General features: G+C 63.1%; 420 protein-coding genes, 3 tRNA genes and 1 pseudogene (2 of these 424 only partly in view). 182 read left to right on the top strand and 242 right to left on the bottom strand.

What is annotated here, in order from left to right; genetic code table 11:
• The 11 genes from arsB to CEW87_RS02560 form a co-directional block, all read right to left on the bottom strand.
• Nucleotides 1-622, bottom strand: the 5' portion of a protein-coding gene (gene arsB / locus CEW87_RS02610) for an ACR3 family arsenite efflux transporter (protein WP_108949458.1). Its footprint begins 446 nt before the window's first position; 622 of the gene's 1,068 nt are visible here — the first part of the coding sequence; it begins with the start codon at nt 620-622; its stop codon lies off the left edge, out of view.
• A gap of 3 nt (nt 623-625) precedes the next feature.
• Nucleotides 626-1,039, bottom strand: a complete 414-nt coding sequence (locus CEW87_RS02605) for an arsenate reductase ArsC (RefSeq protein ID WP_108971337.1) — start codon at nt 1,037-1,039, stop codon at nt 626-628.
• Nucleotides 1,040-1,066: 27 nt separating this feature from the next.
• Nucleotides 1,067-1,579 carry an arsenate reductase ArsC gene (locus CEW87_RS02600; RefSeq protein WP_420094150.1) on the bottom strand — a complete coding sequence of 171 codons (513 nt, stop codon included), beginning with the start codon at nt 1,577-1,579 and terminating at the stop codon, nt 1,067-1,069.
• Nucleotides 1,576-1,947 carry an ArsR/SmtB family transcription factor gene (locus CEW87_RS02595; protein ID WP_108971335.1) on the bottom strand — a complete coding sequence of 124 codons (372 nt, stop codon included), beginning with the start codon at nt 1,945-1,947 and terminating at the stop codon, nt 1,576-1,578. Before CEW87_RS02595 ends, CEW87_RS02600 begins: the two co-directional genes overlap by 4 nt.
• 76 nt (nt 1,948-2,023) lie before the next feature.
• On the bottom strand, nt 2,024-10,849 hold the full coding sequence (locus CEW87_RS02590) for a GH36-type glycosyl hydrolase domain-containing protein (protein WP_234421642.1): 8,826 nt from the start codon (nt 10,847-10,849) through the stop codon (nt 2,024-2,026).
• Nucleotides 10,850-10,932: 83 nt separating this feature from the next.
• Nucleotides 10,933-11,085, bottom strand: coding sequence for a DUF3309 family protein (locus tag CEW87_RS02585; RefSeq protein ID WP_420094149.1), 153 nt, complete (start codon nt 11,083-11,085; stop codon nt 10,933-10,935).
• A gap of 97 nt (nt 11,086-11,182) precedes the next feature.
• The gene (locus CEW87_RS02580; RefSeq protein ID WP_108971332.1) at nt 11,183-11,368 is read right to left on the bottom strand and encodes a CsbD family protein; all 186 of its coding nucleotides are present in this window, start codon (nt 11,366-11,368) and stop codon (nt 11,183-11,185) included.
• 483 nt (nt 11,369-11,851) lie between these two features.
• Nucleotides 11,852-12,169 (bottom strand): DUF1840 domain-containing protein, encoded by a 318-nt coding sequence (locus CEW87_RS02575; protein WP_108971331.1) that lies wholly within the window; start codon nt 12,167-12,169, stop codon nt 11,852-11,854.
• Between the two features lie 347 nt (nt 12,170-12,516).
• Nucleotides 12,517-13,317 (bottom strand): hypothetical protein, encoded by an 801-nt coding sequence (locus CEW87_RS02570; RefSeq protein ID WP_108971330.1) that lies wholly within the window; start codon nt 13,315-13,317, stop codon nt 12,517-12,519.
• Nucleotides 13,314-14,420 carry a glycosyltransferase family 4 protein gene (locus CEW87_RS02565; protein WP_159098064.1) on the bottom strand — a complete coding sequence of 369 codons (1,107 nt, stop codon included), beginning with the start codon at nt 14,418-14,420 and terminating at the stop codon, nt 13,314-13,316. The genes CEW87_RS02570 and CEW87_RS02565 overlap by 4 nt, the downstream gene beginning before the upstream one ends.
• On the bottom strand, nt 14,417-14,713 hold the full coding sequence (locus tag CEW87_RS02560) for a hypothetical protein (protein ID WP_159098063.1): 297 nt from the start codon (nt 14,711-14,713) through the stop codon (nt 14,417-14,419). Before CEW87_RS02560 ends, CEW87_RS02565 begins: the two co-directional genes overlap by 4 nt.
• Nucleotides 14,714-15,255: 542 nt before the next feature.
• Between CEW87_RS02560 and CEW87_RS02555 the strand changes: the two genes are divergently transcribed.
• Nucleotides 15,256-16,248 (top strand): zinc transporter ZntB, encoded by a 993-nt coding sequence (locus CEW87_RS02555; RefSeq protein WP_199917104.1) that lies wholly within the window; start codon nt 15,256-15,258, stop codon nt 16,246-16,248.
• A gap of 235 nt (nt 16,249-16,483) precedes the next feature.
• Here CEW87_RS02555 and CEW87_RS02550 read toward each other — a convergent pair whose 3' ends face one another.
• The 8 genes from CEW87_RS02550 to CEW87_RS02515 all read right to left on the bottom strand — a co-directional run bounded on the left by CEW87_RS02550 (nt 16,484) and on the right by CEW87_RS02515 (nt 24,318).
• On the bottom strand, nt 16,484-17,122 hold the full coding sequence (locus CEW87_RS02550) for a PEP-CTERM sorting domain-containing protein (RefSeq protein ID WP_108971326.1): 639 nt from the start codon (nt 17,120-17,122) through the stop codon (nt 16,484-16,486).
• 638 nt (nt 17,123-17,760) lie between these two features.
• A complete protein-coding gene (sigZ, locus tag CEW87_RS02545; RefSeq protein ID WP_108971325.1) occupies nt 17,761-18,300 on the bottom strand; it encodes an RNA polymerase sigma factor SigZ in 540 nt (179 codons plus the stop codon).
• 200 nt (nt 18,301-18,500) lie between these two features.
• The gene (locus CEW87_RS02540; RefSeq protein ID WP_108971324.1) at nt 18,501-19,217 is read right to left on the bottom strand and encodes an aspartate/glutamate racemase family protein; all 717 of its coding nucleotides are present in this window, start codon (nt 19,215-19,217) and stop codon (nt 18,501-18,503) included.
• Between the two features lie 39 nt (nt 19,218-19,256).
• Nucleotides 19,257-20,501, bottom strand: a complete 1,245-nt coding sequence (locus tag CEW87_RS02535; RefSeq protein WP_108971323.1) for an NAD(P)/FAD-dependent oxidoreductase — start codon at nt 20,499-20,501, stop codon at nt 19,257-19,259.
• The gene (locus tag CEW87_RS02530) at nt 20,498-20,866 is read right to left on the bottom strand and encodes a RidA family protein (RefSeq protein WP_108971322.1); all 369 of its coding nucleotides are present in this window, start codon (nt 20,864-20,866) and stop codon (nt 20,498-20,500) included. Before CEW87_RS02530 ends, CEW87_RS02535 begins: the two co-directional genes overlap by 4 nt.
• A gap of 307 nt (nt 20,867-21,173) precedes the next feature.
• Entirely contained in the window at nt 21,174-22,121 is a 948-nt protein-coding gene (locus CEW87_RS02525; protein WP_108971321.1) for a Bug family tripartite tricarboxylate transporter substrate binding protein, read from the bottom strand.
• A gap of 177 nt (nt 22,122-22,298) precedes the next feature.
• Nucleotides 22,299-23,837 carry a tripartite tricarboxylate transporter permease gene (locus CEW87_RS02520; protein ID WP_108971320.1) on the bottom strand — a complete coding sequence of 513 codons (1,539 nt, stop codon included), beginning with the start codon at nt 23,835-23,837 and terminating at the stop codon, nt 22,299-22,301.
• Nucleotides 23,838-23,850: 13 nt separating this feature from the next.
• Complete coding sequence (locus CEW87_RS02515; RefSeq protein ID WP_108971319.1) at nt 23,851-24,318, bottom strand: tripartite tricarboxylate transporter TctB family protein; 468 nt, start codon at nt 24,316-24,318, stop codon at nt 23,851-23,853.
• A gap of 232 nt (nt 24,319-24,550) precedes the next feature.
• Here CEW87_RS02515 and CEW87_RS02510 point away from each other — a divergent pair, with 232 nt between their 5' ends.
• Nucleotides 24,551-25,468, top strand: a complete 918-nt coding sequence (locus tag CEW87_RS02510; RefSeq protein ID WP_108971318.1) for a LysR substrate-binding domain-containing protein — start codon at nt 24,551-24,553, stop codon at nt 25,466-25,468.
• Here CEW87_RS02510 and CEW87_RS02505 read toward each other — a convergent pair.
• The 4 genes from CEW87_RS02505 to CEW87_RS02490 form a co-directional block, all read right to left on the bottom strand.
• Nucleotides 25,465-27,627, bottom strand: coding sequence for a UvrD-helicase domain-containing protein (locus CEW87_RS02505; protein ID WP_108971317.1), 2,163 nt, complete (start codon nt 27,625-27,627; stop codon nt 25,465-25,467). The two genes, CEW87_RS02510 and CEW87_RS02505, sit on opposite strands and share 4 nt — an antisense overlap.
• Entirely contained in the window at nt 27,624-29,747 is a 2,124-nt protein-coding gene (locus CEW87_RS02500) for a putative bifunctional diguanylate cyclase/phosphodiesterase (protein WP_108971316.1), read from the bottom strand. Before CEW87_RS02500 ends, CEW87_RS02505 begins: the two co-directional genes overlap by 4 nt.
• A gap of 217 nt (nt 29,748-29,964) precedes the next feature.
• Nucleotides 29,965-30,492 (bottom strand): YkgJ family cysteine cluster protein, encoded by a 528-nt coding sequence (locus tag CEW87_RS02495; RefSeq protein WP_108971315.1) that lies wholly within the window; start codon nt 30,490-30,492, stop codon nt 29,965-29,967.
• Nucleotides 30,493-30,579: 87 nt separating this feature from the next.
• Complete coding sequence (locus CEW87_RS02490) at nt 30,580-31,833, bottom strand: D-amino acid dehydrogenase (protein ID WP_108971314.1); 1,254 nt, start codon at nt 31,831-31,833, stop codon at nt 30,580-30,582.
• Between the two features lie 143 nt (nt 31,834-31,976).
• Between CEW87_RS02490 and CEW87_RS02485 the strand changes: the two genes are divergently transcribed.
• Nucleotides 31,977-32,933, top strand: coding sequence for a LysR family transcriptional regulator (locus tag CEW87_RS02485; RefSeq protein WP_108971313.1), 957 nt, complete (start codon nt 31,977-31,979; stop codon nt 32,931-32,933).
• Here the strand turns inward: CEW87_RS02485 and CEW87_RS02480 are convergent.
• Together CEW87_RS02480 and CEW87_RS02475 are read right to left on the bottom strand one after the other, a co-directional pair.
• Nucleotides 32,930-33,184: an HAD hydrolase-like protein gene (locus CEW87_RS02480; protein ID WP_234421779.1), complete on the bottom strand. Its 255-nt coding sequence runs from the start codon at nt 33,182-33,184 to the stop codon at nt 32,930-32,932. The genes CEW87_RS02485 and CEW87_RS02480 overlap by 4 nt on opposite strands.
• A 73-nt stretch (nt 33,185-33,257) precedes the next feature.
• Complete coding sequence (locus CEW87_RS02475; protein WP_108976880.1) at nt 33,258-34,466, bottom strand: YbfB/YjiJ family MFS transporter; 1,209 nt, start codon at nt 34,464-34,466, stop codon at nt 33,258-33,260.
• Between the two features lie 101 nt (nt 34,467-34,567).
• Here CEW87_RS02475 and CEW87_RS02470 point away from each other — a divergent pair, with 101 nt between their 5' ends.
• Nucleotides 34,568-35,413 (top strand): LysR family transcriptional regulator, encoded by an 846-nt coding sequence (locus CEW87_RS02470; protein ID WP_108971311.1) that lies wholly within the window; start codon nt 34,568-34,570, stop codon nt 35,411-35,413.
• A 28-nt stretch (nt 35,414-35,441) separates the two neighbouring features.
• Here the strand turns inward: CEW87_RS02470 and CEW87_RS02465 are convergent, their stop codons facing one another.
• Nucleotides 35,442-37,379, bottom strand: coding sequence for an ABC-F family ATP-binding cassette domain-containing protein (locus CEW87_RS02465; RefSeq protein WP_108971310.1), 1,938 nt, complete (start codon nt 37,377-37,379; stop codon nt 35,442-35,444).
• Between the two features lie 369 nt (nt 37,380-37,748).
• On the opposite strand from CEW87_RS02465, the gene CEW87_RS02460 reads away from it, so the two are divergent.
• Nucleotides 37,749-38,087 carry a DUF2249 domain-containing protein gene (locus CEW87_RS02460; RefSeq protein ID WP_108976878.1) on the top strand — a complete coding sequence of 113 codons (339 nt, stop codon included), beginning with the start codon at nt 37,749-37,751 and terminating at the stop codon, nt 38,085-38,087.
• 21 nt (nt 38,088-38,108) lie between these two features.
• Here CEW87_RS02460 and CEW87_RS02455 read toward each other — a convergent pair whose 3' ends face one another.
• On the bottom strand, nt 38,109-38,936 hold the full coding sequence (locus tag CEW87_RS02455; protein WP_108971309.1) for a DUF3025 domain-containing protein: 828 nt from the start codon (nt 38,934-38,936) through the stop codon (nt 38,109-38,111).
• A gap of 266 nt (nt 38,937-39,202) precedes the next feature.
• Here CEW87_RS02455 and CEW87_RS02450 point away from each other — a divergent pair, with 266 nt between their 5' ends.
• Together CEW87_RS02450 and CEW87_RS02445 are read left to right on the top strand one after the other, a co-directional pair.
• Nucleotides 39,203-39,835, top strand: a complete 633-nt coding sequence (locus tag CEW87_RS02450) for a GNAT family N-acetyltransferase (RefSeq protein ID WP_108971308.1) — start codon at nt 39,203-39,205, stop codon at nt 39,833-39,835.
• Between the two features lie 132 nt (nt 39,836-39,967).
• Nucleotides 39,968-40,387, top strand: coding sequence for a c-type cytochrome (locus CEW87_RS02445; RefSeq protein ID WP_108971307.1), 420 nt, complete (start codon nt 39,968-39,970; stop codon nt 40,385-40,387).
• Between the two features lie 85 nt (nt 40,388-40,472).
• On the opposite strand, the gene CEW87_RS02440 is transcribed toward CEW87_RS02445, so the two are convergent.
• The 10 genes from CEW87_RS02440 to nosZ all read right to left on the bottom strand — a co-directional run bounded on the left by CEW87_RS02440 (nt 40,473) and on the right by nosZ (nt 50,105).
• The gene (locus CEW87_RS02440; RefSeq protein ID WP_108971306.1) at nt 40,473-41,105 is read right to left on the bottom strand and encodes a nitrous oxide reductase accessory protein NosL; all 633 of its coding nucleotides are present in this window, start codon (nt 41,103-41,105) and stop codon (nt 40,473-40,475) included.
• Nucleotides 41,102-41,476 carry a hypothetical protein gene (locus CEW87_RS02435; RefSeq protein ID WP_108971305.1) on the bottom strand — a complete coding sequence of 125 codons (375 nt, stop codon included), beginning with the start codon at nt 41,474-41,476 and terminating at the stop codon, nt 41,102-41,104. Before CEW87_RS02435 ends, CEW87_RS02440 begins: the two co-directional genes overlap by 4 nt.
• Nucleotides 41,476-41,745, bottom strand: coding sequence for a hypothetical protein (locus CEW87_RS02430; protein ID WP_108971304.1), 270 nt, complete (start codon nt 41,743-41,745; stop codon nt 41,476-41,478). Before CEW87_RS02430 ends, CEW87_RS02435 begins: the two co-directional genes overlap by 1 nt.
• Before the next feature lie 3 nt (nt 41,746-41,748).
• On the bottom strand, nt 41,749-42,291 hold the full coding sequence (locus CEW87_RS02425; RefSeq protein ID WP_108971303.1) for a nitrous oxide reductase accessory protein NosL: 543 nt from the start codon (nt 42,289-42,291) through the stop codon (nt 41,749-41,751).
• An 8-nt stretch (nt 42,292-42,299) separates the two neighbouring features.
• Nucleotides 42,300-43,115 carry an ABC transporter permease gene (locus CEW87_RS02420; RefSeq protein ID WP_108971302.1) on the bottom strand — a complete coding sequence of 272 codons (816 nt, stop codon included), beginning with the start codon at nt 43,113-43,115 and terminating at the stop codon, nt 42,300-42,302.
• Nucleotides 43,116-43,125: 10 nt separating this feature from the next.
• A complete protein-coding gene (locus tag CEW87_RS02415) occupies nt 43,126-44,067 on the bottom strand; it encodes an ABC transporter ATP-binding protein (protein ID WP_108971301.1) in 942 nt (313 codons plus the stop codon).
• Nucleotides 44,039-45,304 carry a nitrous oxide reductase family maturation protein NosD gene (locus CEW87_RS02410; RefSeq protein ID WP_108971300.1) on the bottom strand — a complete coding sequence of 422 codons (1,266 nt, stop codon included), beginning with the start codon at nt 45,302-45,304 and terminating at the stop codon, nt 44,039-44,041. The genes CEW87_RS02415 and CEW87_RS02410 overlap by 29 nt, the downstream gene beginning before the upstream one ends.
• A 50-nt stretch (nt 45,305-45,354) precedes the next feature.
• Complete coding sequence (locus CEW87_RS02405; protein ID WP_108971299.1) at nt 45,355-45,783, bottom strand: transcription regulator; 429 nt, start codon at nt 45,781-45,783, stop codon at nt 45,355-45,357.
• A 33-nt stretch (nt 45,784-45,816) separates the two neighbouring features.
• Complete coding sequence (locus tag CEW87_RS02400) at nt 45,817-47,979, bottom strand: NosR/NirI family protein (RefSeq protein WP_108971298.1); 2,163 nt, start codon at nt 47,977-47,979, stop codon at nt 45,817-45,819.
• Nucleotides 47,980-48,161: 182 nt separating this feature from the next.
• On the bottom strand, nt 48,162-50,105 hold the full coding sequence (nosZ, locus tag CEW87_RS02395) for a TAT-dependent nitrous-oxide reductase (protein ID WP_108971297.1): 1,944 nt from the start codon (nt 50,103-50,105) through the stop codon (nt 48,162-48,164).
• Between the two features lie 223 nt (nt 50,106-50,328).
• On the opposite strand from nosZ, the gene CEW87_RS02390 reads away from it, so the two are divergent.
• The 9 genes from CEW87_RS02390 to CEW87_RS02350 all read left to right on the top strand — a co-directional run bounded on the left by CEW87_RS02390 (nt 50,329) and on the right by CEW87_RS02350 (nt 58,840).
• Nucleotides 50,329-51,660, top strand: a complete 1,332-nt coding sequence (locus CEW87_RS02390) for an ATP-binding protein (RefSeq protein ID WP_108971296.1) — start codon at nt 50,329-50,331, stop codon at nt 51,658-51,660.
• Nucleotides 51,657-52,205 (top strand): response regulator transcription factor, encoded by a 549-nt coding sequence (locus CEW87_RS02385; RefSeq protein ID WP_108971295.1) that lies wholly within the window; start codon nt 51,657-51,659, stop codon nt 52,203-52,205. Before CEW87_RS02390 ends, CEW87_RS02385 begins: the two co-directional genes overlap by 4 nt.
• Before the next feature lie 96 nt (nt 52,206-52,301).
• Entirely contained in the window at nt 52,302-53,192 is an 891-nt protein-coding gene (locus CEW87_RS02380; protein WP_108971294.1) for a DMT family transporter, read from the top strand.
• Nucleotides 53,193-53,366: 174 nt separating this feature from the next.
• Nucleotides 53,367-55,148, top strand: a complete 1,782-nt coding sequence (frdA, locus tag CEW87_RS02375) for a fumarate reductase (quinol) flavoprotein subunit (RefSeq protein WP_108971293.1) — start codon at nt 53,367-53,369, stop codon at nt 55,146-55,148.
• Nucleotides 55,141-55,887 carry a succinate dehydrogenase/fumarate reductase iron-sulfur subunit gene (locus CEW87_RS02370; protein ID WP_108971292.1) on the top strand — a complete coding sequence of 249 codons (747 nt, stop codon included), beginning with the start codon at nt 55,141-55,143 and terminating at the stop codon, nt 55,885-55,887. Before frdA ends, CEW87_RS02370 begins: the two co-directional genes overlap by 8 nt.
• A complete protein-coding gene (locus tag CEW87_RS02365; protein ID WP_108971291.1) occupies nt 55,884-56,282 on the top strand; it encodes a fumarate reductase subunit C in 399 nt (132 codons plus the stop codon). The genes CEW87_RS02370 and CEW87_RS02365 overlap by 4 nt, the downstream gene beginning before the upstream one ends.
• Before the next feature lie 8 nt (nt 56,283-56,290).
• Complete coding sequence (frdD, locus tag CEW87_RS02360) at nt 56,291-56,647, top strand: fumarate reductase subunit FrdD (RefSeq protein ID WP_108971290.1); 357 nt, start codon at nt 56,291-56,293, stop codon at nt 56,645-56,647.
• A gap of 109 nt (nt 56,648-56,756) precedes the next feature.
• Nucleotides 56,757-57,836, top strand: coding sequence for a bifunctional DNA-binding transcriptional regulator/O6-methylguanine-DNA methyltransferase Ada (gene ada / locus CEW87_RS02355; protein ID WP_234421641.1), 1,080 nt, complete (start codon nt 56,757-56,759; stop codon nt 57,834-57,836).
• An 83-nt stretch (nt 57,837-57,919) separates the two neighbouring features.
• Complete coding sequence (locus CEW87_RS02350) at nt 57,920-58,840, top strand: DNA-3-methyladenine glycosylase family protein (RefSeq protein ID WP_234421640.1); 921 nt, start codon at nt 57,920-57,922, stop codon at nt 58,838-58,840.
• 46 nt (nt 58,841-58,886) lie between these two features.
• On the opposite strand, the gene CEW87_RS02345 is transcribed toward CEW87_RS02350, so the two are convergent.
• Complete coding sequence (locus tag CEW87_RS02345; protein WP_108971288.1) at nt 58,887-59,801, bottom strand: LysR family transcriptional regulator; 915 nt, start codon at nt 59,799-59,801, stop codon at nt 58,887-58,889.
• Nucleotides 59,802-59,895: 94 nt separating this feature from the next.
• Between CEW87_RS02345 and CEW87_RS02340 the strand changes: the two genes are divergently transcribed.
• Nucleotides 59,896-61,491, top strand: coding sequence for an NADH-quinone oxidoreductase subunit L (locus CEW87_RS02340; RefSeq protein ID WP_108971287.1), 1,596 nt, complete (start codon nt 59,896-59,898; stop codon nt 61,489-61,491).
• Between the two features lie 20 nt (nt 61,492-61,511).
• Nucleotides 61,512-64,052, top strand: coding sequence for a YbcC family protein (locus tag CEW87_RS02335; RefSeq protein WP_108971286.1), 2,541 nt, complete (start codon nt 61,512-61,514; stop codon nt 64,050-64,052).
• 130 nt (nt 64,053-64,182) lie between these two features.
• Here CEW87_RS02335 and ychF read toward each other — a convergent pair whose 3' ends face one another.
• From ychF to CEW87_RS02295, 8 genes are all read right to left on the bottom strand, one after another.
• Nucleotides 64,183-65,274, bottom strand: a complete 1,092-nt coding sequence (gene ychF, locus CEW87_RS02330) for a redox-regulated ATPase YchF (protein ID WP_108971285.1) — start codon at nt 65,272-65,274, stop codon at nt 64,183-64,185.
• Nucleotides 65,271-65,951, bottom strand: a complete 681-nt coding sequence (pth, locus tag CEW87_RS02325; protein ID WP_108971284.1) for an aminoacyl-tRNA hydrolase — start codon at nt 65,949-65,951, stop codon at nt 65,271-65,273. The genes ychF and pth overlap by 4 nt, the downstream gene beginning before the upstream one ends.
• 41 nt (nt 65,952-65,992) lie before the next feature.
• A complete protein-coding gene (locus CEW87_RS02320; protein WP_108971283.1) occupies nt 65,993-66,610 on the bottom strand; it encodes a 50S ribosomal protein L25/general stress protein Ctc in 618 nt (205 codons plus the stop codon).
• Nucleotides 66,611-66,692: 82 nt separating this feature from the next.
• The gene (locus CEW87_RS02315) at nt 66,693-67,643 is read right to left on the bottom strand and encodes a ribose-phosphate pyrophosphokinase (protein WP_108949410.1); all 951 of its coding nucleotides are present in this window, start codon (nt 67,641-67,643) and stop codon (nt 66,693-66,695) included.
• Nucleotides 67,644-67,722: 79 nt separating this feature from the next.
• Nucleotides 67,723-67,799, bottom strand: a tRNA-Gln gene (locus CEW87_RS02310).
• 12 nt (nt 67,800-67,811) lie between these two features.
• Nucleotides 67,812-68,690 carry a 4-(cytidine 5'-diphospho)-2-C-methyl-D-erythritol kinase gene (gene ispE, locus CEW87_RS02305; protein WP_108971282.1) on the bottom strand — a complete coding sequence of 293 codons (879 nt, stop codon included), beginning with the start codon at nt 68,688-68,690 and terminating at the stop codon, nt 67,812-67,814.
• Nucleotides 68,672-69,244: a lipoprotein insertase outer membrane protein LolB gene (gene lolB / locus CEW87_RS02300; RefSeq protein WP_199917102.1), complete on the bottom strand. Its 573-nt coding sequence runs from the start codon at nt 69,242-69,244 to the stop codon at nt 68,672-68,674. The genes ispE and lolB overlap by 19 nt, the downstream gene beginning before the upstream one ends.
• A 14-nt stretch (nt 69,245-69,258) precedes the next feature.
• Nucleotides 69,259-70,968 (bottom strand): tetratricopeptide repeat protein, encoded by a 1,710-nt coding sequence (locus CEW87_RS02295; protein ID WP_108971280.1) that lies wholly within the window; start codon nt 70,966-70,968, stop codon nt 69,259-69,261.
• 192 nt (nt 70,969-71,160) lie between these two features.
• Here CEW87_RS02295 and mutM point away from each other — a divergent pair, with 192 nt between their 5' ends.
• On the top strand, nt 71,161-71,982 hold the full coding sequence (gene mutM / locus CEW87_RS02290; RefSeq protein WP_108971279.1) for a bifunctional DNA-formamidopyrimidine glycosylase/DNA-(apurinic or apyrimidinic site) lyase: 822 nt from the start codon (nt 71,161-71,163) through the stop codon (nt 71,980-71,982).
• A gap of 119 nt (nt 71,983-72,101) precedes the next feature.
• Nucleotides 72,102-74,063 (top strand): dynamin family protein, encoded by a 1,962-nt coding sequence (locus CEW87_RS02285; RefSeq protein WP_234421639.1) that lies wholly within the window; start codon nt 72,102-72,104, stop codon nt 74,061-74,063.
• Between the two features lie 75 nt (nt 74,064-74,138).
• On the opposite strand, the gene CEW87_RS02280 is transcribed toward CEW87_RS02285, so the two are convergent.
• The 5 genes from CEW87_RS02280 to CEW87_RS02260 are packed head-to-tail and all read right to left on the bottom strand — an operon-like array spanning nt 74,139 to nt 78,196.
• Nucleotides 74,139-74,390, bottom strand: coding sequence for a YfhL family 4Fe-4S dicluster ferredoxin (locus CEW87_RS02280; protein ID WP_108949405.1), 252 nt, complete (start codon nt 74,388-74,390; stop codon nt 74,139-74,141).
• 16 nt (nt 74,391-74,406) lie between these two features.
• Nucleotides 74,407-74,898, bottom strand: a complete 492-nt coding sequence (gene coaD / locus CEW87_RS02275) for a pantetheine-phosphate adenylyltransferase (RefSeq protein ID WP_108949404.1) — start codon at nt 74,896-74,898, stop codon at nt 74,407-74,409.
• Nucleotides 74,895-75,434, bottom strand: a complete 540-nt coding sequence (rsmD, locus tag CEW87_RS02270) for a 16S rRNA (guanine(966)-N(2))-methyltransferase RsmD (RefSeq protein WP_108971278.1) — start codon at nt 75,432-75,434, stop codon at nt 74,895-74,897. The genes coaD and rsmD overlap by 4 nt, the downstream gene beginning before the upstream one ends.
• A complete protein-coding gene (locus CEW87_RS02265) occupies nt 75,431-76,804 on the bottom strand; it encodes a M16 family metallopeptidase (RefSeq protein WP_108971277.1) in 1,374 nt (457 codons plus the stop codon). Before CEW87_RS02265 ends, rsmD begins: the two co-directional genes overlap by 4 nt.
• Nucleotides 76,805-76,825: 21 nt before the next feature.
• A complete protein-coding gene (locus tag CEW87_RS02260; RefSeq protein WP_108971276.1) occupies nt 76,826-78,196 on the bottom strand; it encodes a M16 family metallopeptidase in 1,371 nt (456 codons plus the stop codon).
• Nucleotides 78,197-78,348: 152 nt separating this feature from the next.
• Here CEW87_RS02260 and ftsY point away from each other — a divergent pair, with 152 nt between their 5' ends.
• Genes ftsY through ftsX form a run of 3 tightly spaced genes read left to right on the top strand, consistent with a single transcriptional unit; the run spans nt 78,349 to nt 81,136 of the window.
• On the top strand, nt 78,349-79,587 hold the full coding sequence (gene ftsY / locus CEW87_RS02255) for a signal recognition particle-docking protein FtsY (RefSeq protein ID WP_108971275.1): 1,239 nt from the start codon (nt 78,349-78,351) through the stop codon (nt 79,585-79,587).
• Complete coding sequence (locus tag CEW87_RS02250; RefSeq protein ID WP_108971274.1) at nt 79,584-80,243, top strand: cell division ATP-binding protein FtsE; 660 nt, start codon at nt 79,584-79,586, stop codon at nt 80,241-80,243. The genes ftsY and CEW87_RS02250 overlap by 4 nt, the downstream gene beginning before the upstream one ends.
• Nucleotides 80,240-81,136, top strand: a complete 897-nt coding sequence (gene ftsX / locus CEW87_RS02245) for a permease-like cell division protein FtsX (RefSeq protein WP_108971273.1) — start codon at nt 80,240-80,242, stop codon at nt 81,134-81,136. The genes CEW87_RS02250 and ftsX overlap by 4 nt, the downstream gene beginning before the upstream one ends.
• A gap of 59 nt (nt 81,137-81,195) precedes the next feature.
• On the opposite strand, the gene CEW87_RS02240 is transcribed toward ftsX, so the two are convergent.
• Complete coding sequence (locus CEW87_RS02240; protein WP_108971272.1) at nt 81,196-81,978, bottom strand: ion transporter; 783 nt, start codon at nt 81,976-81,978, stop codon at nt 81,196-81,198.
• Between the two features lie 215 nt (nt 81,979-82,193).
• Here CEW87_RS02240 and ahpC point away from each other — a divergent pair, with 215 nt between their 5' ends.
• The 3 genes from ahpC to CEW87_RS02225 all read left to right on the top strand — a co-directional run bounded on the left by ahpC (nt 82,194) and on the right by CEW87_RS02225 (nt 85,124).
• The gene (ahpC, locus tag CEW87_RS02235; RefSeq protein ID WP_108971271.1) at nt 82,194-82,757 is read left to right on the top strand and encodes an alkyl hydroperoxide reductase subunit C; all 564 of its coding nucleotides are present in this window, start codon (nt 82,194-82,196) and stop codon (nt 82,755-82,757) included.
• Between the two features lie 126 nt (nt 82,758-82,883).
• Nucleotides 82,884-84,437: an alkyl hydroperoxide reductase subunit F gene (gene ahpF, locus CEW87_RS02230; RefSeq protein ID WP_108971270.1), complete on the top strand. Its 1,554-nt coding sequence runs from the start codon at nt 82,884-82,886 to the stop codon at nt 84,435-84,437.
• Nucleotides 84,438-84,629: 192 nt separating this feature from the next.
• Nucleotides 84,630-85,124, top strand: a complete 495-nt coding sequence (locus tag CEW87_RS02225; RefSeq protein WP_108949396.1) for an acyl-CoA thioesterase — start codon at nt 84,630-84,632, stop codon at nt 85,122-85,124.
• A gap of 17 nt (nt 85,125-85,141) precedes the next feature.
• Here CEW87_RS02225 and CEW87_RS02220 read toward each other — a convergent pair whose 3' ends face one another.
• The 6 genes from CEW87_RS02220 to CEW87_RS02195 all read right to left on the bottom strand — a co-directional run bounded on the left by CEW87_RS02220 (nt 85,142) and on the right by CEW87_RS02195 (nt 93,122).
• Nucleotides 85,142-86,272, bottom strand: a complete 1,131-nt coding sequence (locus CEW87_RS02220; protein ID WP_108949395.1) for a sodium ion-translocating decarboxylase subunit beta — start codon at nt 86,270-86,272, stop codon at nt 85,142-85,144.
• Nucleotides 86,273-86,325: 53 nt separating this feature from the next.
• Nucleotides 86,326-86,724, bottom strand: a complete 399-nt coding sequence (locus CEW87_RS02215; protein ID WP_108971269.1) for an acetyl-CoA carboxylase biotin carboxyl carrier protein subunit — start codon at nt 86,722-86,724, stop codon at nt 86,326-86,328.
• Nucleotides 86,725-86,732: 8 nt separating this feature from the next.
• Nucleotides 86,733-87,164, bottom strand: coding sequence for an OadG family transporter subunit (locus CEW87_RS02210; RefSeq protein ID WP_108971268.1), 432 nt, complete (start codon nt 87,162-87,164; stop codon nt 86,733-86,735).
• Nucleotides 87,165-87,183: 19 nt separating this feature from the next.
• Nucleotides 87,184-88,737, bottom strand: coding sequence for an acyl-CoA carboxylase subunit beta (locus CEW87_RS02205; RefSeq protein WP_108971267.1), 1,554 nt, complete (start codon nt 88,735-88,737; stop codon nt 87,184-87,186).
• 117 nt (nt 88,738-88,854) lie between these two features.
• The gene (locus CEW87_RS02200) at nt 88,855-92,313 is read right to left on the bottom strand and encodes an EAL domain-containing protein (protein ID WP_159098062.1); all 3,459 of its coding nucleotides are present in this window, start codon (nt 92,311-92,313) and stop codon (nt 88,855-88,857) included.
• 8 nt (nt 92,314-92,321) lie between these two features.
• Entirely contained in the window at nt 92,322-93,122 is an 801-nt protein-coding gene (locus CEW87_RS02195; RefSeq protein WP_108971265.1) for a substrate-binding periplasmic protein, read from the bottom strand.
• 543 nt (nt 93,123-93,665) lie between these two features.
• Between CEW87_RS02195 and CEW87_RS02190 the strand changes: the two genes are divergently transcribed.
• Nucleotides 93,666-95,123, top strand: a complete 1,458-nt coding sequence (locus CEW87_RS02190) for a circularly permuted type 2 ATP-grasp protein (RefSeq protein WP_108971264.1) — start codon at nt 93,666-93,668, stop codon at nt 95,121-95,123.
• 2 nt (nt 95,124-95,125) lie between these two features.
• Nucleotides 95,126-96,088 (top strand): alpha-E domain-containing protein, encoded by a 963-nt coding sequence (locus tag CEW87_RS02185; RefSeq protein WP_108971263.1) that lies wholly within the window; start codon nt 95,126-95,128, stop codon nt 96,086-96,088.
• 48 nt (nt 96,089-96,136) lie between these two features.
• Here CEW87_RS02185 and CEW87_RS02180 read toward each other — a convergent pair whose 3' ends face one another.
• A complete protein-coding gene (locus CEW87_RS02180) occupies nt 96,137-97,045 on the bottom strand; it encodes a LysR family transcriptional regulator (protein ID WP_108971262.1) in 909 nt (302 codons plus the stop codon).
• A 258-nt stretch (nt 97,046-97,303) separates the two neighbouring features.
• On the opposite strand from CEW87_RS02180, the gene CEW87_RS02175 reads away from it, so the two are divergent.
• The 3 genes from CEW87_RS02175 (at nt 97,304) to CEW87_RS02165 (ending at nt 99,885) form a co-directional block, all read left to right on the top strand.
• Nucleotides 97,304-98,272 carry an LLM class oxidoreductase gene (locus tag CEW87_RS02175; RefSeq protein WP_108971261.1) on the top strand — a complete coding sequence of 323 codons (969 nt, stop codon included), beginning with the start codon at nt 97,304-97,306 and terminating at the stop codon, nt 98,270-98,272.
• Nucleotides 98,273-98,285: 13 nt separating this feature from the next.
• Entirely contained in the window at nt 98,286-99,092 is an 807-nt protein-coding gene (locus tag CEW87_RS02170) for an SDR family NAD(P)-dependent oxidoreductase (protein WP_108971260.1), read from the top strand.
• 193 nt (nt 99,093-99,285) lie between these two features.
• On the top strand, nt 99,286-99,885 hold the full coding sequence (locus tag CEW87_RS02165; RefSeq protein WP_108971259.1) for an IMPACT family protein: 600 nt from the start codon (nt 99,286-99,288) through the stop codon (nt 99,883-99,885).
• A gap of 29 nt (nt 99,886-99,914) precedes the next feature.
• Here CEW87_RS02165 and CEW87_RS02160 read toward each other — a convergent pair whose 3' ends face one another.
• The gene (locus CEW87_RS02160; protein ID WP_159098061.1) at nt 99,915-101,102 is read right to left on the bottom strand and encodes a GGDEF domain-containing protein; all 1,188 of its coding nucleotides are present in this window, start codon (nt 101,100-101,102) and stop codon (nt 99,915-99,917) included.
• Nucleotides 101,103-101,436: 334 nt separating this feature from the next.
• A tRNA-Met gene (locus CEW87_RS02155) sits at nt 101,437-101,513 on the bottom strand.
• Between the two features lie 31 nt (nt 101,514-101,544).
• Here CEW87_RS02155 and CEW87_RS22655 point away from each other — a divergent pair.
• From CEW87_RS22655 to CEW87_RS22985, 11 genes are all read left to right on the top strand, one after another.
• Complete coding sequence (locus CEW87_RS22655) at nt 101,545-102,045, top strand: hypothetical protein (RefSeq protein WP_234421638.1); 501 nt, start codon at nt 101,545-101,547, stop codon at nt 102,043-102,045.
• Between the two features lie 10 nt (nt 102,046-102,055).
• Nucleotides 102,056-103,405 carry a tRNA (N6-isopentenyl adenosine(37)-C2)-methylthiotransferase MiaB gene (gene miaB, locus CEW87_RS02145; RefSeq protein WP_108971257.1) on the top strand — a complete coding sequence of 450 codons (1,350 nt, stop codon included), beginning with the start codon at nt 102,056-102,058 and terminating at the stop codon, nt 103,403-103,405.
• Nucleotides 103,405-104,403, top strand: a complete 999-nt coding sequence (locus tag CEW87_RS02140) for a PhoH family protein (RefSeq protein ID WP_108971256.1) — start codon at nt 103,405-103,407, stop codon at nt 104,401-104,403. The genes miaB and CEW87_RS02140 overlap by 1 nt, the downstream gene beginning before the upstream one ends.
• Entirely contained in the window at nt 104,384-105,139 is a 756-nt protein-coding gene (ybeY, locus tag CEW87_RS02135) for an rRNA maturation RNase YbeY (protein ID WP_108971255.1), read from the top strand. The genes CEW87_RS02140 and ybeY overlap by 20 nt, the downstream gene beginning before the upstream one ends.
• 95 nt (nt 105,140-105,234) lie before the next feature.
• Nucleotides 105,235-106,080, top strand: a complete 846-nt coding sequence (locus tag CEW87_RS02130) for an HlyC/CorC family transporter (protein WP_108971254.1) — start codon at nt 105,235-105,237, stop codon at nt 106,078-106,080.
• A complete protein-coding gene (gene lnt, locus CEW87_RS02125; RefSeq protein WP_199917101.1) occupies nt 106,080-107,582 on the top strand; it encodes an apolipoprotein N-acyltransferase in 1,503 nt (500 codons plus the stop codon). Before CEW87_RS02130 ends, lnt begins: the two co-directional genes overlap by 1 nt.
• Before the next feature lie 167 nt (nt 107,583-107,749).
• The gene (gene glyQ / locus CEW87_RS02120; protein WP_108949381.1) at nt 107,750-108,661 is read left to right on the top strand and encodes a glycine--tRNA ligase subunit alpha; all 912 of its coding nucleotides are present in this window, start codon (nt 107,750-107,752) and stop codon (nt 108,659-108,661) included.
• Complete coding sequence (glyS, locus tag CEW87_RS02115) at nt 108,661-110,754, top strand: glycine--tRNA ligase subunit beta (protein ID WP_108971252.1); 2,094 nt, start codon at nt 108,661-108,663, stop codon at nt 110,752-110,754. The genes glyQ and glyS overlap by 1 nt, the downstream gene beginning before the upstream one ends.
• A 59-nt stretch (nt 110,755-110,813) precedes the next feature.
• On the top strand, nt 110,814-111,347 hold the full coding sequence (gene gmhB, locus CEW87_RS02110; RefSeq protein ID WP_108971251.1) for a D-glycero-beta-D-manno-heptose 1,7-bisphosphate 7-phosphatase: 534 nt from the start codon (nt 110,814-110,816) through the stop codon (nt 111,345-111,347).
• A gap of 17 nt (nt 111,348-111,364) precedes the next feature.
• Nucleotides 111,365-112,144 (top strand): lysophospholipid acyltransferase family protein, encoded by a 780-nt coding sequence (locus CEW87_RS02105; RefSeq protein ID WP_108971250.1) that lies wholly within the window; start codon nt 111,365-111,367, stop codon nt 112,142-112,144.
• A gap of 79 nt (nt 112,145-112,223) precedes the next feature.
• The gene (locus CEW87_RS22985) at nt 112,224-112,643 is read left to right on the top strand and encodes a GFA family protein (RefSeq protein ID WP_108971249.1); all 420 of its coding nucleotides are present in this window, start codon (nt 112,224-112,226) and stop codon (nt 112,641-112,643) included.
• Nucleotides 112,644-112,762: 119 nt separating this feature from the next.
• On the opposite strand, the gene CEW87_RS02095 is transcribed toward CEW87_RS22985, so the two are convergent.
• The 5 genes from CEW87_RS02095 to CEW87_RS02075 all read right to left on the bottom strand — a co-directional run bounded on the left by CEW87_RS02095 (nt 112,763) and on the right by CEW87_RS02075 (nt 116,660).
• Nucleotides 112,763-113,326, bottom strand: a complete 564-nt coding sequence (locus CEW87_RS02095) for a phasin family protein (protein WP_108971248.1) — start codon at nt 113,324-113,326, stop codon at nt 112,763-112,765.
• A 339-nt stretch (nt 113,327-113,665) separates the two neighbouring features.
• A complete protein-coding gene (locus CEW87_RS02090; protein WP_108971247.1) occupies nt 113,666-114,442 on the bottom strand; it encodes an enoyl-CoA hydratase in 777 nt (258 codons plus the stop codon).
• 32 nt (nt 114,443-114,474) lie between these two features.
• Nucleotides 114,475-115,026: a lipopolysaccharide transport periplasmic protein LptA gene (gene lptA / locus CEW87_RS02085; RefSeq protein WP_108971246.1), complete on the bottom strand. Its 552-nt coding sequence runs from the start codon at nt 115,024-115,026 to the stop codon at nt 114,475-114,477.
• Nucleotides 115,023-115,601, bottom strand: coding sequence for an LPS export ABC transporter periplasmic protein LptC (lptC, locus tag CEW87_RS02080; protein WP_108971245.1), 579 nt, complete (start codon nt 115,599-115,601; stop codon nt 115,023-115,025). Before lptC ends, lptA begins: the two co-directional genes overlap by 4 nt.
• Before the next feature lie 90 nt (nt 115,602-115,691).
• Nucleotides 115,692-116,660, bottom strand: coding sequence for a KpsF/GutQ family sugar-phosphate isomerase (locus tag CEW87_RS02075; protein WP_234421637.1), 969 nt, complete (start codon nt 116,658-116,660; stop codon nt 115,692-115,694).
• Nucleotides 116,661-116,819: 159 nt separating this feature from the next.
• Here CEW87_RS02075 and CEW87_RS02070 point away from each other — a divergent pair, with 159 nt between their 5' ends.
• Nucleotides 116,820-118,787 carry a monovalent cation:proton antiporter family protein gene (locus tag CEW87_RS02070; RefSeq protein WP_108971244.1) on the top strand — a complete coding sequence of 656 codons (1,968 nt, stop codon included), beginning with the start codon at nt 116,820-116,822 and terminating at the stop codon, nt 118,785-118,787.
• Between the two features lie 7 nt (nt 118,788-118,794).
• Here the strand turns inward: CEW87_RS02070 and CEW87_RS02065 are convergent, their stop codons facing one another.
• The 9 genes from CEW87_RS02065 to CEW87_RS02025 form a co-directional block, all read right to left on the bottom strand.
• A complete protein-coding gene (locus CEW87_RS02065; protein ID WP_108971243.1) occupies nt 118,795-119,451 on the bottom strand; it encodes a type II secretion system protein in 657 nt (218 codons plus the stop codon).
• Between the two features lie 62 nt (nt 119,452-119,513).
• On the bottom strand, nt 119,514-120,212 hold the full coding sequence (locus CEW87_RS02060; protein WP_108971242.1) for a type II secretion system protein: 699 nt from the start codon (nt 120,210-120,212) through the stop codon (nt 119,514-119,516).
• Nucleotides 120,200-121,444: a hypothetical protein gene (locus CEW87_RS02055; protein WP_108971241.1), complete on the bottom strand. Its 1,245-nt coding sequence runs from the start codon at nt 121,442-121,444 to the stop codon at nt 120,200-120,202. The genes CEW87_RS02060 and CEW87_RS02055 overlap by 13 nt, the downstream gene beginning before the upstream one ends.
• Entirely contained in the window at nt 121,441-121,848 is a 408-nt protein-coding gene (locus tag CEW87_RS02050; protein ID WP_108971240.1) for a hypothetical protein, read from the bottom strand. Before CEW87_RS02050 ends, CEW87_RS02055 begins: the two co-directional genes overlap by 4 nt.
• Entirely contained in the window at nt 121,845-122,438 is a 594-nt protein-coding gene (locus tag CEW87_RS02045; protein WP_108971239.1) for a hypothetical protein, read from the bottom strand. Before CEW87_RS02045 ends, CEW87_RS02050 begins: the two co-directional genes overlap by 4 nt.
• Nucleotides 122,438-123,964 carry a hypothetical protein gene (locus tag CEW87_RS02040; protein ID WP_108971238.1) on the bottom strand — a complete coding sequence of 509 codons (1,527 nt, stop codon included), beginning with the start codon at nt 123,962-123,964 and terminating at the stop codon, nt 122,438-122,440. The genes CEW87_RS02045 and CEW87_RS02040 overlap by 1 nt, the downstream gene beginning before the upstream one ends.
• 14 nt (nt 123,965-123,978) lie before the next feature.
• Entirely contained in the window at nt 123,979-125,187 is a 1,209-nt protein-coding gene (locus CEW87_RS02035; RefSeq protein WP_108971237.1) for a type II secretion system F family protein, read from the bottom strand.
• Nucleotides 125,184-126,923, bottom strand: coding sequence for a GspE/PulE family protein (locus CEW87_RS02030; protein WP_108971236.1), 1,740 nt, complete (start codon nt 126,921-126,923; stop codon nt 125,184-125,186). The genes CEW87_RS02035 and CEW87_RS02030 overlap by 4 nt, the downstream gene beginning before the upstream one ends.
• A complete protein-coding gene (locus tag CEW87_RS02025) occupies nt 126,920-128,509 on the bottom strand; it encodes a pilus (MSHA type) biogenesis protein MshL (RefSeq protein WP_234421636.1) in 1,590 nt (529 codons plus the stop codon). The genes CEW87_RS02030 and CEW87_RS02025 overlap by 4 nt, the downstream gene beginning before the upstream one ends.
• Before the next feature lie 344 nt (nt 128,510-128,853).
• Between CEW87_RS02025 and CEW87_RS02020 the strand changes: the two genes are divergently transcribed.
• The 10 genes from CEW87_RS02020 to murA are packed head-to-tail and all read left to right on the top strand — an operon-like array spanning nt 128,854 to nt 135,954.
• Entirely contained in the window at nt 128,854-129,672 is an 819-nt protein-coding gene (locus tag CEW87_RS02020) for an ABC transporter ATP-binding protein (protein WP_108971234.1), read from the top strand.
• Nucleotides 129,669-130,460 (top strand): lipid asymmetry maintenance ABC transporter permease subunit MlaE, encoded by a 792-nt coding sequence (mlaE, locus tag CEW87_RS02015; protein WP_108949362.1) that lies wholly within the window; start codon nt 129,669-129,671, stop codon nt 130,458-130,460. The genes CEW87_RS02020 and mlaE overlap by 4 nt, the downstream gene beginning before the upstream one ends.
• Nucleotides 130,460-130,927, top strand: a complete 468-nt coding sequence (mlaD, locus tag CEW87_RS02010; protein ID WP_108976866.1) for an outer membrane lipid asymmetry maintenance protein MlaD — start codon at nt 130,460-130,462, stop codon at nt 130,925-130,927. The genes mlaE and mlaD overlap by 1 nt, the downstream gene beginning before the upstream one ends.
• A 28-nt stretch (nt 130,928-130,955) precedes the next feature.
• Nucleotides 130,956-131,813, top strand: coding sequence for a VacJ family lipoprotein (locus CEW87_RS02005; protein ID WP_108971233.1), 858 nt, complete (start codon nt 130,956-130,958; stop codon nt 131,811-131,813).
• Between the two features lie 10 nt (nt 131,814-131,823).
• Complete coding sequence (locus CEW87_RS02000) at nt 131,824-132,456, top strand: MlaC/ttg2D family ABC transporter substrate-binding protein (RefSeq protein WP_108971232.1); 633 nt, start codon at nt 131,824-131,826, stop codon at nt 132,454-132,456.
• Nucleotides 132,456-132,725: an STAS domain-containing protein gene (locus CEW87_RS01995; RefSeq protein ID WP_108971231.1), complete on the top strand. Its 270-nt coding sequence runs from the start codon at nt 132,456-132,458 to the stop codon at nt 132,723-132,725. Before CEW87_RS02000 ends, CEW87_RS01995 begins: the two co-directional genes overlap by 1 nt.
• 2 nt (nt 132,726-132,727) lie before the next feature.
• Nucleotides 132,728-133,630 carry an ABC transporter ATP-binding protein gene (locus CEW87_RS01990; protein ID WP_108971230.1) on the top strand — a complete coding sequence of 301 codons (903 nt, stop codon included), beginning with the start codon at nt 132,728-132,730 and terminating at the stop codon, nt 133,628-133,630.
• A gap of 40 nt (nt 133,631-133,670) precedes the next feature.
• Nucleotides 133,671-134,423: an ABC transporter permease gene (locus CEW87_RS01985; RefSeq protein ID WP_108949357.1), complete on the top strand. Its 753-nt coding sequence runs from the start codon at nt 133,671-133,673 to the stop codon at nt 134,421-134,423.
• Between the two features lie 13 nt (nt 134,424-134,436).
• On the top strand, nt 134,437-134,694 hold the full coding sequence (locus CEW87_RS01980; protein WP_108949356.1) for a BolA family protein: 258 nt from the start codon (nt 134,437-134,439) through the stop codon (nt 134,692-134,694).
• Between the two features lie 9 nt (nt 134,695-134,703).
• Nucleotides 134,704-135,954 carry a UDP-N-acetylglucosamine 1-carboxyvinyltransferase gene (murA, locus tag CEW87_RS01975; protein WP_108971229.1) on the top strand — a complete coding sequence of 417 codons (1,251 nt, stop codon included), beginning with the start codon at nt 134,704-134,706 and terminating at the stop codon, nt 135,952-135,954.
• A gap of 47 nt (nt 135,955-136,001) precedes the next feature.
• Here murA and rnk read toward each other — a convergent pair whose 3' ends face one another.
• The gene (rnk, locus tag CEW87_RS01970) at nt 136,002-136,400 is read right to left on the bottom strand and encodes a nucleoside diphosphate kinase regulator (RefSeq protein WP_108971228.1); all 399 of its coding nucleotides are present in this window, start codon (nt 136,398-136,400) and stop codon (nt 136,002-136,004) included.
• Nucleotides 136,401-136,547: 147 nt separating this feature from the next.
• Between rnk and hisG the strand changes: the two genes are divergently transcribed.
• A complete protein-coding gene (gene hisG / locus CEW87_RS01965; protein ID WP_108949354.1) occupies nt 136,548-137,192 on the top strand; it encodes an ATP phosphoribosyltransferase in 645 nt (214 codons plus the stop codon).
• Nucleotides 137,193-137,200: 8 nt separating this feature from the next.
• A complete protein-coding gene (hisD, locus tag CEW87_RS01960) occupies nt 137,201-138,508 on the top strand; it encodes a histidinol dehydrogenase (RefSeq protein WP_108949353.1) in 1,308 nt (435 codons plus the stop codon).
• Nucleotides 138,509-138,581: 73 nt separating this feature from the next.
• Here the strand turns inward: hisD and hisC are convergent, their stop codons facing one another.
• Complete coding sequence (hisC, locus tag CEW87_RS01955) at nt 138,582-139,655, bottom strand: histidinol-phosphate transaminase (protein ID WP_108971227.1); 1,074 nt, start codon at nt 139,653-139,655, stop codon at nt 138,582-138,584.
• A gap of 96 nt (nt 139,656-139,751) precedes the next feature.
• Between hisC and hisB the strand changes: the two genes are divergently transcribed.
• The 10 genes from hisB to tatC all read left to right on the top strand — a co-directional run bounded on the left by hisB (nt 139,752) and on the right by tatC (nt 145,220).
• Nucleotides 139,752-140,339: an imidazoleglycerol-phosphate dehydratase HisB gene (hisB, locus tag CEW87_RS01950; RefSeq protein WP_108976864.1), complete on the top strand. Its 588-nt coding sequence runs from the start codon at nt 139,752-139,754 to the stop codon at nt 140,337-140,339.
• Nucleotides 140,340-140,386: 47 nt separating this feature from the next.
• Nucleotides 140,387-141,025 (top strand): imidazole glycerol phosphate synthase subunit HisH, encoded by a 639-nt coding sequence (gene hisH / locus CEW87_RS01945; RefSeq protein WP_108971226.1) that lies wholly within the window; start codon nt 140,387-140,389, stop codon nt 141,023-141,025.
• A 42-nt stretch (nt 141,026-141,067) separates the two neighbouring features.
• Entirely contained in the window at nt 141,068-141,817 is a 750-nt protein-coding gene (gene hisA / locus CEW87_RS01940) for a 1-(5-phosphoribosyl)-5-[(5-phosphoribosylamino)methylideneamino]imidazole-4-carboxamide isomerase (protein WP_108949350.1), read from the top strand.
• Nucleotides 141,818-142,576 (top strand): imidazole glycerol phosphate synthase subunit HisF, encoded by a 759-nt coding sequence (gene hisF / locus CEW87_RS01935; RefSeq protein ID WP_108971225.1) that lies wholly within the window; start codon nt 141,818-141,820, stop codon nt 142,574-142,576. It abuts the gene before it with no gap.
• Nucleotides 142,573-142,968 (top strand): phosphoribosyl-AMP cyclohydrolase, encoded by a 396-nt coding sequence (hisI, locus tag CEW87_RS01930; RefSeq protein ID WP_108949348.1) that lies wholly within the window; start codon nt 142,573-142,575, stop codon nt 142,966-142,968. Before hisF ends, hisI begins: the two co-directional genes overlap by 4 nt.
• Nucleotides 142,965-143,288, top strand: coding sequence for a phosphoribosyl-ATP diphosphatase (locus CEW87_RS01925; RefSeq protein WP_108971224.1), 324 nt, complete (start codon nt 142,965-142,967; stop codon nt 143,286-143,288). The genes hisI and CEW87_RS01925 overlap by 4 nt, the downstream gene beginning before the upstream one ends.
• Before the next feature lie 10 nt (nt 143,289-143,298).
• Nucleotides 143,299-143,646, top strand: coding sequence for a histidine triad nucleotide-binding protein (locus CEW87_RS01920; RefSeq protein ID WP_108971223.1), 348 nt, complete (start codon nt 143,299-143,301; stop codon nt 143,644-143,646).
• Nucleotides 143,647-143,656: 10 nt separating this feature from the next.
• Nucleotides 143,657-143,890, top strand: coding sequence for a Sec-independent protein translocase subunit TatA (gene tatA / locus CEW87_RS01915; RefSeq protein WP_108949345.1), 234 nt, complete (start codon nt 143,657-143,659; stop codon nt 143,888-143,890).
• Nucleotides 143,891-143,955: 65 nt separating this feature from the next.
• Nucleotides 143,956-144,420 (top strand): Sec-independent protein translocase protein TatB, encoded by a 465-nt coding sequence (tatB, locus tag CEW87_RS01910; RefSeq protein WP_108971222.1) that lies wholly within the window; start codon nt 143,956-143,958, stop codon nt 144,418-144,420.
• Nucleotides 144,417-145,220 carry a twin-arginine translocase subunit TatC gene (gene tatC, locus CEW87_RS01905; RefSeq protein ID WP_108971221.1) on the top strand — a complete coding sequence of 268 codons (804 nt, stop codon included), beginning with the start codon at nt 144,417-144,419 and terminating at the stop codon, nt 145,218-145,220. Before tatB ends, tatC begins: the two co-directional genes overlap by 4 nt.
• A gap of 14 nt (nt 145,221-145,234) precedes the next feature.
• Here the strand turns inward: tatC and CEW87_RS01900 are convergent, their stop codons facing one another.
• Nucleotides 145,235-146,392 carry a Do family serine endopeptidase gene (locus tag CEW87_RS01900; RefSeq protein WP_108971220.1) on the bottom strand — a complete coding sequence of 386 codons (1,158 nt, stop codon included), beginning with the start codon at nt 146,390-146,392 and terminating at the stop codon, nt 145,235-145,237.
• Nucleotides 146,393-146,466: 74 nt separating this feature from the next.
• Between CEW87_RS01900 and CEW87_RS01895 the strand changes: the two genes are divergently transcribed.
• On the top strand, nt 146,467-147,216 hold the full coding sequence (locus tag CEW87_RS01895; RefSeq protein WP_108971219.1) for a Nif3-like dinuclear metal center hexameric protein: 750 nt from the start codon (nt 146,467-146,469) through the stop codon (nt 147,214-147,216).
• Nucleotides 147,217-147,222: 6 nt separating this feature from the next.
• Here CEW87_RS01895 and CEW87_RS01890 read toward each other — a convergent pair whose 3' ends face one another.
• Entirely contained in the window at nt 147,223-148,845 is a 1,623-nt protein-coding gene (locus tag CEW87_RS01890; protein WP_108971218.1) for a FimV family protein, read from the bottom strand.
• 492 nt (nt 148,846-149,337) lie between these two features.
• On the opposite strand from CEW87_RS01890, the gene CEW87_RS01885 reads away from it, so the two are divergent.
• From CEW87_RS01885 to CEW87_RS01830, 12 genes are all read left to right on the top strand, one after another.
• Entirely contained in the window at nt 149,338-149,892 is a 555-nt protein-coding gene (locus CEW87_RS01885; protein ID WP_108971217.1) for a DUF2889 domain-containing protein, read from the top strand.
• 235 nt (nt 149,893-150,127) lie between these two features.
• Nucleotides 150,128-151,288, top strand: coding sequence for an ADP-forming succinate--CoA ligase subunit beta (sucC, locus tag CEW87_RS01880; RefSeq protein ID WP_108971216.1), 1,161 nt, complete (start codon nt 150,128-150,130; stop codon nt 151,286-151,288).
• A gap of 11 nt (nt 151,289-151,299) precedes the next feature.
• Nucleotides 151,300-152,193: a succinate--CoA ligase subunit alpha gene (gene sucD, locus CEW87_RS01875; protein ID WP_108949338.1), complete on the top strand. Its 894-nt coding sequence runs from the start codon at nt 151,300-151,302 to the stop codon at nt 152,191-152,193.
• 464 nt (nt 152,194-152,657) lie between these two features.
• Nucleotides 152,658-154,064 carry a group II intron reverse transcriptase/maturase gene (ltrA, locus tag CEW87_RS01870; RefSeq protein ID WP_108971215.1) on the top strand — a complete coding sequence of 469 codons (1,407 nt, stop codon included), beginning with the start codon at nt 152,658-152,660 and terminating at the stop codon, nt 154,062-154,064.
• 162 nt (nt 154,065-154,226) lie between these two features.
• Nucleotides 154,227-155,009, top strand: coding sequence for a PP2C family protein-serine/threonine phosphatase (locus CEW87_RS01865; protein ID WP_108971214.1), 783 nt, complete (start codon nt 154,227-154,229; stop codon nt 155,007-155,009).
• 59 nt (nt 155,010-155,068) lie between these two features.
• Nucleotides 155,069-155,812, top strand: a complete 744-nt coding sequence (locus CEW87_RS01860) for an FHA domain-containing protein (protein WP_108971213.1) — start codon at nt 155,069-155,071, stop codon at nt 155,810-155,812.
• Nucleotides 155,813-155,937: 125 nt separating this feature from the next.
• Nucleotides 155,938-156,705 carry a 3',5'-cyclic-nucleotide phosphodiesterase gene (locus CEW87_RS01855; RefSeq protein ID WP_108971212.1) on the top strand — a complete coding sequence of 256 codons (768 nt, stop codon included), beginning with the start codon at nt 155,938-155,940 and terminating at the stop codon, nt 156,703-156,705.
• A 64-nt stretch (nt 156,706-156,769) separates the two neighbouring features.
• A complete protein-coding gene (locus CEW87_RS01850; RefSeq protein ID WP_108971211.1) occupies nt 156,770-159,121 on the top strand; it encodes a GspE/PulE family protein in 2,352 nt (783 codons plus the stop codon).
• 81 nt (nt 159,122-159,202) lie between these two features.
• On the top strand, nt 159,203-159,898 hold the full coding sequence (gene rpe / locus CEW87_RS01845; protein WP_108971210.1) for a ribulose-phosphate 3-epimerase: 696 nt from the start codon (nt 159,203-159,205) through the stop codon (nt 159,896-159,898).
• Entirely contained in the window at nt 159,895-160,572 is a 678-nt protein-coding gene (locus CEW87_RS01840) for a phosphoglycolate phosphatase (RefSeq protein ID WP_108971209.1), read from the top strand. Before rpe ends, CEW87_RS01840 begins: the two co-directional genes overlap by 4 nt.
• Before the next feature lie 242 nt (nt 160,573-160,814).
• Nucleotides 160,815-162,287 carry an anthranilate synthase component I gene (gene trpE / locus CEW87_RS01835; RefSeq protein ID WP_108971208.1) on the top strand — a complete coding sequence of 491 codons (1,473 nt, stop codon included), beginning with the start codon at nt 160,815-160,817 and terminating at the stop codon, nt 162,285-162,287.
• Nucleotides 162,288-162,484: 197 nt separating this feature from the next.
• Nucleotides 162,485-163,765: a tyrosine-type recombinase/integrase gene (locus tag CEW87_RS01830; protein WP_003060765.1), complete on the top strand. Its 1,281-nt coding sequence runs from the start codon at nt 162,485-162,487 to the stop codon at nt 163,763-163,765.
• A gap of 83 nt (nt 163,766-163,848) precedes the next feature.
• Here CEW87_RS01830 and CEW87_RS01825 read toward each other — a convergent pair whose 3' ends face one another.
• Nucleotides 163,849-164,496: a substrate-binding domain-containing protein gene (locus tag CEW87_RS01825; RefSeq protein ID WP_020307796.1), complete on the bottom strand. Its 648-nt coding sequence runs from the start codon at nt 164,494-164,496 to the stop codon at nt 163,849-163,851.
• Nucleotides 164,497-164,602: 106 nt separating this feature from the next.
• On the opposite strand from CEW87_RS01825, the gene CEW87_RS01820 reads away from it, so the two are divergent.
• The gene (locus tag CEW87_RS01820) at nt 164,603-164,896 is read left to right on the top strand and encodes a helix-turn-helix domain-containing protein (RefSeq protein ID WP_003050003.1); all 294 of its coding nucleotides are present in this window, start codon (nt 164,603-164,605) and stop codon (nt 164,894-164,896) included.
• An 18-nt stretch (nt 164,897-164,914) separates the two neighbouring features.
• Here the strand turns inward: CEW87_RS01820 and CEW87_RS01815 are convergent, their stop codons facing one another.
• The 19 genes from CEW87_RS01815 to CEW87_RS01725 form a co-directional block, all read right to left on the bottom strand.
• The gene (locus tag CEW87_RS01815) at nt 164,915-165,805 is read right to left on the bottom strand and encodes a LysR family transcriptional regulator (RefSeq protein WP_003050005.1); all 891 of its coding nucleotides are present in this window, start codon (nt 165,803-165,805) and stop codon (nt 164,915-164,917) included.
• A 187-nt stretch (nt 165,806-165,992) separates the two neighbouring features.
• Complete coding sequence (locus CEW87_RS01810; protein WP_020307800.1) at nt 165,993-167,510, bottom strand: thymidine phosphorylase family protein; 1,518 nt, start codon at nt 167,508-167,510, stop codon at nt 165,993-165,995.
• Nucleotides 167,507-168,865 carry an MBL fold metallo-hydrolase RNA specificity domain-containing protein gene (locus CEW87_RS01805; protein WP_020307801.1) on the bottom strand — a complete coding sequence of 453 codons (1,359 nt, stop codon included), beginning with the start codon at nt 168,863-168,865 and terminating at the stop codon, nt 167,507-167,509. Before CEW87_RS01805 ends, CEW87_RS01810 begins: the two co-directional genes overlap by 4 nt.
• Nucleotides 168,866-168,948: 83 nt before the next feature.
• Nucleotides 168,949-171,279 (bottom strand): D-xylulose 5-phosphate/D-fructose 6-phosphate phosphoketolase, encoded by a 2,331-nt coding sequence (locus tag CEW87_RS01800; RefSeq protein WP_020307802.1) that lies wholly within the window; start codon nt 171,277-171,279, stop codon nt 168,949-168,951.
• A gap of 38 nt (nt 171,280-171,317) precedes the next feature.
• Nucleotides 171,318-172,214, bottom strand: coding sequence for a ribose-phosphate pyrophosphokinase (locus CEW87_RS01795; protein WP_003050021.1), 897 nt, complete (start codon nt 172,212-172,214; stop codon nt 171,318-171,320).
• A 203-nt stretch (nt 172,215-172,417) separates the two neighbouring features.
• Complete coding sequence (locus CEW87_RS01790; RefSeq protein WP_018715726.1) at nt 172,418-173,491, bottom strand: lipid A deacylase LpxR family protein; 1,074 nt, start codon at nt 173,489-173,491, stop codon at nt 172,418-172,420.
• A complete protein-coding gene (locus tag CEW87_RS01785; protein WP_018715727.1) occupies nt 173,488-173,982 on the bottom strand; it encodes a universal stress protein in 495 nt (164 codons plus the stop codon). Before CEW87_RS01785 ends, CEW87_RS01790 begins: the two co-directional genes overlap by 4 nt.
• Before the next feature lie 87 nt (nt 173,983-174,069).
• The gene (locus CEW87_RS01780; RefSeq protein WP_020307805.1) at nt 174,070-175,821 is read right to left on the bottom strand and encodes a PHA/PHB synthase family protein; all 1,752 of its coding nucleotides are present in this window, start codon (nt 175,819-175,821) and stop codon (nt 174,070-174,072) included.
• A gap of 143 nt (nt 175,822-175,964) precedes the next feature.
• Complete coding sequence (gene gltS / locus CEW87_RS01775) at nt 175,965-177,170, bottom strand: sodium/glutamate symporter (RefSeq protein WP_003050035.1); 1,206 nt, start codon at nt 177,168-177,170, stop codon at nt 175,965-175,967.
• Complete coding sequence (locus CEW87_RS01770) at nt 177,167-178,405, bottom strand: acetate/propionate family kinase (RefSeq protein ID WP_003050037.1); 1,239 nt, start codon at nt 178,403-178,405, stop codon at nt 177,167-177,169. The genes gltS and CEW87_RS01770 overlap by 4 nt, the downstream gene beginning before the upstream one ends.
• 79 nt (nt 178,406-178,484) lie before the next feature.
• Nucleotides 178,485-179,237, bottom strand: coding sequence for an SDR family NAD(P)-dependent oxidoreductase (locus CEW87_RS01765; RefSeq protein WP_003050039.1), 753 nt, complete (start codon nt 179,235-179,237; stop codon nt 178,485-178,487).
• Nucleotides 179,238-179,280: 43 nt separating this feature from the next.
• Entirely contained in the window at nt 179,281-180,702 is a 1,422-nt protein-coding gene (locus CEW87_RS01760) for a bifunctional enoyl-CoA hydratase/phosphate acetyltransferase (RefSeq protein ID WP_003050041.1), read from the bottom strand.
• Nucleotides 180,699-183,065 (bottom strand): DUF3141 domain-containing protein, encoded by a 2,367-nt coding sequence (locus tag CEW87_RS01755; RefSeq protein ID WP_023656967.1) that lies wholly within the window; start codon nt 183,063-183,065, stop codon nt 180,699-180,701. Before CEW87_RS01755 ends, CEW87_RS01760 begins: the two co-directional genes overlap by 4 nt.
• 85 nt (nt 183,066-183,150) lie before the next feature.
• Entirely contained in the window at nt 183,151-183,897 is a 747-nt protein-coding gene (phbB, locus tag CEW87_RS01750; protein ID WP_003050045.1) for an acetoacetyl-CoA reductase, read from the bottom strand.
• Complete coding sequence (locus CEW87_RS01745; RefSeq protein ID WP_003050047.1) at nt 183,887-184,348, bottom strand: phasin family protein; 462 nt, start codon at nt 184,346-184,348, stop codon at nt 183,887-183,889. The genes phbB and CEW87_RS01745 overlap by 11 nt, the downstream gene beginning before the upstream one ends.
• A gap of 47 nt (nt 184,349-184,395) precedes the next feature.
• On the bottom strand, nt 184,396-185,526 hold the full coding sequence (locus CEW87_RS01740; RefSeq protein ID WP_003050050.1) for an ABC transporter permease: 1,131 nt from the start codon (nt 185,524-185,526) through the stop codon (nt 184,396-184,398).
• A gap of 1 nt (nt 185,527) precedes the next feature.
• Nucleotides 185,528-188,293, bottom strand: a complete 2,766-nt coding sequence (gene rbbA / locus CEW87_RS01735) for a ribosome-associated ATPase/putative transporter RbbA (protein WP_003050052.1) — start codon at nt 188,291-188,293, stop codon at nt 185,528-185,530.
• A gap of 3 nt (nt 188,294-188,296) precedes the next feature.
• The gene (locus tag CEW87_RS01730) at nt 188,297-189,376 is read right to left on the bottom strand and encodes an HlyD family secretion protein (protein ID WP_003050054.1); all 1,080 of its coding nucleotides are present in this window, start codon (nt 189,374-189,376) and stop codon (nt 188,297-188,299) included.
• 14 nt (nt 189,377-189,390) lie between these two features.
• Complete coding sequence (locus tag CEW87_RS01725; RefSeq protein ID WP_108971207.1) at nt 189,391-190,878, bottom strand: efflux transporter outer membrane subunit; 1,488 nt, start codon at nt 190,876-190,878, stop codon at nt 189,391-189,393.
• 451 nt (nt 190,879-191,329) lie between these two features.
• Here CEW87_RS01725 and CEW87_RS01720 point away from each other — a divergent pair, with 451 nt between their 5' ends.
• Genes CEW87_RS01720 through CEW87_RS01695 form a run of 6 tightly spaced genes read left to right on the top strand, consistent with a single transcriptional unit; the run spans nt 191,330 to nt 196,006 of the window.
• Nucleotides 191,330-191,968: a TetR/AcrR family transcriptional regulator gene (locus tag CEW87_RS01720; protein ID WP_003050058.1), complete on the top strand. Its 639-nt coding sequence runs from the start codon at nt 191,330-191,332 to the stop codon at nt 191,966-191,968.
• A gap of 8 nt (nt 191,969-191,976) precedes the next feature.
• On the top strand, nt 191,977-193,011 hold the full coding sequence (locus CEW87_RS01715; RefSeq protein WP_003050060.1) for a DUF4105 domain-containing protein: 1,035 nt from the start codon (nt 191,977-191,979) through the stop codon (nt 193,009-193,011).
• The gene (locus CEW87_RS01710; protein WP_003050063.1) at nt 193,008-194,948 is read left to right on the top strand and encodes an esterase/lipase family protein; all 1,941 of its coding nucleotides are present in this window, start codon (nt 193,008-193,010) and stop codon (nt 194,946-194,948) included. Before CEW87_RS01715 ends, CEW87_RS01710 begins: the two co-directional genes overlap by 4 nt.
• 55 nt (nt 194,949-195,003) lie before the next feature.
• Nucleotides 195,004-195,210 carry an IS66 family transposase gene (locus CEW87_RS01705; protein WP_199917100.1) on the top strand — a complete coding sequence of 69 codons (207 nt, stop codon included), beginning with the start codon at nt 195,004-195,006 and terminating at the stop codon, nt 195,208-195,210.
• Complete coding sequence (locus CEW87_RS01700) at nt 195,207-195,476, top strand: hypothetical protein (protein ID WP_003050070.1); 270 nt, start codon at nt 195,207-195,209, stop codon at nt 195,474-195,476. The genes CEW87_RS01705 and CEW87_RS01700 overlap by 4 nt, the downstream gene beginning before the upstream one ends.
• Before the next feature lie 47 nt (nt 195,477-195,523).
• Nucleotides 195,524-196,006: an AAA family ATPase gene (locus CEW87_RS01695; protein WP_013520789.1), complete on the top strand. Its 483-nt coding sequence runs from the start codon at nt 195,524-195,526 to the stop codon at nt 196,004-196,006.
• A 50-nt stretch (nt 196,007-196,056) separates the two neighbouring features.
• Here the strand turns inward: CEW87_RS01695 and mobH are convergent, their stop codons facing one another.
• Entirely contained in the window at nt 196,057-197,919 is a 1,863-nt protein-coding gene (mobH, locus tag CEW87_RS01690) for a MobH family relaxase (RefSeq protein WP_003050081.1), read from the bottom strand.
• Nucleotides 197,920-198,234: 315 nt separating this feature from the next.
• Here mobH and CEW87_RS01685 point away from each other — a divergent pair, with 315 nt between their 5' ends.
• From CEW87_RS01685 to CEW87_RS01675, 3 genes are all read left to right on the top strand, one after another.
• Nucleotides 198,235-198,861 carry a hypothetical protein gene (locus CEW87_RS01685; RefSeq protein WP_003050085.1) on the top strand — a complete coding sequence of 209 codons (627 nt, stop codon included), beginning with the start codon at nt 198,235-198,237 and terminating at the stop codon, nt 198,859-198,861.
• A 12-nt stretch (nt 198,862-198,873) separates the two neighbouring features.
• Entirely contained in the window at nt 198,874-199,506 is a 633-nt protein-coding gene (locus CEW87_RS01680; protein WP_003050087.1) for an RES family NAD+ phosphorylase, read from the top strand.
• Nucleotides 199,507-199,590: 84 nt separating this feature from the next.
• The gene (locus tag CEW87_RS01675; RefSeq protein ID WP_003050090.1) at nt 199,591-199,950 is read left to right on the top strand and encodes a DUF3742 family protein; all 360 of its coding nucleotides are present in this window, start codon (nt 199,591-199,593) and stop codon (nt 199,948-199,950) included.
• Between the two features lie 6 nt (nt 199,951-199,956).
• Here the strand turns inward: CEW87_RS01675 and CEW87_RS01670 are convergent, their stop codons facing one another.
• From CEW87_RS01670 to CEW87_RS01595, 16 genes are all read right to left on the bottom strand, one after another.
• Nucleotides 199,957-201,480: a conjugal transfer protein TraG N-terminal domain-containing protein gene (locus CEW87_RS01670; RefSeq protein ID WP_003050092.1), complete on the bottom strand. Its 1,524-nt coding sequence runs from the start codon at nt 201,478-201,480 to the stop codon at nt 199,957-199,959.
• 15 nt (nt 201,481-201,495) lie between these two features.
• Nucleotides 201,496-201,843: a hypothetical protein gene (locus CEW87_RS01665; protein ID WP_003050094.1), complete on the bottom strand. Its 348-nt coding sequence runs from the start codon at nt 201,841-201,843 to the stop codon at nt 201,496-201,498.
• Entirely contained in the window at nt 201,840-203,234 is a 1,395-nt protein-coding gene (locus CEW87_RS01660) for an integrating conjugative element protein (RefSeq protein WP_003050095.1), read from the bottom strand. The genes CEW87_RS01665 and CEW87_RS01660 overlap by 4 nt, the downstream gene beginning before the upstream one ends.
• A 10-nt stretch (nt 203,235-203,244) precedes the next feature.
• Nucleotides 203,245-204,192 carry a TIGR03756 family integrating conjugative element protein gene (locus tag CEW87_RS01655; RefSeq protein WP_003050097.1) on the bottom strand — a complete coding sequence of 316 codons (948 nt, stop codon included), beginning with the start codon at nt 204,190-204,192 and terminating at the stop codon, nt 203,245-203,247.
• Entirely contained in the window at nt 204,189-204,635 is a 447-nt protein-coding gene (locus CEW87_RS01650) for a TIGR03757 family integrating conjugative element protein (protein WP_003050101.1), read from the bottom strand. The genes CEW87_RS01655 and CEW87_RS01650 overlap by 4 nt, the downstream gene beginning before the upstream one ends.
• A 163-nt stretch (nt 204,636-204,798) precedes the next feature.
• Nucleotides 204,799-205,293 (bottom strand): JAB domain-containing protein, encoded by a 495-nt coding sequence (locus CEW87_RS01645; protein ID WP_003050103.1) that lies wholly within the window; start codon nt 205,291-205,293, stop codon nt 204,799-204,801.
• Between the two features lie 176 nt (nt 205,294-205,469).
• A complete protein-coding gene (locus CEW87_RS01640) occupies nt 205,470-206,234 on the bottom strand; it encodes a DsbA family protein (protein ID WP_003050104.1) in 765 nt (254 codons plus the stop codon).
• 24 nt (nt 206,235-206,258) lie between these two features.
• Nucleotides 206,259-209,141 (bottom strand): conjugative transfer ATPase, encoded by a 2,883-nt coding sequence (locus tag CEW87_RS01635; RefSeq protein ID WP_003050106.1) that lies wholly within the window; start codon nt 209,139-209,141, stop codon nt 206,259-206,261.
• Nucleotides 209,141-209,590, bottom strand: coding sequence for a TIGR03751 family conjugal transfer lipoprotein (locus tag CEW87_RS01630; RefSeq protein WP_003050109.1), 450 nt, complete (start codon nt 209,588-209,590; stop codon nt 209,141-209,143). The genes CEW87_RS01635 and CEW87_RS01630 overlap by 1 nt, the downstream gene beginning before the upstream one ends.
• Nucleotides 209,571-210,989 carry a TIGR03752 family integrating conjugative element protein gene (locus CEW87_RS01625; RefSeq protein ID WP_003050111.1) on the bottom strand — a complete coding sequence of 473 codons (1,419 nt, stop codon included), beginning with the start codon at nt 210,987-210,989 and terminating at the stop codon, nt 209,571-209,573. Before CEW87_RS01625 ends, CEW87_RS01630 begins: the two co-directional genes overlap by 20 nt.
• Nucleotides 210,979-211,890 (bottom strand): TIGR03749 family integrating conjugative element protein, encoded by a 912-nt coding sequence (locus tag CEW87_RS01620; protein ID WP_003050114.1) that lies wholly within the window; start codon nt 211,888-211,890, stop codon nt 210,979-210,981. Before CEW87_RS01620 ends, CEW87_RS01625 begins: the two co-directional genes overlap by 11 nt.
• Nucleotides 211,887-212,579: a PFL_4703 family integrating conjugative element protein gene (locus CEW87_RS01615; RefSeq protein ID WP_003050116.1), complete on the bottom strand. Its 693-nt coding sequence runs from the start codon at nt 212,577-212,579 to the stop codon at nt 211,887-211,889. The genes CEW87_RS01620 and CEW87_RS01615 overlap by 4 nt, the downstream gene beginning before the upstream one ends.
• Complete coding sequence (locus CEW87_RS01610) at nt 212,576-212,974, bottom strand: TIGR03750 family conjugal transfer protein (RefSeq protein ID WP_003050133.1); 399 nt, start codon at nt 212,972-212,974, stop codon at nt 212,576-212,578. The genes CEW87_RS01615 and CEW87_RS01610 overlap by 4 nt, the downstream gene beginning before the upstream one ends.
• Nucleotides 212,975-212,985: 11 nt before the next feature.
• Entirely contained in the window at nt 212,986-213,345 is a 360-nt protein-coding gene (locus CEW87_RS01605; RefSeq protein WP_020307818.1) for a TIGR03745 family integrating conjugative element membrane protein, read from the bottom strand.
• A 16-nt stretch (nt 213,346-213,361) separates the two neighbouring features.
• A complete protein-coding gene (locus CEW87_RS01600) occupies nt 213,362-213,595 on the bottom strand; it encodes a TIGR03758 family integrating conjugative element protein (protein ID WP_003050225.1) in 234 nt (77 codons plus the stop codon).
• Nucleotides 213,592-213,975 (bottom strand): RAQPRD family integrative conjugative element protein, encoded by a 384-nt coding sequence (locus CEW87_RS01595; protein ID WP_003050229.1) that lies wholly within the window; start codon nt 213,973-213,975, stop codon nt 213,592-213,594. The genes CEW87_RS01600 and CEW87_RS01595 overlap by 4 nt, the downstream gene beginning before the upstream one ends.
• A 203-nt stretch (nt 213,976-214,178) precedes the next feature.
• Here CEW87_RS01595 and CEW87_RS01590 point away from each other — a divergent pair, with 203 nt between their 5' ends.
• The 8 genes from CEW87_RS01590 to CEW87_RS01555 are packed head-to-tail and all read left to right on the top strand — an operon-like array spanning nt 214,179 to nt 221,415.
• Nucleotides 214,179-214,649: a helix-turn-helix domain-containing protein gene (locus tag CEW87_RS01590; RefSeq protein ID WP_003050245.1), complete on the top strand. Its 471-nt coding sequence runs from the start codon at nt 214,179-214,181 to the stop codon at nt 214,647-214,649.
• Nucleotides 214,646-215,221 carry a PIN domain-containing protein gene (locus CEW87_RS01585; RefSeq protein ID WP_003050248.1) on the top strand — a complete coding sequence of 192 codons (576 nt, stop codon included), beginning with the start codon at nt 214,646-214,648 and terminating at the stop codon, nt 215,219-215,221. The genes CEW87_RS01590 and CEW87_RS01585 overlap by 4 nt, the downstream gene beginning before the upstream one ends.
• Before the next feature lie 17 nt (nt 215,222-215,238).
• Nucleotides 215,239-216,153, top strand: a complete 915-nt coding sequence (locus CEW87_RS01580) for an AAA family ATPase (protein WP_003050256.1) — start codon at nt 215,239-215,241, stop codon at nt 216,151-216,153.
• The gene (cap8, locus tag CEW87_RS01575) at nt 216,150-216,620 is read left to right on the top strand and encodes a type III CBASS phage resistance system CD-NTase-associated protein Cap8 (RefSeq protein ID WP_003050260.1); all 471 of its coding nucleotides are present in this window, start codon (nt 216,150-216,152) and stop codon (nt 216,618-216,620) included. The genes CEW87_RS01580 and cap8 overlap by 4 nt, the downstream gene beginning before the upstream one ends.
• The gene (gene cap7 / locus CEW87_RS01570) at nt 216,617-217,117 is read left to right on the top strand and encodes a type III CBASS phage resistance system CD-NTase-associated protein Cap7 (protein ID WP_003050262.1); all 501 of its coding nucleotides are present in this window, start codon (nt 216,617-216,619) and stop codon (nt 217,115-217,117) included. Before cap8 ends, cap7 begins: the two co-directional genes overlap by 4 nt.
• Nucleotides 217,117-218,019: a CBASS oligonucleotide cyclase gene (locus tag CEW87_RS01565; protein ID WP_003050264.1), complete on the top strand. Its 903-nt coding sequence runs from the start codon at nt 217,117-217,119 to the stop codon at nt 218,017-218,019. The genes cap7 and CEW87_RS01565 overlap by 1 nt, the downstream gene beginning before the upstream one ends.
• A 36-nt stretch (nt 218,020-218,055) precedes the next feature.
• Nucleotides 218,056-218,781 carry a CBASS effector endonuclease NucC gene (gene nucC / locus CEW87_RS01560; protein WP_003050273.1) on the top strand — a complete coding sequence of 242 codons (726 nt, stop codon included), beginning with the start codon at nt 218,056-218,058 and terminating at the stop codon, nt 218,779-218,781.
• 9 nt (nt 218,782-218,790) lie between these two features.
• Nucleotides 218,791-221,415: an ATP-binding protein gene (locus CEW87_RS01555; protein ID WP_003050276.1), complete on the top strand. Its 2,625-nt coding sequence runs from the start codon at nt 218,791-218,793 to the stop codon at nt 221,413-221,415.
• Between the two features lie 40 nt (nt 221,416-221,455).
• Here CEW87_RS01555 and CEW87_RS01550 read toward each other — a convergent pair whose 3' ends face one another.
• Genes CEW87_RS01550 through CEW87_RS01520 form a run of 7 tightly spaced genes read right to left on the bottom strand, consistent with a single transcriptional unit; the run spans nt 221,456 to nt 227,506 of the window.
• Nucleotides 221,456-222,205 (bottom strand): TIGR03747 family integrating conjugative element membrane protein, encoded by a 750-nt coding sequence (locus tag CEW87_RS01550; RefSeq protein WP_003050279.1) that lies wholly within the window; start codon nt 222,203-222,205, stop codon nt 221,456-221,458.
• The gene (gene traD, locus CEW87_RS01545; RefSeq protein ID WP_003050282.1) at nt 222,202-224,394 is read right to left on the bottom strand and encodes a type IV conjugative transfer system coupling protein TraD; all 2,193 of its coding nucleotides are present in this window, start codon (nt 224,392-224,394) and stop codon (nt 222,202-222,204) included. The genes CEW87_RS01550 and traD overlap by 4 nt, the downstream gene beginning before the upstream one ends.
• A 4-nt stretch (nt 224,395-224,398) precedes the next feature.
• Nucleotides 224,399-224,947, bottom strand: coding sequence for an integrating conjugative element protein (locus tag CEW87_RS01540; protein WP_003050285.1), 549 nt, complete (start codon nt 224,945-224,947; stop codon nt 224,399-224,401).
• Nucleotides 224,944-225,534, bottom strand: a complete 591-nt coding sequence (locus CEW87_RS01535) for a transglycosylase SLT domain-containing protein (protein ID WP_003109780.1) — start codon at nt 225,532-225,534, stop codon at nt 224,944-224,946. The genes CEW87_RS01540 and CEW87_RS01535 overlap by 4 nt, the downstream gene beginning before the upstream one ends.
• Nucleotides 225,516-226,253 carry a TIGR03759 family integrating conjugative element protein gene (locus CEW87_RS01530; RefSeq protein WP_003050292.1) on the bottom strand — a complete coding sequence of 246 codons (738 nt, stop codon included), beginning with the start codon at nt 226,251-226,253 and terminating at the stop codon, nt 225,516-225,518. Before CEW87_RS01530 ends, CEW87_RS01535 begins: the two co-directional genes overlap by 19 nt.
• 12 nt (nt 226,254-226,265) lie before the next feature.
• A complete protein-coding gene (locus CEW87_RS01525; protein ID WP_003050295.1) occupies nt 226,266-226,910 on the bottom strand; it encodes a hypothetical protein in 645 nt (214 codons plus the stop codon).
• Nucleotides 226,907-227,506: a PilL N-terminal domain-containing protein gene (locus CEW87_RS01520; protein WP_020307822.1), complete on the bottom strand. Its 600-nt coding sequence runs from the start codon at nt 227,504-227,506 to the stop codon at nt 226,907-226,909. The genes CEW87_RS01525 and CEW87_RS01520 overlap by 4 nt, the downstream gene beginning before the upstream one ends.
• 222 nt (nt 227,507-227,728) lie before the next feature.
• Here CEW87_RS01520 and CEW87_RS01515 point away from each other — a divergent pair, with 222 nt between their 5' ends.
• Nucleotides 227,729-229,516 (top strand): ATP-dependent nuclease, encoded by a 1,788-nt coding sequence (locus tag CEW87_RS01515; RefSeq protein WP_003050299.1) that lies wholly within the window; start codon nt 227,729-227,731, stop codon nt 229,514-229,516.
• A gap of 16 nt (nt 229,517-229,532) precedes the next feature.
• Nucleotides 229,533-231,317, top strand: coding sequence for an ATP-dependent helicase (locus tag CEW87_RS01510; protein ID WP_216666827.1), 1,785 nt, complete (start codon nt 229,533-229,535; stop codon nt 231,315-231,317).
• A gap of 66 nt (nt 231,318-231,383) precedes the next feature.
• Here the strand turns inward: CEW87_RS01510 and CEW87_RS01505 are convergent, their stop codons facing one another.
• From CEW87_RS01505 to CEW87_RS01350, 32 genes are all read right to left on the bottom strand, one after another.
• Complete coding sequence (locus CEW87_RS01505) at nt 231,384-232,157, bottom strand: competence protein CoiA (protein ID WP_003050307.1); 774 nt, start codon at nt 232,155-232,157, stop codon at nt 231,384-231,386.
• 144 nt (nt 232,158-232,301) lie between these two features.
• On the bottom strand, nt 232,302-234,581 hold the full coding sequence (locus CEW87_RS01500; protein WP_003050309.1) for a helicase-related protein: 2,280 nt from the start codon (nt 234,579-234,581) through the stop codon (nt 232,302-232,304).
• A 132-nt stretch (nt 234,582-234,713) separates the two neighbouring features.
• Nucleotides 234,714-235,019 carry a hypothetical protein gene (locus tag CEW87_RS01495; RefSeq protein ID WP_003050312.1) on the bottom strand — a complete coding sequence of 102 codons (306 nt, stop codon included), beginning with the start codon at nt 235,017-235,019 and terminating at the stop codon, nt 234,714-234,716.
• Between the two features lie 85 nt (nt 235,020-235,104).
• Nucleotides 235,105-235,425 (bottom strand): hypothetical protein, encoded by a 321-nt coding sequence (locus CEW87_RS01490; protein ID WP_003050315.1) that lies wholly within the window; start codon nt 235,423-235,425, stop codon nt 235,105-235,107.
• A 49-nt stretch (nt 235,426-235,474) separates the two neighbouring features.
• Entirely contained in the window at nt 235,475-236,584 is a 1,110-nt protein-coding gene (locus CEW87_RS01485; protein ID WP_003050318.1) for a DUF6094 domain-containing protein, read from the bottom strand.
• Nucleotides 236,585-236,648: 64 nt separating this feature from the next.
• Nucleotides 236,649-237,299 (bottom strand): hypothetical protein, encoded by a 651-nt coding sequence (locus CEW87_RS01480; protein ID WP_003050322.1) that lies wholly within the window; start codon nt 237,297-237,299, stop codon nt 236,649-236,651.
• Nucleotides 237,300-237,375: 76 nt separating this feature from the next.
• Nucleotides 237,376-237,636, bottom strand: a complete 261-nt coding sequence (locus CEW87_RS01475) for a hypothetical protein (RefSeq protein WP_003050326.1) — start codon at nt 237,634-237,636, stop codon at nt 237,376-237,378.
• A gap of 16 nt (nt 237,637-237,652) precedes the next feature.
• The gene (locus CEW87_RS01470) at nt 237,653-238,060 is read right to left on the bottom strand and encodes a hypothetical protein (RefSeq protein ID WP_003050329.1); all 408 of its coding nucleotides are present in this window, start codon (nt 238,058-238,060) and stop codon (nt 237,653-237,655) included.
• Nucleotides 238,061-238,166: 106 nt separating this feature from the next.
• Nucleotides 238,167-238,505: a hypothetical protein gene (locus CEW87_RS01465; protein ID WP_003050341.1), complete on the bottom strand. Its 339-nt coding sequence runs from the start codon at nt 238,503-238,505 to the stop codon at nt 238,167-238,169.
• Between the two features lie 94 nt (nt 238,506-238,599).
• Nucleotides 238,600-239,289, bottom strand: coding sequence for a DUF3275 family protein (locus CEW87_RS01460; RefSeq protein WP_003050344.1), 690 nt, complete (start codon nt 239,287-239,289; stop codon nt 238,600-238,602).
• A gap of 94 nt (nt 239,290-239,383) precedes the next feature.
• Nucleotides 239,384-240,211 carry a DUF932 domain-containing protein gene (locus tag CEW87_RS01455; protein WP_003050347.1) on the bottom strand — a complete coding sequence of 276 codons (828 nt, stop codon included), beginning with the start codon at nt 240,209-240,211 and terminating at the stop codon, nt 239,384-239,386.
• Nucleotides 240,212-240,355: 144 nt separating this feature from the next.
• Nucleotides 240,356-241,261 (bottom strand): DUF3577 domain-containing protein, encoded by a 906-nt coding sequence (locus CEW87_RS01450; protein ID WP_003050351.1) that lies wholly within the window; start codon nt 241,259-241,261, stop codon nt 240,356-240,358.
• A gap of 228 nt (nt 241,262-241,489) precedes the next feature.
• On the bottom strand, nt 241,490-242,026 hold the full coding sequence (locus CEW87_RS22650) for an XF1762 family protein (RefSeq protein WP_003050355.1): 537 nt from the start codon (nt 242,024-242,026) through the stop codon (nt 241,490-241,492).
• A gap of 150 nt (nt 242,027-242,176) precedes the next feature.
• The gene (locus CEW87_RS01440) at nt 242,177-242,530 is read right to left on the bottom strand and encodes a DUF3085 domain-containing protein (RefSeq protein ID WP_003050357.1); all 354 of its coding nucleotides are present in this window, start codon (nt 242,528-242,530) and stop codon (nt 242,177-242,179) included.
• 124 nt (nt 242,531-242,654) lie between these two features.
• Nucleotides 242,655-243,479, bottom strand: a complete 825-nt coding sequence (locus CEW87_RS01435; protein WP_003050359.1) for a hypothetical protein — start codon at nt 243,477-243,479, stop codon at nt 242,655-242,657.
• Between the two features lie 288 nt (nt 243,480-243,767).
• Nucleotides 243,768-244,046 (bottom strand): hypothetical protein, encoded by a 279-nt coding sequence (locus CEW87_RS01430; RefSeq protein WP_003050361.1) that lies wholly within the window; start codon nt 244,044-244,046, stop codon nt 243,768-243,770.
• A 96-nt stretch (nt 244,047-244,142) separates the two neighbouring features.
• A complete protein-coding gene (locus CEW87_RS01425; protein ID WP_003050363.1) occupies nt 244,143-244,874 on the bottom strand; it encodes a hypothetical protein in 732 nt (243 codons plus the stop codon).
• Between the two features lie 83 nt (nt 244,875-244,957).
• Nucleotides 244,958-245,644, bottom strand: coding sequence for a hypothetical protein (locus CEW87_RS01420; protein ID WP_003050366.1), 687 nt, complete (start codon nt 245,642-245,644; stop codon nt 244,958-244,960).
• A 180-nt stretch (nt 245,645-245,824) separates the two neighbouring features.
• Nucleotides 245,825-246,217 (bottom strand): hypothetical protein, encoded by a 393-nt coding sequence (locus CEW87_RS01415; protein ID WP_003050375.1) that lies wholly within the window; start codon nt 246,215-246,217, stop codon nt 245,825-245,827.
• Nucleotides 246,218-246,238: 21 nt separating this feature from the next.
• Nucleotides 246,239-246,460, bottom strand: coding sequence for a hypothetical protein (locus tag CEW87_RS01410; RefSeq protein WP_003050378.1), 222 nt, complete (start codon nt 246,458-246,460; stop codon nt 246,239-246,241).
• A gap of 333 nt (nt 246,461-246,793) precedes the next feature.
• Nucleotides 246,794-247,351 (bottom strand): hypothetical protein, encoded by a 558-nt coding sequence (locus tag CEW87_RS01405; protein ID WP_003050381.1) that lies wholly within the window; start codon nt 247,349-247,351, stop codon nt 246,794-246,796.
• A gap of 929 nt (nt 247,352-248,280) precedes the next feature.
• Nucleotides 248,281-250,314: a DNA topoisomerase III gene (locus CEW87_RS01400; protein WP_003050384.1), complete on the bottom strand. Its 2,034-nt coding sequence runs from the start codon at nt 250,312-250,314 to the stop codon at nt 248,281-248,283.
• Between the two features lie 276 nt (nt 250,315-250,590).
• The gene (locus CEW87_RS01395) at nt 250,591-251,043 is read right to left on the bottom strand and encodes a single-stranded DNA-binding protein (RefSeq protein ID WP_003050391.1); all 453 of its coding nucleotides are present in this window, start codon (nt 251,041-251,043) and stop codon (nt 250,591-250,593) included.
• 73 nt (nt 251,044-251,116) lie between these two features.
• Entirely contained in the window at nt 251,117-251,644 is a 528-nt protein-coding gene (locus tag CEW87_RS01390; protein ID WP_003050393.1) for a DUF3158 family protein, read from the bottom strand.
• A complete protein-coding gene (locus tag CEW87_RS01385; protein ID WP_003050396.1) occupies nt 251,641-252,435 on the bottom strand; it encodes a PFL_4669 family integrating conjugative element protein in 795 nt (264 codons plus the stop codon). Before CEW87_RS01385 ends, CEW87_RS01390 begins: the two co-directional genes overlap by 4 nt.
• Before the next feature lie 419 nt (nt 252,436-252,854).
• On the bottom strand, nt 252,855-254,087 hold the full coding sequence (locus tag CEW87_RS01380) for an STY4528 family pathogenicity island replication protein (RefSeq protein WP_003050398.1): 1,233 nt from the start codon (nt 254,085-254,087) through the stop codon (nt 252,855-252,857).
• Between the two features lie 3 nt (nt 254,088-254,090).
• Nucleotides 254,091-254,651, bottom strand: a complete 561-nt coding sequence (locus CEW87_RS01375; protein ID WP_003050401.1) for a DUF2857 domain-containing protein — start codon at nt 254,649-254,651, stop codon at nt 254,091-254,093.
• A 14-nt stretch (nt 254,652-254,665) separates the two neighbouring features.
• Entirely contained in the window at nt 254,666-256,339 is a 1,674-nt protein-coding gene (locus CEW87_RS01370) for a ParB family protein (RefSeq protein ID WP_003050404.1), read from the bottom strand.
• Nucleotides 256,332-256,601 carry a hypothetical protein gene (locus CEW87_RS01365; protein WP_003050422.1) on the bottom strand — a complete coding sequence of 90 codons (270 nt, stop codon included), beginning with the start codon at nt 256,599-256,601 and terminating at the stop codon, nt 256,332-256,334. The genes CEW87_RS01370 and CEW87_RS01365 overlap by 8 nt, the downstream gene beginning before the upstream one ends.
• Nucleotides 256,585-257,460 carry a ParA family protein gene (locus CEW87_RS01360; RefSeq protein ID WP_003050424.1) on the bottom strand — a complete coding sequence of 292 codons (876 nt, stop codon included), beginning with the start codon at nt 257,458-257,460 and terminating at the stop codon, nt 256,585-256,587. Before CEW87_RS01360 ends, CEW87_RS01365 begins: the two co-directional genes overlap by 17 nt.
• A gap of 42 nt (nt 257,461-257,502) precedes the next feature.
• A complete protein-coding gene (locus CEW87_RS01355; protein ID WP_003050427.1) occupies nt 257,503-257,715 on the bottom strand; it encodes an AlpA family transcriptional regulator in 213 nt (70 codons plus the stop codon).
• A gap of 119 nt (nt 257,716-257,834) precedes the next feature.
• Complete coding sequence (locus CEW87_RS01350; protein ID WP_003050429.1) at nt 257,835-258,581, bottom strand: hypothetical protein; 747 nt, start codon at nt 258,579-258,581, stop codon at nt 257,835-257,837.
• Between the two features lie 1,122 nt (nt 258,582-259,703).
• Between CEW87_RS01350 and CEW87_RS01345 the strand changes: the two genes are divergently transcribed.
• The 7 genes from CEW87_RS01345 to CEW87_RS01315 all read left to right on the top strand — a co-directional run bounded on the left by CEW87_RS01345 (nt 259,704) and on the right by CEW87_RS01315 (nt 267,769).
• Nucleotides 259,704-260,294 carry an aminodeoxychorismate/anthranilate synthase component II gene (locus tag CEW87_RS01345; protein WP_108971206.1) on the top strand — a complete coding sequence of 197 codons (591 nt, stop codon included), beginning with the start codon at nt 259,704-259,706 and terminating at the stop codon, nt 260,292-260,294.
• A gap of 23 nt (nt 260,295-260,317) precedes the next feature.
• On the top strand, nt 260,318-261,349 hold the full coding sequence (trpD, locus tag CEW87_RS01340; protein WP_199917178.1) for an anthranilate phosphoribosyltransferase: 1,032 nt from the start codon (nt 260,318-260,320) through the stop codon (nt 261,347-261,349).
• On the top strand, nt 261,349-262,137 hold the full coding sequence (gene trpC / locus CEW87_RS01335) for an indole-3-glycerol phosphate synthase TrpC (protein ID WP_108971205.1): 789 nt from the start codon (nt 261,349-261,351) through the stop codon (nt 262,135-262,137). The genes trpD and trpC overlap by 1 nt, the downstream gene beginning before the upstream one ends.
• Before the next feature lie 3 nt (nt 262,138-262,140).
• On the top strand, nt 262,141-266,136 hold the full coding sequence (locus CEW87_RS01330) for a translocation/assembly module TamB domain-containing protein (protein WP_108971204.1): 3,996 nt from the start codon (nt 262,141-262,143) through the stop codon (nt 266,134-266,136).
• A gap of 145 nt (nt 266,137-266,281) precedes the next feature.
• Complete coding sequence (msrA, locus tag CEW87_RS01325; RefSeq protein WP_108971203.1) at nt 266,282-266,845, top strand: peptide-methionine (S)-S-oxide reductase MsrA; 564 nt, start codon at nt 266,282-266,284, stop codon at nt 266,843-266,845.
• A 35-nt stretch (nt 266,846-266,880) separates the two neighbouring features.
• Nucleotides 266,881-267,225, top strand: a complete 345-nt coding sequence (locus tag CEW87_RS01320) for an FKBP-type peptidyl-prolyl cis-trans isomerase (protein WP_108971202.1) — start codon at nt 266,881-266,883, stop codon at nt 267,223-267,225.
• 85 nt (nt 267,226-267,310) lie between these two features.
• Nucleotides 267,311-267,769, top strand: a complete 459-nt coding sequence (locus CEW87_RS01315; protein WP_108971201.1) for an Lrp/AsnC family transcriptional regulator — start codon at nt 267,311-267,313, stop codon at nt 267,767-267,769.
• Between the two features lie 56 nt (nt 267,770-267,825).
• Here the strand turns inward: CEW87_RS01315 and CEW87_RS01310 are convergent, their stop codons facing one another.
• Nucleotides 267,826-269,169, bottom strand: coding sequence for a sodium-dependent transporter (locus CEW87_RS01310; RefSeq protein WP_108971200.1), 1,344 nt, complete (start codon nt 269,167-269,169; stop codon nt 267,826-267,828).
• A 444-nt stretch (nt 269,170-269,613) separates the two neighbouring features.
• Here CEW87_RS01310 and CEW87_RS01305 point away from each other — a divergent pair, with 444 nt between their 5' ends.
• Together CEW87_RS01305 and CEW87_RS01300 are read left to right on the top strand one after the other, a co-directional pair.
• Nucleotides 269,614-273,189 (top strand): indolepyruvate ferredoxin oxidoreductase family protein, encoded by a 3,576-nt coding sequence (locus CEW87_RS01305; RefSeq protein ID WP_108976860.1) that lies wholly within the window; start codon nt 269,614-269,616, stop codon nt 273,187-273,189.
• 149 nt (nt 273,190-273,338) lie between these two features.
• The gene (locus CEW87_RS01300; protein ID WP_108971199.1) at nt 273,339-274,388 is read left to right on the top strand and encodes a Glu/Leu/Phe/Val dehydrogenase dimerization domain-containing protein; all 1,050 of its coding nucleotides are present in this window, start codon (nt 273,339-273,341) and stop codon (nt 274,386-274,388) included.
• Nucleotides 274,389-274,463: 75 nt separating this feature from the next.
• Here the strand turns inward: CEW87_RS01300 and aspS are convergent, their stop codons facing one another.
• The 8 genes from aspS to CEW87_RS01260 form a co-directional block, all read right to left on the bottom strand.
• A complete protein-coding gene (gene aspS / locus CEW87_RS01295) occupies nt 274,464-276,263 on the bottom strand; it encodes an aspartate--tRNA ligase (RefSeq protein ID WP_108971198.1) in 1,800 nt (599 codons plus the stop codon).
• Nucleotides 276,264-276,322: 59 nt separating this feature from the next.
• A complete protein-coding gene (locus tag CEW87_RS01290; RefSeq protein WP_108971197.1) occupies nt 276,323-276,949 on the bottom strand; it encodes a DUF502 domain-containing protein in 627 nt (208 codons plus the stop codon).
• 24 nt (nt 276,950-276,973) lie between these two features.
• Nucleotides 276,974-277,255: an FmdB family zinc ribbon protein gene (locus CEW87_RS01285; RefSeq protein WP_108971196.1), complete on the bottom strand. Its 282-nt coding sequence runs from the start codon at nt 277,253-277,255 to the stop codon at nt 276,974-276,976.
• Nucleotides 277,256-277,471: 216 nt separating this feature from the next.
• Complete coding sequence (locus CEW87_RS01280) at nt 277,472-278,323, bottom strand: prepilin peptidase (RefSeq protein WP_108971195.1); 852 nt, start codon at nt 278,321-278,323, stop codon at nt 277,472-277,474.
• Nucleotides 278,324-278,374: 51 nt separating this feature from the next.
• Entirely contained in the window at nt 278,375-279,613 is a 1,239-nt protein-coding gene (locus tag CEW87_RS01275) for a type II secretion system F family protein (protein WP_108971194.1), read from the bottom strand.
• A gap of 25 nt (nt 279,614-279,638) precedes the next feature.
• On the bottom strand, nt 279,639-281,351 hold the full coding sequence (gene pilB, locus CEW87_RS01270) for a type IV-A pilus assembly ATPase PilB (RefSeq protein ID WP_108971193.1): 1,713 nt from the start codon (nt 281,349-281,351) through the stop codon (nt 279,639-279,641).
• A 129-nt stretch (nt 281,352-281,480) separates the two neighbouring features.
• A complete protein-coding gene (locus CEW87_RS01265) occupies nt 281,481-282,683 on the bottom strand; it encodes an HlyC/CorC family transporter (RefSeq protein ID WP_234421635.1) in 1,203 nt (400 codons plus the stop codon).
• A gap of 153 nt (nt 282,684-282,836) precedes the next feature.
• A complete protein-coding gene (locus CEW87_RS01260; RefSeq protein WP_108971191.1) occupies nt 282,837-283,667 on the bottom strand; it encodes a cytochrome C assembly family protein in 831 nt (276 codons plus the stop codon).
• 49 nt (nt 283,668-283,716) lie between these two features.
• On the opposite strand from CEW87_RS01260, the gene ffh reads away from it, so the two are divergent.
• From ffh to gloA, 5 genes are all read left to right on the top strand, one after another.
• A complete protein-coding gene (gene ffh / locus CEW87_RS01255) occupies nt 283,717-285,084 on the top strand; it encodes a signal recognition particle protein (RefSeq protein WP_108971190.1) in 1,368 nt (455 codons plus the stop codon).
• A gap of 10 nt (nt 285,085-285,094) precedes the next feature.
• Nucleotides 285,095-285,880: an EI24 domain-containing protein gene (locus CEW87_RS01250; RefSeq protein ID WP_108971189.1), complete on the top strand. Its 786-nt coding sequence runs from the start codon at nt 285,095-285,097 to the stop codon at nt 285,878-285,880.
• The gene (locus CEW87_RS01245; protein ID WP_108971188.1) at nt 285,877-286,626 is read left to right on the top strand and encodes a competence/damage-inducible protein A; all 750 of its coding nucleotides are present in this window, start codon (nt 285,877-285,879) and stop codon (nt 286,624-286,626) included. The genes CEW87_RS01250 and CEW87_RS01245 overlap by 4 nt, the downstream gene beginning before the upstream one ends.
• 74 nt (nt 286,627-286,700) lie before the next feature.
• Nucleotides 286,701-287,390, top strand: a complete 690-nt coding sequence (locus tag CEW87_RS01240; RefSeq protein ID WP_332871692.1) for a SprT family zinc-dependent metalloprotease — start codon at nt 286,701-286,703, stop codon at nt 287,388-287,390.
• A 3-nt stretch (nt 287,391-287,393) separates the two neighbouring features.
• Complete coding sequence (gene gloA / locus CEW87_RS01235; protein ID WP_108949312.1) at nt 287,394-287,783, top strand: lactoylglutathione lyase; 390 nt, start codon at nt 287,394-287,396, stop codon at nt 287,781-287,783.
• Nucleotides 287,784-287,820: 37 nt separating this feature from the next.
• Here gloA and CEW87_RS01230 read toward each other — a convergent pair whose 3' ends face one another.
• From CEW87_RS01230 to rsxA, 8 genes are all read right to left on the bottom strand, one after another.
• Nucleotides 287,821-288,858: an HD domain-containing phosphohydrolase gene (locus CEW87_RS01230; protein WP_108971187.1), complete on the bottom strand. Its 1,038-nt coding sequence runs from the start codon at nt 288,856-288,858 to the stop codon at nt 287,821-287,823.
• A 69-nt stretch (nt 288,859-288,927) separates the two neighbouring features.
• Nucleotides 288,928-289,203 (bottom strand): RnfH family protein, encoded by a 276-nt coding sequence (locus CEW87_RS01225; protein ID WP_108949310.1) that lies wholly within the window; start codon nt 289,201-289,203, stop codon nt 288,928-288,930.
• Nucleotides 289,204-289,215: 12 nt separating this feature from the next.
• Nucleotides 289,216-289,947: an electron transport complex subunit E gene (locus CEW87_RS01220; protein WP_108971186.1), complete on the bottom strand. Its 732-nt coding sequence runs from the start codon at nt 289,945-289,947 to the stop codon at nt 289,216-289,218.
• Nucleotides 289,944-290,606 carry an electron transport complex subunit RsxG gene (rsxG, locus tag CEW87_RS01215; protein ID WP_108949308.1) on the bottom strand — a complete coding sequence of 221 codons (663 nt, stop codon included), beginning with the start codon at nt 290,604-290,606 and terminating at the stop codon, nt 289,944-289,946. Before rsxG ends, CEW87_RS01220 begins: the two co-directional genes overlap by 4 nt.
• Nucleotides 290,607-290,632: 26 nt before the next feature.
• Nucleotides 290,633-291,688 carry an RnfABCDGE type electron transport complex subunit D gene (locus CEW87_RS01210; RefSeq protein ID WP_108971185.1) on the bottom strand — a complete coding sequence of 352 codons (1,056 nt, stop codon included), beginning with the start codon at nt 291,686-291,688 and terminating at the stop codon, nt 290,633-290,635.
• On the bottom strand, nt 291,685-293,229 hold the full coding sequence (gene rsxC, locus CEW87_RS01205) for an electron transport complex subunit RsxC (protein ID WP_108949306.1): 1,545 nt from the start codon (nt 293,227-293,229) through the stop codon (nt 291,685-291,687). The genes CEW87_RS01210 and rsxC overlap by 4 nt, the downstream gene beginning before the upstream one ends.
• Before the next feature lie 10 nt (nt 293,230-293,239).
• Nucleotides 293,240-293,767, bottom strand: coding sequence for an RnfABCDGE type electron transport complex subunit B (locus CEW87_RS01200; RefSeq protein WP_108949305.1), 528 nt, complete (start codon nt 293,765-293,767; stop codon nt 293,240-293,242).
• Between the two features lie 23 nt (nt 293,768-293,790).
• Nucleotides 293,791-294,372, bottom strand: a complete 582-nt coding sequence (rsxA, locus tag CEW87_RS01195) for an electron transport complex subunit RsxA (RefSeq protein WP_108949304.1) — start codon at nt 294,370-294,372, stop codon at nt 293,791-293,793.
• A 326-nt stretch (nt 294,373-294,698) separates the two neighbouring features.
• Between rsxA and nifL the strand changes: the two genes are divergently transcribed.
• The 3 genes from nifL to CEW87_RS22290 all read left to right on the top strand — a co-directional run bounded on the left by nifL (nt 294,699) and on the right by CEW87_RS22290 (nt 298,122).
• The gene (gene nifL / locus CEW87_RS01190; RefSeq protein ID WP_108971184.1) at nt 294,699-296,258 is read left to right on the top strand and encodes a nitrogen fixation negative regulator NifL; all 1,560 of its coding nucleotides are present in this window, start codon (nt 294,699-294,701) and stop codon (nt 296,256-296,258) included.
• Nucleotides 296,255-297,799: a nif-specific transcriptional activator NifA gene (gene nifA, locus CEW87_RS01185; RefSeq protein ID WP_108971183.1), complete on the top strand. Its 1,545-nt coding sequence runs from the start codon at nt 296,255-296,257 to the stop codon at nt 297,797-297,799. The genes nifL and nifA overlap by 4 nt, the downstream gene beginning before the upstream one ends.
• A 185-nt stretch (nt 297,800-297,984) precedes the next feature.
• Nucleotides 297,985-298,122 carry a hypothetical protein gene (locus CEW87_RS22290; protein WP_159098060.1) on the top strand — a complete coding sequence of 46 codons (138 nt, stop codon included), beginning with the start codon at nt 297,985-297,987 and terminating at the stop codon, nt 298,120-298,122.
• A gap of 75 nt (nt 298,123-298,197) precedes the next feature.
• Here the strand turns inward: CEW87_RS22290 and CEW87_RS01180 are convergent, their stop codons facing one another.
• The gene (locus CEW87_RS01180) at nt 298,198-299,274 is read right to left on the bottom strand and encodes a cytochrome-c peroxidase (RefSeq protein ID WP_108971182.1); all 1,077 of its coding nucleotides are present in this window, start codon (nt 299,272-299,274) and stop codon (nt 298,198-298,200) included.
• A 331-nt stretch (nt 299,275-299,605) separates the two neighbouring features.
• Here CEW87_RS01180 and nifB point away from each other — a divergent pair, with 331 nt between their 5' ends.
• From nifB to draG, 8 genes are all read left to right on the top strand, one after another.
• Nucleotides 299,606-301,117 carry a nitrogenase cofactor biosynthesis protein NifB gene (gene nifB, locus CEW87_RS01175; protein WP_108971181.1) on the top strand — a complete coding sequence of 504 codons (1,512 nt, stop codon included), beginning with the start codon at nt 299,606-299,608 and terminating at the stop codon, nt 301,115-301,117.
• 13 nt (nt 301,118-301,130) lie between these two features.
• The gene (locus tag CEW87_RS01170; protein WP_108949299.1) at nt 301,131-301,421 is read left to right on the top strand and encodes a 4Fe-4S binding protein; all 291 of its coding nucleotides are present in this window, start codon (nt 301,131-301,133) and stop codon (nt 301,419-301,421) included.
• Complete coding sequence (locus tag CEW87_RS01165) at nt 301,409-301,882, top strand: arsenate reductase family protein (protein WP_108971180.1); 474 nt, start codon at nt 301,409-301,411, stop codon at nt 301,880-301,882. The genes CEW87_RS01170 and CEW87_RS01165 overlap by 13 nt, the downstream gene beginning before the upstream one ends.
• Complete coding sequence (locus CEW87_RS01160) at nt 301,879-303,168, top strand: FprA family A-type flavoprotein (RefSeq protein ID WP_108971179.1); 1,290 nt, start codon at nt 301,879-301,881, stop codon at nt 303,166-303,168. Before CEW87_RS01165 ends, CEW87_RS01160 begins: the two co-directional genes overlap by 4 nt.
• A 10-nt stretch (nt 303,169-303,178) precedes the next feature.
• Entirely contained in the window at nt 303,179-303,466 is a 288-nt protein-coding gene (locus CEW87_RS01155; protein ID WP_108949296.1) for a 2Fe-2S iron-sulfur cluster-binding protein, read from the top strand.
• 54 nt (nt 303,467-303,520) lie between these two features.
• A complete protein-coding gene (locus CEW87_RS01150; RefSeq protein WP_108971178.1) occupies nt 303,521-303,883 on the top strand; it encodes a 2Fe-2S iron-sulfur cluster-binding protein in 363 nt (120 codons plus the stop codon).
• A gap of 131 nt (nt 303,884-304,014) precedes the next feature.
• On the top strand, nt 304,015-304,530 hold the full coding sequence (locus CEW87_RS01145; protein WP_234421634.1) for a nitrogen fixation protein NifQ: 516 nt from the start codon (nt 304,015-304,017) through the stop codon (nt 304,528-304,530).
• 23 nt (nt 304,531-304,553) lie between these two features.
• The gene (gene draG, locus CEW87_RS01140) at nt 304,554-305,486 is read left to right on the top strand and encodes an ADP-ribosyl-[dinitrogen reductase] hydrolase (protein WP_234421633.1); all 933 of its coding nucleotides are present in this window, start codon (nt 304,554-304,556) and stop codon (nt 305,484-305,486) included.
• Nucleotides 305,487-305,528: 42 nt separating this feature from the next.
• On the opposite strand, the gene CEW87_RS01135 is transcribed toward draG, so the two are convergent.
• The 3 genes from CEW87_RS01135 to CEW87_RS01125 form a co-directional block, all read right to left on the bottom strand.
• Entirely contained in the window at nt 305,529-305,924 is a 396-nt protein-coding gene (locus CEW87_RS01135; RefSeq protein ID WP_108971176.1) for a bacteriohemerythrin, read from the bottom strand.
• Nucleotides 305,925-305,926: 2 nt separating this feature from the next.
• Nucleotides 305,927-306,772 carry an SIR2 family protein gene (locus CEW87_RS01130; protein WP_108971175.1) on the bottom strand — a complete coding sequence of 282 codons (846 nt, stop codon included), beginning with the start codon at nt 306,770-306,772 and terminating at the stop codon, nt 305,927-305,929.
• Between the two features lie 191 nt (nt 306,773-306,963).
• On the bottom strand, nt 306,964-307,866 hold the full coding sequence (locus tag CEW87_RS01125; RefSeq protein WP_199917099.1) for an NAD(+)--dinitrogen-reductase ADP-D-ribosyltransferase: 903 nt from the start codon (nt 307,864-307,866) through the stop codon (nt 306,964-306,966).
• Nucleotides 307,867-308,000: 134 nt separating this feature from the next.
• On the opposite strand from CEW87_RS01125, the gene nifH reads away from it, so the two are divergent.
• From nifH to CEW87_RS01090, 7 genes are all read left to right on the top strand, one after another.
• On the top strand, nt 308,001-308,906 hold the full coding sequence (gene nifH / locus CEW87_RS01120; protein ID WP_108971174.1) for a nitrogenase iron protein: 906 nt from the start codon (nt 308,001-308,003) through the stop codon (nt 308,904-308,906).
• Nucleotides 308,907-309,031: 125 nt separating this feature from the next.
• Nucleotides 309,032-310,507 carry a nitrogenase molybdenum-iron protein alpha chain gene (gene nifD / locus CEW87_RS01115; protein WP_108971173.1) on the top strand — a complete coding sequence of 492 codons (1,476 nt, stop codon included), beginning with the start codon at nt 309,032-309,034 and terminating at the stop codon, nt 310,505-310,507.
• 191 nt (nt 310,508-310,698) lie between these two features.
• Nucleotides 310,699-312,267, top strand: a complete 1,569-nt coding sequence (gene nifK / locus CEW87_RS01110; protein WP_108971172.1) for a nitrogenase molybdenum-iron protein subunit beta — start codon at nt 310,699-310,701, stop codon at nt 312,265-312,267.
• 133 nt (nt 312,268-312,400) lie between these two features.
• Nucleotides 312,401-312,625 carry a putative nitrogen fixation protein NifT gene (gene nifT, locus CEW87_RS01105; protein WP_108971171.1) on the top strand — a complete coding sequence of 75 codons (225 nt, stop codon included), beginning with the start codon at nt 312,401-312,403 and terminating at the stop codon, nt 312,623-312,625.
• A 29-nt stretch (nt 312,626-312,654) separates the two neighbouring features.
• Entirely contained in the window at nt 312,655-312,858 is a 204-nt protein-coding gene (locus CEW87_RS01100; protein WP_108949287.1) for a 4Fe-4S dicluster domain-containing protein, read from the top strand.
• A gap of 64 nt (nt 312,859-312,922) precedes the next feature.
• The gene (locus CEW87_RS01095) at nt 312,923-313,645 is read left to right on the top strand and encodes a dinitrogenase iron-molybdenum cofactor biosynthesis protein (RefSeq protein ID WP_108971170.1); all 723 of its coding nucleotides are present in this window, start codon (nt 312,923-312,925) and stop codon (nt 313,643-313,645) included.
• Nucleotides 313,642-313,908, top strand: coding sequence for a DUF6129 family protein (locus CEW87_RS01090; protein WP_108971169.1), 267 nt, complete (start codon nt 313,642-313,644; stop codon nt 313,906-313,908). Before CEW87_RS01095 ends, CEW87_RS01090 begins: the two co-directional genes overlap by 4 nt.
• Before the next feature lie 153 nt (nt 313,909-314,061).
• On the opposite strand, the gene CEW87_RS01085 is transcribed toward CEW87_RS01090, so the two are convergent.
• A complete protein-coding gene (locus CEW87_RS01085) occupies nt 314,062-314,511 on the bottom strand; it encodes a MaoC family dehydratase (protein ID WP_108971168.1) in 450 nt (149 codons plus the stop codon).
• 365 nt (nt 314,512-314,876) lie between these two features.
• Between CEW87_RS01085 and CEW87_RS01080 the strand changes: the two genes are divergently transcribed.
• The 4 genes from CEW87_RS01080 to prsT all read left to right on the top strand — a co-directional run bounded on the left by CEW87_RS01080 (nt 314,877) and on the right by prsT (nt 322,671).
• Nucleotides 314,877-316,259 (top strand): TIGR03013 family XrtA/PEP-CTERM system glycosyltransferase, encoded by a 1,383-nt coding sequence (locus CEW87_RS01080; protein WP_108971167.1) that lies wholly within the window; start codon nt 314,877-314,879, stop codon nt 316,257-316,259.
• Between the two features lie 76 nt (nt 316,260-316,335).
• The gene (prsK, locus tag CEW87_RS01075) at nt 316,336-318,420 is read left to right on the top strand and encodes an XrtA/PEP-CTERM system histidine kinase PrsK (RefSeq protein ID WP_108971166.1); all 2,085 of its coding nucleotides are present in this window, start codon (nt 316,336-316,338) and stop codon (nt 318,418-318,420) included.
• Nucleotides 318,413-319,771 (top strand): PEP-CTERM-box response regulator transcription factor, encoded by a 1,359-nt coding sequence (gene prsR / locus CEW87_RS01070; protein ID WP_108971165.1) that lies wholly within the window; start codon nt 318,413-318,415, stop codon nt 319,769-319,771. The genes prsK and prsR overlap by 8 nt, the downstream gene beginning before the upstream one ends.
• Before the next feature lie 2 nt (nt 319,772-319,773).
• Nucleotides 319,774-322,671, top strand: a complete 2,898-nt coding sequence (gene prsT / locus CEW87_RS01065; RefSeq protein WP_234421632.1) for an XrtA/PEP-CTERM system TPR-repeat protein PrsT — start codon at nt 319,774-319,776, stop codon at nt 322,669-322,671.
• A 108-nt stretch (nt 322,672-322,779) separates the two neighbouring features.
• On the opposite strand, the gene CEW87_RS01060 is transcribed toward prsT, so the two are convergent.
• Nucleotides 322,780-323,865: an IS5 family transposase gene (locus CEW87_RS01060; protein ID WP_075146924.1), complete on the bottom strand. Its 1,086-nt coding sequence runs from the start codon at nt 323,863-323,865 to the stop codon at nt 322,780-322,782.
• A 221-nt stretch (nt 323,866-324,086) separates the two neighbouring features.
• On the opposite strand from CEW87_RS01060, the gene CEW87_RS01055 reads away from it, so the two are divergent.
• From CEW87_RS01055 to CEW87_RS01045, 3 genes are read left to right on the top strand one after another with little or no spacing between them, the layout of a single operon-like run.
• On the top strand, nt 324,087-325,367 hold the full coding sequence (locus CEW87_RS01055) for a nucleotide sugar dehydrogenase (RefSeq protein ID WP_108971163.1): 1,281 nt from the start codon (nt 324,087-324,089) through the stop codon (nt 325,365-325,367).
• Nucleotides 325,367-326,329 (top strand): lytic transglycosylase domain-containing protein, encoded by a 963-nt coding sequence (locus tag CEW87_RS01050; RefSeq protein WP_234421631.1) that lies wholly within the window; start codon nt 325,367-325,369, stop codon nt 326,327-326,329. Before CEW87_RS01055 ends, CEW87_RS01050 begins: the two co-directional genes overlap by 1 nt.
• Nucleotides 326,326-327,117, top strand: coding sequence for a S1 family peptidase (locus CEW87_RS01045; protein WP_108971162.1), 792 nt, complete (start codon nt 326,326-326,328; stop codon nt 327,115-327,117). Before CEW87_RS01050 ends, CEW87_RS01045 begins: the two co-directional genes overlap by 4 nt.
• 22 nt (nt 327,118-327,139) lie before the next feature.
• Here the strand turns inward: CEW87_RS01045 and CEW87_RS01040 are convergent.
• Both CEW87_RS01040 and CEW87_RS01035 read right to left on the bottom strand, forming a co-directional pair.
• Nucleotides 327,140-327,214, bottom strand: a tRNA-Arg gene (locus tag CEW87_RS01040).
• Nucleotides 327,215-327,248: 34 nt separating this feature from the next.
• Nucleotides 327,249-329,378: a site-specific recombinase gene (locus CEW87_RS01035; protein ID WP_234421630.1), complete on the bottom strand. Its 2,130-nt coding sequence runs from the start codon at nt 329,376-329,378 to the stop codon at nt 327,249-327,251.
• A 135-nt stretch (nt 329,379-329,513) separates the two neighbouring features.
• Between CEW87_RS01035 and CEW87_RS01030 the strand changes: the two genes are divergently transcribed.
• Nucleotides 329,514-331,424 carry an ATP-binding cassette domain-containing protein gene (locus CEW87_RS01030; RefSeq protein ID WP_108971161.1) on the top strand — a complete coding sequence of 637 codons (1,911 nt, stop codon included), beginning with the start codon at nt 329,514-329,516 and terminating at the stop codon, nt 331,422-331,424.
• Nucleotides 331,425-331,469: 45 nt separating this feature from the next.
• Here CEW87_RS01030 and CEW87_RS01025 read toward each other — a convergent pair whose 3' ends face one another.
• From CEW87_RS01025 to CEW87_RS01015, 3 genes are all read right to left on the bottom strand, one after another.
• Nucleotides 331,470-332,369, bottom strand: coding sequence for a hypothetical protein (locus CEW87_RS01025; protein ID WP_108971160.1), 900 nt, complete (start codon nt 332,367-332,369; stop codon nt 331,470-331,472).
• 34 nt (nt 332,370-332,403) lie between these two features.
• Entirely contained in the window at nt 332,404-332,979 is a 576-nt protein-coding gene (locus CEW87_RS01020; protein ID WP_108971159.1) for a LemA family protein, read from the bottom strand.
• Between the two features lie 229 nt (nt 332,980-333,208).
• Entirely contained in the window at nt 333,209-334,066 is an 858-nt protein-coding gene (locus CEW87_RS01015) for an HDOD domain-containing protein (protein ID WP_108976850.1), read from the bottom strand.
• 183 nt (nt 334,067-334,249) lie between these two features.
• Here CEW87_RS01015 and CEW87_RS01010 point away from each other — a divergent pair, with 183 nt between their 5' ends.
• The 3 genes from CEW87_RS01010 to CEW87_RS01000 all read left to right on the top strand — a co-directional run bounded on the left by CEW87_RS01010 (nt 334,250) and on the right by CEW87_RS01000 (nt 338,440).
• Entirely contained in the window at nt 334,250-335,245 is a 996-nt protein-coding gene (locus tag CEW87_RS01010) for an acryloyl-CoA reductase (RefSeq protein ID WP_108971158.1), read from the top strand.
• A 21-nt stretch (nt 335,246-335,266) separates the two neighbouring features.
• Nucleotides 335,267-336,460 (top strand): diguanylate cyclase, encoded by a 1,194-nt coding sequence (locus tag CEW87_RS01005; RefSeq protein WP_108971157.1) that lies wholly within the window; start codon nt 335,267-335,269, stop codon nt 336,458-336,460.
• Nucleotides 336,461-336,547: 87 nt separating this feature from the next.
• Nucleotides 336,548-338,440 (top strand): propionate--CoA ligase, encoded by a 1,893-nt coding sequence (locus CEW87_RS01000; RefSeq protein ID WP_108971156.1) that lies wholly within the window; start codon nt 336,548-336,550, stop codon nt 338,438-338,440.
• A 94-nt stretch (nt 338,441-338,534) separates the two neighbouring features.
• Here CEW87_RS01000 and CEW87_RS00995 read toward each other — a convergent pair whose 3' ends face one another.
• From CEW87_RS00995 to CEW87_RS00985, 3 genes are read right to left on the bottom strand one after another with little or no spacing between them, the layout of a single operon-like run.
• Nucleotides 338,535-339,308 carry a PEP-CTERM/exosortase system-associated acyltransferase gene (locus tag CEW87_RS00995; protein WP_108971155.1) on the bottom strand — a complete coding sequence of 258 codons (774 nt, stop codon included), beginning with the start codon at nt 339,306-339,308 and terminating at the stop codon, nt 338,535-338,537.
• 20 nt (nt 339,309-339,328) lie between these two features.
• Nucleotides 339,329-340,540, bottom strand: coding sequence for an ABC transporter permease (locus tag CEW87_RS00990; protein WP_108976848.1), 1,212 nt, complete (start codon nt 340,538-340,540; stop codon nt 339,329-339,331).
• A 5-nt stretch (nt 340,541-340,545) separates the two neighbouring features.
• Entirely contained in the window at nt 340,546-341,772 is a 1,227-nt protein-coding gene (locus tag CEW87_RS00985; RefSeq protein ID WP_234421629.1) for an ABC transporter permease, read from the bottom strand.
• A 423-nt stretch (nt 341,773-342,195) separates the two neighbouring features.
• Here CEW87_RS00985 and CEW87_RS00980 point away from each other — a divergent pair, with 423 nt between their 5' ends.
• Nucleotides 342,196-343,887, top strand: a complete 1,692-nt coding sequence (locus tag CEW87_RS00980; RefSeq protein WP_108971153.1) for an FAD-binding oxidoreductase — start codon at nt 342,196-342,198, stop codon at nt 343,885-343,887.
• 302 nt (nt 343,888-344,189) lie between these two features.
• Entirely contained in the window at nt 344,190-345,035 is an 846-nt protein-coding gene (locus CEW87_RS22910; RefSeq protein WP_108971152.1) for a PEP-CTERM sorting domain-containing protein, read from the top strand.
• A gap of 134 nt (nt 345,036-345,169) precedes the next feature.
• Here the strand turns inward: CEW87_RS22910 and CEW87_RS00970 are convergent, their stop codons facing one another.
• The 8 genes from CEW87_RS00970 to CEW87_RS00935 form a co-directional block, all read right to left on the bottom strand.
• Nucleotides 345,170-346,306, bottom strand: a complete 1,137-nt coding sequence (locus CEW87_RS00970; protein WP_108971151.1) for an SDR family oxidoreductase — start codon at nt 346,304-346,306, stop codon at nt 345,170-345,172.
• Nucleotides 346,303-348,081 (bottom strand): AMP-dependent synthetase/ligase, encoded by a 1,779-nt coding sequence (locus CEW87_RS00965; RefSeq protein WP_108971150.1) that lies wholly within the window; start codon nt 348,079-348,081, stop codon nt 346,303-346,305. The genes CEW87_RS00970 and CEW87_RS00965 overlap by 4 nt, the downstream gene beginning before the upstream one ends.
• A 1-nt stretch (nt 348,082) precedes the next feature.
• Complete coding sequence (locus CEW87_RS00960; protein ID WP_108971149.1) at nt 348,083-349,162, bottom strand: hypothetical protein; 1,080 nt, start codon at nt 349,160-349,162, stop codon at nt 348,083-348,085.
• Nucleotides 349,163-349,310: 148 nt separating this feature from the next.
• Nucleotides 349,311-350,426 (bottom strand): glutamate 5-kinase, encoded by a 1,116-nt coding sequence (proB, locus tag CEW87_RS00955; protein WP_108971148.1) that lies wholly within the window; start codon nt 350,424-350,426, stop codon nt 349,311-349,313.
• A gap of 25 nt (nt 350,427-350,451) precedes the next feature.
• The gene (gene cgtA, locus CEW87_RS00950; protein WP_108971147.1) at nt 350,452-351,657 is read right to left on the bottom strand and encodes an Obg family GTPase CgtA; all 1,206 of its coding nucleotides are present in this window, start codon (nt 351,655-351,657) and stop codon (nt 350,452-350,454) included.
• Nucleotides 351,658-351,810: 153 nt separating this feature from the next.
• On the bottom strand, nt 351,811-352,080 hold the full coding sequence (gene rpmA / locus CEW87_RS00945) for a 50S ribosomal protein L27 (protein ID WP_108949262.1): 270 nt from the start codon (nt 352,078-352,080) through the stop codon (nt 351,811-351,813).
• A gap of 18 nt (nt 352,081-352,098) precedes the next feature.
• Nucleotides 352,099-352,410, bottom strand: a complete 312-nt coding sequence (gene rplU / locus CEW87_RS00940; protein WP_108949261.1) for a 50S ribosomal protein L21 — start codon at nt 352,408-352,410, stop codon at nt 352,099-352,101.
• 70 nt (nt 352,411-352,480) lie between these two features.
• The gene (locus CEW87_RS00935) at nt 352,481-354,190 is read right to left on the bottom strand and encodes a SulP family inorganic anion transporter (protein WP_108971146.1); all 1,710 of its coding nucleotides are present in this window, start codon (nt 354,188-354,190) and stop codon (nt 352,481-352,483) included.
• A gap of 160 nt (nt 354,191-354,350) precedes the next feature.
• Here CEW87_RS00935 and CEW87_RS00930 point away from each other — a divergent pair, with 160 nt between their 5' ends.
• The 10 genes from CEW87_RS00930 to CEW87_RS00890 all read left to right on the top strand — a co-directional run bounded on the left by CEW87_RS00930 (nt 354,351) and on the right by CEW87_RS00890 (nt 363,490).
• On the top strand, nt 354,351-355,136 hold the full coding sequence (locus CEW87_RS00930) for a FadR/GntR family transcriptional regulator (protein ID WP_108971145.1): 786 nt from the start codon (nt 354,351-354,353) through the stop codon (nt 355,134-355,136).
• Nucleotides 355,133-356,641 (top strand): FAD-linked oxidase C-terminal domain-containing protein, encoded by a 1,509-nt coding sequence (locus tag CEW87_RS00925; RefSeq protein WP_108971144.1) that lies wholly within the window; start codon nt 355,133-355,135, stop codon nt 356,639-356,641. The genes CEW87_RS00930 and CEW87_RS00925 overlap by 4 nt, the downstream gene beginning before the upstream one ends.
• A 12-nt stretch (nt 356,642-356,653) precedes the next feature.
• Complete coding sequence (locus CEW87_RS22865) at nt 356,654-356,788, top strand: hypothetical protein (RefSeq protein ID WP_267897182.1); 135 nt, start codon at nt 356,654-356,656, stop codon at nt 356,786-356,788.
• Entirely contained in the window at nt 356,785-357,855 is a 1,071-nt protein-coding gene (glcE, locus tag CEW87_RS00920) for a glycolate oxidase subunit GlcE (RefSeq protein ID WP_108971143.1), read from the top strand. Before CEW87_RS22865 ends, glcE begins: the two co-directional genes overlap by 4 nt.
• 2 nt (nt 357,856-357,857) lie before the next feature.
• Nucleotides 357,858-359,102 carry a glycolate oxidase subunit GlcF gene (glcF, locus tag CEW87_RS00915; RefSeq protein WP_108971142.1) on the top strand — a complete coding sequence of 415 codons (1,245 nt, stop codon included), beginning with the start codon at nt 357,858-357,860 and terminating at the stop codon, nt 359,100-359,102.
• Between the two features lie 148 nt (nt 359,103-359,250).
• Nucleotides 359,251-360,024 (top strand): PP2C family protein-serine/threonine phosphatase, encoded by a 774-nt coding sequence (locus tag CEW87_RS00910; RefSeq protein WP_108971141.1) that lies wholly within the window; start codon nt 359,251-359,253, stop codon nt 360,022-360,024.
• Nucleotides 360,025-360,290: 266 nt separating this feature from the next.
• Nucleotides 360,291-361,415 (top strand): NAD(P) transhydrogenase subunit alpha, encoded by a 1,125-nt coding sequence (locus CEW87_RS00905; protein WP_108971140.1) that lies wholly within the window; start codon nt 360,291-360,293, stop codon nt 361,413-361,415.
• An 11-nt stretch (nt 361,416-361,426) separates the two neighbouring features.
• Nucleotides 361,427-361,732, top strand: a complete 306-nt coding sequence (locus CEW87_RS00900) for an NAD(P) transhydrogenase subunit alpha (protein WP_108948930.1) — start codon at nt 361,427-361,429, stop codon at nt 361,730-361,732.
• Complete coding sequence (locus CEW87_RS00895) at nt 361,729-363,111, top strand: NAD(P)(+) transhydrogenase (Re/Si-specific) subunit beta (protein WP_108948929.1); 1,383 nt, start codon at nt 361,729-361,731, stop codon at nt 363,109-363,111. The genes CEW87_RS00900 and CEW87_RS00895 overlap by 4 nt, the downstream gene beginning before the upstream one ends.
• 64 nt (nt 363,112-363,175) lie before the next feature.
• Nucleotides 363,176-363,490: a hypothetical protein gene (locus CEW87_RS00890; RefSeq protein WP_108971139.1), complete on the top strand. Its 315-nt coding sequence runs from the start codon at nt 363,176-363,178 to the stop codon at nt 363,488-363,490.
• A gap of 6 nt (nt 363,491-363,496) precedes the next feature.
• On the opposite strand, the gene CEW87_RS00885 is transcribed toward CEW87_RS00890, so the two are convergent.
• The 8 genes from CEW87_RS00885 to CEW87_RS00850 all read right to left on the bottom strand — a co-directional run bounded on the left by CEW87_RS00885 (nt 363,497) and on the right by CEW87_RS00850 (nt 371,011).
• Entirely contained in the window at nt 363,497-363,826 is a 330-nt protein-coding gene (locus CEW87_RS00885; RefSeq protein ID WP_108976846.1) for a DMT family protein, read from the bottom strand.
• Between the two features lie 61 nt (nt 363,827-363,887).
• Complete coding sequence (folK, locus tag CEW87_RS00880) at nt 363,888-364,379, bottom strand: 2-amino-4-hydroxy-6-hydroxymethyldihydropteridine diphosphokinase (protein WP_108971138.1); 492 nt, start codon at nt 364,377-364,379, stop codon at nt 363,888-363,890.
• Nucleotides 364,376-365,734, bottom strand: a complete 1,359-nt coding sequence (gene pcnB / locus CEW87_RS00875) for a polynucleotide adenylyltransferase PcnB (RefSeq protein ID WP_108949250.1) — start codon at nt 365,732-365,734, stop codon at nt 364,376-364,378. The genes folK and pcnB overlap by 4 nt, the downstream gene beginning before the upstream one ends.
• Nucleotides 365,735-365,988: 254 nt before the next feature.
• Nucleotides 365,989-366,774, bottom strand: coding sequence for a DeoR/GlpR family DNA-binding transcription regulator (locus tag CEW87_RS00870; RefSeq protein ID WP_108971137.1), 786 nt, complete (start codon nt 366,772-366,774; stop codon nt 365,989-365,991).
• 16 nt (nt 366,775-366,790) lie between these two features.
• The gene (locus CEW87_RS00865) at nt 366,791-367,882 is read right to left on the bottom strand and encodes an ABC transporter ATP-binding protein (protein WP_108971136.1); all 1,092 of its coding nucleotides are present in this window, start codon (nt 367,880-367,882) and stop codon (nt 366,791-366,793) included.
• A 27-nt stretch (nt 367,883-367,909) separates the two neighbouring features.
• On the bottom strand, nt 367,910-368,731 hold the full coding sequence (locus CEW87_RS00860) for a carbohydrate ABC transporter permease (RefSeq protein ID WP_108971135.1): 822 nt from the start codon (nt 368,729-368,731) through the stop codon (nt 367,910-367,912).
• Nucleotides 368,732-368,745: 14 nt separating this feature from the next.
• Nucleotides 368,746-369,642, bottom strand: coding sequence for a carbohydrate ABC transporter permease (locus CEW87_RS00855; protein WP_108971134.1), 897 nt, complete (start codon nt 369,640-369,642; stop codon nt 368,746-368,748).
• A 67-nt stretch (nt 369,643-369,709) separates the two neighbouring features.
• A complete protein-coding gene (locus CEW87_RS00850; RefSeq protein WP_159098059.1) occupies nt 369,710-371,011 on the bottom strand; it encodes an ABC transporter substrate-binding protein in 1,302 nt (433 codons plus the stop codon).
• 292 nt (nt 371,012-371,303) lie between these two features.
• Between CEW87_RS00850 and CEW87_RS00845 the strand changes: the two genes are divergently transcribed.
• Nucleotides 371,304-372,098 carry a phosphodiesterase gene (locus tag CEW87_RS00845; RefSeq protein WP_108971132.1) on the top strand — a complete coding sequence of 265 codons (795 nt, stop codon included), beginning with the start codon at nt 371,304-371,306 and terminating at the stop codon, nt 372,096-372,098.
• A 4-nt stretch (nt 372,099-372,102) separates the two neighbouring features.
• Here the strand turns inward: CEW87_RS00845 and CEW87_RS00840 are convergent, their stop codons facing one another.
• From CEW87_RS00840 to CEW87_RS00830, 3 genes are read right to left on the bottom strand one after another with little or no spacing between them, the layout of a single operon-like run.
• Nucleotides 372,103-372,765 (bottom strand): HAD family hydrolase, encoded by a 663-nt coding sequence (locus CEW87_RS00840; protein ID WP_108971131.1) that lies wholly within the window; start codon nt 372,763-372,765, stop codon nt 372,103-372,105.
• A gap of 55 nt (nt 372,766-372,820) precedes the next feature.
• Nucleotides 372,821-373,507 (bottom strand): DnaA regulatory inactivator Hda, encoded by a 687-nt coding sequence (gene hda, locus CEW87_RS00835; RefSeq protein ID WP_108971130.1) that lies wholly within the window; start codon nt 373,505-373,507, stop codon nt 372,821-372,823.
• Entirely contained in the window at nt 373,504-374,583 is a 1,080-nt protein-coding gene (locus CEW87_RS00830; protein WP_108971129.1) for an AI-2E family transporter, read from the bottom strand. Before CEW87_RS00830 ends, hda begins: the two co-directional genes overlap by 4 nt.
• 139 nt (nt 374,584-374,722) lie before the next feature.
• Here CEW87_RS00830 and purM point away from each other — a divergent pair, with 139 nt between their 5' ends.
• The 4 genes from purM to CEW87_RS00810 all read left to right on the top strand — a co-directional run bounded on the left by purM (nt 374,723) and on the right by CEW87_RS00810 (nt 380,803).
• Entirely contained in the window at nt 374,723-375,769 is a 1,047-nt protein-coding gene (gene purM, locus CEW87_RS00825) for a phosphoribosylformylglycinamidine cyclo-ligase (protein ID WP_108971128.1), read from the top strand.
• Between the two features lie 305 nt (nt 375,770-376,074).
• A complete protein-coding gene (locus tag CEW87_RS00820) occupies nt 376,075-377,208 on the top strand; it encodes an efflux RND transporter periplasmic adaptor subunit (protein WP_108971127.1) in 1,134 nt (377 codons plus the stop codon).
• 11 nt (nt 377,209-377,219) lie between these two features.
• Complete coding sequence (locus CEW87_RS00815; protein ID WP_108971126.1) at nt 377,220-380,306, top strand: efflux RND transporter permease subunit; 3,087 nt, start codon at nt 377,220-377,222, stop codon at nt 380,304-380,306.
• A gap of 14 nt (nt 380,307-380,320) precedes the next feature.
• Nucleotides 380,321-380,803: a hypothetical protein gene (locus CEW87_RS00810; protein WP_108971125.1), complete on the top strand. Its 483-nt coding sequence runs from the start codon at nt 380,321-380,323 to the stop codon at nt 380,801-380,803.
• 126 nt (nt 380,804-380,929) lie between these two features.
• On the opposite strand, the gene CEW87_RS00805 is transcribed toward CEW87_RS00810, so the two are convergent.
• The 8 genes from CEW87_RS00805 to CEW87_RS00770 all read right to left on the bottom strand — a co-directional run bounded on the left by CEW87_RS00805 (nt 380,930) and on the right by CEW87_RS00770 (nt 390,850).
• The gene (locus CEW87_RS00805) at nt 380,930-382,048 is read right to left on the bottom strand and encodes a sensor histidine kinase (RefSeq protein WP_108971124.1); all 1,119 of its coding nucleotides are present in this window, start codon (nt 382,046-382,048) and stop codon (nt 380,930-380,932) included.
• 14 nt (nt 382,049-382,062) lie between these two features.
• Nucleotides 382,063-383,706, bottom strand: coding sequence for a diguanylate cyclase domain-containing protein (locus CEW87_RS00800; protein ID WP_159098058.1), 1,644 nt, complete (start codon nt 383,704-383,706; stop codon nt 382,063-382,065).
• Nucleotides 383,699-384,103, bottom strand: a complete 405-nt coding sequence (locus CEW87_RS00795; protein WP_108971122.1) for a response regulator — start codon at nt 384,101-384,103, stop codon at nt 383,699-383,701. Before CEW87_RS00795 ends, CEW87_RS00800 begins: the two co-directional genes overlap by 8 nt.
• On the bottom strand, nt 384,100-386,898 hold the full coding sequence (locus CEW87_RS00790; protein ID WP_108971121.1) for a PAS domain S-box protein: 2,799 nt from the start codon (nt 386,896-386,898) through the stop codon (nt 384,100-384,102). The genes CEW87_RS00795 and CEW87_RS00790 overlap by 4 nt, the downstream gene beginning before the upstream one ends.
• 189 nt (nt 386,899-387,087) lie before the next feature.
• Nucleotides 387,088-388,713, bottom strand: a complete 1,626-nt coding sequence (locus tag CEW87_RS00785; protein ID WP_108971120.1) for a hypothetical protein — start codon at nt 388,711-388,713, stop codon at nt 387,088-387,090.
• A gap of 26 nt (nt 388,714-388,739) precedes the next feature.
• Nucleotides 388,740-389,474, bottom strand: coding sequence for an LrgB family protein (locus CEW87_RS00780; protein ID WP_108971119.1), 735 nt, complete (start codon nt 389,472-389,474; stop codon nt 388,740-388,742).
• Nucleotides 389,471-389,830, bottom strand: a complete 360-nt coding sequence (locus tag CEW87_RS00775; protein ID WP_108971118.1) for a CidA/LrgA family protein — start codon at nt 389,828-389,830, stop codon at nt 389,471-389,473. The genes CEW87_RS00780 and CEW87_RS00775 overlap by 4 nt, the downstream gene beginning before the upstream one ends.
• Nucleotides 389,831-389,914: 84 nt before the next feature.
• A complete protein-coding gene (locus tag CEW87_RS00770; protein ID WP_108971117.1) occupies nt 389,915-390,850 on the bottom strand; it encodes a nucleoside recognition family protein in 936 nt (311 codons plus the stop codon).
• Between the two features lie 113 nt (nt 390,851-390,963).
• Between CEW87_RS00770 and CEW87_RS00765 the strand changes: the two genes are divergently transcribed.
• A complete protein-coding gene (locus CEW87_RS00765) occupies nt 390,964-392,184 on the top strand; it encodes a lytic murein transglycosylase (protein WP_108971116.1) in 1,221 nt (406 codons plus the stop codon).
• A gap of 6 nt (nt 392,185-392,190) precedes the next feature.
• Here CEW87_RS00765 and CEW87_RS00760 read toward each other — a convergent pair whose 3' ends face one another.
• Nucleotides 392,191-394,863 carry an EAL domain-containing protein gene (locus CEW87_RS00760; RefSeq protein WP_108971115.1) on the bottom strand — a complete coding sequence of 891 codons (2,673 nt, stop codon included), beginning with the start codon at nt 394,861-394,863 and terminating at the stop codon, nt 392,191-392,193.
• A gap of 150 nt (nt 394,864-395,013) precedes the next feature.
• Nucleotides 395,014-396,354 carry a metalloprotease PmbA gene (pmbA, locus tag CEW87_RS00755; RefSeq protein WP_108949232.1) on the bottom strand — a complete coding sequence of 447 codons (1,341 nt, stop codon included), beginning with the start codon at nt 396,352-396,354 and terminating at the stop codon, nt 395,014-395,016.
• 64 nt (nt 396,355-396,418) lie between these two features.
• Here pmbA and yjgA point away from each other — a divergent pair, with 64 nt between their 5' ends.
• Complete coding sequence (gene yjgA / locus CEW87_RS00750; protein ID WP_108971114.1) at nt 396,419-397,018, top strand: ribosome biogenesis factor YjgA; 600 nt, start codon at nt 396,419-396,421, stop codon at nt 397,016-397,018.
• A complete protein-coding gene (mog, locus tag CEW87_RS00745; RefSeq protein WP_108971113.1) occupies nt 397,015-397,605 on the top strand; it encodes a molybdopterin adenylyltransferase in 591 nt (196 codons plus the stop codon). The genes yjgA and mog overlap by 4 nt, the downstream gene beginning before the upstream one ends.
• A gap of 82 nt (nt 397,606-397,687) precedes the next feature.
• Here the strand turns inward: mog and CEW87_RS00740 are convergent, their stop codons facing one another.
• Nucleotides 397,688-398,371 (bottom strand): sulfite oxidase heme-binding subunit YedZ, encoded by a 684-nt coding sequence (locus tag CEW87_RS00740; RefSeq protein ID WP_108949229.1) that lies wholly within the window; start codon nt 398,369-398,371, stop codon nt 397,688-397,690.
• 13 nt (nt 398,372-398,384) lie between these two features.
• Nucleotides 398,385-399,329 (bottom strand): protein-methionine-sulfoxide reductase catalytic subunit MsrP, encoded by a 945-nt coding sequence (gene msrP / locus CEW87_RS00735; RefSeq protein WP_108971112.1) that lies wholly within the window; start codon nt 399,327-399,329, stop codon nt 398,385-398,387.
• A 290-nt stretch (nt 399,330-399,619) separates the two neighbouring features.
• Between msrP and aroG the strand changes: the two genes are divergently transcribed.
• On the top strand, nt 399,620-400,705 hold the full coding sequence (aroG, locus tag CEW87_RS00730; protein WP_108971111.1) for a 3-deoxy-7-phosphoheptulonate synthase AroG: 1,086 nt from the start codon (nt 399,620-399,622) through the stop codon (nt 400,703-400,705).
• A 92-nt stretch (nt 400,706-400,797) separates the two neighbouring features.
• Here aroG and CEW87_RS00725 read toward each other — a convergent pair whose 3' ends face one another.
• A complete protein-coding gene (locus tag CEW87_RS00725) occupies nt 400,798-401,823 on the bottom strand; it encodes a patatin-like phospholipase family protein (RefSeq protein WP_108971110.1) in 1,026 nt (341 codons plus the stop codon).
• Between the two features lie 328 nt (nt 401,824-402,151).
• Here CEW87_RS00725 and dinB point away from each other — a divergent pair, with 328 nt between their 5' ends.
• Complete coding sequence (dinB, locus tag CEW87_RS00720; RefSeq protein ID WP_234421777.1) at nt 402,152-403,177, top strand: DNA polymerase IV; 1,026 nt, start codon at nt 402,152-402,154, stop codon at nt 403,175-403,177.
• Between the two features lie 27 nt (nt 403,178-403,204).
• On the opposite strand, the gene CEW87_RS00715 is transcribed toward dinB, so the two are convergent.
• Nucleotides 403,205-403,756 (bottom strand): cob(I)yrinic acid a,c-diamide adenosyltransferase, encoded by a 552-nt coding sequence (locus CEW87_RS00715; RefSeq protein ID WP_108971109.1) that lies wholly within the window; start codon nt 403,754-403,756, stop codon nt 403,205-403,207.
• A gap of 148 nt (nt 403,757-403,904) precedes the next feature.
• Between CEW87_RS00715 and alaS the strand changes: the two genes are divergently transcribed.
• Complete coding sequence (alaS, locus tag CEW87_RS00710) at nt 403,905-406,526, top strand: alanine--tRNA ligase (protein WP_108976842.1); 2,622 nt, start codon at nt 403,905-403,907, stop codon at nt 406,524-406,526.
• A gap of 586 nt (nt 406,527-407,112) precedes the next feature.
• Here the strand turns inward: alaS and CEW87_RS00705 are convergent.
• From CEW87_RS00705 to CEW87_RS00685, 5 genes are all read right to left on the bottom strand, one after another.
• Nucleotides 407,113-408,504 (bottom strand): phosphomannomutase/phosphoglucomutase, encoded by a 1,392-nt coding sequence (locus CEW87_RS00705; protein WP_108971108.1) that lies wholly within the window; start codon nt 408,502-408,504, stop codon nt 407,113-407,115.
• 87 nt (nt 408,505-408,591) lie between these two features.
• Nucleotides 408,592-409,557 carry a hydrolase gene (locus CEW87_RS00700; protein WP_108971107.1) on the bottom strand — a complete coding sequence of 322 codons (966 nt, stop codon included), beginning with the start codon at nt 409,555-409,557 and terminating at the stop codon, nt 408,592-408,594.
• 11 nt (nt 409,558-409,568) lie between these two features.
• Nucleotides 409,569-410,000 carry a YybH family protein gene (locus CEW87_RS00695; protein WP_108971106.1) on the bottom strand — a complete coding sequence of 144 codons (432 nt, stop codon included), beginning with the start codon at nt 409,998-410,000 and terminating at the stop codon, nt 409,569-409,571.
• An 82-nt stretch (nt 410,001-410,082) separates the two neighbouring features.
• Nucleotides 410,083-410,277: a zinc-finger domain-containing protein gene (locus CEW87_RS00690; RefSeq protein ID WP_108971105.1), complete on the bottom strand. Its 195-nt coding sequence runs from the start codon at nt 410,275-410,277 to the stop codon at nt 410,083-410,085.
• 11 nt (nt 410,278-410,288) lie between these two features.
• Nucleotides 410,289-411,209, bottom strand: coding sequence for a branched-chain amino acid transaminase (locus tag CEW87_RS00685; RefSeq protein WP_108971104.1), 921 nt, complete (start codon nt 411,207-411,209; stop codon nt 410,289-410,291).
• A 150-nt stretch (nt 411,210-411,359) separates the two neighbouring features.
• On the opposite strand from CEW87_RS00685, the gene CEW87_RS00680 reads away from it, so the two are divergent.
• The 3 genes from CEW87_RS00680 to mnmA are packed head-to-tail and all read left to right on the top strand — an operon-like array spanning nt 411,360 to nt 413,597.
• The gene (locus tag CEW87_RS00680; protein ID WP_108971103.1) at nt 411,360-411,812 is read left to right on the top strand and encodes an NUDIX hydrolase; all 453 of its coding nucleotides are present in this window, start codon (nt 411,360-411,362) and stop codon (nt 411,810-411,812) included.
• Nucleotides 411,812-412,483, top strand: a complete 672-nt coding sequence (locus CEW87_RS00675; protein ID WP_108971102.1) for a hypothetical protein — start codon at nt 411,812-411,814, stop codon at nt 412,481-412,483. The genes CEW87_RS00680 and CEW87_RS00675 overlap by 1 nt, the downstream gene beginning before the upstream one ends.
• Nucleotides 412,484-412,499: 16 nt before the next feature.
• Nucleotides 412,500-413,597: a tRNA 2-thiouridine(34) synthase MnmA gene (gene mnmA / locus CEW87_RS00670; RefSeq protein WP_108971101.1), complete on the top strand. Its 1,098-nt coding sequence runs from the start codon at nt 412,500-412,502 to the stop codon at nt 413,595-413,597.
• A 6-nt stretch (nt 413,598-413,603) separates the two neighbouring features.
• Here the strand turns inward: mnmA and CEW87_RS00665 are convergent, their stop codons facing one another.
• The 5 genes from CEW87_RS00665 to glnE form a co-directional block, all read right to left on the bottom strand.
• Nucleotides 413,604-414,545, bottom strand: coding sequence for a hypothetical protein (locus CEW87_RS00665; protein ID WP_108971100.1), 942 nt, complete (start codon nt 414,543-414,545; stop codon nt 413,604-413,606).
• A 93-nt stretch (nt 414,546-414,638) separates the two neighbouring features.
• The gene (locus CEW87_RS00660) at nt 414,639-415,190 is read right to left on the bottom strand and encodes a DUF2062 domain-containing protein (protein WP_108971099.1); all 552 of its coding nucleotides are present in this window, start codon (nt 415,188-415,190) and stop codon (nt 414,639-414,641) included.
• Nucleotides 415,191-415,383: 193 nt separating this feature from the next.
• On the bottom strand, nt 415,384-415,836 hold the full coding sequence (locus tag CEW87_RS00655) for a SixA phosphatase family protein (protein WP_108971098.1): 453 nt from the start codon (nt 415,834-415,836) through the stop codon (nt 415,384-415,386).
• A gap of 78 nt (nt 415,837-415,914) precedes the next feature.
• Nucleotides 415,915-417,423, bottom strand: a complete 1,509-nt coding sequence (locus CEW87_RS00650) for a CYTH and CHAD domain-containing protein (protein WP_108976840.1) — start codon at nt 417,421-417,423, stop codon at nt 415,915-415,917.
• A 106-nt stretch (nt 417,424-417,529) separates the two neighbouring features.
• Nucleotides 417,530-420,214: a bifunctional [glutamate--ammonia ligase]-adenylyl-L-tyrosine phosphorylase/[glutamate--ammonia-ligase] adenylyltransferase gene (gene glnE, locus CEW87_RS00645; RefSeq protein WP_108971097.1), complete on the bottom strand. Its 2,685-nt coding sequence runs from the start codon at nt 420,212-420,214 to the stop codon at nt 417,530-417,532.
• A 153-nt stretch (nt 420,215-420,367) separates the two neighbouring features.
• On the opposite strand from glnE, the gene CEW87_RS00640 reads away from it, so the two are divergent.
• The 3 genes from CEW87_RS00640 (at nt 420,368) to tldD (ending at nt 426,637) form a co-directional block, all read left to right on the top strand.
• Entirely contained in the window at nt 420,368-424,273 is a 3,906-nt protein-coding gene (locus tag CEW87_RS00640) for a YhdP family protein (RefSeq protein ID WP_108976838.1), read from the top strand.
• A 12-nt stretch (nt 424,274-424,285) separates the two neighbouring features.
• A complete protein-coding gene (locus tag CEW87_RS00635; RefSeq protein ID WP_108971096.1) occupies nt 424,286-425,116 on the top strand; it encodes a carbon-nitrogen hydrolase family protein in 831 nt (276 codons plus the stop codon).
• A gap of 78 nt (nt 425,117-425,194) precedes the next feature.
• The gene (gene tldD, locus CEW87_RS00630; RefSeq protein WP_420094125.1) at nt 425,195-426,637 is read left to right on the top strand and encodes a metalloprotease TldD; all 1,443 of its coding nucleotides are present in this window, start codon (nt 425,195-425,197) and stop codon (nt 426,635-426,637) included.
• A 7-nt stretch (nt 426,638-426,644) separates the two neighbouring features.
• Here the strand turns inward: tldD and CEW87_RS00625 are convergent.
• Nucleotides 426,645-427,607, bottom strand: a pseudogene (locus tag CEW87_RS00625) (sigma-54 interaction domain-containing protein); the annotation flags it as partial.
• Between the two features lie 438 nt (nt 427,608-428,045).
• On the opposite strand from CEW87_RS00625, the gene CEW87_RS00620 reads away from it, so the two are divergent.
• Entirely contained in the window at nt 428,046-428,678 is a 633-nt protein-coding gene (locus tag CEW87_RS00620) for a bactofilin family protein (protein WP_108971094.1), read from the top strand.
• 23 nt (nt 428,679-428,701) lie between these two features.
• On the opposite strand, the gene CEW87_RS00615 is transcribed toward CEW87_RS00620, so the two are convergent.
• Both CEW87_RS00615 and CEW87_RS00610 read right to left on the bottom strand, forming a co-directional pair.
• Entirely contained in the window at nt 428,702-429,355 is a 654-nt protein-coding gene (locus tag CEW87_RS00615; RefSeq protein ID WP_108949211.1) for a lytic transglycosylase domain-containing protein, read from the bottom strand.
• 19 nt (nt 429,356-429,374) lie between these two features.
• Complete coding sequence (locus CEW87_RS00610) at nt 429,375-431,120, bottom strand: proline--tRNA ligase (RefSeq protein WP_108971093.1); 1,746 nt, start codon at nt 431,118-431,120, stop codon at nt 429,375-429,377.
• A 171-nt stretch (nt 431,121-431,291) separates the two neighbouring features.
• Here CEW87_RS00610 and CEW87_RS00605 point away from each other — a divergent pair, with 171 nt between their 5' ends.
• The 3 genes from CEW87_RS00605 to coq7 all read left to right on the top strand — a co-directional run bounded on the left by CEW87_RS00605 (nt 431,292) and on the right by coq7 (nt 433,054).
• Entirely contained in the window at nt 431,292-431,819 is a 528-nt protein-coding gene (locus tag CEW87_RS00605; RefSeq protein ID WP_108949209.1) for an RNA pyrophosphohydrolase, read from the top strand.
• 64 nt (nt 431,820-431,883) lie between these two features.
• A complete protein-coding gene (locus tag CEW87_RS00600) occupies nt 431,884-432,387 on the top strand; it encodes a CNP1-like family protein (RefSeq protein ID WP_234421628.1) in 504 nt (167 codons plus the stop codon).
• A 46-nt stretch (nt 432,388-432,433) separates the two neighbouring features.
• Complete coding sequence (gene coq7 / locus CEW87_RS00595) at nt 432,434-433,054, top strand: 2-polyprenyl-3-methyl-6-methoxy-1,4-benzoquinone monooxygenase (RefSeq protein ID WP_108971091.1); 621 nt, start codon at nt 432,434-432,436, stop codon at nt 433,052-433,054.
• A gap of 33 nt (nt 433,055-433,087) precedes the next feature.
• On the opposite strand, the gene CEW87_RS00590 is transcribed toward coq7, so the two are convergent.
• On the bottom strand, nt 433,088-433,507 hold the full coding sequence (locus CEW87_RS00590; RefSeq protein ID WP_108971090.1) for an OsmC family protein: 420 nt from the start codon (nt 433,505-433,507) through the stop codon (nt 433,088-433,090).
• A 554-nt stretch (nt 433,508-434,061) separates the two neighbouring features.
• On the opposite strand from CEW87_RS00590, the gene rplM reads away from it, so the two are divergent.
• The 3 genes from rplM to erpA all read left to right on the top strand — a co-directional run bounded on the left by rplM (nt 434,062) and on the right by erpA (nt 435,588).
• Complete coding sequence (gene rplM, locus CEW87_RS00585) at nt 434,062-434,490, top strand: 50S ribosomal protein L13 (protein WP_108949205.1); 429 nt, start codon at nt 434,062-434,064, stop codon at nt 434,488-434,490.
• Nucleotides 434,491-434,501: 11 nt separating this feature from the next.
• Nucleotides 434,502-434,894 (top strand): 30S ribosomal protein S9, encoded by a 393-nt coding sequence (gene rpsI, locus CEW87_RS00580; RefSeq protein ID WP_108949204.1) that lies wholly within the window; start codon nt 434,502-434,504, stop codon nt 434,892-434,894.
• A 343-nt stretch (nt 434,895-435,237) separates the two neighbouring features.
• Nucleotides 435,238-435,588 (top strand): iron-sulfur cluster insertion protein ErpA, encoded by a 351-nt coding sequence (gene erpA, locus CEW87_RS00575; protein ID WP_108949203.1) that lies wholly within the window; start codon nt 435,238-435,240, stop codon nt 435,586-435,588.
• A gap of 70 nt (nt 435,589-435,658) precedes the next feature.
• Here the strand turns inward: erpA and CEW87_RS00570 are convergent, their stop codons facing one another.
• The gene (locus CEW87_RS00570; RefSeq protein WP_108971089.1) at nt 435,659-436,987 is read right to left on the bottom strand and encodes a M23 family metallopeptidase; all 1,329 of its coding nucleotides are present in this window, start codon (nt 436,985-436,987) and stop codon (nt 435,659-435,661) included.
• Nucleotides 436,988-437,066: 79 nt separating this feature from the next.
• Here CEW87_RS00570 and tyrS point away from each other — a divergent pair, with 79 nt between their 5' ends.
• Both tyrS and murI read left to right on the top strand, forming a co-directional pair.
• On the top strand, nt 437,067-438,263 hold the full coding sequence (gene tyrS, locus CEW87_RS00565; protein WP_108971088.1) for a tyrosine--tRNA ligase: 1,197 nt from the start codon (nt 437,067-437,069) through the stop codon (nt 438,261-438,263).
• A gap of 43 nt (nt 438,264-438,306) precedes the next feature.
• Nucleotides 438,307-439,116, top strand: a complete 810-nt coding sequence (gene murI, locus CEW87_RS00560) for a glutamate racemase (RefSeq protein WP_108971087.1) — start codon at nt 438,307-438,309, stop codon at nt 439,114-439,116.
• Between the two features lie 6 nt (nt 439,117-439,122).
• Here the strand turns inward: murI and CEW87_RS00555 are convergent, their stop codons facing one another.
• Genes CEW87_RS00555 through CEW87_RS00545 form a run of 3 tightly spaced genes read right to left on the bottom strand, consistent with a single transcriptional unit; the run spans nt 439,123 to nt 441,245 of the window.
• Nucleotides 439,123-439,980 carry a sulfurtransferase gene (locus CEW87_RS00555; protein ID WP_108971086.1) on the bottom strand — a complete coding sequence of 286 codons (858 nt, stop codon included), beginning with the start codon at nt 439,978-439,980 and terminating at the stop codon, nt 439,123-439,125.
• The gene (locus CEW87_RS00550; RefSeq protein WP_108949199.1) at nt 439,977-440,339 is read right to left on the bottom strand and encodes an STAS/SEC14 domain-containing protein; all 363 of its coding nucleotides are present in this window, start codon (nt 440,337-440,339) and stop codon (nt 439,977-439,979) included. The genes CEW87_RS00555 and CEW87_RS00550 overlap by 4 nt, the downstream gene beginning before the upstream one ends.
• 57 nt (nt 440,340-440,396) lie before the next feature.
• Complete coding sequence (locus CEW87_RS00545; RefSeq protein WP_108971085.1) at nt 440,397-441,245, bottom strand: DMT family transporter; 849 nt, start codon at nt 441,243-441,245, stop codon at nt 440,397-440,399.
• Between the two features lie 140 nt (nt 441,246-441,385).
• On the opposite strand from CEW87_RS00545, the gene glpK reads away from it, so the two are divergent.
• Both glpK and CEW87_RS00535 read left to right on the top strand, forming a co-directional pair.
• Complete coding sequence (gene glpK, locus CEW87_RS00540) at nt 441,386-442,876, top strand: glycerol kinase GlpK (protein ID WP_108971084.1); 1,491 nt, start codon at nt 441,386-441,388, stop codon at nt 442,874-442,876.
• On the top strand, nt 442,873-444,441 hold the full coding sequence (locus tag CEW87_RS00535; RefSeq protein WP_108971083.1) for a glycerol-3-phosphate dehydrogenase/oxidase: 1,569 nt from the start codon (nt 442,873-442,875) through the stop codon (nt 444,439-444,441). The genes glpK and CEW87_RS00535 overlap by 4 nt, the downstream gene beginning before the upstream one ends.
• 39 nt (nt 444,442-444,480) lie before the next feature.
• Here the strand turns inward: CEW87_RS00535 and CEW87_RS00530 are convergent, their stop codons facing one another.
• Both CEW87_RS00530 and CEW87_RS00525 read right to left on the bottom strand, forming a co-directional pair.
• Nucleotides 444,481-445,803, bottom strand: coding sequence for an ATP-binding protein (locus CEW87_RS00530; RefSeq protein ID WP_108971082.1), 1,323 nt, complete (start codon nt 445,801-445,803; stop codon nt 444,481-444,483).
• Nucleotides 445,800-446,564 (bottom strand): response regulator, encoded by a 765-nt coding sequence (locus CEW87_RS00525; protein WP_108971081.1) that lies wholly within the window; start codon nt 446,562-446,564, stop codon nt 445,800-445,802. The genes CEW87_RS00530 and CEW87_RS00525 overlap by 4 nt, the downstream gene beginning before the upstream one ends.
• Before the next feature lie 207 nt (nt 446,565-446,771).
• On the opposite strand from CEW87_RS00525, the gene CEW87_RS00520 reads away from it, so the two are divergent.
• The gene (locus CEW87_RS00520; RefSeq protein WP_108971080.1) at nt 446,772-447,314 is read left to right on the top strand and encodes a Spy/CpxP family protein refolding chaperone; all 543 of its coding nucleotides are present in this window, start codon (nt 446,772-446,774) and stop codon (nt 447,312-447,314) included.
• Nucleotides 447,315-447,439: 125 nt separating this feature from the next.
• Here the strand turns inward: CEW87_RS00520 and aceA are convergent, their stop codons facing one another.
• The 3 genes from aceA to clpA form a co-directional block, all read right to left on the bottom strand.
• Nucleotides 447,440-448,741: an isocitrate lyase gene (gene aceA, locus CEW87_RS00515; RefSeq protein WP_108971079.1), complete on the bottom strand. Its 1,302-nt coding sequence runs from the start codon at nt 448,739-448,741 to the stop codon at nt 447,440-447,442.
• 321 nt (nt 448,742-449,062) lie between these two features.
• Nucleotides 449,063-449,542, bottom strand: a complete 480-nt coding sequence (gene rraA, locus CEW87_RS00510) for a ribonuclease E activity regulator RraA (protein WP_108971078.1) — start codon at nt 449,540-449,542, stop codon at nt 449,063-449,065.
• Between the two features lie 142 nt (nt 449,543-449,684).
• On the bottom strand, nt 449,685-451,707 hold the 3' portion of the coding sequence (gene clpA / locus CEW87_RS00505; RefSeq protein ID WP_108971077.1) for an ATP-dependent Clp protease ATP-binding subunit ClpA. The gene runs 251 nt beyond the window's last position; the window shows 2,023 of its 2,274 coding nt (coding positions 252-2,274); the start codon falls outside the window, past its right edge; the stop codon is at nt 449,685-449,687.

The raw sequence follows: 451,707 nt of genomic DNA, 5'->3' as shown, positions 1-451,707 counted from the left end.
TGACCGGGATCACGATGTACAGCACCACCGAGGTCACCAGTGTGGCCCACGGCACGGTGATTGCCGAGATGCCAAGCAGCAGGCCGACCAGCGGCGCGAAGGCGAACACCATGATGGCGTCGTTCAGCGCTACCTGCGACAGCGTGAACAAAGGGTCGCCATTGGTCAGCTTGCTCCACACGAACACCATCGCGGTGCACGGCGCCGCGGCGAGCAGGATGAGGCCGGCAATATAGCTGTCGATCTGATCGGCCGGCAGCATCGGCGCAAACAGGTGGCGAATGAAGAGCCAGCCGAGAAATGCCATGGAGAACGGCTTCACCAGCCAGTTCACGAACAGGGTCACGCCGATGCCGCGCACGTGCTGCCTGACTTCATTCAGCGCGCCGAAATCGACCTTGACCAGCATCGGGATCACCATCACCCAGATCAGCAGGCCGACGGGCAGATTCACCTGTGCGTATTCCATGCGGCCAATGGTCTGGAACACGCCCGGTGCGAACTCCCCGAGCGTAATCCCGGTCACGATGCACAGGAACACCCACACCGTCAGGTAGCGCTCGAAAACACTCATCGGCGCGCCGGCGGCAAGCTTGGCAGTTGCTTCACATTGTGCAGACATCGTTCACCGCTCCAGTGCAGTCCGGACAGCGGGAATCAGCTGCGTCCGGATTTCGTCGCGTACCTTGATGAAACTCTCCAGCGGTTCGCCATGCGGGTCGTGAAAGGGCATGTGCATGCGCGGCACCACACGCGGGAAGATCGGGCAGCTTTCCTTGGCGTTGTCGCACACGGTCACCACCAGGTCGATCGGCTCGTCGATCACGGCGTCGATGGTCTTGGGGTGAAGGCCCGCGGTCGGCAGGCCGGCGGCCTTCAAGGCCTCGATCGCGCCATCGGCAACCTTCGGCTGCGGCAGCGTGCCCGCCGACAGGGCGCGAACCCGGTCGCCAAGCTCATGGTTGAGGATCGCTTCGGCCATCTGCGAGCGGCAGGAGTTTCCGGTGCATAACACCAGCACGGTCTTGAGAGTACTCATTTCGGTATTGTTTTCAGTCGTTGGTGTTCATTCGCCCTGCTTGCGCAAGTCGCCGATGGTGTCGAGCTTGTTCTGTAACGACAGGCGGTCGAGCTTGGCAAAGGGCAGGTTGGTGAAGAGCGCGATACGACGATTCAGCATGTGCAGCGCCCTGGATACGGCTTGACGCCTGGCAGTATCGTCACCCGTCACCGCTGCCGGGTCTTCGATGCCCCAGTGCGCCGTCATCGGCTGGCCGGGCCAGACCGGGCACACTTCACCCGCGGCGTTGTCGCACACGGTGAACACGAAATCCAGTTTGGGTGAGTCGGGTGTGGCGAACTCGGACCAGGCCTTGCTGCGCAGGCCCTCGGTGGCAAATCCCTGCTGCTTGAGCAGTTCGAGGACGAGGGGATTGACTGTGCCGCTGGGGTGGCTGCCGGCACTGAAGGCGTTGAAGCGTCCCTTCCCGGAGTGGTTCAGAATGGCTTCGGCCAGAATGCTGCGGGCCGAGTTGCCTGTGCACAGAAACAGGACGTTGAGCGGGCGTTCCACAATCAGGGCTCCTTGCAGGTGTGTGTGTCGGTCTTCAGGTTTCGACCCTGTGCCGCCGTGCTGCATGCGCTTGCCTTGGGCAGGCAGGCCTCGCCCTGGCAGCAGTTGCTGGTCAGAAAGACGATCAGTTCGTCCATGGTTGGAAACTCGGCCGTGTAGCGGATGAAGCGGCTCTCCTTCTGCCCGCGAATCAGCCCGACCCGGCTCAGATGCGCAAGGTGGAAGGACAGCGTGGCCGGCGCCATGCCGAGCTGCTCCCCGATTGAACTCGCATGAACGCCTTCAGGTCCGGCTTCCACCAGCAGTCTGAAGATGCTCAGGCGGGATTCATGACCCAGGGCGGCGAGGAGTTCGGCTGCGTTTAACGTTTCCATAGTTCGAATATTATCGAAATATGGACGAACGAGGATGAAGTTTTTGTTGCAGAAACCAGCCCGGCGGGGGCTGGGCCTACCCGCCGGGATCGCCGCTGCCGACCCGGACGTGGAGATCGTGCTTCAGATGGTCGTCCAGCAGCGGGATGCTCCGCCCGGGCACCTCGGCGCCATCCAGTTCCATGCGAGTTACCCCGGCTTCGCCGCCGCCGGATTGGGAGACGACGATGTTGTAGGACGTGCTTCCATGGCGGAACCGCATCGTGAGGCCGGGCCAGTCGGCAGGCAGGGAAGGGTTGATGTGCAGGACATCGCCCTCGCGCTTCAGACCCAGTAGCGACTCCACGGTCAGTCGGTACATCCAGCCGGCGGCGCCGGTATGCCAACTCCAGCCGCCCCGACCGGCGTGGGGCGCGCGGGCGTAGACGTCGGCCGTGACGACAAACGGTTCGACTTTGTAGACCTCAACGGCTTCTGCGGACAGCGCGTGGTTCACCGGGTTGATCAGCCTGAACAGCTCCCATGCGCGCAGCGCGTCACCCTGTTCGGCAAAGGCCATCGCGACCCACACCGCAGCATGGGTGTATTGGCCGCCGTTTTCGCGGACGCCAGGCACGTAGCCGCGGATGTAGCCCGGGTCGAGGTCCATCCGGTCGAAGGGAGGGTCGAGGAGCTGGATGAGACCATCGCCACGACGCACCAGGTGTTGGTCTACTGCGCTCATTGCAGTGCGGGCGCGAGCAGGATTACCCGCGCCCGAGAGTACGGCCCAGCTTTGAGCGATGGAGTCGATCCTGCATTCCGTGTTGGCGGCCGAGCCCAGCTGCGAACCGTCGTCGAAGTAGGCCCGCAGATACCATTCGCCGTCCCAGCCATGCGCCTCGAGATTGCGCCGCAGGTCTTCCCGTTGCGCGGTGCACAGGGAGGCAAAGGCCGTATCGCCCCGGTTGGTCGCCAAAGCGGCGAACTGCCGGAGCACTTCACACAGGAAGAAGCCCAGCCAGATGCTCTCGCCCTTGCCGGCGAGCCCCACCCGGTTCATGCCGTCGTTCCAGTCCCCGGAACCCATCAGGGGCAGACCGTGTACGCCCAGTCGGAGTCCGTGACGGATGGCCTGCACGCAGTGGTCGTAGAGGGTGGCGCTGACGCTGGAGTGCCCGGGCAGATCGTAGTAGGACTCGTCCTCCGAATTGATCAGACGGCCTTCAAGGTATCGTACCGATTCGTCCAGTACCGCGTTATCACCCGTGACCGTCACATAGCGGCTCACCGCCAGGGGCAGCCACAGGAAATCGTCGGAACATCGGGTACGTACGCCGCGGCCTGAGGGTGGGTGCCACCAGTGTTGCACGTCTCCTTCCACAAACTGGCGGCTCGCGCACAGGAGCAGGTGCGCGCGCACCTGGTCGGGGGCCGCATGCACAAGGGCCATCACATCCTGCAACTGATCGCGGAAACCGAAGGCGCCTCCCGACTGGTAGTAACCGCTGCGCGCCCACAGGCGGCCGCCCAGCACCTGGTAGATCAGCCAGCCATTGACGAGTACGTCGAGGCCTGGGTCTGGCGTAGCGATCTGCACGACACCGAGCACATCGCGCCAGTACGCTTTGATATCGTCCAGCGCCGTGTTCGACGCGGCGGTGCCGCTGAAGCGCTGCACGAGCGCGGCGGCCTCGGCAAGATCAGTCCCTGCCCCGAGGCGGAACACGATCTCGCGCTCCTCGCCCGGCGCAAGTTCGACAGCCACCTGGATGGCGCCGCAGGGGTCCAGCCCTGCGCCCACCCGACCGGACAGCCCGGCACGCTTCAGCGCCGTCGGGGCCTGCAGGCTTCCGTTGCGCCCCAGAAACTCTGCCCGGTCGCCTGTGACTGTGCGGTTCGGTGCGTCGGTGTGGAGGAAGGCGACGCGCCCGCCGAATTCGGTGCCATAGGGGTTGCGCGCATACAGCGCACCGCTGGGCGAGGCGAGCTCGGTGCTCACATGCATGGCCGACTTCTCGCGCAGATCCCCGAGTACCCACTCGATATAGGCGGTAGCAGAAAGGCGCCGCGGCCGGGGCGAGTCGTTCCTGAGCTTCAAGGCCATGAACTTCACCGCGGCATCCTTCGCCACGAATACAGTAAGGCATGAATGAATGCCCATCGACCGGGTCTCGAAAACGCTGTAGCCAAAGCCGTGGCGGATCACATACGGGCTGGCGGCACGCACCGGCAGTGGCGTGGGAGACCAGATCAGGCCACTTTCCTCGTCCCGCAGGTAGAGGGCTTCGCCGCTGGGATCGCTCACCGGATCGTTGTGCCAGGGCGTGAGGCGGAATTCGTGCGCGTTCTCGCTCCAGGTGTAGGCCGAGCCGCTCTCTGACACGATGGTCCCGAACTGGGCATTTGCGAGGACGTTGACCCAGGGGGCGGGGGTGACCTGTCCGGGCGCCAGGGTGATGACATATTCGCGGCCGTCGGGGGTGAAGCCGCCCGACCCGTTGAACAGGATCCGCTCACCGCAATCGACGGCAGCGTCCGGGCTGTCAGCGTAGGCCCGGCTAACGGCTTTGAGGGCGGGCATGGGTGCCGCTTTGGCGGGGGGGCGATGGTCTAGCTGTTCCTCCAGACTCCCATTGCCATCGGTGATCACGGCCCGGGCTACGGCATGGAACAGGAGCCGGTCCTCGGCCGAAATCAGCTCGGCCGGACGCACGAAGATTCCGCCCGGCTGGTCGATCACGCTGGCGCCCATGTCCGAGGCGATCAGCCCGATGATCTCTTCCTGCAGGCGTTGCCGGTAGCCGGCATGGTCCTCGTTCCAGATCACCAGGTCCACGGCGAGCCCGCGCAGGCGCCAGTAGGCGTGCGCCTGCACGAGGTGACGGACGAGGTCGATATGGGCGGCGTTGCCGATCTGCAGCAACACGATGGGCAGGTCGCCCGATATGGCGTAGCCCCACAGCCCGGACTGTCCGCGGCGGTTCCTGATCAGCAGCGCGGGGTCTGACCGCAATCTGGCGTTTGCGTGAATCACCGGACCGGCCAGGCGCGCGTAGAGCATGGCGTCGGATTCGCTGGCGTTGATCTGCTGCAGCACCACCTGGCTGTGCGTCCACGCCAGATCGAAGACGCGGTCTGCCATGTGCCGGTCCTGGAACTTGTCTACCAGGCAGACGGCCATTTCCCGCGTCGGCGCCATGCCGGAGACGATGTCGAGGGTCACTGTCTGCTCGGGTTCGATGGAGACAATCTGGCGAATCGCTGCGATTGGGTCGAGCACCGATCCACAGGTGCCGGAAAGCGCGCCGGCTTCATGCATCGCCGCAGGGTCGGCGGTCGTGCGGGTGCGTCCGATGAAGCGAAGGCGGTCGGTTTCGAACGATGCCGCTTCGGCTTGGGGGCCACGGACGATCATCAGGTGCATCATCCACGGCGTCGGCTCGTTCGCCGAGCGGGGCCGGCGCATGCACAGGATCGCCTGCTGCTGCGCAAGAATCTCGGTCTGGACAAAGAGCTTGGAAAAGGCCGGGTGCAGTGCGTCCGCAGCGGGCGGTGCAATCACGACTTCGGCATAGCTGGTGAGTTCGATGTCCCGGCGTTGCCGTGAGCAGTTTGTGATGCGGACCCGGCGCAGCTCGATGTCATCCTCCGGCGACACGACGATTTCGGTGTAGGTCTCGAGCTCGCCTTCATCCGTGCCTGCGAGCCTGTCCCAGCGCCGAAACTCGGCTCGCCCCTCGGAGAAGATCGCTTCATAGCGGTCTGTGCGTTTGAGCGCAGGCTGGTGGGTCGTTGACCAGAACGCATTGCCGCCTCCCGGCGTCAGGTCGCGGACGTAACAGAAGGCGCCGTGATTGTCCTCGATGCCGTCCTCGCGCCAGCGTGTCACGGCGAGATCTTTCCAGCGGCTGTAGCCCCCGCCGCTGTTGGTCAGCATCACGTGGTAGGAACCATTGGACAGCAGTTGCACTTCGGGTGCGGGCGTGTCCGCAGTCGTGAAGTGCCTGATCGGGACCGCTGCGGGGACTGAACCCGTTCGCAGGTCGGAGAACTCGGTTGCGTTGGAGAACAGGATGGCGGTTTTCGGAATCCGCTCCTGGAGCAAGAGCATGACCGCCTGAAACTGAAGATTGGATTCGAAACGCCGTTGCATCGGGCGGTCGAGTATTTCATAGGCCAGGGCGAGCAGACTCATGCCCTGATGGTGCGCCATGAAGGCATGCACCGTTGCCCACTCCTGATCCCGGCGTTGCCGCGAAGGCGTGTAGTCGATGGCCTCGAACATGCCAAATTGGCCAAGGAAGCCTTCGGCCGCCAGGCGCTGGAGGTTTCGGCAGGCCGCCTCGGGGGCGACCATCAGCGCCAGGACCGATGCGTAGGGGGCCACGACCAGATCGTCGGCCAATCCGCGCTTGAGTCCCAGGCCGGGTACGCCAAAAGCGCGGTACTGATAGGTCAGCTGGGTATCCACCGTGTTGTACGCCGACTCCGAAATGCCCCAGGGCACCCCCCGCTGCTGCCCGTAATCGATCTGTCGTGCGACCGCTGCCTTGCAGGTCTGGTCGAGCAGGGTGTTGTCATAGGTGGGCATTACCAGCAGCGGCATCAGGTACTCGAACATCGACCCGCTCCACGACAGCAGCACCGGCTTGCCGCCTGCACTGGTGAGCAGCCGGCCGAGTGCGAACCAGCTCGCCTGGGGCAACTGGCCCTGGGCAATCGCCACGAAACTGGCAAGCCGCACCTCGGAGGCCAGCAGGTCGTAGCAGCTCCCGTCCACGCGCCGTTCCTGCACGTTGTAGCCGATCGTCAGCAGATGGCGTGACTTGTCGAACAGGAAGTCGTACTCCATGAGCGCAAAATCGCCGGATTGCCGGGCAAGTGCCTGCAGGCGCGCGATGCGGTCGCGCGCACGGCTGCTCGCCTTGATGACTGCGTCCTGCAGATCGACAAGCCAGCTGCGTTCGGCGTTGGTCGCGCTGGCGTCGGCCTCCTCGTCGATCTGCGGACACAGCAGCGTGTCCATTTTCGCCAGCGCCTGCAGCGTCGGAATGCCGGGCATCCTGGCCTCGATGTCCATCAGCCCCGGCGGTGCAAGAGGCAGCTGCAGCCACGGCGCCAGATGGGTCAGCTCGGCGAGCGCGTCGTCCACCTGCTGCGCCAGGGCCTGGGCCCAACGGTTGGCCTCGATTGCGTGCGGTGTGTTTCCGGTCTCGGCAGGCGCTTCGATGCGCTGGGCGATGATGACTGCGTTGCTGTCCGCCAGCACTTCGAGGGCCGTCCGGATTGCTCCGAGCGTCTGCCCGGGTGCGTCTGCAATCCCGTTCAGCGTCTGTCTGAATGCGATAAGGGGGCCGTGGTCTGCTGACTGGCTGGTCTCGAACAGGAGTTCCAGGGTGTCATTCAAGCCGTCGAACAGCTGGGGTGGCAGGATGGGGTCATCCGCGAGGGCAAGGAGGCCGCCCTGCAAGGTGAGGAGGTGGCCCGCGAGATTGCCGCTATCGACCGTAGAGATGTAGCGCGGTGGCAGCGGCTGCAAGGTTTCGGTGTCGTACCAGTTGTAGAAGTGGCCGCGGTAGCGCTCAAGGCCCGCCATGGTCTCAAGCGTACGGGAGGTGCGTTCGGCGAGCTTTCCGGCGGGGTGGTAGCCGAAGTCATAGGCCGTCAGATTCGCCAGCAAGGCCAGGCCGATGTTGGTCGGCGACGTGCGGTGGGCGACGACGGGTTTGCGGTACTGCTGAAAGTTGTCGGGGGGAAGCCAGTGGTCGGCAGGGCCGACAAATGTGTCAAAGAAGGCCCAGGTCCGGCGCGCCAGTGTCCGCAGGAACAGGGTCTGTTCGGTCGTCAGGGCGGCCTCCCGGCGTGACACTGGGCGACTGATCCACCAGGCGATGGCGGGAGATGCGAACCAGAGCAGCAACAGGGGGGCGACGAACAGCAGGGAATCCGGTTTGTCGATGGCCAGCCAGATTGCGATCGTGCCCGCGATCACAGGGCCGGCGGCCATGCTCCGGAATGCAGCGCCAAGGCCGCTGCGCTGGTGCGTGGAGGCTTCGCGGTCGACTTCGCTGGAGGGCTGCCACTGCAGCAGTCGGCGATGGCTGACGCTCATCCGCCAGAGGGTACGCAGGATCGCATCGAGGCTGAACCAGGCCTCGTAAGGGAGGCAGGTCAGTTCGAAGCTCACCTGCTTGAGGTGGCGCGCCGTATTCTGGCCAACGGTGACAAGGTGCTGAACCAGCCTCGAGCCCTCGGGCTTGCGAAGCAGGCCATGCAAGGCCGTGACCATGCCAGGAAGAAGCAGGATGGCAATGATTGAAAGCGTCCACAGGCCGATGGCAGGCAGGACTGCACAGCCGGTCACGAAGAGCAGCAATACGGCGGTGGGGACGAGGCTGCGGCGCAGGTTGTCGGTCAGCTTCCACTGAGACAGCAATGACAGCGGATTTCGCCGTCTGTGGGTAAGGTTTCCGCCTGTCCCTGACGGGCATGCACAGGGCACCGAGCTCTTCAGCCACGCAGCCAGCTGCCAGTCGCCACGAATCCAGCGATGGCGGCGACTTACATCCACGCTGTAGCGTGCCGGGAAGTCTTCGTACAAGAGCACGTCGCTGATCAGGCCCGAGCGCGCATGGCAGCCTTCCAGAAGGTCGTGGCTGAGAATGCGGTTCTCCGGGAGGAGCCCGTCCATTGCCCGCTCAAAGGCATCTACGTCATAGATTCCCTTGCCGTTGAACGAGCCCTCTCCGAACACGTCCTGGTAAACGTCCGAGATCGCCCGAGTGTACGGGTCGATTCCCGGCTCGCCGGCATACAGGTGCGCATAGCGCGAGCGGCTTGCGCCCGGCAGGCTGATACCCAGGCCAGGCTGAAGAATGCCGTAGCCTTCGACGACCCGGCGCGTCTCGATATCGTAGCGGGGGCGGTTGAGGGGGTGATCCATGGCGGCCACGAGCAGTTGCGCAGCATCCCGCGGGAGCTGGGTGTCCGTGTCCAGTGTGATGACGTACTTGATCCGGGAGAGCACCGGAACGTCGCCGACGATCTCGGAGAAGCGCGCTTCGCTCCGTCCCCGCAGCAGGGCGTTCAGGTCCGCCAGCTTGCCGCGCTTGCGCTCCCACCCCATCCAGATTCTTTCCTGGGGATTCCACCGCCTCGGGCGGTGAAGCAGAAGAAAGATGCCGCTTCCTTCCCTTGGGTATTTCTGGTTCAGTGTGTCGATACCTTCCCGGGCCAATGCCACCAGGCCCGCATCCCCGGACAGTGACTCCTGATCCGCATCGAGAAAGTCCGTCAGCAGGGCGAAGTGCAGGCTGTCATCCGGATTGGCGAGAAAACGTACTTCAAGTGCCTCCAGCAGGGCATCAACATTGGCCGCGCTGGTCAGCAGCGTCGGCACCACCACGAGCGTGCGTGAAGTGGCTGGAATGCCAAGGCTATAGTCCAGGCGGGGTAGTGGGCGTGGTGTGACCAGCAGGGTTGTCAGCCAGTTGACCAGGGCAATCGCAACCTGGCTTGCTGCCAGCAGTGCGATGACGGCAGCGGGCAGTTGGGCCCAGACCGCCAGCGCAGGGACAAGCTGAGCAAGCAGGATGGCGCTGATGAGCACGGTGAGCAGTCCCGCCGCGCCCAGATACAGCAACAGCGGTTTTGCGCTGGCGTACCTGCGTATTGCCGCGGTTCCGCGAAGGTGAACGCCTGTTGCCCGCTCCAGCGCCGGACGGCCTCTGCCGACGAGGTAGTAGCCCACATGGGCGCTGCGACTCGCGAATTCGGTGCCTGCATCGTCGCTCGCGCCGGCGCGTGCCAGCCCGACCGCTTTACGAGCGACCTCTACCTCGGTCATGTCGCTCGTTCTGGCAATTTCCTCTGTGGCATGCCGATAGCGATCGCGGGTGGCGAAATCCATCTGTTCGTATGCGCCACCCGGATCGCCGAGCAGTGTTTGTTCGACCAGACTCATGCTCTCTACGAAGTCGCGCCAGTCCATGGCGCCAAGTACCCGCAGACTGCCGATGCTGTTGCTGATCGAGACCTGGTCTGCGGCCTGTCGCTGGTTCTCCGCCTGCACGAGCTGGGCGATGGTCAGGCCCGATTGGGCGAGTCGCTGCTCGATCCAGGTCAGGGGGAGCGCCAGCGCCTGGCCGTGTCCCTGAAGCCGACGCACGAATTCCGCCACAAAGGCGCTGACCATGGGAGGCTCGGAGCGCACCATGTCGGCGATGGCGAGGATGAGGCTGTTGGGGTCGGATTCGACTGTCTGCGTCAGCTTGTCTGCCCAGACATCTGCCTGCTTCCGTTCCGCGCAGGCGGCGGCGATCTGGACGCCGACACGGCGCAGGTTTTCGATGACGGCGAGGCGCAGCATGATCGGAATGGCCCACAACTCACCGAGCTTGAGGACAGTGATCGTCTGGTAGGACGCCACGAAGCGGCTGAGACCTTCGGCATCGACACGGCCATCGCCATGAGCAATGGTTTTCAGTGCGATATCGTAGACCCGCGGCCGTCCTGTCGATGGTCCCTTGCCGAGTCGGGGGAGCTCGAGGCTGTAGTCCTTCGGCAAGAGACGCTTGGCCGTGCCGATCTGCTCTTCGATGAGATAGAAGTTGTCGAGCAGCCATTCCGCGCCGGGCGTAACGCGGTTGCCCTCGGCCACTGCAGCCGTGAGCTGAGTGCAGACCTCGACCAGCGTGCGTTCGTTGTCGGCCAGGCGGCTCAGCAACTGGTCCGATGGGCGGCCCGGCGTCAGCACATGCCCACTGGCCAGGGCCTTGCCGTACAACGCCAACTGATCGGCACTGAACAGCTCCGATCGCAGCGGGAGTTCATCGTCACGTGCCTGACTCTGGCTGCGCCCGCTGCCAAAGCGTGTCTTCATGTACTGCAGATATCTGGCAATGCGGGATTCAGTACTCAATTTGATTCGATCCCCGATAACGTTCGACAGACCACATCCGCGGCGCCGTTCGGAAACAGGCAGCGGATTGGTCTGCGCTGGGCCTAGATCTTGCCTAGGAGCACCAGGATGAGCAGGACAACGACCACCAGTCCCAGCCCGCCAGTTGGGCCGTAACCCCAGCTGCGGCTGTGCGGCCAACTCGGAAGTACGCCAATCAGCATCAAGATCAGCACGATCAGCAGAATCGTTCCCAATGACATTTCAACCTCCTCTTCAATGCGACGGCATCAACGCCTTGCAGATGCGCGTTCGGCTCCCGTCGAACGCCTCGGAGCCGGGCTCGATAAGGGCCTATGCCTTGCTGATGGCTTTGGCGACTTCCTGCTTCAGGTCGCCATAGCCGGCTCGAAGCTTGCCGCCGAGCTGCTCAACCTTGCCTTGCTGCTGCAGTTCCTCCTTGCCGACGATCCTTCCGGCGATTTCAACGGCCTTGCCTTTGGCTTCCTCGATACGTCCGGCGACTTGATCCTTGTTCATGGTGCTTCCTTGATGGGCTGGCTTGTGAGCGACGTGTCGGCCACCCTTGCCGGACATGCACTGTTCCTTGCCACGGCCGGAGTTCAGTCAGGTCTGCTGGTTTGGATAGACTGAATATGAGCCACTGGCGCGTGTCCGTCTGTCTGCTGGCGCACGAACTGATCTTGCGGTGGCAATTACGGTTACACGATGGTGAACTTGTTGCTGAGCTTGACCGGGTGCGACTTCAGGGCCGCAGCCGGCGCGACCGCAGATAATGCGAGCATATGCAAGCATGCTTCAATCATGGTTTTGGCATGATGTTTTTGGTGGCTGCACGGCACCCGCCAGCGCCGGTTTCAAGCCCCCGGCGGTCAAGTGTCGTGATGTATCGGCGCCGGTGTTCGAGGGGCCTGGGTGCCCGCAATCACGCCGCTTCGGTTGTGCCTGCGTGGCATCCGTCCGTGTGACCTGAAATACCGCCGAGTGGCCGTCGTCGCAGGTCTATACGCCCCAGGTGACGGGGGCTTTTTCGGCGAGTGAGTGCTCCAGCAGTTCGAGCAAAGGCAGACCCCGTTGATGGAAGGAGATGTCGCCGTCCGGGGTGTGTTCGGTGTCGTCAACGGGGGGCTGGCCGGCATGCGCGGCGACGTCGGCGTCGATGGCCTGCCTGACGCGTGAAATCGCGTCGGGAAGTTGCTCCACGGTGATGATCCCTTGCTGTGCATCCTGGTCCCTGCCCAGCACCTCCAGCATTTCCTTGCCATTTTGCTCAAGGGTAATCACGTTACCGCTGGCGGCGGACTTGAATATAATCAGCATGACAGGATCTCCAGTGTGGTCCGTGATGGCCGCAGATCGCCGCAGGAAGTCGGGGCGCATGGCCAAGCCAATACGATTAATGCTACGCGGTGAGCGGTGGTCGTCTGTGCGGTGGGCAACATGTCCTGCGGGCTGGTCGGGCGCGGGCCAAAGACTGGCCGGCAAGCCGGAGCATGACTGGCACAATCCTGAATGACGTGCCCTCTGTATTGCTGCTGCAGGTTCGAAGCCAGGTTGCTCACGAAACGACTCACGTGTCGATCGAATAGGGCAGCAGGCGGTCGAACTCTTTCTTCACCACTGCGTAACACTCGCAGGCTCTGGCTTCCAGCCGATGCACGCCGTCCCTATGCGGGTGTCTGAGCCAGGTCGGCGAAGCGCTGGATCATCTCTGCCAGCACGGAAAAATCGTGAGCATCCACCAGTCGCTGCTGGGCTCGTTCCACTGCCGCGGCGTGCTCGGTGTTTGGCCGGTGCTCGAGCAGCACACGATAGGCTGCGATCTCTTCGCCCAGGTACCAGAACTCGTCGTTGGTTTCCTTGCGCTTCTTGTCCTCGTCGCGCAGCAGCTGGGCGCAGCGGATGTTCAGCAGGCGGCGGTGGATCTTCAGGGCCTGTGCCGGCAGCTCGCCGGGCAGGGCGCGCACCTGCACCCCGAGATCGCGGCTCCAGTTGCCAATCGCGGTTGGCAGGCTGGTGGCCATGTCGACGATGTCGAAGGGTTCGCGCAAGGTGCCCACGATGTCGGCCCGCAGGTTGCGAAATCCGACGTCCGCCAGCAGCAGGGTCGGCTTGTCCAGCGCCCGCATGAAGCCATACTCCAGCGCCACGTTGGGATTGAATTCGTCCTTGACCCGGTCTTCCAGCACCGCCAGACCGTACTTGCAGCACAGCATGTACACGCACACATTGGTCCACACCTGGCGGTCGCGCGGATACATCCGGTCGTCGGCGCGCAAGCCCTTGAGGCCCTGACGGCACAGCGCCCGACGCAATTCCTCGTCCAGTTGTGCAAGCAGGCGGTTGCCCGAGTCGAAGCGGGTCATGATGAACACGTTGCGGCTGTAATCCGGGTGATCCTGGAAGAAGCGCTCGCAATCGGGTTTCAGGTGCGCATAGCCGGGTGGCAGGTGGAAGTCGTCGGTCACGGGGTGTGCTCCTTGGTCTCAAGGCTCAGGCCGGACAAGGCCCTGAAGCGTTCCAGATAGCGGCGTGCCATGGCCACGTCGGTGAACTGTTGAAGGGCCCGGGCGCGCGCAGCCGAACCCATGGCCTGCAGGGCGTCGGCATCCATCTTGCGCCAGCGTTCCATGGCCAGGCAAAAGGCGCCATAGCTGGTGTCGTCGCAGTAGATGGCGTGCTCGCCCAGCACTTCCACCAGCCCGTCGACCGGCGTACAGACCACCGGGATGCCACGGGCCGCGCCCTCCAGCGCGGCAAGGCCGAAGGGTTCGTAGGTGGACGGCTGTACCAGGACGTCGATCGCATTGAAGAAGGCTTCCAGACGGGCGCCGCCGCACCAGCCCAGGTAGCGCACCCGCGCCTCGATCCCCAGGTCATGCACCAGATCGCGCGCGTAGGCGCTGAAGGCCTTGCCGGCGATCATGGCCTCGAAGCCGTCGAATGCCGGTTCGGTCAGGAGCATCTGGACATATTCCGGATGCTTGCGCGGCACCAGCCGACCGCAATAGCCCAGCACATTGCGGCGCGGTCGTGCGAGCACGGGAGCCGGCGGCACGATGCCGTTGGCAACGACGCTGACGCGCGGATTGAGGCGCTGGTATCCCAGCGTGTGGTAGTAGCGTCGCTCGGCCTCGGAGACCAGCACGACTTCGTCGCAGGCAGCGATGAGGCGCTCCTGATCCATCACCGCGCCGTGGAGATTCACCGCATTCGAGATCTCCTCGTAGGCCAGCAGGGAATGGATGGTGAACACGGACCGGGCGCCCCCAGTGGCGTCGAGCAGCCCCGGCCGATGGTTGTAGGAGTGGATGTGCACCACCGGCGCATGAAAGTGGGCGAGCTCCGCTTCGCTGCCCACGGCCACGCATGGATGGCTGCCGAGGATCGCCTCCACCTCGTAAGGCTGGTACTCGTGATCGGTGACGTACCACAGTGCGCGCACGCCAATCGCCGCAAAGCCGCTGGCCAGCGACTCGATCACGCTGCCGACGCCGCCCATGCGGTTGTGCGGCATCTCGTTGGTGATCTCGATGACGTCGAAGTTGCGCTCGGTGGTGTTGGTGATCACGGCAAAAGCTCCGCCAGGCCGGCATCGTCCGGCACCTGCAGCGTGCCCAGCACCCCGACCGCCCGGCATTCGATGGGGAATCGCTCGGGCGCCTCCCAGCTGCCGTCACTGCGGCGGGCCGCCAGAAACACACCGGCCACACACTCTGTGAGGCAGGGATTGCAGTCTTCCGTATGAAAATTATGTACCGCCAGCACCCGGTAGGCACCGGGCGCGACAGTGCTCAGATCAATCCGGATCTCGCTTGCCGAGCGGTAGCTCAGGCCGAAGCGGCTGACCTCGAACGGCGCCACCACCAGCACCGCCCCCGCCAGGCGGCATGGGCGAGGCCCCGAAGAGATAGCCCGAAACCCGGGCACCTCCGGTGGATCCTCCCGCGCTGCCACGCCGGTAGGGCCTGCCTGATTCCGCTGAGTCCTGTCCATCGTGGATGACTCTCAATAGAAATGCCAAGTTGATGCCGGACAAAGGATTGGGTGAGCCCATTCTGGCCCAGGGGCTGGCATGGCTCAAGCTGAAGTTTGCTGCGCGTGCCACCATCAGGCCGCGTCGGAGCACGTTTAATGGCGCTTCCCTCTCCGGCGCACGCCTGCATACCGGGTGCAGGTGGTGCTGAACAGGATCAGGCCACCGGTTTCGATCAAAAAGCCGAGGTTGCCGGACTGTTCAGAAATCAAACGACTCTGACCCCCTTTGATCCCTGCGTCCTTTGATCCGAATGCCATGCGGCATCAACTGCAGCGATCCGGACGGGGACGTAGCGCGAGGTCGGACCTGGCCCCTATGCTGTGGTCAATGTATGGTGCCCGTTCGGGGCAATGATCAGGAAAATGCCGTGGGAATCAACGAGAGCAACGACGAAGACGGACTGGTGTGCGCCTACCTGCAATGGCCAGACGGCCGCTGGCAGGCCGTCGACTGGGACGGTGTGCGCGCCTGGCGGCCTGGTGACGGTCTGCTGTGGATGCACTTCAACCGCTCGGCCGAAGCGACCCGGTCCTGGCTGCATGAGGGCAGCGGGCTGGATGCGCTGGTGGCCGACAACCTGCTGGCCGAGGAAACCCGGCCGCGTGCGCTGGCCATGGACGGCAATCTGCTGGTGAACCTGCGGGGTGTCAACCTCAATCCCGGTGCGGATCCCGACGACATGGTGTCGCTGCGCATCTGGCTCGAACCCGGGCGCATCGTGACTTCCCGCCGACGCCGGTTGATGGCCATCGACGACATCCGCGAACACATCACCCGGGGCAAAGGGCCGCGCGATACCGGGGATTTTCTGGTGGAGGTTGCGGGCCTGCTGGTCAATCGCATGTCGCCCGTCATCGAGCAACTCGACGAGGCAGCCGACGATCTGGAGGAGCAGGTGGTTACGGGGGAGCGCGAGGATGTGCGGACCCGGCTCGCTTCGCTGCGGCGCCAGGCCATCAGCCTGCGGCGCTACCTGGCGCCGCAGCGCGAGGCCCTGTCGCGTATCCTGGGTGAACCCGTCGACTGGTTGCACGAGCGGCACAAGGCGCAGTTGCGCGAAATTTCGGACCGCACCATGCGCTACGTCGAAGACCTCGACGCCATCCGCGAGCGGGCCGCGGTGATCCAGGATGAGGTGGCCAACCGTGTGGCCGAGTCGATGAACAAGAACATGTACATGCTTGCCATCGTCGCCACCATCATGCTGCCGCTGGGTTTCATCACCGGCTTGCTCGGCGTCAACGTGGATGGACTGCCTGGCGCCCATGACGCGCCCTGGGCGTTTGCCGCGCTCAGCGCCTTCCTGCTGGTGCTGGTGTTCCTGCAGGTCCTGGTGATGCGCCGCCTGAAATGGTTCTAGCGCCCGTCGCTGCCTGGGAATCAAAGGGGGCGCAGAACGCTGTTGGTGGACTCGGTGAGGTGCGTACAGGCAGCCACCCGGATCTCCAGGCTCTCGTCGCTTGCTGACCAATTGGTTCCGGGCGATCTGCCGGACGGCGCCGAACAGGGGCGGCGTCTCTGTTCATGTGCCGGGTTGAGGCCCTGATCAGAAAACAGGGGAAAGGGACTCCGGAAAGCCCTCTCCCCGATTTCTGTTACATCAGACTGCGCTTTCTTGCCGCAAGCGCAGTGAGGGCCAGACCCGCCAACAACAGCGTTGACGGTTCAGGAACCGAGTTGCCATTGGAACTCGCTCCGGCGCTAGCCACCAGACGGTAGGTATCGCTCGAGCCTGGAAGCGTGCCCGGACTTTCTGGAAATCCCGCAGTCAGCGTCTCATTGGACGAAAACAAGACGGTCAGCAGGGCGTTGGCGGTGGCGTCACCGTTTCCGAAGAACACGCTACGATAATTTTCAGACGTGTTGCTATTGTCCCTGTCGACATCGACAAGTGTCTGGTAAATCGCCCCTGGACCGAATCCACTGAAGCTCATGTCGAGCACGTCGAGGCGCGTGCCGATTGAGTTGAATGTCATCGAGACAGAGCCAAAAGAGGTTGTCGGGGGCTGGCTGCTGTAGCCGGAAACGTGGAAGTTCCTGCTCGTGTCGCCGATTGAAAAGGTAAGGCCCGTAATCGAAGCCGAGTCGGATGTGTTTTTCAATGTAAGCGTAGGCGAGTTTGTATTGCCCGATACATCGAACACAAAACCAATCAACGCTGCATTCGCAGTGTGCGGCAGGGCGGCGAAGCACAGTGCGCCGATCAAGGCCGAAATTGTATTTTTGATCTTCATCACTTTCCCCTTTTTACATGTTTGCAATTAGGAGAAGCATGATTTAGGCCGATTTATATATAAATATGTTTACAAACGACAAATTCAAAACGTCGCTCATCATTCCATGAAGAGTGTAAAAAATGCCGACACACGTTTGCTTCAGAGAAGAATGAATTTTCCTCAGGGTGGGTGGTTTGCGCTTTCATGGCCCTGTATTCATGTGAAGTGGCTCGCCACAGTATTGCTTCGTGCAATCTCGGGGTGTATTCATAAGACATTTATTGCGAGCAATGGAGTCTGTGGTTGATTTGTCTTAAATATATGAATATAAATAATAATGTGATTGATTTTTGCGGGGCTACAGGGGCTGCTGGCGATTCTTTCTATGGGAAGTGCCAGATATTATTGATGGAGATCAAAGGCGGGAACTTCTCTATCAATCTCAATGAATTGACGACTGGTCGTGCGCCGGAATAACCCGAATCGAATTATTGGCCTCGCGGGCGACTGAAATCGATTGCTCGGCATGATCGTGTTGCTGCCTGACCATGGCGAGGGCTGACTCATATGTCCGCGAGCGAAATTCGACAAAAACTGGAAAATCGTTTGAGCGTGAGCTCGCCGGACTGGCGGGTGGCAGATCGCCCAATGGAACCTTACTTTTCGAGCGGCGAGCGGGGCACGAAGCAGCAGACTTGGCCTGCCTCGTCGAAGCGGACCTGGCAGGCGGTGACGAGCCGGGTTTTGAGTCTTTTCCGGGCGCGCAGAATGCGCGACTTGGCGGCAGGGAGCGTGAGCCCGAGGCGCTCGGCGTAGGCCTGCTGGGACAGGCCCTCGATGTCGCACAGGGTCAGCGCTTCGCGATCTTCAGGCGCCAGTTCGGCGAGTGCGCGCGGCAGGCAGGCGGAGAGCGCCTCGACCGGCTGGTCCGAGTTCTCGGGTGCGGGGTAGTCGGCGTCGTCGAGCGGGATCTGCTCCTTGGTCAACCGGTAGCGGTCGATGAGCAGGTTGCGCGCGACGTGGAAGAGCCAGGCCCTGGGGTTGCCGATGCTGCACAGGCCACGGTCATGCAGCATGGCCCGCAGGAAGACTTCCTGCACAAGGTCCCGCGCTTCGTCGGCATTGGTAACGCGACCGCTGACGAAGCGGAGAAGCTCACGGCCGTGGGCCGTCCACGCCTCATTCACGCATTTCATGGGGCGGGGGCTATCGGCATTTGTATTGATCAGTGTGGTGGTCGTGCCGCGCAGTTTAGAGCGAATGGCTCGAGCAGGAAATCCCGACGTCAGGCCAAGGGCCGTTTCATGGAGGCGCTGATCGGGCAGCCCTGAGCGTGCTTTGTGCTCTCTGCCGCCGCGCGGTCTGGATTGTTGATCTCGTTCAGGCCCGGTAGCGCTCAAGCGCGAGTGCGCTGTACCGCCCCCGCGACCATCCGGGTGAGGCTTGTCAGGTCAAACACCGGAAGGCCGAAGCGCTGGTGCAAGGCCGGGGCGAAGTGCGACAGGTCGGTGCACTCGAGAACCAGCGCGCCGACGTTTGGATTCGCTGCCAGCATGCGCTCAACCACCGTGCACAGTTCGTCGGCGAACACATCCATGTCCAGATCATTGTGGCGGCCGTGGAGGATCACGTCGGCAAACTGCGGCTGCTCCTGCATGCCGGCGATTACCAGTGGCTCGTCGGCAATGCCTGCGCCACGCAGATGATCGATCGAGAGCGCGTTGCTGTTGGCGACAACGACGCCGACCTTTGCGCCACTACCAAGCATTCGCGATACCAGCGGCACCTGGATCAGGCTGGACATGAAGACCGGCACCCTGACCGCATCCGCGATCTCACGCTGGTGAAGCGCGAGGAAGCCGCAGCTGCCCGTAATGGCACGCACGCCTTCGCGCTCCAGTTCGCGAGCCGCCTCGATGAAGGGTTCGAGCAGTGCAGGGTCGCGTTCCCGGATCAGGCGGTCGACGGTTGCCCCCTTGACCGTTTTGTAGAGAACCGGAAAGTCGAAACTCGCGGCGTACTTGATATGGCCTTCGGGCTTGGGGAAAAAGGACTCAAGCGAGATGACGCCGAGCGGGATGCCGTAGTAGTTGAAACCACCTTGCAAAATCATGAAGTTCTCGAGCCTTTACGGGTAAGCAGAAACGGGACGTCAGTGGAACCTGGAGGGCGAGAAGGGGGCCAGCAGTGAATCCTGCTGCCGGCCCTGGATGGCTTCAGCGACCAGTTTGCCAGTGGTGGCCGCGAGCGTCAGGCCGAGATGACCATGGCCGAACGCCAGCATGAAGTTCGGGTGCCTCGGCACGCGACCGATGACGGGCAGCGAGTCGGGGGTCGATGGTCTGCTTCCAACCCAGGTCGATTTCACCGTGGGCTTCTGCCCCATCATTCTTGCTGCGACGTCGAGCATGATCTCGGGTTGCCTCTCACCTTGCGGTGCGTCCGGATCGGCGAATTCCGCCATGCCGGCAATTCGGATGCCGCCTTCCATCGGCGTCATGAACACAGCGTAGTCCAGCCAGCCGACTGGCCGATTCAGACGCCACTTGTCGGCTTCCAGCACCAGGTGATAACCGCGTTCGCTGACCAGCGGGATTTTCACGCCGAGTTGTTGCGCGAGTCTCGCGCCCGCAACGCCGGCGCAGATGACGACGCTGTCGAAGGTGCATGAGCCCTGCGCGGTGTTCACGCGGCACTTGCCGTCGGCGTCGGAAACGGTCGTCACTTCATCGAGTAGCAGCTTGCCGCCCTGGGCTGCGAAATGGCGCGCATACAGCCTGCTCAGCTCGACCGGGCTCACCGTAAACCGGGTTTCCGGATAGAGTACGCCGCCAGCATGAAAGTGGCTGAGGTCGGGTTCGAGCTCCTGCACCGCTTCAGCCGACATGACCTGCACCTTCACGCCCTGTTCCTCGCGCTCTCGCAGGTGTCCGGCCAATGCAGCCTCGAAGCCTTCCCTTGTGGAAAACAGGGCAAGGCAGCCGTCGTGGCGAACGAGCTTTGCTGCGCCCGTTTCACTCAGCAGGGCTTCATCCGCTGCAGGCGCGGTTTGCTGCAGGCTGGTCAGTGCATCGCGCCCCTGGCGATACTTCTCGGGCGTGCAGGCCTTGATGAAGTGCCATCCGTAGGGCATCAGATGTCTTGCATACCGCGCCTGCAAGGACAAAGGGCTGGTTTTGTCGAGGAGCATGCCCGGGATCTTGCGAAGCTGCGCATAGCTGGCAATCGGGAGGCGACCATAGTCGGCGAACAGGCCGGCATTGCCAAAGGATGCGCCCAAGCCGGGCTCGTTGCGATCGATAAGCGTCACTTTGGAGCCCATCTTCTGGAGCCACAAAGCGGTCGACAGACCAACGATGCCTGCACCAATAACCGCAATATTTCCGGGTTGCGTCATCGCGCGTTCTCATCATGCGGACGCAAGGCAGTCGCCTGAATCTCGACCTTCAGTTCCGGGCGTGCCAGGCGCGCCTCCACGCAGGCGCGGGCGGGCGGGTTCGAACCGTCAATCCAGGCGTCCCAAATGGCATTCATGGCCTGGAATTCCCGCATGTCGGTGAGCCAGATCGTGACCGATAGCAGATTTGACTTGGTGGTTCCCGCTAGCGCCAGCAAGGCTTCTATCTGCGAGAGAATCTGGCTGGTCTGACCGGCGACGTCGGCGGAGGCGTCCTGCGCGACCTGTCCTGCAAGAAAAACCATCGGGCCGCTGGCGACGACCTGGCTCATGCGGTGATTGGAGCGGTGACGTTCGATTGTCATTTCACGCTCCCTTCGCTTCCCGATCCCTGCGGCATGCTGCCGGCCGTGAGCGCACAAGACGCATTTGAGGAGGTGTTCGCCAGTGTTTGATATCGTTTCACTTAAAGTCTCCTTTGACGTGAAAGCACCAGGGTGGGGCGTCGCGTCAAAATGAATTCGTTGCGCTGATGCCGTGCGCGAGGTCTTGCTGCCCGGTGGGTGCGCGCTGGCGCACCCACCGGATTTCCAACGCAGCTGTGCTCATCCGGCGACGGCCTGATCCCAGGCTGGGCATTCACCGGGGGCCGGATTCGCGCAGGGATGTTGATTACTGCTTCATCTTTGCGGCTGCGTTTTTCATGATGTCGTAGGTCGTCAGCATGTCCTTGGTCCAGCTTTCGCCGTGACGGAAGTCGATGTTTGCGCCCATGTTTTCAAAAGCCTTGTGAACCTTCGGGTCTTCCATGACCTTGGCACTCGCCGTCACGAGCTTCTGAATGACTTCCGGCGGGGTGCCCTTGGGGGCGAAAACACCGGACCACCCTTCAAAGCTGCCCTTGATGCCGTAATCGGCAAAGGTGGGGACGTTGGGGTACTCAGCCATCTTCTTGTTCAGCACCAGAAGCCTTGCGCGGCCGGATTTGACGTGAGGTGCAAATGCCGGCGGGAACGAAACGGCGGAATCAATATGGCCGCCGATGAGCGCGACCATGGACTCTGCCGTCGTGTTGCCGTGGACGTACTTCACGTCGTAGCCCGCCTGGTCGGCAATGATGCTGGCGAGCACCGTGCCGGACGAGGCAGCACCCCAGGAGCCTTGAGTCAGTCGGCCGGCTTTTGCGGCAGCAATGAAATCGTCAAAGGTCTTGTACGGGCTGTCGGCGGGTACCAGGATTCCCAGCGGGACCGACGACAGCTTGACGACGGGCTCGAAACTGGAGAAATCGTAGGGCGTCTTGCTGAAGTTCGGGGTCACCAGAACGTTGCTCAGACCGGCGTTCACCAGGGTGTAACCGTCGGCCTTGCTGCTTGCCACAAAGGTGGTGCCGATCACGCCACCGCCACCCGCCTTGTTGATCACCACGACCGGCGCGCCAAGTGCGCCCTCCATTGCATCCGCCCAAAGGCGGGTCGTCAGGTCGGAGTCACCACCCGCGCCCCAGGGCACGATGACGTTGACCGGTTTCTCGGGGAACTCAGCCTGAGCGGCGGTGGCGCCGACGGTCAGGGCCATTGCTGCAGTGATGCTCAACAGCGACTTTGCAATCTTGTTCATCTCAATGCTCCTGTTAGGGTGATCTGTTTTGATTTACGACGAAAACTGAATCTCACGGGTGAATCAGGTGTTCATTGCATTTCGAGGGCATGCTTCTTGTTGCAAACGATGGCTTCGTTATCTCCGGTGGCGAATTTCCATTAAGTGATTGAAAGCGTGTGATTGCTGGCGATGCCTTCAGGCGGGTTGCTCACTCGCGCTTCTCGCCATGGCCAGCATGGCCTTCTCCTTTTTCTTCGCGCGCACTGCCGAGAAGACCGAGAAGACTGACAGCGCGGTGAAGACCCAGGCGTAGGGAGAGGCAAGGATCATCCCGTAGTCGGTTCCGATGATGGCAATCGACTGGTCGAGGTTCTGTTCGAGCAGTGGCGTGAGGATGAAACCGATGATGAAGGCCGCAGCATTCAGCCCGCCCAGACGCATGCCATAGCCGATCACGGTGAAGCAGATCAGAATCAGGACGTCATACAAGTCCTGGTTGGTCGTGAAGGCGCCGGCAATGGCAAACACGGTGACGCAGGGAAAGACGAAATAGCGCTGGATTGAAGCGACCTTGGTCCAGAAACCGAATCCGGCCCGGGCGATCAGCAGAAGGAACACATCGGTGATCAGAAAGCCGGCAAAGATGGCGTAGATGACGTCAGTGTGTTCATAGAAGATGGTCGGCCCAGGGGTGATGCCGTGGATGAGGAAAGCGCCCATCAGCAGTGCAGTGACGTCGTCCCCCGGGATGCTCAGGGTGAGCATGGGAATCATGCTGGAGCCGCACACTGCGTTGTTCGACGACTCGGCGGCGGCGATGCCGTGCAGGGAGCCCTTGCCAAACGTTTCCGGATTCTTTGACGTGCGTTTGGCTTCTCCGTAGGCGAGGAAGGCTGCGGCGCTCGAGCCCAGTCCGGGGAGTGCGCCGATCACGGTGCCGATGCCTGAGGACTTGATAATAGTGCCGAAGACCGAGCGGAATTCCGGCCAGGTAACGCGGTTGTCGTCCGGATTCTTCGACTTGCTCAGTACCAGATCATGGTGCGGCGTCTTGCGATTCTTGACCGCTTCGATGACCTCAGGCATGACCAGTACGCCGATCAGCAGGGGCAGGAAGGTGAACCCGCTCATCAATTCGGGAATGCCGAAGGTAAAGCGGGTTGCGCCTGTGATCGATGACATGCCGACCATCGCAAACAGCATGCCGATGCAGCAGGAGAGCAGGCCGCGAGGCACCGATTCGCCAGTCATCGAACCGACCACAGTGAAGGCGAAGATGAGCAGGAAGACCTTTTCAATCGGCCCGGCCTGCAGCGCAATGACGGAGATCGGTGCTGCCACGAAGATGAGCACCAGCGTGGCAAGTGCCTCGCCGGTCACCGATGCGTAGAGGGCCATGCCCAGCGCCTTGCCGGCTTTGCCTGCCTTGGTGAGCGCGTTTCCGTCCTGCGCTGTGAGAAAGGATGCCGCTGCGCCCGGGGTATTGATCAGGATGGCAGAGATTGAGCCGCCGTAGATGCCCGCCTTATAGACCGCGAGGAGCATCGTGATGCCGATGACTGGATCGACGTAAAAGGTCAGCGGGAGAATGATCGCAATCGCCATGATGGCCGAGATGCCGGGAATGGCGCCGAAGACGATGCCCACGCAGACGCCGGCGATGATTCCCGCAATCGGGCCGACGGCCATGATGGTGTTCATGCCGGCGAGGAAATTGTTCAGGACTTCTAGCATGCTCGTCGGCCTTTCAGGTGAGGGACCAGGTGGGAAGAAACACGCGCAGCAAATGGCTGCTGGTGTAGAACACCACCAACGGCGTGACGATCGAGACCGCCGCCATTGCCAGCCATTGCCGGCCTTCGAGCAAGATGGCAATGCTGAACATCGCAAGTGAGGTGGTCAGGATGAATCCGAGATGCGGCATGGCGTACCAGTACGACACCAGGATGGCTACATAGGCCGCGATGCCGAGAAAACCCTTGGTATCTATCCGCTCCGTCTCGCCCTGCGGGGCACCACTCAGGAGCCTGAACAGCGACGGGATGCCAATCATCGCGGCGAAAACGGTGATGAGCGTGGCGACGATTCGGGGAAGGAGCATGGAGCCGAGTTCGGTTTCGACGCCGCCCTCTACCAGCGAGTCGTTAGTCAGGATCACTATTGAGGCGATGATCAGTACGCTTGAGAGCGCGACATCAATTTTTCGTCTGTCCATGAGTCATTCCTGTCGGGGAGTGGTCGGTCTTGTCGTTGTATGAGGACTGATTGCTTCACTTGCCGGGGCTGCGAGTTGGGGCCTGGAGACCTTGACTGTCGTTTGCTGCACTCTTGAAACTGTTGCCTGGTGTAACAAATCTGTTGCGTTTTTTTGATATTGGTCAAGTTTTCGCATAAGAACAAATCTTAAATCCTGAAGAGTTGATCAGATTGGCTGATATTATTGCCGTATGAACCTTCGACAGATGGAAGCTTTCCGGGCTGTGATGCTTACGGGATCGGTGTCAGAGGCGGCCACACGGCTGTTCAAGACGCAACCGGCGGTGAGCATGATGATCGCTGCGCTCGAGGCAGAGATCGGCTTTCAGCTCTTCGAGCGGCGCAAGAAACGTCTCTACCCGACGCCTGAGGCTAACTACCTCTACTCGGAGATCGAGGGAATTTTCTCGAGGATCCACGACGTATCGCAGACGATCAAGGACATACAGAACAAGCAGTACGGGTTCTTGCGTATCGGTTGCATGCCTGGCCCCTCGTACTCGTTCATGCCGGACCTGATTGCTGACTTTCTGGACGAACACCCGAAAGTGCAGGTGTCCATGCAGACACGCACGTCCGACGGCATCAAGGAATGGACCGCCTCCGCCCAGTACGACGTGGCCCTTGCGGAGATCACCGGACCCCTGCCATCGATCGAGGCCGAGATCTTCGATCTGGAGTGCGTCTGTGCAGTACCGGCAGGCCATGCGTTGGCAAGCGAGCCGGTTCTCACGCCACAGTTGCTCGACGGCGAACCCATGATCACGCTCTATCCCGACCATGCCACCGTCCACTCGTTGAGCCGGGCGTTTGACGCAGCGGGCTGCCAGCTGAGCGTGCGCGTGCGCACGCGTTTCTTCATTCCGGCGTTGCGCTTTGTCGAGCGCGGCCTGGGGATCTGCCTCATGGACCCGATCACGGTCGCGAGTTACGCGTCCTTCGCGTGCGCGAAGCAGATCGTATTCAAGCCGTTCAGGCCGGTTGTGCCGCTCCGGGTCGGGATCCTCTTTCCTGCGCATACGCCAAGGTCGCAGATGACAGAAGCCTTCGCCGAACAGTTGAGGCAGAGCTTGCAGATTCTGCAGCAAGCGCCTGCGGGCCTGCCTTAGAAGTCTGGCGCATCGCGCCCGGTAAGCCGGGCGTCGAGCAGGGTGCGGCCGCGGGTGATCGCGGTGTCGAGTTTCATCGCACTCACGAAGGGGCTGAGTCGTGCTTCGGCCGCTGGCGCGAACAGTGTGAGCTCGTCGCGCATCCGGGTGACCGCCACATAGAAGCGGTTGTGCTCTTCGGTGCGGTCCCAGCCGGCCAGCGGGAAGTTTCCGTCGGCCAGGCCGGGCAGCATGACGGCGTCGAACTCCTGTCCTTTTGCGGCTTCGACCGTGCACAGCAGCACGGTCTTGCGCTTGCGCAGTTCTGCCGATTTTTCCTCGGCGGCGCGCAGCCATTGTGCAAATTCACGCAAGGGCTGGTTGATGCTGCGTGCAGCATCGACGAAGCCGTCTACCGATCTGGCGACCATGTCGGCGGTGCCGGGATCGATGAAGAGACGTTTGGCCACGCCGCGCAAATCGAGCGCTGCGACTGCCCGACCCAGAGCGAGGTGCGCGGGCTCGTCTTCGGGGCCGTCTCGCAGTGCGGCCAGGGCGCGTGTCAGGCGCAGGCGGGCGTTGCGTTGTGCGGGGGCTTCGTCGACGGTTTCGCTGTCTTCTTGCTGCTGACGGAGCAGGGCGTTGGCTTCGTCATGCCGGCTTTCGCCGCGCAGGCGCGTGATGTTGTCGAGCAGACGGTGCGCGGCGCGGGTTTCTGCTTCGTCCGAAAGTTCGGCTGCCGCCTTGTCGGCGACGGTCTGGGGGCGTAGCAGCCGCCCCTTGAGGAAGGCGTCGAAAAGTTCGGGCTGGGCGGCGGCGGTTTTCAGGTCCTCCACGCGGCGGTCACCCCATGAGAGTTCCTGCCACAGTTCGAGCGCCTGCAGAACCTGGAAGCGCTTGTCCACGCCCGGAATGGATTCGTAGTCTTCCAGCGCGAAGGCGATCACGCCGCGCAGCATGAGGATCTCGGAGCGCAGCAGGTAGCTCTGCAGTCCTTCCAGCCGCCAGCCCAGGCCCGCGCGCAACAAGGCGTTCTCGATCGCGATCGACTGATGCGGGGCGCGCAGAATGACGGCGCAGGCGTCCAGTCGCTTGCTGCGTTGCTGCCAGTCGAGCAGGGCTGAAACCAGTTTGCCGGCTTCGTCCTCGCTGTCGGCGCAGCGCACCAGCCGCAGCCGTGCGTCGTGGTCGCGGCCGGATTCGACGGGCTTGCTCTTCAGGAAATGCGTGGCGACGGCCATTGCCGGACCGTGGCGGAAAGTGATGGTGAGCGGCAGACGCTTTACGCCGCTCCAGTTTGCGCCCAGCCGCGCGCTCAGGAAGCTGGCGTCCGCGCCTGCCCAGCGGTGGATGACCTGATCGAAGTCGCCCGCACCGGTGAACCAGGCGCGACCATGCTCGATCAGGTGCTCGAGACAGGTGAGGGTGGCGGGGTTCATGTCCTGCAGTTCGTCGGCGATGACCACGCGATAGCCCGGCAGGCTGACCGGCACGTTGCCTTGCGTGAGCAGCATGGCCAGATCGTAGGTGGCGTCGAATTCGGTGCGCCAGGCGCAGCCGTCGCCATCGCCGGCACGGGCCTTCTCCAGCTGACGGAAGAGCGCGAACAGGCCTTCCGGCACGTTGAGCGCCTCGGCCCGCGAGGCGACACTGTCGTCATCGTCGATCTCGGGCGAGACCTGTTGCGCCTTCATCTGGCGGACGATCTTCAGAAAGTCGGCGATGGGGGCGTTGTGTTCGGGCAGCCAGAGCTCGCGCGGGTTGCGCCGTGCGGCGTTGATGCGCTGGACTTCGGTCACGGCACTGCGCACATGCGGTGCGACGTCTTCGAAACTGGGCAGAAAGGGTGTTTCCCGCCCCTCGTGATCGCGCAGCACCTGAAGCGCGAACTCGTCGAAGGTCGTGCAGCGCACGCGGCGCGCCAGTCTGTCGTCGAGACCGATCTCGACCAGGCGTGTCTTGAGCACCCTTGCCGCTTCAGCAGAAAAGCACAGGGCCACGATGTGATCGGGCGATACGCCACGCTTGACGGATTCGGCGATGCGCAGCGCGAGTGTGGTGGTCTTGGCCGCGCCGGCATTGGCCATGGCAATGATGTAGCGCGCGCTGTGGGTCTGGATTGCACGCTGCTCGGCCGTCGGCTCAAAACCGACTGGATTAAAACGCGGTTCGGCCTTCATGCTGCCTGGCTCGCAATGAGGCTGGACGTTTCAAGCAGGCGTGCAAATGCTTCCTCGTCAATTGGCCTCGAGAACAGGTAGCCCTGCGCGTAGTCGCATCCCGCGCAGCGCAGGAGGTCGCGCTGTGCAGCGGTTTCGACCCCCTCGGCGACCACCTTCATGCCGAGTTTGTGCGCCATCACGATCATCGCCTCGGCGATGGCGAGGTCGGAGGCGTCGGTGGTGAGGTCGCGGACGAAGGAGCGATCGATCTTGAGGTAGTCGATATCGAATTTCTTGAGGTAGGACATTGCCGAGTAGCCGGTGCCGAAGTCGTCGATGCTCACCTGCACGCCGGCGCTGCGGAAGGTCATCAGGGCTTCGATCACGACCGGGCGGGTGTCGAGCAGGAGGCCTTCGGTGATCTCGACGGCCAGGACGCTTGCGGGCAAACCGTGTTGTCGCAGGTGCTCAATCCAGCCTGCGCTGCTGCCGCTCATGAACTGGCGCGGAGACATGTTGACGCTGATCTGGATGCCGGCTTCGGCGGTGTCTGCGTCTGTCTTCGGCCCACGCAGTGCATGCCAGCGGCCTGCCATCTGCATCGCGCGTTCGAACACCCAGTGGCCGATCTCGGAGATGACCCCGATGTCCTCGGCGACCGGAATGAATTCATCGGGTCCGATCAGGCCCCGAACCGGATGCTGCCAGCGCACCAGGGCTTCCGCCTTGACGATACGGTTGTCGGACAGGTCGACGATGGGCTGAAAGTGCAGGACGAGTTGTCCGGCCTTCACCGCGCGGCGCAAGTCGTTACCGGTCTGGAGGCGCTGCATCGCACTGATCTGCATCGGCTGCGCGAAGTAGCAGAAGCTGTTTCTGCCTTGGGCCTTGGCGGCGTACATGGCCTGGTCTGCGTAACCGAGCAAGGTGTCCATTTCGGTGCTGTCGTCGGGGTAGAAGGCAATGCCGATGCTGGCCGATACATAGGCCAGCTTGCCATCGAGATCGAACGGCATCTGCATCTGCTCGATGATGTGCTGGGCAATGGTGCCGGCCGTGTCCTTGTCCGTGATGCAGGGCGCGATCACCACGAATTCGTCTCCGCCAAGGCGCGATACGGTATCGCTGGCACGCACAACCTTGCTGATGCGGGCGGCGGCCTCGATCAGAAGCATGTCGCCGAGATCGTGGCCAAGGGTGTCGTTGACCTCCTTGAAGCGGTCGAGATCAATGAACAATTGTGCGAACCGACCGCCGCCGCGCTGACTGCGTTTGACCTCTTCGCGCAGCCGGTCCTGGAACAGGCGCCGGTTGGGAAGGCCGGTCAGGGCGTCGTAGTTTGCCTCGTGCCAGACCGCTTGTTCCATGCGTTTGCGTTCCGAGATATCCAGCAGAACACCCACCAGTCCGCCCAGTTCGCCGCGTGCATTATTGAAGGTCGCCTTGTAGAGCATCACCTCGTGCCGGGTGCCGTCTGCGTAGACGACGCTCGTTTCATAGGTCTGTGTGCCACCCTGATCGAGCAGGGCCTTGTCGGCTGCAAAATACCGGTCGGCCAGGTCGCGTGGCGCAATGTCGTAGACCGAGCGCCCGATGAGCGCATCGCGGGTCAGCCCGACGTAGCCCTCGAACGCCGAATTGCAGCCCATGTAGCGTCCGGATTCATCCTTGAAGAAGACCGGGCTCGGGATGGTGTCGACCAGTTGCTCGATGAAGCGCAGTTGATCGGCCACCGCGCGCTCTGCCCTGCAGCGCTCGGAGACGTCGAGCAGGATGCCGATGATCGCAGGCTTTCCCGAGAAAGTGGTGGCAACGCCGAAGACCTCGACGTCGAGCCTGCTGCCGTCGCTGCGTACGCCTTCAAAGCCGAAGAAGCTCGATTTGACTTCGCCCGACAGGCGACGGTCGATCTCGCGCTTGGCAAGGGGTTGATAGGCAGGGGCGATCAGTTGCGTCGGCCCCATGCCGGCGCACAAGGCCTCGGGTGTGTAGCCGAACAGGTCTGCCAGACGCTGATTGACGAAGATGAAGCGGTCGTCCTGGATGACATAGACACCGCTCAGCTCGTTGCTGACAAGGCCCGTGAGGAGGGGGGCTGCCTCCTGCTTCAGTCTGTTTTCGAAGTCCGCTGACAGCATCACTTCAGAACACGATTGGGTTGTGCGGTCAGGCCGCTGTCGCGGGCTGCCGCCGTGATCGGGGCGAAAAGCAGGGCCGGGGCCGGGTGCCGGTGTCGGGGCCTCGATCGATCATCCTGTCTGTTCATGCGGCATTGTCGCACATGAAAACATGCGCAGGAGGCCGCCATGCGGGCGGCGTTTTGCGCCCGGCAGCAGCCGTTGCCGGGCGGTCCTTTCAGGCTTCCGGTGAGCGAGGTTTCCTGTTCGTTTCGTCGAGCCACCACTCCGTCAGCGGCCTGCCATCGCCCAGCCCGGAGAGCTGTTGATCGATCGCGTCGTGGTTACCCCACACGACATCGCTCAGCATGCCCTCGGTCACCTGTAATTCGATGTCGCTGCAATAGAGCCCGAGTTCGCGCTGTACATAGAAGCCGTAGGTACGACAGGCCACCGGGCGCTGCGCATAGACCGGGCAGGCGCCGGTGGCCTCGTCAAGCAGGGGGCAGACGACGGGGCGGGTGTCCGTGCTGGCCAGTGCGGCGACTTTCCGGTTGATGTCTTCGAGCCGAGCGGCCGTCATCTGCTTCAGTCCCCTCTGCAGCAAAGCCCATTCCGCCGCCGTCAGCCTGGGGATGTCGGCCAGTCGCCGGCAGCAGCTGTCACAGCCCTTGCCGCACAGCCAGTCTGTACGTTCTGCGCGGATGGCTTGCACGCGGGTGTCGATTTCGGCGTGGAGCTGAAACAGCGGCTTGTCGTTGGGCACAAGGAATCCTGGGTGAGGCGCTGGCTGGCGCGGGCGGGGCGATTGTACGCCGCACGGCGCGACCTTCCATAAGCGGGTTCACCGCACTCAGGCAGACGGCGCAAAAGCCGCATCGGGGATGGCCGGGGTGCCCCCGCCCATGCGGTCGGCCAGCACCCGGGCCGACCCTGCGGCCAGGGTAAAGCCGAGGGCGCCCTGGCCGAGGTTGAGCCATACGCCGGGCACTTTCGATGCGCCGATGATGGGTCTGCCGGTGGGCGTGGTGGGACGCAGGCCGCACCATTCCCGCGCTTGGGGCAGATCGGCTGCCGTGCCGAAGTTCTCAGCGGTCTCACGCTTCAGCATGTCGATTCTGGCGGGCTTGATGCTGCGGTCGTGCCCCACGATGTCGGCCATGCCTGCAACCCGGAGCTGATCTCCAATCCGGGCGTAGACGACTTTGCGCTGAAAGTCGGTGATGCTGATTTCCGGTGCCTTACGTGGCGCCACAAGGGGGGCGCTGATGCTGTAGCCCTTCAGCGGATAGATCGGCACGCCGACCCCGACGCTGTGCAGCAGGCTCGCTGCATCCACCCCGTTTGCGACCACGCAGGCGTCGCCCCGGATGCGTCCCCGGTCGGTCTGCAGTGCGTGATAGCGACCAGCGGCCAGTTCGATGCGTTCGACCCGCTCTGCCATGCGGAAGGTCACCGCGCCGGGGCCTTGGCGCAGTCCCTTTTCCAGTGCCTCGCACAGTGCAAGGCAGTCGCCCACTTCCTCACTCGGGGTGTGGATGCCGCCGGCGAGGTGTGGCGCCATGCGCTCGAGCGCCGGTTCGACGTCGAGGCAGCTGCGTACGTCCAGTGCAAACTGCTCGCCGTCGGCGCCGGGGCTCGATGCCAGCAGGCGGCGCGCGGCGGCGAAGCTGGCCGGGTCACGGTGGAGCACCAGCTTGCCGTTGCGACGCCAGGCGAAGTCGAAGTCTGGCGTCTTGCGCAGGTCATCCATCAGGCGTCTGCTGTAGAGCGAAAGTGGCAGCAGACTGGCGATCGAGGCGGCCTGATCGCGGCCGTTGCATGCACGCAGGAACTGCGCGATCCATGCCCATTGCCGGCTGTCGAAAGCGGGCTTGAAGCGTATTGGGGCGTCGCTGCGCAGCATCCACCCGGGGATCTTCGCCAGCACACCCGGTTCGGCGAGCGGGGCGACGTAGCGGTAGGAAAGCTGGCCACCGTTGGCATGGCTTGCACCCTGGCCGACGCGCTCGCATGCATCGACCACGGTGACCTGATGTCCGTCTGCGCGCAGAAACCATGCGCTGGCCAGGCCGACGATGCCGCAGCCTACGATTGTGATATCCATGTCCTCATGCTCATGTGTGTGCAGCATCGCCGCGATTTCACATTGCCGGGATGTTCATCCCGAATCCGCTTGTGAATGTACGTCTTGCAGGACGCGAGACGATTGCGGATGATTGTGTATCCCATGTCTTTGGAGCATAGGTCGTGCGCTTGCGACATATCGAAGTGTTCCGGGCGGTCATGCTCAGCGGCTCGGTCAGCGGCGCGGCGCGCATGCTGCACGTGTCGCAACCCGTCGTGTCGCGCGTGCTTCGGCATGCCGAGGCAACGCTCGGGTTCGCGCTTTTCGAGCGCGCAGGTGGACGCCTCTCGCCTGCGCCCGAGGCCGAGGCGCTGCTGGTTCAGGTCAAGCGTGCCTATGCCGAAATCGAACGCATCGACACACTGGCTGCCAATCTTCGGCGCGGTGCGTCGGGCCTGTTGCGCGTGGCGGCAACCCCTTCGCTGGCCTCACAGCTGCTGCCCGATACCCTGTGTGCCTTGAGTGCGCATCACCCCGACGTGCAGTGCGATCTGTGGGCGATCCATACCCGCGATATCGAGGAGCATCTGCTGGCGCTCGAGATCGACGCCGGCATCGCGCTCGAGCCGCCGGCGCATGTCGCAATCAGCGCATCGGTGCTGTGCGAAACTGAAATCATGCTGGCGGTGCCGCGGGCCTGGCTGGAGGGCCCGCGCGCGGCAGATGGCTTTCTGTGGTTGCAGTCGCGACCCTGCGTCACGCTCTCGGATGCGACGCCGCTGGGCGAAGCCCTGTCAGCGCTGCTCGATGCTGCCGGCTGGCAGGTGCGGGAGGCGTTTCGCGTCCAGACCTACGTGCTTGCCGGCGCGCTGGTGGAAAAGGGCCTGGCCTATGCCTTTGTCGATGGATTCACGGCCGCCACGCAGGACCCGGCGCGCGTGCGCCTGGTCCGGCTCTCGCCCACCGTCCCGGTCCAGCTCAGGCTCATGCGGGCGGCGAGTGCGGCGCCTTCGGTCCTGCTTGGGAGTTTTGGTCAGATGCTGGGTGTTGCGGCCACGACGCAGCTCGAGCAGCTTGCCGCGAGCATGAAGCAGCCTGCGCTGGATCTTCGTGGCCGTGCCAGCGATCAGGGCGACTAGGCTTCGAGCGCTGCGGCCAGTTCGAGCAGGCTGGCGCAGGAGACATCCACTGTCGTGCCCGCGGTCGTCTCGCCCATGCCCGGCCCGTATTCGTCCGGGCGCGCGATGAAGGCGGTTCGCAAGCCCGCTGCGGCAGCGGCTGCGAGGTCTGACGTGTGGGCTGCCACCATCATCGTTTCGCCCGGTTCGAGGTCGAAGGCCCCGGCCGCGGCAAGGTAGACGACCGGCTTGGGCTTGTAGTCGCGCGCCAGTCGACCAGTGTGCCGAAGACGTCGAAGATGAGTGCCTTGACCTGATGCATGAAGCCTCCCGGGGAAAATACGGTCAGGTCTGTGCGTAGCGCGCTACATCGAGTGCGGCGGCAGCGTCGCGCTTTTCGACGACCTTGAGAATCATCAGCAGTGCCGTGCCGACGAGCATCACCGCTGCAGCCATGTAGAGGCCGGCGTTGTAGCTGCCGAGTTGCGTCGCGAGCCATCCGGTTGCGGCGGGTCCGATGATCTGTGCCACGCCGTAGGATAGTGTCATCTTGCCCATCATCTTGGCGGGGCGCGTCGGATAGTAGCGGCCGGCCATGGTCAGCACCAGGCTGACCATGCCGATGAAGGTGCCGCCGAACAGCAGCGCGCCGAAGACGGTGGCAACGAGCCCGCCGACCACGACCGGGAGCAGGATGCCGACGATCTGCAGCACGGCAGCCAGAATCAGCGCATTGAGATCGCCCGTGCGACGGGCGATCAGGTCCCAGTTGAAGCAGGCCGGTGTTGCCGCGATGCCGATGGCCATGAATACCAGCGTACCCTGGCCTCCGAGGCCGGGGAGTCGATCGACGATGGCGACGATGAAGGTGGCGCTGACCACGTAGCCCACGCCGGCGCAGAAATAGGCTGCCATGAAGATGCGCATGAAGAGTGCGCTGGGGGGCTTGTCCACCAGTTTTTGACCGGTTTTGGTGAGGCCGCTGCTATCCGGCGGCGGCAACCAGCGCAGCGCCGGGTACAGCAACAGACAGCCGATGACGGTAAAGGCGAACCATTGCTCGCGCCAGTCGAGCCATTGGCTCATCAGGGCCACTGCAAGCGCGCAGCCGGCGATGCCAATGCCGATGCCGGCGAAGTGGATGCCGAGTTCGCTGCGATGATTGTGGCGGATCAGCCAGTTAAGGATGAGGCCGGTGCCAAGCAGCATGCCTGCTGCACTGCTCAGCCCGGCAAAGAAGCGCGACACAGCCCACACCGTGACATCGGTGCTCATTCCCATCAGTGCCGTACTGACAATCGCGACCACCATGCCGACGCGGTACAGCTTGTCCTTGAGCACCAGGTCGCTGATCAGCGAGGCGATGATCGCGCCACTCAGGTAGCCGGCATAGTTGATGGCCGCGAGCCAGCCAGCCTCGGCAATGCCGAGTCCGGCCTGTTGCTGCATCAGCGGCAGTAGCGGCGTATAGGAAAAGCGGGCAACCCCCAGTACGAGAATGAGGCTGAAAATGCCGGCGCTGAGTACTTGGAGGCGTTGTCTCTGATCGCTCACGGTATGCATCCATGGTTCTTTGTGGCGTAACCATAAACAGCGTAATCTATCTGCGCAAATGATTTGTTTAGAACTGAGTGTTCTGTATTGGAGATATTGGCATGGAGCTCGTGGCGCTACGCACGTTTCAGGCGGTGGTCGAAGAGGGCGGAATTCTGGCCGCCTCACGCAAGCTAAACACCGTGCAGTCCAACGTCACCAACCGCATTCAGCGTCTGGAACAGGAGCTTGGTGCGGAGTTGTTCTTTCGCAAGGGGCGCGGCATGGAGCTGGCGCCATCGGGGCGGGTGTTGCTCGATTACGCACGCCAGATGCTTCAGCTCGAACGCCAGACCAGCGCCGCCGTGCGTCTGGTGGGGGAGAGCACCGGCGAACTGCGCGTCGGTTCGATGGAGACCTTTGCCGCCCTGCACCTGCCGTCCGCGCTGAGAGCGGTGCGGGCAGCCCACCCGGGGCTTGAACTAAGGGTGCAGACGCAGACCAGTGCGGCACTGACCGAAATGGTGGTCGACCACAAACTTGATTGCGCCTTTGTTGCGGGGCCGGTCATGCATGCCGACCTACACTTCGACGAAGTGGTGGTGGAAGAGCTGGTGCAGGTCAGTGCGTCCGGCACCAACCCGGTCAGCCAGCCGCTGATCATCTTTCGCGAGGGCTGTGCCTACCGGACGCGTGCGCTCTCGTGGCAGCGTGCATCCGGCAGTGCGATGGCGGATGCGATGGAGTTCGGCACGCTGGAGGGCATCCTCGGCTGTGTTGCAGTCGGCCTGGGGTGGACGCTGATGCCGCGACGAGTCGTTGAGCAGTCGGCGCATTTCCCGGACCTGGTGATCGAGACCCTGCCCGAGGAGTTCGCGCACGTGCCCACCGGCATGATCCGTCTGCGCTCGGCGGCACCGATGGCCGCGATCGAAACGCTTTCGAATGCAGTGCGCGCGGCAAGCTGAGTCGTTTGCCGCGCGCGTCGCCGAAAACTCAGGAGGCTTCTTCGATCCGGGTGGAAAGGTCGAGCCAGATTTCCTCCTGGGCGTCGAGCTCTTCGGTCAGCTTCTGCACCTCGATACCGATCTCGCCGATTTCCTGGGGCGGTAGCGGCGCAGCCAGGCGTGCTTCAAGCGCATGCTTCTTCGTCTGCAGTTCGAGAATGTGCTGTTCGACCTTGCCCAGATCGCGCCTGAGCACCTTGACCGCCTCCGGGCTTGGCTTAGCGGCCGCCTTGACCGGCGCTGCGACCGGCGCGGCTTCTTTCGCCGGGGTCTTCAGCGACTCCTTCAGTGCTTCGCGGGCGCGCTTGGCTTCGTCGAGCAGGTAGCGCTGATAGTCGTCGAGGTCGCCGTCGAAGGGCTCGATGCCGCCGTGCGAGACCAGCCAGAATTCGTCACATACCGAGCGCAGCAGCGAGCGGTCGTGGCTGACCAGCATCACCGTGCCTTCGAACTCGTTGAGCGCCATTGCCAGCGCCTCGCGGGTGGCGAGGTCGAGGTGGTTGGTCGGCTCGTCGAGCAGCAGCAGGTTGGGGCGCTGCCACACCAGCATGCACAGCACCAGGCGGGCCTTCTCGCCACCGCTCATGGTGCCGACGGCCTGCTTGACCATGTCGCCGCTGAAGTTGAAGGTGCCGAGGAAGTTGCGCAGATCCTGCTCGCGCCCACTCTGGCCGGCAGGCAAGCCTTCGCGGGCCATGCGCACCATGTGTTCGAGCGGATTGTCCTGCGGACGCAGCACGTCGAGTTCCTGCTGCGCAAAGTAGCCGATGTTGAGGCCCTTGCCTTCGGTGATCTCGCCGGCGGTGGCCTTGAGCGCGCGGGCAACGGTCTTGACCACGGTCGACTTGCCCTGACCGTTGGCGCCGAGAATGCCGATGCGCTGGCCCGCCATCACCGACTTGCTGACATTGCGCACGATGGTGGTGGGCGGTGTGCCGGCCGGTGCGTCCTCGGGGGGCGGGTAGCCGAAGCAGGCGTGCTCCATGGTCAGCATCGGGTTGGGCAGGCTGACCGGCTCCTTGAACTCGAAGGTGAAGTCGGCGCTGGCCAGCACCGGTGCCAGGCGCTCCATGCGGTCGAGCGCCTTGACCCGGCTCTGTGCCTGCTTGGCCTTGCTCGCCTTGGCCTTGAAGCGCTGGATGAACTTCTGCAGGTGGGCGATCTTGTCCTGCTGCTTGGCGTAGGCGTTCTGCTGCAGCTCCATCTGCTGCGCGCGGGTGTCTTCGAAGGTGCTGTAGTTGCCGCCGTAGCGCGTGAGCTTGCTGTTGTCGATGTGCAGCGTGACGTTGGTGATCGCGTCCAGAAACTCGCGGTCATGGCTGATCACCACCAGGGTGCCGTCATAGCGCTTGAGCCAGGATTCGAGCCACACCAGCGCGTCGAGGTCGAGGTGGTTGGTCGGTTCGTCGAGCAGCAGCAGGTCGGACGGGCACATCAGCGCGCGTGCCAGCTGCAGGCGCATGCGCCAGCCGCCGGAGAAGCTGTTGACCGGATTGCACAGTTCGGTGGTCTTGAAGCCGAGGCCGAGGATCAGCGCCTGCGCGCGGGCCTGGGCGTCATGCGCGCCGGCGTCATGCAGGGCCATGTAGGCATAGGCCATGCGTTCGCCATCGTCCCCCGCTTCTGCAGCGGTCACTTCCTTCTGCGCAGCGAGCAGGGCGACGTCGCCCTCGATGACGAAGTCGGTGGCGGACTGGTCGGTTTCGGGCATGTCCTGCGCCACCTGCGCCATGCGCCAGTGTGCGGGAATGCTGAAGTCGCCCGAGTCTTCGTGCAGGGTGCCGTTGAGCAGCGCGAACAGGGTGGACTTGCCGGCGCCGTTGCGCCCGACCAGGCCGACCTTCTCGCCCGGGTTCAGGGTGACGGATGCATTGTCGAGCAGCACCTTGGCACTGCGGCGCAGGGTGACGCTCTTGAGGGTGATCATGCTGGTGAAACTCCGGTGGGTGGCCTGTTGGCAGCACGGTGCCGCGAGGCCGGTAAATCGATGTATTGCAGTAGTTCCGGGGGTGGCGGTCGGGTGCGGCCATGACGGCGACACCCGGTCGCGGAAGTTAGCCGTGGCGACCGTATCCCGGCGCTATCAGCCTGTCGGAAGTATTTCGTCCGTGTGCGTTGGGCCGAAGTATAAAGCAGTCGATCGGCGATGTCGGACGCAACGGCGCAGAAGTGGTGGACGAACCGGTCCCGGGACGTGGGTCGTTTCTTGTTTTTCCTCAAGGATTGTTGTCGCAGGCATGGGCACGATGTGGGTCGATGCGTTGCCGGCCGCAAGGAAAGTCCGGACCAGATCCTGATGGAAGAGACCACGATGTTCGATACTGCTGTTCATTCATTTGATGCGCGTGGCGTTGCCAAGCGTTTTCGTCATGCCGCCATTTTCGGCGCACTCGAGGCTTTGTCCGACGGTGAAACCATGCGCTTCGTGAACGACCATGACCCCCTGCCTTTGCTCGATCAGATCCAGCAGCGCTATGGCCGTCAGGTGGGGATTAGCTACGTGGCGCGTGAGCCGGGCAACATCGTCATCGATTTCAGTGTTCAGGTGAGTGAAGCCGCAGCGGGCGCTGCGGCCGCGGGCACGGCTGCCGGCAGCTGCGGTGGCGGCAACGGCTGCGGCTGCTCGGGCGGCTGAATCGCCATCGGGTGACTCGCCTCAGGTCGAGTCGCCCTGGTGTGTTCGTCGCGGTCGGAACTGGCGGGTGTCGCGATAGTAGTCGCGGCATTCGCTGTCCGGCGTGAGGCCAGGGATGCCCAGCAGTGGCAGCGGCAATAGCGCACGCGGCGTGAGGACGGTGGCCGGGTCTGACACATGGGCCGCGAGCCAGGCGTCGCACTCGGCCTGCGCCACGGGAGGCGGCAGCGCCAGCCACTCGGGGCCGACGACGCGGTAGATGGCCTTGGCGCACAGCCCGAAGAAGGGGTGTCGAAGCTGGTCCCAGATGCCATGGCCGATGACGAGAAAGCGGGTGCTCGCCATCAGCTGCGCCCGCTTCGCCCAGAAGGCTTCTTCCCACGCATGGGCAGCGAGCAGGGCTGAAATCTCTGGGCTGGATGACACCACCACGATGCCGCATTCGTCGAGCTGTGTAAGGGTGTCACGCATCGGTCCGCGCCCGCTCAGGCCGGCGTCGATACGTGCCTGTATTTCCCTGACATGAAGGGCGTTGAAGCAGGCTTTCGTCCGCGGCCATGCACACCATGCCAGTGCGTTGAAAAAGTCGTGCCAGTCACTGGGCCGGGTCGGTACCTCGCCGGTATCGAACACATGCGCCTCGTAGCCGGGCAGCACGGCTGGCGGCGATACGAAACGGATGGGCTTGCCGCCGGCGCTGCGTGTGTGTGGGGCAGTGTGCTGCAGCAACTCGTCGAGCGCGCCAACATCGGGCAGCATGGTGCTGGAACAGCGTTCGAGCAGTCCGGCAATCGGTTCGTACAGGGTGCGTCCGGCAAGGGCAGCGGGCGCTTCGCAGTCGGGAGTCATGCCTGATTCCGGCGTCGGTGAATCGGTGCGGAGCCGGTGACCGGCTGCGCTTGAAAAGGCCGCAAGGATAGCAGCAGCGGTGGACTCGGGACCCTGGTCGAGGTGTTGTCATGCTCTTGTAATGATGACGCAACCTTGAGGCGCGATGCTTGGGTAGAGCATTCAAGCGTCAGCACCGGATTCATCCTTCCAGGCGAAAGCCGCGCTTTGCGTCGGGATGGGGGCCGACAAGCTGTCCGCTCAGACCAATCCGGTGGTTTGCGCCCATGTCGATCGAGTTGCCCTTCCAGCCCCGCCTGCCTGCCTTGCCCATTTTCGTCGCCCCCGACGCGGGGTCGTGCTGCGTGTCAGGCGACATCGCCCGGCACGATCTAAAAGAAATCTGGACGGCCCGCGATGGCAGCCAGTTGTTGCTGCGTCCGGTATGTCCGGACGATATCGCCAGATCGCGCTCCTTTCTGCGCGGCCTGTCATACGGCGCACGCTATTTCCGCTTCGGGCGTGGGGACTTCCAGTTCGCAGAGGCAGAGTTGCAGGGGCTGTGCAACCCGGATCCACATGAATGCACGGAATTCATCGTGCTTGCGCAGCCTCGCGATGAGGCGGTGGAGATTGCTGCCGCCCGCTACTGTCTCGAGCCCGACGGCATGACTTGCGAGTTTGCCGTCGTGGTGACCGACGCCTGGCAGGGCGCCGGGGTCGGCCGCCGGCTGATGACTGCGCTGATCCGGCACGCCAGCGGCCGGGGGATGAGAACGATGTACGGGCAGATTCTGGCCACCAATGTCCGCATGCTCGAATTCGCCGCCAGTCTGGGTTTCGGGATCGAAGCCAGCGGCCACGGGCCTGCGGTGCGAATGGTGCGCCGGTCTTTTCCTGCGGGTGCAGTGAAGGCGTGATTCGTTTCCCGAAAATCAGGAATTGATTGCAGTCAATCCAATCTGGAGGCGTGTTCGCTAGCATGGAGTCATTGCCGGTAATGATGGCATGAACCCGGCGCTTTAACCCCCAGGAATTGACGGAGAAAACAGATGAACAAAAACACATTGATCATGGCTGCAGCCCTTTCGGCGTTGCTCGCCGCATGTGGCGGACAGGATTCCGGCTCTGCGGGCAGCACGGCAGCACCGGCTGCTCCCGCGCCCGCACCGGTTGCGGCAGCACCCGAGCCGGCGCCGGCCCCCGCTGCCCCGGTGAATGCTGCAGGTGAGAGTGTGTACAAGAAGACCTGTGCCTTGTGCCATGCGGCCGGAGTGGCGGGTGCGCCGATGCCGGGCAACAAGGACGAGTGGGCGCCCCGAATTGCGCAGGGTATCGACACCCTTCACAAGCATGCACTTGAGGGCTTCACCGGTGAGAAAGGCATGATGCCGGCTCGCGGTGGTGCTGCAACGCTCAAGGACGAAGAGGTGATGGCGGCTGTGGATTACATGGTCGGCAAATCGCAGTAAGCGCTTGCGGCACTTTGTCGCGACACGAGAATGAAAATGGAGGCCCTGGTGGCCTCCATTTTTTTGCCGCTGCAGTTTGTGACTCCTAGCGCAAATGCGATGCGTGGCTGGCGTCGCGCAGGCGGGCGAGGGCGTCGGCGTCGATGTCTCCGAGCTTCACGATGCGGCCACCGCGTGCTGCGACAAAATCGGCTGCCTCGGCGGTGCTGTCGAATGCGGGCAGGTCCGGGCCGCGCATCGGCCCGCGGGCAGAGGAGCCAAGCACGAAGCTGGCTTGGGCGGCGTCGAGCCAGCGCCCGCTGCGATGGTCAACCACATAGCGCTTCGCAATATCGGGGGCACTGTGTTCTGGGTCGAAGCGCCCGGGTTCCTGCAGAAAGATCAGCAGATCCACCGGCGAGTCAAAGAAGTGTGCCGAACCGTCCTCGAAGATGACTTGCGCCACCCAGTTAGGAAAGCGTGCGGGATACATGCCGCACACCGGGCAGCGCGCATCCGCAGGGGCCGGACGGGCGTCGTACTTGCCCAGGCCCGAGGTCGGGCTCCACGGATAGGCGGCGGATGCGCGCGACGGCGGCACGATACAGATGTCGTCAGCCGCAGGCGAAAACTCGACGCCGGGCCGCATGGCGTACTGCCACGACAGCGCGGTTGCGGTCGCAATGCACAGGGCGGCGCTGCCCAGCAGCAGCCTGCGCAGTGTGCCGCCGCTGTTCATGGCAGCGGGAAGTCCAGTTGCGGGTCGCGCAGCAGGGCTTCGATCACGGCAGACAGGTTGTCTGCAGGGGATGCGTCGGTTCGGGTCAGCGGATCGGCCACTGCGCGGCCGCCAGACAGGTGCAGATGGTTGGGATGGGTGGCGAGGGTCGGGTGTGTCGGTGCGGTGTCGATGCCCATCTCGATCTCGTTTCCGCCGGCCTGGAATCTCCAGCGCAGCGAGTAGGCATCGGTCGACGCGTAGCGAATGGTGAGCTGCACGCCGTTGTCCAGACTGAGCGCGAGTGCGTCCTGCGTCAGCTGCGGTGCGCCGTGCAGGCGGTCGCCGAAATGGGCCACGACGTGTTCGAGCAGTTCGGTGTGCTGGTTCATCAGCGGTTGACCTCCTTCAGTCGGGCGGCAAGCGTTGTGCGGGCCGCCTCGCAGGTGTCGGCCAGGATGCGTGCCGCGAGGTAGAGCTCGTAGGCTGGATGCTCGGCGACCGTGCCGCTGACGATGCTGTCGAGGAGCGCGGCTTCGTCTGTGGCGCCGGCGTGCTGCAGCACCCGTCTGCGGTTCTCGCGCGTCTCGTAGATCACCTTTGCGGTCTGTTGCAGCTCTGCAGCGATCTCGGGTGAAACATGTTCGTAGATGGATTCCATGGCTTACATCCTCTTGTCGTGCAGGGCGCCGCCGTCGAGGATCGCCATGTCGGGCGTCACCTCATCGAAGCCCAGCACCTTGCCGCCTTCGGTGTCGGCAAACTTGCGTGCATCGTCCGCGCTGGCAAAGGAGGCGATGGTCGGACCCATTGAGCCGGTGCGTTTCGAGCCATGTACATAGGTGGCCGTTCTGGCGTCGATCCAGTGGCCTTTCGGGTTGTCCCAGTCGGCTTTGGCCATGTCCTGCACGTACATGGCACTGACGCGGCGAGCCTGTTCCGGGTTGAGGTAGATCGAGAACATTTCCACCGTGTCGCAGAAGAACTCGGGCTGGGTGAGGCCGTCGAAATGGATCTGGGCCTTGGGGCCGGGATAGTCGGCCAGCAGCATGCCGTCGAGGGCGCAGCTGGTGCTGCGGTCGATTTCGACGGCAAGGATGCCGCTGTCCGTGCCCTTGTCGGCGCCGCAGGCTGCCAGCAGACCAGCGGCAAGCAGTACCGTGAGCGTGCTGCGCAGGCGGATGAGGGGGGAGGGCGAGGGTTTCATTTTTGTACTCACTTTCTGAAGCGCCACGCCGCAATGCCGAGCGGCAAGGCGATCCAGGCAAACATGACGGCGCCCAGCAGCGCGGGGTTGGCCAGGCTGGGGGGGAAGACGGTTGCGAGGCCGTAGAGCGCGCGCACATCCTCGAGCGAAAAGATGTTGAGGATGCGGAACACGTCGGCCGGGTTGAGCAGCAGCAGGTAGGGAAAGAGTTCGCCGCCCCACTGTCCGCCGCTGACGACAAGCGCACCGAGCAGCAGCAGGTCAAACACCAGCACGAAGAAGAACCACATCGCGATCGCGAGACCGGAGGCGCGGGTGCGGTCACCGGCGAACACCGACAGCATCACCGCCAGGCTGAGAAAGGCGCAGCCGAGCAACACCGAGCTGAGCATGAAGCCGAAGTAGTGGAAGAGCGCGTTGAGCTCAAGCTGCGACGACAGCACCACCGCCACCAGGCCGAAGCCGGCAACCGTGGAAAAGGTGAGTGCGGCAGCGAGGCCAAAATACTTGCCCAGCAGCAGCTCCACCCGGGTGATCGGCATCGACAGCAGCAGGTCGAGCGAGCCGCGTTCGCGTTCGCCGACGATGGCGTCGAAACCGAGCACCAGCGCGATCAGCGGGATGAGGTAAATGACGAGGCTGACGAGGCTGGCGATGGTGACGTCGATCGAACGAAAGCCGACCGCGCCCTGCTGCGCCGCGCCGAAATAGGCGATCACGAGGGCGAAGACAGTAAACACCAGTGCGACCGCAAGCACCCAGCGGTTGCGGATGCGGTCCCAGAATTCCTTGCCGGCGATGGTGGCGATCTGTGCGATTTCCATGTTCGCCTCCTTAGTCCGAAAAGCCGAAGAACACGTCTTCGAGCGAGGGTTCGCGCACGGTGAGGTCGCGCACCCGTCCATCGAGTCCGGCCAGGGCCTCGATCACCGCCATCTTCGATTCGCGCCGGCACTGCACAGCGACGTGATCGTCGCGGGCCTCGATCGCGATCACCGGCAGGTGGCCGAGCGCGTTGCGCACCACGTCGAAGTCTTCGGGCGCGACGTGAACGCTGAACCACAGCGGCAGATCCATCTGTTCGCGCAGTGCCTGCACCGTGCCGCTGGCCTGCACCTTGCCGGCCGCCATGATGGCAAGCCGGTCCACGCGCTCCTGGATCTCGGCGAGGATATGGGAGGTGATCACCATGGTCACGCCTTCGCTCTTGAGCTGGCGCAGGATGGCGTAGAAGCCGCGGATGGCTTCGGGGTCGAGGCCGGTCGTGGGTTCGTCCAGAAACAGGATGCGCGGCTTGCCGAGCAAGGCCTGGGCAAAGCCGAGGCGCTGCCGCATGCCCTTGGAGTACTCGCGCACACGGCGCTTTGCCGCATGGGCCAGACCGACGCGCTCCAGCGCAGGCGTGCAGTCCGCCTGTGGCGCTGCCTTCAGGCGGGCGAAAAACTGCAGCGTCTCCAGCCCGGTCAGGTTGTCGTAGAGCACGACGTTTTCCGGCAGGTAGCCGACGCTGCGGCGCACTGCGCGAAAGTTGCCGCCGCCGACGACGGCGCCGTCGATGCGGATCTCGCCGGCCGTTGCGGGAATGAGGCCGAGCATCATCTTGAACATCGTGCTCTTGCCGGCGCCGTTATGGCCGATGAGGCCAAACAGCTCGCCGCTGCGGACGTCGAGATCGACGCCGTCAACCGCGTGGATTGCGCCGTAGTGCTTGCGGACCCCGCGAGCGACGATCACGGCGTCGCCCGAATCAGTCGGGGTGGGGGAAGTGTCTGCCACGCCATTGGCTCCAGTCAGAGTGAGTCGGCTGCATATGCGGCTTGGGGTCGACGATGCTCGGTGCGCGCAGCAGCGGAAACTGCTGCGCTACCAGGCGCAGGGTCTGCACCGCCGGGCTGGCGAGCAGCAGCTTCATCATCGGGTGGCGCCATGACAGGCGGTCCACCATGTCGTTGGCTTCGTACTGCACGTCGCCGATGCCGTCGCCGTTGCGATCCCAGCCGACGTAGTTGCTCCAGTAGTTGCCGCCTTCCTTGCCCCAGATCTCGTCGCGTGCAGCGACGTACTTGATCTGGGTGCGGTTGGAGATGAAGTCGTTGCCTTCGGCCTGGTTGCGGTAGGACCCCGCCCACAGATGCACGCCGACGTCGTTGTCGACCACCAGGTTGTTGCGCAGGGTGTTGAACTCGGCGTCGTAGATGAAGAAGCCGCGTGCGTTGCCCGCCACCACGTTGTTCTCGATCACCGAATCCTGGATGGTGCGCAGCATGATGCCGTGGTCCGAATTGCCCCAGGCGCGGTTGTTCCGGATGACCTGGTTGCGGGTCATCATCAGCGCCAGTCCGCCACGGTTGTAGTACGAATCGTTGTCTTCCCACACGTTGTTGTGGGAGTTCATGTAGTGGGTGCCGTAGCGCACGTGATGGATGCGGTTGCGCGCAAACACCGCGTGGTGCGACACATCCACGTAGATGCCGTCGCGCACGAAGCTGATGTTGTTACCGATGATCTGTGCGCCCTCGGTGTTGTAGAGCTGGATGCCGTTGCCGCGGTGCTGCGACATCAGATCACGCTTGCCGGCGATCAGGTTGTCGCGGATCTCGACGTTCTTCGAGGTCTCGATCCACAGCCCGAACAGGTTGTAGACGAGGTCGCAGTTGAGCACCCGCGTCGAGTCCGAGCCGGGCTGCAGGTAGATGCCCGCATTCTGCTTCTCGAGATCGGCGCCGGAGTTGATCACGATGAGGCCGTCAATCGTTACCTGCGGGCTGCGGATGCGGATGGTGTCGCCGCGGTGGCCGCCGTCTAGGGTCGGACGGTCGATACCCTTGAGCGTCAGTGGCTTGTCGAGAACGAGGTTCTCGCGATAGTGCGCACGCTCGACGCTCACCGTGTCGTGTGCAGCGGCGGCGTTGATGGCGGCCTGTATCGACTCGCCCGGGCGGACTGTCCACGTGGCGGCGTGCACCGAGGTGCACAGCCACAGCAGCAGGACAGGAAGGGCGAAACGCAGCATGATCGGGGTGAGTCCTTGTGAATGACACGTATGGGAGGACAGAGGGCGGTTCAGATGCTGACCAGGCCCAGACTCTTGAGCGACAGGAAGAGTACGGCGCCAATCAACAGGTTCTTGAACGAGACGTAGCAGATCATGTCCATCACCGTCGCGCTGCGGTAAGCCGCGCCCCACCACGGGCCTTCCTTGACATAGGGTTTGGCGCCGAGGCGGACGACGACTTCGAACACGCTCCAGCCGAACCACCAGCCGATGATCGCGCCGGCCTCCAGTCGTCCCATGGCTGCGAGCACCCACACCACCGATGCGGCCAGCCCGAGGGCCAGCCCGGCGGCCTGGATGGCGCGCTGGCGCTGGAAGCCGGTACGGCTCCATGGCCACAGGTGATCCCAGAGCTCGGCGCCGATGCGACCGGCAACGCCGGTCTTGCCGGCATAGGGCGGGTCCATCGGCTCGGTCGGCATTTTCGGATTAACCATTTTGTTTCCCCATGATCGTGGTCAAGTGGGCAATCATTTCGTTGCCGCGACCGGCTTGATCGGAATGTAGTAGCCGTCGGCGCCGATCGGCGTCAGCGTGAGGCCGGCCTTGGTGCGGCGCTTGCGCTCCTGCGACAGCGGGGGGCAGGCATGGTCTTCGTAGTAGTAGACCATACAGTCCATGCACAGCAGGCATTCACGCTGGTCGATGCGGCCGTCCTTGTCGATGGCCTGTGAGCCGCAGCCCACGGCGCAGGCCTTGCAAGAGTCACACTCCTGTTTGCGCTTGAGTCCGAACCAGCGGAAGGTCGATGGCATGGCGAGACCGGCGCCGAGCGGGCACAGGTATTTGCAGAACGGCCGCTCGGTGAAGATCGACAGCCCGAGCAGCGCGCTGGCAAACAGGGTGTAGGGCCAGCTGCGGTTGAACAGTCCGACCAGGAAGGTGGTCTTGAACGGTTCGACCTCGGCCAGCTTTTCGGCCAGCCCCATCGAGAACATGCTCACCGCCAGCAGTCCGAAGAAGACGCCGTACTTCACCCACTTGAGCTTGTCATGCAGGGGCTTGGGCAGCTTGAACTGGTAGCGCTTGAGGCCGACCCAGCCGCCGATCTTGTACAACAGTTCGGACAGCGAGCCGAAGGGACAGGCCCAGCCACAGAACAGGCCACGCCCCCACAGGAACACGGTGATGATGATGAACCACCAGAAGATGAAGATGAACGGGTCGGACAGGAACAGCTCCCACTGCCACTGGAACAGCAGCGCATGGAACCAGGTCAGCACCTGGGTGATCGATGGCTGGGCCAGCAGGCCGAAGCCGACGAAGCCGATGCTGATCACCCAACCGACGTACTTGAAGGCATTCACCGGCCACTTGTTCTTGCGCGTCGAGCGCCGCACCAGGGTGTCGCGCTGCGAATAGACGACGGCGATGGCGACGAGGAAGGCGGTGAAGGCAATGATGGTGACCATGCGCTCCTTCCAGATTTTCAGCCACACCGGGTCGGGCTTCACGATCTCGGGGTGGCCGCCTTCCATGTAGGTCGCGGGCAGCCAGTATTCGGTGTCGAAGTTGGCGAAGGTCTTGGCGCCGGTGGCCTTGTCCATCTTGTTGGCGAGAAACACCAGCTTCCACGGATAGGCTGCAGAGAAGGCGCCCGAGCGCACGATGAAGATGGCCGATTCGCTGAATGCGGGCGCGCCGGCTGCGGCAATGCCGTAGAGGTTGAAGTAGTCAGTGTCACGGAAGGTGAAGGCGTCGCGTTCCTGGCGTACCTGCACACGGTCGTAGATGCCGCCGCGCACGAAGCCCGAACCCTTGAACGATTCGATACCGGCGCTGCGCACGATGAAGAGGGCGTGATCGCCTTCGCCCAGCCGGCTCATCAGGCTGTTGTAGGGGCCGTCGCCGAGCACTGCGCGACCGACGGTGGGCTCGTTGAGATAGCCGAACCAGAGGTCGATGTAAGGCTGTCCGCGATGCGGCAGGCCGACCTCTTCGGCGGCGACGGTGAGGCGCTGCACGCTGCCGTCTTCCACCAGTTGCTGCCAGCTCGGCTTGGCGCCGGTATCGATGAATTTTGCCTGCGGACGGATGGTCGGCTTGAGAATGCCGACCTGCTTGGCGACTTCGCCGCCGGACAGCATCATCACCTGATTCTGCGCGATAACGGTCACGGTGGCGCCGGTGATGGCGTCGAGGCCGATGATGTCCTGCTCGGGGCGCGAGCGCCCGATCTCGATGTTGTCCCCGACGAACTTGCCCAGGTACTGGTTGTTGAATTCGATCAGCGCTTCTTCCGGGATACCCAGCAACAGGATGGGCTCGGAGTGCTTGAGCACCTTCACCCCGGTGAAGTGACCGGTGGTGTCCATGCCGATCAGGGTGACCACCGGTTTGCCCGAGTAGGCCGGGATGTCGGTGATGTCGGTCGATAGCATGACGTAGCCGAGCAGCTGCTTGCCACCATCGGCGCTGCGATAGGCCTCGACATAGGGGGGTTGACCCTTGCGCTCGGAGAAGCTGTCTGCGCCGGGCATCACGTCGGCGCAGGCGACGTAGTCGCACATGTGCGGCGAGGTGCTCAGTTCGGGCGGAAGCTGAGCTTCATACGAATTGGCTAAGGCCGATCCCGCGCAGGCCCCGAGCGTGAGCGCGAAGGCCAGATTGCGTAGTGCTGCGAGGGCAGACATTCGGGAACTCCTCGAAGGAAAACAGTAGATGCGGAAAGACTAATTTACTGAGGCAGCGGGTGCCTTGTTTGGAATCAAGTTGGCCGGGGCGATGAAAAAAAAACGGGGGGCATATGCCCCCCGAAAACTGCTTGTCATCACCCGGTGCCGCAGGGGCTACCCTGCAACACCATGGCTTTCGGTCAGGCCTCGACGATCATGCGCGAGCGCATCTCAAGGTGCAGGGCGTGGCAGAAGTTGGTGCAATAACACCAGTACACGCCCGGCTTGTCGGCAATGAAGGTCACCGACTGGGTCTGTTGCGGATTGACGATGAAGTTGATGTCGTACTTCGGAATCGCCATGGCGTGGGTCAGATCCTCCACCTTGTCGAGGTTGGTCAGGATGATGGTGACTTCGTCACCCTTCTTGACCTTGAACTCGCGCAGGCTGAAGGCAGGTGCCTGGCTGGTGAGTTTGACCGTGACCTTCTTGCCGTCGCGGAACACGCCCGATTCCTTCGGATCCTTGACCGCCAGCGGGAACTCGTCGAGGTTGTAGATCTGACGCGTCTTGATGATGTCGCGGCGGATGATGATGGAGTCGTGCGGCTCGGAATACACCGAGTGGTCAGCCACCAGTTTCATCTTGTCGCCGCTGATGTCGATCAGCTGCGCGGTTTCGGCGTGCAGCGGGCCGACGGGCAGGAAGCGATCCTTGGAGAACTTGTTGTCGGACACGAAGAAGCGGCCGTCGGATTCCTTGGTTTCACCCATCGAGGTGAAGCCATGGCCCGGCTGGTAATGCACGTCGATACGGTCGACGACGGCCTTTGCCGTGGTGTCGCCCTTGAACGACTTGATCGCGGCTTCCACGTTCCACTTCACGATCTGGCTGTCGAGGAAGAGCGTGGTGTAGGCATTGCCCTTGTTGTCGAAACCGGTGTGCAGGGGGCCGAGTCCGATTTCCGGTTCGGCGACCACGGCTTCGCGGGCTTCCGGCAGTTCGCCGTCGAACCACTTCAGCACCAGCGCGTGCTCGATCACGGATGCAGTCGGCGACAGCTTGCCGGAGCAGGCGTAGTACTTGCCGTCCGGGCTGATGTTCACGCCGTGCGGGTTCTTCGGGATCGGCACATAGCAGGTCAGTGCGGTCTTGGGGTCGGCGTTCGAGGCGCGTGTGCCATCGACCACGGGCACCTTGGAGCTGCCGATGGTGGTGAACTTGCCGGCCTTGACTGCTTCTTCGATACGGGCGACGTTGAAGAACAGGCAGGCGTCCATCTCGGCGCCCATCATGCCTTCGTAGTGGATGCCCATCTCGGTGTTGTACTGGTTGGTCGCGGCCAGCTTGCCGTCGTAGGAACTGGCGACGAGGTCGCAGTTACCGTCGATCAGCACCTGCCAGCGCACGTCCATGGTCTCGGCATCGACGCAGGTAAACAGCGACTTGTACTTGCTGCCGTCTTCCATGTCGCGGCCGTCATTGGGCAGCGGAATCGAGAATTCGGCACCGCAGAACACGCGGGTGGTGTGGTTGATGGCTGCATCGACCGGGTCGCGCTTGTCGGGGAAGGTGCCGTGGAAACCCTGGATGTTGGGAATCTCGGTGATCTTGTCGGTCTCCATCGTGTCCATGCGGATACGGGCCAGGCGACCGTGGATCTTGTCGTTCACGAACATGTACTTGCCGTCGTAGGTGCCGTCGGTGTACGAGGGGTGAACGTGGTGGGTGTCGCCGGTGGTGTATTTCGGCGTGCCGTTGGGCTTGGTGCCCAGGATGGCCTTGGATTCGTTGGTCGTGCCCCAGCCGACCAGGCAGTCCATGTTGAACACGGGGATGCGCTTCAGCTCACGACCCGAGGGCAGGCCGTAGATACGGCATTCGCCCGAGTGACCGCCGCTGGAGAAGGAATAGTATTCGTCGAGCTGACCGGGAGCGACTTCATACTTGCCGACTTCAAGGTGCTCTGCAGCTGCCATCGGTGCCGTTGAGGCAGCAGGTGCGGGTGCTGTTTCCTTGTTGCAGGCCGAAAGCCCGACCGACAGGCCTGCACCGGCGAGGCCGGCGAATGCGGCGGTGTTCAGAAACTTGCGGCGGCCCGGATCGGGCATCTCGCCGACCGGCTTCATCTTGGCTTCGTTCATGATCGTATGGCTCCGTTTCAGCTGTAGTAATTGCATGTCGAGGCACCGGGCGCATCGCGTGCTGCGGGCGGAAACGCGGGCTGTCTGCCTGCGACACATTGTCCTGTGACGTTTTGTCGCAGGGGCACTTTAGGATTGCTGGATATTGAAATCCTTGATTTAAGACAAGGACGGGAAAATGGCCGATCGATTAGATGCACCCTGTTCTCACTCGAGTACCGGTATGAGTACGTCCGAATCCGCCCCAAACCACGTGTCTGTGACGTATTCCGTGCCGCGGGCGCCAAGGCCCGTCGAGGCGCTGGGCGAGGTGCGCACGGATCGCGAGCGCCTGCTGCATTTGCGCTGGTTGTCGGTGCTTGCAATGGCCGTGGTTGCGCTATTGGTCTTTCCGCAGGTGGCGCCTGCACATCCGCGCAGCCCCCTCTTTGCCGTGATACTCGCGCTGGTGGCGATCAATCTGCTGATGCATGCCGGTGTGCTGTCCGGCCTGACCGGACGTCGCGGGGCGATGTTGCAGCTGATTGCGGACATGCTCGCGTGGGGCGCGTTTCTGTACTTCGGCGGTGGTGCGACCAATCCGGCGATTGCCTTCCTGCTGCCCCTGGTCGCCGTCGGGGCGACCATCCTGTCGGCCCCGCAGGCCTGGGCGCTGGCGGCGCTGGCCGTGCTTGAGTACTCGCTGCTGTGGCGCTTCCATCATCCGGTACAACTGGCGGATGCGAACATGGCCATGACCTGGCACCTGGCCGGCATGTGGCTGGGCTTTTCCTTTTCCGCGCTCACCGTGGTGTGGTTCGTGGTCCGTCTCAACGCAGCCTTGCTGCGTCGCGAGCAGGCGCTGGCCGCGAGCGATGCCGCACGTGCGCGTGATGCCTATGTCGTCGGCGTGGGCAAGCTTGCCGCCGGCGCAGCCCACCGCCTGGGCACGCCCCTGGGTACCCTGCGCATCCTCAGCGATGAACTGGCCCGTCGCACCGACCTCGGCGACGACGCACACGAGGACATCGAACTGATGCGGACCCAGGTCGATCATTGCCGGGACATCCTCAATGGCCTTGCGCGTGAGGCGGGGCAGCAGCGTGCCGAAGGTGGCGGTGCGGTGAGTGCCACCGACTGGATCGACGGGGTGCTGACGCGCTGGCGCGGGCTGCGTCCGCACGCCAGCGCCGCGCTGAGCGTCCCCGTGCCGCTGAATGCGGCCCGCATCGTGGCCGATGCGAGCCTGGGCGAGGCGCTGCACAATCTCATCGACAACGCGGCCAATGCCAATGCCAAGGCCGGGCAGGCGCGTGCGCCGGTAGGGGTCAGGGCGCAGGTGTCAGGCGGTGACTTCGTGGTCGAGGTGTCCGATCAGGGGTGCGGTATTCCCGCTGCGGTGTGCGATGCCGCGCGCACGGGGCCGCTGGCCGGGAGCGCGTCGGGTATGGGGCTCGGGCTGTTTCTCGCGCATTCGGCCGTCGAGCATCATGGCGGCACGCTCGGCTTCACCATCGGCAGCAATGGTGGCACCATCGCCCGTCTCAGCATTCCCCTGCAGGAAAAACCGGAATGAATACGGACTGTGCTGCGACGCTACTGGTCATTGACGACGATCCCGCCTTCAATCGCGTGCTCGCGCGTGCGCTGGGCCAGCGCGGTTTCGACGTTCATGGCGCGACCGACTGCGACGGCGCGCTCGAGCTTGCACGCGATCACGCGCCCGAGTTCATCGTGCTCGACCTCAACCTCGACGGCGCCTCGGGTTTGCGCCTGATCCGCCCGCTGCTCGATGCCAGCCCGAACGCGCGCATCCTGGTGCTGACCGGCTATGCCAGCATCGCCACCGCGGTCGATGCGGTGAAGCTCGGGGCTACGCAGTATCTTGCCAAGCCGGCCGACGTGGATTCCATCATCAAGGGCTTGCGTGCCGAGGACGTGGTGATCGACGAGCGCGCGCCGGACGTGCCGATGTCGGTGGACCGGCTCGAGTGGGAACATCTGCAGCGCGTGCTGGCCGAGCATGAAGGCAACATTTCCGCCACCGCCCGCGCACTGAAGATGCACCGGCGCACGCTGCAGCGAAAACTCGCCCGTCTGCCTGCAGCCGGCCTCGACTGAAATCCGGCGCCGGGCATCAAGCGTGCGCTGGGCGCGGCGACGCAAGCCGGGGTAACATCGCCGGCTTCCCTTCGGCTACGGCCGCTACAGGCCCTGATGAACGCGTCCGGAAACCATGCCCTGAAAGCTGACCTGCTTTTGCTCGCGGCGACCCTGCTCGCCGCCTGCGGCTGGATCTTCTCCAAGGAGTCACTTGCCGGCCTGGCGCCGTTTCAGTTCGTGGGGTGGCGTTTTCTGATCGCCGGCCTGGTGCTCGCCGTCTTCAGCTGGCCTCAGCTGCGGGTACTCGATCGCGCTGCGCTCGGGCGTGCTGCGATGGTGGGTGTGCTGTTTGCCGCGGCGATGTCACTGTGGATTCTCGGACTTCAGCATGGCAAGCATCTCGGCGAAGGGGCTTTCATTGCCAGCCTGGGTATCGTGCTGGTGCCGGTGTTTGCGCGAATCTTCTTCGGGGAGCGGCCGCCGGTCAGCACCTGGGTGGCCTTGCCGGTCGCCCTGAGCGGTTTTGCCTGTCTGTCGCTGGCGCACGGTTTCCGGGTCGAGCCCAGCCAGTGGTTCTTTTTCGCCGCTGCACTGGTCTTTGCATTCCTGTTCAATCTCAACTCACGCGTGGTGCGTGGCGTGCCGGTGCTGGCGCTGAGCACGATTCAGGTCCTGATCGTCGGTGTCCTGGTGCTTCCGGCATCTGCGCTCGTGGAAACCTGGCCCGCGACAGTGCCAACGCCCGTGCTGGTCTGGCTACTGGCAAGCGCGCTGATCGCGACGACCCTGCGCTTTCTGGTGCAGTTGCACGGTCAGAGTCTGACCACGCCAAGCCATGCGGCGGTGATCCTGATGCTCGAACCGGTGTGGACTGCGCTGGTCGCAGCCTGGTGGTTTGGCGAGTCGATGAGTGCCATGCAGTTGCTGGGCTGCGGACTGATTGCGCTGGCCCTGGTCATCAGCCGCTGGCGCTGGATCAGGGGGCTGTTGAAATCGGTGCTCTGAGGGCGGTGCCGCAGCAGAAAACGGTGCCCTTCACTGCCCGATGGCGATATGCTCAATCAGTGGCAGGATCGCAGAGGCAAGCCGGTCATGCGATGCTGAGCTGATTGTGGGCGGCTGCGGACATGCCAGAAGGGTAGGGATCACTCCGTTCAACACGCAACAGGAGGACCGTCGATGGAGGTTTTCAAGGCAGATGTCGTGATCGTGGGGGCGGGCGGCGCAGGCTTGCGCGCAGCGATTGCGGTGGCCGAGTCCGATCCTGCGCTCAAGGTTGCGCTGGTGTCCAAGGTCTATCCGATGCGCAGCCACACGGTGGCAGCGGAAGGCGGGTCGGCCGGTGTGGTGCAGTCGCACGACAGCTTCGAGCATCACTTCAACGATACGGTATCCGGCGGCGACTGGCTGTGCGAGCAGGACGTGGTGGATTACTTCGTCGCCCAGTGCCCGGAGGAAATGGTGCAGCTCGAGCACTGGGGCTGCCCATGGAGCCGCAAGCCCGATGGCCATGTGAATGTGCGTGCCTTCGGCGGCATGAAGATCGAGCGCACCTGGTTCGCTGCCGACAAGACCGGCTTTCACATGCTGCACACCCTGTTCCAGACCTCGATCAAGTATCCCTCGATCAAGCGTTTCGACGAGCACTTCTGTGCTGACCTGATCGTCGAGGACGGGCGTGCGCAGGGCGTGGCGGTGATCGAGATCGCCTCGGGCGAATTCACCCTGATCGAAGCCGGCGCGGTGGTGCTGGCCACCGGTGGCGCGGGGCGTGTGTTCCGCGAGAACACCAATGGCGGCATCGTCACCGGCGACGGCATGGCCATGGCCTATCGCCACGGTGTGCCGCTGCGCGACATGGAGTTCGTTCAATACCACCCCACCTGCATGCCGGGCACCGGCCTGCTGTTTACCGAAGCCTGTCGCGGCGAAGGTGGCTTCCTGCTCAACAAGGACGGCTATCGTTACCTGCAGGACTACGGTCTCGGGCCGGCCGAACCCGAGCCGCGCAACAAGGCCATGGAGTTGGGCCCGCGCGACCGCCTGAGCCAGGCCTTCTGGCACGAGCAGCAGAAGGGGCGCACGATCGAGGGCCCGCAAGGCTCTGTGGTGCACCTTGATCTGCGCCACCTCGGCGAAAAGAAATTGCGCGAGCGCCTGCCGCAGATCTACGAGCTTGCCGAGGAGTTTCTCGGCGTCGATCCGGCGCTGACGCCCATTCCGGTGCGGCCGGCGGTGCATTACACGATGGGCGGCATTCTGGTCGATGGTCGTTGCGCCTCGCCCCTGCCGGGCCTGTATGCCGCAGGCGAATGCTCCAGCGTCGGCATCCACGGCGCCAACCGCCTGGGATCGAACTCGCTGGCCGAGTTGTGCGTGTTTGGCAAGGTGGCCGGACTCGAGGCGGCAGGCTTTGCCAAGTCTGCACCGCGCAGCGCTTCAGCGACCCTGCTCAAACAGGCGCAGGCTGTGGAGCTAAAAACCCGCGCGCTGGTGACCCGCTCCGATGGCACGGAACGCATCGCGACCCTGCGTCGAGAGATGGCCGCGACCATGGAAAGCGGCTGCGGCATCTACCGTCTGGCCGATACCATGCAGGCGGCGTGCGACAAGCTCGACGAGTTGCGCGCGCGCTTTCGCAATGTGCGCATCGAGGACAAGTCCAGCGTGTGGAATACCAACTGGCTGCTGGCGATCGAACTCGGCTATCAGCTCGATGTGGCGCAAGCCATGGCGTATTCGGCGCTCAACCGCAAGGAGTCGCGCGGTGCGCATCAGCGCCTGGATGGCTTTGAGCAGCGTGACGACGCGCACTTCCTCAAGCATTCGCTGGCGCACTATAACGGCGAGGCGCAGCCGCGCATTGATTATGGTCCGGTGAAGATCACCCGCTCGCAACCTGCGGTCCGCGCCTATGGCGCCGCGGGCGAGAAGGCTGAAAAGGAGGCACGGCATGGCTAGAACGATCACCATGGAAGTGCTGCGCTACCGTCCGGAGCAGGATGCGGAGCCGGTTCTCCAGACCTACGAGCTGCCCTTTACCGACGACATGTCGGTGCTGCAGGCACTCCTGCACATTAAGGACGAACTGGACGAAACCCTGAGTTTCCGCTGGTCGTGCCGGATGGCGATCTGCGGTAGTTGCGGCATGATGATCAACGGCAAGCCGGCCCTGTCGTGCAAGACCTTTCTGCGCGACCTGTATCCGGGGCCGGTGCGGGTGGAGGCGCTCAGCCACTTCCCCATCGAGCGCGATCTGGTCGTGGTGATGGAGGATTTCATCGACAAGCTGGAGCGCATTCAGCCCTACATCATCCCGAAAGAGGCCCGCACGCTCGCTCAAGGGGAGTATCTGCAGACGCCGGCGGAGCTGGAGAAGTACGAGCAATTCAGCTCGTGCATCAACTGCCTGCTGTGCTACGCGGCCTGTCCGCAGTACGGACTGAACCCGGATTTCATCGGCCCTGGCGCGCTTGCGCTGCTGCACCGCTACAACGCCGATTCGCGCGATGGCGGCGCGGCGCAGCGCATGGAACTGGTTGCGGCGGAAGAGGGCGTGTTCAACTGCACTGCCGTCGGTTACTGCTCGGAGGTCTGTCCCAAGCATGTCGACCCGGCCAATGCGGTGAATCAGAACAAGACGACGGCGGCGCGCGACTACTTCCTGAGTTTCCTGATGCCGAAGGGGGGAAAGAAATGAGCAAGCGACGTCCCTATACGCGGCCGATGGCCGGCTGGTGGCGCAAGAACCCGTTCTTCGTCGAGTACATGATTCACGAGGGCACGGCCCTGTTCGTTGCGGCCTATGGCGTGGTGCTGCTGATCGGGCTGGTATGTCTGGCGCAGGGCGAGGCGGCGTGGAATGGCTGGCTCGCAACGATGAAGCACCCGCTGGCCGTGATCTTCCATCTCGCCGTACTGGCGATGATGTCCTACCACAGCTGGACCTGGTTCAAGATCATGCCCAAGACCATGCCGCCGGTCGTGATCGGCGGCAAGCGCCTGGCGCCGGCGATGATTACCGGTGGCGGCCTCGCTGTGACCGCAGTGGCGAGCCTGATCCTGCTCGGACTTGCATGGGGGCTGACACGATGAGCCGGCCGTTGAAGCGCTCCAATGCCCCGATCTTCTGGGGGCTGTTCGGCGCCGGTGGCATGCTGGCCGCCATCCTGGGGCCGGCGCTGGTGTTCATCACCGGCATCGCGGTGCCGCTTGGCGTCCTGCTGGCGCCGGATGCGATGAGCTACGCCAACATGATGGCCTTTGCCCAGAGCTGGATCGGCAAGGCCTTCGTGCTCGCCATCGTTCCGCTCTTTCTGTGGCACGCCGGCCACCGGATATTTCACAGCCTGCACGATGTTGGCATTCACGGCGGCACGGGTGCGAGGCTGATCTGTTATGGAGGCGCGCTGCTGGGGACGCTGATCACGCTGTGGGCCTTGCTCAGCATCGGTTTCTGATCGAGGGGTGCGGGTAGCAAGCGAATTCAAAAGCACGCAGCGGAGTGCCGGCTTGGGTCGGGCTTGCTAGGATGAGTCTGTCGAAGAGATTCATTCAGGAGTGCATACCATGATGTCCCAGGCCCGCGAACTGCGTGCCGGTCGCACGCTCGCCGATCCGCGCTGGGCTGCAGTGCTGTCGCGCGATTCCGGTGCCGATGGCCGCTTCGTGTATTCGGTGAGCACGACCGGCATCTTCTGCAGACCGTCGTGTGGCGCACGCACGGCACGGCCGGAGAACGTCGATTTTCATGAGAACGCGGCCGCCGCCATCGCTGCCGGGTTCAGGCCATGCAAGCGTTGCCGTCCGGATCAGCCGCCACTGTTCAGGCAGCATGCAGAAATGGTTGCCGACCTGTGTCGCATGATCGACGCCGCCGACAGCCCGCCAAAGCTGGCTGAGCTCGCAGATCACGCAGGTCTGAGCGCGTCCCATTTGCTGCGGGTGTTCAAGTCGGTGACAGGGCTGACGCCGGCCGGCTATGCTGCAGGCCGTCGCGCGCAGCGGGTGCAGGCAAGGCTGCGCGCATGTTCGAACGTGGCCGAAGCCTTGTTCGACGCCGGTTTCAATGCCAGCAGCCGCTTCTACGAGAATGCCGATGCATTGATCGGCATGACCCCCACGGCATTTCGTGCAGGCGGAGTCGATACCGAGATCCGTTTCGCAATCGGTGAGTGTGCGCTTGGCGCCATCCTCGTTGCCGCCAGCCGACGCGGCGTGTGCGCCATCCTGATGGGCGATGACGCGGCAGTGCTGGCGCGCGACCTGCAGGACCTGTTTCCGCAGGCTGAACTGATCGGCGACGACCCGGGCTTCGATCGCCTGGTCGCCAGGGTGATCGCTTTCGTGGAGGCGCCGCGTCTTGGTCTGGACCTGCCGCTGGATGTTCGCGGCACGGCATTTCAGCAGCGGGTGTGGCAGACACTGCGGGAGATTCCCGCAGGCACGACGCTGAGCTATGCCGAGCTTGCCGAGCGCGTCGGTACGCCCCGTGGTGCGCGCGCGGTGGCGGGGGCGTGTGCCGCCAACGTGCTCGCGGTGGCGATTCCGTGCCACCGCATCGTGCGTACCGATGGCAGCCTGTCGGGCTACCGCTGGGGGGTGGAGCGGAAGCGGACACTGCTTGCGCGCGAGGCGGCGGGCGAGTGAGGCGGATGGGGCATGACGAACGGAGGAAAGGCGGGTTCGCGCGGAGGTGCGGAGAGCTTGAAGGGGGCGGTCTGGAGAATGGTGTGCTGAACTGCGAGCTTGGTCTGCCGGTTGGGTTTCGTTCTGGCGATGTGCTTGCGTTTCACTTGCGCGATTCGCTGCAGGTGGCGGAGCAGGTGCAGGGGAACTGTTTGCGCAAGGGGCTGGCATGGTCGGGGCGGGCGGCTTGCCTGGAGATTGTCTTCGAGGGCGGAAGGGCCGTGGCGCGGCTGGATGTCGATGGACCACTTGCGTCGTCAGACGGTTTGTTGCTGACGGGCATGGTGAGGCGCATGCTCGGGCTGACGCAGGCGGTCGAGGACTTCGAGCAAACGTGGTGCGCACATCCGCAGGTCGGCAGGCTTATCGCGGCCCATCCGGGCTTGCGCGTACCGTTGGCGGCGACACCTTTCGAGGCGCTGAGCTGGGCCGTCACCGGGCAGCAGATCAGCGTCGCCGCTGCGCTGACGATTCGCCGGCGGCTGATTGAGGCGGTCGGGCTTCGCCACACGAGTGGTCTGTATTGTTATCCCGATGCGGCAGGCGTGCAGGCGCTGGGCGAGCCTGGATTGCGCGCGGCGGGTTTTTCCAGGGCCAAGGCGCTGACCCTGCTCACGCTGAGCGGGCTGCTTGTCAGCGGCGATCTGTCACTCGATGCGTGGGTGGAGACGCCGCCAATCGACGACATTCAGGCCTGCCTGCTGCGCATCCGCGGCATCGGGCCGTGGACCATCAACTACGCGCTGTTGCGCGGTTTCGGCTGGCTTGATGGTTCGCTGCATGGCGATGTTGCCGTGCGTCGTGGTCTGCAGCACCTGCTGGAAAGTCCGGTCCCTGTCTCGCCCGCCGAAACGGAACGCTTCCTGGCCGAATTCTCGCCCTGGCGCGCGCTGGTGGCAGCACACCTGTGGGCGCTGGATACGGCTGTTTCGCGCACGTCGGGCGCGGCGCCGAAGCTCGGGTGATGGTCGGTCCGGCTGTCGCGCAGCCGGCAGGCCCGCTGCGCACGTTTCATGCAGCGCCAGAGGGATCCGGCACTTCGGTGGAGCCTTGCAGGAGGCGTTCGAGGCGCTCGATACGATGGCGGTGCGGTGTCGTGATGGCATAAAAGCGCTCCTGCAACTGCGTGGACTGGCCCACGCTCACCAGGCTGCCCGCGTGTATTTCGTCCTGCACCACCACCTCGGGCAGCACGGTCAGCCAGTTGCTGTCCCGTGCGATCAGGCGGAGCATGGCCATGTCGTCGACTTCGGCCCGCAGCCGAGGCTGCACCCCGGCAGACATGCACATGGCGTCGAACTGCGCGCGCAGGGCGTGTCGTGGTCCGGGCAACGCAAGGTCCACACCATCGAGGTCATCCGGAACGCGCAGGCTGCGGCCCTTCCAGATGCTTGCGGGCCCGACCAGCGAGATCGCCTGACTGCCCAGGAAACGGCAGTGCAAGGGGCGGTCCGCATCTGTGGGCACGGTTTCGTTGGCCAGCACCACGTCGAGCTGATGCTGCACCAGGCGCTCGAGCAGGCCCTCCAGCAAACCCGACTCGAGGGTCAGCACCACCGAGGAATCAGCCAGCAGCGGCCGAATCCAGTTCTCCTGATAGTTGCGCGACATGGTGGCGACGCTGCCCACGCGCAGCCGGATCACGCCCTCGCTGCGGCCTTGCAGGCGCCCGAGCATTTCCTGGCTCAGCCCGAATATCGACTCCGCATAGTAGAGCACCAGCTGCCCCGTATCCGTCAGCACCAGGCGGCGCCCCTCGCGTTCGAACAGGGCCTCACCCAGACGGTCCTCCAGCTGCCTGATCTGCGCCGAAAGTGCCGACTGCGAGGTGTGCAACTCCTGCGCGGCACGTGTCAGGTGGCCCATGCGGGCGACGCGCCAGAAGTAGAACAGGTGGTGAAAGTTCAGCTGCTCCAGATTAACCATTCACTTTTCGATATCAATTAGTTCTGATTAATGTGTTTTACGGAATTGATTGATGATAGCACCATGGCGCCGGTTCAATTTGAGGTTGCCCGTCATGGATCTATCGAGCTTCTTGCTCCCGGCCAGCGCTTTGGCGCCTGCGGCCCTGATGTTGATCGCCGCGATGCTGCCCCGCGCCGGCAGCGCACGCGAGGCCTTGCTGTGGAAACGTTTCAGCCATCTCTCCGGTGCTGCGCTGCTGTGCGCGCTGGCGAGCCTGGGCCTGCACCAGGTCTTGGTGCCACCGTCCCCGGGTGCGAGTTCAATGCAATGGCTGCCCTGGCTGGTGGTCGGTTCGCTGGGTGCCGTTCTGGCGGTGCTGGTGCAGTTTCTGGGTACGGTCATCGCAGTATTCTCGTCACGTTACCTGCAGGGCGAGGCGGGGCAGGCGCGCTATGTCACCGCACTTGCAGGGGTGCTGGCCGCAGTCCATCTGCTGCTGCTTGCGGACCACTGGCTGGTGTTGATCGCAGCCTGGGCGCTGGTGGGCGTGGCGTTGCAGCACCTGCTCTGCTTCTACCCGGATCGCCCGTTCGCCTTGCTGGCTGCGCACAAGAAGCGGATTGCCGACCGCCTGGCCGACGCGCTGCTGATCTGCGCTGCGGCGCTTGCATGGTGGGCAGTGGGCAGCGGATCGCTGTCCGATCTCCGGCAACACCTGGCGCAGGACGGCGTGTCGCTCCCGCTGCAGTTGAGCGCAGTGGGTCTGGTGCTGGCGGTGATCCTGCGCACTGCGCTGCTGCCTGTGCATGGCTGGCTGATCCAGGTCATGGAAGCGCCGACGCCGGTTTCCGCGCTGCTGCATGCCGGCGTGGTCAACCTCGGCGGCTTCGTGCTCATCCGCTTCGCGCCCTTGCTCGAGGCGGTACCTGCTGCACGCTGGCTGCTGGTCGCGTTCGGGCTTGGCACTGCACTGCTTGCAGGCCTGGTGATGCTGACCCGCATCAGCATCAAGGTCCGGCTGGCGTGGTCTACCGTGGCGCAGATGGGCTTCATGGTGCTCGAATGTGGTCTCGGCCTCTACACGCTTGCCGCGCTGCATCTTGTCGGTCACTCGCTGTACAAGGCGCATGCCTTTCTGTCGGCATCCACGGTGGTGCACACCAACAAGTTGCAGATGATGCGCGGCAGTGCTGCGTCTTCGGTGCGGAGTCTGGTGGCGGCACCGCTGCTGGCGGCTGCGCTTGTCGGCCTGATTCAGGCGCTCGTCCCCGCTGCGGGCTGGCCATGGTGGTGGAGTGGTGTGCTGGCGCTGGCATGGTCGCCGCTGCTGTGGTCGCCCGCCCGGCATGACGGCGAGGCCGGTCGGGCGTGGTGGTCGCTTGTCGCGGGCTTGAGCATGGTGTCGGGGCTCACGATGGCAGCGCTTGTGGCACATGCCCTGCCGTTCGGCCTGACGGACGCGCCTCTCCATGCTGCCGGACTTGTCGCCCTGGCAGGCATGGCGCTGATGTATCTCTGCCTCGTCACCCTGCAGCTTCATCCGCAAGGGCTGGCCGTGTGGCGGCGCTGGAGCTACGCCGGCTTCTATGTGGACGAGCTCTACACCCGCCTGGCCTTGCGCCTGTGGCCAACGCGCTGGACCGCCGGAACCGCCGCGCCTGATGGCCACGCGATGGCTGGCGCAGTGGCCGTCGCAGCCCCCAGGTAATCAGATTTCAGGAGAATTTCATGGACACAGTGACCCTTGATCGCGCCTCATCCCGGCTTGAGGATGACGCAGCGCTGCACACGCGTATCGAAGCTGCGTGCGAGCAGGCCTGCCAGACCATCGCGCCGGCCTGGCCGCTCGATCGCGCAATTGCCGTCAATCCGCACTGGTCGCGGATCGGCAGGCCCGTTCGGCAGGTCGCGGCGCGCATGGCGGTGCTGGGTGGCATCCAGGTGTTCCCGTCGCGCAGCTATCTGCAGCAAGCCTGGGAGGAGGGGCGCATCACCCGCCCGGACCTTGCCCATGCGTTGTCCTCACTGCCTGCTGCTCAGGCCGCCGCGCTCACCGAGCGGCAATGTGTCGATGCCTTGCACACTGCGCCTGGCTTGCCTGCCTTGCCCCTGTTGATTGATGTGCTGGACGACGATCCGGAGCGCCATGCCCGGCTGTCGTGGCGGCAGGCGATCACGCACCAGGTCAGTCAGACCTGTGCCGCCTATTTCGACGAGCATCAGGCGGACTGGCAGCCCGAGCGCGATCAGGGCCTGTATGCCTTCTGGCGGGAGACACTGATCCACGATCATGGCATCGGCGTGCTGATGGGGCTGCCCGATCTCGAGCGTTCGTTCAGCGCACTGCCCGCCACGCGGGAGGATGCCGAGCGTTGGGTTCTGCAGCGACTGGGACTGCCGGAGCCGGTATGGCCCGACTACCTCGAAGCCATCCTGCTCACGGTTAATGGCTGGGCGTCGTGGTGTGCCTACCGTGGCTGGCAGGCCAGACTTGCAGGGCAGACGGATTCGCATCTGCGCGACTTGCTCGCGATCCGGCTTGCCTGGGGGGCGATCCTGCTTGAGTGCAAGGACGATGTCGTCACCCGGCAGGCCTTCGCAGCCGTGCAGGGGGCATGGATTCGTGCTGCTGCGCTGCTCGATGAGGCGGAAGACATGCTCGTCGTGGATGAGGTCTGGCAGGTGGCGCTCGAAGCGGGCTATCAGCGTCAGCTGGCGCAGAAGCTCGGCACAGTCGCCCGCAGCACAGGGCGTGGCGGTGCCGGGCAACACGTCGAAATCCAGGCCGCCTTCTGTATCGATGTGCGCAGCGAGCCCTTGCGCAGGGCGCTTGAAGCGGTCAGTCCCGCCATCCAGACCATTGGTTTTGCGGGCTTCTTCGGCCTCCCGCTTGCCTACACGCCACTTGCCACGTCGGCACGGCGACCGCAGTTGCCGGGCTTGCTTGCACCGGCCCTCGAGGTGACGGATCGCATCACGGTGGCTGCGTCCGGTCGTGGCGCGGATGAGGATGAGCTGAACCATGCGGCGCGTAAGGCCCGGCAGCGCAGCTTTGCCTGGTCGGCGCAATGGCGCGCAGGCGGACGCTGGCCCAGTGCGGCGTTCTCATTCGTGGAAGCGGCCGGTGTGGCTTATCTCGGCAAGCTGTCGAACTGGCTGAGGCCTTCCACGGCCACGCGCAAGCGCGACGATCTGGCCGGCTTGTCCGCACGTTACCGGCCCCTGTGCCGTCCTGCCCTCACTGGTCTGGACATCGACGCCAAGGTGGCGCTGTCGTCGCGTGTGCTGCATGCCATGGGGCTGGATCGCGATCTCGCGCCGCTGGTGCTGCTGGTCGGGCATGGCAGCCAGAGTGCCAACAATGCCCACGCCGCCGCGCTGGATTGCGGCGCCTGCTGCGGTCAGACGGGTGAAGTGAATGCCCGCGTGCTGGCGCAACTGCTCAATGAGCCGGCCGTACGTGCAGGCTTGAAGGCAGCCGGAGTCGTCATTCCCGAGCACACCGTGTTTGTCGCCGCCCTGCACAACACGACGACCGATGAAATCGAAGGCTTTGATCTCGATCTGCTGCCGGCAGCGGTGCTTGCGCGTTGGGACGAACTGCAGAGGACCGTCTTCGCCCAGGCCTGCGATCAGGTCAGGCGCGAGCGTGCCGTACGACTCGGACTGGATCCGCGTGCCGGGGGCGAGCACCTCCTGACACAACTGCGTCGCCGTGCCAACGATGGCGCCCAGACCCGGCCCGAGTGGGGGCTGGCGGGCAATGCGGCGTTCATCATCGCGCCGCGTCATCGCAGCCACGGATTGGCGCTGGATGGACGCAGCTTTCTGCATGACTACGATGCCGGGCACGACCCGGATGGCAGCGTGCTTGAGTTGCTGATGACCGCGCCGATGCTGGTGACGCACTGGATCAACTGGCAATACCATGCCTCGACCTGCGAGCCAGGTCGATTGGGTAGCGGCAACAAGTTGCTGCACAACGTGGTGGGTGGGCACATCGGGGTGTTTGAGGGCAACGGCGGCGATCTGCGTATCGGCCTGTCAAAGCAGTCCTTGCACGATGGTGCGGGCTGGGTGCACGAGCCGCTGCGTCTGACCGTGGTCATCGACGCGCCGCAGCGGGCGATCGAGCATGTGATCGCGCAGCACGACGTGGTCCGCCAGCTCCTCGACAACGGCTGGCTCCACCTGTGGCGCTTCGATGACGCACAGCTGCTGCGTTACGCCGGTGGAGGCTGGCTGGCGCTGGGACTGGACGAGGCTTGATCGACGCCGGAGGCGACATCGCAGGCGCTGGGAATGGCACACAAAGAAAAAGCCGCGTCGGTGCGCGGCTTTTCGGATCCTTGCGGGATCGCCCGGATTTCAGGACGGCGCCGGTCACCCGGCGTCTGCGTCAGACGTTGAACAGGAAGTTCAGGACGTCGCCATCCTTGACCACGTAGTCCTTGCCTTCGGCGCGCATCTTGCCCGCTTCCTTGGCCGCCGACTCGCCCTTGTAGGTGATGAAGTCGTCGAAGGAGATGGTCTGGGCGCGGATGAAGCCGCGTTCGAAGTCGGTGTGGATAACACCGGCTGCCTGCGGCGCGGTGTCGCCGACATGGATGGTCCAGGCGCGCACTTCCTTCACCCCGGCGGTGAAGTAGGTCTGCAGGCCGAGGAGGTTGTAGCCGGCACGGATGAGGCGGTCGAGGCCGGGCTCTTCGAGGCCCATGGACTCGAGGAAGTCCTTCTTGTCGGCGTCGTCGAGGTCGGCGATCTCGGCTTCGATGGAGGCGCACAGCGCGACCACCTGGGCGCCTTCTGCTGCGGCATGGGCGCGGACGGCGTCGAGCTGCGGGTTGTTCTCGAACCCGTCTTCTGCGACGTTGGCGGCGTACAGCACCGGCTTCTGGGTGATCAGGCAGAACTGCCTGATCAGGGCGAGCTCTTCCTTGGCGAGGTCGAGCGCACGCACCGGCTTGGCCTGATCGAGCTGGGCGATGCACTTCTCGAGCACCGCAACCAGCGCCTTGGCTTCCTTGTCGCCGGCAGCGGCGGGGCGCTTGTAGCGGTTGAGGGCCTTGTCCACCGTCGCCATGTCGGCAAGCGCGAGTTCCGTATCGATGACTTCGATGTCGCGGATCGGGTCGACGCTGCCGGAAACGTGGATCACGTTATCGTCGGCGAAGCAGCGTACAACGTGGACGATGGCATCGGTTTCGCGGATGTTGGCGAGAAACTGGTTGCCCAGGCCTTCACCCTTGGATGCGCCTGCGACCAGACCGGCGATGTCGACGAATTCGACGATGGCGGGCTGGATCTTCTGCGGCTTGACGATCTCCGACAGGGCGTCGAGGCGCGGGTCCGGCACTTCAACGATGCCGACGTTGGGCTCGATGGTGCAGAAGGGATAGTTGGCCGCTTCGATACCCGCCTTGGTGAGGGCGTTGAACAGGGTCGACTTGCCGACGTTGGGCAGGCCGACGATTCCGCATTTCAGGCTCATGACTGGGTTTCGTCCTTGGAGTTGTCTGGCGCACCGCGCGTGTCTGCGACGGGCCTGGGGGCCTTCGGTGGCTTGGGTGGTTTGGGCGGAGCGGGGCGCGCATTGAGGCGCTGGGTCGCTGCCGTCCAGTCGCCACGGGCCAGAATGGGCCAGGCGAGGAGGGCGCGATCGATGGCTTCGTCGATCAGCGTCTGCTCTTCGCGCCGGGCGGGCTTGAGCACGTAATTGACCACTTCGTTGCGATCGCCCGGATGGCCGATACCGATTCGCAGTCGCCAGTAGTCGTTGGTATTGAGGTGGGCAGAGGTGTCCTTCAGCCCGTTGTGACCGCCGAGTCCGCCGCCGAACTTCAGTCGCAACTGGCCGGGCGGGACATCGAGCTCGTCATGCACCAGCAGGATCTCTGCCGGTTCGATACGGTAGAACCGTGCCAGCGCGCCGATGGCCTGACCTGAGCGGTTCATGAAGGTCTGGGGCATCAGCAACATGATGCCGGCGTCGCGCGCATTGGCGACCAGCCCGTGAAAACGTGACTCATGCGAGAAGCGTGCGCCAAGCTGATCGGCGAGCCGCTCACAAAACCAAAACCCGGCGTTGTGCCGGGTTTCGGAATATTCGGTGCCGGGATTGCCGAGACCGACAACCAGACGGGGAGGGCGTGCTGCCGCAGTCGTCATCGTCGTTCAGTCCCGGAAAGCCCGTTTGGCAGCAGCCGCAATCACTCTGCGGCTTCTTCGCCTTCTTCACCTTCAGCCTGAGCGGAGACGCTGCCACGCGGCGTCTGGGCGCTGGCCACAACCGGGTCGCCTTCGCCGTGATGCACGGTGCTCACGCCTTCCGGCAGAACGATCTGGGAAACGTGGATCGAATCGCCCGGCTCGAGGGCAGCCAGATCAACCGTGATGAATTCCGGCAGGTTGGAGGGCAGGCACTCGACGTCGAGTTCGGTCAGCACGTGAGCCACGATGCAGCCGCCGGTCTTGACCGCCGGGCACTCGTCGCCGTTGATGAAGTGCAGCGGCACCTTCAGGTGGATGGTTTCGCCGGCCTTGACGCGCTGGAAGTCGATGTGCATGACTTGCGGCTTGTAGGCGTGCCACTGCGTGTCACGCAGCAGTACGGTTTCCTTGGCGCCATCGATGTTGATGGACAGCACGGAAGCGTGGAAGGCTTCTTTCTTGAGCAGGTGGAACAGCTCGTTGTGATCCATCAGGATCGGCTGGGCTGCAGCTTCGCCACCATAGACGATGCCGGGCAGTTGGCCTTCGCGACGCAGGCGGCGGCTCGCACTCGATCCCTGCAGTTCGCGCTTTACAGCCTTGAATTCGATTTGCATGTGTACTACTCCAGTTGATGAAGTCTCTGCCCGCGACCAGGCAGAGATGAAAAGGCCCGCAGCAAGCCGCGGGCCGAAAAGGTTATTCCATGAACAGCGAGGAAACCGATTCCTCGTTGCTGATGCGCAGCATGGTGTCGGCAAGCAGCGAGGCCACCGAGACCTGGCGGATGCGGTTGCTGGCCTTGGCATCCTCGCGCAGCGGGATGGTGTCGGTGACAACCAGTTCGTCGAGTTCGGACTCGTTGATACGCGCAACCGCAGCACCCGACAGCACGGCGTGCGTGCAGTAGGAGAGCACGCGCTTGGCTCCGTTGGCCTTGAGCGCACTGGCCGCCTTGCACAGCGTACCGGCGGTGTCGACGATGTCGTCCATGATCACGCAGGTGCGGCCTTCGACTTCACCGATGATGTTCATGACCTCGGAAACGTTGGCCTTGGGCCGGCGCTTGTCGATGATCGCGAGATCGCACTCGAGACGCTTGGCGAATGCACGTGCGCGCACCACGCCGCCGACGTCGGGCGAGACCACCATCAGGTCTTCGTATTTCTGCTTGTCGAGATCTGCCAGCAGCACCGGTGCGGCATAGACGTTGTCGACCGCGATGTCGAAGAAGCCCTGGATCTGGTCAGCGTGCAGGTCCATGGTCAGCAGACGCTGGACACCGACGGCCTGCAGCATGTTGGCCACGACTTTGGCGGTGATCGCCACCCGGGCCGAGCGCGGACGACGATCCTGGCGGGCGTAGCCGAAATAGGGGATTGCTGCGGTGATGCGGCCGGCCGAAGCGCGCTTGAGCGCGTCGACGAGGACCAGCATTTCCATCAGGTTCTCGTTGGTGGGTGCGCAGGTGGGCTGGAGGATGAACACATCCTTGCCACGCACGTTTTCGAGCAACTCCACATTGACTTCGCCGTCGGAGAAGCGGCCTACCGTGGCCGAACCGAGGGAAATGCCCAGCCGCCGAACCACATCTGCTGCGAGTTTGGGGTTGGCGTTGCCAGTGAAGACCATCAGGCTGCCGTAGGGCATGACCGAATCTCCGATGCCGATAGAATGAAACTGTCTTCAAAAACGACTCGGGCAGGCCAGAGGCCTGCCCGTCGTTATATGGCTGGGGAAGAAGGATTCGAACCTTCGAATGCCGGAATCAAAATCCGGTGCCTTGACCAACTTGGCGACTCCCCAATTGAAACCTGATCACCTGCCGAGGCGACTCATGGGATGCTGTGCCAGGCTAAAAGCCTTCCAGGCCTGCCAGCGTGTCGGACATTGATCGACGATACGTTGAGCCTGAGCTTCCGAATCGACTGCCGCATACACACAGGCACCTGAGCCAGTCATCCTTGCCGGTGCAAAATGCGCCAGCCAGTCGATTGCCTCAGCCACTTCCGGGTACTTTCTGCACGCTACTGCTTGCAGGTCGTTCCGTGCATGGCTTGCTGTGAAGTCCGCTATTTTGATGGGGACGCTATCTCTCGTCAAGTCCTTCGATGAAAAAATTTCTGCTGTTGATATTCCGACGCCTGGCGACACCACAACGTAGCAAGCGGGGTCGAGGTGCATGGGCTGGAATTTCTCGCCGACGCCCTCGGCAAACGCGTCCCGGCCATAGATGAAGAAGGGTACGTCGGCCCCGAGCGTCAGTCCGAGCGCCTGCAATTGTTCAGGGCTGAGGTCGGTGCGCCACAGGTGGTTGAGCGCCATCAGTGTCGTTGCCGCATCCGAACTTCCACCGCCGAGTCCGCCACCCATCGGCAAGACCTTGTGCACGGTGATGTCAGCGCCGGCGCTGCAGTGTGTCGCCTGCTGCAGCAGGCGCGCGGCGCGGATCACGATGTCGTCTTCCTCGGGCACGCCCGGCAGGTCGGACAGGCGGTGGATCCGGCCGTCTTCGCGCACGCTGAAATCGAGTGTGTCACCCCAGTCGAGCAAGCGGAATGCGGTTTGCAGCAGGTGGTAGCCGTCGGCCCTGCGACCCGTGACGTGCAGGAAGAGGTTGAGCTTGGCCGGGGCGAGGCAGCCCCTGAGCTGCGGGACGGGCGGGTTTGCAGTGTGGGTCAGGGTTGCAGAGTCCATCGGTCGATCACAAGTCGGACGCGGGCGTCGCCACGCGATATTTCAAGACGGCGTGGCAGGGCGTCTGCCGCGGGGTTGAGGTATTCGGTGTAGTCGATGCGCCAGCCCTGATCGATGACCAGGCTTGGCCGGCCGGAATCGTCGAGGCTGCGAACCTCAGCGCCAGGTTGCGGGCTGGCCTGAATCCAGCCGGGAAGCCGGTTCAGGGGAAGGTCGACGCCGATCAATGCAGGAAGCAGTTCCGACGCGCTGGCGGCGCGCTGGCGCCTGCCGTCGGCAAACATCAGTTCGGCGCCGGCAGCGCTGCTGTCGAGGCGCGCGACGATCTGACCGAGTGGGCTGTAAGCTGTCCATCGATCCGCGGACTGGGCGTGGCGCCACTCGATCTGGCCGTTGGCTGCGCGCTCGCCGTCCGTGGCAGACAGGCGTCCATCGACCTCGAAGTACGGGCTGGCGGTGCGGACCACAGCGGCGCTTCCTGGCAAGGGTTGCAGCGGTGCGCAGGCTGCGAGCAGGGCGGTGACGAAGGTGGTCGCGAGAAGCTTGCGGCGCACGTGCCTGGCGGCCCTCACTGTTTGCGCAGGCGCAGGGCGGTGCTGCGCAGGGCTTCGTTGTCGGGGTGTTCGGCAAGCGCGTCGTTGAGCAGCGTTTCGGCTTCATCGCGGCGGTCGAGCGTCCACAGGACCTCGCTCAGGTGTGCTGCGATCTCAGGGTCGGGGCGCATCGAGTAGGCGCGCTGGAGGTGCTCGAGCGCGGCTTCGTTGTCGCCAAGGCGGAAGCTGACCCAGCCCAGACTGTCGAGGATGAAGGCATCGTCCGGCGCAAGCTCGTGTGCGCTGGCGATCAGCCGCTCTGCCTCTTCCAGGCGAATGCCGCGGTCGGCAAGCGAGTAGCCGAGCGCGTTCTTGGCGTGTGCATGATCAGGCGTCAGCGCAATCACCTTGCGCAGACGTCCTTCCATGACCTCAAGCCGGTCCAGGCGCTCGGCGAGCATGGCGGACTCGTAGAGCAGGTCGGCATCGTCGGGCGCTTGCAGCAAGGCTTCGTCGATAACGTTGAAAGCATCCTCCGTGCGGCCGGCTTCGCGCAGCATCTGCGCCTCGGCAAGCTGGAAGCGCCTGTTCAGGTTCGCGTCCTCGGTCGGTGTCTGCAGCAGGTTGCGTGCTTCATCCATCTGACCTTCGCGCGCCAGGCTGTGCGCGCTGCGGATGCGGGCTTCGGCGTATTGCGCGCCCGGGCCGACGGATTCGAACCACTTGCGCGCGGTCGCGCCGTCCTTGCGTTGTTCGGCGACCTGTCCGAGATGAAGCCGGATGGCGTCGGCTTCGGGATGGCCGGCCTCCAGTGCCTGTTTCAGCAAGGGCTCGGCCGCGCTGGGATCGTCAAGCTGCAGTGACAGCAGCGCAACCGCGTAGAGCAGGTCGCGATCGCCCGGTGCGCTGTCCAGCAGCGCCCGGAACTCGGTGCGCGCGGTTTCGAACTGCTTGGCGGCAATCAGGCTGCGCGCATAGCCCAGGCGGAGGTTGCGGTTGTCCGGCTGGCGCGCAGTCGCCTCCTGCAGCAGGTGGCTTGCTTCAGTATGGGCGCCGGTCTGCATCAGGAGCTGGGCCTTGAACAGCAGGCCGGTCTCCCAGTCCGGGCGCAACAGCAGCGAGGCGTTGATCGCAGTCAGCGACTCCATCGGACTGCCGGCAATCGTAGCCGCCTGAGCGCGTGCGAAATGCGCTTCCGGGTGGTCGAGATAGGGCTCGGTGAGGCGAATCACCATCGACTGGGCGGCTTGCTTGTCCTCCAGTCGCGACAAGGCCCGGTTCAGCCCCATCAGGTTGGCGTCGAGATTCGCAGGCGTCTGTGCGAGCGCACGTGCCAACTGGATCTGAACGTCTTCCAGGCGGCCTCCGTGCGCACTGACCACGCCTGCGAGCAGGCGCTTGGCCTCTTCCGAGCTGGGGTCGGCTTCACTCCAGATGCGCGCGGCCTCGGCAGCCATGTCGGCGTTGCGCGCAAACAGTGCCACCTCGGCGGCGCGGCGCGCGATGCGCGGGTCGCGTGTATCGCGCGCCATCTCTAGGTAGAGCTGCGCGGCAAGGCCGATCTGCCCGCGGGCGCCGGCGATTTCCGCCAGCAGGAAACGATAGAGCGTCTGCGGGGTGAGCTCCTGTGCCGGCAGCGTGCTTGCAGCTGGCGCTTCCTGTGCAAGGGCAAAGGCGCCCGGCGACAGGCCCAGCAAGAGGGCGGTGCCGAGGTGTGCTAGGCGGCGGGCAATGGTGCGATTCATAAGGCGGTCCGGCTGGTTCCGTGGGCTCGGCTGGCAGGCTTTGCAGGTTCGGGGCGCTGCATGTGGTGCAGGTCTGCGATGCAGGTACTATGCCTTGGAGGGCTGTTCTAGAATTCGGTTCGCCTCATGGTAGGCACTTTGCCCCCGCGCCGGCAAGTTGCCCGCGCTTCAGCCCACTCTTCCGGATCGCCGATGCCCGAGTTGCCCGAAGTCGAAACCACCTGTCGCGGCGTCCGCCCGCATGTCGAGGGACGTGTGCTGACGGGGCTTGCGGTGCGTAATCCGCGCTTGCGCCTGCCCGTTCCGCCGATCCTGGCCGGGGAGGTGTGCGGACGCAGCCTGGCTCGCGTGTGGCGCAGGGCAAAGTATCTGGTGTTCGATTTCGGCAATGGTAGCGTGATCGTGCATCTTGGCATGTCGGGCAGCCTGAGGGTGATCGATCCCGACGAGCCTGCCGGTGTGCACGACCATGTGGATTTCGTCTTTGGCGATCGCGCCTTGCGTCTGCGCGATCCGCGCCGCTTCGGTCTGGTTGTGTGGCAGCAGGGCGCGGCCGAGACGCATCCGCTGCTCGCCTCGCTCGGGCCGGAGCCACTGGGCGACGCTTTCGACGGCGAGTGCCTGTATCGGCTGAGTCGCGGCTTGCGTGCGCCGGTGAAGCATGTGCTGATGGACAGTCATCGCGTCGTGGGGGTGGGTAATATCTACGCGTCCGAAAGCCTGTTCCGGGCCCGCATTCATCCGCTGGAGCAGGCGGGACGCATCGGGCTGGCACGTTACCAGCGCCTCGCCGAGGCGGTGCGGGCGACCTTGAGCGCCGCAATCGAGGCCGGAGGCAGTACCCTGAGGGACTTCGTCGGTGGCGATGGCCAGCCCGGCTATTTTCAGCAGCAGTACTTCGTTTACGGACGCGACGGCGAGTCGTGCCGGGTCTGCAGTACGCCGGTCGAGCGGCTTGTGAGCGGGCAGCGGGCGGGTTTTTTCTGCCCGCAGTGCCAGCGGCGGGGGCGCTGAGCCCGTGGCAGCATGGCAGACGAGGGGACGAAGGAATGGCACGCCGGTGCGATCGGCGCTATGCTCACGGAGTGAGCGTCATGCGCGCTCAAAGTATTGGCAGAACAGGTGAATTGATCATGACTCTGGCAGAACAGTTTTCCGCCTACAGCCGCTGGCGCGGCGCGGCCATGGAATCGGTGGCGCGTTTGCGCAGCTGGTTGACGCGCAACGATGTTGGCGATGCACAGGCCGACCTCCGCCTGCAGTACGTGATCGAGCGCCTGCGCGAAGACAAGCTGACGATTGCATTTGTCGCCGAATTTTCGCGTGGCAAGTCCGAGCTGATCAACGCCATCTTCTTCTCCGATTACGGGGATCGCATTCTTCCGTCCAGCGCTGGCCGCACCACCATGTGCCCGACCGAGCTGCAATGGACTGCCGGGGCGACGCCGGAGTTGCGGCTGCTGCCGATCGCGACCCGGGTGTTGCAGGCGCAGGTCAGCGAACTCAAGCTCAAGGCCGATGAATGGACCGTGGTGCCTCTTGAGGCCGGTTCTGCCAAGGAACTGCAGGGCGCGCTGGCGCGCGTCGGCGAGGTGCACCGGGTGAGCCAGGACGAGGCCGAGCGCCTCGGGTTCAAGGTGGATCCCCGGGGCGATGACGGTCTGAAGCCCGGCAACGATGGTCTGGTGGAAGTGCCGAGCTGGCGCCATGCCGTGATCCAGTTCCCCCACCCCTTGCTCGAGCAGGGGCTGGTGGTGCTCGATACGCCGGGTCTGAATGCCATTGGCGCCGAGCCCGAACTGACCCTGTCGCTGCTGCCCAATGCGCATGCGGTGCTTTTCATCCTGGCTGCCGATACCGGTGTGACCCAGAGCGACCTGGCGGTATGGCGTGAGTACGTCAGCGTCGGTCAGGGCCGGCAGAAGGGGCGCATGGTCGTGCTCAACAAGATCGACGGCCTGTGGGACGGACTGCGCGATGATGCCCGGATCGAGGCTGAGATTGCGCGCCAGGTTCAGACCGTTGCCGACACGCTGGACGTGGAGCCGCAGGCGGTTTTCCCCGTCTCTGCGCAAAAGGGGCTGGTCGCGCGGGTCAATGGGGATGCGTCGCTGCTGGCGCGCAGTCGCCTGCCGGAACTCGAGCGCGCGCTGACGGAAGACCTGCTGCCGACCAAGCAGGAAATCGTGCGCGAAAACACGCTCGGCGAAACCTCCGACCTGGTGCACCAGACCACTGCGCTGCTGGATGCGCGGCTCTATGGCGTGCGCGAGCAGTTGCAGGAGCTTACCGATCTGCGCGGCAAGAACCAGAACGTCATCGAATACATGATGCGCAAGATCCGGGTCGAAAAGGAAGAGTTCGAGCAGGGGCTGCAGAAATACTATGCGGTGCGCTCGGTGTTTTCCAATCTGACCAATAACCTGCTCACGCATCTGGGCCTGGATGCATTGCGCAACGAGACCCGCCGCACGCGCGAGGCCATGCTGGAGTCGAGTTTCAGCCGCGGGCTGCGTGATGCGATGGAAGGTTTTTTCGCTCATCTGCGCGGCAATCTCAGCCAGTCTACCTCTGAGATTGCCGAGATCACCCGCATGCTCGACAGCATGTACAAGCGTTTCAGTGTCGAGCATGGTCTGCAGCTGACGTCGCCGGAGGCGTTTTCGACGCAGCGCTACGAGGCGGAACTCGACCGTCTGGAAAAGGCGTTCAATCGCCAGATCAACACCACGCTGACGCTGGTGACCACCGAAAAGCACACGCTGACGCAGAAGTTTTTCGAGACGGTTGCGGTTCAGGCGCGTCGCACCTTCGAAGTGGCAAACCGTGATGTCGAGCAATGGCTGCGAGCGGTGATGTCACCGCTCGAGACTCAGGTGCGCGAGTATCAACTGCAACTCAAGCGTCGCCTTGAGAGCGTGAAGCGAATCCATCAGGCCACGGATACGCTGGAAGACCGGGTGGACGAGCTCAAGCAGGCCGAGGCCGGCATGCTGGTTCTGCTTGGAGAACTGGCCGCAATTGAGGCTGACATCATGCGCGCCTTGGGTGCGCAACCGGCAGCAGAGGCGGAGCAGCAAGCCCGGGTCGCCTGAGCGACGAGCCGAGCAGACAAAAAAGGGGCGAACGCAGCGTTCGCCCCTTTCTGTTTTCAGCCTGCTTGAGGCTGATCAGCTCTTCGCGGTCAGCTTGACGAATTTCTCCATCAGCTGTTCCTTGGTCTCGACGTTGTTCGGATCGAGCGGGATACAGTCGACCGGACAGACTTGCTGGCACTGTGGCTCGTCGAAGTGGCCTACGCACTCGGTGCACTTGTTGGGGTCGATCTCGTAGATTTCGTCACCCTGATAGATCGCGCCGTTGGGGCATTCGGGTTCGCAGACGTCGCAGTTGATGCATTCGTCGGTAATGATGAGAGACATGTGGATTGCTTCCTTGCTATCGCTTTAAATTCACTTTGTGCTGCAACTGCGCAAGCACGCTTGCCTGCACGAACTTGCTAACGTCCCCGCCCAGGCGGGCAATCTCGCGCACCATGGTGGCAGAGATGAACATGTATTCCTCGGCGGGCGTCAGGAATACCGTTTCGACGTCCGGGTAGAGCTTGCGGTTCATCCCGGCCATCTGAAACTCGTACTCGAAGTCGGAAACCGCACGCAGGCCGCGCAATACGACCCGAGCGCGCTGAGCGCGAACGAAGTCCATCAGCAGTCCGCTGAAGCCCGTGACCCGAACATTCGGAAAAGGGCTCAGAACCTCCTGTGCAATGGCGACGCGTTCATCCAGACTGAAAATCGGGCCTTTGCCCGGGCTCGCAGCCACCGCTACCACGACTTCCTCAAACAACAGTGCTGCGCGTCTTACGATATCTTCGTGTCCCCGCGTGAACGGGTCGAAGGTCCCTGGGTATAGCGCCACCACATCCTTCATTTCTGCGTTCCCTGCATGAGATGGAAATGAACCTGTCCGGCGTGACCCTGTTTGACTGTCTGCCATCCGCCCAGGTGCGTCACCGTCGACTCCGATTCGACATACAGCCATCCATCCGGCTGCATGATCCTGTCGATCAGAGGCGCCACGCGCTCGATCCAGCCCTGCCTGTATGGCGGATCAAGAAACACCACATCGAACTTCCGAGGGGTGGATTGCAGGAATTTTACCGCATCGCCGTGAATGATCTCTACCTGCGACGCTCGTAGGGTTTCTGCAGCCTGCTTCAACGCACCAAAAGCACGAGGGTCGTACTCGACCATCGTGACCTTTTCGGCACCGCGCGAGGCCGCTTCGAACCCCAGAATGCCCGTGCCGGCAAAGAGGTCGAGGCAGTTCAGCCCGTCCAGATCCTGTCCGAGCCAGTTGAACAGCGTCTCACGCACACGGTCGGGCGTGGGGCGCAGTCCGGGTACGCGGGCCACGTCGAGCAGGCGGGAGCGCCATTCGCCGCCGACAATGCGAACACGACTCATCGGCCCTTGTCACCTGCGCTGCTTGTGGCCTCAGTGTCGCCGTCACCGCCGGCAATGATGGTCACGAGGTGCTCGGGGCGGATGCGGCGCGAGAACGCGTCACGCACCTGTTCGCGGGATACCGCAGCCACCGCACGCGGGTAGCGGTCGAGCCAGTCGAGCGGAAGCTGGTAAAAGCCGATCATGGCGACATAGTCGAGGATCTTGCGGTTCGAGTCCAGACGCAGGCCGAAGCCATTGACCAGGTTGTCCTTGGCCGCCTGCAGTTCGGCCGCGGTCGGACCGTCGGCGATGAAGGTGTTGAGGGTGTCATTCACCACCTTGAGCGCTTCGGTGGTCTGCGTGCCACGGGTTTGCAGGCCGATCTCGAACGGCCCCGCGACCTGCTGCGGTGCGAAGTAGCTGTAGACGCTGTAGGCGAAGCCCCGCTTCTCGCGCACTTCACGCGTCAGGCGGGAAACGAATCCGCCGCCGCCAAGCACGTAGTTGCCGACAAGCAGCGGGAAATAGTCGGCGTCTTCACGCGCCATTCCCGGCTGTCCGATCACGATGTGCGCCTGTGCCGAGGGGTGGGCGATGCGCAGGGTCTGCGCCGTGGGCTGCACGGGCGCAGCCAGGGGGGGCGTGTCGACGCCTGCGGGAAGGCGGCTCGTCAGGCGGACGGCAATCTGTTCGGCGGTGGCACGGTCCACGTCGCCCACGATGCTGACCGAGGCGTACCGGGCGGCGTAGTGGTCGCGGTGAAAGGCGAGCAGGTCGTCGCGGCTGATGGCGGCGAGCGATTCGGTCGTGACATTCCTGCCGTAGGGATGGCCCGAGTAGGCGACTTCATTGAAGCTGCGCGCAGCCAGCGTCCCCGGCTTGGTGAGGGATTCACGCAGGCCGGCGATTGCGCGCTCGCGTTCGCGATCGAGCACTGCCGCAGGAAAGGTCGGGTCCGAGACCAGCGTGGACGCCAGGTCGATAGCGGCATTGAGCTCTTTGGCTGACGACAGGCTGCGGATCGACAGGTTGCTGCGATCGTTGTCGGTGCCACCGCCGATCTGGGCGCCGATGTCCGCACTGAGGTCGGACACCGCCTGTTCGTCGAGTGTACCGGCGCCAGCATCGAGCAGGCCCCGGGTGAGTCCTGCCAGGCCGGCCTTGTCTGCCGGTTCGACGGCGCTGCCAGCGGCAAAGTCGATCTGGATGTCCACCAGCGGCAGGGCCCGGCTTTCGACGAACTGGACGCGGGCGCCGGTGCTGGCCGTCCATTGCTGTATGTCCGGTCCGGCCAGCGCCGTATTGCCGAACAGGAGGATGCCGGCCGCAAGGGTCAGGCTATTGCGCAGCAGCGTTGTGGCTGCCGGGAAAGCGGTGCGTACTGTCATTGAGAGCGGTCTTCCGGAAGGTCAGTGACGGATGGCGGAAAGCGGTGCGCGCGGGGTCTTTTCGCTCACGGGCAGTGGGTCCAGGCGGGCGATGCTCAGGGTGTCGTCGCTGAAATACCGCTGTGCGACTGCGCGTACCTCGTCGGCCGTGACCTCGCGCAGACCTTCGAGCAGACGCTCGTCGTCGCGCCAGGACAGGCCGGCGGCTTCGATATAGCCGATCTCCATCGCCTGCCCCATCAGGGAGTCGCGCTTGTAGACCTTGCTCGCGAGCGCCTGGGTCTTGACCCGGTTGAGTTCGGTCTCGCTGACGCCTTCGTCGCGAATGCGTTGCAGTTCAGCGCGCAGGGCGGTTTCAAGGCTGTCCATGCTCTGTCCTGCCGCCGGCACGCCGTCGAGATAGAACAGGGAGGGGCCACGGCCGGTACCGTCGTAGCCGGCCCCGGCCGACATCGCGATCCGTCTGTCGCGTACCAGGCGACTGTTGAGGCGGGCGCCGTCGTAGCCGTCGAGAATGGCGGCCAGAACCTGCAGGGCATAGGCGTCGCGGTCGCCTGCGGGATTGCGCAGTGCCGGTACCTTCCAGGCCATGGACAGGTAAGGCAGTTCGGCAGGCGCTCTCACCACCGCGCTGCGCGGCCCCTGCTGTTCGGGTTCGGTGCTGATCCTGCGCTCGGGCAGGGTGTTCGCCTTGATCTTGCCGTAGCGCTCGCGCGCCAACTCGAAGACCGACTTGTGGTCGACATCGCCGACAACGACGAGATAGGCATTGTTGGGGGTGTACCAGCGGCGGTACCACGCCCTTGCATCCTCGGCCTTCATCGCATCGAGGTCGCTCATCCAGCCGATGACCGGACGGCGGTAGGGATGAGCCTGAAAGGCCGTCGACATCAGCTGCTCGTACACGAGCGCGCGGGGCTGGTCGTCGGTACGCAGACGGCGCTCCTCCTGGACCACCGCGAGTTCGCGTGCGAACTCGTCGTCAGTGATGACGAGGTTGCGCATGCGATCCGCTTCGAGGGTCATCATCTGGCCGAGCTGCGACGGCGGGACCTGCTGAAAATAAGCCGTGTAATCCTTGCTGGTGAAGGCGTTGTCACGCCCGCCCACAGCGGCAACGCGCTTGTTGAATTCGCCGGCCTTCAGCGTCTTCGTGCCCTTGAACATCAGGTGTTCGAGCACATGGGCGACGCCGGAGACGCCTTCGGGTTCATCCATCGAGCCGGTGCGATACCACACCATGTGCACGACCGACGGTGCCCTGCGGTCTTCCTTGACGATCACCTTCATGCCATTTGCGAGCGTGGTCTCGAATGGGTTGGCGTGGGCGCCCAGGCTGAGCAGCAGCGTGGCACCGGCAAGCAGCAAACTTGGAAAGGTCTGGTGAAACATGGGGATGTCCTGCATCTGATAGAATTCGGGGCGCCATGCTCGCTTCGGCCGAAGCCGGAACGACGCGGAGCCGCATCTTAGTCCTATCCGGATTGCAGCGCCCGCTCAGTGCGATGGCGCCCACCCGAACGATCCCTCTGACCCGAGCGCCCATGTTTGGTTTCTTCAAGAAGTCCGGCAAGTCCGAAAAGCCTGCCGTAACGCCGTCTGCCGACGATCCGTCCGCGCCCTCAACCACTGAAACCGCAGCACCTGCCCCTGCGCCCGCGCAGCAGCCCGAGGAAAAGCCTGCGGTGCCTGCGAAACCGGCGACGGAAGCGGTCGAGCCTGCTGCCCCCAAGGCGGCCGAAACGCCGAGGCCTGATGAATCCGCGCCTGCAGCGCCCGCCGCGGTCACCCCTGCAGTGGCGGCGCCCGCTGTCGAACCCGCGGCTGCGCCCAAACGCTCGTGGACAGAGCGCCTCAAGGCCGGCCTTTCGCGGACCCGACAGCAGTTCGGCGGCGGGCTGGCGAACCTGTTCGGACGCAGGAAGATTGATGAGGATCTGCTCGAAGAGCTCGAGTCAACGTTGCTGATGGCCGACTGCGGGGTGGATGCCACCCAGCACCTGATCGACGACTTGCGCCTGCGCTGGAAGCGCGACAAGCTCGAAACGGCCGACCAGTTGCAGCAGGCGCTGGCCGACGGCCTGCACAAGATCATCGCGCCGCTCGAACAGCCGCTCGATGTCTCCGGCCACAAGCCCTACATCATCATGATTGCGGGGGTGAATGGCTCGGGCAAGACGACTTCGATCGGCAAACTCGCCAAGTACTTCCAGCTTCAGGGCAAGAGCGTGCTGCTGGCCGCGGGCGATACCTTCCGCGCCGCTGCGCGTGAGCAGCTGATGACCTGGGGGCAGCGCAACAACGTGACCGTGATCGCGCAGGACGGCGGTGATGCGGCTGCAGTGATCTTCGACGCCATCAACGCTGCGCGTGCGCGCGGCATCGATATCGTGCTCGCCGATACGGCCGGGCGTCTGCCGACCCAGTTGCACCTGATGGAAGAAATCGCCAAGGTGCGCCGCGTCGTGACCAAGGCCGATCCCACCGGTCCGCACGAGGTCGTGCTGGTGCTCGACGCCAACATCGGCCAGAACGCGCTCGCTCAGGTCAAGGCCTTCGATGCCGCCATCGGCGTCACCGGACTGGTGGTGACCAAGCTCGATGGCACGGCCAAGGGCGGCGTGATTGCCGCAATCGCGCGCCAGTGCCCCAAGCCGCTGCGTTTCATCGGCGTGGGCGAGGGTATCGACGATCTGCAGCCCTTCAAGTCGCGTGAGTTCGTCGACGCCCTGTTCGAGCCGCTTGCCGGGTCGAGCGCTGCGGCCAGAGGCGACAAGGCATGATCGTCTTTGAGGACGTTGCCAAACGCTATGCGGGCGGCTACACGGCACTTGCCGGCGTCAGCTTCGAGATTCGCCATGGCGAACTGGTGGTGCTGTCGGGCCACTCCGGTGCGGGCAAGAGCACCCTGCTCAAGCTGATTCCGGCCATTGAACGACCGACAGCGGGCACCGTGCGGATCAACGGCCAGGATGTTTCCCGGCTGCCGTCACGCGCCATTCCCTATCTGAGGCGCAACCTCGGGCTGGTGCTGCAGGAAAGCCGCCTGCTGTTCGACCGTTCGGTGTTCGACAACGTGATGCTGCCGCTGGTCATCACCGGGCACCCGCCCGGCGATGCCGCCAAGCGGGTCGCGGCCGCACTCGAACGCGTGGGGCTGGACGGGCGGGGAAGAGAGATGCCGGCGGGCCTGTCGGGCGGCGAACAGCAACGGGTTGCCATTGCCCGGGCCATTGTCAATCGCCCCTCGATCCTGCTTGCCGACGAACCTACGGCGCATCTGGATCCGGCCACTGCGGCCGGGATTGCCGCCTTGTTCAAATCATTCAACAGTGCAGGTGTCACCGTGCTCGTATCCACCCATGATGCGACCCTGTTCGCCGAGTCCTCGCCGCGTCGGCTGACGCTGGCCAAGGGCCTGCTGACGGAGGGCGCATGAGCAACTGGCTCTATCTGCATTTCAGGGCGATCGCTCAGGCGCTCGGGCGGCTTGCCAGCCAGCCCCTCGGCACCTTGCTGTCGGCGCTGGTGATGGGCATTGCCCTGTCGCTGCCGGCGGGCGGCTATCTGCTGCTGGACAATATTGCTTCGCTTGCGCGTGGGGTCTCGGGCACACCTGAAATCAGCGTCTTTCTCGAAACCGGTGCCGGGGAGGCCGACGCCGCTGCCATCGAGAAGCGCCTGCGCGCCGATCCGCAACTGGCCAGCTTCCGCTTCGTGCCGCGCGACGAAGCCCTGCAGCAACTGGAGAAGGGCGGGCTGGGTGATGTCCTTGGCGGACTTGATGCCAATCCGCTGCCCGACGCCTTCGTGGTGACGCTTCGCACCGGTGATCCGGCTGCCTTCGAAGCACTCACCGGCGAGATGAAGGCCTGGCCCAGGGTGGCGCATGTGCAGCTCGACTCGGGATGGGTGAAGCGGCTGCACGCGCTGCTTGTGCTCGGCCGTTCGGCGGTGCTGATGCTGGCCGGACTGCTCGGCTTTGCGCTGGTCATCGTCACCTTCAACACGATCCGGCTGCAGATTCTGACCCAGCGGGCAGAAATCGAGGTGAGCCGCCTCCTGGGCGCGACCGATCCTTTCATTCGCCGCCCTTTCTACTGGTTCGGCGGTTTGCAGGGCGTGCTGGGCGGACTGGTGGCGCTCGGTGCCGTGTGGTTGGGCGTGGCCGCACTGGCTGCGCCGGTCGCAGGGCTGGCAGAGACCTATGGCGCGGTGTTTTCGCTTGCCGGGCCGCAGTGGCCGGAATCGCTCGCGATCGTGTCGTTTGCGGCTTTTCTGGGCTGGCTTGGTGCGGAGATCTCGGTGCGCCGTCACCTGGCCTCGGCCTGAGGCGTCGTAAGCAGTTTTGATTGCAAAGCGGGCGCCACTGGCGCCCGCTTTGCTTTGTGTCAGGCGTCGTTCTTGAGCGCCCTGACTTCCGTCCTCAGCGCACGTATCTCCGCCATCAGGACTTCGTGATCGACCATGACCAGGGTGCGTGTTTCGTCCTGCTCCTGATGCTCGACCTCGGTCATCGCGTCGACCACGATGGCGATGAAGAGGTTGAGCACCGCGAAGGTGGTGAGCAGGATGAAGAGCACGAAGAAGACCCAGGCCAGCGGATGAACCTCCATCACCGGGCGCACGATACCCATCGACCACGATTCAAGCGTCATTACCTGGAACAGCGTGTAAAAGGACGCGCCGATGGTGCCGAACCACTCCGGGAAGTCCGCTCCGAAGAGCTTGGTGCTCATCACCGATGAGACATAGAACACCAGCAGCAGCAGCGCAAGGACGGAGCCCATGCCGGGCAGGGCACGCAGCAAGGCATTGACCACCTTGCGCATCGACGGAATGACCGACACCAGGCGCAGGGCACGCAGAATTCGCAGGGCGCGCAGCACTGCCATGCCTTCGCCTGTGGGCGCCAGCGTGATGGCGACGATGGTGAAATCGAACAGGTTCCAGCCGCTTGTGAAGAAGCGATGCCGGTAGGCCACGAGCTTGAGTGCGATCTCGACGACGAAGATCGCCAGCGCGAGCCGGTCGAGGGCAATGAGCACCCCACCTGCAGCGCCCATCACCGCTTCCGAGGTTTCCAGCCCGAGGGTGATGGCATTGATGACAATCACCGTGATGATGAAACGTTGAAAACCAATGGATTCAATAAGGGTGCGAAGTGCTGTCATGATCGTGAGGCAGTTTTTAAGGGGGTGGGGAACGCGTCTTTGAGTTGCTTGCGCGGGGCGGGTTCAGATTCAGTAGAATTCAGGTTGGCAATCACCTGGTGGCTTTCGATAGTAAATTCCAATCGAGGCCATCTTCAATCTCAATTAGAGCAAATTCGTTCAAGCGACTATCATTTGTTCGTCGCAGTTACATCAACCCACACGGAGACTCAGCAATGTCCCTGATCAACACCGCAGTTCAGCCTTTCAAAGCTCAAGCCTACAAGAACGGCAAGTTCATCGAAGTGACCGATGCCGATCTCAAGGGCAAATGGTCCGTCCTGATTTTCATGCCGGCAGCCTTCACCTTCAACTGCCCGACCGAGATCGAAGACGCGGCCGAGCACTATGCAGAGTTCGAAAAGGCTGGCGCCGAAGTGTACATCGTTACCACCGATACCCACTTCTCGCACAAGGTGTGGCACGAGACCTCCCCCGCCGTGGGCAAGGCCAAGTTCGCGCTGGTGGGCGATCCGACCCACAAGCTGACCAACGCCTTTGACGTGCATATCGCCGAAGAAGGCCTGGCACTGCGCGGCACCTTCATCGTCAATCCGGACGGCGTCATCAAGACCATGGAAGTGCACGACAACGCGATCGCCCGTGACGTGACCGAAACCGTGCGCAAGCTGAAGGCTGCTCAGTACGTTGCCTCGCACCCGAACGAAGTGTGCCCGGCCAAGTGGAAGGAAGGCGAGAAGACCCTGGCTCCGTCCATCGACCTCGTCGGCAAGATCTAAGTCGTCGCTGTAGTTGCCCGGGCCCACCGGCCCGGCAGCCTTTCGTGCAGCCGGCCACGCGCCGGCTGCGTCGTATCCGGACCACCGAAAACATCGGAAGTCCTTAATCTCTAGGGAGATGCCATCATGCTGGACGCCAATATCAAGACTCAACTGAAAGCCTATCTGGAACGGGTCACGCAGCCGATCGAGATCGTGGCGTCGCTGGACGATGGCGAGAAGTCGCGCGAGATGCAGGAATTGATCCGCGATGTCGCCGAGCAGTCGGACCTCATCAGCGTCATCGAACGTCGCGACGATACCGAACGCAAGCCCTCCTTCTCAGTCGGTCCCAAGGGCGGAGAAGCGCGCGTGCGCTTTGCCGGCCTGCCGATGGGGCATGAATTTACGTCCCTCATCCTTGCCTTGTTGCAGAGCGCGGGTTATCCGCCCAAGGTCGAGGCGGACGTGATCGAACAGATCAAGAATATCGAGGGCGAATACAACTTCGAGACCTACATCTCGCTGTCCTGCCACAACTGCCCGGATGTGGTGCAGGCACTCAACCTGCTCTCCATCCTCAACCCGAACATCTGCCACACCATGATCGATGGCGCGCTGTTCCAGAGCGAAGTGGAAGAGCGTCAGATCATGGCCGTGCCCACGGTCTACCTGAACGGTCAGGAATTCGGTCAGGGGCGCATGGAACTGGCCGAGATCATCGGCAAGATCGATACCGGCGCCGAGAAGCGTGAGGCAGCGAAAATTGCCGCCAAGGACGCGTTCGACGTGCTCATCGTCGGTGGCGGCCCGGCGGGTGCAGCTGCCGCGATCTACGCCGCACGCAAAGGCATTCGCACCGGCATCGTGGCCGAGCGTTTCGGTGGCCAGGTGATGGATACCATGGGGATCGAGAACTTCATCTCGGTGCAGGAAACCCAGGGGCCGAAGCTGGTTGCGGCGCTCGAAGAGCACGTCAAGCAGTACGACGTCGACATCATGAACCTGCAGCGTGCGGCCAGGCTGGTGCCGGGCGACATGACTGAAGTGCAGCTCGAGAACGGTGCCTCGCTCAAGGCCAAGACCGTGATTCTGGCGACCGGCGCACGCTGGCGCGAGATGAACGTGCCGGGCGAGCAGGCGTTCCGTGGCAAGGGCGTGGCCTACTGCCCGCACTGCGACGGTCCGCTGTTCAAGGGCAAGCGTGTGGCGGTGATCGGCGGCGGCAACTCGGGCGTCGAAGCGGCGATCGACCTTGCCGGCATCGTGGCCCATGTCACCCTGCTCGAGTTCGCCGACACCTTGCGCGCCGATGCTGTGCTGCAGAAGAAGCTCTACAGCCTGCCCAACGTCACCGTGATCAAGAGTGCCCAGACCACCGAAGTGACCGGTACCGACAAGGTCAATGGCCTGATGTACAAGGACCGCAGCACCGACGAGGTGAAGCGGGTCGAGCTCGAGGGCATCTTCGTCCAGATCGGCTTGCTGCCGAACACGGACTTCATGAAGGGCGCGATCGAGCTGTCGCGTTTCGGCGAAGTGATCGTCGACGCCAAGGGCCAGACCTCAGTGCCGGGCATCTTTGCCGCCGGTGACTGCACCACGGTGCCGTACAAGCAGATCATCATCGCCATGGGCGAGGGTTCCAAGGCTGCGCTGAGCGCCTTCGATCACCTGATCCGGAGTTCGGTCGAAGCCTGACCAAAGCGCAGCATCGCATCACGAATGCCCCGCCAGCGAGCGGGGCATTTTTTCGATGTGCCCGTGAGCTGAAAGCGAACCGAAAGTGCGCTGATGGCAGGATGTGTCCGCATCTGGCGCACAGCCGTGCGCCCGGGCGCCGGATCATGCGAATATAGGGCACCCCCCAACACTCAGTCGGAAGCAAGAACAATGGATTTGCCTGCACACCAGCTCACGATGACCGTCCTCATGACCCCGGAGATGGCCAACTTTTCCGGCAAGGTGCACGGTGGTGCCATCCTGCGACAGCTCGACCAGGTGGCTTATGCCTGCGCCAGTCGCTACGCCGCACGCTACTGCGTGACGCTCTCTGTCGATCAGGTGATGTTCCGTCAGCCGATCATGGTGGGCGAGCTGGTGACCTTTCTCGCCAGCGTGAACTACACCGGCAAGTCTTCGCTCGAGGTCGGCATCAAGGTGGTGGCGGAGAACATCCGCACCCAGGAAGTGCGCCATGCCAACAGCTGCTTCTTCACCATGGTTGCGGTGGACGACGAGGGCAAGCCGGTGCCGGTGCCGCCGCTACGGCCGTTCAGCCCCGAGGAGAAGCGCCGTTTCGAGGCCGCTGCGGCACGCAAGGCGCTGCGCCTTGAGCTGGAGAGGCGTTTTGCCGAAACGCATGGCAATGAGGGCAAGCGGGGCTGAGGCCGGCGCGGCCTGGCTCAGTTTCCGAGTCTGGCGATGAAGTAACCGGCGACGACGGCAGTGCCGATGACGCCGGCCACGTTCGGCCCCATCGCATGCATCAACAGAAAGTTGCCGGGGTCGGCGCGCTGACCTTCCACCTGACTGACCCTCGCCGCCATGGGGACGGCAGACACGCCAGCCGAACCGATCAGCGGATTGATCTTCTCTTTCGACACCAGGTTCATCAGCTTGGCCATCAGCACGCCCGATGCCGTCGAGATGGAAAAGGCGACGATGCCCAGGCTCAGGATCTTCAGCGTTTCCAGCTGCAGGAAGCGCTCACCGGTCATGGTGATGCCGACCGAGGTGCCGAGCAGGATGGTGACGATGTTGATGATTTCGTTCTGTGCAGCCTTGCTCAGACGCTCTGTCACGCCGCACTCGCGCAGGAAATTGCCCAGCATCAGCATCCCGATCAGGGCTGAGGCGGCGGGCACCAGCAGGATGACCAGCACGGTGACCACCAGCGCGAAAATCAGCTTCTCGGTCTTCGATACCTGACGCAGCGAGCGCATGCGGATGGCGCGCTCTTTGGTGGTGGTCAGCGCGCGCATGATCGGGGGTTGGATCAGCGGTACCAGCGCCATGTAGGAATAGGCCGCCACCGCGATCGGCGCCAGCAGTTCGGGCGCGAGCTTGTTGGCGAGAAAGATCGAGGTCGGGCCGTCGGCGCCGCCGATGATGCCGATGGCCGCTGCCTGGTCCGTCGAAAACCCGAGCAGTGCCGCGCCGATGAAGGTGGCGAAGACGCCGAACTGGGCAGCGGCACCGAGCAGGAAGGTGCGCGGGTTGGCGATGACCGGGCCGAAATCCGTCAGCGCGCCGACGCCGAGAAAGATGATCGGCGGGAACAGCTCCAGATGGACGCCCAGCGAGATGTAGTGGAACAGACCGCCCGGGGTGTCGCCCACCGGCGGGTTGACCATGCCCTCGGTGGGCAGGTTTGCCAGCAGCGCACCGAAGGCGATCGGCACCAGCAGCAAGGGCTCGAAGTTCTTGTACACCGCGAGGTAGAGCAGGCCGCAGATGACCACCCACATGATCATCATCTGCAGCGTCACATGGCCGAAGGCGGTGAGCGCAATGAGGTCGTTCAGCATGTCCATCGGGTGGCCTTCGGGTGAGGTGCTCGGGCTGTCGGGGGGCTGTGGCGCACGCTTCAGCCGATGCTCAGGAGGGACTGCCCCTCGGCCACGGCGGTGCCGGTGGCGACGTTGATCGCGGTGACCCTGCCGTCACGCGGCGCGGTGATGTAGGTGTTCATCTTCATCGCCTCAAGGACAACGAGCTGCTGGTTCTGCGTGACGTGCTGACCGAGCGCGACATCGACCGAAACCACCGTTCCGGCAAGCGGGCTGGGAACGTCGCCTGCGCCGCTCGCAGCTGCTGCAACAGGTGGCGGCGCGGGTGGCGCGGCCGCAGCCACTGCGGGGCGAGCGGGGCGCGGAGCGGGTGCCGGGGATGGTGACGGGCTCGCGCTGGAGGGCGCGGCGACATCCAGCTCTTCGACGCTGACTTCGTAGGGGGTGCCGTCAACGGTGATCCTGAAATTTCTCATTGCTTCTCTCATTGATGTCTGCCGACGGGGGGCTGTGCGGGCGCCGGGTCCTGCGCGGGCGCGTCATAGTCGACATGGGGTGGGCCGGGGATGGCCCAGTCCCAGCGCACCCGGTGCGATGAAAACTGCTCGGTGCGACCCTCGCGGGCCCAGGTGACTGCCAGATGGGCTGGCGCCCTCACCGAGACCACCCGTCCGCGTCCGCCGGTCATGACCGCGACGGCGGCCGTGATTGCTGCGACGTGCGCCGCCGGGATGCCGGGCGCAGCGGGTGACGGCCCGGCTGCAAGCGGGGCGACAGCAGCAACGGCGGACGGACGAGGCGCGGCGACCGCGAACAGGCGGCCGATCAGCGCGCTGACCAGCCACAGCAGCGACAGTGCGATGAGCACGACGCTGAAGCCGGTCAGAATGAATGCCAGGGTGTCGGTTACGCTCATCGCTGGTGCTCCCCGGCCCTCACAGCGGGATGTTGCCGTGCTTCTTGGGAGGACGCGTCTCGCGTTTGGAGAGCAAGGAGCGCAGGGCCAGCGACACCGCAGCGCGGGTTCGCCGTGGCTGGATCACGTCATGCACGAACATGCGCGCGGCAGACTGGTAGGGCGATGCGAATTCGGCGCGATACTCGTCGATCAGCTCGCGACGACGTGCGGCCTGGTCTTCAGCCTCGTCGATCTCCTTGCGGTACAGGATGTTGACTGCACCCTCCGCCCCCATGACAGCAATCTCGGCCGTCGGCCACGCCAGCACGAGGTCGGCACCCATGTCGCGCGAGCACATCGCCAGAAAGGCGCCGCCGTAGGCCTTGCGCATGATGACGGTGATCTTGGGGACGGTGCTTGCGCCATAGGCGAACAGCATCTTGGCGCCGTGCCGGATGATGCCCTGCTTCTCCTGCGCCACGCCGGGCAGAAAGCCGGGCACATCGACCAGCGTGACCAGCGGGATATTGAAGATGTTGCAGAAGCGGATGAAGCGCGCCCCCTTGTCCGAGGCGTCGATGTCCAGCGTGCCGGCCTTGACCAGAGGCTGGTTGGCGACAAAGCCGACCACGACGCCATTGATGCGTCCGAGCCCGACGACCAGGTTGGCTGCAAATTCCTGCTGCACCTCCAGAAAGCTGTCCGCGTCGGCCAGGCGGGCGATGACGTCCTTGACGTCGTAGGCAAGCTTGGCATCTGCAGGGAGGAGGTCTTCGATTCCAATGTCGTCCTGCAGCGTGATCTCTTCGCTCAGGCTGTGGGGCGGGTCCATCATGTTGTTCGATGGCAGATAACTCAGCAGCTTGCGCACCAGCTCCAGGGCGTGACGATCATCTTCGGCGATGAAGTGAATGTTGCCCGAGTCACGTGCATGGGCTTCGGCCGAGCCGATTTCTTCCATCGTTGTGTGCTGGCCGGTGACCGCGCGAATGACTTCGGGCCCGCAGATGAACATGCTCGCCGAGTGGCGCGTCATGATCAGAAAATCCATCATCGCGGGGGAGTACACCGCGCCACCCGCGCATGGGCCGCAGATGACCGCAATCTGGGGCACGACGCCGGACATCAGTACGTTGCGGTTGAACACCTGACCGTAGCCCGACAGGCTTTCCACGCCTTCCTGAATACGCGCGCCACCCGAATCGTTGAAGCCGACAAGTGGCATGCCGCCACGTGCGGCATGGTCCATCAACTCGCAGATCTTGCGCGCGTGGACGGCGCCGAGTGAGCCGCCGGCAATCATGAAGTCCTGGCTGAACCCGGCGACCGGGCGCCCGTCGACGAATCCGATGCCGGTGATGACACCATCAGTGGGGAGCGATTTTTTCTCCATGCCGAAGCCACGTGTCTCATGCTGGGCATGAAGGCCGAACTCCTGGAAGGTGTCCCTGGCATAGAGGCCCTGCAGCCGCTCGCGGGCGGTCAGCTGGCCTTTGGCATGACGCCTTGCGATGCGCTCCGGCCCGCCGGAGGCAATGGCCTCGGTCTGGCGTCGCTCAAGGTCGTCGAGTAGCTTCTTGTCAATCGCCATGGATCCTCTTCAGCGCTGGGGGGTGAGCATTGCCGTGCTTCAGGCGAAAAATTTCTTCGCAGGTACAAACCTTAGCATGGTCCGTGTTTCATTCCAGCCTTGCACATGCAGACGGGGTTACTTTCCCGTGCCGGCAGTAAGCGAGCGCTGCTCGACCGATTCCTCGGGGAGGTATTTTGTCCTGCGCCTGGCGGGGCGCTCCGCAAGCTGGATCAATGACCGCAGCTGCAGAATCAGCGTGTCGCGCAGTTCGAGCAGATCGCACATGCCTCGTTCAAGCTCGATCTGTCGACCCTGATCATGCAGCGTGCACAACTGCGTGCCCAGTTCATGGATCGCCCGGTGCAGGGACTGAATCTGCTCCCACGCCTTGTCGCCGCGGCGATGGTTCAGGCCGCCAGCATCCAGCCACTTGCCGAATGCGCATTCATGGCGATCAAGCGGTGGCGGGGCCCCACGTTCGCCCTTGAAGTACTGAATCATGGCGCTGATCCACGCCCGATGTTCGACACTGGCAAAAAGCAGGGGCAGCGCGCTGCGCCTGACGGTCCGGCAAGTTTGCCACGTCGGGTCGGGGCGCCAGGATGCGCACCAGCCGGGTATCGCCTCGGCGGGCATCGGACGCGCGATACCGTAGCCTTGCGCCAGCTCGCAGCCCAGTTGCAGCAGCAACTCCCCGTGTTCCACGGTTTCCACGCCTTCCGCAATGACCTGGCGGCGGAAGGCAGCGGCCAGACCGAGCACGCTTTCGACAATGGCGAGATCGTCAGGGTCGTCGAGGATGTCGCGCACGAAGCTCTGGTCGATCTTGAGCTGGGCCACCGGCAGGCGCTTGAGGTAGGTCAGGGATGAATAGCCGGTGCCGAAGTCATCGAGCGCGAATTTAACGCCGAGATCGCGGCAGGCCTGGATGATCTCCGCGACGCCGGCGAGATCTTCGAGCGCGCTCGTTTCCAGGACTTCCAGCTCAACGCAGGAGGGCAGGATCTGCGGGTGTGCGCTCAGGATCTCGCGCAGGCGGTCTACGAAGCCGGGGTCGCGCAACTGGCGGGCACCCACGTTGATGCTGGCGTGCAGCTCGAGGCCGTGTGCATGCCATGCTTCCATCTGGCTCAGGGTGGAGTCGATCACCCATTCGCCAAGCTCGATCGACAGCGGATGGTTCTCGATGACCGGCAGGAAAGAGGCTGGGAGCAGGAGTCCCTTCTCGGGGTGCTGCCAGCGGATCAGCGCTTCGGCGCCGACCACCATACCGGTGCGCATATTGACCTTGGGTTGGTAATACATGACCAGTTCGTGCTCGGTCATTGCCTGGCGGATGCGTTCGAGACTCTCGTAGTGGCCGCGCACGCTGCGGTCATGATCGGCGTCGAAGACGTGATAACAGTTCTTGCCCGAGAGCTTTGCCTGGTACATCGACTGATCGGCCTGGCGCAGCAACTGGTCGGCATCCACTTCCTCCGTCTGCGGATAGAAGGTGACGCCGACACTGGCCGAAACCTGCAGCACCAGATCGTCGACATGAACCGGCTGGGCGGCAGCAGCGAGCAGACGGGTGAGCATTGTCACACTGTCGGCGACCGCATCGAGATCGACCAGGACCGCAACGAACTCGTCACCGCCCAGGCGGGCGAGCGTGTCGCCCTCGCGCAGCGTCTGGCGCATGCGTGTTGACACGGTCATCAGCAACTGGTCACCCGCGTAATGGCCGTGGTGGTCGTTGACCGATTTGAAGCCGTCGAGGTCGAGATAGGCGACGGCCAGGCGCTGTTTCCGCCGCTGGGCCTGGGCCATGGCCTGGTGCAGGCGATCAGCAAGCAGTACGCGGTTGGGCAGGCTGGTCAGCGCATCGTAGTGGGCAATGTGCTCAAGCTGGCTCTCGTGCTCCTTGAGCCGGGAAATGTCGGAAAACAGTGCCACGTAACGCTGAATATTGCCGTGCTCGTCGTGCACCGCGCTGATGGTCTGCATTTCGGCGAATACCTCGCCATTCTTGCGCCGGTTCCAGACCTCCCCCGACCACTGCCCGTTCTCGACCAGGGTTTTCCACATCGTTGCGTAGAACTCGTCGGACTGACGGCCGGACTTCAGAATACGAGGGTTCTGACCCAGTGCCTCTTTGCGGCTGAAGCCGGTCATGCGGCTGAATGCCGCGTTGACATCGATGATGCTGCCGTCGGGTGCGGTGATCATGATGGCTTCGTGCGCATGGGTGAACACGCTCGCAGCGAGGTGCAGGCGTTCCTCGGCCTGCTTGCGCTCGGTTATGTCGACAATGTCGCCGATGTAGTGCTGCAGCTTTCCCTGGGGGTCGCGTGAGGCGGTGATCGACATCTGCACGTGGTAGAGCGTGCCGTCCTTGCGGCGGTTAACCAGCTGTCCGCGCCAGAATCCGTTGTTGAGCAGCGTGGTCCACATGCGAGTATAGAAGGCCCTGTCATGCGTGCCGGACGCGAGCAGACGGGGGTTGCGGCCAAGGACCTCGGCAGCCTCGTACCCGGTGATGCGGGTAAAGGCTGCGTTTACCGAGATGATGTCGGCGTTGACGTCGGTAATGACGATCGCCTCGGCGCTGGACTCAAAAACCGAGGCATTGATCCGCTGCAGTCGCTCCGCCTCGGCCCGCTGGGCCATCAGCTGGATGCGGCGACGGTAGAACGCACTCGCGATCAGGATGACGGCGAGCAGCGCGGCGCCCACGACGAACACCACCGCCTTGGCTTCGCTGCGCCAGCCTTGCAGCGCCGTATCGCGGTAAAGGTGGGTGACGACGATGAAGGGATACAGGGGCGAGGCGCGGAAGGTGCTCAGTGCGCTGGGCGAATGGCCGCTTTCGTGCTGGAATCGGCCATGTTCGGATTCAGTCAGCATCAGTGCGCTGAGGTCGTCGGCATTGACCGCTCCCGTTCGGGCTTCGGGGTCGTTGGTCATCAGCAGCGTCCCGTCGTATCGCAGCACTTCGATCAGGGCGGTGTCGAGCTTGAGCGTCTGCGACATCTGGTTGACGAAGTGGTCGGGGTTCAGCGCGATCAGGATCGTGCGTGTGCTGTCGCCAAAGGCCAGGCTGCGAGTGACCGGGATGAAGCTCAGGGCATCTGCGTCCAGGGGGGCGTCAGCCGTGGAGGGGCGGCCGCCGGAAAAATCCCGTCCAGCCCAGGGGGCGCCAATGCGCAGGATCTCCCGGGGGCCGTTTACCGGCGGGAGATAACCCTCCAGCGTGATCGTCTTGTCGATATTGGCAGGGTTGGAGCTGGCAATGATCCGGCCATGCTCATCGAGCAGCGACATCGAGCGCAGGTAGGGCGAGTGGCGCAGGATGGCGAGAAATGCCGCTTCGATCGCTTCCAGATCGGGCTGGCCGCCGCTATCGGAAACGGCGGTCGCTGCCGCCAGTTCGGCAACATGCAAGCTCTGTGTCAGGTAGTCCTCGAAGCTGCGGCTGTGGAGGGCCGAGATCTCAAAGCCCGCACGCACTGCGTCCGCGTTCAGGCGCCACAGGGTGTAGCCGGAGATTGCGAGCAGCGCGCCGGAAAACAGGGTGAGCGTGAGCAGGAAGGTCAGGCGCAGTTGGCGCACGCTCTGTGTCACGGCGCAACGATCGGGTCGAGCTTGTGGCGCCGGGCAGCAGCCATCAAGCGGCCGTCACGCTTGATATCGCTGACAAAACGCTCCAGGCGGGCATGCCACTCGTCATCTCCAGGCTGAATTGCATAGGCGTAGGGCGTGACGTGATAGGTGCTCGGGGGCGACACCAGTCGCGCCCACTGTGCATTTGAGAGAAAGCGCTGAATATAGGGGTAGTCGGTCATGAATACGTCGGCGCGGCCCGATTGCACTTCCTGTTCGCGGGCAAAGGGGGTATCGAGTACCAGAAGTTTGGCAGCCTTGAGCTTGCTGCGCATCACCGGTTCATGCAGGGTGCCTCGCGCTACCGCAACGACTGAGTCCGGCTGGTCGATATCGTCCCACTGCTTGATGCGACGGTTGGTTTTCGAGGCAATGGCGTAGATGTCGCTGGCCAGGTGCGGGGTGGTAAAACGCAGTTTCTCCTTGCGCTGTGGCGTGATGCCAACGGCGAACATGGCGACGTCGCACCGGTCTGAACGGATGTCCTCGATCAACCGGGAGAAGGCGCTGTCGACGAACGTGACGCTGACGCCGAGGTCCGAGCCCAGTGCCTGAGCCATATCGATATCGATCCCCGAGAGTTCCTGCGTCTTCGGATTGCGATAACTGATGCCGTAATAGTCGGGCCAGATGCAGACGCGGACCTCCTTGTTTGCGATGACGCGCTCCAGGCGGCCGGGGCTTGCCTGTTGGCCGATGGCCTGTAGCGGAAGCGCGAGGCATATGCTCAGGGTCATTGTCAGGGAAAAGCGGCGCATCGGAATCTTCCTTCTTGGAAACGAGCTCGGGAAATCAGAGGGGGGAAGTCCGGTGGAGCGACATCGCCTGATTTGCCCGGCTCTTTGCAACGGCGAAGATTACCACTTCACAATAGGGATGAATGAGGCGAATTTCGCGCAGTTCAGAAGATACTGCTGATTCTCATCTGTGGGCGAAGTGTGCGCTGCCAGCCCTTGCGAGACAACTGTCCCCGACGTCTGCTGCGCTGCCTCGCGCCATGGCAGGGGGGCCGTCCACCAACCGGAAGTCGTAGTGCGTCGGGCTTCCGAAACTTGCTTGCCGTGCTAGGTGAAGGAAGAGGCAAGAGCGTCTTGCATTACGCATTTGACATGGCTGGCCGGGCAAAGGCGATCGGATGCCAATGTTTCATGTGTATTTCGGTGGGGTGGCAAGGGGCCCGGGTGTCTCCCGGAGCGGGCGAAGAGCGGGCAAGTGCTGCCCGCGCTGGAAAATACTGCGCGGCACGGGTACTGTATGGCGCATCTACCCGCACTTCGCGGGCCGGTACCGCAGAGGGAGCTATGGCACGCATCGATTGGAGCGATTACGCCTGTTCGGGTTTGTACGATGAGCTTGTAACCGAGGACGGGGTGCCCCGGGAAGCAGCCGATGAGCTGTGCCGCTACCTGGCGAGTCTGTCCGCCGAAGAAGTGGCAGAGCTCAAGACCGCAGCCGAGGTGGCGATTCAGGTGATGGGAATTACCTTCACCGTCTATTCGGACGGCAGCATGATCGATCGGGCCTGGCCCTTCGACATCGTGCCGCGAATCATTCCGCTGAAGGAGTGGGCGCGCGTCGAGGCGGGGCTCAAGCAGCGCGTGCATGCGCTCAACCTGTTCATCGACGACCTCTACCACGACCAGCGCATCATCAAGGACGGCGTCTTTCCCGCCGAACTGCTCGAGCAGTCGGTGAATTTCCGCCCTCAATGCGTGGGCGTGAGTCCGCCGCACGGCATCTGGGCACACATCTGCGGTTCGGATCTGGTGCGCGACAAGGATGGCACCATCTACGTCCTTGAAGACAACCTGCGCATCCCCTCCGGCGTGTCCTACATGCTCGAGAACCGCAACGTGATGAAGCGGGTGATGCCCGAGATGTTCGAAACAGGCAGAATCATGCCGGTCGACGACTACCCGTCGCAACTCCACGACATGCTCTCGGCGATGTCGCCGCGTCCGGGCGAGATGCCTTCGATCGCGATCCTGACCCCGGGCATCTATAACTCGGCCTATTTCGAGCACGCCTACCTTGCGCAGCAGATGGGGGTAGATCTCGTCGAAGGTTCCGACCTTATTGTCGGCACCGACGATTGTGTCTACATGCGCACGATCGATGGCCTCAAGCGGGTGGATGTGATCTACCGCCGGGTTGATGATTTGTTCATCGATCCCGAGGCCTTCAATCCTGACTCGATACTGGGCGTGCGTGGCCTGATGCGGTCCTGGCGCGCTGGCAAGGTGGCGCTGTGCAATGCGCCGGGCGCGGGTGTCGCTGACGACAAGGTGGTCTACGCCTTCGTCCCCAAGATCATCAAGTATTACCTCGGCGAAGAAGCGATCGTGCCCAATGTGCCGAGTTATCTGTGCATGTACGAAGAGGATCGACGCTATGTGCTCGACAATCTCGACAAGCTGGTGGTCAAGCCCGCCAACGAATCGGGCGGTTACGGCATGCTGATCGGGCCGCATTCAACCGCGGAGCAGCGGGCCGAATTCGCAGAGCGCATCAAGGCCGATCCGCGCAACTACATGGCGCAGCCGACACTCATGCTGTCTGCCGCGCCCACACTGTGCGGAGATGGTATCGATCCAAGGCACGTCGATTTGCGTCCATTCATTCTCTCTGCCGGTACCGATACCTATGTGACGACTGGCGGCCTGACACGGGTTGCACTGGTCAAGGGTTCGCTGGTGGTGAATTCATCTCAGGGTGGTGGCAGCAAAGACACCTGGATTGTCGATACCGAGGGAGCCTGAACATGTTGTCCCGAGTCGCAGAAAACCTTTACTGGATGGGGCGCTACATGGAGCGCGCCGAAGATACTGCCCGACTGATCCAGGTCAGCCGTCACGTGATGCTCGATTTTCCGGGCACGGCAACCTTGGGCTGGTCCTCGCTGATCAACATCACGGGCAGTGACGAGCTCTTCAACGAGCACTATGGCAAGCGCGACGAGGCCAGCGTGCTGGCCTTTCTGTGTGCCGACCGGCGCTACAGTGGCTCGATCGTCTCGGCACTTGCTGCCGCGCGCGAGAACCTGCGTACCACCCGCGAGGTGATGCCGCGCGAGGTGTGGGAGGAGGTCAATCAGCTTTATCACGCCGTCAGCGAACAGGCCAGCCAGGGCATTTCAGTGCGTCGCATGGACGGGTTTCTCAAGACCGTGATCCGCGGGTGCCAGACCATTACCGGGATGATCATCGGTACCTTGAGTCACACGCCGGCGCGCACCTTCTGCGGCATGGGCTGTTATCTCGAGCGTGCCGACATGACGACCCGTACCCTGGACGTGCGCTCGGCCAATCTGCTACCGCGCGCACCTGGCGATCTCACGCCCTTCGAGAATCTGCAGTGGATGGGTGTGCTCAAGTCGCTGTCGGCCTATCAGATGTACCGTCAGCATGTTCGTCACCGGGTGCGCGGTCCGGAAGTGGTGCGCTTCATCCTCAACGACCCGCTTTTTCCGCGTTCGGTGAAGCGCTGTCTCATGGATCTGCATCGAAACATGTACACCCTGCCGCGGAACGATGAGGCTCGTGCAGTGGTAACGGCGTTGCAGGCCCGCTTCGATTCGGTGGATACCGACTGGCTGGCGGGCTCGCCGGACGACCTGCACCGGTTCGTGGATGATCTGCAGGTGGGGATCGGCGAGATTCACGACGTGATCAAATCCACCTGGTTTGGCGGAGTGGACGAACCGGCGCCGGTCATCGAGGACTGATGCCATCAGCGTCCGGCGGCCCTTGTCGTGGCTGCCGGGCGCTCTTTTTCAGGGCGCGCGCCATGCTGGCGCGTTGCCGATTCTGTCCATCAGAAAATCGATGAATATTCTGACCTTTGCGGTCAGTACGTTGGATTTTGGATAGACCAGCCACAATGCGGACTGATCGTCGACCCAGTAGTCCGGCAGTACGCGTACGAGCTTGCCCTCTGCGAGTTCGCGATGAACGCTCCACAGTGAATTCACCGAGATGCCTGCCCCTGCGAGTGTGGCGATCTTCTGACTCAAGCCGTCATCCAGCACCAGTCGGCCGCCTGAAAGGCGCGGGTCGAAACGCCCCGACTGTCCGTCATCACTGATCAGCGCCCTGGGCAACAGGTCCCTGAAGCCGATCAGCTGATGCCCGCCCAGTTCGTCGGGGTGGCGGGGTACTCCGTTCTGCTCAAGGTAAGCGGGCGATGCGCACAACACACGGCGGTCGTCGGCCAGCTTTCGGCACTTGAGGCTGCTGTCGTCGAGCGCCGCGTTGCGCAGGGCAAGGTCGAAACTGCCCTCGATCAGGTCGAACTGCGTGTCGGACAGTCGCAGGTCGAGCGTGATGCCCGGGTGCAAGGCAAGGAATTCCGGCAGCAGCGGTGCGATGTAAAGCTGGGCAAAAGTGCTCGACGCGGCAAAGCGCAATGTGCCGCTCGCAATCGGCCGTCCCAGCCCCAGGGCGGCAAATGCTGCGCTCTCCTGCGCGAGCATTTCCCGGGCGTAGGGCAGAAACTCGGCCCCTTCCATCGACAAGGCCACCTTGCGCGTTGAGCGCAGCAGCAGGTCCGCACCCAGGGTGGTTTCCAGCTTGGCCAGACGCGCACTTGCCGCAGCAGGCGCGAGGCCCAATGCTCGGCCTGCGGCACTGATGTTGAGCTTTTCCGCCGCAAGCACAAAGAGCCGGATGCTTTCTGTATCCATGTTTATATCGAAAAGCCGAATTAAGAACTCCTGAATGCCTGCTTTATCCACGAAAAGCAAGTCTTTACCTTTATGCCCGTGCTCTGGATGTCCACTGCCGGGCAGCAGGGCGTCGAGGTGCTATGCAGTCTGTGCTCCATAGCTCACCACTTCCTCATCGAAGGCAACGACGATCTCGCCTGAACGGCGCGGATCGGCAAGGAACGCGATCGCCGCGGCGTGTGTCGTCGCCTGCTGCTCGCAATAACGGAAAACCGCATGTCCACAACGATCGATACTCCACAGTTTCAGCCTATCAACCGGGGATACAACAGCACCTTCCGCCCGAACCGGCTGAGCCTCGGACTGGTGGTGCCGCTGGAAACCTATGCAAGCAGCCCGGTGCCGACCCTGACCCGTCATGTGGAGCGGGTTCGACTGGCCGAAGAGCTCGGCTTCTCTGCAGTCTGGTTGCGGGACGTGCCCTTCAACGTGCCATCATTCGGTGATGCGGGTCAGACCTTCGACCCCTTCACCTATCTCGGCTTCCTGGCCGCCCGCACCGAGCGGGTCGCGCTGGGTGTGGCGAGTATCGTGCTGCCCCTGCGTCATCCGGCCCATGTGGCGAAGGCGGCGGCCAGCGCAGACGTGCTGTCGGAGGGGCGGATCATTCTCGGGGTGGCGTCGGGCGACCGGCCGGAAGAGTATCCGGCGCTCGCCCTGCCTTTTGCCGAACGCGGGGCCCGTTTTCGTGCCAGCTTCGACTATATCGAGCGCATGTGGGACGCATCGCCTGCGTTTGAGAACATCTATGGCTGCCCCGATGGCGACTTGGACATGTTGCCCAAACCTGCAGGCGGAAAACTGCCGCTGCTGATCACTGGCGCCAGCCAGCAGGACCCTGACTGGATCGCACGCCACGGCGCGGGCTGGATCACCTATCCGCGCCCGGCGTCGGTGCAGGCGAAGATCATTGCCGACTGGCGGGCGCGGGTCGAGGCCGTGGGCGGCGCGGCAAAGCCGGCGATGCAATCGCTCTATGTCGATCTGACCGACGACCCTGAGATGCCGCCGCAACCGATTCATCTGGGCTTCCGCTCAGGCGTGCTTCACCTTCGGGCCTACCTGAAAGAGCTGGAGTCGATCGGTGTGAATCACGTGGCGCTGAATCTGCGCTTTAACCATGCTGATATCGAGACCACAATCCACCGTCTGGCCGCCGAAGTGCTGCCGGACTTCAGCGCGTAAGCGAGGAGCGACAGTGCAGAAAACGATTCTTGTCACCGGTTCGACCGACGGTATTGGCTTGGCGACGGCAAAAATGCTGGTTTCGAAAGGGCACACCGTGCTCTTGCACGGACGTAATCCGCGCAAGCTGGAGGATGTGGAAAAAACGCTGCGTGCGCTACCGGGGGCTGGTGTGGTGGAAACCTACGTGGCTGACCTGTCACGCATGGGCGAGGTCAAGCAACTCGCCAGCGCCGTGGCCGAACGGCATGCCAGGTTTGATGTGCTGATCAACAACGCCGGCATCCTCCGTACGCCCGAACCCATTACCCCCGACGGTCTCGACGTGCGATTTGCGGTGAATACGATCGCGCCCTACCTGCTGACGAAGCTGCTCATGTCGCTGCTGGGGCGGTCTGGCAGGGTGGTCAACCTGTCCTCCGCTGCGCAGGCGCCAGTTGATCTGGACGCGCTGGCGGGCAAGGTCCCTCTGGCTGACATGGCAGCGTATGCGCAAAGCAAGCTGGCATTGACGATGTGGTCCCGACATCTGGCGCTCGAACTGCAGGCGGATGGGCCGGTCATCGTAGCGGTTAATCCCGGGTCCCTGCTGGGGAGCAAGATGGTGAAGGAGGGCTTCGGTGTCGATGGCGGCGATCTCGCCATTGGCGCGGATATCCTCACTCGCGCGACACTGTCTGATGAGTTTGCGACGGCCAGCGGCAAGTATTACGACAACGATTCGCACCGGTTTGCCTCGCCCCACTCCGATGGCCTTGACGCAAGGAAATCGGAGTTGCTCGTGCGCGCGATCGAGACACTCATTGCGGGCCTGACCTGATCGCGGCCGGTGGAGTGCGTGTCGGCTGAAAACCGTGACGACCCCATGCCGGTGGCGGTTTGAGCATGGCACGTTTGCGCTTAATCATGGCCCGAAGGGAATGCGAAGGAGTGCAGCCGGTGACGGCTGGGTCCATTGCTTTTCTTCGGTGCGCCGTTGGCGCGTGACCTGCCCCTGCTTTACCCTCCCGCTCATGTCTCTGACCATTGCCTCTGCCGTTGAGAGTGAACTGCTCATCAAGAAGAGCCGGTTCCTGTGTCGCGTGCAACCTGTCTCCGACCGTGAGGCCGCAAAGGTCATCGTCGCCGGATTGCGCGAGACGCATCCCGGGGCCGCGCATGTCTGCTGGGCGCTTCTTGCCGGCGGGCACTCAGCGGCCGTGGATGATGGCGAGCCGTCAGGTACGGCCGGGCGCCCGATGCTCGATGTCTTGCGGCACCATGATCTTGAAGGTGTCGTTGCGACCGTTGTGCGCTACTACGGTGGCGTTCAGCTAGGCGCGGGAGGGCTGGTAAGGGCCTACACGAACTGCGTTGCCCAGGCGCTCAAGCTGGCAACCAAGGTCCCGGTTTCTAAAGTGATAACACTTCAATGCACGGTTCCGTATGCGTTAGAGGGGGTGCTGCGTCGAGAGATTGACGCTGCTCAGGGCGATTTACAGAGTGTTCAGCATGACGCGCAGGTGACGTTCGTCTTTACGCTCGATGAGTTCTTGGCCGACGCCTTGGTTGCGCGCGTGGATGAGGCCGGACAGGGGCAGATTGCCTGGCGCGCATCGACGCTGGTCAATTGATCCCGTCCATGCACTTCGCTTCATCAGGCTCAAGCTTCAACGCGGTTGCGCCCGGACGCTTTGGCACGGTAAAGCGCCTTGTCAGCGGCACCAATCAGATCATCGCAGCGTGGGTCCGGCAATTGACTCAAGGCACACAGGCCAATGCTCACTGTGATGGCAACCGACTCACCAGACACCGCCTCAAATGAATGGGCCTCCACGGCGCTTCGCAGTGCCTCAGCCATTGTCATGGCGCCTTCTGCATCAGTGTTGGGCAGGATCATCAGGAATTCTTCACCACCGAAGCGGCCGAAATAATCCTGCTTGCGGCATCGCTGCTCCAAAACACAAGCGATAGACTTAAGGACCTTGTCGCCAGACAGGTGGCCATAGGTGTCGTTTACGCGTTTGAAGAAGTCGATGTCGAGTAACAGCACTGACAGAGGCTGCCCGTGGCGTTTTGCTGCAGACAGGTGTTGCGTCAAGGACTCCAGCAACATCCGTCGATTGATCAGCCCCGTAACCTCGTCGCGCATGGCCAGGGTACGGTTACGCTCATCGGCACGTTCCTTGGTCATAACAATCAGCCCCAGACAGACCAACAAGGTACTGATAGTTGCTGCCATAAAGGTCAGGGTTGTTACTGGGCTGGAAAGCAGCAGGGAGGCGGCCACTTCAGTTTGCAACAGCGTGCCAACCGCCTGAGCTGCCAACGCGACAATAAGAATAAAATACCCTGTCAGCATGAAGTGCTGGCCTACTCCGACGGTGTCTTTGCGGCGCTGCAGCAAGATCGCCACAATACCGGCACTCTGTGCCGAAAAGATCACCGATCCGGCGATGAATCGCGCAGTCTGCCATGGCAGCAACCATGAATAGACAACGGCTACGATCAGCACCGGGGACCAGATGAGCGCCCGCGGGGGCTTGCGATGCTGAAACTGAAGCACTCCCTCGGCAATCAATGCCAGGTGGCAGGCAAAGGCCATATTGGCCAGCACAATTGACAGTACGTCACTGACCTGGCCGCGCAGTATGTAAAGGAAATATCCGGCGGTGTGGAAGGCGAAGGCCCATGCCCAATAAACCATGCCGTCGCGTGTTTGTGCCCGTGCCACAAGGCTGATCGACACCGTAAGCGTTGCGCTAATGGCGGTCAGCAGCAAGAAAAGGGTGGGAACATGGACATTCATCTCCAGCCCATTGTCGCTGTCACGTTGTTGGAAAGTAAACAACGGCTTTGACCAGCGATGTGTTGGCGTAGCCGTCCGCCCCTGGTCGTCTTCCCCTCAGCGTGCTGATTGCTGACGGTCCGTGTCCGGAGGGCGCGCCCCGCGCGCCATTACATGCATCACAGGTTACGTGGGCGATGCCGTAGCACGATGCGCAAGTACGCTGCCACCGCCGACCTGGTCACGATGGGATTGCCAACCGGAGACTGGCTGGCAGTGGGCTTGATGAGGCGGGATTCTGGATCTGGCTGCACTGTACGTGATCGAGATGTGACCAGAAATCGACCAGAAAGCAAAAAGCCCAGCCGGTGAGGGCTGGGCTTTTCACTGTATTTTGTGGTGGTGATGGGCAGAATCGAACTGCCGACCTATGGGTTATGAATCCATCGCTCTAACCGTCTGAGCTACATCACCAACAGAGCGCAGCAATATAGCCGTTCAACCTGTGTGCGTCAATATCCTGTTGATGGGAATTTTCAGGTGCGCACTGAGCGGCGAGGCTGAGGTTTTGCGGGCGTCCGGGCTGGAGGGCTTGATTTATAAGGGGTTTGCATTGACAGGAAGGGGGCGATCGGAGATCATCCAGAGCCTTGATATCTTCCATCGGCATTGCCGGGAAATCGTGCGCGACCTTCGCCTCGTTTTGTGCCTCGTTTTGGCCTGCCTGAGTTCTCAGCTCGCGCTTGCCGCTGGGTTGCGGCCGTTTCCTGTTGCTGCCAAGAAGGTGGAGATGACCTTTGTCGCCGTCGGACAGGTGAGTGTGGATGGCAAGGCCTTCCTGCTCAGCCCCGGCGCTCAGATTCGTGACACCAATAACCGTATCGTATTGCCCTCCTACGTGAACGGAGAGCATATGGTTCGAGTGCTGATCGATAATATTGGCCAGGTTCATCGGGTGTGGATTCTCACGCCCGAGGAAATCGCTGCGCCCGACCCCAAGCAGTGAACACCCCTCAATGAAGAAACTCTACATCCGCACCTTCGGGTGCCAGATGAACGAGTACGACTCCGACAAGATGGCGGACGTACTTGGTGCGAAAGACGGTCTGACCAAGACCGAGAACCCCGAAGAAGCGGACATCATCCTGTTCAACACCTGTTCGGTGCGCGAGAAGGCGCAGGAGCGGGTGTTTCACGACCTGGGCCGGGTGCGTCTGCTCAAGCAGCAGAATCCGGATCTGATCATCGGTGTGGGTGGTTGCGTGGCGAGCCAGGAAGGCGAGGCGATCGTTAAGCGCGCGCCCTACGTGGACGTGGTGTTCGGCCCCCAGACCCTGCATCGTCTGCCGGCGCTGATCGAGGCCCGGCGCAAGAGCGGTCGCTCGCAGGTGGATATCTCTTTCCCCGAGATCGAGAAGTTCGACGCCATGCCGCCGGCGCGGGTTGAGGGCGCGAGTGCCTTCGTGTCGATCATGGAGGGGTGCTCCAAGTACTGTACTTTCTGCGTTGTGCCTTACACACGTGGCGAGGAGGTGTCCCGCCCGCTCGATGATGTCCTGGCTGAGGTCGCAGGACTGGCGGCGCAAGGGGTGAAGGAAGTGACCCTGCTGGGGCAGAACGTGAATGCCTGGCGCGGCGAGATCGTGCGCGAAGGCGGCGAGGAGGGCGACTTTGCCTTTCTGCTGGAGTGTGTGGCCGACATCCCCGGCATCGAACGTATCCGCTACACGACCTCGCATCCGCGCGAGATGTCGCAGCGGGTGTTCGATGCCTACATGAACATCCCCAAGCTGGTGTCCCATCTTCATCTGCCCGTGCAGTCGGGCTCCGATCGCGTGCTGGCGGCCATGAAGCGTGGTTACACCGTGCTCGAATTCAAGTCGGTGGTGAAAAAGCTGCGCGCTGCGCGGCCCGATCTGTCGCTGTCGTCGGACTTCATCGTGGGCTTCCCCGGTGAGACCGAAGAGGACTTCGAGAAGACCATGAAGCTCATTGACGAGGTGGGCTTCGATTCGTCCTTCAGCTTTGTGTATAGCTCGCGTCCGGGTACGCCTGCGGCGGATCTTGAAGATCCGGTGCCGCAGGAGACCAAGTTGCGCTGGCTGGCGCGACTGCAGAAGCGGATCGACGAGCAGGCGCAGGTCATCAGTCAGGCCATGGTGGGAACGGTGCAGCGCATCCTCGTCGAAGGGCCTTCGCGCAAGGACCCGGACGAGCTCGCAGGGCGCACCGATAACAACCGCGTGGTCAACTTTGTGGCAAGTTCGCCCAACCGGACCCGGTTGATCAACCAGTTCATCGATGTCCGGATCACGTCTGCGCTGCCGCACAGCCTGCGTGGCGAAATCGTGACGCGGGAGTCCTGATGGCGCGCAGTATCGAACTGTCCTTCGAGCCGGTCGACAATACCCGGCTAGCCAATCTGTGCGGCACGCTCGACGAGAATCTGCGCCAGATCGAAGCCGCATTCGACATCACCATTTCCCGCCGTGGCGAGCGCTTCTCGCTGCACGGTGCGCTGACCAAGGCGCGTCTCGCCGAGCAGGCGCTGAAGCAGTTCTATGCCGGGGCCGACGAACACCTGTCGCCTGCGGATCTGCAGTTGGCTCTGATCGAGATTGGCACCCATGCGGATGCAGTGAAGTCGGCGCCGGTGCTAATGACGCGCAAGCACGATCTGCACGGGCGCACGCCACGCCAGGTCGAGTACCTGCAGAACATCCAGGAGCACGACATCACCTTCGGTATCGGCCCCGCCGGTACCGGCAAGACCTATCTCGCCGTCGCGAGCGCGGTCGACGCGCTTGAGCGCGATCTGGTCGAGCGCATCCTGCTGACCCGTCCTGCCGTCGAGGCGGGCGAGCGTCTTGGTTTCCTGCCGGGCGATCTGGCGCAGAAGGTCGACCCCTATCTGCGGCCTTTGTACGACGCCCTGTATGAACTGATGGGGGTGGAGCGGGTTACCAAGCTCTTCGAGCGCGGTACGCTCGAGATCGCACCGCTTGCCTTCATGCGCGGGCGCACGCTGAACAACGCGTTCATCATTCTCGATGAAGCGCAGAACACGACGCCCGAGCAGATGAAGATGTTCCTGACCCGGATCGGGTTCGGCGCCAAGGCCGTCGTCACCGGCGACCTCACCCAGATCGACTTGCCGCGTGGTAACCGCAGCGGCCTGCTCGAGGCACGCGAAGTGCTTGGCAAGGTGCGCGGACTGGCCTTTACCGAATTCCAGAAAGAAGATGTGGTACGTCACCCCCTGGTGGCCCGCATCGTTGAAGCCTACGACAATCAGACGGCACGCGTTGCGCGTGCCGCTGCAGCAAAAGCAAAGGAAGTGAGTCATGCCCAGGCAGGCGAATAGCCCCAAGATCATTGCCATCGATAGCGAGGGGCGTTCGAGCCGGGTCAAGGCCGAGCGTCTTGAAGTCGAGTTCGGGGATGGGCGACGCCTGCTGCTGTCCTTTCCCAGCAAGGCGTGGGGCGACATCGAGGTCGAGGCGGATACGGTAAATGAGGCCGATGTCCCCGTCATCAGCGTGCAACCGGCGGCCTGTAATGTGCTGACACTGCGCGTGGACGTGCATCACGACATGATCGAGGTCGATTCGATCGATCTTCCGGAAACGGTCGCGCCGCCAATGCTGAACCTGACGGTGCAGAAGGCGCTGGAAGGCAACGACCGGATCAGTGCGCCCAAGAAGCATCAGATCCGGCGCTGGGCTCAGGCTGCGTTGCAGCGTGATGTCGAGGTTACCGTGCGTCTTGTGGGCGAAGCAGAAGGTCGGGAGCTCAACCGCAACTACCGTGGCAAGGACTATGCGACCAATGTGCTGACCTTTGCCTATGGCGAGGAATCGGACATGCCGCAAGTCGAGGGCGCACCCTTGATGGGCGATCTGGTTTTGTGCGTGCCGGTTGTGGTGCGCGAAGCCGGTGAGCAGGGCAAGTCGCTAGATGCGCATTTTGCCCATCTGGTGGTGCATGGCATGCTGCACATGCAGGGCTATGACCATGAGGTAGAAGCTGAGGCTGGCGTCATGGAAGCGCGCGAACGCGACATCCTGCGCACCCTCGGCTATGCTGATCCTTATGCATGAGGGCAACGCCTCCGGGTGAGGCGTAAGGCGTGGGTGATTGCATGCATGGTTCGTGCTTGTAATTGCTCACTCCTTATTCCTTACCCACCACAAAAATGGACAGTAGCCCTAGTAAACCCTCGCTAATCGAGCGACTTTCGGCCCTTCTTTCGCGCGAGCCGGAAGATCGCGATGAGCTTCTCGCGCTACTTCACTCGGCTTTCGATCGCAATCTGCTCGATGCCGATGCCCTTTCGATCATCGAGGGCGCCCTGCAGATGTCGGACATGCAGGTTCGTGACGTGATGATTCCCCGTGCCCAGATGGACGTCGTGCATGTCGACGACCCGATGGACAAGATCGCAGCCTTCGTCGTCGACACCGCCCACTCCCGCTTCCCGGCAATCGGGGAGAGCAAGGACGACGTATCCGGCATTTTGCTGGCAAAAGACCTGCTGCGGTACTTTGCCGGTCGCGAGTTCGATCTGCGTGACATGTTGCGTCCGGCGGTGTTCGTGCCCGAGTCCAAGCGGCTCAACGTGCTGCTGCGCGAGTTCCGCGTCAGCCGCAATCACATGGCCATTGTGGTCGACGAATACGGCGGCGTTGCCGGCCTGGTCACCATCGAGGACGTGCTGGAGCAGATCGTCGGCGACATCGAGGACGAGTACGATTTCGACGAGATCGGCGACAACATCCGCCTCGACCAGAGCGGGCGCTACCGCGTCAAGGCAACCACCGAGATCGAGGACTTCAACGCGGCGTTTGCGACTCATTTCAGCGATGAGGAAGTCGACACCGTCGGTGGTCTGGTCATTCGTCAGTTCGGTCGCCTGCCCAAGCGTGGTGAGGCCGTGGTGCTCGAGGGACTGAAAATCCAGGTGCTCAGGGCAGACAGCCGCCGCGTGCACACCCTTGTGGTGGAGCGGGTGCCGGTCGTACCCGAAGTCAGCGTCGACTGATGGTCGCGCTGCTGCGGGGCCGGCTGACGCCGGCTTTCCTGCCGGCATTGCTGGCCGGGGGCGTCTCAGTGCTCGGCTTTGCGCCCTTCGGCTGGTTCGTGCTCGTATTTCTCGGTGTGGGTGCGCTTGCATTCCTCCTTGAGCGCGCGCCCGATGCCCGGGCGGGGTTCATGTGCGGGCTCGGATGGGGGCTGGGGGCTTTCCTGGCCGGCGTGTCCTGGCTCTATGTTGCGCTCAACCGTTTCGGCGGCATGCCCATGCCGCTGGCGGCGTTCGCCATTCTGCTGTTCTGCCTTTACCTCGCGCTCTATCCGGCGCTGGCCGGCGCGCTCTATGTGCGTCTCAGGTCAGGCGGTCTGGTCTGGAGGGGGGCACTGTTCGCGGCCTTGTGGATTCTCGCTGAGTGGCTGCGAGGCGTTGTCTTCACCGGCTTCCCCTGGCTTGCCACCGGTTATTCGCAGACCCCGCCCAGCCCGCTGGCCGCCTATCTGCCGGTGATCGGCGTGTACGGCGTCGGCGGCGTGCTTGCCTTCGTTTCGGCCCTGGCTGCGCTTGCACCCTGGCGCCAGATGCGGGGTTTGCCGCGACCGCTTGCGATCATCGCCGGCGTGTTCGTGCTCGCGGTCGGACTTGGCCGCGTCGAGTGGACCGAGCCCGAGGGCGAGCCGCTGTCCGTTGCCCTGATCCAGACGAATGTCGAACAAGACCTCAAGTGGGCGCCCGGACACTTTGCCGAGGTGTTGCAGACCAATCTGAGGCTGGTGAGCAATAGTCGCGCGGATTTCGTGGTGCTGCCGGAGACCACCCTGCCGACACTGGTGGAGCGACTGCCCGAAGGCTACCTCGACCTGCTCGGCGGCATGGTGAGTGAGCGTGGCGGCACGCTGGTGCTCGGCGTGTTCTCCCGTGACGATGCCGGGCAGATCTTCAATGCCGCGATCAGTGTCGGCGACGGCCCGCAGCAGCACTACGCCAAACGCCATCTCGTGCCCTTCGGCGAATATTCGCCGCCTTTCTTTGGCTGGTTCTACCGTCTGGCGGACATCCCGATGTCGGATCAGACGCGCGGTGCCCGCGAGCAGCCGCCGATGAGCGTGCTCGGGCAGCGCGTGGCCTTGAACATCTGCTACGAAGATCTCTTCGGGGCGGAGCTGCTCTCAAGCCTGCCGCAAGCTTCGCTGATGCTGAACATCTCCAATCTTGCCTGGTATGGCGATTCGCTGGCGCAGCCCCAGCATCTGCAGATCGCCCGCGTCCGCGCGCTCGAGACCGGACGCCCGATGCTGCGCTCGACCAATACCGGCATGACGGCCGTGATTCAGCCCGATGGTCACGTCGATGCGGTGTTGCCGGCCTTCGAGGCGGGGGTACTCGAAGCCGAGGTGCGTGGCTTCAAAGGGATGACGCCCTATGCGCACTGGGGCAACTGGCCGGTGTTGCTGATTGCTGCGGGACTGCTGCTGATCGCTGTGCTGCGCCGGCGGCGGGCGCCGGTTGCCTAGCCTGACGGTGCTGGCAATGCGCTTGCCGCTGGCTTTGCAGACGCCCTGAAAATGCGCGCTGGCGCACCGTGATTGAGTCGATGCAGCCGATCGCCTGCCCGCGCGGGGCCGAATGCCAGTAAAATCCTGTGCTTTGCGTTCGTTGCGCGGCCATGCCGCCCGAGACCATGTCACTCAAGAATCCGACCTTCCAGCAAGTCATCCTGACGCTCCAGCAGTTCTGGGGCGAGCGTGGCTGCGTGCTGCTGCAACCCTACGATCTCGAAGTGGGTGCCGGTACCTCGCACACCGCCACCTTTCTGCGCTCACTCGGCCCTGAGCCGTGGAACGCGGCCTACGTTCAGCCCTCGCGCCGCCCCAAGGACGGTCGCTACGGTGAGAACCCGAACCGTCTGCAGCACTACTACCAGTATCAGGTGGTGCTCAAGCCGTCGCCGCTGAACATCCAGGAGCTCTATCTCGATTCCCTGCGTGCGCTCGGTATCGATCCCAACGCGCACGACATCCGCTTTGTCGAGGATGACTGGGAGAACCCCACGCTCGGCGCCTGGGGCCTGGGCTGGGAAGTGTGGCTCGATGGCATGGAAGTCACCCAGTTCACCTATTTCCAGCAGGTTGGCGGCATCGACTGCAAGCCGGTGCTGGGCGAGATCACCTATGGTCTCGAGCGCCTGGCGATGTATCTGCAGGGCGTCGAGAATGTCTACGACCTGGTGTGGGCGGTGTATCCGGACGGCTCCAAGGTTACCTATGGCGACGTTTATCACCAGAACGAGGTAGAACAGTCGACCTACAACTTCGAGCATTCGAACGTCGAGTTCCTGTTCTCGCTGTTTGCCAACTATGAATCCGAAGCCAAGCGCCTGATGGAAGTCGGCCTGGCGCTGCCGGCCTACGAAATGGTGCTCAAGGCGGCGCACAACTTCAACATGCTCGACGCCCGTGGCGCGATCTCGGTGACCGAGCGCGCGGCCTACATCGGCCGCATCCGCAACCTGTCGCGCGCGGTGGCGCAGGCCTACTACGAATCCCGTGAAGCGCTTGGCTTCCCGATGCTGAACAACAAGGAGCCCGCGTGATGACCAGCGCGACCCTGCTCGTCGAACTTCTGACTGAAGAACTGCCACCCAAGGCGCTGCCGCGTCTGGGCGAGACTTTTGCCTCCAGGATTGCCGAGGGCCTGAAAGCACGCGGGCTGGCACCCGCCGATGCGAGCTTCCGCAGTTTCGCCAGCCCCCGCAGGCTGGCCGTGACCGTGGCGGGCGTTGTCGCTGCTGCTGCGGCAAAGGAAGTGACCGAAAAGCTGATGCCGGTGTCCGTTGCGCTCGACGCCGAAGGCAAGCCCACTCAGGCGCTGCTCAAGAAAATGGAAGCGAAAGGCATTGCGCTGGATGCGATTGCCGGCTTCGAGCGTCGTGTCGATGGCAAGGCCGAAGCCCTGTTCCACACCGCAACCGTGCCGGGTGCGAAGCTGGAGGACGTGCTGTCGACCATCGTCCAGGACGCGGTCAAGGCGCTGCCCATCCCGAAGGTGATGCGCTGGGGGGATGGTGATGCCACCTTCGTGCGTCCGGTGCACAAGCTCTCCATGCTGCACGGCGCGGACGTCGTGCCGGGGCGTGTGCTCGATCTCGACAGTGGCCGCACCACCCGCGGTCACCGTTTCATGAGTCGAGGCGAGATCGATATCGCCTCCGCCGATGCCTACGAGCCCACGCTGCTGGCCGAAGGCAAGGTGATTCCGGACTTTACTGAGCGTCGTGCCGAGATCGAACGCCAGTTGGTCGCCGAGGCCGCACGTCAGCAGGCGTCGATCGGCGAATATGCCGACCTGCTCGACGAAGTGGCTGCGCTGGTTGAGCATCCCACGGTCTACGTTGGTGAGTTCGAGGCTGAATTCCTGGCCGTGCCGCAGGAGTGCCTGATCCTCACCATGCGCGCGAACCAGAAGTACTTTCCGCTGTTTGACGTCGACGGGACACTGCTGAACCGCTTCCTGATCGTGTCCAACATGCAGCTGGAAGACCCGTCGAACATCGTCATCGGCAATCAGCGCGTGGTGCGTCCGCGTCTGTCCGATGCGCGCTTCTTCTTCGAACAGGACAAGAAGCAGACCCTCGAGTCGCGCCTGCCGCGGCTGGCGAGCGTGGTTTATCACAACAAGCTGGGTAACCAGTTCGAGCGCGTCGAACGGCTCGGCGTGCTGGCCGGTCATATCGCGGGCCTGCTGTCTGCCGACGTCCAGGCAGCGACACGTGCGGCATTGCTGGCCAAGGTCGATCTGGTGACCGACATGGTCGGCGAGTTTCCGGAACTCCAGGGGGTGATGGGGCGCTACTATGCCCGCCATGACGGCGAGAGCGCGGTGGTGGCGGATGCCATCCAGGCACACTATCAGCCACGATTCGCCGGCGACGTGCTGCCGGACGGCAACGTTGCGTGTGCGGTGGCGCTTGCCGACAAGATTGATGCGCTGGTGGGTTTCTTCGGCATTGGCATGGTGCCGACTGGCGACCGTGATCCGTTCGCGCTGCGTCGGGCGGCGCTGGGCGTGCTGCGTATCCTGATGGAAGCGCCGTTGCCGCTTGAGTTGCCGCAGCTGATCGAACTCGCCGCCGCCGGGTTCGCCCCCGGACTGCTGACCGCCGAAGGCTTCCAGGCGCAGCTGCAGGACTTCATGCTCGAGCGTCTGCGCAACTTGCTGCGCGAAGGCGCGGGAGGGCGCGATGCTGCCGTCGCCGACGCAGTGCTCGCGCTGCGCCCGGCGCGCATCGACCTCGTGCCGGCCAAGCTCGACGCGGTCGAGGCTTTCCTCGCGCTGCCCGAGTCTGCCGCACTGGCTGCCGCCAACAAGCGCATCGTCAATATCCTGAAGAAGACCGATGCGCAGCCCGGCGAGCCCGACGTCGCCTTGCTGCAGGAAGATGCGGAGAAAGCCCTTTTCCATCAGCTCAACGAGATTGCGCCGCTGGTCGCTTCTCATGTTGCTAACGAGAACTACACCGAAGCGCTGCTCAAGCTTGCAGGGTTGCGCGAGGCGGTGGATGCGTTCTTCGATGGCGTGATGGTGATGGCCGAAGAACCGCTGACGCGGCAGAACCGGCTTGCCCTGCTGGCCCGGCTTGCTGGCCTGATGAACCAGGTGGCGGACCTTTCCCGTCTGTCGGCCTGATAGATCCGGAGGCGGTCCGCTGCTTGCGGATTGCCTCCAAACCGGTGCGGAGCCTGTAAATGAAGCTGATCATCCTGGACCGTGACGGAGTCATCAATGTGGACTCCGACCAGTTCATCAAGTCTCCCGATGAGTGGAAAGCGATCCCCGGCTCGCTGGAAGCCATTGCGCGGCTCAATCAGTGGGGCTGGCGGGTGGTCGTAGCCTCCAACCAGTCCGGCGTCGGCCGCGGGCTGTTCGGCATGGACACGCTCAATGCAATCAACGACAAAATGGTGAAAAGCCTGGCGCAGGTCGGTGGCCGCCTGGATGCGATTTTCTTCTGTCCGCATTCGGCCGACTCCACCTGTGAGTGTCGCAAACCGAAGCCCGGCTTGCTGATTCAGGTCGGGGAACGCTTCAACGTCGACCTCAAGGGTGTGCCGGTGGTCGGCGACAGTCTGCGAGATCTGCAGGCTGGCATCGCCGTCGGCTGCAAACCCTATCTTGTGCTCACCGGCAAGGGCACGAAAACCCAACAGGATCCAGCCCTGCCCGAAGGGACGCTCGTCTATCCCGATCTGGCAGCGGTTGTTGCCGATCTCACCGCCTGAGTACGCTGGTCTTTATCGTGATATTTCTGCGTTCCTTTCTGTTTGCGATCGTCCTCGCGATCGTCACGCCGCCCTATGCGATTTTCGGGGTGCTGACCTTTCCCTTCCCGCCGCGGGTCAGGCATCGGATCATCACCTCGTGGGCGCCGCTTGTCATGTGGTTCGTGTGGCATCTGCTCGGTATCCGCTACCGCGTGATCGGCAAGGAGAATATTCCTTCGGGGCCATCCGTCATCCTGTCCAAGCATCAGTCGGCGTGGGAAACCATGGCCTTGCAGGTGATCTTTCCGCCCCTGTGCTTCGTGCTGAAGCGTGAGCTGCTGCGGGTACCGTTTTTCGGTTGGGGGCTGGCACAGATTCCCGGTATCGCCATCGACCGCGCTGCCGGCAAGGACGCGCTCGCTCAAGTCGTTGAGCAGGGCAGGGCCAGGCTGAAGGAAGGCTTCTGGGTCGTGGTGTTTCCCGAAGGCACGCGCGTGGCGCCGGGAACGACCCGTCGCTACAAGATCGGCGGAACCTGGCTGGCAAAGCGCGCCGGTGTCCCCATCGTGCCGGTGGCTCACAACGCGGGTGAGTTCTGGCGGCGCAATGCGTTTCTGAAGCAGCCCGGCGAGATCGTGGTCAGCATCGGGCCTCCGATCGACGTCAAAGGTGTGAAAACGGAAGAGTTGAACACCCGGGCCGAAGCCTGGATCGAGGGCGAGATGCGGCGGCTTTTTCCGCATCACTACACAGCTGAGGCGCTGGCGGCGGTTGGCTCAGACATCAAGTCGTCGGAGTCCGAAAACCTGGGATGACGCACTCCGGCTCACAGTGTGCTGGCCAGATTCGGGCGCTTGTGTGGAATATCGGTGTTGAGTGTCGAAGGGATGGCTGATGAACGGTGAATGCCTGTGCGGAGAGGTAAGGTTCGAAGTTGATGGCGCGCTACCAAACCTCTATCAATGCCACTGCTCCCTGTGTCGTCGAGCAACCGGATCTGCGGCCAATGCCGCTACTTTTGTCCAGCGAGAGCACTTCCGCTGGGTGTCCGGTCAGGAAAGAATCCGCTCCTTTCAAAAGCCAGGCGGCTACCGGACAGACTTCTGTTCGGTATGTGGCAGCCCTGTTCCAAATGCGCTGAGAGGTACGGAGATGTTCTGGGTTCCAGCCGGCCTGCTCACAGGACTGGTCGCATCCAAAATCTCTGCGCACCTTCATCTGGCTTCAGCGGCGGCGTGGGAGCAGGAATCAGACGATTGCGTTCGCCTGGAAGGTGGCCCCGAAAGTCTGGAGTCACTCAAGCAGTTGTTGTAGTGGCCGGATGCCCATTTGGCTGCGCACTATCTGCGCCCTTCGATGAGCGCGATATACCGTAGACGAAAAAATGGCCCCGCACTGCGGGGCCATTTTCATTCAGCCGGGGCTGAATTCGATCAGGCAGCCTTCTTGGCAGCCGTCTTGGTCGTGGTGCTCACGGCCTTCACGGTTGCGCTGGTAGCAGCAGCAACGTTGGCTTCGGCCAGTTCGGTCGCCTGCTTGGCGGCCTTGCTGAAGCTGTCGTAGGCGCTGTTGGCAGCGGCGATGGCAGACTTGACAGCAGCCACGGCAACGTCGGAACCAGCCGGTGCGGACTTGGCAGCCTTGTCCAGAGCAACGGCAACGCCCTTGTTCATTTCAGCGACCTGGCCTTCGACGACCTTGGACAGCTCTTCCTGGCTCTGCGAAGCGATTTCATACACGCTGCGAGCGTAGGCAACAGCCTTCTCGACCAGCGGCTGAGCCAGCGAGCTTTGCAGGGACAGAACTTCCTGCAGGTCCTTGGCACCCATCAGGGCCTTGGTGCTGGCAACGCTGTCTTCGAGGATCGAACGAGCGGTGTTCAGGTTCAGGGCAGCCAGGCGCTCGGCGTTGGCAAAAGCGCTGTTGGTCAGGCTCAGCAGGGTTTCGATGTTGGCCTTGTTGGTGGCGGCGAACTGCTCGGGGGTAAATGCGTTCATGGTCATCTCCTGGGTGAATGCTAAAAAAGCGGTTATGCAAAGACATCGGGTTTTGGTTTGCCGCGATGTTGCGTTGCAGCATGGTCTGAATTATAGGCAGACGAGATCGCATGTCAAGCTATTTTTTGTGCGCTGCACCATTTCCTAACCTGCTGCATTTTCAAATGCTTAGCTGATGCTTCTTGCAGGCCGGGAGGTCTTGAATGCCGCTGAAACGGCGTCAGAGCGTCGTTGCAGACATGTTGACGTCATCGTGCACAGAGGGTGTTTCAAACCGATGAAAAACCGCATCAAGGAGAAACTGCCGCCGGCATTGCACCGGCGGCATCCGCACGAAGCTCAGTTGTGCTTGAACACAGGCTTGCGCTTGGCAACGAACGCGGCCATGCCTTCCTTCTGGTCGTTCAGTGCGAAAGACGAGTGGAAGACGCGGCGCTCGAACAGCAGGCCTTCGTTGAGGCTGCTTTCGAAGGCGCGGTTGATCGACTCCTTGATCATCATGACCACGGGCAGGGAGTATCCGGCGATGGTCTCGGCTGCCGCAAAGGCTTCTTCGAGCAGTTTGTCGGCGGGCACCACGCGCGATACCAGCCCGGCACGCTCGGCTTCGGCTGCATCCATGAAACGCGCGGTCAGGCACATGTCCATTGCCTTCGCCTTGCTGACGGCGCGCGGCAGACGCTGGGTTCCGCCGGCGCCCGGAAGGATGCCAAGCTTGACTTCAGGCTGACCGAACTTCGCAGAGTCGGCCGCAATGATGAAGTCACACATCATTGCCAGTTCGCATCCGCCGCCAAGCGCGAAGCCTGCAACGGCAGCGATGACCGGCTTGCGGCAGGTCTTGACCCGCTCCCAGTTGCGCGTGATGTAGTCGCCCTTGTAGGCGTCCATATACGAGAACTCCGCCATGGCACCGATGTCGGCGCCGGCGGCGAATGCTTTATCGGAGCCGGTAATCAGGATCGCACCGATGTTCTCGTCCGCTTCGTACGCGTCGAGTGCGTGCCCGATTTCATCGACCAGGCTGTCGTTGAGTGCGTTCAGGGCCTTGGGCCGGTTGAGCGTGATCAGGCCGACACGGCCGCGAGTTTCGGTGATGATCATTTCGTAACTCATGCGTTCTCCTTTTTTGGCTTGCGATTGTCTTTTTATTGGGCAGCGGGTGCTGCGCTACCGGGTGTTGCCTTGTTGTCGCCCTTGGGTTGAATCGTTGCCCGCACGCGGCCGGGGCTCGCGGTGCTGCCCGGCGCATTGGTCACCAGGTAGTTTTCGCTGACCGAGTCGTACTCGATGTAGGCTCCGCGGACTTCGTCTCCGCCGCTGCGGACATGGGCGCGCTTGAACAGTTTGGCTTTCTCGCCACGACTGTCGTACTCGATGCGCTCGGCTTCACCGTCGACATAGTCGCCGCTGCCTTCGCGTTTCTGCCGGAATGAGGCCAGCTTCCCCCCGGATGCGGTGGCCACACCGTTCTGGAAGCCATCGGCCCCTTGGGTGACGACCAGTTTGTCGCCCTTGATCTGCAGCGTGCCCTGGGTGAGTACGACGTTGCCCTCGAAAATGTGGACCTTGTTGCGGTCGTCGACCGTGACACGGTCAGCTTCGATATCGACTGGTTTTTCGCGGTCGGCACGTTCGGCAAAGGCGGGCGTGCACATCGTTGCCAATGCGAGCAAGGAGATGGTTAAAGCAGTTTTCATTGATTTTTCCCTTGGCGTCGGGGGATGTTCACCCGGGCCTGACCGATCAGGTCCAGAGTGCCAAACAGGTTGTCCGCACGCAGGCCAAGCGCCTCGGCGGTGGTGAGCCCCTGAGTCAGCTTGACCGGGGCGGTGGATTCGGCGCGGTGATCCTCGGGCCAGACGGTCAGCTTCTCCGATGCGAAGCGCATCATGTCCTGCCCGGGGTTGGCCTCACGCTCGGCTTTGACTTCGCCATGGAAATCGACCCGCTCGCCCTCTGCGGACACTTCACCCGCGTTCGCGGTGATTTCCATCCGGCGGCTGCCTGAAAGAATCTCAAGCCGTGGTCGGTCAAGCTGGGTGACGCCCGATTGTGGCAGGTGGGTGAGCTGGTCGGACAGCAGCACGTAGCGCTGCGTGCCGTCCTTGCCATAGCCGGTAATGCGGGTCTGATTGGCGATGAAGTCGGGTGCGCTGCTCTGTGTGGGCGCGACGTCCGCAGCCGGTGCGCGGGTCAGGCGTTCAAGCCAGATCGACGCGCCGGCAAGCAGCGCGAGCGCAAGTACAGGGTAGATGCGATAGGCTGACTGCATCGCGCTTACCCGCGGCGGCCGCGAGCGGGGCGGCCGGAAATGTACTGCATTCGCACAGACTGTCCCTGCATCAGATGACCTTGGCCTGCATCAGATGACCTTGGCCTGCATCAGGTCGTGCGTGGTGAGCGCACCGGCAAGCGCGCCGTTGTCATCGATGACCAGCAACTGGCTGATGCGCAGGCGCTCCATCATCTCGGCGGCCTCCGCCGCCAGTGCGTCGGGTCCGATCGAATGCGGGTTACGGGTGATCACGTCGGCCAGCACGCTGGTGCGAAAATCGATGCCACGCTCAAGCGCACGACGCAAATCGCCGTCGGTGAAAATGCCCGCGATCTTCGAGTCCGACGACGCGATCGCGGTCATGCCCATGCCGCCGCGGGTCATTGCCAGCAGTGCTTCGTTCAGTGGTGCCGCTTCCGCAACGACCGGCACGCGGTTGGCTGCACGCATCACGTCGCGGACATGGGTCAGCAGGCGGCGCCCCAGGCTGCCGCCGGGGTGGGAGCGGGCAAAGTCCTCCTCTCCGAAGCCGCGCGCGTCAAGCAGGGCGACCGCCAGGGCGTCGCACAGTGCGAGGGCGGCAGTGGTGCTGGCGGTCGGCGCGAGATTGAGCGAGCAGGCTTCTTCGCTGACCGCAGCATCAAGGTGCACGTCGGCTTCGCGGGCCAGCGGCGAGTTGGGTTTGCCTGTCATGGCAATCAGTCTGGTACCGCGACGCTTGACCTGCGGCACGATCATCATCAATTCGTCGCTTGCGCCGGAGTTCGATAGTGCGATCACGACGTCATCTTCGGTGATCATGCCGAGATCGCCGTGTGCCGCTTCGGCAGCGTGCACGAAGTACGCCGGGGTACCGGTGCTCGCGAGCGTTGCAGCAAGCTTGCGTGCAATATGCCCGGACTTGCCGATGCCCGTGACAATGACACGGCCCGGGCTCTGCAGGATGAGCGCAACGGCCTGTTCAAACTCGGTGCCCAGGCGCCCGGCCAGCGCAGCGACCGCAGCAGCCTCGATCTCAAGTACCCGGCGGCCGACACGGGTAGCACTTTCTAGCAATGAAGAGTCGGGGACGATTGGTTTCACAATAGGATGAAGCGGTTAAACTGAAAGAAAAGCGGAGCCTGACGGAGAGCTTAACCTGCAGGCATGACTGGCCGCGATTGTATAACAGCCGGGCCCCTCGCCGGGGGCGGGCGTTCAACTCCACAGGCTCCAATGCTGAACACCCTGGAACTCGTCTTGCTGCTGCTTGCCGCTTCGGTGGTGATGGTGGCGCTATTCCGCAGCCTCAATCTGCCGCCGGTGCTCGGCTATCTGCTTGTCGGCGCAGTGGTGGGACCGCACGCGCTGGGTTTGGTGCCATCGTCGGAGGGCGCAAGCCACCTCGCAGAGTTCGGGGTGGTGTTCCTGATGTTCTCGATTGGCCTCGAGTTCTCCCTGCCGCGCCTGTTTGCGATGAAGCGCATCGTGTTCGGACTGGGGGCCCTGCAGGTGGTGGCCTGCATGCTGCTGACCATGCTGCTCGGACGGCTCTTCGGTTTCGGATGGACTGCCAGTTTTGCCCTTGGCGGCACGCTGGCGATGTCGTCTACCGCCATCCTGTCCAAGCTGCTCACCGACCGGCTCGAGCTCGACAGTCGGCACGGACGCGAAACGATCGGTGTGCTGCTGTTTCAGGATATCGCGGTGGTGCCGCTGCTGATCCTCCTGCCCGCTTTGTCGCGACCGCCCGAGGAGCTTGCGTTCACGCTCGGGCTGGCGGCGGTCAAGGCCGTCGTTTTGCTCGCACTGGTGCTTGTGTTCGGCCAGCGACTGATGCACTGGTGGTTCACCGTGGTGGCCAAGCGCAGGTCGGGCGAGCTGTTCATGCTCAATGTGCTGCTGATTACGCTCGGGCTGGCATGGCTTTCGGAGCTGGTCGGCCTGTCGCTCGCGCTGGGGGCGTTCCTCGCCGGGATGCTTATTTCGGAGACCGAGTACCGTTACCAGGTGGAAGAGGACATCAAGCCGTTTCGCGATGTGCTGCTCGGACTGTTCTTCGTCACGGTGGGGATGTTCCTGGATGTCGTTGCGATCCTGCACAACCTGCCTGCGGTAATTGGTCTGGTGCTTGCGCTGCTGGTATTCAAGTTCGGCATCGTCTTCACGGCGTCGAAGGCGCTGGGTTCGCCGCCGGGCACTGCGATGCGCTCGGGGCTGTGGCTGTGTGCGGGGGGAGAGTTCGGGTTTGTGCTGTTGTCCGAAATCGCCGGAGAAAATCTGATGCCGGCCGGCCTGCTGCAGACGACAGTGGCGGCACTGGTGCTGTCGATGCTTGCCGCTCCGCTGATCGTTCAGATCAGCGACAAACTGGTGCTGCGCTTCGTGGCGTCAGAGTGGCTGATGCGCTCAATGGAGCTGACCCGGGTCGCAGCGCAGTCACTGAATAACGACAAGCACATCATCGTTTGTGGCTATGGGCGCAGCGGTCAGTATATGGCCCGCTTCATGGAGCAGGAGAACGTCAGCTACGTGGCGCTCGACCTCGACCCCGACCGCGTGCGCGAAGCCGGCGCTGCCGGAGATACCGTGGTGTATGGCGACGCCGCGCGGCGCGAGACTCTGATGGCAGCCGGCATCATGCGCGCCAGCGCGCTGGTGATTTCCTTCAGCGAGGTCGAGGCCGCACTGCGGGTGATGCATCACGCCCATGCGTTACGGCCGGATCTGCCGGTTGTGGTGCGGGCCACCGACGAATCGAATATGGACAAGCTTTCACTGGGCGGTGCGGCCGAGGTCGTGCCGGAGGCTTTCGAGGGCAGCATCATGCTGGCATCACATGCGCTCGCGCTGGTCGGGGTGCCCTTGAATCGCGTGGTGAGGCGGATTCGCGATATCCGGAACCAGCGCTATGGTTTGATGCGCGGCTTTTTTCATGGCGCAACGGATGTCGGCGAGCCGGATTCCAGTCTGTTCCGTCTGCATTCGGTGTCGGTGCCGCCGGGCGCTGCATCCGTGGGGAAAACCATTGTCGAATTGCACCTGGATGAGATCTCGGTCTCGGTGTCCGCAGTTCGCCGGCGCGGGATTCGCGGCTTGTCGCCGGGCCCGGAAACACGCATTCTGGAGGGGGACGTGGTCGTGCTGCTCGGCCTTCCTGCGGGGTTGGAGTTGGCCGAGCAGCGATTGCTAAAAGGCGCCTGAGCGGCCCTCAGAACCCCAGGCAGACCGCGTAGGCCACTGCCTCGTCGAGCGGGTTTGTGGTGCTGATCGGGGTGAGGGTGGCGCCGCTTCCTGTTCCGGCTCGCATCGAACCTGTCGTCGGGTCGCCATCGTCGAGAGCGGTATCTAGCTGGACGACGTATTTTCCGAGAATCCCGCCCGAGCACATGGCATGGCTGCCGCGGACGCCAAGCGGCGCCCCGGTTCCGCCTGCCTGCACCCCGATGCGACCGCCGTCGGCGTTCAGCGGGAGAAAGTTGGGATCGGTCGTCTGTGTGGGCCCGCCGGCAAGGTTGGCCAGGCGCAGATGCTGCCAGAACAGCACGGATTCGGGTTGCGGGGTGGCCGTTGCGGCGTCCCAGTCGCCATCAATCCGGCCGTTGCCGTCGCCGAGCGTGGTGCAGGTCGTGTTGCCTGCCGGACACACATGCGTGTCGGCGCGCAAGTCGTCACCTGGGAGCGCGCGGAACTTGTCCTGGTATCCATAGATGTACAGCGGGATGATGCGGAAATCCTGGGCGAGGTTCTTGACCTTGGCACTGTTGATCAGCTCCTGCCCTTTCAGAACCCCACCCATTAGCAGGCCGATGATGACCAGCACGATGGCGATTTCGACCAGAGTGAAACCGGATTGCCTTGCTTTCATGTTGCGACTCCTTTTTGCTTCGTGGTGAGAATGAATCACGCGGAGCAGGGCGCCGGATGCGATCACAGTCGTCCCGCCTGAGCCAGCCTGGCGATCAGCAGTGGGTGGCCAATCCAGTGCAGCTGATCATCGAAGCTGCTGGTGGCTTCACCGGTTTCAAAAACGGGAGCCCCTGCCGAATGACTGGCGTTGAGGCCGTCGCCGATGCCGTTCGGGCCGGTGGAGAAGACGATTGCAGCCGCGCGTGAGGCGCTGGTCGTGGTGATCGGCGTGCCGGCGTGGTCGCGAATCTGCAGATTGCTTTGAGTCGTCGAGTTGGCGGTGATGGCTGCGTCGGTAAGGCCGGTATCTGCGCGGTATCGCCAGTGACCGTGCCAGCTGGTAGCTGCGGATGTGCGCGGGTTGCCCCAGGCGTCGGTCGGCTCGGTTCCCAGGGTGCGCCAGGGCAGGTAGCCCGGACTGCCGTGGTTGCAGGGCGGGTTTTGCTCCAGCCCGTAGGCGGGGCTCGCAGGGTCGGGTTCGGTGCTTGGGCAGGGCAGGCGGCCGTGAATGATGGCGAAGCCGATCAGGGCCTGTTCGATGTCGTGAAGCCTGGATGCCGTTTCCTGTCTGGCACGTACCTCGATCTGGCCGCTGATCGGTGCCATCAGGGTGCTGCTCAGCAAGGCAAGGATCACCAGCACCACCGCCATCTCGACGAGGGTGAAGCCGGCGGCTGAATGCGGGCGGACGCGGATGAGCGGGCGGGCTAGTGAATGCATTTGATCACGTCTACGCTCGCCGGGTTTGAGGGTGTCGAAACGGTGAAGGCGGTTGAACCACTGAAATCTCCACTGCCTGCCACCAGGCTCGCGGCAGTGAGCCCCTCGAAGAACTGCACAGGGTCGGCGCGCTCGGCCGGGCTTTCGCGTGACTGCGCGGCAGCGCCGCTGCGAATGCGTTCGCCACCGAACAGGACAAGTGCGCGACATGATTCGACGGCGGCAAGCGGAGGCGAATGGGCGGTGTCGGTCAGGAATGCCTGCAGGCAGGGACTGCCGTTGGCACAGACCACGAAATGCAGCTGGTCGCGCCAGTTGTCGTGCAGGTCCGCGTACTGCGGAGCGATGCCGAGTGTGCTGGCATCCGGGATCGCCCCCTGAAAGCGTTCGGGGCTGACCTGGGTTGCGTGAGCGGAAAGGAAGCCGGTCTGGTTCAGCGCGGTGTCGAGTGCAGTGGTCGCGCGACTGATCATGGCGTCGATGAGGAGGGGGAAGTCGTGCCGCCGGCGCAGGCCGTCGAAGATGTCGTCGGTGGTGATCCAGGCGATAAGGTCGTTGTTGACCGTGTCGGTGGGATTCCCTTGCACGATGGCAAGCGCGGATGAAAAGTCTGCGGGGTAGGGCTGATCGAGGTAGGCGGGAAGGTCGGCAACTGCATCGTTGCTGCCCGGGCAGAGCCGCCCTGATGCAGGAGGTCTTGTTTGCGATGCGTTGGCCAGGCCGGGGGCAAGCAGCACCGCGACTGCACGCAGGGGCCGCCCGCCCTGAGCTGCGAGTGGTCGCCCTGTACTGTCGGTAAGATCGAACTGCCCGGGACTGTCCCAGTTGAGTGCGAGCGGCTTGGGGTTGTTCTTGACGCTGCCCGCCACCGCGTACCACAGGCAATCACCCCATCCGTCGCGCAGATCGGACAGCCCAAGGGTGCGATAGGGAAAACGGCCGATGGCCCCGTGGTCGCGGACATTGCATGCCCCTATCCGGGCCGAGCCGGTATTGGCTGCGTCGGGGCAGGGCAGATATCCGTAGCCTTGGCCGGGATGTTGTTCGGCATAACTGATGGCGTAGCCGAGCAGCGCATCTCTTGCCTGCGCGAGCGCAACCGTACTCCTGGCCTGTGCCTGCAACTGGATCCGTGCCGAGAGTCTGCCGGCGCTCAGCATCACGCCGGTGCCGCCGATCACGAGGATCAGCAGTACTGCGATCAGAATGGATCCCTGTTGCACCCTTTTCATTTCACTCGGCCATCGTCCCCGCGTTGAAGCGGGATTGTTCCCTGCTGCCGCGTGGTGTTGGCTGGAGACCAGTGCTGTCCGGCGCTCAGCCGAACCTCCTGCCCTGTGCGTGCGTCGATACGGAGCTGTGCGGTCTCGAGCTCGGGGTGGTAGGGCGGATCCGGCTGCTGTGTGTCCTGATCGACCCATAACTTCACCAGCTGCCGCTCGCGCCAGAGCATGCCGTCGAAGCGGATGCCTGCCTGTTTGGGAGTGGCGCTGGGGGCGGGCTGAAGCTGGGCCTGTTCGAGCGCCCGCCGTTCATCGGGTGTGAAGAACAGGCGTCCAGGGCGTTCTGCGCGCGCCAGCCCGCTGATCGCGAGGGCGGCGCACAGTAGCAGGACGAGGATGCGCCGGGCTCTCATGACGATGCACCTGCGGCCGGGTGCAGGGTGATCCAGTCGAGCTCGCAGCGTGCATGCAGTGGTGTGACGACAGGGCCGTCGTCGTGAGTCGCGTGCGCGCGGATGATTTGGCATCCGCGCGGGATGACACTGACTCCGGGTGTGGCGGCAAGGGATTGCAGTGCGACGCTCAGGGCTTCTTCATGCAGCACGCCGGCACGCAGGCTCAGATGCAGGATCGAGCGCGTCGGCAGTCCGGAGGTGTCTGGCTTGTCTGGCACGCGTGGCCTTGTCCTGAGTTCGACCGAGAACAGGTGAGGGTCAGACTGAAGCCTGCGCAGTGCATCGTGCCGGCGGCCCGGGACGGTATCGGCGTCTATGAGCTCGAGTGCGGCAAGGCGAGACCGGGCGAGCTGGCTGCGCACGGTGTCGTCCCTTGCCTGTTGCAGTTGCGATCGGGCCTGCGTCAGTGCCCGTTGTGCAAGTGCGAGCATCTGAGTCTGGTCATGCCTGGCGTAGATGGACAGCCCAAGCCCAGTTCCTGACAGTGCGAGCAGAACGATCGCGATCGCCAGAGCCTTGCGCAGAGGTAACGGAATGCGCCTGCCCATCACTGACCGCCTTGCGCCGCTTGTGCCAACGGCAGCGTGAAGCTCAGGTTCAGGCGGGACGGCCTGGGGGCGGCGCGCGCGTGCTCGTCAGCCGTGGAAACGATGTTCGGGAGGTGTTTGGCCTGTATCTCGAGATGAAAGCTGCGCTGCCAGTCATCGATCAGGCGCAGGCTTTGCTCCACCGGGCTGTCTTCCGCAAACGTGGTTTCGGGGGCAAGATTCGCGTCGATTTCGACGGCGATCCCCATCGTCCCGGTCGTTGTGCTGCTCCTGGTCTGTGCGGCATCGGCGGCATGCCAGCTCAGACGCTCAAGCTGAAGTGCCGGGGTGGCGTCGAGCATCGTGCTGACCTGATGCATCACGTATTCGTCTGGTACTGAACTGCTTCGGGTGTGTTCAAGTTCGTCGAGCCAGTCGAGCGTGACGGCCACTGGCGCGGGCAGCGCAGGACGCTGCCTGTTCACGTCGTCGATCTGCTGCTGTACTGCGAGTCGTTCGGTTTCGAGCATGGCGCTCTGCCGCGCGAGGCTGCGGGCGTCGAGCAGCATGGCTGCGGCGGCGAGGAGCATGATGAGGGCCGCGCTGCCTGCGGTCCGGAACAGTCCGCGCCGAAGTCGTGCCGCGGTGTATTCGCTCTTCAGTGTTGTGGCGGGATACTGAACCGAAGGGGGTTTGTCGATGAGTCTTTGCAGCAGGAAAGGGCGCGAATCGGAGTCGGATGTTGCTCCGTCGGGCTGCCGTGGTCGCGCTTGTGCAGGGAGATCGGTGAACTGAAGGTCGATGCCCTTGTCCTGCGCGCTGATGCTGCCCAGGGTGTCGCGATCCGCAGGATGGGCAAGAAACAGGGTTTTCAGCGCTGCGTTGTCGGCGATCAGGCGCTGAGCTGCGAGATAGGCCCGGGTCTGGGACAGTTCGCTGGCGTAGAAGGGCAGGCATTCCGCAAGCGAACCTGCCCGTGGGGGCGCAATGCGGGTGAAGCTCACTTTGCCGTTTCGAAAAAGGGTCTGACGCATGCCGGCAGCCGTGAGGCTGAGTAGCAGGCAGGTGTCCTTGCCGAGGGGGCTCCTGCGCTGCCAGTGCTCGAGCAGACGAGGCGGGGTATCGAGGCGGGTCACGATGGCCGAGGCTTGCTCGAGTACCTTGAACCATGGCTCGAACAGCGCTGGACGCGTCAGTGCACAGAACAGGAATGTATCGAGCGCCGGGTTGCCTTCATGTCGCCCCTGGTGCTCGCTGGTCGTGAAGTCCGTGCCCGGGAAGTGCTGGCGCATCTTGCGCAGGATCATTGCCTTGCGATCGTTGCGGTTTGCGCGGGGAAGATGCTCCAGCGCGCACCGCTCTTCGGCAAGATCGACGAGGATGGCAAATCGGCACCGATGTGCCTGCGCCCCCAGCCATTTTCGGAACGCGGCAACACCTTCGTCTCCACCCGCCCTGAAATGCGCGCAGGGTTCGAGGCGACCACGTTCGTGGCGCCATGCTTCGAGTCCGTCGGCGTCGATTACGAGCAGTCTGTCGGGTTTCATTGATTGCGCTCCGGTCAGACGGGTAGCCGGGTGAGAATGTCGTACACCGGACCAAGCACGGCAAACACGATCCACAGCATCAAGGCCCCCAGGATCAGGGTGAGCATTGGCTCGGCACTCGCCTGAAGCCGCTCGATGGATTCTTTGGTATCTCGCTCGTAGAAATGAACGACATTGCCGAGGGCGGTGTCGAGGCTGCCTGTCTGCTCTCCGATTCTCAGCATGCGGGTCACCAGTTGTGGGAAGAGTCCGGTGAGCTCGAAAGCAGACGCGATGTCGTGACCTTCGGTGATGCGCAGGCTAGCCGTGCGCAGACTGTCGCGGATCGCTAGATTGCCACTGGCGTGCTCTGCCGTGCTCAGGGCATCGAGCAGCGTGATTCCGGATGCGTAGAGCATGGACAGGAGGCTGGCGACGCGTGCCAGCGCAATCTTGTACTGCAGCGCACCGAGCAGCGGCAGGCGCAGGCGCAAACGGTCGAAATCAAGCTGGAGCGCCGGGTTGTTGCGGATGGCAAAGCGCGTCGCGCCCAGGGCGGGGGCGAGCACCACCGGGATCAGCCATCCATGGTGTGCGAGGCCGCTCGACAGCTCGATCAGGATGCGGGTTTGCAGTGGCAGGGCCTGCCCTGTGCTGCGGAACAGGCGGCCGAGCTCGGGAACGACAAACAGGAGCGCGACCGCGATTGCCGCGCACAAGACCGAGCCGACGATGATCGGATAGATGGCGAGTTTGCGCGCGTGGGCGGCGAGTTCGTCTTCACGGTGCAAGGCATCTGCGAGTTGGCGGAGCACAGGGGCGAGCGTGCCGGTCTGCTCGCCGACCCGGAGCAGGCTGCAGAACACCGCGTCGAATGCACCCGGATGGCGGGCCGCGGCTTCCGACAGCGGGAGTCCGCCCTCGATGTCCTCCACCAGTGTGCTCACGACCTGCTGCATCTGCATGTGCGCGGTGGCTTCGCGAAGGTCGGTGAGGCTTTCGATGATGGGGACGCCGGCAGCAAGCAGCTGTTCCAGATGAAAGCAGAAATGGATGAGTTCGCGGCGCGGGATGCGTCGGCTCCAGACGCGGCGTCCGGTGTGCGGGTTGGCCGGTTCGCCGTGGACGAGTGTCAGTCCGCGGCGCTGCAGGCGCGATTCGAGATCCTCGATGTCCGCGGCGTCTGTGGTGCCGCGCACGCTGCGGCCACCGTTGTCGATTGCCCGATAGGTATGGAGCGTCATGACGGGGGCTGGTCGTGGTGGTGGAGACGAATGACGCGGGACAGCTCTTCAATGCTGGTGCTGCCGTCGAGCACGCGACGCGCGCCGTCCCGGGCCAGGTCGACAAAACCCTTGCGCGCTGCGGCGGCGGCGAGCTCACGCCGTCCCGCCCGGCGACTGACGAGGTCGTCGAGCTCTTCATCCATCAGCAGACATTCGACGATGGCAAGCCGCCCGCGATAGCCGCGGTGAGCACACTCGGGGCACCCCCGGGGACGATGAATCCTCGTCGTCGCGGCGTGCTCCGGCAGGATGCCGAGCACTTGCTGTTCGGCGACAGAGGGGCGGTCGGGCTGACGGCATGCCGGGCACAGGCGTCTGAGCAGGCGCTGGGCGATCACGCCGACGAGGTTGCCAGCGAGCAGGTCGGGGCGAAGGCCGATGTCCAGCAGCCGGGGAATGGCGCCGAGCGCGGAGTTGGTGTGCAGGGTTGAATACACCTGGTGACCGGTCATGGCTGCCCGCAGCGCCATCTCCGCGGTATCCGTGTCGCGGATCTCGCCGACCAAGATCACGTCCGGGTCCTGTCTGAGCATGGCGCGGATGCCGCTGGGGAAGTCGATCCTCGCGCCGTCGGAGATCGTGGTCTGGCGGACCATCGGCATCGGATACTCCACCGGGTCCTCCAGCGTCATGATGTTGCGGGTTTCGTCGTTGAGCTGGTTGAGAATGGAGTAGAGCGTGGTGGTCTTGCCGCTTCCGGTCGGGCCCGTGACCAGGATCAGGCCTTCGGGGTGAGCGATCATCCGTGAAATGCGATCCTGCTGCTCGGCGGCGAGCCCCAGGTGCGCGAGGGGGACGATCCCTTTCTGCCGGTCGAGGATGCGCAGGACGATGTTCTCGCCATGCAGGGTCGGCTGAGCGGAGACCCGGAAGTCGATTGGACGGCCGTTGAGGGTGAGCGAGATGCGGCCATCCTGGGGGCTGCGTGTCTCGGCAATATTGAGGCCTGCCATCACTTTCAGCCTGACCACCATGGCCGGCCAGTAACTGTGGTGCAGCACCCGGATCTGCTGCAGCAGGCCATCGATGCGGTAACGAATGCGCAGGAAACCGGATTCGGGCTCGAAGTGGATATCGGAAGCTTCATGTTTTACCGCGTCGACCAACAGCGCATCGATGAGCCGGATGACAGGTTGTCGGGGGTGTCCCGGACCTTGGTCTTGCGGCTGGGGGGCTGTGCCGGATTCGATCTCGTGCAGGATGCCGTCGATCGAGAGCTGGTAGCCGTAATGGCGGTCAAGCGCCTGGCGCAGTTCGGATTCGGCCGCAAGGCGCAGCGCGATGTCGATGCCCGGCTCGCACACACTGCGAAGCGCATCGAGCGCAATGATGTCGTGACCACCGGGGCTGGCAAGGGTGAGCCGCTTGAGGTCGGCGTCGAAGTGCAAGGGCAGCAGACGGTGCTGGCGGGCGATTTGCTCGGGGACGAGGGCAAGGGTGGCCGGATCGATGACGACGCTGGCGAGCTCAACGCTTTGTTGCCCGAGGCGGGCGCTCAGAGTGTCTCGTAGCGTGCCTTCGGTGAGAAAGCCGAGTTCGATGAGGGCTCGTCCCAGTTGTTGCTTGCTGCTCGCCTGTTCAATGAGACCGATACGAAGCTGGTCTTCGGTGATCAGGCCGGCATCGAGCAACTGCTGCCCGATCGTTTTCGGATCACGGTTGTCGGCGGCCAGCAGCGGGGTGATCGTATTCATCGCTGCGCGGCGCCCGGCCCGGAAGCATTGCCCGAGGACAGCGAACCCAGGATGTGCGCTTGCTCGGGCGGCGTGCGAAAGAAATCCGGAGTGGGCAGGGATTCGCGATATCCGGCGTAGCCGGCATCGATTGTGGGGCGCTCAATCAGTAGCGGACGCAGGAAAATGACCAGTTCGGTGCGTTGTGCGGAATTCTCGCGCCGGGTGAAGAATTCACCGAGGACGGGGATTGCCCCGAGAAGCGGAATGCGACCGGTATCGTAATCGAGCTTGTCCTCCATCAGGCCGCCGAGTACGGCGATCTCGCCGCTGGACAGGCGCAGGACGGATTCGATTTCACGTGTGCGGATCTGCGGCACGCGGTTGGGAATGCTTCCGAGCGAAGGGTTCGGGTCGTCGCGGAAGCCGGAAATGCTGGAAATCGTCGGGCGTACGTTGAGGATGATCTCGCCGTTCGCACTGATCTGTGGCGTCAGGGCCATCACCATGCCGACCGACACCGATTGCGGTGTCGTGGTCGCGGTGATCTTCTCGCGGTCGCTGTCGCCGTAGGCAGTGGTCGAGGCGTCCACCAGAAAATAGACCACCTCTTCGACGACCTTGAGCATCGCGGTCTGATTGTTCAGCACCGAAAGGCGGGGGCTTGAAAGCACCTTCACGGTGCCGAAGGATTCGAGCAGTTCGAGCCTGATGTCGAGCTTGTCCGACAGGTAGGAGAGTGTTGGCGACAGTGTGCTGCTGTCGGCGCCAGAGCCGCGCGGTTGGATGTTGCCGCTGCGGGTGCCGAGGCGCGTCCAGTCGATGCCCTGCTTGTATCCGTCGCTGAGTGCGACCTCGACGATGGTGGCCTCGATGATGACCTGACGTCGCGCGGCGGTCTGAACCCGCTCGAGGAACTCGACAATGCGTTCGTGCTGGGTGCTGTTGGCGCGGACCATCAACACCCCGGTTTCACGATTGACCATCACGAACTCGGCCTGCTCGGGTTCGGCGCAGGGGGCAGACTGGCCTCCGTCACGGTCAGACGAATCCTGTCGGCGGTCCTCGCAGCGGCGACGCAGGATGAACCGGGTGTGCTCCCGGAGGATGGTTCGGATGTTGGTTTCGAGTGACTCCCAGAAGCGGTTTGCCGACAGGGTTTCAATTTGCGTGAGAGAGGTGTTGCCGCCGGCACTGCGCTTGCCGTCAAGCGCGCTCGAACTGGTTGCAATCTGGGTGCTGGTGGCGACCGAGCCGCTCATGCTTCGGCTCAGGTTGACGTAATCCACCTGGTAGGTGCGCAGGTAGGGGGTGTCTGGCATTACCGCGAGATAGCTGCCTGCGAGTTCGAACCGGATGTCGGCCTGGCGCGAGATTCGCGTAAGCAGTTGTCTCAGGGGCTGATTGAAGGCATTGAGCGTCACAACACCGGTAATGCCCGGATGGATGTCGATGTCGAGTCGGGCGTCGCGTGCGATCGCGTTGAGGAGTTCGACGACTGAAACCCGGTTGACCGAAATCGAATAGGTGGGGGCTGGGAGGGGCGGGACGGCTTCTGCCGCGGATGCTGCGGGTTCCGGCGCTGTCGGTAGCGCCTCGGTTTTCATGTCCGGCGTGTCGGAGCGCAGATGAGTGTCCGCCGGTGCACGCGGAAGCGTCTGAGTGCAGCCCAGTACTGAAGCGCAAACGATGGCAGGGATGAGTTTGTAAATATTCATATCGAATAATTGAATGCTTTTAGCATAATACATTCTCGTGTCACCGCGTCAAGATGGCAGGTCGCGCTGGAGGCGGCGGGGGAGTGGCTGGGGTGGCTGCCTGACCCGTGTTCCGGGTGGCCTTGTCGGGAGTGGGGGCGCTTCGAACGTTGTCGCATTGCAACAGATTTGCCCTGAGGCGCGCCGCTCCTCTGCTAAACTGCCGGCCTTTACTACCCTAAGATTTCCCCCCGGTGACTCCCTCTTCTACGCAAGCGCCTCTCGTCAGCCTGCGCGACGTTCGTTTTGCCTATGGCGAGCGAGAAGTCTTGCGCGGTATCGACCTGGATGTGCATCGTGGCCAGGTCGTGGCAATCATGGGCGGCAGCGGTTGTGGAAAGACCACGCTGCTGCGTCTGATCGGTGGCCAGATTCGCGCGACGGGCGGTCGCGTAGAGGTGGAGGCTCAGAACGTTGGCGAGCTCGGCAACGCTGCCCTCTACGCCTTGCGCAGGCGCATGGGCATGCTGTTCCAGTTTGGCGCCCTGTTTACCGATATGAGTGTGTTCGACAATGTGGCTTTCCCCTTGCGCGAGCACACCGAGTTGCCCCCGGGCCTGATCAATGACCTCGTGCTGATGAAGCTGCAGGCGGTGGGTTTGCGCGGGGCAGCTGCGCTGATGCCTTCCGAGCTGTCGGGCGGGATGGCGCGGCGGGTGGCGCTGGCCCGGGCAGTGGCGCTTGATCCCATGCTGGTGCTCTACGACGAACCCTTTGCCGGACTCGATCCGATTTCGCTTGGTATCGTCGGGCAACTCATTCGCCGGCTCAACGATGCGCTGGGCGCGAGTACGGTCATGGTGACCCATGATGTGCATGAGTCGCTGGAAATCGTCGATTACGTGTACTTCGTTTCCGAGGGGCGGATCGTGGCCCAGGGCACGCCGGACGAAATTCGTGCATCCGGGCATCCTTTCGTGCATCAGTTTGTCAACGCTGAAGCGGACGGACCGGTGCCTTTCCATTATCCGGCGGCGCCGATGTCCAGTTTGCTCGATCGGGGTGTGCGATGAATCCGGTCATTGATTTTGTGCGGCGCGTCGGTGCAATGACGGTGGACGCAGTGTGGCGCTTCGGTTTCGTGGCACGCTTCTTCGTCATGATGCTGCTGTACTCGGGACAGTCGATCCGGCGCGTGCATCTCACCATCCGTGAGATCTACTTCAGTGGCGTGCTGTCTCTGCTGATCATTCTGGTGTCCGGGCTTTTTGTCGGACTGGTGCTCGGACTGCAGGGCTATGAAACACTGCAGCGCTACGGGTCGAGCGATGCGCTCGGCGTGCTGGTGGCGCTTTCGCTGACGCGCGAACTGGGCCCGGTGGTTGCCGGCTTGCTGTTTGCCAGTCGTGCCGGCTCTGCGATTACGGCCGAGATCGGTTTGATGAAGGCGACCGAGCAGTTGAAGGCCATGGACATGATGGCCGTGAACCCGATTGCGCGTGTTGTTGCGCCGCGCTTCTGGGGTGGGGTGATTTCGATGCCTTTGCTGGCAGCGATGTTTTCTGCCATGGGCGTGTTTGGTGGCTGGCTGATCGGGGTGGTGTTCATCGGCGTCGACGATGGCGCGTTCTGGTCACAGATGCAGGCGGCTGTGGATTTTCGCTACGACATCCTGAACGGGGTGCTGAAATCCTTTGTTTTCGGTGTGGCGGTATCGTTGATTGCGGTGTTCGAAGGCTATGACTGCAATCCGACGGCCGAAGGTGTTTCGCGGGCGATTACCCGCACGGTGGTGAGCTCGGCGCTGGCAATTCTGGCGCTGGATTTTGTACTGACTTCTTTCATGTTCCGGGGTCAATGATGAGCAGAACGACGCTCGACCTGTGGGTGGGTGTGTTTGTGGTGCTGGGTTGTGCGGCACTGATTTTTCTGGCAATGAAGGTCGGCAACTTCACCGGCCTGAGTGGCGCGACGCTCTATGCGGTTGAGGCGCCCTTCGACAACATCGGCGGGCTCAAGGTGCGGGCGCCGGTCAAGAGTGCGGGGGTGTTGGTCGGGCGCGTTGCGGACATCCGCTTCGATTCGCAGCGCTATCGCGCGGTGGTCAAGCTCGAACTGGATAGTCGTTATGAATTCCCCCGCGATACCATTGCCACCATCCTGACGTCCGGTCTGCTCGGCGAGCAGTACATCGGACTTGAACCGGGGGCGGAGGTCGACGTGCTCAAGGGGGGCGACGTCATCCAGATTACGCAGTCTGCAGTCGTGCTCGAGAAGCTGATCGGTCAGTTCATGTTCAACAAGGCGGCTGAAGCGCCGGCGCAATGACGGCCCCGTCCCGATGGAGAAAACCGAAATGAACGCAACAATGCGTCCCCTCCGAAGCGGCGTGCGTGTGCTGGTCCTGGCGGCAACCGTGTTGCTGGGTAGCGGTTGTGCGACGACGGCATCGGATCCTCAGGATCCGCTCGAAGGCTACAACCGGGCCATGTTTTCATTCAACGAAGGGCTGGACAAGGCTGTGATCAAGCCGGCCGCCCAGGCCTACGATGCGGTATTGCCGTCGCCGGTCCGCACGGGCGTGAGCAACGTGTTCGGCAACCTCGGCGACCCCTGGATCGGCGTCAACAACCTGCTTCAGGGCAAGTTCGCAGATGCGCTGAGTGACATGATGCGCTTCCTGTTCAACTCGACATTCGGTATTGCCGGTGTGCTCGATATTGCGACAGAGATGGGCTTTGCCAAGCATGACGAGGACTTTGGTCAGACGCTCGGCCGCTGGGGCGTCGGTGACGGTGCGTACATCGTGCTGCCTTTCTTCGGTCCGCGCACCTTGCGTGACGCAGCAATGCTTCCGGTCGATATGTCGGTCGATCCCGTGTCGTCCGTTGGCCACATCCCGACGCGCAATACGATGACCGGTGTGCGTCTCCTGAACACGCGCGCAAATCTCCTCGGTGTGGACAAGACCCTGGAAGAAGGCACGCTCGACAAGTACAGCTATGTGCGCGACTTCTATCTTGAACAGCGCCGTTACAAAGTTTTCGATGGCAACCCGCCACGGGTGTACGAAGATTTCAGCCGTGTAGACGGTGACAGCCTGCCGCTGGGCAGGGCTGCAGACGAACTCGCAGCGGTTGCAGTGGAAGACCTGGAACTGCTCGGTGTCGGTGATTTTGCGCTGAATGCCCGAACTGACGGGCATTTCAACTGAACTGGTGAGAATGATGAAGAGAATTTTGTGCTGCTTCCTGTTGATGTTCGCGACCGCTGCGCCTGCCGCGTTTGCGATTGACGAGAAGACCCCGCCCGATGTGCTGGTGCGCTCGGTGACCAACGACGTACTGACGATCGTGCGCGAAGACAAGGCCATTCAGTCGGGTGATACCACGCGGGCGCTTGGTCTGGTGGAGGAGCGGGTGCTGCCCCACTTCAACTTTCGCCGCATGACCATGCTGGCGGTCGGTCGCGACTGGCGCAGCGCCACGCCGGTTCAGCAGGACCGTCTGACCGAAGCATTCAAGACCCTGCTGGTGCGGACCTACTCGAATGCACTGACCCAGTATCGTGAGCAGGTCATCGATTTCAAGCCCACCCGCATGGGCGTGGCCGACACGACGGTCCAGGTGCGCACCGAGGTGCGTCAGCCGGGGGCTCAGCCCATCGGCATCGACTACATGCTGGAAAAGACCAGCACAGGCTGGAAGGTATTCGACGTGGTCGTGGCCGGCGTGAGCCTGGTGACCAACTATCGGGGCAGCTTTGGCTCCGAGGTGCGCAGCAACGGCATTGATGGCCTGATTCGTTCGCTGGAGTCTAAGAACAGCTCGCTCGTGAGCGCACAGGCGGGCAGTTGATGGCAGAAGCAACCGTTGTCCGCATGGAGGGGGTGCTCACCATGCGGACAATCGCCGGACTGGTCGATCGTGCCCTTCCTGAGGGCAATTGCGTCGTAGACCTCGCGGCCGTTGTCGAGGCCGACTCGGCTGCGCTGGCGCTGCTTCTGGAATGGTCGCGCCGGCTGAAGGCGCGCGGCGACACATTGAGTGTCACCGGTATGCCTGACGGGCTGAAAAGCCTGAGTGAACTCTATGGTCTGGACGAAGTCCTGCCGATTGCCGGTTGAGCATGACGACGACTGTTCCCGCAATCCGGATTTCCGCCGTGACCAAGCAATACGGGCGCCTGCAGGCGCTGGGCGGCGTCGACCTTGAAATCCGTCAGGGCGAGTTCTTCGGCTTGCTGGGGCCAAACGGCGCCGGCAAAACAACACTGATTTCCGCGCTGGCCGGCCTGGTGCGTGCGGATAGCGGCAAGCTTGAAGTGATGGGCCACGACGTCGTGAGCGACTATCGCAAGGCCAGGCGCAATCTCGGGGTGGTGCCGCAGGAACTGGTCTTCGATCCCTTCTTCACCGTGCGCGAGTTGTTGCGCATCCAGTCCGGCTATTTCGGCATTCGCAACAACGACGACTGGATCGACGAGATCCTCGCCAGCCTGGATCTGACGGCCAAGGCGGCTTCCAACATGCGGACCCTGTCCGGCGGCATGAAGCGCCGGGTGCTGGTGGCGCAGGCGCTGGTTCATCGCCCGCCGGTGATCGTGCTCGACGAGCCGACCGCGGGCGTCGATGTCGAGCTGCGGCAGGGCTTGTGGCAGTTCGTGCGCAAGCTCAACCGGGACGGTCATACCATCGTGCTGACCACGCACTATCTCGAAGAGGCCGAGACCCTGTGTGGCCGCATCGCCATGCTCAAGGCGGGCAAGGTGGTCGCGCTCGATACGACGCAGAACCTGCTCAATCGCTTTGCAACGCACACCATGCGGGTGAAGGTCGCACATCCGGAAGTCGCGCTCGTGCTTGGCGGACATGCGGTGGAGGGCGGCTGGATCGAGTTTCCCTTCGATGCCTTCGCCGATGTCGAACAACTGCTGGCCCGTCTGCGCGAAGGCAATGCAGGCGTGACCGAGATGCATCTCGGCGAGCCGGATCTGGAACGGGTTTTCATTGAGGTCATGCATCGTGTCTGAGCGTCCGCAGCAGATCGTGTCTGGTGAGGACGCCCCGTGGATGGGGTTTCGCACCCTGCTGTACAAGGAAGTGTTGCGCTTCCGCAAGGTGGCCTTCCAGACCGTCATGGCGCCGGTGCTCAACGCCGTGCTCTTCCTGCTCATCTTCTCCCATGTGCTGGATCGTCACGTCACGGTATACGGCGATATCGCCTATACCGCCTTTCTCGTGCCCGGTCTGGTGATGATGTCGCTGTTGCAGAACGCCTTCGCGAACAGTTCATCCTCGCTGATACAGAGCAAAATCACCGGTAACATCATCTTCGTGCTGCTGCCGCCACTGTCCTATCGTGAGTTCTATGCGGCCTACGTGATCGCCTCGACCTTTCGTGGTCTGTTCGTCGGCGTCGGCGTATTGCTGATCTCGATCCCCTTTGTCGAACTGCATATGGCCGCGCCCCTGTGGGTGATCGTGTTTGCCGTGCTGGGCGGGGGCATTCTCAGTTCGCTCGGCGTCATTGCCGGCATCTGGGCGGACAAGTTCGATCAGCTTGCCGCGTTTCAGAACTTCCTGATCATGCCGCTCACGATGCTGTCGGGCGTGTTCTATTCGATTCATTCCCTGCCGCAGCTGTGGCAGGACGTGTCCCATGCCAACCCGTTCTTCTTCATGATCGACGGCTTCCGCTACGGCTTCTTCGGCCAGTCCGACGTGTCGCCCTGGCTCAGCCTCGGTGTGGTGAGCGGGTGTTTTGTTTTTGTCGCGGTACTGACCCTGGCGATGCTCGCACGGGGCTACAAGTTGCGCGCCTGAGAGGAGTCTGGAAATGTTCGAGGCAAGTGAAGTCAAGCGGTTGATCGAGCAGGGTCTCCCCTGCGAATTCGTTCTCATCGACGGTGATGATGGTGTGCATTTCAGCGGGATCGTGGTCAGCGCGAGTTTCGAGGGTCAGCTCAAGGTGCGCCAGCACCAGGCCGTTTACGCCACGCTGGGCAAGCTGATGGGCAACGAGATCCATGCCCTGCAGCTGCAAACCTATACCCCGGCCAAATGGGCCGAGGCGCGCGTCGAGTTGGGACTGTAAGCGAAGATCATGGACAAGCTGTTGATTGAAGGCGGTTTCCGCCTCTCGGGTGAAGTAGCCATCTCCGGTGCCAAGAACGCGGCGCTGCCGATCCTGTGTGCGGCATTGCTGACGGCGGAGCCTGTCACCTTTACCAATGTTCCGCAGCTCAAGGACATCGGCACCTTGCTCGACCTGCTCGGGCAGATGGGGGTGAAGGTCAGCATCGATGGCGGCACCGCGACGCTGGAGGCTGCCGGCCTGAACAATCCGGTCGCACCCTATGAGATGGTGAAGACCATGCGCGCCTCCATCCTCGTGCTGGGGCCGCTGGTGGCGCGCTGCGGCGAGGCGCGTGTCAGCCTGCCCGGCGGCTGTGCCATCGGCGCACGCCCGGTGGATCAGCATATCAAGGGGCTGCAGGCGATGGGCGCCGAGGTGACGGTTGAGCATGGTTACGTGCATGCCCGAGTGCCGCGCCTGAAGGGCGCACGACTGTTCACCGACATGGTGACGGTGACCGGCACCGAGAACCTGATGATGGCGGCCTGCCTGGCTGATGGCGAGACCGTGATCGAGAACGCGGCACGCGAGCCGGAGATTGTCGATCTCGCCAACTGCCTTGTGGCGATGGGGGCCCGCATCTCCGGTGCAGGGACCGACGTCATTCGTATCCAGGGGGTTGAGCGCCTGCATGGCGCGACGCACCGGATCATGCCCGACCGCATCGAGACCGGCACCTATCTGTGCGCGGCTGCAGTAACCGGCGGTGATGTCAGGCTGACCGGGACGTCTGCGGCCTACCTCGATGCCGTCGTCGACAAGCTGATGGATGCTGGTTGCGAGGTCGAGACCGAGCGCGATGCGATTCGCCTCAAGGCACCTCAGCGCCTGCAGGCAGTGAACCTGCGGACCTCGCCCTATCCCGCATTTCCCACCGACATGCAGGCGCAGTTCATGGCGCTCAATTGCGTGGCGGATGGTGTTGCGATGATCCGCGAAACCATCTTCGAGAACCGCTTCATGCATGCGGTTGAGCTGCAGCGTCTGGGTGCAGACATCCGCATCGACGGCAATACGGCGGTGGTCAAGGGGGTCGAGCGTCTGCAGGGTGCTGCGGTCATGGCGACCGATCTGCGTGCGTCTGCCAGTCTGGTGATTGCCGGGCTGATAGCGGATGGTGAGACCACGATCGAGCGCATCTACCATCTCGACCGCGGCTACGAACGACTTGAGGAAAAGCTGGCGGCGCTCGGCGCGCGCGTGCGTCGTCTGAACTGAAGACGCCCGCACCGGCGCAGCCCGTCAGGGCGCGCCGGTTGTTTCGCTTACGGTTGCGCCGTTGCGGCGGCCTGTTTTACGGCCAGTACCTTCAGCCTGATCGGCTTCCCGTCGGGTGTTGTCCAGTCGATGCTCTGACCGGTCGCGAGGCCGATCAGCGCGCTGCCCGCAGGCGAGAAGATGGACACGTGGCTGGTTTCGGCACTGGCGTCGCGCGGGTAGGTGAGCGTGAGTTCATACTCGCGGCCAGTGTTTTCTTCCAGGAAGCGCGCGCGGCTGTTCATCATGATGACGTCGTCCGGCATGTCTTCCGTCTCGCGCACATCGGCGCGATCGAGTTCGGCACGCAGTGGATCGAGATCGCTTCTGCTGCGCGCGGAGGGGGCGGACAGCAGGCCTTCGAGCCTGTCCATGTCCTGCGTTGAGATGATGATCTCGGGTTTCATGATGATCGTTTCCTGATGACAAAAAGGAAAATGGTCGAGCAGACAAAGAAAATGGCCGAGCCGCTGTCGCGGTTCAGCCATCTGGTGTGAGGCTAACAGAAGCCCTGCCGGGTTACAATACGGGCCCGATTCAGCAAGGTCAGAACCGTGTCCAGCATCACCCTCGCCCTGTCCAAGGGCCGTATCTTCGAGGAAACCCTGCCGCTGCTGGCAGCAGCCGGCATCGTCCCGACCGACAATCCCGAAAGCTCGCGCAAGCTCATCATCGGCACAAACCGCCCTGATGTGCGTCTGGTCATCGTGCGTGCGACCGATACACCGACCTATGTCCAGTACGGCGCGGCCGATCTTGGCATCGCGGGCAAGGACGTGCTGATCGAGCATGGCGGAGCAGGGCTCTATCAGCCGCTCGATCTCAACATCGCACGCTGCCGCCTGTGTGTGGCGGTGCAGAAAGGCTTCGACTACGAGGCGGCAATCCGTCCTGGCGGTCGTATCCGCGTCGCCACCAAGTACATCAATGCCGCCAAGGCGCATTTCGCCGGCAAGGGAATGCACGTCGATCTGATCAAGCTCTACGGCTCGATGGAGCTGGCGCCGCTGGTCGGTCTGGCCGATGCCATCGTCGACCTGGTCTCCACCGGCGGCACGCTGCGCGCCAACAATCTCGAGGAAGTCGAAGACATCATGCCGATCAGTTCGCGCCTGATCGTCAATCAGGCTTCGCTCAAGCTCAAGCGCGAACTTATCCAGCCGATGCTCGACGCCTTCGCCGGCGCAGTCAAACCCTGAGGCCTGCCATGAGCCAGACACCCATTCGCCGTCTCGACGCGCGCGAGCCGGAATTCCTGTCGGTACTCGATGCACTGCTCGCGTTCGAGGCATCTGCGGACGATCGCATCGATGCAGCCGTCACCGAGATTCTGCGCGCGGTGCGCGCGACCGGTGATGCAGCAGTCATCGAGTACACGAAACGATTCGATCGCCTCGATGTGGCCTCGATGGCGGCGCTTGAGCTGCCGAAGTCTGCGCTGCATGCGGCGCTCGATGGTCTGGCGGTCGAGCAGCGCGAGGCGCTGCGCGTGGCTGCCGACCGCGTGCGTGTCTACCACGAGCGCCAGAAGGCCGATTCCTGGGAGTACACCGAGGCCGATGGAACCCGCCTCGGGCAGAAGGTGACGCCCCTCGATCGCGTCGGCCTGTATGTGCCGGGTGGACGGGCCTCGTATCCCAGTTCGGTGCTGATGAATGCGATTCCGGCCAAGGTGGCCGGTGTTGGCGAGCTGATCATGGTCGTGCCGACGCCGGGCGGCGAGCAGAATCCGCTGGTGCTGGCAGCCGCTGCGATTACCGGCGTGGACCGGGTGTTCACGATTGGCGGTGCGCAAGCGGTTGCTGCGCTTGCCTATGGCACTCAGACCATTCCCCAGGTGGACAAGATCGTCGGACCGGGCAATGCCTTTGTTGCCGAGGCCAAGCGGCGGGTGTTCGGTACGGTGGGCATCGACATGGTGGCCGGGCCGTCAGAGGTGCTGATCATCTCTGATGGCAGTGGCCACGCCGACTGGGTGGCGATGGACCTCTTCGCCCAGGCCGAGCACGACGAACTCGCCCAGTCCATCCTGTTGTGCACGGACGCCGGCTTCATCGATGCGGTGCACGATGCGATCGACCGCCTGCTGCCGACGATGCCGCGACAGGAGACCATCGCAAAATCGCTGGCCAATCGTGGTGCGCTGATTCACGTCGAGAGTCTCGAGCAGGCGTGTGCCATCGCCAACCGCATCGCACCGGAACACCTTGAGCTGTCGATGGACAACGCCGAGCAGTGGGTTGATCACATCCGCCATGCGGGGGCGATCTTCGTCGGGCACTGGGCGGTCGAGGCGCTTGGTGATTACTGTGCCGGTCCCAACCATGTGTTGCCGACCATGCGCAGCGCGCGCTTTTCGTCGCCGCTGGGTGTGTATGACTTCCAGAAGCGGACCAGCATCGTGCACATCTCTGAGGCGGGTGCCCAGCATCTGGGCAAGGTTGCGTCGATTCTCGCGCATGGTGAGGGCCTGCAGGCTCACGCGCGCTCGGCGGAGATGCGGCTGAAGGTTTGATCTTCCGGCTTTCGCCAGACGCTGCCCCGAGGCCCCGGCGCGCTTGAGAAGCGCGCCGGGGCATCGTGTTATGTCAGGCGGCGAGAATCTCTCCCAGCGCGCTGACCAGCATTTCACACTGTGCGTCGGTCCCAATCGTGATGCGCAGGAACTGATCGATGCGCGGGGCCTTGAAATGGCGCACGATGATGGCGCGCTGGCGCAAGGCCGCGGCCAGTTCGGCGCCGTCGCGTTGCGGATGGCGGGCGAAAATGAAGTTGGCGGCTGACGGCAGCACCTCGAAGCCGAGTGCCTGCATCCTGACGACCAGCGCCTCGCGCGTGGCAATCACCTTGCGGCAGCTCTCAAGGAAGTAAGCGTCGTCTTCAACCGAGGCTTCCGCCCCGGCAAGGGCGAGTCGGTCGAGCGGGTAGGAGTTGAAGCTGTTCTTGACCCGCTCCAGTCCGGCAATCAGGTCCGCATGTCCGATCGCGAAGCCGACCCGCAGGCCTGCCAGCGACCGGCTCTTGGAGAAGGTCTGGCACACCAGCAGGTTGGGGTAGCGGTCTACCAGCGCAATAGCGCTTTCACCACCGAAATCCACATAAGCCTCGTCGATCAGCACGACGGCGTCCGGGTTTCCTGCAACGACGCGCTCGATTGCCTCGAGCGGCAGCGCGCTGCCGGTCGGCGCGTTGGGGTTCGGAAAAATGATCGCACCTGCCCGGCGCTCACCGTCGGGAAGATAGTCTGCCGGATCGATCTGCAGGCTTTCGGTCAGCGGAACGATCCGCGACTCGACGCCGTACAGCCCGCAATAGACCGGGTAGAAGCTGTAGGAAATGTCGGGCATCCACAGCGGCAGCTCATGCTTGAGCAGACCCTGGAACGCATGCGCGAGCACTTCGTCCGAGCCGTTGCCGACGAAGACCTGCTCGGGGCGAACGCCGTAGCGTGCCGCGAGTGCGGCTTTCAGCCGGTCGGCATTGGGGTCGGGGTAGAGCCGGAGGGTGTCTGACGTCGCCTCGCGAATCGCCTCCAGCACCCTCGGCGAGGGACCATATGGATGCTCGTTCGTATTGAGCTTGACCAGGTTTTCAATCTTGGGCTGCTCGCCCGGTACATAGGGGGTCAGGCCGTGCGTCACGGCGCTCCAGAAACGGCTCATGCGTGGGTTTTCCGCGGGGCAGGAGGGGTCGGGTGGAATTCGTCGAGCGATGGTATCATGGCTCTCCATGCCTCCACCTGCAGTAGCTTAATGTCCATGCGGCAAGCCGACGTCACTCGCGATACCCTCGAAACCAAGATTTCCGTGCGCATCGATCTCGATGGTACGGGCAAGGGCACACTCGAAACCGGGGTTCCCTTTCTCGATCACATGCTCGACCAGATTGTCCGCCACGGGCTGATCGATCTGGACGTGCGTTGTCAGGGCGATACCCACATCGACGACCACCATACGGTGGAAGACGTCGGTATCACGATCGGCCAGGCCTTTGCCAAGGCGCTTGGCGACAAGAAAGGCGTGCGTCGCTACGGACATGCCTACGTGCCGCTTGACGAAGCAATGTCACGGGTCGTCGTTGATTTCTCGGGTCGCCCCGGCCTGCACTATTTCGTGACCTACACCCGGGCGCGGATCGGCAATTTCGACGTCGATCTGGTTCGCGAGTTCTTCCAGGGCTTCGTCAATCACGCAGGTCTGACGCTGCATATCGACAATCTGCGTGGTGACAATGCACATCACCAGTGCGAAACCATTTTCAAGGCTTTCGCCCGCGCTTTGCGGATGGCTGCCGAGCGCGATGAGCGCGCTGCAGGTACCATCCCCTCAACCAAGGGCGCGCTCTGATTTTCTGACGCATTCTTTTTTCATCCCTTTACGCGAGCATTGAAACGATGACCACCGTGGCCATCATTGATTACGGCATGGGCAATCTGCGCTCCGTTGCCAAGGCTGTTGAGCATGTGGCGCCGGGCCACCGCATTCACGTGACCTGCGATCCTGCAGTCGTGGCTGCGGCTGACCGCGTCGTTTTCCCCGGCCAGGGGGCGATGCCCGACTGCATGCGCGAGCTTGATCTGCGCGGCCTGCGTCCGGCAGTGCTCGAGGCGGCTGCGACCAAGCCCTTTCTCGGAATCTGCATCGGACAGCAGATGCTGTTCGAGCACAGTGAAGAGGGCAATGTGCCCGGGCTTGGCGTGTTCGAGGGCGAGGTCGTGCGTTTTCGCGATGCGGACATGCTCTGTGCGGATGGTGCCCGACTGAAGGTGCCGCACATGGGTTGGAACGAGGTCTGGCAGGATGGCAAGCATGCGCTGTGGGAAGGTATCCCCGACGGCGAGCGCTTCTATTTCGTCCATAGCTATTACGTGTCGCCGTCAGACCCCGCCGTGTCCGCTGCCGAAACCCTGTACGGACGGCGCTTTACCAGTGCGGTGGCTCGGGCTAATATCTTTGCGGTTCAGTTTCATCCCGAGAAAAGCGCACAGGCCGGTTTGCGCCTGCTGTCGAATTTCATTCGCTGGGCGCCCTGACCTGCGACCCGTCATCCATCAATTCACTGTCTCTATTCCGGTATGCTGCTCATTCCCGCCATCGATCTCAAGGACGGTCATTGTGTTCGCCTTAAACAAGGCGAAATGGACGATGCCACCGTATTCTCTGAAGACCCCGCTGCCATGGCGCGGCACTGGATCGAACAGGGCGCACGTCGCCTGCACCTTGTCGACCTGAACGGTGCCTTTGCCGGCAAACCCAAAAATGGCGGCGCCATTCGCGCCATCACCAATGAGGTGGGGGACGACATTCCGGTGCAACTCGGGGGCGGAATCCGCGACCTCGATACCATCGAGCAGTATCTCGACAATGGCATCAGCTACGTCATCATCGGCACCGCTGCGGTGAAGAACCCCGGCTTTCTGCACGATGCCTGCAGCGCCTTCCCTGGTCACATCATTGTCGGTCTCGACGCCAAGGACGGCAAAGTGGCTGTCGATGGCTGGTCCAAGCTGACCGGGCACGACGTGATCGACTTGGCAAAGAAGTTCGAAGACTACGGCGTCGAGTCCGTCATCTATACCGATATCGGTCGTGACGGCATGCTGTCCGGCGTCAATATCGAGGCCACTGTGCGCTTGGCACAGGCGCTGCGGATTCCCGTGATTGCCAGCGGTGGCGTGGCTGCGCTGTCGGATATCGATGCGCTGTGTGCCGTCGAGGAGGAAGGCGTGATGGGGGCGATTACCGGTCGCGCCATCTACGAAGGCACGCTCGATTTTGCCGCCGGGCAGGCCCGTGCGGACGAACTCAACGGCCAGGCCGACTGAATGCTCGCAAAACGCATCATTCCCTGTCTCGACGTCAGTGCCGGCCGCGTGGTCAAGGGCGTCAATTTCGTCGAACTGCGTGACGCGGGGGATCCGGTCGAGATCGCCAAGCGTTACGACGAGCAGGGTGCGGACGAGATCACGTTTCTCGACATCACGGCGAGCTCGGATGCCCGCGATATCATTCTGCACGTGGTCGAACAGGTCGCGGATCAGGTCTTCATCCCGCTGACGGTTGGCGGCGGCGTGCGTACGGTCGACGATGTGCGGCGCCTGCTCAATGCGGGGGCCGACAAGGTCAGCATCAATACCGCTGCGGTGAACAATCCTCAGGTGGTGCATGACGCCAGCAGCAAGGTCGGCAGTCAGTGCATCGTCGTTGCCATCGATGCCAAGCAGACGGCTCCGGGAAAGTGGCAGGTGTTCACGCATGGTGGCCGCAACAACACCGGGCTTGACGCAATCGAGTGGGCGCAACGTGTCGAGGCGCTCGGCGCCGGCGAGATTCTGCTGACCAGCATGGATCGCGACGGCACCAAGGCGGGCTTCGACCTCGGTCTGACCCGGGCGGTATCGGACGCGGTGCGTATCCCGGTGATTGCGAGCGGTGGTGTCGGTACGCTCGAGCATCTGTCAGAGGGCGTGTCCACCGGCCGCGCCGACGCGGTGCTCGCTGCCAGCATCTTTCACTTTGGCCAGCACACGGTGCGCGAAGCGAAGGAACTGATGCGTTCACATGGGATCGAGGTAAGGCTGTGAGCAATAACAACCGCTGGCTCAACGACGTGAAGTGGGATGAGAACGGACTGGTGCCGGTCATCGCACAAGAGGCGTCCAGTGGCGATGTGCTCATGTTTGCGTGGATGAACCGTGACGCGCTGCAGCGCACTGCCGAAACCGGAGAGGCAGTCTATTGGTCACGTTCGCGGCGTAAGCTGTGGCACAAGGGCGAGGAGTCGGGCCATGTGCAGAAGGTGCTCGACATCCGTATCGATTGTGATAACGACGTCGTGCTGCTGAAGATCGAACAGGTGGGCGGAATCGCCTGTCACACCGGTCGTCACAGCTGCTTCTTCCAGAAGTTTTTCGCCGATGGCCGCTGGGAGGCCGTCGAACCGGTTCTCAAAGACCCGAAGGATATCTACCAATGATCGACATCGAAGTGCTGCATCGCGTGGCGGCCACACTGGCCGAGCGCAAGAAGGCTGACCCCGATTCGTCCTACGTGTCCAGTCTGTATGCCAAGGGTACCGACGCCATCTGCAAGAAGGTGGCCGAGGAGGCGGCGGAGACCATCATGGCCGCCAAGGACAAGGACATGCTCCACGTGGTGTGGGAAGTGACCGACCTCTGGTTCCACTCGCTGGTGCTGCTGACGCACTTCGGTCTGTCGGTGGACGATGTCCTCGCCGAGTTCCGGCGTCGCGAGGGGGTGTCTGGCATCGACGAGAAGAAGTCTCGTACTGCCTGAGCCGCGCCTCATGACTGACTGTCTGTTTTGCAGGATTGTGCGTGGGGAGATCCCCGCGCGCAAAGTTTACGAAGATGATCTGGTGGTGGCGTTTCATGACATTCAGCCTGCCGCCCCGGTTCATATCCTCTTGATTCCAAAGCTTCATATTGCATCGATGGCCGATCTTGAGCTCAGCCACGAAGGCGTGATGGGGCACTTGATGGTGGTCGCATCGCGCATCGCTCGGGAACAAGGCTGCACGGACGGGTTCAGAACCATTGTGAACACCGGGCGGGTGGGCTTGCAGGAGGTGTATCATCTTCACGTTCATATTGTGGGCGGGCCGCAGCCGCTACCGCCCATGTTGAAGCACTAAGGAGAGCGGTATGGGTTCATTCAGTATCTGGCACTGGCTGATCGTTCTGGTCATCGTCATGCTCGTTTTTGGCACCAAGAAACTGCGTAACGTCGGTCAGGATCTCGGCGGTGCGGTAAAGGGTTTCAAGGAAGGCATGAAGGAGGCGGATGCTTCGGCTGACGCGTCTGACAAGCAGAAGATTGCCACCGGTCAGACGATCGAGGGCGAGGCGCGCGAGAAGGTCGAGAAGTCCTCCTCCTGAAACGCATTTAACCCGCGACGCAGGGGCGCACGAGCGCCCCTTCTTTTCGCGTTGGGCCAGGAAAAATGTTCGATTTCGGTTTTTCGGAACTCGTTGTCATCGGCGTCGTGATGCTGATCGTGGTGGGGCCCGAGCGTTTGCCCAAAGTGGCAAGAACTGCAGGCCACCTGCTTGGCAGGCTGCAGCGCTACGTCTCCGACGTGAAGTCGGACATCCAGCGTGAAATGCAGCTCGAAGAGCTGAAGAAGCTGCAGGAGCAGGTCAAGGAGCAGGCGCACGAAATGGAGTCTTCGGTGCGTGAGCAGGTCAGCAGCCTCGAGGCCGGGCTGGGCAAGACGGTGGATGAGGTGAAGGCCGCGCTGCCGGGCGAGGAGTCGGTCGGCGGTGGTGCTGCAACTGCAGGTGCGCAGCAGCAGGCGGCGCCAGTTGAGCAGGCCGCCGTGGCAGATGGCTCGGCAGAGTCGACTTCGCAACTCGAGCTGGGGCTCGATCCCGCGGTTCGTCAGCCCTTACCGGTGGACAAGGCATGAACGAAATGCAGGAAACTTTCATTGCACACCTGGTTGAGTTGCGCGACCGGTTGCTGCGGGCAATGGTTGCACTGGTCATCGTGTTCATTTGCCTGATGCCTTGGGCGGGCGAGATCTACGACGTACTGGCCAAGCCGATGATGGATACGCTGCCCGAAGGTACGCACATGATTGCGACCGGGGTGGTGACGCCGTTCTTCGTGCCGGTCAAGGTCACGATGATGGTGGCTTTCGTGCTGGCGCTGCCCGTGGTGCTTTACCAGGCCTGGGCTTTCGTGGCGCCAGGGCTGTACGCGCATGAGCGTAAGCTCGCGATCCCGCTGGTTGCCGGCAGCACGCTGCTGTTTCTCGTCGGGATGGCATTCTGCTATTTCTTCGTGTTTGGAACGGTGTTCCGCTTCATTGCCGAGTTTGCGCCAAAGAGCATCGTGCCGGCGCCAGACATCGAACAGTATCTTTCCTTCGTCATGTCGATGTTCATTGCCTTCGGCTTGACCTTCGAGGTGCCGATTGCAGTGATCCTGCTGGTCAAGGCGGGCGTGGTGACAGTTGCCAAACTGCGGGAAATTCGGCCTTACGTTGTTGTCGGGGCTTTCGTCATTGCGGCAATTATTACGCCGCCCGACGTGATTTCGCAGTTCATGCTTGCCGTCCCGATGTGCCTGCTCTACGAGTTGGGCATCATGCTCGCGAACATGATCTCCAAGCCCGCGGCCGAACCCGATTACGTTGCGCCAACGGCGGTCGAAATGGACCGCGAGCTTGACCGCATCGAGGACGCAGAGCGCGAGGGCAAGTAAGGCGAGATGACCGCCTAGCGAGCTGCCTGCGGGATGGGGCGGCGCGCGACGGCGACGGTCAGGTCGACATCCTTGCCGGAGCGGCGCACCCGGAATGACGCAGTCTTGCCCGGCGGCAAGGCTGCGACGAGTTCCAGCATGGCTTTCGGGTCCTGAACAGTCTTCCCATCGACGGCGACGAGAACGTCGCCCGGACGCACACCACCCTGTTCTGCCGGGCTGCCTCTGAGCACGCCGGCGATGAGCGCGCCTTCCGTGCCCAGCAGTCCGAACGAGCTTGCAAGCTCGGGCGTGATCTCGCGAATCTCCACGCCCACCCAGCCGCGCGTCACCTCGCCGGTGGCCACGATCTGTTCGAGCACGTTGCGCGCGATCGAGATCGGAATTGCAAAGCCGATTCCGAGCGATCCGCCAGACCGGGAGTAGATGGCAGTGTTGATGCCCACCAGGTTGCCCGTGCTGTCGACCAACGCACCACCCGAGTTGCCGGGATTGATGGCAGCGTCGGTCTGAATGTAGTTTTCGAACGTGTTGATGCCAAGATGGCTGCGGCCAAGTGCCGAGATGATGCCCATGGTGACGGTCTGGCCGACACCGAAAGGATTGCCGATGGCAAGCACCACATCGCCAACATGAAGCATGTCGCCGCGGGCGAGGGTGATTGAGGGCAGGGGGGCGTCGGCCGTGATGCGAAGAACGGCGAGGTCGGTTTCGGGGTCTCTGCCGATCACGCTTGCCGAGTACTGGCGCCCGTCATTCAGGGCCACCTCGATCTCGTCCGCGGCGTCGACGACGTGGTTGTTCGTCAGGATGAAACCGTCCGGACTGACGATGACGCCGGAGCCCAGTCCGGAGCTCTGCTGCTTTCCCTCCTCGGGGCGGTCGCCGAAGAAGTGGCGAAACACCGGGTCGTTCAGCAAGGGGTGGCGCGATGCGCGCGCAGCCTTGGTCGTGTAAATGTGAACGACGGCGGGCATCGAGCGCTGCGCGGCTTCGGCGTAGGAGCCCGGCGCAACGCGCACACCGGGATCGCTCGCCGGTGCTTCGAGAATAGCCACCACTGCATCCGGGGCTGTATTTCGCAGCCACTCCGGCTTGAGGGTGTTGAGGACGAACAGAACCGCGACGCTTGCAGTCACGGCCTGCGCAAAGATCAGCCACAGGCGGCGCATAATGTTGCTCGGTTTCGAGGCGATTTCCGGCCGGAAGGGTCGCCCTGTTGAACGTGAAAATGAGTGGAGACGGCATGCAGCTCAGCGCTTTGCAAAACCATCTGGATGAATTGCTCGAGGTCGCGCGGCTGCGCGATTATTGCCCAAACGGGCTGCAAGTGGAAGGACGCGAGGAGGTGCGCCGTGTGCTATGCGGCGTGACAGCGAGCCAGGAACTGCTCGATGCCGCAGTCGCGGGCGACTATGACGCGGTGCTGGTTCATCATGGCTATTTCTGGCGCGGCGAGGATGGGCGCATCACCGGTATGCGCAAGCGTCGTCTGTCCACGCTGCTGAAGAACGACATCAGTCTGCTCGCTTACCACCTGCCGCTCGACGTGCATCCGCAACTTGGCAACAACGCTCAACTGGCTGCAATCATGGGCTGGGTGGGTGAGGGACGGTTTGCGGAGCAGGACCTGGGCTGGATCGGAAGGCCGGAAACGGAGGATATGTCGGCGTCCGAAATCGCGGCCACGATTGCCGTCAGGCTCGGGCGCGAGCCCCTGCTGGTGGGTGACGGTGAGCGCAAGGTGAAACGGATTGCATGGTGTACCGGCGGTGCGCAGGGCTACTTCGAACAGGCTGTTCAGGCTGGCGCCGACCTCTATGTGTCGGGGGAGATCTCGGAGCAGACCACGCATGTTGCCCGCGAGTCGGGCGTGCCGTATATCGCGGCAGGTCACCACGCGACCGAGCGCTACGGACCGATGGCGATGGCCATCTACCTGTCTGACAACCTGGGCTTGCAGGCGACTTTTCTCGATCTGCCCAATCCGGTTTGAACCCGGTCAACTGTTCCCGGGCGGACGCTCGGTCTGCGGCCCGTTGTCCTCGAGTTCTTCGTGGGTGGGGCGGTAGGGGCCGAGTTGCTGCTCGAGGATGGCGCTGAGGCACAGAATGTCGTCGATGACGTTCAGGGGGAAGCCCTGCCGGGTGCCATCGCGGTTGTCGCGCAGCAGTTTTCTCAGAAACGCCTGACATTCGCGCGTACCCCAGAGTTGCTGCAGCGAATTGACCAGGTGCGGCATCTTTTCGAGCGTGTCCGGTGCGCTGCGCGCCTCGTCGAAATTGTCCCAGGTGACCGTCTTGACGTTGAATGTCTTGTTCAGCTGGCGGGCAAGGCCGTCGAACTCCGCCCGCAGGTCGGCTGCGCGATAGACTTCGAGCAGCTTGAGCCAGGGTGTGACGGCCTGTTTCGGGTTGCTGCGGATGAAATCCGCCAGAGTTTCGGCTGCGCCGTGGACGCGGCCGAAGCTCATCATGATCTCTGCCAGTTCGATGGCGGAGTCGTGTTCTTCGACCTCCTCTTCTTCCACAAGCGGGGCCAGTTCGGTGGTGCCGAATCCGGAAGGCTCATGATCCCATTCCAGCGGCAGTACGCCGGCTGGCGCGGGAATCTGGGTCAGAGGAGCATCGAACTCATCTGCCGTACTGGTCGAGACTGGCGCTTCTGCAACTGCTTTCGGCTGCGGCGGGGTCTGCGGTGCCAGAGCGATGTGCGGTTCTGCGACGGGCTCGTCCTCTGCCTTGCGACGCGAGCGCAGGAGCAGGAGTGCCGCAATGCCGAGTCCGCCAAGTGCGAGCGCCGCGTTCTGCATCCAGTCATCGGAAGCCGTCTCTTGCGGAGCCGGTTCGATGCGTGGCGGTACTGGCGGTGGCTGTACGGCAGGCGGCTGTGCGGCAGGTGGCGGCGCAACGCCGATGCGGCCGGCCTGTTCCATCAGCCTGGTCTGGATCTGCTCGAGTTCCTTGATGCGGGCCAGCAGCTCCATCTGGGTGACGATGCTGCGGTCGATCGCCGTGGCGATTTCCTGCTCCCTGCGTTCGAGGCCGGACATCTCCCCGCTGCGATCACCCAGGGTTGCGGTGGGGGGAGGCGCCGAGCGGCTGTCCGCCTCCTCGGGTGCAACGATGAGGCGGTCGCCGCTTACCGGGCCGGGTGCAGCTTCGCGGCGGGCTTCGGTCGAAACCGGGCGGTCGGCGCGGCTTGATGCCTGGGGTGTCCGCTGCGGAGGTGGCGGGCTATTGCGCGAGATGGCAGCAAGGCTCGGCACGACAAGTGGCGTACCCGGCGACAATTGGCGGCTGCGCGATGCCAGGTCAGGAAAGAGTGCGGGGTTGGCTTTCGCCGCCTCGCGCACGAAGCGGCGCTGCGCAGCGCTGTTTCTCGGGTAGAGCGCTTGTGCAATTCCGGTCAGTGATTCACCCGGGGCGGTGATCCATTCGCTGCCCGCGGAGGAGGGCCGAGCCGTTGCTGCTGCCCTGCCCGACGTTCGGGGCTGAGTGGCGGCGGCACTTGCGCGAGGCGCGACAACCGGGGTGCCGGAATAGGGGAAGAGCAGGGTGTACGTGCGCCGCAGCCGTGTCTCGCAAACGTTGTCGATCGTCAGCTGTGCAATGGGCTCATCCATACTCTCTGACGAAGAGATCACGATCCGGGTTGCGCGACCACTGCCCACGGCGCTGATCCGGGCGCGCCTGATGGAGGGCAGTCCATTTGCTGCGTCCTGCGCGGGCACAATTCTGAGGCAGGCGCCGGCATCGTCCGGGCGGCCGTCACGAAGCCCGATTTCAACCCGCAGAGGAGCTCCAATTGCTGACAGCGAAACTACGTCGCCCAGCACCGCCGAGTGAGCGATGGGAGATGCTGCCAGCGTCAGGCTGGCGATGAGGATCGCGATCGGAGTCCGTCTTATTGTCATTTTCCGCTTGCCCGGCGGTTGCGTGAAATCATGTCGCTGTTTTTATCAGACATTCGAGTGGTATTCCAGCGAAGTTATCCGATTGTGCGGAATAATTTCGCGTGCCGTACCTTTTTTGGCTGGAACGGCGGCCGGGTGTGCATCACGGAGGACTTCGCGTTTGGGTTAAACTCGTTCCTCCATACGATGCCGTACGTAAATATGTCGCTCCCAACGCCCACTGCCGCGCGTCAGCGCGCCCATACCCGACGTATCGAAGTCGAAGGCTTTCTCCGCGAAGACGGAATGCTCGAGCTCGATGCCAGTCTGACCGACATCAAGGATCTCGATTACCCGATTGCTTCCGGGGTTCGGCCTGCGGGCGTCCCCGTGCATCTGATGCGGGTCCGGGTGACCTTCGATGAGGGCTTCAATATCATCGCCGCCGCGGCGTGTTCGGATGGCGTGCCGTATCCCGGCTATTGCGACACCATTGGTCCGGTATATGCAAGGCTGGTCGGGCTCAATCTTGTGCGGGGCTTCAGACGAACCGTGGGGGAGATGTTTTCCGACGTCAGTGGCTGTACGCATATCACCGAGTTGCTGCTGTCCCTGCCGACTGCTGCAATTCAGACCTTTGCGACCTTCCGGCGCGACAACGAAGAGACGAAAGAGAAGCCCTTCCAGCTCGATCGCTGCCACGCGCTTGAAACGTCGTCTGCGGCAGTGCAGCGCTATTATCCCAAGTGGTACCGTCGCGGAGACCCCGCTGCATAGCGGGCAGGCATACGCGCGCCTGTGCGTTGCGGAAAAACGGTTATAATTTGGCGTTCTTGCGGTTACCACGCATTGCAGCGGGCGAGCCAATAGACAGGTCAGGCGCAGTCGGTCTGGCTTAGAGCGGTGGGCGTCGGTCGAGGGAGACGGCGTTCGTCGCGGAGCGAAGCTCCGAAGCGTCCCATCAACCTGCTCGCGGCGACCCATACGCCACGACTTCGATCGAAGGGCAATCATGAAGATTCATGAGTATCAGGCAAAAGAAGTTCTAAGAAAGTTCGGCGTTGTGACGCCGCGCGGTATTCATTGCACCAGCGTCGATGACGCGGTCAAGGCAGCGGAAACGCTCGGTGGCAAGGTCTGGGTGGTGAAGGCCCAGATTCACGCCGGCGGCCGCGGCAAGGGCGGTGGCGTGAAGCTCGCCAAGTCGCTCGATGAGGTGCGTCAATATGCGACCGATATCCTCGGCATGCAGTTGATCACCCATCAGACCGGTCCGGAAGGTCAAAAGGTGCGCAACCTGCTGATCGAGGAAGGCGCCGACATTCAGCACGAGTACTACGTTGCCGCGCTGACCGATCGTGCTTCCCAGCGCGTTGCCATGATGGCCTCCTCGGAAGGCGGCATGGACATCGAGGAAGTTGCTCACAGCACGCCCGAGAAGATTCTCAAGGTGTTCGTCGATCCCGCTGTCGGCCTGACCGACGCGCAAGCCACCGAGCTGGCCAAGGGTATCGGCATGCCCGAGGGCTCGATTGCCAATGCGGTCGATGCGCTCAAGAAGCTCTACACCTGCTATATGGAAACCGACGCTTCGCTGGCGGAAATCAACCCGCTGATCCACGAGAGCAACGGTACCGTGAAGGCGCTCGACGCCAAGTTCAACTTCGACTCCAACGCGCTCTATCGTCATCCGGAAATCGTGGCCTACCGCGACCTCGACGAAGAAGATGCTGACGAAATCGAAGCGTCCAAGTTCGATCTGGCCTATATCAGCCTCGATGGCAACATCGGCTGCCTGGTGAACGGCGCCGGTCTGGCGATGGCCACCATGGACACGATCAAGCTGTTCGGCGCAGAGCCGGCCAACTTCCTCGACGTCGGTGGCGGTGCCACGGCCGAGAAGGTGACCGAAGCGTTCAAGATCATGCTCAAGAACCCCAAGGTCAAGGGCATCCTGGTCAACATCTTCGGCGGCATCATGAAGTGCGACACCATCGCCACCGGCGTGGTGACTGCAGCCAAGGAAGTGAACCTCTCCGTCCCGCTCGTGGTGCGCATGAAGGGCACCAACGAAGACCTCGGCAAGAAGATCCTCGCCGAGTCGGGTCTGCCGATCATCACCGCCGACACGATGGCGGATGCTGCCACCAAGATCGTGGCCGCGCTCAAGTAAGGAGAGTCTGAATGTCCATCCTGATCAACAAAGACACCAAGGTCATCACCCAGGGCATCACCGGGAAGACGGGCCAGTTCCACACCGAGAAGTGCCAGGAATACGCCAACGGCAAGAACTGCTTCGTTGCCGGCGTAAACCCGAAGAAAGCGGGCGAGTCCATTTTCGACATCCCCATTTTCGGTTCGGTGAAGGACGCTGCGGCTGAAACCGGCGCTACCGTGTCGGTGATCTACGTGCCGCCCGCAGGTGCTGCTGCCGCGATCTGGGAAGCTGTTGAAGCCGACCTCGATCTGGCAATCTGCATCACCGAAGGCATCCCCGTTCGCGACATGCTGGAAGTGCGCAACAAGATGAAGGCCAAGGTTGCTGCCGGCGGCAAGGAAACCCTGCTGCTGGGCCCCAACTGCCCGGGTCTGATCACGCCTGACGAAATCAAGATCGGCATCATGCCGGGTCACATCCACCGCAAGGGTCGTATCGGCGTGGTATCCCGCTCCGGCACGCTGACCTATGAAGCTGTTGCCCAGCTAACCGAAATCGGTCTGGGTCAGTCTTCCGCTGTCGGTATCGGTGGTGATCCGATCAACGGTCTGAAGCACATCGACGTGATGCGCATGTTCAACGACGATCCTGATACCGATGCGGTCATCATGATCGGCGAGATCGGCGGTCCGGACGAAGCTGAAGCTGCCGAATGGTGCAAGGCCAACATGAAGAAGCCGATCGTTGGCTTCATCGCTGGCGTCACGGCGCCGGCAGGCAAGCGCATGGGCCACGCCGGTGCGCTGATCTCCGGCGGTGCCGACACGGCCGATGCCAAGCTCGCGATCATGGAAGAGTGTGGCTTCAAGGTCACGCGCGATCCGTCCGAGATGGCCAAGCTGCTCAAGGCAATGCTCTGATCGTCTGCAGACGATGACTGAAAAAGGCGCCGGCAAGTCCGGCGCTTTTTTTTTGGTGCGCCCGGCAGGGCGCACTTACTAGGAGGTGTAAGTCCTCTACTCACCCGGCAAGGGGAAGAGTTAGCTGAACGGCAAGGGTGTCGCGGGTAACTGCGAATCTGGAGGAAGCCGAAGGCAAAGCGCTGGCCTGACGAACAGGAAGCGGATACGAGGCGCTGCAGTGGGGTGAGGCGGCCAATATCGTCAAAGCCCGAAACTTGCACGGAACGCTGTGGCGTAGATCCGACAGGCATAAGCGTGAAGGTATGTGCGTCATACCCGGGGAGATCCTCACGGGTGCCATGGTGCTACTGACGTCGTGAGGCGTCGGGATGCGCGTGAGGAAGTCAGCCGAGGCCATAGTAGCCGCCGGTTTGGGGCGAAGGGCCGAACATGGAAGAACGCGAGTAGGCGAACGTTTCTCGATGAAACTGACGAAGACAGAAGCCCATCGGGCAGATGGGGCGCGGGCAGAGGAGTCTGGACGGTATCTGGAGGGTGCTGGGCTGCGTGTCGAGGTGGAATCGGCGGGTGTTGAGCGGACGAAAGCGGAGTGGGCGTGTGAAAGCGGGCTGATGGAAGTCGTGTGTGAGCGCGGCAACCTGTGGCTTGCGTATGAGCGGGTGGTCAGGAACAAGGGTGCGGCCGGTGTCGATGGCATCGGGGTGTCCGAATTCAAGGCTCACTTGCAGCAGCACTGGCCGACGATCAAGGCCAAGCTGCTGGCGGGGATGTACGTTCCGCAAGCAGTGCGCCGAGTGGATATTCCGAAACCGCAAGGTGGGATGAGGGTGCTGGGCATTCCGACGCTGACGGATCGCTTGATCCAGCAAGCGTTGCATCAGGTGCTCTCACCGATCTTCGAGGCGGAGTTCTCCGAGTCGAGCTACGGCTTCCGACCGGGGAGGTCTGCCCATCAGGCGGTCAAGGCGGCACAGCAATACGTCGCCCAAGGCAGACGAGTCGTGGTGGATATGGATCTGGAGAAGTTCTTTGACCGGGTCAATCACGACATCCTGATGGCAAAGTTGGCGAAGAAGATCGAGGATGGGCGGGTACTGAAGCTGATTCGACGGTATCTGGAGGCAGGGATGATGGCAGAGGGGGTGGTCAGCCCGAGGACGCAGGGTACGCCGCAAGGCGGCCCATTGAGTCCGCTGCTGTCGAACATTGTGCTGACGGAATTGGACCGGGAGCTGGCGCGTCGGGGCCACGCGTTCTGCCGTTACGCAGACGACTGCAACATTTACGTCCGAAGCCATGCGGCAGGCGAGCGTGTTCTAGCGGGTATCAGCCAGTTTCTATCCGAGCGGCTCAAGCTCACGGTCAATGAGGCCAAGAGCGCGGTCGCACGACCGTGGGAGAGGAAGTTTCTGGGCTATAGCCTGACATGGCACAAGACCCCGAAGCTGCGGATTGCGCCAGTCAGCCTGAAACGGCTGGAGGACAAGATTCGCGATGTGCTCAAAGGCGCGAGGGGTCGCAGCGTGCGCGCCACGATCGAAGAATTGAATCCGGTGCTACGGGGTTGGGCAGCGTATTTCAAGCTGACCGAGACCAAGCGGGTGCTGGAAGAGATCGACGGTTGGCTCCGGCGTAAGCTGCGCTGCATCCTGTGGCGGCAATGGAAGCGGCCCTATACGCGTGCCAAGAGCCTGGTGAGGGCAGGACTGAAGGAGGAGCGGGCGTTTCGCTCAGCGTTCAATCAGCGCGGGCCGTGGTGGAACAGTGGCGCCAGCCACATGAATGCGGCCTTCCCGAAGTCCTTCTTTGATCGTTTGGGGCTGGTGTCGCTGCTCGACACGACGCGACGACTCCAGTGTTTTTCATGAACCGCCGTATGCGGAACCGCATGTACGGTGGTGTGAGAGGGCGACGGGGGCGACCCCGTCCCCTACTCGATCGCAGCCTGTCGGGTTAAGGGACGGTCTAGAATGACGGTATGAATTGTCGTTCATGGGGTGTCCCCAACGATCTGAAGGAGTGCAGCGACGATGTCTGAGCCCGAGGTGCGGCTTTGCCCCGCGACCACGAATGCATCCGGCTTCGAGTATGCGGGCTTGTCGCATGTCGGTCGTATACGCCGCAGAAATGAGGATTTCATCTCTATTGACGCCGACAATGGCTGGCTTCTGCTGGCTGATGGCATGGGGGGTTATCAGGGCGGCGATGTGGCTTCGGCGCTTTCGGTTCGTACTGTCCTCAAGTGCTTGCAGCGCGGTTCGCATGGCGATGGTCTCGAGGCGACCGCGATGGCGGACGCCTTACGCGAGGGCTTGAACGATGCCAATGAGGCCATTCGTCAGGCGGGTGCCGCCAATGCAGATTTGAGCGGGATGGGCGCGACGATGGTGGCGGCGTGTCTGACCAAGGAATGCCTGGTGCATGCGCACGTGGGGGATTCCCGTCTGTATCGGCTCCGTGATGGCACACTCGAGCAGCTTACGAGCGATCACACGGTTTTGCAGGCTCAGGTCGATGCTGGGCTGATTGGTCCGCTTGAGGCCATGCAGATGCCGAGCAGGGGCTTGCTGACGCGAGGTCTTGGCGTAGCGCCGACGGTGATTGTTGACGTTGGCGTGCATGAACTTGCGGAAAAAGACTGCTTTCTGCTGTGTTCGGACGGCTTGACCGACATGCTCGATGCGCGTGAAATTGCGCGTCTGCTTGGCGCGCCAGGTGCGGTGGACGACGTGGCTCAGGGACTGGTCGACGCAGCGCTCGCCCATGGTGGGCGCGACAATGTGTCCGTCATCATTGCGCGCTTTGCCGGCTGACGGCATGATTGTGAGGATTTCGCGCGCTGGGCGCGCCAACCGATAGATGGGTGCAGGCAATGCCGAAGTTGATTCTTAGCATGGATGGGCTGGTGCTCAAGGAAATCGTGCTCGACAAGGAGCGAACCTCCATCGGGCGCAAGCAGAATAATGACATTCAGATCGACAACCTTGCGATCAGTGGGCATCATGCGGTGATTACCTGCATCCTCGACGATGCTTTTCTCGAGGATCAGAACAGTACCAACGGTACCTACGTTAATGGGCAGCCGATCAAGAAGCATGTTCTGCAGAATAACGACGTGGTCGAGCTCGGGAAGTACCGTCTAAAGTTTCTGACCGACACTTCGCAACCGGGGCTTTCTGCCTCCGAGATGGTCGACACGGCTGCACTGAAGCCATTCGACATGACATCCGCTGCCGCAGCAGCGGAGTCCGTGCCGGTCGCGTCCGGCGCACGTGACGGCAGCGCGATCCGGACGCAGGTGCTGCCTGCCGACGCACTGGAGCATGGCGCGCCTGTTGAGCCGCCGCTCGATCGGCTCGGCGTCATTCAGGTCCTGAGTGGCGCGAATGCCGGTCGCGAGCTTGAATTGAGCAAGTCGCTGACCACTCTCGGCAAGCCAGGGCGTCAGGTTGCGGTAATCACCCGGCGGCCGCATGGATATTTCATCACCCATGTCGAAGGCGCGAGCTTTCCGACGGTCAATGGCCGCACGCTCGATGCCCAGGCCCACAGACTGGGCGATCACGACATCGTCGAGATTGCCGGCGTGAAGATGGAGTTTTTCCTCAAGACCTGAGCGCTGCGGGCATGCCGTGATTTTTGCCATATGCCCTCCGCTTGTCGCCTGCTAAGGTTTGGCATGATCCAGGGGGTGGCGAGGCCAATTGGTGCAATGCTCGTAAGTCCGGGTAAGAACTTTTGATGAAACTTCAGGTGCTTGGCTGCAGCGGCGGAATTGGCGGCGAGACTGCGCGGACGACCGCCTTTCTCGTCGACGACGACATCCTGGTCGATTGCGGGACCGGTGTGGGCGATCTTGAGCTCGATGCGTTGCGCAAGATCGATCATATCTTCATCACGCATTCGCATCTCGATCACATCGCGTCGATTCCCCTGCTGGTGGATTCGGTGGGTGAGGAGCGTGGTTATCCGATCACGGTTTATGCCACCCCGGAAACCTTGCGTATCCTGCGTTCGCATATCTTCAACTGGCTGATCTGGCCAGACTTCACCTCCATTCCCGACCGCCATCGACCGTTCCTGCGCTTTCAGCCGCTCAAGGTGGGCGAGTCGGTGCATCTGGGAACGCGTACCATCACCGCACTGCCAGCGCACCACACGGTGCCCGCGGTCGCATATGCCCTGGACAGCGGCGACGCGCAGCTGCTCTATTCGGGCGACACGGCGTATTGTCCGGAGCTGATCGAGGCGATCAACGCACTCCCCGCGCTGCGGCACATGATCATCGAGACCGCGTTTTCCGACGAGCAGCGCGGTCTGGCGATGGCCTCGAGACATCTGTGTCCGAGCATGCTCGTCGCCATGCTCGAGGAGCTGTCGGTTTCACCCGAGGTCTTCATCAGCCATCTGAAGCCCGGGCAGGGGGGGCGCATCATGGCGCAGATCGAGGCGGGGCAGGGGCGCCTGCAACCTAAGCCACTCGTTCAGGGGCAGATACTCGAGTTCTGAACCACAGATTCTCCGGCAGGCCGGTAGAATGGGGACGCATCAACACACACGCAGACGTCCACTGATGAGTACAAAGCTTTCGGCTTCCAGCGAAGTTGCACGTCGCCTGGCCTTTTTCAAGGGCTTGCAGGCAATCACCAACCGCGTTCATGCCACGCATGATATCGATGAGATCATCCTGGAACTGTCGAAAGAGATCTGTCAGCTTTTCGATGCGGCACGACTTTCGATCTATGCGGTGGATGGGTCGGGCGAGTCCATTTCGACCAAGGTGAAGACGGGGCTGCATTCGGTACAGAACATCCGTTTGCCGATTGCCGAGAACAGCATTGCCGGATTTGTCGCGCTGACCGGGCAGACGGTCAATATTGCTGATGTGTACGATACGGCTGCACTGAAGGCCATCTCTCCCGAGTTGCAGTTTCGGCATGAAGTCGACGACACCACGGGTTTTCGCGCGAGGGAGATGCTGGCCGCCGCGATCAACGATCCGGAAAGCGGTGCGCGTCGGGGCGTGATCCAGTTGATCAACCATAATTCGGAGGGGCCGTTCTCGGCCATTGCGGAGGAAGGGTTGCTCGGTCTGACGCAGACACTGGGCGTGGCGTTCTCGCGCCATATCTCGGCGCCACCGGCACAACTGCGTTCGCGTTTCGATGCGTTGGTTGCAGATGGCCTGATCACTGCCGAAGAGTTGGCCGAGGTGACCCGTGACGCTCGCGACAGTGGCGCACCGGTCGAGCCCCTGCTCATCGGCACGCTTGACCTCTCCCATGCAGAGATCGGTGCTGCTGCCTCGCGCTTCTACGGGGTGCCGTACGAAGCGTTCAACGCCGATCGCGTGAAGCCGATCGACCTCTTGCGCAACCTCAAGCGCGAGTATGTGCAGCAGAACCATTGGCTGCCGCTGGAGGAGACCACCGAAGGTGTGGTGATCATGGCGGTCGATCCGGAGCAGATCCGGAGCTCACGGATTGCACACAACGTGTTCCCGAAGAAGCGGCTGGCCTTCAGGGTGACCACCCGCGACGAGTTCGAGCGCACGGTCAACCAGTTCTTCGAGCCGTCGCTGGACGCGAGCTCTGTCGATGACCTGCTGTCCGATCTCGACGAGGAAAGCGACGACGGGATTTTTTCCGATGATGTGAACGCTGCGGCAGACAACGAACTGGTCAAGCTCGTCAACAAGATCATCATCGATGCCTACAAGCAGGGCGCCTCCGACATCCACGTCGAGCCGCGGCCGGGCAAGGAGAAGACCCAGATCCGCTTCCGCAAGGACGGAACGCTGGTGCCTTATATCGAGGTGCCGGCGAGCTATCGTAATCCGCTCGTTACCCGTATCAAGATCATGTGCGACCTCGACATCTCCGAGCGTCGCAAGCCGCAGGACGGCAAGATCAAGTTCCGCAAGTACGCGCCGCTCGACATCGAGTTGCGTGTGGCCACCATTCCGACCGCAGGTGGCCTCGAGGATGTGGTGATGCGGGTGCTGGCCAACAGCGAGCCGATTCCGCTCGACGAACTCGGCCTCACCCCCGCAAACCTGGAAATGCTCAAGGGCGCGGTGGCCAAGCCCTACGGAATCTTCTTCGTGTGCGGTCCGACCGGATCGGGCAAGACGACCACGCTGCACTCCATTCTGGGGCATATCAACACGCCGGACACCAAGATCTGGACTGCGGAGGATCCCGTCGAAATCACCCAGAAAGGTCTGCGCCAGGTTCAGGTCAATCGCAAGGCAGGGCTCGACTTCGCGACCATGATGCGGGCCTTCCTGCGTGCCGATCCGGACGTGATCATGGTGGGTGAGATGCGGGACGAGGAAACCGTCTCGGTGGGTATCGAGGCGTCGCTTACGGGCCACCTCGTGTTCTCCACGCTGCACACCAACAGCGCGCCGGAATCCGTCGTTCGTCTGCTCGACATGGGCATGGACCCGTTCAACTTCTCCGACGCCCTGCTTGGCGTGCTGGCGCAGCGGCTGACCAAACGCCTGTGCAAGCACTGCAAGGAAGCGTACGAACCGGACGAGACCGAGATCGGGCTCCTGCTCGAAGAGTACTGTGCCGACATGCACTCGACGCCCGCATTCATTGCCGATCCGGAAGCGGCCCGACAGGCGGTCCTGGCGCACTGGCGAACCGCCTATGCGAATGAAAAAGGCAAGTTCACCCTGTACCGCCCGGTAGGGTGTGTCGAATGCACCCAGGGCTACAAGGGACGGCTCGGTCTGCACGAACTGATGCTCGGTTCGGATCGAATCAAGCAGATGATTCAGGAGCGTGCGCGCGTTGCGGAGTTGCTCGGTGCGGCCTTGTCCGAGGGGATGCGTACCCTGCGCCAGGACGGTCTCGAGAAGATCCTGGCGGGCATTACCGACCTCAAGCAGGTGCGCAAGGTCTGCGTGCGCTGACCGTTTCCGACCGACGGCGCCGGCACGATCATGCCGGCGCCGGTTAGAATCCGGGCTTCGATCCCTTTCCGGAGTCCGCCAATGTTCCGCATCGCCCCCAGTCTGCTGTCCGCCAACTTCGCCAAACTGGGCGAGGAAGTGAACAATGTGGTTGCTGCCGGCGCCGACTGGATTCATTTCGACGTGATGGACAACCATTACGTGCCCAACCTCACCATTGGTCCGCTGGTGTGTGAGGCGATCAGGCCGGTGACCACGGCGCCGATCGACGTGCACCTGATGGTGCGGCCGGTCGACCGGATCATTCCGGACTTTGCCAAGGCCGGCGCCAACATCATCACCTTTCACCCCGAGGCCTCCGAGCACATCGACCGCAGCCTGGGCCTGATTCGTGACTCGGGCTGTCAGGCCGGGTTGGTGTTCAATCCAGCCACGCCGCTGCACTACCTCGATCATGTCATGGACAAGATCGACGTCGTGTTGCTGATGAGCGTCAACCCGGGCTTCGGCGGGCAGAAGTTCATCCCCGAAACGCTCAACAAGCTGCGTGCGGCGCGTGCGCGACTTGATGCCTATGAGGCCGAGACGGGACGCCACATCCTGCTCGAGATCGACGGTGGCGTGAAAACCGACAACATCGCCGAGATCGCTCGCGCGGGTGCAGATACCTTTGTCGCCGGTTCTGCGGTATTCGGCGCAGGCAAGGACGCCGATGCCCATCGCTACGACTCGATCATCGGCAGCCTGCGCGCGGAACTGGCGACGGTGGCCGCATGAGCGGCCCGAGATTTTCGCCCCGGGCGGTGCTGTTTGATCTTGATGGCACCTTGCTCGACACCATTGGCGATCTTGCCGAGGCGGCCAACCTCATGCTGGCCGAACTCTCCCGGCCGGCGCGGAGCCAGGACGAGATCCACAGCTTTGTCGGCAAGGGACTGCCCAATCTCGTGCGTCGCTGCATGACCGAGGATGCGCAGGCGACCGAGGCGGAGATCGAGACGGCCATCTCCGTATTCCGGCAGCACTATGCGCTGGTCAATGGGCGCACGACGCGCATCTACCCCGGTGTCACCGAGGTGCTGGATGCCTTGCGCGCGAGCCGGTTCAAGCTTGCCGTCGTGACCAACAAGGCGGGTGACTTCACTCTGCCGCTGCTCGAACGCATGGGGCTCAGTGCGTACTTCGACGTGGTCGTGAGCGGCGACACGCTGCCGGTGAAGAAGCCCGACCCCGCAGTGCTGCATCATGCCTGCGAGTTGCTGCAGGTCGAGGCGGCGGAGGCCTTGATGATCGGTGACTCGCAGAACGATGCGCTCGCTGCCCGTGGCGCAGGGATGCCGGTGCTGCTGGTGACCTATGGATATAGCGAAGGCATGCCGGTGGACAGTATCGAATGCGATGGGCTACTATCGAACGCAATTCATGTGCTGGATCACATCGACCGCTCATGAATCTCTTCGCCCCGTCAGTCATCTCCACTACAGATCGAATCGTGACGCACGCAAACAGGGTTTCGCCCTCCGCTCCGGCCTTTGCTCTCAGCCTCCAGCCTTCGTGGCGGACCGGCTGGCGTTGGCCTGTGGGCCACAAATAACGCGAACCCTTTGCGGGTCGCCGCTTGCCCCGACAGGGGAAAGCCCGCCGCCCGCCTGCAGTGCCCGTCCGAATAAAAACCGTTCCAAGTGGAGCTCCCATGCTCGAACAAGAATTCAACGCCCTGGCCTCCGAGGGCTATAACCGCATTCCGGTTACGCTCGAAACCTTTGCCGATCTCGACACCCCGCTGTCGATCTACCTGAAGCTCGCCAACGAGTCCTACACCTACCTGCTGGAGTCGGTGCAGGGCGGTGAGCGTTTTGGGCGCTACTCCTTCATCGGTCTGTCGTCGCCGACGCGTATCGAGGTCTACGGTCGCTCGGCCTTGCTGCTGACCGGAAACCGTCTCGTCGAGAGACGCGATTACGGTGATCCGCTCAATTTCGTTGCCGAGTTCATGAACCGCATCAAGGTGCCGCCGCGTGAGCATCTGCCGCGGTTTGCCGGTGGCCTGGTCGGCTGTTTCGGTTATGACACCGTGCGCTACATTGAGCCCAAACTGTCGAAAACGGAGAAGAAGGACACGCTCGGTACGCCGGACATCCTGCTTCTGCTGTCGGAAGAAATTGCGATCGTCGACAACCTCACTGGCAAGCTCACCCTCGTGGTGTATGCCGAGCCCGAGGTGCCCGGTGCATACAAGCGTGCGCAAAAGCGCCTGCAGGATCTGCTTGGCCGGCTGCGTGCGCCGGTGCAGATCCCGACCGAAACCCGTGCGGCCTCGGCCCCGGCAGAGTCAAGTTTCGGTGAGGATGCGTTCAAGGACGCGGTGCGCAGAGCCAAACAGTACATCGTCGACGGCGACATCATGCAGGTGGTGTTGTCGCAGCGCATGAGCAAGCCGTTTGCCGCACACCCGATGGCGCTGTACCGGGCAATCCGTTCGCTGAACCCCTCGCCCTACATGTTCTATTTCAACCTCGAGGATTTCCATGTTGTCGGGTCTTCGCCCGAAATCCTGGTTCGGCTCGAGGATGAAAACGTCACCGTTCGGCCGATCGCCGGCACGCGCAGGCGCGGCGCTACCGTGGCAGAGGATCTGGCGCTGGAAAAGGATCTGCTGTCGGACGAGAAGGAGTGCGCAGAGCATCTGCAGCTGCTCGACCTGGGCCGCAATGACGCGGGTCGGGTGTCGGAAACCGGTACCGTGCGGGTGACCGAGCAATTCAACGTCGAACGCTATTCGCACGTGATGCACATCGTGTCGAACGTCGAGAGCAAACTCAAGGAAGGGCTCAACGCGCTGGCCGTGCTGCGTGCAACCTTCCCCGCCGGGACGGTGTCCGGGGCTCCGAAGGTGAGGGCGATGGAAATCATCGACGAGCTCGAGCCGGTCAAGCGTGGCATCTACGCCGGCGCTGTGGGTTACGTCGGTTTCCATGGCGACATGGATCTGGCAATCGCGATCCGCACTGCGGTGATCAAGGATGGGCAGATTCACGTGCAGGCGGGTGCGGGCATCGTTGCCGATTCCGACCCCGAAGCCGAATGGCAGGAAACCCACAGCAAGGCCCGTGCGATGCTGCGGGCGGCAGAGATGGCCGAAGGCGGCCTGGATACTCAAGGCTGACAAGGACGACTGACATGCTGCTGATGATCGATAACTACGATTGAGGTCTACTGGCGTCTATCAACCTCCATGGAACAACTCTAAGTCTATGTTTTTAAAGGGTTGATCGTCCATCGAGCGATTCTGAAAGCTGGACAAATCCAGTGCTCATGTGTGTAATGGAGTGTGTAACGGGCCAAACTGGAGGCGTTATACACATGGCACTCACAGCACTCAATCTTCTCTCGGCGCGCAAAGTGGAAACGGCGCAGCCCAGGCCCAAGGTGTACCAACTCCGGGACGGAGGCAGCCTCTTTTTGCGCGTTCAGCCCAACGGCTCCAAGCTCTGGTGGTACCGCTACCGGCTGGGCGGCGCTGAACAGGTGTACTCAATCGGGGTGTACCCAAAGGTCACGCTGGAGGCAGCCCGTGCGGAACGGGACCGGGCAAAGGCGTTGGTCAAGAAGGGCCTCGACCCCATCGTGGAGAAAAAGGCGGCGATCGCCCTCCAGGCCGACACATACGAACGCACGTTCGAGACCGTTGCTCGGGAGTGGATCGTCAGCAATGCTCACTGGAGCGAGTACTACACCAACCAGGTCACCAGCTACCTTGAGAAGGATGTTTTCCCCCGGATTGGCAAGTTGCCGATCAGCAGCATCAGGGCTCCACATCTGCGCCCCATCATCAAGGATGTGGCGGCTCGTGGCGCGAAGACTGTGGCGATCCTCATCCGCCAGTGGTGTGGGCAAATCTTCAGTTATGCGGCTGCCCAAGGTCTCTGCGAATACGATCCTGCCGCCTTGCTCAAGGGACTGGTCAAGCGCCCTCAGGTCCGCCACAACCCTCCGTTGACATGGGCAGAGATCCCGGACTTTCTCAATCGTGTGGACAACGAAGGGGGTTACCAGACGACAGTCCTCGCCCTCAAGCTGATGGCTTTGACCTACGTGCGCACCGTAGAACTGCGCAAGGCCTCCTGGGAAGAGTTCGACCTGGACAACGCCATGTGGTCGATTCCGTCCGAGCGCATGAAGATGCGACGCCCCCATCTGGTTCCCCTGTCACGGCAGGCGGTGGCCGCTCTTAGGGAACTACATGCTCTAACTGGCGGCGGCAAAGTATTGTTCCCGAGCTACAGAAAGCCGGGACAAGTGATGTCGGCAACGACGCTCAATCAAGCACTCAAGCGCATGGGTTATGGCGGACGGTTTTCGTCCCATGGCTTCCGCTCGACCGCAACGACGATCCTTGGACTGTTGGGATATCCGGAGAAGCGGGTCGATCTTCAACTCGCTCATTCCAAAAAGAGCAAGGACTCATCGCGCGCGCCCTACGATCACACGAAGTTTGTGGAGTCCCGCAAGGTAATCATGCAGGACTGGGCTGACATCCTTGACTCATTGCAGGCAGGGAAACCCGTTGAAGGGGTCACGAAGGCGTTTGGCCCCATGTCGAAGCGTAGAACGGCGCTGCTCCGTGTCATAGAGCGCGAGTGATGTCTGCTGCTTGGCGAGTGGAATGCCTAATGCACGTGTAGCACCTTGAACTGAAGACGCAGAACGAGGACATTGGCACTCGACTAGGTTGGAGCATTCTTGGCGACCTGCAGTGCTCTGCGCTCGAACCGCTCTGAAACAACGTCGGCTTGTCCGCAGGGCCGCTGCAGGTGGGTCACGATCTCGTAGGGTCCGTCAGACAGCGGCCGTGTGTGAATGCCCCATCCCTGCGCATGCTCAATGCGCGATTGCGCGGATACCCCGACGCCGTAGCCGGCAGCGACCCATAGCGCGATCATCTCGAAGGAAGAGACACGCTGAATGTTCTGTTGACTCACCGCGGGAAGAGAAGGCAGCCGCTGATCCAGCAAAGGGCAATTCTCTGCAGGCCAGCGAAAGACGGAGTAGTCCAACAGTTCGGCGATCGTGAGCTTCGCCTGGTCAAGTAAGGGAAAGCGCAACGGCATGGCGACGGCCATGTTCTCGGTCCATAGAGGTTGGCTTTTCAGCGACGGATCGCTCGATCCTTCAAGCGTCATGCCCGCGTCGTAGCGGCCTTCCCGAAGTCCCGCAATCAAATCATCGGCTGTGACCTCATGAAACGAAATGGTGACTTCCGGCTCTTCCGCACGCTGCAACGCAAGCAATGCCGAAAGATGCGATGACGGTACGCCAGGCGCTATGGCAAGCCTGAAATTGGAAAAGGAAAACTGGCTGGTGGCGTCGTGCATGAGAGCCCCCACAAAGCGATCGGATCAAAAAGGCGAGCCACCATGATAGCCAAAAGAGATATCTTTAACGTGGTTAAATTCGGTCGATTGATCGACGCTTCTGGTGATGCAGAAGCGCAGCGTTCAACCGGGCCGCCCCCCTGGCACAACCACCTATGAAGCCGAGCCGGCACTGGCCTTCGGCCAAGCGGTGCGTGCTGCCCGCTTGGCGCAGGGAGTCGCTCAGGATGAATTCGCGTCCATGGCTGGTATAGCTCGCTCGCATATGGGCAAGATCGAGCGTGGGGAGCACATGCCCACGCTCGCATTGATACTGAAAATCTCCGCTGCCCTCAGCATAAGTGCGGCAGAGCTGATGAGTGCAACGGAACGCAATCTTCGTGCCGATGCCCAATCTTAAGTGGTGCGGTCCGTTGCGTCAGTCGCTCGAAGGGTCCCGGAGGCGGTCGATAAATCGCACCAGCGAAGCCGATGAGTTGCTGCTTTCGAGTCGAAGCAGGTAGGTGGTGATCACGGCTGTATCCAGCGCCAATGGACGGATCACCACGTCCGGTCGCTGGCTGACCGGAATCTTGGTCGCCGTCATGAAGCCCACGCCGTAGCCGGCACCGACCAAGGTGAGCATCATGTCCAGCGAGGAAACCTCCTCAACGACATTCAGTTTGTGTTCCTGGGTCTGCAGGAGGCGCGCCAACTCGCGGCAGTAGCCTTCGCACACCTGGGGATCGCACAGGACAAGAGGATGCCCCCGGAGTTCATGGAGTGGAACCTCCTTGTGGACGAGCAGTGCGTGCCGGGCTGGCAAGGCGACCACCAGCGGGTCCTGCCAGATAGGTTCGGCGACGATGCCATCACCGACGTCGGCGGTATGAGCGAATCCGATGCAGAAGTCGCCCGAGCGCAGGCCGCGCAACTGCTCGGCCAAAGGCACTTCGGACATCCGTATCTCGATCTCGGGTTCTTCGGCACGGCAACGGGCTAGAAACGCCGACAGCCGGGGATCGAGCGCGCCGTCGGATACGGCGATGCGCAGGCTGCCTCGCAAGCCCGCCGCGACAGCCTTGACGTTCTCGCGGGCCTGCTCCAGGACGGTGAATAGCCGGCGAGTGTCCTGCAGGAACACGGCACCCGCAGCGGTCAGTCGGGTGCCCCGGCGGTCCCGGTCGAAGAGCACAGCGCCTAACTCGTCCTCAAGCTCCTTGATGGCGCGGGACAGAGGAGGTTGCTCAATGTGAAGACGCTCAGCCGCCCGTGTGAAATGAAGTTCTTCGGCCAAAACGATAAAGCAACGCAGGTGCCGCAGTTCCATGAGCAATGTTCCTATTCAGGCGCTGACGACCTCCTTCTGTTTGCTCCACGCGATGCAGGTTGAAAACTTCTTTTAAGCGATGTTTTTTCATATGTTCTTGAGCATGAGATGTAGGCGTTCAACTTTTCCAAACGAGAGGCCGGGCTGTGTTTGACCGAGCATTCAAGAGCCCTGTTTATCCACGGCGCTAAGGTTCAATCTTTACAATGTCCCCAATGCCTTGTACGTATGCGAGTGCATAGGCCATCTCTCCAGAGGTTTGCGCATGCAAAAACATCAATGGTTGTCCGCGTGTTATCTCGTCACCTAAGCGCACCTGCAATTGAATCCCTGCGGCTGGACTCTCAGGCGCACCGGCCAATTTGGCTAAACGAGAAAGCTTACGGTTGTCGATGTGTACTGCTCGGCCTGAAGTGGTTGCCAAAAGCGGTTCGACATAGAGAGCTTGGGGCGGCTCACGAAATCCCCCCTGAGCCGCGCAGATTCTCTGAAATTTTTCCCACGCGCGGCCACTGCTGATCGTCTCATGAGCCAACCGAAGTCCCTCCCCTTCTTTGGCGACGCCGCCAAGCTCAAGCACCGCGCCCGCCACCAACGCCACGCGGTCACATAGGTCTTGCGGCGCATCCGCCTCGTTGCGCAATACGGCCAACACGTCGCGCGCCTCCAACGCCGGGCCGATACCTCTGCCGACAGGCTGATTCCCGTCTGTAAACAGGCAACGCAATACAAGGCCAAATGACGCGGCGACTTCCGAAAGGTGATGCGCAAGATGCTCGGCAGTTTCCCGGCTGCGGACTTTTGCGGTTGGCCCAACCGGAATATCGATCACGATGTGGGTCGCCCCTGCTGCAATCTTCTTGGATAACACCGAGGCAATCAGTTGTCCTTGCGTGTCGATATCCAGTTCACGCTCAATACGCACGAAGATGTCGTCCGCGGGGCTGAGGTGCATCGCGCCGCCCCACGCCACGCATCCACCCTCTTTCTCCACGACCTTTCTGAGCGTATCCAGGTCCAGGTCTACAGGAGCCAGCGTTTCCATGGTGTCCGCGGTGCCAGCGGGAGAGGTGATGGCGCGTGATGAGGTCTTGGGCATCACCAATCCATTGGCTGCGGCGATGGCAACCACCAACGGCGTGGTGCGATTTCCCGGTAATCCGCCCACGCAATGCTTGTCCACAACAATCGGAGCCTGCCATTGCAGGTGATCCCCGACATCGACCATCGCACGGGTGAGATGGATGGTCTCTTGCATATCCAGAGGCAGTACCGCCGTTGCGGTCAGGAAGGCCGAAAGTGCGACATCGGTATAGCGACCATCGACCACATCACGGACGATCGCCTGCAACTCCGTCGTTTGCAGTCGGTGGCCGTGAATTCGCGCACGCACGGCCGACAACGATTCGAGCAGCGGAGGATGCCGAACCTGCACAAGATCGCCCTCATGAATGTCCAGGGCATCCCAGGCGGCCTCGGACAGAGCGATCTGTCCGGTTTTGAGCAGATCGCTGTCGATTTGGTACAGTAGCGCTTGCACAGTGCGGTCGCCGGCAATGATCAGTACCTGTGACCGCGGTGCCAGCCCTTCGGCACGGCAGACATGGCAATCGGTACGCATCAAGACGACGGGTTGATGCTGGGCATGCAGTCGCATGCGCAATGCTTGCAAGGCGGGTGTCTGGGGCGTGATGCGGGCACTCACAGGGCGAACTCCTGGTTTTGCATGGGCACCGATGCGTGCCAATTGAGTTCGCGCTGGATACGTTCGCGCAGCGCCTCAGAGGCATCAGATTCACCGTGAACAATGAACACTCTTTCCGGCGCCTTGGTAAAGCCGCGCAGCCATCGCATCAGCTCATCGCTGTCGGCATGAGCCGACAACATCGCAAGCTCGGCGACCTCTGCCTTGATCGGCATCCAGCGTCCATGGATCTTGACTTCGCGAGCGCCCTCAAGCAGCTTGCGCCCGCGCGTACCTGCTGCTTGGAATCCAGAGAACAGCAGCGTGTTCTGATGGCTACCGCCAAACGCTTCTATGTGATGCAGCACGCGGCCGCCGGTGGCCATGCCGCTGGCGGAAATAATCACCTTGGGGTATCGATTCGCCGATAGCGCCTTGGACTCTTCAACGTCGCGCACGTATGTGACTTCTGAGAATGCCGTCTCGAAATCGTGTTGAGCGAGCTTGTGGTCGTCGGCATGGCGGTGCAGCAGCGCAGTTGCGCTGGTGGCCATGGGACTGTCCAGATAGACGGGCACGTTGCGGAGCCGACCGCGCTGTCGCAACAGCCATAGGTCATAGATCAACGACTGCGCGCGTCCTACGGCAAAAGCGGGAATCACTACGGTGCCTCCGCGGCGAGTCGTACGCTCGATGATGTCGCCTAGCGCTTCGACGGCATCGGAACGGTCATGATGACGATTGCCATAGGTGGACTCGATGATGATGTAGTCCGCTTCCGTGACGGGTTCAGGATCAGGCATGACCGCATCGTCATAGCGGCCCAGGTCGCCGGAGAACACCAAACGCTTGCCGCCGATGTCGATCTGCGCCGTCGCCGCTCCAAGAATGTGGCCGGCCCTGCGTAGAACCAGGCGTGCACCGCCCGGCAATACCGTCTCCTGATGCAGTGGCACGGGCTTGAACTGCAAGAGCGTGCGTTCGGCATCTCGGACCCGATACAGGGCAAGGGCTGGCTTGTGCTTGGAAAATCCCTTCCGGTTGGCGAACTCGGCATCCTTCTCCTGCAACCAAGCACTGTCGAGCAGGATGAGTTCGGCGACGTCCCGTGTGGCTGGCGTCGAGAAAATCTTCCCGCGGAACCCGTTCAGCACCAATCGGGGGAGATATCCACAATGATCCAGGTGCGCGTGCGTCAGTACAACCGCATCGATGTCCTTGGACTCAACGACAAGATGCTGCCAGTTCAGCTCGCGCAGGTTCTTCAGTCCTTGGAAAAGTCCGCAGTCGATCAGGATGCGGGTACTGCCATATGTGATCAGGTGTTTGGAGCCGGTGACGGTACCGGCACCGCCCAGGCTGGTCAGTGAGAGCATGAAGTTGTCTCCTCGCTTGTTGGTGGGTTGTGAAATCAGGAGCTGGCGCGGTCACTGCGGACCGTGTCAGAACCACTTGAAATTCACGCGTCGGTCGCGGCAGCAGCAGCCTGCGAACTGTTCCAGCCGGTCACTTGCGCAGCGGCATAGATGGCATCCACCCAGGTGCATCGATTGGCGATCAGCATTCCAGCCACATCGAGGGTGCCGCCGTGGTTGATGTAGCCCAAAGCCCGCGTCTTCGAAGGGCCGCTGTCAATGCGGCGAAGCACGCCCAGCATCGGCTCAGGGCGGGTATGGCTTATCAACACGCGCGGCAGGTGAGGCGGGAAGAGCGCTTGCAGGGATTCGTCACCGAGCACGAAGGCGGCCTCAAGTTCGTCTCGCGGAATGCGTAGACGGCCGGGCTCGACCACCACGGTGATGCACGACGCAAGCCCATGGTGCTCCAGGCGGGCATGGGCTTTGAGCGCTTCCTCCAACTGGTAGGCGCCAATCGCTACGAATTGCAGTTGTGCGGTGGACGGATCGCCGGCTACATGGGCTGCTCCATGCTCGATCAGCGATTGAGCCGCGGCGGCACTGAAGTGATTCGGCGTGTCGCGCTTGGAGACCACCACACAAGCCACTTGGCCGCGGCTGGCGTAGACCGCTCGCAACGCGGCGCACGCCGTGTTTTCATCCACCGGGAACAACACGCGTGCGGTGTCCGACATCTCCCCCAGCAATGCTTCGCCAATGGTCGGGTCCTGGTGTGACTGCTCGTTCTTGCTGTTCTCCCAGGTGTGGGATGTGACGATCAGCGGGACGGAGATCCAGCCTGGCGGCTGGCCCAGCTCCTTCTGCCGACGCGCGAAGATGATCTCCTGGCGCATCAATCCAAGCATCTTGACCGCGAATGCCTCGTAGCTGACGATCAGGTTCAGCCCCCCTTTGTTGGCGAGGGCGGCGGCCGCAACGGCTTCTTCATTGAGTGCGGTGACCACCGAGCCATCCGTCGATTCCGGGACGCCGGGTTCGGGCACGTTGACGCGGTGCTTGAGCAGCGCCAGAGTGGCCCCCATCTTGTTGCTGGCCAGTTCGTCGGGATTGCCGATCCGGATGCGCAACTGTGGATTTGCCTGCACCAGCTCCACGAACCAACGGTCCAGTGCGGACATGGCGCTGCCCGATACCTCCGTTGGCGCCCAGGCCGGCATCGGCAGATGAGGGCTCGCTGGATGGCGTAGGGCCATGGGGTGCTCGCTTTCGCGCGAGCGCTGGCTCTGGCCGTGATTCGCAAGGACGGTGAGCGCGTTTTCCAGTTCGCTCTCGGGCACGAACAGCGCCGCAGCCCCTGCGTTGAAGGCCTCGCGTGCCTGCGCATCCTCGCGCGGATTGCCGTTCAGCGGCAGGTTGTGGGCGGCATTGGTCGCCGCGCCCGGGAAGCCAAAACCTTTCTCCGTCTCGGCGATCACGTAGGGCAGCTTGACCGGATAGCGCCGATCCGAGCGTGCGGCGAAGGCGCTCAGCGTGTCTTCGGCTTCAACAATGGCCCATGCGATCGCCATCGGATCACGTCCATCAACGATGACGGGATCGAAGCCGTTGTGGCGCAGATCTTCGGCCAGCCAGGTAGCGCCACCTTCCTGCACGATCTGGGTGCGCTGCTCGATGCGCCGTCCGTTGAGAATCATGACCGGGATGGCGAAGCCGCAGTCCTCGGCGCGCCACCAGCGCGGCGCCCAGTCCGAGCCACGGTGTTCCTCGAAAGCGCCATCACTGAGGAATGCCACCAGGCTTTCTCCCGGCAACGGCGTGTGCACATACTGCAGCCCGGCGAACCCCAGATAGCCGCCTTCGGAGATCGCGCCGGCCGTGTTCGGCCCGGCATGGCTACCCAGCGGTACCGCGGGCCGACCCTGCTTATCGATGGCATAGGAGTAGAAGTCCGCGATCAAACGCGACAGGCCCGCCTCGCTGCGGTCGTAGCGTCCACGCTGGGCGGCGGATACATCGCCGGTCAGTGCGTTCACCGCCTCGATCGCGGCCACGCAGTGCCCCTGCCCCATGAGCCAGCCGCGTGTCGTCCCGGTCAGCGCGTTGGCCAACAGATAACCCACGAAGGCTGGCACCATGTTGAGCGAGCCGCCGGTGTGGCCTTCGGGCGTTTGTTTGAAATCATCGGAGCCCAGTGGGCAGCCGCTTCGGTCGATGCGCCGGGCATAGGTCATATGCGCCACTACGCTCATGGCCGTGCAGGCCACCCGGTCGGCTGCAGCCAGCAGCGCATGGGCCGAGGCTTCGTCTGCTATACGCCTTTGCGCGACCAGACGTTGCACTAGGGCCTGCATACGTTCGATGGTTTCAGACCTGTGCGCGATGGGCCCGTAACCAGCACGCCAATCGGTTGCGAGGTTAGCTTGAGAGGACATTTCAGGTCTCCTTGAAAATAGTTGGATCGATAAAAAGATCAGCCTCGCGGATCGGTTTTCCCGCTAGAGAGAGCGTCGGCAATCAGCGAAGCGAGACCAATCCGGTTGCTCGGATGCGGTACTGCGTCGGTGGACGTAATTCGGGCAAACAACGGTGTCAATTGGGCCCAGGCATCCTCGGCGAACAGGGCATGCACCACTACGCACTCCGGCTTGCGCATTCCTTGCTCGGCGAGCTTGCGCGCCGCGACGGCGAGCGTGCGGCCTGATGATGCGATGTCGTCCACAAGCACCGGCGTTCTGCCGCGCCAGATCGACAGGTCGGGAACATCGATGTCCACGCTGCGATCGCCATGGCGTGTCTTGCGAAGCACAGCGTGCGGTACGCCGATGCGGGACGCGATGGCGCCGGCCCACTGCTCGCTTTCCTCGTCGGGGCCCACGATCAAAGGTTCTTCGACATGATTCGCGATCCAGTCGGCCAGCAGTGGTGCGGCATGCAAGGTGATGGTGGGGATCGTGTAGACCGCTGATAGTGTCGGATAGCGGTGCAGATGCGGATCCACCGTGAGCAGCTTGTCGAAGGTCGATGAGACCAGACGTGCGAAGGACCGCGACGTCACGCTTTCTCCGTCATGGAATCGCTTGTCCTGGCGCATGTAGGCCAGATACGGTGCGATCAGGTTCACCTCTTGCGCGCCAAGTTCGCGCGCCGCGTCAGCGGCAAAAGCCAGAAGCAGGAACTGCGGATCAGGATGGGCCAGCGTGCAAATCACATCCACGATCCGATCGGCAGGTTCGCCATGCAACCGGACATAGCTCTCGCCATCGGGGAATCGGCGCGTTTCGATGCGGCCGGCTTCGCTGCCGCATGCCTGCGCGATGCCGCGGGCCAGATCTTCATTGCCGGGTAGGGCCAGGGTGAGTCGTTGCATCCATTTATCTCCTTATTTGTTGTCCTTGGTCTCTTATCGAGCGCGGGTGCCTTATCGTTCAGCTCGCTGTGTTCACCTTGCCAACTGGCTAATGACGACGGCATTGGCAGTACTGCGTCGACGTGGTAGCTCCACAAGCAACCAGGCTCTTGTCATGAACAGCAACAGAGTGGCTTGCATGGCGTTCAAGGAATCGATCTGCATCAGAATCGCCGTCCTACGGTGATCGTTCCGTAGACCGGGATTTCCTTTTGTCCACGAAATTCGCGGGTGCGGTGGTAGCGGGCTATCGCGATGCGCCAGTTGCCCTGAGTCATCGCGATGCCATAGCCCACATCGGCCACGAATGGCCGTTTATCAACACTATGACTGGACTTGAACGTATTGCCGTCCAACGTGATGTCGTGCAAAACCCAGCGACCGTCGAGTGCCACGAACAGGTGCCCGTTCCAGTTGCTGCCAGCGGTCTTACGCACGGGCGAGGTGTTTTCTCCAGCCGGGCGCAGCGGTGCGGTGCCTAAGTCGTCCGGCAGGCGTAGGCCATAGCGCAGTTCTCCGCCGACATTCGCGTAGGTGGCGAAATTGCCCAAGCTGCCGCCCCAGTGGCGGGTCAGATCCCAACCCCAACCGCTGACGTTTTCTTGCCTGATGACTCGTGTTCGGCGTTCGTGGAGCAACTGCAGCACGGGTTCGTCGCGCAGTTGATGTCTCCAGCCATTGAATCTGTCCACTCCGACGGTGTCATGCCACCAGTTCTGGACTTGCCTGGCCTGGGAGGAGGGCCCCACCACCCCCACGCGGAGTTGCGAAGTGCGCAGCGTATCGCCCCGCCTCGCGTTATAGCCAAGGCTCAACATCAAGGCGCCCGCGAAAGGACGATCATCCTTGATGAGATCGCTGCGCGTTTTGTCGTTCGGGGTGTACATCATCTGCCCGAAGCCGATGGTCATGTTCTGTTCGTCGAAGCCTTGGGGTTGGAGCATCGTGAGAAAGCGATTCAGCCCACGGACGAGACGCGGTAGACAAGGGTCATCGCTATAGTCCACGAGGTTGGGGGAAACCCAACTGGCGAGAAACCCGTTGGAGTACCCTTGGTCTTGTCCAATGCCGCCGAACATGTCGTTGTCGATCCGCAGATTGAGCGTTCCCGTTGAGCGCAGCGGGTTGTCCTGGTGGCAGGACTGGGCCTGTGCGGAGGCGCTCAGCAATAGCAGCAGCAAGGGGGCTGCGACTTTCAGCCTCCATTCAGTTTGGTCGGTGGACTGAACCTTCGTCACGCTGGCGTGCCACCCTGCCCAGGGGTTGCAGTCGCAATGACCGATTGGGGCTGGCGCACCAGCATCACCGGAACTGGTGCGATGCGAGCGAGCTGCTCTGCATCGCTTCCCATCAGCAGCCTGTCCACGCCCCGGCGTCCGTGAGTACCCAACACCACCAACTCGCATTGAGTGGTCAGTGCCTGCTGAGCGATGAGCACCGAGACGCGCTCGCCCTTGCTTTCCAGAAGGACGGTCTCAACCGCCAGGCCTTCCTGCCTCAGCCGCAGCGCCGCCTCGTCCAGCAGCTTCTGCCCGGCCGCCAGGAAGCCCGGCCTCACTTCTTCAATATAGATCCTCGGCCTCTCGAAGCCGTTGCTGTGCTTCATCTCCTCGATGACGTGCAGCAAGACGATGGTTGCGCCATTCAGGCGTGCCAGCACCGCAGCGTGGTGGAGCGCCAAATCGGCAGTAGGACTTCCGTCGAGCGGAACCAGGATTCTTGAGTACATGAATGTCTCCAGTTATCAGAGTAGAACGGGATGACGAACAGATATTGCGTATACCGTGTCGCAATAGCGGACGCGGGATACGCTTATTCAGTTGCGTACATATTCCCCTGGGGCGTCGCAAACAGTGGGGTATCCACTGGATTCAGCACCTATGAGCGGAGGCGCAACAACATCACCGGAACGCTCTCGCAGCCACGCCGACCATGCGGGCCACCAGGAATCCGGATGCGTCTGCATCGTCGCTTGCCACTCATCCGGCGCCATGTATCCATCACCGGCCGCGCGGGTATGGATTTGATATTGGCGGTTACCTCGGCCGGGCTCGCTCACGATGCCGCCGTTGTGTCCTCCAGTGGTCAGCACGAAAGTCAGCTCGGCCGAAGACAGGAGATGCAGCTTGTAAACCGAGCGCCAAGGCGCAATATGATCCGAGGCAGTGCCGACGCAAAACACCGGTACAGCGATGTCTCCCACTGAAACGGGGCGACCCGTGACGGGATAACGCCCCGCGCTGAGATCGTTATTCAGGTAAAGGCGTCGGAGATACTGCGAATGCATCTTCGCGGGGAGGCGAGTCCCATCGGCATTCCAAGCCATCAGGTCGGTCATTGCCCGGCGATCGCCCAATAGGTATTCGTCAATCATGCGAGACCATATGAGATCGTAGGAACGCAGTAGCTGAAAAGCTCCGCTCATCTGGTCGGAGGTCAAATAACCGGTTTGAGCCATGCTGGCTTCCAACAGCGCCACTTGACTCTCGTTGATGAAAAGACTCAGCTCGCCCGGTTCGCTGAAGTCCGTCTGTGCGGCAAGCAGGCTTACCGACACCAGCCGCGTATCGCCATCACGCGCCATGGCTGAAGCACCAATGGCCAGTAGCGTTCCGCCCAGGCAATAACCAGCCGCGTGGACTCCATGCCCGGGGACGACGGAAGTCACAGCGTCCAGCGCTGCATGCAGGCCGAACTCCAGGTACTCATCCATGCCCAAATCTCGATCCTCAGCATCCGGATTTCTCCAGGAGATGCAAAAAACCGTATGCCCTTGCGCAACCAGATACCGTATCAGCGAGTTATGCGGTGACAGATCCAGTACGTAGTACTTCATGATCCAGGCAGGAATGATCAGGATCGGTTCGGGATGGACTTTCTCGGTAGTGGGCGTGTACTGAATCAGTTCGATCAGTCGATTTCTCAGAACGACTTTTCCTTCCGTGACCGCTACGTCGCGCCCAACGACGAAGTTCTCCGTTCCCGCGGGAGGCTGGCCGGATAGTTGCCGACGCAAGTCGTCGAGAAAGTTGGACGTCCCCCGCGCTAGATTGGCGCCTTGCTCTGCGATGGTTCTTTTCAGGACAACGGGGTTGAAAACCGCAGCGTTGGCGGGCGAAAGCATTTCCAGCCACTGTTTGGCGCCAAACGCCAGCAGGCGTTGGTGTTTCGGATCCACTCCCCACACCCCCTGCGTGGCCTGCTCCCACCATTTGGTCTGATTGACGAATGAACTGCGGAAAAGGTCGTAGGGCCATTGATCCCATGCAGGATCGTTGAAGCGGCGGTCATTGACAGGTGACCGGTCAGGAGCGGTGGCTCCCCGGTCCGGGTTGGCCGGATTCTTCTTCAATACGGCCATCCATTGCTCGGACAGGGAGGCTGCAAACGCCAAAAGCTCGGCTTGCTTGCCAGGACTGTTTGCTAAATGGCTCGCCCAGTCCACCCACGCGAGCAACGATGTCTCCGGCGAAATAGACGACCAAGCCTGTGCCCAAGCGACATGGGCATCCCCATCCAACTTCGGATTGATGGCTGAGTCGATATTGCCGTTCTTTTTATTCGTCAAAGCGTATTACCTCTATTTCTGCACAAGTAGAAAGAGCCCCTTGCTTGAAAACGGGAGTCGATTGCGATTTCCTGGGCGACGACGCCTCGCCAGCGCGTCAGCGATGTATCCATCTGCCAGCTCGCTCCGCTGTTTCGCTTCGCCTAACCGGCCATCAGGCTGATTACCAGTGCGTTCGCAATATCGATGACGAACCCACATACCAAGGGCACCACAATGAACGCCTCGCGTGCCGCACCATGCTCCCGAGTCACCGCCGTCATGTTGGCGATGGCAGTGGCGGTAGATCCCAGCGCAATACCGCCGAAACCCGCGCACACCACGGCGGCTTGGTAATCCTTGCCCATTGCCCGAAAAACAATCAGCAAAACGAATGCGATGACCAAGGCAATCTGCACCAGCATCGCCGCCGTGATGAAGGCGAGCACGGGCTGCAGTTCCCAGAGCCTGAGTCCCATCAGCGCCATGGTCAGAAACAGGCCCAATGACATGTCGGAAACCAGGGCGATGCCTGGCTGCATGCTCGGCCAGTTCCATAAACGTCCGCGCCCACTTGGCCTCATCCAGTCGGCCGCCATGCGCAGGAGAATTCCGGCCAGCAGGCAGCCCACAAAGGCGGGCAGCGTGACGGCGGTACGCGCGACCAAGGCATTGATTCCGTATCCCAACATCAAGGCGAAGTTGAGCCAGAGCAATGCCAGCAGCAGGCCGTAGTAGTCCAGGCGGGCATGCTGCTCATCCCTGTGCAGCGTGCCAATTTCCAGGGCGCTGTCCCCAGAGGCTTGAAGCCGATGCCTACGCATGAGCAAGCTTGCGACTGGGCCCCCGATGGTGCAGGCCGCGATCAGGCCGATCATGTTCGCTGCCAATCCCAGTTCCTGCGCTTGCGCAATGCCGAGGTTGTGAACGAAGTGATCGGACCAGGCCAAGGTGGTGCCCACGCCTCCTGTCAGGGAAATCGATCCCACCATCAGCCCGGTGCGCGGATCCAGGCCGAAGGCGCGTGCCATCTCCATCCCGGCCAGGTTCTGCAGCACCATGAACCCGATGGCCAACCCCGACAGGATCAGCAAGGGCCGTCCACCATGGCGCAGCGTGCGGGCGTCGGTACCCAGGCCAATGGCCGCAAAGAAGTACAGCAGCAGCGCGTCACGCGCTTCGAGATCGAAACTGATGACGATCCCCGCACCGTAGTACAGGGCGAAGACAACCAGGGCGCAGGCCAAGCCGCCCACCAGGGATTCCGGGATGCTGTATCGACGCAAGATGCCCCAACGCGCAACCAAGCCCTTGCCCACGAACAACAGCAGGATGGCGAGCGTGAATCCATGGAAGGCATCGATCGTCATCGCGCCTTCTCCCTGTCCAGGCAGGACAGCGCATGGCTGGCGGCTATCCACTCTTCGTTGGTGGGCTCGACCGCCACGGTGACCTGACTGTGATCGCTGGAAATCTTCGCCGCGTGGCTGGCGTTGGCATCGGTATCCAAGGCAATGCCCAAAAAGCCCAGCGCCGCACAGATGCGCTCGCGAATGAACGCATTGTGTTCACCGACACCCGCCGTGAACACCAGCATGTCCAGGCCACCCAGCACGGCGACCAAGGCCCCGATCTCGCGTACGATGCGGCGCACGTAAAGGGCCAGTGCCAAGCGCGCTCGCTCCCCCGTTTCGCCTGCATCGTTCTCGTGTCCGACAATGACGCGCGGCTCGGCCGAGATTCCCGAAACGCCGAGCAGGCCGGACTCGTGATAGAGGACGCGCCCCACTTGCTCCAGTGAGAGCTTCTCGATTTCCATCAGGTAGAGCACCGCACCCGGATCGAGCGCGCCGGTGCGGGTGCCCATCATCAGGCCGTCAAGCGCGGAGAAGCCCATGGTGGTGGCCGCGCTTTTGAGTCCACGCATGGCGCACAGACTGGCGCCACTGCCCAGATGGGCAACGACGGTGCGACCGCGCGCGGCGTCGCCATGGCGTTCGGGCAAGGCCACTGCCATGTACTCATACGACAGGCCGTGAAACCCGTACCGACGCAGACCGCGCTCCCATGCGGCATAGGGCAACGGCAGGACCTTCTCGACCTGGGGCAAAGTGTGGTGGAAGGCCGTGTCGAAGCAGGCCATCTGTGGCAGATCTGGCTGCTCCCGCAGCAGGATCTCCACGGCTTCGAGCGCGAATGGCTGGTGCAGCGGGGCCAGAGGAATGTAGCCCTTGAGGTCGGCCAGGACATTCGCGTCCACGCGCACGGGCATGAAGTATTTACTGCCGCCGTGGACGATACGATGGGCGACCGCACCGATCCGGCGGCCGTCGAGCCGCCGGCTGACACGATCGCGGATGAGGCGCAGTGCGGCGCGATACGGATGTGCCGTGTCCAGTTCGATCGAGAACGGCGCAACTCCGGTCTCTCCGAAATCCGGGTTGGCGCCGCCGATTCCCTGCACCTTGCCATTCCACAATGCCTGACGCGGCAGTGGCGCGGCCGAGGAATCGAACACCGCAAACTTGATGCTGGATGAACCGCAGTTCAGCACAAGGATCAGTCCGTGTTCGCGGCGCCCGGAGCGGGCCATGGTGACGTCCATCAGGTCGTCCTCTCTGCGCGCCGTCCGCGCGACTTCGCCGAGGTGTGCGGGGGTGTCTGCTGTCTCATCGTCTTCAGACTCAGCGCGCCGTGTAGCCGCCATCGGCGATGAGCTGGGTGCCCACAAGGAAGCTGCTTCCTTCCGACAGCAAAAACGCCACGGCATGGGCGATTTCGTCCGGTGTACCCAGGCGACCGATCGGATGCAGGCCAACGGCCTCTTGGAGGGCCGATTCATCCAGGAAATCCAGGATGGGCGTACGCACGTAACCGGGATGAATCGAATTGATCCGGATTCCCTTGGACGCATAGGCCAGTCCTGCCGAGCGGGTCAGCCCGGTCACGCCATGTTTGGCTGCGACGTACGCAGGGTTCGCTGCGTCGCCCACCACCCCCAGGATGGAGGAGACGTTGACGATGGCGCCGCCTCCCGAGCGCAGGATGGCGGGAATCTGATGGCGCAGGCCATAGAACACGCCGTTCAGGTTGACATCGATCACCCGGCGCCAGGCGGCAGGGTCCAGTTCTCCCGCCGGGCTCTGGTCGCCACCGATACCGGCGTTGTTGACGGCAAAATGAAGGTCGCCGAACGTATCGACCGCGCAGGCCACGGCAGCCTGGACCTCATCGATGCATGCCACGTCGGCCACGTTGGCCACGGCGTGGCCGCCCTCGGCGTTGATGAGGCTGGTGACGCGCTGCGCATTGTCGGCGCTGACATCGGAGACGACGACATTCAGGCCGTTGCTTGCAAGCAGCCGGGCAATGGCCTCGCCAATGCCAGACCCTGCACCGGTGACCAGGGCTACGCGGCCAGAGAATGAGTACTGCATGGTGTTTCCTCCAAAGGGGTGGTTAAGTTGCTAACAAGTCCGCTCAAGGGGGTGACAGCCGATAGTGGTGGGCCAGCATCAGTGCGATCGCGCATGAGGCGATGCGTGTATCACGCGAGTCGGCGCGGCTGGTCAGAATGACTGGCACCTTGGCTCCAAGAACGATCCCGGCGCTGGCTGCGCCGCCCATGAAGATCAACTGCTTGGCAAGCATGTTGCCGCTCTCCAGGTCAGGCACGACGAGGATGTCAGCTTGCCCGGCGACCTCGGAAACGATCCCCTTGATACGCGCAGCGGCGATGGAGACGGCGTTGTCGAAGGCCAGCGGCCCGTCGAGCAGGCCGCCAGTGATCTGGCCGCGATCGGCCATCTTGCACAGCGCCGCAGCGTCCAGCGTGGCCGTCATCGTCGGGCTGACCGTCTCGACTGCGGCCAGGATTGCGACCTTGGGTTCGCGCACGCCGATCACCTGCGCCAGCTCGATGGCGTTGCGGATGATGTCTGCCTTCTGTTCCAGAGTCGGGGCGATATTGATCGCTGCATCGGTGACGATGAACGGGCGCGGATAGGCCGGTGTCTGTAGCAAAAAGCAATGGCTGACCCGGCGCTTGGTGCGCAACCCCGCTGCTGCCGAAACCAGCGCGGACATCAGTTCGTCGGTGTGCAGACTCCCTTTCATCAGGGCTTCGACTTCGCCATTGGCCGCCAAGGCTACGGCTTGCTGCGCGGCGGCGTGGCTGTGGGGTGTGTCCACAATGGTGACGTCGGCCAGATCCAGCCCGGCCTCTGTGGCGACTGCTTCCAGCCGCGCCCGTGATCCGACCAGCACCGGTTCGATCAACCCCGCGTGGCGTGCTTCGAGCGCAGCGGACAGACTGGGGGCATCGCAGGGATGGGCGACGGCCACCCGAATCGGTTGCAAGTGCGCGACGTGCGCCAGCAGGCTTTGCAGGCCTGTGCGGCCCTGCGCATTCGGGTGGATTTCCGGCAACACGGTGCGCGTTCGTTCCAAGCGTTCGGTGGGCGCCACGACCTCTACCTGGCCTTGGAAAACCGCTACCCCCTCCTGGTTGGTGCAGGTGCAGGCCAGCGTGACATGGTGGTTGGCCGTGTCCTTGCTGGTCACCTGCATCCGCACGGTCAGCCTGTCGCCGGGTCGAACGGCCCCGAGGAAGCACAGATTCTGGTTGACATAGCGGGTTCCAGGCCCCGGCAGGCGTGTGCTCAGCACAGCCGAGATCAGGGCGTTTGCACAAATGGCCTCCGTGGTGCCCCGAGCGCTTGAGGACACAGCAGGTTCTGGATCCACATCGCCCGATTGCAGCGCGAACATGTGGATGTCTTGCGACGAAAACGCGCGTTCGAGGCTGGCGCTGTCGCCGATGGCGATCTCGTCGAAGGTGCGGTTGCGCAGGACATGCCATGCATCGGCAGTGGCATCGACCGGTTTGGGCGAAGTCGTCATGTGCTTTTTCCTCGCCGTGTTTGTCTTGTCTGCGGCGCGGCGGGTGTCTTGGACGCGGTTGTCTTTTGAGGCGCCTTCGGCTTTGGCGAGGAGGTCTTGGGTTTCGTGTCCGCGACCGCAGAGGGTGCGTCATGGGCAGAGGGCATAGCGGGCGCCGAAGCCGCCTGCGCCCGGCGGATCGCCTGCTCGAACAGGGTAGACACCTGCTTCAACTTGGCTTGCTCTGGTGCGGACAGCGCATCGCCGCTGCCGAGCACCTGCGCGATCATCCCCGCAACCTGTCGGATGTCATCAGGCGCTACGTTGTTCAGCAGCCCGGGGATGGCGGACACCGCGGCGTCCTCGTGGAGCCTCATGAGCAAAGCCTGGCGACGCACGAGGTGGCGGAAGGCCTGCATGTCGAAGTCGTTGCCCAGTTGGGGGCGCACCAGCTCTTCTGCGTGGCGAAAATGCCGTTCATCGGCCTCGCCACGCTCGGCCAGCACGAAGAACAGTGCCCGTATGGCTGCTTCCACCAGCCCACCGCTGTGAACGGCTCCTTCGAGGCGGGTCAACTCTTGCGCCAGATACTGGCGGTGCTCGGGCGTCTCGCTGGGATGGGCCCGCGGCGGTGCCTCATCGTGCAGGCTCTGCCCTGTCATGGCCTGCACCAGCGGCAGGCTGTACAGCGTGTCAAAGGCTTGCGCGTAGATCCGGTCGCGGCAATCGCGGAATTGATCCAGCGTCTGTTCGAGAGCGGTGGAAAACTGTGCCTGCAGTTGCAGGAAAGGATTGGCCTCGGCGACGGGCTGGCGGTGCTCGCGCACATGTTGCGCAGCCTCTTGCACAGCGGCTGCCAGCGGCTGGCGGTCGGACCACAGTTCGTAGCCGACGCGCAGGGGATGCAGGGGCTCCAGCGACCGTGCGCCCTCGGTCGTGACCCAGGCGCGTACACACGGCTGCACGAAGCTGCGGTAGCAGGCCAAGTTGATCTCGGAGATCCGCGCAGCGGCGGCAAAACGGCGATCGCTCTCGGGATCGGGGCGAACGATCTCACGGATTTCATCGATGTTGCTGCGGCGAATCCGGGTCAGATAGGCGTCACTGGCTGGCTCGTGTTCCTGCGCCTCGTCGTGATGCTCGTCGATCTGCATGTGGTGAATGCCTGCCGGCAGCACGTCGATGATGTCGATGTTCTCAGCGAACTCCTGGTGCTCTTTACGCCCGACGCTGCCGGAGACGAAGATTCCCAGATGTCCGATGCTGTCATGGGTAGCGTAGACGATGGTCTGGTCATGTCCCAGCACGTCCAGGTCGTTGCGGTACAGGTCGGTGATCCAGCCCAGGGCCTGGGGCGGTGGCGTGATGTTGTCCCCATAGGAGCAGAACACCAGGATCGGCGAGCGAATATTGCGCAGGTCGATGCGCACGCCATCGGATGTCATCAGTTGGGCGGTGCTCAGCTTGTTGCCGATGAACAGGTTATCGACGATGTACTGTATTTCCACATCGTTCAGGAACACGTGGCCGCCCCAGTACTTCTCGAATTGCAAGTGGCGCGGGCCTTCCGTGTCGACCTTGGCGTACAGGTTGTACTGTTTGCTCCACAGCGTATTGGCCGGGTCCAGGTTCTCGAAGTTCTGTACCAGCCAGGCGCCGTCGAACCGACCGGCGCCCAGATCGCCGGTCAATGCCGTCAACCAACTACCGCCGGTCAGGCCGCCTGCATAGCGCATCGGCATGTCGCCCGCCCAGTACGACAGCGGCGCGCCGGCGACGATGATCGGTCCGAACAGTTCGGGCCAGACGGCAGCTGCCATCAGGATCTGCCAGCCCGCCTGGCAATTGCCGATGACAGCGGGCTTGCCGCGGCTGCCGGGGTGCAGCTCGCCGACCTTGCGCACGAAGGCCGCTTCGGCGCGCATGACGTCCTCGACGGTCTGGCCGGGAACGGGATCGGGCAGAAAGCCAACGAAGTAGCAGGGATGCCCTGCCTTGAGGGCTGCCCCGACCTCGCTGTCGGGTTTGAAGCCGCCGATGCCCGGGCCGTGGCCCGCGCGTGGATCGACCACCACGAACGGTCGCTTGCGGGGATCGCTCGGCGTGTCGGCTGGCGGCAGGATGCGCACGAGGCCATAGTTGACTGGCCGCGGAAGATCCAGCCCGGACATGATGACCTCGGAGGCGAAGTCGAGTACGTTCGGCGTCTGCTCCTGCAAATGCTCCAGGTACTGGTTGCCGCGTTGGCGGCGAACGTCGGCATACAGAATGGATCGCTGCCAGGCATCCACTGCATACTCGGTTGCCATCGCCGATAGTCGCAACGGGTCCCACAGCAACTGCCCCCAATCGGCCGCTGGTGATGTCGTGGTGTCTCGATTCATGGCGATGGGCACTCCTTCTGTGATGAAACTGAAAAATTGAATGGCAAGGGGCCGCAGGCACATCGTCTTGCTGGCCCTTCCTCACTCAGTACATATGCTGGCCACCGTTCATCGATACATTGCTGCCGGTCATGAACCCCGCAGATTCACTGACGATGAATGCAACCAGTGCAGCGATTTCCTCAGGCCGTCCCAGACGACCCACGGGAATACCGGCAATCACTTGCTTGACCACTTCTTCCGACATGCTCGTCACCATCTTCGTATCCAGATACCCCGGCGAGACGGTGTTGACCGTCACGCCCTTGCGCGCCACCTCCTGCGCAAGGGCTTTAGTGAAGCCATGCATGCCGGCCTTTGCGGCGGAGTAGTTGGTCTGGCCGAACTGCCCCTTGGAGCCGTTGATGGAGGCGATGTTGACGATCCTGCCCCAGCCGCGTTCGAGCATGCCGTCGATGAATGGCCGGGTGACGTTGAAAACGGAGTCGAGATTGACGCGCAGGACCGCATCCCAATCGGCGTAGCTCAGCTTGCGGAACGTAGCATCGCGCGTGATGCCCGCGTTGTTGACCAGAATGTCGATGTGGTAACCGTCTGCTTGAATGAGGCCGGCCAACTCCTGGCAGGAGGCATGGTCGGCCACATCCGCGCCGTAGGCGATGAAGTTGTAGCCTTCGTCCGTCTGGGCTTCCAACCACGCGCCGATGCTGGCATTGCCTGGCGAGTGGACGACGAGCACGGTATGGCCAACATCGTGCAAGGCCCGGGCGATGGCTTCGCCCAGGCCGCCAGTGCCGCCCGTGACCAGGGCGGTACGTTGTTCAGCCGGCATTGCGGCCACCGGTCTTGCCCGGTGCCTCCTTATCCTGCGCCGAGGCCCACACGGCTCCCCACTGTTTGAAGATATCCTGGAACGGGAGTACCGCATCGCCCTGGCCTACGGCCTGCGTAACCGATTTCTGCCAGTCTTGAATAGCTATTTGCAGGCCTTGGGTGAAGGTTGTCTGGTTTTTGATCGCGACTTGTGTCAGCGCCTGCGCGCCGCCCACGTGGTACTGGAACTGACGCCAGAAGGCTTGTGCGGGCAGCGTGGCCAGTTCCTGCCAATTCTGGGCCTTGAGCAGGCTTTCGATTTCGGCGCCGGACTCGGCAATGCTCTCGCTGCCCGCGCGCGTGGCGTTCTCCAGCCATTGCTGGCCGTTTTCCTGCATCAAGCGCTGTAGGCGTAACTGCAGTTCCACGTTCGCCTTGAACAGGTTCAGGGGGATAGTTTCGTTGCTCATGGTCAAGCTCCTTACTGGTTGAAATGCCCAAGTGGGCGGTGAACCGATCAGGCCATCTGGCCGATGGTTTTGCGAAAACGCGCCAACGACAGGGAAAACAGCACCGTGCCGATCAAGGCCAGCGCCAGAAAGGGCTGCCACACCGTCTCCAGGCCCGCACCCCGGTAGAGAATGGCCTGGCTCAATTCCACGAAATGGGTGGTGGGCGCGATCAGCATGATGTTCTGCACGATCTCGGGCATGCTTTCGCGCGGCGTGGTGCCACCCGAGAGCATCTGCAGCGGCATGATGGTGAGCATCATCAACATGCCGAACTGCGGCATGTTGCGCGCCAGCGTGGCGATGAAGATGCCCATCGACGTGGTGGCGAAGAGACTCAGCGCCGCGCCGGCGAAAAACAGCGCAAGGGAGCCCTCGATGGGCACGCCCAGGACGCCGCGCACCATGAGGTTGAGGGACAGGAAGGAGGCGATCAGCACGACCAGAGCCATCGACCAGACCTTGGAAAGCATGATCTGCGCGGGCGTGACCGGCATCACCAGCAGGTGCTCGATGGTGCCGTGCTCGCGCTCGCGGATCAGCGCTGCGCCGGTCAGGATGATGGACAGCAGTGTGATGTGGTTGATGATCTGCACCACCGAGCCGAACCAGGCCTTGTCGAGGGCGGGGTTGAAGCGCGCGCGCAAGGCCAGATCCACGGGTGGCGCGGTGGTGCTGCGATAACGCTTGACGAACTCGTTGACTTCACCGGTGAAAATTTGTTGAACATGGCCACTGCCGGTGAAGGCCTGGCTCATGCGGGTGGCGTCGACATTGAGCTGCACGGCAGGCGATCGCCCCGCCAGCACGTCGCGCTGGAAGTTGGGCGGAATGACCAGAGCGAAGGTGTACAGCCCCGCGTCCATGCCCGGGTCCACGTCCCCATAGTCGATCATGGCCGGTGGCGTGAACTGCGGGGGGTAGAAGGCCGAGGCAACCCGCTGGGACAGCGCCGAATTATCCTCGTCGACGATGGCGATGGGCGCGTTGTGCAGCGTCTCCGGCATGGACGTGGCCTTGGTGTAGACCGACGCGGTGAACACGTAGACGATGAGCACAAGCATCATCGGATCGCGCCAAAGACTCCACAGCTCCTTGACACCAAGGTCGTAGATGTTGGCCAGGTTTCTTCTGCGCATCTCAACGCTCCTGCTTCTTGAGTAGCAAAACAGCCACGCCGAGAATGACCGGAACCGAAATGAGCATCGACCACAGCGGCCCTGTCAGGTCGGCCAGGCCAAGCGCTTTGCTGAATACGCCACGGCTGATGGAAATCATGTGCGTGGCGGGGTAGATCTCGCCGATGAACTTGCTGGAGCCTTCGAGCGAGGACACGGGATCGATCAGGCCGGCGAACTGGGTGGCCGGTATGAGGGTGCCGATCATGGCGAAGAACATGGCCGCGATCTGGCTGCGTGTAACGGCCGAGGCCAGCAGCCCCATGCCTGTCGCGGCGAAGGAGAAGATCAGCGCGGCCAGCGCCAGGGTGAAGAAGCTGCCCTTGACCGGCACACCGAAGATGGTCACTGCGAGCAGGCTCATCAGCAGGAAGTTCACCATGGCCAGGCCGACATAGGGCAACTGCTTGCCAAGCAGGAACTCGATGCGCGTGACCGGCGTCACGTAGAGATTGGTGATCGATCCCGTCTCTTTCTCGCGCACCACCGCCAGCGCGGTCAGCATGGCCGGCAGCATGAGCAGCAGCAGAGGGATCACCGCAGGCACCATGGCCGGCAGGCTCTTGACATCGGGGTTGTAGCGAAAGCGCGTCTCGACGTTGGTGTTGCCAGCCATGCTGGCGCCGCCGCGCTCGCTGGCCTGTATCTGCAGCCAGTGCTGGTGCATGCCCTGAACGTAGCCCTGGACGGTTTCCGCGCGCTGCGGCATGGCGCCGTCGAGCCAGGCGCCGATCTGCACGTTCTGGCCCCGCAACACGTCGCGGGCAAAGCCAGCGGGGATTTCGATGGCCAGCGACAGTTCGCCGTTGCGCATGCGTCGATCAAGGTCCTCGTAGTCGATGATCGGCGCGTGCTCGGTGAAGTAGCGCGATCCGGCCAAGTTCAGCGTGTAGTTCTGGCTAAGCGTGGTCTGGTCGCGATCGAGCACCGCATAGCTCAGGTCCTCGACGTCCATGGTGATGCCGAAGCCGATCACGAACATCAGCAGCAGCGAACCGCCCAGCGCCAGCGTGGCGCGCACCGGGTCGCGCTGCAGTTCCAGCGTTTCGCGCCATAGATAGCTGAACATGCGCTGCAGACTGAAACCGCCAGCGGAGTGACCGCCGCCGTGTTCGGCGGGCACCGCGGGTGGCTGATCCGCCTGGTCGGCAGCCGGAGGCTGGCTGGCCGGGGCGGCCGTGCCGCCCTCCGCTTCGACGAGGTAGCCGATGAAGGCCTCTTCCAGGGTTTTGGCACCACGCTTCTCAACCAGTCTGGCGGGCACGTCGCTGTCGAGCACCTTGCCCGCATGCATCATCGACATGCGGTCGCAGCGTTCGGCCTCGTTCATGAAGTGGGTGGAAATGAAGACCGTCACCCGGTCGCGCCGCGACAGCTCGATGAGCAGCCGCCAGAACGCGTCGCGTGCCACCGGATCGACGCCGGAGGTCGGTTCGTCCAGAATCAGCAACTCTGGCTTGTGCACCATGGCAACGGCCAGCGACAGGCGCTGGCGTATGCCCAGAGGCAGACTGGCCGGCAGACTGTCGATGACGTCCACCAGGCCGAAGCGCTCCACCATCTCTTCGACGCGGCCCGGAATGTCCTTCGGGGGCACGCTGAACAGCTTGGCGTGCAACTCCAGGTTCTGGCGTACCGTGATTTCGCTGTAGAGCGAGAACGCTTGGGACATGTAGCCGACGCGGCGGCGGGTGCCCAGATCATGCGGGTTCACTTCGTGGCCGAACAGCCAGGCCCGGCCCTCGCTCGCCGGCAGCAGGCCGGTGAGCATCTTCATCGTCGTGGACTTGCCGCACCCGTTGGAACCGAGGAAGCCGAAGATCTCACCGCGCCGGATACGGAAGGAGACACTGTCGACAGCAACGAAGTCGCCAAAGCGCATGGTCAGCCCCTCGGCTTCGATGGCGATATCGTCCGCGCCGTCCTCAGGCAGAGGCGGAATGACAACCGCTTGGTGTCCGCGCTTTTTCTCTTCCGGGAGCAGGCGGATGAATGCCTCTTCCAGGTTCGGGCTGTTTGTTGTCTCCAGCAATTCCTTCGGCGTACCGGTGGCGAGGACCTTGCCGTCGTCGATGGCGGCCAGCCAGTCGAAGCGCTGGGCCTCATCCATGTAGGCCGTGGCCACAATCACGCTCATGCCGGGGCGATCGGCGCGGATACGGTCAATCAGATCCCAGAACTGCGCGCGCGCCAGCGGGTCCACGCCAGTCGTCGGCTCATCGAGAATCAGAAAATCCGGGTCATGAATCAGCGCGCAGCACAGGCCGAGTTTTTGCTTCATGCCCCCGGACAGCTTGCCTGCCGGGCGCTCCAGGAATTTGAACAGGCCAGTGGCCTGAGTCAGTTCGTCGATCCGCTGGCGGCGCTCTGCGGCGCCATGACCGAACAGGCGCGCGAAGAATTGCAGATTCTCCTCGACCGAGAGCGTCGGATACAGGTTTTTGCCCAGTCCCTGCGGCATGTAGGCGATGCGCGGGCATACCTGCTTGCGATGGGCCTTGCTGGCCATGTCGCCACCCAGCACCTCGACCGTGCCCTCCTGGATGATGCGCACACCCGCCAGCAATGAGAGCAGACTGGATTTGCCCACGCCGTCGGGGCCGATCAGACCGACCATCCGTCCAGCGGGGATGTCCAGGTCAATGCCATCCAAGGCAATGACGTCGCGGTAGCGCAGTCTTACCTGGCGGACACTTGCAACGGTCGCGAGCTGCGCGCTGTGGCTCATATCTTACTCCGGCACACGAACGGAGAGGTTCTGAGGCCACTCGGCCTTGGCGTCGAGCTTGACCCAGGCTACGCCGGGCAGACCGGTCTTGACCTGGTTCAGGTGCTCACGCAGCAGCTCCTGCGAAATCTGCGCGCGCACGCGAAACATCAGCTTTTGTCGCTCGCTGGCGGTTTCCACCGTCTTGGGGGTGAACTGCGCTGCGCTGGCGACGAAGGAAACGGTGGCTGGAATCACATACTCGGGCGCGGCATCCAGAATGATGCGAACCTCCGAGCCCAGCGCAACGCGGCCGGCCACGGTTTCGGGCAGGAAGAAGGTGATGTACACGTCCGACAGATCAAGGAGGTTCAAGACACGTCCGCCCGCTCCAAGCACCTCGCCGGGTTGCGCGACACGCACCTGAACCCGTCCGTCGCGCGGAGACCGCAGTTCGCTGTCGCGGATGTCGGCTTCGATGCGGCTGATACTGGCCGTAGCGGCGGACACGCTGGACTGCGCGCCGACAAACTGCGCCCTGGCGGCTTCGACCGCGGCGCGGGCAGCGGCGGCCTGTGCCTTGCTGGCCGCGAGGGTCGCTTGGGCGCCCCGTACGCGCGCCCGGTCATCGTCCAGTTCCTGGATCGAGGCGGCTCCCTCACTCGACAGCGTGCTGGAGCGTGTCAGGCGCCGTTGCGCGGCGTCCAGTTCGGACTCGCGCTGACCAACCAGAGCCAAGGCGGCAGTCACGTCGGCTTCACGCAGCGCCACCTGTGCCTGCGCCGCGGTCACCGAATGCTCAGCCTGCTGACGCATGGCCAGGGCCTCGTCGCGCTGCGCTTCCAGCGTTTCCAGCCGCATCTTGGCCAGTGGCTGGCCGGCTGTGACGAAATCGCCTTCACGCACCAGGATGTCTTCGATGCGGCCGGGAAGTTTGGTGGCCACGTCGATCTCGGTGGCTTCGATGCGGCCATTGCCGTTGACGAATCCTTCGCCCGGGCCGCTGTCGGTAAACCTCGTCCAGCTCCACCAGGCCAGCGCGGCAACAACCGCTGCAGCGAAAGCGACCAGGAGTTTTTTCTTGAGAGAGGGGGAGACAGTCATGGGTTCGGCGTGCCTTAACGGGTTGATGGGGTGGAAGCGGGAGTCGAGGCCGCACCCTGTGCCTCGCCGGCTGCGGCGAGGGTGCCGCCGCCGAGCGCGGCATACAGCGCCACCTGGCTGGACAGCAGCGCGCGGCGCGCCTGTACCAGTTGTTGCTGGGCTCCCAGCAGATCGCGTTGGGCATCCAGCACTTCCAAGAAGGCGGCCGAGCCGTTGTCGTAGCGCAACTTGGCCAGGCGTGCGCGTTCGCTTTGCGCTTCCAGGTTGGCTCTCTGGATCGTCAACTGCTCAGCCAGCCAGTGCTTTGCGCTCAGCGCATCGGCCACCTCGCGGAAGGCCGTTTGAATGGTTTTTTCGTATCCGGCGACGGCGATGTCGCGGCGCACTTCGCTCAGCTCCAGATTGGCGCGGCGGCGCCCGCCATCGAAGATGGGCAGCGACAGGGTGGGCATGAAGGTCCAGGCACGACTGCCGGAATCGAACAAGCCATTCAAGTCGGAGCTGGCCGTGCCGAAGCTGCCGGTCAGCGCAATGCGCGGCAAAAACGCCGCGCGGGCCGCGCCGATGTGGGCATTGCTGGCACGCAATTGGTGTTCGGCGGAAATGATGTCCGGGCGACTGACCAGCAGCTCCGAAGGCAGACCGGCCCGCAGCTCAGCCAGAACCGTCGTTTCATCGAAGGGTGCCTTGGCGGGCAGCGGGCCGGGATCAGCGCCTACCAGCAGTGCCAGGGCGTGCAGTTGCGTGGTGCGAGCCTGCTCAAGCTGCGTCAGCAGCGCCTGAGCTTGGTTCAGCAGGGTCTGGACCTGTGTGAGATCCAGCTTCGAGGTCGAGCCGACTTCGACGCGGCGCCGGAAAATGCGATAGGACTCCTCGCGGGTGGTCACGGTTTGCCGTGCGATCGCCACGCGTTCGTCGATCTCGCGCAGGCCAAGATAGCCGTCTGCCACCTGGGCGATCAGCGCCAAATGGACGGCCTGGCGAGCCGCGTCGGAAGCCAGCCAAGTTTGCAGGGCGGCGTCTTCTAGGTTGCGGATCCGACCCCACAGATCCAGTTCCCAGGTGGTCAAACCCACCTCGGCCCGGTACTCGCCGCCCACCTGCGATCGGCCCGACATGTTCAGGTCGCCAGGGACGCGCGCGCGCCCACCTTGGGCGCCCACGCCCATGGCAGGAAAACGATCCGAGCGCTGAATGCGGAATGTGGCGCTGGCTTCCTCGACGCGCAGCGCGGCCACGCGCAGGTCGCGGTTGTTTTGCAGCGCGGTCTCGATGAGGCGTTGCAGCAGGGGGTCGGTGAAGTACGCCTGCCAGGCAAGCTCTCCCGCGTGGGCGCCGTCGGTGCCTGATCCAAGATGCGCGGGCCAGGCTTCGGGCACGGGCAATGGCGGGGTGTCTGGCGCCGGAGCGAGCGACATGCAGCCGGTCAAGACGACGGCGCTCAGGGCCAACGAGGCAGCGCGCAATCTGAACGCGGGAAACAACGGGGAAGTTGGGAGCATGGTCACGTTCCGTACAGGTATCGGGCTGAAGAGGGTCTGGTCGCAGAGGAGGGAATGGCTGCCACCCCCGCAATGCGGGGTTCGTGGCTGGTGTCCGCAGGCCCTACTTTCTTGCTTGCAAGTGCTGTCAAGCCCACTTCATCTCCTTGTTGATATGTGCATCCCCGTGTTCCCCGGCTGGTTGATAGGGCGCTCTTCCTGTGTCGTAACCCGATGTGCCGGGTTCACTCGCGCCCTGTGTTGATCTGCATTGTGAAATCTGAAAACAAACGACTGGACGGTTGCTTTCAATTATACGTTACAATCCAAGAACCGCAATCAGCGGGCTCGTCGGTCATTGACGCAGGTCAATTCGAGCTGCCGGCTTGGGTTCAAGGAAGGCCCTGATTCTTGGTAGAGCCGGTGACAGGCCCATGGGAACACCCCTCAGATCTTTGAACAGAGCCTTTGAATGCCACCCAATAAAGATGACGCGCCAGACAACAAGCGCCCCTACCTGTCCTCTGCCGCCAGGAAAGAGGAAATACTCGACGCGGCCCTGGTCGAATTCGCGGATCGGACATACAACGCAGTGTCGATGGAGCGCCTGGCGGAATGCGCGGGCTTGTCCAAGGCTGGCATCTATGCCCACTTCAAAAGCAAGGAAGAAATTTTTCACGCCTTGCTCGAACGTACGACGAAGCAGATTTGTGATTTCCAGGGCTGGCTCCCGGATGAGGATCTGACGTTGCCAGAGCTGGTAGATGTCTACCTGGATCGCCTGTACGCGACCTTCAGCTCCCCTGCCACGATGTCGATCTACCGGCTGCTTCTGGCCGAAAGCGCCCGAACTCCAGAGCTGGTGCAGCGTTGGCACAACGAAGTTGCGCTCGGGCTGAAAGAGCGGGCGCAGACCATCATCCACCGCAACATACGCCGAGGCGTCATTCGCCCAGGCGTCTTGACCGAACACTTCTTCCCGTTGGCGCTCGCGCCCGCAGTGCTGTGGCTGAGTTCCTCGATGCTGTCCAAGGGCAGTCCTTCCATCTCGCTGGTGCAGTTACGGGATGCGCACCGGCAACTGTTGCTTGAGCTTTTGCAGCCTCAATGAGCGGAGTGATGCACAGAGTCCTGCGCGCCCTTGCAGGCTTGGCGATCGGCTTTGTGGTACTGCTGCTGACTGTGTGGGGTGCGCTGGCTCTGTGGCATCAGATGCCGGGACCTTCGGTGGTGCGATGGTTCGTCATTGCCATGTGGTCTACGTTGGGTGTGACCGTTGTCTTGTCGCGGGCGGGCTTGCTTGGGCGGCGCAATCGCAACATCGCCGGATTCGCATTTGTGATCGCAGCCGCCTCCCTGCTCATGTGGTGGGGGACGCTGCAGCCGTCACACCAGCGTGTATGGGCTGACGATGTCGCCCAGTTGCTGGAGGCCAGGATCGACGGCAACCATGTTCACCTGAATAATGTGCGCAACTTCCAGTGGCGCAGCGAAACCGACTACACCCCGCAGTGGGAGAGCCGCACATACGACCTGGATCGTCTGCGCAGCGCCGACTTGGTGCTTTCCTACTGGATGGGGCCGCACATCGCCCACACCCTGGTGTCGTTCGGCTTCGATGGCGGTGATCGCGTGGTGTTCTCGCTGGAAATTCGCAAGGAACGCCATGAGTCCTTCTCGGCGGTAGGAGGATTCTTCCGTCAGTTCGAGCAGATCCTGGTAGCCGCCGATGAGCGAGACATTGTGCGTACGCGCAGCAACGCGCGAGGCGAAGATGTTTATCTCTATCGCTTGCAGATGAATCAGGCGAGTGCCCGCGCGTTGTTTCTGGAGTTTCTGAACGCGGCCAATGAACTGCGGCAGAAACCGCGCTTTTACAACACGTTAACCAGTAACTGCACGACCATCGTATTCGAGCTGGCCCGGGTCATTGCGCCCGCATTGCCAATGGACTATCGCCTGCTGCTGTCTGGATATTTTGCGCGGTACGTCTACGACATGCATGGATTGACGCCTGGCTATCGTTACGATGAATTGCAGGCACTGGGGCATATCAACGAACGTGCCCTTGCTTCCGATGTGTCAGAGGATGACTTCTCGATGTCGATTCGACAAGGCGTGCCAGGCATCCCTGCCAACGAGGTGAATCCATGAGGTTCCCGCAGGCCTGCCTTCTCATTACATGCGCCGCTCTTGCTCCGCTGCTGCTGGGGGGCTGCTCGATCCTGCGCGAGTTCGGCCCAGTGGTTGAAGTTCATACGCTACCTACCAGGGAGGCCATCGAACTCAAGCGCGGCGACATCCTGACACGTGGCAAGCTCAGCGATGCGACTGTCCAGACCATCAGGGTGGCGGCATTGGATGAGCAGGCATGCGCAAAGCCGATCTCCTCGGAGTGCGCGGAGGCCTTGGCTACCGTGACGGGGGTTGCCACGGATAGACGCCTGGCTGCACTGTCCGAACTATGGCTGGCGCAGGCTCAGGCCATGAAGCCCGGTTCAGCGCAGCAAGCCGCCTGGCTTGAGACGATTCGCTATGCCTATGCTTATCTGTTCCTTGGTGACCATACTCCGGGAGAGCGGGCCTTCGAGGATCGCCAGACCCAAGTGCGGGATTGGTATAACTATGCCGTCGAGCATGCGGCCACCGGCATGTTCGAAGTTCGGCAACAAATGCCGACGCAGTTGTCCGACCAGACCAGTTGGAACATTGCAGGCTGGGAACTGAAGCTGGATATGCGCGGCGCGCGCTTACCGGGCAGTACGGCGGTGCCAGCCGAACTCCTGCCAGCCTCGTCCCTGTCTTTCCGTGGATTGCGTAGCCTCTACCGGCGCGACGGCTTTGGCGCCGAGCTTGTGGCGGTCATTCCGGACGAGTCCCTGAGCGCCGCCCCAACTCGGGGTGGTCGCCCAGCGGCAAAACATGATCAGCAACCGCTGCCCTGGAGCGAGATGCCCGCGCCGTCCATGACGGTTCTGCTGCATCCCGACGGAGACAACTTGGACAGCGTGCTGCATGCTCGTACAGCCCGTCTGACGGTGCATGACCCCTATGTGGAATCGGCCATTATGCTGCGCGGCCAACGTGTGCCGCTGGCGGCCAATTTCACGGCCGGCTATGGCGTATGGCTGGCCCGTGCCAATTTCAACCGCCAGTCGCTGCGCAGCCTGCTCGGGCGCGAGGGTGGCATCGACCGCCCGCACGTCTACTTGATGCAGCCCTACGATCCGAACAGGCGGATCATCGTCATGCTGCACGGACTGGCCAGCAGCCCTGAAGCCTGGGTGGAACTCGCCAACGAAATCCTGGGCGATGAGGCCCTGCGCCAGCATTACCAGATCTGGCAGGTCTACTACCCGACCAACATGCCAGTCGCGTTGAACCACGCCATGATTCGCAGGGCGCTCGGGGATACGCTGACGCATTTCGACCCATCCGGCCAAGCGCCGGCGTCGTCCGACCTCGTGCTGGTGGGGCATAGCATGGGCGGGGTCATCGCGCGGTTGATGGTGTCGTCAACCGATCAATCGCTGGTGCAATTGGCTGCGGATCACAGTCGGTTGACGCCGCAGCAGATCAGGCGCATTGATCCCATGTTGCGCTTCGAGCCCTTCCCGAATGTCAGCAGTGCCATCTTCATCGCGGCGCCTCATCGGGGCACATCGGTCGCGGGTGGACGCCTGGGGCGCTGGATGGCGGGATTTATCCGCTTTCCCATTACGGTGCTCGAAGAACTCGCCCATACACTGACACCCAATGCGGCCGCCAGCAGCCGTGAAAGCCTGGCAACCATTCCCAATAGCGTGAACAATCTCGACGAAAACGATCCGTTCGTGCGTACGGCGGCGGGCTTTCCCATCTCATCCCAGGTGCGCTATCACTCGATCGTGGCCCAAGCCAATTCCGAAGTGGCCCTCGATGATTCCGATGACGGTCTTGTGCCTTATCGCAGCGCACATCTTCCCGGCGCACAGTCCGAGAAAGTCATTATTTCGGGGCACAGCGTGCAACAGAGCGCGGCCGCGATACTGGAGATCCAGCGTATTCTGAGAGAGGACATGGCTCTGCGGGAAGCGCATTTACAGCCATAGACAACTGCCATCTGCTGTGCGCGGCCGAGCTGATTTCGGATTTCGTATGGGCGTAATGCATTCATCTGAATGCGCAAAGAGCATCAGACTTACTGTTGCCCGCTCGACGCTGGCACAGTGGGTCGGTGCGTGCGGCGCGCAACTGCAGCCGATGGTAAAGGCGCTGGATGACGAACTGCGTCGCCACGTGGTGCTGCACGCCCACGAGACGCCGATGCTCAAGCCCAAGCATCTTGGCGACGGCAAGGCGTACCCAACGTGATCCGCCGTCTGGCGGCGACCCAGCCCATGCTCGACAAGATCGTCGGCCACCAACGCCACATCGCTCAGGCCTACGGCATATCGATGGAGCATGCGCGCTGGCTGTTGACCACCGTGGCGTTCCACTGCCTTGCCGTGGCCGACACGGTGTACTCGGTCGCCGAACGGGAACCCGTCGTGGATGCAGACCGTGCGACGGAGGAAGCCGAGATGGAGGCCGAACTCAACAGGGCATGCACGCACTCATTGTTGGCATGCTGGCCTTGATGGATGCTGATGGCCTTTCAGGAGATAGTTGATCGTCGTTCTCGTTTGTGGGGGTTGAATGGAAATCCAGGGATGCCGTAATTGAGGAGCCTGGACGGCGTATCGTTCAGGAACAAACACGCACGGGCGGCCAGGCCCTGCCGTGGCTCGACATGACGGCCTTCCTGCGCGGGGCCATCGACCTTGCGCTAGACAACCATGCCAATGCGCCACGCAGCAATACGCAATGGGTGTTCTTCGACCGTGGCCTGATCGACGCGGCGGCAGCACCCCAGGCACTGGACGGCACTACTATTCTGGACACGATTGCCCAGTCGCATCGCTACCACTCGCGCATCTTTCTGGCCCCGCCGTGGCCTGAAATCTATGTGCAGGACGAAGAACGCCGTCACAGCATGGATGAAGCGCGGGCTGAATTCGAGCGGCTTCAGCGCACCTATCCAGCGCTGGGCTATGCGGTATCGCGGTTGCCCAAGATCAGAGTGGCGCAACGCGCTGACTTTGTGCTGGACACCTTGGCTAGCCGCTAACCTACCAAGGCGAACTCTACCGTATCTCACCGCCACGTAGGACTCCATGCTCAAATCTCTTGCGTAACTCTGAGATAAGGATTGTTGGGTGGTACTGCATCGAACAACCAATTCGCATCGATCAGCAAATACCCATGCAGCTTCCGGGACTTGCGCGGCCCGGTGACTTCACAGATCCAGATGTTCAAGCCGCTGTCGTGCTTTCGATGCAACCCCAGTTTCTCAAAGCGCTTCTGCACCCACTGCCAATCCGGCATCTTGTCCTGCCGTGCCAGCGTGCCGACATGAGGGTGCTCCTGGACGTAGCGCTGGAACACACCTGGGCTGACCAAGTAGGCCGTGTCATTCACGGAATGCACGAGCGCTTTTGCGTCGTTGATGATGAGCCGGCGCGAAGCAATTCCCTGTTTCAGCCACATCATGAAATGTTCGCCTGACGGGGGCGCTGCTGTTAGGGGTGGTTTAGCAGTAGATGGTGGTGGCGAAGGAAGCACTGCGGCAGTCGCTGGCATAGGAGTGCTGGGGTCTGCGGGGTAGCTTCTCTGTGCAACCGGCTCCACATCCTGCTCGGCACCAGGCGAGCCGCTCGTGCTCACCATTGCCAGCATGTCCTCCATGACATCGGACACGGGCTGGGCCTTAGGCGGTGAGGCGGTGACGGTACTACTGCCTTCCCAAGATGGAAGTTTCTGACCGTTCGGGGCTGCCTTCGCCATGGCCGCAGGCGGCATTTTCGGCGCCTCGGCGTCGTTTTCGGCGACTGCCGCGTCGATCGCTACCGTGCCTGCAAAAGGCGTCGGTCGCTCGCCAGATTCCCAGATCAGCGCAGGAGCGAGGCGCAACAGGGTGAACGAGTGGGACCAGCCGGTGGAACTGGTTATGGTCGCGCGCCAAATAGCCTTGCCGTCGGGCGCCGGCTGCAACATGCCGTGATCCTGGAGGACGTTGAACACCGCGGTGTTGTTCGCAGGGATGCCATCGACGCCTTGGGACAGCAGGTGCGCACGCAGTTTGTCCGAGACCGTTTTGCTCACCAGCCACAGGGCATCGTCGGTGAGCCAGCCATCGGAGGCTTCCGGCTGGTTCAGTTTCAACTGTTCCTTGAGCAGGTAGCGCAACCCGTCGAGCAGCTTGCGCTGCAGCGCGTGCTTGGGCGCAGCCATGGCGCGGGCCGGATCGCCGCCCAGCTCCTGGGCCACCGAGGCCCGGTCTGCCTGCACGACAAGTTCGCCCAGTACGCCGGCGTGCTCGTACTGCCCGGCCAGGACGTAGAGCAGTGGTGCCCACAGGGACGGATAGCCGCTGAGCCAGTCCAGGGCCTCACGGTCGAGCAGTTGGTGGTAGAGCAAACCTGTCGCGGCGCTGTGCAGGCGGTACTCGCGATCGTCGCGGTAGCGGAATCGGTATGGCTGGCGCAGCGGGCCGTGCCAAGGGTGCCAGATGCTGCCGTCGGCCAGCTCGACGTGCAGATCGACGGCGATCTTGCCGATGTCGTGCAGCAGCGCGGCGTAGGCGACGGCGGCGGTCCAGGCTTCGGACTGTGCCGCTTGGTCTTCGGGGCTGGCGCCGATGGGCAGCAGATGGGACTGCCGCAGTTTCAGACTGTAGGCGACGATTTCGAGGCCGTGGTCGAGCATGCCGCCCAGATAGGCATGGTGATGCGCCTCGGAGGCCGGGAAGGCCTGGACCAGCTCGGCGTAGCGTTCCAGGGGCGCTCGGTACAGCGTGGCGAATTGCCTGCGCGACAGCGAGGTGCGCTGCCAAATGTGCTCCAGCAGCTTCTGCCGGCGCGGGGTGGCCAGCAGCGATGCGGCCGACTCGGGCCGCATCAACCCTTTCGGGAGGACGGTGGCGGGTGCTGGCGGTGGCGCGCCGGCGACCGGGGGCCGTTTTCGCTGGAACAGGGAGAGCATGCGGGTGTCCTGTGGCGGGCCGACCGGGAGGCCTTTTTGCCTTTTCGAGGTAGGGCCTTTCCCCTTGCACCCCATTCCCTTGCCGTTTCGGCCCTTTGGCCTTTAACCGTTTCGGTATAGCGGGGCCTGGGTTGCGGTTCCAGCGTCAATGTGGAACCCGCACGAATGGATTGCGCGGCGACCAGCCGCTGGCCTCGGCCTATGCTGCGGAGACGCTGTTTTCGCCAGGTAGGTTGCTCTCTAGGCGTCAAAGTTGACAAATGCGACAAAGGCGACTAGAGTAAGTCCTGTCTCAAACCTACCTGGGAGATGACCATGCCCACCGCCATTGAATTCATTGCCGACCGTCTGCCGCGTGTCACCGTGGAGGATGTGCGCCGCTTCGCGGATACCGTCGAAATCCGGGATGCGCCGGCTTTCGCGGCCGAGTTGCAGGCGTTCATTCACGAGCGCGTGGAGGCGGTAAAGCTGCCAGCCAACCTCGAAGGTGAAACGGTGGAGCACGCCTTGAAGCGTAAGACGGCTGCGCTGCGCGCTGAGACGCGCTGGGCGCCGACTGAAACCGACGTCCAGCGAGGCCGCGCCGTGCTGCTGGAAACCTTCAACCAGCCGCACAACCTGCCGCCCGCGGAGTACGCCAAGCTGGCGGACAAGTCGCGCCAGCAGATCTACAAGGACATCCTCGCCCGTCGGCTGCTGGCGCTGAACGTGGGGCCGCGAGGCCAGAAACTGCCCGACTGGCAGCTCGACCCGGTGAAGCAGCAGTTGACCCAAACCGTGCTTCAGGAGGTCGAGGGCATCGACCCTTGGACGATCTACCGCGCACTGTCCGAACCGCTCGAAGGCTTGGGCGGCCGCTCGCCAGTGGATGCGGTGACGCATGGCACGATCGACGACGTGGCCGAGGCCGTGTTCAACGTGCTGGGCGTTCAGGTGCATTGAAGCGAGATCGCCATGAGCCACGAGCTGCCTTCGTTCCTGATCGATGCCGGTGAGCTGCTCCAGCATGTGAGCCGCGTCGTCTATCGGGGCAGCCCGCTGTACTATGGCCGCAGCAGCACCAATCGCTACGATGACCCGGCCCAGGCCTACGGGGTGCTCTACCTGGGGCGCGACCTGCCCACGGCGCTGATGGAGTCGGTGTTTCATAAGCACCAGTGGCTTGCGGACACGAAGCGCTCGATCGCGCTGAAAGAAGTCCAGAGCCGGATGGTGCGCGCAGTGGGCGTGATGGACGACGTGCTTCTGGCCGACCTCACGGCGCCGGGCGTCATGGCGGGCTACTTCGGCCTGAACCTGGAGCAGTTGGCCAGCCGCGACTACACGCACACGCAGCAGGTGTCGGCCCAGGTGCATGCGATGCTTGGAGATGACGGCCAGGTGCTGTTCGACGGGGTGCTCTATCCGTCGCGCAACAACTATCCCGCCAAGAGCATCGCGCTGTTCGAGCGTGCCAGCGCGAAGGTCAGTGTCATCGAGGACATCGATCTCGTTGACCATGTGGACTGGCCGCGTTTCGTTGCTACATACCGCATCGGCGTGGAGCCCGACCCTGGCCCGTTGGAACCGGATGACGAAGCGTCCTGAAGCAGCAAGAGAACACATTGAAGCCCTAAACAGAATGAAATGGACCAAACTGAAATAGGCATCCCTCAGCAGTAGGAGACGACCATGAACACCACGACTCGCACCAGCACCGCAGAACGCCTCGGCCGCGCCTTTGGCCGCGGATGGCGTGCCTACGCGCGCTGTGAACGGCGGGCGTCGAACTGGTTGGTTTCCAAGGGCATGCCGACGGCTGGAGCCACCGCGCTCGTGTGGATGGTTAAGCTGGCTGCGCTCGGGGTGCTGCTGTACACCACCTTCTGGCTGGCCCTGGTGATGGTGTGCGTCATGGTGGTTGCCTGGATGGCCCGCAACACCGACTTGGGCGAGGAGTTGCCCGAGCCAGAGTGGCGAAACGGACCAGCAGGATTCGGCCTATACACCTACGACGGTTTCCGCATTGATCCTCATGTCGAGGACGACTAGCAGCGATCACTTCTTCGACACTGCATTGATCGCAATGCTTCCTCCCCTTCCGCCAGCAGCCTTGGCATCTCCGGTGGCTCCTGCGAGGCCTTGCAACACGTTGCCGGCACGAACGCCCGCCCAAGCCAAGGCCATGATCCAGAACGTAGGCAGTACGATGAACATCGTGCCCGTGACAAACATCAGGAGCATGTCTCCGAAGGCGTTGTTCAGCCCCACCAGCGGGTCGAAGTTGGTGTGCGGCCGATTCCAGCCGAACCCCCAGCCATAGAGCGCATCCAGGATCGTCGAATCGATCCAGCGCGCAAGCTGAAACCAGAAGTCCGTGAAGAAGAGCGCGAACTGCACGACGCTGACGGTAACGACCGTCTTCAGATCGTAGGTGCCTACGACCAGCACAAGCGGGATGCAGATGACCAGCGCCATCTTGAGCAAGGCGAGGACCATGGGCAGAGACTGTCTCACGACGTCCATGGCGGGAAACGCGGCAATCGCGCCGACGGCCATCCCAACGTCTCCCGTGGCCCGCGTCACGATGTTCGGCAAGGTCTTGTCGATCTGGCCGCCATAGTCCGTATAGACGCTACCCTGGTTCAATTTCTGTTGCCGCGGTGACGCGATGGCGCGGATCACCGAGTCGTCCACCTCGGCCCTGCTCAGGAACCCGGCCCAGCCTGCCAGGCGATTCAACAGGTTCGGGTCCACCTGTCCCAGCAGGCGTGCCCGCAGGCCATTGCCGCCATCGGCCCACCACTGCCTGCAGGTCGGGTAGCCGCCACCGCTGCCCACCTGTGCAAGCCCCGCATCGCGGGTGCTGTCGTAGGGCCAGTCGTCGCGCGGCGTGCTTGAGCGGTAGGTGTCGTAGTAGCCGCCCGTGTCCGTGAAAAACCTCGACCCTATCCAGGTCACGTCGTGCATCTGCTGCTCATCAAGCTGAGGGCGCTGCATGAACAATTTGGCCCGCGCAGGCCCATAGCAATCCCGCGAGAAATCCGCTACTTCCTGAGCCAGTACCGGGTCGTCAATGCGGGTCGCGTCGATCTCCATGCGCATCTGCCGCAGGTCCGTGCCGCATGGGATCGCCGCCACCGAGGCGCTCGTGACGGCGCGCGAGAGCGCGTGCATGAAAGCCCACCAGACCGGCACCTTCGCCGACTGGTTGTTGATGGTGCTGAAGGACTGCGACCAGCCGGTATCCGTGGGCTGCGGCACGCTGACCTGGCACTGGGCCGAGCGCGAGCTGTCGTACTGGATGGTGTTGAGGTCCACGTCGATGAACGGGATGCCAGCGAACATCACCACCACGATGGCGACGAAGACCCGGTTCTCGATGCGCGCAGCCGAGAGCACGCCCTTGTTGCCTTCGTCGGCACCTTCCGCACGGGCCTTCAACCACTCCTGCACGATGATGGCGACGAACGGCAGCGCGAATACTCCGCTCGACACCAGCACCGCCCAGATGCCGTTGTTGACGATCCAGGACACCAGCGTCAGGTAGTACTCCAGGTAGTCGGTCGTAAAAAGCGTCATGGCGCGGCTCCCTCTTCAGCTCTGCATCAGCAGGCTGGCTTCCAGCGCCACGATGGCGACGACGCCGGCGATCTCGCTGCGCACCAGGCGTCGCCGCGCTTGCGCGTCTTCCTCGCGGGCCAGCAGCCGGCGGCGCATCCAGACCCAGCCATAGACCGTCGCGCCGTACAGGCACAGCCGCCACACCAGGAAGTAGCCCGCGCTGGCAGCCAGCCACCGCTCCCAGCCGGCAACGCTGCCGACGAGGTAGATGCCGACGAGATTGGCGCCCACGGCCGCGGCGATGATGACCACCGCCAGGAGCAGCGCCTTTGCCGCGCGCCGGCTGAAAAGCCAGCGCGGGCGCAGCCAGGCCGCGTTCATGGCGTGCCTCCCGGGTTGCCCCGCTGCAACCGATCGAGGCGGTCGGGCACCGGGTCGCCTTCGTAGATGCCGCGCGAGCCGGCCGCGCGCGTCCCGTGGCGCTGGATGATGGCCATGGGCGAGTTGTTCGCCAGTTCGCGCCGCAGTTCAAGTTCGGTCTTGAGGTTGCGGATCTCCTGATCGAGCGTGTCGCTCTCGTGGTTCACGGCCTCGACCGCCAACTGGTTGGCCGCCACGTTGGGTTCCTTCTTGCCGGTCAGCAGGGTCCGCTGGAGCAGCAATGCCTTCTCCAGCACGGACGACAACGCGACCTCGGACGCGAGACGTCGCGCCAGCAGGTCTTGGTCTGGCTCGTCGCGCAGCGCCTCGATGACGCCGCGTGTAATGGGCAGCGAGGTGCTGCCGGCTGCATGCAGGTTCTCGAACGTCGTGTTGCGCGTCCCAGAGACCAGTTCCTGCAAGGCCTCCAGCTTGGTCTCGTACTCCTCCTGGATCAGCGGCGTCAGCCCGACGCCAGGCACGGTCTCGGTCTTGGTGCAGGAATCACACGTGCGCTGTACCTGTTCCCCGAGAACCCGCGTCGCCCATTCGGTCGCCTGCTGCGGCGACGTCCAGGTCTGGCAGGACAGGCTCGCGCAACTGGCGGGCGCGATGGAGGACGTGTCAGTCACGCTGCGCCCGTTGACCAGGTTGTAGCCCGCCCGCGTCACGTCACCGACCACCCGGATGGCCGACTGGCCCGCGCCGCCGGCATTGCTGCCGCCCACCCAGGGCACGCCGTCGTTGCCGCGGCGCGTCTCGGCCTGCTCGATCGCCGATACGGCATCCGTGCTCGACACCGCATCGCGCAGCGCCATGCCTTCCGCCATCTGGCTCCATCCGAGCTGGCCGCCCGCCGTCTCGGCCATCTTCTCGGCCATCGCGCGACACGTCAGCTTGGAGCGGTCGAAATCCAGCCTCGCCTGCAGCACACCATTGGTCAGCAGGTTGTACAGCCCCGGATCGGCACGCTGGATGATCAGCGCCGGCAGCGATGCCACGGCACTGGTCGCGCTCTGGATCACGTTGCTCATGATCTGCTGGAACCCATTCGTGATCCCATTGAGCTGATTGCGCAGCGTGGTCTGGATGCTCATGTCGCCGCAGATGAGGTTGCTGTTCCAACCCAGGCCGACCCCGATCGAACGCATGCCAGCGGCGCGGCCCATGGACACCGCACTGCCACCGCCGATCGAGTACATGACCTCATCGCCGATGACGGGGCCGCTGGTCTGGAAGCCGGCCTGCGCCCACGCGAGGCCACAGACCAGGGCGAGCGCGCCGGCTAGCGCCGTGGGGCGCAGCGGGCGGCGAACCTTGGCGGATGGGTTCATCAGTTCAGGACGCTTCATCGCCGTACCCTCAATAGAAATCGACGCTGCCGAGGAACACCTGGCCCCGGCGTTCGCAGCACGCATAGGGCCGCCACAACGCCCAGGCGTAGTCGCCTTGTTGGGCCTGTGTCAGGAAGCCGTTGCGCGGGAAGACCGTGCAGGACGAGGACAGGACGGGCGTGAGTTCCTGCCACTTGCCGGTCGAGGCATCGCCCTCCATCAGCGCGCCGGCCGGCCAGTAGCCATCGCGGGAGTTGGCGAGCAGCGGCTGATAGACGTGGATCTGCCCGCGGCGCGTGACCACATCGCCGGCCCGTTGGGCCACCACGGCACCGGCCTTGTGGTCGTCCGTCTGGTGCAGGAAGCCGCCGCGCGGATAGACGTTGCCCCAGAGGTTCAGGGTCGAGCGCGCGCCGACCTCGCGCATGCCCGGGATCAATGCCTCCGGGTACACCATCTCCGGTACGTTGTAGCGCCAGGCCGGCGTGTCCAGCGTACTGAGCAGGTACGGCATGAAGGCCGTGCCTGCGCCCTCGCAGAAATAGCCCGAGGACGAGACGAACTGGTTGAACACCTCGACGCCGGGGTGGCCGATGACGTCCGCGTTCTTGAACTTCGCGAGATTGTTTTCGTGATCTTCATTGGTGGTGCCGTCCCCGCCGGCCTGGGCCGAAGGGTTGGGCGTGCTCATGGCGCGCACTTCGACCCAGGGGTTCTCGCCGGTGTTCGAGTAGGACGAAACCACCGCATCGGGGATGTAGTGCCTGACCTTGACGGACGTGCGCACCGTGCAGCCGGTCCAGGTGCAGTAGAGCCAGTAGCAGATACCCACCACCCGGTACTCCAGGCAATCGGGCGAAGCCACTGAACCCACGATGGTCGCCGTGTTCAGGGCGTAGCTGCCCGTGGCGCTGAGCAGCAGCACGGAGGTGACGGCAGCCCGCATGCGGCGCAGAAGGTCGAATGAGCGGATCACGGTTCGGCCCTCCGGTGCTGTTCGATGCGCGCGATGGCGCGGGCCACGTCAGGCTCGCCATAGACCACGTAGCGCTGATCCACCACGACAGCCGGAATGGTGGTGATGCCCAGGCTCCATGCGTCGGCAACGCCCTGGTATTCGGTGGCGATGCGACGCTGGAGGTCAGCGCCCCCCTGGCTCAGCCGGCGCTTCACGATGGCTGTTGCCTGTCCGGGATCGGCGGGCAGCGCCGCAGAAAGCTCCGCTTCGATCCGGGGCGCTTCATCCAGCTCGATCAGCTGCTCGCCACCCATGGTCCTGACCGGGTGACGGCTGTCGGTGATGATCACCACATCGGCGGCGAAGCTGGCCGGGCTGAACACGGCCAGGGAAGCCGGCAGCGCAACGGCCAGGCCAAGGGTTCGCCAGCCCGATGCGAACCTGGATGAAGATGCTGGCATGTCGAGCGCCCCCAAGAGTTGTCAAGGGCCATAGTCAAACGCCGAACGCCATGCGGCCCCAACAAACAATGCGCATCGCGGACTGCCCGCATACCTGCTTGTCTTGCGCCAATGAAAAGCGGAGGCCGAAGCCTCCGCGTGGATCAAGGAGCCGGTGCCATTGCTACAGCAGGCCGGATTCCGCAAAGGAGAACGGGGCACCCTGGCCGACGATGATGTGGTCCAGTACCCGCACATCGATGAGCGCCAGCGCGGCTTGCAGTTGCTGGGTCAGCATGCGATCCGCGCTGGACGGCTCGGAGACGCCCGAAGGATGCTGGTGGGCGAAGACCACCGCGGCGGCATTCAACTCCAGCACACGCTGCACGACGACACGCGGATAGACCGAAGTCGCGTTGATCGTGCCCCTGAACAGCGGCTCGTAGGCCAGCACCTGGTGCAGGCTGTCCAGGAACACAGCGGCGAATATCTCATTGGGCTCAGCGACCAGTTTCAGACGCAGGTAGTCCCGTACAGCGGCCGGTTGGCTGAGGCACGGTCCAGCTTTGAAGACCCGTCTCTCCAGCAGCACGATGGCTTGCTGGATGATCCAGTCCTCGTGTTGGGCAGCGATGGCGGAAAGCGACTCCAGGCAGGAGTCATTGACGGCGAAAGACATGGCGAACCTCCAGACGGTGAGATCGGAGGGCACTCGCCCTGGGAGGGCAAGCCCTCCTGGGGAACGAACAAGGTGCATCCATCACCGCGGCAGCGGTGATCGTTCGCGGCCAGGATGCGAGGCGAACGGGGTTGTGGTCAGCGCAGCGGACTGCGCCGTAGCCTTGAAGACCGGGGCTACCTGGGCATGTCGCCGACGACGTCGGCAGGCATTTCCGATGTGGGTGTGGCGGCGGGATCGCCGGCCGCGAGCATGTCCATGGCCGACAGCAAGGCATCGCCCTCGATCGGGCCCTGCAGCAGGATCGCCTTGCCGGTTTCGCGATCGTGCAGCCGCAGCGACGGCGTGGCGGTCACGCCGCTGTTCGTGGCTTCCGCAGTTTGGGTACGAATCGCCGCGTCGGGCCGCTCGCTCGCAATGCACTGTTCGATGGCTGGCGTCAGGGCGGGGTGGCGCAGGTCTTCGGGCAAGCCCTGGCCGTCGCTGTGTGTGTGGACATAGACCCACTCGACAGCCTGCCAGAAGGCGGGATGGCCGCCGGCTTCGCCCGCGCATTCCACCAAGCGCGCTTCGGCGGACGCGGCCGGCTCATGCGCGGCCAACGGCAGGTGGTGCCATTGCAAGGCCACGTCCGCATTGCCGGCCACCCAACGCTTGAGGACAGGGAAATAGGACCGGCAGAACGGGCATTCGAGGTCCGCGTAGAGCGTCAGCGTGAAACGACCTGCCGGGTTGCCCATCTGCCAAGGAGGCCCGGCCACCTGCGTCTCGCTGACAGGCGCCGAGGTTTGGGGCGTGGACTCGCCTGGCGAACGGGACACGAGCCAGATCAGCAGCAGCGCAACCAGCACTGCGCCTAACGCCCATGGCCAGCGGGCCCGCCAGCGCCGACGGCGGAACGCCTGGACCTGCATCGGAATGGATGAGCGTTTCTGTTCCATGGCGTTCTCCGGTGCACGGCAGATTCAGGGCAGGGCCAGGGCCGGCGACTCGATGCCGCGTGCCCGGTCGATCTTCTCGGCCACCTTGAAGGCGGCATCCAACTCGCTGACGCCGTGCTGCTGCATGAGCTGGTAGCGCTCGGCCTTCTCTTCGGGTTCGGTCTGCGCGAGCGCGAGATACAGGCTCGGCGGCACGGCGCGGAAGAGCACCTCCATGCTTTTGGAGAGGATGACGCCCTCGGTGAACTTGCCCGCTTCCTTGCGTGCCGAAAGCATCAGCGCCTTCTGCGCCGGCGAGAGTTCGCGGAATCGTGCGATCTTCTCCACCTCGTCCGGCGGCATCGACAGGCAGATCCACCACTCGATCATGTTGAGCATGGGCTCTGCGGCGCGCGGCAGATCGTCGATGTTTTGCGTCGCCAGCCAGAACCAGGCGCCCAACTTGCGCCACATTTTTGTAATTTTCACGACATACGGCGCGAGCAGCGGGTTCTTCGTGATGATGTGGCCTTCGTCGGTCACGTTGATGATCGGGCGGCCGAGATACTGGTCACGCTCCGCGATGTTGTTCACCGTGCTGATGAGGCTGATGTACGCGATCGAGAGCTGCGCGTTGTAGCCCTCACGGGCATAGGTCGCGAGATCCACCAGCGTGATGTCGGCCTCGGGCCACGGCGTGCCGTCGCGGTCGAACATCTCGCCGTCCGTGCCTTGGCAGAACATGTCCATCGCGTCCGCCATCTCCAGCAGCCGCACGCGCCGCATCTCGGGCAACGTCGGGTCCTGGCCGCGGGTGCGCAGCGCATTGCGCACGTCGCGCGTGAGCACCGTGCGCTTCTCGGCCACGCAGTGCTCGGCGGCGTCGAGGATGCACTGGCGGATCAGCGAGCGGTCGGCGCGCGTCATCCTGGCTTCCTCCTTGTCCTCGCCGCCAGTGATCATCAGCCGCGCCGTGATCTCCAGTTCGCCCAGCACGTCGCGCTGTTCGTCCGCCTCCATGGCTGAGGCATCGGGTGGCAGGTCTTCGTCCAGCGCATCGGCATCGAGCGTTTGCACATCGCTGGGCGTTTCGATCAGCCGGCGCGCGTCGGCGAACGGCGCTAGGCTGATGCCCGATCCGGGGGCCAGCTTGACCCGATTCACGGTCAGGCCCAGGCGCCTGGCGAAGTCGCTGAACAAGCCGAAGCTATTGCCGGCTTCCACGATGAAGAGGCGCGGCCGATAAATGGCCGTGACCTGGTTCAGCAGATTGTTGAGCGTGGCCGATTTGCCGGAACCCGTCGGGCCGAACAGGAACAGGTGGGCGTTCATCTGCCGGTCCAGGCGATTGAGCGGATCGAAGGTGATCGGCCCGCCGCCGCGGTTGAACATCGTGATGCCTGGATGCCCCGTACCCTGGGCACGGCCCCACACCGGCGACAGGTTTGCCGCGTGCTGGGCGAACATCAGTTGCGTGTACCACCGGCGCCGATCCTTGCCGGGGTTGTAGCAGCACGGCAGCCAGCGCAGGTAGCTGTTGAGCGGCGCCACCTCATCATCCTCTCGCACCGGCTGCAAACCAGCGTTGAGCATCACGTTCGCCAGGTCCAGGCCGCGCCGATCCAGTTCCGCCTCGTCGCGCCCGCGCAGGTAGAACGCCAGCGTGCCCCGGTAGAGCTTGTGCGCGCTGCCGATCAGCGAGCGGGCTTCATGCACGTCCTTGAGCGTCTGCTCCGACGCCAGCGTCTCGCCCACGGCCTTCTTCGCCAGGTGGTTCAGATCCGATTCCAGGACATCCTGGGGCGTGGCAACCATCGTGAGACAAAGCAAGGTGTCTTCCGGCATCTGGTCGAACAGCGTGTTGATCGCATCGCCCTTGCGGGTCTCGCCGGTTAGATGTCCCGTGCCGGGCGGCATGCGCAGCCGGTCGGTGATCAGCACACGGTGCGGCATGCCGTCGAAGTACCAGGTGCCGTGCTCCACGTCGGAGCGTGGCTGGCCGAAGAACAGCCGCTGGCTGAAATCCCGCCCGCTCGCCAGTTCGATCTCGCCGGCCTCAGTCTCGTCCGGGTAGCGCGCCAGTGCGTAGAAGCGCTCCCGGTCCTCTGTACTGGGCCCGAGCATCGCGGGGCGCGGATTGAGCCACCGCAGCAGCCAGTCGTGGACGTCGGCTGCGACCATGCGCCGTGCCTGGATGCCGGCGTTCGCCAGCCCGCCACACAGGCGGTCGCAGACGATGTTCAGCATCTGCTCGGGCGTCTGGCCGCGGCGGCTTGCCTGCCCGGTGGCACGTCGATAGACCACCATGCGCACGCGCCGCGTCTGCCCGCGCCAGCGCAGCCGCGTGACCACCGTGTCCTCGAACAGGCCGCCGGGCTTGGCCACCGCACGCAGATGGTGGCCGAAGAAGCGCAGGTAGAACTCGGTGAACGCTGTCCCGCGGGCACGTGGCTGCACGTAGTCACGCAGGGTCTGCATGTACTGGTCGAAACTCGGCTCGTCCTGGGCATAGAGCTGGAGCACCCAGGGGTTCTCGTCCAGCTCATCGAAGCTGTCCTGCAGCGCGTTCTCCAAGGCGTCGCGGGCGTGGGCAAGCCAGCCCGGTTCCCGGCCCTCGGTCCCCAGCGGCACCAGCTCGAAGAAGGCCGCCACCGATTGGCCGTCCTCCAGCAACATGGACCTTGACTCGGGCAAGAACTCGACCCAGGGCAGCAGTTCCACGAAGGACGGTGCGACCTCGTACAGCGCCTGCTCGTCGGCCTCCGTCGCCGGTTTGCGGCCCCGGACTGCCGAGCCGGGTTCGGGGATGCCGGCTTGGCGCAAGGCCTCAATGTGGCGCTGCCAGCCGTCCGGCTGCTCGTCATCACCAGCGCCGGATGCGGCCAGCTTCAGCGCGGCCGGCTTAGGCCAGGGAAGTTTCCAGCGCATCAGTAGTCCTCCACGCGCTCACCCGGCATCGCGTACTGAATGCGCTGGTACAGCGGGAAGACGGTCGTGTAGCCGGGCACCGGCACGGGATCGGTGCCGGCCAGGTGCGGGTACACGTACATCACGAGATCGGGATTGGGCAGGCGCTGGAACTGGCGATGGACCTCGTTGCGCGCGGTGCGCGTGTAGCGCATCTGCTCGGCAGGTGCGGCCTGCATATCGGCGTCGGTCAGCGGCCGACGCAGGCTCTGGCGCGCATCGAGCAGTTGGCCGCCGGCGTTCCGTCCGGCTGCGCCACCGCCGTCCCCGGCCTCCTGCTGCCAGATGTCCATCATCGTGCGGTCACCGTGGGTCAGCAGCTTTTCCTTGCTGGTGGCGCAGCCGGCGAGCGCCGCGACGGCGAGGACCAGCGCCAGGCCACGGGCCAAGCTATTCAAGTTCGAGAGCATGGCTTTCTCCTGTGCGGTGATCGACCTTGCGGCCTTCGGGATCGAAGTCGATGGCGAGCGGCTTTTCGAGGTGGACGGCGACCTTCGCGCCGGGCTGGACATAGACGGCGGCGAACGCTTGGCCGTAGAGCTTGTTGACCCAGGCCGACATGTCCCGCACGCCGCCCGCCAGAATCTGGCCGACCGCCTCCTGGCCGCTGATGCCCACGGTGCCGATGGAGCCGTCCGAGCCGACATACGACATGCGGCCGCTGTCGCTCTCGATGAGCGAGGCCACGCCGGCACCGGCCGCCGTGATCAGGGCCTGCGAGCCCAAGTACTGCTGGGCGTTGCTGCGCCGCTCGCCGCTGACGCAGGGGATGCCGTGCGGGTCGCTGATCCATCCCAAGCCGTCGCGTTGCTGGTTATTCTGCTGGTTGCCCTCGCGGTCTTCGGGGATCGTGCGGATCGTGCCGTCGTTGAACACGAACGTGATGCTGCGCACCTGGCCGCGCACGCACGAAAGCGTCCAGTCGCCCGAGGCGGTGCCGCTGAACACGGCGCCGGCCACATCGGGAATGTCGATGCCATTCGCCGTCAGGTTGTCCGGCCCGACCAGGACTTTGAACGGATAGGGATCGTTCACCGTGCCGTCGATCGGCACACGGCCGATCAGCGCCGTCATCGCGACCGAGCCCATGAGCGTGGAGTTGGTCGGCACGGTATAGACGGGCTTCGCGGTCTTGACGCCCGCGACTTGCGCGCCCGCGTTCGCCACGGTTTCCGCGGTGGTTTCGAGCGTGCTCTGCGCCGGGCCGAAGCTCGTGGGGAAGCTCATTCCGCCGCTCGCGCCACGACCGGCGTTGCGCCCCTCGGCGGGCTTTGCGTCGTCCGGCTCGACCCACCGCACGCCGCCCTCCATGCCGGCCTCGTCGCCGCCCTGCAGCCCCAGGCCCACGGGCAGGTCCGCATGGCCGCCGCCGCGCCCGCCGATGCTGTCCAGGCGCCGCTGCAGGTCGGCGAGCAGCCCTTCGGTCTGCTGGCGCGCGCTGGCCGCCTGCTCCTGGTCGCGGCGCAGGTTGGACCGCTCGGATTCGAGCGCCGAGTTGATGCGCTGGTCGATGGAGTTCTCGCGCTGGCGCAGCCGCTGGTTCTCTTCACGCTGCGACTTGTTGTCCGAGAGCGCGGTCTGAAGCTCGGTGCGCAACTGCTTCACTTGGGCAACGAGCGTCGCCACGGTGTCGCGCGGGGTGTCGCCTTCGATGCCCAGCGCCTTCATTTCCTCGGGCGTGAGCTGGGCGCCGTTGTCCGCCGCGGGTGGCGCCGTGCTGCCGCCACCCGAGAACAGCCGGATACCGACGAACAGCACCAGGATGGCGACAGGGATCATCAGCCACTTGAGCAGGCCGTTACTGCGCATGGCGGGCCTCCTCGACGTTCTCGTCGCCGTCCGGCTGCGGCAGATGCACGGCAGGGTCGAAGCGGTGAATCGCCGGCAGCAGCGACTGCGCGAGGCCGCGGCCGCGCGTGACCAGGTAGAGGACGGTCGTGTCCTCGGGCGTGCCGCGCGGACCCAGCGCCTCGTGCTGGAAGGTGGCGGTGAGGAAATCGCCTTGCAGCACGCGCGGGTCGAGCGCGACCCAGTCGGCGCCGGTGTTGGTGAGGCGCACGGCAGTCACCCATTGGTCTTCCAGGCGCCACGACGCGAGCGCGACCGCGCGCACCGGCAGCGTTGGCATCAGTGTGTCCAGGTCGAGGTCGCGGGGCAGGTTGGCCCGCATGACGCCCGGAAGCGGCTCGACGGTGCGCAGCGGTGCGTAGAGGTTCTGCGCGGCGAAGCGCGTCAGCACGACAGGGACCGGAGTTTCGCGCCGCGCGGTCCGCGCACCTGCCTGGCCCTGGGCGCGTGCCGGGGCCTCGGCACTGTCGGCTTGCTCGCCATAGCGTCCCGGTGCGCTGTCACCCTCGACGATGCGCACCGGCTCCAGCTCGGCTTCCCCGTCCTTGGGCAGTTCAGCTGCGATGTCCAGCAGGATCAGCGCGCCCGTGTCGGCGTCCTGCAGTTGCAACCGCGTGGGCTCGATCGGCTCGCTGGCGCGCAGGTACACCGCGCCGCCCGCACTCTGCACGCGCAGGCGTTCGCCCACGCCCGCGGGCACGCCCACGCGCACGTTCCGGTTGATGAACACGATGCGTTCCTGACCGACCTTCAGCGGCACTGCCAGTGGCATGCGTTCCCAACGCAGGATCTCCACCGCCTGGGCGACGGGTGCCGCGGCCACGGCCAGTAGCCCCAGCAGCGCGAGTACAGGATGCTTCATGGGGTGTTTCCTCCTTGAGGCGCTTGCGGAGAAAGGCCACTCGGCGCCGGGCGCGCCGGCTCCGGTGCACTGATGCGCTGGGGCGCGCCCTCATAGCAGTCCAGCGCCAGGCCGAACGGGTTGCGGGCGGGATCGACGTCCACCCGCGTGACCTTGATCGGATAGCGCACCAGGGCGCGTTTAACCTGCTCGGCGCCGTAGTACTCGTCCGCCGTGATGTCCAGCGTCACCACCCAGTCGCGATCGGATACGGTGCGCACGCGCGCCGTGGGGTCGTCGCCATAGCCGCGGCCGGGAATCTCGTAGATGCCGCGCACGCGCTGACGCAGCTCGCCCGTGGAGCGGCGGTAGTCATAGTCCGCCCGCAGGAAGGCCTGGCAGGACGGGGTGAGGTACGGCGAGAGCGTGTGGAGGTTGCGCGAGTAGTCTTCTTCGCCATTGGTCGGCCAGCGGTTCAGCGTCTGGAACACGTAGAACGTGAACGCATAGACCGATTCGGGCGGCACTTCCCACCACTTGCGGGTACTGCCAGAGCGCAGGTCGGGCGGGACGTGGATGGTCAGGTCGCGCGGCGCGCTCCACCAGCCGCCGCCCATGACCAGGGCGACGACGACCAGCGCGCCCGCGCCCAGCCGCAAGGTCTTGATGTGCGCCTGCAGGTGGGTAACCTCGTTTTTGAAGCGGCTCATCGCATGCTCCTGCGGGTGGACCAGAAGCCCGAGCGCGAGATCAGCACATGGCCACCGACCCAGCCAGCCATCAGCGGATGGCGCGTGGCGATGCGCCATTGCAGTTGCCGATACAGCCAGGTGTCGGGGCGCCCACGCTTGAGGCGGCGCAGGATGCCGCCGCCGATGAACACGCCCAAGGCCACGCCCAGGACGACGAACGTCGGCGCCAGCGCGATCGTGCGGAACACCCAGGACAGCGGCGCGCCGACCAGCAGGCCGGCGGCGCCGGACAGGCCGCAGCAGATCCACAGCTCGTCGGCGGTGAGGCCGCGCACGACAACGGGATGGCGGTTGAGCCGGTGCGGAAGGAAGGTGACCGTTCCGTCCGCACGGACGTGCTGCTGCTCGGACATACCGGCCTCGCTTACAGGATGCCGGTGGCTTCGGTGAGCAGCCAGATGCCGATCACGAGCAGCACGGCGCCGATGGCGACCGTGAGGCCGAACTGGCCCCAGGTCTTGCGGCCGGTGTGGATTTCCGCGTAGGTGCCGTAGGCGTGGTAGCACACGCCGATGAACATCGACGCCACCACCAACAGGGCCACGAGCATGATGATGTCGTAGCCGTAGTTGCGGATCGTCTCCATGATGCCGTTGCCGGTGCCGCGCGTCGGGTTCTCCAACTGCGGCAAGCCTTGCGCGAACGACAGCGCGGGCAGCGCGGCGGCGCCCAGGGCCACGGCGGCGCGCTGGGCAAAACGGGAAGTGAAGATGCGGTTGTGCATGGTCGGGCCTTTCAGGTCAGGACAGGAGGAAGAAACTCAGGACGAGGTACATCGCGACGAAGCGGATGCAGACGCCGAGGAACTGGCGCTGGTTGAGGCGGCTCTCGGACCACCCCACGTAGGCCGTTCGGATGGCCCAGACGCCCCACACGAGCAGGACCGCGAACACGACGCCGACCAGGACGGTCGCCATCGCGGAAGGCGCGATGCCGCTGTTGGCTTGAAATGCTGAGACCTGGGCGCCGTTCATGGCTTGCCCTCCGCAGTCGTCGCCGGCAGCGGCTCGGTCGCCCGCTCGGTGCGGTAGTCGCCGGCCAGTTCGGAGGGGTCGCGCGGCTGGGCGCGCGATGGCGTCAGATGGAACTGGATGCCGGCGCGAACACGCGCCAGGTCAGCCAGCAGCCGCGGGTAGTCGAAGTGGTAGCGCTCGCCCGGCTGGATGGGGGCATGCGCGGCGCTGTCCGCGACGGTGCGCTCCAGCGCGTCGAGCTGGCGCAGTGCGGCGACCAGCTCCTGGCGCTGCGCAGGGGACTCGGCCAAGGCCATCGGGGACTGACCCAGCAGGAGGGCCGTCACGAGAAGAGTGGGTACGCCGCGATGCGCGGCGCGCAGCCAGATCGAAGCCACCATCGCGCCATTCCTGTGTGATCAGCAATGGGGTGATCGTGGAGATCAGGGCTGTTTTAGGCCGCAAACAATAGGAACTGGCGGACGACCGGATTGGGCATGCCGCGAGCGAACCTACAAAAGCCCGGGTCGCGTTTCGATTATTGCGTTTTTCGAGTGTTTCGAATATGATCGGCTCTGCAACCGTTTTCGCTTAGGAGCTACCCATGACCACCGCCACTGCCCAATCCAAGATGACCCTTCCCGCCGCGGGAGAGGTTAAGGCAGCCGTCCAGGGTCAACGTGCCTTGGCGGCTTACCTCGCAACCCAGTTCGAGACGCAGCACATCCAGATCTTTGATGACCACAAACAGGCTCATCAGGTGGAACTGCCTACCTCGGCGTTGCGCCTGCTGGTCGACATCCTGGCCGAGTTGGCCGATGGCAATGCAGTAAAGGTGGTGCCCGTCCATGCAGAGCTGACGACCCAAGAGGCGGCGGACTTGCTCAACGTGTCCCGTCCCCATTTCGTCAAGCTGCTAGAAGATGGGGTGTTGGCATTTCATCGCACCGGCAAGCACCGCAGGGTGAGGTTCGCCGATCTGATGCAGTACAAGGAAGCGCGCGAGCGCGCCAGTGAGCAGGCGATGGCCGAACTCGCTCAGCAGTCGCAAGAGTTGGGAATGGGATACGAATGAGGCATTCCCCATTCACCGCCGTCTACGACGCGTGCGTTCTATATCCCGCGCCACTGCGGGATTTCCTGATGTGGCTCGGCCTGTCTGGCCGCTTCCGGGCGCGGTGGAGCCAAGCCATTCATGAGGAGTGGAAACGCAACCTGTTGATCAACCGCCCCGATCTCACCCGGGTTCAGGTCGACAGGACGTCGGATCTCATGGACAGGGCCATTCCGGACGGCTTGGTGGAGGGCTACGAAGCGCTCGTGGCAGGCCTGACATTGCCCGATCCGGACGATCGGCACGTCCTGGCTGCGGCGATTCGCTGCGGTGCGAGCGTGATTGTGACGTTCAACGAACGGGATTTCCCGAACGATCTGCTGGCTCCGTACGGCATCGAATCGCAGCACCCCGATGAGTTTGTGGACAACCTGCTGGATCTGGATGCGGCCGCCGTAGTGTCGGCTGCGCAGCGCCAGCGTGCCCAACTCAAGCATCCGCCGATCGATGTGGACCGCTATCTCGAAATCCTGCTGCGCCAAGGCCTTGTGCAAACGACCAAGGTGCTGGCGACCTATCGCACCATTCTCTGACCCGCCGAGAGCCACGGATGACCAAGAATCCTTCATCAGACGCCACTTTGCCGAAAGGCATCCATCGAAGCTGGAAGCTGCCGGACAAGTCGCTGGGTGACTTGTGGGATTCGATCGTGATGGACGAAGCCATCAAAAAACAGTTGCTGTCACAAGCGATCGTCAACTTCACGGTGCGCCCCAAGGTGGAGCGCACGGTACTCCCCCTGCACGGCGTGATCTTGTTGGTCGGCCCACCGGGGACTGGGAAGACCTCCTTGGCACGGGGCTTGGCGCATCGTGTGGCCGAATCTTTTTCTTCTGCGAAGTTTCGATTGCTGGAAGTGGAGCCTCACACGCTGACGAGCTCTGCAATGGGAAAGACTCAACGCGCCGTGGCAGACCTGTTCTCGCAATCGATCGCAGAATCCGCAGCGGCGGGCCCGACGATCGTCCTTCTGGACGAGGTCGAAACGCTTGCGGCTGATCGAGCCAAGCTCAGCCTGGAAGCCAACCCGGTTGATGTGCACCGGGCCACCGATGCGGTGTTGGTGCAGTTGGACATGTTGGCCGAACGCAACCCGCATCTGCTGTTCGTGGCCACCAGCAACTTCCCACAGGCCGTCGACAGTGCCTTCCTGTCTCGTTGCGACATGGTGATGGAGGTGCCACTGCCCGGCAAGGATGCCTGCAAGCAGATCCTGGTGGACTGCCTGAATGGCCTGGCAAAGACATTTCCGGGGATTGGCAAGCTTTCCTCGGCTCACCAGTTCGACGCGTGTGCTGGCGAGTGCGTCGGATTGGATGGTCGGGCCATTCGCAAGGTCGTAGCCAACGCCCTCGCGGCCGACCCGCAAGTGGCTATCGATCCGAACAAGCTTTCCGTAGAGCACCTGCGCAGTGCGATACGACAGGCAAAGCAAATGCGCCTTCAAGGAGGGAAGCAAAAATGACCACCGTTGTCAGCCGGACGTTTCGCAGTTCGCCGCACCGCGATGCGTTGCAGACGTGGGATGCCATTGTCGAACTGCTCACTCAGGGCAAGGACGGCACGGCTCGCTCTGAACTCAGGGCCGTGGCGGGCGTGGCCGCCAGCTTGATCGCCGACCAGGCACCCAAGAGCGCGCCCATCGTTGCGACATGCGATGGACCACGGACCAGGATCTACTGCCTCTTCGACGAAGACGCGATCGATGGTGATGATGCCAACGAAGAAGTCTTGGGGTTCGAGCCGTTGAAGGGAGACTGGGGAGTCTCGCTGCCGTGTCCGAAGGAGCAGCTCGGCTGGGTGCAAACCGCGCTCAAAAAGCACTGTTCTCGCATCATTGCACGGGACTTGAGCCAAGGAATTGCCACGCAGGCGCAGGACGATGCTGGGCAAGCGCTGTCGCTCGACCTCGGAGGTTTCCTCAAGTCATGAGCACCGTCGCCACCTACTCGTACACGCACTCGGTTACCTATGTGACCGACAACATCCTCAAGAGCTTGAAAGACATCATCCTGCTCAGTGGGCTGGACCCTGAGCACTTTGCGGATCGCTGGGAGAGCAATACCCGAGCCATCAAGACGTGGCTCGGGACCGGTGATCTGCGCAAGGTGATTCTGGAGATCTACAACCCGGCAACCGACAAGCTTGTGACCCGATGGGATATCGACATCGTGTATGGGTGGTCCGATGGCGACGGCAGCTTCTGGACAGATACCGAGCAGTTGAAATACGCGATCAAGAAGGCTGGGCTGTTGCCATCGCAGGCTAAGTACAAAGTCATGCTTGATACAAAGCCCGGGCGGCCTGACGTGGATGGGTGGAGCAAAGGAAGCTATCGCTCGACGGATGGGATGGTCAAGCAGAGCCTGGGCTCGACTGTGGAACACAGCGGCCTGGCGGGTCAGGCTGGATATTGGAGGCAACGCTGATGCTGTCGATCGATGAAGCTTTTCGCAAGTTCAAGTCGCGCCTGGAACTCAACGAGCGCGAGCAGAAGAATGCCTCGCAGCGCCAGAACGAAGTGCGAGACTACCTGCAGACGAAATTCGGTATTGCGCGCAGCTTCCTGACCGGCTCCTATGCTCGATACACGAAGACGAAGCCGCTCAAGGATATCGACATCTTCTTCGTGCTGAAGGACTCGGAGAAGCATTACCACGGCAAGGCCGCATCGGTAGTGCTGGATGATTTCCACTCTGCATTGGTGGAGAAATACGGTTCGGCAGCCGTGCGCAAACAGGCGCGCTCGATCAACGTGGATTTCGGTGTTCACATCGACGCGGAGGACAACACGGACTACCGGGTGGTCAGCGTGGATGCGGTGCCCGCATTCGACACCGGCGACCAGTATGAGATCCCCGATTCGGCGTCCGGAAAGTGGATCAAGACGGACCCGGAGATCCATAAGGACAAGGCGACCGCAGCGCACCAAGCCTATGGCAATGAGTGGAAAGGTCTCGTGCGCATGGTGAAGTACTGGAACAACAATCCCAAGCACGGCGATCAGAAGCCGGTGAAGCCCTCATTCCTTATCGAGGTGATGGCACTGGAATGTCTCTACGGCGGCTGGGGTGGATCGTTCGATCGCGAGATCCAGTCATTCTTTGCCACGCTCGCTGATCGTGTCCATGACGAGTGGCCTGACCCGGCCGGCCTCGGGCCGGCGATCAGCAACGACATGGACGCTGCGCGCAAGCAGCGCGCGCAGCAACTGCTGTCGCAAGCGAGCCAGGACGCAAGTGTCGCCATCGACCACGCGCGTCGCGGTCGCAATCTCGAAGCGCTTCGAGCCTGGCGTGCGCTGTTTGGCCCCAAGTTCCCGCTTTCCTGACCCCGTCGGCTGCCATACGTCCAATCGAGGTACAACATGTCCCAGTGGTCGCTTTCCCAACTCTTGTCGTCCTTGCACGAGGACATCCAGCAGCGCCTGTCCGTAGTACGCAAGACCTTCGGTCACCCGGGCACGAAGGGGGATGCGAGCGAGAACGTCTGGATCGACATGCTGGATACCTATCTGCCCAAACGGTACCAGGCGGCCAAGGCGCATGTGGTGGACAGCCTGGGGAACTTCAGCCAGCAGATCGATGTGGTGGTGTTTGATCGGCAATATTCGCCTTTTATCTTCACCTACGAGAACGAGACGATCATCCCAGCCGAAAGCGTGTACGCCGTGTTCGAGGCCAAGCAGACGGCTGACGCGGGGCTTGTGGCCTATGCCCAGGAGAAGGTCGCCAGTGTGCGCAGGCTGCACCGCACGAGCCTGCCGATCCCGCACGCTGGCGGGACCTACCCAGCGAAGCCGTTGATTCCGATTCTGGGTGGCTTGCTCACCTTCGAGAGCGAATGGAGTCCAGCATTGGGCCCATCCATGGACAAGGCGCTGAACGCAAACCTCACCGAGGGGCGTCTGGACATCGGATGCGTTGCCGCCCACGGGCACTTTTTCTATGACCAAGCCAGCGGCGCGTACAGCTACACCAACGAAAACAAGCCGGCGACCGCGTTTCTTTTCAAGCTGATCGCGCAGCTTCAGTTCAGTGGAACGGTCCCCATGATCGATGTGGAGGCTTACGGTCAGTGGTTGACCAAGTGAGGGGTCGCTGTGGCAAGCATACGTTCGGAGTACCACCGGTTCCTAGCGCACTTGGCGCAGCGGCACGTGCACGACGACGTGCGCCGGCTGGCGCACCTGGTGCTCGATCACCTGCAGCCACTGGCCGAGGTCGGTGCTGCACGCCGGGGGCGCTCCACGCGCTTGGCGCCGCTGGCCATCGCGCATCTGGCGCAGATGCCTGTCGCCTACAACGGGGACGCGCGCGGCCCCGAAAACGGGCCGGCGCTCGGGCGACTGCACCAGCTCGAAGTCGGGCCGTTTCGAGGATTCATGCGGCAGGAGACGTTCGACCTCAGCCATGACATCACCTTGGTCTACGGTGCCAACGGCACCGGCAAGAGCAGCTTCTGCGAAGCCTTGGAAGTGGCGATGCTCGGTTCGATCAGCGAAGCGCAGGCCAAGCGGGTCGACCAGCGGACGTACTGCAACAACGCTCGCCTGCGCCGTCATGTCGCGCCTGTCCTATCGTCCCGGGCGGAAGACCAGCCCCAGGCCGTCCAGCCAGATGAAGCCGAATACCGCTTCTGCTTCATCGAGAAGAACCGCCTTGACGACTTCGCCCGCATCGCCGCGCGGACGCCGGGCGACCAGCGGCAACTGATCGCAACCCTGTTCGGCGTGGACCAGTTCAGCGAATTCGTGCGGGGCTTCAACCCTTTGCTTGATCAGGACCTGATGCTCACCGGTGTCCAAGCTGCGCAGCTGGCACAACGCCGCGTACAGTTGGCGAACTCCGAGCAGACGATCGCCGCCTATCCGCAGAAGATTGCTGCGGTCGAGGCCCTAGAGCAGGCCTTGGCGCAGCGCATGTGGCCTGGCGCGACCTACCAGGCCTGCGTCGACTGGCTGCTCGGCACACCGCAGCAACAAGGGCGGCTGCCGTACGTCCAGGCACAACTGGACGCCAACCCGCCTGCCATTTATGAAGTGACGCAGGCCCGTCTGCAGGCGTTGCTGGCAGAGGCTTATCGGATCCAGGGACTGTGGCGGGCGTCTTCCGGGCAGCTTGCCGCCCGCGCCGGCGAGGTGTCATACGCGAAGCTCTACGAGGCCGTGTTGGCGCTGGCGGACGGGGCGACGGCTTGCCCCGCCTGTGGAACTGCACTGGCCGCTGTGGCGCAGGATCCGTTCGCGAAGGCACGCGCGGGCCTGGAGCAGCTTGCTCAACTGGCTGCCCTCCAACAGCAGGAGACCGGACATCGCACGCAGTTGAGCGAGGCGGTCCGAGTTCTGTGGGAGGAGATGCGCCGCGTGGTAACGGCGGGTGCCGTTGCCTGTCCGGCCGAATCACAGGGTGCTGGCCTGCCGCTGCTGCCTCCCACTGCGGCCGGCAATTGGCTTGGTGCCTGGGTCGATGGAGATCGACGTGCCTGGAACGCTCTGCTGCGGATCGCCGAGATCATTGAAGGGGTCGACGCGCAGGCGCGGGAAGTGCATGCCCAGCGCGGCGCATTGGCACAGGAGCGAGATGGCCTACAGCAGCACCAGTTGGAGGTCCAACGACTGCGCACCTTGCGGGGGGCGGCCGATCAGGATCTGGCCACTGCCCGCCAGACCGTCGCCCAGTTCGACGAGGCGAACCGCGAACTGATCGAGGTCGTTGCTGCGGAAGTGGCGGTGGTGGCGCACCATCAGCGGGTCAAGGTTGCCTACGACGGCTTTTTGCCCGAGATTCAGGCCTACCTTGCCGCACTTCCAGGTGTGCTGCTCCAAGGGCTGGGAGAGCAAGCGCGCCAGCTCTACAACGCATTCAACCGGGCCGATCCGCCCGGCGATCTGCTGCACGCGCTGTGGCTGCCAGTGGCCGAGAACGGCAAGATCGAGGTGGAGTTCGCTGGGGAGCCGGGTGTCCGTTACGACGCGCTAATCGTGTTCAGCGAGGGGCACATCAAGTGCCTCGGCCTGGCGATACTACTCGCCAAAAATATCGCGCAGGGTTGTCCCGTCGTCATCTTTGATGACGTCGTCAATGCGATCGACGATGACCACCGCGACGGCATCTGGCGCACCTTCTTCGAGGATGGCCTGCTCGACGGTAAGCAGGTCATCCTCACCTCGCACGCCGAGGAATTCCTGCATCGCATCCAGCAGGAGCTGGGCGCCCGGCGCGCTGGCGCCATCAAGCGCTACAAGTTTCTCCCGCATCAGGGAGAGCACGAACTGCGGGTCGACAGCGACCCGCCAGCGAAGAACTATGTTCTTCTGGCCCAGCAGGCGTTGGCGGCTGACGAGAAACGCGAGGCACTGCGTCAGGCCCGGCCGGCGCTGGAGAGTCTGACGGACCGCCTGTGGACGTGGCTGGGTCGGCGGACGGACGGCCGGATCGACATCAAGCTGAGCGGGCCCCGCGCGCCTTGGGAGCTGAACAATAAATGCACCAAGTTGCGGTCGGCCGTCGAGCGTATCGCGGCGCAACACGCGGGTGCGCCGGATGCCGTGGGGGCGTTGGTCAGGCTGCTCAATGTCAGCGGTACGAGTATTGAATGGGGTTACCTCAATAGCGGTGTGCACGACGCTCAGCGCGATCATGAGTTCGATCGGGCGACGGTAAGAACGGTCGTCGAGGCGGTTACGGCGTTGGATGCTGCTCTTGATACCCTGCAGAACCGATGAACGGCACACGGCTTTGCAGAGCAGTGCCGCCCGTGTCACCTCATAAGTACTTCTTGAAGCTGCCTGCGGTCAGGCTAACTGCCATCCCCAGCAACGCCGCGCTGGGCAGCAGGATGACCAGAGGATGCACCGATATGGGCAGAGCGAGATAGGTGACCCAAGGCAGCACGGCCAACGGCATCAGGCTGGCCTTCGCGCGGTGGTAGATGAAGCCGGATTCGCGGCCCGCGCCGAACCGGCGCACATCCCGTCGCACCAGGCCGTCAATCAGGCCGACGAATGCCGCCGTGAGGATCAGCGGCAGCGTGAGCACCAAGACCAGCAGGCGCACCAGGAAGGTGAGCGTCGTGAAGGCCGCAGCGATCAGGTAGCTCTCGGTCCAGACATAGACCTGGCTGATCCAGTAGCGGAAGTTGTGGGTCTGCCCGTGGCTGGGCGCTCGGGCGCGCTCGGCGGTCTGGCTCATGTGCTCCAGCAGCCCCGAGCGCACGAACACCCATTCGTATCCGGTGTCCACCAGCTCGTGCGCCGTCCGTCCCGGCTCCTGTACGACCACGCTGCGCGTGAAGTGGCTGGACAGGTGCCCGAGTTCGTACTGCAGCATCTGCTGGGAGTGGCGCCAGCCCTGGTCCTTCCAGAACAGGTGCATGCCGACGCACTCCACCACGATCGAGAACAGCAGCGAGCCGATCAGCACCCCGAGTAACCGGAACGGTAAGGTGAGGGTGCCGACGATCAAGCCTTGGCGTTGGTTCTGCTCCCGCTGCGCGGTCGAGGCGGCATCCTTCATGGCACGGCCTCGTTGCCCGCGCCATCGTCGGCGCCGGTGGCCACCGCGTCGGGCTCGGCCGCAGCGGCATCGTCCAGCAGGTCGTCGGGCAAGGCCGCATCCTGCAAGGCCGGCGAGCTGGTGAACTCCCACCACTGCGTGGCCTCGCTGTAGCTCTGGCGCATGTACCCGGCCAGTTGCTGCAGGTCCGCCGGCATCACTTCATCCGGGTCCGGCGCCGGCAGCGGCATGCGTACCTTCCAAAGCTGGCCGCCCTGCAGCAGCGCGAAGCATTGGCCTTTGGGCAGTCCAACGACGTGCGACGGCTCGATCATCGGCACGCTGGACATGCTGATGCGGTCCTGCGTGTTGCTGGTGAAATCCGTCGCCCCACGGATGTCCGAGCTATCGGTCGCGCCGGAGACGATGGTGGTGGTATAGACCTCGACCTTCGGCAACTGCCTCGTCAGCAGTTCGGCCGTGGCCGTCTCCCTGACCCTGAGCATGAACAGGTTGTTGAAGTTACCGATCACCTGACCGGCCTTCGCGCGGTTGCCGATGCGGGCCTCGATGTCCGAGAGCGTCTGCGTGTACGCCGTGACTTGCAGGCCGGCACCGCCGCCCTTGTTGATTAGCGGGATGAATTCATCGCCCATCAATTCATTGAATTCATCGGCATGAACGTTGATGGGCACGCGCGCACCGGCCGTTGCGCCCGGGAGGCCATCGTCGATCCCGTGCTTGTAGATGTGCCCGGCGACCGACACGAGATCGCTGAACATCGAATTGCCGACCGCTGCGGCAACCTCGGCGTCGGATAGCGCGTCCAGACCCACATAGACGACTGCGCGCTTTCGGATGACCTGCATCCAATCGAAGATCGGGCGCGGGTCGGCCAGGTCGGAATAATTTGGGGCCAAAAGCTGGGAAATCTTCCCGCTGGTGAGCTTCTCCAGCAGCGGCAGCAACGACGCGACGATCTTGTCGAAATACGTCTTGTCGTAGCGAACCGCCGAGCGCAGGCCGTCGAGAACCGGGTCGTAGTTGCGGGCCTGGGAGAGGTACTGTTCCAGCGCCACCACGCGCTTCTCGCGCCCGATCATGTTGCGCGGGATGTTCTTCTCGTTGAGCTTGGCCTCGATCTGGACGATCACCTCCCAGGCTTTGGGCTCAGTCTTGGCGAAGTAGTGCTGGGCGTACTCGATGAACAGCGCGTCGATGTTGATGACGTGCCGCTGGATCAGCATGTAGTCCGGGCGCTGCCCCAGCTCCACCAGGGCGCGGGCAATGATGTTCACGAAGCGCCATGCGAACTCGCGGAACGCCGCGCTGTTGCCTTCGCCGGAGAGCTGCCCCGCCACCCGGGTCGCCACTTCGCTGATGCGGCCGAAGCGGCCCACCGCGTTGTAGCGCGCCGAAATGTCCGGCCAGCCCAAGTGGAAGACGTAAAACTCGCCTTCACGGCCCGCGCGCTGGGCCTCGGCATACATCCGCTTGAGCAGGTCCGCGTCCCCCTTGGGGTCGATGACGATCACGACCTCGTGCTCGCCTGCGGCGTTCTTGCGGCGGATGTCCTGCGTGACGAACAACTCGGCCAGCCGCGTCTTGCCCACCCGCGTGGTGCCCAACACCAGCGAGTGTCCGACGCGCTCCCCCAGCGGCAGGCTGACGTCCACCTCGTCGGGCTCGATGCCATGCAGGCGCGGCAGGCCGCCGACAGGCGGCAACGGGCGCACGGGGTTGAAAGGCACGTCCCAGCCCGTGAGCGCGGGCAGCCGGGACAGCGGGAACGGCGCGAACTCCAGCCGTTCCTCCAGGCGCCTGGCCAGCCGGTAGGCCGGCGTCGGCTCGACGTAGCGGCGAAACTCCGGCCGGTACGTCTGCATCAGCCTATGGGTGTGCTTCTGCTCCCAGAGAAACCCGCGCCCCACGAACAAGCGCTGCTGGCTGACCGGCACGTCCTTGCTCGTCATCACGTACCGCGGCAGGCGGCGGATGTTGTGCCGGTAGCGCAGAATGACGCGGGCATCGCGGTAGCGGATCGCGCCGTAGGCACCGAATGCCAAGGCGCTGCCGACGCCCATCGAAGGGCTCAGCGCGAGCGACCATGGGGCCACCAGGCACAGAAACGCGGCGCCTGCACACGCCGCGATGGTGTATAGCTCCACCGCTGGGCGTAGCAGAACCTCGACCGGCTGTTTCCCCGACATGGCTTCATTGCTCGATGCCAGTGGCCGTGATCAGCGCCGGGTAGTGCCGCAGGCCCAGGCGATCGGCCAGGTCGTCGCTGGCAACGGGGGCGAGCGGCAAGCCTGGCGCCAGCGCGCGCAGCCGCGCCAGGCCCTGCGCGGTCTCGACGTTGACCACCAGGCCGACCGCGCCACGTTCGCGCAAAGCGGCGGCGCGGCGCTGCAACCAGGCCCGGGAAGCCTCGTCGTCGCCGATGACCACGAACGGCCGCAGGCCGGGCGCTTCAATCACACGCCGCGCGACGGTGCCAGGCGTGAGCTTGGCGCTGCGCACCGGCAGCATCGCGGCTTCGTCCGCCGGTGTGGCAGGAAGCTGGGGCGTCGGGATGGACGGCCGCGCCGGTGCGTTGGCGCGCGGCTGGAGATTCAGGGCTTCGTAGTACGGCAATGCCGACGTGCCGCCACGGTCCTCGACAACGATCAGTGGCTCGCCGGCACGCGAGGCCAGCGGCAGGCCTGACAGCAGCATGAGTAGGCCCGTGAACGCGAGATGGGCGGGATGGGGTTTCGTCATGGGGAGGTCTCCTGGCGCGCCGCGAGGACCGCGGCGGCTGGTCGCGTGCCCTGCACGCGGGCAAGGTGGCGCGACACGCTGCGCCGATAGCGGGCGGCGGGCTCGCCGCCTGCGGGGCGGTGGTAGCGGCCGATCGCCAGCAGCCAGTCCTCGCCGGGGGTGTGCTGCTCCTTCAGGATCTCGGCGGCAACGGCCAGGTTGCGATACGGATCCAGCAGGTCGCACGCGCCGGTAAAGCGGTGCTTGTGGTAACCGAGGTTGATCTGGCCCAGGCCCGCATCAATGCGCGTGTGCGGCGTGGCGCGCATCGCCTGCTGCAGGCCAGCGCAGGCGTCGGCGCGCGTGGCGAAGCGGCGCGACTGGCCGGCGACGTTGAGGGACCACGGCCACGGCACCAGGCGCCCGTTGCGCCGGATGCCGCTCTCCTGCAAGGCCACGGCGTAGAGCACGGTCGAGGGGATGCCTGCGCGCTGGGCGGCAAGCTGGTAAGCCGGTGGCGGAACCTCCTGGGCCAGGGCGGCAACGGCATACAGGCCGGCAGTGAGCACCAGTGCGCGCAGGGGCATGGCTACGGCTGGCGCTGCCATTGGCCGTTCACTTCGCGCACGGCGGCGGGCAGATCGCCGGGCAGGCCCAGCGACAGCCAGCGGCCGCCGTCGTGGTTGAGCGTGATGCTGCCGGCGCGCACGCGCGCCGGGTCGATCTGCGCGCGCTTGGCCCAGTCGCGGATGCGCGCGTCATCCTGGCGGCTGCCCACCATGTACAGGTCGAACTCCGCGCCCGAGGATTGCAGGCGCTGCACGAGCTGTCCGCAGGCTGCGCAGCCGTCCTTGACGAACACCGCCATGCGGCCGCTGCCGCGCAAGGGACTGCTGGATGTGCCGGCGCCCGGCTTGTCGTCGGGCAGGTTCACGCGCTGCATCCCCGGATTCAGGCGCTGCCAGGCCTCGTCGTAGGCGCGCTGGTAGGCGAGCAGCTTCTCGACGCGGCGCGCTTCCACCTGCACCTGCAGTTCCGCATAGCGGCGCCGTTCTTCGTCCGTGCGAGCTTCGATGCCCAGGGCGGACAGCGGGTCCAGGTTGGGCGAGTAGATACCCAGCGGCCCATCCATCAGCTCGCGGTAGCGTGCCCATTCTTGTGGCTGCAAGCCCCATTCGGTTGCCACCCGGTCGTCCAGCACGCGGGCGGCCAGCGGGCGCTCCTGGCTCTGTGCGTTGCGCGCCGGGGTCGTTGCGGGCTGCTGCGCCCAGGCGGGCCATTGCGACGACGCCACCAGGACCGCGAAAAGGAGGATCGACGGCTTCATGGGGTGCTCCGGTCAGGGAATCGCCACGCGGCGGGTGTGGTTGCCGGCCTGGAACACTGCGGTGTTGCCCTCGATCGCCTGCAGGCGCCACGGGCCGACCGCATCCCCGGGCAGCAGCACCTGAAGTTGGGCGGGCGTGAAGTCCCCGGTGCTCGGCGCGACGGACACGCTGCGCTGGCCGGCGCGCAGTTCGGCGCCGACGACGCGGAATGACAGCGGCGACAGCTCGGTCTTGGAGGCGGCGGACGTGCGCGATGCGCGCCGCTGGGCGGGTGCGGTGGCACGTGCGGCGGCTTGGCGCGCCTTGATCTGCTCGACCTCCGCGCGAAGCGCCTGGAGGTCGTCGGCCGCTGCGTAGCCACTGAGAGATTTCTCGACCTGGGCCGCGCGTGCTTCCAGGATCTGGCGGGTGTCTTTGAGGTCAGCGTCCGTCGCGACGGCCGGGCGCTGCTGGATGGCCTCGATCGTCTCGGCCAAGCCAGTTGCCTGCACTTCCAGGCGTTGCAGGCGGGAATCCAGCCGCTCCTGGTCGGCCTGGTCGCTGAGGGCCTGGTAGCCCAGGGCCACCAAGACGCTGAGGAAGACCAACCAGAGCCACAGAAGGCTCTGCACCACCACGACGGCGCCCGGGCGCCGGGCAGACTGTGGGGAGCTCATGGCTGGCCTCCCGAAACCGAAGGCTCCAGCGGGAACGTCTGCACCGCCTCGGCGGCGGGTGGCTCGGATGCGGGTTCGATGACCGCGCTGTCGGCGGGCCGTTCGAAGCAGATTTGCCGTGCGCGGTCATCCGCGTGCAGTTCCCAGGCCGGGCCAGCCAGCGTGAGCAGCGCATCGCGCAAGGTCATGGGGCCGAGGTGCAGGTGCGCCGCCGGCAGCGGCAGCGCGTACAGCTCGATTACCGCGTGTGCCGTCTGGCACAGGCTGTAACCGCTACGCTTGAGCACATGCCGCAGCCCATCGCCGACGGTGGCACGGGCATCTTCGGGCATGGACACGTCGATGGTCTGCAACAGCAGGTCGCGCTGCGCCGCTCTGGGTGCCAGCTCGACCAGCGTGTAGCGACCGTAGCGCACGACGGGGATGTACTCGGGCGCCTCGGGTTCGGGCGCGGCCGAGACTTCCTCGATGGCATCAGGTGCGGGCGGCGCAGTCGTCGTAGCGCAGCCGCCAGCCAGCACCGACCAGAGCAGGCCGAGGACTCCAGCCAGCAGGCGGCGTTCGGGATGGTGAAACCAAGGTGGAGAGGGGCACATAAGCTCGGCGTCCTGAAACATCGAGCCCTCACCATCGCCGCTAAGACCCGGGGCAGCAGCAAACAATGCGAACCACGCTGCGTCCGATTTACCGGCAGCGGTCTAGTCGAACAAAAGCGGCCTTGAGGGGGCCGTAACGGAAAAGCTCGGTCGCGGTCGGCGGATGGAGGCCGGCCGCTTGACTGCTACTATTTGTTAAAACACCAGTGGACGGGGGCGTAAATGAGGGTTTCTCGGGTCAGGTTGATCAATTTCGCCAATTTCTCGGATGTTGATGTCGAGACGGGGGAAAGTATCGTCATCGTGGGAGAGAACAAGGTTGGCAAGAGCAATTTCATTCGCGGCCTGCAGTTGATCCTTGATCCGGGCTTGTCTGAGCGCGATCGACAACTGGGGCTTGAACATTTCTGGGACGGACTTGGCGAAGACAAGGTTGGTGCGACCATTGAGGTCTCTGTGGATCTAACGGACTTCACAAACGATCCCCGACTGATGGCTCACCTCAACGATTGCGTGATTGATCCTGGCCCACCCATGGTGGCCCGACTCACCTACCGCTTCCAGCCTAAGGCGGGCCTGGGGCGCGCTCCGGAATCGTTGAAGGACTATGAGTATGTGATCTTCGGTGGCGACGATCCCGACATGCGTATCGGCGGCGCACTCCGCCGGATGTTGCCAATAGATGTTCAGGTAGCCCTGCGTGACGCTGAGAAGGACCTTGCGAGCTGGCGCAATTCGCCATTGAGGCCGCTCATTGAGGATCTTGCCGCGTCGTTGGATGATGACGCCCGTGAGGAGATTCAGGATCAGGTCGACCAAGCACAGCGAGAGCTGGCTGGACACGAGGAAGTGGTAGCGACAGCAGAACGGATCAGCGAACGGCTGATCGCCATCGCTGGGGGGCAACATGCCGTTCCGGTATCGCTCGGACTTGCACCAACTAGAGTCGACGCGTTGCTGCGCAGCCTGCGGCTGCTGATCGACAACGGCGTACGCGGAGTCGGCGATGCCAGTTTGGGAACCGCGAACCTGATCTTCCTGGCGCTGAAGAGTCTCGAACTGGACCGCCTCGTTTCCGATGGAGAGCGCGACCACACCTTCTTCGTAGTCGAGGAGCCCGAAGCGCACCTGCACCCGCACGTGCAGCGTCTAATCTATCGTTACTTCCTTGGCACGGGGGCGGAAGATGGTGAGGAACAGCCACCGCTTACGACAATCCTCACAACCCACTCGCCACATATCGCAAGCGTTGCGCCGATCAGATCTATTGTTCTGCTGCGCCATGACACAGCGGAAGGCAAGACTGTCGCGGTCTCGACAGCAAACGCACCTTTCACGCAGCGGGATGAAGAGGATCTTCAACGTTACATTGACGTCACTCGCGGCGAGATTTTCTTTTCTCGGGGGGTGATTCTGGTCGAAGGCGACGCCGAGCGCTTCATCGTTCCCGCGTTTGCCGAGGTACTCGATATTCCCCTCGATATGCTTGGAATCACTGTGTGCTCGGTGGGGGGGACTAACTTCACCCCGTATGTGAAGCTACTGGGCCCTGAAGGACTCAACATTCCCCATGTGATCCTGACGGACCGGGATCCAACCAATGGTAATCATCCATTGGTTCGCAGGCGGCTTATCAATGTCCTTGACGTGATTGAGGGCGGTGTCGATCACGAAAACTTGGATGCGGATGAAGTGATCGAGCTTGCCGAGCAGTACGGATACTTCGTCAACGAGAACACGTTGGAGCCCGAACTATTTGCAGGTGGACTGGCGCAGGACATGCAGGAGGTAATTCGGGAGGAACTGCCGCGATTAAGGAGAGAAACTCTGAATGCCTTGCAGCAGTGGGTGGACGATCCTGATCAGGTTGATGAAGACTGGCTGCTCAGATTGATCGAGAGGATCGGAAAGGGGAGGTTTGCGCAGGCACTTGCACCGTCGGTGTCACAGGACGTTTGTCCGGCTTACATTCGTTCCGCTCTGGAGCATATCCGTGACGCCATCGCGTAGTGTCAGCACAGCCTACTTGGCTCAGGCTGCCGAACTGGCTGGGAATCCGGGTCAGTTGGCAGCCTACAACTCTCAAGGACATTGTGTGGTACTCGCCGGTCCCGGGAGCGGTAAGACCAAGACACTCGTCCTAAAGCTCGCCCGCATCCTAGCCGAAGACGTCGAGGCCCCTCGTGGCGTTGCGTGCATCACTTATAGTCAGGAGTGCGCTCGCGAACTCGCTCGCCGAATTGAAAGCTTGGGACTTCAGCAGGCACCTAATCTTTTCATTGGTACGGTCCATGGGTTCTGTCTGCGTCATCTCTTGATGCCGTATGGACGCCTGGCCGGCCTGCCCATATCTTTCCCACTTTCGGTGGCCACTCAACGAGTCAGTGATCGGTTGTTGAAGCAAACTGGAGATGCGCTTTTCGGCCAGAACCATCCGTACAAAGTTATTGACCTCGGACGGCATCGCCGTTCCGTGCTCAATCGAAATAGCGTCGCTTGGCGTAGCGAGGAGGAACTCGCTGCCTGGGCCGAGACCTACGAGGCCGCTCTGCGCGACGAGGGGCTGATTGACTACGATGACATGGTTGTCTTCGGCCAACGTTTGATCGCCGAGCACGACTGGGTACTACCTCTGGTTCAGGCAAAATTCCCCGTGCTCGCGGTGGATGAGTACCAGGATTTAGGTGTAGCACTGCATCGCATCGTCAAACGCCTTGCCTTCGACGGGGGTGTCCGACTTTTCGCTGTCGGGGATGCGGATCAGTCGATATATGGATTTACGGGGGCTGATGGCGCGTTGCTCATGGAATTGGCGGCTCGCAGAGACATTGAGCCTGTCCAGCTTCAATTAAATTACCGTTCTGGTGCAGGGATCGTGACTGCGTCAGAGATGGCGCTTGGAGAAGCCCGAGGCTATCAAGCGAGCGATCCTGCGCGACAAACGACCATCGAATTTGTCCTGCGCCCGGGTGGTACGGCGGACCAGGCTGCGCACGCCGTCGCGCAGATCATTCCGGCGGCCTTAGCCTCCAAGCCGGGACGAACACTGGGCGATATCGCGATCCTATACAAAGACTATCGCGCAGGCGATATCGTGGCTAAAGCTGTGGCAACCGGCGGTCTCGATTACATCCGTGTGGATACCGCAGCACCTTACCGCAAGGTTGCCCTAACAAGTTGGGTAGAAGATTGTGCGGCGTGGTGCGCGGGTGGCTGGCGTGTTGGACGCCCACAATTGCGTGGACTACTCGACCGCTATCGCGCATTTCATCGGGCGAGCTTGGACGATTCACAGGCCAAGCGCGAAGAGCAAGAGCTAACCGCCTTGCTATGGGAGCTGCGCGCTGACCAGCAACCTGCGCGAGAATTTGTTGCTTCGTTGCGCAACGGTGTAGTGGATCATCTGCTGGCGGCTGAATTGGCGCTCGCTGATCAGAAAGAGCAACTGGATCGCATGACGGCAGCGCTCGCCGAAGGCGGTGCACTGGCTTCGCTAGACATCACTAGTTTGGGCGGTCGGGACGGTTCGCCCGATCACCTGAATCTGCTGACACTGCATTCCGCAAAGGGCTGTGAGTACGACGTCGTCATCATGGTTGGACTCGACCTCGGAAATCTGCCGTGGCGCAATGAAACTCCAGAGAAGTTGCGCGAAAGTCGCCGGCTCTTCTATGTGGGACTCACACGTGCTCGCGACGAGGTCCACATGCTGTATTCGGGCTTCGTTGATGGCCGCTATGGCCCTATGCGCTTTGGGCGCTCGCCATTCCTTGATGAGCTGGAGGCGCGAATGCGTGCCGCTGGCATTTGAGTGTGAACCAGGGAATCTGGAGTGTCGGTGCTGCGTCGGCGCATGTCGAGCAACACCACAGTCGAGCTACATCTTTGCAGCCAAGCGATTGGCTGCAAAACGCTCGCGCGAGAGTCTGGCGGCGTTATTCATCGAGTCTAGGTTATCGATACACCATAGACCGTTGATGCAAAGAAAGCGCTCACTAAGCACTGCTTCAAGTATGTTTGGAAGGGTTGCGTTGAAGAATCCGGCACCCTTGACCGTTGGGGCCGGATCTAGCTCAAGCATCGCGACCGGCAGGTCAGAAAGGCACGGGCCGAAGTGGCCGGCCGAAGGGAACTTGCCCCCAAACTCGGTGCGCAGACGCTCCTTTCCCATGCTCTTGGTGAGTGTGCTATATCGCTCCTGCCGCAGCAACCAAAGAGACTTGACGCCCGCCTCGCGGTACCGCTCTTGGCGTTTACGGTAGTCACGGAGCGACTGATACGATCTTTGGATCTCGACAGCCAACCTAACCCCATTGCGCTCACCCCAGACATCAGCCTGCCAGCGACCTGCATCACCCGAACCCGGCATTTCAACCGAGGCACGGCATCCAAGATCTTCAAGCACGCTGCGCACAAGTATCTTGGCCGCCAGGTGCCATTGGCTTTCTTCGGAAGTACTGCACGCACCTCCTAGATGCGCAAAGAAGGGGTACCCATTAGCACTAACCTTGGGAATCGCTGGAGCGTTGCAGCAAGGCATCAGCAGATCACCGACGCAGTACGCCCGTTGCAACTCTTCCCACTGCGCCTGAGACATATGCAGTGCGTTGGCTGCACCAGTACCATCTGCATATGCTGCTTCGATCACCATAGCCACAGTGCCTCCTTGAATCTCGGTATTGTCTAATCAGTTTAGCCTTCCCCGCGCTGGGAGCGGGGCGGTGATCGAATCCTCCGAGCAGCAATTTCCTAGAAAAATGCCGGCACCCCCGAAAGGATGCCGGCAGACAGCAGATCACGCAGTTACCAATTGCCGGGCCAATGCGACCTCCACGGAATCACCATCCTGGTTCAGGACATCGAGCCCCGATTCGGGTACATCGCCCGAAGTGGACTGCGAGACCATGATCTTCTTGGCCATCAGCTCCAGGCAGGTCATCTGCGAGGAGCCGGCGTAGCCCAGGTACATCACGCGCACGGACAGCTTCTGCCCGATACGCCAAGAGCGGCGTGCCGCCTGCTGGAGCGAATACACGTTGTAGCCCGACTGCATGAACACGATCGTCGGAAACTCCAACAGGTCCAATCCCGTCTTGACAAGCTCCGGATTGGTGATGAGCACGTCGATGCCACGGTCCAACTGCTCGGCGATCCAGTCCTCGCGGCGGCTGGCATCCACGCTTGCGCGCAGTACCGCCACTTTGAAGCCTTCCTGCTCCAGCAATACCTTCAACCGGCTAGTCGTGTCGCGCGTGCCGGTATAGACGGTGTAGGCCAGAACCTTGCGGCCCTGTGCTTTCTCTTCCCTGCAGATGTCGATCAGCTCACGCTCCTTGGGGCTGATCTCGAACTCGTTGAACTGAGCCGGGACAAACGCCAGGGTGTTGCGCGTACGCGGATGCACAACGGTCTCCGACCGGAAGCAGCAATCCGGCCAGGCCAGCAGCACATTGAGGACTACACCGAGCAAGGTAGTATCGCGTCGCGCCAGAGCCTGTTTCAGCTCCGCGGTCAGCCGACCTGCCAGATCGCGGTAGGCCGCGGCTTGCGCCGTGTCCATCGCGACTTCACGAAACTCTTCGTCATACGGCGGCAGGACATTGCCGCCGATGTCTCTGAGCTTGAGGAAGATCGTGAACGGCAGGATGCAGCGCAGCACACCCTTCGGGCCGAAGCCCGGGGCCTTGACCGTTCTGACACTGACTTTCGTGCCTTTCGCGGTCTTGTGCGCCGTCCCGGTGCTCTCGGAATAAATGTCCTTCAGGACACCGTGATCGCGCATGAACGCCATCGCGGCCGAGGTCATGCTGCCGCTCGTGGTCGGGCGATAGCCGTCTTCGATCATCCGCCCGGGAAGGGCTCGGAACAGCAGGTAGAACAGATCGTCGCCGTAGCCGCCCATCAACGTGCCGGTCAGCAGCAAGGTCTTGCGAGCCTTCGCCGCCAGCACGCCCATGGCCTGGCCCTGGGCGCTGCCGCCGTTCTTGTACTCGTGGGCCTCGTCGGCGATGAGCAGGTCGAACGTGCCTTGCGGCAGGTAGCGCTTGATGAACTCGGACGGTTGATAGCCGCCCTCGCCAAAGCCGAACTCCATGTTGGCCATCGCACGTTCCATGCGCGTGGCTTGACGGTCGGAAAACACCAGCTCGCCGTTGCCATCCATGAGGTTGATGAACTCGTGAATGTTGTCGCCGAGCATCGAGGCCAGGAAGCCGTCGCCGAACTTCTGCATCAGCTTCTGCGCGGTGACTTCCCCGATCGTCGGGATGCGCTTCAAGGCTTTGAGCACGGCCGAGGACTGGTCGCTGCCGGACAGGCTGCGCGGGCGGATCAGTGTCCACAGGGGCGCAGCGCAATGGCCGCACTTCCTGCGGGATTCCTCGGCTTCGAGCGCGACCGGGTTGACCGGCTCGCCGTCGAGGTCGGTGATGACCGTGCCGCAGTCCGGGCACGCTGCCACGTCGCCGTGGCGGGTGCGCCGCGTGGTGAAAACGGGCTTCCAGTGGAAGCCCATCCGCATCCTCACGCGGCCCAGGACGAAGAACTCCTGACCCGTGGGCTGGACACCCAACTGCTCACGCAGCTTGATGAGCTTGACGAGCGTATCCGGCCCGTTGAGCACCCACACTTTGGCGCCCGCTACCGTCTCCTGGATCTCGCGCCGCCACTTGTAAACCAGGTGCGGTGGCGAAAGCACCAGAGTGCGGCGGTAGCCTTCGGCGTTGAGCACGACAGCCGTGGCGATGCCGACGGTCGTCTTCCCGCAACCCATCTCGCCGTTGACGATCGCGGCGCGTTCGCCACGGTCGATCAGCAGCTCGGCAGCAGCGTGGACGACTTCGGCCTGGGCCGGGAACAGCTTGCGCTTGAGGCTGGCGACGATGAGTTGCCGGTGCGCCTGCGGTTGGCCGGTATAGACCGGCGGATTGGCGCTGTTGAGGGCGTCGAGCAGTTCGTCGCCGAACTCGCCAACGAAATCCTGAAGGCTCAGGGTCAGAGGGTTGGATTCCGCGTCGAGCAGTTCGCCCTGCACGGGTGTGGCTTCAGCGGTAGTGGTGTCGAGATCGAGGGACATGGTGATGCTCCAAAGAAAATGGGGCATGCACCACCCCCAACGGGGCTATGGCATGCCCCGGAGTGGGAAGAGAATCGGCGCGTGGCCGAAGGTTGAAGGTGCGGGCCTGGGTGGCCTGCGAGTGAACCGTGCTCAGTCCTCGGACGGCAACACGATGACGGTGGCGCTGCGCTGCGCGTCGGTAACGATGCGAATGGCCAGCCCTGGGTGGATCACGTAGTGCGACTCCAGCGAAGCACCTGATTGAAGCGCGGTGCTGTTGGCCTGCCATTGCTGGACGTTGACGTCTCCCCAGTCGCCACGGGTGTGGCGCCTGAAGTACGGGATTGGGTCGAGGCGACCCGCGCGGACCAGGCGGTCAACGGCTCTGCTGAAGATAAGCGCCCCGATGGGGAACGCCAGCCTCTGGCAGTAGGTTTCGATGCGATGCGATGCCATGGGCTCCTCCTTGGTTATTGAGCCACGACACCCCTGGCGGAGTGAAGTGGCTCCGTCAGGTGGATGGGATGACGAGGCGGTGCCTTCAGATCAGGTCGCGCTCTTCGGGAAGCTGGACCACCGTGGTCTGGTGGTCTTCGCTGGTCTTCACGATCAACACCAGTTCCGGCGTGATCCGGTACTGGGAGATCATCAGGTTGTCCTGATCGAGTGCGACATCGTTGGCCTGGCGGGTGGCCTCGTCGATCTCGCCCCAGTCGCCGCGCACGTGGCGCTGCACATAGGACAAGGGATCGATGAGACCTCGGCGGGCCAGCCAATGCACCTTCTCGCTCAACTGCAACGAGGCCGGTGCGAACAAGGGTTGCTTGTGCGGCGCGGGCCGCTTGAACGGATTGGGGAACATGGTGTTTCTCCTTCGATGAAGTGCAGCGGGACGTCAGGCGTCCGGGGGATTAGCGGATGGTCAGCACCTCGCCCCGTGTCGGGGAGCCAGGCGTCATGTCCCATGCGCGGATGACGGGAACAAACTTGTCGGTGAGGATGCGGGTCTCGGCGATCGAGCCGTCTTCGCGTTCGGTGAATTCCCGCTGGAGCGTCTTGTCCTTGTGGGTGTCACCTTTGACGACGAGCACGCGCCCGGTCTTGGAGCGCACAACCCCCGAGATCGCACCCGCGGCCAGAGCCAGGGCGAGATGCCAGTGGGACAAGGCACGCGCCGGCGGACGCAGCGACTGCTGCGCGGCCCCCAGGTGCGTGTCCAGCGACGGCCAGAGGCCTTGCAGCCGGCCGACTTCATCGGCGAACTGCTCCGGCTCCATCGTCACGCGGAAGAAATGCTCCGGCTCGGCCGGACTGGCGGGGACGATGTACGGCAGGAACGGCCAATCGCTCGGCAGCTCCTCGGCTTCGACTTCGCCAAGCCCAACCTGCAGCAGCAGATTGCGCACGGCCTTGACGCCATCGGGAGCCTGTTCACGCTGTCGCACCCTTCGGCCGAAGATCACCACCTGCTTGAACTGCGTCTCCACCGCTCGGTAGATGCGCAGGTCCGTGTAGTGGCGTGTCAGCCAGCCGACCAGCTCCGCATCGAGCACGTAGGCGGGGACGATGAAGACCAGCACGCCGCCGTACTGCAACAGCGACAGCGAACGCTGATAGAACAGCTTTTCGAGGCGGGCACGGCCCTGGCCCTGATAGCCGATGTTGCCGTTGACGTCCTTGGACAAGTCGCCATACGGCGGGTTGAGCCAGAGCAGCCCGAACGACTGCTTGGAGACCATCGTGTCCATCAGGTCCGCGTGCAGGCAGTGATCGACCAGGCCGCGGGCATGGCGTGCCCGCTCCGCGTCGAACTCGACCGCGAACGCCTTGGCCTGCTCGCGCCCGAGGGCATGGGCGGCTTCGGCGATCGCCACGCCTTCGCCGGCGCAGGGATCGAGGATGCACATGGGCCCGTCGCTGGGCATCAGTGCGTTGAGGGCTCTTTCGAGCGTGGGTTCGTCAGTCGGGTAGTAACCGTTCTTAGCGAAATTGCGGGCGAGCCGCGGGAACATGAGGGCCATGGAAGTCTCCTGGTTGGCGGGGAGGAAACACGGAAGCACGCCAAGGCGTGCCTCCGTGGGTGGGTCAGGCCGCTACCACTTCCGGCGTCCAGATCTTGGCCGGGTATGGATAGGCGGTGAGCACATCACTGCGGATCAGCGAACCCAGCGCCAAGGTCAGCGCCGGCACGTCGATGGCTAGCCGATGGCCTTCCAGCGGCCCGAGGGCGAACGGAAGGCGGGCCAGCATCTCGCGGCTTTGCAGCAGTTCCAGCACGGTCTCGCGCCAGTGGTCGAGCAGCGGCAATGGGCAGGTGTCCCGCACCAGCATCCACAGGCGGTCGAGCCGGTGGGCGCTGTCGCGCGGCAGCAGTGCCAGTGCGCTGGCGTTGGCCTTGTCGGGCTTGACGCAGCGGCGGTCGAACAGCCACACGTTGGACAGCGAACCGAACAGCGTTCGCCGATAGGCGCGCGTGACGCGCTTTTCCAGGCGATCGACGTTGCCGATGAACACCGGGACGCTGCCGCCCTGGTCGGTGATGATGTGGAACTGGTCCAGTCCCTGCTCGTCGCGCCCGAGGGTCAGGCGAGCCAGGAACTGCTGGACGGCGGTGTCGCGCGCCCAGATGGACAGGAAGATCAGGTTGCCCTGGTCATCGCCGACGCAAGCGTCGGCCATCACGTCCGGGCATTCGTCGATGCGGTACAGCGTGGTGGAAGAAGTGTTTGCGAGCATGGTGGTGTCCTCGGATTAACGGGAACAGCACCGCCCGCTGGGGCAAGTACTGCCCCAGGGGGTGGAAGAAAAACGCTCAGTCCGGCTCGAATTGCCGGGTGTGCGGGTTGAAGTGAAGCGCCTCGTCCACCGCCGTGATCGGCGTGAAGCCGTCCAGGTAGATGTTGTTGAGGTACTGATCGCGGTAGGTCAGTGCCTGCCGTGCCTGTTCCTCGGTGAGGCCGTTGCTGATGAAGTACTCCAGCATCTCCTCGTCGGAGGACACTTCGTCGTTGGACAAACTTCCTTCAACGAGTGCCAGCAGCGAGGGTGAGAGCGCAGCCAGGATCGGGTCCATGTTGGTTCCTCCTGGCTCAGGCCATCAGCGTCGCGGCGGGAGCCGTGACAGCCGTGGGTGTGCGCCGCCGTGCGTGGTAGGCGCGAACGCCTGCACGCCAGTCGGCGGACTGCTCCGGTGCGAGGTCCAGATAGGACAGCGGGCACGAGTAGTAGTACGGGTGCATGGACTCTTCCAACGGCTTGTAGCCCCACTGGTTGCCGCTGCGTTCCAGCAGATCGCAGCGGATGTAGCGCAAGGACTGGCCCGGCGCGAGATCACGATGCACACCTTCGACCTTGGCGGTCAGTTCGACCACTGACCACAGCACGTTGCCGCGCAATGCGTGAGCGATAACCTTCGCGCTGACGCGCTCGGTCTGCTGTGGTGCGATCAGTTCCGCGATCAGTTCAGACCGCGATTGGGGAGAGAAATACCAGCCCATGAGAGGCCTCCTCGAAAAGTTGAGCTGGAGGCCTCCCCGTGGGGAAGAACCCCCAGTGGGTGATGGAATGCCGCAGGTGCAGCGAAGGAAAACCTATGCCTTACCCTTAGTCCCAGTCGTCATCGTCGCGATCACAACCGGCCGGACAGCAGCCGAACTCGATCCCATGCGAGCAATAGCCATGCTCCGCATTCCAGTCCTGGGTTTCCTGCCGTTCGGCCGGTGTTGCGTAGTCCCATTCCTGTGCGATCTTCAGCGCCTGTGCGCGCTGTTCTTCCGGCAATCGACCGAGTTGCGCGTCGATCGCCGAACTGAAGCGTTCGACGTAGTAGTCGTGAGACAGTCCGCAACCCTTGGTGGCTTGTGCGGCTGCCGTCTCGCAGAGAGCCCGCCACGCGGGTTCATCCAGCGCGGAGCGGGGGATATCGCAAGCGATGGTGGACATGATGAAGACCTCCAGAAGATGGCCAGGGCCTCCCCCGCATGGGGAAGGAACCCCGGCGGGTGGATGAAGAACACCGCGCATGCGGCGTCTACGATCACGCAGGTTGCAGTTCGGCCTGGCGGCTCCACTCCTGCGTCTTGAAGTCCAGCGCGTAGCCCAGCTCGCCCAGGCGGGCGATCTGTGCACGCAAAGCGCGGCGGTCGATGGTCGAATCCAGTTTCACGGACTCGCCCAGCGGCCACAGCAGGCCGAAGAGCGCGGGGTCACCGTCTTGGGTGCTGCCGGGGGCAGCAGCCTCAGCAGGTGGCGGCGCATCCACGCCAAAGGGCGTGGTATCGACCATCGGGTCCGCGGACGCCTGCACGGGTGCGGGCTTGGCGGGCCTGGACGCTTTGGTCGGCTTGGCCGGCGTTGTCGCAGGCTGCGCCCCTTGCTCTTCATCGAGCGGATCGACGTCCTGGGTGGCGAAGCTGCGGGCTTCGTCGCGGCTGAGTTTGTCGATGCCGTTGAGCGTCATGCCGTCGAGGCTGGCACGGATCTCGAACCGCATGCCGCCGCCGACCGGATAGGACTTCGGGAAGATGTACCTGATGATGAATTCCCCGTCGTACTTGCCTTCGGGGTACTGCTCCAGCTCCGGGTCTTTGACCTCGAAAGTACCGAGGTGCGTGGCGAGGCGGCCAACCGTGAACGGGCCGTTCTTGCCGCGGATGGTACGCAGCGTGAGCTGGCCGGGGACGACGATGGGCGCAACCGATTTCTCGGAAGCCGATGGGGTTGCCATGATGGTTCTCCTGATGATGAATGACGGGCCGCCGACGGCACCCGGTGGATGAGAGGAAATGGCCTCGCCCGAGGTGGGCGAGGTCCGCGTGGCATCACGCCTTGAGCTGGCGCATGCCTTCGGCCAGCAGCCACAACGCCCGGTTCAGGCGCAGGTTCTGGTCGATGCCTTGCACCGGACGGGTGCGCTGATTGCGGCCGTTGGCCGTGCGTCCGTTCAGGCCCCCTTTGACGAGGTTCTCCTGGACGCGGTTGAAGACGGCCCACAAGTCGTTCTTGCGGTCGTCCCATCGCCGGGGTGCCAGCAGTTGGCTCTCCGTGACAGGCGTGGACTTGGCTGGATCGTCGTACTTGAGTGCGAGCGCGGAGTTTGCAAAGACCTCCGCTTCGCCCTCATCGAGGGTGATGGTGCGCATCGCATCGCGCGCGTTCTGCACGCGCTCGAAGCCTTCGAGGACTCCGTAGGCACCTTCGATCACCTGGCTGGCCACGTCGCCCTTGTGGGGAACGCGGATGTCGGCGGTGGTGTCACCGCAAACCAGGCCGTTGTGGCAGACGAACCGGAACATGCCGGCGAGCATCTGATAGCTGCTCGTGCCGTCGTGGCTGTTGAGCAGGATGATCTCGTTCGCCTCGTCGCCGTTGATCTGGCTCGCATGGCGAAGTCGGATGAGGTGCTTCGTGTACTCGCGCCGGTCTTCGTTGCGCACGCGTGTCTGGCACACCATGAAGGGCTCGAAGCCCTCCTGGCGCAGCTTGGTCAGCACGGTCGAGGTCGGTATGTAGGCATACCGATCGGACCGGCTCCCATGCGGAGCGTCGGCGAAGATCGACGGAACGACGGCACGAATGCGGTCGTCCGAGAGTGGACGATCGGAGCGCAGGATCGGGGATTGCGGAGCAAAACGGGATGCCAGAGACATGGCTGATCTCCTTTGAGAAATGCGGTAACCGCGCGGCGGTGAGACCACGCGGAACTCGGGGGATGAAATGCGCAAGCGCGCGTCATGGGGACGCGGCGGATGCGGGAAGAGAAGCGACAAGGCCCCGTGAGGGGCCATGCCGTATCAGAACGAAGCAGCCAATGCCGGCTCCTGCTCCTCGACTTGCGCCTCGGGCTCGCGCTCGGCGGGCTCGGTGGCCGTGTCGATGGCGTCGTCGGCTTCGGACGCGGATGCGTCTTCGGCCGGCGGCGCCTCGGGTTGCGCCTGGCTCGTCGGATAGACCTGGGTGCCGTCGATCTTGATCAGACCGATGTGGACCAGCGTCGATTCCAGGCTTGCGGCCGGTTCCCCGGCGTGCTCGCCCTTGGTGCGGATGTACGGATCGATCTTCATGTCGTTCAGACGGAAGGCGATCAGCACCTTGCGGTCACCCTCGATGGCCTGAACGCACCGGCGAACCAGATGCTCGGCTTCCGGGGTGGCGACGATGGTGTCGAAGTACCGATACTCCGGTTCATCGACAGGCCCGGCCAGTGCTGCGACGGTGCAAGAGAGGAACGAGTCGCCAGCCTTTGGGGTGACGTCCTTCACACGATTGAGATAGCCGATGCCGCGGGTGATCAGCTCGTGCTGCTCGATCGAAGCCAGTTCGGCCCGGTCGATCAGTTCGGCCTTGAGCAGTCGCGCCTTGAGGGACGCGGCGGCCTGACCCTTCTGCTCACCCTTGTCGCGGATGTACGCATCGCCCCACAGGTCACCGAGGCGAAATCGCACCAGCGGGCGCTGCTTGGGATCGTCAACGCCGATGTAGCGCTGAACGAGCTTCTTGGCCTCGGCACCCGAGACCTTGACGTCGAAGTAGCGGTAGCTGGGGTCCCGGGCGGGGCCGACCAGCGCGGCGATGGTGCAAGCAAGGAAAGGCTGCGCACGGCGGCCGCCCCGGACGGGCACTTCACGGACACGCTGGACGTAGCCGATGCCCGAGGTGTGGAGGTCGAAATACGATTTCTCGTTGGACGTGGTGTTCATGGTGAATCTCCATTGGGATGAAGCGGAGACACACCGGCCCACGCATGCGGGGAAGGTGCGTAACCCCGCGGTGGGTTGATAAGGCGAAAGCATCCGCCACCAGAGGCTGGTGGCCGCTCGCGGATGGATGCGGTGCGAGCTGGCTCGGTCACGCAGTGGGAACTGCGCCGCAACCTCGAAGACCGATGGTTGCCTGGCATGTCGCTGACAACGTCAGCAGGCATGGGGTCAGCATGGCCGGGCCTCGCGCGCGCGGCAGCAATCAATCGGCATCCGGGTGCTTCCCTTTGTCCGCGCCGCCCGGCGCCTGCCACAGGCATTTGGGGCGGCGCAGGTGCTCGGGGTATCGGCGAGGGGGCGGCTGGGACGGCTCCAGGCGCCGCCGCCGCGCGCGCCAATCAGCCGCCAGCCGGCGGCGCGCGGGCTGGCGCCGCCTTCGTCGGGTAAGGTGTAGGTGATCAGGCGGATGTAGCCCAGCGACTTTGCCGCCTGCCAGGCCGCGCCGTATAGCTTGCTGCAGGCGTTGGGTGTGCTGTCGGTGCACAGCCGTGTGACTTCCCGCGTCCAGCCATCGTCCAGGTGCCGCGCGACCGGCCGGCCGACGATGGCCACGCCGCGGATCAGGTCGCTGTCGACCAGCGTGACGGCCAGGGCGAACTTCGCAGCCTGGACCGGACGGTGATGGTGTGCCAGCACGAAGACGTTGGCCGTGCGCAGCGACACCGGCAGCAGGTGCAGCCTCGGCGAGGTCGATGATGTGTTCATGCGGTCGTCTCCGGTGGCATGCCGGCGCTGTGGCCCGCGGGGCGTGCCTTGGCGGCTGGAGACGAACGCGCATGCGCGGCGATGGCCGCGGTGCGAACAAAAGAAAGCCCCCGGTGCGGGGGCTGCGAGGGCTGCGCGGCGGTTGCCGCTTCAGGCGGGAGGCACCACGGCCAAGGACAGGTGCGTGGCGGTGGCGGACAGCACGAGATCGTCCGCCGAGTGCAGGAGGCGCGTGAACAGGCCGTCCTTCGGGTCGAAATACTCCGCAAAATCGTCGCCACCCAGCTCGCGGCCGGCGAGGTGCCACCAGTCATCGAACGGGTCGGTGTCCGGGTTGCAGCCGACGGCGTAGGCGAGCAGTTGCTGGCGTCCATCCGGGCGACGCTCCCCACGCTCGGCGAGGAAGTACACGCCCTGGTCCTTGACCAGGACGATGCGGCACTGATTGGCGATGGCTTCGGTCAGCACGGGGCGCAGGTCGGCGCCTTTGAATCGCAGTGACATGGATGAAATCTCCTGTGTTAAAAAAAGAGAAAGGCCCTCCACCCGATGGGATGAAGGGCCTGTAGGTCACGCGGCCGGAATGGCTGGAACGCCGTGGCGGGTGCCTCGGGTCAGCCGAGGGGCGTCATGCCGGGACGGCTTGGCGCTTACGGGCCGCCTTCGCGTCGAGGATGCTCACGTCGATCTGGCGCCAGCGCCCGTCGTCGATGAGCCGCTCCAGCACTTCGCCGAGCATGTCGAAATACACCTCGTCGTGCCGATCGACCAGTTCGACCGATTCACCGTTCTGACGGTGCAGTTCCACCACGTAGGTGTCTCCGCCGCGGTCGTAGAGGATCGTCACCCGGCCCTCGAACTTCGCGGTCGAGACCGTGAAGCTGATCGCCGGCGGGGTCTCGATGATCTTGGAGGGCGTGGGATCGACCCAGGTGAAGTCGCGGGCACCGGCATCCACCAGCATGTGGGTGATGCGCCGGAAGCGATCGGGGGCCGGCATCTCTTCCAACTGCTCGATGAGCTGGCCCAACTCCATGCACTGCGGCGTGGGAATGGGCAGCTTGGCCGGCGCCGAGCCGAGGATGTGCCTCGTGATGGTGTACGGCGTGCCGTCCGAAGTCTTCTCGGTGATGACCTCCGGCGTGTCCGCGCGCAGTCCGTCGAAGCGACGACGGGCATAGGGTTGGACATGCACCTTGGCGCCTTCGGCAGGAACCGTGGTCACCAGGCTGGGATCGAGCACCGCGAACTCGGAAGGCTTGAGCTTGACGACGATGGCATCGTCGGTCGCAGCGACCACCTTGCCGTCGAAGGGTTGGGGGTCGATGGCAAAGCCCAGCGTTGAGGACAGCGGCTGATCATCGAACACGCGGTACTTGAACGATCGCACGTTACGGGGCACATGGCCTGCGACCAGCGAAGGCATCATGGATTTGATGAGGGAACGGTCCATGGGGAAACTCCTTGAGAAATAACAAGGGATTCCCCGCCCGCAAGGGAGAGGTCCCTTGTGGGTGGCGTGGATGGACGCGGTAGGTCCGTAGGAAGAAACGACCAGCACGGTTTCCCGTGCTTGCAGCCTCGAAGGTCTCGACTGCCTGGGCATGTGTCGGCAGCGCCGACGGACATGGGGTAAGCATGGCCCCGGGGTGGTCGGCCTGCCCGCAGGAAACGGCACCGCAACATGCCCGCATTCCTGTGCTGCGTACAAGAAAAAGCCCCTCGAAAGGGGCCGGAGGGGTCAGGCTTGGTACACGAAGTAGTGCTCGCGCTGACGCGGAAAGAACACGTGCTTCCACGTGTCCCCGCTTGTGTTGCCACCGTCGAAGATGACCATTTCGTAGTCGTCCACGTCGGTGTCCATCAGGTCGGCGCTGGCGATATGGCGCATGTGCAGCATGCCGCTCATGCGCTCGACTACCAGGATCTGGCCGATGGCATCGTCCTGGCTCATGGCATTGAAGCAGGCTCCAAGCTGGTGCTCGAAGTCCGATACGGGCGAGATGAGATCGGGGAACATGGGATCGCTCCTATGAAAGTGAACCGGCCCGGCTCCCTGGCGGGAGACGGGCCGGCATGCGGTGAGGAAAAGGTAGGCTGGGGATGTGTCTGGCAGTTATTCGCCGGCCAACGGCAGGCCCGGCAACACGGGTGCGTCGGCATCGAGAATGAGGATGCGCACATCGGCCTGGCCGGCCAGTGCAAGGATCTGTGCCAGGTCGTCCGGCATGCCCTTGCTGCAGTGCTCCTGCCGAAGCTGCTCGGCGGAGATCTCCTCGACGTCCTGCAGGTGCTGGCCCGTCCAGGGCGTGGAAATCAGCTTGACGCCGATCGCCGGGCTGTAGGGAACCCGGAACGCAATGAACAAAAAGGCTTCCGGCGTCGCGAGGTCAGCCAGGTTGGCCAGGTACTGGCCGGTTTCGTGGCTGATGTGCGCGCTGCTGATTTCCCAGCACCGGCTGTAGTAGCCGGTCTCGAAGCTCAACCGCTGCACGACTTCCCGTGCGGCCTCGGCCGAATAAGTGTCGCCAATGTGGACGGGGAGGCCGTCGAAGTCGTCGCCGTGGATCGCGTACACCACGGCACCCACCACGCCGTAGGCGCCTTCACCGGCATCGCGTTCGGCCAGCACCTCGGCACTCACGGAGTCTGGGCCATTGCTGACTACGGCGAAATCGCTGGTGACGATGCAGGATGCTGAAACCAGCTCCTCATCGGAGAGGTGTTCTTGGCTCTGGTGGATGTTTCGCCAGACATGCGGGCTTCCGTCCTCGTGGCTGATGGACAGCGTGCGGACGATTTTCAGATTCCAGTAGCCGCGTAGAAAGGGATTGGGATTCTGGGACATGGGATTTCTCCAACAGAATAATGATGGAGCCAATCCCCGCCACCGGGAATTGACCCCGGTGGGTGGAAAGAAAGGAAACAGCGTCAGGTGACGCTGATCGTTGGCGTTTGGGCCAATCGCTCGGCGACGCGTCGGCGCAAATTCATGCGGAATGGCTCGTCGCTGACGCCCGCCAGCAGATTGATGGTCTCCAGCGCAATCAGGGCCGAGGCCTCTTCGATGTCGGCGGCCACAATGGCCTTGCGCAGTTGGTCGCCGAGCTGGAGGGCCTGCGAGGAGGAACTGATGACGCGGACCTCGCGGCTCAGGTAGCAGCCGTTGCCGCCGAACTCGAACAGCCGCGGCTTGCTGCAATACCAGCATCCCTCGAACTGGATGGCGGTCAGGTGGTGGCCGTCATCGAATCGGGTGGCGATCAGAAACAATGCGTCGAGATCGGCGGTGTCCTCGAACGAATGACGCTCGATCAAGTTCCCCAGCTCTTCGTCCTCATCGGCACCGAAGTGCACGGCGAGCAGTTCGAGCAGCGGCGGGATCGAAAGCCCTTCGTCGTCCGGCATCGGAATGCCGAGTTGCGTGGCCAGGTCTTCCAGGCCATCGAGCACGTCCGGCCATTGCGGATTGGTGGTCTCGGCGATCTGGGCGATGTAGGCCTGCCCGTTGCCGGGATGGCTCTCGTCCAGCGCGAAGGCGCCGAACAGCGCCTGGATGACGGGCGTCACACGGTCGAGCACGAGAACGCCGGTGGCTTCGTAGTAATTGTTGGCCATGAAGGCTCCTTTCGATGAATGAACGGAGCCAGCCCTTGCGGACGATGGCATCCGCAGGGGAACCGCCTGATGCCGGATGGCACTGGGCGGGGAGAAACGCGAGGGACATGGCCTCGGGCGAGGCGCATGTCCCTCATGGGGTCGCGTGAACGCAGTGATGAAGGTGTGCCGGGGACCGGCTCACCAACCGCTGTAGTTCAGCAGGAGGTCGGCGATCACCTGGCGACGAGGCAGATCGAGGCCGTCGAAGTCCGACAACCCGTTGAAGTGGCAGCGCTTGAGCATGGCACCGCCCTCGCGCGCGTTGTAGAAGCTGACCATCGCGGACAGGAACATGCGTTCCCCGCTGCTCAGGACGCCGAGGGCGTCGTTGAGGCGCAGCATGTCGGGGCGCAGATCCCACTTGCTCTTGGCCTGGTTCAGACCTTCACGGGTGCCATCGCCAAACCATTGCGGGCCGGCGATCTCGACACCACGCTTCCATGCCTCGAAAAAGGCTTGGGGCGCGGCGCTGAAATGCCGTTCTTCCCGAACGATCTGATCGACGACTTCCTGCGGCAGTAGCTGGTTCATGACGTGATTCCTCCAGTTGGATCAGGGAACGGCGAGCTGGGACCAGCCGCCTCTTTCGAGGGCACGTTGAGCCGCGGCATGGCTGCGGAAGTACTCACGAGATTCCCGCGAAACGGGACCTTCGGTATCGCGCGTGCCGATGTAGTGGCCGGCGGCGCTGTGCAGGACTTCGAGCGGCAGGAACTTGCCGCAGTAGGTCAAGGCCAATTGACCGAATCGGCCGAAAGAGGCTTGCTGGGACATGGATGGGCTCCTTGGAAAAGCGGGGCCCTGTCCCTCACGGGATGGCAGCTCCCGCACGCGGTTGAAAAAAAGCATCAGCGTCTTGGCGACGCGCGTCCGCGCAATGGATGCGATGCGGACTGGTGGGTTGCGCGGGGAGAACCCCGCGGCAGCCTGAAACCCTGGCTGCTGGCATGTGCTGACGAATCAGCGAGCATGCGGGCAGCTTCGTGGGGGGGGCGCGCCACGTCAGTTGGAAATCGGCATCTGGTCCAGCCCCGATTGATGTACGCAGAGACAAAGAAAAGCCCCGCAGCAAGTGCGGGGCGGTCATGACGGTGCGGTGAGGCTGGATCAGCGGGGCTTGTCGCCCAGGACATGCTGCTTCCAGATGGCGAATGCCTCGTCCGCTGGCAGCTCGGCCAGGATGACGATGGGCTGGTCCTGTCGGCTGCGCAGCTTTGCGAAATACGCTGCGCGGTCGGCAATGGCCTTGAGCTTGATGCCCTTGAGGAACAGCAGCCTGCCGTCCTTGATGAACAGCACCTTGTTGCCGATGTCGCGGTTGAACGCGGTGCGCAGCTTGCGCTCCGCGTGCATGGCATCGGCCAATTGGTCCACTAGGAAGTCGAGCGTCATGTCGATGAGAAGCGGCTCGTCGTCTTCGCGTTCGACGTCGAGCGATGCCGGCGGCAGGCTCTTGGCGAATTCCTCGGCCTGGGCCAGCAGCGCGGCCTGGCCTTGCAACGCGCGCACGAACGTCGAGCCGCCGTGTCCGTCGTTGCGGGCTTCGGCGATGGGCCTGCCGTCGAACATGACGGTGGCGGTGAAGCACAGCGTTTCCTCGCTCGCGAAATCCGCGACCTTGAGGTTCTTGAGGGTGATGCGGTCTTGTCGGGTGATGGTGTCCATGGGAAGTCCTGATATCGACCGGGTTGACGACACGCCCCTGACGGGACGCGGCATACATCCCGTGGGTTGGAGGAAGGTGGCATCGATGCCCGGTGGGCAGCGTTCGCCGGAGAGATGCCGGGGCGAACTGGCGGGTGGCGTGGGCGGAACCCACGGCAGTCTGGACACCCTGGCTGCTGGCTGTTGCCGATGCGTCGGCAATGCAGGAGGGAGGATCGCGCGACCCGCCGGCCGCGTCTTGCATCAATCCGAAGCGATCGATCCCGTCTTGTGCAGGTACTGCACCAGCCGGCGTCCCCAGCCACGCGACGCACAGCACGGCCATGGAATTGCCGATCGCCTTGCAGTTCGGTGCATCGGCGGTGCGTAGTGAGGCGGATTGCAATGTTGGCGGTCATGTGGGTCTCCCGTTCGTGTGGCGCAGGGCCATCGCCCTGGCCGGGGCGTTGAAAGGCAGGAGAAAGGCGCCGAAGGCCCCAGGGGCCTTCGGCTCGGGAGGAAAGAAGAACCACCCGTGGGCTGATTGGCAGGCCCGGTCGTCGCTAGAACCGTCTGCTCATCCAGCAATCACACCCGGCCCATGTCGTGGCTGGGGCCGGCATCGTCTGGCGCACATCCGCGCACAAAGGGAGCCCGTTTTTGCGCCGGCGGGCACCGGCACCGAATACCGCTGACCGCGAAGGGTCTCCGGATGGCTCGCACAGGCAAGCCATCGGGGGACCCTTCGCAGCGGCGGAAGGAATGCAGACGAGGAGAACGCGCGGGGTGCGGTTCGCGGAGAAGCCACCTTCAGGTCCCGCGGCCGGGGCCGGCCGGACGGGACGCGCACACGGAGCAAGAAGGCGTTGCGCGCTGGGGCGTCCCGCAGGGCATGCGGGACACGGGCCACGCCGCCGATGGCGGGCATGGCTCACGGGGAACGGGGGCGGTCAGGCGCCTTTGCGGCCACCGCCACTGGTACGGCGTGGACGCGAGGCACCACGCCTGGACGTGCCGGTTGCCACCGGCAGCGTGCCTTTGCAGTCGGGGTAGCGACTGCACGACCAGAACGGGCCGCTCTTGCCGGTTCGCTGGCGCGTGGGTGCGCCGCACTGCGGACAAGCCGGTCCTTGGGGAACCTTGATGGACAGGGACGTGCTGCCGTATTGCGCGATCAACTGCGAAATCCAGGCGGCCTGCTTGCCGATGAACACATCCAGGGTGAGTTGTCCGCCCTCGATCATGTCCAGCGCCTGTTCCCAGACGGCGGTGGTGCCGGGGTCGGCAATCGCCGCGGGCACGGCGTCGATCAGCGTGAACGCCGCATCCGATGCGCGGATGGAGCGCCCCTTCTTCACGATATAGCCGCGGGCGATCAGCCCGCTGATGATGTTGGCCCGCGTCGCCTCGGTGCCGATGCCCGTCGTGTCCTTGAGCTTCTGCTTCAGGCGCGGGTCGGTCACGAAACGCGCAACGCCCTTCATCGCCTTGACCAGTTCGCCCTGGGTATAGGGCTTGGGCGGCATCGTCTTGAGGGCCTTGATGTCGGCCCCGGCGACCTGGCATGCCATCCCGTCACGCAGCGCAGGCAGCACCTGGGTGCGCACGGGGGCGTCGCCATCCTCATCGGCGCTGCCTTCACGTTCGGACTCGGCCAGCACCAGGCGCCAGCCGCGGGCGACGACCTGCTTGCCCGTAGCCACCAGCTTCTGCTGGCCGCAGGAGAGATCCGCCACGGTGCGGTCGAACTCGTGGTGCGGGAGGAACTGGGCCAGGTAATGTGCCCGGATCAGCCGGTACAACGCCCGTTCCTTCTCGCTCATGGCGGAGAGATTCGCGGGTTCGAGCGTCGGGATGATGCCGTGGTGCGCCGTCACCTTGCCGTCGTTCCAGGCGCGCGAGCGCTGGGTGCGGTCGAGCTGGCCCATGATCTGGGCCAGCGTGGGATCGGTCTTGAGCAGGCTGTCCAGGACCGTGGGCACTTCGGCGAACATGCTTTCGGGCAGGTAGCCCGAATCCGAGCGCGGGTACGTCGTGGCCTTGTGCGTCTCGTACAGGGCCTGGGCGATCTCCAAGGTTTCCTGCACGTCCAGCCCAAGCTGCTTGGAACAGACTTCCTGCAAGGTGCCCAGGTCGAACAGCAGCGGCGGGCCTTCGCGCACGCGCTCGGTCTCGACCGACACCACCTGGGCACTGCCCGCGGCGCGGATCTGCTGCGCGGCCTGCTGTGCGACGGGCTGCCGCAGGCAGCGGCCGGCGTCGTCGGTGCTGGCATCGGGTGCCACCCACTGCGCGGTGAACGTCTGACCGCCTGCGGACAGCGACACGTCGATGGCCCAGTACGGCACGGACACGAAGGCCGCGATCTCTCGGTCGCGGTCCACCACGAGTTTGAGCGTCGGGGTCTGTACACGCCCGACCGACAGCACGCCATCGTAGCCGGCCTGCCGCCCGAGCACGGTGAACAGCCGGCTGAGGTTCATGCCCACGAGCCAGTCGGCGCGCGAGCGCGCCAGCGCCGAGTAATACATCGGCAGCGTCTCGGCCGAGGGCCGCAGCTTGGCGAGCGCGGTGCGGATGGACGCATCGTTGAGCGCCGACAGCCACAGGCGTTCGATGGGACCGCGGTAGCCGCACAGGTCGATGATCTCGCGTGCGATCAGTTCGCCTTCGCGGTCGGCGTCAGTGGCGATGACAAGCTGGGTCGCCTTCGCCAGAAGCGCTTTGACGACCTTGAATTGCGTGGCGGTCTTCGGCTTGACCTCGACCCGCCACTGCTGGGGAATGATGGGCAGCTGTTCCAGCGACCAGCGCTTGAGCGCCGCGTCATAGACCTCGGGTGCTGCCGCTTCGACGAGATGGCCGATGCACCAGGTGACCGTGACACCGGAGGCGTTGAGGCAGCCTTCACCGCGCTGCGTGGCGCCGAGAATCCGGCCGATGTCTTTGCCCTGGGAGGGCTTCTCGCACAGAAACAGCCGCATGTCCGTCCATCCGCTTCCCGTTGTTCATGGAGTTGCTGGGATCGAGGATGCCGAGCGCCTGTTGGGGCAGCAGCAAACAAGCTGCATGCGGCAGCGACCGCTTTCACGCCGATGGAACGGCTTGGGCGGGATGGCGTGCGGCCGGCGGTGTGCGAGCCGGGAGCCGCGATGTTCGGGAGCGCGCGGAAGCCGGTGGACGCTGATGGAGCTATCCCCTGGGGATAGCTCGCGAGGACATGGGGGGCGGCAACGTACTGCGGCCGCCCCCACGCCGGATCACTTCCTGCGCTTGGGCTCCTTCGACGCTGCCGGTTCCTGGGCGGCCTGGGGCTTGGGCTGCGCGTCCTGTGCGGTCTCCTGCGATTTGGGGCTCAGAACGACGGACTCGATGCGGAACGGCAGGATGCCGACGCTGCGCGCGTTGATCTGCCAGGTCTCGCGCGGCTGATCCTCGTTGTCGGTCCAGGGTTCGCGCTCCATGCGGCCGACGACCAGCACGCGCATGCCCTTCTGGTAAAGGTCCTTCCAGTGTGCGGCGTCGCGGTGCCAGATTTCCACCGGCGCCCAGAAGCCGCCGCGGTCCTCGAAGTCACCGCCCTTGGTGGGAACGGGGTTGTCGAAATACACGTTCAGCCGCAACAAGCGCCGCGGTTCGTCGTTGCCGTTGGGGAACTCCCGGTACTCGGGGGGCGAGCCGATGTTGCCTTCGCCCGAAAAATGCGTGCTCATGGTGCAATCTCCTTGGTGGTTGAAATACCCGTGCCATGTCGGCGTCGGGCGCGTGCTGGGGTGCCCGACGCGATCACCGATCGCGCACTCCGGGGGGTATGGACGCGAGCCGGCGCAGGTAGGCGTCTTCCGCCTCGGCGGCCTTGCTGGCGCACTCCTGGGCCTGCCTACCCAGGGTGTGCAACAGGCTGATCTGCATGTTCAGCGTGATGCGCTGCAGCTCGATCGCGTGCAGGTCGGCCAGCAGGTTGACCGGCGTGCTGGTGCTCGCCATCAGCTCCTGCCACAGGGCCACGCCCATGGCCGAGCGGTCGTTCCTGCGCCAGCGCAGGAACGTCGTTCCCGCGCCAGTGGTCTGCTGGGCCAGTTCCACGGGCAGCAGATGGAAGGGATGCCCACCGGCCTGTTGCAGCACTTGTCGCTGCGCCAGGCCGATCAACTCGTCGCGCATGGCGAAGCACTGGCTGGCCCAGGCCTCCAAGTCCCCTTTACCTTTAAAAGGCTTTAAAAGGCCTTTTAGAGAGGCCGCGTGTTCCAGGCGCATGAAGGCTCCCTGTTGCAGGCCCCGGAAGTAGCGGGTCGGCTGGTTCAGATCGCTCATGCGGATTCGTCCTCGCCGGCAGTGGCTGCGCCTTCGGACGGGTCGGCAGCAGCGGCCGCATCACCATCGACGCTGGTAGCGGCTGCGGCAGGATTCTCACCGCGCTGTTGCAGACCACGGCGCACCATGGGTGGCGCAAACGTCGAGCGGCGCGTGCCTTCGAGGACGTCCTGCGGCAACTCGCCGAACTTCTCCAGCGCGACCCGCGCTGCGGCATTCTTCGCCGCGAAATCGTCGCGGGTGCAGCCCGAGTAGCGGTACTGCTGGGCCAGCGAGAACAGGCTGCGCAGCGCGTGCGCGCCCTCGTTGAGCCAGCGCTCCAAAGTGCTGCGGTCGATCAGCGCGGTGTGGTGGGCGAGGATCAGCTTGCGCGCGATGTCGTCGTAGTCGGCCAGGAGATAGACGGCGGCAAAGCCCAACTGCGCATTGACGAACAGCGGCAGCTTGACGGGCTGCACGTTGAGGTTCTCGCCCAGGCTCAATGCCGCAGGCACGCCCGCCAGTGCCTGGTCCACTTGTTTGCGCAAGGTCTGCAGCGTGGTCCTGGTCTGGTCGAGCTTGTCCTCGATGCGCAGCATCCACCAGTCGCTGTAGGGGTCGTCCTGCTCCGAGCCGCGCTTCATCTTATTCATCACCGCGATGTAGCCGTTCAGGCCGACGATGCCGGGTCGCCCTTCGGCGGCGGCGCGGCCGTGCCAGATGCGGGAAGCGTGATGCGTGTGCAGCGTCAGCGACATCGCGCTGCGCAGGGAGCCGAGGTTGAGTTGCAATGGTTCGTTGCTGGTTGCCATGGTGAGCGCTCGCAGTTGGACAGGGAGCCGCCAGCATCCGCATGCAGCGGAAGGCAGTCAGTCAACAAACCGAAATGAGCCGGCCCCCGGTTCTATGCGCGCTGGCGGCGCAGCGCGCAACGGTCCCTTGGAGGCCGGAGCATTCACGTTGGCGCTCCGTGCCTCGGTCGTTGACGGTATGCGTACTGCACCGCACGTCGCGCTGCCGTTCGACACGATCCTTCGCCGCGCAGCCGTCCCCAGTGGACCGTTCCGTTGAGCGCCATGGAGGTCTGCTTCATGGTCTTGCAGGCGCTCTACTCAGGTTTTGCGCAGCATGTCGCGCCGTCGTCCGGCGTTTCACCACACAGCCGTCCCCTGGGGACCGTTTCTGCCGACCGCCAAGGAGGTCTGCTTCATGGCCTTGCCAGGCCCTGCGCTCAGGATTTGCGCAGCAGATCGCGCAGGCGCTCGATGTGCTGCCGGGCCACCGCGGGCGGCACGACGTTGCGCGGCGGCTCGGGCGGTGGCGCTCGCGCCGCCGATGGTGTTGGCGCTGCCGGGCTGGTCTGCTTGGCCCACGCATTGAACTCGCCGCGCATGGCGCGCTGGATGATGCCGAACAGGTACCCGGCGGGGTTGCGGATGCCATGCTTGCCGCACCGTGCGGCCCACTCGTCCAGCACAGCCTGCCGCAGGGCAGCGTCCACTTGCTGCAACGCCATCCTGGCGCCGGCTTGCTGTTCCGCCTTCAGTTCCGCGAAACGCTTGGGCCATTGCAGGTCGCCCAGCGCGCGCGCCTGCGCGGTAGTACGTACTTCATCAATACGACTACTACGTACTGTACGGTCCTGCTTCGGATTCCGAAGAGCGCCGTCTGGCGCGGGTTTCGGCCCTGCTTCGGATTCCGAAGAAGGGCGTTCGCCATTCCGAAGAAGGCTGGCGGGCCCTTCTTCGGAATCGTGGATCGCATCCTCCTGTGGATAACTTGCGGTGGCGGTGATGCCCTGGTCGGCCAGGCGCTCGGCGAGCACTTGCAGCCGCGACGGCAAGGTGCGTCCGGACAACATCGGGTCGTCCGCGATCTCCTGGAGGGTGTTGAGTCCCACCACCTGGACGGCCTTGGCGGAATGCCCCAGCGACTGGCTGACCAGGGCCAGGTAGTCGGCGTCGAGCTGCATGGCCTCGAACAGTGTCAGGGGTTCGTCGTGCAGGACGTAGAGGTTTCCGAGGATGCGGCCGGTCTTGGGGTCGCGCCGTCGTCGCACGAGGCTCAGCCAGCGCGTCAGGCGCAGCAGCGTCAGCGCCCGCGCGACGGTCTCGTGGGAGGCTTGTCCCGCGCAGGGCATGGACGCCAGCCATGGGCGCAACTGCTCATAGGTCGGGAACGTCGTGACGCCGTCGTCGTTGAGCATCAGCCGGAACACCTGCCAGGCGTTGCGCTCCAGCGGTGTCAGGCGGCGGTCGACGAACAGCCGCCGCGGCACGCTCTCGTGCCGATTGCCACTGAATAGGAAGGCGTCGCCGGACGCCGCAGGCGTGGGCACTGCCATGGGCGCTGGCGCGCGGGGATTTGGATTGGGCGTGAGGTCCTTCAGCGCAGCGTCGAACAGGTCGGCGAGTGCGATGGGGCCTTGACGCGGGGCTCGTGGGGCGGTGTCGTCCACGGCCATGGCCTAGTCCAATCCCTGATCGACCCAGTTCCTGATCGCGGCCCAGACCACCGAGAGCGGCAGTGACATGCCCTCGGCCAGGTCCATGGCCGCATCGAGAATCGAGGTCTCATCCTCCAGATCGACGTTCCTGCTGCTGGTCACGGCTTTCCATTGCCGCCAAAGTTCGGTGTCCTGGGTCTCGTCCAGGACGGGGTGGCGCCCCTTGCGCTTGGGCAGGCCGAGGATCTCCCGCCGCAGGGCGACTTCCTGATGGGTCAGGCCATAGAAGCGGCTGACCATCTCCGTGCTGGCCCCCAGCCGCAGCATGCGATCGACCGTGGCGATTTCCTTCTCCACGTCCTGTGCCTGGTTGAGCAGGCGCTGCAGCACTTCGCGGTTGACCGTGACCGAGCACCACGAGACGCTGGCGTTGGCCAGCACGCTGATCAGCGCGGGGTGCTTGAGCGCATCCAGCTCGGCCTCGCCGAAGCCCATGGCCTTGCAGCGGCGCAGTTGGCCGTTGCGAAGGTCATACAGCGCCTGGGCAATCACGGCCTGGTTGAGCGGATGCGATGTGGACATGCGGCCTCCCTCGCTCACGTCCCGGGCGCCGTGGTGCCGGCTTCCAGGTCCAGCAGACGCCGGGCCAGGCGGAGCAGCCGAAATAGCTTGACCAACGCCGTGTCGCTCAAGCGCCTTGTGCAGTCGCCGTGGTGTTGACCCTGGCCGTGCAGCAGTGCTGGCAAGTCGGCGGCGAGCTGCGCGCCATCCACGCCCGCTTCAGCAGTGGGCTGACCCGTCAGAGTGATGAGCAGCGCCAGCACCGCCCGGCCGAGCGGCGATGGTGCATGGGCGGGCGCGCAGCAAACGAAGCCGATGCCATCGGAGCGATCCTCGATGCACTCGTCCAGGGCTGCCTCCCCGGCGATCTCGCGCGCGAACTGCGCGATGTGGATGCGCAGCCGATCGGGCGTGTCCAGGCCGGCGTCGATGTACCAGACGTCGGAGATCGGATAGAGCCCGCCGGCTTGCACCGGGATGGACTGCAGCACGCTCGCCGAGAAGTCGGGCGGCAGCGCATCGCCCAACTGGTCGGCAACCATGCGCTGGATCGACTGCAGCCGTTCGGTCGTCGGTGCCGGCGAGACGATGTGCTCGAGAAGCAGATCGCCTGGTGCGGCCGTGGGGCTTTCCGTTGTCGTCTCTCGGGCCGTATCCTCGCGCAAGGTGGGCTCGGACGCCGGAGGGCTGGCGGGTGGAGGACTGGCCGCCGCTGCAGGCTTGGCGATGGACGATGCTACGCCCGGGGGAGGCGGCGTGCCGGCGGTGGGCGAAGGCAACGCCGGCGGCGCCGCAGGTGGCGTCGGGTCACTGACCAGCGCCCGGTGGCGGCTTTCCGATTCGGTCAGGTCCAGCGCCAACACGTCGTAGCCGATGCCCAGCAGCTCGGACATCTGGCCGATCAGCTCGTCCTGCACGCGCTGCGGCGCGAACTCGTCGCCCTGCGTGTCGAACTGCGCCAGCACCTCCTGAAAGAAGCTGTCGAAGTCCAGCGGCAGCGTGCGGTCCTTGGCATAGTGCTCCCAGGTGCGCTTGCAGGCCGTCCGCATGACCGACAGCCGCTCGACCTGGTGGCGCCCCAGGCCGCCATAGAGCACAGTGGGAATGGCGGGCAGCAGGTAGCGCACCGCGTCGGCCATGCGGGTGATGTGCGACCGCTGGACGGGGAACCCATCGGCCGCCAGGCGGCGGGCCAGTTCCGACTGGCTCAGGGCGGCGCTACTCTCCTGCTCGTAGAACTCGCGTGCTTTCTCGACGCCGAGCGCGCGCTCGATGAACGTGAGGCCACCGCGCAGTTCGTTCTCGGCAAGATGCCCGGTCAGCGCGACGATTTCACCGCGCTCCGGCCATGGCCGAAACAGGCACGATATGCGGAAGAAGCGTTCGTCCTTGGTCTCCGACCAGAGTTCGCGCAGGATCGCCAGCCGCGTGTTGCCGCCGTTGCGGATGATGTAGTGGTCCTCGCCGGGCCGGCGGGTGATGGCTGGCGCCGCGTCCAGGCCGCGCTCGCGGATGGACGCCTTGATTTCCTCGTAGGCGGGGTTGCGCTTCATGCGCGGGTCATGGTCGTAGGGCCGCAGCTGGTCCAGCGTCACGACCATGGGCGTGTCCGCGATCGGGTCGCTCAAGGCCGTAGCCGCTGGGCCGCTGCGCTCGAAGCCGGCCGCGAGCAGCTTGCCGGCCATGTCCTGCGAGGTCATGTCAGCCATGGCCGCACCCCTCGCAGTCCCCACGACCGCCGGCCGGCGCCATGCGGGCCTCTCGCTCGGCGCGGCGGATCTGCGCACGGGCGTTCAATTCGGCCCGGTGGTCGCTCGCGGTCGAACTGGTGTAGATCGCCGCGCAGCCGGCCTTGGTGAACTTGAGGTGCCCGCCCGGCGTGCGCTTGACGTGCCAGCCTTCACCGACCGCGAACTCGATCAGCGCGCGCAGCCGCTTGTGGCCGCGGGCCAGTTCATGTGCGTTCGCCATGGGACCTCCCGGCATCAAGAGGACGTGGCGGGCGACCGGACATTGCGGCAAATCTGTCCTGCCATTGCGGGAACAGCTCGCTTGCGAGCGCGCGCATCGTGTCGAGCGAGGCCGGCGCGACCCTGCCGGGCGGCTGGCGGTGCTCGACCCGATGCACCGGCAGGCCGCGCGTCGCGGCGCGCGGATAGGCTTCGATGGCTGGCACGTCGGTGGCGAGCACGCGGATGCCGGCATGGTCTTGGAACAGGTCGCGCAGGGCCTGCTGGATCAGTCGGGCGTTCGCCGACACCGGGTGGACGCGGTTGATGAGCAGGTGCAGCGGCGGCGGTTCGATGCCCAGGTGCCGGTACGGCGCGATGTCTTCGAGCAACTGCATGGTGCCGCGTCGAAGCTCCCGGGCCGCGAGGATTTCCGGCGTGACGGGCGACAGCGCAAGGTCGGAGGCGAGCACCGCCATCTCCAGCAGCACGGAACGCGCGCCCTGGGTGTCGATCAGCACCAGGTCGTAGAGGGGAGCAAGTGCTGGCAGCAGATGCCGCAGCCGCAGGCGGCCATCCGGCGCATGCAGCAATAAGGTGTTCAGCTCGCCCCGGTGGTCGTTGGACAGCACCAGGTCCAGGCCCGCGATGATCGTGCGGGACACGAGCTGGCCAAGGTCGCGCTCGTTGAAGGCCAACAGCTCATAGATGCCGCCCGGCGCGCGCTGGGTCAGTTCGTAGTAGGAGGACAAGGTGGGCTGCACGTCGAGATCGAGCAGCAGCACGCGCAGGCCCGCGTCCGCGGCGAGCCCGCCCAGGTTGGCGGCCGTCGTGGTCTTGCCGACGCCGCCCTTCGTTGAAATGATGGATACGACCTGCATGGCGCTCTCCGGCTGGGAATGGGAAGTCCGCGGGAGAACGGGTCAGGTCCGGTGGTTGAGGCGCTCGGCGATCCACTGGTCGATTTCGATCGAATCCCAGCCGACGGCGCGCACGCCCAGGCGCAGCGCCTGGGGAAACTGGCGCTTCTTCATCAGGTTGTAAATGTGGGCGCGTTTGAAGCCGGACTTGGCTTCGACTTCATCGAGCCGCAGGATGCGGCGCTCGTTCGGCGGGAGTACAGGGGGCTGCGACATGGCGGTCACTCCTGAACGCTCGGTGGCGTTTGTTGGCGTGACCTTTATTCAATAGACCTGGCTGCGGAAAGACATTGCAAATGCAATCTCCGCGGTTGCACATACAAGCTGGAAAAACCTCATGCGCTTGCGCTACGGACGTACTTCCTGGCGTTGGCGAACTTGCCGTTCAAGGTTCGCTCCGTGATGCCCATGGTGCCGCCGAAGTGGGCGACCAATGCCGAGACGAGTGCCTCCTGTGTTTTGAAGCTGGAATAGGGCACACCCGAAGGGGACTGGCCCAGCATCAGCGTCAGCATCCCGCCGATGATGTTGAGATACGTCGTCTCCGCTCGCTCGCTGATCTCGCATTGCTTGGAAGCCAGCAGCGCGGTGGACTGCTTGAGCAAGGTGTCGCGCTGCTCCTGCAATTCCTGCATCTGGCGACGCGCATGCTCCAGGGCCGCCTGAAGGGCCAGTCGCTCGATCAGGATCGCCTGTCCTGTTTCCAAGGTGATAAAAGGATGCGCCATGCGTTCGCCACGGCTGAACAGGAATCCTGGCCGGTGCTCGGGATAGTGGTTGCGCATCCAGCGCTTCAGATCGACATGGCGAACGGTCAGATCCGGCGACTGCAGCAGCTTCGGATCATTGAGCGTGATGCCGTTCTGGCCGTAGGGCAGCTCCCCGTTGAGGATGCCGTCATAGATACGCTCCGAGTACAGCCGGCACTCATTCCATCGCGGGCAATTCAACGATGGAGGCAGGAAGCGCGGTGACGCGATCGCAGCCAGGATCATCGGCAGGTACCGCAGCAACCCGGCCCACCGTATGGCAGCCTCGATGGGACGATAGAACACCTTCGATGTTGGAATGTCCTTGTGCATGTCTTCGTCTCCTTTCGGAAGCGCTACATCACCGGCTCCTTTCTTGCCCTGCCAAGGGCTGCTGTGTCGTTATGACCTTCCGCGGGTGCCTGGGAAGATGCCCTGAACGTAGACGGGCGAGGTGATTGGTTTGGCGTCCGCTGTAGGTGGCCTCGTCTTGCTCGTTGTGCAAGAATCGATCGGTTGCCGGCCCATCGAGCGATGAGGACGAAAGCTCGATATTGGCGCTCACGGTACCAGCGTCATGCGCTGCGCTGTTCCCCGCAAAACCGATTTGGTATGGTCTGATACGGCGATGGTTTCAGAAGCTGCGATCAACGGCTTCTGTTCTCCGGGACCTAGGGTCGGCAGAGAAAATCCGGCGGTGTCATATCTGCCCCGGATGCTGATATAGCGATATAGCATCACCCGCGCAGGTCCAGATGACTGCCAACCTGAGATTCGATGCTCACAAGTCCGTAGCAGTTGGTCTACTTGCTCTCTGGTTTCGAGACTGGAAGTGTTGTCGTCCGGTCCGAGGTAGATGGGCGGGGTGATGAATGCCCTGGCATTCCAGGAAGTGGCTTTGCCTAACATGCTCATGGTAAAATTCCCCAGGCTTACTTTGGAATTCCGTTCGGGTGTACTCGGGCCGAGTTCTGGCTTTTAAATTCAACACTTTGGTCTGTCCATGACCCGTACCGCTTCGACCAACATCGCTCTGTGGTGGCGCTTCCAATAGGAAGCGGCATGTCGTTGCGGTCTTGACCGCACCTTGCCGCCGTACCGGCAGGCAAGGTTTCAAGAAGGCTCCCCGGCACGGCGGCTCCAAGATTTGAGGAGATTGCCCGATGCCCTTGGCACCCCAGCCCCGTCGTAGAACTGATGCCCCGCGCGCTGTGTCGCCGCGAGGGGTAGGTCTGTCCGCCCAGTCTCAGCACTTGGCCCTGGCATGCGGGCGCCGTCGCTGCGTCAGTACACCGCACTGGCGCACGCCAAGACATCTCTCAGGAGCCCTTGCTACCTTGAGCCAGCACATGCTCGCGCTTCGTCCATCGCAATCAACTGTCGATGTGTGTAATAAAGTGGGTAATGGAGGTTGTGTGTAATGGAAAACATTAATGAAATCAAGGACTTAGAATCATGAGACTCCTGATGGTCGACAACTACGACAGCTTCACCTACAACCTTGTGCAGTACTTCGGCGAACTGGGTGCCAAGGTGAAAGTGTTCCGCAACGACGAGATCACGCTCGAGCAGATCGCGTCCATGCAACCCGCGCAGCTGGTGATTTCACCCGGGCCATGCTCCCCGGCCGAAGCAGGCATCTCGGTGGCGGCGATCCGCGAGTTCGCCGGCAAACTGCCGATTCTCGGCGTCTGCCTGGGGCACCAGAGCATCGGTGCCGCCTTCGGTGGCCGCATCGTGCACGCCCAGCGCCTGATGCACGGCAAGACTTCGCCCGTGCATCATCTCGACAAAGGCGTGTTCCGGGGGCTGCCCAATCCGCTGATCTGTACCCGCTATCATTCACTGGCCATTGAACGCGAGAGCCTGCCTGACTGTCTCGAAGTGACGGCCTGGACGGACGATGGCGAGATCATGGGCGTGCGCCACAAGACGCTGGATATCGAGGGTGTGCAGTTCCACCCCGAATCCATTCTGACCGAGCGCGGGCACGACCTGCTCCGGAATTTCCTCGACCGCGGCGATTCATTGCCGGCTGCGGCCTGACCGACATGAGGACGAATATCATGATGACTGCCCAACAGGCGCTGCAGCGCACGATCGAGCACCGCGAGATCTTCTTCGACGAAATGCTGTCGCTGATGCGTCAGATCATGGCGGGTGAAATCTCGCCGGTGATGACCGCTGCCATCCTGACCGGTCTGCGCGTCAAGAAGGAGACCATCAGCGAGATTACCGCTGCGGCGACAGTGATGCGCGAGCTGGCCACCAAGGTGGTGGTGAACCCGCCGCACGATCACTTCCTGGACGTGGTCGGCACCGGTGGCGATGGCACGCACACTTTCAACATCTCGACCGCGACCATGTTTGTGGCAGCCGCCGCTGGTGCGCGCGTGGCCAAGCATGGCAATCGCGGCGTGTCGTCGAAGTCGGGCAGCGCAGACGTGCTCGAAGCCCTGGGCGTGAATCTGGCACTGAGCGCGGAGCAGGTTGGCGAGTGTATCGAAGCGACCGGCATCGGCTTCATGTTCGCGCCCAATCACCATAGCGCGATGAAGAACGTCGCCCCGGTGCGGCGCGAGATGGGCGTGCGTACCATCTTCAACATCCTCGGGCCGCTGACCAATCCGGCGGGTGCGCCCAATACCCTGATGGGTGTTTTCCACCCCGATCTCGTCGGCATCCAGGCGCGTGTGATGCAGCGCCTCGGCGCCAACCATGTGCTGGTCGTGCACGGACTCGATGGCATGGATGAGGTCAGCCTTGGTTCGGGCACGCTGGTGGCTGAACTGAAGGACGATCAGATCACCGAGTATGAGATTCATCCGGAAGACTTCGGTCTGGCCATGGTGGGCAGCCGCAACCTGCGGGTCGAAGATGCCGATGAATCGCGTCGTACCTTGCTGGGTGCGCTGGATAACGAGCCCGGGCCGGCGTGTGAGATCGTGGTGTTCAACGCCGGTGTGGCGCTGTACACCGCCAACCTTGCCGACTCGATCGACGATGGCATCCTGCGTGCGCGCGAAATCATTGCCAGCGGTGCGGCGCGCGCGAAACTGGATGAATTCGTGCAATACACACGCCGTTTCGGGGCCGCCTGATGAGCGACATCCTGAACAAGATCTGCGCGGTCAAGGTCGAAGAAGTCGCTGCGGCAAGCGCGCTCAAACCGGTGGACGCGATTCGCGCCGAGGCTGAAGCGCAACCGGCAGCTCGCGATTTTGTCGGCGCCATTCGCGACAAAATCGCCGCGGGCAGTGCTGCGGTGATTTCCGAGATCAAGAAGGCGAGCCCGTCCAAAGGCGTGATCCGCGAGGACTTCCGCCCGGCAGAGATCGCACGCGCCTACGAGCAGGCGGGCGCAGCCTGTCTGTCGGTGCTGACCGACAGGCCCTTCTTTCAGGGCGCGCCGGAATACCTGCAGGCGGCGCGGGCGGCGTGCGCGCTGCCGGTGTTGCGCAAGGATTTTCTGGTCGATCCCTACCAGGTGTTTGAAGCACGTGCCATGGGCGCGGACGCCATTCTGCTGATCGCCGCCTGCCTCGATCTTGCGCAGATGCGCGAGATGGAGTCGATTGCGAGCGCGCTCGGCATGTCCGTACTGGTCGAGGTGCACGATGGTGCCGAGCTCGAACAGGCGCTGCAGCTGCAGACGCCGCTGGTCGGCATCAACAACCGCAATCTGCGCACGTTCGAGGTGTCCCTGCAGACCACGCTCGACTTGCTGTCGAGCATTCCTGCAGACCGCATCGTCGTGACCGAGTCGGGCATCCTGTGTCCGGAGGACGTGAGCCTGATGCGTGGCAAGGGTGTGAATGCCTTCCTGGTCGGTGAGGCCTTCATGCGGGTATCCGACCCGGGTCAGGGGCTGCGCGCCCTGTTTGGCTAGCCTATGAACGACCCCGAGCCCGCAGCAGATCTCCCGCAATCCCGCCGCCTCTGGCGGCGCGTGTTTGCCATTGCATGTGCTGCGATCTTCGGGCTTTTTGCAGTGCTGGGCTGGGGGCTGGCAAGCGAGTCCGGTCTGAAGGCGGTCGCCGGGCTCGTCAGATCGGCTACGCCGGACTTGCTCACGCTGGGCGAGGTTCGCGGGCGGCTGATCGGCCCACTGGAAGTCGATGATCTCGCCTTGCGCCTGCCGGATCTTGAGCTCGATCTTGAGGCGCTGAAGCTCGACTGGGCGCCACGGGATCTGCTTTCACGCCGCGTTGTCGTCTCGCAACTCACGCTCGGCAGGCTCGATGTGCGAACGCGCACAAGCGACGAGCCGTCGCCCCCGCTGAGCCTGCCTGACCATCTGCGCCTTCCGGTCGGGCTGCAGGTGTCGCGCATCAGCGTGGAATCGCTGACGGTTCATCAGGTCGCGGCCGGTGAGCCGCTGTCTTCGGACTCCGCCAGCGTATTCAGCGCCAGTGCTATCACGCTTGCGCTCGACAGCGACGGCAAGCGTCACCACTTGCAGCAAGTCGATGCAGCGTTGCCGTTCGGCAAGCTCAGCCTGACGGGGGGGATCGACGCCGAGGCGCCTTTCGCGCTCGAATTCAGGGCGACGCTCGAGGGCAGGATCGATGCGGATCAGGTGCCTGAAGGCATTGCGCTCGCAGCCGATGCCCGCGACTACCGCATTGAGTTGGATGCCGACGGTGTGCTGGCCGAGCCAGTGCTCAAGCTGCGCGCGAATGGCGCCGGGCTGAGCGGTGAGGGACGGGTCGAGGCGACGCCGTTTGCCGACGTGCCCTTGCGAGCGCTTGAGCTCGCGCTTGGTGAGCTCGATCCATCCATGTTCGTCCCTTCCGCCCCCAAAGCGCTGCTGCGACTGGATGCGCGCTTGCTGGCGGGTGCGACTGAGGGCTTGAGCCTGAGCGGCCCGTTCTCCGTCCGCAACGCGCGTCCTGCTGCGCTGGACGCGGGGGGGGTGCCGCTTGAAAGCATTGGTGGCACACTCGCCTGGTCTGCGCAGGGCGCCCGTGTCGATGAACTCGATGTCCGTCTGCCCGGCGGAGGGAAGATCGCCGGTGCAATGGCGTGGACGCCATCCGCGGGCGAGTCCGCGCCATCGCCCGGCCCTGACGCCGCAATTGCAGGGGCTGGCGCCGGGCTTGGACGCCTGACGATGCTGCTTGAGATTGCCGGTATCGATACTTCACGCATCGATGGCCGTTTGCCCAGGCAAGTGCTTGCGGGGCGTGTCGAGGCCGAGGGGAGTGAAGCGCGACAGACTGCCTCGCTCAAGCTGAGTGCAGGTGATGCGCGAGTGGACGCCAGTGGTGTGCTTGAGGCAGAGGCCGCTCCTGGTGCGGGGCTGCGATTCAAGCTGACCGGGCAAGTGCGCCAGGTCGACCCACGGAAGTTCCACCCTGCCGCGCCGGTCGCGCGCCTCAATCTGGACCTCGATGCCGAGGGCGTACTGGCTGCAGAGCCTGCGGTGTCGGCGCAGTTCAAGCTGCTCAACAGCGCCTTCGAGGGGCATGCACTGTCGGGGAGTGGGCGCCTCAAGGTGCGCGGAGAGTCCTTTTCGGACGTTTCGCTCATGCTCGATCTGGCCGGAAACCGCCTGCGTGCGGAAGGTGACTGGGGACGTGTTGCCGACCGCCTCCGGATCTCTGTCGATGCGCCTGCGCTGGCTCAACTCGGATACGGATTGAGCGGACGTGCGGGGGCCGAGGGCGAACTCACCGGCGGCGCCAAGGCGCCTGCCGGATCGCTGCAGTTCTTCGGCGAGAAACTGCGTCTACCGGGCGATGTCAGGATTGGGGGGCTTAACGGACAGGGCCGTCTGGCTGCAGGCGTCGATGGGCCATTCACGTTGTCGGTCGGGGTGTCGGGCGTCGGTGCGGTGGGTGCTGAGGCCGACTGGGTTTCCGCCGCACGGATATCGGCGGACGGCAGACGCGATCGCCATCGCATCGAGCTCAGTGTGAACGGCGCCGAGGCGGACGAGCTGAGTCTTGCGCTTGAGGGCGGGCTGACGGTGCCGGATGGCGCGCCGCCGAGGTGGCAAGGAACGCTGTCGAGCCTGGAAACCCTGGGGCGATTCGTCTCGCAGTTGCAGGCGCCTGCAGCGTTGTCGCTTGGCAGCGATGAGGTGAGCCTGGGCGCGGCGGTGCTCGAAGCCGGAGAGAAGGGGCAGATACGGCTCGACGAGACGCGCTGGTCGCCAAAAGGCAGCGCCATCAAGGGCTCGCTGACGGGCCTCGCCTTCGGTCTGGTTTCGCGCCCGGAAGGGCGTCCGAGGCGTGGAGCGGGCCCGCTGGTGCTGGGCGCCGAGTGGGATGTGCGGCTGGCCGATACGGTCGAGGGCGAAGCGCGCCTGTTTCGCGAGTCGGGCGATCTGGTCGTCAGCGGCGAGATCGGCACCCGGCTTGGCCTCGAGAGCTTTGAAGCGCGGCTGATTGCGCGTGGCAATCGTCTGGCCTTGTCGCTCGGCGCGCTCGGAACGGAACTGGGAGAACTCTCCGGCTCGTTTACCGCGCTGGCTGAACGCACCCAGTCGGGCGCGTGGCAGCTTGCGCAGAAGTCCCCGCTGCTGGGGTCTGCGCGCCTGAAAATGCCTTCCATTGCCTGGGTCGGGCGTCTGATGCGGGAGAACGTGGAGACTGCGGGCAGCCTCGATGCGGTGTTCTCCGTGTCGGGTACGCCCGATGCGCCTGTCGCCAGCGGAAGCGTCAATGGACGTGATTTGCAGTTCGCGCTCGTCGATCAGGGGCTGGTCCTGTCCGGTGGCGAACTCGTTGCAGATTTCGACCGCGACCGCCTGCGCCTGTCCACGCTGCGCTTCGTGTCGGCCAACCGGGTGAAGCCGCGAGACAGCCGGGTGCCGTTTGAGGCGCTGACCGCAACGCCCGGACATCTCAGTGCCTCGGGCGAAATCGCTCTCGAATCGGGCAAGGGGCTCTTCAACTTTGAGGCCGACCGGCTGCCCCTGCTGCAGCGTGAGGATCGCTGGCTGATTCTGTCGGGCAAGGGGCGTGCGCATTCGACCTGGACCTCGCTGGACCTCGATGCGGACTTTCGCGCCGATGCGGGCTTTTTCTCAATCGACGATTCGCCCCCGCCTAGCCTTTCAGACGATGTCGTCGTCCTTGGTCGTCAGCCATCTGAGCCGGGTCGATTTGCGCTCACCGTGCGTCTCGGGGTAAAGCTCGGAGATGCGCTCTACCTGTCGGCGATGGGCGTCGATACCCGGCTCGCCGGTGCGCTCGAATTGCGCATGGCCCCCGGGGTGCCACTCAATGCCGTTGGTTCCATTTCCACAGTGGGAGGGAGTTATCAGGGCTATGGTCAACGCCTGAGCATCGAGCGCGGGCTGATCAACTTCCAGGGTCCTGTCGACAACCCGGGGCTGAATATCGTTGCCCTGCGCAAGGGGCTGGAGGTGGAGGCCGGGGTGTCGATCAGCGGCAGCGCCAGACGTCCGCAGGTGAAGCTGGTGTCCGACCCTGCCGTGCCCGATCCGGAAAAGCTGTCCTGGATCGTGCTCGGCCGTGCGCCGGATGCAAGCGGCGGAGCCGATCTTGCGCTGCTGGTGCCGGCTGCGCAGGCTCTGCTCGGCGGCAGCGGCGGCGGCATGACCGAGGAGCTTTCGCGCAGTCTCGGCTTCGACAGTTTCTCGATTGGCCAGGGTGAGCTCAACAGCACTTCGCGTTCGGCGAGCAGCCGGGTGCTGGGCAGCGGCTCGCGCATCAGCAGTGGTCCTACCGTGGCGGGGCAGGTGTTGAGCGTGGGGAAACGTCTGAGCTCCGATCTGGTACTGTCCTTCGAACAAAGCCTCGGAGGTGCCGAGTCGCTGGTAAAGCTGACCTACCAGCTCGGGCGCCGGGTGTCGGTGGTTGCGCGTGGTGGTACCGACAACGCGGTCGACATCTACTACACTTTTTCCTTCCGTTGATTCTTGCAGACAGATGACGGATGACACGAATGAAATTGCCGTGCTGCGGTCACACTACTGGAAGGACCGGAAATCGCGGGCTTGCGATGCCGGGTAAGAGCCTTCCGGATGCAGGACTTGTTGCCGAACTTCATGAGGATGAACGATGACGAACACGATGGAGCCCACGACGCTTGAAACCGCCATTCTTGGTGGCGGCTGCTTCTGGTGTCTTGAGGCGGTATTTCGCGAGGTTGAGGGCGTGGTGTCAGTGACATCCGGCTATGCCGGAGGTCATGTCGACGCGCCGGCATATCGTCAGGTGTGCGAGGGCACGACTGGCCATGCCGAAGTGGTGAGGCTTGAGTTCGATCCGGCAAAGGTCAGTTATCGCGACCTGCTGGAGATCTTCTTCGTCATCCACGACCCGACCACGCTCAACCGCCAGGGCAATGACATCGGCAGTCAGTATCGTTCGGTGATCTTCGTCAATGACGACGAGCAGCTGCACGTCGCCCTGGCGCTGATCGAAGAGCTCGGGGAAGCACGCATCTACCCACACGCGATCGTCACCCGGGTCGAGCGCTCAGTGCCGTTCTGGCCGGCTGAGGTCGAGCACCATGAGTACTACGCCAATCACAGCGATCAGCCCTACTGCCAGTATGTCGTTGCGCCCAAGGTTTCGAAATTCCGCGAGAAGTTTGCCAGTCGCAGGCGTCGGGACGGTTAGAATCCTTGCCTTTACATTCCAGCCTGGAGACGCGCATGACCCAGACCACCACGGCCAGCGGCCTGATCATCGAAGATATCGAAGTCGGTAGCGGCGACACTGCAAGCAAGGGGCAGATGGTTTCGGTGCATTACACGGGTTGGCTGACTGATGGCAGCAAGTTTGACTCGAGCAAGGATCGCAACGACCCGTTCAACTTTCCGCTCGGCAAGGGGCATGTGATCCGTGGCTGGGACGAAGGTGTCGAGGGCATGCAGGTCGGCGGCAAACGCAAGCTGACCATTCCGCCTGCGCTGGGTTACGGCTCGCGCGGTGCGGGCGGGGTGATTCCGCCCAACGCGACGCTGGTCTTCGAGGTCGAGTTGCTCAAGGTCATCTGAGCGTCGTGAGGGCACCGTTTGTGAGGGTGTCCGCGCGATTTCAGCGCATATCGTGCCCCGTGCGGGGCGTGCAAGAGTGGATGGCATGAAACTCGATCAGACCCAGTTGCGCATTCTTTCCTTGCTGCAGAAAGACTCCACCCTCAGTACCCAGGCGCTGGCCGACAAGGTCGGCATGTCGCCTTCGCCATGCTGGCGGCGGGTGAAGGAGATGGAGGAGGCCGGGCTGATCCGCGGCTATGTCGCGCTGGTCGATCGGCAGAAACTGGGTCTTGGCACCTGCGTATGGGTGCGGGTGAAACTCAAGCAGCACAGCGCCGATGTGCTTGATCGTTTCGAGCAGGTGGTCAAGGGCTGCAACGAGGTTGTCGAGTGCTACGAGCTGCTCGGCGAGACCGACTGTCTGCTCAAGCTCTATCTGCCGAGCCTGGAGGCGTTTTCGTCCTTCATGCACAATTTCCTGCTCAAGATCCCCGAGATCGACGTCACCCATTCGAGCGTGGCGCTGCGCGAGATCAAGAACGAAACAGCCCTGCCGCTATGAGCGGGCAGGGCTGCTGAATGCGGGCGGTGCCGTTCTGGTACCGCCCGTTTTTTTGCTCAGAGGTTGCTGACGAACACGATCAGCACGCCAGCCGGTGCCACGAAGCGGGCCACGAAGGACCACACACCGAAGGCGCCGGCCGAAAGCCCCAGCTCCTTGCGTACGCTGTCGCGGTCGAGATACCAGGCCGCAAAGACGATCGCGCCGAGTCCGGTCAGGGGCAGCAGGAACTTGCTGGTCAGCTGATCAAGCAGGTCAAAGATGTTCAGACCAAAGATCAGCACATCTCCCCACACATTGAAGGACAGCAGGGCTGCGATGCCCAGTGCCCAGGTGGCCATGCCGGCGACCGCAGTCGCGCCGAGACGGCTGAGCGGCGTGCGCTCTTCGACCAGCTCCACCACGGGCTCGAGCAGCGAGATGGCCGAGGTGAGCGCGGCAAAGGTCAGGAGCAGGAAGAAGATCGTGCCCAGCACCAGACCACCCGAGATATTGCCGAAGGCCAGCGGCAGGGTGACAAAGATCAGGCCGGGGCCCGCAGCGGGGTCGAGGCCGTTGGCGAATACGATGGGAAAGATCGCCAGTCCGGCCGCAATCGCGATCACGGTATCCATCAGCACGACGGTGCGCGCGGTGCGCAGCAGATTGACGTCCTGGCCGAGATAGGAGCCGTAGGCCATCATGATGCCCATGCCGAGTGACAGGGTGAAGAAGGCGTGGCCGAGCGCGGCCAGGACCACCTTGCCGTCGAGCTTGCTCCAGTCGGGGTTGAACAGATACTGAACTGCCGCCCCGAAGCCGCCGGTCGTGGTGCCGTAGGCAACGAGCACCATGAGCAGGATGCCCAGCGCCGGCATCATCAGTTTGGATGCGCGCTCCAGACCGCCCGAAACGCCCATGGCGACAACACCTACGGTCAGTGCCATGAACACCGAATGCCACACCAGCAGGCTGCCGGGGTCGGCCAGGAAGGCGGTGAATGCACCACCAACTGCGTCCTTGTCCATGCCGCTGAAGCTGCCACTGGCCATGTCGCCCATGTAGGACAGGGCCCAGCCGCCGATCACGCTGTAGAACGACAGGATCAGGAACGCGCCAAGAACGCCGGTTGCACCGACGACCGCCCAGTTGCGGCTGCGTCCGTTGGCGGCTGCGACTTCGGACATGGTGTTGATCGGGTTCTTCTGGCCGCGCCGGCCGATCATCCATTCGGACACGAGAATGGGTAGCCCGATCATCGCGATACAGGCCAGATAGACCAGCACGAAGGCGGCGCCGCCGCTCTGGCCGATCATGTAGGGGAATTTCCAGATGTTGCCGAGGCCGACAGCGGAGCCTGTGGCTGCAAGCACGAATCCCATCCGGGAGGACCACTGTGCATGGGTGTGGGACTTTGCCATGTCATCGCTCCTGTTGGCAGGTGTTCAAGGGGCGAGACAATAGCAGCAAGGACAGGCAAGCGGTGCCCGGGATGGTTCGATTCACGAAAGTCTCCTTCTGTTTTTTTGGTGACACCGCACTTGTGGCGCAGTGTGCAAGGCTGCAGCAGGCGTGTGTTTGACATCGCTTGCCGGCCGTCAGCCCTGTCATTTATCCGCGCCATGGTCGTGAGCCTGATGCGAAGTGGCTGGATAGTAATTTCTGATAATGGGAAAGATATTTCTTATAGGCAGCTGAAAGCCGCCAAATGAGGATAAATTTTTCTCGCATGTCTCCTTAGCATGTAGCTGCGTCGGTTCATGAGGCGCACCCCACGAGAACGCCATCAACAAGGAGACAGGGGTCGCAGGCGGGGCGTCGCGCCACAAGCGCAGACGACCGGGCGCAACGACCCCACAGACATGATGCTCAATACACTGCCCCAGGTTTCGCTCGACGACAAATACACCCTGAAGGAAGGCCGTGCCTGGATGACCGGCATCCAGGCCCTGGTCCGCTTGCCGATGATGCAGCGTATGCGGGACGAGGCGGCCGGGCTGAATACGGCTGGTTTTGTCACCGGCTATCGCGGCTCGCCGCTGGGCAACGTGGATCAGGAGTTCTGGAAGGCGAAGAAGTATCTCGAGCCGATGCATGTCCGCTTCCAGGCCGGCCTCAACGAAGATCTGGCGGCGACCGCGGTGTGGGGCACGCAGCAGGTAAACCTCGATCCCAACGCACTCTACGACGGCGTGTTCTCGATCTGGTACGGCAAAGGGCCCGGCGTTGACCGTACCGGCGACGTATTTCGTCATGCCAATGCGGCCGGCAGTTCGAAGCACGGTGGCGTGCTGGTGATTGCCGGCGACGACCACGCTGCCAAGTCGTCCACGCTGCCGCATCAGACCGAGCATGTGTTCAAGGCCTTGATGATGCCGGTGCTCGCACCCGCCGGCATCCAGGAGTACCTTGAGTACGGCCTGCACGGTTTCGCCCTGTCGCGCTACTCGGGGTGCTGGGTCGCGTTCAAGGCCCTGACCGATACGGTGGAGACTTCGGCTTCGGTCGATGTTGATCCGTTCAAGGTCAGGACCGTGATTCCGACCGATTTTCCGCTGCCGGAAGATGGTCTCAACCTGCGCTGGCCCGATCCGCCGCTGGTGCAGGAGAAGCGCCTGCTCCATCACAAGTTGTATGCCGCGCTTGCCTACTGCCGGGCCAACGGACTCAACCGTACGGTAATCGACAGTCCGCAGGCCCGACTCGGCATCATCACCAGCGGCAAGAGCTACCTCGACGTCCGTCAGGCGCTGAATGATCTCGGTATTGACGACAAGATTGCCGCCGATATCGGCCTCAGGGTGTACAAGGTCGGCATGGTGTGGCCGCTCGAGGCCGAAGGTGTGCGCAAGTTCGCCGACGGGCTGGAAGAGATTCTCGTGATCGAGGAGAAGCGTCAGTTCCTCGAGTACCAGCTCAAGGAAGAGCTCTATAACTGGAACGAGCAGGTCCGCCCACGGGTGATCGGCAAGTTCGACGAGAAAGGCGAGTGGGCGCTGCCGCACAGCGAGTGGCTGCTACCGGCAGCGGGCGAACTGACGCCGGCGATGGTGGCGCGGGTGATCGCGGCGCGCATCGCGCGTTTCCACACCTCCGACCGCATCAAGGCCCGTCTTGCCTTCTTTGATGCCAAGGAGGCGGCGCTCGCGCGCCCGCGCCTGTCGATTGCGCGCGTACCGCACTACTGCTCGGGCTGTCCGCATAACACCTCGACCAAGGTGCCGCAGGGCTCACGCGCCCTGGCTGGTATTGGTTGCCACTACATGGCGACCTGGCTGTCGCCGGAATCGACCCAGACCTTCTGCCAGATGGGCGGGGAAGGCGTGCCATGGGTGGGGCAGTCGCCCTTTACCTCAACACCGCACGTGTTCGCCAACCTCGGTGACGGCACCTACATGCACTCGGGCATTCTGGCGATCCGCGCCGCAGTGGCCGCAAGGGTGAACATCACCTACAAGATTCTCTACAACGACGCGGTGGCGATGACGGGCGGTCAGCCCCATGACGGCACCCTTTCGGTGCCGATCATTGCCCGCCAGCTCGCGGCGGAAGGCGTGAACAACATCGTCGTGGTCAATGACGGTACCGGGCGCGCCTATGGTCCGTCGGACCTGCCGCACGGTATTCCCGTCCGCCACCGCGACGAACTCGATGCGGTGCAGCGTGAGTTGCGCACGGTCCCGGGCGTGAGCGCACTGATCTACGATCAGACCTGTGCTGCCGAGAAGCGTCGGCGCAGGAAGCGTGGCACCTTCCCGGATCCGGCGAAGCGGGTGGTGATCAACGACCTGGTGTGCGAGGGGTGCGGCGATTGCAGCGACAAGTCCAACTGCATGTCGGTCGGCTCGGTGGAGACCGAGTTCGGTCGCAAGCGCACGATCGACCAGTCCTCCTGCAACAAGGATTTCTCCTGCATCAAGGGATTCTGTCCGAGCTTTGTGACCATCGAAGGTGGCAAGCTGCGCAAGGGCAAGGCCAGTGCATCGCAAGGGACGGATGACTTGCCGCGCCCGCAGCTACCCTCCACCGCTGCGCCGTGGGGCATTCTGGTGACCGGTGTCGGCGGCACCGGCGTGGTGACGATCGCAGCCTTGCTCGGCATGGCCGCCCACCTCGAAGGCAAGGGCATCTCGGTGCTCGATATGGCCGGCCTGGCGCAGAAGGGCGGCGCGGTGTGGTCGCATGTGCGCATCGCCGACCGTCAGGACATGCTGTTTGCTGCGCGTGTGGCAGCCGGCGAAGCCAACGCCGTGATTGGTTGCGACCTCGTGGTGGCGGCGAGCGACGAGTCGCTGGCGAAGATGCGAAATGGCCACACGCGCGTCGTGATCAACCGCGATCAATCCATGACCAGCGAGTTCGTTCGCGGCTTTGCTGCCCAGGCCCGCAGCGGTGACGCCATGAAGGTGCCGGACCCGCAGTTTCCGGCGGGATCGATGGAGCAGCAGATCGTCGAGGCGGTTGGCGCCGAGGCGGCCGAGTTCATCGACGCCTCCCGTCTGGCGACCAGCCTTCTCGGTGATGCGATCGCCACCAACCTTTTCATGCTCGGCTACGCCTGGCAGAAGGGTCTGGTGCCGTTGAGCGACGACGCCATTCTGCGTGCGATCGAGATCAACGGTGCTGCCGTGGCGGGGAACAAGGCGGCTTTCCAGTGGGGACGGCGCGCTGCGGTGGATCTGAATGCCGTGAGCGAGGCGGCGAAGCCGCAGCATGGCAAGCCTGCCCACCATACCCTGTCGACCACCGTCGACGAGGTGATCGCACGGCGCAAGGCGCAGCTGACCGATTACCAGAATGCCGCGTATGCAGCCCGTTACACCAAGCTCGTCGACCGAGTGCGCGCTGCCGAGGCGCAGGTGGTGCCGGGCATTACGCTGCTGACCGAGGCCGTGGCACGCGGCTATTACAAGCTGCTTGCGTACAAGGACGAATACGAAGTCGCGCGCCTGTACACCGACAGCGACTTCCTCAAGCGCGTCGAAGAGCAGTTCGAAGGCGATTACTCGCTGGTCTTCCATCTCGCTCCGCCGATGCTGGCGGACAAGGACCCGCAGACGGGCGAGTTGCAGAAGAAATCCTACGGGCCGTGGATGCTCAAGGCCATGCGGATGCTGGCGAAGTTCCGTCATCTTCGCGGCAGCGCGCTCGACCCCTTCGCCCGCAGCCACGATCGCAAGCTCGATCGGCAACTGATTGCGGACTACGAGCAGCTGATCGACGAGGTGCTGCGCGGGCTGGAGCTCGCCAACCACGAGACCGCGGTCGAGCTCGCTGCCTTGCCGGAGCAGATCCGGGGCTTTGGTCATGTGCGCGAACGCTATCTGGCACAGGCCAGGAAGCGCGAGGCTGCACTGCTTGCGGCGTTTCAATCGCGTCAGCCGCTCGCGGCAACGGTCGGCGGCAAGGCGCGCAAGACGATTGCGGTGATTGCAGGCTGAACCCGCCTGCATCCTGAAACGGTCCGGCGCTGTCTTGAACGTTCCGGACCGCTACCTATCGAACTAACCACCCTGCTGCCCTGCACTGGCGTCACCACGAGTGATCTCAGGTGTCGGGCAGCAACCATCCACACAAGGAAGGAAGTCCCATGGCTGTGTTTTCATTGAGCGATTTTGCCGACCATGAACAGGTCGTATTCTGCAGCGACGACAAGAGCGGGCTGAAGGCGATCATCGCCGTCCACAATTCAAACCTCGGGCCAGCGCTTGGCGGTTGCCGGATGTGGCCTTATGCAAGCGAGGAGGAGGCCGTGCGCGACGTGTTGCGCCTGTCGCGCGGCATGACCTACAAGTCGGCAATGGCCAATCTGAAACTGGGCGGCGGCAAGTCGGTGATCATCGGCAATCCGCGCACCGAGAAGACGCCAGCCCTGCTCGCAGCCTTCGCCCGCGCACTGGAAAATCTGAATGGCCGTTACATTGCCGCCGAAGATTCGGGCACCAGCGTGGAAGACATGAAGTACATGGCGCAATTCACCGGCCATGTGTCCGGCATCGTCGACAAACCGACCGAGGGCGGAACCCGCAGCGGCGACCCGTCGCCCGCGACCGCTTACGGTACTTTTGTCGGCATCAAGGCAGCCGTCAAGGCGAAGCTCGGTCGCGACTCGCTCGATGGGCTGCGCGTGGCGGTGCAGGGCGTGGGCCATGTCGGGCTGGACCTGGCGCAACAACTGAAAGACGCCGGTGCAAAACTGTGGATCACCGACATCCATCGCGAATCGCTGGACGAAGCTGCGAAGGCGCTTGATGCGACCGTGGTGGCGCCGGACGAGATCTACGGGCTCGACGTCGACGTGTTTGCACCCTGCGCACTTGGTGCCATCCTGAACGAGCAGACCATTCCACAACTGAAGGCATCAATCGTTGCCGGGGCCTCGAACAACCAGTTGGCCGAGGCTCGCCATGGGCTTGAGCTCATGAAGCGTGGCATTCTTTATGCACCCGACTATGTGATCAACGCTGGCGGCATCATCGATGTCTATCATGAGCGCATCGGCTTCGACCGCGCCGCACTGGTCAGCCATGTCGAAGGCATCTATGACAACCTGATGGAGGTCTTTGAGCGCGCACAGCAGGAGGCGCGGCCGACCGGCGAGGTGGCCGACGCCATTGCCGAGGAGCGCTTCATGCGCTGAGCTGTGCGTTTGATTCGTATGACACAAAAAAATGCCGCGATTTGATCGCGGCATTTTTTGTTGGTGCGGGCCGGATCAGCTCTTGCCGACCTCGACCTGGGTGTCGACCTTCTGCCGCAGCCGGATGTGCAGTTCGCGCAGCTGCTTTTCGTCCACGTCGCCCGGCGCATCGGTCAACAAGCATTGTGCGCGCTGAGTTTTGGGGAAGGCGATCACGTCGCGGATCGACTCGGCGCCAGCCATCATGGTTACGACACGGTCGAGACCGAAGGCCAGGCCGCCGTGCGGCGGTGCGCCGTACTTGAGGGCGTCGAGCAGGAAGCCGAACTTCAGTTGCTGCTCTTCAGGCCCAATGTTGAGTGCGTCGAACACCTTGGCCTGTACGTCGGCACGGTGAATACGGACCGAGCCCCCACCGATCTCCCAGCCGTTGAGCGCCAGGTCATAGGCCTTGGCCAGACATTCGCCGGGATTGGTGGTGAGCAGCTCGAGGTGCTCGTCCTTCGGGCTGGTGAAGGGGTGATGGCAGGCGGTCCAGCGCTTGCTCTCTTCGTCGTACTCGAACATCGGGAAGTCGACGACCCACAGCGGGCACCACGCTTCGCCAGTGACGAAGCCCTTTTCGTGACCGAGCTTGGCGCGCAGGGCGCCGAGGGCGTCGTTGACCACCTTGGTCTTGTCGGCGCCGAAGAAGATCAGGTCGCCAGACTGGGCGCCGGTGCGCTCGAGAATGGTACGTAGCGCGGTCTCGTGCAGGTTCTTGACGATGGGCGACTGCAGGCCGGTTTCGTTGGGCTGGGCGGCATCGTTGACCTTGATGTAGGCCAGGCCACGGGCACCGTAGATGCCGACAAACTTGGTGTATTCGTCGATCTCGCCTCGACTCAGGCTGGCGCCACCCGGCACCCGCATTGCCGCGACGCGGCCGCCGGAGGTGGCCGGGCCGGAAAAGACCTTGAACGCGACATCCTGCACCGCATCGGTGACATCGGTGAGCTCAAGGGTGACGCGCAGGTCGGGCTTGTCCGAGCCGAACCGGCGCATGGCTTCGGCATAGCTCATGCGCGGGAAGGGCGAGGGCAGCTCGACCGCGAGGGTTTCCTTGAATACGAAGCGGATCATCTCTTCCATCAGGGCGGTGATCTCGTCCTCGTTCAGGAACGAGGTCTCGATATCGACCTGGGTGAACTCGGGCTGACGGTCGGCCCGCAGGTCTTCGTCACGGAAGCACTTGGTGAGCTGGTAGTAACGGTCGAAGCCGGCGACCATCAGCAGCTGCTTGAACAGCTGCGGCGATTGCGGCAGCGCGAAGAACTGGCCCGGGTGGACGCGGGAGGGCACCAGGTAGTCGCGCGCACCTTCAGGCGTGCTCTTGGTGAGCATCGGTGTTTCGATGTCGATAAAGCCGGCACCGTCGAGGAAGCGGCGGAAGGACATGGCGGCCTTGTAGCGCAGCATCATGTTCTTCTGCATCTGCGGGCGACGCAGATCGATGACGCGGCTGGTCAGGCGAACCGTCTCGGACAGGTTCTCGTCGTCGAGCTGGAAGGGCGGCGTGACCGAAGTGTTGAGCACTTCGATCTCGTGGCACAGCACTTCGATCTCGCCGGACGTCAGGTTGGCGTTCTCGGTGCCTGCGGGGCGGCGGCGAACCTTGCCGCTCATCTTGAGCACGAACTCGTTGCGCACCGACTCTGCGACGCTGAACATCTCTGCACGGTCGGGATCGCATACGACCTGAACCAGGCCTTCACGGTCGCGCAGATCGATGAAGATCACGCCCCCGTGGTCACGGCGGCGATGTACCCAGCCGCACAGGGTGACAGTCTGGTCGAGGTTGGCGGCAGTGACCTGACCGCAGTATTGAGTACGCATGTTTTGAGTTCCGGCAATTCAGACACAGCCCGAAAAAGGCTGTGGGATTCAGGTAATGGTCATTCGTTGAGCAGCGCGGGGCGTTGAGGCGGCTTGCGCGTCGGAGGCGATACCACCCCCATTGAAATGATGTATTTCAATGCCTCGTCCACGCTCATTTCGAGTTCGATGACGTCCTCTTTGGGCATCATCAGGAAAAAGCCCGACGTCGGGTTGGGCGTAGTCGGCACGTAGACGCTGACGAAGTCGCCCTCGAGGTGCTTGGCCGCATCGCCGCCCGGCTTGCCAGTCAGGAATGCAATCGTCCACGAGCCCTGTCGCGGGTACTGCACCAGCAGCGCCTTGCGGAAGGCCTGACCGCTGCTGGAGAACAGCGTGTCTGAGACCTGCTTCACGCTGTAGTAGATCGACTTCACCACCGGGATGCGTGCAAGGATGCCTTCCCATAGCTGCACGACTTTCTGTCCCAGCACGTTTGCGGCAACCAGGCCCGTGAAAAACACGATGAGCAGGCTGGCCAGCACGCCAATACCGGGGATGTTGAACCCAAGTACGTCTCTCGGTTGGGAGCCACTCGGCAACCACAACAGGATTTGATCCAGGGTGTTGATGATCCAGGCCAGCACCATGAAGGTGATGGTCAGTGGAATCCAGATCAACAGGCCGGTGATGAAGTATTTTTTCACGCGATATTTCGCAAGGGCGGGGGGTCAGGACGGGTGGCAGGCGCAGCTGCCTGCACATGCCGGCGCACTGCCTGAGTCCGACGCCGCCGTTGCGCCTGCGCCTGCAGCAGACGAGGTCTTGCCGCCGCCCTTGAAGTCGGTTGCATACCAGCCACTGCCTTTGAGCTGGAATCCGGCAGCAGACAATTGCTTGACGTAGCTTCCTTTCCCGCAGTTGGGACAGGTGTCGAGCACCGGATCACTCATTTTCTGCAGATGTTCCTTCTGGAATCCACAGCTTTCACAACGGTATTCGTAGATGGGCATGACAAGCTCCGGAAAGGCAAGTGCGCAAGTCTAACGCAATGCAGCATAAGGAAAAAGCAAAGTGCCACGCTTTGTTGGCTGCCACGGATATGAGGGCTGGCAGGCCCGAATTCAAGGGCCACTGACAGCGTCTGCTCGGCAGGGCGTGAGCGGCTCGGGGCCACGGCGGTCAATCATGGCCGGGACCGCATTTGGGCAGCCCTGCCGGCACGAGGTTCAGAGCACGCCCATGTAACGCTGCGTGATCGCTTCACCCCAGAACAGCGCGATGATGCCGGCCGTCGCCAGGTAGGGACCGAACGGTATCGGGACGTTGCGGCCGTGGCGGGCGAATGCGATCAGGCTGATGCCGATCACGGCGCCGACGACCGAGGATAGAAGAATGGTCAGCGGCAGCGTTTGCCAGCCAAGCCATGCACCAATGGCGCCAAGGAGTTTGAAGTCACCGTAGCCCATGCCCTCTTTGCCGGTTGCAAGCTTGAACATCCAGAAGATCGACCACAGCGTCAGGTAACCTGCCATTGCACCAACCACCGCGCTTGGCAGGTCCGTGTAGACGCCTGCGAGATTGAACGCGAGGCCAAGCCAGAGCAGCGGAAGCGTGATGTCGTCCGGGAGCAGCTGAGTGTCAAGGTCGATGAAGGCAAGGGCAATCATGGCCCAGAGGAAGATCAACGCGCCGGCTGCGGCCAGGCCGAAACCGAAGTGCCAGGCTGCGTAGCCGGAGAGCACGGCCGTGAGCACCTCTACCATGGGATAGCGGCGACTGATCGGCGCGGAGCAGTGCCCGCAACGGCCACGCAGGAACAGATAGCTGACCACCGGGATGTTCTCAAGCGCCGAGATCAGGTGTCCGCAATGGGGGCAGCGTGATCGAGGGGCAGCGAGGTTGAAGCGCTCGGATTCGGGGGCAGGTTCGCCGCGCATTTCCGCCGCCTGCACCTGCCAGTCGCGCTCCATCATCCGCGGCAGGCGATGGATCACGACATTGAGGAAACTGCCGACAAAGAGACCGAGCAGCGTGACGAGTGGGGTGAAGGCGAGCGGGTCGCTCAGGAACTCTGACATGGATTGAATTTGCAGAAGGTCAGGACCCGGCTGTCGCCGGGCCTGGAAAGGTCAGACAACGGCGCCGAGTTTGAAGATCGGCAGGTACATGGCAACCACCAGGCCACCGATCACGACGCCCAGGAAGACCATAATGATCGGCTCCAGCAGCGTAGACAGGCCGGCAACAGCGTCGTCCACCTCCTGCTCGAAAAAGTCTGCAACCTTCGACAGCATGCTGTCGAGCTGGCCGGATTCCTCGCCGATCGACACCATCTGCACCACCATGGTTGGAAATACGTTGCTGTTCTGCATGGCCACGGTGAGACTGGTGCCTGTGCTCACTTCGTTCTGGATCGCCTTAGTGGCCGTCAGGTACACGTAGTTTCCCGCTGCGCCGCCCACAGACTCCAGTGCTTCAACCAGCGGGACGCCGGCAGCGAACATGGTCGACAGGGTTCTCGACCAGCGTGCCACCGTGGCTTTCAATATGATGTCGCCCACAACTGGAAGTTTGAGCACCATCCTGTCTACCGCGATCTGCATTGCAGAAGAGCGCCGGTAAAGGAAGGCGATGCTCATGATCGTGCCGGCAATGATGCCGAATACCAAGTACCAGAAATCGACAAAGAAGTCGGACATTGCGATGACAATCAGGGTCGGGCCGGGCAGCTCGGCCCCAAAGCTGGCAAATACGTTCTTGAACTCCGGTACGACGAACAGCATGATCACGGCGACGACGAGTGCTGCAACGACGATGACTGCTAGAGGGTAGAAAAGCGCAGACTTGATCTTGCTCTTGATGGCAAGAATTTTTTCCTTGTACGTCGCAATTCGGTCGAGCAGGTTATCCAGAATCCCGGCCTGTTCGCCTGCGGCAACGAGGTTACAGAAGAGCTTGTCAAAGTGAACCGGATGTCTGCTGAAGGCTTGTGACAGGCTTGAGCCCGTCTCGACGTCCGTGCGGACCTCGTTCAGCATTCGCGCCAGACTGGGATTTCCCGAACCCTTGATGCCAATCTCGAAAGCCTGCAGCAGCGGCACGCCCGACTTCATCATCGTGGCTAACTGACGAGTAAACAGGGCGATATCCTTTTCCGTGATCTTGTGACCACGGGACATCTTCTGCTTCTTGACCTTGGTGACCATCACCCCCTGGCGGCGCAAGGTTGCCTGAACGATGGCGTCGCCAGTGGCGCGCATCTCGCCGCGGATGATTTTCCCGGTCTTGTCCTTGCCTTCCCAGTTGTACAACTCTTCCTTCGGTCCGACGTTCACGCGGCGTTTGGCAGTTCGGGATGCAGTCGCCATGAGTGGATTTCCCTGTGTATTTGTTTTATTCGTTTGTGCTTGCCAGCACTTCCTCTAGCGAGGTCACGCCTTGGCGAACCTTGAGCAAACCGGATTTGCGCAGATCCTTAACGCCCTCGCGCTCTGCCTGGGCTGCAATATCCATCGAGTTGCCGTTGGTCATGATGATATGCGCAATTTCCTCTGAAACCGGCATGACTTGATAGATGCCTACACGTCCCTTGTAGCCACTGCCCTTGCACCGCTCGCAGCCGACCGGGCCGTAGGGTTGCCAGCTACCGTCCAGGTCTTCTTCGTGAAATCCTGCCTGGAGGAGGGCTTCGATGGGAATGTCCATCGGCTTCTTGCATGTGCACAGCCTGCGCGCGAGACGCTGTGCGGTGATCATGATCACCGACGACGCAATGTTGAATGGCGCCACGCCCATGTTCTTCAGGCGCTCCAGCGTGGAGGGTGCGTCATTGGTATGCAGCGTGGACAGGACCAGGTGGCCTGTCTGCGCGGCCTTGACCGAGATCTCGGCAGTTTCGAGGTCGCGAATTTCGCCAACCATGATGACATCCGGATCCTGGCGCAGAAAGGCACGTAGCGAGGCAGCAAACGTCAGGCCCGCCTTTTCGTTCACGTTGACCTGATTGATGCCCGGCAGGTTGATTTCCGCTGGATCTTCGGCGGTGGAAATGTTGACGCCCGCCTTGTTGAGCAGGTTGAGGCAGGTGTAGAGCGATACCGTCTTACCCGAGCCGGTTGGTCCAGTGACCAGGATCATGCCGTAGGGGCGTTCGACGGCATCGAGAAGTGCCTTCTTCTGTTCGGGTTCATAACCGAGCGCATCGACGCCGAGCATTGCCGAGCTCGGGTCGAGAATACGCATCACGATCTTCTCGCCATGCAGGGTCGGTAGCGAGGACACCCGGAAATCGATGGCCTTGTTCTTGGAGAGGACCAGCTTCATCCGCCCATCCTGCGGCACGCGCTTCTCTGAAATGTCGAGGCGCGAAATGACCTTGATCCGCGCGGCGATCTTTTCCTTCAGTACCAGGGGTGGTTGCGCGATTTCGCGCAGCACGCCGTCGGTACGCACGCGGATGCGGTAGTACTTCTCGTAGGGTTCGAAATGAACGTCGGAAGCGCCCTCGTTGATCGCGTCGATCAGGATCTTCTGGATGAACTTGACGACAGGGGCGTCATCGACTTCCGAGCTGTCGTCTGCGGGTTGATCGGCAGGACCGTCCTGTTGCAGGAGGTCCATGTCGAAGTCTTCGCCGGTCATCTCCTGCAGCGTTTGTTGCGCCGTTTCGCTGAGGGCCTCGGCGAGTTTGCCGAGTTTGTCGACCTCGACAATGATCAGGTCAAGTTGCAGCCCTGTCTGAAAGCGAATCTCGTCCAGCACCCGCATGTTGGACGGGTCGGCGACCGCAAGCGTAATCCGGTTCTGTCGCTTGCCGAGCGCGACGACCTGGTGTCGGTTCATCAGCTTGCGGTCGATGGCGTCGCGCGGCAGTGAGCCGCGCTCGACCGAATTGATATCGAGCAGCGGGTAACCAAACGTATCGGCTGCGAATCTGGCGATTTCGCGCGGATTCATCAGCCCGCGCTGGCAAACCTCAAGCAGGAATGCGTTGGACGAACCGTTGGCAGTGGGTGAACAGCTCAGCGCGTCGGCTTCGGTGAGGCGACCATTCTGTATAAGTGCCCGGGCAAGTCCGCTCAATGCGGTCTGTGGGTTTGCTGCCATTTCCCGCTCTCGAAGCACCGGCGATTGCAGCGCCGGTAATCGTAATTAAGTGACATTCGATGTTGCACGCCCCGTCCCGGCTTGTAAAGCCCCGAGCCGCGCCGTGGTCGGCGGGCGTTCCTGCCCGGCCTAGGCGGCGCGAAACAGGCGGGCGGTGCGAACGCGCCGGTCCTGAGTCTGAATGACTTCAATCGGCGTACCCGCAATGCGCACGGACAGCCCGGTCTCGGGAATGTCCTGAAGGTATTCGAGGAGCAGGCCGTTAAGGGTTTTGGGACCGTCAATCGGCAGGTCGAGGCCCAGCTCACGGTTGATTTCCCTGAGGTTCGTGCTGCCATCGACCGTGATGCTGCCATCCTCTCCCCACTTCAGGTGGCGGCCGGATTCGGGCGTGCTGGTCGTGAACTTGCCGATGAGCTCTTCGATGATGTCTTCGAGCGTAATGAGGCCCAGCATTTCGCCATATTCGTCTACCACCAGGGCGAGCCGCTGCCGGTTCTCCTGGAAAAACTGAATCTGCGAGTAGAGTTGAGTGTCAGCAGGGACGAAGTAGGGCTTGGTCATCAGCTCCCGGATCAACTCCACGGTGAGCTCCGTTGCCAGGACTTCGCCCAGCAGGCGGCGCAGATGGAGAACGCCGATCACCTGTTCGCTGTCGCCATCATAGACCGGGAGCCTGGTGTGATAGCTGGTCGCGATGCGTTCTCGCAATTCGTCGATCGGCATCGAAAGGTCGATGCCGTCAATAGCACCCCGGGGCGTCATCACGTCTTCGACGGTAATGCTCTCCAGGTCGAACAGATTGACCAGAATGCTGCGGTGAGTCTTGGGGATGTACTGGCCCGATTCGAGCACCATCGAGCGCAACTCCTCGATCGACAGCGCTGCAGCGCCATTGTCGTGTCGTGGCTGCAGCCGCATCAGGTGCAGCAGTCCGCTCGAAAACAGGTTGATGAACCAGATTACCGAGTAGAACACCCGTAACAGGCCACTCAGCGGGTAGCTGACGATCAGTGCGAGGCGGTCGGCATGGTGCGCACCAATGACTTTTGGCGTGATCTCGGAAAACACCAGAATCAGGAAGGTGACGAACAGTGTCGCGGCACCCAGTGCCCAGCGGTCGTCACCGAAGAGCTCCATGGTAATGACGCTGACCAGCGTCGCCGCGGCGGTGTTTACCAGGTTGTTGAACAGCAGGATCACGCCGAGAAGGCGGTCTGTCTGGTTCAGGAGGTTCACGGCGAGGATGGCGCCGCGGTGCTCCTGTGAAGCCAGAGAGCGAAGCCGGTATCGGTTTGCCGCCATCATCACGGTTTCCGACATGGAAAACATACCGGAAACCAGAAGGAGGAAAACCAGGGCGCCGAATTGCGCCGTAAGACCGATATCTAACACGGAGTGGACTACAGAATGCGGGCCTTGAGTATCGAAGGCCCGGGGAGTCGGTGTCAACCGGCATGCATGCCGGTTGACATTCAATCAGCCTCAGGCGGGGCGATGGAGCACCACTTCGATGACGAAGCGGCTGCCGACATAGGCGAGCATGAGCGCCACGAAACCGGCAAGTGTCCATCTGAGGGCCTGTTTGCCGCGCCAGCCCCAGGCGTGCCTGCCGAACAGCAGGGTGCCGAACAGCAACCACGAAATAATGGCGAAAACAGTCTTGTGGTCGAGGCGGAATGCCTTTCCGAACAGACTCTCCGAGAACACGATGCCGGAGAGCAGCGTCAGGGTCAGCAGCACGAAGGCAATGCCGATCAGTCGGAAGAGGAGAGATTCCATGGTCAATAGCGGCGGCAGCCCCGAGAGCATGCGCGAGAAGCGCGCGCTGTGCAGTTGCCGTTCGGCGATGGCCATCAGCATCGCGTGCAGTGCCGCCAGCGTGAACAGGCTGTAGGCGAGCATCGCAATGATGAAGTGGGCACGAAACGCAGGTGAGGTGGCGTTGGTCAGTACATGCTCGCCCGGAAAGACCAGGGGCAGCAGGCAGGCCAGCACACCGGCAGGAAGAACCGCTGCATGGAGGCCGTCGAGCCGTGTGTACAAGGTTTCGACCCAGTAGAAGCAGATCGCGAGCCATACCATCAGCGACAGCGCGACGCCGAAACCGAAGCGCATCTCGGTGCCCGGGAACAGCGCCGCGTGGAGTGCCGCGCCGTGGGCGAGAAGGGCCAGCAGGAGGACGAGACGCTCGTGTCCCGACATGCATTGTCGTTTCTGGGCGGAGGGCGCCGCCAGCACGCAGGTACGCCAGAACCAGGCACCGAGGCCGGCATAGAGCGTCGCAGGGAGGAGATGAAGTAGAATTGGCTGCATACAGACCCGCAGTTTACTCCAAGTCACCCCGGCCGAAGGTCTCCAGAACATGCTAGATAATCTTACTCAGCGCCTGTCCAAAGTCGTCAAGACCTTGCGTGGTCAGGCCCGCCTGACCGAGGACAACATTCAGGAAGCGATGCGCGAGGTGCGCATGGCGCTGCTCGAAGCCGACGTCGCCCTGCCGGTGGTCAAGGATTTCGTCAATCGCGTCAAGGAAAAGGCCGTCGGGCAGGAGGTGATCGCCTCGCTGACCCCGGGGCAGGCGCTCGTTGGCGTGGTGCATGACGAACTCAAGATCCTGATGGGCGGCGCCCATCAGGGGCTAAATCTTGCCACACAGCCCCCGGCTGTCGTACTGATGGCCGGTCTGCAGGGCGCCGGTAAAACCACCACCACCGGCAAGCTCGCCAAGCATCTCAAGGAGACGCACGGCAAGAAAGTGCTGGTGGTGTCGGCCGACGTCTATCGCCCGGCGGCAATTGAGCAGCTGAAAACCGTCGCGGCCCAGGCCGGGGTGGATTTCTTCCCGTCCGCTGCAGAGCAGAAACCGGTCGATATTGCGCTGGCTGCGCTGGATTACGCGCGCAAGCATCACAACGACGTGCTGCTGGTCGATACCGCCGGTCGTCTTGCGATCGACGAAGCCATGATGGCCGAGATCAAGGCCTTGCACGCGGCGGTAAACCCGATCGAAACCCTGTTCGTAGTCGATGCGATGCTTGGTCAGGACGCGGTCAATACCGCGCGTGCCTTCAACGAGGCCTTGCCCCTGACCGGTGTGGTGCTGACCAAGCTCGACGGTGATTCTCGTGGCGGCGCGGCGCTGTCGGTGCGCCATGTCACCGGCAAGCCGCTCAAGTTCGCCGGTGTGGGCGAGAAGCTTTCCGGTCTCGAGCCCTTCCATCCCGATCGTATGGCAAGCCGCATCCTGGGCATGGGCGACATCCTTGGTCTGGTCGAAGAGGCGCGCAAGGGGGTCGACGAGGACAAGGCCCGTGCCTTCGCGCAGAAGCTGAAAACCGGCAAGGGCTTCGATCTCAGCGACTTCAAGGAGCAGATCGGGCAGATGCGCAAGATGGGCGGGCTGTCGTCGATGCTCGACAAGCTGCCTGCACAGTTTGCCCAGGCTGCCGGCAAGCTGCAGGGCGGAACCGAGGAAAAGGCCATTGGCCGCATCGAGGGCATCATCAATTCCATGACGCCGCTGGAGCGCGCCAAGCCCGAACTGCTCAAGGCCAGCCGCAAGCGCAGGATCGCTGCCGGTGCCGGGGTGACCGTGCAGGAGGTCAACCGCCTGCTGAACCAGTTCGAGCAGACGCAAAAGGTGATGAAGCAATTCTCCAAAGGCGGAATGACAAAGATGATGCGTGGCATGAAAGGCATGCTGCCCGGCATGCCGGGGATGCCCCGCTAGAAGGCTCACCATGGGCGATATCTTTCTTGCGCTCGGACGATCGCTGCGCAGCCTGACGCGGACCGGCATCTTCTGGCACCTGATCTGGCCGGGCGTGCTGGCTTCGGTCCTGTGGACGGTGGTCGCGATTTTCTCCTGGGCCTTCATCATCGACGGCGTGATGAGCTGGATCGGGAGCCTGAACTGGTTGAGCGGCTGGCTGGCGTCGTCCGAACTGGCGGCGGGCATCCTGCTCGTGCTGGTCAAGATCGCCGTCGCGCTCGCCTTTGTGCCGCTGATCTATGTCACTGCCGCGGTGCTTGTTGCAGTGGTGGCCTTGCCGCTCATGCTGGAGCGCGTAGCCAAGCGCGACTATGCCGATCTCGAACAGCGCAGGGGCGGCTCCAACGTGGGGAGCGGATGGAATGCCCTGGTTGCGACCCTGCTGTTTCTGGGCGCGATTTTGCTGTCCCTGCCGTTCTGGCTGATTCCAGGTGTCGGCCTGATCGTGCCGGTGTTGCTTACCGGCTGGCTCAACCAGCGCGCCTTCGGGTACGACGCGCTCATGTTTCATGCCGACCGCGACGAGCTTGTCCGTCTGCGCAAGGACCAGCGCATGCCGATGATGGTTTTGGGGGGCGGTACCGCGCTGCTGGCCTACGTGCCCTTGGTCAACCTGATTGCGCCGGCGTTTTCCGGCCTGTCTTTCGTGCACTTCATGCTCGAGTCCCTGCGCCGTGAGCGCCTGCGTAACGGTGTGACGATACTCGACCCTGCTCCTGCCCCCGTCCCTCAACCGAACCGGATCAACAAATGAAATTCGGTGCGCTCATCATCGGCGACGAGATCCTCTCCGGTCGCCGCAGCGACAAGCATCTTTCCCGTCTCATCGAACTGCTGGGCGCGCGTGGGCTCAAGCTCTCTTGGGCCCGATACGCCGGCGACGAGCCCGCACAACTGGCGGATACCCTGCGCCAGACCTTTGCCACCGGCGATGTCGTATTCAGCTTCGGTGGCATTGGCGCGACCCCGGACGACCATACCCGTGAGTGTGCTGCCGCTGCCCTTGGTACCAGCGTCGCGCTTCACCCTCAGGCCGAGGCCGAGATTCGGGCCCGCTTTGGCGGCGAGGTGACGCCCGAGCGCTTGCAGATGGGCGTGATTCCGGTTGGCAGCGAGATCATTCCCAATCCCTACAACCGCATTCCGGGTTTCTCGGTGAGCAGGCATCATTTCGTGCCCGGCTTCCCGATCATGGCCTGGCCGATGGTGGAGTGGGTGCTCGATCATTGCTATGCCGATCTGCATCATGCAGAGGACTATGTCGAGCGTGCGGTGACCGTGTGGGACGCATATGAGGGGCAACTGATCGGGCTCATGCGCGAGCTGACGGAAAGCTTCCCGGATACGACCCTGTTCAGCCTGCCGACGATTGCCGGAGAAGGCGAGCGGCGCTCGCTCGAGCTCGGAATGAAAGGCACTGCCGCACGCGTTGATGAAGCCATGGCCAGACTCAAGGCAGGAGTGCTCGAACGGGGCTTTGAGTGGGCAGACAAGGCCTGAGTGTCCCGCGTGCGCCTGCGACGGTGGAAGCGGCGCATGTGATGGAGGTCGAGGGCCGCACCGTGGCTCTCGTCATGCGACACTCACGCCGGCGATCCTTTGCGCTGCAGGTCGACCACCGCGGCGCCCGGGTTGCGGTGCCCCACGGTACCTCGGTGGCGGCAGCGGAAGATTTTGTCCGCATGCATGGCCGCTGGCTGCTCGCGCGCCTCAGTGCGCAGCAGGCGCAAGCCGACGTCCAGCGTTTCGTCATGGCCGATCGCGCCGAGTTTCCCCTGCTGGGAAGGGCCGCACGCCTGTGCATCCTGCAGTCGGGGCGGCGAGTGCAGTGGCGGCTTGCGGCTGATGGTGCGGACGAAATCTGGCTGCCCGCTTCCGCGACGACGGCGCAGTTCGTGCGCGCCCTGCGCACACGTGCAATTGACTGGTTTCGCGGTCGGGTCGAAGAGTATTGCCATCGCCTGGGGCTTCCGCTGCCCGAGGTCAGACTGTCGTCAGCGCGCACGCGCTGGGGCAGTTGCAGCTCAAGGAGCGGTATTCGCCTGCACTGGCGACTGATCCACCTTGAGCCCGCGCTGATCGACTACGTCGTTGCGCATGAAGTTGCGCATCTGCTGGAAATGAATCATTCACCGCGTTTCTGGTCGGTGGTGGAACGGCTTTATCCGGGCTGGCAGGATGCGCGTCGGCGTCTGCGCGTGCAGGGTGGCCGGCTGCCATTGATCGATGCGCGGGATCTCACCCCCGTCATACAAGAGGACTGAACCATGAGAATGCTCCACACCATGTTGCGCGTAGGCGATCTGGATCGATCGATTGCCTTTTATACCGAAGTGCTCGGCATGCGGCTGTTGCGCCGCAATGACTACCCTGACGGAAAGTTCACGCTGGCGTTTGTCGGCTATCAGGACGAAGACGAAGGCACGGTGCTTGAACTCACCCACAACTGGGACGTGGACAAGTACGATCTTGGCACGGCCTACGGGCACATTGCGCTGGAAGTGCCGGACGCCGGGAAGGCCTGTGACGATATCCGTGCCCGTGGCGGCAAGGTGGTGCGCGAAGCGGGGCCCATGAAACACGGCAGTACGGTCATCGCCTTCGTCGAAGACCCGGATGGCTACAAGGTCGAACTGATCGAGCGCAAGCCGGGCTGAGCCTGGCGGTTGGGCGGCGCCTGCCTCGGCGAGTCGCCTACCACTCGTCCTGAAAGCGCTTCCGGATTTCGAGCACATCCTTCCAGCCGCGCAGAAATGCGTCGACGCAGGACGGGTCGAAGTGATTGCCACGGCCTTCACGCAGGAAGACGATGGCCTTGTCCAGCGTCCAGGCGCGCTTGTAGGGGCGTTCCGACGTCAGTGCGTCGAAAACGTCGGCAACGGCAACGATGCGGCCTTCGAGCGGGATCGCCGAAGCCCGCAGCTTGCCAGGGTAGCCAGTGCCATCGAATTTCTCATGGTGACTGAGCGCAATGACCGCCCCCATCTGCACGACAGATGAAGACGAGTCCTTGAGGATGTCGTAGCCGATGGCCGGGTGGCGCTTCATCACTGTCATTTCTTCCACGCTGAGACGGCCCGCTTTCAGCAGGATGTAATCCGGTATCCCCAGTTTTCCGACATCGTGCATGGGGGCGGCCTGCAGCATCTCATCGGCATACTGCTCGCCCATGTTCATGCGTCGGGCGATAAGGGCAGAATAGTGCGCCATGCGTTGAATGTGGGCGCCGGTTTCAGGGTCGCGGAATTCAGCCGCACGGGCCAGGCGGGTAATGGTTTCGCGTTCGCGCGCGTGAATCTCCGCCGTCGCCTGGCGCACCGCTTCGGCAAGGCGCACTGCGCGGTCGCGTGTCGCCAGGTGGGCCTCGCGCAACTTGAGCATGTTGCGCACCCGGGGTTCGAACTCGTGTGGGTCGATCGGCTTGTTGAGGAAGTCGTTGGCGCCGAATTCGAGCGCGTCGTAGCGGGTGCGGCGCTCATTGTTGGCCGTGACCATCAGGATCGGCAGATCGTCATGGTCACGCAGTGCCCGGATACGACGGATGAATTCGATACCGTCGATGCCCGGCATCATGTAGTCGACGATGATCAGGTCGGGTTCATTCCGTTCACACCACTCGAGCGCGGCGAGCGGTTCGGCAAAGCACTTCGCCTGGCAGCCGCCCACGCGGCCAACCAGCGTCTCCATCAGAGTGAGGTTCAGAGGAGTGTCGTCGACAATGGCAACGAGCATGGCCGCCCCGGGGTCGTTCAATGACGACAGTATCTCCCAGGCGCGATGCTGCTGCCAGTGCGTTGATGCTCAGTCCTCATCCTCCATGCCGCCCCGCCGCGGCACCTGGGTCGGATCGCAGGTGATCGGACGGTAGATCTCGACCCGGTCGCCTGGCTGCAAAGGGGCGTCGAGCTTGACCAGCTTGCCGAAGATGCCGACCTTCTGTTGCGTGAGGTCGATCTGCGGATACATGGCCAGCACGCCCGAATGCTCGATCGCATCCTTTACCGTGGCCTCGTCCGCCACATCGATGCGCAGCCAGCAGTGCTGGGCGCCATCGGAATACGCTATGCCGATTCTCATCCGGATGCTCGCTCAGAGAGAGGCGCCTTCCGCCGGCAAGGCTTCGGGTGCGGGGGTTTGGTGTGCACGTCGTGTCTCGACATGGCGCTGTAATGCCATGAGGAAGCCGAGTGCGAGGAAGCCGCCGGGCGGCAGGATCATCATCAGAAAGCCCTTGTAGTCCGGGATGACCGTGATCTCAAGGAAGCGGAAGGACTCGCCCAGCAGCAGGCTGGCGCTGGCAAACAGCGTGCCGCTGCCGAGCACTTCGCGTGTCGCGCCGAGTACGATCAGTGCGAGCGTGAAGCCCAGCCCCATGGCGATGCCGTCGACGATGGAGGAGAGCACCGGTTGGCGGGAGGCGAAGGCCTCGGCACGGCCAAGGATCGCGCAATTGACCACGATCAGGGCAATGAAGAGCCCCAGCACCTTGTGCAGATCGTGCAGCCATGCGTTCAGGCTCATATCCACAAGGGTCACCAGGGTGGCGATCAGCACGATGAAGGTCGGGATACGTACGCTGGGACTGACGAAGTTGCGGATCGCTGCAACGATGGCGTTCGACAGCACCAGTACGGCGGTGGAGGCGAGCCCCATGCCGAGGCCGTTCGTGGCCGTGCTGGTGACTGCCATCAGGGGGCAGAGCGCGAGCATCTGTGTGAATACGACGTTCTGCCGCCACACACCGTCGCGGACGATGTTGCCGAATGGCAGCCTGGGGGGCGTTTCAGGTTCCGAGCTTGTTTCGTTGAATTGCAGACTCATGATGTCGGTTCCTTCTTCAGGGTCAGCAGGTGATCGTCCTCGCCCAGCATGGCGCTGCGGTTGTGCGCAAACAGTTCGAGCCCGCCACGGACCGCGTTGACGACTGCGCGCGGGGTGATCGTGGCGCCGGCGAACTGGTCGAAATCACCACCGTCCTTCTTCACCGCCCAGCGCGCTGGCGGCGGGGACTCAAGCGACTTGCCCGCGAAGCTGTCGATCCACGGATTCTTGGCGAACTCGATCTTGTCGCCGAGTCCGGGCGTCTCAGTGTGGCGGGTGACACGCACGCCGAGCAGGCGACCGCTGCGGTCGACGCCCATCATGATGCGGATCGGCCCGGCATAGCCCTTGGCGGTCACGGCGAAGACCACGCCGCGGACCTCGGCTGCCCGGCGCGCCTGATAGACGGTCAGCGGCGGGGTGCCAGCCATCGGCAGGCTGATGGTGTCCTTGAGCAGGTCGTTGTCGGCGAACCCCTGCGGTAAAACCTGAGCCAGCGAGGCGGCGGTGTCGCGCGCCGCGGCTTCGGCGATGGCAGGTCCGGTGGCCTGATGCGCGAACGCGAGTGCAGCGCTTGCAGTCAGGGCGACGAGGCCAAGCGAGGCGCCCTGGTACCACAGGGCCTCGATGGGCGGAGAGGACAATGGCGATTTGCGCATGGCTGGATTCGGCGCTTGAAGTTGATTCACGGGGCAGTCATCGAGTGACCGTTGCGGCGGCGGCCAAAGATGCGGGGACGCGTGACGCGATCGATCAGGGGCACTGCCGAATTCATGAGCAGTACGGCGAAGGCCACCCCTTCCGGATAAGCCCCCCATGTGCGGATGACCCAGGTCAGCAAGCCGCAGCCCAGACCGAAGATCCATTGTCCGAGCGGGGTACTTGGCGAGCTTACATAGTCGGTCGCAATGAAGAAGGCGCCGAGCATGACGCCACCGGTCAGCAGATGAGCCAGGGGCGGCAGATACTGATCCGGAGCGAGGAGGTGCGCAAAGGCTGCGGGCAGCACCACACCCAGAATGAAGGCGGCCGGAATCTGCACGCCGATCACCCGTTTCAGCATCAGGAAAACACCGCCAGCGGCGAGCAGCAGCGCGCTGGTTTCCCCCAGACTGCCGGCGCGTTGGCCAAGGCCGAAGCTGAATGGATCCCAGTGTCCGGTCAGCGATTGCGACAGGGCGATGCCGCGCGATGCCTCGGACTTGACGTGGCCCAGCAGCGATGCGCTTGTCATCGCGTCCGGCACGTTGCCACCGAAGGTCACGCTCAGTGCGGTCATCGGGTCAAGCGCGGCGCTCAAGCCCGCTGCGTGGGGGGCAACCCATTGCGTCATCTCGACCGGAAACGAGATCAGCAACATCACCCGCGCGGCCATTGCCGGGTTGAAAAGGTTTTGTCCCAGGCCGCCGAAGGCGTGCTTGGCCACGATGACGGCGAAGCTCGCGCCCGCCGCAGCGATCCACCACGGTGCCCAGGGGGGGAGGGACAGGGCGAGCAGCCAGCCGGTGAGCATTGCCGAGCCGTCGGCGAGCAAGGGGCCTGCGGGCCGCTCCGCCAGACGCGCGCAGAAGGCCTCGGAGATCAGGGCGGAAAGAATGGTGACACACCATAGCGTGATCGCCGGCCAGCCGAAGTGCCAGAAGCCGGCCACCGTTGCCGGGGTCAGTGCCAGCATCACCAGCAGCATGACACGGCCAACGGAGCGGGCTCCGTGCGCGTGAGGTGAGGAAATCGGGTTCATGCCGTGGTCTCCTCGGTTGTTTTCGCGGCTGCGCTTGCCTTTGCCGCTGCGGCTTCGGCGGCAGCCGCCTTGGCGCGGGCGCGCTCGGCCTTGCGTCGCTCCGCGGCCTCGGCCTTTTCGCGCGCTTCGCGTTCCATGCGGCTTTCACGCGCTTCGACAAGCTCCTTGATGGCATCCTGTTTCATGCGGTTTCGGCCCTGGGCTGCGAGTTCGCCCTTGGCATGGTTGAAGTACTGGACGAGCGGAATCTGGGAAGGGCAGACAAAGGAGCATGTACCGCAGCTGATGCAATCCTTGAGTCCGATCTCGACCGACGCCTTGAGGTCGCCGCTCCTGATCAGTGCGGCCATCTCCAGCGGCATCAGCCCGATCGGACAGGCTCCCACGCAGGAGGCACAGCGAATGCAGGGGCCGGGTTCCGGGAGGGCTGCGAGTTCGTGTTCGACCAGTCCAAGCAGTCCGCCGCTTCCCTTGATCACCGGGATGTCGAGCGAGTGGATGGACAATCCCATCATCGGCCCACCCATGACCCAGCGCGCGACCGGTTCCGTCGTTCCGCCGCAGAATGCCACCAGGGTGGAGAGCGGCGTACCGATGCGCACCTCAAGGTTGCGCGGTGTGCGGATGGCGCCGCCGGAGACGGTGACGATGCGCCGGGTGAGCGGCTCTCCGAAGCGGATCGCACGGTGAATGGCGGCGGCGGTGCCGACGTTCTGCACCATGACGCCGATATCTGCCGAACGGCCTTCCGCAGGCACTTCACGCCCGGTCAGCCAGGAAATGAGCTGCTTTTCCGAGCCCATCGGATAGCGACTCGGAACCTCGACGACCTCCACATCGGCGACGCCCTCGGCCGCCGCACGCAGGGCAGCGATCGCCTGAGGCTTGTTATTCTCCACTCCGATCAATGCGCGTTCGCCGCCAATGGCCCGCAGGATGATGCGCGCGCCGTCGATGACCTCGGGGGCGCGCTCGCGCATCAGGCGATCGTCGCACGACAAGTAGGGTTCACACTCGCCACCGTTCAGGATCAGCGTGGGAATCGGGTTCTTCTGGCCGAGGGCGAGCTTGACGGCCGCCGGGAAGGTTGCGCCGCCCATGCCGACCACGCCGGCAGCCGCAACCCTGCGCGCAATCTCCGCGGGTTCGAGGCTGAACGGGTCGGTGTGATCCGGTGGCAGGGCTTCATCAAGACCGTCGGTATCAAGCAGGATGGCCGGACCGGCAAGGCCGGAGGCGTGCGGCACGGGTACCTCGGCGATGCCGATCACGGTGCCGGATGTCGGCGCATGTATCGGCGCGGAGATCGCTCCCTGCGCTTCGGCAATGAGTTCGCCGCGCAGCACATACTGCCCCGCCTGCACCAGTGGGCGTGCCGGCGCGCCGATATGCTGTGCAAGCGGCAGGATCAGCCGCGGAGGCAGAGGCAGCACCGTGATCTCGGTATCCGCGGCCGGATGTTTGCGGCCTTCGGGGTGGGCGCCCCAGCGCTGCAGCATGCGGCGCAGGAAGGAGGGGGTGGATAAGGCAGGGGTATTCATGGCATCACTCTCAGGCGCTGACCGGTTTCGGCCAGACCCAGGTTTGCTGTGTGACGGGCACCGGAGCAAGGTCGATGGCCCCGGTGGGACAGACTTCTTCGCATTTCGCGCAGCCGGTGCAGGCCTCGCGAATCACCGAGTGGATCTGCTTGACAGCGCCCAGCACCGCATCGGTGGGGCAGGACTTGAAACATTTCGTGCATCCGATGCAGATTTCCTCGCGCACTTCCGCAATGCGCGGCACCTGAATCTGGACGGCGCCGGCGTCGAGCGCGAGTCCGAGCCGCGCGGCAAGCGCTTCGGCCAGTTGCAGGCCACCGGGCGGGCAGCAGGTGGCAGGTGCGTTCCCTGCAATGAGCGCCTCGGCGGCGCCTGCGCAACCGGGAAAGCCGCACTGACCGCAGTTGGTGCCGGGCATCATGGCTTCGATTTCGGCTTCGACGCCGTCCCGTTCGACATGGAAGAAGCGTGCGGCAAGCCCCAGCCCGAGGCCGAAAACAGCGCCCATCACGGAGAGGCTAACGACGGCGATCAACATGTCGGCTCCTTTGAGAGTGTCGGTCAGTGGTTGGTGAGGCCGGAAAAGCCCATGAACGCGAGCGACAGCAGTCCGGCAGTCACAAAACCAATTGGCGCGCCGGCGAAGGCTGCCGGCACGCGTGCGAGCGCCAGGCGCTCGCGCAGTCCGGCGAACAGTACGAGAACCATGGTGAAGCCTGCGGCTGAGCCCAGCCCGTAGACGACGCTGCGAACGAAGCCTGCGCCCTCCTGGACATTGAGCAGCGCCACGCCGAGCACCGCGCAGTTGGTCGTGATGAGCGGAAGATAGATGCCGAGCACCTTGTACAGGGCGGGCGCGTTCTTCTTGACCGCCATTTCGACGAACTGGACGGTTGCGGCGATGACCAGGATGAAGCCCAGGATGCGCAGATAAGCCAGATCGAAGGGGGCGAGCAGGGCGTGTTCGAGCACCCAGGTCACGGCACTCGCGAGCGTGAGCACGAAGGTTGTGGCCATTCCCATGCCAAGCGCGCTGTCGATCTTGCGCGAGACCCCCATGAAGGGGCACAGGCCAAGGAATTTGACCAGCACGACGTTGTTTACCAGTGCCGTGCCCAGTAGCAGCATCAACCATTCACTCATTGCCGACGATCTCCGTCATTGCGGTTTTCATGCTGTGTGTTGCATGAGACATGCCACCGTGGGATTGTTGGCAAGTGACTGATTTCATGGAGGTGTGATGTTTCAAGAGGTGCGCCGGCATGTTTCGAGTACGTCAGTTGCGCAGAGATTGTCGTAAACACGACAAGGTCTGTGGCGGGTTCCGCTGGGCCCCTGGCGCAGCCCGAAAAGCGCCGATTCCGTGCAGGACAGGTGTCCCGCTGTCATGCACCGGACAAGTGCATCGAATTGTGAGGTTTGGCACAATGATTGCTTGAGACGATCAAACTGTCCCTTGAGAGACTTCAATGTCGGCCCCTGATTCGATGCATGCCGTGTTCTCCGATGCCGTGTTTCACGATGCGGTAGAACAATCTGCGATTGCGATCTCGATTACCGATGTCAACGCGCACATCCTGTATGTGAACCCGGCCTTCTCGGCGATCACCGGATATGCCGCATCCGAAGTGGTTGGGCAGCGGCAATCGCTCCTGTCCTACAAGTCGACACCACGCTCGGTCTACCAGTCCATGTGGCAGGCCCTGAAAAGCGGCCAGTCGTGGACTGGGCGCCTGCTCAACCGCCGGCGCGACGGAACGCCCTATGTGGCCGAGCTGACGGTGACGCCGTTGCGCTCCGCTGCGATCAAGGGAGAGGAAACCCGTTACCTCGGCATGCACTGGGACGCCACCGAAGAGCACCGTCTGGCACAGCAGCTGAGCAATCACAAGCAGCTCATCGAGTCGGTGATCTCGGTGGCACCAGTCGCGGTTGCGCTGCTCGATGTCGAGGGCAAGGTCGTCCTCGACAACCCCGCTTACCGCCGTGTGGTCTCCGACATGCGGGTAACCGAGCCGGCGCATTCGGTGATGGATGCACTGCGTCAAAGTCTGGGCGAGAGTTTCAAGCATGCACTGGCTCACCGCCGTGCCTTGCTCAACCACGAGCTGCGCTTCGATTCGGATTCGGGCGAGCCGCGCTGGTATTCGTGTTCGGTGTCGTGGTTCGAGGAGCGTCATACCAGCCCCGATGCGTTCTACGGCGACGGCTGCTCCGACTACATGCTGCTGGTGATGCACGACATCAGTGCCTCCAAGCGTCAGCAGGAGGCGCTGCGTATTGCAGCGATGCGCGCGATGCTGTCCGAAGGCGAATTCAACCAGAGCCTGCGCGAGGCATTGTCGGGGGCGATCTTTCAGTTGCAGGGACCGGTGAATCTGATCTCGGCCGCGGCGAGTCTGCAGCGTCGCCGTGCCGGCGGTGCGGCAGGAGGCGATGCCCTTGCCAAGGCGCTTGCGGACGCGCAGCGCGCGGGAGAAGAGGCCATCACCACCTTGCAGGCGGCCATGCCGCCTGAGCCTGAGGCGCCCACCGGACTGGTTAACCTCAATGAGGTTCTGCGTGACGTGCTGATGCTCGAGACAGAAACCTTCCTATCAGCAGGGGTAACAGTCGACTGGCTGCCGGCGCATGTCCTGCCTTCGGTCCAGGGCAATCCCACCGCGCTGAGGACCCTGTTCCGGCAGTTGGTGACGAATGCGGTGGAAGCCATGAATGTGCGCGGCTGGACCGAACGCAACCTGAGCCTGTGCACCGAGGTGCGTGGCAAGTATGTGCGCGCGGCGCTGACCGATACCGGCCCGGGCATTCCCGACGAATTGCGCCTGAAAGTGTTCGAGCCCTTCTTCTCGACCAAGAAGGGGCGCGCAGCGGGGCGCGGGGTTGGGTTGTCGCTGGCTCAGGAGATCGTCAGCCGGCATCGCGGTGTGCTCGAGATCGATCCCGCGTATGCAGGCGGCTGCCGACTTCTGGTGAGCATTCCTGCCCTGGGGCAGATCCCCGTGGCCGATGAGGAGGGCGGAAGATGACTGCGAGCGATCCGCTGGACGAGGCGCGCGCTGCCTGGCTCGAATCGTCGCTTGAGGCCTTGTATCGCGTCAGCCGGGTGTTGTCCCGTTCGCTCGAACTGCGCGAAACCCTCGCAGAATTGTTGCGCGTACTCGATGAGGAGTGCGGCTTCAATCGAGCCCTGGTCACCCTGAGTGAGCCCGATGGGGAGTCGATGGCCATCTCGGCCCTTCATGGCGTGGACAGTGCGATCGATCCGGATATCCGCTGGCGTGCGGGCGAGGGTGTGATCGGCAGCGTACAGCAGCGCTCGAGGCCGCTCGTTCTCCAGCGCCTCGCCGAAAGCCCCGATTACCTGCGTCAGCGCGGTGTGTTCGACGCCGACGCACCCTTTATCGGCGTACCGATCCGGGCCGCACATGAAACCGTCGGTGTGCTTGCCCTGCAGCCTCCGCTGGCGGTTCGGGAGCGCCTCGACGACGATGCTCATTTTGCGGAGATGGTGGCGAACCTGATTGGCCAGACGGTGAGACTTTCCCGTCAGGTGCGCCAGGAGCGCCGGGATATTTCGGAAGAGCGCGACAGTTTGCGCCGCACCGTGCGAAGCCATTTCGGCTTCGACAGCATCATCGGGCACACCGCCGTGATGCGTAAGGTGTTCGATCAGGTGCGGCAGGTGGCGAAGTGGAACACGACCGTGCTGGTGCGCGGCGAGACCGGCACCGGCAAGGAGCTTATCGCCCAGGCCATCCATTACAACTCCCCGCGTGCAGCAGGGCCCTTCGTCAAGCTCAACTGTGCGGCCCTGCCGGAGAACCTCCTGGAGTCCGAGCTCTTCGGGCATGAAAAGGGCGCGTTCACCGGCGCGCTGACGCAGCGCAAGGGGCGTTTCGAAACGGCCGATGCCGGCACGCTGTTCCTCGACGAAATCGGCGAAATCTCCGCATCCTTCCAGGCCAAGCTGTTGCGCGTGCTGCAGGAAGGCGAGCTGGAGCGGGTCGGCGGCGTGCGCACATTGCGTGTGGATGTGCGGGTGATTGCGGCAACCAACCGTGATCTGGAACTGGAAGTCGAGGCGGGCAAGTTCCGCGAGGATCTGTTCTATCGCCTGAACGTCATGCCCATCATGCTGCCGCCGCTGCGGGAGCGCGTCGAGGACATTCCCGAAATTGCCTCGTTTCTGGTCGGCAAGGTGGCGAAAATGCAGGGGCGTCCGCTTTCGATCACCGACAGCGCCCTGCGCATCCTTCTCCATCATGCATGGCCGGGCAACGTGCGCGAGCTCGAAAACTGTATCGAGCGTGCGGCGGTCATGAGCGAGGATGGCGTCATCGATCGCGATCTCGTGCTGGTCTCCGGGGTCGAAGAGCGCGTATCGCCGATGCGCGGGGGCGGTTCGGTGGATCTTGACGATCCTGATCTGGATGAGCGCGAACGGGTCATCGCTGCGCTTGAGCAGGCTGGCTGGGTACAGGCCAAGGCCGCTCGACTGCTGAACATGACGCCGCGGCAGATTGCCTATCGCATCCAGACACTCAACATCAAGGTGCGTCAGATCTGAGCACGCACTGTCGTCCGTCCCGGTCCGATACCGCGACGTTTCGCTGAACGGTGCGTGAATGTTGTCTTCACGCAGTGTTCAGCGGGGGACTGTCAGTATGCATTCATGCCCGTCGGCCGGATTCGTCGCTGGGTTCAGTGGGGTGGTTCTCCCATTTTCTGCATACAGATCAGGAGTGTCTGAACATGAAACTCAGTGAGACCGAATTCTTTCGCGAATTTGTTGCCGTTACGACGGGCCTGCTGTTGGTCGTCGGGACGTTTGCCTTCGTTTCGATCCCGGCCAGCATTGCGATTGCTGGAGGCGTGGCACACCTTACATGAGCGTGTGATTCGAGCGGCGTTGCAGACATGAGGCGGGGACGGGCGCACCCGCCTCCGCGCTGTGCTGTGCTGTCCTTAATCCGTCGCTTTCGCGGTCTTGAGATGGGGGTCGATCGGGGGGACGATGGAGTTGCCGTTGGTCAAGGGCAGCCGGGGCATGGTCTGCTCCGGGAATCTCCCGCTCAGACTGGTGAGGAAGGCGACGACATCCGCAAGCTGAGTGGCGTCGATGTCCCGGTTAAGCTGAGTCTTCGCCATCACGCGTACGGCCTCTTCCAGTGTCGGAACCTTGCCGTTATGCATGTAGGGTGCCGTCAGCGCGATGTTGCGCAAGGTCGGCACTCGCCACATGTGCTTGTCGCTATCCTTGCCCGTCGATGCGTGGCGACCCGTGTCCGAGAGCAGATCGTATTGCTTGTCGAACGCACTGCCTGCAAAGGTCGGAAATTTCATGAAGAAGCCCTGTGCCATCGGCATGGGAGGGCCGCTGAAGTTCGCGCCGGCGTGACAGGCCGTGCAGCCCAATTCGCCGAATGTTTTCATGCCGCGGGCCTGTTGCTCAGTGAGGGCCGTCTTGTCGCCCTTCACGTAGCGGTCGTAGGGTGAGTCGGGTGTCACCAGTGTGCGTTCGTAGGCGGCGATTGCCTTGGCCACGTTGTCCATCGTGATCGGCTTTGACGCTGCCGGGAACGCGGCCTTGAAAAGCGGCAGATAGGCCGGAATCTGCTCCAGCCGGCCTACGGCCACTGCCGCATCGCTCATGCCCATCTCGATCGGGTTGGTGATTGGGCCTTTGGCTTGCTCTTCCAGCGTGCCCGCCCGACCGTCCCAGAACTGAACCGACTGGTAGGCAGCATTCCATACCGTCGGCGCACTGCGTCCGCCACGGGCATCGTGCATGCCGATCGAGTTGGGGCGGTTGTCGTCCCCGCCGGCCATGACGTTGTGGCACGAGTTGCAGGAGAGCGTGCCGTGTTCGCTGAGGCGTGGGTCGAAGAACAGGGTCTTGCCCAGATCGATCTTGGCCTGACTTTGTGGATTGTCCGCAGGGATTGGGGGCTGTTCGGGGAGGGCCGCCCATTGTTGTGCATGTGCCGTCAGGGCAAGGGCGCAAAGGCCGGACAGTGCCAGGTATCGTGAGAGTGGTTTCATGCTTTGATCTCCGGTTCAGCAATGCGTCTTGAAAGGTGGGGGATGCTTCGGGGTACCGGGGGGTGCTCCCGATGATGTGAAAATTGCATATGCCAAGTGAACGCAGGGTGAACGGCTTCAATGTGAAAACAATGAGCAGGCCCGGCAGCGTGCAGGCAGCCTTTCTTGTGCCGAAGGTGTCGCGAGTCCCACAGCGCGCCCTGTTGTACTTCCTACAATGTGTGCCTGCGGCGTGCCGAATTTTCAGTAAATTCAGCGCTTTAGCGACGTCCTCTCACTGGCACGCGGTTTGCAGAAGAATCCCCGTCAGACATCTACTAGGGGATTGACGATGGAACTCCCGGTCATCAGCAACGCCGCGCCCCCGAGCGCCGGAGGCGGTTGCAGTGAGAGCGGTTGTGGTACCGAGCCGGATGCGCTGTCGCATCTGCCCGACCATATCCGCAGCAAAGTGCAGGACCACCCCTGTTATTCGGAGGAGGCCCATCACTACTTTGCCCGCATGCACGTCGCGGTCGCGCCCGCCTGCAACATCCAGTGCAACTATTGCAACCGCAAATACGACTGCTCCAACGAATCCCGTCCAGGCGTCGTGTCCGAACTGATGACGCCGGATCAGGCGGTCAAGAAGACGCTCGCCGTGGCGGCCGCGATTCCGCAGATGACGGTGCTCGGCATCGCCGGACCCGGAGACCCACTCGCCAACCCCGAGCGCACTTTCGAGACCTTCCGTCAGCTCTCGGAGCAGGCGCCGGACATCAAGCTCTGTGTGTCGACCAATGGCCTGTCGCTGCCGGACTGTGTGGACGAGCTGGCGAAGCACAACATCGACCACGTCACGATCACGATCAACTGTGTTGATCCCGAGATCGGCGCCAAGATCTATCCGTGGATCTTCTGGGAGAACAAGCGCATTCGCGGTGTGGAAGGCGCGAGGATCCTGATCGAGCAGCAGCAGAAAGGGCTGGAGATGCTCACCAGCCGCGGCATTCTGGTGAAGGTCAATTCGGTGATGATCCCGGGCGTCAATGACCAGCACCTCAAGGAGGTGTCGAAGATCGTCAAGGCCAAGGGCGCTTTCCTGCACAACGTGATGCCGCTGATCGCCGAGGCCGAGCACGGCACCTACTACGGCATCATGGGGCAGCCCGAGCCGACGCCGCTCGAACTTCAGGCGCTGCAGGACGACTGCTCCGGCGACATGTCGATGATGCGTCATTGCCGGCAGTGTCGTGCCGATGCGGTCGGGCTGCTGGGCGAGGACCGCGGTGACGAGTTCACCCTCGACAAGATCGACGAGATGGAAGTCGATTACGCCACCGCCATGGTCGAGCGTGCAAAGGTGCACGAAGCCATCACCACCGAGCTCGAAATGAAGCGTGCGCTCAAGGCCGCGCCCAGGTTCAATCCGGATGCACCGGTGGAGGACGAGGCTGCGCCTGCGACCCGCAACATCCGCATCGCGATTGCGACCAAGGGCGGCGGGGTGATCAACGAGCACTTCGGGCATGCACATGAGTTCCTGGTGTACGAAGTGGGTCCGAAGGAGCACCGCTTCCTCGGTCACCGCAAGTGCACTGCGTACTGCATGGGCGACGAGTCCTGTGGCGACGGCGAAACCGTGCTCGGCGGCATCATCAAGTCGCTGGAAGGGGTCGAGGTGCTGCTCGCAAGCAAGATTGGTTTCGAGCCCTGGGCCGATCTCGAAAAGGCCGGCATTCAGCCCAATGGCGAGCACGCGATGGAGCCGATCGAGGAGGCCATCCGCGCCGTGTATGACGAAATGGCAGCGGCCGGCAAGCTCGACCTGCCCGTGGCCGGCGCTTCGGCCCAGGCTGCCTGACAGGAGAACAGACATGTCACTTGAAATCGTCGATTCCTGTGTGGGCTGTTATGCCTGCGAGCCCTTGTGCCCGAACAAGGCCATCTCGGCGGTCATGCAGCCGGGCGAGCCGCTGTTCTTCATCAACCCTGACAAGTGCACCGAGTGCCTTGGCGATCACGATCTGCCGCAATGTGCGGAGATCTGCCCGATCGAGGGGGCGATCGTCGATGAGTATGGCGATGCGCTGAATCCGCTGGGTTCGCTGACCGGCATTCCGCTTCACCTGCTCGAGCAGATGAGGGAAGCGGAATGCCGACAGTAAGCTTCTGGTGGAAGCCCGGTTGCGCGACCAACACGCGTCAGATCGGGCTGCTGCGTGAGGCCGGCTGTGAGGTCGTCGTCCGTGATCTCCTGACGGAGCCATGGACGACGAGCGCATTATCGGCGTTCTTCGGCTCCCGGCCGGTGCGCGAGTGGTTCAATCCAGCCGCGCCCGCGGTCAAAGAGGGGACGGTCGTTCCCGCCGAGTTCAGCGCCGAGACCGCACTTTCGCGCCTCGTTGCCGAACCCCTGCTGATTCGCCGGCCACTGATCGAACTGGCTGGCGAGCGCTGCTGCGGATTCGATGCCGTGTGGCTTGTGCAGCGCGGGGTGCGGCTGCCCGACGGGGCCGTGCCGCAGGGCTGCAGCCATGCGGCCAGCGCCGCCGGGGTGGCTCAGTGCAAGCCCCCGCGTAACCCTGCGGTCTATTGTGCGCCGCCGTCCGGAGCGAGCTTTCCATGAGTCGCGCCGGTGCAGTTCGTCCTGGCGAGCCGGTTGCCATTGCCCCGGATGTGTTCTGGGTGGGCGCGCTCGACCCGGACCTGCGCCAGTTCGACATCATCCTGCGCACGGCCAATGGCACCAGCTACAACGCCTATGCCGTGCGGGGAAGCGAAGGTGTGGCCGTGATCGATACGGTCAAGGCCGAGTTTGCCGAGGACTTCTTCGCGCGGCTGTGGTCATGCTGTCGCCCGGACGAGATCCGCGCCATCGTGCTCAACCATCTCGAACCCGACCACACGGGCGCGCTGCCCGCGCTGCTCAAGGCCGCGCCCCAGGCCTCGCTCTACCTCTCCTATCCGGCCCTGAAGATGCTGAAGGGCCTGGTCAAGGAGAGTCTGGACGAGGCCCGCATCATTCCGGTCGACGAGGACACCCGCATCGACCTTGGCGGTCGCACCCTGCGCTTCCTGCATACGCCTTATCTGCACTGGCCGGATACCCAATGCACCTGGGTCGAGGAGGAAGGGCTGCTGTTCTCGGGTGACGTGTTCGGTTGTCACTTCTGCGATTCGCGCCTGTTCAACGACAGCGTCGGCGATTTCCGCTTTTCGTTCGACTATTACTACCAGCACATCATGCGGCCTTTCCGCGAGCATGTGCTGACCGCGCTCGACCTGATCGAGCCGCTGCCGCTTCGCCTTGTGGCGCCGGCACATGGCCCGATCCTGCGTGACGCGCCGACGAGCTACGTTCGACGCTACCGTCAGCTCGCTGCCCCCCTGCTGGCCAACGAGGCCGGCGGGCGCGAGAAGACGCTGCTGGTGTTCTACATCAGCGCCTACGGCAACACCGAGCGCATGGCTCAGGCGGTGCGCAATGGTGCCGAGGGCGTGGAGGGCGTCCGGGTTTCGATGTACGACCTTGCCGGCGGCGACCCCGGCCCTTTCGTAGATCTCATCGAGGAAGCCGATGGTCTGGTGTTCGGCTCGCCCACGATCAACGGCGATGCGGTCAAGCCAGTGTGGGATCTGCTCTCGTCGCTGACGCTGGTCAAGGTCAAGGGCAAGTTCGGCGGCGCGTTTGGCTCCTATGGCTGGAGCGGCGAAGCCGTCGGGCTGGTCGAGGACCGTCTGCGCGGCCTCAAGCTTCGTGTCCCGCGACCTGGCGTGAAGGTCAAGCTCATTCCCACCGACGAAGAACTCGAGAGCTGTGCGGCGCTTGGTCGCGAACTGGCCGAGCACCTGGTTGGCCGCGTCGCCCCCCGTCATATCGACTTTACCGCGCCCAACGCGCTTACCGCATAGGAGCCAGACCATGCCCAAGGCCCAGGTCACGTTTGAAGACATCGGCGTCACCGTCACCGTCCCCGCCGGAACCCGTCTGATCGAAGTGTCGGAAAAGATCGGTGCCGGCCTCACCTATGGCTGCCGCGAGGGCGAGTGTGGCACCTGCATGATGAAGATCGTCACCGGCTCCGAGCATCTGGCTACGCCTTCGGTGCTCGAAGACAAGGTGCTCAAGGAAAACTACGCAGGTGTCGCCAACCGGCTCGCATGCCAGGCGCAGGTGCTCGGCGGGCACGTCGTGGTGAGACCAGGCTGAATCCGACAACAACCGGCAGAGAGGCCGTTCAATCAACCGCAGTGGAGTTTCACCATGCCTAACATCACCTTTTCAAGCCCGATCCACAAAGACAAGACCGTCTATGCCGTGGCCGGATCGCACACCCAGACCATTCTGAAGATCGCCAAGGAAAATCACATTCCGATCGATTTTTCCTGTGAAGACGGCGAATGCGCGACCTGCATGGTCAAGATCACGCCGCTCGCCAACCATGGCACCCGGACCGATCCGATGGCCAGCCGCCTCACCGACAAGGAGCTCGTCGTGTTGCGCGAGCACAAGAAGATCAATGGCGAGGACATCGAGCGCATGCGTGTCGAGGATGTCTCGGTCACGCCGTGGCGCCTCGCATGCCAGATGATTCTGCGCGACGAGGATCTGCTGGTCGAGTATTGACCGGATTGGGCGCATCGGCCGGCACAGTCCGTCCGGTGCGCACGGCATCGAACCAGAAGGAGTCTTTCATTATGCTGGCACCCCTGAGCTCTCGGACTTCACCCGTCCGTAACGCGCTGCACGCGCACTTGATGGATCACGCAGCTGGCCATCCGAACGACGAGTTCGTTGCTCATCTGATTGCCGGGTGGACGGTCGGCGAGGGCGTGCTGCCTGCAGATTTCGGACTTGGCGAGGCGCGCTTCGCTGCGCTCGTCGAGCGGCATTTCCCGGGCCTGGTCTGGCGTCCGAACAAGGCGCTGGGGCCGACGCCCGTGCTTCACCCCGAGTTTGATGATCTGCTCCATTTCGTTGCGGACCATGCTGCCGATGTCGTGGCGGGTGCCAGTGACATGGCCGTGGCCATGGCAACCGCGTGCATGGGGAGTGACCATCTCTGGCAGGACCTCGGTCTGCCGTCACGCCGGGAGCTGTCGCAACTCATCGCGCTCAATTTCCCCGCGCTCGCCGAGGCCAATAATCGCGACATGAAGTGGAAGAAATTTCTCTACCGCGAGCTGTGCCAGCGTGAAGGCATCTACGTCTGCGCGTCACCGTCGTGCGAGGCGTGTGCCGACTATGCCAACTGCTTCGGGCCCGAGGTGTGACTGCGCAGGCTGCCGCGCGCCGCGTGACGACGAATGTGCAGGTTCCTGTTCATGACGAGGCGCGCAATGTTCTGCGCGACCGGGCGTGCGGCGCGATGCTGGGCCTTGCGATCGGTGATGCGCTCGGTGCGACCGTGGAGTTCATGACCCCACGCGAAATTGGCGCGCAGTACGGGGTGCATGACAGGATCTGCGGAGGCGGCTGGCTGCGTCTTGCGGCTGGCGATGTTACCGACGACACCACGATGACGCTTGCCCTGGCCAGCGCGTGGATCGAGACGCAAGGCATGCCCGATGCTGACGCCTGCGCCCGGGCGTTCGATGGCTGGATGCGCAGCAAGCCGGTCGATATCGGCAACACGGTGCGCCGAGGCATCGTGCGCTGGCGCCTGAGCGGCAGCACGGAGGCGCCGCTTTCCTCGGACGCCGGCAATGGGGCGACCATGCGTTGCCTGCCGGTTGCGCTGGCAACGCATGGTGCGGCGCCCGAACTCGTGTCCCGGGCGGCCCTGGTGCAGGCACGCGTCACCCACAACAATCCTCTGACTGATGCGGCAACGCTGAGCGTGATCCAGATGGTTCAGGCGGCGCTCGCAGGCTCGGGTACCGATGAGGTCGTTGCATGTGCAGACCGGCTGGTGTCGGCACATGCCGACTTCGACTACCGCGGCCGGCGTTGTGACAACCCCAGTGGCTACATCGTCGATACGATGCGGGCGGTATGCCAGGCGGTGGCCACCCAGGACGGTTTCAAGCCCGTGCTGGTCGATATCGTGAATCGTGGCGGCGATGCCGATACGACGGGTGCGATTGCCGGCACGGTGATGGGCGCGCTGTGTGGTGAGCGTGCTTTGCCGCCGGAATGGCTGCGCGCACTCAGGCCGAGCGTGCGCGAGGCCTGCGTGCGCGATGCGACTGCCCTCATCGAACTGTCGCCGGCGTATCACATCCGGTGATTTGAGGTCCGGCACGAAGCCGGACTTCTGGCGCATGCGGTTTCAGGCGGCAGCGTGTTGCTTGCGCAGATGGGCGGCGAGCGCTGCGTCCATTGTCGACAGATGCAGGTCGAACCATTCGGGCAGGCTCTCCCGAACGTAGGCTCTGGCGACCATGAGCCGGCCCCCCTTCACACTGCGGTTGAACGCGCGCAGTTCGGCAAGCACCCGTTGGTGCTCGCCAATGTGTTCTCCGGTAGCCGCAAAACGGCTGGACCGCATCAGCGCATCCTCGGCAGCGAAATGCTCGCGGCTGTGATCAAGCAGTTCGTTGAACAGTGCCGGAAAGCTGGCATCGTCTGCGCTTGCCAGCCGGGTAACGAGGCCGACGAAGGCACGATGTGTTGCATCCATCCCGGCATTGCCGAGCGCGTGTCTGGCCTCGTCCCATTCGCGCATTGTCACGCGGCCTCGGTCAGGGGCATGTCGGCCAGCTCGCGCCAGTCGGCATCGACCACTTCCAGACCCAGCCGGGCACAGAAACGCTTTTCCTTGTCGTTCGCACCGGGAATCAGCGCCCAGCCTGCGGGCTCGCCGGCGCTGTAGATGAAATCGGCCAGCAGCATGCGGATGGTGTCGCGGTTCAGGCGTGCTCCGAGCACCAGGTAGCGCAGCCCCTTGCGCCGTTCCTTCAGATAGGGCGGGATGGCAAAGCCGCCCATGAGCTCGGTGATGTAATCGACGAAGTCGGCGTCCGATGCAATCCAGTTCGGCTCAGGCCACGGCGTGCCACAGGGTTTGAACAGGATGGGGGCGGCTGGGTCGATGGCGCTTTCGTCCTGTGCTGCGGTGTAGGCTGTGCCATCGTAGCTGAAGAGTTTGTAGCGCAGCCCGCCGGCGATGCGGGCGATGCCAACGATCAGCGTATGCGGGCGGCTTGCCCACGCCTGCTGGAGGCCCGTGTCACGATTGAGGTCGATGATATAGGGCAGATTCAGCCCGTTGAGCCAATCGTGCAGGCCAGCGCGAGACCATCCGGTATCTGCATAAATGGTTTCGAGTGCGCGATTGACTGCATTGCGTCCACGCTTGAGCTCGATGTTCATTGCTGCACGTGGAAACTCGTACATCAGCCGCGGCGCCATGGGCTGGCCGTTGTTCAGCGCGAGAATCAGTTCGTCGCTGGTGGCCGGAATCTTGGCACCGGTTTTGCCGTGGGTGACATCGGCAAGGGCGTCGGCGCCGATGAATGGAACCACTCCACCGGCAGCGAGGCCGGTGCGGATCTGGTCGAAGACGGTCGTCATGGGGCTTCCTTGTGGTTGCAGGGCGCGTACTTCGCGATTTCCTGCTTCGATCAGCAAGATCGATGCCACCGGAGTCCAGAGGAGCCGCCCTCGCACTGCTGCGGTTCCGGGCGGCGATGGAGGCGCGGGCGCGCCCGATGCTGTCGTGCGCCCGACATGCCAATGTCCGACTTCCGACAAGGCTGCGGACTTCAGTATTCGATCGTGATCGCGGCGACACCGCCGATGACCAGGTATTCATTCTCGCCCTGCAGCAGTCCCGGCATGAGTCCGCTGAAGGCGAGGATCTTGGGCATGGGGGTGGCGCACGAAAAGACGCGATCGCCGAACTCGTCAGCGCGCTCGGCGCTGGCGGAGAAGGAGCTGAGGTTGTTCAGTTCGACCACGCGCCTGCCGTCATCGAGCGCATGCAACTCCCGCAGCGCCTTCGGGCCGGAATAGCCGCGGTAGAGCTGCAGGTGGGTACGCCCGTGAAAGCGCCGTGCAAGTTCGTACTGCGTCCATCCATAGAGCAGGTCCACCTGTGCTTCCAGGCCGGCGGTGGAATACAGACCGGCGGCGACCTCCTGATCGAAGCCGCTGCGCGCAGCGCTGTCCTCGGCGCCCAGCGCTCCGCGATGGTAGCGGGTGAGGAGGCCGAAGCGAGACTCCACCCAGGCCTTGAGGATCGCCCCCTCCCGGCTTTCCGAATCGAACAGCCAGCCTCTGAGCAGACGCAGGTAGTCCATCCTGCTGCGATCGAGGCGCACATTTTCCGACAGTCCAAGGGCGGGTGCATCGTCGAGCATGAAATGCGCGTTCATATAGGTTCGGAACACGCAGGCGCGTTCCGGTGCGGAATCGAGCATGTCGAGGCGGTCGAACAGGGGCTGGTGCAAGGGCAGGACGCCATCGAGGCTGAGCGCGCACGGGGCGAGCTGGAAGGCGAAGCTGCCAAGGGCCTCCGTCGGCAGGTTGCAGCGGTTCAGCGAACGTCTTGCCGCGGGCGGGACACTCAGGCGTGCAAGGCTTGCAGGAATTGCGACGTGAATGTTGTCGCCCCTACAAATTGTAGGGTCTTTGTCGGAAGGTGGGGGCGGGGTGCTACGCGACAATCTTGAAAAATCCTCAATAAAACAGTGTATTAAGCGTTCTTTATCAAGCTGGCACGCTGATTGCAAAAGAGTGCTCGTGGTTCAACGCAACACGATCGATTCACGAGTTCAGTTCCGACAAGGAGTAACGCACCATGGCAAAACTTCGTCAAGCCGCCATCTACGGTAAGGGTGGTATCGGCAAATCCACCACCACACAAAACCTCGTCGCCGCACTTGCCGAAGCCGGCAAGAAGGTGATGATCGTCGGCTGCGATCCCAAGGCCGACTCGACCCGCCTGATCCTGCACTCGAAGGCACAGAACTCGGTGATGGAACTCGCCGCTGAAGCCGGCAGCGTGGAAGACCTCGAACTCGAGGACGTTTTGTCCGTTGGTTTCGGCGACGTCAAGTGCGTCGAGTCCGGTGGTCCTGAGCCCGGCGTCGGTTGTGCCGGCCGTGGCGTGATCACCGCCATCAACTTCCTCGAAGAGGAAGGCGCATACGACGAAGATCTCGACTTCGTTTTCTACGACGTGCTGGGTGACGTGGTCTGCGGTGGCTTCGCCATGCCGATTCGCGAGAACAAGGCGCAGGAAATCTACATCGTCTGTTCCGGCGAAATGATGGCCATGTACGCCGCCAACAACATCGCCAAGGGCATCGTGAAGTATGCCAACTCGGGTGGTGTGCGCCTGGCTGGTCTGATCTGCAACAGCCGCAACACCGACCGTGAAGACGAACTGATCATGGCGCTGGCTGAGAAGCTCGGCACCCAGATGATCCACTTCGTACCCCGCGACAACGCCGTGCAGCACGCTGAAATCCGCCGCATGACCGTGATCGAGTACGACCCGACGCACAAGCAGGCAGATGAGTACCGTGCGCTGGCCCGCAAGATCGTCGATAACACCAAGTTCGTGATCCCGACCCCGATCACGATGGACGAGCTTGAAGAACTGCTGATGGAGTTCGGCATCATGGAAGTGGAAAACACCGCCATCATCGGCAAGACCGCCGCTGAACTGGCTGCTGACGCCGCTGCCGCTGCTGCTGCCTGACCGTTGTCCGGCAGGCGACTGCCTGCCTAACCGCTTGGCGGCGCGACGATGTCGTGTCGCCGGGTGTCGAGCAAACCTACCCACGCCGTGCACAGATTGGTGTCGTCGTGAACAGGAGAAGCAAGATGTCTACGCTCACCCGTGAAGAAACCGAGAGCCTGATCCAGGAAGTGCTCGAGGTCTATCCCGAGAAGGCCAAGAAGGATCGCGCAAAGCACCTCGCGATCAACGACCAGTCGGTCGAGCAGTCCAAGAAGTGCATTACCTCCAACCGCAAGTCGCTGCCCGGCGTGATGACCATCCGTGGCTGTGCCTATGCCGGTTCGCGTGGTGTGGTGTGGGGTCCGGTCAAGGACATGATCCACATCTCCCACGGCCCCGTCGGTTGCGGTCAGTACTCGCGCGCCGGTCGCCGTAACTATTACGTCGGCACCACGGGCGTGAATACCTTTGCCGAGATGAACTTCACCTCCGACTTCCAGGAGAAGGACATCGTTTTCGGCGGCGACAAGAAGCTCGCCAAGATCATGAACGAGATCGAAAGCCTGTTCCCGCTGCACAAGGGCATCACCGTGCAGTCGGAGTGCCCGATCGGCCTCATCGGTGACGACATCGAAGCCGTCTCCAAGAAGGCCGCGAAGGAAATCAACAAGGTCGTGGTGCCGGTGCGCTGCGAAGGCTTCCGCGGCGTGTCGCAATCGCTCGGTCACCACATCGCCAACGACGCGGTGCGTGACTGGGTGTTGTCGAACCGCGACGGTCAGCACTTCGAATCGACCCCGTACGACGTCACCATCATCGGCGATTACAACATCGGCGGCGACGCCTGGGCATCGCGCATCTTCCTCGAGGAGATGGGCCTGCGCGTGATCGCACAGTGGTCAGGTGACGGCACCATCGCTGAAATGGAGAACACCCCGAAGGCGAAGCTGAACCTGCTGCACTGCTACCGCTCGATGAACTACATCAGCCGTCACATGGAAGAGAAGTACGGGATTCCATGGATGGAGTACAACTTCTTTGGCCCGACCAAGATTGAAGAGTCGCTGCGTCGCATCGCCGCCTTCTTCGACGACTCGATCAAGGAAGGCGCCGAGCGCGTGATCGCCAAGTACAAGCCGATGATGGAAGCCGTCATCGCCAAGTACAAGCCGCGTCTGCAGGGCAAGCGCGTCATGCTCTACATCGGCGGTCTGCGTCCGCGTCACGTCATCGGCGCATACGAAGATCTGGGCATGGAAGTGGTCGGCACCGGCTACGAGTTCGGCCACAACGACGACTACGATCGCACGATTCAGGAAATGGGCAACGCCACGCTGCTGTACGACGACGTCACCGGCTTCGAGCTGGAAGAGTTCGTCAAGCGCATCAAGCCCGACCTGGTTGGCTCCGGCATCAAGGAAAAGTACATCTATCAGAAGATGGGCATTCCCTTCCGCCAGATGCACAGCTGGGACTACTCCGGCCCGTATCACGGCTTTGACGGCTTTGCCATCTTCGCCCGTGACATGGACATGACGCTGAACAACCCGTGCTGGGGCAAGCAAACCCCGCCGTGGAAGGCCGTCAAGCCCGCCGAAGAAGCGAAGGCCGCTGCGTAAAGCACGCGAGTCAGCCGGGTACGACGTCGCGATCCGCCTGTGATTCCTTTCTCCGCCCTGCGGGGAAAGGATGAATCGGGTCCCGATGCTTCTCCCGGTGCACACAGTGTTGATGCGCGGGCTCAGGCCTGCGCAACCCAAAACCTTGTGCCTGGCGTCCGCAGATTGGCGGCGCAGGCAAGGAGCCAGAAATGCAGACCGTTGACGATATCAAGCCCTGCTACCCCCTGTTCCGTGACGACGACTACAAGGCGTCGCTGAAGAACAAACAGGATCTGTTCGAAGAACGCCATCCGGCGGACAAGGTTGAGGAAGTGTTCCAGTGGACCACCACCCAGGAATACCAGGACCTCAACTTCAAGCGCGAAGCGCTGACCATCAACCCGGCCAAGGCCTGCCAGCCGCTCGGCGCCGTGCTGTGCTCGCTCGGCTTCCACAAGACCCTGCCCTACGTTCATGGATCGCAAGGTTGCGTGGCCTACTTCCGCACCTACTTTAACCGTCACTTCAAGGAGCCGATCTCCTGCGTGTCCGACTCGATGACGGAAGATGCCGCCGTGTTCGGCGGGCAGAAGAACATGTTCGACGGCCTGGAGAACGCCAAGGCACTGTACAAGCCCGACATGATTGCCGTGTCGACCACCTGCATGGCCGAGGTGATCGGTGACGACCTCAACGCCTTCATCAACAACACCAAGAAGGCCGGTCACATCGAGCAGGACTTCCCGGTGCCTTTCGCGCACACCCCGTCCTTCGTCGGCAGCCACACCACCGGCTGGGACAACATGTTCGAGGGCATTGCACGTTACTTCACGCTCAACAGCATGGAAGGCAAGGTTGCCGGCAGCAACGGCAAGCTCAACTTCGTTCCCGGCTTCGAGACCTACCTCGGCAACTATCGCGTGATCAAGCGCATGATGGGCGAGATGGGGGTCGATGCGACCCTGCTGTCCGACCCCACGGAAGTGCTCGATACCCCGTCCGATGGTGAGTTCCGCATGTACTCGGGCGGCACGACCATGGATGAGGTGAAGGACGCGCCGAACGCGCACAACACCATCCTGCTGCAGCCCTGGCAGCTCGAGAAGACGAAGAAGTTCGTCGAGAACACCTGGAACCACGACATTCCCAAGCTCAACATTCCGATGGGCATGGAATGGACCGACGAGTTCCTGATGAAGGTGTCCGAGATCACCGGCAAGGAGATCCCGGAGTCGCTGGCGCTCGAGCGTGGCCGCCTGATGGACATGATGCAGGACAGCCACACCTGGCTGCACGGCAAGAAGTTCGCGCTCTACGGCGATCCGGACTTCGTCATGGGCATGGTCAAGTTCCTGCTCGAGCTCGGTGCCGAGCCGACCCACATCGTGTGCAACAACGCCAACAAGCGTTGGGCCAAGGCGGTCGACAAGATGCTGGCCGAGTCGCCGGTGGGCGCCAACTGCAAGGTCCACGCCGGCGCTGACCTGTGGCATCTGCGCAGCCTGTGCTTCACCGACAAGCCCGATTTCCTGATCGGCAACTCGTACGGGAAGTACATCCAGCGCGATACGGTGCATAAGGGCAAGGAGTTCGAGGTGCCGCTGATCCGTCTCGGCTTCCCGATCTTCGATCGTCACCACCTGCACAGGATGACCACCCTGGGTTACGAGGGCGCGATGTACATCCTCACCACCCTGGTCAATGCAGTGCTGGAGCGGCTTGATGACGAGACCCGCGGCATGGGGACCACCGACTACAACTACGACCTGATCCGCTGATCGCGAGGTCGTCCGGCGCGGCGCAGGACGGGGGCGATCTCCCGTCCTGCCCGGCCGGATGTGGTTGTTGCCGGAGAGGGCTCAGGCCGATCCGGTGTCGGGTCTCGGGCCCGAGCCTACAAGGAGGTCCGTTGTGGCCAATATCATGATTCGCAAGAACGACGCAGGTGGTCTGGTGTTCTATCTGCCCAAGCGCGACCTAGAGGACAACATCTCCTCGATCGAATTCGACACCCCGGAAAAGTGGGGTGGAGAGCTCAAGCTTGCCAGCGGTGGCACCTATTACATCCAGCCACAGGAAGCACCGGCCCGACTGCCGGTTTCCGTGCGTGCAAAGCGAGTGGACGCGCCCGAATAAGGGCGTTTCCGCACAGAAAGGAGTTCATCATGGCACTCAAGATCGTTCAGGCTGAATGCACCTCGTGTGGTGACTGCAAGCCGGTTTGCCCGACCAAGTCGATTACCGACAAGGGCGGCATCTTCAAGATCAATCCGGATACCTGTACCGAGTGTGAGGGCGAGTTCGACGAGCCGCAGTGCGTCGCGGTCTGCCCCGGCACCGACACCTGTATCGTGCCGCTCGCGGCCTGATCCTGAATCCGGGGTGTGTCCTCACGGCACACCCCGTCTGTTTTTCCTGCCCGGGAGGTCAGTCATGAATGCCGCCAGTTCCACAGCCAGCCCTGTGACGCGTGAGGCAGCGCTGCGCATCGCGCTTGCCGCGCGTGCTTTACCCGACGTCAAGGTATCCGCGTTTGTGCGTTCCCTTGGTGACCGGCTCGGTACCCCAGTGACCGAAGCCAAGCTTGCCCGTATGACCGTGGCCGATATCAAGGCCATGCTGCAGGGGGACGAGATCGTCGACCCTGGCGTTGACGCAAGTGCGCTCAAGTCTGCCGTGCGCTACCTGTGGGGAGAGGGGATTGACGATGGCGCGCCCGTACCCGATGCCGATGCGCCTGCTGGCGAAGGCCTGTTACGGGTCGCGGTGGCTTCGAATTCAGGGGAGATGCTCGACGGGCACTTCGGCTCCTGCAGCCGCTTCCTGATCTATCTGGTGTCCGAGACCGGGATTTTCCTGTCCGAGGTTCGCTCAACGCGGGTGACCGATGATGCCGAAGACCGCAACGTCGCGCGCGCCGAACTGATCGGGGACTGTCATCTTGCGTACATGCAGTCGATCGGCGGCCCGGCGGCAGCGAAAGTCGTCCGTGCGGGGATTCATCCAGTGAAGTATCCGGTCGGTGGTGCTGCGCGCGAGGTGCTTGCGCAGTTGCAGGGGACGCTGCAGAGTCCGCCGCCATGGCTTGCCAAGCTGCTTGGCAGAGCGCCTTCCAGTTTGCAGCGCTACATGCCAGGCGCGGAGCTTGACGCATGATTACCGAAGCCATTCTGGCCAAGGCTGCCGCGCTCGTCGCCCATGAGGGGCTCGGTGATGCCTGTGTGAGCGTACTGCGCAAGGAGTGGCCCGGTCTGCGTTTCGTCGCCTGTTCCGAAGACGATATCCCGGCCCGTTTGTCTCCCGCATTTGAGGCGGATGGCTTCAATCTCTATCTCGTCGGCGGCGGTGAGCATTGTCTTGCGCTCTCGCAGGATGCAGATTCGGCCATCGGGATTGTCGTCGCCAGCGTCGAGGACTGACTCGCAAGCAAGCGCGCCGATTAGCGAGGGGTTCCGCCAAAGCGCGAATTAACAGTTCGCGCGAAATGGCAGTGTGTGCCGTGCAAGGCAACAAGCACCTTAATCACAACCGGTCATGCGTTCCGGTTGTGATTTCCGTTTACGCGTCGCTGATCAGCCGCGCGGCGGCAGAAAGATCTCGGCCTCGCCTGCCAGCACCTCGGTGCTCCCTACTGTGCACACCGTGCTGAAAACGGCGCGTCGCTTTTCCGGCTTGAGCGCGGTGAGCGTCACCCGTGCGACCACGGTATCGCCAACCTTGACGGGCGCCTTGAACTTCAGGGTCTGGGACAGATAGATGCAGCCCGGTCCCGGCAGACGCGTGCCGAAAACCGTCGAAATGAAGGCTGCAGACAGCATCCCGTGCGCAATCCGGCCGCCGAACATGGTGCTGGCCGCAAACTCTGCGTCAAGGTGCACCGGATTGGTATCGCCTGATACGCCTGCAAACATGAGGATATCTGCGTCGGTTACGGTTCGGGAGACGGCGGCGGTCATGCCCTCCTTGAGGTCCTCGTAGCTGTAACCATACATCTCCGAAAAGTCACGAACTTCGTTAGCCATTGATTTCTCCTGGAAGTGAGCGGAAAGGGGTCTGAATCGTCGTTCGGTGGCTCAAGCATATCCTATGTGCAGCCCGGCAGAGGGCGCCTGCAGCCTGACTGCTGCCATTTTTTGCTGCACAGCGGGAATGCAATACGCCTGTGCTAATATCCTGACGGCGAAAAATAACCAAGTATAAAAATCAATATAAAACAGTTGATTATGGCTTTTTCGCTGCTCGAGAAGGCGCCACAGCTGCGGTTCGTGACCGGTTTAACGGGCGTGTCTGGAGTGATCCGCTATCGTATCCACAGGGATACGCACGGTTGCATGTGATGTGCATCCTTGGCGCAAGAGCATTCAATGACTGGTTTGAAGGAAAAATCATGCTGAAGGTATTCAGCCACTATTTCCCGTCACATACGCTGCAACAGATCCTGCTTGATGCCCTGCTGCTGTTTGTTGCAGTCGTGCTCGCAGTGACCTTCCAGGCGCACGCAGAGACCGTCGAGTGGGAGGTCGTGATTCCTTCCGCCCTGAGTTTCGCATTTTTGATGGTTGCGTTGAATTCGGCAATGGGTTTGTATCGACCCGCGGCACAGTATTCGCATCGTGCCGCCATTGCGAGGGTCTTGCTGTCGGTGCTGGTCAGTCTCCCTGTCGCTTACGGCGTTTTTCGCTGGCTCCCGTGGTCGGGGTTCAACTCTGGCGCGATGCAGGCATCGGTTCTGCTCATGCTGGGGGTTGTGCTGTCGATGAGGGCCCTGGTCAATCGCCGTCAGGCCTCCTCGCTGTTCGCCCCGCGAGTCTTGATTCTCGGGACGGGTCCCGACGCCCTCGCAGTGCAGCGCGCGCTTGCCTGTCCCGCCCAGGGAGGCATGGAAATTGTCGGGTTCTATTCAGGCGGCGGTGACGATCCGGTCGAGGTTGATCCCCGGAAAGTGCTGTCAGGCTCAGGGCTGGTTGAAGTCGTGCGCAGGCTTCGAGTCAATGAGGTGATCGTTGCCGTGCGTGAGCGCAGGGGCGGTGTGCTGCCATTGCGTGAGCTTCTCGATTGCAAGCTCGATGGTGTGCGGGTGTTTGACCTGTCTTCCTTCTTCGAACGCGTGCAAGGGCAGGTGAGGGTGGATTCCCTGCGTGCCAGCTGGCTGATCTACGGTGACGGATTCAGGCAGAGTCTTGGGCGAGCCCTGATCAAGCGTTGCTTCGACCTTTTTGCCGCAACGGTGCTGCTGTTGCTGGCGGCGCCTATCATGCTGATCACGGCGTTGCTGATTCTGTTTGAAGATGGCGGCCCGATTTTCTATCGGCAGGAGCGTGTTGGTCTGGGGGGCAAGACCTTCAAGGTGACCAAATTCCGCAGCATGCGTACCGATGCAGAGAAGGACGGCAAGCCCAGATGGGCGGCGTCGAACGACGATCGCGCAACGCGCGTGGGAAGCGTTATTAGAAAGCTGCGCATTGACGAATTGCCGCAACTGCTGAACGTGCTGGTAGGGGAGATGAGTCTGGTTGGCCCGAGGCCCGAGCGGCCCTATTTCGTCGATCAGCTCGCCAGAGAGATTCCCTTCTATGGCGTTCGTCACTGCGTGAAGCCAGGGGTCACAGGCTGGGCTCAGGTGCGGTATCAGTACGGCTCATCGGTTGACGATGCAATCCAGAAGCTGCAGTACGATCTGTACTACGTCAAGAATCATACGCTGGTGCTCGATACGCTGGTTCTCTTCGAAACGGTTCGGGTCGTGCTGACCGGGGAAGGCGCACACTGAGGGTTCGCATGTCTTTCTGAGCGGCCCCCGCTTTGGCCCAAGGGGACTGTCGGGGTGGCTGCGCAGGGAGTGAGTATTGGCTGATTTCGCGGTGTGGGGCTATGGCCTGACGGCCCTCGTTTATTTCGTGTTTGGCGTGTACCTCTACGCAGCCTGGCGCGGAGCTCCCAAGGGGGGCTTCCTGCTCGTTGCGGTAGTGGTATCGTTTGTGTGGGCGCTCGTTTCGACTGCATTTGCAAGCAATCAGGCTGTCTGGCTGTTTCAGCTCGCGCTCGTTCTTGACGTCTTTCGTTCAGCTTGCTGGTTCGCGTTTCTGCTGATTCTGCTGAAACCACTCATTCCCACAAGCGTGCGATGGCCCGTCGGGGGCGCTTCACTGATTGTTGGTGCTCAGTTCCTCAGCGTACTTCTGTCTGGGTTCGAGCTGCTCCCTCCCGACGCGGGCTTGCGCTTCACGATCTCAGCTGCGCTTGCCGCTGCCGTGTTTGGATTGGTGCTCGTTGAACAGCTTTACCGAGGCATGCCCCGCGAGTCGCGCTGGGGGCTCAAGCCGCTTTGCCTTGGCCTCAGTGCCAGTTACATGTTCGAGCTCTACCTGTTTGCGGAAGGCTTCCTTTTCGGCCGGCTCGATCCCGATGTCTGGGCCGTGCGTGGCGTGGCTCACGCCCTGGTGGTGCCCTTGATCGCGCTGTCGGGCGCGAGGACGTCCTCGTGGTCGCTGAGAATGGCGATGTCGAGAGAGGCCGTGTTCCATTCGACCGCGTTGGCTGTCGCCGGACTGTACTTGCTGGCAGTCGCAGGCGCGGGGTACTACGTCCGTTACTTCGGTGGCGACTGGGGACGTGCGCTTCAGGCTGCCCTGTTGTTTGCCGCACTGCTGTTGCTGGCCATTTTCTTCTTCTCGGGCGCCCAGCGTGCACGAATGCGGGTGCTGATCAACAAGCACCTGTTTCCTTATCGTTATGACTATCGCAATGAGTGGCTCAGGTTTACCCAGGCTCTGTCGTCGGCCGATGGGAAGCTCGATCTCGGTGAGTCAGTGATCAAGGCCTTGTCGGATCTGGTGGAGAGTCCAGGGGGAAGTCTGTGGCTGAGGGGGGCGGATGGGCGGATTTCGGTCCACTCCAGGTTGAATCAGCCTCAGGTGGATGTTTCCGAACCGCCAGAATCTCCATTCCTGCGGTTCCTTGATGAGCGCGAGTGGGTGATCAATCTTGAAGAGTATCGCTCCAGTCCGGCCGTGTACAAGGGGCTTGTGCTGCCGGAGTGGCTTGCGCTGTTTCCTGACGCCTGGTTGCTGATTCCGCTTAAGAGTGGCGGGAATCTGGCGGGATTCCTCGTTCTGAGCGCACCCCGAGCGCGTTTCGATGTCGATTGGGAGGTGCTGGACCTGCTCAAGACCGCACAGCGTCAGGCCGCGAGTTATCTGGCGCGGATGCAGTCAGCGGAGGCTTTGCTCGAAGCGCGGAAGTTCGAGTCGTTCAATCGCATGTCGGCCTTCGTGGTTCACGACCTGAAGAACCTCGTTGCCCAGCTCTCGTTGATGCTGAAGAACGCTGAGCGCCACCGTCACAATCCCGAGTTTCAGGATGACATGCTGGAGACTGTGGCGCATGTTGAAGCGCGCATGCGAGGGCTGATGGCGCAATTGCAGGAGAAGCGCTCAATCGACCCGACGCGAACCGTTAACGTCACTTCAACGCTGGAGGCGATTTGTCGGCGGCGGCGGGCACAGTTGCCCCACGTCGAACTCTTGCTCCCACCGGGTGGCGATTGGTCGGTTGGCGCGCACCCCGAGCGACTTGAGAGAGTGATTGGGCATATCGTGCAAAATGCACTTGAGGCGACTCCGGAGGATGGTAAGGTAATAGTCCGTTTGGATGAGGGTGATGACGATAGAATCAGGATCGTCGTGCAGGATTCCGGGCGCGGCATGTCGGAGGCTTTTCTTCGTGACCGCCTTGCCCGGCCTTTCGAAACCACCAAGACGAGCGGTATGGGTATCGGTGTGTATGAGACCCGGCAGTACATCAGGGAGTTGGGTGGGGACGTCCATTTCGAAAGCGAGGAGGGGGTCGGCACCTGCGTCACCATAGTCTTGCCGCGGATGATCCGGGGCAGTTCCACTGAAGATCAGGGAGTGGTCAGTCAGCATGGCTGAGAAGCAGCGAACCTTACTGATCGTTGAAGACGACCCGGCCCTGCAGAAGCAGATGCGCTGGGCGTTCGACGGTTTCGAGACGGTTGTGGCCAACGATCGGGAGAGCGCGATTGCGCAATTGCGTCGCCATGAACCCGCCGTTGTGACCATGGACCTTGGTCTGCCTCCCGCTCCCGATGATGTGTCCGAAGGTTTTGCGCTCCTTGCCGAAATGCTGGCGCTGGCGCCCGACACCAAGGTCATTGTGCTCACAGGGCAGCACGACCGTGAAAACGCGGTGCGTGCGGTGGGCATGGGGGCGTACGATTTCTTCGGCAAGCCCTTCGAGCCCGAGTTGCTCGCGTTGACCATTGAGCGTGCGTTTCGGCTTCATGACCTTCAGGCAGAGAATTTCCGACTTCGCGAGAGTCAGACGGGGCCGCTCTCCGGGCTGCTGACGCGCGATCCAGGGATGCTGAAGGTCTGCAGGATGATCGAGAAGGTTGCCTCTGCTGCTGTAACAGTGGCGCTGCTCGGAGAAAGCGGTACCGGCAAGGAAGTGCTTGCCCGCGGCCTGCATACGATGTCGCCTCGCGCCAAGGAGCGTTTTGTAGCGATCAACTGCGCTGCGATTCCAGAGAACCTGCTCGAAAGCGAACTCTTTGGCTACGAGAAAGGAGCCTTTACCGGCGCGGCTAAGCAGACGCCGGGGAAGATTGAAACCGCTCATAAAGGCACGCTCTTTCTTGACGAAATTGGCGATTTGCCAATGCCACTGCAGGCGAAACTCCTGCGGTTTTTGCAGGAACGGGTCATCGAACGCATCGGTGGGCGCCAGGAGATCCCGGTCGATGTGCGTGTCGTCTGTGCGACCCATCGCGACCTGAAGGCTCAGATCGAGGCCGGGCTGTTTCGCGAGGACCTCTATTACCGACTTGCCGAGATCGTGGTGGATATCCCGCCGCTGCGTGAGCGCGAAGGGGATGCGATTCTGCTTGCGCATGCTTTCGTTCAGCGCTTCGCCTCCGAGAACGGCCGTGGAAGCATGCATCTGGCAGAGGATGCGATTCCCGCTCTTGAGGCTCATGCATGGCCTGGCAATGTGCGGGAGCTTGAGAATTGCCTGAAACGCGCGGTGATCATGGCTGACGGCAACCGGATCACGGCAGAGGACCTTGGTCTGGAGAGTGCAGATGAGGATCTTGAGATGCTCAACCTCAGGCAGGTCAGGGACGAGGCAGAGCGCCGGGCGGTCGTGCGCGTCATCGCCCGAACCAACGGCAACATCGCAAAAGCTGCTGAAGTGCTCGGCGTCAGCCGCCCCTCGCTTTACGATCTCATGAATCGTTTCGGATTGAAGAAGGAGAATTGATCTTGTCGAAGACGCGTATTAACCGGAGTCATTCCAAGTGGCCTAAACATGCCCGCCGTGCCGTCACCATGCTCGTTTCTGCCGTGTTGCTGGCGGGGTGTGCCGATAGTCCAGAGGCGATGCTTGAGTCGGCAAAGAGCTATATGGCGAAGGATGACTTGAATGCTGCAGTCATTCAGCTCAAGAACGCGCTGCAGGAAGACGGAAGTCTGGCCGAGGGGCGCTACCTACTGGGTAAGATCAATCTTGAACAAGGGGACATGCTGGGCGCAGTGAAAGAGTTTGAGCGTGCGCTGCAGTACGGTTATCCGGCCGATACGGTTACGCCTTTGCTCGCTCGCGCGCTGTTGAGCTCTGCCGAGGTTGATCGAGTACTAAAAGACTTCGGCTCTACGACGTTGACGGACACGAATGCGCAGGCCCAATTGCTTGGCGTTCTGGGGGAGGCACACCTGGTAAAAGCCGATGTGCCGAAGGCTCGCAAGGCGTTTGAGAGCGCGCTTGAGTTGAATTCCGAAGACGATCTTGCCCGCGTCGGTCTTGGGCGTGCCAAGCTCTTCTCCGGCGATGCGCCCGGCGCACTCGCTGAGGCTGAGTCGGTGATTGCACGCAGGGCGGACCTGGCTGAGGCACACGTTTTGCTCGCCGACGTAATGATGGCGCAAGGCAATGAGGCGGCGGCAGTAACCGCGCTCAAGGCGGCAGTCAAGGCGGAACCGGATTCGGTCAGCCAGAATTTCGCCTTGGTGTCGCTCATGCTCAGGCAGAACGATTTCGAAGGGGCGGCAACGCAGCTGGAGGCGATGAAGAAGATTGCCCCCAAGCATCCTTCTACGAGATACGTGCAGGCGTTTCTCGACTTTCGCAACGGTCGCCTGCCTGAGGCGCGTGATGAAATTCTGGAAGTCGTGAAGAACGCACCGGAGTTCCTGCCGGCAAGGTTGTTGGCAGGTTCGGTGCTGGTTCGCATGAACGAACATACACAGGCAAGACCGCATCTATCCATGGTAGTTGCCCGAGCGCCAAGGCAAGCTCTCGCTCGCAGGTTGCTTGCAGCATCCCACCTTGCAACGGGCGAAGCATCTCGTGCGCTCGAGATCATTCAACCCCTGCTGGCCTCGCCGAGTCTGGATGCTGCTCTGGCTGGTCTTGTCGGACAGATCTATCTTGCCAACGGGGACTACGAGAAGGCTGAGGTGTTCCTTGCTAAATCGGCACAGGGGTCCCCTGACGACGCTCGCGCACGGGCCCGGCTTGGGGTTGCCCGCTTGGCTGGTGGCGACGTGGCACGCGCATACGCCGACCTTGAGGCTGCTTCTGCGCTTGATGAGAGCTCCGGGCAGGCAGACCTTGCGTTGATTCTTGCGCATATGCGCAGCGGTGAATTTGACCGAGCGCTTGATGCCCAGAAGGTACTGGAGCAAAAACAGCCGAATAGTGCACAGACATATAATTTGAAGGGCGGAATCCTTCTTGCGAAACGCGACGTTGCCGGTGCGCGTCTCGCCTTCGACAAAGCACTTGAGCTTCAACCCGGTTTTCTCGCGGCTGCCATCAATCTGGCGCGCCTGGATCTTGCGGACAAGAAGCCTGACGTCGCGAAGGGGCGCTTCGAGCGCATTATCAAGGCCACTCCGGAGAACGTTGAGGCGCTGTTAGCTTATGCGGACATTCAGAGTGCAACCGGATCCGACCCGAAAGAGGTTCTGACCAGCCTCGAGCGCGCAGCGGCCGCCGGCCCCGGGCTGTTGCCGCCTCAACTTGCCCTGATTCAGCACTTCCTGAGGGCGCGTGAGCCGGCAAAAGCCATGACGGTCGCCCAGCAGGCATCGACTGCGCACGCTTCCGACCCGCGTGCGATCGAGGCGCTCGCGCGTGCTCAGATGGCAGCGGGAGAGGTGCAGCAAGCCATTGCCACGTTGAACAAACTGAGCAGCTTCGCCCCGCAGTCTCCCGGGCCTTTGGTTCTGCTGTCGGATGCACAGCGACAGAGCAAGGATTACGGTGCGGCGGAGCAGAGTCTGCGCAAGGCCCTCGCACTGAAACCCGACTTGCTTGAGGCTCAGCAACGACTGTTTGCCATTCAGATGTCTCGTGGTGACCGGGATGCAGCCTTGCAAACGGCGAAGACGGTTCAGAAGCAGCAGTCGACTGTTGCGGTCGGATATGCGCTTGAGGGTGATGTGCTTGGCAGCAACGGGAAATGGGCAGAGGCTGCCGCTGCCTACCGCAAGGCCCTGGATCGCGGCAAGAGTGGTGAGTTGGTGAACAAGCTTCATTCTGCGCTGACGCGAAGCTCCCGCAAGGCCGAAGCAGACAAGGTGATGAGCGAGTGGCTGAGTGCCGAGCCAAACGATCTCGTTGCGCGTGGGTATATGGCTGAACGTGCGCTCGGCGAGAAACGTTATGGTGATGCCTTGAAGTTGTTCCGCACGATGAACGAACTTTCTCCCGGCAATGCCCTGGTTCTGAACAATCTTGCATGGACCGCAGCAGCCGCAAAGGATGGGCAGGCAATGGCTTATGCCGAGCAGGCGCTGGCGGCTGCACCGGACAATCCGGTGGTGCTCGATACGATCGGGATGATCCAGGTTGACGCTGGGCAGACCGAGAAGGGGGTGGCCAACCTTGAGCGTGCCGTATCCCTTGCGCCGGACATCGCAACGCTGCGGTTGAATCTGGCAAAAACCTACGCCAGGCTTGACCGCAAGGCTGATGCGAAAAAAATGCTGCAGGCTTTGATGCCCAAGCTGGAAGCTGGCTCGCCTATCCAGGCAGAGGCGGCGGAGTTGCTTAACAGGGTGTTGAAAATCTCGGGTTCACCTTCGGTTTCCAGTCCCCTGGGAAAAATCGACTTTGAAAATCGCCCGCTTCCCCGTGATCATGCCGATTCAAGCTGACTTTTCCGTCGATTGTGCTACCGCAAATCAGCAGCGCTCCTGTCGCCGCAAAGACATGGTTTTCGACTACAACGTTTCCCATCCGCAGGGCGCCAGGGCGCCCGCGAATTACGGCGCCAGCAGATTGCCCAATCTCGTCAGGTTATAAGCCGAGAAATTGAGCAACGCATGCGCACGGATTCGATCCAGCCCACGCGCCATCGCATGGCGCAGCGTGCCGATATCCTTCGCCCAGCCAAAGGCCTCTTCGATCATCTTGCGTCGGCGCAGGCTGACCGCGTAACCGGGGGACGACTTCACCTCATTGGGCACGGCGCTGCCCTTGACCTTGGCCGCGACATGCGGGGCAATGCCCAGCGGCTCGAGCGCGGCGATGAACTCGGCGGTGTCGTACCCCCGGTCGGCCGCCAGCGTCGGCTTGTGCGCCGAATTGCCGGGCTTGATGCTGCGCCTGGCCATCACCAACGCCGCCTCACGCTCAGCGGTTCCGGTGGCGGTCGTAGTGTGGACATCGACGATCAGACCGTGACGATTCTCGGCCAACGCATGCGTGGTGTAGCTCAGGTACGCCACGCCGCCGCCCTTGCTGGCGAGCAGGGCCTGCGGGTCGGTGCGCGAGACGTGCGTCTTGTTCGAGCGCTTCTTGCCGCGAAAGTCCACCTCGGGGTTGCGTCCCTGATCCGGTCCGGGCGGCTCGTCGGAGCCGTCCCGGGCCATCATGCTCTTGTGCGAGGCCCACGCCCGCAACAGCGAGCCGTCGACACTGAAATGCTCGTCCGACACCAGCTCGGCCCATTCGGCGATCGCCACCACGCCACCGAAGAACTCGCGCATCACGCTCTCCTTGAGGAGCCGCTCGCGATTGGCGCTGAACGTCGAGTGATCCCAGACCGGCTCGTCCAGCGTCATGCCGACGAACCACCGGAACATCATGTTGAAATCGATATGCTCGACCAGCGCACGCTCCGAGCGAATCGAAAACAGACATTGCAACAGCGACGCCCGCAACAAGCGTTCCGGTGCAATCGACGGGCGGCCACCATCGGCATACAACGCATCGAATTGCGGCGACATCGTGCGCAGAACCATATCGGCCAGCGTTTTGATCCGGCGCAACGGATGATCCCGGTCAATGCGGTCTTCGATATTGACGTAGCTGAACAGGGCGTTCTGTTTATGGTCGATGCCGCGCATGAGAATAATCAGTTTCTTAATGCAGATGTAATTATATCAGCCTCACAACCCGCATGGATGCTGGAAAACCTATTAAATCAACATCCTGTTAAGACGCTTTGATCAGCATGTTCCTGGAAGTCGGGGCTATGTTAGGCGCAATGTCTGCCCACAGACCCCGACGCTTGTCTTGCTTGATGCTTCAGCACTGAATTTTTTGATTTGATCAAGGACACACGTCAATGAGTACGATCGCCGTTATCGGCCTGGGCTACGTCGGTTTGCCCCTGGCCGTTGAGTTCGGAAAGAAGTTTCGCACGCTGGGTTTCGACCTGTCGGAAGAGAAGGTTGCTGCCTATCGTGATTTTGTCGATCCCACTGGTGAGGTTTCGTCGGAAGATCTGCGCGCGGCAACTCAGCTGAGCTGCCACACTGACCCTGCCGTGCTCAAGGACGCAGATTTCATTATCGTCGCAGTGCCGACGCCCGTCGATGAGGCGCATCAGCCGGATTTCACGCCTTTGGTGAAGTCGTCCCAGACCGTCGGGCGAAACCTCAAGCCTGGCGCTATCGTCGTGTACGAATCGACCGTGTATCCGGGGGCGACCGAGGAGGTCTGCATTCCGATCCTTGAGCGCGAGTCCGGATTGAAGTGGAAGGAAGGCTTCTTTGTCGGTTATTCGCCTGAGCGGATCAACCCGGGTGACAAGGAACGCACGGTCACCAAGATCGTGAAGGTTGTCTCTGGCGATACGGCGGAGACGCTCGCAACGGTCAGCAAGGTGTACGGTGAGGTGATCACGGCTGGCGTCTATCCGGCCAGTTCGATCAAGGTCGCCGAGGCGGCGAAAGTCATCGAGAACACCCAGCGTGACCTCAACATTGCATTGATGAACGAGTTGTCGCTGATCTTTCACAAGATCGGGATCGACACGCTCGAGGTGCTCAAGGCCGCCGGCACGAAGTGGAACTTCCTTCCGTTCAGGCCGGGCCTTGTTGGCGGACACTGTATCGGCGTCGACCCCTACTATCTGACCCACAAGGCGGACATGCTCGGCTATCACCCGCAGGTGATCCTGGCAGGACGCAGGATCAATGACGGGATGGGCAAGTTCGTTGCTGAGCAGACCGTCAAGGAGATGATTGGTGCGGGTTCCAGCATCAAGGGGGCGGATGTCATCGTGCTTGGATTGACCTTCAAGGAAAACTGCCCGGATTTGCGCAACAGCAAGGTCATCGATGTCATTCGTGAGCTGCAGAGCTATGGCTGCAAGGTGCACGTGCATGATGCCGTTGCCGAGTCTGATGAGGCTTTGCATGAATACGGTGTCAGTCTGACCGAATGGGACGATCTCCCGCAGGCGCAGGCCATTGTCGCCGCGGTGTCGCACAGCGAATATCTGCAGATGCCGGTCGAGCGCATTCTGGAGAAACTGGTGCCGGATGGCGTGTTCACTGACGTCAAGTCGGCCTACGATCCCGACGCGCTGAAGTCGGCCGGCGCGCGGGTTTGGCGGCTTTGATGTTCCCCGCGCCAGGCATGATGCCGAGCGTATCGGTCTGGCGCCGGTTGGGCAGGTGGGGGCTGTTCTCTGCCAGCTTGCTGTTATGTAGTGTCTCCCCCTCGCATGCGGCGTCGAAGGACGAGGTTGCGTCGGCGTTCGCCCGTCAGGCGCGGTATCTCGCCGAGCAGGCATTGAGTTACGAGCATGGGGAAGGTGTGCGCCGCGACCCTGAGCACGCTGCGGTGCTCTATTGTGAATCAGCGCGTCTGGGCGACCCCGAGGCGATGTATGCCCTTGGCTGGATGTACGCCAATGCACGCGGTGTAGTCCGCAACGACGAGTACGCGGGTACCCTTTTTGCGATGGCTGCCTTCCTTGGCAATGCTCATGCAGAAAAAATGACGCGCTATACGGGTGACTACACTGGCGCCGTGCCCGACTGTCTGCATCCGCCGGCAAGCACGCTGCTCGCCGAGTGGCCCGCCGATGAGCTGATTGCAGCGATGTCGGGAGACCGGCAGCGGATTGCCCGTTTGCTGGTGGAGCATGCGCCGCGCTACGGCATCCGGCCGCGCTTTGCGCTTGCCATTGCACTTGCCGAATCGAATCTGAATCCGTCGGCATTGTCGCCGAAGAACGCAATGGGTGTGATGCAGCTCATTCCGGAGACAGCCGAGCGCTTCAACGTGCGCAAACCGCTCGACCCGGAAGAGAACATCAAGGGGGGGCTGGCGTATCTGCGCTGGTTGCTTGCCTACTTCGAAGGCGACATTGCGCTGGTGGCGGCCGGCTACAATGCGGGAGAGGGGGCGGTCGAACGCTATCGCGGCGTACCTCCTTATCGCGAGACCCAGAAATACGTCGAGCGCATCCTCGCGTTCGTGCGCAATCGTCAGCACCCATACGACAGCAGTGTCGTTGCGCCCAGTTCGGCGATCTCCACTTTTCGCCTGGCCGCGCAAAAGGAGCAGGACTCATGATTGGTTTGCTTTTGCCCGTTCTGTCTCGTGCCGCACGCATTCTGGTCTGTGGTTTTGCCCTGATCCTGGCTCTGCCGGTTGCTGCAGGGCTGATCGAGACCGTGCCGCACATCAAGGAGTCGGTGGTCGCCGTAGGCACTTACCAGCAGACCCGGAGCCCCCCCTTTCGTTTTCTCGGGACAGGTTTTGCGGTTGGCAATGGGCGCCTGATTGCAACCAATGCGCACGTTATCCCCGATGTGGTTTCGGAGGATCAGTTTGAAATGCTCGTTGTCGTTCTGCCCGGAGACGAGCAGACGCGTGGCGTAAGACGGGTTACCCGGGTTGCGGTCGACCCGGAGCGAGATCTTGCGGTGCTGCGTCTTGACGCGGGAAATTCGCTCCCACCTCTGGCGCTTTCGGGTAACGGCGGCGCGCAGGAAGGGCAGTCAATCGCCTTTACTGGCTTTCCAATCGGGAATGCACTGGGCATGACGCCTGTCACGCATCGCGGGATCATTTCTGCGCTCACGCCGATCGGGATTCCACAGGGCAATGCGCGTGATCTGAACCCTGCCCTGGTGAGGCGTCTGGCAGGCGGTGCCTTTCGTGTGTATCAGCTTGACGCTACCGCATACCCGGGAAACAGCGGCAGCCCGGTGTTCGACCCCGATTCAGGAGAAGTGCTCGGCGTCGTCAACATGGTGTTCGTGAAGACGACGAAGGAAAATATTCTGAGCAGCCCCTCGGGCATCAGCTATGCGATTCCCGTCAAATACTTGGCGAACCTGATCGAAGGCCTGAACTGAGGCCATCAAGCCTGATGGGCGTTGGTCTCCTCGGCGGGAATCGAACCCACATTTGCCGCTTAGGAGGCGGCTGTTCTATCCATTGAACTACAAGGAGGCCGGCCGGCATTCTATCCGGTTGGCGCCGCTGTTCAAAGCGGCGATTGGGGCGGCGGCGTCTTTTCTCCGTCCGGCGTTCGGTTGTTTTCGGCAGGTGAAGTCGTTTTCGAAGGGGGCTGGCGCGTTTGTGGTCCTGCGTCAGTCCGCTGAGCCGCGCCATTCCGTCGTGGTGCGATGAAAAGATCCTTGGGCCGAAACAGCATGCGCCGCAGCACCAGAGTGCTTAGTGTCCTGCCCTGTGCGAAGGTGATGCGCCGTGCCCGCATGGCGACATACAGCGTGAGGGTGAAGCTTACCGCAAGGTTGACCACGCCAATCAGCAAGACCCCGCCGAGCGCGAGGCTCAGCACATGCGTTGGAAGGGTGAAGTCGAACGCTGCAATGGCGTAGCCGGCATAGGCCGAGGAAAACGCGATATGGCGGATATCCATCGGCAGCCCGAAAAGCACTCCGAGGGCCGTGGCGCCGCCAAGCAGAAATCCGAAGAAGAAGTTGCCTGCGAGCGCCCCCAGATTGTTCTCCACATAGCGTGATATGCGTGCCATGCGTGCTTCGCCGAGGAGTCGCCGCGGCCAGCGCAACTGCAGCAGGCGCTGCGGAACCCGGTTGTATGCGGACAGGTTGTCGTAATAGCCCGAGATCAGGCCGGACAGGAACAGACAGACCCCTGCGACGGCGGCAAAGAACAGGGTGCTGCCACGCGGGGCTGCTTCATCAAGGAGGGCAGCGGCCTTGGTCGTGTCGATGAACTGTGTGCCTGTGAGCTCCAGGATGGCGAGCGAAAGTCCTATCGCGACCGGCACGGCGATGCCGACGTTGCCCAGAATCGCTGCGCCCTGGCTGCGGATGGTCCGGATGATGAGGTCGGCGAGGTTGTCCAGGCTGCGCGTCTTGCCCCGGGTTTCACCGATCGATGCAGCAATTGCATTCGCCGTCATCGCAGGTTGTTTCGTTGCGACGGTGCCGCCGAGCATATGGATGAGTACGAAACCGAGGCCATAGTTGAGACAGAAGCCCAGGAGTTCGTTCAGGGGGGCAAAGTCCTGGCGGTCGATCAGAACCTTGAGGGCGGCCATCAGGGCGATGATGAAACCGCCGAGCGCCGCTGAACGCAGCAGTTCGAAATGCTCGCGCAGATTCGAGGCGATGTAGCGCTCACCGGTCTTGCTGGCGCTTTCGGTCATGCGCAGGGAAAGGAGTTCGACGTTCTTCCCCCAGTAATCGGACAGGCGGTTCTTGCGGCATTCGGCGTGCACCAGTCGCTTGAACAATCTGACCGCCCGCGGCAGCAGGGGCATCAGCAGCCGTGAAGCGTAGAGGTCACGCAATAGTCCGAGCAACTCGCCGATACGCTCAAGGTGCTGTCGCAGTCGCTCAAGTTTGAAGGTCAGGGTCAGGCTCGTGCCACGGCGCATGGCCCGACGGCGGATGCGCAGCAGCACCTCGGCGCATTGGTCGAGCATGACCGTTAGGTGATCCGAGTCATCAATCGGGGTGTCCGGCGCGCTCCACCACGTCTTGTAGTGGCGGAGGTAACGGACGATTTCCGCATTCTGGGCGAGAAACGGAGACTCCACCTCCTCGAGCTTCGGGTCCACCCGAACCAGTTCGGGGTCGAGCCCGATGGCCGAAACGTGGTACGACAGCATGCGCAGCGCTTCGAGGATCTCGGTGACCGCCACCGGCGCCTTGTGGCCGGGTCTGGCGGGAATCGCATCCCCCTCGGGGGCGAGCAATGCATGGATGAAGTCGATCCAGGTTTCATCGGCAATCGCATTCACCCAGACTTCGTCGTCGTGACGATGAAAGACCACCGACAGCACATCCTTCATGTAGGCTGTGTCGACAACGTCGGGCAGCAACTTGTCCGAGATGCGTCGGGCTGTTTCGGAGAAGAAGCCCGTGGAGGGTAGCAGCCCGGACGACACGTAGAGTGAAACCTGCTTGCGTTCCATGAACAGGCGCAGGAAAGCTGATCGCAGTGGGCGCCTCAACTCGTCGCGACGCGCAAGGATGTGCGTCAGCGAGCGCAGGGCTTCACTGGCCGTTTCATGACGACTGGCGTGCGGCGGGCGAATGCTGTCGACCAGTTCCACCCAGATGCGGGTCTGATCGGTCTCGTTGGCGGCGCGTTCGGCAAGTCGTGAAAGCAGTGTGTTCACCCGGTATCTTCCCCGTATCCTTACACTGGTCGGCTGTCCAAATGTTGCGCTGCATTATGCGGCTTTGTGTCCGCGAAGGGTGCAGCCCGTTAAAATCCCTTTCTCTTTTCAGAATTCGCCACAGTCGAGCACGCCATGCCACTTCTATCTGTCGACAACGCCTGTCTTGCCTTCGGTCACGTCGACCTGCTCGCTCACGCCGAGTTTCAGCTTGATGCCGGGGAGCGCGTTGCGCTCATCGGCCGTAACGGTTCGGGTAAATCCAGCCTGCTTCGCGCACTGGCTGGCCAGTCAACGCTTGATGACGGCACTGTGTGGCGCCAGTCCGGGCTGACGGTTGCCTATGTGCCTCAGGAGGCGGACTTCCCGCTCGATCGCGATGTCTTTGCCACCGTTGCAGACGGGCTTGGCGATGCCGCACAACTGCTGGTCGATTACCATGCGGCCATGGTCGCGGTGTCCGACCACGGCGACGCTGACGCCCTGTCCCGGCTCGATGCGTTGCAGCATGCAATTGAAGCAGCGGATGGCTGGCGTCTGAGCCAGCGCGTCGAACAGATGCTCGGGCTGCTGGCGCTGCCGGGGGAGGCCATGGTGTCGAGCCTGTCGGGCGGCGGTATCAAGCGTGTTGCGCTTGCCCGCGCGCTGGTGGCAGAGCCCGATCTGCTTTTGCTCGACGAGCCCACCAACCATCTCGACCTCGACGGCATCCTCTGGCTCGAAGGCCTGATCCGGGATTTTCGCGGTGCGGTGATGCTGATTACCCACGACCGGGTGTTTCTCGACAACGTGGCAACACGCATTGCGGAACTCGATCGCGGCAAGCTCGCGAGTTATCCCGGCCGCTTCCAGGACTATCTGCGGCGCAAGGCAGAGGAGCTGGAGTCTGAGTCGAAGGCCAATGCGCGCTTCGACAAGATGCTGGCGCAGGAGGAGGTCTGGATTCGCAAGGGAGTGGAGGCCCGGCGCACGCGTAACGAAGGCCGCGTTCGGCGGCTGGAAGCGCTGCGCAGGGAGCGCGTGGCGCGACGGGATCGCCTCGGCAACGTGAATCTGGCGGTCGATCGTGGCGAGAAAAGCGGGCAGATGGTCGCGGAACTGACCAATGTGACCAAAGCCTATGGCGACCGCGTGGTGGTGCGTGATTTCTCCACTCGGATCATGCGCGGCGACCGGATTGGCTTTATCGGCCCCAATGGTGCGGGCAAGACGACCTTGCTCAAGCTCATTCTGGGCGAGATCGAGCCGGACGAGGGCAGTATCAGAAGTGGCACCCGGCTCACCGTCGCCTACTTCGACCAATTGCGCGCCCAGCTCGATCCTGAGCTTCCCCTGACCGAGGTCATCAGCCCGGGATCGGATTTCATCGAGATTGGCGGTGAGCGCAAGCACGTGATCGGCTATCTGGGCGACTTCCTGTTCGCGCCTCAGCGTGCGCGTTCGCCCGTCAAGTCGTTGTCGGGCGGTGAACGCAATCGCCTCTTGCTGGCACGCCTGTTTGCGCGGCCTGCCAACGTGATGGTGCTGGACGAACCGACCAACGACCTCGATATCGAAACCCTCGATCTGCTTGAGGATTTGCTTGCAAGCTATGACGGCACGCTGTTTCTGGTCAGCCACGACCGCGCCTTTCTCGACAACGTGGTCACACAGGTGATCGCGGCGGAGGGGGATGGTCACTGGGGCGAATATGCGGGTGGTTACGCTGAATGGCAGCGGGTACAGGCCGAGCGCGAAGCGCAGCGTGTCGCCGCGCAGCGCACGCAGGCGAGCGCAAGCAAGGCGGTCGCGGCGGAGAAGCCGGTGGCAAAGCGCGCCGACAAGCTGTCGTTCAACGAGAAGCGCGAGCTCGAGGGTTTGCCCGACAAAATTGCAAAGCTCGAGGCCGAGCAGGCCTCGGTACAGGCCAGACTCGCTGATCCGGGTCTGTATCAGCGTGCGCCACAGGAGGTGACCCAACTCAGCGCCCGTCTGGATGAGATCGAAGGCGAGATCGATGCAGCGATGTTGCGTTGGGAGGCGCTGGAGAGCCGGGGCGCTGGCTAGGCCGCGGCCGGCCTGGGGGCTGGAAGCCGAGGCGCCCAGGCCTTTTCAGAACAGGCCGATCTGGTGCAGCCAGGCCGTGGCCGCCGCTGCGCCCAGAAAAACTGCGAGGTGAAAGATTGACCACCAGCGGTAGCGGCGCGCGAGGGCTTGAGGGTCAAGGTCCGAAATCAGATACAGGCGTTGCTGGGGTTTTCGTACAACGTGGGCTTCGGGCGCGGTGAGGATCTCGTCGCGCTGTCGCAGGACCTCCCGTCTGGCCTGGGCGCGGGCGAGTTCCCACTCCTGCAGGTCGATGCTGCCATTGCCGTCGAGATCGAAACGTTTGAGGAGCTCAGGCTGGTTCGATTTCCAGTGCGCGAGCAGTTCGCGCACCTGGCGGGAGATGTCCAGATCCGGCGAGATACTGCCAAGCGTGAAAAAATCACCCAGCACGTAAATCGGATCGTTCTTGAGCAATGACCACTGGATCTGGCGCAAATCGCCGCGTTCGCTGACATCGCGACGACGCACGAGCATCTCTGCGCCTTCCGGATCTACCGCACAGACGCCGGAGCCATCGTTGAGCAGAAAGGAGGCATCGCTCTCACTGGTCTCCGTATGGCGCCATTTTCCGTCACTGGTCTTGCGATAAATGGAGAGGCGGTACCAGAGCAGGGGCAGGCCGTTGAGCGGGGACAGCACTGGCGTGCCGTCCAGTGGGTGGCCGCGTCCGCGCAGCTCGGTATAACCCTGCGCCGCCGAGGCGATGCGTGAGGTGGGCGTGTCGAGAATCAGCCGGGCGTGTCGGACCGAACGCAACCAGCCGAAGAGCCCTGTCGCCAGCAGCAGGGCGAGCGCGAGCACACTGCCCCAGCCGGTGTCGGCGCGAAGTGCAAAAACGATCAGCGCGAGCTGGGCAAACGGAAGCGCAGCATTGAGGCCGTCGCGGCGCAGGCGAACCAGCATGCCTCAGTACGATGTGTGCAAGGACGACAGGTTCTCAGGCACTGAACAAGGCCTTCATGTCCACGTCGGTCTTTTCGGCTGTCGCAAACTCAAGCAGGGGCTGGGCGACGAACTGGCATAGCCTGGCGACGAACAGGTCCGGAAACTGTTCGATCCGAATGTTGTGGACATTGACCGATTCGTTGTAAAGCTCGCGACGGTCTGCAATGGCGTTCTCGAGCGCGGTAATGCGAGTCTGAAGCTGCATGAAATGCTCATTGGCCTTCAGTTCCGGATAGGCCTCGGCAACGGCGAAGATCTGACCGAGCCCCATCCGCAACATCCCCTCTGCAGCGCCAAGGGCGGCGACATCGTGCTTCTCGCGGGCGCTGGAGACGCGTGCGCGAGCTTCGGTCACGCGGGCGAGCGTTTCCTGTTCGAACTGTTTGTACTGCCGACAGACCTCCACCAGCTTGGGGAGCTCATCGTGGCGCTGCTTGAGCAGTACGTCGATGTTGGCCCAAGCCTTCGCCACGTTGTGTTTGAGCTGCACCAAGCCGTTGTATACGACGATGCCATAAAGCAGGGCGATCACCGCTCCGCCAAGAAAAACTGCACTCATTACGCTCATGCATTGGCCCCCAGTATGTCCCTACCCGCATATCTTATACTCGCCATGTTAACGCAAGTGCCGGCATGTGACATGCGTGCTGGTGCATGAATCCTGCATCTGCGCCTTGTGACCTGGCGCTCAGGTGCCTGCTGTGGGGGCGGCTGTCGTTACGCGACGGCTGCGAACTGCCTTGGCAGGACTGCGCAGGAATGGGTTGCTGTGCCTGTTCTGGTTGCGATGCAGGCGCTCAGGCATCCGGCGGTAGAAATCGGGAAAAGGCCGAATCCGGGGCATTGAGCCGGCGCAGCAGGGCGTCGGGTGCGATATGCAACAAGGCGCAGATGTCGGCGATGTCGTCGGGTAGCGCATCGTCCTCCCAGCCATGGGCGAGGTGGCGGGTGAAGTCCGCGGCAAGCGTGATCGTGCGCACCCGGGGGTGGTCGCTGCGGCTTTCGTCGAGCAGGTGTATGAGAAGTTCAGGCATTTTCCACGCGTGCACCAGCGCGAGCTGAATATCGCGGGCGGAGACGCCGAACACCTGGCGCTGGGCGTCCGAACTGCGCATTGTGTGATCGGCTTCCTGCAGCGCATAGGCCTGTTGTGTGAGCGTCGGCGCGAAAATCCAGCACACGATGTCGGTAGCCTGGCGCAGCAGCGCCGCAACGGTGATCTCATCCACGTCGAGGTCGTGCCGGATGACGGCCCAGTCGCGCGCATGTTTGGCCGCCTTGCGGGCTCGACCAATGACCTTGAGTACGCCGATCAGTGCCTTTGGATGCGCAGACAGCGTTTCCTCCACCGTCGCCAGTTCCCTGAAGGTTTCAAAGAACGGTGTGATCCCCATCATGATGATGGCGCGGTCGATCGTGGTGATATCGTGATTCTGCGAATGCCGCCGGTGCTGCTCAAGGTGGGACAGCAGCTTCATCGTCATCAATGGATCGCCCAGCACGACGCTCGCGACGCGTTTGCCGCTCACGCTGTCGATCTCCTCACGCATCGCGTCGAATTCGCGCACGGTATGACGCAGAACCGGCAGTTGCTGATGTGAAAAGAACTCGACGTAGTCGTCGACAGCAGGAAGTGCGTGTGTCAGAAAAGCCATGTCGTCGTCCACCGGGAGATCATTGGATTGATTATCGACCGGCCCGACGGCAAATTAAAGGGAATCCGTATCGCGCTGCCGAAAAGGGCAGGCCTCCGCTTTTCGTTATAATCGGATCAGAATACCAGCGGACGCCGGCTATCCTTGGCGACTTTCCGCTTGCCCGTTATGGAGACAGCCCGGATGGACGCTTTCAAGGCTTACGTAATCACGCAGGACGAGAACCGCAAAGCCGGTGGCGCGCTGGCGACGCTAGCGCTTGATGCACTGGATGCGGGTGAGGTGTTGATCAGGGTTCATTACTCCAGCATCAACTACAAGGACGCGCTGGCGGCCACCGGAACGGGCAAGATCATTCGCCGTTTTCCTTGTGTGGGCGGTATCGACATGTCGGGCGAGGTGGTCGAAAGTGCCGATCCCCGCTTCGCTGCGGGCGACAAGGTGATCGCAACCAGTTTCGATATCGGTGTTGCGCATCACGGTGGTTACGCAGAATACGCGCGCGTGCCGGCAGCCTGGGTTGTCCCGTTGCCTGCGGGTCTCGATCTCTTCGAGGCCATGGCGCTTGGAACGGCCGGGTTTACCGCTGCGCTGGGCGTGGTGCGCATGGAAGACAACGGGCTGGCGCCTGCCAATGGCCCGGTCGTCGTCACCGGTGCAACGGGAGGCGTTGGCGGCCTGGCCATCGACATGCTGGCGCAACTTGGCTATCACGTGGTTGCGCTGACCGGGAAAGCCGCCGAGCGTGAGTACCTCACCGGCCTGGGTGCGGCCGAGATCCTGTTGCGAAGCGACGTCGATTTCGACAAGACGCGTCCGCTCGAAGCCGCGCAGTGGGCCGGCGCAGTAGACAACGTCGGCGGTCAGGTGCTGCACTGGGTTCTGGCCACGATGAAGCAGGCGGGCACGGTGGCAAGCATCGGCAACGCGGCGAGCTTCAACATCAATACCACCGTGTTCCCGTTCATTCTGCGTGGTGTCAGCCTGCTTGGCATCGACTCGGGCTACATGGGCTTTCCGACGCGCCAGCGGGTGTGGGACCGTCTGGCAAGTGACCTCAAGCCGCAGCACCTTGCCGAAGTCACCCGGGTGATTGATCTCGATGAACTGCCCGATGCATTCGGTGCCTTCATCGAGGGCCGGGTGAAGGGGCGGACCGTCGTTCGCGTCGGCGCCTGAGATCCCGAAAGCGAGCCGACCATGAGCGATGACGAAAGCCTGCCGATGACAAAGGTGCTGGTTGTCGACGATTCGCGCATGGTGCGGGCGACGATTACCAAGCATATTCGCGGCCGCTTCGACGTCCGTGACGAAGCCGATGGCGAGGCGGGCTGGGAGGCCTTGCTGGTGGATCCGGCAATCCAGGTGGTGCTGACCGATATCGGCATGCCGCGCCTGGATGGCTTTGGCCTGCTGGAGCGTATTCGCGGATCGCGCGTCCAGCGCGTTCAGGATCTCCCCGTCATCATCATTTCAGGTGACGAGGACGACGAGGCGAGGGACAGGGCGCTCAAGCTCGGTGCAAACGACTTCGTGGCAAAAGGCGCCAGCAGCGCCGAGTTGCTGGCACGGCTGGATTCCCTCGTCCGCCTTGCACGCACCAGGCGTGAGCTCGATGAAAGTCGTGCTGCGCTCGCCACCCAGAGCCCGCTCGATCCCGTGTCCGGCCTGGCCACGGCCTCCTACCTCAGTCACCATGCCGAGCAGGAAATGGCGCTTGCGCGTCGTCATCGGGCTGACATCTCGGTCATGGTGATCGATATCGATCACTACGATCAACTGGGCGAGTGGCATGGCTCGCATGTCGCCGAACTGATCACGCGCAAGCTGTCCAAGATCCTGTCCACCAAGGTGCGCAGGGAGGACACGGTTTCGCAGCTGGCGCCATCGCGCTTTGCCGTCCTGTCGCCCAGTACGGACCTGATCGGGTGCTGTGCATTTGCCTTGCGGCTGCAGCGCGCAATGGAAAAGCTGGTGATGACCTACCGCGACGAGCGGATTCGCATCAGTGTCACGATTGGTGTTTCCAGTTCTGCTGTTGACGGAATGCAGACAGTGGAACACCTGATAGAAACAGCGGCCAAACGGGTGCAGCGCGGCGTTGTCGCGGGCGGCAACCGTGTGGTCGGTGATCAGGGTGAAGTCGATCAGGCCATGGTCGACCGTCATCTGAAGCAGGCAATCAGCATCGATCATGCCCTGCTTCAACTCCGGGTCGGAGCCGCCGACGAGGTGGCCGAGCGACTGCCGGATGTCATTGCCACACTGCTTCCCCTGCTCGAGTTGATAGAGTCCCGTCTGCAATGCGGGCTTCCTCTCGAACAGCTCAAACAATACGACAAGGGGCGCGTGTCCGGCAGTGACGATATGGAGGGAACCCAAACCTCCGTGTGAGTTGTATCCGTGCCGCATTGCCGGTCTTTTTTCGGCGGACGGCATGTCATTTGCAAGTACAGGGAAAACACAAGGGAGAGGATGCTTATGACTACGTATATGGACTTTCACCGCAGGTCGATCGAGGATCGCGACGGCTTCTGGGGCGAGCAGGCGCAGTTGGTTGACTGGCACAAGCCGGCCGACCAGGTCTGCGATTTTTCCAACCCGCCTTTCGTGAAGTGGTTCAAGGGCGGCGAAACGAACCTTTGCTACAACGCAGTAGACCGTCATGCCGCGAAGCGGCCGAACGATCGCGCGCTGGTCTACATTTCCACTGAAACCAACGAGGAGAAGGTGTATTCCTTCTCCGAGCTACAGCGCGAAGTCGAGCGCATGGCGGCGATTTACCTCGAACTCGGGGTGAAGCGTGGCGACCGTGTGCTGATCTACATGCCGATGATTGCCGAGGCTGCGTTTGCCATGCTCGCCTGCGCGCGCATCGGTGCAATTCACTCGGTGGTGTTCGGCGGATTCGCAGCCGGCTCGCTGGCCACCCGTATCGATGATGCCAAGCCCGTGCTGATGGTCAGCTCGGACGCCGGCATGCGCAACGGCAAACCCGTGCCCTACAAGCATCTGGTCGACGAGGCCTGCAAACTGGCGGAATTTCCGCCGGCCAAGGTGCTGATCATCGACCGCGGACTGGACAAGGGCTTCTCCAGGGTCGAAGGTCGTGACGTCGATTACGCCGCGCTTCGTGCCAAGCACATGGATGCACAAGTGCCGGTGACGTGGCTCGAATCGTCAGAGCCGAGCTACATCCTGTACACCTCGGGCACCACGGGCAAGCCCAAGGGCGTGCAGCGCGACACAGGTGGCTACACGGTGGCGCTGGCAGCGTCGATGAAGCACATCTTCACCGGCGGCGAAGGCGAGACCATGTTCTCGACGTCTGACATCGGCTGGGTGGTCGGTCACAGCTACATCGTCTATGGCCCGCTGGTCGGCGGCATGGCGACCATCATGTACGAAGGTACGCCGCTGCGTCCGGATGCCGGCATCTGGTGGCAGATCGTCGAGAAGTACAAGGTCAGCGTGATGTTCTCGGCGCCGACGGCGGTGCGCGTGCTGAAGAAGCAGGATCCGGCCTTCCTCAAGAAGTACGACCTGTCCTCGCTCAAGCACCTCTTCCTGGCGGGCGAGCCGCTGGACGAGACCTCGCACCAGTGGATCATGGAAGAACTCGGCATCCCGGTCATCGACAACTACTGGCAGACCGAAACCGGCTGGCCGATGCTGGCCGTATGCCGCGGTGTTGAAGACAGCCCGATCAAGCTCGGTTCGCCGGCCTTCCCGGTCTATGGCTACGACCTGCGCATCTATCGTGAGGATGGCACAGAGTGTGGCGCCAACGAGAAAGGCATTGTCGGCATCGTGCCGCCACTGCCGCCAGGCTGCCTGTCTACCGTGTGGGGGCAGGACGAGCGCTTCGTGTCGACCTACTTCACGCTCTTCACCGATCCGGTGGTGTACTCGTCGTCGGACTGGGGTATCAAGGACGATAAGGGCTACCACACCATCCTTGGGCGCATGGACGACGTGATCAACGTTGCCGGCCATCGCCTGGGAACCCGCGAGATCGAGGAGGCGGTGCAGACGCATCCGGCGATTGCCGAAGTGGCGGTTGTCGGTGTGCACGACGAGCTCAAAGGGCAGATGCCGATGGCCTTCGCGGTGGTGAAGGATGCCAGCGTGGTCGATACGGCAGAGAAGCGTGCGGCGCTCGAGAAAGAGGTGATGAAGAAGGTGGATGCGAGCCTTGGCGCTATTGCCCGTCCGGCCCGCGTGTTGTTCATCAACGGTCTGCCCAAGACCCGTTCGGGCAAGATGCTGCGTCGTTCCATCCAGGCGCTCGCCGAAGGCCGCGATGCAGGTGACCTGACCACGATCGACGATCCGAGCACGCTCGATCAGATCAAGCAGGCACTGGCTGGCTGAAACAGGGCAAAGCCCGAGCAGTAATTCGAAGGCCCGCATATTGCGGGCCTTCGTTCATTCGGAGAGCGCCAAGTCACGACGCCGCAGGCAGGGGTCAGCGTCCGGTGAGATTTTTGCCGCCTGATGTATCTTCGAAACCGTTCTCGATCTCTTCCTGCACCACGCGCCACATGGGCCTTACCAGAAAGCGCATGTTCTTGATGATGCTCGGCACGTCCATCATCGAAGGAACGCGGGTGCCGCGGTGCTCAACCGGCCCCCCAATCTGACGAATGTCGACGCCAAGCTTGCCGAAGTGCGACGCGAGCCTCGGTTCGGTGAGAACGAACAACGTGTCGATGCCGCTGCGCGAAGCCAGTGCCACGGCTCCGAGATAGAGGCCGATCGGAATGTAGGGAAAGCGCGGGCGATCACCCGTACCGAAGTCATCGTCACTGATCGCGACTGCGGCCTTGTCGTCGCCTTTGCGTCGGCGGTACGTGCCTCGCACCGCCAGGCGGGACACTTCTGCGATACGGTCGCGGGGAAGCTTGAGCGGATCGATGATCGAGCGGTCAAGCGTGTTCGCACAGGTACGTTCGAATGGCAGCGGCGCAAGCGGATCGTCCGGCTTTGCCAATACCAGCCGGGTGCACCCCACCAGGTGATTGGGTGCGTTCGAGGTGCGGATCAGGCAGTGCAGGCTGTGCGGATCGTATTCGTCGGTTTCAAGCCGGTCAGGGCGCTCGGGCTCGAACTTCAGCTCTTCACAGTAGACTTCGTGGCGGATGCGGAAGACGTCGTTGCGCAGGGCTTCGTTCGTTGCCGGTGCAATCTCGAAGTACTTGCGAAAGCCGTGGCCGAGGTTGAAGCGTTCGAAGATCTTCATGATTCATGAGCCTGAAAGCGTTAGTTGCTTTGCCGGAGTGCGTCGACGACGGGCGTTGACGCTACACGGTTCGCAGGAAATATGGCAGCAAGCGCAGCTGCAGCCACCCCGATCAGGAAGGCAATCGCAACAGTGGCCGCATCTACCCTGATAAATGCCGTGTAGCCCACGTTTGCATTTGGAGGAGGAGGCATCGGGATGCCGATTGCGGAAATCGTTAACGCAAGGGCTATGCCAGCCAGCACCCCGAGTGTCGCACCGATCAGACCCAGCAGTGCATTCTCGAGCAGGATCAGGCGAAAAACCTGCCTGCGCGTGTTGCCCAGCGCCTGTAACGTTCCGAATTCACCAAGGCGTTCGAAGGCGCTCATGTTGACGGTGTTTGCAACGGAGAGCACGACCATGAACAGGATGATCAGCTGTAAAACGCCGAACTGTCGGTCATACAGTTGCAGGGTTTTATCGTAGAAATCCGAAAGTTGCCGCCAGTTGCGAGAGTCCAGTTCCGGCGGAAGCGAGCCTGTAATAGCCTCCTGAGAAGTCTCTGTGTCCTCGGTGCGATTGAGCGTTACGACCAGCAGATTAGCGCCGGCCGTCGCCATCAATTCGCGGGCGGCACCAAGGGTAATGCGCACAGCTCTGGCGTCAAAATCCTTGGAAAAACTCTGGAAGACGCCAACGATCTCGAAGTCGAGCGTATTGAGTGCGCCATCTGTCGTGTTCATGACCAGAATCACCGAGTCGCCGGGTTTGACGCCGAGGGAGTGAGCGACGCCCTGTCCGATCGTCATTCCGAAGGAGGCATCGTCAGTCAGCTGACGTCCCGCCGTAATGCTGAGATAGGTGCCCAGACGGGACTCTTTGTCCGGCTCTACCCCCTCGCCGATGATTGGCAGGTCACGTTTGCCATTGTTGAGCAGCCCTGCAAAGCTCAGACGCGCAGCCACCTCATCGACCCCCGGTTGCGCCTTGATCAGGTCGGCGACGGCTTCCGGCTTGTCGATCAGGTAGCGATCCGGCTGACGGGTGCCTTTCTCCAGGAAGTCTTTGCGAAATACCTGTACGTGGCCTGTTTGGGAGTGAATGATGGCTTCTCCCAACTGAACGAAGATGTCCTGAACGAAGCCGCCAGACAGAATCAGTCCGGCTACGCCGAAGATGATCGCCGCAAGTGTCATTGCGGTCCGGACTTTCTGGCGAAAGATATTGCGCAGAGCGAGTTTGAATAGCATCGTGCTCACCGCTGGTGACGCAGCGCGTCAACGATATTCATGCGTGATGCCTTCCATGCGGGGAATACGCTGGCGACAAGGGTCGTCACGAATGCCAGGAGGAAAGCATCGAGTGCCAAGGCCGGCGAAATGGAAATTGCGCCAATATATCCACGAGCCATGCCTGGCGGTGGCGGCATCGGAATCCCGATCAGCGAAACGATCTCCCCGCACAGGTAGCCGAGCGCAACGCCGATGATGCCTCCAGCGAGTCCCAGTAGCGCCCCCTCGAAAATGAACAGCATCAGAACGCCACGTCGCCGAACCCCGAGCGCCATGGAGGTTCCGATTTCGCCAGTGCGCTCAATGACTGCCATTGAAAGCGTATTGGAGATACTGAGTATGACGATCAGTGCGATCAGGATCCGTACCACCCCAATCTGGCGCGAGAACAGTTCCACCGTCTTGTTGTAGAAATCGGCAAGCTCATTCCAAGGGATAACCTCGAATTCTGCGGAAGGCAAGGCTTCGCGGAGTGATTGGGTAATCGCCTCCGTTGCCTCGGTGCGATCAAGAAGCACCGCCCAGCTGGTCGCTCCGTCCACCCTCATGAGTTTGCGAGCGACGTCAATGGGTACCCGAAGCACGGTATCGTCGTAGGCCTTGGTGACGGTCGCAAAGGTGCCGGACACTGTCAGCTCTACTGCATTTGCCCCCCCGGAAGCAGTGGTCGCGAGCAGTACGACCGAGTCTCCTGGTGCTGCCCCCAGATTTGCCGCCAGCCCTTCACCCAGTAAAACCGAGTTAGGTGGGCTGTTGGGCAGATCGGATCCCGCTGCAATAATAATTGCACGCGTGATGGGGGCCTCCTTCTCGGGGTCGATACCCTCCCCAACAAAGGACACCGTTGCGTCGTCCTTGCTGAGAAGTCCGCTGAATGCGAGCCTTGGCGCTACCGTGCGGAGTCGCTCGCCCACGGCTTCCGTCACCGCAGCGGTGTCGCTGGGCAACAGATAGGCGTATGGATCACCCAGTCCTTCGCGAAAGTAGCCCGGGCGTGTGATCTGGATGTGGCCAAGCTGGGAGTGGATCGTCGACTCCCGCATATCCTGGAATATCCAGTTGATGAAACCGCCGGCGAGAAGATATGCAATTACACCTCCGGCCAATGTTGCCAGCGCGAGAAGTGCTCGTCTCCTCTGGCGAGCAACGTTTCGTGCTGCCAGCGCGACCGATTGGAGAACGAGTGTCACTGGGGGCAGTTGCATTAGAGGTCGGCGTCGATCATTTGACCCTCATCATATTTTCATTGGACCAATAATGCACGGAGTTGTCGCCTGAAAGCGCTGCGAAGCGACCACCGGTCTCTGGCGCAACGACCGTGTGAGGTTGCGGTTCGAGGATGATTGCCCGCGCGCGACGGCGTGTGGTGCGCTCTGCAGTTCCAGTGCGTGGACGGGAGGGGATTTGGTAAGCTTGCCTCAGTAACGCCGGCGGGGCGCCTGGAGATCGTTTGAGGGGCGCATCGCGGTCGGCGGCAATGGCTGTCCCTGCAACTGCCTCCGGACGAACAGGATCCGCAAGCGAAGGCTCGGGAGACAATCGGGAAGCCTTGTACTGCTGAATGTTCCAAAGCCTCAATCCATAAAAGACGCTCAAATAGGACTGGACGAACGATGCCAAATACACAAAGCGAAACGCGGTTTACGCAGCAGGTTTCCGACCAGTTGAAAGCAATCGTCGGGTCGGAGTTCGTCTGTACAAGCAGCGAAGATCTTGATCGATATTCTCGTTGCACGATTCCTTGGCAGAAACGTTGCGCAGCGGTCGTCTTCCCGGGGAGCGGGGAGGAGGTTTCCCGGGTCATCAAGCTTGCTGGCGAGCACGGACTGACGATCTGGCCGTTCAGTACGGGAAAGAACTGGGGCTATGGGGCGTCGCTGGCGACAGAAGATGGGGCGATCGTGCTCATCCTTGAGCGTATGAACCGCGTTCTTGAGGTGAATGAAGAACTCGCCTACGTCGTCATTGAGCCCGGCGTAAGCTACCAGCAGTTGAACGCCCATCTCAGGGAAACAGGCTCCAGGCTTTGGGCGGACTGCACCGATGGTCCTCCAGAGGGCAGCGTCATTGGCAACGCACTGGAGCGGGGGATTGGCGAAACGCCTTACGGGGATCACTTCGGAAATCTCTGCGGGCTTGAAGTCGTACTGCCGACAGGCGAGTTGGTGCAGATCGGTACTTCGTCGAAATCGCAAAGAACCTGGCATACGCACAAATGGGGTTTGGGACCGTATATCGAGGGGATGTTCAGCCAGTCGAACCTGGGGGTGGTGACACAGGCCGGCTTGTGGTTGATGCCTGAGCCTGAAGAATACAATTCCTATGTCTTCGAGATTCGAAATGAGGCCGATGTGCCGGCCGTCATGGATGCATACCGCAAGCTTGCGCTGTTGGGTGTGGCTGTGAGCAAGCTGCACATGATCAATGACTTCGTCACGATTACGGTCCTGACGCAACGCCTGCATGAAGATGTTCCGTCCAAGGGGCGACTCTCCGCGGCTGACCTTGACGGTCTTCGTCACAAGTATCGAATCTCGCCCTGGAGTTGCGGCGGAGGGCTGTACGGTACCCGCGAGCAGGTGAAAGTTCAGCGCAAGCTGCTGCGCCGTGAGCTCGGCCCCTATGGGCGCTTGATTTTTCTGACCGATGGACGGCTATCGCTCCTTGATAAGCTCGTCAAACTGGTGAAGAAAAACGACTGGATGCTTCCGTTCTTGCATGGATTGGGCAAGACCTCACTTCCAGTCCTTGAGCTTGCGCCTCACGCGCACAGGATTCTGAAAGGCATTCCAACAGAGTACTTCGTGCGGCATGCCTATTACCGGCATGGCGCATCGCGTCCGGACAGCGATGTCGATCCTGCTGCCGATCGCTGCGGACTGATCTGGTTTGCGCCGATCCTGCCGGTGATCGGCGCCGAGATCGTGCGCTACCTTGCCGACTCGCGAAAAACCTTCGAAGAGTACGACTTTGATTTCTACGTTGCCATGCTCATGATGAATCCGCGCTCGGTCGTGTGCCTGATGGCGATCATCTATGATAAGGAAAGTCCTGATGAGGTCGAGCGCGCAAAGCAACTTTACGCGCGTCTTGTGCAGGATATGCAGGCGGTCAATCTTCAACAGTACCGGGCGGGACTGGCTGGGTGGGACTCTGTTTATAGCGGTGCCCCCGAACTGAAGAGTCTGCATGGCCGCATCAAGAAGGCGCTGGACCCCAAGGGGGTGATAGCGCCGGGCCGCTACGATGTCGGTAGTGCGGTGCCGGAGAGCGGCGTCGAACCGATTGATCCTCCCGGCCTCTGATCCGTGGTGTGAAGCCGCATGCCTCCGGCACGTTGCGGCGAATTCAGGGAAAGCCATTGGCGTCGCGGGTGCGTGGTGAAGCGTTCAGGCTTCGGGCGGAATTAACAGCTTTGTGACTGTGGTGTCGCTGTCGGGATTTTTTACATTCACGAATGCAGGACGTTTTTTCGCAACGAGAGTGTTTGTGTTTTATGTTTATAAAACAGTTGCTTAGATATCGTTCTTTGCTGTTGGCACGCTAACTGCTTATTGGTAGCAGCGGATGTTCTGCAACGAATTCACACTACTAAAGAGGTGCTGGAATGAAAAAAAATCTTATCGCGATCGCACTCGCAACCGGCGCAGCCCTGGCAAGTGCTCCTGCTTCCGCCGTGGTGGTTGCAGGCATTGATTTTGGTACGCTTGGTGTTTCCAATACCCACATCGAAACGATGACGCTTGCCCAGCAGTTCATCAATCCGGCCACCACTGCCGCTGGTACCGGTCAGGGTATGGGTTACGGCTACATCACCACGATTAACGGCAACAGCAACTACTGCACGGCAGGCGGTGGATGCGGCCTGTTCTACACGGTGAACTTCACCGGTGGTACCTTCACGTCGGCAACCGACATCCAATTCACCGGTACCGATGTCAATCTGTACTACCTCAACGGACCGCTCCTGAACCTGCTGACGCAGAATTCGAACGCGAACCTGGCAACGATCATGGGCGGTTCGCTCTATGCATCGCTGACCGGGCACGGCAACCTCGGTGGCGCTACTCCGGCCAACGTGGTCAGCCAGGCGTCGGGCAACCTGAGTGGAACGAGCATCAACTTCTTCGGCAACGGTCTGCTTGATGTTGATACCGCAGTTGGAAATGCAGCTTTTGCGGCTTTCCTCGACGGAAATGGCGTGACTGATGCTGTTGGCGGTACTGCTGACATCGCTTACACGGAATCGGCCAACAACTTCGTTCTGAATCCGTTCGACGTCTCTGGCGGATTGGCTGCCGGCTGCTCTAACGGTACTGCAGCAACCGGCGCATGGTGTCTGGCTGGTACGCTGAACACCCGCGGTGTTGCACAGGTTCCGGAACCCGGTACGCTGGCGCTTCTGGCCCTCGGCCTTCTCGGCGGTGGTCTGGTACGTCGCCGTCGCGCCTGATCGTTGATCAGTGGCTGTGAAAAAGGGCACCTTCGGGTGCCCTTTTTTCGTGGTGTGATCCCCGCTCTGTGACAGGTATGGATGTTGCGGGAGGCTTGTGGGCTTTCCGCCTGTCGGCCCCTCGCAGAAGCCCTTCAGTTGCTCCCGAGCGGATGTTTCTGCTCAAGAAAACGTGCAAGCACTCTCGGCAAGTAGTCCTTGCCGTCGGGAATCGCCTCTTTTCGGCTTGCAAGCCAGGCGATGTACTTCTGATTATCGAAGCCCTGCTGATCAGCAAGGTAGTCCATGTAGATCGGAAGCGTTGCCAGCGCTCGCCTCTTCTCCGGCTGCAGGAAACGCCCGGCAAGGTTGAGCGCGCCCATGAAAAGACCAATAGGCAGCTTCAGTGCAAACGGGACGGCAAGTCCGTGCTTGCCGAATGCGGCCCCCACAAGCAGGCGCAGGTCGGCGAGCCTGATCGATTTCTCGGGGCCCGAGCACAGGTGGAAGATCGATCCGACCGTTCCGGGGTCAGTGCTTGAGGCGACGATCGTGCTGGCAACGGTGTTAACCGGAATGGTGTCGAGGCGAACGTCTCCAAAATCGGGGTACAGGCCAAAGGTCCGACGCCCGGAAAGGAAGTCACAGATAAAATAGAAAATCTGAAAGTGGATGATCTTGCCGTCGCGCGCGTCTCCGATCACCATGCTCGGCCGGTGGATCGTAATTGGCAGCTTCTCCTCTTCGAGAGCCTTGCGTGCCAGGGCCTCTGCTTCAGACTTGGATTGTTCGTAGGTGTTATGGAATTCACGCGGCTCATCGATCCAGGTCTCGGGTAGCGCGCCCGAGCGCTTTCCTGCAATGCCGACTGTGCTCACCAGGTCGATCTTGCGGAGGGTGTCATTCTCGGCAAGCTTCCGGGCGAGCGTCAGAATCGCTTGCATCGAACCTACCGCCGAGTGGCGGGCGTCTTCCAGGCTGAGGTTCATACGCACGCTCGCAGCGCAATGAATGATATGGGTGGTGTCGCTGACGACTTTGGCGTAGTCGTCGGGCGTCATTCCGAAGTTGGGTTCGGCAGCGTCTCCGCGCAGGGGGTCGATACGGCGCCGGGTTTCGGTGTCCGCCGCAAGGCCCCAGAACGCACACAGTTTCTCGAATCTCTCTGCGAGATGCTGATCCGATTCAGCGCGCAACAGAATGCGCAGTTTTACGTTCTCGTTCGCATGAAGCAGGGGAACGATCGCGCTGCCAACGGCGCCGGATGCGCCGGTCAGGAAATAAGTATTCATGGGGTCAGAATCACCGGAGGATTGGTTCGAATGTCCGTGTCAGGCGAGAGGCGTGGGATTTCATAGGCCTGGTCGATCTCGCGTTCGAATCGCGTTTCAATCTGTTTGCGACGAATCTTCAGGTTTGAGGTAAGTTCGCCAGTCGCAATTCCGAGTGGTTTTGTGCTCGCGATGATTGCGCCTGGGCGCTGATAGTGGGTAAAAGCTTCGCATGCCCTGGTGACGTCGCGGCTGATCGTCTTTTGCCCCTCAGGCGTTTGTGCCTGCTTTCCCATTTCGTGTTCAGGGCTGAGGGTAATGATGGCCACCGGGAAAGGGCGGTCTCGCCCCACGATAATGGCGTGGTCGACATATTCGATCTGCTTGAGGGCGGCTTCCAATGGGGCTGGTGCGATCCGCCTCCCGGTCGAGGTTTTGAAGACCTCACTCTTGCGCCCTTCAAGCCAGACGTAACCATCGGCGTCGAGCCGGGCGAAGTCTCCGGTGTGCAGGTACGCTTCGCTGTCTATGGGGGTATCGTGCGCGTCTGCCCCGTAGTAGCCGCTGAACACGCCATCGCCACGTATGAGCAGTTCGCCGTCTTCGGCAACAAGGAGTTCGTTTCCTGGCAGTGCGCGCCCTACGCTGCCGAAGCGGTAGTCCGTCGGCGTGTTCAGTGCGACCGGCATGACGTTTTCACTGATACCGTAGGCTTCAAGCACAAGCCAGCCAAGGCCGTGAAAGCGACCCATGAGCCAGGAGGGTAGCGGCGCCGAGCCGCTGACCATGAACTGCATGCGCTGGCCCATGACTGCTCGCAAACGGGCCAGTATCGGGTTGGCGAGCATGGACAGGGCGCGCCAGGTGAGGCCGACCTGGCCATGAGACCGTTGCAGTGCTGCAGTCTTCATACCGGTTGCCCAAGCCGCAGCAATCAGCAGCCTGACGGGTGCGGGCTGCTTTGCGATCTCTGCCATGATGCCCGCATGCAGCTTCTCGAAAAATCGCGGTACGCCGATAAACAGGGAGGGCTGGATCTCCGGGAGAAGGCGGACGATGTCCTGCGGGTTGGAAACGAAATAGGATCTTGCTCCACAGGCAATTGCGCACAGGTTGATGATGCGCTGAAACAGATTGGAGAGTGGCAGCCAGCAAACGAGGGTGGTTTCGTTGGAAATCGAAGGAAAACGATCAAGAATCGCATCGCAGGCAAGCGCAACCTGGCGGTGAGTGTACGCAATGCCTTTCGGTGTCCCCGTGCTTCCCGATGTAAACACGATTGTTGCAATGTCGTCGGGCGAGGGCGCTGGGGGGGGCGTCGCGCCGGTCTCGAGTGTCTGCAAAAAGTCCGCAAGTGCGTGGATATCCGGGTGGGGTACCTCGGGTTCGGCGACCACGACAATCTCGGGCGCCCGCCAGGTTTCCCTTATGAGCGCAACCTGACGCTCGTTGGCTGTGACCAGTGCGCGTGGCTGAGTCAGCTCGAGGATATGGCGCAGATTGGAAGGGGCGTCATGAGCGTCGATTCCGACGACCGTCGCGCCAAGCATGAGCACGGCCTGCTGGCAGTACTCCCATTCCGGCGAGGTGGGCAGCATGATTGCCACGCGGTCGCCTGCTTGTACGCCAAGCCGTGTTAGCCCGCGAGCGATGCCGGTTGCTCGGTGAGCAACGGTATTCCATGTGACGGGAAGCCATTTTCCATCATCGCCCTGATGCAGATAGGCGACAGCATCCGGGGTGTCTTTGCACCGCGCGAGCAGTCGTTCTGGCAGGGTTGTTGTCGGGGCGGCCATGTCAGGCGTCGCGAAGCAGCGGAGGGTCGTAAGCGCCCTTGGGCAGGTTGATGCGCAGGTCGTCGTCCTGCAGTCCGAGCCATTCCATGCTGCGTCTGACCTCCCTGCCAAGGCCCAGCTTGTTGCGGATCATGAAGTCGACGACGGGGGCCATGATGCGCCAGTACGTAAGACTGGCTTTTCCTTCGCGGATCAGCGCTGCAAACTCCGGTGCGTAGGGGTTGTAGCCGAATTGTTTGAGATCCGAGTACATCATGAGCCAGTTGATCGGGTAATTGCTCACGATCGGGCTTGCATGCGAGCTGCGCTGCACCAGTCCGAGTTCGGTGACCTTGCGGATCACTTTGTCCTGATCGTAGTCCCAGGCGTGGTACGGAGCGAGGTATCGCGGGAATGCGGTTTCTGTGGGGAGCTTCTTTGGGTTGTAAAAGGCGGTGAGTTCAGCTTCCGAGAACTCGCCGCATGTCGCAAGGTGAGGAGGCGTCCAGTCTTCGTCCCGAATGAGCGTCGGAGAAAACTCGTACAGCATGCGTTCCGGTTCGGGTTGGCCCGGTGAGTAGCCGGCCAGAATCAGTGGAATGTTCTTCTCGATCGCCAGTCGAATCGCGGCGCCCTCAAAAAGCGGGGCATAAACGTATGAGACGGTATATACGGCACCGCGGGCTTCCTGGTTGCAAAGCAGATAGCGGAAGAGCTTGCTCAGAAAGCCGAAGGCGGGTGCGAATACCAGGTGGTCGATATTGAGTTTCTTGAGCGCGAGTCGGATGTTCTTCCACGCAACGGGCGGAAGGTCGATGTCGCATGTGAATGCCAGTACCCTCATGCCGTAGTCGACCTTCAGTCGATGCAGCAGGTAGAGGCTGTCCTTGCCGCCACTGAGTGGGACGATGCAGTCGTATTCTGAATTGGGGTTGTTGCGGCAGGCCGCGAGCGTTGTCTCGAGGTCGTCGAGAAAGGCTGCCGAGGAAGGGGCCGTCTTTTCTTGCGGTGTGGTCTGCCGGCAAAACGCACAGACGCCCGCGTTATCAAGGTTCGCTCCAGGTGCTGAGGCCGGGAGCAGACATTTTCTGCACTTGGTCATTCTGACGCCTCCTGTGCTGCCTGGCGCTAAGGCGATTCTAACTGTCCAGGCGCGCTATTCGCATAACCATTGTTCCGGAAGCACAGACAGATTGTACTTTGCACTCTTTGGGTGCGTCTGCATTTCGTCGCAGAGGGGCGCGCATCCTTCAGCGACCGATCATGTTGTTCCGGTGTATCAGTTCCGGTTCGTCGATGTAGCCAAGCAGTTTCTCGATCTCGCTGGTCGGCTTTCGGGCGATGCGGCGGCATTCGGATGCGCTGTAGTTGACCAGGCCCCGGGCCACTTCCTCGCCGGTAATGCTGCGGCAGGCCACTGCTGCACCACGCCTGAAGTCGCCCCTGACTTCGATCAGGCCTACGGGCAGCAGGCTGCGGCCGTTCTTCAGTGCGGTGACTGCGCCGTCGTCGATCACGAGGTCACCGGCCAGTTGCAGGTGGTCGGCAAGCCATTGCTTGCGCGCCTGTAGCGGCGAGCTGCTGGCGTAGAGCAGGGTGCCGACGGGTTCGCCTGCGGCGATGCGCAGCAGCGGGTTCGTTTCGCGGCCGCTGGCGATGCAGGTGTGGGCGCCGCTGCGGGCGGCGCGCTGGGCAGCCTTGATCTTGGTGATCATGCCGCCCTTGCTGATGCCGCTGCCGGCGCCGCCTGCCATCGATTCGTATGTGGGGTCTTCGGCCCGACCTTCTCCGATGAGGGTGGCGCTCGGATCCTTGCGCGGATCGGCGGTGTACAGGCCGTTCTGATCGGTGAGAATGATCAGCGTCTCGGCTTCGATCAGGTTGGCGACGAGTGCGCCCAGCGTGTCGTTGTCGCCGAACTTGATCTCGTCGGTCACGACGGTGTCGTTCTCGTTGATGATCGGAATCACGCCAAGTCCGAGCAAGGTGGTGAGCGTCGAACGGGCGTTGAGGTAGCGGGTGCGGTTTGCGAGGTCGGCGTGTGTAAGCAGGATTTGCGCGGTCTGCAGACCGTGGCGCGAGAAGGCCTTCTCGTAGGCTTCGACAAGGCCCATCTGGCCGACGGCAGCAGCGGCCTGCAGTTTGTGCATCTCCTGCGGGCGCTTGGTCCAGTCCAGCCGTTGCATGCCCGCCGCGATCGCGCCGGAGGAGACCAGGGCGACTTCGCGGCCGTTGCTGCGCAGTGCTGCGATCTGGCGTGCCCAGTCGTCGAGCGCGGCGTGATCGAGGCCTGCGCCATTGTTGGTAACAAGGGCGCTGCCGACCTTTACGACCAGCCGGCGCGCATTCCTGATCTTCTCTCTCATGGTGTTCGACTGCCTGGGTGCAGTGTTAGCGGGGAGTGGTGTCGTCCTGCTGATCGGCTTCGCTGCCGTTATCCTCGTCGCCCTCATCATCCTCGCCGTCTTCTTCGTCGAGCTCGGCTTCGAGTGCGGCTGCTTCAGCGGCTGCGCGGGCTGCGTCGATGGCGGCAAGGCGGCTTTGCTCGGCAGCAAGGCGTTCCTGGCGTTCGGCTTCGATGCGCGCGCGCTCACCGTCGAGGAAGTCCTGGATGGTGAAGATCAGCGGCTTGCAGCCGTCGCCCTTGAGTGCGGAGATCTCGAAGTGGCGCTCGACCGGACCGTAGGCCTCGAGGAAGGCGGCGACGCGTTCGGCGCGCTCTTCTTCCGGGATCAGGTCGAGTTTGTTGAGGGCCAGCCAGCGTGGCTTGTTGTAGAGATCCTCGTCGTACTTGCGCAGTTCTTCGACGATGGCCTTGGCGTCGCGTGCGGGGTCGGCCTCGGGGTCGAAGGGTGCGAGGTCGACCAGATGCAGCAGCACATGGGTGCGCTGCAGGTGACGCAGGAACTGGTGGCCGAGGCCGGCGCCTTCGGCTGCGCCTTCGATCAGGCCGGGGATGTCCGCGATCACGAAGCTGCGACTCTCGGCCGTGCGGACAACACCGAGGTTCGGCGCCAGCGTGGTGAAGGGATAGTCGGCGACCTTGGGCTTGGCGGCGGAGACGGACCGGATGAAGGTCGACTTGCCTGCGTTGGGCAGGCCGAGCAGGCCGACGTCGGCGAGCACCTTGAGCTCGAGGTGCAGCATGTGCCGCTCGCCTTCCTGGCCCATGGTGCGCTTGCGTGGCGCGCGGTTGGTGCTCGACTTGAAGTGGATGTTGCCCAGACCGCCGCGGCCGCCGCTGGCGATCAGGATCTTCTTGCCGTCCTCGTCGAGGTCGGCAATCATCTCGCCCGTTTCGTGCTCGGTGATCACGGTGCCGACGGGGAAGCGCAGGGTGATGTCCTCACCGCCCTTGCCGTAACAGTCCCGGCTGCCGCCGTTCTCGCCACGTTCGGCGCGGAAGTGGCGGGTATAGCGGTAATCGATCAGGGTGTTGATGTTGCGGTCGGCCACTGCGTACACGCTGCCACCGCGACCGCCGTCGCCACCGTTGGGGCCGCCACGCGGAATGTATTTCTCGCGGCGGAACGTGGCAACACCGTTGCCGCCGTCTCCGGCAACAACTTCAATTCGGGCTTCGTCAAAAAACTTCATGATGCTTCCGGCTGGCAGGGACGCGGCAGGTGCGGCAGGTGCCGCGAGCCGGGTCGCAGGGGTACTGGTTATGGAGCGGGTAAAGCAGGTGATGCGATACAAACAAAAAAGCCCTACCGCAAGGATAGGGCTTTTCCGGTCGCGAGGCGAAAATCAGGCCTCGGCTGCCTCAGGCAGAATCGTCACGGTACGGCGACGGGCGGGGCCCTTCACCATGAACTTGACGGTGCCGTTGGTCAGTGCGAAAAGGGTGTGATCCTTGCCGATGCCGACGTTGTCGCCCGGGTGGTATTCGGTGCCACGCTGACGAACAATGATGTTGCCTGCGAGTACGAACTGACCACCGTAGCGCTTTACGCCGAGTCGTTTCGATTCTGAGTCGCGGCCGTTACGGGAACTACCGCCAGCTTTTTTATGTGCCATGTCGACTTACCTCCTGGCTCAGGCCGAAATCGCGTCGATGCGGATTTCGGTGTAGTTCTGACGATGCCCCTGGTGCTTCTGGAAGTGCTTACGGCGGCGCATCTTGAAAATCTTGATTTTGTCGTGACGACCGTGGGACACCACGGAAGCCGTGACGGAAGCTCCGGAAACCACCGGCGTGCCGATCTTGACGGCCTCGCCTTCGCCGACCATGAGAATCTGGTCGATGGTGATTTGGGAACCCACGTCGGCCGGTATCTGTTCTACCTTGATCTTTTCGCCGGCGACGACGCGATACTGCTTGCCACCGGTTTTTATCACCGCGTACATGGAGTTGCTCCGATTGATGGTTTTTGCAAAGAGTCGGGTACTGTATTGCGTGCGCAGGGAAAAGTCAATATTAATCAGTGCGTAATCGCTCGGGCGCGTCCTGGAGCAGCTGGTCCAGCGCCTGCTGTTCGGTGCGGTAGGCCGCGTGGGGCGCGATTCGAGGCCACAGGCCGTCGCGTTGCATGGCGTCGATGACCTGTTTCTTGAGTCCGCAGAAGGCGAGTGCCTGGCCCTGAAGCGCAAAGCGGTCGACCAGGGCTGTGAGCATGTGCAGGCCGGTGGCATCGATGTCGTTGATGCCTGCGCCCGAGATCAGCACGGTGCGCACATCCGGTTGGGCGCGGGCAGCCTGCAGGGTGGCGTCCTCGAAGGTAGCTGCAGTGACGAAGCTCAGCGGGCTGTCGAAGCGCAGGACGACGACATGCGGATGGGGGTGGGAGAGGTCAAAGCGTTCGAGGTCGCGATAGGTGCCATCGGCGTGCAGCCCCAGCAGCGCGACGCGCGGCGTCATGCTGCGGTAGACCATCAGCGACAGCGACAGCAGCAGGCCGGTCAGGATGCCGTTCTGAATGTTGGGGGCGAAGGAAAGCGTGGCGACAAAGGTGAGGGCTGCCGCAACGCCATCGTCACGGTTTGCCTGCCAGGCTTTCTTAAGGGCTCTGAAATCAAGCAGGTTGAACACGGCCTGAAGAATGACCGCAGCCAGCACGGGCTTGGGCAGATGCCAAAGCAGCGGCGTGAAGAAGATCAGGGTCGCCACGACCACGGCGACCGTGACCAGTGCGGACAGGCCGGTGCGCGCGCCGTTGTTGAAACTGAGAGCGGAGCGGGAGAACGAGGCGCTGGTCGGGAGGCTGCCGGTGAATGCCGAGGCGAGCTTCGACAGGCCCTGTCCGATGAGCTCCTGATTCTGGTCCCACGGCTCCCTCAGTTTGCCGGAGATGACCTTGGCGCTCGAGGCGGCCTCCATGAAACTGACGAGGGCGATCACGAAGGCGGTGGGCAGCAAGGTGACCATGGCGTCCGTTCTGATGTCGGGTATCGACAGCGGCGGGAGTCCGGCAGGAATTGCACCCACCACTGCGCCGCCCTGGGCAGCAAACTCCAGCCACGCCGACAGGGCAATGCTGGTGCCGACAACGATCAACACGCCGGGCAGGCGTGGTGCCAGGCGGCGCAGAAGTGTCAGGGATATGAGCGCGCCGATGCCAAAGGAGGCTGATTGAAGGTGAATGTTGCCCGCCTCGCCGAGTGCGTTCAGAAAGTCTGCAAGAAACTGACCGCCGTTGTGCAGCTTGACCCCGACCAGGGGGGGGAGCTGTGACATGCAGATCACCAGCGCAGCGGCGTTGATGAAACCCATCAGAACCGGATGTGACAGCAGGTTGAGTAGCCAGCCCAGGCGCAGCACGCCGAGGGCGAGCTGGATGAGACCGGACATCAGCGCCAGCAGGACTGCCAGCGCAAGGAACTCGGGCGTATCAGGACTTGCGAGCGGCAACAGGCTTGCACCGGTCAGCAGTGAAGTCAGGGCGACCGGCCCGGTGGAAAGCTGGCCGCAGGAGCCAAAGAGCGCGCCAACGAGAGCGGGCAGCAAGGCCGCGTAGAGGCCGATGTAGGGCGGGAGCGAGCCGAGCTGCGCGTAGGCGAGCGACTGCGGCACCATGACCAGTGCAACCGTGAGGCCGGCAATGAGGTCGCCGCGAATGCCGTGCTTGGCCCACTGGCCGGGCCAGGCCAAAAAGGGCAGGAGCCGCGCTGCAGAGGCGCGAGTGGTCATGGCGTTGCCCGGACAAGAATCGAGGGCGAATATTAGCAAATGCTGAGGGAAGCGTGCCAGACGTGTCGCACACTAAGCGCTGCTGCGGCACGCCGGTGGAGGCAGGGGGATCGGGAAAACCCCAATCGTCTGCGGGCACTGCTGCGCTATCATTCGCAACATGTCTGACAAGTTGACAACCTCTATCCGGCGCCCGCTGAACCGGCCTCCGCGGCTGAGCGACACCGTTTCACGCGAGATCGAAGCGTGGATTGGTGAGCTGGGTCTTGTGCCCGGCACGCAGCTGCCTACCGAAAAACTGTTGTGCGAACGTTTCGGGGTCAGTCGCGCGGTCGTGCGCGAGGCGATCTCCCGGCTCAAGGCCGAAGGCTGTGTGGAAACGCGGCAGGGCCTTGGCGCCTTCGTTGCTGCGGTGCCGGGGGAAAGCAGTTTTCGGCTTGTGCGTGAGTCGGTGCCTGCTGAAGCGGATGTGGCGGATACGTTCGAGCTGCGTGCGATGGTCGAGAGTGGTGCTGCGGAGTTGGCCGCGCAGCGTCGCACCCCGGAGAGCCTGTCGCGGATCGCGGCTGCGCTCGATGAGATGGACCGAGCCCTGCAGCGGGGCGAGGGCGGCGCGTCGGCGGATGACGCTTTTCATGTGGCCGTCGCCGCCGCATCCGGCAATCGTCAGCTGGAGCGCTTCCTGACCTACATGGGGCGGCAGTTTTCTGCATCACGCCTGCCAACGTGGAGTGAGGAGGGGCATCGCGCAGGTCGTGCCGCCAATGCGCAGGCGGAGCACCGGCGTATTTTTGCAGCAATCAAGCTCGGCGATGCACTGGCCGCGGGCGAGGCGGCAAGAGCTCATCTCGGTGCGGCAGCCTGCCGTCTGGGTGTCGTCGCACGGCATGAGAATCGGATCGAAAGTGCGTTCAATCGGGCGGGAAAGCATGGAGAGACAGCATGAATCTGAATGAGGACATCGCCCTCGGCGAGCAGGAAGCGGATTTCTCCGCGGTCGACAAGGCCCGGGTGGTCGAAGCACTGGCGCGCGTGCTTCCGCCGGGTGCGTTGATGTACGAAAGCGAGGATCTGCGGCCCTATGAGTGCGACGGCCTTGCTGCCTATCGTGCGCTACCCCTGGTCGTGGCGCTGCCCACAACCGAGGCGCAGGTCGTCGCGATTCTCAAGGCGTGTTCCGAGCTCGGTGTGCCGGTAGTGGCGCGTGGCGCGGGCACCGGGCTGTCGGGCGGCGCGTTGCCGCATACCCAGGGTGTGCTGCTGTCGCTGGCGCGATTCAATCGCATTCTCAAGCTGGATCCGCATGCCCGTACCGCGGTCGTGCAACCCGGGGTACGCAACCTGGCCATCTCAGAGGCCGCCGCGCCGCACGGCCTGTATTACGCGCCCGACCCCTCCTCGCAGATTGCGTGCTCGATCGGCGGCAATGTGGCCGAAAATTCGGGCGGCGTGCATTGTCTGAAGTACGGTCTCACCGTGCACAACTTGCTCCGCGTACGCGGTGTCACGATCGATGGCGAGGTGGTCGAACTCGGCAACCATGCACTCGACGCGCCCGGTTATGACCTGCTCGCGCTCATCACCGGCTCCGAGGGCATGTTGGCGGTGGTTACCGAGGTGACGGTCAAGCTCACGCCCAAGCCGCAACTGGCGCAGTGCGTGCTCGCAGCATTCGACGACGTCATTCGCGCCGGCGACGCGGTGGCCGCGATCATTGCCGCCGGCATCATTCCGGCGGGGCTGGAGATGATGGATCAGGCGGCGACTGCTGCGGTCGAGGAATTCGTGCGGGCCGGCTATCCCTTGGATGCCAAGGCCATCCTGCTGTGCGAGTCCGACGGTACGCCGGAGGAGGTGGCCGAAGAGATTGCCCGCGTCCGTGCGGTGCTCGAACACAGCGGCGCAACCGAGATCCGGGTGTCGCGTGACGAAGCCGAGCGGATGCGCTTCTGGGCCGGACGCAAAGCCGCGTTCCCGGCTGCCGGCCGCATCTCCCCCGACTATTACTGCATGGACGGCACGATTCCGCGCAAGCGCCTGGGCGAGATGCTGAGCGCGATACAGGACATGGAGACACGTTATGCACTGCGCTGCATCAACGTCTTTCATGCGGGTGACGGCAACCTGCACCCGCTGATCCTGTTCGATGCCAATCAGGAAGGCGAGCTCCATCGCGCGGAGGCGTTCGGCGCCGAGATCCTCGAGCTTTCGGTCACCCTCGGCGGCACCATCACCGGCGAGCATGGGGTGGGCATCGAGAAGATCAACCAGATGTGCTCGCAGTTCAAGCGCACCGAATTGCATCAGTTCTTCCGTGTCAAGGCGGCATTCGACCCCGCGGGCCTGCTCAATCCTGGCAAGGCGATTCCGACCCTGAACCGCTGTGCCGAGTACGGGCGCATGCACGTCAAGGGCGGCGAGTTGCCGCATCCGGAACTGCCGCGCTTCTGAGGGCGACTCAGCGTGGACAAGGGCTGGATACAGTTTCTGTTCGTTGCGGTGCCGGTGCTGTCCCTGATCGGTGCGTGGCTGACGCTGCGTGCTCGCATCGGGCGCGGCCCGGAGCACAAGACTAAAGACAAGGTGGATGAGCGATGAGTGACTTGGTTTCGGCCTGGGCCGAGCGGATTCGGGGGGCGGCTGCCAGTGGCACGCCGCTATGTATCGAGGGCGGCGGCAGCAAGCGCTTTGTGGGGCGCGAAGCGCACGGCGAAGTGTTGAATGTTGCGGAAAACAGCGGCATTGTCAGCTACGAGCCGACCGAACTGGTGGTGACTGCGCGTGGCGGTACGCCGCTTGCCGAGCTGGAGGCTGTGCTTGCCGAGCAGAATCAGTTTCTGGCCTTCGAGCCGCCGCATTTCGGCACAGGCGCAACGCTTGCAGGTTGCGTTGCAGCCGGCCTGTCGGGGCCGAGGCGGGCGTCGGCAGGCGCGGTTCGCGACTTCATGCTGGGTGTAAAAATTGTCGACGGTCGCGGCGAAGTGATGTCCTTCGGCGGGCAGGTGATGAAGAACGTCGCAGGCTACGACGTATCGCGATTGATCGCGGGCAGTCTGGGTACCTTGGGCGTCATCCTTGAAGTGTCGCTCAAGGTCCTGCCCCGCCCGGTGGCGGAGCAGACCCTGCGTTTCGCGCTCGACGAGGCCAGGGCCATCGACCAGCTCAACGAATGGGGTGGTCAGCCCTTGCCTGTGTCCGCTTCGGCCTGGGAGGACGGTGTGCTCACCTTGCGTCTTTCCGGCGCAGAAGCGGCAGTGCGCGCGGCATGCGCCCGGCTCGGCGGCGAGACACTCGGTGAGCAGACTGCCGCGGCGTTCTGGCAGGGTTTGCGTGAGCAGCAGTGTGACTACTTTGCCGACGGTGCTGAGTCGCCCTTGTGGCGGCTGTCGCTGCCAAGCGTTGCCGAACCGCTGCAGCTTGCGGGTACGCAGCTGATCGAATGGGGCGGGGCGCAGCGCTGGCTCTGTTCGGATGCACCTGCGGAAGCCATCCGCGCGCGCGCAGCGGCACTCGGCGGGCATGCAACGCTGTTCCGTGGTGGCGATCGCAAGAGCGAAGTGTTCACGCCGCTCGATGCACCCTTGCTGACCATCCACCGGCGCCTGAAGGCTGCCTTCGATCCCGCGGGGATTCTCAACCCCGGCCGGCTCTACCAAGGAATCTGAGCATGCAGACCCAGCTTGCCGACTTTATTCGCGATACGCCCGATGGACGCGAGGCCGACGAAATCCTGCGCAACTGCGTGCATTGTGGTTTCTGTACCGCCACCTGCCCGACTTACCAGTTGCTCGGCGATGAGCTCGACGGCCCGCGTGGTCGCATTTACCTGATCAAACAGGTGCTGGAAGGTCACGAACCGACCGAGAAGACCCGCCAGCATCTCGATCGCTGCCTGACGTGCCGGTCTTGCGAGTCGACCTGTCCGTCGGGGGTGCAGTACGGACGCCTGGTCGATATCGGCCGTCATGTGGTCGAGGCCAAGGTGCCACGTCGTGGTGCCGATCGTGCTGTACGCTGGGCCTTGCGCGAGTTCGTGCCGCGAGCAGGTTTGTTCGGCGCGGCGATGAAGGCCGGGCGGATGGTGCGTGGGATATTGCCGGAGACACTCAAGGACAAGGTTCCGCTCGCGCGACCAGCAGGCCCTTGGCCGCGCGCACGTCATGGCCGGCGCATGCTGACCCTGGCCGGTTGCGTGCAGCCCTCGATGGCCCCTTCGATCAACGCGGCGGCGGCGCGGGTGCTGGATACGCTCGGCATTTCGCTGAAGGAGGCGCCGGGCGCAGGTTGCTGCGGCGCGGTGCGCCACCACCTCAACGATCACGAAGGTGGCAAGGCGGACATGAAGCGCAATATCGACGCATGGTGGCCGGTGATTGAGGCCGGCGATATCGAAGCCATCGTCATGACAGCGTCTGGATGCGGCTCCCAGGTCAAGGATTACGGGCACATTCTGCGCAACGATCCTGCATATGCCGAAAAGGCACGAAAGGTGAGTGAGTTGACGCGCGATATCAGCGAGGTCGTCGTTGCCGAGATCGATGATCTGGCGCGTCTGCTCGCCGCCAAGGGCAACAGGCGCACGTCGCTGGCATGGCATGCGCCCTGTTCGCTGCAGCACGGCCTCAAGTTGCGTGGCGGCGTTGAACGACTGCTGGACGCTGCGGGCTATGATCTGACGCCGGTGCGCGACGCCCATCTTTGCTGCGGTTCGGCCGGCACCTACTCACTCCTGCAACCCGAGCTCTCGCACACGCTGCGTGATAACAAGCTGGCGGCCCTGTGCGAAGGCGGGGCGGGCACGATTGCGTCGGCAAACATCGGCTGCATCACACATTTGCAGGCCGGAACGCAGACCCCGGTGCGGCACTGGATCGAGCTTGTCGATTCACGGCTGAACGGATTTCCGGCTTGATCTTTTGCTGTGACAAGCGCATAAAACACAACTGAGGCCGTGATTTTCGTCACGGTGTTTGCAGTAAGCGTGGCTTCAGCCTGGCAATGACGCCCCAGCGTGGGCAGTCATTGCTATCATTGCGACCTTCGTTGTAGCCAGCCTTGTCATGCCCATTTCCGTCGAAACCTGTGTAGCGCGTCATATCGGCGACCGCAAGGAGCAGCAGGATCGCGTTGCGCTGTTTGCGCACCCGACGCGCCGCGGCACGATGATGGCCGTGCTCGCCGATGGCATGGGCGGTCATAGTGGCGGCGCCATGGCGGCAGAGCAGGTGATGCTCAAGGCGAGGCAGAACTTCGAGGCCTTCGCGCCCAGGCACGAAACCCCCGAGCATCTGCTGGACGGCGTGATCAATGAAGCGCATACGGTCATCCGCTTGACCCGCTTTACCAGCGAGCAGGATCCGCACAGCACGGTTGTCGTCTTCATGCTTTTCGACGGGCAGGCTTACTGGGCGCATTGCGGCGACTCGAGGCTCTATCATTTTCGCGATGGAAAGCCGCTGGCTCGAAGCAGCGATCATTCGCTGGTTGGCGAACTGCAGCGCAAGGGCAGGCTGGATGAGGCTGCAGCGCTCAATCACCCGCAGCGCAACGTACTGCTGTCATGCCTTGGCAGCGACCGCTTGCCGCAGATCAGTCATGGCTGCACTGTATCGCTTGCTGGCGGCGACAGCTTCCTGATCTGCTCCGACGGTCTTTGGGCCTATTTCTCCGATCAGGAACTCGCTGACGCGCTCCATTCACGCAAGGCGCGTGAGGCTGCGCAGTTTCTCATCGACGAGGCGAGGGTTCGCGCCGAGGGCTATGGAGACAATATCTCCCTGGCCATCATCAATTTTGTCGAAGTGCCGGCAGTGGCGGCCGTAGCGAGCAGCTGAGACGTCCGCGCGTTGCGAGCGCCCGAGCGGGGTGCCGGCTTCGCGCCTTCGGGCCGCCATTCGGCGTCCGATTTCTCCATTTTTCTTCCGGTCTCGCCCAATTCCCGTCCGGTTTCATGCCGGCAGAGTTGCAGCCAACGTGAGACGCGGTAATATCTGACAAGCGTCGGCCAGACACCGTAATGGTGTGAGGCAGGGAGAAACTACAATAATTCAAAGGCCCGACGTGCCTTAAGCCTTTTTAATCCCTAAGGGAGGAGTCGCCCATGCCTCTGTTGATCGGAGTGCCAGCGGAGACCATTGATGGAGAACGACGCTTGTCGGTCGTGCCGGATGTGGTCAAGAAATATCAGGGCCTCGGTGCCCATGTGATGATGCAGACCGGCGCAGGTGTGCCGGCGCATTATCGAGACGATGCCTTTGCCGAGATCAGCGTGGTCGATGACGCGCAGTCGGTGTTCGGCGAAGCCGAGGTGGTGCTGTGCGTGCAACCGCCGACGCCGGAGTCGATCGCGGTGATGAAGCCGGGCAGCGTGCTGCTGGGCATGCTGCAGCCGTGGGCGGACGCCGAGCGGGTGAAGCTGCTGCAGGAGAAGCAGATCACCGCCTTTGCGCTCGAACTGCTGCCGCGCATCTCGCGCTCGCAGAGCATGGACGCGCTCTCCAGCCAGGCCGCAGTGGCCGGCTACGAGTGCGCGCTGATTGCCGCGGACCACTCGCCCAAGTTCTTCCCCATGCTCACCTACGCCGCGGGCACCATCCGCCCGGCCAAGGTGCTGGTGATCGGTGCCGGCGTGGCCGGGCTGCAGGCGATTGCCACCGCGCGCCGGATCGGAGCCATGGTCGAAGCCTACGACGTGCGCCCCGAAACTCGTGAGCAGATCGAATCGCTCGGCGCCAAGTTCGTCGACACCGGCGTGGCCGCAGCGGGCACGGGCGGCTATGCGCGCGAACTCACCGACGAAGAGAAAGCCAAGCAGACCGAACGCCTGGCCAAGGCCGTGGCGCAGTGCGACGCGCTGATCACCACCGCGGCGATCCCGGGCCGGAAGGCCCCGCGCATCATCAGCGCGGACATGATCGCGAAGATGAAAGCCGGTGCGGTGGTCGTCGACATGGCCGCCGAGAGCGGCGGCAACGTCGAAGGCACGGTCGCGGGCGAGAAGGTGTGGATCAACGACGTGCTCGTGATCGGTCCCACCCACATCACCAGCCGCATGCCGGTGCATGCCTCGGAGATGTACGCCAAGAACCTGTTCAACTTCATTTCGCCTTTCATCAAGGACGGCGCGCTCGCGCTCGACTGGGAAGACGAAGTCATGGCCGGATGCTGTCTCACTCACGCGGGCGAAGTGCGCCACGCGGGCGTGAAGCAGATCCTAGGTCTGTAAGGAGAAACATCATGGAAGGCTTTGCCGCACTCTATATTTTCATGCTGGCCGCGTTTGCCGGCTACGAAGTCATCTCGCGCGTGCCGGTGATCCTGCACACGCCGCTGATGTCGGGCTCGAACTTCGTGCACGGCGTGGTGCTGATCGGCGCCATGGTCGCCCTCGGCCACGCCGACCCGGAAGATCCGGTGCAACTGGTGATCGGCTTCTTCGCGGTGTTCCTCGGCGCGGCCAACGCCGCCGGCGGCTACATCGTGACCGAGCGCATGCTGGCCATGTTCAAGCCCGGTGGGCGTAAGGAAGGGGGCGCGAAATGAGTTCAAACTGGTTTGTCAGCATGGCGTACTTCATCGCCGCGGTGGTGTTCATCCTCGGCCTGAAGGCCATGAGCTCGCCGGTGACCGCACGGCGCGGCATCGTCTGGGCCGGCTTCGCGATGATCGGCGCCACGGTGGTCACCTTCTTCATGCCGGGGCTGCACAACGTTGGGCTGATCGTTACCGCGATCGTGCTCGGCGGCGGCGTGGCCTGGTGGAGCGGCAAGACGGTGAAGATGACCGACATGCCGCAGATGGTCGCCATCTACAACGGCATGGGCGGCGGTGCGGCGGCGGCGATTGCCGGGGTCGAGCTGGTGCGCGGTGCGGCGCACGACGGCATCACCTCCACCCTGATGGCGCTGGGCGCGATCATCGGTGCGGTGGCCTTCTCCGGCTCCTGCGTGGCCTTTGCCAAGCTGCAGGGCATCATGAAGAAAGCGATCCGGCTGCCGGCGCAGAACAACGTCAACTTCTTCCTCGCGCTGGCCACCTTCGGCGTGGGCCTGACGGTGAGCTACTCGGCGCAACCGAGCGGCTTTGAAGTGTTCATCTTCTTCGTGCTCGCGCTCGCGCTCGGCACGGTGCTGGTGATGCCGATCGGCGGCGCCGACATGCCGGTGGTGATCTCGCTGCTCAACGCCTTCACCGGTCTGGCCGTGGGCTTCGAAGGCTTCGTGCTCGGCAACCCCGCGCTGATCGTGGCCGGTATCGTGGTCGGCGCCTCGGGTACGCTGCTCACGCAGCTGATGGCCAAGGCGATGAACCGCCCGATCAAGAACATCATCTTCGCCCCGCTTACTGGCGCGGCGGCAGAGGGTGAGGGCGAGGCGATCGAAGGCACCATGAAGGAGTTCTCCGCGCTCGATGCCGCGTCGGTGATGCGTTACGCGAGCAAGGTCGTCATCGTGCCCGGTTACGGCATGGCGGTGGCCGGGGCGCAGCACAAGGTGTGGGAGATGGCGCAGCTGCTCGAAGAGGCCGGGGTGGAGGTGGTGTTTGCCATTCACCCGGTGGCGGGGCGGATGCCGGGGCACATGAACGTGCTGCTGGCCGAAGCCGGCGTACCCTACGACAAGATCTTCGACCTTGAGGAGATCAATGCCGACTTCCCGCAGGCCGATGTGGCGCTGGTGATTGGTGCCAACGACGTGGTGAACCCGGTGGCGCGTACCGACAAGAGCAGCCCGATCTACGGCATGCCCATCCTCAACGTGGACATGGCGCACAACGTGATCGTGGTCAAGCGCGGCAAGGGCGCGGGCTACTCGGGCATCGAAAACGCGTTGTTCTACAAGGACAACTGCCGCATGCTGTACGGCAGTGCGCAGCAGGCCATTGGTGAGGTGATTACGCACGTGAAGGCGCTGGAGGCCTGATCCCTCAAGTTTGAACGAAGTCGGGCCGTAGACTGGAGGGTATCCCTTTCCGGTCTGCGGCCCGATGCGTTTACCCCTGCTTGTTACCTTGATCAGCCTTGTCTGCATGCCGCTGGCGCATGGTCAGGGCACGCCTGCGCCCGCAGCCGCGGCTGCGAAGGAAGTGGCGCTGGACAAGGACTGGCGCAGCACCGAGGGCTATACCTTTCCTGCGCTGGCGAAGACCGTGGCCGACATGCAGAACCTTGCCCATGCAATGCATCTGCGCGACTACTGTTCGGATCTCAGGGTGTCGGATGAGTTTGTGCGTGAGCGTCTTGCCCGCTTCAGTCAGCTGACCGGGCGCCAGGAAACCTGCCGCAGCCTGCTGGACTACTGATCGTGGTCAGTTGCGGAAGATGAAATACACGGCGCCCAGCATGCACAGCGCAGCCCACAGGTAGTCCAGCTTCAGCGGCTGCTTCATGTAGATCACCACGAAGGGGACGAAGACCACCAGCGTGATCACTTCCTGCATGATCTTGAGCTGGGCAAGATTGAGCGTTGTGGCGCCGATCCGGTTTGCCGGAACCTGCAACAGGTATTCGAACAGGGCGATGCCCCAGCTCAGCAGTGCGGCGACATACCACGCGCGGTGCTGCAGGTTCTTCAGGTGTCCATACCAGGCGAAGGTCATGAACACGTTGGAGAGCGTCAGCAGCGCGGCCGTCTGCATCCACACGGGAACGCTCTGCAGGGCGGCAGGGACGGTGAGCCAGGCGGGCACGGCGGAGATGTCAGAGGCGGGAAATCTGCTGGTCGGCCACGCCGGGCAGCAGGTCTGTTACCCGGCCGATGCCCGGAACCGAGGCATGGGGCGCGATCTCTGCCAGCGGCTGCAGTACGAATGCGCGTTGGTGCATGCGCGGATGCGGCAGCACCAGGCCCGGCTCGTCGACGACCGCGTCGCCGTGCAGGAGGAGATCGAGATCCATGGTCCGCGGCGCCTGATGGTAGTCGCGGGTGCGCCCGCCGGCATGTTCGATTGCGAGCAGGGATTCAAGCAGGGGCCGTGGCGCGAGCGTGGTGTTGATCGCGATGACGGCATTGGTGTAGTCCGGCTGCTCGCCTTCCACGCCAACCGGCGCGGTGCGGTAACACGACGAGTAGGCGACGACACGGGTTCCGGGAAGTGCGGACAGCGCCTTGATGGCGCAATCGAGCGCCGCGCGAGGTTCCCCCAGGTTGGCACCAAACGCGACGTACGCACGCACGAGGGTTGAGCTCATTCTGCGCTGCTGTCCGCCATTGCTGCTTCACCGTCGGCTGCTGCGGGTTTGCGCCGTTTGCGGCGGCGCTTCTTTGCAGGCGCGTCGGCCGTCTGCGGGGCTGCTCGCAGCAGGTTTTCGCGCTGGTCGTGCCCGGCGTGTGCGAAGTTGTTCCACCAGTCGGGAATCTCCATCGGGATCTCGCCCGACTGCGCACGCAGGCGCAGGAAGTCCCAGCCGGCGCGGTAGCGCGGCTGCTCGATCAGGCGGTAGGGCGTCTTGCCTGCACGCTTGTCGAAGCGCGGTTGCAGCGCCCAGATGTCCTTGATGTCGCCAACGATGCGGCGGGTGATCGCGAGCTTGCGCGCCTGTGTATCGAGGACTTCGTCCATCGCCTCGAACAGTGCGGGCTGGTTTGCGACGCCGGCACTCTTGCGAACCTCCCAGGCCTTGAGCACTTCGTGCCACAGCAAGGTGGCGAAGAGGAAGCCCGGCGAGACGGATTTGTCCTGGCGCACGCGTTCGTCGGTGTTCTCCAGCGACAGCCACACGAAGCGCTCGCCCATCGGCTGTTCGAGGATGACGTCGAGCAGTGGCAGCAGGCCGTGATGCAGTCCTTCTTCGCGCAACTGGGTCAGGCACTTGACCGCGTAGCCCGAGAACAGCAGCTTGAGCATCTCGTCGAACAGGCGTGCCGCGGGCACGTTTTCCAGCAGCACGGCCATCTCGCGGATCGGCGCGCGCGCGGCCGGGTCGATCGACAGCCCCAGCTTGGCGCCGAGGCGTACGGCGCGCAGCATCCGCACCGGATCTTCGCGATACCGTGTGCGCGGGTCGCCGATGATGCGCAGCGTTTTCTGCCGCACATCGGCAACGCCGTGGTGGTAATCGATGATGGTTTCGGTGCCCGGATCGTAGTACAGCGCATTGACGGTGAAATCGCGTCGGCTGGCGTCTTCTTCCTGCGAACCGTAAACGTTGTCGTGCAGGACGCGTCCGTGCTCGTCGGTCTCGGCGTCCTGACTGGCGCGGAAGGTCGAGACTTCGATGGTCTCGGGCCCACTCATCACGTGCACGATCTTGAAGCGGCGGCCGATGATGCGCGAGCGCCGGAACAGCGCGCGAACCTGCTCCGGTGTGGCGCTGGTGGCCACATCGTAATCCTTGGGGGGGTGGCCAATCAGGAGGTCACGCACTGCACCGCCAACCACATAGGCCTTGTGACCGTTCTCCTGCAGCACGGCGCAGGTCTTGCGCGCAGCGGGCGAAAGTTGTTCGCTGCGAATGCCATGCAGGTCGACGGGAATCAGGGCCGGGTCGGTGCGGACAGGGGTGGCAACGCGGGTAAAGACCTTGCGTAGCAGTTTTCGAATCATCGAGGCTTCAGTTTTTCGTGCGAGTCAAGCCTGCAATCATAACCGATGCAGCCGCAGGCCACGACGGATTGGCGTGTTCAGGGCGACGAGATACCCGTCGGAGCACGCGCTGTGGCGGATGTGCACCGGAGTCGTTTGGACTTACCGCGGTCGCCTGCTCGACGCACGGCAACAGCAGCGGGCCATGGGGCGCGTCGCAGTGTCAGCATGATGCTGTGAGCTTCCAGCGATCAGTTTGATGCGAGACGACAGAATCAGGCGCGCTCCAGCTCGCCTTGTTCATGATTGACGTTAGCCACGATGACGCGTGTCCGGGGGGCGAGCGCCTGCGCCAGTTCGACGGGTGGTTGTGAGTCGGTAACGAGGACGTCGATGTCGTCGAGGCTGCAGGTGCGGACGAGGCCTGCACTGCCGAATTTGCTCGCATCCGCAAGCAGGACGACCTGCGCGGCGTGCGGGATCAGTGTGCGCTTGTACTCGGCTTCGTAAAGGTCAAAATCCAGGCAGCCGCCCGTCGTCAAGGCAGCGACCGACAGCATGAACAGGGCTGGCGAGAACTGTGCCGCAAAGCTGATTGCAGAGGCACCTACCATTGTCATGTCACTGGTGCGCAACTCGCCCCCAGGAACGATGATGCGGTTGCTGTTGCCTCCTTCGGCAAGCAGCCTGGCGACCTGAATCGAGGGGGTGATGATGGTGAGGCCCTTGCGTCGAGCAAGTCGCCGCGCAAGAAAACAGGCAGTGCTGCTGTTGTCCAGAAACAGCGTGCTGTCCTCAGCGACCAGTTCGGCGCTGGCACAAGCAATTGCGTGCTTGCTTGACGCCCGGGTGCGCAGGCGTTGCTTGAAAGGCGCTTCGGAATGCTCCGCGCTCAGACGGGCTCCGCCGTGAAAGCGCTCGATGAGGCCTTCGTCCGCAAGGCGTTTGAGATCGCGGCGAATGGTCTCATCCGAAACGTTGAGCGAGCGTGCCAGTTCCAGAATGCTCAGGGTGGGGGTGGCGTGGAGGATTTCGACTATTTTTTCTTGTCTGATATTCATTTCTGTCGCGCTTCGCTCAGGCCTGTGCGGATCCGGAAACAGGGTCGAAAAGCCGTGCGCGACGGGTGTCGATGCCGAGCACGACCTGCTGTCCGGGTTGCGGAAGCTGTTCTGCGCTGACCCGAGCAACGAGGCGATGGTGCCCCAGATCCACCTCTGCCAGCGCGTCAGCTCCGAGCAACTCGACCCGGCCGACCGTGCCGTGGGCCATGAATTGCCCCCCAGGCAGTGTATCCGCCGGCGCAAGAAAGAGTTCCTCGGGGCGGATCCCGAGGAGGATGTCGTCGCCTGCCGGTGCGGGCGTTGGACCGTCGAGCGTGATCCTGAACGACATGCCATCGATGACCCTGCCTTCAGCTGTTTGACTGTGACGGCATCGCAGGAGGTTCATTTCAGGGGCACCGATAAAGGCGGCGACGAAGGTGTTGGCGGGCTTGCGGTACACCGTCATCGGCGTGTCGAATTGCTGCAACCGGCCTGCAGCCATGACAGCGATCCGGGTCCCGAGTGTCATGGCCTCCACCTGGTCGTGGGTGACGTAAACCACAGTGATGCCCAACTCCGAATGCAGGCGCTTGAGTTCGGCGCGCATGTGGTTGCGCAGCTTTGCATCGAGGTTGGACAGGGGTTCATCAAACAGGAAAACCTTGGGTTTGCGGACCAGGGCTCGCCCAATGGCCACGCGCTGGCGCTGACCACCGGAGAGTTCGTTGGGTTTGCGCAGCAGCAGATCCTCGATGTGCAGGATGGATGCAGCCTCGTGCACCCGTGCTTCGATCTCGCGCTTGTCCAGGCGTGTGGTCTTCATCAACCCGAAGGCCATGTTCATGTAGGCCGTCATGTGCGGATAGAGTGCATATGACTGAAACACCATCGCGATGTCACGTTGTTGTGGCGGAACCTCGGTCACATCCTTGCCGTCGATCAGCAGACGGCCGGAAGTGATGCTCTCCAGGCCGGCGATCATCCGCAGGGTGGTGGATTTTCCGCAGCCCGAGGGGCCGACGAGAACGGTGAATTCGCGGTCGGCGATGTCCAGATCGAGGGCTTCGACGGCGGTCTGGGTACCGTAGGTCTTGCCGACCTGTTGCAATGAGAGGCTTGCCATCAGTGTGGTCCTTTCTGCGTATTCGATTTACTTGATGCCGGCATGCATGAAGCTGTCGACGAAGCGGCGTTGGAAAATGACGAAGAACAGCAGCAGCGGCGAGACAACGACGATCGTGGCGGCCATCAGCCTTGTCCAGTCGGCGCCGCTGTCGGCCTTGGCCAGCAGTCCGAGTCCGATGGGCAGGGTGCGCACTTCCTCGCTGTTGGTGACCAGTAGCGGCCACATGTAGTCGTTCCAGTGTGTCACCACGGAGATGATGGCAAACGCCACCAGGGTCGGTTTTACCAGCGGAAGATATACGTGCCACAGCGTCGACAGGTGCCCGCATCCGTCGAGGCGGGCGGCATCGGCGAGCTCTGCGGGTACCTGGCGGAAGGCCTGGCGCAGCATGAAGGTGCCGTAGCCGCTGGCGACGAAGGGGACGATCAGCGCCCACAGGCTGTTCATCAGGCCGAGCTCACGGATGGTCACGAAGTTGGTCAGGAAAATCGCGTAGATCGGAAACATGATCTGCACCAGAAACAGCCCGAACAACAGGTTCTTGCCCGGGAAGCGCAGACGGGCAAACGCGTAAGCGGCCAGGGTGATGGTGATGAGCTGGGCAGCGATGATGCTGCCCGTAACCAGCACCGAGTTGATCAGGTAGCGGCCGAAGGGCGCTACCGACAGGGCCGCAGGGTAGTTTGACCACTGTGCGACACTGGGGAGCCAGCCGGCTGCGCTGTCGAAGACCTCGGACTTGGTCTTGAGCGAAGTGACGCCGATCCAGAGCATGGGGCTGAGCCAGAGCAGTGCGAGCGGCAGCAGCACGAGGTGGTGCCAGTACTTGCTTAGGGTATGACGCATGAGCGAGTCCTTCTCTAGCTGCCGAGGTAGTGAACCCGACGCCCGAGCGTGGCAGCAAGGATGGCGATCAGGGCAATGATGAACAGGAGCAAGGCATTGGCGACGGCCGACGCATAGCCGATGTCCTGAAACTGGAAGGCGTTCTGGTAAATGTAGAAGGTCAATACATTGGTTGCGTCTGCCGGCCCGCCCTGCGTCATCACGTAGACGTAATCGAAGATCTGGTACGAATGCAGCACGCCGATGATGATCACGAAGTAGAGCGTCGGCGAGATGAGCGGGATCGTGATGTGCAGCAATTGGCGTGTGGCGGAGACGCCGTCCAGCCTCGCCGCTTCGTAGAGGTCGCGCGGTACCAGCTGCAGGGCCGCCAGCAGAATCAGCATGAAATAACCGGCGTATTTCCAGACGCTCATCAGGATGATGGCCGGCATGGCCCAGCTGCGGTCGTAGAGCCATTCGAGGCGGGGCAGCCCGAGTGCAGCCATGAGCCCGTTGATCGGGCCGTAACCGGGGGCATACAGAAATACCCAGACCATGCCGGCGGCGACCGACGGGATCATGACCGGGTAGAAAAAGGCCGAGCGGTAGAAGGCCATGCCGCGCAGCTTGGTGTCGAGGGCGACGGCAAGCAGCAGTGCACAGATGATGGACAGCGGGATCGTGAGCAGCGTGTACATGGCGGTGTTGCCGAAGGACTTCCAGAACAGGCCGTCGGCGAGCAGGCGGGTGTAATTCTCCAGCCCGAGGAAGAAGATCTCCGGCGAACCGAGCATGACATCGTGAAAGCTGAACCAGACCGAACGCAGGATCGGCCAGTAGGTGAACAGGGCCAGAAACACGAGCGACGGCAGCAGCATCAGGGCCGCAGCAGGGATGTCGCGCAGGTCTTCGTGGTTGAATCGGGGCATTTGCAGATCGTCCTTGCGGAAGGGGTGGGGCACGCATACCTGAGGTATCCGTGCCCCGGGTGCAGGCTCAGCCGCGACGGCGCAACATGCGCTGAATCTCGCGATTCGAGCTGGCGGTCGCCTCACGCAGCGCAGCGTCGGGGCGGATCTCACCGATCAGGGTGCGGTCGATCGCGCTCTTCAGATACTCGCGCACCTTGTGATAGCCCGGCACCTGCAGGAAGGCGCCGGCGAAGGCGGCCTGGTCGAGGGCAATCCTTGCCTCCGGCACCTCGGCAACAAAGCTCGTCATTTCGGCGCTTTCCCACGACGACTTGCGCGCGGCGAGGTAGCCGGTTTCCTTGCACCACATGGACTGGTTGGCCGTGTTGGTCATCCAGCGCGCAAAGGCCCAGCATGCACGCTTGTGCGCGTCTGGCTGATGCTTGGCGATCAGGATCGGGCCACCGCCCATGCTCGCGCCAAAGGTCTTGTTCTTGGGCATCGGTGCGACGCCGACCTCGAACGGGGAGGACTTGCGCAGATTGGTCATCGACCCGGTGGAGTGGTAGAGCATGGCCGTGCGTCCTGCCATGAAGTCGTTGGCCGAGCCCTGCCAGGTGGATGCGGTCGGCATTACGCCGGCTTGCGCCATGCGCAGCCAGAATTCGAGCGCATCCACCGATTCGGCGGCGTCGAACATCACCTTGTCCTTGGTCCACGGCACCAGCCCGTTCTGCCGGACGTAGCTCTCGAACATCCAGTCGTGCCATCCGCCGCCGATGGTCAGCCCCCACTGGGTGACGTCCTGCCCCTGACGTACGGTCAGCGCCTTTGCAGTCGCGAACAGTTCGTCCCAGTTGTTGGGGGCGGACTTGATGCCGGCCTTGGCCAGCGCGGCCTTGTTGTAATACAGGACAGGCGTGCTGCACTGGAAGGGCAGGCCGTAAAGCTTGTCGTCCGAAATGCAGGTGCCAAGGAAGCCGGGCAGGAAGTCCTGGTAGATGTCATCCGCCTTGGCCAGCGCTGTGACGTCCTCGAGCGCACCCATGCTGAGGAAGGTCTGCAGTGCGGAGTTGATCGGCAGCCACGTGCCCGGAGGGTCGCCAACACCGAGTGAGGTCATGACTTTCTGTTCGGTATTGTCGTAGCTGCCTGCGTAGATGGCCTCGACAAGAATGTCCGGGTTAGCGGCGTTGAAGCCGCTGATCATGCCGGAGACGATGCGGTTGATGTCGCCGGATACGCCGACCGGATACATGAAGCTGAGCTTGACCTGTTCCTTGCCTGATGCCAGCAGGGGCATGCCGCCGAGCATGCCGGCGACTGACAGGGCTGCGGTGTTGCCGAGGAAAGTGCGCCTCGAGATGCGGGTATTGCTGGAATTCATGATCGTTGATCCTTCTTCGCGATGGGAGGGTAGATCGCACGACATTCGCGGCGGGAGCGTCTCGCGAACACCGGAGACCGCCGAAAACCGGGCCCCCGCACTTTCGGTCTGTCTGGTTACGACAGCGTGACGGTTTGTTGATAGTTGTTGATTGGCGAGGTTTCAGTGTTGAAATTTGTTGGAATGATGTGTTCTTCATCGTGGTGTCACAGCAGAGTGCTTCGATGGCAGCTGGTGACACGCCGGTTCGCCGCCCGGGTGGTGTCAAACGAAGGATGAAGAGGAGGCATGCATGCTCGTTGCCCAGGTCTCGGACCTGCACATCAGCCGTGAGAGCGGCTTTCTGGACGGAAGGGTCGCCCCCCGGCAGTGCCTTGAGCGGGCGGTTGCCCACCTGAACCGCCTGGTGCCACGCCCCGATGTCGTGTTGGTCAGCGGTGACTTGACCGAGCACGGCGGTGCGGACGAGTACGCCCTTGTCCGCGAATCACTGTCTGCGCTGCAGATGCCGGTATTTGCCGTTCCCGGCAATCATGACTCGGCGGCGATGATGCGTGACTGTCTGCCGGTTCAAGTCCCCGCGCGTGAGCCGGGGCACGCGTCGTTCGTGATCGAAGGGCCGCAGTTACGGCTCATCGGGCTGGATACGTCGGTAGACGGCAAGGCTTATGGCGAACTATGTGCGAATCGTCTCGCATGGCTCGAAAACGCATTGACCGGGGGCGGCGGGACGCCGGTGCTGATCTTCATGCACCACCCGCCGTTCGACACCGGCATCGAGGCAATGGATCGTTGCGGGCTTCTGCACGGGCGTGATCGGTTTGGAGAAATCGTCCGCAGAAACGCCTCCGTGTCGGGCATCGTGTGCGGGCACGTGCACCGCCCCATTCAAACAACGGTGGGCGGGGTGCCCGTGCATGTCGCCAGTTCGGCGGCGCACCAGGTTGCGCTCGATCTGCGCGAGGGGGCGGCACTCGCATACTGCCTCGAGCCCGGGCGGGTATCGCTCCACCGCTGTGTGCCCGGCATGCCGATGGTCAGCCACTCGAGCTATATCGACAGCTTCCCCGGGCCGTTTCCGTTCTGAGTGTTCAGCGCAGCGAGATCACCGGCCAGGCGTGGCTTGCTGCATATGCGCGCAGGGTGTCGTCCGGGTCGACCGCAACCGGTTGCTGCACGCGCTGCATCAGCGGCAGGTCGTTGTGCGAGTCGCTGTAGAACCATGTGCTGTCGAAGCTGCCGTCGTGGAGTCCGAGGGATTCGAGCCAAGCATCGACGCGTTCAATCTTGCCCGCCTTGAACGAGGGCGTGCCGCGTGGCTTGCCGGTGAACTGGCCATTCTCCTGTGCCGGGATGGTGGCGATCAGGTGCGGGATGCCGAATTCGCGCACGATCGGTCCGGTGACGAAGCTGTTGGTGGCAGTGACCACCGCGACCATCGCATTGCTCGAAAGGTGTTGTTCGACCAGGGCTCTGGCCTTCGGGGTGATCATCGGCCGAATGCTCTGTTCCATGAACTCGCGGTGCCAGGTGTCGAGCTGTTCACGCGGGTGGCGGGCGAGCGGTGCGAGCTGGAAGTCGAGGAACTCGTGAATGTCCAGGGTGCCACTCTTGTACTGTTCGTAAAAGGCGATGTTCTTTGCCTCCTGCACTTCACGGTCGAGCACGCCCTTGCCGATCAGGAACTGGGCCCAGGCGAAGTCGGAGTCGCCGGCAAGCAAGGTGTTGTCGAGGTCGAACAGTACGAGATCCATGTGGTGGTCCGGGTAAGCGTGGTGATGGTTTCGATGTGGTGGTGTGATGCTGCGTTCAGATGGCCAGGCCCTGCTGCATCATCTCGCGCAGCAGGGGCAGGGTGATCGGACGCTTCTGCTCCAGTGACGCGGCGTCGAGTGCGTTGAAGGCCGCGAGCAGGCTGGGCAGGTCGCGACGGCCATGGCGCATCAGGAAGTCGACGACGTCGTCGCCGAGGCGCAGGCCACGACGTTCGGCCAGGGTTGCGAGAATCGCTGCGCGCGAATCGTCGTCCAGCGGCTGGACTTCAAAGATCAGGCTCTGTCCGATGCGGGTGCGCAGGTCTTCGCGCAGCGCGAGGGCCAGCGGCGGTTGCAGGCCTGCAAGCAGCAGCGACTGTCCGTTAAGCCGGGCGCGGTTGAAGGCGTTGAAGAGCGCGATTTGCGCTTCCGGGCGCAGGCGGTCGATGTCGTCGATGGCCAGCAGCGCGTCCGGCGTTTCGGGCAGCGCGTCACGCACGGTGTCGGCGTTCAGGTAGTGCGTCTGGCGGCCATTGGCCGCAGCAACCGCGACCGCGGCCTGCAGCAGGTGGCTGCGGCCCTTGCCGCTCGTCCCCCACAGGTAGAGATGTGGTGCGGGCAGCAGGCTGCGGTCGGTCGCGAGAAGCGACAGGCTGGCGACGAGCTCGCTGTTGGCGCCGACCACGAAATTGTCCAGCGTGGGTGGGGCGTCGCTGCGGATGTCCAGTACCAGTTGCTTCATGTGTCGTTCCGTTGGCCCAGATAGACCGGGCTGGAAAACCAGGCTGCGCTGAGTTCGCGCAGGCCGACCAGCAAGGCTGCACTCACCGGCAGTGCGACCAGCACGCCGACAAAGCCGAACAGCTGACCGAAGGCCATCAGGGCGAAGATGACGGCCAGCGGATGCAGGCCGATGCGCTCGCCGACCAGGTAGGGCGTGAGCAGAAAACTCTCGAGCAGCTGGCCAACGCCATAAACCACGGCGACGCCGATCAGCGGCGACCAGCTGTCGCCCTGCAGCAGGGCCGCGAGAATGGCCAGCAGCAGGCCCCCGCCAAAGCCGACGTAGGGGATGAATACGAGCAGGCCGGTGATGACGCCGACCGGCAGCGCGAACTTGAGTCCGGCAAGCCAGAGTCCGAGGCTGTAGAAAATGGCCAGCAGCAGCATCACCGAGAGTTGGCCGCGCAGGAATTCCGACAGCACGGAGTCAACGTCGCCGATGATGCGCATGGTGCGGTCGATCCAGGGGCGCGGCACGACGTGTTGCAGCCCTGCAACAATGCGGGGCCATTCCTGCAGCAGGTAGAACATCACCACCGGAATCAGGAACAGGTTGGCAAGCACGCCGACAATGGCAATGCCGCCCGTCTTGAGGTGGCCAAGGAGGATGGGGATCAGGTCCTGCGCATTGTCCCAGTGCTGGGTCATCCAGCTGCGGACCTGCGCAGAATCAAGCTGCAGGTCGATATTGAAGCGTGCCTGCAGCAGGGGGCTCACGCGGAGGTTGAACAGCTCGATCAGGTCGGGCAGGCGTCGCATCAGGGTGACGGCTTCGCGGTACAGCATCGGCATCAGGATCAGCGTCAGCGTCACCAGAATCAGGCCGAGGCCGGTGATGACCAGCAGCACGGCGGCGGCGCGCGGCACTTTTCGTCGCACCAGCCAATTGACCGCAGGGTCGCAGATATAGGCAAATACGCCGGCTACGACGAAGGGTGCAAGGATGGGAGACAACAGCCAGAACAGGCCGACCAGTGCCAGGGCGGCACCTGCCCAGGCAGCAGTTTGCAGACGATCGGCGCGGGGCGTGTTCATTTCAAGTAAAATTATGGGCTAGCTGCGGGCCGATATGACCCGCGAAACACGTAAATGTAGCCACTTGGCGGTATTGCCTCAAGCTCGGGGCGCTGCCACAGGGGTTGAATTCTGCTTCCGTACTGCCAGAGGAACGATCTTGAGCGCGCACAAAACCTCCCTTTCCTATCGTGATGCCGGTGTCGACATCGAGGCCGGCGACGCCCTGGTCGACCGCATCAAGCCTTTCGCCAAGCGCACCATGCGTCCCGAAGTGCTCGGTGGCATCGGCGGTTTCGGCGCGCTGTTCGAACTGTCGAAAAAATACCGCGAGCCGGTGCTGGTGTCCGGCACTGACGGTGTAGGCACCAAACTCAAGCTGGCGTTCCACTGGAACAAGCATGACACCGTTGGTCAGGACCTGGTGGCCATGAGTGTGAACGATATTCTGGTGCAAGGTGCGGAGCCGCTGTTCTTTCTCGACTACTTCGCCTGCGGCAAGCTCGATGTCGACACCGCGGCCGATGTGGTCAAGGGCATCGCCCAGGGCTGCGAACTCTCCGGTTGCGCCCTGATCGGCGGCGAAACCGCCGAGATGCCCAGCATGTACCCCGATGGCGAATACGACCTCGCCGGCTTTGCGGTGGGTGCAGTGGAGAAGGCCGACATCATCGACGGCTCGAAGATCGTGCCGGGCGACGTGGTGCTTGGCCTGGCCTCGAGCGGTGCGCATTCCAACGGCTACTCGCTGATCCGCAAGATCATCGACGTCGCCCAGCCTGATCTGGACGCCGATTTCCATGGCCGCAAGTTCCGCGACGTGGTGATGGAGCCGACCCGCCTCTACGTCAAGCCGCTGCTGGCGCTGATGCAGGCGATGCCGGGCGTGGTCAAGGGCATGGCCCATATTACCGGTGGCGGCATTACCGAAAACGTGCCGCGCATCCTGCGCGACGCACTCGTCGCACGCATCGACGCAGCGAGCTGGACGCTGCCGCCGCTGTTCCAGTGGCTGCAGGAGGCCGGCAACGTCGACATGCAGGAGATGTACCGGGTGTTCAACTGCGGTATCGGCATGGCGGTGGTGGTTGCAGCAGACCAGGCCGACGCGGTGACCGCACAGCTGAGTGCTGCAGGTGAGACGGTGCATCGCATCGGTCGCATCGATGCGCGCCAGGATGGCGAGGCGCAGACGATTGTCGGCTGAGCGCTGAAATTCACTGTTGAAGCATTGCGAGGGCCGGAGATGTTTTCCGGCCTTTTTGTTTGTGTAATCCGCGCCTTGGAGTGTGTGTGGATGCGAGCTCGGGCCGGCGCCTCGTGTGACCCGCCGGCACCCGTGCGAAAAGGCTTTGGTGCAAATGGAACTCCGGACGCAGCTTGTGCTCTGAATGCTGCCGTCACAAAAAAATCGCTGCGACCGGAGCGGTGCGTATGGTCCGCCCGTCATATGCGTGTTGTGTGACAATTCTTCGCCCATTTGTCGTTCAACCTGACCAGAGTTTCGCTGTCATGTCCATCCGTCGCCCGCTGGTCCTTGCCCTGAGCCTTGCTGGACTCGTAATGCTCGGGCTCTATGCCTGGCAGGCCAGCCGAACTTCCGCGATGCCCGTGCGCGTCGGCGGGGGGGCTGCTTCGGCCGCTGCTCAGCCTGGCGCAGCCAGGGCCGTTGGCGCTGCAGTGGCGGTGGAGGTGCAGCCGGTCAGGGCTCAGCCCATGGCCGACGATGTCACTGCGGTAGGGTCGCTGGTGTCAAACGAGTCGGTCGTGCTGCGTCCGGAGGTGGCTGGCCGCATCGCAGAGATCGGCTTTCGCGACGGTGCACCGGTGCGCAAGGGGGCCGTGCTGGTGGCCTTCGATGCCGCCGTGCAGCGTGCAGAACTCCAGCAGGCGCAGGCGAGTCTGAATCTGGCCGTGGCCAATCACCGCCGTGCGGAAGATCTGTTCGCGCGCAAGTTCTTCAGCCAGAGCGGCCTCGACACCGCGCAGTCACAACTGGAGGCGGCGCGCGCATCGGTGGCGCTGGCGCAGGCACGTTTCGAGCGTACCCGGATTCGGGCCCCCTTTGATGGCATTGCCGGGATCCGCAAGGTGAGTGTCGGCGACTACATCAAGGATGGCGAGGCGCTGGTCAACGTCGAGGATGTTGCCACGCTCAAGCTTGATTTCCGTTTGCCCGAGCTTTACCTCGGACGGCTGCAGGTCGGGCAGCGGCTCGAAGTCACGAGCGATGTGCTGCCGGGCGAGCGTTTCGACGCCACGCTCGACGCCATCGACCCGCTGGTCGATGCCCAGGGCCGTGCGGTGCAATTGCGTGCCCGGCTGGCGAACAGCGGCAATCGTTTGCGCCCCGGTGTTTTCGTGCGTGTGCGCCTGATTCTGGAGGCCCGCCCCGCGGTGCCTGTCGTTCCCGAAGAGGCGCTGGTTGCCGCACCTGGAAACGTGCAGTTCGTCTATCGCGTCGATGACGGCAGGGCAAAACGGGTTGATGTGCTCACCGGGGCACGTCGGGCCGGCATGGTCGAGCTCGTCGAAGGGCCTGCCGTCGGCGATACAGTGGTGACGGCCGGTCAGCTCAAGCTGCGCGATGGTGCTGCGGTGAGCATCGTGCCGGTGGCTGCGGTCGCCGCCGCTGGCACGGACTGAGCGAGGGCACCGTGGTTCTTTCCGAAATCTGCATCAAGCGCCCGGTCTTTGCGACCGTGCTGTCGCTGATGGTGCTGCTCGTCGGCCTGATGTCGCTGTCGCGCCTGACCATTCGCGAGTATCCGAACATCGACGAACCGGTGGTCACGGTCGACACCACGTATCGCGGCGCCAGTGCCGAAATCGTCGAATCCCAGGTCACCAAGCCACTGGAAGACTCGCTGGCCGGCATCGAAGGCGTCGATGTGCTGTCGTCGATCAGTCGCCAGGAGCGCAGCCAGATTACGGTGCGCTTCCGCATCGAGCGCAGTGCCGACAGTGCGGCGGCCGACGTGCGCGACCGGGTGTCGCGGGCGCGGCGCATGCTGCCCGATGATGTGGACGAACCGGTGATCGCCAAGGTGGAGGCCGATGCCAGTCCGATCATCTGGGTCGCGTTCTCGTCCGACCGCCATTCGCCGCTGGAGATGAGCGACTTTGCCAGCCGCATCGTCAAGCCCAGGCTGCAGACCTTGCCCGGGGCGGCCGATGCGCGCGTGTATGGCGAGCGCCGCTACTCGATGCGGGTGTGGATCGATCGCGATCGCCTGGCCGCCTTCGGTCTCGTCGCGCAGGATGTCGAGGATGCCATCCGGCGTCAGAACGTCGAGCTTCCTGCTGGGCGCATAGAGGGGCGCGAGCGCGAGTTCGCGGTGGTGGCGCGCACCGACCTGGTCGATCCGCAGCAGTTCGGTGCGGTGGTGGTGCGTCCGGCCAGCACCCCTGATGGCTACCCGGTGCGGATTCGTGACATCGGCCGCGTCGAGGTTGCGCCCGCCAATGAGCGCACGTCGGTGCGCTTCATGGGCAAGCCCGCCATTTCGCTGGGCCTGATCAAGCAGTCCACCGCCAATCCGCTGGAGCTCAAGAAGGGCTTGCTGGAGATGTTGCCCAGGCTCGAGGCTGAGCTGCCCGAGGGCATGTCGATGACGATCGCCAATGACACGACCGTGTTCATCGAGCGCTCGATCGCTTCGGTGTTCTCCACCATCTGGGAAGCGGTGCTGCTGGTGGCGATCGTGTGCCTGTTCTTCCTGCGCAACTGGCGCGCGATGCTGGTGCCCCTGGTCACCATCCCGGTGTCGCTGGTCGGGGCTTTCGCGCTGATGTACGCGATGGGGTTTTCGGTCAATACGCTGACACTGCTGGCGCTGGTGCTCGCCATCGGGCTGGTGGTCGACGATGCCATCGTGGTGCTGGAGAACATCTACCGCCATATCGAGGAGGGCATGGCGCCAATGGCGGCAGCCTTCCGTGGCGCAAAGGAGATCGGTTTCGCGGTCGTGGCGATGACCGTCACGCTGGCCGCAGTGTATGCACCGGTTGCCTTCATGACCGGCCGGACAGGCAAGCTCTTCGCCGAGTTTGCGCTGACCCTGGCGGGAGCGGTGATCGTGTCGGGTTTCGTGGCGCTCACGCTGTCGCCGATGATGTGCTCAAAGCTGCTGCGCCATGAACGCAGTCATGGATGGCTGTACCTCCTGATCGAACGTTTTCTCGTCGGCCTTGGTTCCACCTACCGGCGTGTGCTCACGCGCATGCTGGAAATGCGCTGGCTGGTGATGCTCGCGTTTGGCCTGGTTGCGGCCTCCGCGGTAGTGCTGCTCGGGGCGCTCAAGTCCGAACTGGCGCCGGTCGAGGATCGTGGCCGGGTGGTCAGCATCTTCAGCGGCCCGGAAGGAGCGACGATCGATTACATGGCGCGCTACGCGGCACAGGTCGAGGACATCTTCAGCCGCACGGCCGACATTGATCGCTATCTGGTCATCACCGGGAATCCGACGGTATCCCAGGGCATCTCCTTTGCCGGCTTTACCGACTGGTCGGAGCGCGAGCGCAATGCGTCCGCGATCGCGAGCGAACTGGGGCCAAAGCTGAGGGCGATTCCCGGCATCAATGCCTTCCCGGTCTTGCCGGCAGCTTTCGGGCAGAGTTCGCGGTCGCGTCCGATCAATGTCGTGGTGCTCAGTTCGGCGTCTTACGAGGAGCTGGGCGAGTACACCGACAGGATTGTCGACGAGTTGCAGGCCAACCCCGGCTTCATCTCGCCGGACACCGATCTGAAGCTCACCAAGCCCGAACTCGGGGTGCTTGTCGACCGGGAGAAGGCCGCAGACCTCGGGGTTTCGATCGATGTCATCGGACGCACGCTTGAAACGATGCTCGGCGGCCGCCAGGTCACGCGCTACAAGCGCGATGCGGAGCAGTACGACGTGGTGGTGCAGATGGATGCCGGCAGCCGGACCGACCCGCGCGACATCCGCGACATCTTCGTGCGCGGCAAGGATGGCGGAATGGTGCCGCTGTCCAATCTGCTCACCGTGGATGAGAGTCTGAGCCCGCGCGAGCTCAATCACTTTGGCCAGCGTCGTGCGGTGGCAATCACGGCCAATCTGGCGCCCGACTACTCGATGGGTGAGGCCCTCGCCTTCGTGGAAGAGGTCAGCCGCCGCGTGCTGCCGGCCGGCTACACCATCGACTACGATGGACAGTCGCGCGAGTTCAAGAGCAGTTCCGCAAGTCTCGCGCTGACCTTTCTGCTCGCACTGGCCTTCATCTATCTGGTGCTGGCAGCCCAGTTCGAAAGTTTCCGCGATCCCTTGATCATCATGCTCACCGTCCCGCTGTCGATGGCTGGGGCGCTTGCTGCGCTGTGGCTGACCGGCGGCACGCTCAACGTGTATAGCCAGATCGGGCTGGTCACGCTGGTGGGCCTGATCACCAAGCACGGCATCCTGATCGTCGAGTTCGCCAACCAGTTGCGCGAAGGGGGCGAGTCGCTGCGTACCGCGGTCATCGAAGCATCGGTCACGCGTTTGCGCCCCATTCTCATGACCACCGGCGCCATGGTTCTGGGCGCGATTCCGCTCGCACTGGCCACCGGCGCCGGGGCGGAAAGCCGGCAACAGATCGGCTGGGTGATTGTCGGCGGTCTGCTGCTGGGCACTTTCTTCACACTCTTCGTCGTACCGACGGTCTATACTTTAGTCGCACGCCGCGAGCGTCAGCCTGATCTGGCGGCTGAACGCCCGGGCCGTCTGGCGTCGGAGGACGCCTGATACCGGAGGGCATCATGGATACCACAATGCGGCTTCCCGCCGCGGATACTGCCGCTTTGCAATCAGCCCGCCAGTCGTCACGACAGGCTGAGCAGGCGGTTGTCCGCGATTCGGGTGCCGAAGACACCGAGTCCTCGGCGCAGGTCAGCATCAGCGATGAGGGCCGGGCTGCGGAGCAGGCCGCAGTCCTGAGCGCGCAGGCTGCTCAGGCAAACGAAAGCGGGGTCGAAGTCGTGACCCGGCCGGCAGAGGCAGCGGCAAGCCGTGAGACTGAATCAGCCGTGGCGACGCCGGGGCCGGCCAGCGATCCTGCGAGTGTCCGGCAGACGCCGGAAGCTTCGGCGGGCGCGCGTGGTGTGTCGACCGCGACTGCGCAGGCAGAAAACGAACCCGACGCCGCTTCGGCTGCAAATCAGCCAGCGGTTCAGCTCTATCTGGACAATTCGTCGCGTCCGAGCAGCCAGGCTGCTCCCTCCACGGTTCGCGTTTCGGCCTGATCTGTTCCGCTGGCATGGGTGGTGGTCAGTCGCTGTGCGCGGTGCATGACCCGCTGAGCGCCGGTCTGTCGCCGGCCAGGCAGTGATCGTGCCCGGGCCGGGCAGTTCTCCACTTCACGATACCTTTCAGGCGGGCCATTCCAGGTGGAAGCAGGCGCCCTTGCCCGGGCTGCTTTCGGCCCATGCGCGCCCGCCCATGCGCTCGATGGCCTTCCTCACGATTGCGAGTCCAATGCCCGTGCCCGGGTATCTGTCCGACGGGTGCAGGCGCTGAAAGATGTCGAATATGCGGTTGCTGTGCCGCATGTCGAAACCGATGCCGTTGTCACTGACCCACAGGTGCTGGCGATCGGCGTTTTGCTCAAAGCCGATTTCGATGCTTGGGGAGGGCTCCGATGCCGCGAACTTCACGGCATTGCCGATTAGGTTTCTGAGCGCAAGTTCGATCCCCCTGCGATCTGCACTCAGGCTGCCTGTGGCGGTGACGGTGACCTGCACCGTGCTCGCGTCGAGTTCGCGCTGATAGAGCTGCAAGGCGCTCTCAATGAGCGGCTTCAGTTCCAGCGTAGCGGTTTTCTGTGTGCTGCGTTCGATGCGCGAATAGACGAGCATGTCGTCGATCAGGGTGTTCATGTGAGCGACACTGAGGCCGATTCGCTCGAGATAGCCCTTCGCCTCGGGCGCCAGGCGTTCGGCGTACTCTTCCATCAGTAGCCCGCGGTAGCCGTCGATTGCGCGCAGCGGTGCCTTGAGATCATGTGCGACCGAAAAGGCGAAGGTGTCGAGTTCCCGGTTGGCGCGGGTGAGCGTGACGTTTGCGCGTTTCAGGTCGTCACGCGACTCTTCGATCTGCCGGTACAGCGAGAGGGTGCGGATCACGGAGCGAAGCTTGGCTTCCAGAATATCCACGCTCACCGGCTTCACCAGGTAGTCGTCGCCTCCGGCTTCCAGTCCCTCGATGAGCCGTGCGGAGCTGTCGAGGACGGTGAGGTAGATGATTGGCACCCAGCGTTCGCCACACTGCGCCCGGAGGCGGCGCGTGGTCTCGAAGCCGTCGATCGTCGGCAGCAGGACATCCATCAGGACAAGGTCGGGTTCCTCTCGCTCGAAAAGGGCAATGGCGTCGTCGCCAGTGGCTGTCGTGACGACGCGCTGGCCCAGCGCCCCGAGAAAGGCTTCGCAGGCTTCGCGCTGCAAGGGATCGTCTTCGACGACCAGTACCTTGAGTGAGGGCAATGCTTCCATGGATGTGCTCCGTGCTAGGCGGCCGGGCGGGCATGGGGGGAGGGGGCCAGTTCGATGCGGTTGCGACCGCGTTCCTTGGCGTCGTAAAGCGCATCGTCGGCGGCTGCCGTGAGGGACGATGCATCCGGATGGGTGGGAAAGTCGGCGATACCGCAACTGAAAGTGACGTGAAAGCTCGCGCCGTCCGCAGTGTGGCTCAAGGCGGCGAACTCCTTGCGCAGCGGCTCCAGGATTCGCTGCGCCGACGCTCCGTCGGTGTCGGTCAGGATGAGGGCGAATTCCTCGCCACCGTAGCGGCCTGCAACGTCGGTGCGGCGCAGCCGGCTCTGCAGCAGCCGTGCGAGGGCGCGCAACACCTGGTCGCCCGCGGCATGACCATGGCTGTCGTTGACCGACTTGAAATGATCGAGGTCGATCATTGCGAACGCCAGTGGATGTCCGAGCCGTTTGGAGCGCAGCAGTTCGAGCTCCAGTCGCTCTTCGAGCCTGCCGTGATTGAGCAGGCCGGTAAGGCTGTCGTGGTCGATATGCTCGCGCAGCACACCTGCCCGCCGTGCGCGGCTGCAGATGACGGATACGAGCCGTGTCGGATCGACCGGCTTGGTGAGATAGTCGTCAGCGCCACTCTTGAGCGCGAGCAGTTGCTGCTCCTCGGCCGTTTCGCTCGACAGGAACACGATCGGAACGCTGACATAGGCGTCCTGCTGCCGGATCAGCGAGGCCAGTTCGATGCCGTCGCACCCGGGAAGGTAGAGATCCATCAGAATCAGATCGGGGCGGGATTCCGAGAGTGCCTGGGCGAGACGGGTCGGATCGGTGAGGCAGGTTGGCACGATTCCCGACGCATCGAGGGTTTCCGCGTAGAAGCGCGAAACGTTCTCGTCGTCCTCGATGATGAGGACTCTGGGCGGCATCGGCGGAATACGCTCGGTCAGGGTATCGAGTGTGGCGGCGAGCGCAGGAATCTCCACCGGTCTGGTGAAATAGGCCTGCCCGCCATTTCGCACGCCTGCCAGGCGGGCTTCGAAATCGTCGCGCGCCGAGATGAAGACGAGCGGCGGCTTGCGTGGCGCAGGGAACGGATGCTCGGCCAGCGCCTGAACGCCGGCCTTCTCGTCATCGCTAAAGTCGCTGTCGACGATCAGGGCGAGCGGGCTGTCCTCATCCGCGTGCTCGAGCGCAGCCGCCACCGTATCGAAGGCGCGAACCGCATAGCCAAAGTGGCCGAGTTTGAGACGAAGCTCGCCTGCCAGCGCCTGATCGGCCGAGATCAGGCAGACTGGCAGCGCAGCGTCTGCAGGGGCGGATGCCTTGCGCTCGATAAGCGGCTGTGGCGTCGTGTCGCCTTGCCGGAGGGCCTCGCTGACGGCAGCCTGAAGCGCTTCAAGCAGGGGCTGAACGGCTTTCGGTGGGTGGTGCTCGGCATGAGACTGAAGAGCGTTGCTCAGTGCCCGCGCAGCATCGCTGATCTCCGGGAAGCCGAAGGTGCCGCCCGAGCCGGAGAGGCCATGCGTCAGCGCGCGGGCCGTGCTCAGGCACGCTTCCTTTCCGGCGGGCGGACACAGGGCCTCCCGCAGCCGCTGCATCCGGTCTGGCAACTGGTCGATAAAGCGGCGCTGCAGCGCCGCGAGCCGGCTCGCGAGGGCTTCCTTACTCAAGGTCGAGCGCCTCCGCATGGAGCCAGATCTGGCGCACCTGATCTGCAAGGCTCATGGGATCGAAGGGCTTGTGGATGACATCCAGCGCACCGAGTGCCCGGTAATGCTCCACCTCCTGCGGCTGCACCTTTGCGGTCATGAAAATGACCGGCGTAAGGGCAAGGCCCGGGAGCTGGCGCAGGGCTTGCAATGTCGAGGGGCCGTCCATGTCCGGCATCATGACGTCAAGCAGAATCACGTCGGGCTCGAAGGCGGGCGCCTTGGCTACCGCCTCGGCGCCGGAGCTGCAACATTCGAGTTCGAAGCCGCCGAGCGCCTGCAGGGCCATGGCGGCAACGGTCTGGATGTCGGGCTCGTCCTCGACGTAGAGAATTTTCTTGAGCAGGTCAGGGTTCATTGGCCCCTCGGCAGGTTGCGTTGAATCTGTGTCCGAAGTGTAGACAGCAGCCGATCGTTATCGGTGCTCGACTTGAGCAGACAGGCAGCAAATTGCTGGGAATCGTGCTCGGACAGTTCGCTCGCCGAGAACACCACCACCCGCGGTTCGGGCTGTTTGCTCGCGATCACGGGTACGAGTGACCAGCCCGAACCGTCGGGCAGGCCCAGATCGAGGATCACCAGATCGTAGGCGTTTTCCGACAGCAGCGCGCGCGCTGCCTGCAGGTCGTAAGCGTGGTCGATCGTGGCCATGTTCGTGATCAGTGCTTCGACGAAGCGATGGACGTCGGGGTCGTCCTCAACATGGAGAATGCGCGGTCTGTCGGACCTGCCCTCGGCGTTCCCCTCGGCATCATTGCGGGAGTTGTCGAGCGCTGCAAGCAGACGTTTGTGATCGACCGGCTTTTCCAGCCAGTCGGCAATGGCGAGTTCGCCGCCCAGTCTGGCCTTGCCGGCGACTCTCGTTGCGGTCACCACGACGACAGGGAGATTGCGCGCATAGGCTTCGCCGCGCAGTTCGCGAATGAGGGAGACGCCGTCCTGGTCCGGGAGCGCGATATCGAGCGTCATGGCGTCGTAGGCGTGCTGCCGGAGCATGGATTTTGCCGCTGCGGCGCTGTACGCGATGTCTGGACGGTAGCCAGCCTCTTCGAGGACGAAACGGATCAGCTCGGCGAAATCCGGGTCGTCCTCGCACACCAGGATGCGGGCGCCGTGGGCCTGCTCCTGCGCTGGCGAGGGGAGGAGGGGCGTGGCGGGGCCGGTACAGGGCAGTTCGACCCAGAAGCAGGTGCCGGATGTCGAACTGTCGAAGCCGATGGTGCCCGACATTGCCTCGACCAGCGCGCGCGAAATGGCCAGTCCGAGCCCGGTGCCACCTTTCTGGCGGGCGTCGGACGCGTCGGCCTGGGAGAACTTCTGGAATATCCGGTGCTGGAACGCCGCAGGAATGCCCGGGCCGCTGTCGGTCACCGCAATGCGGACCCGTCCGTTGCTGGCGCCTACCGAGACCCGGACGCTACCGCCACGCGGAGAGAACTTTGCCGCATTGGCCAGCAGATTGGTCAACACCTGCACCAGGCGGTCGTTGTCAATGCGGACATGAACGTCCTCGGTGTCGTCGTGTAGCTCGAAGGCGACGCCGAGTTCGCGTGCATACCCGCGACTCGCATCGATGGCTTGAGTGATGACCGGAAGAAGTGCCTGGGAGGTGAGGTTGAACACCATCTTTCCCGATGCGATCTTCTCGATGTCGAGCATGTCATTGATCAGCCGGACGAGGCGCTCGCTGTTGCGATGGGCGACCTCGACCAGTTTGGCTGCCTGTGACGGCAGGCTGCCGGCAACGCCACCCATGATCAGGCCGAGAGATCCCCGGATCGATGTCAGTGGTGTGCGCAGTTCATGGCTGACGGTGGAGATGAACTCCTTCTTCAGGCGCTCGTTCTCTTTCTGCTCGGTCAGATCGTAGGCAATGCCGACAAAGCCGCTGATGTGCCCCTCACTGTCCTGCAGCGCGGTGACGGACTGCATGGCGGACAGGCGTGAGCCGTTCTTACGGATGAGCGTCCATTCGCGTTCGTCCGCCTCGCTGAGGCGAGCCGTGCGGGCCACGATTGCGTGGAAATCCGGGGCGATGGTGCAGCCGAATTCGGCTGAAAGCTCGGCGGCTCTGGCACGGATCTCAAGCGGGTCGTGAAAGACGAGCGGGCTGCTGAGGCCGATCATTTCGCTGGCATCGAAGCCCAGCATGCGCTCGGCTGCCGGGTTGAACGCACGGATGGTGCCGCTCTCGTCGGTGGCGACGATTGCGTAGCTCACGCCCCTGAGAATGGCTTTCTGCATCGCATCGCGCGCCGCGAGCTCGCGCTGCGCGTTCTTGCGTGCGCTGATATTGCGGATGATGCCGGTAAAGAGGCGGCGGGAGCCGAGCTCCGTTTCGCCGACCGCAAGGTCCATCGGGAAGGTGCTGCCATCCTTGCAGCGGCCCACGACTTCGCGACCAATGCCGATTACATGGGGCTCGCGGGTGCGGAGGAAGCGTTCGAGGTAGCCGTCGTGCTCCGAATGATAGGGCTCAGGCATCAGCATCCTGACGTTGTTGCCGAGCACCTCTTCTGCCGTGAAACCGAAAATGCGTTCCGCTGCGGGGTTGAAGGATTCGACAATACCGGCGTCGTTGATGGTCACGATGCCGTCGATGGCGGTGTTCACGATGGCACGCATGCGTGCCTCCTGGTTGTGCAGCGCTTCAACCATCTGCTGCGCCCGTATCCGCGTCAGTTCGGACTGGACCAGATCGGCGAGGTCTCTGAGCGATTGCTGATCCTCTGCCGAGAGCTCGCGCGGAGCGGTATCGATGAGGCACAGCGTGCCGATGCGAAAGCCTTCCAGGGTGGAGAGCGGCGCGCCGGCATAGAAGCGGATGTCGGGCGCATCGGTGACGAGCGGATTGTCGGCAAATCGAAGGTCGTCGTGGGTGTCGGGCACCATGAAGATGCCATCCTGCAGGATGGCGTGGCCACAGAATGAAATCCTGCGCGGGGTTTCGGTGGCGCTGAGGCCCTGTCGCGACTTGAACCACTGGCGCTCCGCGTCGATCAGGCTGATCAGCGCGATCGGCACCTTGAACAGGCGTTGAGCAAGGCGCGTGATGCGGTCGTACCGGTCCTCGCCCGGGGTGTCCAGCAGCTTGAGCGCCAGCAGCGCGTCAAGGCGCTCGGCCTCATCGGGCGGATAGTCCGGTTCCTTCATGTGGTGTCCCCAGTCATCGGCTCATGGCACCGGCACAGTCTGTGCGTCAGCGCTGCCCCCGGTCTTGCCGGCAGTGCCATGATAGATGCAGATGGGTTTCCCGGGTGTGTCATCCTGCGCGGTCGCGAAATGCACCTGGTATCCGGGGCAGGCGCTCACGCGAGTGCGCGAGCGCCTAGGACGGCCTGGTCAGGCGCAGCGCAGGCCGAGCTTTCGGGTGATCCAGATGGCCAGCAAGGGCAGGCACAGCCCGAGCGCGGTGACGGCTACGAGCAGCATGCCGAGTTCGCTGTAGTCGGCAGGCAGCTTGATGGCGTTGCTTGCAGCATCCCTCACCTCGCGCGTGATGGTGAAGATCTCGTTCAGGTACTTCGTTCCCAGTTGCGAGGCGGACAGGGCGAGGTTGGTAAATGAGGCCATGACGGCAAAGAAGGTCGCCTTGAGGTGTGGCGGGGCCGAGTTTGCAATCCACGCCAGCATCGGCACCATGGCCACCTGACCGAGCGGTGATTCGAGCGCGGTGTTGGCAATGGCGATGAAGCGCGCATCGACAACGCCGCCGGTCATGCTTGCGGTCCATTCGTGCAGGCCGTGATACATCCCGATGATGGGCAGGGTCAGCACGGTGGCGGCAAGGGTCAGGAAGATGACGATGGAGGCAATCGGCTTCTCTGCCATGAAGCGGCGGAACAGGAACAGCCCCGCCAGGGTCAGGGCGCTGGTGATGAGATCCAGCCTGGACAGGAAGGACTGGTCGAAACCGAGTTCGTCGATCATCCACCAGCCGGCGCCGGCCCCGGTTCCCGGCATGGCGCGAAACACGAAGATGACGACGGCCGTGCCAAGCAGGGTGCGGGCGGCCTCCGGCGGGAGCTCGCGCAGCAGCCGGCCCATCATCATTGCGATCACGGCGAAGGAGCCGACAAAGATGATCTCCTGGCCATATTCGATACCGGACAGGCCCACCGTGAGCGTCAGCGCGACGAAGGCGGCGCTGCCGCCCAGAATCCACCAGTTGGGCTGGGTTTTCTCTTCCGGGTCATGCACCAGGCGGTCGATCTCGCGCTGGCTGTGGCCGAGGCCGGCGAGGCGGCGCGCTTCGGCGCGCTTGAGGAAGCCGGCGAGGACCACGCCGCTGATCGACAGCAGCGGGATGATGAGCGCCATCTCGTAGATCTGCAGGTAGATCGCGACCTTTTCCACCTCCGGCAGGTTCTCCGCGCCCTGGAACATCACCACGTTGGCAATGGAGACGAGCACGCTGCCGCCGATGATCGCCACCCGGCCGAGCATCTGCATCGTGGTGTGCATCAGGCGGATGGTGTCGGCCGCGATCGGCTTGCCGGCGGCGTCGATACGGGGAACGGCTTCGACGGTCATCGCGTCGGCGACTGCGTCCTGCATGACGTAGCCCACCGGTGCGAGCAGGGCCGAGAGCACGAACCAGGCTTCGACCGGCATGACGGTGCGCATGGCCGAGGGTTGTCCGATGAGGCCGCACATGATCAGCAGGCTGGCGGCAATCAGGCTCGCGCCCAGATACACCAGCCCGCTCTTGTAGCGCCACAGCAGATCGACCATGTGGCCGATGGGCATCTTCAGCGCCCACGGGATGCCGGCCCAGAAGCCGAGTGCGGCGAGAAAGGCGGCCGAGAGCTCGAGATAGTCCTTGATGAAGAAGGTCCCGACGATGCCGGTGAGCCCGGACACGCCGGCGGCGCAATAGACCATCAGCGGCGGGAGGTAGGAAAGTCGCATCTCGCGACCGAGTTCGAGGATGTTGCGATCAATCCAGCGATATACCGCACTCAGCATTCAGTAGACCTTCCAGGGGTGTGTGTTCAGCGGTTGAGCAGGCTTTCGATCCAGGGCAGGATCCATGGCAGAGACAGGGCGGTGACCAATCCGTTCAGCCCCATGGCGAGGGCCGCGAAGGCGCCGGCCTGCTCGCTGACCTGGAAGGCGCGTGCGGTGCCGATGCCATGCGAGGCAATGCCGATGGCGAAGCCACGGACGGCGTGGTCCTCGATGCGCAGCCACTGATAGATGTAGCGTGCGCCGACTGCGCCGAGGATGCCGGTCATGATTACCAGCACTGCGGTCAGCGAAGGCAGGCCGCCCAGGCGCTCGGCGACGGCCATGGCGATCGGTGTGGTGACGCTCTTGGGCGCGAGCGACATCAGCGACTCGCGGCTGGCGCCAAGCGCTGCGCCGATGGCGTAGGCCGACAGCGCCGCGGTGAGCGACCCGGCCAGCAGGCTGATCAGGAGCGGTCCGGCCATGGCCTTCAGGCGCGGCCACTGTGCATGCAGCGGAATGGCCAGCGCCACCGTGGCAGGGCCGAGCAGGAAGTGCACGAACTGGGCACCGTCGAAGTAGGTGGTGTAGGGCGTGCCGGTCAGCAGCAGCACGCTGGCAAGCATCGCCACGGCAATCAGGACCGGGTTCGCCAGCGGGTGAAAGCCAAGCCGCTTGTATATCCAGAACGCGGCCTGATAGGCGATCAGGGTCAGGGTGAGGCCAAGCAGCGGCGTGGTCGAGAGATAGACCCAGATCTCGTTCAGGTTGCCGTTCACGACGGACGCTCCGGGTGGCGGCTGCGTTTGCCGAGCGCACGCAGCAGGAGCGCCGTCATGGCGATGGTCAGGAATGTGCTGCCCAGCAGTGCTGCGGTCAGCGGCAGCCATTCGTCGGCAAGCCGGCTGCCGTACAGGATCACCCCGGTTCCTGCCGGCACGAACAGCAGCGACAGATGCTGCAGCAGCGATCCCGCGGTCTCGCGCAGGGATTCACTCGGCCCGCCGCGCAGCATCAGGGCGGCAAACAGAAGTGCCATGCCGATCACCGGGCCCGGCACGGGCAGGGCGAAGGCGCGCACGATCACTTCGCCGACAAGCTGAAATACGAGCAGAAGGGTCAGGGCCTGGAGCATGGCTATTCTCCGTTCGGGTGGAGGCGGCAGCTTAACCCGGTGCGCGGTTGTCGGTCAGCCTGTCGGGCAAGAAGCTGAGGAAGGTCAGAGCAGGGCGTGGCCAGCGGTGCGGATCACGATACCCACAGCAGCGCCGAAGACCGCCGGCTTCCATACCTTGGTCACCCGCCGGCCGGCAGAAATCAGCACCGCCACGCCGGGGACGTCGAGCGGGCTGATGAGGAAGCCCGCGCTGCTGTTGAGCGTGGTCACCGTGGCGGAACCGGCTTTCAGCATGTCGTCCATCACTCCCATCATCGCAGTGCCGCCGGCAATGAACTTGGTGAGCGTGGGCAGAATCAGCGCCGGGTCGATACCGATCATGGTCAGGCCCGGGGCGAGCAGGTGGGTGAGCAGGTCGATGGTGCCCGTCAGTCGTAGCACCATGACCGCGACCAGGGCCAGCACCAGCATCGGAATCGCGCCGATGGCAATCTTGAAAGCTTCGGCGCCGGCGCGGTTGATGACGTCGAGCACCCCCTTGGCGTCGTCAGCCACCCGGTGGTGGAGGGTTTCGTCCAGGGGCGCTTCAGCCGCCGACAGGCCGCGGCCGAACAGATGGTAGGTGACCGCTGCCGCAACCAGGCCGCCGATTGCGGACAGCATCAGGGTAGGGCCGAAGGCCAGGCCCATGGCTGCCATTGGGAAGGTGACGTTGCCCTGAGCCATCGCCAGCACCATGGCGAGAGTGGCCGCAATATGGCGGTCGGAGCTGCCGCGGCTCTCCATCATGGTGAGCGTGGCGACGGGCGCCGCGAAGCTCACGAAGCTGATCTGCAGCGCAGCAAACACGCCCAGCCCGGTCAGGCCGAGTGGGCGCAGCGCGGGGGTGATGCGCGCGATGGCCATGTCGATGAGACCCTTTGCTTCGAGCAGGCGCATCAGCGAGAGCATCACCACCATGATCGGAAGGAGCACGAAGAGCGAGAGCTCGACTGCCGAGCGGCCGGCGCGCAGGATGATGTCGGTGAGCAGGTCCATGGCAAGGGATCGTTTGTGCAGTGCGGCGATCGTAGCCTGAAACCGGTGAGTCGGGGAGGCTTGCCGCGGGCAAGGGTGGAACCCGCAGCCGCTGCCGAGGGTAGAATGGCGGCATGAAAACGCGCCCATCCCCCCTGCTTCCCCGCTCACTGGTCCTGTCCGCGCTGCTGACGCTGCCCCTTCCGGTCCTTGCTGACCAGGCTTTTACAGATTGCCTGGATCGCCTGCGTACCGAGGCGGTTCAGCATGGTGTTGCGCAGTCGACCTTCGACGCGCATGCCGCAGGGCTCGAGCCCGACATGGCCGTGCTCGGCTTCCTCGATGCGCAGCCGGAGTTCGTTACGCCGATCTGGGACTACATCGCGGCACTGGTCGACGATGAGCGCATTGCCGATGGGCGCGCGATGCTCGAGCAGTGGGGTGAAGTGCTGCAAAGGGTGGAAGCCGTCTATGGCGTCGATCCCGCCACGGTGGTCGCAGTGTGGGGCGTCGAGAGCAACTTTGGCCGCAACTTTGGCAGCCGCCCCTTGCTGACATCGCTGTCGACCTTGTCGTGTTTCGGGCGCCGGCAGTCATTCTTCAAGGGCGAGTTCTTCACCACGCTGAAGATCATCCAGGAAGGCCATGTCGCGCCCGAGCGCCTTACCGGTTCCTGGGCGGGCGCCTTTGGCCACACCCAGTTCATGCCATCGACCTTTGTGCGCCTGGCTGTCGACTTCGATCGCGACGGACGCCGGGATCTGGTCGACAGCGTGCCCGACGCGCTGGCATCGACCGCCAACTTCCTGCGCCGTGCAGGATGGCGTACCGAGGAACGGTGGGGCTTCGAGGTGGCCTTGCCCGCAGGCTTTGACGCCGGTCTTGCCGGACGTCGCAGCAAGCGGCCGGCGCGAGACTGGGTCAAGTACGGGCTGACGCGGATCGATGGCAGTCCGCTGCCGGAAGATACGCCGGTCAGTGGCCTGTTGCTGCCGGCTGGCAAGGAAGGCCCGGCCTTCCTCGTCGGACGCAATTTCGACGCGCTCTACGGCTATAACGCGGCCGAAAGCTATGCGCTGGCGATCGCACATCTCTCCGATCGCCTGCGTGGCGGCAGCGCATTCGCTGCGCCCTGGCCGACGGACGATGCCGGGCTGTCGCGGGCCGAGCGCCGTGAGCTGCAGCGCCTGCTGCTGGACCGTGGCCACGACATCGGTGAGGTCGATGGCATGATCGGCTCCCGCACACGCGAGGCGCTCAAGCTGGAACTGGAAGCGCTCGGGCTGAAGAGCGACGGACGTGCAGGTCAGGCCGCACTGAGGGCGTTGCGCGAGGCCGGCCCCGGCCCGCGCTGAGCCGCGTCAGGTGTCCGGGTGATTGGCCCGGTGGCGGTCCATCCAGTCCTGCAGTGCGTCGGGCGGCATGGGTTTTCCCAGCAGATAGCCCTGGTATTCGCCGCAGCGGGCCGCAACCAGATGTTCGATCTGGGCGGGTGTTTCCACGCCTTCCGCGATCACGCCCATGCCCAGGTTGCGTGCCATCGACAGGATGGTGGCCACGATCGAGATGTCGTCGTGGTCGTCGGGAATGCCCTCGACAAAGCTGCGGTCGATCTTCAGACGATCCACAGGCAGGCGTTTCAGGTAGCTCAATGAGGAGTAGCCCGTACCGAAGTCGTCGATTGCAAGGCTGACCCCCAGCGTCTTGACCCGATGCAGTTCGACGATGCACTCCTCGACGCGCTTGAGTACGTGCCCTTCGGTAATTTCGAGTTCGAGCTGGCTGGGCGAGAGTCCGGTGCGATCGAGCGCCGCTTTTACGGTGTCGAATAGTCTGTCCTGCGACACCTGATGGCTCGACAGATTGACCGCGACCCGCAACGGATGGCCGGCCTGTGCCCACTGCCGGGCCTGGGCGCAGGCCGTGTTCAGTACCCATTCGCCGATCTGGCCGATGAGGCCGATTTCTTCTGCTAGCGGGATGAAGCGGTCGGGGGGCACCAGTCCGCGTTCCGGATGCTGCCAGCGCACCAGCGCCTCTACACCCACCAGCTGGCCGTTCGCACAGGCTGCCTGGGGCTGGTAGAACAGGCGCAGTTCATCGCGCTCAATGGCACGGCGCAGTCCGCTCTCGAGCTCGAAGCGTTCGCGGCTGATACGGGTCTGTTCGGCCGTGTAGAAACGATAGGTGCTGCGTCCCTGCTCCTTGGCCTCGTACATGGCGGAATCGGCGCAGCGCAGCAAGGCTTCGCCACTGTCTCCGTCGCTCGGGAAGAGGCTGATCCCGATGCTGCCACCGACGAAGATCTCGTGCCCGTCCAGGATTACCGGCGCCTCGAGGGTGGAGAGAAGCTTCACGGCGACTCGTGCCGCATCGTCCGGCCCTTCGATGTCTTCGAGAATGACGACGAATTCGTCGCCCCCCTGACGGGCAAGGGTGTCCTGCTGGCGCACTGTTGAATGAAGGCGGTGGGCGACCTCCTGCAGCAGGCGGTCGCCCACGGGGTGGCCGAGGCTGTCGTTTACGTGCTTGAAGCGGTCGAGGTCGATGAACAGCAGCGCCACACGGCTTTCGCTCCGGCGCCCCCGTTCCAGCGCGTGCTCGAGGCGGTCGGCAAGCAGGCTGCGGTTGGGCAGGCCGGTCAGCGGGTCATGCTGGGCAAGGTGACGGATGCGGTCCTCGGCCTGCTTCTTGTCACTGATGTCCGAGAGCATGGCGATGTAGTGGCGTGGTTTGCCGCTGCCGTCGAGCACCGCATTGATGCTGCACCAGGCAGGGAAGGTTTCCCCGTAGCGGCGCATCAGACGGACTTCACCGTGCCATTCGCCGGCCTCATCAACACCCCGCCAGAGTTCGCTGCACATGCCGCCCTCATCGGTGCTGATGCACAGGGCCTGACACATCGTCCTGCCGCGCAACTCCGTGAGGCCGAAGCCGGTAATGGTGTGGCAGGCCTCATTGGTCTCCAGAATGTGGTGCGTCGCGTCGAGAATGAGCACGGCCTGCGGGCTGCCCTCGAAGACGGATGCAGCCAGTGCCATGCTCTCGCTCATTTCGCCCAGCTTTCGTGATTGCTGCACGACCTTGTCGGCGACCGGGCGAATGGCGCGCGCCGTCAGCCACGCGCCTCCAAGGACCAGCAGGGTGATCATCAGCAGCGGGCTGGCAAGACGAAACAGGACCGGCGTATCGAAGGTGCGCGCAGGGGTAACGAGCGCAAGACTCCATCCCGGCATCTCGGGCAGGGGCGCATAGGCCACCATGCTGGCCGACCCGTCGCTTCGTTCAAACTCGTCCAGCCCGGTCATGCCGCCCGCAGCACGTTCAAGGAAGGCCTGTTCCGGCTGCCCCGCATCCAGCAGCCGACCGCCGGGCGTCAGACGGTTGAACTCCACCACTGCCTGATCGGTGCTGTTGAACAGGAGCTGGCGGATGTTGTGCTCGCCCTTGGGGTCATTGTTGAGCAGTTCGTCGAGAGCCGCCATCTCGAAGGAGAGGATGTCCGTGCCTGTACGAACACCATCGCGCGACAGGACGGGGGCACTCACCAGCAACATGACCTTGTCGTCGATGCGCAGCGGTCCGCACGTGACGGGTTCCTTCGACGAGGCGATCTGCAGGAGTGCTGCGGGGATCTGCTGACCGATCTCGATGACCGGATCATTGCCCTGGTCGAGCCGCACCAGTCCCGCAATGTTTCTGCCCTGACTCAGCGCGTCACGAATGCGCGGGGCGGAGTATTCGACCAATGCCGACCTGTCGATCTCCCACCCGTTATAGGCCTCGAGCTGATCACGGATGCCGCTGCGGCTGGCGATCTGACGTGCGATGTCGTTGGCCTTGACGATGAACTGCCCGGCAGAACGGGCGCGGGCACGGGCGTCTTCGACATAGGCGGCCGCGGCACGGTCATGGGCATCGTGGTAAAGCGGGATGGCCGTCGCAATGGCAACCAGCAGGCCTGTCACCAGAATGCCAATGGTGGCGTAGGTCCGGATTCGCCGCTGGAGCCGGATGCTATAGGCGAGGTTCATGGAGCAGTATAAAAGCCATCATTCGTGCATGGTTATGCGTGCGGCCGTTCGCAATCGTGGCGAGAGGTGCAGGCGAGGCGGGCGGGGCGTGCCCTGAACGTGGGCGCAGGCAGGGACGGTGATGGCACCGTACCCCCTGTCATCCGTGGTTCAGCGACCGGCGACTTTCATCTGCTCGATCAGGATGGAGCCACAATGCTTGGCGCCGCGCGGCAGCGCATCGTTGCCGATGGCCACGATGTTGCGGAACATGTCGCGCAGGTTCCCCGCAATCGTGACTTCTTCGACCGCGTGCTTGATCTTGCCTTTCTCCACCCAGAAACCGGCTGCGCCGCGCGAGTAATCGCCGGTGACGTAATTGACGCCATGGCCGAGCAGTTCGGTCACCAGCAGGCCTTTGTCCATGTTGCGGATCATGGCCTCGAGGCCGTCTTCACCGGCGCTGACCCGGAGGTTGTGCGAGCCGCCGGCATTGCCGGTGGTCTGCATGCCGAGCTTGCGCGCGGAGTAGCTGGACAGGAAATAGCCTTGCAATACGCCGTCGATGACGACGTCGCGGTCGTGCGTGGCCACGCCTTCGCCGTCGAAGTAGCCCGAACCGAAGGCTTTCTTGAGGTGGGGGCGCTCGGCGATGCTGACGATGGGCGAGAACACCTGCTGACCGAGGCTGTCGAGCAGGAAGCTCGATTTGCGATACAGCGAGCCGCCGCTGACGGCCTGCACGAAGTTGCCGATCAGTGCCACCGCCAGCGGCGCTTCAAAGATCACCGGCACCTTGCAGGTCCGGATCTTCCTGGCGCCGAGTCGTGCCAGCGCACGCTCGCCGGCAATCCGGCCCACATCGGCTGCGCTCATCAGGTCTGCCGCGTCGCGCCGCGAGTCGTACCAGAACTCGCGCTGCATGTGCTCGCCTTCACCCGCGATCACCGAGCACGACAGGCCTTGCCGGCTGCTGGCGTAACCGCCCATGAAGCCGAGGCTGTTGGCGGATACGAAGTGCGACTGCTGGATGGAGACGTTCGCGCCTTCCGAGTTGCTGATCTTCGGGCTCACGCCGAAAGCGGCCGCCTCGCATTCGCGAGCAAGGTCGAGCGCGCCGTCCACCGTGATGTCCCACGGGTGGAAAAGATCGAGGTCGGGGCAGTCCTTCGCCATCAGGGCCTTGTCGGCGAGGCCGGCGCAAGGGTCGGGTGCGGTGAAGCGGGCGATGGACAGCGCTGCATCCACCGTGGCCTTCAGCGCAGCCTTGGAGAAGTCCGAGGTGCTCGCGTGTCCGCGTTGCTGCCCGAGGTACACCGTGATGCCGATGCCCTTGTCGCGGTTGTACTCGATTGTGTCCACTTCGCCCTTGCGTACGGCGACCGACTGACCAAAGCCTTCGGATACGTCGGTTTCGCAGGCAGAGGCGCCGCGTTTCTTCGCGTACTTGAGGATATCTGCGGCGATTTCACGCAAATGAGGCTGGGAGAAAGAGAAGCCGGAAGCGGACATGGACTGAAGACCGGTAAGCAAAGGCTATAATCTTAACCCGATCCCGCCCGATGCTTGCCTTACGATGGTTTCTCACGCTGATTCACCCCGTTCCAACGGCCCGCACGACGACGAGTCCGAGTACGAGCCGCCGAGCAAGAGCAGCCGCAAGCGCGCGATGCAGGCGCTGCAGGACCTCGGCGCCGAGCTCGTCGCCCTGCCGCCGACCCGCCTGCGCAAGGTGCCGCTGCCCGAATCCCTGTTCGTCGCGATCCGCGATGCGCAACGTCTGACCCGCAGGGATGAAGCCCTGCGCCGGCAGATGCAGTACATCGGCAAGCTGATGCGCAGCGTTGATCCCGAGCCGATTCAGGCGCAGCTGGAGCTTTTCCGCGGCGCATCGTCGGCCGAGGTGGCGCGTCAGCACCGACTGGAAAAGCTGCGCAGCGACCTCGTAGAGGACGAGAAGGTCATCGAGTACGTGGTCGAGACCTGGCCGGACGTTGATATCCAGCACCTGCGCACCCTGCGCCGCAATGCGATCAAGGAGCGTGAGCAGAACAAGCCGCCCAAGGCCTTCCGCGAGATCTTCAAGGTCTTGCGCGATCTCGACCGTGCCGGTGCGGCAGAGGACGCGGGCGACGAGGATGAACCCGACGATAGCGACGACGTGGAGCGTGCATGAGCGAACACATCAAGATCGGCCTGGTCTCGATCAGTGACCGGGCCTCGGACGGCCGTTACGAAGATCAGGGCATTCCTGCGCTGAAGGACTGGCTGGGCAAGGCACTGACCTCGCCGTGGTCGGCCGAGACGCGGCTGATTCCGGACGAGCGGCCGGTCATCGAGCAAACCCTGATCGAGCTCGCAGACGAGGCCGGGTGTTCGCTGATTCTCACCACCGGTGGCACCGGTCCTTCGCCGCGCGACGTCACCCCTGAGGCGACGCTGGCGGTGGGCGACAAGGAGATGCCCGGCTATGGCGAAGAGATGCGTCGCATCAGTCTGAATTTCGTGCCCACGGCAATTCTGTCGCGGCAGGTCGCGGTGATCCGTGGCAAGACCCTGATCATCAATCTGCCGGGCCAGCCGAAGTCGATCAAGGAAACCCTCGAAGGGGTGCGCGGGGCCGATGGCAGCGTGGTCCATGTCGGCATCTTTGCGGCCACGCCGTACTGCATCGATCTCATGGGTGGCCCCTATGTTGAAACCGATGAAACGGTGATCAAGGCCTGGCGGCCAAAGCACGCAATCCGCCCGAAGCAGGCCTGAGCGCCGAGGCCTGAAGGCTGCTTGACCCCGGTCGAACGCATCGGCCCTGGTTGTGCCTCGCTGGCACAGCCGGGGCCGATGTTCATTTGGGCACGATGCGAATGACCTTGCCCTTGAGCGAGGGTGCCACCGGCGGCGGGGTGGACAGCTGCCGGCGCCGCTCCTGTTCGCGCCACCAGGCGCGCAGCCCCAGCAGTGCGGCGAGGATCAGGCTGTAGACCACCGGTTGCAGGATGTCCGCCTTCACCAGCCACCAGTAATGCAGCACGCCGAAGATCGCGATGGCGTAGATCGAGCGGTGCAGCGCCTGCCAGCGTCGGCCGCCGAGGCGCTTGATCGCCGCGTTGGTCGAGGTCGCCGCGAGCGGCACCATCAGCACCAGCGCGGTGAAGCCGACGGTGATGTAGGGACGCTTCAGGATGTCCTTGGCGATGGCCGCCCAGTCGAAGAACTGATCCAGCCACAGATAGATGGCGAAGTGCGCCGCGCCGTAGGCGAAAGCGAACAGACCGAGCATGCGGCGCAGGCGTACCAGCCAGTGCAGGCCGGTATAGCGTCTCAGTGGCGTGATGGCGAGCGTGATCAGCAGGAAACGCAGGGTCCAGCTGCCAGTGGCGTGGGTGATGTACTCGATCGGGTTGGCGCCGAGCTGGTCGGCCCGCCAGCCGAGGACGAGCTGGGCGCCGGGAATCAGGCACAACAGGAAGAGAAAAGCCTTGATTGCGCCGATCTGGTCGGCGCTGACGGTTCGCATTGCAGGGTTCATCTGGCGAGGATACTCAGAACTGCCTGCGCAGGTCCATGCCCTGATAGAGGCTGGCAACCTGATCGGCATAGCCGTTGAACATCAGCGTGGGGCGCTTGCGTAAATCGCCGATGCGACGCTCGGTGGCCTGGCTCCAGCGCGGATGATCCACCTCCGGATTCACGTTCGAGTAGAAACCATACTCCTGCGGCGCCGACTTGTTCCAGGCGGTTGCGGGCTGGGTCTCGTGCAGGCGGATGGCGACGATGGACTTCGCGCTCTTGAAGCCGTACTTCCAGGGCACGACCAGCCGCACTGGCGCACCGTTCTGATTTGGCAGCACTTCGCCGTACAGGCCGAGCGCCAGAATGGTGAGCGGATGCATGGCCTCATCCAGACGCAGACCCTCGGTGTAGGGCCAGTCGAGAATCTGGCGGCGGGTCATGATCTTGGGATCGTAGTGGGTGACGAACTCGACATACTTTGCGCTCCCCAGCGGATCGACCTGCTTGAGCAGTGCTGCGAGCGGAAAACCCACCCAGGGCACGACCATCGACCAGGCCTCGACGCAGCGCAGGCGATAGATGCGCTCTTCCAGCGGCGCCAGCTTGAGCAGTTCGTCGATATCGAAGGTGCGCGGCTTGCCGACGAGGCCTTCAACCCGCACGGTCCAGGGCCGCGTCTGCAGCACGCCGGCATTCATCGCCGGATCTTCCTTGCCGGTGCCGAACTCGTAGTAGTTGTTGTAGCCGGTGACCGCCTTGTATGCGGTCTGTTCTTCGCTGATGCTGAATGGCGAGGCTTGCAGGGGCGACAGCTTCATCGGCGCGGCGTCGGCGGCGCGCGGCAGGCCGTTCCACAGTGCAGCGCCCGCAATCACGCCCGCTCCCGCCTTGAGCAGGAAGCGACGGCGGTCCTCGAACAGGGCGCGCGGTGTGATCTCGGATGCGGCGATATCGTCAGGGCGTTTGATGAGCATGATCGTGGTCCGTGTTTGGGAGGGTGCGGCAGGGTTATCAGTCAGTCGCTGGACGGTGGCGGATTCTTACACCGGTTGGTGCGTTTGCTGCCGACCCCGGCCTGGGGCTCCCGTATGACGTGGCGCAAGCGAAAGGGTTCTCGATGCGGTGCGGGGTGCAGTCGGAACATGCCTGGTGCGTGATCCTTGTGGCGGCAGGCCGGTGTCCTTGTTTTCGACCGGGGCGCAGTGTGGCGGGGACTTGGGCTAGAATCGAGGGCTTCCTTCAGCCTGAACGCAGGGTTTTCATCATGTCCGCCTCAATGAAGATTCATATCGACGACGTCCGCATTTCCGAAATCAAGGAACTGGTGCCGCCCGCGCACGTGCTGCGGGAGTTTCCGGCGACACCGAAAGCGGCTGAAGTTGCATACGAGGCACGTCAGGCCATCCATCGCATTCTTTATGGCGCGGATGATCGCCTGCTGGTGGTGATCGGGCCCTGTTCGATCCACGACGCCAAGGCCGCGCTCGAATATGCACACAAGCTGAAGGCCGAGGCCGATCGCCTCAAGGGCGACCTGCTGATCGTGATGCGTGTCTATTTTGAGAAGCCGCGCACCACGGTGGGCTGGAAAGGGCTGATCAACGACCCTTACCTCGACAACAGCTATGCCATCAATGAGGGCGTTCGCCTCGCGCGCAAGCTGCTGTGGGAAGTCAACGAGATCGGGCTGCCGGCGGGCACCGAGTTCCTTGACATGATCACCCCGCAGTACATTGCCGACCTCATCGCCTGGGGTGCCATCGGTGCGCGTACGACCGAAAGCCAGGTGCACCGCGAACTCGCTTCGGGCCTGTCGTGCCCGGTCGGATTCAAGAACGGTACTGACGGCAACGTGCGAATCGCGGTGGATGCGATCAAGGCGGCACAGGCACCGCACCATTTCCTCAGCGTCACCAAGGCCGGGCATTCGGCCATCGTCACCACCCGCGGCAACGAGGACTGCCACGCCATCCTGCGCGGCGGCAAGGCACCGAACTACGACGCCGAGAGCGTGGATGCCGCGTGCAAGGATCTTGCCGCCGGCGGTGTGCCGGGCAAGGTGATGGTCGATTTCTCGCACGCCAACAGTCGCAAGCAGCACCGCCTGCAGATCGAGGTGGCAAACGACGTTGCCGGACAGATGGCCGCCGGTGAGGATCGCATCATCGGTGTGATGGTCGAGTCCCACCTCAAGGAAGGCCGTCAGGACCTCCAGCCGGGCGTTGAGCTGGAGTACGGCAAGAGCATTACCGATGCCTGCATCGGCTGGGAAGACAGCGTGCTGGTGCTCGACGTGCTCGCAGAGGGGGTGCGTCAGCGCCGGGTGAAGCGGGCCGCAGAGATGGAGTGATTGCCGGCTGAGCCGAGCAACGACACGGGGGCTGCGCGCCCCCGTTTTTCATTGCAGCAGCCTGTGCAGTATCGGCGCAGGATGAGTCGGGTTCAGTAGAACATCTGACCGAGGTCGACCGAGGAACGCCGCCCGAGCGCAGGATAGTGTGCCGCCAGCCAGGCCTTGGTGCGGGCCCGGCCCTGGTCCCGAAGCATGTTCACGAAGGGCAGGCTCGGCGTCAGCCGCGTCACTGATGCGAGCTGGCTGAGCAGTTCGTCGGCCTCGATCAGGTGAAAGTGGGTGCGTTGCAGACGTCTTTCCAGGCGGCCGCGGGGCAGTAGCCCGCCGCCGGCAAATTCGCGGGCGTGGGCGAACATGCGCATCTCGCGCAGAAAGGTGGAGTTGAAGGCAAGGTCGAGCGAGCGCGCCCGGATCTCGTCCGCACTGTGGGGTGTCTCGCCGTGCAGCAAGGGGCTGAGCAGCACCAGCAGGATGTCGCGGGCAGTGCAGTCGTAGAACAGCGGGAATACGGCGGGGTTGGCCGAGTAGGCGCCGTCCCAGTAAGGTTCGCCGTCGATCTCGATGGCGCGATGAAGTGAAGGCAGGCAGGCCGATGCGAGCACTGCCGCTGCGTTCATCTCGGCGGCGGTAAATAGCCTGAGCTTGCCGGTGTTGGCATGGGTGGCCGCGACGAAGAGCTTGACCGGACAGGCCGCGCGCAGATGATCGAAGTCGATCTGGGTGGTGAGGATGTCGCGTAAGGGATCAACGTCGAAAGGATTGAGTTGTTCCGGTGAAAAGTTGCGCGCCCACTGCATCATCATGCGAATGCCGGCAGACATGCCTGCGCCGGATTCGTCGTCCTGACTGAATGGCAGGTCGGCCGGCGCGCTCTCTGCGACCGCATGCCAGAACTGTTCGAGCGCCGCGCGTGCGCCCTCGCGCCCGCCCCGCAGCAGGCCGCTGGCCATTACCACCGCGTTCATTGCGCCCGCGCTGGTGCCGCTGACACCGTCGAAGCGCAGGCGGCCGTCTTCCAGCAGGGCATCGAGCACACCCCAGGTGAATGCGCCATGGGCGCCGCCGCCCTGCAGGGCGAGGCTGATGGTATGAGAGGGGTGGTGGCGAAACAGCATCGAATGGACTCCCTTGCCCGGTCGGCAGCCTCCAGCATGCGCGCGCGCTCGTGCGCTGTCAGCCACCATGTGAATGGTAATGCGGGAATGCTGCGAGTTGCAGTGGTCCCGTTTCGAGCCGGGCCGGCGGCAGTGCTTGCGCCCGGCCGGACCTGGCCCGATCATCTCGATTCAGCTGCACGGTGGGTTCGCCGGGTGGCCAGACAACAGGGGAAGGATTCAATTGCAGGAGGGAGAGGCTGGCGCTTCGTCTGAAGCGGCCGAGGGTGCGGCGATTTCACGCAAGATCATCCACTGCGACTGTGACTGCTTTTATGCCGCAGTGGAGATGCGCGACAACCCGGCGCTGGTCGGGCGGCCAGTTGCGGTCGGGGGGCGTGCCGAGACGCGTGGCGTGATCGCCACCTGCAATTACGAAGCCCGGGCCTTTGGCGTGCATTCGGCGATGTCGACGATGCGGGCACAGAAGCTGTGCCCGCAACTCGTGTTGCTGCCGCCCGACTTCGAGCGCTATCGGACGGCGTCCCGCCAGATCCTGGATATCTATCGCGAATACACCCCGCTGGTGGAGCCGCTGTCGCTGGATGAGGCTTACCTCGACGTCAGTGGCGTCGATCGCTGCAAGGGGTCGGCCACCCTGATGGCGCAGGAAATTCGTGCCCTTATCCACAAGGAGGTTGGCATCACCGCTTCGGCCGGCATTGCGCCGAACAAGTTCATTGCCAAGGTCGCCAGCGACTGGAACAAGCCGAATGGACAGTTCGTCGTGCGTCCGCAGGATGTGGACGCTTTCGTCGCGGCGTTGCCGGTGAAGAAGCTCTTTGGCGTGGGCAAGGTGACCGCGGCAAAGCTGAGCCGGTTGGGGGTGGAAACCTGCGCCGATCTGCGCAGTTGGCGTCTGGTCGATCTGTCGCGCGAGTTTGGCAGCTTCGGGGCGGCGCTCTACCGCTTGTGCCGGGGAATCGACGAGCGCCCGGTGCGCAGCGACCGTATCCGCAAGTCCTTATCGGTGGAGACGACGTATGTGACTGATCTGCCCGATCTGGCCGCCTGCCGTGCGGCCCTACCTGCGCTGATCGACGAGTTTTTCCGCCGTTTCGACCGTGCACGGGAGCCGCGCCCTGTGCACAAGGCTGTCGTGAAGATCAAGTTCGCCGATTTCTCGCAAACGACCGTGGAGTGCGTGGCCGCAGCGCCAAATGCCGGGATCTGGTCGGCGCTGCTTGACGAGGGCTATGTCCGCCGTGGCTTGCCTGTGCGCCTGCTCGGGGTCGGGGTGCGTTTCGCCGAAACCGGTCTCGAGCAGCGCGGCATGGAGCAGATCACCTTGTTCGGCGACGACGAGATCTCCTGAGTTCAGGTGTTCTCGGCGCAGTCGGGATCAGGCGTTCTTGCGCTTCTGCCACAGCACATCGCCGCGACCGCCTGCGCGATTGAGCACCCGGCCGAGGACGAAGAGCAGGTCCGACAGGCGGTTCAGGTACTGGCGGGGGCCGTCATTCACCGCCTCTTCGAGCGCCAGCGCCACGAGTGCGCGTTCAGCGCGGCGGCACACTGTTCGGGCGTGGTGAGCAAGGGCTGCAGCACGGGTGCCGCCGGGCAGGATGAAATCCTTGAGCGGTTCGAGCGGTTCGTTGAGGCGGTCGAGTTCGGCTTCGAGGTGGTCCACCTGTTTCCCTGTAATCATGCTCATGCCGGGGATGCACACTTCACCGCCAAGGTCGAACAGGTCGTGCTGGGCATTGGTCATCAGCACCTGCACATCTTCCGGTAATTCCTCGCACAGCAGCAGGCCGATGATGGCATTCACCTCGTCCACCTCGCCAAGCGCGTGGATACGCAAGCTGTTCTTCGATACCCGCTTGCCGTCGCCGAGGCCGGTGGTGCCGGCGTCGCCGGTGCGGGTGTAGATCTTGGAAAGTCGGTGTCCCATGCTTGTCTCTGTTATTAAGTTGACGTGAACGTAAATTATAGATGAGTGCGTTCGGTACAGTGCGCTCGCAGACGGGCTTGGTGCTCATGATAAACTGATGCATTCGCCTGCTGTGCCGGGTAACACGTCCTGTCTGAATGCCAACTCCATGAAATCTGCCGAAATTCGCGACAAGTTCCTCAAGTTCTTCGAATCGAAGGGCCACCAGATCGTGGCATCTTCTTCGCTGGTGCCGCACGAAGACCCGACCCTGCTGTTTACCAACGCAGGCATGAACCAGTTCAAGGACGTCTTTCTCGGCTTCGACAAGCGTCCCTATACCCGCGCGACCACGTCGCAGAAGTGCGTTCGTGCCGGCGGCAAGCACAACGACCTCGAGAACGTTGGCTACACCGCACGCCATCACACCTTCTTCGAGATGCTGGGCAACTTCAGTTTCGGCGACTACTTCAAGCGCGAGGCGATCGCCTACGCCTGGGAGCTGCTGACGGAGGTGTTCAAGCTGCCCAAGGACAAGCTCTGGGTGACGGTGTATGCCGAGGACGACGAGGCTTACGACCTGTGGACGAAGGAAATGGGCGTGCCCGCCGAGCGTGTGATCCGCATCGGTGACAACAAGGGCGCGCGTTACGCGTCCGACAACTTCTGGATGATGGGCGATACCGGTCCCTGCGGCCCGTGCACCGAAGTCTTCTACGATCACGGCGAGCACATCTGGGGCGGCCCCCCGGGATCGCCTGATGAAGACGGCGACCGCTACATCGAGATCTGGAACAACGTGTTCATGCAGTTCAACCGCGACGAGGCCGGCGTGATGCACCCGCTGCCCAAGCCTTCGGTGGATACCGGCATGGGGCTGGAGCGGGTGTCGGCGGTGCTGCAGGGCGTGCATGCCAACTATGAGATCGATCTGTTCCAGACGCTGATTGCAGCGGCTGCGCGTGAAACCAGCAGCGCAGCCATGGATTCGCCCTCGCTCAAGGTGCTGGCAGACCATATCCGGGCCTGTTCCTTCCTGATCTCCGATGGTGTGATTCCGGGCAACGAAGGCCGTGGCTACGTGCTTCGCCGCATCATCCGTCGCGCCATCCGCCACGGCTACAAGCTCGGTGCGCGTGCCGCCTTCTTCAACCGCCTGGTGCCTGATCTGGTTGCGGAGATGGGTGCTGCCTTTCCCGAGCTGAAGGCGGCCGAGAAGCGGGTGATGGACGTGCTGCGTCAGGAAGAAGAGCGCTTTTTTGCGACCATCGAGAACGGCATGGCGATCGTCGAAGCCGAACTCGATGCGATGCAGAAGGCCGGCAAGACGGTTTTTGACGGCGATACGGCGTTCAAGCTGCACGATACCTATGGCTTCCCGCTCGACCTGACGGCCGACATCTGTCGCGAGCGTGAGGTGACGGTGGATGCGGCTGCCTTTGATGCGGCCATGGCGCGCCAGAAAGAGCAGGCCCGTGCGGCCGGAAAGTTCAAGATGGCGGCAAACCTCGAGTACGAGGGGCCGGCCACCACCTTCCACGGCTACGATCATCTCGAGGCGAAGGGCAACATCCTTGCGTTGTACAAGGACGGCGTCGCGGTCAATGAGCTGGTCGAGGGCGATCTCGGTGTGGTGGTGCTCGATGACACGCCCTTCTATGCAGAGTCCGGCGGCCAGGTGGGTGACCGCGGCGAACTCAAGGGCGCTGCGGGCATCTTTGCGGTTGAGGACACGCTCAAGGTTCAGGCTGCGGTGTTCGGTCATCATGGTGTGCTCAAGACCGGCAAGCTGTCGGTGGGGCAGGGCGTCACCGCCAAGGTTGATATCGAGGCCCGTGCGGCGACGGCACGTAATCACTCTGTGACTCACCTGATGCACAAGGCGCTGCGAGAGGTTCTTGGTGCGCATGTGCAGCAGAAGGGTTCGCAAGTCGATCCGGACAAGACCCGCTTCGACTTTGCGCACGCCGCGCCGATGAGCGCCGAGGAAATCCGCGAGGTCGAGGAGATCGTCAACCGCGAGGTTCTCGCCAATACGGCAACCGAGGCTGCGGTGATGGGACTGGAAGATGCGCAGAAGTCGGGCGCGATGATGCTGTTCGGCGAAAAATACGGTGACGAGGTGCGGGTGCTCAGCATCGGTACGTCCAAGGAACTGTGCGGTGGTACGCACGTTGGCCGCACCGGTGACATCGGCCTGTTCAAGGTGGTGATGGAAGGTGGTGTGGCCGCCGGGGTACGCCGTATCGAGGCGATCACCGGCGAGAACGCGCTGCGTTATCTGCAGGAGCAGGAGCGTCGCGTCCAGGGCGTCTCTGCCCTGCTCAAGGTGCAGCCGGATGAGGTTGCCGAGCGCGTGTCGGGCGTGCTCGACAACGTGCGCGCTTTGGAGAAGGAAGTGGCGCGCCTGAAGTCGAAGCTGGCTGCGAGCCAGGGCGACGATCTGGTGAATCAGGCGGCAGACGTCAAGGGTGTTAAGGTGCTGGCTGCGGTGCTGGAAGGCGCGGACGTGCCGACGCTGCGCGAGACCATGGACAAGCTCAAGGACAAGCTGAAGTCGGCCGCGATCGTGCTGGCTTCGGTGGTCGATGGCAAGGTGTCGCTGATTGCCGGCGTGACTGCGGATCAGACTGCCAAGGTGAAGGCTGGCGAACTGGTGAACTTCGTCGCGCTGCAGGTGGGTGGCAAGGGTGGCGGCCGTCCCGACATGGCGCAGGCGGGCGGCACCGATCCTGAAAAACTGCCGGCGGCTTTGGCTGGCGTGCAGGGCTGGGTGGACGGCAAACTGTAAGCTGCTGTACGTCCCGAATCAAAAACGGCTGTGTGAGCTCAAGGCTTCCGCAGCCGTTTTTCTTTTGGGCGTGTGTTTGGGGAGTGGCTGCGGTGGCACTCCGTGGTCGGCAGCGGCACCTTCCCGTGCCGGGCAGACGTTCGCGGCCTTCGGCTTCCCGTCGGTTGAGGCGCTGCGGCGGCGTCGGCGCAAACTCGGTCGCTGCGCGCCCTCAGACATGCGCCGCCTTGTTTCCGCCGCAGCACCCCAACCGACGGCGCTCTCGACAGCCCGTCACGGGAAGGCGCCGCTGCCTTTGGTGTTGAGGCAGTTCTGAGGATCGGAGCGTTCTTACTCCATCAGACTTTCGTTTCTCGCCTTTTTATACTGTGCATTGGCACCGGCGTTGGCATGTGGGTGGGGTGTTTGTGCAGCCGGCGAGGACTGTCCGAGCCCGCAGGGCGAGTTCCGCAGCCGGCGGAGCAAATACCCCGCCCGCGTGCCAGTACGGCACGGGAAAAAGTGCAGCCGATTAAAGAGATGAGCAAAGAAAAAGGCGCCGGGATTTACCCCTGGCGCCTTGTCATCATTCAAGCGTCTTCAGAGATCAGAACGGCAGCTTGATGCCTGGCCACACCGCTTCGATGGCCTTGCGGAAGTCCGCTTGAATGCGAGCGATGGCTTCCTCGCTGTCGGCCTCGAAGCGAAGCACGACGACCGGCGTGGTGTTGGACGGGCGGGCGAGGCCGAAGCCGTCTGCGTATTCGACGCGAACGCCATCGAGCGTGATGACTTCCTGTGCACCATCGAAAGACGCGCCTTCCTTCAGTCGCTTCACCAGTTCGAAGGGCTCGCCTTCGTTCATCTTGATGTTCAGCTCAGGCGTGCTCACCGCATCCGGCAGGGCCTTGAGTACGGCATTGCCGTCCGGATGGCGCGACAGGATCTCGAGCAGACGCACGCCGGCATACAGGCCGTCGTCGAAGCCGTACCAGCGCTCCTTGAAGAACATGTGGCCGCTCATCTCGCCCGCGAGCGGCGCGCCGGTTTCCTTGAGCTTGGCCTTGACCAGCGCGTGACCGGTGTTCCACATGGTGGCCTTGCCGCCACGGTCCTTGATCCAGCCTGCAAGGTTGCGGGTGCACTTCACGTCATAGATGATTTCGCCACCGGGCACGCGGGTCAGCACGTCCTCGGCAAACAGCATCAGCTGGCGATCGGGATAGATGATCTCGCCATCCTTGGTGACCACGCCGAGGCGGTCGCCATCGCCATCGAAGGCGAGGCCGAGTTCGGCGTCGGTTTCCTGCAGTGCACGGATCACATCCTGCAGATTCTCGGGCTTGGACGGATCAGGGTGGTGGTTGGGGAAATTGCCATCGACCTCACAGAAGAGCTCGATCACCTCGCAACCAAGGCGCTTGAACAACTCGGGCGCAATGCCGCCGGCCACGCCGTTGCCGCAATCGATGACGATCTTCATCGGGCGGGCGAGCTTGACGTCGCTGACGATGCGCTCGAGATAGGCCTCATCCACGCTGGCGGTGGTGAGCTTGCCTGCGCCGTGGCTCAGGTTGTTGTCTGCAATGCGCTGGCGCAGCGCCTGGATCTGGTCGCCGAACAGCGTCTGGCCGCCGAGCACCATCTTGAGACCGTTGTAATCGGGCGGGTTGTGGCTGCCGGTGACGGACACGCAGGAGTTGGTGCCGAGCTGGTAAGCAGCGAAGTAGCTCAGCGGGGTGGGGACGCAACCGATATCGACCACGTCGACACCCGCCGCACGGATGCCGTCGGCCAGCGCACCGGCCAGTTCGGGGCCCGACAGGCGGCCGTCGCGACCGATTGCCACCGTTTTCTGACCGCGTGCCACTGCTTCAGAGCCGAGGGCGTGGCCGATGGCGCGGACTGCATCGGCAGTCAGGGATTTGTCGACGATGCCGCGAATGTCGTAGGCCTTGAAGATTTCCGGGGCGGGCAGTACGTGCGCAGTCTGGGTCATGTGGGCTTCCAGTTTGAAATGAGTGCAGTGCAGCATAGTATGCCAGAGGATTTTGGCGATTCCGTTGTGCGGACGCACATCGGTGCCTTATCCATCGGACAGTACTGCATCGAAATGTTGCAACAGACGCTGTGGCAACCAGCCGAGCGAGCCTGGCCAGGGCGAGTCAAGAAAGCCGACGTGACCTCCTTGGGCGGCACATTCGAAGCGAACGGCTGTGCTCAGCTCGCGCGCAGTGGGCAAGGCTTCCGGCGGGACAAAGGGGTCGTTCGCCGCGCACAGGAGCAGCGTCGGAGCGCTGATTGCAGCCAGCCACGGGCGGGACGACGCGCGGCGCCAGTAGTCTGCAGCGCCGGAAAAGCCATGTACCGGCCCAGTATAGACGTCGTCGAACTCGAACAGCGTGCCCGCCTGCTGTATTCGCCGTCCATCAAAAAGCGCCGGGTAACGGGCCAGTTTGTGCAGGGCCTTGCCTTTCAGCGTATTCAGAAAGTGTCGGGTGTACACCGCGTTGAAGCCCCGTGCGAGCGCATGACCCGAGACGGTCAGATCGAGCGGCGGACAGATGGCCGCCGCACCCCGGATTACATTTCCGGCATCCGCTTCCTGTTCCCCGAGCCATTTCAGCAGGGCGTTGCCGCCCAGCGATACGCCAGCGGCAAACAGCGGCGCCTGTCCGGCGATGCCGTGAAGGCGGCGCAGAACCCAGTCGATCTCGGCGCTGTCGCCTGAGTGGTAGGCGCGCGCCAGGCGGTTGGGCTCGCCCGAGCAGCCACGAAAGTGCGGAATCACGCCGCGCCAGCCGCGCGCAGCGAGCGCGCGCATCAGGGCGCGGGCATAGTGCGAACGGCTCGAGCCTTCGAGCCCGTGAAAGAGGACGACGAGCGGCGCATCGGCGGGGGCGCTTGCCAGCCAGTCGAGGTCGATGAAGTCGCCGTCGGGTGTGTCCCAGCGCTCGCGGCGATACAGTGGTGATCTGCCCTTTCGTGCGAGGGGCAGGATGGTCTGCAGATGCGCGCCCGGCAGCCACCAGGGGGCTTCATAGCCGGGCATGCGCGTCGGCTTCAATGGACCACGCGGGGCGTCCCCTGGACCTGGATATCCATCAGGTTGGGGGTGGGCGAGGCGTGATGCATCACCATGCGCCAGCCCTTGGCGCCGCGCGAATAGATGTTGGTGGCAACGATTGGCGGCCCGCCTGGCTCGCTGCCGGCTTCGGCGACCTCTTCGAGGACGTTGTGGACGACCAGCACCAGGGTTTCGCTCACCACCGCCTGCGTGGTGCGGATGTTCAGACGCGCGCCACTGGCGAAAATCTGGCGCCACAATTCGCGTACCGAAGCGAGGCCTACGATGCGGGGCCCGTTCGGATGCACGCAGACGACCTCATCCTCTTCGGACCAGACCGACATCATGGTGTCGAGGTCGGCCCGTGCGAGGGCGTCATAAAAAGCGGCTTCGGCCTCTGCAGGGGTAGTGAACACGGTTTCGCTCACGATGTGTGCCGGCTGAGAGCAGGAAAGGCAGCCGCCCCGGTTGCCGTGTGTTCTGGCGCAGGGGCGAGCTTGCCGATCCGGCTCAGTGGTGCCCCTTGGGGGCTTCGCCGGTGAAAACGTACTTGGTGCTGCAGTACGGGCAGGTTGCCGAGCCTTCCTTGAGGACGTCGAGGAAGACGCGGGGGTGCTGCGCCCACAGCGGAGAGTCTGGCCGCGGGCAATGCAGCGGCAGGTCGTGTGCTGTGACTTCTACGGTACGAGCCTTGTTGTCAGTCATGAGAGGCCTCCTCAGACCTTGGCCAGCCAGTGCTGGTATTCAGGGGCGCGGCCGTTGACCACGTCGAAGAAGCGGGCCTGGATCTTGGTGGTGAGCGGGCCGCGCTTGCCCTCGCCGATGGTACGGTCGTCGAGTTCGCGAATCGGGGTGACTTCGGCTGCGGTGCCGGTGAAGAAGGCTTCGTCGGCGATGTAGATGTCGTCACGGGTGATGCGCTTGGACTGCACTTCGAGGCCGAACTCGCGGGCGATGGTGATGATCGAGTCGCGCGTGATGCCGGTCAGGGCCGAGGCGATCTCGGGTTCAAAGATCTTGCCATCCTTGATCACGAACAGGTTCTCGCCAGCACCTTCGGCCACGAAGCCCTGGTTGTCGAGCAGAAGGGCTTCGTCGTAGCCCTGCTTGGTGACTTCGAGGTTGGCCAGGATCGAGTTCGGGTAGGTGCCGGCGAGCTTGGCGCGCGGCATCGTCGAATTGACGTGATGGCGGGTGTAGGACGAGGTCTTGACCCGGATGCCGAGTTCGAGGCCGTCTTCGCCGAGGTAGGCGCCCCAGGGCCAGGCTGCGATGGCCACATGCACGGTGGAGCCACGGGTGGAGATTCCCATCTTTTCCGAGCCGTAGAAGGCGATCGGACGCAGATAGCAGGATTCGAGCTTGTTGGCGCGCACGACCTCTTTCTGCGCTTCCATGAGTTCATCCTTGGAGTAGGGGATGTCCATCATGTAGATCTTGGCCGAGTTGATCAGGCGCTGGGTGTGCTCTGCGAGGCGGAAGATCGCGGTGCCGTTGGCGGTGTTGTAGGCACGCACGCCCTCGAAAACGGCCAGTCCGTAGTGCAGGGAATGGGTCAGCACGTGCGTGGTCGCTTCGCGCCACGGAACGAGCTTGCCGTCTTGCCAAATGAAACCGTCGCGATCAGCCATGGACATATCTGGTTCTCCACCGATGAGAAGTGTTTGGATGCGCCCGGACGCTCCGGGCTTAACTTTCGAATTCTAGCGCAAACGCGGGCGACAGATCTCGATCACAAGCAAACGTGCACAAGGGTAAAATGCCGCTCTTTGCATGCCGGACGTCTCATGGACCGCAGCTGGAAACCGAATGTCACCGTTGCAGCGCTGATCGAGCGCGATGGCCGCTTTCTGATGGTGGAGGAAGAGACTGAGGATGGGCTGCGCTTCAATCAGCCGGCGGGCCACCTTGAGGAAGGCGAATCCCTGGTTCAGGCCACGATACGGGAGACGCTCGAGGAAACCGCGCACCGCTTCGTGCCGGAGTATCTCGTTGGGGTGTATCAGTGGCCCCGTCCGCAAGGGGATATCACCTATCTGCGCTTCGCCTTCGGGGGGCGGGTCGGCGAGGAAGTGCCCGGGTTCGAGCTGGACGATGGCATCGTGCGCGCGGTGTGGATGAGCCCGGAAGAGATCCGTGCAACGGCGGATCGCCACCGTAGCCCGCTGATCGTGCAATGTGTTGACGACTGGCTCGCGGGGCGACGTTACGATCTCGACCTGCTGCGGCATTACGACTGATGCGCAAGGTCTTCGCGCTGCTGCTGGCGCTGTCCAGCGCAGCGGTGCCCGCACAGGAGGTGCTGGTGCCGGTGTGTTTCAACTACAGTTGTGCTGCCACCGAGACGGTTGCGTTCGACGCCGCCGTGCTTGAGCTGGCGCGCGAGCAGTTGCTCGCGGCGTCGGATCCGGTGACAGAGCGCGCTGCGCTTGCTGCCGTGGTAGGCAGGCTTTATCGTGAGGCAGGTGTTCAGACGCCTGTTGGCGCCGACCGCGCCGGCAATTACTTCGACCAGGGTGTCGATGGCCGGATGGACTGCATAGACCACTCGACCAATACGACGCGGTTTCTGAAAATGATCGAGGCGCGCGGCATGTTGCGCTTTCACCATGTGCTGGAGCCGGCAAAGCGCACCCGCTTCGTGCTCCAGCACTTCAGCGCGGTCGTCGAAGAGGTGGAGCCGCCTGTGAGCTTGCGACCGGCAGTCGTCGTGCCTGATCATGTGCCACTGATGCTGGCCCTGTGCGACTGTGCCGAAGTGCTTGGCGATGTGCCCGCGCCGGCGCCGGTCCCCGACAGCAGGCCGGGCGAACGTTTCGTAATCGACAGCTGGTTTGTCGACAATGGCGAGGCAGCGATCGTGCTGTCCTTGGCCGACTGGTTAGATGGAGACGGACCGAATGTCCAGTAAGCAGGATGCAGGTGGAATGAAGGTGGTGGTCGGCATGTCCGGCGGGGTGGATTCTGCCGTCACGGCGCTGCTGCTCAAGCGCCAGGGTTATGACGTGACCGGCCTGTTCATGAAGAACTGGGAGGACGACGACGATTCGGAGTTCTGCTCGACGCGGCAGGATCTGGTCGATGTGGCCTCGGTGTGCGACGTCATCGGTATCGATCTCGAGGTCGTCAATTTCAGTGCGGAATACAAGGACCGCGTGTTCGCCGATTTTCTGCGCGAATATGAAGCCGGCCGCACGCCTAACCCGGACATCCTGTGCAACTCCGAGATCAAGTTCCGCTGTTTTCTCGACCACGCGATGGCGCTCGGTGCAGACCGCATCGCCACCGGGCACTACGCGCAGGTGCGTGAGTGGGAGAACGACGGGCGGCGTGAGTTCCAGCTGCTGAAGGCCGAGGACGGCACCAAGGATCAGAGCTATTTTCTCTACCGCCTCAACCAGGCGCAGCTGTCCAAGACGCTGTTCCCGCTGGGTGCGATGTACAAGCGTGAAGTACGCAAGATCGCAGAAGCTGCTGGGCTGCACGTGGCCACGAAGAAGGACTCGACCGGGATCTGCTTCATCGGCGAACGCCCCTTCCGTGAGTTCCTGATGCGTTACCTGCCGACTTCACCCGGCGAGATCCGCGCGCTCGACGACGATCGCGTCATCGGTGAGCATCAGGGCCTGATGTATCACACGATCGGTCAGCGCAAGGGGCTTCACATTGGTGGCATCAAGGGCAACCAGGACGAGGCTGGTGAGCACGACGCCTGGTATGTGGCGCGCAAGGACGTGAAGTCGAACGTGCTCTACGCGGTGCAGGGGCATGCACATCCGGCCCTGCTCAAGGAGCGGCTGACCGCGATCGACCTGAACTGGATCGGCGGACGCGACCCCCACACGCACTGGGTATACACCGCCAAGCCGCGCTACCGTACCCCTGACATGCCGTGCGAAATCGACAGCATCGCGGACGGTCGCGCGGAGATCGTTTTCGCCGAGGCGCAGTGGGCGCTGACGCCCGGCCAGAGCGTCGTCGTCTATGAGTCGAAGGTCTGCCTGGGTGGGGGCATCATCGCCTGAGCGTGCTCAGGGTGCCGACAGCCACTCAGGCGTCTGGGGGCTGTCGAGACCGGCAAAGATGCGGGCGTAGTGCTCGCAGCGCTCGAAGTACTCGCGCCGGCTCTTGGGCATGGTCACGCGCGCCCGGCTGATGTAGTTGAGCAGATCGCGCCCCTGCAGGATCAGCCGCATCCCGTCGGCTGCACGGCGCAGAGTGGCCGGATCGGGGTCGTCCGGCAGGTGAGGGGCGAACGCCGCCAGACGCTCGGAAGACACCACGAACTCGGCCCACACGTCGAACAGGTTGCTGTCCGTGCGCAGGGTTTCGCATTTGTCCTTGGCCAGGTCGGTAAAGTGACGCACGAGATCGTCTATGCCGACAAACAGCGGGTCGCTGGCAAAGGTGTCGATCATGACCGATGCGATCTTGTCGATATCGCGCAGGGTCTGGGCAATCTTGATGTAGCGGCTTTCATAGAAGGCTTCGACCGGAATCGAAAAGGCACGGAAGGGCTCGCCCCATAATTCGTCGATGCCTTCTTCTCCGCTGCGATGCCGGACCAGGCGGCCCAGCATCAGCGCTTCATGCAGGCACACACCGCATTCGCGCATCAGGGCGTTGTCGGACTCGATCTCGATGCCCAGTTCCTGCATTTCGACCAGTTTGGTGAAAATGTCGGTAGCGCGGTTGAACATCGCGCCAGCGAGCATCGCGCCCTTCACGCGCTTGCGTTCAGGGTCCTGCTCCTGTTCGTAGGCTTCCCGCGCTTCGTTGAGACGTTTGCCGGGGATGTTGATGCCGTGTTCAACGTGGTTGAACAGTCTGCGGGTCAGGGCCTGGATCAGCGTCTTCTTTGCTTGCAGCGAATCGGCCGGAGGCTTGTAGGCCTTGATCCAGTAGCCGTCGTAGTAGACGCGATTGACGCCGGCGATGACGTCGGGTGTGCCGTTGGGGATTTCCGTGTTCATGACTGGGACGATAGGTATGGTTTGGGGGCCGGAGCAGCCAGCATACGCTGATCATGCACTGCAAAAAAGCACGATGCGCTGGGTAGTGAGGCCTTAGTGAGCCTGGCGCAGGACGCGTGCATGAAGCAGGCGGCGGCGCTTGGAAATGACCTTGTAGCGCCAGAACAGTCTCGCACCCCAGTAGCCGATGGTGGCGCCGCTGAGCGCCATCAGCAACATGCCCAGCACCAGCGGCTGGCCAATGCCCGAAAGCCAGGTCCATAGATCTGCAATCTGGCCGATCCAGGCCTGGGAAACGGCGTCGTGGCTCAGCTCCGCCGCATGCTGCGGGAGCGGGGCGCCGATCAGGCTCGCGCCCAGTCGGTAGGCAAAGTAGTAGATCGGCGCGTAGGTGAATGGATTGCTGACCAGGGTCGATACGGCCGCAATCCACAGGTTCCCGCGCAGGAAGAGCGAGGCGATTGCAGCGGCCGGAATCTGGGCCACGGGCACCATCAGACCGAAAAAGGCGCCAATGGCAACGCCGCGCGCAACGGCCCTGCGGTTGATGTGCCACAGCGAGGGGTCGTGAATACGAGGCCCGAGCCAGCTCAGCAGGCGACTTTTCTTGATGCTGTCATGGGTGGGCAGAATACGTTTCAGCATGATCCGCTTCGCAGGAAAGACCCTATCTTACGCAATGTTGGCTGGCGCTTGAATGCACCCGCGAAACCGCGAAGACAATCCGATGTCGCGATCGCCTTGTAGTGTGCCAGATTAACCTAAAGACAAGTCAGGCCTGCGAAAATTCCCCGGCGTGGTCGAGCCATGGAAGTGGCTGCGGGAATGACTCCCGTGCTCAGGCGAAGTCTGCGGGAATGACCGCGCGCAGGACAGTCTGGGTTTCGTTGTCGCGGACCCGGTTGGTGAACCACCACAGCGCGCCTTTCTTGATCGTCCAGTCGGCCTCCACACCGGATAGCAGCAGCGCTGCCAGGCGACCGAGTCCGGGCTGGTGGCCAACGATCAGGGTGGCACCGCTGGCGTCGGGCCAGCCGGACGCTGCCAGCATGTCGGATACACCTGCATCGGGTCCAAGCGCAGGAATGACCTCGAAGTCGTCGGTGAATGCACTTGCTGTCTGCCGCGTACGCACGGTCGGACTTGCCAGAACTCTGAGACGCTTGGGGCGATGCCCGTCGATCCAGCCCGCCACCCGGCGAGCCTGCTTCAGTCCGCGATCGGTGAGTTCGCGAGTGTGATCGGGCGTTCCGTCCACCGCTTCAGCGTGGCGCCACAGCAGCAAGTCCATTTCATGCTCCGTCTTGTCAGGGCCGATAGCGTAACCGGCACGTCTTGCACGGGTATGACAGTCGCAGACTTCAGGGGTTCACCAAGGTGTTTTTCCCCACAGCAGGGGTTCGACCTCCTGCAGCACCCGGCGTCGCAGTCGCGCATAGCGCGGTCCGTGCCAGCCGATGATGAATGAAGCCGCGGCCAGCAGGTCGCTGCGCTTGCCGGCCCAGGCGTTGAGCCGGCCGCGGGCGACGTCGACGTCGTTCAGGAAACCGAGTGTGCCCTGCGCTTCGGTGATGCCTGTCAGATAGCGCTCGACTGCGCGCGCGGGGAGAAGCGAGCCGAAGAACTCAAGCCCGTAACGCAGCTGCTTCATTGCGATGCGCAAGGTGTGGAGCTGAGTGGGAACGAGGGTGACCGAGGCTTCGTAGCGGCGCCGTGCGCGCTTGCGCAGTCGATCGAGCTGAAGGCGGGCGAAGGTCCTGAGGTCGACCGCGGCAATCAGGTTGCTGACCGGGAGCCCCTGCAGTGCTGCGTTGAGCTCGAGTACGAGCCGCCCTTGCGCGGAGTGCGTAATGTTGTGCAAGGCATCCTTGCGTGCCTGCTGGCGTGCGGTTTCGATGAGCTTCAGCAGCGGCGGCAGGCCGCTTTCAGCGCCGTCGGCGAGCCCTTCGGCGACCACGGGTGTGAGCAACTCGGCGTGGAGTACGTCGAGGTCACGCGTGTCGCCAAACCGGTTTGCGTTCTCGCGCAGGCGATCATTCCATTCGATGACAAACTCGGTGGGCAGGGCGGGGGCGAACAGCTTGATCAGTGAGCGCAGCCGTCGCAGCGAGACACGCAGTTGATGGATGAACTCGGGGCCGTCGTGGCCTTCGTTGATCGCCGATGCATTGGCTTGCCATTGGCGGATGCAAGCGAAGGCGTGCTGGCGAAAGGCTTCGATGACGGTGTCGTCGGGGGAGAGCTCGATGGCTTCTGCCTTGGTCGGACGCGCAGGCAGGTCGAGGAAAAGCTGGTATCCGCGCTGCGCCTTCGACACGTCGCCCGGCATCAGCGGCAGGGTCCGGGCGAGTTCGCACGCCAGTTCGAGCAGGTCGAGCGGCTTGCCTTCCACCAGCTCGAGTTCGAGTTCGCAGATCGGTGCGCTGCGGCTGACCGCCTCGACGCTGCCGGTGTCTATCATGAGAAGAATGCAGACGCCTTCGCGCGGGCTGTAGCGCCGTGTTTCGCGGCGAAAGCGGGTGGTGAACACCGGAACCAGTTCGTCCTTGTGCCGCGAGAGCAGCTTTGCGACATCGGGCACGTCGATGGCGGAAAAATCGAAGCGGTCGGTGTAGGGCTGCTCCCATTCCGGGCGCTGCGAAAGCCCACCGGTCGACACCGCCGCACACTTCACCGTCTGCAGCCACTGCCGGCCCTGATGGCGGGTGCGCACGGCCACCTTGCGCGCCTTGAGGGCGAGCTCTGGGGTGTCGTAGTACGTATTGTCCAGCGTGCACGTCTTGCCTTCCCGTGGCGCACCGGCAACCAGGGGGTGGCGGCGCAGCGCGGGTAGCGAGCGGCTTGGCAGGCTCAGCTTGAGTTCGATTTCCTGGCTCATCGGGGCGATGCCGCCGCGACAGGCGAGCATCCTCGAAATTGATATGAAGGCATTCTATCTGCCCTAAAAATGGGCGTCATGTTCATTTCCATGACAGCCCCGGGATTCATGTGGCGCCGAATACCTTCTGCCAGAGCGCGATCACGGGGGTGCGTGCGGACTCTGCCTCCTGCAGCGACACGCGGGATGCGAGGTCGTTGAGGCGCTGACGGTGCTGCAGGTGGCGCAGGCTGCGATAGCTGTCGCCGCAGGCGCCAGCGAGGTCGGTGGGGATGAGGCCGAGCTCACCGGCCATGCGCAGCAGCGCGATGTTGCCCAGGTTGCCGGTCAGCTCCGGATAGGTCTGGGCGTAGCCCAGCACCAGATACTGAATCAGGAACTCGACATCGATGAGGCCGCCGTGGTCGTGCTTGAGGTCGAACTGGCTGCTCTTGTCACTGTGGGCGCTACGCATCTTCTCGCGCATCTCGAGCACGTCGGCGCGCAGCTTCTCGACATCGCGCGGCATGCGCAGCACTTCGCAGCGGATGCGTTCGAACGCGGCGCCGAGTTCCGGATCCCCCGCGGTGAAGCGGGCACGGGTGAGCGCCTGGTGCTCCCACACCCAGGCGGACTCGAGCTGATACTTGCGGAAGGCCTCGAGCGAGCACGCGATCAGGCCGGAGTCACCGTTGGGCCGCAGGCGAAGATCGGTCTCGAACAGTTTGCCTGCCGCCGTCTGGCTCGAGAGCCAGGTGTTTGTGCGTTGGGCGAGGCGGGTATAGACCTCGGCCGCTTCGGGCGCTTCGTCATCGTAGAGGAAGATGATGTCGAGGTCCGACGCGTAGCCGAGTTCCTTGCCGCCCAGCTTGCCGTAGCTGATGACGGCGAAGGCGGGGGACTCCCGGTGGCGGATCTTGATCTTGCGCCAGCACAGGGGAATCGTAAGTTCGACCATGGTGTCGGCCAGTGCAGACAGGTGGTCGGCAAGCTTTTCCACCGAAAGCAGGCCCGCGATGTCCTGGGTCAGCAAGCGAAACGACTGGGCGTGATGCTGCTCACGCATCAGGTCCATCTGACGTTCCATGTCCGGCTCGATGGCATCGAGCTGGGCTTCGAGTTCGGCCCGGAAGCTCGCCCAGTCGGGCACGGCTTCCAGGTTGCGGTCGTCGAGCAGTTCGTCGAGCAGGATTGGATGGCGGCCGAGATATTGTGCGGCCCAGCGCGATGCGCCGATGAGGTCGACGACCCTGCGCAGCGCCTGCGGATACTGTTGCAGCAGCGCGAGGTAGGCGCCGCGGCGGCTGATGCCTTCGAGCAGGTCCAGGCCGCGTGACAGGGTTTCATCGGCACCCTGCGTGGCCGCAGCAGCCTCGATGACCCGAGGCATGAGTGCGTCGAGACGACCACGGATCTTGTTTGTCAGTTGAATGTAGCGCGCGCTGCTGCGGATGGCGGCAAGCCGCGCAGCGGCCTTTTCCGCATCATGGTAGCCAAGGGCGGCCAACACCGGCGTGGTCAGTTCGACGTCCTCGGCGCCCGACCATATCGAATCCAGTGAATGGTCTTCCTCGTTGGGGTCGGCAAACACTGCGTCGAAGTGGTGGCTGACACTGTTGCGGTGCTTTTCGAGTACCGCGCACATCCCCGCGTAGTCGTCGAAATCCATCGCACGGGCGATGAGTGCGCAGTCGGCGTCGCTCTGCGGCAGGTCGTGGGTTTGGGCGTCGTCCAGATACTGCAGGCGGTGTTCCAGACGCCGCAGGAAGACATAGGCTTCACTCAGCGCACTCACCGTGTCACCGGCGAGGATGCCGCGCTCGGCCAACCCGGCCAGCACCTTGAGCGTGGGGCGGACCTGGAGGCCGGTGTCGCGACCGCCACGAATCAGCTGGAATACCTGGGCGATGAACTCGATCTCGCGGATGCCGCCGGGGCCGAGCTTGATGTTCTGTGCGCGATCACGCCGGGCAACCTCGCGCCGGATCTGCGCATGCAGTTCGCGCATGGCGTTGATCGAGCCGAAATCCAGGTACTTGCGAAAAACAAAGGGGCGCGAGATCTGTTCGAGTTCGGTCCAGCGCTCGCCCGTCAGCACCCTGGCCTTGATCCAGGCATAGCGCTCCCATTCACGCCCCTGGGTAATGAAATAGCTTTCCAGCATGTCGAAGCTCGCCACCAGCGGACCGGAGTCGCCGTTCGGGCGCAGGCGCATGTCGACCCGGAAGACCTGGCCGTGCTCGGTGACGTCGGCCAGCGCCTGAATCAGCTGCTTGCCGAGGCGCTCGAAGAATTCGAAGTTGCTGATGACCTTCTTGCCGCCGGTGTCACCGTCTTCCGGGTAGGTGAAGATGAGGTCGATGTCGGAGGACACGTTGAGCTCGCGCCCGCCGAGTTTGCCCATGCCGATGACCAGCAGCTCCTGCTCCCAGCCCGAGGGCGACAGGGGCTGACCGTAGCGCTGCACAAGTGGTTCGCGCAGCACGTCGTGTGCATGGCGAACGGCGACTTCCGCAAGCACCGTCATGGTTTCCGTGACTTCGGGCAGATCGGCCCGGCCGCCGAGGTCGCGCACGATGAGGTGGCAGATCACCCAGGTGCGCAGATGACGCAGGGTCGGGCGCAGCTGCGCTTCATCGGCGCCGCGGGCGTCGATGAACGCGCGCATGTCGTCGCCCCCGATCGCGCGGTCGACGCTGGCCGTCAGGCTTTCTGCAAGCCAGGGGCGGCTATCGAGCATGCGCTGCAGAAAGCGCGACAGGCCGGCCGCGTGACGGATTACATCTGGCAACATGGCAGATTCGAGTGACATGGGTGAAGCGCTCCGGAACATTGGTAGAATTCGCGCCTTCCTGTCCGGTGGTGCTAGCAGCAAGGGCAAGGCTCTAGGACGTGATTGTAGCCAAGCCACCCGATGTCGTCTGATCTCAAGGGAGTTTCCGGACGCCGTGCCGGTCCCATGCACATGAGCACGAACCCGCTTCCCCCCGATTCACCCCCCGCAGCCGAGGGCGTGCGGGCTCGCAGCCGTCTTCCGCGCAGGCTTGGCGTGGCCTTGTTGCTGGCATGGTTTCTGTTCGGCGGACTGTTTCTGGCGCTGCGCTGGGTGGTAGTGCCCCAGGTGGGCGCGTATCGGACCGAGATCGCAGCCGAACTTTCGCGCGTCAGTGGCCTGCCGGTCAGCATTGAGGGACTGAACGCGGACTGGTCCGGCCTGCGCCCGCGCCTGCATCTTGCCGGGCTGTCGGTGAGTGATGCGGAAGGGCGTCCGGCCCTGCGGCTCGAGCAGGTGGATGCGACCCTGTCGTGGTCCTCGCTGCTGCGCCTGCGTCCCTACTTCCATCGCCTTGAAATCGTGGGGCCCTCGATCGAGGCCCGGCGCAATGCCGATGGCCGCGTCGTCATCGCCGGGCTGCAGATCGAGGGCGAGGGCGGCGACGGCAGCTTCCTCGACTGGTTGCTTGCCCAGCGCAAGGTGGTCGTGCGCAAGGCGCGGCTGTCGTGGACCGATTTGCTGCGCGAGGCGCCCGAGCTGCAACTTGAGGACGTCGAGTTCACGTTCGAGAAAGGCTTTCGCAAGCAGCGCTTTGCACTCCATGCGCAGCCTCCGCATGCGCTGGCGTCTGCGCTGGATGTGCGCGGCGAGCTGACGCGTTTCTCCGCCGCGGATCTGACGGCGACGGTTGGGCGGCTGTATGTCGATCTAGAACGTGCAGATCTCGGTGGATGGACGCCCTGGGTGGACTATCCGGTCGAACTCAGTGGGCAAGGTGGCTTGCGCCTGTGGGTCGATTTCGACGGCGAGGCCGCTACGGCGATGAATGCGGATGTGGCACTCAGCGCAGCTGCGATGCGCCTCGCGCCCGCCTTGCCTGAGCTGCAACTGGCCCAGCTGAGCGGACGCCTCTCTGCTCGCCGCTGGGCGAGCGGATTCGAGATCGAGTCGCGTGGGCTTGCCCTTGCCACCGGCGATGGGGTGGAGATGGCGCCGACCGATTTTCGGCTTCGCGTGCAACACCCTGAAGGGACCCGGGCAGGCGATGGTGCGGTGAGCGCCAATGCGCTTGATTTCGCTGTTCTGGCCCGGCTTGCCGCGCATTTGCCGCTGGGTGACAGCGTGCGTGAGCGTCTGGCAGCCTTCGATCCGCGCGGGCAGGTCACGGCGCTGAAGCTCGATTGGAAAGGCAGTGCCGATAGCCCGCAGTCATGGACGCTTTCGGCCCGCTTCGAGGACATGGGGCTCGCAGCGCGTGAATCATTGCCCGGCGTGGGCGGCCTGTCCGGGGAGCTGGAAGGCACCGAACAGTCGGGACGCTTTCTGCTGGCCGGTCGCGACACGCATGTCGATCTGCCCGAGGTGTTCGTCAATCCGCGCCTGGTGTTTTCCACCTTCAGAGCGGACGGGGGCTGGGCCCGGCGTGACGGGCGGCTCGAGATTGCGCTGGATTCGGCAAGTTTCAACAATCAGGATGCGGAGGGCAGCGCTGCCGGGCGCTACTGGGTGGAGCCCGGCGGTGCGGGCGAGATCGACCTCTCCGCGCGGCTCACGCGGGCTGACGGCACGACCGTGTGGCGCTACCTGCCCCTGGTGATCAACCACGACACCCACGAATGGGTGCGCACTGCGATCAAGCGTGCCACCGTGCCCGATGCGAGGCTGCGGCTGAAGGGACGTCTGGATGAGTTTCCCTTCCGCGATGGGCAGGGGCAGTTTCTGGTCTCCATCAAGGTGGCTGACGGGCGACTCGAATACGCGCCCGACTGGCCGCCGATCGAAGGCATTGACGGCGAGGTGCGGTTCGAAGGGCCGGGGATGAGCATCGAAGCCTCGCGTGGTCAGATTTTCGGGGTCAGGCTGAGCAATGTGGTGGCGAACGTGCCCGATCTGGACGTGATGCCGAGTGAAACCATGACGCTGACCGGTCGCGCAAATGGCATGACGGCCGATTTTCTGCGCTTCGTGAGCGAGAGCCCGGTGCGTAAGCAGATCGATGGCTTCACCGACCACATGCGTGCGGAGGGCAACGGCAGCCTCAGCCTCAAGCTGGTGATGCCCCTGCGTCACGTGGTCGATACCGCGGTGACCGGTGACTACCGTTTCAGTGGCAATCGCCTGTGGGTGGTGAAGGGCTTGCCGCCGATGGAAGAGGCCGCCGGCAACCTGCGCTTCACCGCAGCGCAGCTCAATATCCCGGAAGCGCGAGCCCGTCTTTTTGGCGAGCCCATGCAGTTGAGCGCTGCGACCCTGCCCGACGGACGGGTGCAGTTCAAGGTGCGTGGCGGTATCAATGCAAGTGCCGCGCAGGCCGAAATGGGGTGGGCTGCGCTGGACCACCTGTCGGGAACGAGCACCTGGCTCACCGACATTGCCATCGGGCGCGATGCCACGAAGGTTGCGGTACGCTCGGAGCTTGAGGGCATCGGCTCGAGCCTGCCCTATCCGTTCAACAAACGTGCGGTAGAGCGCTGGCCGCTGACAGTTGATATCGTGTTTCCCACGGACGGAGTCACGACCCTCGGCGCGAGTCTGGGCGACCGGCTGTCGCTTGCAGTGGAGCAGGGCTCCGACGGGGCCATCGTCCGCGGCGGCATCGGCGTTTTTCAGCCCGTGCGGATGGCCGCCAAGGGCGTGCAGGTCAACGCGAAGCTCGAGCAACTGGATGTGGACGCGTGGCGTCGCGCGCTCGGCAACAGCGAAGAGCCGGATGTGGAGGCGGAGGGCGCTTCCGCGTCGGCGGGGTCCGGCGACATGCCTCCGCTGGCCGGGCTGAACCTTGAGGCGGCCCGGGTGGAGGCCTTCGGGCAGCAGCTCAACAACCTCAGGCTGAAGGCGGTGGCCGACGACGGGGGCTGGAAAGCGCGTATCGACAGCACTGAAGCCGAGGGCGATTTCGACTGGCGCAAAGCGGGCGATGGCACGCTCGCCGCACGTTTCCGGCGCCTGGCGATCAGCAACAGCGAGAGCACGGAAGATGCTGCGGCCACGCGCACGACCTTGCCGCGCAGCCTGCCCGGCCTGGATGTCCGGGTCGAGCGGTTCGCAGTCGGCGGCATCGAGCTCGGGCGGCTGGAAGTGCTTGCACGCAACCGGCGTGCGCAATGGTGGTTGGAGCGCTTCCTGCTGGTGCATCCCGATGGGCGCCTGAGCGGGAACGGCCTGTGGCAGCCCGGTTCCAGCGCGCGCACGCAGCTGGACTTCGTGCTGGAGACGGCCGACATCGGGCGCTTTACCCGGGCGCTGGGTTACCCCGATGCCGTGCGCGGCGGGCGGGCGACCCTGGGCGGGCAGGTGAGCTGGCAGGGGGCGCCGACCCGCATCGACTATCCGACGCTGAACGGCAAGCTCGACCTCGATGCCGAGAAAGGGCAGTTCAACCAGCTCGAGCCCGGCGTTGGGCGACTGCTCGGCATTCTCAGTCTGCAGGCGCTGCCAAGGCGGATCTCGCTCGATTTCCGCGACGTCTTCTCCCAAGGATTCGCCTTTGATCGCATTTCCGGTAGCATCGATGTCGCTGCCGGGGTGATGCACTCGGAAGATCTCGAGATCCGGGGGCCGGCGGCGCGGGTGCTGATGCGTGGTGTGGCAGACATCGACAAGGAAACACAGGATCTGCGGGTCACCGTGCAACCGACGCTGTCGGAGTCGATTGCCATTGGCGCCGCTGCGGGGCTGATCAATCCGGTAGCGGGGGTCGTGACCTATCTGGCGCAGAAGGCACTCAGCGACCCGATCGAGAAGCTCTTCGCTTTCGACTATTCGATTACCGGCAGCTGGAATGATCCCGTGGTCGAGAAGCTGGCTTCACCGGTGGGTGGCCTGATACCCGGGCGCTCGACGCCCGCGGCCAAACCCGCAGCGACCAAACCATGAGGAAACCGATTGATGTCCGAAGCTGATGCGCCCCTGTCCGGAACCGTAAGAATTGCTGCGATCCAGACCGTGTCAGGCCCGGACGTCGAGGCCAATCTGGCGGCAGTCGAAAGTCTGATCGCCAGGGCCGCTGCGGATGGCGCACGCCTTGTCGCGCTCCCGGAATACTTCCCCCTGATGTCGACCGACGAAATGGCCAAGGTCAGGGCGCGCGAGTCCGAGGGCAGCGGGCCGATACAGGATTTCCTGAGCGCGGCAGCAAAGCGTCACCGCGTGTGGCTGGTGGGTGGCACGCTGCCGCTGGTCGCGGAGGCCGACAACAAGGTGCGCAACAGCACGCTGGTGTTCGACGACCGCGGCGAACGACGCGCCCGCTACGACAAGATTCACCTGTTCGGTTTTCAGCGCGGTGCCGAGCGCTACGACGAGTCGGTTACCATTGAGCCGGGACAGACGGTGAGCACTTTCGACTCGCCTGTGGGCCGGACTGGGCTGTCGGTGTGTTACGACCTGCGTTTTCCGGAGCTGTTCCGGGCCATGGGGGTGGTGAATCTCATCATCCTGCCGGCGGCCTTCACTTACACGACGGGTCGTGCGCACTGGGAAGTCCTGCTGCGTGCCCGCGCGATCGAGAATCAGTGCTACGTCATGGCGCCCGCACAGGGCGGCGAGCACCCTGGTGGCAGGGTGACCTGGGGGCATACGATGATCGTCGATCCCTGGGGCGAAGTGATGAATGTGCTCGAAACCGGGCCCGGCGTGGTGACGGCGGATGTGGACTTTGAGCGTCTTGCCTCGCTGCGTGACAGCCTGCCGGCCCTGCGCCACCGCTGTCTCGGTTAACCTGCGGCCCTTGCCTGAGTGGCAGAATGATCGAATTCGCGCGAGCCGGGTCAAAGCGGTAGCGCCTAAACTGGATACATGATGAGCAAGAACCCCCTGAAAATTGCCGACAAATACCTGCTCTCGCCCTATGGGCTGGGAGAGGCCGAGCTGGAAAAGGTGTTCCGCAAGCTGATGCGGCATCAGATCGATTACGCCGACCTGTATTTTCAGTATCAGCGCTCCGAGGCCTGGAGTCTGGAGGAGGGCATCGTCAAGTCCGGCAGCTTCGACATCGAACAGGGCGTCGGTGTGCGTGCCATCAGTGGCGAGAAGACGGCCTTTGCCTATTCGGACGATATCTCGCTGGACGCGCTTGTCGGTGCCGCGACCGCAACCCGTGCGATCGCCGACGTCGGTGATCGGCGCAAGGCAGTGATCACGCCTTACAAGACGCGCAGCCGCCTGTATCGTGCGGATGATCCGCTCGATTCGCTCGACGACACCGCCAAGGTGAAGCTGCTGGAGCGGCTGGAGAGCTTTGCCCGCGCCGAAGATCCGCGCGTTACCCAGGTCATGGCACACATCGCCGGCTCCTGGGAGGTCGTGCTGGTGGCGCGCAACGATGGCCATATGGCCGCTGATGTGCGTCCGCTGGTGCGGGTGTCGATCACGGTGATCATGGAGTCCAACGGCCGGCGCGAGCAGGGCAGTGCCGGCGGCGGCGGACGTTACGATTACGGCTATTTCTGCGACGAACGCCTTCAGGACTACGCCAGGGCTGCAGTGCATCAGGCCAGTGTCAACATCGATGCCGACCCGGCGCCGGCCGGTACCATGCCGGTCGTGCTCGGCCCCGGCTGGCCGGGCATCCTGCTGCACGAGGCAATCGGTCACGGGCTGGAGGGCGACTTCAACCGCAAGGGCAGTTCGGCGTTTGCCGGACGCATCGGCCAGCAGGTTGCAGCACGTGGCGTCACGGTGGTCGATGACGGCACCATCCCGGATCGTCGCGGTTCCCTGAGCATCGACGACGAAGGCAATCCGACCGAAAACACCGTGCTGATCGAGGATGGCATTCTCACCGGCTACATGCAGGATACGATGAACGCCCGCCTGATGGGCATGGCGCCGACCGGCAACGGTCGTCGTGAGTCCTACGCCCACCTGCCGCTGCCGCGCATGACCAATACCTACATGCTCAATGGCGACAAGGACCCGGCCGAGATCATCAAGTCGGTCAAGAAGGGGCTGTACGCCGTGAATTTCGGCGGCGGACAGGTCGACATCACGTCGGGCAAGTTCGTGTTTTCGACCGCCGAAGCCTATCTGATCGAGAACGGCAAGGTGACGCGTCCGGTGAAGGGCGCAACCCTGATCGGCAACGGCCCCGATGTACTGACCCGTGTGAGCATGATCGGCAACGACATGGCACTCGATCCCGGTGTTGGTACCTGTGGCAAGGACGGCCAGAGCGTGCCAGTTGGCGTCGGTCAGCCCACCCTGCGTATTGACGGGCTCACCGTCGGCGGCACCGCCTGAGCGACGCTTAGCCCGGCGCGCCTGGCGCTGAGTGGCACTTGCTGCGAAAGCGCTCCGGGTCCAGCTCGTGGCGCTGTAGCAGGCGGTAGAACTCGGTGCGATTGCGCTCGGCCAGTCTGGCCGCGTCGGACACGTTGCCGCCGGTCAGGGACAGCAGCTGGGTCAGGTAGTCCCGTTCGAAGCGTGCTTTCGCTTCGGCATAGCTCAGGCGCGTGCACGAGCTTCCGTGCAGCGCGCGCTCAACCTGGGCGAGTGAAATCTGTGTGCCGGTACTGAGGGCGCACACCTGCTCGATCACGTTCTGCAACTCACGGATGTTTCCCGGCCAGTCGGCCAGGCACAAGGCCTGCAGTGCCCGCGCCGAGAATCCGCGCAGACGCTTGCTGTCGCGCCGGGCAATGTCCTCCAGGAAGTGTGTGGCGAGCAGGGGAATGTCCTCGCGCCGTTCATCGAGCGAGGGCAGATGGAGGCCGACGACCTTGATCCGGTAATAGAGATCCTCCCGAAAGCGTCCCTCTGCCCGCGCGCTGCGCAGGTCGCAATGCGTGGCTGACAGAATGCGCACGTCGACCGGCCGACTGTGCATGGCGCCGACGGCCCGCACTGATCGCTCCTGCAGCACCCGCAGCAACTTGGTCTGCAGCGTCAGCGGCATGTCTCCGATCTCATCGAGCAGCAAGGTGCCCCCATTGGCGGCTTCGAACAGACCTGGATGGGCGTTGATGGCGCCGCTGAATGCGCCGCGGACATGACCGAATAGTTCGGATTCGAGCAGATGCTCGGGAATGGCACTGCAGTTGATCGCGATGAAGGGGGCGGCTGCGCGCGGACTGGACTGGTGGATGAAGCGTGCCAGCAGCTCCTTGCCACTGCCACTCTCTCCCTGAATCAGCACGCTCGCATCGGTATTGGCAAGCATCCGCGCTTCATCCAGCAAAGTCTGCATGCGCTCGCTGCGGCTGATGATGGCCGGTCCGGCGCTGCTGCCGGTCACGCGTGTGGCCGGCTGCGGCAGATGCGCGCGACGGCTTGGGCGGTCGGAAGACGGTTGGAGGAGCATTGGGTGATGGTGTCGTCTATGCTTGAATGGTAAAGCGCAATGAACCGAGTGTAGGCGGGGCGAGCGGCTGCCTCCGGTAAGCAAGTGCAAGATGATGTTTCAATGCCGGGGCGTCGCCGTTTCACGACATCGGGAAGTGCATTTGCAGCAAGCCATTCGGCCTTTGGTGAAGTTTTCTGTCGCCTGATAGCGACACATTTCGATGTGTTGCCCGGGTGGTCGGAGCGGTTCCGCACGCCGCCAGTCTTCAGGTTATTGTCGTGTAAGGCTTTTTCCTGTCGGGTACGGTGCTTGCAATACGCTGCCTTGATGCTCCATTCCGGAGCGTCGCCTCAATCAGGAGATGCCATGTTCAACAAGCCCAGCATGTTCCCCAAATCATCCGAACCCGCTGTAGGTCGCAGTTCGAGGCCTGTCGGCAGTACTTCGCCGGCGCTCACGACGAGCACGACGTCTTCCGGCACGAGCACATCGCCGAGTACGGTGTCGCCTGCACCCGACAGTGTGTCGAAGCCTGTGGATCAGGGCGTAAACCGGGCCGATGGGGGCGCAAGCGCGGCGGAGGCGACGGGCAGTGGCAGCCGTTTGATCGTCGGTCCTGACGTCAAGCTCAAGGGCGCCGAGATTCTCGATTGCGATACGCTGGTGGTCGAGGGCCGCGTCGAGGCAACGATGGACAGCCGGGTGATCCGCATCGCCGAAGCGGGCGCCTTCAGTGGCAAGGTCGGAATCGACATCGCCGAGATTCATGGCGTGTTCGACGGTGAGCTGACCGCTCGCGAGCAGTTGTTCATTCATTCCACCGGCCGTGTCAGTGGCAAGATCCGCTATGGCCGGATCCTGATCGAAGAAGGCGGTGAAGTGTCGGGCGATGTTCAGCCGCTTGCAGCCGCAGCGAAATCCGAGCAGCGCCCGCAGGACAAGCCTTCAAGCTCGACCTCGAGTCCCGAGGTGAAGTCGCTGACGGCCGTGGCTGGCTGACTGCGCGCCGTCGGGCGCGGTACTCAGTTGGGCTTTACCGCGCCTTCGCCGGCCGCAAGGCGTGTGGGTGTCCACGACCAGTGGCGCTCCCAGGCCGTGCGCACCAGGTTGGGGTAGGTCGGTTTGCCCAGGCTGCCGTTGTACCGCCCCAGTGCGCGGTAGAGGTCGCCTTTCTCGATGTCGAGGTAGTGGCGAAGAATGGTGCAGCCGTAGCGCAGGTTCGTGCGCAGGTGGAACAGGTTGTCATCTTCGCGCCCGATGACCTTCAGCCAGAACGGCATGACCTGCATGAATCCTCTCGCACCTGCAGACGAGATCGCGTATTTGCGGAAGTTGCTTTCGACCTGAATCAGGCCGAGCACCATCTGCGGGTCGAGTCCCGCTCGCGTCGCCTCGTAATGAATCGAAGTGAGCAGCTCGGTGCGGTAGTTCTCGTCGGGGATGCGTTTTTCCAGCCTGCGCGACATGTCGCTCAGCCAGCGGGCGCGTTCGCCTGCGTCGCCGATCGGCAGGGTGGGCGGGGCGGCGTCACTGACCGCTTCATGCAGGGCTGCGCGCACGCTCGCCGCGAGCGGTTCGTACTGCTGCGCGCCTGCAAACGCCTGGCTCGCAGCAAGCGACAGCAGCACAGCCCCCAGCAGGCGGCGCGTGTTCCGGAACGGGCGGGGGGCTGTCATGAGCTAGGGGCTGGCCGGTTCAGGCGCGCAGCTGAGCGATGACGTGGGCGGCGATGTCTGCAGGCGCGAGCTTGTGTTGCTCGCCATCGCGGCGGGTCTGGTACTCGACCATGCCTTCCTTCAGCCCGCGGTCGCCGATCGTGACCCGGTGCGGAACACCGATCAGCTCCCAGTCTGCAAACATGACGCCCGGGCGCTCGTCGCGATCGTCGAGGATGACGTCGATGCCGGCATTCTTCAGCGTCTCGTAGAGCCTGGTCGCTTCGTCGCGCACGAGTTCGGACTTGCCCCAGCCGACGCCACAGATCACCACCTCGAACGGCGCGATTGCCGCCGGCCAGATGATTCCGCGCTCATCGTGGTTTTGCTCGATGGCAGCACCGACAATGCGGGTCACCCCGATGCCGTAGCAGCCCATCTCGAAGTGCTTCGGCTTGCCGTCGATATCGAGGAAGCTCGCATTCATGGCCTTCGAATACTTGTTGCCGAGATAGAACACATGGCCCACCTCGATGCCGCGCTGGATGGCGAGCACGCCCTTGCCATCGGGTGAGGGGTCGCCCTCGACCACGTTGCGGATGTCGGCAACGAAATCGGGCTCGGGCAGGTCGCGCCCCCAGTTGACGCCGGTGTAGTGGAAGTCTTCCTCGTTGGCACCGCAGATGAAGTCGGCCATGTTGGCAACGCTGCGGTCGGCAACAATGCGGACGGGCTTCCTGAGCCCGATCGGGCCCAGGTAGCCGGGCTTGCAGCCGAAGTGCTCGATGATTTCGGCCTCGGTCGCAAAGCGGAAATCGCTCCCCAGTCCTTCGATCTTGCCGGCCTTCACTTCGTTCAGCGAGTGGTCTCCGCGAACCAGCAGCAGCCACACGGTGGTCTTGACGACCTCGCCCTTGTCGTCGGTTTCATCGCTTGCCAGCACGAGCGACTTGACCGTCGTGTCGAGCCCAACCTGAAGGAGGTCGGCGACATCGGCGCAGGTCGCCTTGCCCGGGGTCGGTGTCTTCTCGAGTGCGCCCCGCGCTTCGCCGCGAACAGCCTGCAGGGCCAGCGCCTCGGCGAGTTCGATATTGGCTGCGTAGTCGGAGTCAGGGCAATAGACGATGGCGTCTTCGCCGGTATCGGCAATTACCTGGAATTCGTGCGAACGGTCACCGCCGATGGCACCGGTGTCGGCCGCAACGGCACGATACTCGAGGCCGATGCGGTCGAAGATGCGGCAGTACGTCGCGTACATGTTGTCGTAACTGCGGCCGGCTGCTTCCGCATCGCGGTCGAAGGAGTAGGCGTCCTTCATCACGAATTCGCGCCCACGCATCACGCCGAAGCGGGGACGGCGCTCGTCGCGGAACTTGGTCTGGATCTGGTAGAAGTTCTTCGGCAACTGACGATAGCTCTTCAGTTCCTGGCGGGCGATGTCGGTCACCACCTCTTCAGAAGTCGGCTGCATGGCGAAGTCACGATCGTGACGGTCCTTGAAGCGCAGCATTTCCGGGCCCATCTTGTCCCAGCGCCCTGTCTCCTGCCACAACTCGGCAGGCTGCACGATCGGCATCACCACTTCCATTGCCCCTGCGCGATCGAGTTCGTCGCGGATGATGGCCTCGACCTTGCGAATCGAACGCAGGCCCATCGGCATGTAGTTGTAGATGCCCGCGGCGACCTTGCGGATCATGCCTGCGCGCAGCATCAGCTTCTGGCTGACGACTTCGGCGTCTGAAGGGGCTTCCTTGAGGGTGAACAGATGAAACTGGCTGGCGCGCATGGGAATTTCGTCGGATTGTAGTGTCGAATCTGCGAATTCTAGCGTATGCCGGCACCGGGGTGCGGAGGTCCCGCCAAGTCGATTGCCGGGAACGACGGATGGGGCGTGCTTTCAAAGTGGTCGCAAGTGTGGAAAAATCCGTGTCAACTAAGCCAAATTGAAGGTTTGATCATGCTCGATCGTGAAGGCTATCGCCCGAACGTCGGCATCATCCTGGTCAACACGCGTAATGAGGTGTTTTGGGGTAAGCGCATTCGTGAGCACTCGTGGCAGTTCCCGCAAGGTGGCATCAAGCACGGCGAAACGCCGGAGCAGGCCATGTACCGGGAATTGTTCGAGGAGGTCGGTTTGCGCCCGGAGCACGTCAAGATCCTCGGCCGCACACGCGGCTGGTTGCGCTATGACGTTCCCAAGCACTGGATAAAGCGGGAATGGCGCAACACCTATCGTGGACAGAAACAGATCTGGTTTCTGTTGCGACTGGTTGGGCGTGATACGGATGTATGCCTGCGCGCCAGTACTCACCCGGAGTTCGATGCCTGGCGTTGGAATGACTTCTGGGTTCCGCTCGATGCTGTCATCGAGTTCAAGCGCCAAGTGTACCAACTGGCGCTGACGGAACTGTCCAGAGTGTTGTTTCGCGCCCGCTCTTTCGAACTGCCCGATGCCTACCGGCTTGACGAAGGGCCTTCCGCCTGAGACGGGGGGCGTTCGTTCATCTTGCAGATATGGGGCCACTGGCCTCGTATCGGGAGCTATTGTCTTGAATCTCCGTAATGTGCGTCGCATGCTGTTCGGGCTGGTGGCGCCCGCGCTGTTATCTGCGCTGGCCTCGTCTAACGTGTTTGCGCAGGAGTCGTTCGAAGACCGCGTCGCCAACTGGAAGGAAGGTGATGTGGCCATGCCGGCTGCGCCTGCCGAAGCCAGCCTGCATGAGTTCTTTGTAAGTGCGTCGTCGCCGAACCGTTTCATGTTCGACCGCGACACGCTCACCGTCGGTGCCGATCAGGTCGTGCGCTATGTGCTGGTGATTCGCACCCCGGGTGGTGCCGAGAATGTCACGTTCGAGGGGATCCGCTGTAATACGAACGAGCGCCGGATTTATGCCAGCCGCAGCAGTCGCGGTGAGTGGGTGCCGGTCAAGGGCAGCGAATGGGCTCCGATCCTCGACAATACCTACAACCGTCCTCGTGCCGCGCTGGCCTACGAACTGTTCTGCGACGGACCGGCCCCCCGCGAAGTGTCGATGAAGTGCTGCGCCGCCTGAAATCCGGCTACGGGACGGTGGCGAGTCCGATGCAGGGAGGCAGGTAATGCTCGATCAGGCCATCATTCATTTCGACAAGGCGCTGCGGACGGTCTTCGCGCCGGCAATGACCGTCAGGCCGGTGCCGGGCAATGATCTGCCCGATGCGCCGCTTGACGAAGACGAGAAGCGTCATGCTGCCGCGCTGATGCGCGTCAATCACTGTGGGGAGATCTGTGCGCAGGCTCTTTACCAGGGGCAGGCACTGATGTCCAAGGACGAGTCGATCCGAAAGGCGCTTGAACAGGCGTCTCAGGAAGAGACCGAGCACCTTGCCTGGACTGAGCAGCGTATCGCCGAACTCGGCGGACGCAAGAGTCTGCTCAACCCCCTTTGGTATGGCAGCTCGCTTGCTGTCGGCATGCTGGCGGGTCGCTTTGGCGATCGCTGGAATCTCGGCTTCCTGGCGGAGACCGAGCGCCAGGTCGAGTCGCACCTCCATGGGCATCTGGAGCGCCTTCCCACTGAAGATCGCAAATCACGCGCGATTGTCGAGCAGATGAAGGCGGATGAGATCAGTCACGCCAATACAGCGGTCCGGCTCGGCGCCAACGAGCTTCCAGCGCCCGTCAAGGGCTTGATGAAGCTGTTTTCGCGGGTGATGACCGAAACGGTCTACCGCGTTTGAGAGGAGGGCGCGTGGCGCCCTCCATGCGTCGAATCATTCTGCTTCGACGATCGTCCATTCGTGCGTGATCTCGGCGGTCTTGCCGAGCATGATCGATGCCGAGCAGTACTTTTCTGCCGAAAGGTGGATTGCGCGCTCGACGCTTTCGGGCTTCAGGTTCTTGCCGGTCACCGTGTAATGAAAGCGGATGCGGGTAAAGACCTTGGGGTCGGTATCGGCACGATCGGCTTCCAGTCGGACAGAGCAGTCGCGAATGTCCTGACGGCCGCGCTTGAGAATCAGCACGACGTCAAAAGCCGTGCATCCGCCCGCGCCGGCAAGCATCAATTCCATTGGCCGTGCTGCAAGGTTGCGACCGCCGGCATCGGGGGCGCCGTCCATGTTGATCAAATGGCCGCTGCCGGTCTCGGCTCGGAAGCTCATGCCATCGACCCATTTGATGGTGCATTCCATTGTGGGTGTTCTCCGTTGGGGTTGAGTGTTCTGCTGGGGTGCAAAGACTGCAGGATTCTACCGAAGTGCCGCACTAAGGCAGAGGGGCTTTGTTTGGATTGATTGTGCGATGCACAATGATGGTGGTCTTCTGCTTATTCAGTTCGACTGCGGTGTGACGGAAATTTTCGTTTATTAGGGTAGAAATTGAGTAAATACAGCATGTTGTATTTGTATAGAGAACGCTTATATATCAATCAAAACAATTGTAGTGCAATGCACAAATAGTGCTTGCCCGTGCATACGACTTTATGGATAATTCACCTCAGTCGGATCGGAAACGTGTTGCGAACAGCAGCCAACGATCCAAATCAGTGTCTCCTCCACCCTCCTCCTTTGGTGTGGATTTAACGCAGTCCCGCAGGGGCTGCGTTTTTTTTTCTACGCTCGGTCCTGGATGTTGTGCCGGATTTCTTTCGCGTGTTCTCATTGACATGAGGTACGGGAAGGGTCTATGATTTCGAGCTTTCCGTTTGGTGGCCGGCACGCCAGGCCTGACAAGATCGAGGTTTCAAATGAAAACGTTTTCTGCCAAGCCGCACGAAGTACAGCGCGACTGGTTCGTTGTCGACGGCACGGACAAGGTGCTTGGCCGTCTTGCTTCCGAAGTGGCCCGCCGCCTGCGTGGCAAGCACAAGTCCATCTACACGCCGCACATCGATACCGGTGACTTCATTGTCGTCGTTAACGTCGAGAAGCTGCGCGTGACCGGCAACAAGGCGCTGGACAAGAAGTATTATCGCCACTCCGGCTACCCGGGCGGTATCTACGAGACCAACTTCACCAAGCTGCAGCAACGCTTCCCCGAGCGCGTGCTGGAAAAAGCCGTGAAAGGCATGCTGCCGAAGGGTCCGCTGGGTTATGCCATGCTGAAGAAGCTGAAGTGCTATGCCGGTGCCGAGCACCCGCATGCCGCCCAGCAGCCGAAAGTTCTCGAGATCTGAAGGAGCCATAAATGGCTGTGACTTACAACTACGGTACCGGTCGCCGCAAGACCGCGGTCGCCCGTGTATTCATCAAGCCGGGCTCCGGCAACATCGTCGTCAATGGCAAGCCCGTTGATGAGTTCTTTTCCCGTGAAACCGGCCGCATGATCGTGCGTCAGCCGCTGGTGCTTACCGGCAACGAAGATCGCTTTGACATCATGGTCAACGTGGTTGGTGGCGGTGAGTCCGGTCAGGCTGGTGCCGTGCGTCACGGCATCACCCGTGCGCTGATCGATTACAGTGCCGACCTGAAGCCGGATCTGCGTACCGCAGGCCTGGTGACTCGCGATGCACGTGAAGTCGAGCGTAAGAAAGTCGGCCTGCGTAAAGCACGTCGCGCTAAGCAGTTCTCGAAGCGCTAATCGCGTTTTGTGCTGCACGAGAAGCCGTCCCTTGGGGCGGCTTTTTGCATTTCCGGGCTTTCTGGACGGAAAGTTGTCAGGGTCGTGTGCATCGAACTGAAACTGGATGGCGGTTCAGTGTGCGCGGAGCGCGCGTGCAGTGTGCTAGTGTCGGTGATCGACATCCCTGTGAAGCGGCGGCTGTGGTTGGAGATTCGGTGCATGGCCACATGTGCGCGATGCCCGCTCCAGACACGGTTTGCGTCGGCCCATCTGGGAACTTGTACGGTCGGAGATGATCCGACTTTGACGTGGGAGGGCGGATGGCGCATCATCGCCCCCTGCCCTTGACAGAGGAGAGAACATGAACGCTGAAGTTGAAACCCCGGACATCCTGGTATTTACCGATAACGCAGCCGGCAAGGTGCGCGAACTGATCGAAGAAGAAGGCAATCCTTCGCTCAAGCTTCGCGTGTTTGTCAGCGGTGGTGGTTGCTCCGGCTTCCAGTACGGTTTCACTTTCGATGAGGAAGTGAATGAGGACGACACGACGTTCGAGAAGAATGGCGTGATGCTGCTGGTCGATCCGATGAGTTACCAGTACCTTGTCGGTGCTGAAATCGATTACACGGAAGGCCTCGAAGGGTCGCAGTTTGTCATTCGCAACCCGAATGCAACCAGCACCTGCGGTTGTGGGTCTTCGTTCTCGGCCTGATTGATCTGGTCGGGATGAAACGAAAACGGGGCGCCAAGGCGCCCCGTTTTTTTCGACTGCGTACCGGCTTTCAGCGGCTTGCGACCGTTGCCTTGTAGTTGAGCAGTGCAATGCGCTGCAGCAGAGGCTCGGCATTGCGCTTGAAGCGCGCGAGCTCTTTCCCTTCCAGGGCGTCCGCGGCCGGAAGAGCGATCTTCATGGGGTCGTGTGCGACGTTGTCCACGCGCACTTCGTAGTGCAGGTGGGGGCCGGTCGCCCATCCGGTGGACCCGACAAAGCCGATGACGTCGCCCTGGTCGACTGCCATGCCCGGCTTGAGGTTGCGGTTGAAGTTGTTGAGGTGGGCGTAGGCGGTGGTGAGTTTGCCGCGGTGGCGGAGAATCACGATGTTGCCATAGCCGCCCTGCCGGCCGGCAAAGGCGACGACGCCGTCTGACGTGGCCTTGACCGGGGTGCCTCGCGGCGCGCCGAAATCTACGCCCTTGTGTGCGCGCCAGCTCTTGTGAATCGGGTGCAGGCGACGGCCGAAGCCCGATGTGACGCGGGAGAACTCAAGGGGCGAGCGCAGGAAACCTTGCCGCAGGCTGTGCCCGTCACCCGAGTAGTACTGTTCCTTGCCGTTGGCCGTGTCATGCAGCACCACGACGTGGCGCTTGCCCTGATTGATGAACTCGGCTGCAAGCACGCGGCCCGAACGGACGCTCGAGCCTTCGTCGTAGATGGTTTCGTACACCACGCTGAAGCTGTCGCCCTTGCGCAGATCGGTATGGAAGTCGATCTCGGTGCCGAAGAGGTCCACCAGCTTGCTGGCGACGCTGTCCGGAAGGCCGGCTTCATCGGTTGCACCGAAAAGCGAGTGGCGAATGGTGCCGGTGCGCATTTCGACAATCGTCTCGACCGCAGCGCTTTCTTCGCTGCGGACCTGGAAGTCCTGACCGGCCTGATCGCGTTCGATGGTGTAGCGGCCGCCGCTCAGCGGCAGGCTGATGGAAAGCACCTTGCCATCGTGGGTGACCATGGCGGTCATCGAGCGGCCTGCACGCAGCTGGCGCAGTGCCTGTGAGCCGGCCGGGTCGTTCTGGATGAAGGAGAGCGCGTCACCGTCGTCGATGCCAAGACGTCGGAAAATTGCGGGAAGCGTGTCTCCGGGCTGAACTCTGTCGTCGTGAACGTAGGGCAGGGTGTGTGCGGCAGTTACGCTGACCGGTGCGATCGCAATGTCCTCGACCACGGCGCTGGCGTTGAATGGCGCAGCGGGGGAGGTTTGCGGGACGACCGCGGTTGCTGCTACGACGCCAAGGAGCGAGATGCCAGCGACGCCTGCGACGAGCCACGGACGTTTACGGCTGAGGAGCTTGGACGGCAGTTCGGCTAGAATCGTGGTTTTTCTGACCTGCATGATTTGACCCGGGCAAAAACTTTTTCGAGTTTAACAAAGTTTTGCAGCAGGCCGGTGAACGAATGACTGGAGATACATGATGAGTGATGTGCAGGCCGCGATCGAACTGATCAAGCGCGGAGTTGACGAGTTGCTGATAGAGAGCGAACTGGTCGAGAAACTCAAGAGCGGACGGCCGTTGAGGGTGAAGGCGGGATTCGATCCGACCGCACCGGATCTGCATGTGGGGCATACCGTGCTGATCAACAAGCTGCGTCACTTTCAGGAGTTGGGCCATCAGGTGCTTTTCCTGATCGGGGACTTTACCGGGATGATCGGCGACCCCAGCGGCAAGAACAGCACGCGTCCGCCGCTTTCGCGGGAACAGATCATGGAGAACGCCAGGACCTATCAGGAGCAGGTGTTCAAGATTCTGGACCCGGAGAAGACCGAGATCTGCTTCAACTCGGCATGGATGGAAGAGCTTGGTTCGGCCGGAATGATACGTCTGGCGGCGCAGCAGACCGTCGCGCGGATGCTCGAGCGTGACGACTTTTCCAAGCGCTATGCCAACAATCAGTCGATCGCGATTCACGAGTTTCTCTACCCCCTTTGCCAGGGCTACGACTCGGTTGCAATGAAGGCGGACGTTGAGCTTGGTGGCACGGACCAGCGCTTCAATCTGCTGATGGGGCGCGAGTTGCAGAAGCATTACGGCCAGGCGCCGCAGTGCGTGGCGATGGTGCCTCTGCTCGAGGGGCTGGACGGCGTGAACAAGATGTCGAAATCGCTCGGCAACTACATCGGCATCGCCGAGGCGCCGAAGGAGATTTTCGGCAAGACGATGTCGGTGTCGGATACGCTGATGTGGCGTTACTTCGATCTGCTGTCCTTCCGTTCTACGGCCGACATTGCCGGCCTGCGACGTTCTATCGAGGAAGGGCGTAATCCGCGTGATGTGAAAGTGATGCTGGCGCAGGAACTGGTTGCCCGCTTCCATGGCCAGCAGGCCGCCGAAGAGGCGCTGAGTGACTTCGAGGCGCGCTTCCAGCGCAACGCGATCCCTGACGATCTTCCGGAGGTCAGGGTGGTCGTGGGCGAGGGTCTGCCGGTGTTCCAGGTCGTCAAGCAGGCGGGCCTGACCGGCACGACGTCCGAGGCAATGCGCATGATTGAGCAGGGTGCGGTGCGGCTCAACGGTGAGCGCGTCGAGGATAAGGGGCTGGTGCTGCTTGCCGGCGCAACCGTGGTGCTGCAGGTCGGCAAACGCAAGTTTGCTGCCGTTGTGCTCGAATGAGGGGTTCGGGCCGGGCGACTGCGTATGCTCTGACGGGGGCAACATGAGAGCCGATGCGACGAGGCCGATCGGCGTGTTCGACTCGGGGGTGGGCGGGCTGACCGTGGTGCGGGCGCTGATGGAGCGCCTGCCGCTGGAGAGCATCGTCTATTTCGGCGACACCGCCCGGGTGCCCTACGGGGTCAAGTCGGTGGCGACGATCGAACACTTCACCGGACAGATCACCGACTTTCTGCGTCAGCAGGATGTGAAGATGCTGATCGTCGCCTGCAATACGATGGCCGCGGTGGCGGCGCACGTGGTGGCCGAGCGTGCCGGCGGCATTCCCGTCATCAACGTCATCGAGGCCGGCGCGCAGGCTGCAGTCGCAGCGTCGCCCGCCGGCAGGATCGGGGTGATCGGAACGCCGACGACGATCAACAGCAATGCCTACGCGGTGAGGATGCACGCGCTCGATTCGGGGGTGCGGGTGTATTCACAAGCCTGTCCGCTTTTCGTGCCGCTGGTGGAGGAGGGCTGGCTGGAGCACCCGGTCACGCGCATGACGGCTCAGGAGTATCTGCGTCCGGTGCTCGCGGAAGAGGTGGACAGTCTTGTCCTCGGCTGCACGCACTACCCGCTGCTCAAGCCCTTGCTGCGCGATGTGGTCGGGGAGGGGGTGCGGCTGATCGATTCCGCGGTCACGACGGCCGAGCTCGCAGCCCGCTGCCTGCACGCCGAAGGGCTGGCCCATGTGGGCAAGCGGCCGGCCAGCTACCGCTACGTGGTGACCGATGTGCCCTTGCGCTTTCAGACCATCGGCGAGCGCTTTCTCGGGCGCTCGCTCGGTCTGGTTGAGCGTATCGACTGGTAGGTGTGCTCAGGTTGGTCCGGTTGCGACCGGACGTGCCGGGTCGGCGCACCATTCGCTCCACGAGCCGGCGTAAAGGCGCGAGCCGGACAGGCCTGCAGCCTCCATGGCGAGGAGATTGTGGCAGCCGGTGACACCGGAGCCACACTGATGAACGACTTCGGTAGGGTCGCGGCCGTCGAGCAGCGCTTCGAACTCCGCTCTCAGCGTCTGCGAATCCCTGAAGTAGCCCCGGGTGTCGAGGTTGTCGCCGAAGAAACGGTTGATGGCCCCGGGGATGTGGCCACCGACAGGGTCGCGGGTTTCGTTTTCACCACGGAAGCGGTCCGGACTGCGGGCATCGACCAGCAGCATGTCCGGCTGCCCGAGGTGTGCGAGCACGGTGTCGACGTCCACCCGGCAGGCCTGCAGGCACAGGGAGTATGACGGCGTCGGGTGCGCCTCCGGGATTGCAGTGCTCAGCGCCTGGGATTCGCTGCACCAGGCCTGCAGGCCGCCGTCGAGCACGGCAACACGGTGGTGTCCGAGCCAGCGCAGCATCCACCACAGGCGTGCGGCATACATGCCGCCAGCGTCGTCGTAAGCCACGACCTGGGTATGGTTGCCTACGCCGCAGGCCTCGAGGCGGGCTGCAAGGGCTGCCGGATCGGGCAGGGGGTGGCGTCCGTTGGCGCCCGTCTTGGGGCCGCTGAGATCTTCATCGAGATCCATGAAGAAAGCGCCCGGAATGTGACCGCTCGCATAGGCGTCGCGGCCGAAATTCGGGTTGGCAAGGTCGGACCGGCAGTCGAAGATGACCCAGTCCGGGTCGTGGATGCGTTCGGCCAGATCGCGCGCGCCGATCAGGGCTGAATAGGAAGCACTCACGGGGTGGCCTCTGCCGCAACGCCGAGCCAGGCGCGGGCGTCCTCATCCGAACTGAAGACCTGTACTTCGGCATCGACGAAGAGCTGGGAAATCCATGCACTCCAGGTCACCCACTGGTCGTCGGTGAGAATCGCGATGCGGCGGAAGTCATGTGCATGCTCGCGCGAGAACTTGATCTCTTCCCAGGCCAGGTCAAGCGTGAAGCCTGCCATCTCCCGCAGGTCGAACAGCAGATCCACCGTTCCGACAAACTGGATCTTGTAGTTCACCAACTCCTCGAACTCGCGATAGTCGGCCAGGGTAAATTCGCCGAATACGGTCACTGCTACCAGATTGCCTTTGTGGTCGGTGCTGATCATGACGGCCTCCGTGCTGTTGTGCTTGTGTGCCTACTATAGCCCTCGCGGCTGTCGGGCTCAATCGTCGGCCCTGCGGCGCGATGCGAAGGAAACCATGAGGCCGCTGACGATGATCAGTGCGATTGCAAGCCAGGCCGAAGGGGGATGCGTCTCGTCCCAGATCACCATGCCGAAAAGGCTGGCGAAAATGACCGTGCTGTAGCTGAGGGCGGCGGAGACGACCGTCTTGCCGAAGCGGTAGGAGCGCGTCATCGCCAACTGAGCGAGACCGCCAAACAGGCCGATGCCGAGCAAAATGGCGAACCCGCCCGCATCGGGGCGATGCAGTTCGCCTGTCAGGGCCCAGACTGCGCCGAGCACGGTGGTCACGCAGGAAAACCAGAATACCGTGCGGATCTCGGGCTCTCCGGCCTTGCCCAGTTCACGCACGCTGATGTAAGCCAGGCTGGAAATCACGCCGGCGCCCAAACCCGTGATCGCGCCAAGCCATTGTCCTGGTTGCAGGGTGGGGCGGAGCAGCAGGACGACGCCCGCGAAGCCTGCCAGCAGGGCGAGTGCGACCGGCAGCCGGAGTCGTTCGCCGAAAAGCAGGATCAGCAGGAGGGCGACGAACATCGGGGACGTGTAGCTCAGGGTGGCCGCGGTTGCCAGCGGCAGGACGCCGATGGTGAAGAAATAGCACATCAGCGCGAGCGAGCCCGATAGGCTGCGTGACAACTGCATGCGCCAGTGCGGGGTGCTGAGTGCGATGTGGGTCATGCGCGAGGCAATGGTCATCATTACGATGTTCACCGCCCCGCGGTAGAAAACCAGCTCTCCGGTGGAGAACTGGGCGGCGCCCAGCTTTACGCAAACGCCCATGCAGGCGAATAGGAAGCTGGCGATGATCATCCAGATGGCGGGCATGGCCTCGATGCTGCGTTGCAATGTATGAGGGGCGCATTGAACCATATCTGCGCGCGCAGACGGAGACGGATTGCGCCGGGCTCTGGTCAGTTCGGCCCTGAGGGGCTACGCTTTGTCTGAATTCTGCCCGGGAGTCGCCAATGGCACATGTTCTTGCCCTGGATCAGGGAACGACCAGTTCGCGCGCGATGGTCTTCGATGCGGATGGACGGGTGTGCGGTCATGCCCAGCGTGAGTTTGCCCAGCATTTTCCGCAGCCGGGGTGGGTTGAGCACGATGCGCATGAGATCCTGCAATCCCAGTTCGACTGCGCGCGCGCGGCGCTCGAGAGCGCGAAACTGACGGCCAGCGAGATTGCTGCGATCGGGATCGCGAATCAGCGCGAAACCACAGTGCTGTGGTCACGCCGCGACGGGCGGGCAATCGCGCCGGCCATCGTGTGGCAGGACAGGCGCACGGCCGATCGCTGCGAGACGCTGCGCGCGCGCGGCTGGAGCGAGGATGTTCGCGCCCGCACCGGACTTGAGCTCGATCCCTATTTTTCAGCGACCAAACTGGCCTGGCTCCTGGATCATGTGCCGGGCGCCCGCGAGCGGGCCGAGCGCGGCGAACTCGCGTTCGGAACCATCGACAGCTGGCTGATCTGGCATCTCACCGGCGGACGGCTGCATCTGACCGATCCGGGCAATGCGGCACGCACCCTGTTGTTCGACATCCATTCCCGGACCTGGGACGAGAGTCTTCTTGAAGGTTTTGGGATTCCGGCCTCGGTGTTGCCACGTGTCGTTGACAGTATCGGTGTGTGCGGCGAGACCGACCCCGATGTGTTCGGCGCGTCGATCCCGATTGCCGGGATCGGCGGCGACCAGCAGGCCGCGACATTCGGCCAGTGCTGCTTCTCGCCGGGCATGGCCAAGAATACCTATGGCACGGGCTGTTTCCTGTTGATGAACACGGGTACCGAGGCAGTGGTTTCCACCCATCGCCTGCTGACCACGATTGGCTGGTCGGGTGACGGGCCGCCGGTCTATGCGCTTGAGGGCAGCGTGTTCATGGGGGGCGCCATCGTGCAATGGCTGCGCGACTCGCTTGGCCTGATCAAGGCCTCCGCGGATATCGAAGCATTGGCGGGGAGTGTGCCGGACAGCGGAGGTGTCGTCATGATTCCGGGGTTTACCGGTCTTGGCGCGCCCTACTGGGATCCGAACGCCCGTGGCACCCTGCTCGGGCTCACACGTGGAACGGGTGCTGCGCATGTGGCGCGCGCTGCACTCGAAGCGATCGCGATGCAGACACTGGATCTGGTCGAAGCGATGCAGCTCGACGGTGCGAGCCCGTTGCGCGAGCTGAGGGTGGATGGTGGTGCGGCTGCCAACAATTTGTTGATGCAGATGCAGGCCGACCTCCTGGGGGTGCCGGTCGTGCGCCCGAAAATGCTCGAGACCACGACGCTGGGCGCGGCCTATCTCGCCGGACTTGGTGTGGGCGTATGGCCCGACACGGATGCGCTTACCCGGCAGTGGCAGGTCGACCGGGTGTTCGAGCCAAGCCTTGCAGAGGATCGGCGGCTCGCACGACGCACCGCATGGGCGCGCGGCATTGCATGCGTCCGCAGTTGGGGCCATTCATGACGGGTGCGGCGAAGAGCGGTCTGGCTGAGCGTGCGCGACAGGCCTTGCTGGTCCGTCTGTCAGAGCCCAGGGTGTGGGACGTGGTCGTGATTGGTGGCGGGGCAACCGGGCTTGGCTGCGCAGTGGACGCTGCTGCGCGCGGATACGCCGTGCTGGTCGTGGATGCCGAGGACTTTGCCAAGGGCACGAGTTCGCGGGCGACCAAGCTGATTCACGGCGGAGTGCGCTATCTCGCTCAGGGCAATCTGCCGCTGGTGCGGGAGGCTTTGGCCGAACGCGCCCGTCTGCTCGAGAACGCACCCCATCTGGTCCATCCTCTGCGCTTTGTCGTGCCTGCATACCGCCTGCACGACAAACCGATGCTCGCGGCCGGGCTCGGCCTGTACGACCTGCTGGCCGGGCGCCGTGGCATTGCCCGCAGCAAGGTGCTGAACGTCGACGATACGCTTGCCGCGCTGGCTACCGTAAAGCGTGAAGGTTTGCGCGGCGGAATCGCCTACTGGGACGCGCAGTTCGACGACGCGCGGCTGGCGCTGACCCTGGCGCGCACCGTGTGCGATTTCGGTGGTCTGGCAGTGAACTACTGTGCGGCGACGGGGCTCGCGATCGAAGGTGGCAAGGTCTGCGGGGTCGATCTGCGCGATGCGGAGACAGGGCAGGCATATCGCGTTGGCGCCAAGGTGGTGATCAATGCATCCGGGGTGTGGGCCGACAGCGTGCGCCGTCTGGCGCGGGCCGACGCCCATGACATGCTCAGCCCCAGTCAGGGCGTTCATCTGGTGGTGGGGCGCGAGTTCCTTCCCGGCGAGAATGCTCTGCTTGTGCCGCATACCGACGACGGGCGCGTGCTGTTCATGATTCCCTGGCAGGGAAAAGTCTTGCTGGGTACGACCGACTCTCCGCGCAGCGATCTGCCGCTTGAGCCGAGGCCCTTGCCGGGCGAGATCGACTTCATTCTTGAGACGGCGGCACGCTATCTTGAGCGCCCTCCATCCCGCGCGGATGTGTGCGCGGTCTTCGTCGGGCTGAGACCGCTCATCGGAGGCGGAGCCGATTCCCCCACGCGACAGTTGTCGCGCGAGCACCTTGTGGACGTCTCGGCCGAGGGGTTGGTCAGCGTCACTGGCGGCAAATGGACGACTTATCGTGTGATGGCCGAGGATGCAATCGATGCGGCACAACCCGTTGGCGGGCTGCCGCCGCGTTCTGCAGCGACTGCACGTCTGCGTTTGCATGGTGCGCCAGAAAAGAGTGATGGCGATGTCTATGGGCTCGATCGCAAGGAAGTGCTGCGCCTGCCCGGCGCAGAGAATGTCGTTGCAGAAGGGCTGACGCTGACTGAAGCCGAGGTGCGATATGCTGCCCGCGCCGAATTTGCGCGCACGGTTGAGGATGTCCTTGCTCGTCGCCATCGGGCGCTGTTCTTCGATGCGGCAGCGGCCGTGCGTGCTGCGCCGGCGGTCGCAGCAATCCTGGCCGAGGAACGTGGGAAGGCGCCGGACTGGGCTGCGGCAGAAGTCGATCGCTTCAGGGTGCTGGCTGCGCAGTATCAGGTCGAGCCGTGACGCCGTTTGCGAAGTGCGCACGGCGGCCTGGCTTCACCGTCAGGCACGCGCCTCGGGCAGCGTAACCGTCGCCTCCAGCCCGCCTTCCGGGTGGTTGGCAAGGCTCACCTCCCCGTGCTGGGTGCGCAGCAGGTTGCGCGCAATGGCGAGGCCCAGCCCAGTGCCTCCGGTTTCGCGGTTGCGTGAGGATTCCGTGCGGTAGAAGGGTTCGAAGACCTTGTCGAGTTCGGCCTCTTCCAGTCCGGGGCCGTGATCGCGGATGCGGATCTCGACGTGATCGGGCTGCCCGGTCAGCGTGACATCGACCTGTCCGCCGAACTTCACGCCGTTCTCGATCAGATTCCACAGTGCGCGCCGCAGCGCCGTGACCTGTCCGTTGAAGGGGCGGTGGGCACGGCCTGCCAGCGTGACCGTCCACCCCATGTCCTGAGCATCGTCGCGCAGCGCTTCGAGCAGGCGGGTCAGGTCGATTGGCTGTCTGTCCTTGCTGCCCTCCATGCTGCGTGCGTAGTCCAGTCCTTCCTTGATCAGGCTCTGCATCGCATCGAGATCGGACTGCACCTTTTCGCGCAAGGCATCGTCATCAACCATCTCGGCGCGCAGACGCAGTCGCGTGATCGGGGTTTGCAGATCGTGTGAGATCGCGGCCAGGATGCGGGTGCGCTCACGTACGTGTTCGACAATGCGCTGCTGCATCTGGTTGAAAGCCGCGGCCGCACTGGCCACTTCCGTTGGTCCGCGAACGTCCATGGGCGCGCGTTCGGGGTCCTCGCCGAGCGCGCGCGCTGCGTCTGCCATGCGCGACAGCGGTCGGGTTGCAATACGGACGCTGAACCAGGTGAGGAGGCTGACCCCTACGATCAGTGCGAGCAGGGCAGAGATCAGCTGTCCGGGCGGTGGGGCACGCAAGTCGGGCGCGAACGGAATGCCGGGCATACGGATGCTGAGCGGAGAACCATCGCTCAGGCGCATCGAAATGAACAGGGATGGGCGCCCTTCGTGTCCGTGTCTGCTGGCAAAGAGTGCGACTTCGCGCTCAGGCATGGCTTCCTTGAGGGCAGGGAGGAGCGGATGTTCGACCGGCAGCGGGGGCAGGTCGTCCGGCAAGGCGCGCAGGCTCAGTCGCAGACGTCTGCGGCCAAGTTGATCCACCCAGCGCTCGCGCTCGTTCTCGGGCATGCGGTCGAGGACATCGGCGGTGGCGGCAACTTCCTGTGCAATGCCATGGAACAGTGCATTGCGGCCGACCCGGTCGCGCTCGCCGACAAACAGGATGAAGCTCACCGCAAGCACCAGCGTGATACCGGCGAGCCAGATCAGCATCAGGCGCGAGAAGAGGCTTCTGGGCCAGGGCAGTTTCATTGCGGCGCTTTCCCGCTGCCGCCCGGTGTGACTTCGCAGGCCAGCACGTAACCTTCGTTGCGCACCGTCTTTATGATTGCGGGCTCTCGTGCATTGTCGCCGAGGCGTTGGCGCAGGCGGCTGATCAGGAGGTCGATGGAGCGGTCGAACACTTCGGCCTCGCGCCCCTGGGTGAACTCCATCAGCTGGTCGCGTGACAGCACGCGCTGGGGGTGGGCGAGAAAGACGCCGAGCATGCGATATTCGGCGCCAGACAATGCAACCACCGTGCCGTCCTCATCCACCAGGTGACGATTCACGGTATCGAGCCGCCAGTGGGCGAAGTGTAGTTCGCGTGCGTTGGCAGATGGCGTGACTTCGAGGTTGGGTGGCAACGCGCGTGCGCGGCGGAGAATGGCCCGGATGCGTGCATAGAGCTCACGCGGCACAAAGGGCTTGGGCAGATAGTCGTCCGCGCCCATCTCAAGCCCGAGGATGCGGTCCATATCCTCTCCGCGCGCAGTGAGCATCAGGATCGGGGTGGCCGCATTCGGCCCGTTCCCGGCGCGCAGGTTGCGGCACAGGGTGAGCCCGTCTTCGCCGGGCATCATCACGTCGAGCACGATCAGGTCGATCCTGTGGCTTTCGAGGGCGGCCTTCATCTCGCGCCCGTCAGCAGCCGTCGTGCAGCGCAGGCCCTGCTTCTCAAGGTAGTCTGCGAGCAGTCCGCGGATATCACGGTCGTCGTCAACAATCAGGATATGGTCTTGCTGGTTTGACATTCACGTTCTCCTCAGCCCGAATCTTAAGCTGCCGCGCCAACATTCTTGTATCCCAGCGTATCAAGTGCGCCCTCTGAGACATCAGCGTGCAATTCGGCCCGATCCGGACACTTGCCACTTACATCGTGGTGGTCAAATGAATCCGTCGCCCAATGACAGGAATTCAATGGGCGGGAGATCAACCGAAAAATACCGAGGAGCATCATCATGAAAACCTGGATCAAGACTTCAATCGCCGCAGCAATCATCGCCACCTCTGCAATTGGCGCTTCGGCCATTGCGCGTGGAGGTGACTGCGATGGCATGGGCATGAGTGACGGCAGGCAGGGCATGCAGCAGATGAGTCCTGAAAAGATGAAGGCGCGGATGGCGCAGCGTGGTGAAGTCCAGGCCGCCAAGCTTGAACTGGCGCTGGCGTTGACACCCGCTCAGAAGCCGGCATGGGATGAGTTCAAGGCTGTGCTGAAGGATCGCGGCGAGCGCATGGCGTCGCACATGATGGCCCGCAACGCGGAGGATCGCCCGGTGACCGTCCTTGATCGCATGGCGAAAATGGAGGAAATGAGCAAACTGCGTCAAACCGAGATGGCCGAGATGCGCAAGGCAGTGGAAGTCTTCTATGCGCAGTTGTCCGATGCGCAGAAAACGGTCTTCGATGCCGAGTTTGATCGTATGGGCGGTCGTCACGGCGGCGGGCACCACAAGATGGGATCGGGCAAGCAAGACGGCAAGGGCACCGGCCGTAACTGAACATCGACGGGCTTGAGTGAAGCCCGTGGATATAAATGAAAAAACCGCCCGGTGCAGACGCATCGGGCGGTTTTCTTGCGATTGAAACCGGGGGGCGGCGAAACCAGCCCCCGAAATCGTTCGACTTAGTGGAACTGCTCTTCTTCGGTGGAACCCGTCAGAGCGGTTACGCTGGACTTGCCGCCCTGGATGACGGTGGTCACTTCGTCGAAGTAGCCGGTGCCGACTTCCTGCTGGTGCGACACGAAGGTGTAACCACGCTCGCGAGCAGCGAATTCCGGTTCCTGCACCTTCTCGACGTAAGCCGACATGCCGCGTGCGACGTAGTCCTGGGCGAGGTCGAACATGTTGTACCACATGTTGTGAATACCAGCCAAAGTGATGAACTGGTACTTGTAGCCCATGGCGCCGAGTTCGCGCTGGAACTTGGCGATGGTGGCATCGTCCAGGTTCTTCTTCCAGTTGAAGGACGGCGAGCAGTTGTAGGCCAGCATCTTGCCCGGGTGGACCTTATGCACGGCTTCAGCGAACTTGCGGGCAAATTCCAGATCCGGCGTGCCCGTCTCGCACCACACCAGGTCGGCGTAGTGAGCGTAGGCGATGGCGCGGGAGATGGCCTGGTCAAGACCCTTCTTGGTCTTGTAGAAGCCTTCAGCAGTGCGCTCACCGGTCAGGAAGGGCTTGTCGTTCTCGTCGTAGTCGGACGTCAGCAGGTCGGCTGCTTCAGCATCGGTACGGGCGATCACCAGCGTCGGCACGCCATAGACGTCGGCAGCCATACGGGCAGCGATCAGCTTCTGCACGGCTTCCTGGGTCGGGACCAGCACCTTGCCACCCATGTGGCCGCACTTCTTCACGGAAGCCAGCTGGTCTTCCCAGTGCACGCCGGCAGCGCCGGAGCGGATCATGGCCTTCATCAGTTCGAAGGCGTTGAGCACGCCGCCGAAACCTGCTTCGGCGTCAGCCACGATCGGTGCGTGGTAGTCGATGTAGCCGGCATCGCCCGGGTTTACACCCTTGGACCACTGGATTTCATCGGCACGGGTGAAGGCGTTGTTGATGCGCTCCACGACCTTCGGCACCGAATCAACCGGGTACAGGGACTGATCCGGGTACATGGCAGCGTATTCGTTGTTGTCGGCGGCAACCTGCCAGCCGGACAGATAGATGGCCTTGATGCCGGCCTTGACCTGCTGCATGGCCTGACCACCGGTCAGCGCGCCCAGACAGTTCACGTAGGGCTCGTTGTTCACCAGGCTCCACAGCTTTTCGGCGCCGCGGCGGGCCAGGGTGTTCTCGACCTGGAAGGAACCACGCAGGCGGACGACATCAGCAGCGGAATAGCCGCGCTTGATGCCTTTCCAGCGGGGATTTTCGGCCCAGTCTTTTTCGAGGGCGGCAATTTGCTGTTCGCGAGTCAGGTTCATCATGCTTCCTTGTCTGTTTGATAAGGGGGACAACCATGGTTTGCCGGGATCAGGAGCCGGCCAACCGATCGATTTCTGCCAGCGCGTCTTCGAGGGAAAAATCAGCGCCGGTTGCCAAACAGTATAGGTTGCATTCCGCTAAGCAGCAATAGGTCTTATATAAGACATAAGAAAAAAAGTTATTTAATTAAAACAGTGGCTTGGATTTTGTATTTTGTATTGTGGAACGTGAATCAGGTTAGTGAAATGAAAAGTCGGGGATGTCCTGTTGCGGCGCACAGAACTTCCCCGACGATCGAGGGGCTGGAGATGGCCCGGCGCTCAGATCAGCGGTGTGGCGGAGACGATCACGCCGTCTTCGTCCGCATAGACATAGTGTCCGGGCGTAAAGGTGACGCCGCCGAAGGTAACCGCAAGGTCGAGCTCGCCCGTATTGCGCTTGACGGTCTTGCGTGGATGGGTGCCGAGCGCGAAAACGCCCAGATTCATCTCCCCGATGGCTTTCGAGTCACGGATGCAGCCGTAGACGAGGATGCCGGCCCAGCCGTTCTTCACGCCGAGTTCGGCCAGCTGGTCGCCGACCAGTGCGCAGCGCATTGAGCCGCCGCCGTCGACGACCAGGACACGACCGTTGCCGGCAGACTCGAGCGTCTTGCGCACAAGTGAGTTGTCCTCGAACAGCTTGAGCGTGCTGATGGCGCCACCGAAGGCGCTGCAGCCACCGAAACTGCGGAACATCGGTGCAAGCACGCTGACCTTGTCTTCGTGGGCGTCGCAAAGATCGGCTGTCTGAATAGGCATGAAAGCTCCCTGTGTGATTGATGTCGGATCGGGTTCAGTCCGTGATCATAACGGAGCGTCCCCGTTGGCGAATAGCCGGGCAGGGGCGAAAAAAAGCGCGACCACATGGGCCGCGCCTTGTTGAGCCAATACCGCGGAGGGGTCAGGCGGTTGCCACTTCCGGCTGATCGAACACCAGCTTGACCTTGTCGTCCTCGTCGAGATCGATCGTGACCTTGCCGCCGCTGGCGAGGCGCCCGAACAGGAGCTCGTCCGCCAGTGCCGAGCGGATGGTGTCCTGAATCAGTCTCGCCATCGGCCGGGCACCCATCAGCGGATCGAAGCCCTGCTCGGCCAGCCATGCCTTGAGCTCGTCGGTGAAGTGCGCTTCCACCTTCTTATCGTGCAGCTGGGCCTCAAGTTGCATCAGGAACTTGTCGACAACGCGCAGGATGATGTCGCTGTCGAGTGCCTTGAACGAGATCGTCGCGTCGAGCCGGTTGCGGAACTCAGGCGAGAACATGCGCTTGATGTCGGCCAACTCGTCACCTGCTTCACGCTTGGCGGAGAAGCCGATCACCGACTTCTGCATCGTCTCGGCGCCCGCGTTGGTGGTCATGATGATGATCACGTTGCGGAAGTCCGCCTGCCTGCCGTTGTTGTCGGTCAGGGCGCCATGATCCATGACCTGCAGCAGGATGTTGTAGATGTCGGGGTGCGCCTTCTCGATCTCGTCGAGCAGGAGCACGCAGTGCGGCTTCTTGGTGATCTGCTCGGTGAGCAGGCCGCCCTGGTCGAAGCCGACGTAACCCGGTGGTGCGCCGATCAGGCGGCTGACCGCGTGACGCTCCATGTACTCCGACATGTCGAACCGTACCAGGTCGATACCGAGCGTATAGGCGAGCTGACGGGCCACTTCGGTCTTGCCCACCCCGGTCGGGCCGGAGAACAGGAAGGAGCCGATGGGCTTTGCCGGGTTGCCCAGGCCGGAGCGGGACATCTTGATGGCCTTCGCAAGCGCATCGATGGCTGCGTTCTGACCGAACACGACGTTCTTGAGGTCACGCTCAAGCGTCTTGAGTGCGGTCTTGTCGTCGTTGGAGACCGAGCGCGGCGGAATGCGGGCGATCTTGGCGACCGTTTCCTCGATCTCGTTCTTGCCGACGGTCTTCTTCTGCTTCGACTTGGGCAGGATGCGCTGTGCGGCGCCAGCCTCGTCGATGACATCGATCGCCTTGTCGGGAAGATGACGGTCATTGATGTACTTGGCCGACAACTCCGCCGCACTGGCAAGAGCGGACGCCGAGTACTTGATGCCGTGGTGCTCCTCGAAGCGCGACTTCAGCCCCTTGAGGATCTCCACCGTTTCGGCCACCGAGGGTTCCACCACGTCCACTTTCTGGAAGCGGCGTGACAGGGCATGGTCCTTCTCGAAGATCTGACGGAACTCGTTATAGGTTGTCGCGCCGATGCACTTCAACTGTCCGGAGGACAGCGCCGGCTTGAGCAGGTTGGATGCATCAAGCGTACCGCCCGATGCCGCGCCTGCGCCAATCAGCGTGTGGATCTCGTCGATGAACAGGACTGCATCCTTGTTCTCTACCAGCTGCTTGAGCACTGCCTTGAGGCGCTGCTCGAAGTCGCCACGGTACTTGGTGCCCGCGAGCAGGGCGCCCATGTCCAGCGAGAAGACCTGCGCGTTCTCGAGAATCTCCGGCACGCGTCCTTCCACGATGCGATGTGCCAGGCCTTCTGCAATCGCCGTTTTGCCGACGCCTGCTTCGCCGACCAGCAGCGGGTTGTTCTTGCGCCGACGGCACAGCGTCTGGATGACGCGTTCGACTTCCTTGTCGCGTCCGATGAGCGGGTCGATCTTGCCCATCAGTACTTGCTGGTTGAGGTTCTGGGTGTAGTTCTCGAGCGCGCCACCGGCGGATTTTTCTTCCTGCTCCTGCTCGCCCTGTTCGGGTTCGCTGCGATTCTGAGCGGATGCACCACCCTGGGGCGTTTTTGCAATGCCGTGGGAGATGAAATTCACCACATCAAGGCGCGAGATGTTCTGCCGCTGGAGGAAATAGACGGCATGCGAATCCTTCTCGCCGAAAATCGCCACCAGTACGTTCGCCCCGGTGACTTCCTTTTTCCCCGACGACTGGACGTGCAGGATTGCGCGCTGGATGACGCGC

This window comes from Parazoarcus communis (genome assembly GCF_003111665.1).
Taxonomy (GTDB): Bacteria; Pseudomonadota; Gammaproteobacteria; order Burkholderiales; family Rhodocyclaceae; genus Parazoarcus; species Parazoarcus communis_B.
Note: the sequence above shows the minus strand (reverse complement) of the source record. Positions and strands in the feature narration are given on the sequence as shown.

Bases quoted from the DNA above. Each gene is read 5' to 3' on its own strand.
- CEW87_RS02605 (WP_108971337.1), bottom strand. From the start codon at position 1,039: ATGAGTACTCTCAAGACCGTGCTGGTGTTATGCACCGGAAACTCCTGC.
- CEW87_RS02595 (WP_108971335.1), bottom strand. From the start codon at position 1,947: ATGGAAACGTTAAACGCAGCCGAACTCCTCGCCGCCCTGGGTCATGAA.
- CEW87_RS02580 (WP_108971332.1), bottom strand. From the start codon at position 11,368: ATGAACAAGGATCAAGTCGCCGGACGTATCGAGGAAGCCAAAGGCAAG.
- CEW87_RS02575 (WP_108971331.1), bottom strand. From the start codon at position 12,169: ATGCTGATTATATTCAAGTCCGCCGCCAGCGGTAACGTGATTACCCTT.
- CEW87_RS02550 (WP_108971326.1), bottom strand. From the start codon at position 17,122: ATGAAGATCAAAAATACAATTTCGGCCTTGATCGGCGCACTGTGCTTC.
- sigZ (WP_108971325.1), bottom strand. From the start codon at position 18,300: ATGAAATGCGTGAATGAGGCGTGGACGGCCCACGGCCGTGAGCTTCTC.
- CEW87_RS02540 (WP_108971324.1), bottom strand. From the start codon at position 19,217: ATGATTTTGCAAGGTGGTTTCAACTACTACGGCATCCCGCTCGGCGTC.
- CEW87_RS02535 (WP_108971323.1), bottom strand. From the start codon at position 20,501: ATGACGCAACCCGGAAATATTGCGGTTATTGGTGCAGGCATCGTTGGT.
- CEW87_RS02530 (WP_108971322.1), bottom strand. From the start codon at position 20,866: ATGACAATCGAACGTCACCGCTCCAATCACCGCATGAGCCAGGTCGTC.
- CEW87_RS02525 (WP_108971321.1), bottom strand. From the start codon at position 22,121: ATGAACAAGATTGCAAAGTCGCTGTTGAGCATCACTGCAGCAATGGCC.
- CEW87_RS02520 (WP_108971320.1), bottom strand. From the start codon at position 23,837: ATGCTAGAAGTCCTGAACAATTTCCTCGCCGGCATGAACACCATCATG.
- CEW87_RS02515 (WP_108971319.1), bottom strand. From the start codon at position 24,318: ATGGACAGACGAAAAATTGATGTCGCGCTCTCAAGCGTACTGATCATC.
- CEW87_RS02510 (WP_108971318.1), top strand. From the start codon at position 24,551: ATGAACCTTCGACAGATGGAAGCTTTCCGGGCTGTGATGCTTACGGGA.
- CEW87_RS02505 (WP_108971317.1), bottom strand. From the start codon at position 27,627: ATGAAGGCCGAACCGCGTTTTAATCCAGTCGGTTTTGAGCCGACGGCC.
- CEW87_RS02500 (WP_108971316.1), bottom strand. From the start codon at position 29,747: ATGCTGTCAGCGGACTTCGAAAACAGACTGAAGCAGGAGGCAGCCCCC.
- CEW87_RS02490 (WP_108971314.1), bottom strand. From the start codon at position 31,833: ATGGATATCACAATCGTAGGCTGCGGCATCGTCGGCCTGGCCAGCGCA.
- CEW87_RS02470 (WP_108971311.1), top strand. From the start codon at position 34,568: ATGGAGCTCGTGGCGCTACGCACGTTTCAGGCGGTGGTCGAAGAGGGC.
- CEW87_RS02465 (WP_108971310.1), bottom strand. From the start codon at position 37,379: ATGATCACCCTCAAGAGCGTCACCCTGCGCCGCAGTGCCAAGGTGCTG.
- CEW87_RS02460 (WP_108976878.1), top strand. From the start codon at position 37,749: ATGGAAGAGACCACGATGTTCGATACTGCTGTTCATTCATTTGATGCG.
- CEW87_RS02455 (WP_108971309.1), bottom strand. From the start codon at position 38,936: ATGACTCCCGACTGCGAAGCGCCCGCTGCCCTTGCCGGACGCACCCTG.
- CEW87_RS02450 (WP_108971308.1), top strand. From the start codon at position 39,203: ATGTCGATCGAGTTGCCCTTCCAGCCCCGCCTGCCTGCCTTGCCCATT.
- CEW87_RS02445 (WP_108971307.1), top strand. From the start codon at position 39,968: ATGAACAAAAACACATTGATCATGGCTGCAGCCCTTTCGGCGTTGCTC.
- CEW87_RS02440 (WP_108971306.1), bottom strand. From the start codon at position 41,105: ATGAACAGCGGCGGCACACTGCGCAGGCTGCTGCTGGGCAGCGCCGCC.
- CEW87_RS02435 (WP_108971305.1), bottom strand. From the start codon at position 41,476: ATGAACCAGCACACCGAACTGCTCGAACACGTCGTGGCCCATTTCGGC.
- CEW87_RS02430 (WP_108971304.1), bottom strand. From the start codon at position 41,745: ATGGAATCCATCTACGAACATGTTTCACCCGAGATCGCTGCAGAGCTG.
- CEW87_RS02425 (WP_108971303.1), bottom strand. From the start codon at position 42,291: ATGAAACCCTCGCCCTCCCCCCTCATCCGCCTGCGCAGCACGCTCACG.
- CEW87_RS02420 (WP_108971302.1), bottom strand. From the start codon at position 43,115: ATGGAAATCGCACAGATCGCCACCATCGCCGGCAAGGAATTCTGGGAC.
- CEW87_RS02410 (WP_108971300.1), bottom strand. From the start codon at position 45,304: ATGCTGCGTTTCGCCCTTCCTGTCCTGCTGCTGTGGCTGTGCACCTCG.
- CEW87_RS02405 (WP_108971299.1), bottom strand. From the start codon at position 45,783: ATGGTTAATCCGAAAATGCCGACCGAGCCGATGGACCCGCCCTATGCC.
- CEW87_RS02400 (WP_108971298.1), bottom strand. From the start codon at position 47,979: ATGTCTGCCCTCGCAGCACTACGCAATCTGGCCTTCGCGCTCACGCTC.
- nosZ (WP_108971297.1), bottom strand. From the start codon at position 50,105: ATGAACGAAGCCAAGATGAAGCCGGTCGGCGAGATGCCCGATCCGGGC.
- CEW87_RS02390 (WP_108971296.1), top strand. From the start codon at position 50,329: ATGAGTACGTCCGAATCCGCCCCAAACCACGTGTCTGTGACGTATTCC.
- CEW87_RS02385 (WP_108971295.1), top strand. From the start codon at position 51,657: ATGAATACGGACTGTGCTGCGACGCTACTGGTCATTGACGACGATCCC.
- CEW87_RS02380 (WP_108971294.1), top strand. From the start codon at position 52,302: ATGAACGCGTCCGGAAACCATGCCCTGAAAGCTGACCTGCTTTTGCTC.
- frdA (WP_108971293.1), top strand. From the start codon at position 53,367: ATGGAGGTTTTCAAGGCAGATGTCGTGATCGTGGGGGCGGGCGGCGCA.
- CEW87_RS02370 (WP_108971292.1), top strand. From the start codon at position 55,141: ATGGCTAGAACGATCACCATGGAAGTGCTGCGCTACCGTCCGGAGCAG.
- CEW87_RS02365 (WP_108971291.1), top strand. From the start codon at position 55,884: ATGAGCAAGCGACGTCCCTATACGCGGCCGATGGCCGGCTGGTGGCGC.
- ada (WP_234421641.1), top strand. From the start codon at position 56,757: ATGATGTCCCAGGCCCGCGAACTGCGTGCCGGTCGCACGCTCGCCGAT.
- CEW87_RS02345 (WP_108971288.1), bottom strand. From the start codon at position 59,801: ATGGTTAATCTGGAGCAGCTGAACTTTCACCACCTGTTCTACTTCTGG.
- CEW87_RS02340 (WP_108971287.1), top strand. From the start codon at position 59,896: ATGGATCTATCGAGCTTCTTGCTCCCGGCCAGCGCTTTGGCGCCTGCG.
- CEW87_RS02335 (WP_108971286.1), top strand. From the start codon at position 61,512: ATGGACACAGTGACCCTTGATCGCGCCTCATCCCGGCTTGAGGATGAC.
- ychF (WP_108971285.1), bottom strand. From the start codon at position 65,274: ATGAGCCTGAAATGCGGAATCGTCGGCCTGCCCAACGTCGGCAAGTCG.
- pth (WP_108971284.1), bottom strand. From the start codon at position 65,951: ATGACGACTGCGGCAGCACGCCCTCCCCGTCTGGTTGTCGGTCTCGGC.
- CEW87_RS02320 (WP_108971283.1), bottom strand. From the start codon at position 66,610: ATGCAAATCGAATTCAAGGCTGTAAAGCGCGAACTGCAGGGATCGAGT.
- CEW87_RS02315 (WP_108949410.1), bottom strand. From the start codon at position 67,643: ATGCCCTACGGCAGCCTGATGGTCTTCACTGGCAACGCCAACCCCAAA.
- ispE (WP_108971282.1), bottom strand. From the start codon at position 68,690: ATGGACTCTGCAACCCTGACCCACACTGCAAACCCGCCCGTCCCGCAG.
- CEW87_RS02295 (WP_108971280.1), bottom strand. From the start codon at position 70,968: ATGAATCGCACCATTGCCCGCCGCCTAGCACACCTCGGCACCGCCCTC.
- mutM (WP_108971279.1), top strand. From the start codon at position 71,161: ATGCCCGAGTTGCCCGAAGTCGAAACCACCTGTCGCGGCGTCCGCCCG.
- CEW87_RS02285 (WP_234421639.1), top strand. From the start codon at position 72,102: ATGACTCTGGCAGAACAGTTTTCCGCCTACAGCCGCTGGCGCGGCGCG.
- CEW87_RS02280 (WP_108949405.1), bottom strand. From the start codon at position 74,390: ATGTCTCTCATCATTACCGACGAATGCATCAACTGCGACGTCTGCGAA.
- coaD (WP_108949404.1), bottom strand. From the start codon at position 74,898: ATGAAGGATGTGGTGGCGCTATACCCAGGGACCTTCGACCCGTTCACG.
- rsmD (WP_108971278.1), bottom strand. From the start codon at position 75,434: ATGAGTCGTGTTCGCATTGTCGGCGGCGAATGGCGCTCCCGCCTGCTC.
- CEW87_RS02265 (WP_108971277.1), bottom strand. From the start codon at position 76,804: ATGACAGTACGCACCGCTTTCCCGGCAGCCACAACGCTGCTGCGCAAT.
- CEW87_RS02260 (WP_108971276.1), bottom strand. From the start codon at position 78,196: ATGTTTCACCAGACCTTTCCAAGTTTGCTGCTTGCCGGTGCCACGCTG.
- ftsY (WP_108971275.1), top strand. From the start codon at position 78,349: ATGTTTGGTTTCTTCAAGAAGTCCGGCAAGTCCGAAAAGCCTGCCGTA.
- CEW87_RS02250 (WP_108971274.1), top strand. From the start codon at position 79,584: ATGATCGTCTTTGAGGACGTTGCCAAACGCTATGCGGGCGGCTACACG.
- ftsX (WP_108971273.1), top strand. From the start codon at position 80,240: ATGAGCAACTGGCTCTATCTGCATTTCAGGGCGATCGCTCAGGCGCTC.
- CEW87_RS02240 (WP_108971272.1), bottom strand. From the start codon at position 81,978: ATGACAGCACTTCGCACCCTTATTGAATCCATTGGTTTTCAACGTTTC.
- ahpC (WP_108971271.1), top strand. From the start codon at position 82,194: ATGTCCCTGATCAACACCGCAGTTCAGCCTTTCAAAGCTCAAGCCTAC.
- ahpF (WP_108971270.1), top strand. From the start codon at position 82,884: ATGCTGGACGCCAATATCAAGACTCAACTGAAAGCCTATCTGGAACGG.
- CEW87_RS02225 (WP_108949396.1), top strand. From the start codon at position 84,630: ATGGATTTGCCTGCACACCAGCTCACGATGACCGTCCTCATGACCCCG.
- CEW87_RS02220 (WP_108949395.1), bottom strand. From the start codon at position 86,272: ATGGACATGCTGAACGACCTCATTGCGCTCACCGCCTTCGGCCATGTG.
- CEW87_RS02215 (WP_108971269.1), bottom strand. From the start codon at position 86,724: ATGAGAAATTTCAGGATCACCGTTGACGGCACCCCCTACGAAGTCAGC.
- CEW87_RS02210 (WP_108971268.1), bottom strand. From the start codon at position 87,164: ATGAGCGTAACCGACACCCTGGCATTCATTCTGACCGGCTTCAGCGTC.
- CEW87_RS02205 (WP_108971267.1), bottom strand. From the start codon at position 88,737: ATGGCGATTGACAAGAAGCTACTCGACGACCTTGAGCGACGCCAGACC.
- CEW87_RS02195 (WP_108971265.1), bottom strand. From the start codon at position 93,122: ATGCGCCGCTTTTCCCTGACAATGACCCTGAGCATATGCCTCGCGCTT.
- CEW87_RS02190 (WP_108971264.1), top strand. From the start codon at position 93,666: ATGGCACGCATCGATTGGAGCGATTACGCCTGTTCGGGTTTGTACGAT.
- CEW87_RS02185 (WP_108971263.1), top strand. From the start codon at position 95,126: ATGTTGTCCCGAGTCGCAGAAAACCTTTACTGGATGGGGCGCTACATG.
- CEW87_RS02180 (WP_108971262.1), bottom strand. From the start codon at position 97,045: ATGGATACAGAAAGCATCCGGCTCTTTGTGCTTGCGGCGGAAAAGCTC.
- CEW87_RS02175 (WP_108971261.1), top strand. From the start codon at position 97,304: ATGTCCACAACGATCGATACTCCACAGTTTCAGCCTATCAACCGGGGA.
- CEW87_RS02165 (WP_108971259.1), top strand. From the start codon at position 99,286: ATGTCTCTGACCATTGCCTCTGCCGTTGAGAGTGAACTGCTCATCAAG.
- miaB (WP_108971257.1), top strand. From the start codon at position 102,056: ATGAAGAAACTCTACATCCGCACCTTCGGGTGCCAGATGAACGAGTAC.
- CEW87_RS02140 (WP_108971256.1), top strand. From the start codon at position 103,405: ATGGCGCGCAGTATCGAACTGTCCTTCGAGCCGGTCGACAATACCCGG.
- ybeY (WP_108971255.1), top strand. From the start codon at position 104,384: ATGCCCAGGCAGGCGAATAGCCCCAAGATCATTGCCATCGATAGCGAG.
- CEW87_RS02130 (WP_108971254.1), top strand. From the start codon at position 105,235: ATGGACAGTAGCCCTAGTAAACCCTCGCTAATCGAGCGACTTTCGGCC.
- lnt (WP_199917101.1), top strand. From the start codon at position 106,080: ATGGTCGCGCTGCTGCGGGGCCGGCTGACGCCGGCTTTCCTGCCGGCA.
- glyQ (WP_108949381.1), top strand. From the start codon at position 107,750: ATGTCACTCAAGAATCCGACCTTCCAGCAAGTCATCCTGACGCTCCAG.
- glyS (WP_108971252.1), top strand. From the start codon at position 108,661: ATGACCAGCGCGACCCTGCTCGTCGAACTTCTGACTGAAGAACTGCCA.
- gmhB (WP_108971251.1), top strand. From the start codon at position 110,814: ATGAAGCTGATCATCCTGGACCGTGACGGAGTCATCAATGTGGACTCC.
- CEW87_RS22985 (WP_108971249.1), top strand. From the start codon at position 112,224: ATGAACGGTGAATGCCTGTGCGGAGAGGTAAGGTTCGAAGTTGATGGC.
- CEW87_RS02095 (WP_108971248.1), bottom strand. From the start codon at position 113,326: ATGAACGCATTTACCCCCGAGCAGTTCGCCGCCACCAACAAGGCCAAC.
- CEW87_RS02090 (WP_108971247.1), bottom strand. From the start codon at position 114,442: ATGAGTTACGAAATGATCATCACCGAAACTCGCGGCCGTGTCGGCCTG.
- lptA (WP_108971246.1), bottom strand. From the start codon at position 115,026: ATGAAAACTGCTTTAACCATCTCCTTGCTCGCATTGGCAACGATGTGC.
- lptC (WP_108971245.1), bottom strand. From the start codon at position 115,601: ATGCAGTCAGCCTATCGCATCTACCCTGTACTTGCGCTCGCGCTGCTT.
- CEW87_RS02070 (WP_108971244.1), top strand. From the start codon at position 116,820: ATGCTGAACACCCTGGAACTCGTCTTGCTGCTGCTTGCCGCTTCGGTG.
- CEW87_RS02065 (WP_108971243.1), bottom strand. From the start codon at position 119,451: ATGAAAGCAAGGCAATCCGGTTTCACTCTGGTCGAAATCGCCATCGTG.
- CEW87_RS02060 (WP_108971242.1), bottom strand. From the start codon at position 120,212: ATGCATTCACTAGCCCGCCCGCTCATCCGCGTCCGCCCGCATTCAGCC.
- CEW87_RS02055 (WP_108971241.1), bottom strand. From the start codon at position 121,444: ATGAAAAGGGTGCAACAGGGATCCATTCTGATCGCAGTACTGCTGATC.
- CEW87_RS02050 (WP_108971240.1), bottom strand. From the start codon at position 121,848: ATGAGAGCCCGGCGCATCCTCGTCCTGCTACTGTGCGCCGCCCTCGCG.
- CEW87_RS02045 (WP_108971239.1), bottom strand. From the start codon at position 122,438: ATGGGCAGGCGCATTCCGTTACCTCTGCGCAAGGCTCTGGCGATCGCG.
- CEW87_RS02040 (WP_108971238.1), bottom strand. From the start codon at position 123,964: ATGAAACCCGACAGACTGCTCGTAATCGACGCCGACGGACTCGAAGCA.
- CEW87_RS02035 (WP_108971237.1), bottom strand. From the start codon at position 125,187: ATGACGCTCCATACCTATCGGGCAATCGACAACGGTGGCCGCAGCGTG.
- CEW87_RS02030 (WP_108971236.1), bottom strand. From the start codon at position 126,923: ATGAATACGATCACCCCGCTGCTGGCCGCCGACAACCGTGATCCGAAA.
- CEW87_RS02025 (WP_234421636.1), bottom strand. From the start codon at position 128,509: ATGAAAACCGAGGCGCTACCGACAGCGCCGGAACCCGCAGCATCCGCG.
- mlaE (WP_108949362.1), top strand. From the start codon at position 129,669: ATGAATCCGGTCATTGATTTTGTGCGGCGCGTCGGTGCAATGACGGTG.
- mlaD (WP_108976866.1), top strand. From the start codon at position 130,460: ATGAGCAGAACGACGCTCGACCTGTGGGTGGGTGTGTTTGTGGTGCTG.
- CEW87_RS02005 (WP_108971233.1), top strand. From the start codon at position 130,956: ATGAACGCAACAATGCGTCCCCTCCGAAGCGGCGTGCGTGTGCTGGTC.
- CEW87_RS02000 (WP_108971232.1), top strand. From the start codon at position 131,824: ATGATGAAGAGAATTTTGTGCTGCTTCCTGTTGATGTTCGCGACCGCT.
- CEW87_RS01995 (WP_108971231.1), top strand. From the start codon at position 132,456: ATGGCAGAAGCAACCGTTGTCCGCATGGAGGGGGTGCTCACCATGCGG.
- CEW87_RS01990 (WP_108971230.1), top strand. From the start codon at position 132,728: ATGACGACGACTGTTCCCGCAATCCGGATTTCCGCCGTGACCAAGCAA.
- CEW87_RS01985 (WP_108949357.1), top strand. From the start codon at position 133,671: ATGGGGTTTCGCACCCTGCTGTACAAGGAAGTGTTGCGCTTCCGCAAG.
- CEW87_RS01980 (WP_108949356.1), top strand. From the start codon at position 134,437: ATGTTCGAGGCAAGTGAAGTCAAGCGGTTGATCGAGCAGGGTCTCCCC.
- murA (WP_108971229.1), top strand. From the start codon at position 134,704: ATGGACAAGCTGTTGATTGAAGGCGGTTTCCGCCTCTCGGGTGAAGTA.
- rnk (WP_108971228.1), bottom strand. From the start codon at position 136,400: ATGAAACCCGAGATCATCATCTCAACGCAGGACATGGACAGGCTCGAA.
- hisD (WP_108949353.1), top strand. From the start codon at position 137,201: ATGAGCCAGACACCCATTCGCCGTCTCGACGCGCGCGAGCCGGAATTC.
- hisC (WP_108971227.1), bottom strand. From the start codon at position 139,655: ATGAGCCGTTTCTGGAGCGCCGTGACGCACGGCCTGACCCCCTATGTA.
- hisB (WP_108976864.1), top strand. From the start codon at position 139,752: ATGCGGCAAGCCGACGTCACTCGCGATACCCTCGAAACCAAGATTTCC.
- hisH (WP_108971226.1), top strand. From the start codon at position 140,387: ATGACCACCGTGGCCATCATTGATTACGGCATGGGCAATCTGCGCTCC.
- hisA (WP_108949350.1), top strand. From the start codon at position 141,068: ATGCTGCTCATTCCCGCCATCGATCTCAAGGACGGTCATTGTGTTCGC.
- hisF (WP_108971225.1), top strand. From the start codon at position 141,818: ATGCTCGCAAAACGCATCATTCCCTGTCTCGACGTCAGTGCCGGCCGC.
- CEW87_RS01925 (WP_108971224.1), top strand. From the start codon at position 142,965: ATGATCGACATCGAAGTGCTGCATCGCGTGGCGGCCACACTGGCCGAG.
- CEW87_RS01920 (WP_108971223.1), top strand. From the start codon at position 143,299: ATGACTGACTGTCTGTTTTGCAGGATTGTGCGTGGGGAGATCCCCGCG.
- tatA (WP_108949345.1), top strand. From the start codon at position 143,657: ATGGGTTCATTCAGTATCTGGCACTGGCTGATCGTTCTGGTCATCGTC.
- tatB (WP_108971222.1), top strand. From the start codon at position 143,956: ATGTTCGATTTCGGTTTTTCGGAACTCGTTGTCATCGGCGTCGTGATG.
- tatC (WP_108971221.1), top strand. From the start codon at position 144,417: ATGAACGAAATGCAGGAAACTTTCATTGCACACCTGGTTGAGTTGCGC.
- CEW87_RS01900 (WP_108971220.1), bottom strand. From the start codon at position 146,392: ATGCGCCGCCTGTGGCTGATCTTTGCGCAGGCCGTGACTGCAAGCGTC.
- CEW87_RS01895 (WP_108971219.1), top strand. From the start codon at position 146,467: ATGCAGCTCAGCGCTTTGCAAAACCATCTGGATGAATTGCTCGAGGTC.
- CEW87_RS01890 (WP_108971218.1), bottom strand. From the start codon at position 148,845: ATGGATGAGCCCATTGCACAGCTGACGATCGACAACGTTTGCGAGACA.
- CEW87_RS01885 (WP_108971217.1), top strand. From the start codon at position 149,338: ATGTCGCTCCCAACGCCCACTGCCGCGCGTCAGCGCGCCCATACCCGA.
- sucC (WP_108971216.1), top strand. From the start codon at position 150,128: ATGAAGATTCATGAGTATCAGGCAAAAGAAGTTCTAAGAAAGTTCGGC.
- sucD (WP_108949338.1), top strand. From the start codon at position 151,300: ATGTCCATCCTGATCAACAAAGACACCAAGGTCATCACCCAGGGCATC.
- ltrA (WP_108971215.1), top strand. From the start codon at position 152,658: ATGAAACTGACGAAGACAGAAGCCCATCGGGCAGATGGGGCGCGGGCA.
- CEW87_RS01865 (WP_108971214.1), top strand. From the start codon at position 154,227: ATGTCTGAGCCCGAGGTGCGGCTTTGCCCCGCGACCACGAATGCATCC.
- CEW87_RS01860 (WP_108971213.1), top strand. From the start codon at position 155,069: ATGCCGAAGTTGATTCTTAGCATGGATGGGCTGGTGCTCAAGGAAATC.
- CEW87_RS01855 (WP_108971212.1), top strand. From the start codon at position 155,938: ATGAAACTTCAGGTGCTTGGCTGCAGCGGCGGAATTGGCGGCGAGACT.
- CEW87_RS01850 (WP_108971211.1), top strand. From the start codon at position 156,770: ATGAGTACAAAGCTTTCGGCTTCCAGCGAAGTTGCACGTCGCCTGGCC.
- rpe (WP_108971210.1), top strand. From the start codon at position 159,203: ATGTTCCGCATCGCCCCCAGTCTGCTGTCCGCCAACTTCGCCAAACTG.
- CEW87_RS01840 (WP_108971209.1), top strand. From the start codon at position 159,895: ATGAGCGGCCCGAGATTTTCGCCCCGGGCGGTGCTGTTTGATCTTGAT.
- trpE (WP_108971208.1), top strand. From the start codon at position 160,815: ATGCTCGAACAAGAATTCAACGCCCTGGCCTCCGAGGGCTATAACCGC.
- CEW87_RS01830 (WP_003060765.1), top strand. From the start codon at position 162,485: ATGGCACTCACAGCACTCAATCTTCTCTCGGCGCGCAAAGTGGAAACG.
- CEW87_RS01825 (WP_020307796.1), bottom strand. From the start codon at position 164,496: ATGCACGACGCCACCAGCCAGTTTTCCTTTTCCAATTTCAGGCTTGCC.
- CEW87_RS01820 (WP_003050003.1), top strand. From the start codon at position 164,603: ATGCAGAAGCGCAGCGTTCAACCGGGCCGCCCCCCTGGCACAACCACC.
- CEW87_RS01815 (WP_003050005.1), bottom strand. From the start codon at position 165,805: ATGGAACTGCGGCACCTGCGTTGCTTTATCGTTTTGGCCGAAGAACTT.
- CEW87_RS01805 (WP_020307801.1), bottom strand. From the start codon at position 168,865: ATGCTCTCACTGACCAGCCTGGGCGGTGCCGGTACCGTCACCGGCTCC.
- CEW87_RS01800 (WP_020307802.1), bottom strand. From the start codon at position 171,279: ATGTCCTCTCAAGCTAACCTCGCAACCGATTGGCGTGCTGGTTACGGG.
- CEW87_RS01795 (WP_003050021.1), bottom strand. From the start codon at position 172,214: ATGCAACGACTCACCCTGGCCCTACCCGGCAATGAAGATCTGGCCCGC.
- CEW87_RS01785 (WP_018715727.1), bottom strand. From the start codon at position 173,982: ATGTACTCAAGAATCCTGGTTCCGCTCGACGGAAGTCCTACTGCCGAT.
- gltS (WP_003050035.1), bottom strand. From the start codon at position 177,170: ATGACGATCGATGCCTTCCATGGATTCACGCTCGCCATCCTGCTGTTG.
- CEW87_RS01770 (WP_003050037.1), bottom strand. From the start codon at position 178,405: ATGGACGTCACCATGGCCCGCTCCGGGCGCCGCGAACACGGACTGATC.
- CEW87_RS01765 (WP_003050039.1), bottom strand. From the start codon at position 179,237: ATGCAGTACTCATTCTCTGGCCGCGTAGCCCTGGTCACCGGTGCAGGG.
- CEW87_RS01760 (WP_003050041.1), bottom strand. From the start codon at position 180,702: ATGACGACTTCGCCCAAACCGGTCGATGCCACTGCCGATGCATGGCAT.
- CEW87_RS01755 (WP_023656967.1), bottom strand. From the start codon at position 183,065: ATGAATCGAGACACCACGACATCACCAGCGGCCGATTGGGGGCAGTTG.
- phbB (WP_003050045.1), bottom strand. From the start codon at position 183,897: ATGCCGGCTGAACAACGTACCGCCCTGGTCACGGGCGGCACTGGCGGC.
- CEW87_RS01745 (WP_003050047.1), bottom strand. From the start codon at position 184,348: ATGAGCAACGAAACTATCCCCCTGAACCTGTTCAAGGCGAACGTGGAA.
- CEW87_RS01740 (WP_003050050.1), bottom strand. From the start codon at position 185,526: ATGCGCAGAAGAAACCTGGCCAACATCTACGACCTTGGTGTCAAGGAG.
- rbbA (WP_003050052.1), bottom strand. From the start codon at position 188,293: ATGAGCCACAGCGCGCAGCTCGCGACCGTTGCAAGTGTCCGCCAGGTA.
- CEW87_RS01730 (WP_003050054.1), bottom strand. From the start codon at position 189,376: ATGACTGTCTCCCCCTCTCTCAAGAAAAAACTCCTGGTCGCTTTCGCT.
- CEW87_RS01725 (WP_108971207.1), bottom strand. From the start codon at position 190,878: ATGCTCCCAACTTCCCCGTTGTTTCCCGCGTTCAGATTGCGCGCTGCC.
- CEW87_RS01720 (WP_003050058.1), top strand. From the start codon at position 191,330: ATGCCACCCAATAAAGATGACGCGCCAGACAACAAGCGCCCCTACCTG.
- CEW87_RS01715 (WP_003050060.1), top strand. From the start codon at position 191,977: ATGCACAGAGTCCTGCGCGCCCTTGCAGGCTTGGCGATCGGCTTTGTG.
- CEW87_RS01710 (WP_003050063.1), top strand. From the start codon at position 193,008: ATGAGGTTCCCGCAGGCCTGCCTTCTCATTACATGCGCCGCTCTTGCT.
- CEW87_RS01705 (WP_199917100.1), top strand. From the start codon at position 195,004: ATGCATTCATCTGAATGCGCAAAGAGCATCAGACTTACTGTTGCCCGC.
- mobH (WP_003050081.1), bottom strand. From the start codon at position 197,919: ATGCTCTCCCTGTTCCAGCGAAAACGGCCCCCGGTCGCCGGCGCGCCA.
- CEW87_RS01685 (WP_003050085.1), top strand. From the start codon at position 198,235: ATGCCCACCGCCATTGAATTCATTGCCGACCGTCTGCCGCGTGTCACC.
- CEW87_RS01680 (WP_003050087.1), top strand. From the start codon at position 198,874: ATGAGCCACGAGCTGCCTTCGTTCCTGATCGATGCCGGTGAGCTGCTC.
- CEW87_RS01675 (WP_003050090.1), top strand. From the start codon at position 199,591: ATGAACACCACGACTCGCACCAGCACCGCAGAACGCCTCGGCCGCGCC.
- CEW87_RS01670 (WP_003050092.1), bottom strand. From the start codon at position 201,480: ATGACGCTTTTTACGACCGACTACCTGGAGTACTACCTGACGCTGGTG.
- CEW87_RS01665 (WP_003050094.1), bottom strand. From the start codon at position 201,843: ATGAACGCGGCCTGGCTGCGCCCGCGCTGGCTTTTCAGCCGGCGCGCG.
- CEW87_RS01660 (WP_003050095.1), bottom strand. From the start codon at position 203,234: ATGAAGCGTCCTGAACTGATGAACCCATCCGCCAAGGTTCGCCGCCCG.
- CEW87_RS01650 (WP_003050101.1), bottom strand. From the start codon at position 204,635: ATGCCAGCATCTTCATCCAGGTTCGCATCGGGCTGGCGAACCCTTGGC.
- CEW87_RS01645 (WP_003050103.1), bottom strand. From the start codon at position 205,293: ATGTCTTTCGCCGTCAATGACTCCTGCCTGGAGTCGCTTTCCGCCATC.
- CEW87_RS01640 (WP_003050104.1), bottom strand. From the start codon at position 206,234: ATGGAACAGAAACGCTCATCCATTCCGATGCAGGTCCAGGCGTTCCGC.
- CEW87_RS01635 (WP_003050106.1), bottom strand. From the start codon at position 209,141: ATGCGCTGGAAACTTCCCTGGCCTAAGCCGGCCGCGCTGAAGCTGGCC.
- CEW87_RS01630 (WP_003050109.1), bottom strand. From the start codon at position 209,590: ATGCTCTCGAACTTGAATAGCTTGGCCCGTGGCCTGGCGCTGGTCCTC.
- CEW87_RS01625 (WP_003050111.1), bottom strand. From the start codon at position 210,989: ATGCGCAGTAACGGCCTGCTCAAGTGGCTGATGATCCCTGTCGCCATC.
- CEW87_RS01620 (WP_003050114.1), bottom strand. From the start codon at position 211,890: ATGAAGCATCCTGTACTCGCGCTGCTGGGGCTACTGGCCGTGGCCGCG.
- CEW87_RS01615 (WP_003050116.1), bottom strand. From the start codon at position 212,579: ATGAGCCGCTTCAAAAACGAGGTTACCCACCTGCAGGCGCACATCAAG.
- CEW87_RS01610 (WP_003050133.1), bottom strand. From the start codon at position 212,974: ATGTCCGAGCAGCAGCACGTCCGTGCGGACGGAACGGTCACCTTCCTT.
- CEW87_RS01605 (WP_020307818.1), bottom strand. From the start codon at position 213,345: ATGCACAACCGCATCTTCACTTCCCGTTTTGCCCAGCGCGCCGCCGTG.
- CEW87_RS01600 (WP_003050225.1), bottom strand. From the start codon at position 213,595: ATGAACGGCGCCCAGGTCTCAGCATTTCAAGCCAACAGCGGCATCGCG.
- CEW87_RS01595 (WP_003050229.1), bottom strand. From the start codon at position 213,975: ATGGTGGCTTCGATCTGGCTGCGCGCCGCGCATCGCGGCGTACCCACT.
- CEW87_RS01590 (WP_003050245.1), top strand. From the start codon at position 214,179: ATGACCACCGCCACTGCCCAATCCAAGATGACCCTTCCCGCCGCGGGA.
- CEW87_RS01585 (WP_003050248.1), top strand. From the start codon at position 214,646: ATGAGGCATTCCCCATTCACCGCCGTCTACGACGCGTGCGTTCTATAT.
- CEW87_RS01580 (WP_003050256.1), top strand. From the start codon at position 215,239: ATGACCAAGAATCCTTCATCAGACGCCACTTTGCCGAAAGGCATCCAT.
- cap8 (WP_003050260.1), top strand. From the start codon at position 216,150: ATGACCACCGTTGTCAGCCGGACGTTTCGCAGTTCGCCGCACCGCGAT.
- cap7 (WP_003050262.1), top strand. From the start codon at position 216,617: ATGAGCACCGTCGCCACCTACTCGTACACGCACTCGGTTACCTATGTG.
- CEW87_RS01565 (WP_003050264.1), top strand. From the start codon at position 217,117: ATGCTGTCGATCGATGAAGCTTTTCGCAAGTTCAAGTCGCGCCTGGAA.
- nucC (WP_003050273.1), top strand. From the start codon at position 218,056: ATGTCCCAGTGGTCGCTTTCCCAACTCTTGTCGTCCTTGCACGAGGAC.
- CEW87_RS01550 (WP_003050279.1), bottom strand. From the start codon at position 222,205: ATGAAGGATGCCGCCTCGACCGCGCAGCGGGAGCAGAACCAACGCCAA.
- traD (WP_003050282.1), bottom strand. From the start codon at position 224,394: ATGTCGGGGAAACAGCCGGTCGAGGTTCTGCTACGCCCAGCGGTGGAG.
- CEW87_RS01540 (WP_003050285.1), bottom strand. From the start codon at position 224,947: ATGACGAAACCCCATCCCGCCCATCTCGCGTTCACGGGCCTACTCATG.
- CEW87_RS01535 (WP_003109780.1), bottom strand. From the start codon at position 225,534: ATGGCAGCGCCAGCCGTAGCCATGCCCCTGCGCGCACTGGTGCTCACT.
- CEW87_RS01530 (WP_003050292.1), bottom strand. From the start codon at position 226,253: ATGAAGCCGTCGATCCTCCTTTTCGCGGTCCTGGTGGCGTCGTCGCAA.
- CEW87_RS01525 (WP_003050295.1), bottom strand. From the start codon at position 226,910: ATGAGCTCCCCACAGTCTGCCCGGCGCCCGGGCGCCGTCGTGGTGGTG.
- CEW87_RS01520 (WP_020307822.1), bottom strand. From the start codon at position 227,506: ATGTGCCCCTCTCCACCTTGGTTTCACCATCCCGAACGCCGCCTGCTG.
- CEW87_RS01515 (WP_003050299.1), top strand. From the start codon at position 227,729: ATGAGGGTTTCTCGGGTCAGGTTGATCAATTTCGCCAATTTCTCGGAT.
- CEW87_RS01505 (WP_003050307.1), bottom strand. From the start codon at position 232,157: ATGGTGATCGAAGCAGCATATGCAGATGGTACTGGTGCAGCCAACGCA.
- CEW87_RS01500 (WP_003050309.1), bottom strand. From the start codon at position 234,581: ATGTCCCTCGATCTCGACACCACTACCGCTGAAGCCACACCCGTGCAG.
- CEW87_RS01495 (WP_003050312.1), bottom strand. From the start codon at position 235,019: ATGGCATCGCATCGCATCGAAACCTACTGCCAGAGGCTGGCGTTCCCC.
- CEW87_RS01490 (WP_003050315.1), bottom strand. From the start codon at position 235,425: ATGTTCCCCAATCCGTTCAAGCGGCCCGCGCCGCACAAGCAACCCTTG.
- CEW87_RS01485 (WP_003050318.1), bottom strand. From the start codon at position 236,584: ATGGCCCTCATGTTCCCGCGGCTCGCCCGCAATTTCGCTAAGAACGGT.
- CEW87_RS01480 (WP_003050322.1), bottom strand. From the start codon at position 237,299: ATGCTCGCAAACACTTCTTCCACCACGCTGTACCGCATCGACGAATGC.
- CEW87_RS01475 (WP_003050326.1), bottom strand. From the start codon at position 237,636: ATGGACCCGATCCTGGCTGCGCTCTCACCCTCGCTGCTGGCACTCGTT.
- CEW87_RS01470 (WP_003050329.1), bottom strand. From the start codon at position 238,060: ATGGGCTGGTATTTCTCTCCCCAATCGCGGTCTGAACTGATCGCGGAA.
- CEW87_RS01465 (WP_003050341.1), bottom strand. From the start codon at position 238,505: ATGTCCACCATCGCTTGCGATATCCCCCGCTCCGCGCTGGATGAACCC.
- CEW87_RS01460 (WP_003050344.1), bottom strand. From the start codon at position 239,289: ATGGCAACCCCATCGGCTTCCGAGAAATCGGTTGCGCCCATCGTCGTC.
- CEW87_RS01455 (WP_003050347.1), bottom strand. From the start codon at position 240,211: ATGTCTCTGGCATCCCGTTTTGCTCCGCAATCCCCGATCCTGCGCTCC.
- CEW87_RS01450 (WP_003050351.1), bottom strand. From the start codon at position 241,261: ATGAACACCACGTCCAACGAGAAATCGTATTTCGACCTCCACACCTCG.
- CEW87_RS22650 (WP_003050355.1), bottom strand. From the start codon at position 242,026: ATGAACACATCATCGACCTCGCCGAGGCTGCACCTGCTGCCGGTGTCG.
- CEW87_RS01440 (WP_003050357.1), bottom strand. From the start codon at position 242,530: ATGTCACTGCGATTCAAAGGCGCCGACCTGCGCCCCGTGCTGACCGAA.
- CEW87_RS01435 (WP_003050359.1), bottom strand. From the start codon at position 243,479: ATGGACCGTTCCCTCATCAAATCCATGATGCCTTCGCTGGTCGCAGGC.
- CEW87_RS01430 (WP_003050361.1), bottom strand. From the start codon at position 244,046: ATGTTCCCCGATCTCATCTCGCCCGTATCGGACTTCGAGCACCAGCTT.
- CEW87_RS01425 (WP_003050363.1), bottom strand. From the start codon at position 244,874: ATGTCCCAGAATCCCAATCCCTTTCTACGCGGCTACTGGAATCTGAAA.
- CEW87_RS01420 (WP_003050366.1), bottom strand. From the start codon at position 245,644: ATGGCCAACAATTACTACGAAGCCACCGGCGTTCTCGTGCTCGACCGT.
- CEW87_RS01415 (WP_003050375.1), bottom strand. From the start codon at position 246,217: ATGAACCAGCTACTGCCGCAGGAAGTCGTCGATCAGATCGTTCGGGAA.
- CEW87_RS01410 (WP_003050378.1), bottom strand. From the start codon at position 246,460: ATGTCCCAGCAAGCCTCTTTCGGCCGATTCGGTCAATTGGCCTTGACC.
- CEW87_RS01405 (WP_003050381.1), bottom strand. From the start codon at position 247,351: ATGGACACCATCACCCGACAAGACCGCATCACCCTCAAGAACCTCAAG.
- CEW87_RS01400 (WP_003050384.1), bottom strand. From the start codon at position 250,314: ATGCGGCTGTTTCTGTGCGAGAAGCCCTCCCAGGGCAAAGACATCGGC.
- CEW87_RS01395 (WP_003050391.1), bottom strand. From the start codon at position 251,043: ATGAGCACGCATTTTTCGGGCGAAGGCAACATCGGCTCGCCCCCCGAG.
- CEW87_RS01390 (WP_003050393.1), bottom strand. From the start codon at position 251,644: ATGAGCGATCTGAACCAGCCGACCCGCTACTTCCGGGGCCTGCAACAG.
- CEW87_RS01385 (WP_003050396.1), bottom strand. From the start codon at position 252,435: ATGGCAACCAGCAACGAACCATTGCAACTCAACCTCGGCTCCCTGCGC.
- CEW87_RS01380 (WP_003050398.1), bottom strand. From the start codon at position 254,087: ATGGCCGTGGACGACACCGCCCCACGAGCCCCGCGTCAAGGCCCCATC.
- CEW87_RS01375 (WP_003050401.1), bottom strand. From the start codon at position 254,651: ATGTCCACATCGCATCCGCTCAACCAGGCCGTGATTGCCCAGGCGCTG.
- CEW87_RS01370 (WP_003050404.1), bottom strand. From the start codon at position 256,339: ATGGCTGACATGACCTCGCAGGACATGGCCGGCAAGCTGCTCGCGGCC.
- CEW87_RS01365 (WP_003050422.1), bottom strand. From the start codon at position 256,601: ATGGCGAACGCACATGAACTGGCCCGCGGCCACAAGCGGCTGCGCGCG.
- CEW87_RS01360 (WP_003050424.1), bottom strand. From the start codon at position 257,460: ATGCAGGTCGTATCCATCATTTCAACGAAGGGCGGCGTCGGCAAGACC.
- CEW87_RS01355 (WP_003050427.1), bottom strand. From the start codon at position 257,715: ATGTCGCAGCCCCCTGTACTCCCGCCGAACGAGCGCCGCATCCTGCGG.
- CEW87_RS01350 (WP_003050429.1), bottom strand. From the start codon at position 258,581: ATGCACAAGGACATTCCAACATCGAAGGTGTTCTATCGTCCCATCGAG.
- CEW87_RS01345 (WP_108971206.1), top strand. From the start codon at position 259,704: ATGAGACTCCTGATGGTCGACAACTACGACAGCTTCACCTACAACCTT.
- trpD (WP_199917178.1), top strand. From the start codon at position 260,318: ATGACTGCCCAACAGGCGCTGCAGCGCACGATCGAGCACCGCGAGATC.
- trpC (WP_108971205.1), top strand. From the start codon at position 261,349: ATGAGCGACATCCTGAACAAGATCTGCGCGGTCAAGGTCGAAGAAGTC.
- CEW87_RS01330 (WP_108971204.1), top strand. From the start codon at position 262,141: ATGAACGACCCCGAGCCCGCAGCAGATCTCCCGCAATCCCGCCGCCTC.
- msrA (WP_108971203.1), top strand. From the start codon at position 266,282: ATGACGAACACGATGGAGCCCACGACGCTTGAAACCGCCATTCTTGGT.
- CEW87_RS01320 (WP_108971202.1), top strand. From the start codon at position 266,881: ATGACCCAGACCACCACGGCCAGCGGCCTGATCATCGAAGATATCGAA.
- CEW87_RS01315 (WP_108971201.1), top strand. From the start codon at position 267,311: ATGAAACTCGATCAGACCCAGTTGCGCATTCTTTCCTTGCTGCAGAAA.
- CEW87_RS01310 (WP_108971200.1), bottom strand. From the start codon at position 269,169: ATGGCAAAGTCCCACACCCATGCACAGTGGTCCTCCCGGATGGGATTC.
- CEW87_RS01305 (WP_108976860.1), top strand. From the start codon at position 269,614: ATGCTCAATACACTGCCCCAGGTTTCGCTCGACGACAAATACACCCTG.
- CEW87_RS01300 (WP_108971199.1), top strand. From the start codon at position 273,339: ATGGCTGTGTTTTCATTGAGCGATTTTGCCGACCATGAACAGGTCGTA.
- aspS (WP_108971198.1), bottom strand. From the start codon at position 276,263: ATGCGTACTCAATACTGCGGTCAGGTCACTGCCGCCAACCTCGACCAG.
- CEW87_RS01285 (WP_108971196.1), bottom strand. From the start codon at position 277,255: ATGCCCATCTACGAATACCGTTGTGAAAGCTGTGGATTCCAGAAGGAA.
- CEW87_RS01280 (WP_108971195.1), bottom strand. From the start codon at position 278,323: ATGTCAGAGTTCCTGAGCGACCCGCTCGCCTTCACCCCACTCGTCACG.
- CEW87_RS01275 (WP_108971194.1), bottom strand. From the start codon at position 279,613: ATGGCGACTGCATCCCGAACTGCCAAACGCCGCGTGAACGTCGGACCG.
- pilB (WP_108971193.1), bottom strand. From the start codon at position 281,351: ATGGCAGCAAACCCACAGACCGCATTGAGCGGACTTGCCCGGGCACTT.
- CEW87_RS01265 (WP_234421635.1), bottom strand. From the start codon at position 282,683: ATGTTTTCCATGTCGGAAACCGTGATGATGGCGGCAAACCGATACCGG.
- CEW87_RS01260 (WP_108971191.1), bottom strand. From the start codon at position 283,667: ATGCAGCCAATTCTACTTCATCTCCTCCCTGCGACGCTCTATGCCGGC.
- ffh (WP_108971190.1), top strand. From the start codon at position 283,717: ATGCTAGATAATCTTACTCAGCGCCTGTCCAAAGTCGTCAAGACCTTG.
- CEW87_RS01250 (WP_108971189.1), top strand. From the start codon at position 285,095: ATGGGCGATATCTTTCTTGCGCTCGGACGATCGCTGCGCAGCCTGACG.
- CEW87_RS01245 (WP_108971188.1), top strand. From the start codon at position 285,877: ATGAAATTCGGTGCGCTCATCATCGGCGACGAGATCCTCTCCGGTCGC.
- CEW87_RS01240 (WP_332871692.1), top strand. From the start codon at position 286,701: ATGCGACACTCACGCCGGCGATCCTTTGCGCTGCAGGTCGACCACCGC.
- gloA (WP_108949312.1), top strand. From the start codon at position 287,394: ATGAGAATGCTCCACACCATGTTGCGCGTAGGCGATCTGGATCGATCG.
- CEW87_RS01230 (WP_108971187.1), bottom strand. From the start codon at position 288,858: ATGCTCGTTGCCATTGTCGACGACACTCCTCTGAACCTCACTCTGATG.
- CEW87_RS01225 (WP_108949310.1), bottom strand. From the start codon at position 289,203: ATGAGAATCGGCATAGCGTATTCCGATGGCGCCCAGCACTGCTGGCTG.
- CEW87_RS01220 (WP_108971186.1), bottom strand. From the start codon at position 289,947: ATGAGTCTGCAATTCAACGAAACAAGCTCGGAACCTGAAACGCCCCCC.
- rsxG (WP_108949308.1), bottom strand. From the start codon at position 290,606: ATGCGCAAATCGCCATTGTCCTCTCCGCCCATCGAGGCCCTGTGGTAC.
- CEW87_RS01210 (WP_108971185.1), bottom strand. From the start codon at position 291,688: ATGAACCCGATTTCCTCACCTCACGCGCACGGAGCCCGCTCCGTTGGC.
- rsxC (WP_108949306.1), bottom strand. From the start codon at position 293,229: ATGAATACCCCTGCCTTATCCACCCCCTCCTTCCTGCGCCGCATGCTG.
- CEW87_RS01200 (WP_108949305.1), bottom strand. From the start codon at position 293,767: ATGTTGATCGCCGTCGTTAGCCTCTCCGTGATGGGCGCTGTTTTCGGC.
- rsxA (WP_108949304.1), bottom strand. From the start codon at position 294,372: ATGAGTGAATGGTTGATGCTGCTACTGGGCACGGCACTGGTAAACAAC.
- nifL (WP_108971184.1), top strand. From the start codon at position 294,699: ATGTCGGCCCCTGATTCGATGCATGCCGTGTTCTCCGATGCCGTGTTT.
- nifA (WP_108971183.1), top strand. From the start codon at position 296,255: ATGACTGCGAGCGATCCGCTGGACGAGGCGCGCGCTGCCTGGCTCGAA.
- CEW87_RS22290 (WP_159098060.1), top strand. From the start codon at position 297,985: ATGAAACTCAGTGAGACCGAATTCTTTCGCGAATTTGTTGCCGTTACG.
- CEW87_RS01180 (WP_108971182.1), bottom strand. From the start codon at position 299,274: ATGAAACCACTCTCACGATACCTGGCACTGTCCGGCCTTTGCGCCCTT.
- nifB (WP_108971181.1), top strand. From the start codon at position 299,606: ATGGAACTCCCGGTCATCAGCAACGCCGCGCCCCCGAGCGCCGGAGGC.
- CEW87_RS01170 (WP_108949299.1), top strand. From the start codon at position 301,131: ATGTCACTTGAAATCGTCGATTCCTGTGTGGGCTGTTATGCCTGCGAG.
- CEW87_RS01165 (WP_108971180.1), top strand. From the start codon at position 301,409: ATGCCGACAGTAAGCTTCTGGTGGAAGCCCGGTTGCGCGACCAACACG.
- CEW87_RS01160 (WP_108971179.1), top strand. From the start codon at position 301,879: ATGAGTCGCGCCGGTGCAGTTCGTCCTGGCGAGCCGGTTGCCATTGCC.
- CEW87_RS01155 (WP_108949296.1), top strand. From the start codon at position 303,179: ATGCCCAAGGCCCAGGTCACGTTTGAAGACATCGGCGTCACCGTCACC.
- CEW87_RS01150 (WP_108971178.1), top strand. From the start codon at position 303,521: ATGCCTAACATCACCTTTTCAAGCCCGATCCACAAAGACAAGACCGTC.
- CEW87_RS01145 (WP_234421634.1), top strand. From the start codon at position 304,015: ATGGATCACGCAGCTGGCCATCCGAACGACGAGTTCGTTGCTCATCTG.
- CEW87_RS01135 (WP_108971176.1), bottom strand. From the start codon at position 305,924: ATGCGCGAATGGGACGAGGCCAGACACGCGCTCGGCAATGCCGGGATG.
- CEW87_RS01130 (WP_108971175.1), bottom strand. From the start codon at position 306,772: ATGACGACCGTCTTCGACCAGATCCGCACCGGCCTCGCTGCCGGTGGA.
- nifH (WP_108971174.1), top strand. From the start codon at position 308,001: ATGGCAAAACTTCGTCAAGCCGCCATCTACGGTAAGGGTGGTATCGGC.
- nifD (WP_108971173.1), top strand. From the start codon at position 309,032: ATGTCTACGCTCACCCGTGAAGAAACCGAGAGCCTGATCCAGGAAGTG.
- nifK (WP_108971172.1), top strand. From the start codon at position 310,699: ATGCAGACCGTTGACGATATCAAGCCCTGCTACCCCCTGTTCCGTGAC.
- CEW87_RS01100 (WP_108949287.1), top strand. From the start codon at position 312,655: ATGGCACTCAAGATCGTTCAGGCTGAATGCACCTCGTGTGGTGACTGC.
- CEW87_RS01095 (WP_108971170.1), top strand. From the start codon at position 312,923: ATGAATGCCGCCAGTTCCACAGCCAGCCCTGTGACGCGTGAGGCAGCG.
- CEW87_RS01090 (WP_108971169.1), top strand. From the start codon at position 313,642: ATGATTACCGAAGCCATTCTGGCCAAGGCTGCCGCGCTCGTCGCCCAT.
- CEW87_RS01085 (WP_108971168.1), bottom strand. From the start codon at position 314,511: ATGGCTAACGAAGTTCGTGACTTTTCGGAGATGTATGGTTACAGCTAC.
- CEW87_RS01080 (WP_108971167.1), top strand. From the start codon at position 314,877: ATGCTGAAGGTATTCAGCCACTATTTCCCGTCACATACGCTGCAACAG.
- prsR (WP_108971165.1), top strand. From the start codon at position 318,413: ATGGCTGAGAAGCAGCGAACCTTACTGATCGTTGAAGACGACCCGGCC.
- CEW87_RS01060 (WP_075146924.1), bottom strand. From the start codon at position 323,865: ATGCGCGGCATCGACCATAAACAGAACGCCCTGTTCAGCTACGTCAAT.
- CEW87_RS01055 (WP_108971163.1), top strand. From the start codon at position 324,087: ATGAGTACGATCGCCGTTATCGGCCTGGGCTACGTCGGTTTGCCCCTG.
- CEW87_RS01050 (WP_234421631.1), top strand. From the start codon at position 325,367: ATGTTCCCCGCGCCAGGCATGATGCCGAGCGTATCGGTCTGGCGCCGG.
- CEW87_RS01045 (WP_108971162.1), top strand. From the start codon at position 326,326: ATGATTGGTTTGCTTTTGCCCGTTCTGTCTCGTGCCGCACGCATTCTG.
- CEW87_RS01030 (WP_108971161.1), top strand. From the start codon at position 329,514: ATGCCACTTCTATCTGTCGACAACGCCTGTCTTGCCTTCGGTCACGTC.
- CEW87_RS01025 (WP_108971160.1), bottom strand. From the start codon at position 332,369: ATGCTGGTTCGCCTGCGCCGCGACGGCCTCAATGCTGCGCTTCCGTTT.
- CEW87_RS01020 (WP_108971159.1), bottom strand. From the start codon at position 332,979: ATGAGCGTAATGAGTGCAGTTTTTCTTGGCGGAGCGGTGATCGCCCTG.
- CEW87_RS01015 (WP_108976850.1), bottom strand. From the start codon at position 334,066: ATGGCTTTTCTGACACACGCACTTCCTGCTGTCGACGACTACGTCGAG.
- CEW87_RS01010 (WP_108971158.1), top strand. From the start codon at position 334,250: ATGGACGCTTTCAAGGCTTACGTAATCACGCAGGACGAGAACCGCAAA.
- CEW87_RS01005 (WP_108971157.1), top strand. From the start codon at position 335,267: ATGAGCGATGACGAAAGCCTGCCGATGACAAAGGTGCTGGTTGTCGAC.
- CEW87_RS01000 (WP_108971156.1), top strand. From the start codon at position 336,548: ATGACTACGTATATGGACTTTCACCGCAGGTCGATCGAGGATCGCGAC.
- CEW87_RS00995 (WP_108971155.1), bottom strand. From the start codon at position 339,308: ATGAAGATCTTCGAACGCTTCAACCTCGGCCACGGCTTTCGCAAGTAC.
- CEW87_RS00990 (WP_108976848.1), bottom strand. From the start codon at position 340,540: ATGCTATTCAAACTCGCTCTGCGCAATATCTTTCGCCAGAAAGTCCGG.
- CEW87_RS00980 (WP_108971153.1), top strand. From the start codon at position 342,196: ATGCCAAATACACAAAGCGAAACGCGGTTTACGCAGCAGGTTTCCGAC.
- CEW87_RS22910 (WP_108971152.1), top strand. From the start codon at position 344,190: ATGAAAAAAAATCTTATCGCGATCGCACTCGCAACCGGCGCAGCCCTG.
- CEW87_RS00970 (WP_108971151.1), bottom strand. From the start codon at position 346,306: ATGAATACTTATTTCCTGACCGGCGCATCCGGCGCCGTTGGCAGCGCG.
- CEW87_RS00965 (WP_108971150.1), bottom strand. From the start codon at position 348,081: ATGGCCGCCCCGACAACAACCCTGCCAGAACGACTGCTCGCGCGGTGC.
- CEW87_RS00960 (WP_108971149.1), bottom strand. From the start codon at position 349,162: ATGACCAAGTGCAGAAAATGTCTGCTCCCGGCCTCAGCACCTGGAGCG.
- proB (WP_108971148.1), bottom strand. From the start codon at position 350,426: ATGAGAGAGAAGATCAGGAATGCGCGCCGGCTGGTCGTAAAGGTCGGC.
- cgtA (WP_108971147.1), bottom strand. From the start codon at position 351,657: ATGAAGTTTTTTGACGAAGCCCGAATTGAAGTTGTTGCCGGAGACGGC.
- rpmA (WP_108949262.1), bottom strand. From the start codon at position 352,080: ATGGCACATAAAAAAGCTGGCGGTAGTTCCCGTAACGGCCGCGACTCA.
- rplU (WP_108949261.1), bottom strand. From the start codon at position 352,410: ATGTACGCGGTGATAAAAACCGGTGGCAAGCAGTATCGCGTCGTCGCC.
- CEW87_RS00935 (WP_108971146.1), bottom strand. From the start codon at position 354,190: ATGACCACTCGCGCCTCTGCAGCGCGGCTCCTGCCCTTTTTGGCCTGG.
- CEW87_RS00930 (WP_108971145.1), top strand. From the start codon at position 354,351: ATGTCTGACAAGTTGACAACCTCTATCCGGCGCCCGCTGAACCGGCCT.
- CEW87_RS00925 (WP_108971144.1), top strand. From the start codon at position 355,133: ATGAATCTGAATGAGGACATCGCCCTCGGCGAGCAGGAAGCGGATTTC.
- glcE (WP_108971143.1), top strand. From the start codon at position 356,785: ATGAGTGACTTGGTTTCGGCCTGGGCCGAGCGGATTCGGGGGGCGGCT.
- glcF (WP_108971142.1), top strand. From the start codon at position 357,858: ATGCAGACCCAGCTTGCCGACTTTATTCGCGATACGCCCGATGGACGC.
- CEW87_RS00910 (WP_108971141.1), top strand. From the start codon at position 359,251: ATGCCCATTTCCGTCGAAACCTGTGTAGCGCGTCATATCGGCGACCGC.
- CEW87_RS00905 (WP_108971140.1), top strand. From the start codon at position 360,291: ATGCCTCTGTTGATCGGAGTGCCAGCGGAGACCATTGATGGAGAACGA.
- CEW87_RS00900 (WP_108948930.1), top strand. From the start codon at position 361,427: ATGGAAGGCTTTGCCGCACTCTATATTTTCATGCTGGCCGCGTTTGCC.
- CEW87_RS00895 (WP_108948929.1), top strand. From the start codon at position 361,729: ATGAGTTCAAACTGGTTTGTCAGCATGGCGTACTTCATCGCCGCGGTG.
- CEW87_RS00890 (WP_108971139.1), top strand. From the start codon at position 363,176: ATGCGTTTACCCCTGCTTGTTACCTTGATCAGCCTTGTCTGCATGCCG.
- CEW87_RS00885 (WP_108976846.1), bottom strand. From the start codon at position 363,826: ATGCAGACGGCCGCGCTGCTGACGCTCTCCAACGTGTTCATGACCTTC.
- folK (WP_108971138.1), bottom strand. From the start codon at position 364,379: ATGAGCTCAACCCTCGTGCGTGCGTACGTCGCGTTTGGTGCCAACCTG.
- pcnB (WP_108949250.1), bottom strand. From the start codon at position 365,734: ATGATTCGAAAACTGCTACGCAAGGTCTTTACCCGCGTTGCCACCCCT.
- CEW87_RS00870 (WP_108971137.1), bottom strand. From the start codon at position 366,774: ATGAATATCAGACAAGAAAAAATAGTCGAAATCCTCCACGCCACCCCC.
- CEW87_RS00865 (WP_108971136.1), bottom strand. From the start codon at position 367,882: ATGGCAAGCCTCTCATTGCAACAGGTCGGCAAGACCTACGGTACCCAG.
- CEW87_RS00860 (WP_108971135.1), bottom strand. From the start codon at position 368,731: ATGCGTCATACCCTAAGCAAGTACTGGCACCACCTCGTGCTGCTGCCG.
- CEW87_RS00855 (WP_108971134.1), bottom strand. From the start codon at position 369,642: ATGCCCCGATTCAACCACGAAGACCTGCGCGACATCCCTGCTGCGGCC.
- CEW87_RS00850 (WP_159098059.1), bottom strand. From the start codon at position 371,011: ATGAATTCCAGCAATACCCGCATCTCGAGGCGCACTTTCCTCGGCAAC.
- CEW87_RS00845 (WP_108971132.1), top strand. From the start codon at position 371,304: ATGCTCGTTGCCCAGGTCTCGGACCTGCACATCAGCCGTGAGAGCGGC.
- CEW87_RS00840 (WP_108971131.1), bottom strand. From the start codon at position 372,765: ATGGATCTCGTACTGTTCGACCTCGACAACACCTTGCTTGCCGGCGAC.
- hda (WP_108971130.1), bottom strand. From the start codon at position 373,507: ATGAAGCAACTGGTACTGGACATCCGCAGCGACGCCCCACCCACGCTG.
- CEW87_RS00830 (WP_108971129.1), bottom strand. From the start codon at position 374,583: ATGAACACGCCCCGCGCCGATCGTCTGCAAACTGCTGCCTGGGCAGGT.
- CEW87_RS00820 (WP_108971127.1), top strand. From the start codon at position 376,075: ATGTCCATCCGTCGCCCGCTGGTCCTTGCCCTGAGCCTTGCTGGACTC.
- CEW87_RS00810 (WP_108971125.1), top strand. From the start codon at position 380,321: ATGGATACCACAATGCGGCTTCCCGCCGCGGATACTGCCGCTTTGCAA.
- CEW87_RS00805 (WP_108971124.1), bottom strand. From the start codon at position 382,048: ATGGAAGCATTGCCCTCACTCAAGGTACTGGTCGTCGAAGACGATCCC.
- CEW87_RS00795 (WP_108971122.1), bottom strand. From the start codon at position 384,103: ATGAACCCTGACCTGCTCAAGAAAATTCTCTACGTCGAGGACGAGCCC.
- CEW87_RS00790 (WP_108971121.1), bottom strand. From the start codon at position 386,898: ATGAAGGAACCGGACTATCCGCCCGATGAGGCCGAGCGCCTTGACGCG.
- CEW87_RS00785 (WP_108971120.1), bottom strand. From the start codon at position 388,713: ATGCTGAGTGCGGTATATCGCTGGATTGATCGCAACATCCTCGAACTC.
- CEW87_RS00775 (WP_108971118.1), bottom strand. From the start codon at position 389,830: ATGCTCCAGGCCCTGACCCTTCTGCTCGTATTTCAGCTTGTCGGCGAA.
- CEW87_RS00770 (WP_108971117.1), bottom strand. From the start codon at position 390,850: ATGGACCTGCTCACCGACATCATCCTGCGCGCCGGCCGCTCGGCAGTC.
- CEW87_RS00765 (WP_108971116.1), top strand. From the start codon at position 390,964: ATGAAAACGCGCCCATCCCCCCTGCTTCCCCGCTCACTGGTCCTGTCC.
- CEW87_RS00760 (WP_108971115.1), bottom strand. From the start codon at position 394,863: ATGAACCTCGCCTATAGCATCCGGCTCCAGCGGCGAATCCGGACCTAC.
- pmbA (WP_108949232.1), bottom strand. From the start codon at position 396,354: ATGTCCGCTTCCGGCTTCTCTTTCTCCCAGCCTCATTTGCGTGAAATC.
- yjgA (WP_108971114.1), top strand. From the start codon at position 396,419: ATGGTTTCTCACGCTGATTCACCCCGTTCCAACGGCCCGCACGACGAC.
- mog (WP_108971113.1), top strand. From the start codon at position 397,015: ATGAGCGAACACATCAAGATCGGCCTGGTCTCGATCAGTGACCGGGCC.
- CEW87_RS00740 (WP_108949229.1), bottom strand. From the start codon at position 398,371: ATGAACCCTGCAATGCGAACCGTCAGCGCCGACCAGATCGGCGCAATC.
- msrP (WP_108971112.1), bottom strand. From the start codon at position 399,329: ATGCTCATCAAACGCCCTGACGATATCGCCGCATCCGAGATCACACCG.
- aroG (WP_108971111.1), top strand. From the start codon at position 399,620: ATGTCCGCCTCAATGAAGATTCATATCGACGACGTCCGCATTTCCGAA.
- CEW87_RS00725 (WP_108971110.1), bottom strand. From the start codon at position 401,823: ATGCTGTTTCGCCACCACCCCTCTCATACCATCAGCCTCGCCCTGCAG.
- dinB (WP_234421777.1), top strand. From the start codon at position 402,152: ATGCGCGACAACCCGGCGCTGGTCGGGCGGCCAGTTGCGGTCGGGGGG.
- CEW87_RS00715 (WP_108971109.1), bottom strand. From the start codon at position 403,756: ATGGGACACCGACTTTCCAAGATCTACACCCGCACCGGCGACGCCGGC.
- alaS (WP_108976842.1), top strand. From the start codon at position 403,905: ATGAAATCTGCCGAAATTCGCGACAAGTTCCTCAAGTTCTTCGAATCG.
- CEW87_RS00705 (WP_108971108.1), bottom strand. From the start codon at position 408,504: ATGACCCAGACTGCGCACGTACTGCCCGCCCCGGAAATCTTCAAGGCC.
- CEW87_RS00700 (WP_108971107.1), bottom strand. From the start codon at position 409,557: ATGCCCGGCTATGAAGCCCCCTGGTGGCTGCCGGGCGCGCATCTGCAG.
- CEW87_RS00690 (WP_108971105.1), bottom strand. From the start codon at position 410,277: ATGACTGACAACAAGGCTCGTACCGTAGAAGTCACAGCACACGACCTG.
- CEW87_RS00685 (WP_108971104.1), bottom strand. From the start codon at position 411,209: ATGTCCATGGCTGATCGCGACGGTTTCATTTGGCAAGACGGCAAGCTC.
- CEW87_RS00680 (WP_108971103.1), top strand. From the start codon at position 411,360: ATGGACCGCAGCTGGAAACCGAATGTCACCGTTGCAGCGCTGATCGAG.
- CEW87_RS00675 (WP_108971102.1), top strand. From the start codon at position 411,812: ATGCGCAAGGTCTTCGCGCTGCTGCTGGCGCTGTCCAGCGCAGCGGTG.
- mnmA (WP_108971101.1), top strand. From the start codon at position 412,500: ATGAAGGTGGTGGTCGGCATGTCCGGCGGGGTGGATTCTGCCGTCACG.
- CEW87_RS00665 (WP_108971100.1), bottom strand. From the start codon at position 414,545: ATGAACACGGAAATCCCCAACGGCACACCCGACGTCATCGCCGGCGTC.
- CEW87_RS00660 (WP_108971099.1), bottom strand. From the start codon at position 415,190: ATGCTGAAACGTATTCTGCCCACCCATGACAGCATCAAGAAAAGTCGC.
- CEW87_RS00655 (WP_108971098.1), bottom strand. From the start codon at position 415,836: ATGGACTTGCTGCTGTGGCGCCACGCTGAAGCGGTGGACGGAACGCCC.
- CEW87_RS00650 (WP_108976840.1), bottom strand. From the start codon at position 417,423: ATGAGCCAGGAAATCGAACTCAAGCTGAGCCTGCCAAGCCGCTCGCTA.
- glnE (WP_108971097.1), bottom strand. From the start codon at position 420,214: ATGTCACTCGAATCTGCCATGTTGCCAGATGTAATCCGTCACGCGGCC.
- CEW87_RS00640 (WP_108976838.1), top strand. From the start codon at position 420,368: ATGAGCACGAACCCGCTTCCCCCCGATTCACCCCCCGCAGCCGAGGGC.
- CEW87_RS00635 (WP_108971096.1), top strand. From the start codon at position 424,286: ATGTCCGAAGCTGATGCGCCCCTGTCCGGAACCGTAAGAATTGCTGCG.
- tldD (WP_420094125.1), top strand. From the start codon at position 425,195: ATGATGAGCAAGAACCCCCTGAAAATTGCCGACAAATACCTGCTCTCG.
- CEW87_RS00620 (WP_108971094.1), top strand. From the start codon at position 428,046: ATGTTCAACAAGCCCAGCATGTTCCCCAAATCATCCGAACCCGCTGTA.
- CEW87_RS00615 (WP_108949211.1), bottom strand. From the start codon at position 429,355: ATGACAGCCCCCCGCCCGTTCCGGAACACGCGCCGCCTGCTGGGGGCT.
- CEW87_RS00610 (WP_108971093.1), bottom strand. From the start codon at position 431,120: ATGCGCGCCAGCCAGTTTCATCTGTTCACCCTCAAGGAAGCCCCTTCA.
- CEW87_RS00605 (WP_108949209.1), top strand. From the start codon at position 431,292: ATGCTCGATCGTGAAGGCTATCGCCCGAACGTCGGCATCATCCTGGTC.
- coq7 (WP_108971091.1), top strand. From the start codon at position 432,434: ATGCTCGATCAGGCCATCATTCATTTCGACAAGGCGCTGCGGACGGTC.
- CEW87_RS00590 (WP_108971090.1), bottom strand. From the start codon at position 433,507: ATGGAATGCACCATCAAATGGGTCGATGGCATGAGCTTCCGAGCCGAG.
- rplM (WP_108949205.1), top strand. From the start codon at position 434,062: ATGAAAACGTTTTCTGCCAAGCCGCACGAAGTACAGCGCGACTGGTTC.
- rpsI (WP_108949204.1), top strand. From the start codon at position 434,502: ATGGCTGTGACTTACAACTACGGTACCGGTCGCCGCAAGACCGCGGTC.
- erpA (WP_108949203.1), top strand. From the start codon at position 435,238: ATGAACGCTGAAGTTGAAACCCCGGACATCCTGGTATTTACCGATAAC.
- CEW87_RS00570 (WP_108971089.1), bottom strand. From the start codon at position 436,987: ATGCAGGTCAGAAAAACCACGATTCTAGCCGAACTGCCGTCCAAGCTC.
- tyrS (WP_108971088.1), top strand. From the start codon at position 437,067: ATGAGTGATGTGCAGGCCGCGATCGAACTGATCAAGCGCGGAGTTGAC.
- murI (WP_108971087.1), top strand. From the start codon at position 438,307: ATGAGAGCCGATGCGACGAGGCCGATCGGCGTGTTCGACTCGGGGGTG.
- CEW87_RS00550 (WP_108949199.1), bottom strand. From the start codon at position 440,339: ATGATCAGCACCGACCACAAAGGCAATCTGGTAGCAGTGACCGTATTC.
- CEW87_RS00545 (WP_108971085.1), bottom strand. From the start codon at position 441,245: ATGCCCGCCATCTGGATGATCATCGCCAGCTTCCTATTCGCCTGCATG.
- glpK (WP_108971084.1), top strand. From the start codon at position 441,386: ATGGCACATGTTCTTGCCCTGGATCAGGGAACGACCAGTTCGCGCGCG.
- CEW87_RS00535 (WP_108971083.1), top strand. From the start codon at position 442,873: ATGACGGGTGCGGCGAAGAGCGGTCTGGCTGAGCGTGCGCGACAGGCC.
- CEW87_RS00530 (WP_108971082.1), bottom strand. From the start codon at position 445,803: ATGAAACTGCCCTGGCCCAGAAGCCTCTTCTCGCGCCTGATGCTGATC.
- CEW87_RS00525 (WP_108971081.1), bottom strand. From the start codon at position 446,564: ATGTCAAACCAGCAAGACCATATCCTGATTGTTGACGACGACCGTGAT.
- CEW87_RS00520 (WP_108971080.1), top strand. From the start codon at position 446,772: ATGAAAACCTGGATCAAGACTTCAATCGCCGCAGCAATCATCGCCACC.
- aceA (WP_108971079.1), bottom strand. From the start codon at position 448,741: ATGAACCTGACTCGCGAACAGCAAATTGCCGCCCTCGAAAAAGACTGG.
- rraA (WP_108971078.1), bottom strand. From the start codon at position 449,542: ATGCCTATTCAGACAGCCGATCTTTGCGACGCCCACGAAGACAAGGTC.